420 protein-coding genes, 17 tRNA genes, 1 other RNA gene and 1 riboswitch are annotated in these 449533 nt (G+C 66.9%); of the genes, 249 read left to right on the top strand and 189 right to left on the bottom strand.

The genetic code is table 11. The features are described from left to right. Window positions 1–51 precede the first annotated feature (51 nt). Window positions 52–1179 carry a metallophosphoesterase gene (locus ACM0PB_RS09220; RefSeq protein WP_065179647.1) on the bottom strand — a complete coding sequence of 376 codons (1128 nt, stop codon included), beginning with the start codon at window positions 1177–1179 and terminating at the stop codon, window positions 52–54. Window positions 1180–1252: 73 nt separating this feature from the next. Further along, a complete protein-coding gene (locus tag ACM0PB_RS09215) occupies window positions 1253–1702 on the bottom strand; it encodes a winged helix-turn-helix transcriptional regulator (RefSeq protein WP_065179646.1) in 450 nt (149 codons plus the stop codon). A 74-nt stretch (window positions 1703–1776) separates the two neighbouring features. Here ACM0PB_RS09215 and ACM0PB_RS09210 point away from each other — a divergent pair, with 74 nt between their 5' ends. Continuing rightward, complete coding sequence (locus tag ACM0PB_RS09210) at window positions 1777–2997, top strand: MFS transporter (RefSeq protein ID WP_414604638.1); 1221 nt, start codon at window positions 1777–1779, stop codon at window positions 2995–2997. A 95-nt stretch (window positions 2998–3092) separates the two neighbouring features. Here the strand turns inward: ACM0PB_RS09210 and ACM0PB_RS09205 are convergent, their stop codons facing one another. Then, window positions 3093–4508, bottom strand: a complete 1416-nt coding sequence (locus ACM0PB_RS09205) for a GGDEF domain-containing protein (protein ID WP_065179787.1) — start codon at window positions 4506–4508, stop codon at window positions 3093–3095. A 286-nt stretch (window positions 4509–4794) separates the two neighbouring features. Here ACM0PB_RS09205 and ACM0PB_RS09200 point away from each other — a divergent pair, with 286 nt between their 5' ends. Both ACM0PB_RS09200 and ACM0PB_RS09195 read left to right on the top strand, forming a co-directional pair. Further along, window positions 4795–7044 carry a TonB-dependent siderophore receptor gene (locus tag ACM0PB_RS09200; RefSeq protein ID WP_139726913.1) on the top strand — a complete coding sequence of 750 codons (2250 nt, stop codon included), beginning with the start codon at window positions 4795–4797 and terminating at the stop codon, window positions 7042–7044. A gap of 106 nt (window positions 7045–7150) precedes the next feature. Continuing rightward, a complete protein-coding gene (locus tag ACM0PB_RS09195) occupies window positions 7151–8131 on the top strand; it encodes a cation diffusion facilitator family transporter (protein ID WP_065179784.1) in 981 nt (326 codons plus the stop codon). A gap of 38 nt (window positions 8132–8169) precedes the next feature. Here ACM0PB_RS09195 and nfi read toward each other — a convergent pair whose 3' ends face one another. Further along, the gene (nfi, locus tag ACM0PB_RS09190; protein ID WP_065179783.1) at window positions 8170–8844 is read right to left on the bottom strand and encodes a deoxyribonuclease V; all 675 of its coding nucleotides are present in this window, start codon (window positions 8842–8844) and stop codon (window positions 8170–8172) included. Between the two features lie 94 nt (window positions 8845–8938). Between nfi and gpmA the strand changes: the two genes are divergently transcribed. Further along, a complete protein-coding gene (gene gpmA, locus ACM0PB_RS09185) occupies window positions 8939–9688 on the top strand; it encodes a 2,3-diphosphoglycerate-dependent phosphoglycerate mutase (RefSeq protein ID WP_005415787.1) in 750 nt (249 codons plus the stop codon). 110 nt (window positions 9689–9798) lie between these two features. Here the strand turns inward: gpmA and ACM0PB_RS09180 are convergent, their stop codons facing one another. Then, a complete protein-coding gene (locus ACM0PB_RS09180) occupies window positions 9799–10260 on the bottom strand; it encodes a hypothetical protein (protein WP_231109140.1) in 462 nt (153 codons plus the stop codon). 138 nt (window positions 10261–10398) lie between these two features. Here ACM0PB_RS09180 and ACM0PB_RS09175 point away from each other — a divergent pair, with 138 nt between their 5' ends. Beyond that, window positions 10399–12492, top strand: coding sequence for a M13 family metallopeptidase (locus ACM0PB_RS09175; protein WP_065179781.1), 2094 nt, complete (start codon window positions 10399–10401; stop codon window positions 12490–12492). A 199-nt stretch (window positions 12493–12691) separates the two neighbouring features. Here the strand turns inward: ACM0PB_RS09175 and ACM0PB_RS09170 are convergent, their stop codons facing one another. The 4 genes from ACM0PB_RS09170 to ACM0PB_RS09155 form a co-directional block, all read right to left on the bottom strand. Beyond that, complete coding sequence (locus tag ACM0PB_RS09170; RefSeq protein ID WP_005415790.1) at window positions 12692–13309, bottom strand: HD-GYP domain-containing protein; 618 nt, start codon at window positions 13307–13309, stop codon at window positions 12692–12694. A 48-nt stretch (window positions 13310–13357) separates the two neighbouring features. Beyond that, window positions 13358–16822, bottom strand: coding sequence for a transcription-repair coupling factor (gene mfd / locus ACM0PB_RS09165; RefSeq protein WP_164229779.1), 3465 nt, complete (start codon window positions 16820–16822; stop codon window positions 13358–13360). A gap of 149 nt (window positions 16823–16971) precedes the next feature. Next, entirely contained in the window at window positions 16972–17517 is a 546-nt protein-coding gene (locus ACM0PB_RS09160; protein ID WP_004150340.1) for a GNAT family N-acetyltransferase, read from the bottom strand. Between the two features lie 95 nt (window positions 17518–17612). Next, entirely contained in the window at window positions 17613–18470 is an 858-nt protein-coding gene (locus ACM0PB_RS09155; RefSeq protein WP_053499314.1) for a 23S rRNA (adenine(2030)-N(6))-methyltransferase RlmJ, read from the bottom strand. A gap of 35 nt (window positions 18471–18505) precedes the next feature. On the opposite strand from ACM0PB_RS09155, the gene creB reads away from it, so the two are divergent. From creB to ACM0PB_RS09120, 7 genes are all read left to right on the top strand, one after another. Beyond that, window positions 18506–19231, top strand: coding sequence for a two-component system response regulator CreB (creB, locus tag ACM0PB_RS09150; RefSeq protein ID WP_080375099.1), 726 nt, complete (start codon window positions 18506–18508; stop codon window positions 19229–19231). 3 nt (window positions 19232–19234) lie between these two features. Then, window positions 19235–20695 (top strand): two-component system sensor histidine kinase CreC, encoded by a 1461-nt coding sequence (gene creC / locus ACM0PB_RS09145; RefSeq protein ID WP_005415794.1) that lies wholly within the window; start codon window positions 19235–19237, stop codon window positions 20693–20695. Between the two features lie 81 nt (window positions 20696–20776). Next, complete coding sequence (gene creD / locus ACM0PB_RS09140; protein WP_414604908.1) at window positions 20777–22096, top strand: cell envelope integrity protein CreD; 1320 nt, start codon at window positions 20777–20779, stop codon at window positions 22094–22096. Window positions 22097–22106: 10 nt separating this feature from the next. Further along, window positions 22107–22517, top strand: a complete 411-nt coding sequence (locus ACM0PB_RS09135; protein ID WP_005415796.1) for a hypothetical protein — start codon at window positions 22107–22109, stop codon at window positions 22515–22517. A gap of 180 nt (window positions 22518–22697) precedes the next feature. After that, entirely contained in the window at window positions 22698–24290 is a 1593-nt protein-coding gene (locus ACM0PB_RS09130) for a M20/M25/M40 family metallo-hydrolase (RefSeq protein ID WP_065177467.1), read from the top strand. A 154-nt stretch (window positions 24291–24444) separates the two neighbouring features. Continuing rightward, on the top strand, window positions 24445–25848 hold the full coding sequence (gltX, locus tag ACM0PB_RS09125; RefSeq protein WP_005415798.1) for a glutamate--tRNA ligase: 1404 nt from the start codon (window positions 24445–24447) through the stop codon (window positions 25846–25848). Between the two features lie 34 nt (window positions 25849–25882). After that, window positions 25883–26374 (top strand): Fur family transcriptional regulator, encoded by a 492-nt coding sequence (locus ACM0PB_RS09120; protein WP_005415799.1) that lies wholly within the window; start codon window positions 25883–25885, stop codon window positions 26372–26374. A 94-nt stretch (window positions 26375–26468) separates the two neighbouring features. On the opposite strand, the gene ACM0PB_RS09115 is transcribed toward ACM0PB_RS09120, so the two are convergent. The 5 genes from ACM0PB_RS09115 to ACM0PB_RS09095 all read right to left on the bottom strand — a co-directional run bounded on the left by ACM0PB_RS09115 (window position 26469) and on the right by ACM0PB_RS09095 (window position 32909). Continuing rightward, window positions 26469–27623, bottom strand: a complete 1155-nt coding sequence (locus tag ACM0PB_RS09115) for an HlyD family secretion protein (protein WP_065177465.1) — start codon at window positions 27621–27623, stop codon at window positions 26469–26471. 10 nt (window positions 27624–27633) lie between these two features. Then, on the bottom strand, window positions 27634–29307 hold the full coding sequence (locus tag ACM0PB_RS09110) for an MFS transporter (RefSeq protein WP_414604906.1): 1674 nt from the start codon (window positions 29305–29307) through the stop codon (window positions 27634–27636). Next, on the bottom strand, window positions 29307–29873 hold the full coding sequence (locus ACM0PB_RS09105; RefSeq protein WP_005415802.1) for a TetR/AcrR family transcriptional regulator: 567 nt from the start codon (window positions 29871–29873) through the stop codon (window positions 29307–29309). Before ACM0PB_RS09105 ends, ACM0PB_RS09110 begins: the two co-directional genes overlap by 1 nt. Window positions 29874–30094: 221 nt before the next feature. After that, a complete protein-coding gene (locus ACM0PB_RS09100) occupies window positions 30095–30532 on the bottom strand; it encodes a hypothetical protein (protein ID WP_065186389.1) in 438 nt (145 codons plus the stop codon). A gap of 169 nt (window positions 30533–30701) precedes the next feature. Beyond that, window positions 30702–32909, bottom strand: a complete 2208-nt coding sequence (locus tag ACM0PB_RS09095; protein ID WP_065177463.1) for a TonB-dependent receptor — start codon at window positions 32907–32909, stop codon at window positions 30702–30704. A 135-nt stretch (window positions 32910–33044) separates the two neighbouring features. Between ACM0PB_RS09095 and ACM0PB_RS09090 the strand changes: the two genes are divergently transcribed. Together ACM0PB_RS09090 and ACM0PB_RS09085 are read left to right on the top strand one after the other, a co-directional pair. Beyond that, window positions 33045–33458, top strand: coding sequence for a MerC domain-containing protein (locus ACM0PB_RS09090; RefSeq protein WP_005415804.1), 414 nt, complete (start codon window positions 33045–33047; stop codon window positions 33456–33458). Between the two features lie 110 nt (window positions 33459–33568). Beyond that, window positions 33569–33748, top strand: a complete 180-nt coding sequence (locus tag ACM0PB_RS09085; protein WP_004150462.1) for a 30S ribosomal protein THX — start codon at window positions 33569–33571, stop codon at window positions 33746–33748. A 132-nt stretch (window positions 33749–33880) separates the two neighbouring features. On the opposite strand, the gene ACM0PB_RS09080 is transcribed toward ACM0PB_RS09085, so the two are convergent. From ACM0PB_RS09080 to ACM0PB_RS09070, 3 genes are all read right to left on the bottom strand, one after another. Further along, the gene (locus ACM0PB_RS09080; RefSeq protein ID WP_353089332.1) at window positions 33881–35131 is read right to left on the bottom strand and encodes an alkaline phosphatase family protein; all 1251 of its coding nucleotides are present in this window, start codon (window positions 35129–35131) and stop codon (window positions 33881–33883) included. Between the two features lie 397 nt (window positions 35132–35528). Beyond that, window positions 35529–36020: a methylated-DNA--[protein]-cysteine S-methyltransferase gene (locus tag ACM0PB_RS09075; protein WP_005415806.1), complete on the bottom strand. Its 492-nt coding sequence runs from the start codon at window positions 36018–36020 to the stop codon at window positions 35529–35531. After that, a complete protein-coding gene (locus ACM0PB_RS09070; protein ID WP_414604925.1) occupies window positions 36017–37495 on the bottom strand; it encodes an AlkA N-terminal domain-containing protein in 1479 nt (492 codons plus the stop codon). Before ACM0PB_RS09070 ends, ACM0PB_RS09075 begins: the two co-directional genes overlap by 4 nt. 425 nt (window positions 37496–37920) lie before the next feature. Here ACM0PB_RS09070 and ACM0PB_RS09065 point away from each other — a divergent pair, with 425 nt between their 5' ends. The 4 genes from ACM0PB_RS09065 to ubiM all read left to right on the top strand — a co-directional run bounded on the left by ACM0PB_RS09065 (window position 37921) and on the right by ubiM (window position 41347). Continuing rightward, window positions 37921–39084, top strand: a complete 1164-nt coding sequence (locus ACM0PB_RS09065; RefSeq protein WP_065177460.1) for a COG3904 family protein — start codon at window positions 37921–37923, stop codon at window positions 39082–39084. 58 nt (window positions 39085–39142) lie between these two features. Beyond that, a complete protein-coding gene (locus tag ACM0PB_RS09060; protein ID WP_005415810.1) occupies window positions 39143–39688 on the top strand; it encodes a DUF4019 domain-containing protein in 546 nt (181 codons plus the stop codon). Window positions 39689–39699: 11 nt separating this feature from the next. Next, window positions 39700–40089, top strand: a complete 390-nt coding sequence (locus tag ACM0PB_RS09055; RefSeq protein WP_095379034.1) for an MAPEG family protein — start codon at window positions 39700–39702, stop codon at window positions 40087–40089. Between the two features lie 79 nt (window positions 40090–40168). After that, on the top strand, window positions 40169–41347 hold the full coding sequence (ubiM, locus tag ACM0PB_RS09050; protein WP_065177458.1) for a 5-demethoxyubiquinol-8 5-hydroxylase UbiM: 1179 nt from the start codon (window positions 40169–40171) through the stop codon (window positions 41345–41347). A gap of 11 nt (window positions 41348–41358) precedes the next feature. Here ubiM and ACM0PB_RS09045 read toward each other — a convergent pair whose 3' ends face one another. Continuing rightward, complete coding sequence (locus ACM0PB_RS09045; protein ID WP_014036469.1) at window positions 41359–41580, bottom strand: RNA-binding S4 domain-containing protein; 222 nt, start codon at window positions 41578–41580, stop codon at window positions 41359–41361. A gap of 269 nt (window positions 41581–41849) precedes the next feature. On the opposite strand from ACM0PB_RS09045, the gene ACM0PB_RS09040 reads away from it, so the two are divergent. The 6 genes from ACM0PB_RS09040 (at window position 41850) to ACM0PB_RS09015 (ending at window position 51441) form a co-directional block, all read left to right on the top strand. Continuing rightward, window positions 41850–43787 carry a DEAD/DEAH box helicase gene (locus ACM0PB_RS09040; protein ID WP_065186385.1) on the top strand — a complete coding sequence of 646 codons (1938 nt, stop codon included), beginning with the start codon at window positions 41850–41852 and terminating at the stop codon, window positions 43785–43787. A gap of 218 nt (window positions 43788–44005) precedes the next feature. Then, window positions 44006–46429, top strand: coding sequence for a putative bifunctional diguanylate cyclase/phosphodiesterase (locus ACM0PB_RS09035; RefSeq protein ID WP_065186384.1), 2424 nt, complete (start codon window positions 44006–44008; stop codon window positions 46427–46429). Between the two features lie 108 nt (window positions 46430–46537). Then, window positions 46538–48202 carry a sensor domain-containing diguanylate cyclase gene (locus ACM0PB_RS09030; protein ID WP_065186383.1) on the top strand — a complete coding sequence of 555 codons (1665 nt, stop codon included), beginning with the start codon at window positions 46538–46540 and terminating at the stop codon, window positions 48200–48202. 34 nt (window positions 48203–48236) lie between these two features. Then, complete coding sequence (locus ACM0PB_RS09025; protein ID WP_005408708.1) at window positions 48237–48959, top strand: pseudouridine synthase; 723 nt, start codon at window positions 48237–48239, stop codon at window positions 48957–48959. A gap of 133 nt (window positions 48960–49092) precedes the next feature. Continuing rightward, window positions 49093–50163, top strand: a complete 1071-nt coding sequence (locus ACM0PB_RS09020; RefSeq protein ID WP_065186382.1) for a GGDEF domain-containing protein — start codon at window positions 49093–49095, stop codon at window positions 50161–50163. Window positions 50164–50280: 117 nt separating this feature from the next. After that, window positions 50281–51441: an AAA family ATPase gene (locus ACM0PB_RS09015; protein WP_139726921.1), complete on the top strand. Its 1161-nt coding sequence runs from the start codon at window positions 50281–50283 to the stop codon at window positions 51439–51441. Window positions 51442–51471: 30 nt separating this feature from the next. Here ACM0PB_RS09015 and ACM0PB_RS09010 read toward each other — a convergent pair whose 3' ends face one another. Further along, window positions 51472–52419 (bottom strand): DMT family transporter, encoded by a 948-nt coding sequence (locus ACM0PB_RS09010; protein ID WP_061479504.1) that lies wholly within the window; start codon window positions 52417–52419, stop codon window positions 51472–51474. A 79-nt stretch (window positions 52420–52498) separates the two neighbouring features. Here ACM0PB_RS09010 and ACM0PB_RS09005 point away from each other — a divergent pair, with 79 nt between their 5' ends. Further along, window positions 52499–53113 carry a Pr6Pr family membrane protein gene (locus tag ACM0PB_RS09005; protein ID WP_414604701.1) on the top strand — a complete coding sequence of 205 codons (615 nt, stop codon included), beginning with the start codon at window positions 52499–52501 and terminating at the stop codon, window positions 53111–53113. Here the strand turns inward: ACM0PB_RS09005 and ACM0PB_RS09000 are convergent. Then, entirely contained in the window at window positions 53034–53906 is an 873-nt protein-coding gene (locus ACM0PB_RS09000) for a DUF72 domain-containing protein (RefSeq protein WP_065177451.1), read from the bottom strand. The two genes, ACM0PB_RS09005 and ACM0PB_RS09000, sit on opposite strands and share 80 nt — an antisense overlap. Next, window positions 53903–54346 carry a VOC family protein gene (locus ACM0PB_RS08995; RefSeq protein ID WP_065177450.1) on the bottom strand — a complete coding sequence of 148 codons (444 nt, stop codon included), beginning with the start codon at window positions 54344–54346 and terminating at the stop codon, window positions 53903–53905. The genes ACM0PB_RS09000 and ACM0PB_RS08995 overlap by 4 nt, the downstream gene beginning before the upstream one ends. Before the next feature lie 110 nt (window positions 54347–54456). Between ACM0PB_RS08995 and ACM0PB_RS08990 the strand changes: the two genes are divergently transcribed. From ACM0PB_RS08990 to ACM0PB_RS08975, 4 genes are all read left to right on the top strand, one after another. Beyond that, entirely contained in the window at window positions 54457–56019 is a 1563-nt protein-coding gene (locus ACM0PB_RS08990; protein WP_065177449.1) for a serine hydrolase, read from the top strand. 155 nt (window positions 56020–56174) lie between these two features. Further along, the gene (gene smrA / locus ACM0PB_RS08985; RefSeq protein ID WP_065177448.1) at window positions 56175–58007 is read left to right on the top strand and encodes a multidrug efflux ABC transporter SmrA; all 1833 of its coding nucleotides are present in this window, start codon (window positions 56175–56177) and stop codon (window positions 58005–58007) included. Between the two features lie 67 nt (window positions 58008–58074). Continuing rightward, window positions 58075–59343 carry a bifunctional glucose-1-phosphatase/inositol phosphatase gene (gene agp, locus ACM0PB_RS08980; protein ID WP_164229791.1) on the top strand — a complete coding sequence of 423 codons (1269 nt, stop codon included), beginning with the start codon at window positions 58075–58077 and terminating at the stop codon, window positions 59341–59343. A gap of 151 nt (window positions 59344–59494) precedes the next feature. Continuing rightward, complete coding sequence (locus ACM0PB_RS08975) at window positions 59495–59929, top strand: hypothetical protein (protein ID WP_005415827.1); 435 nt, start codon at window positions 59495–59497, stop codon at window positions 59927–59929. Between the two features lie 86 nt (window positions 59930–60015). Here ACM0PB_RS08975 and ACM0PB_RS08970 read toward each other — a convergent pair whose 3' ends face one another. After that, entirely contained in the window at window positions 60016–61824 is a 1809-nt protein-coding gene (locus ACM0PB_RS08970; protein WP_065186377.1) for a DUF885 domain-containing protein, read from the bottom strand. 112 nt (window positions 61825–61936) lie between these two features. Here ACM0PB_RS08970 and ACM0PB_RS08965 point away from each other — a divergent pair, with 112 nt between their 5' ends. Then, entirely contained in the window at window positions 61937–62293 is a 357-nt protein-coding gene (locus ACM0PB_RS08965; RefSeq protein WP_053497067.1) for a GFA family protein, read from the top strand. Continuing rightward, window positions 62290–63105 (top strand): DUF4349 domain-containing protein, encoded by an 816-nt coding sequence (locus tag ACM0PB_RS08960; RefSeq protein WP_065186376.1) that lies wholly within the window; start codon window positions 62290–62292, stop codon window positions 63103–63105. The genes ACM0PB_RS08965 and ACM0PB_RS08960 overlap by 4 nt, the downstream gene beginning before the upstream one ends. 31 nt (window positions 63106–63136) lie before the next feature. Here ACM0PB_RS08960 and ACM0PB_RS08955 read toward each other — a convergent pair whose 3' ends face one another. Together ACM0PB_RS08955 and ACM0PB_RS08950 are read right to left on the bottom strand one after the other, a co-directional pair. Further along, window positions 63137–63430: a hypothetical protein gene (locus tag ACM0PB_RS08955; RefSeq protein WP_005415831.1), complete on the bottom strand. Its 294-nt coding sequence runs from the start codon at window positions 63428–63430 to the stop codon at window positions 63137–63139. A 68-nt stretch (window positions 63431–63498) separates the two neighbouring features. Further along, a complete protein-coding gene (locus tag ACM0PB_RS08950; RefSeq protein WP_005415832.1) occupies window positions 63499–64443 on the bottom strand; it encodes a LysR substrate-binding domain-containing protein in 945 nt (314 codons plus the stop codon). A gap of 115 nt (window positions 64444–64558) precedes the next feature. On the opposite strand from ACM0PB_RS08950, the gene ACM0PB_RS08945 reads away from it, so the two are divergent. Next, on the top strand, window positions 64559–65431 hold the full coding sequence (locus ACM0PB_RS08945) for a DMT family transporter (RefSeq protein ID WP_065177444.1): 873 nt from the start codon (window positions 64559–64561) through the stop codon (window positions 65429–65431). A 590-nt stretch (window positions 65432–66021) separates the two neighbouring features. Here the strand turns inward: ACM0PB_RS08945 and ACM0PB_RS08940 are convergent. Next, window positions 66022–66924, bottom strand: a complete 903-nt coding sequence (locus ACM0PB_RS08940) for a peptidylprolyl isomerase (protein ID WP_414604700.1) — start codon at window positions 66922–66924, stop codon at window positions 66022–66024. Window positions 66925–67060: 136 nt separating this feature from the next. Here ACM0PB_RS08940 and ACM0PB_RS08935 point away from each other — a divergent pair, with 136 nt between their 5' ends. Together ACM0PB_RS08935 and ACM0PB_RS08930 are read left to right on the top strand one after the other, a co-directional pair. Beyond that, complete coding sequence (locus ACM0PB_RS08935) at window positions 67061–67426, top strand: PadR family transcriptional regulator (protein WP_004150914.1); 366 nt, start codon at window positions 67061–67063, stop codon at window positions 67424–67426. Next, entirely contained in the window at window positions 67423–68412 is a 990-nt protein-coding gene (locus ACM0PB_RS08930; RefSeq protein ID WP_065177442.1) for a sensor domain-containing protein, read from the top strand. The genes ACM0PB_RS08935 and ACM0PB_RS08930 overlap by 4 nt, the downstream gene beginning before the upstream one ends. A gap of 108 nt (window positions 68413–68520) precedes the next feature. On the opposite strand, the gene ACM0PB_RS08925 is transcribed toward ACM0PB_RS08930, so the two are convergent. Together ACM0PB_RS08925 and ACM0PB_RS08920 are read right to left on the bottom strand one after the other, a co-directional pair. Beyond that, on the bottom strand, window positions 68521–69828 hold the full coding sequence (locus ACM0PB_RS08925) for a polyhydroxyalkanoate depolymerase (RefSeq protein ID WP_065177441.1): 1308 nt from the start codon (window positions 69826–69828) through the stop codon (window positions 68521–68523). 93 nt (window positions 69829–69921) lie between these two features. Continuing rightward, on the bottom strand, window positions 69922–70512 hold the full coding sequence (locus tag ACM0PB_RS08920) for a class I SAM-dependent DNA methyltransferase (protein ID WP_065186374.1): 591 nt from the start codon (window positions 70510–70512) through the stop codon (window positions 69922–69924). A gap of 187 nt (window positions 70513–70699) precedes the next feature. Here ACM0PB_RS08920 and ACM0PB_RS08915 point away from each other — a divergent pair, with 187 nt between their 5' ends. Beyond that, complete coding sequence (locus tag ACM0PB_RS08915; protein WP_053497082.1) at window positions 70700–71155, top strand: CopD family protein; 456 nt, start codon at window positions 70700–70702, stop codon at window positions 71153–71155. Window positions 71156–71468: 313 nt separating this feature from the next. On the opposite strand, the gene ACM0PB_RS08910 is transcribed toward ACM0PB_RS08915, so the two are convergent. From ACM0PB_RS08910 to ACM0PB_RS08795, 24 genes are all read right to left on the bottom strand, one after another. Next, a complete protein-coding gene (locus tag ACM0PB_RS08910; protein WP_065177439.1) occupies window positions 71469–72428 on the bottom strand; it encodes an acetyl-CoA carboxylase carboxyltransferase subunit alpha in 960 nt (319 codons plus the stop codon). A gap of 113 nt (window positions 72429–72541) precedes the next feature. After that, a complete protein-coding gene (locus ACM0PB_RS08905; protein ID WP_164093199.1) occupies window positions 72542–73411 on the bottom strand; it encodes a YajG family lipoprotein in 870 nt (289 codons plus the stop codon). 55 nt (window positions 73412–73466) lie between these two features. Further along, a complete protein-coding gene (dnaE, locus tag ACM0PB_RS08900; RefSeq protein WP_065177437.1) occupies window positions 73467–77060 on the bottom strand; it encodes a DNA polymerase III subunit alpha in 3594 nt (1197 codons plus the stop codon). Between the two features lie 237 nt (window positions 77061–77297). Continuing rightward, window positions 77298–77957, bottom strand: a complete 660-nt coding sequence (gene rnhB, locus ACM0PB_RS08895) for a ribonuclease HII (protein WP_005415842.1) — start codon at window positions 77955–77957, stop codon at window positions 77298–77300. Continuing rightward, window positions 77954–79156, bottom strand: a complete 1203-nt coding sequence (gene lpxB / locus ACM0PB_RS08890; protein ID WP_231109109.1) for a lipid-A-disaccharide synthase — start codon at window positions 79154–79156, stop codon at window positions 77954–77956. Before lpxB ends, rnhB begins: the two co-directional genes overlap by 4 nt. Window positions 79157–79209: 53 nt before the next feature. Further along, the gene (gene lpxA, locus ACM0PB_RS08885; RefSeq protein ID WP_005415844.1) at window positions 79210–80001 is read right to left on the bottom strand and encodes an acyl-ACP--UDP-N-acetylglucosamine O-acyltransferase; all 792 of its coding nucleotides are present in this window, start codon (window positions 79999–80001) and stop codon (window positions 79210–79212) included. A gap of 16 nt (window positions 80002–80017) precedes the next feature. Continuing rightward, complete coding sequence (gene fabZ / locus ACM0PB_RS08880; protein ID WP_414604699.1) at window positions 80018–80476, bottom strand: 3-hydroxyacyl-ACP dehydratase FabZ; 459 nt, start codon at window positions 80474–80476, stop codon at window positions 80018–80020. Then, a complete protein-coding gene (gene lpxD / locus ACM0PB_RS08875; RefSeq protein WP_065186372.1) occupies window positions 80473–81495 on the bottom strand; it encodes a UDP-3-O-(3-hydroxymyristoyl)glucosamine N-acyltransferase in 1023 nt (340 codons plus the stop codon). The genes fabZ and lpxD overlap by 4 nt, the downstream gene beginning before the upstream one ends. Before the next feature lie 496 nt (window positions 81496–81991). Further along, entirely contained in the window at window positions 81992–84355 is a 2364-nt protein-coding gene (bamA, locus tag ACM0PB_RS08870; protein WP_065177435.1) for an outer membrane protein assembly factor BamA, read from the bottom strand. Between the two features lie 74 nt (window positions 84356–84429). Then, window positions 84430–85788 carry an RIP metalloprotease RseP gene (rseP, locus tag ACM0PB_RS08865; protein ID WP_061480177.1) on the bottom strand — a complete coding sequence of 453 codons (1359 nt, stop codon included), beginning with the start codon at window positions 85786–85788 and terminating at the stop codon, window positions 84430–84432. A 55-nt stretch (window positions 85789–85843) separates the two neighbouring features. Beyond that, on the bottom strand, window positions 85844–87034 hold the full coding sequence (locus ACM0PB_RS08860; protein WP_164229798.1) for a 1-deoxy-D-xylulose-5-phosphate reductoisomerase: 1191 nt from the start codon (window positions 87032–87034) through the stop codon (window positions 85844–85846). A gap of 2 nt (window positions 87035–87036) precedes the next feature. Continuing rightward, a complete protein-coding gene (locus tag ACM0PB_RS08855) occupies window positions 87037–87873 on the bottom strand; it encodes a phosphatidate cytidylyltransferase (RefSeq protein ID WP_139726932.1) in 837 nt (278 codons plus the stop codon). Beyond that, a complete protein-coding gene (gene uppS, locus ACM0PB_RS08850) occupies window positions 87870–88637 on the bottom strand; it encodes a polyprenyl diphosphate synthase (RefSeq protein WP_032954050.1) in 768 nt (255 codons plus the stop codon). Before uppS ends, ACM0PB_RS08855 begins: the two co-directional genes overlap by 4 nt. Before the next feature lie 5 nt (window positions 88638–88642). Continuing rightward, window positions 88643–89197 (bottom strand): ribosome recycling factor, encoded by a 555-nt coding sequence (gene frr / locus ACM0PB_RS08845; protein WP_005415853.1) that lies wholly within the window; start codon window positions 89195–89197, stop codon window positions 88643–88645. Between the two features lie 96 nt (window positions 89198–89293). Beyond that, window positions 89294–90022 carry a UMP kinase gene (gene pyrH, locus ACM0PB_RS08840; RefSeq protein ID WP_005415854.1) on the bottom strand — a complete coding sequence of 243 codons (729 nt, stop codon included), beginning with the start codon at window positions 90020–90022 and terminating at the stop codon, window positions 89294–89296. 120 nt (window positions 90023–90142) lie between these two features. After that, entirely contained in the window at window positions 90143–91678 is a 1536-nt protein-coding gene (locus tag ACM0PB_RS08835) for a sensor domain-containing diguanylate cyclase (RefSeq protein ID WP_065186369.1), read from the bottom strand. A 259-nt stretch (window positions 91679–91937) separates the two neighbouring features. Continuing rightward, window positions 91938–92813: a translation elongation factor Ts gene (gene tsf / locus ACM0PB_RS08830; RefSeq protein ID WP_414604698.1), complete on the bottom strand. Its 876-nt coding sequence runs from the start codon at window positions 92811–92813 to the stop codon at window positions 91938–91940. A gap of 125 nt (window positions 92814–92938) precedes the next feature. Continuing rightward, window positions 92939–93745: a 30S ribosomal protein S2 gene (rpsB, locus tag ACM0PB_RS08825; protein ID WP_005408748.1), complete on the bottom strand. Its 807-nt coding sequence runs from the start codon at window positions 93743–93745 to the stop codon at window positions 92939–92941. A 158-nt stretch (window positions 93746–93903) separates the two neighbouring features. Beyond that, window positions 93904–94662 (bottom strand): fimbrial biogenesis chaperone, encoded by a 759-nt coding sequence (locus ACM0PB_RS08820; protein WP_231109106.1) that lies wholly within the window; start codon window positions 94660–94662, stop codon window positions 93904–93906. Further along, the gene (locus ACM0PB_RS08815; RefSeq protein ID WP_061480195.1) at window positions 94662–94880 is read right to left on the bottom strand and encodes a hypothetical protein; all 219 of its coding nucleotides are present in this window, start codon (window positions 94878–94880) and stop codon (window positions 94662–94664) included. The genes ACM0PB_RS08820 and ACM0PB_RS08815 overlap by 1 nt, the downstream gene beginning before the upstream one ends. Window positions 94881–95033: 153 nt before the next feature. Then, complete coding sequence (locus tag ACM0PB_RS08810; RefSeq protein ID WP_065186368.1) at window positions 95034–96071, bottom strand: Csu type fimbrial protein; 1038 nt, start codon at window positions 96069–96071, stop codon at window positions 95034–95036. Next, a complete protein-coding gene (locus ACM0PB_RS08805; RefSeq protein WP_262220190.1) occupies window positions 96068–98440 on the bottom strand; it encodes a fimbria/pilus outer membrane usher protein in 2373 nt (790 codons plus the stop codon). Before ACM0PB_RS08805 ends, ACM0PB_RS08810 begins: the two co-directional genes overlap by 4 nt. A 7-nt stretch (window positions 98441–98447) precedes the next feature. Beyond that, window positions 98448–99197 carry a fimbrial biogenesis chaperone gene (locus ACM0PB_RS08800; RefSeq protein WP_171955925.1) on the bottom strand — a complete coding sequence of 250 codons (750 nt, stop codon included), beginning with the start codon at window positions 99195–99197 and terminating at the stop codon, window positions 98448–98450. Further along, complete coding sequence (locus ACM0PB_RS08795; protein ID WP_032954051.1) at window positions 99197–99727, bottom strand: Csu type fimbrial protein; 531 nt, start codon at window positions 99725–99727, stop codon at window positions 99197–99199. Before ACM0PB_RS08795 ends, ACM0PB_RS08800 begins: the two co-directional genes overlap by 1 nt. A gap of 230 nt (window positions 99728–99957) precedes the next feature. Between ACM0PB_RS08795 and map the strand changes: the two genes are divergently transcribed. Genes map through dapE form a run of 6 tightly spaced genes read left to right on the top strand, consistent with a single transcriptional unit; the run spans window position 99958 to window position 106848 of the window. Beyond that, on the top strand, window positions 99958–100743 hold the full coding sequence (map, locus tag ACM0PB_RS08790) for a type I methionyl aminopeptidase (RefSeq protein WP_032955117.1): 786 nt from the start codon (window positions 99958–99960) through the stop codon (window positions 100741–100743). A gap of 20 nt (window positions 100744–100763) precedes the next feature. After that, window positions 100764–103373, top strand: coding sequence for a [protein-PII] uridylyltransferase (locus ACM0PB_RS08785; protein WP_447576427.1), 2610 nt, complete (start codon window positions 100764–100766; stop codon window positions 103371–103373). Further along, complete coding sequence (gene dapD / locus ACM0PB_RS08780) at window positions 103373–104452, top strand: 2,3,4,5-tetrahydropyridine-2,6-dicarboxylate N-succinyltransferase (protein WP_414604697.1); 1080 nt, start codon at window positions 103373–103375, stop codon at window positions 104450–104452. The genes ACM0PB_RS08785 and dapD overlap by 1 nt, the downstream gene beginning before the upstream one ends. Before the next feature lie 2 nt (window positions 104453–104454). Next, on the top strand, window positions 104455–105321 hold the full coding sequence (locus ACM0PB_RS08775) for a hypothetical protein (protein WP_262090887.1): 867 nt from the start codon (window positions 104455–104457) through the stop codon (window positions 105319–105321). A gap of 31 nt (window positions 105322–105352) precedes the next feature. Next, complete coding sequence (locus tag ACM0PB_RS08770; protein ID WP_170944942.1) at window positions 105353–105724, top strand: arsenate reductase; 372 nt, start codon at window positions 105353–105355, stop codon at window positions 105722–105724. Next, a complete protein-coding gene (dapE, locus tag ACM0PB_RS08765) occupies window positions 105721–106848 on the top strand; it encodes a succinyl-diaminopimelate desuccinylase (RefSeq protein WP_005415868.1) in 1128 nt (375 codons plus the stop codon). The genes ACM0PB_RS08770 and dapE overlap by 4 nt, the downstream gene beginning before the upstream one ends. A 53-nt stretch (window positions 106849–106901) precedes the next feature. On the opposite strand, the gene ACM0PB_RS08760 is transcribed toward dapE, so the two are convergent. Next, on the bottom strand, window positions 106902–107780 hold the full coding sequence (locus ACM0PB_RS08760; protein ID WP_065186365.1) for a tetratricopeptide repeat protein: 879 nt from the start codon (window positions 107778–107780) through the stop codon (window positions 106902–106904). Window positions 107781–108120: 340 nt separating this feature from the next. On the opposite strand from ACM0PB_RS08760, the gene asnB reads away from it, so the two are divergent. Both asnB and ACM0PB_RS08750 read left to right on the top strand, forming a co-directional pair. Beyond that, the gene (asnB, locus tag ACM0PB_RS08755) at window positions 108121–109812 is read left to right on the top strand and encodes an asparagine synthase B (RefSeq protein WP_414604918.1); all 1692 of its coding nucleotides are present in this window, start codon (window positions 108121–108123) and stop codon (window positions 109810–109812) included. A 101-nt stretch (window positions 109813–109913) separates the two neighbouring features. Beyond that, window positions 109914–111302: a cation:proton antiporter domain-containing protein gene (locus ACM0PB_RS08750; protein WP_414604917.1), complete on the top strand. Its 1389-nt coding sequence runs from the start codon at window positions 109914–109916 to the stop codon at window positions 111300–111302. 82 nt (window positions 111303–111384) lie between these two features. On the opposite strand, the gene ACM0PB_RS08745 is transcribed toward ACM0PB_RS08750, so the two are convergent. Continuing rightward, entirely contained in the window at window positions 111385–113712 is a 2328-nt protein-coding gene (locus ACM0PB_RS08745) for a penicillin acylase family protein (protein WP_414604916.1), read from the bottom strand. A 125-nt stretch (window positions 113713–113837) separates the two neighbouring features. Here ACM0PB_RS08745 and bfr point away from each other — a divergent pair, with 125 nt between their 5' ends. Further along, window positions 113838–114326, top strand: a complete 489-nt coding sequence (gene bfr / locus ACM0PB_RS08740; RefSeq protein ID WP_005415872.1) for a bacterioferritin — start codon at window positions 113838–113840, stop codon at window positions 114324–114326. A 378-nt stretch (window positions 114327–114704) separates the two neighbouring features. Here the strand turns inward: bfr and parC are convergent, their stop codons facing one another. Both parC and ACM0PB_RS08730 read right to left on the bottom strand, forming a co-directional pair. Continuing rightward, window positions 114705–116948 (bottom strand): DNA topoisomerase IV subunit A, encoded by a 2244-nt coding sequence (parC, locus tag ACM0PB_RS08735; RefSeq protein WP_005415873.1) that lies wholly within the window; start codon window positions 116946–116948, stop codon window positions 114705–114707. A gap of 59 nt (window positions 116949–117007) precedes the next feature. Then, window positions 117008–117889, bottom strand: coding sequence for a helix-turn-helix domain-containing protein (locus tag ACM0PB_RS08730; protein ID WP_005415874.1), 882 nt, complete (start codon window positions 117887–117889; stop codon window positions 117008–117010). A 172-nt stretch (window positions 117890–118061) separates the two neighbouring features. Here ACM0PB_RS08730 and emrR point away from each other — a divergent pair, with 172 nt between their 5' ends. The 4 genes from emrR to emrB are packed head-to-tail and all read left to right on the top strand — an operon-like array spanning window position 118062 to window position 122785. Beyond that, a complete protein-coding gene (emrR, locus tag ACM0PB_RS08725; RefSeq protein WP_005415875.1) occupies window positions 118062–118505 on the top strand; it encodes a multidrug efflux system transcriptional regulator EmrR in 444 nt (147 codons plus the stop codon). Continuing rightward, window positions 118502–119995: a multidrug efflux transporter outer membrane subunit EmrC gene (emrC, locus tag ACM0PB_RS08720; protein ID WP_065177425.1), complete on the top strand. Its 1494-nt coding sequence runs from the start codon at window positions 118502–118504 to the stop codon at window positions 119993–119995. Before emrR ends, emrC begins: the two co-directional genes overlap by 4 nt. A gap of 11 nt (window positions 119996–120006) precedes the next feature. Continuing rightward, window positions 120007–121188, top strand: a complete 1182-nt coding sequence (gene emrA, locus ACM0PB_RS08715) for a multidrug efflux MFS transporter periplasmic adaptor subunit EmrA (RefSeq protein WP_021204129.1) — start codon at window positions 120007–120009, stop codon at window positions 121186–121188. Window positions 121189–121195: 7 nt separating this feature from the next. After that, a complete protein-coding gene (emrB, locus tag ACM0PB_RS08710; RefSeq protein ID WP_065186080.1) occupies window positions 121196–122785 on the top strand; it encodes a multidrug efflux MFS transporter permease subunit EmrB in 1590 nt (529 codons plus the stop codon). Window positions 122786–122920: 135 nt separating this feature from the next. Here the strand turns inward: emrB and ACM0PB_RS08705 are convergent. Together ACM0PB_RS08705 and ACM0PB_RS08700 are read right to left on the bottom strand one after the other, a co-directional pair. Next, window positions 122921–123005, bottom strand: a tRNA-Leu gene (locus ACM0PB_RS08705). A gap of 50 nt (window positions 123006–123055) precedes the next feature. Next, complete coding sequence (locus ACM0PB_RS08700) at window positions 123056–123955, bottom strand: LysR family transcriptional regulator (RefSeq protein WP_111127045.1); 900 nt, start codon at window positions 123953–123955, stop codon at window positions 123056–123058. Between the two features lie 100 nt (window positions 123956–124055). On the opposite strand from ACM0PB_RS08700, the gene ACM0PB_RS08695 reads away from it, so the two are divergent. After that, on the top strand, window positions 124056–124802 hold the full coding sequence (locus ACM0PB_RS08695) for a sulfite exporter TauE/SafE family protein (RefSeq protein WP_053501281.1): 747 nt from the start codon (window positions 124056–124058) through the stop codon (window positions 124800–124802). Window positions 124803–124858: 56 nt separating this feature from the next. Here the strand turns inward: ACM0PB_RS08695 and ACM0PB_RS08690 are convergent. Continuing rightward, window positions 124859–124943, bottom strand: a tRNA-Leu gene (locus tag ACM0PB_RS08690). A 204-nt stretch (window positions 124944–125147) separates the two neighbouring features. Further along, window positions 125148–125232: transfer RNA gene (locus ACM0PB_RS08685), tRNA-Leu, on the bottom strand. Between the two features lie 128 nt (window positions 125233–125360). On the opposite strand from ACM0PB_RS08685, the gene rnr reads away from it, so the two are divergent. The 3 genes from rnr (at window position 125361) to rlmB (ending at window position 129295) form a co-directional block, all read left to right on the top strand. After that, window positions 125361–127826, top strand: a complete 2466-nt coding sequence (gene rnr / locus ACM0PB_RS08680; RefSeq protein WP_235645965.1) for a ribonuclease R — start codon at window positions 125361–125363, stop codon at window positions 127824–127826. 94 nt (window positions 127827–127920) lie between these two features. Further along, window positions 127921–128403, top strand: coding sequence for a GFA family protein (locus ACM0PB_RS08675; protein WP_065195763.1), 483 nt, complete (start codon window positions 127921–127923; stop codon window positions 128401–128403). A 148-nt stretch (window positions 128404–128551) separates the two neighbouring features. Further along, the gene (gene rlmB / locus ACM0PB_RS08670) at window positions 128552–129295 is read left to right on the top strand and encodes a 23S rRNA (guanosine(2251)-2'-O)-methyltransferase RlmB (protein WP_005408775.1); all 744 of its coding nucleotides are present in this window, start codon (window positions 128552–128554) and stop codon (window positions 129293–129295) included. A gap of 168 nt (window positions 129296–129463) precedes the next feature. On the opposite strand, the gene ACM0PB_RS08665 is transcribed toward rlmB, so the two are convergent. From ACM0PB_RS08665 to ACM0PB_RS08655, 3 genes are read right to left on the bottom strand one after another with little or no spacing between them, the layout of a single operon-like run. Further along, a complete protein-coding gene (locus ACM0PB_RS08665) occupies window positions 129464–130903 on the bottom strand; it encodes an efflux transporter outer membrane subunit (protein ID WP_414604894.1) in 1440 nt (479 codons plus the stop codon). Beyond that, window positions 130900–132858 (bottom strand): MacB family efflux pump subunit, encoded by a 1959-nt coding sequence (locus ACM0PB_RS08660; protein WP_414604895.1) that lies wholly within the window; start codon window positions 132856–132858, stop codon window positions 130900–130902. The genes ACM0PB_RS08665 and ACM0PB_RS08660 overlap by 4 nt, the downstream gene beginning before the upstream one ends. Continuing rightward, on the bottom strand, window positions 132855–134096 hold the full coding sequence (locus ACM0PB_RS08655; RefSeq protein WP_414604896.1) for an efflux RND transporter periplasmic adaptor subunit: 1242 nt from the start codon (window positions 134094–134096) through the stop codon (window positions 132855–132857). Before ACM0PB_RS08655 ends, ACM0PB_RS08660 begins: the two co-directional genes overlap by 4 nt. A 204-nt stretch (window positions 134097–134300) precedes the next feature. Here ACM0PB_RS08655 and ACM0PB_RS08650 point away from each other — a divergent pair, with 204 nt between their 5' ends. From ACM0PB_RS08650 to ACM0PB_RS08640, 3 genes are all read left to right on the top strand, one after another. Beyond that, window positions 134301–135029, top strand: a complete 729-nt coding sequence (locus ACM0PB_RS08650) for a response regulator (RefSeq protein WP_005415886.1) — start codon at window positions 134301–134303, stop codon at window positions 135027–135029. A gap of 6 nt (window positions 135030–135035) precedes the next feature. Continuing rightward, a complete protein-coding gene (locus ACM0PB_RS08645) occupies window positions 135036–136445 on the top strand; it encodes an ATP-binding protein (RefSeq protein ID WP_005415887.1) in 1410 nt (469 codons plus the stop codon). Window positions 136446–136621: 176 nt separating this feature from the next. After that, window positions 136622–139648, top strand: a complete 3027-nt coding sequence (locus ACM0PB_RS08640) for a ligand-binding sensor domain-containing diguanylate cyclase (RefSeq protein ID WP_065186084.1) — start codon at window positions 136622–136624, stop codon at window positions 139646–139648. Window positions 139649–139980: 332 nt separating this feature from the next. Here the strand turns inward: ACM0PB_RS08640 and rnt are convergent, their stop codons facing one another. From rnt to ACM0PB_RS08565, 15 genes are all read right to left on the bottom strand, one after another. Beyond that, window positions 139981–140565 (bottom strand): ribonuclease T, encoded by a 585-nt coding sequence (gene rnt / locus ACM0PB_RS08635; RefSeq protein WP_005408782.1) that lies wholly within the window; start codon window positions 140563–140565, stop codon window positions 139981–139983. Window positions 140566–140799: 234 nt separating this feature from the next. Further along, window positions 140800–141321, bottom strand: a complete 522-nt coding sequence (locus ACM0PB_RS08630) for an HvfX family Cu-binding RiPP maturation protein (RefSeq protein WP_065177416.1) — start codon at window positions 141319–141321, stop codon at window positions 140800–140802. A 25-nt stretch (window positions 141322–141346) separates the two neighbouring features. Further along, a complete protein-coding gene (locus ACM0PB_RS08625) occupies window positions 141347–142102 on the bottom strand; it encodes an HvfC family RiPP maturation protein (protein ID WP_012479632.1) in 756 nt (251 codons plus the stop codon). Then, a complete protein-coding gene (locus ACM0PB_RS08620) occupies window positions 142095–142970 on the bottom strand; it encodes an HvfB family MNIO-type RiPP peptide maturase (protein ID WP_414604689.1) in 876 nt (291 codons plus the stop codon). The genes ACM0PB_RS08625 and ACM0PB_RS08620 overlap by 8 nt, the downstream gene beginning before the upstream one ends. After that, window positions 142957–143310, bottom strand: coding sequence for a hypothetical protein (locus ACM0PB_RS08615; RefSeq protein ID WP_005415892.1), 354 nt, complete (start codon window positions 143308–143310; stop codon window positions 142957–142959). The genes ACM0PB_RS08620 and ACM0PB_RS08615 overlap by 14 nt, the downstream gene beginning before the upstream one ends. Before the next feature lie 238 nt (window positions 143311–143548). Next, complete coding sequence (gene phoU / locus ACM0PB_RS08610; RefSeq protein WP_005415893.1) at window positions 143549–144256, bottom strand: phosphate signaling complex protein PhoU; 708 nt, start codon at window positions 144254–144256, stop codon at window positions 143549–143551. Between the two features lie 76 nt (window positions 144257–144332). Further along, entirely contained in the window at window positions 144333–145163 is an 831-nt protein-coding gene (gene pstB / locus ACM0PB_RS08605; protein WP_049411272.1) for a phosphate ABC transporter ATP-binding protein PstB, read from the bottom strand. A 19-nt stretch (window positions 145164–145182) separates the two neighbouring features. Then, complete coding sequence (gene pstA / locus ACM0PB_RS08600) at window positions 145183–146046, bottom strand: phosphate ABC transporter permease PstA (protein WP_005415894.1); 864 nt, start codon at window positions 146044–146046, stop codon at window positions 145183–145185. Further along, on the bottom strand, window positions 146046–147014 hold the full coding sequence (gene pstC, locus ACM0PB_RS08595) for a phosphate ABC transporter permease subunit PstC (protein ID WP_012479635.1): 969 nt from the start codon (window positions 147012–147014) through the stop codon (window positions 146046–146048). Before pstC ends, pstA begins: the two co-directional genes overlap by 1 nt. Window positions 147015–147096: 82 nt before the next feature. Further along, window positions 147097–148185 carry a phosphate ABC transporter substrate-binding protein PstS gene (gene pstS / locus ACM0PB_RS08590; protein ID WP_005415896.1) on the bottom strand — a complete coding sequence of 363 codons (1089 nt, stop codon included), beginning with the start codon at window positions 148183–148185 and terminating at the stop codon, window positions 147097–147099. Between the two features lie 408 nt (window positions 148186–148593). Further along, on the bottom strand, window positions 148594–149610 hold the full coding sequence (gene pstS, locus ACM0PB_RS08585; RefSeq protein WP_065177412.1) for a phosphate ABC transporter substrate-binding protein PstS: 1017 nt from the start codon (window positions 149608–149610) through the stop codon (window positions 148594–148596). 222 nt (window positions 149611–149832) lie between these two features. Further along, window positions 149833–151044 carry an OprO/OprP family phosphate-selective porin gene (locus ACM0PB_RS08580; protein WP_414604688.1) on the bottom strand — a complete coding sequence of 404 codons (1212 nt, stop codon included), beginning with the start codon at window positions 151042–151044 and terminating at the stop codon, window positions 149833–149835. A 196-nt stretch (window positions 151045–151240) separates the two neighbouring features. Beyond that, window positions 151241–151930, bottom strand: a complete 690-nt coding sequence (gene nth / locus ACM0PB_RS08575) for an endonuclease III (protein ID WP_414604687.1) — start codon at window positions 151928–151930, stop codon at window positions 151241–151243. Continuing rightward, window positions 151930–152283, bottom strand: coding sequence for a hypothetical protein (locus ACM0PB_RS08570; protein ID WP_005415900.1), 354 nt, complete (start codon window positions 152281–152283; stop codon window positions 151930–151932). Before ACM0PB_RS08570 ends, nth begins: the two co-directional genes overlap by 1 nt. 4 nt (window positions 152284–152287) lie before the next feature. Next, window positions 152288–153070 (bottom strand): enoyl-CoA hydratase-related protein, encoded by a 783-nt coding sequence (locus ACM0PB_RS08565; RefSeq protein ID WP_262220182.1) that lies wholly within the window; start codon window positions 153068–153070, stop codon window positions 152288–152290. Window positions 153071–153237: 167 nt separating this feature from the next. Between ACM0PB_RS08565 and ACM0PB_RS08560 the strand changes: the two genes are divergently transcribed. The 3 genes from ACM0PB_RS08560 (at window position 153238) to ACM0PB_RS08550 (ending at window position 155859) form a co-directional block, all read left to right on the top strand. Beyond that, a complete protein-coding gene (locus ACM0PB_RS08560) occupies window positions 153238–153939 on the top strand; it encodes an FKBP-type peptidyl-prolyl cis-trans isomerase (RefSeq protein WP_005408797.1) in 702 nt (233 codons plus the stop codon). Window positions 153940–154156: 217 nt separating this feature from the next. Next, window positions 154157–154960, top strand: a complete 804-nt coding sequence (locus ACM0PB_RS08555) for a CoA pyrophosphatase (RefSeq protein WP_065177410.1) — start codon at window positions 154157–154159, stop codon at window positions 154958–154960. Beyond that, on the top strand, window positions 154957–155859 hold the full coding sequence (locus ACM0PB_RS08550; RefSeq protein ID WP_414604686.1) for a sulfurtransferase: 903 nt from the start codon (window positions 154957–154959) through the stop codon (window positions 155857–155859). Before ACM0PB_RS08555 ends, ACM0PB_RS08550 begins: the two co-directional genes overlap by 4 nt. A gap of 377 nt (window positions 155860–156236) precedes the next feature. Here the strand turns inward: ACM0PB_RS08550 and ACM0PB_RS08545 are convergent, their stop codons facing one another. Continuing rightward, on the bottom strand, window positions 156237–156803 hold the full coding sequence (locus tag ACM0PB_RS08545; protein ID WP_053498686.1) for an N-acetylmuramoyl-L-alanine amidase: 567 nt from the start codon (window positions 156801–156803) through the stop codon (window positions 156237–156239). Between the two features lie 72 nt (window positions 156804–156875). Between ACM0PB_RS08545 and ACM0PB_RS08540 the strand changes: the two genes are divergently transcribed. Together ACM0PB_RS08540 and rlmKL are read left to right on the top strand one after the other, a co-directional pair. Beyond that, a complete protein-coding gene (locus ACM0PB_RS08540) occupies window positions 156876–157403 on the top strand; it encodes an alpha/beta hydrolase (protein WP_024958728.1) in 528 nt (175 codons plus the stop codon). A gap of 145 nt (window positions 157404–157548) precedes the next feature. Then, a complete protein-coding gene (rlmKL, locus tag ACM0PB_RS08535; protein ID WP_414604685.1) occupies window positions 157549–159687 on the top strand; it encodes a bifunctional 23S rRNA (guanine(2069)-N(7))-methyltransferase RlmK/23S rRNA (guanine(2445)-N(2))-methyltransferase RlmL in 2139 nt (712 codons plus the stop codon). A gap of 121 nt (window positions 159688–159808) precedes the next feature. Here rlmKL and ACM0PB_RS08530 read toward each other — a convergent pair whose 3' ends face one another. From ACM0PB_RS08530 to aptA, 7 genes are all read right to left on the bottom strand, one after another. After that, window positions 159809–160282: a hypothetical protein gene (locus ACM0PB_RS08530; protein WP_005415907.1), complete on the bottom strand. Its 474-nt coding sequence runs from the start codon at window positions 160280–160282 to the stop codon at window positions 159809–159811. 29 nt (window positions 160283–160311) lie between these two features. After that, window positions 160312–160641 (bottom strand): DUF3325 domain-containing protein, encoded by a 330-nt coding sequence (locus ACM0PB_RS08525; RefSeq protein WP_005415908.1) that lies wholly within the window; start codon window positions 160639–160641, stop codon window positions 160312–160314. After that, entirely contained in the window at window positions 160638–162275 is a 1638-nt protein-coding gene (locus ACM0PB_RS08520; protein WP_329953674.1) for a PepSY-associated TM helix domain-containing protein, read from the bottom strand. Before ACM0PB_RS08520 ends, ACM0PB_RS08525 begins: the two co-directional genes overlap by 4 nt. After that, a complete protein-coding gene (locus tag ACM0PB_RS08515; protein WP_329953675.1) occupies window positions 162272–162586 on the bottom strand; it encodes a DUF3649 domain-containing protein in 315 nt (104 codons plus the stop codon). Before ACM0PB_RS08515 ends, ACM0PB_RS08520 begins: the two co-directional genes overlap by 4 nt. Window positions 162587–162831: 245 nt before the next feature. After that, window positions 162832–164118 carry a DUF445 domain-containing protein gene (locus ACM0PB_RS08510; protein WP_065177404.1) on the bottom strand — a complete coding sequence of 429 codons (1287 nt, stop codon included), beginning with the start codon at window positions 164116–164118 and terminating at the stop codon, window positions 162832–162834. A 65-nt stretch (window positions 164119–164183) separates the two neighbouring features. Beyond that, entirely contained in the window at window positions 164184–165092 is a 909-nt protein-coding gene (locus tag ACM0PB_RS08505; protein ID WP_005415912.1) for a hypothetical protein, read from the bottom strand. A gap of 63 nt (window positions 165093–165155) precedes the next feature. Then, window positions 165156–166508, bottom strand: coding sequence for an omega-aminotransferase AptA (gene aptA, locus ACM0PB_RS08500; RefSeq protein WP_329953676.1), 1353 nt, complete (start codon window positions 166506–166508; stop codon window positions 165156–165158). Between the two features lie 104 nt (window positions 166509–166612). Between aptA and ACM0PB_RS08495 the strand changes: the two genes are divergently transcribed. Continuing rightward, entirely contained in the window at window positions 166613–168109 is a 1497-nt protein-coding gene (locus ACM0PB_RS08495; RefSeq protein WP_065177402.1) for an aldehyde dehydrogenase, read from the top strand. A gap of 237 nt (window positions 168110–168346) precedes the next feature. After that, window positions 168347–169648 carry an MFS transporter gene (locus ACM0PB_RS08490; protein ID WP_032954064.1) on the top strand — a complete coding sequence of 434 codons (1302 nt, stop codon included), beginning with the start codon at window positions 168347–168349 and terminating at the stop codon, window positions 169646–169648. On the opposite strand, the gene ACM0PB_RS08485 is transcribed toward ACM0PB_RS08490, so the two are convergent. From ACM0PB_RS08485 to ACM0PB_RS08475, 3 genes are all read right to left on the bottom strand, one after another. Beyond that, window positions 169629–170090: a bacteriohemerythrin gene (locus ACM0PB_RS08485; protein ID WP_005415916.1), complete on the bottom strand. Its 462-nt coding sequence runs from the start codon at window positions 170088–170090 to the stop codon at window positions 169629–169631. The genes ACM0PB_RS08490 and ACM0PB_RS08485 overlap by 20 nt on opposite strands. An 85-nt stretch (window positions 170091–170175) precedes the next feature. After that, complete coding sequence (locus tag ACM0PB_RS08480; RefSeq protein WP_049416322.1) at window positions 170176–171519, bottom strand: diguanylate cyclase; 1344 nt, start codon at window positions 171517–171519, stop codon at window positions 170176–170178. A gap of 94 nt (window positions 171520–171613) precedes the next feature. Continuing rightward, entirely contained in the window at window positions 171614–173176 is a 1563-nt protein-coding gene (locus ACM0PB_RS08475; protein WP_414604684.1) for an MASE1 domain-containing protein, read from the bottom strand. Window positions 173177–173620: 444 nt separating this feature from the next. On the opposite strand from ACM0PB_RS08475, the gene ACM0PB_RS08470 reads away from it, so the two are divergent. Beyond that, window positions 173621–174109, top strand: a complete 489-nt coding sequence (locus ACM0PB_RS08470) for a hypothetical protein (protein WP_032954065.1) — start codon at window positions 173621–173623, stop codon at window positions 174107–174109. A gap of 159 nt (window positions 174110–174268) precedes the next feature. Here the strand turns inward: ACM0PB_RS08470 and ACM0PB_RS08465 are convergent, their stop codons facing one another. Both ACM0PB_RS08465 and ACM0PB_RS08460 read right to left on the bottom strand, forming a co-directional pair. Next, on the bottom strand, window positions 174269–175861 hold the full coding sequence (locus ACM0PB_RS08465; protein WP_065186143.1) for an MASE1 domain-containing protein: 1593 nt from the start codon (window positions 175859–175861) through the stop codon (window positions 174269–174271). 225 nt (window positions 175862–176086) lie between these two features. Next, window positions 176087–177325 carry an NAD(P)/FAD-dependent oxidoreductase gene (locus tag ACM0PB_RS08460; protein WP_216654973.1) on the bottom strand — a complete coding sequence of 413 codons (1239 nt, stop codon included), beginning with the start codon at window positions 177323–177325 and terminating at the stop codon, window positions 176087–176089. Window positions 177326–177525: 200 nt separating this feature from the next. Here ACM0PB_RS08460 and ACM0PB_RS08455 point away from each other — a divergent pair, with 200 nt between their 5' ends. The 3 genes from ACM0PB_RS08455 (at window position 177526) to ACM0PB_RS08445 (ending at window position 180882) form a co-directional block, all read left to right on the top strand. Continuing rightward, complete coding sequence (locus ACM0PB_RS08455; RefSeq protein WP_235649772.1) at window positions 177526–178287, top strand: gamma-glutamyl-gamma-aminobutyrate hydrolase family protein; 762 nt, start codon at window positions 177526–177528, stop codon at window positions 178285–178287. Next, the gene (locus ACM0PB_RS08450; protein WP_005415923.1) at window positions 178284–179681 is read left to right on the top strand and encodes a glutamine synthetase family protein; all 1398 of its coding nucleotides are present in this window, start codon (window positions 178284–178286) and stop codon (window positions 179679–179681) included. Before ACM0PB_RS08455 ends, ACM0PB_RS08450 begins: the two co-directional genes overlap by 4 nt. A gap of 91 nt (window positions 179682–179772) precedes the next feature. Beyond that, the gene (locus ACM0PB_RS08445; protein WP_065186097.1) at window positions 179773–180882 is read left to right on the top strand and encodes a polyamine ABC transporter substrate-binding protein; all 1110 of its coding nucleotides are present in this window, start codon (window positions 179773–179775) and stop codon (window positions 180880–180882) included. Here the strand turns inward: ACM0PB_RS08445 and ACM0PB_RS08440 are convergent. Next, on the bottom strand, window positions 180879–182306 hold the full coding sequence (locus ACM0PB_RS08440; RefSeq protein ID WP_065177398.1) for a flavin-containing monooxygenase: 1428 nt from the start codon (window positions 182304–182306) through the stop codon (window positions 180879–180881). The genes ACM0PB_RS08445 and ACM0PB_RS08440 overlap by 4 nt on opposite strands. A 291-nt stretch (window positions 182307–182597) precedes the next feature. Between ACM0PB_RS08440 and ACM0PB_RS08435 the strand changes: the two genes are divergently transcribed. The 4 genes from ACM0PB_RS08435 (at window position 182598) to ACM0PB_RS08420 (ending at window position 186950) form a co-directional block, all read left to right on the top strand. Continuing rightward, on the top strand, window positions 182598–183734 hold the full coding sequence (locus ACM0PB_RS08435; protein ID WP_005415926.1) for an ABC transporter ATP-binding protein: 1137 nt from the start codon (window positions 182598–182600) through the stop codon (window positions 183732–183734). After that, window positions 183731–184663, top strand: a complete 933-nt coding sequence (locus ACM0PB_RS08430; RefSeq protein WP_005415927.1) for an ABC transporter permease subunit — start codon at window positions 183731–183733, stop codon at window positions 184661–184663. Before ACM0PB_RS08435 ends, ACM0PB_RS08430 begins: the two co-directional genes overlap by 4 nt. Beyond that, window positions 184660–185502, top strand: a complete 843-nt coding sequence (locus ACM0PB_RS08425) for an ABC transporter permease subunit (protein ID WP_005415928.1) — start codon at window positions 184660–184662, stop codon at window positions 185500–185502. Before ACM0PB_RS08430 ends, ACM0PB_RS08425 begins: the two co-directional genes overlap by 4 nt. An 83-nt stretch (window positions 185503–185585) precedes the next feature. After that, window positions 185586–186950, top strand: coding sequence for an NAD-dependent succinate-semialdehyde dehydrogenase (locus tag ACM0PB_RS08420; RefSeq protein ID WP_414604683.1), 1365 nt, complete (start codon window positions 185586–185588; stop codon window positions 186948–186950). A 75-nt stretch (window positions 186951–187025) separates the two neighbouring features. On the opposite strand, the gene ACM0PB_RS08415 is transcribed toward ACM0PB_RS08420, so the two are convergent. The 7 genes from ACM0PB_RS08415 to ACM0PB_RS08385 all read right to left on the bottom strand — a co-directional run bounded on the left by ACM0PB_RS08415 (window position 187026) and on the right by ACM0PB_RS08385 (window position 193013). Further along, on the bottom strand, window positions 187026–188048 hold the full coding sequence (locus ACM0PB_RS08415; RefSeq protein ID WP_065177395.1) for a magnesium and cobalt transport protein CorA: 1023 nt from the start codon (window positions 188046–188048) through the stop codon (window positions 187026–187028). 6 nt (window positions 188049–188054) lie between these two features. Next, window positions 188055–189305, bottom strand: a complete 1251-nt coding sequence (locus ACM0PB_RS08410; RefSeq protein ID WP_414604682.1) for a lipoprotein N-acyltransferase Lnb domain-containing protein — start codon at window positions 189303–189305, stop codon at window positions 188055–188057. Next, a complete protein-coding gene (locus ACM0PB_RS08405) occupies window positions 189302–190183 on the bottom strand; it encodes a CorC family transporter (protein ID WP_005408827.1) in 882 nt (293 codons plus the stop codon). Before ACM0PB_RS08405 ends, ACM0PB_RS08410 begins: the two co-directional genes overlap by 4 nt. A 64-nt stretch (window positions 190184–190247) precedes the next feature. Then, window positions 190248–190814, bottom strand: a complete 567-nt coding sequence (locus ACM0PB_RS08400) for a hypothetical protein (protein ID WP_005415933.1) — start codon at window positions 190812–190814, stop codon at window positions 190248–190250. A gap of 77 nt (window positions 190815–190891) precedes the next feature. Then, complete coding sequence (locus ACM0PB_RS08395) at window positions 190892–191497, bottom strand: hypothetical protein (RefSeq protein ID WP_065177392.1); 606 nt, start codon at window positions 191495–191497, stop codon at window positions 190892–190894. Window positions 191498–191544: 47 nt separating this feature from the next. Next, complete coding sequence (gene ybeY / locus ACM0PB_RS08390; RefSeq protein WP_065177391.1) at window positions 191545–192030, bottom strand: rRNA maturation RNase YbeY; 486 nt, start codon at window positions 192028–192030, stop codon at window positions 191545–191547. Continuing rightward, a complete protein-coding gene (locus tag ACM0PB_RS08385; protein ID WP_005415936.1) occupies window positions 192027–193013 on the bottom strand; it encodes a PhoH family protein in 987 nt (328 codons plus the stop codon). Before ACM0PB_RS08385 ends, ybeY begins: the two co-directional genes overlap by 4 nt. A 440-nt stretch (window positions 193014–193453) precedes the next feature. On the opposite strand from ACM0PB_RS08385, the gene ACM0PB_RS08380 reads away from it, so the two are divergent. The 3 genes from ACM0PB_RS08380 to ACM0PB_RS08370 are packed head-to-tail and all read left to right on the top strand — an operon-like array spanning window position 193454 to window position 196466. After that, the gene (locus ACM0PB_RS08380; protein WP_053498639.1) at window positions 193454–194413 is read left to right on the top strand and encodes an HlyD family secretion protein; all 960 of its coding nucleotides are present in this window, start codon (window positions 193454–193456) and stop codon (window positions 194411–194413) included. A 20-nt stretch (window positions 194414–194433) separates the two neighbouring features. Then, on the top strand, window positions 194434–195357 hold the full coding sequence (locus ACM0PB_RS08375) for an ABC transporter ATP-binding protein (RefSeq protein WP_414603964.1): 924 nt from the start codon (window positions 194434–194436) through the stop codon (window positions 195355–195357). Further along, window positions 195354–196466: an ABC transporter permease gene (locus ACM0PB_RS08370; RefSeq protein ID WP_414604681.1), complete on the top strand. Its 1113-nt coding sequence runs from the start codon at window positions 195354–195356 to the stop codon at window positions 196464–196466. Before ACM0PB_RS08375 ends, ACM0PB_RS08370 begins: the two co-directional genes overlap by 4 nt. 79 nt (window positions 196467–196545) lie before the next feature. Here ACM0PB_RS08370 and miaB read toward each other — a convergent pair whose 3' ends face one another. Both miaB and ACM0PB_RS08360 read right to left on the bottom strand, forming a co-directional pair. Next, on the bottom strand, window positions 196546–197964 hold the full coding sequence (miaB, locus tag ACM0PB_RS08365; protein ID WP_049435924.1) for a tRNA (N6-isopentenyl adenosine(37)-C2)-methylthiotransferase MiaB: 1419 nt from the start codon (window positions 197962–197964) through the stop codon (window positions 196546–196548). A 191-nt stretch (window positions 197965–198155) separates the two neighbouring features. Then, window positions 198156–198776, bottom strand: coding sequence for a glutathione S-transferase family protein (locus ACM0PB_RS08360; RefSeq protein WP_005415942.1), 621 nt, complete (start codon window positions 198774–198776; stop codon window positions 198156–198158). Between the two features lie 81 nt (window positions 198777–198857). On the opposite strand from ACM0PB_RS08360, the gene ACM0PB_RS08355 reads away from it, so the two are divergent. The 7 genes from ACM0PB_RS08355 to ACM0PB_RS08325 all read left to right on the top strand — a co-directional run bounded on the left by ACM0PB_RS08355 (window position 198858) and on the right by ACM0PB_RS08325 (window position 204879). Further along, window positions 198858–199826, top strand: a complete 969-nt coding sequence (locus ACM0PB_RS08355; protein ID WP_065177386.1) for a helix-turn-helix transcriptional regulator — start codon at window positions 198858–198860, stop codon at window positions 199824–199826. 45 nt (window positions 199827–199871) lie between these two features. After that, window positions 199872–200792, top strand: coding sequence for a lytic transglycosylase domain-containing protein (locus ACM0PB_RS08350; RefSeq protein ID WP_065177385.1), 921 nt, complete (start codon window positions 199872–199874; stop codon window positions 200790–200792). Between the two features lie 158 nt (window positions 200793–200950). Then, window positions 200951–201571, top strand: coding sequence for a ubiquinol-cytochrome c reductase iron-sulfur subunit (petA, locus tag ACM0PB_RS08345; RefSeq protein WP_004151998.1), 621 nt, complete (start codon window positions 200951–200953; stop codon window positions 201569–201571). Then, the gene (locus tag ACM0PB_RS08340; RefSeq protein ID WP_049451337.1) at window positions 201571–202830 is read left to right on the top strand and encodes a cytochrome b; all 1260 of its coding nucleotides are present in this window, start codon (window positions 201571–201573) and stop codon (window positions 202828–202830) included. The genes petA and ACM0PB_RS08340 overlap by 1 nt, the downstream gene beginning before the upstream one ends. Then, entirely contained in the window at window positions 202823–203572 is a 750-nt protein-coding gene (locus tag ACM0PB_RS08335) for a cytochrome c1 (RefSeq protein WP_049414892.1), read from the top strand. Before ACM0PB_RS08340 ends, ACM0PB_RS08335 begins: the two co-directional genes overlap by 8 nt. A 134-nt stretch (window positions 203573–203706) precedes the next feature. Continuing rightward, window positions 203707–204342 carry a glutathione S-transferase N-terminal domain-containing protein gene (locus ACM0PB_RS08330; RefSeq protein WP_005415948.1) on the top strand — a complete coding sequence of 212 codons (636 nt, stop codon included), beginning with the start codon at window positions 203707–203709 and terminating at the stop codon, window positions 204340–204342. Between the two features lie 84 nt (window positions 204343–204426). Next, entirely contained in the window at window positions 204427–204879 is a 453-nt protein-coding gene (locus ACM0PB_RS08325; protein ID WP_005415949.1) for a ClpXP protease specificity-enhancing factor, read from the top strand. 104 nt (window positions 204880–204983) lie between these two features. On the opposite strand, the gene ACM0PB_RS08320 is transcribed toward ACM0PB_RS08325, so the two are convergent. From ACM0PB_RS08320 to ACM0PB_RS08305, 4 genes are all read right to left on the bottom strand, one after another. Next, window positions 204984–205334: a DUF3301 domain-containing protein gene (locus tag ACM0PB_RS08320; protein ID WP_005415950.1), complete on the bottom strand. Its 351-nt coding sequence runs from the start codon at window positions 205332–205334 to the stop codon at window positions 204984–204986. Between the two features lie 67 nt (window positions 205335–205401). Beyond that, window positions 205402–206391, bottom strand: coding sequence for a DUF2272 domain-containing protein (locus ACM0PB_RS08315; RefSeq protein ID WP_164093052.1), 990 nt, complete (start codon window positions 206389–206391; stop codon window positions 205402–205404). A 180-nt stretch (window positions 206392–206571) separates the two neighbouring features. Then, window positions 206572–207423, bottom strand: coding sequence for a carboxylating nicotinate-nucleotide diphosphorylase (gene nadC / locus ACM0PB_RS08310; protein WP_005415952.1), 852 nt, complete (start codon window positions 207421–207423; stop codon window positions 206572–206574). After that, on the bottom strand, window positions 207420–207689 hold the full coding sequence (locus tag ACM0PB_RS08305; RefSeq protein WP_005415953.1) for a Trm112 family protein: 270 nt from the start codon (window positions 207687–207689) through the stop codon (window positions 207420–207422). The genes nadC and ACM0PB_RS08305 overlap by 4 nt, the downstream gene beginning before the upstream one ends. Before the next feature lie 58 nt (window positions 207690–207747). On the opposite strand from ACM0PB_RS08305, the gene purE reads away from it, so the two are divergent. The 3 genes from purE to ACM0PB_RS08290 all read left to right on the top strand — a co-directional run bounded on the left by purE (window position 207748) and on the right by ACM0PB_RS08290 (window position 209863). Next, window positions 207748–208251, top strand: coding sequence for a 5-(carboxyamino)imidazole ribonucleotide mutase (gene purE / locus ACM0PB_RS08300; RefSeq protein ID WP_171955942.1), 504 nt, complete (start codon window positions 207748–207750; stop codon window positions 208249–208251). After that, window positions 208248–209396, top strand: a complete 1149-nt coding sequence (locus ACM0PB_RS08295; RefSeq protein WP_171955943.1) for a 5-(carboxyamino)imidazole ribonucleotide synthase — start codon at window positions 208248–208250, stop codon at window positions 209394–209396. The genes purE and ACM0PB_RS08295 overlap by 4 nt, the downstream gene beginning before the upstream one ends. A gap of 125 nt (window positions 209397–209521) precedes the next feature. After that, a complete protein-coding gene (locus tag ACM0PB_RS08290) occupies window positions 209522–209863 on the top strand; it encodes a carboxymuconolactone decarboxylase family protein (protein WP_005415955.1) in 342 nt (113 codons plus the stop codon). A gap of 75 nt (window positions 209864–209938) precedes the next feature. Here ACM0PB_RS08290 and ACM0PB_RS08285 read toward each other — a convergent pair whose 3' ends face one another. Next, window positions 209939–210517: a superoxide dismutase gene (locus tag ACM0PB_RS08285; protein WP_061478549.1), complete on the bottom strand. Its 579-nt coding sequence runs from the start codon at window positions 210515–210517 to the stop codon at window positions 209939–209941. 121 nt (window positions 210518–210638) lie between these two features. Here ACM0PB_RS08285 and grxD point away from each other — a divergent pair, with 121 nt between their 5' ends. From grxD to ACM0PB_RS08230, 11 genes are all read left to right on the top strand, one after another. Beyond that, entirely contained in the window at window positions 210639–210959 is a 321-nt protein-coding gene (gene grxD / locus ACM0PB_RS08280; protein ID WP_005415957.1) for a Grx4 family monothiol glutaredoxin, read from the top strand. After that, on the top strand, window positions 210956–211732 hold the full coding sequence (locus tag ACM0PB_RS08275; protein ID WP_053500310.1) for an SDR family NAD(P)-dependent oxidoreductase: 777 nt from the start codon (window positions 210956–210958) through the stop codon (window positions 211730–211732). The genes grxD and ACM0PB_RS08275 overlap by 4 nt, the downstream gene beginning before the upstream one ends. Window positions 211733–211964: 232 nt before the next feature. After that, window positions 211965–215186, top strand: a complete 3222-nt coding sequence (locus ACM0PB_RS08270; protein ID WP_072166746.1) for a TonB-dependent receptor — start codon at window positions 211965–211967, stop codon at window positions 215184–215186. Window positions 215187–215439: 253 nt separating this feature from the next. Beyond that, window positions 215440–216828 carry a nucleotide 5'-monophosphate nucleosidase PpnN gene (gene ppnN, locus ACM0PB_RS08265; RefSeq protein ID WP_019659018.1) on the top strand — a complete coding sequence of 463 codons (1389 nt, stop codon included), beginning with the start codon at window positions 215440–215442 and terminating at the stop codon, window positions 216826–216828. Between the two features lie 161 nt (window positions 216829–216989). Next, window positions 216990–217505: a pilus assembly FimT family protein gene (locus tag ACM0PB_RS08260; RefSeq protein ID WP_005415961.1), complete on the top strand. Its 516-nt coding sequence runs from the start codon at window positions 216990–216992 to the stop codon at window positions 217503–217505. Next, window positions 217502–217999 (top strand): type IV pilus modification protein PilV, encoded by a 498-nt coding sequence (gene pilV / locus ACM0PB_RS08255; RefSeq protein WP_111202162.1) that lies wholly within the window; start codon window positions 217502–217504, stop codon window positions 217997–217999. Before ACM0PB_RS08260 ends, pilV begins: the two co-directional genes overlap by 4 nt. 8 nt (window positions 218000–218007) lie before the next feature. After that, complete coding sequence (locus ACM0PB_RS08250; protein ID WP_005415963.1) at window positions 218008–219165, top strand: PilW family protein; 1158 nt, start codon at window positions 218008–218010, stop codon at window positions 219163–219165. A 5-nt stretch (window positions 219166–219170) separates the two neighbouring features. After that, on the top strand, window positions 219171–219692 hold the full coding sequence (locus ACM0PB_RS08245; RefSeq protein WP_032954069.1) for a pilus assembly PilX family protein: 522 nt from the start codon (window positions 219171–219173) through the stop codon (window positions 219690–219692). Between the two features lie 13 nt (window positions 219693–219705). Then, on the top strand, window positions 219706–223473 hold the full coding sequence (locus ACM0PB_RS08240; protein WP_164229655.1) for a pilus assembly protein: 3768 nt from the start codon (window positions 219706–219708) through the stop codon (window positions 223471–223473). 23 nt (window positions 223474–223496) lie between these two features. Further along, a complete protein-coding gene (locus tag ACM0PB_RS08235) occupies window positions 223497–223904 on the top strand; it encodes a type IV pilin protein (RefSeq protein WP_005415966.1) in 408 nt (135 codons plus the stop codon). A gap of 47 nt (window positions 223905–223951) precedes the next feature. Beyond that, window positions 223952–224028, top strand: a tRNA-Asn gene (locus ACM0PB_RS08230). 52 nt (window positions 224029–224080) lie between these two features. On the opposite strand, the gene ACM0PB_RS08225 is transcribed toward ACM0PB_RS08230, so the two are convergent. Continuing rightward, on the bottom strand, window positions 224081–224626 hold the full coding sequence (locus ACM0PB_RS08225) for a GspH/FimT family pseudopilin (protein WP_005415967.1): 546 nt from the start codon (window positions 224624–224626) through the stop codon (window positions 224081–224083). Window positions 224627–224754: 128 nt separating this feature from the next. Between ACM0PB_RS08225 and uvrB the strand changes: the two genes are divergently transcribed. The 3 genes from uvrB (at window position 224755) to ACM0PB_RS08210 (ending at window position 227133) form a co-directional block, all read left to right on the top strand. Continuing rightward, the gene (gene uvrB / locus ACM0PB_RS08220; protein WP_065177377.1) at window positions 224755–226779 is read left to right on the top strand and encodes an excinuclease ABC subunit UvrB; all 2025 of its coding nucleotides are present in this window, start codon (window positions 224755–224757) and stop codon (window positions 226777–226779) included. A gap of 106 nt (window positions 226780–226885) precedes the next feature. Further along, a tRNA-Val gene (locus tag ACM0PB_RS08215) sits at window positions 226886–226960 on the top strand. Window positions 226961–227058: 98 nt separating this feature from the next. Then, window positions 227059–227133: transfer RNA gene (locus tag ACM0PB_RS08210), tRNA-Val, on the top strand. Window positions 227134–227259: 126 nt separating this feature from the next. Here ACM0PB_RS08210 and ACM0PB_RS08205 read toward each other — a convergent pair. After that, on the bottom strand, window positions 227260–227562 hold the full coding sequence (locus ACM0PB_RS08205) for a hypothetical protein (RefSeq protein ID WP_065177376.1): 303 nt from the start codon (window positions 227560–227562) through the stop codon (window positions 227260–227262). A gap of 182 nt (window positions 227563–227744) precedes the next feature. Between ACM0PB_RS08205 and ACM0PB_RS08200 the strand changes: the two genes are divergently transcribed. Next, window positions 227745–227885, top strand: a complete 141-nt coding sequence (locus ACM0PB_RS08200; RefSeq protein WP_171955946.1) for a hypothetical protein — start codon at window positions 227745–227747, stop codon at window positions 227883–227885. 96 nt (window positions 227886–227981) lie between these two features. Here ACM0PB_RS08200 and ACM0PB_RS08195 read toward each other — a convergent pair whose 3' ends face one another. Both ACM0PB_RS08195 and ACM0PB_RS08190 read right to left on the bottom strand, forming a co-directional pair. Further along, on the bottom strand, window positions 227982–228266 hold the full coding sequence (locus ACM0PB_RS08195) for a hypothetical protein (protein ID WP_005415971.1): 285 nt from the start codon (window positions 228264–228266) through the stop codon (window positions 227982–227984). 30 nt (window positions 228267–228296) lie between these two features. Then, window positions 228297–229064, bottom strand: coding sequence for a MipA/OmpV family protein (locus tag ACM0PB_RS08190; RefSeq protein ID WP_414604774.1), 768 nt, complete (start codon window positions 229062–229064; stop codon window positions 228297–228299). A gap of 145 nt (window positions 229065–229209) precedes the next feature. On the opposite strand from ACM0PB_RS08190, the gene ACM0PB_RS08185 reads away from it, so the two are divergent. The 19 genes from ACM0PB_RS08185 to ACM0PB_RS08095 all read left to right on the top strand — a co-directional run bounded on the left by ACM0PB_RS08185 (window position 229210) and on the right by ACM0PB_RS08095 (window position 249006). Further along, on the top strand, window positions 229210–229881 hold the full coding sequence (locus ACM0PB_RS08185) for a response regulator transcription factor (RefSeq protein ID WP_005415973.1): 672 nt from the start codon (window positions 229210–229212) through the stop codon (window positions 229879–229881). A 1-nt stretch (window position 229882) separates the two neighbouring features. Next, complete coding sequence (locus ACM0PB_RS08180; protein WP_164229653.1) at window positions 229883–231226, top strand: sensor histidine kinase; 1344 nt, start codon at window positions 229883–229885, stop codon at window positions 231224–231226. A gap of 59 nt (window positions 231227–231285) precedes the next feature. Then, window positions 231286–233685, top strand: a complete 2400-nt coding sequence (locus ACM0PB_RS08175; protein ID WP_414604773.1) for a DNA internalization-related competence protein ComEC/Rec2 — start codon at window positions 231286–231288, stop codon at window positions 233683–233685. Window positions 233686–233688: 3 nt separating this feature from the next. Beyond that, on the top strand, window positions 233689–234351 hold the full coding sequence (locus ACM0PB_RS08170; RefSeq protein ID WP_005415976.1) for a MotA/TolQ/ExbB proton channel family protein: 663 nt from the start codon (window positions 233689–233691) through the stop codon (window positions 234349–234351). Window positions 234352–234354: 3 nt separating this feature from the next. Next, complete coding sequence (locus ACM0PB_RS08165; RefSeq protein ID WP_005415977.1) at window positions 234355–234777, top strand: ExbD/TolR family protein; 423 nt, start codon at window positions 234355–234357, stop codon at window positions 234775–234777. Continuing rightward, the gene (gene msbA / locus ACM0PB_RS08160) at window positions 234774–236522 is read left to right on the top strand and encodes a lipid A export permease/ATP-binding protein MsbA (RefSeq protein WP_049438204.1); all 1749 of its coding nucleotides are present in this window, start codon (window positions 234774–234776) and stop codon (window positions 236520–236522) included. The genes ACM0PB_RS08165 and msbA overlap by 4 nt, the downstream gene beginning before the upstream one ends. After that, window positions 236522–237541, top strand: a complete 1020-nt coding sequence (gene lpxK, locus ACM0PB_RS08155) for a tetraacyldisaccharide 4'-kinase (RefSeq protein WP_111127115.1) — start codon at window positions 236522–236524, stop codon at window positions 237539–237541. Before msbA ends, lpxK begins: the two co-directional genes overlap by 1 nt. A gap of 75 nt (window positions 237542–237616) precedes the next feature. Next, window positions 237617–238390, top strand: coding sequence for a 3-deoxy-manno-octulosonate cytidylyltransferase (gene kdsB, locus ACM0PB_RS08150; protein WP_053500516.1), 774 nt, complete (start codon window positions 237617–237619; stop codon window positions 238388–238390). After that, window positions 238387–238875, top strand: a complete 489-nt coding sequence (locus ACM0PB_RS08145; protein ID WP_065177369.1) for a low molecular weight protein-tyrosine-phosphatase — start codon at window positions 238387–238389, stop codon at window positions 238873–238875. The genes kdsB and ACM0PB_RS08145 overlap by 4 nt, the downstream gene beginning before the upstream one ends. Continuing rightward, complete coding sequence (locus ACM0PB_RS08140; RefSeq protein ID WP_005415983.1) at window positions 238872–240284, top strand: NHL repeat containing protein; 1413 nt, start codon at window positions 238872–238874, stop codon at window positions 240282–240284. Before ACM0PB_RS08145 ends, ACM0PB_RS08140 begins: the two co-directional genes overlap by 4 nt. Then, on the top strand, window positions 240281–242125 hold the full coding sequence (uvrC, locus tag ACM0PB_RS08135) for an excinuclease ABC subunit UvrC (RefSeq protein WP_005415984.1): 1845 nt from the start codon (window positions 240281–240283) through the stop codon (window positions 242123–242125). The genes ACM0PB_RS08140 and uvrC overlap by 4 nt, the downstream gene beginning before the upstream one ends. Window positions 242126–242143: 18 nt before the next feature. Beyond that, window positions 242144–242770 carry a CDP-diacylglycerol--glycerol-3-phosphate 3-phosphatidyltransferase gene (gene pgsA / locus ACM0PB_RS08130; protein ID WP_005412825.1) on the top strand — a complete coding sequence of 209 codons (627 nt, stop codon included), beginning with the start codon at window positions 242144–242146 and terminating at the stop codon, window positions 242768–242770. Window positions 242771–242868: 98 nt separating this feature from the next. Next, window positions 242869–242944 (top strand) — tRNA-Gly (locus ACM0PB_RS08125). Between the two features lie 138 nt (window positions 242945–243082). After that, the gene (locus ACM0PB_RS08120) at window positions 243083–244189 is read left to right on the top strand and encodes an NAD(P)/FAD-dependent oxidoreductase (protein ID WP_414604772.1); all 1107 of its coding nucleotides are present in this window, start codon (window positions 243083–243085) and stop codon (window positions 244187–244189) included. Between the two features lie 116 nt (window positions 244190–244305). Next, window positions 244306–244381: transfer RNA gene (locus ACM0PB_RS08115), tRNA-Gly, on the top strand. Between the two features lie 369 nt (window positions 244382–244750). Next, the gene (locus tag ACM0PB_RS08110; RefSeq protein ID WP_171955949.1) at window positions 244751–246214 is read left to right on the top strand and encodes a TolC family protein; all 1464 of its coding nucleotides are present in this window, start codon (window positions 244751–244753) and stop codon (window positions 246212–246214) included. Beyond that, the gene (locus ACM0PB_RS08105; protein WP_005415989.1) at window positions 246211–247350 is read left to right on the top strand and encodes an ABC transporter permease; all 1140 of its coding nucleotides are present in this window, start codon (window positions 246211–246213) and stop codon (window positions 247348–247350) included. The genes ACM0PB_RS08110 and ACM0PB_RS08105 overlap by 4 nt, the downstream gene beginning before the upstream one ends. A gap of 10 nt (window positions 247351–247360) precedes the next feature. Further along, a complete protein-coding gene (locus ACM0PB_RS08100) occupies window positions 247361–248089 on the top strand; it encodes an ABC transporter ATP-binding protein (RefSeq protein ID WP_065179820.1) in 729 nt (242 codons plus the stop codon). Beyond that, window positions 248086–249006 carry an HlyD family secretion protein gene (locus ACM0PB_RS08095; protein ID WP_329889341.1) on the top strand — a complete coding sequence of 307 codons (921 nt, stop codon included), beginning with the start codon at window positions 248086–248088 and terminating at the stop codon, window positions 249004–249006. The genes ACM0PB_RS08100 and ACM0PB_RS08095 overlap by 4 nt, the downstream gene beginning before the upstream one ends. Window positions 249007–249010: 4 nt before the next feature. Here ACM0PB_RS08095 and ACM0PB_RS08090 read toward each other — a convergent pair whose 3' ends face one another. Beyond that, the gene (locus ACM0PB_RS08090; RefSeq protein WP_171955951.1) at window positions 249011–249460 is read right to left on the bottom strand and encodes a hypothetical protein; all 450 of its coding nucleotides are present in this window, start codon (window positions 249458–249460) and stop codon (window positions 249011–249013) included. 133 nt (window positions 249461–249593) lie between these two features. Between ACM0PB_RS08090 and ACM0PB_RS08085 the strand changes: the two genes are divergently transcribed. The 5 genes from ACM0PB_RS08085 to ACM0PB_RS08065 all read left to right on the top strand — a co-directional run bounded on the left by ACM0PB_RS08085 (window position 249594) and on the right by ACM0PB_RS08065 (window position 251547). Beyond that, a tRNA-Gly gene (locus ACM0PB_RS08085) sits at window positions 249594–249669 on the top strand. Between the two features lie 142 nt (window positions 249670–249811). Continuing rightward, window positions 249812–249887 (top strand) — tRNA-Gly (locus tag ACM0PB_RS08080). Window positions 249888–249953: 66 nt separating this feature from the next. After that, window positions 249954–250027 (top strand) — tRNA-Cys (locus tag ACM0PB_RS08075). Between the two features lie 117 nt (window positions 250028–250144). After that, a complete protein-coding gene (locus ACM0PB_RS08070) occupies window positions 250145–251059 on the top strand; it encodes an ADP-ribosylglycohydrolase family protein (protein WP_065195792.1) in 915 nt (304 codons plus the stop codon). 218 nt (window positions 251060–251277) lie between these two features. Further along, window positions 251278–251547: a hypothetical protein gene (locus ACM0PB_RS08065; RefSeq protein ID WP_005415995.1), complete on the top strand. Its 270-nt coding sequence runs from the start codon at window positions 251278–251280 to the stop codon at window positions 251545–251547. 22 nt (window positions 251548–251569) lie between these two features. Here the strand turns inward: ACM0PB_RS08065 and ACM0PB_RS08060 are convergent, their stop codons facing one another. Further along, a complete protein-coding gene (locus ACM0PB_RS08060; RefSeq protein WP_171955952.1) occupies window positions 251570–252646 on the bottom strand; it encodes an alpha/beta hydrolase family protein in 1077 nt (358 codons plus the stop codon). A gap of 188 nt (window positions 252647–252834) precedes the next feature. On the opposite strand from ACM0PB_RS08060, the gene ACM0PB_RS08055 reads away from it, so the two are divergent. After that, on the top strand, window positions 252835–253668 hold the full coding sequence (locus ACM0PB_RS08055) for an AraC family transcriptional regulator (protein ID WP_065195794.1): 834 nt from the start codon (window positions 252835–252837) through the stop codon (window positions 253666–253668). Between the two features lie 3 nt (window positions 253669–253671). Here ACM0PB_RS08055 and crcB read toward each other — a convergent pair whose 3' ends face one another. After that, window positions 253672–254064, bottom strand: coding sequence for a fluoride efflux transporter CrcB (gene crcB, locus ACM0PB_RS08050; RefSeq protein ID WP_053500374.1), 393 nt, complete (start codon window positions 254062–254064; stop codon window positions 253672–253674). An 81-nt stretch (window positions 254065–254145) separates the two neighbouring features. Next, a riboswitch (Fluoride riboswitch) is annotated at window positions 254146–254209 on the bottom strand. Between the two features lie 22 nt (window positions 254210–254231). Next, on the bottom strand, window positions 254232–254633 hold the full coding sequence (locus ACM0PB_RS08045; RefSeq protein WP_061478466.1) for a helix-turn-helix domain-containing protein: 402 nt from the start codon (window positions 254631–254633) through the stop codon (window positions 254232–254234). A gap of 111 nt (window positions 254634–254744) precedes the next feature. Here ACM0PB_RS08045 and ACM0PB_RS08040 point away from each other — a divergent pair, with 111 nt between their 5' ends. Beyond that, complete coding sequence (locus ACM0PB_RS08040) at window positions 254745–254948, top strand: helix-turn-helix domain-containing protein (protein ID WP_005416000.1); 204 nt, start codon at window positions 254745–254747, stop codon at window positions 254946–254948. 359 nt (window positions 254949–255307) lie between these two features. After that, window positions 255308–255544, top strand: coding sequence for a hypothetical protein (locus ACM0PB_RS08035; protein ID WP_005416001.1), 237 nt, complete (start codon window positions 255308–255310; stop codon window positions 255542–255544). A 9-nt stretch (window positions 255545–255553) separates the two neighbouring features. On the opposite strand, the gene ACM0PB_RS08030 is transcribed toward ACM0PB_RS08035, so the two are convergent. Beyond that, entirely contained in the window at window positions 255554–256603 is a 1050-nt protein-coding gene (locus ACM0PB_RS08030) for a 4Fe-4S dicluster domain-containing protein (RefSeq protein WP_065179313.1), read from the bottom strand. Further along, window positions 256600–256887 carry a hypothetical protein gene (locus tag ACM0PB_RS08025; RefSeq protein WP_014036651.1) on the bottom strand — a complete coding sequence of 96 codons (288 nt, stop codon included), beginning with the start codon at window positions 256885–256887 and terminating at the stop codon, window positions 256600–256602. Before ACM0PB_RS08025 ends, ACM0PB_RS08030 begins: the two co-directional genes overlap by 4 nt. Window positions 256888–257066: 179 nt before the next feature. Here ACM0PB_RS08025 and ACM0PB_RS08020 point away from each other — a divergent pair, with 179 nt between their 5' ends. Together ACM0PB_RS08020 and hemN are read left to right on the top strand one after the other, a co-directional pair. Further along, window positions 257067–257507: a group III truncated hemoglobin gene (locus ACM0PB_RS08020; protein ID WP_032954077.1), complete on the top strand. Its 441-nt coding sequence runs from the start codon at window positions 257067–257069 to the stop codon at window positions 257505–257507. A 44-nt stretch (window positions 257508–257551) separates the two neighbouring features. Beyond that, window positions 257552–258961, top strand: coding sequence for an oxygen-independent coproporphyrinogen III oxidase (hemN, locus tag ACM0PB_RS08015; protein WP_414604771.1), 1410 nt, complete (start codon window positions 257552–257554; stop codon window positions 258959–258961). 21 nt (window positions 258962–258982) lie between these two features. Here hemN and ACM0PB_RS08010 read toward each other — a convergent pair. After that, window positions 258983–259069 (bottom strand) — tRNA-Leu (locus tag ACM0PB_RS08010). A gap of 130 nt (window positions 259070–259199) precedes the next feature. On the opposite strand from ACM0PB_RS08010, the gene ACM0PB_RS08005 reads away from it, so the two are divergent. The 4 genes from ACM0PB_RS08005 to ACM0PB_RS07990 all read left to right on the top strand — a co-directional run bounded on the left by ACM0PB_RS08005 (window position 259200) and on the right by ACM0PB_RS07990 (window position 263341). Further along, complete coding sequence (locus ACM0PB_RS08005; RefSeq protein WP_005416006.1) at window positions 259200–259634, top strand: BLUF domain-containing protein; 435 nt, start codon at window positions 259200–259202, stop codon at window positions 259632–259634. A 143-nt stretch (window positions 259635–259777) separates the two neighbouring features. Beyond that, window positions 259778–261064: a nucleotide sugar dehydrogenase gene (locus ACM0PB_RS08000; RefSeq protein ID WP_005416007.1), complete on the top strand. Its 1287-nt coding sequence runs from the start codon at window positions 259778–259780 to the stop codon at window positions 261062–261064. Window positions 261065–261119: 55 nt separating this feature from the next. Then, window positions 261120–262742, top strand: coding sequence for an FMN-binding glutamate synthase family protein (locus ACM0PB_RS07995; protein WP_065179312.1), 1623 nt, complete (start codon window positions 261120–261122; stop codon window positions 262740–262742). Between the two features lie 137 nt (window positions 262743–262879). Next, window positions 262880–263341 (top strand): GNAT family N-acetyltransferase, encoded by a 462-nt coding sequence (locus ACM0PB_RS07990; protein ID WP_053500365.1) that lies wholly within the window; start codon window positions 262880–262882, stop codon window positions 263339–263341. Between the two features lie 39 nt (window positions 263342–263380). Here the strand turns inward: ACM0PB_RS07990 and ACM0PB_RS07985 are convergent, their stop codons facing one another. Continuing rightward, a complete protein-coding gene (locus tag ACM0PB_RS07985) occupies window positions 263381–264628 on the bottom strand; it encodes a TIGR03862 family flavoprotein (protein ID WP_111127135.1) in 1248 nt (415 codons plus the stop codon). Further along, entirely contained in the window at window positions 264615–265049 is a 435-nt protein-coding gene (locus tag ACM0PB_RS07980) for an FKBP-type peptidyl-prolyl cis-trans isomerase (protein ID WP_414604770.1), read from the bottom strand. The genes ACM0PB_RS07985 and ACM0PB_RS07980 overlap by 14 nt, the downstream gene beginning before the upstream one ends. A 70-nt stretch (window positions 265050–265119) precedes the next feature. Here ACM0PB_RS07980 and ACM0PB_RS07975 point away from each other — a divergent pair, with 70 nt between their 5' ends. From ACM0PB_RS07975 to ACM0PB_RS07960, 4 genes are all read left to right on the top strand, one after another. Then, window positions 265120–265485, top strand: a complete 366-nt coding sequence (locus ACM0PB_RS07975) for a DUF6164 family protein (protein ID WP_065179309.1) — start codon at window positions 265120–265122, stop codon at window positions 265483–265485. Between the two features lie 436 nt (window positions 265486–265921). After that, window positions 265922–266689 (top strand): sulfurtransferase, encoded by a 768-nt coding sequence (locus tag ACM0PB_RS07970; RefSeq protein ID WP_065179308.1) that lies wholly within the window; start codon window positions 265922–265924, stop codon window positions 266687–266689. A 191-nt stretch (window positions 266690–266880) separates the two neighbouring features. After that, on the top strand, window positions 266881–267876 hold the full coding sequence (locus ACM0PB_RS07965) for an LLM class flavin-dependent oxidoreductase (protein ID WP_005416014.1): 996 nt from the start codon (window positions 266881–266883) through the stop codon (window positions 267874–267876). Window positions 267877–267946: 70 nt separating this feature from the next. Further along, window positions 267947–268444 (top strand): pyridoxamine 5'-phosphate oxidase family protein, encoded by a 498-nt coding sequence (locus tag ACM0PB_RS07960; RefSeq protein WP_005416015.1) that lies wholly within the window; start codon window positions 267947–267949, stop codon window positions 268442–268444. 112 nt (window positions 268445–268556) lie between these two features. Here ACM0PB_RS07960 and ACM0PB_RS07955 read toward each other — a convergent pair whose 3' ends face one another. Both ACM0PB_RS07955 and ACM0PB_RS07950 read right to left on the bottom strand, forming a co-directional pair. Beyond that, complete coding sequence (locus tag ACM0PB_RS07955; protein ID WP_065185230.1) at window positions 268557–269216, bottom strand: exopolysaccharide biosynthesis protein; 660 nt, start codon at window positions 269214–269216, stop codon at window positions 268557–268559. Continuing rightward, window positions 269200–270504, bottom strand: coding sequence for a hemolysin family protein (locus tag ACM0PB_RS07950; protein ID WP_005416017.1), 1305 nt, complete (start codon window positions 270502–270504; stop codon window positions 269200–269202). Before ACM0PB_RS07950 ends, ACM0PB_RS07955 begins: the two co-directional genes overlap by 17 nt. Window positions 270505–270796: 292 nt before the next feature. Between ACM0PB_RS07950 and ACM0PB_RS07945 the strand changes: the two genes are divergently transcribed. Together ACM0PB_RS07945 and ACM0PB_RS07940 are read left to right on the top strand one after the other, a co-directional pair. Next, complete coding sequence (locus ACM0PB_RS07945; protein WP_004152833.1) at window positions 270797–271423, top strand: DUF47 domain-containing protein; 627 nt, start codon at window positions 270797–270799, stop codon at window positions 271421–271423. Between the two features lie 13 nt (window positions 271424–271436). Then, the gene (locus ACM0PB_RS07940) at window positions 271437–272558 is read left to right on the top strand and encodes an inorganic phosphate transporter (protein ID WP_005416018.1); all 1122 of its coding nucleotides are present in this window, start codon (window positions 271437–271439) and stop codon (window positions 272556–272558) included. 374 nt (window positions 272559–272932) lie between these two features. Here ACM0PB_RS07940 and ACM0PB_RS07935 read toward each other — a convergent pair whose 3' ends face one another. The 3 genes from ACM0PB_RS07935 to parE form a co-directional block, all read right to left on the bottom strand. Next, a complete protein-coding gene (locus ACM0PB_RS07935; protein ID WP_032954081.1) occupies window positions 272933–274429 on the bottom strand; it encodes a S10 family peptidase in 1497 nt (498 codons plus the stop codon). A gap of 110 nt (window positions 274430–274539) precedes the next feature. Next, window positions 274540–275118 (bottom strand): GNAT family N-acetyltransferase, encoded by a 579-nt coding sequence (locus tag ACM0PB_RS07930; RefSeq protein ID WP_065179306.1) that lies wholly within the window; start codon window positions 275116–275118, stop codon window positions 274540–274542. Between the two features lie 125 nt (window positions 275119–275243). Beyond that, a complete protein-coding gene (parE, locus tag ACM0PB_RS07925; RefSeq protein ID WP_005416021.1) occupies window positions 275244–277133 on the bottom strand; it encodes a DNA topoisomerase IV subunit B in 1890 nt (629 codons plus the stop codon). A gap of 171 nt (window positions 277134–277304) precedes the next feature. On the opposite strand from parE, the gene ACM0PB_RS07920 reads away from it, so the two are divergent. The 10 genes from ACM0PB_RS07920 (at window position 277305) to truD (ending at window position 285198) form a co-directional block, all read left to right on the top strand. Then, complete coding sequence (locus ACM0PB_RS07920) at window positions 277305–277538, top strand: hypothetical protein (protein ID WP_005416022.1); 234 nt, start codon at window positions 277305–277307, stop codon at window positions 277536–277538. A gap of 400 nt (window positions 277539–277938) precedes the next feature. After that, window positions 277939–279603 (top strand): CTP synthase, encoded by a 1665-nt coding sequence (gene pyrG, locus ACM0PB_RS07915; RefSeq protein WP_005416023.1) that lies wholly within the window; start codon window positions 277939–277941, stop codon window positions 279601–279603. Window positions 279604–279692: 89 nt separating this feature from the next. After that, window positions 279693–280523, top strand: coding sequence for a 3-deoxy-8-phosphooctulonate synthase (gene kdsA, locus ACM0PB_RS07910; RefSeq protein ID WP_279946395.1), 831 nt, complete (start codon window positions 279693–279695; stop codon window positions 280521–280523). Then, window positions 280520–280867 (top strand): hypothetical protein, encoded by a 348-nt coding sequence (locus tag ACM0PB_RS07905; RefSeq protein WP_065179304.1) that lies wholly within the window; start codon window positions 280520–280522, stop codon window positions 280865–280867. The genes kdsA and ACM0PB_RS07905 overlap by 4 nt, the downstream gene beginning before the upstream one ends. Then, window positions 280867–281196 carry a hypothetical protein gene (locus ACM0PB_RS07900; RefSeq protein WP_053500063.1) on the top strand — a complete coding sequence of 110 codons (330 nt, stop codon included), beginning with the start codon at window positions 280867–280869 and terminating at the stop codon, window positions 281194–281196. Before ACM0PB_RS07905 ends, ACM0PB_RS07900 begins: the two co-directional genes overlap by 1 nt. A 96-nt stretch (window positions 281197–281292) precedes the next feature. Further along, window positions 281293–282585, top strand: coding sequence for a phosphopyruvate hydratase (eno, locus tag ACM0PB_RS07895; protein ID WP_414604721.1), 1293 nt, complete (start codon window positions 281293–281295; stop codon window positions 282583–282585). 4 nt (window positions 282586–282589) lie between these two features. Further along, window positions 282590–282943 (top strand): cell division protein FtsB, encoded by a 354-nt coding sequence (gene ftsB / locus ACM0PB_RS07890; protein WP_005416028.1) that lies wholly within the window; start codon window positions 282590–282592, stop codon window positions 282941–282943. Next, window positions 282940–283638: a 2-C-methyl-D-erythritol 4-phosphate cytidylyltransferase gene (gene ispD, locus ACM0PB_RS07885; protein ID WP_005416029.1), complete on the top strand. Its 699-nt coding sequence runs from the start codon at window positions 282940–282942 to the stop codon at window positions 283636–283638. The genes ftsB and ispD overlap by 4 nt, the downstream gene beginning before the upstream one ends. Window positions 283639–283672: 34 nt before the next feature. Then, window positions 283673–284170, top strand: a complete 498-nt coding sequence (gene ispF / locus ACM0PB_RS07880) for a 2-C-methyl-D-erythritol 2,4-cyclodiphosphate synthase (protein ID WP_414604720.1) — start codon at window positions 283673–283675, stop codon at window positions 284168–284170. Continuing rightward, on the top strand, window positions 284167–285198 hold the full coding sequence (gene truD / locus ACM0PB_RS07875; protein WP_065179303.1) for a tRNA pseudouridine(13) synthase TruD: 1032 nt from the start codon (window positions 284167–284169) through the stop codon (window positions 285196–285198). Before ispF ends, truD begins: the two co-directional genes overlap by 4 nt. 84 nt (window positions 285199–285282) lie before the next feature. Here truD and ACM0PB_RS07870 read toward each other — a convergent pair whose 3' ends face one another. Further along, window positions 285283–285822: a Smr/MutS family protein gene (locus ACM0PB_RS07870; RefSeq protein ID WP_005409007.1), complete on the bottom strand. Its 540-nt coding sequence runs from the start codon at window positions 285820–285822 to the stop codon at window positions 285283–285285. 209 nt (window positions 285823–286031) lie between these two features. On the opposite strand from ACM0PB_RS07870, the gene surE reads away from it, so the two are divergent. The 5 genes from surE (at window position 286032) to ACM0PB_RS07845 (ending at window position 289557) form a co-directional block, all read left to right on the top strand. After that, complete coding sequence (surE, locus tag ACM0PB_RS07865) at window positions 286032–286811, top strand: 5'/3'-nucleotidase SurE (RefSeq protein ID WP_005416031.1); 780 nt, start codon at window positions 286032–286034, stop codon at window positions 286809–286811. Continuing rightward, window positions 286808–287485 carry a protein-L-isoaspartate(D-aspartate) O-methyltransferase gene (locus ACM0PB_RS07860; RefSeq protein ID WP_005416032.1) on the top strand — a complete coding sequence of 226 codons (678 nt, stop codon included), beginning with the start codon at window positions 286808–286810 and terminating at the stop codon, window positions 287483–287485. The genes surE and ACM0PB_RS07860 overlap by 4 nt, the downstream gene beginning before the upstream one ends. A gap of 18 nt (window positions 287486–287503) precedes the next feature. Then, the gene (locus tag ACM0PB_RS07855; RefSeq protein WP_005416033.1) at window positions 287504–288118 is read left to right on the top strand and encodes a YqaA family protein; all 615 of its coding nucleotides are present in this window, start codon (window positions 287504–287506) and stop codon (window positions 288116–288118) included. Further along, complete coding sequence (locus tag ACM0PB_RS07850; RefSeq protein ID WP_005416034.1) at window positions 288115–288897, top strand: peptidoglycan DD-metalloendopeptidase family protein; 783 nt, start codon at window positions 288115–288117, stop codon at window positions 288895–288897. Before ACM0PB_RS07855 ends, ACM0PB_RS07850 begins: the two co-directional genes overlap by 4 nt. Window positions 288898–289068: 171 nt before the next feature. Beyond that, on the top strand, window positions 289069–289557 hold the full coding sequence (locus tag ACM0PB_RS07845) for a hypothetical protein (RefSeq protein ID WP_065179302.1): 489 nt from the start codon (window positions 289069–289071) through the stop codon (window positions 289555–289557). Window positions 289558–289585: 28 nt separating this feature from the next. Here the strand turns inward: ACM0PB_RS07845 and ACM0PB_RS07840 are convergent, their stop codons facing one another. Next, on the bottom strand, window positions 289586–289960 hold the full coding sequence (locus ACM0PB_RS07840; protein ID WP_005416036.1) for an Mth938-like domain-containing protein: 375 nt from the start codon (window positions 289958–289960) through the stop codon (window positions 289586–289588). Window positions 289961–289973: 13 nt separating this feature from the next. Continuing rightward, window positions 289974–290279, bottom strand: coding sequence for a ribosome assembly RNA-binding protein YhbY (gene yhbY, locus ACM0PB_RS07835; RefSeq protein WP_005416037.1), 306 nt, complete (start codon window positions 290277–290279; stop codon window positions 289974–289976). 65 nt (window positions 290280–290344) lie between these two features. Here yhbY and rlmE point away from each other — a divergent pair, with 65 nt between their 5' ends. The 15 genes from rlmE to ACM0PB_RS07760 all read left to right on the top strand — a co-directional run bounded on the left by rlmE (window position 290345) and on the right by ACM0PB_RS07760 (window position 305527). Next, window positions 290345–290977, top strand: a complete 633-nt coding sequence (rlmE, locus tag ACM0PB_RS07830; RefSeq protein ID WP_005409014.1) for a 23S rRNA (uridine(2552)-2'-O)-methyltransferase RlmE — start codon at window positions 290345–290347, stop codon at window positions 290975–290977. Between the two features lie 69 nt (window positions 290978–291046). Beyond that, window positions 291047–292981, top strand: coding sequence for an ATP-dependent zinc metalloprotease FtsH (gene ftsH / locus ACM0PB_RS07825; RefSeq protein ID WP_005416038.1), 1935 nt, complete (start codon window positions 291047–291049; stop codon window positions 292979–292981). 102 nt (window positions 292982–293083) lie between these two features. Further along, window positions 293084–293269 carry a hypothetical protein gene (locus ACM0PB_RS07820; protein WP_065179301.1) on the top strand — a complete coding sequence of 62 codons (186 nt, stop codon included), beginning with the start codon at window positions 293084–293086 and terminating at the stop codon, window positions 293267–293269. Window positions 293270–293673: 404 nt separating this feature from the next. Beyond that, window positions 293674–294570, top strand: a complete 897-nt coding sequence (gene folP, locus ACM0PB_RS07815) for a dihydropteroate synthase (protein ID WP_065195806.1) — start codon at window positions 293674–293676, stop codon at window positions 294568–294570. Next, complete coding sequence (miaA, locus tag ACM0PB_RS07810; RefSeq protein ID WP_053499102.1) at window positions 294570–295523, top strand: tRNA (adenosine(37)-N6)-dimethylallyltransferase MiaA; 954 nt, start codon at window positions 294570–294572, stop codon at window positions 295521–295523. The genes folP and miaA overlap by 1 nt, the downstream gene beginning before the upstream one ends. Window positions 295524–295620: 97 nt before the next feature. Beyond that, window positions 295621–295896, top strand: coding sequence for an RNA chaperone Hfq (gene hfq / locus ACM0PB_RS07805; RefSeq protein ID WP_004152891.1), 276 nt, complete (start codon window positions 295621–295623; stop codon window positions 295894–295896). A 14-nt stretch (window positions 295897–295910) separates the two neighbouring features. Next, the gene (hflX, locus tag ACM0PB_RS07800; RefSeq protein WP_005416042.1) at window positions 295911–297221 is read left to right on the top strand and encodes a ribosome rescue GTPase HflX; all 1311 of its coding nucleotides are present in this window, start codon (window positions 295911–295913) and stop codon (window positions 297219–297221) included. Between the two features lie 125 nt (window positions 297222–297346). Next, the gene (locus ACM0PB_RS07795) at window positions 297347–297841 is read left to right on the top strand and encodes a CinA family protein (RefSeq protein WP_005416043.1); all 495 of its coding nucleotides are present in this window, start codon (window positions 297347–297349) and stop codon (window positions 297839–297841) included. A 34-nt stretch (window positions 297842–297875) separates the two neighbouring features. Continuing rightward, window positions 297876–299558, top strand: coding sequence for a 2-polyprenylphenol 6-hydroxylase (gene ubiB / locus ACM0PB_RS07790; protein WP_053499129.1), 1683 nt, complete (start codon window positions 297876–297878; stop codon window positions 299556–299558). 209 nt (window positions 299559–299767) lie between these two features. Next, window positions 299768–300403 carry a transcriptional repressor LexA gene (gene lexA / locus ACM0PB_RS07785; protein WP_005416045.1) on the top strand — a complete coding sequence of 212 codons (636 nt, stop codon included), beginning with the start codon at window positions 299768–299770 and terminating at the stop codon, window positions 300401–300403. A gap of 204 nt (window positions 300404–300607) precedes the next feature. Then, window positions 300608–301645 carry a recombinase RecA gene (recA, locus tag ACM0PB_RS07780; RefSeq protein WP_005416046.1) on the top strand — a complete coding sequence of 346 codons (1038 nt, stop codon included), beginning with the start codon at window positions 300608–300610 and terminating at the stop codon, window positions 301643–301645. A 110-nt stretch (window positions 301646–301755) separates the two neighbouring features. Further along, window positions 301756–302247 carry a recombination regulator RecX gene (recX, locus tag ACM0PB_RS07775; protein ID WP_005416047.1) on the top strand — a complete coding sequence of 164 codons (492 nt, stop codon included), beginning with the start codon at window positions 301756–301758 and terminating at the stop codon, window positions 302245–302247. A 109-nt stretch (window positions 302248–302356) separates the two neighbouring features. Then, on the top strand, window positions 302357–305005 hold the full coding sequence (gene alaS, locus ACM0PB_RS07770; RefSeq protein WP_053499106.1) for an alanine--tRNA ligase: 2649 nt from the start codon (window positions 302357–302359) through the stop codon (window positions 305003–305005). 147 nt (window positions 305006–305152) lie between these two features. Then, window positions 305153–305356, top strand: a complete 204-nt coding sequence (gene csrA / locus ACM0PB_RS07765; RefSeq protein ID WP_004152909.1) for a carbon storage regulator CsrA — start codon at window positions 305153–305155, stop codon at window positions 305354–305356. Between the two features lie 78 nt (window positions 305357–305434). Beyond that, window positions 305435–305527 (top strand) — tRNA-Ser (locus ACM0PB_RS07760). 120 nt (window positions 305528–305647) lie between these two features. Here the strand turns inward: ACM0PB_RS07760 and ACM0PB_RS07755 are convergent. Then, the gene (locus tag ACM0PB_RS07755; protein WP_414604719.1) at window positions 305648–307978 is read right to left on the bottom strand and encodes a TonB-dependent receptor; all 2331 of its coding nucleotides are present in this window, start codon (window positions 307976–307978) and stop codon (window positions 305648–305650) included. 223 nt (window positions 307979–308201) lie between these two features. Here ACM0PB_RS07755 and ACM0PB_RS07750 point away from each other — a divergent pair, with 223 nt between their 5' ends. Continuing rightward, entirely contained in the window at window positions 308202–308684 is a 483-nt protein-coding gene (locus ACM0PB_RS07750) for a LuxR family transcriptional regulator (protein ID WP_065179449.1), read from the top strand. Between the two features lie 51 nt (window positions 308685–308735). On the opposite strand, the gene aceE is transcribed toward ACM0PB_RS07750, so the two are convergent. Together aceE and ACM0PB_RS07740 are read right to left on the bottom strand one after the other, a co-directional pair. After that, the gene (gene aceE / locus ACM0PB_RS07745) at window positions 308736–311408 is read right to left on the bottom strand and encodes a pyruvate dehydrogenase (acetyl-transferring), homodimeric type (protein ID WP_414604718.1); all 2673 of its coding nucleotides are present in this window, start codon (window positions 311406–311408) and stop codon (window positions 308736–308738) included. 244 nt (window positions 311409–311652) lie between these two features. Further along, a complete protein-coding gene (locus ACM0PB_RS07740) occupies window positions 311653–311952 on the bottom strand; it encodes a hypothetical protein (RefSeq protein ID WP_065179451.1) in 300 nt (99 codons plus the stop codon). A 139-nt stretch (window positions 311953–312091) separates the two neighbouring features. Here ACM0PB_RS07740 and ACM0PB_RS07735 point away from each other — a divergent pair, with 139 nt between their 5' ends. The 4 genes from ACM0PB_RS07735 (at window position 312092) to ACM0PB_RS07720 (ending at window position 318307) form a co-directional block, all read left to right on the top strand. Continuing rightward, window positions 312092–312607 carry an RNA polymerase sigma factor gene (locus tag ACM0PB_RS07735; protein ID WP_065179452.1) on the top strand — a complete coding sequence of 172 codons (516 nt, stop codon included), beginning with the start codon at window positions 312092–312094 and terminating at the stop codon, window positions 312605–312607. Next, window positions 312604–313626 (top strand): FecR family protein, encoded by a 1023-nt coding sequence (locus ACM0PB_RS07730; RefSeq protein WP_065179453.1) that lies wholly within the window; start codon window positions 312604–312606, stop codon window positions 313624–313626. The genes ACM0PB_RS07735 and ACM0PB_RS07730 overlap by 4 nt, the downstream gene beginning before the upstream one ends. 141 nt (window positions 313627–313767) lie before the next feature. Next, window positions 313768–316701, top strand: a complete 2934-nt coding sequence (locus ACM0PB_RS07725; RefSeq protein WP_164230027.1) for a TonB-dependent receptor — start codon at window positions 313768–313770, stop codon at window positions 316699–316701. A 10-nt stretch (window positions 316702–316711) separates the two neighbouring features. Then, window positions 316712–318307, top strand: coding sequence for an alkaline phosphatase D family protein (locus ACM0PB_RS07720; RefSeq protein ID WP_065185221.1), 1596 nt, complete (start codon window positions 316712–316714; stop codon window positions 318305–318307). 109 nt (window positions 318308–318416) lie between these two features. Here ACM0PB_RS07720 and ACM0PB_RS07715 read toward each other — a convergent pair whose 3' ends face one another. Both ACM0PB_RS07715 and ACM0PB_RS07710 read right to left on the bottom strand, forming a co-directional pair. Then, window positions 318417–320525: a phosphocholine-specific phospholipase C gene (locus ACM0PB_RS07715; protein WP_414604722.1), complete on the bottom strand. Its 2109-nt coding sequence runs from the start codon at window positions 320523–320525 to the stop codon at window positions 318417–318419. A gap of 8 nt (window positions 320526–320533) precedes the next feature. Beyond that, the gene (locus ACM0PB_RS07710; protein WP_414604188.1) at window positions 320534–322912 is read right to left on the bottom strand and encodes a TonB-dependent receptor domain-containing protein; all 2379 of its coding nucleotides are present in this window, start codon (window positions 322910–322912) and stop codon (window positions 320534–320536) included. A gap of 150 nt (window positions 322913–323062) precedes the next feature. Here ACM0PB_RS07710 and ACM0PB_RS07705 point away from each other — a divergent pair, with 150 nt between their 5' ends. After that, a complete protein-coding gene (locus ACM0PB_RS07705; protein ID WP_065195817.1) occupies window positions 323063–324592 on the top strand; it encodes an OmpA family protein in 1530 nt (509 codons plus the stop codon). A gap of 12 nt (window positions 324593–324604) precedes the next feature. Here ACM0PB_RS07705 and ACM0PB_RS07700 read toward each other — a convergent pair whose 3' ends face one another. Together ACM0PB_RS07700 and ACM0PB_RS07695 are read right to left on the bottom strand one after the other, a co-directional pair. Then, window positions 324605–325531, bottom strand: a complete 927-nt coding sequence (locus ACM0PB_RS07700; protein ID WP_065179458.1) for a c-type cytochrome — start codon at window positions 325529–325531, stop codon at window positions 324605–324607. After that, entirely contained in the window at window positions 325528–326874 is a 1347-nt protein-coding gene (locus ACM0PB_RS07695; RefSeq protein ID WP_262219744.1) for a c-type cytochrome, read from the bottom strand. The genes ACM0PB_RS07700 and ACM0PB_RS07695 overlap by 4 nt, the downstream gene beginning before the upstream one ends. A 182-nt stretch (window positions 326875–327056) precedes the next feature. Here ACM0PB_RS07695 and ACM0PB_RS07690 point away from each other — a divergent pair, with 182 nt between their 5' ends. Continuing rightward, entirely contained in the window at window positions 327057–328175 is a 1119-nt protein-coding gene (locus tag ACM0PB_RS07690; RefSeq protein ID WP_005416104.1) for an alpha/beta hydrolase, read from the top strand. An 81-nt stretch (window positions 328176–328256) separates the two neighbouring features. On the opposite strand, the gene ACM0PB_RS07685 is transcribed toward ACM0PB_RS07690, so the two are convergent. Further along, window positions 328257–329396, bottom strand: a complete 1140-nt coding sequence (locus ACM0PB_RS07685; protein ID WP_065195818.1) for an MFS transporter — start codon at window positions 329394–329396, stop codon at window positions 328257–328259. 169 nt (window positions 329397–329565) lie between these two features. Next, on the bottom strand, window positions 329566–330267 hold the full coding sequence (locus ACM0PB_RS07680) for a pirin family protein (protein WP_065195819.1): 702 nt from the start codon (window positions 330265–330267) through the stop codon (window positions 329566–329568). A gap of 140 nt (window positions 330268–330407) precedes the next feature. Here ACM0PB_RS07680 and ACM0PB_RS07675 point away from each other — a divergent pair, with 140 nt between their 5' ends. Beyond that, on the top strand, window positions 330408–331328 hold the full coding sequence (locus ACM0PB_RS07675; protein ID WP_005416107.1) for a LysR family transcriptional regulator: 921 nt from the start codon (window positions 330408–330410) through the stop codon (window positions 331326–331328). A gap of 672 nt (window positions 331329–332000) precedes the next feature. Here ACM0PB_RS07675 and ACM0PB_RS07670 read toward each other — a convergent pair. From ACM0PB_RS07670 to ACM0PB_RS07625, 10 genes are all read right to left on the bottom strand, one after another. Continuing rightward, window positions 332001–332077 (bottom strand) — tRNA-Arg (locus ACM0PB_RS07670). A 32-nt stretch (window positions 332078–332109) separates the two neighbouring features. Further along, window positions 332110–332186 (bottom strand) — tRNA-Arg (locus tag ACM0PB_RS07665). A gap of 69 nt (window positions 332187–332255) precedes the next feature. Further along, window positions 332256–332332 (bottom strand) — tRNA-Arg (locus ACM0PB_RS07660). Continuing rightward, entirely contained in the window at window positions 332323–333249 is a 927-nt protein-coding gene (locus tag ACM0PB_RS07655) for an alpha/beta hydrolase family protein (protein WP_139726962.1), read from the bottom strand. The genes ACM0PB_RS07660 and ACM0PB_RS07655 overlap by 10 nt, the downstream gene beginning before the upstream one ends. Then, entirely contained in the window at window positions 333246–334055 is an 810-nt protein-coding gene (thiD, locus tag ACM0PB_RS07650; protein WP_065179406.1) for a bifunctional hydroxymethylpyrimidine kinase/phosphomethylpyrimidine kinase, read from the bottom strand. The genes ACM0PB_RS07655 and thiD overlap by 4 nt, the downstream gene beginning before the upstream one ends. 127 nt (window positions 334056–334182) lie before the next feature. Next, entirely contained in the window at window positions 334183–334851 is a 669-nt protein-coding gene (locus tag ACM0PB_RS07645; protein WP_053500054.1) for a YoaK family protein, read from the bottom strand. 12 nt (window positions 334852–334863) lie between these two features. Beyond that, window positions 334864–335370 carry a hypothetical protein gene (locus ACM0PB_RS07640; protein ID WP_005416111.1) on the bottom strand — a complete coding sequence of 169 codons (507 nt, stop codon included), beginning with the start codon at window positions 335368–335370 and terminating at the stop codon, window positions 334864–334866. After that, window positions 335367–336767 carry a PhoH family protein gene (locus tag ACM0PB_RS07635; protein ID WP_005416112.1) on the bottom strand — a complete coding sequence of 467 codons (1401 nt, stop codon included), beginning with the start codon at window positions 336765–336767 and terminating at the stop codon, window positions 335367–335369. Before ACM0PB_RS07635 ends, ACM0PB_RS07640 begins: the two co-directional genes overlap by 4 nt. An 84-nt stretch (window positions 336768–336851) precedes the next feature. Continuing rightward, a complete protein-coding gene (locus ACM0PB_RS07630; RefSeq protein ID WP_005416113.1) occupies window positions 336852–337331 on the bottom strand; it encodes a peroxiredoxin in 480 nt (159 codons plus the stop codon). Between the two features lie 79 nt (window positions 337332–337410). After that, entirely contained in the window at window positions 337411–337971 is a 561-nt protein-coding gene (locus ACM0PB_RS07625) for a glycine cleavage system transcriptional repressor (RefSeq protein ID WP_005409051.1), read from the bottom strand. A 164-nt stretch (window positions 337972–338135) separates the two neighbouring features. Between ACM0PB_RS07625 and dapA the strand changes: the two genes are divergently transcribed. Together dapA and ACM0PB_RS07615 are read left to right on the top strand one after the other, a co-directional pair. Next, window positions 338136–339029, top strand: coding sequence for a 4-hydroxy-tetrahydrodipicolinate synthase (dapA, locus tag ACM0PB_RS07620; protein WP_005416114.1), 894 nt, complete (start codon window positions 338136–338138; stop codon window positions 339027–339029). Between the two features lie 32 nt (window positions 339030–339061). Further along, on the top strand, window positions 339062–339577 hold the full coding sequence (locus tag ACM0PB_RS07615; protein WP_005416115.1) for a hypothetical protein: 516 nt from the start codon (window positions 339062–339064) through the stop codon (window positions 339575–339577). A 198-nt stretch (window positions 339578–339775) separates the two neighbouring features. Here the strand turns inward: ACM0PB_RS07615 and fdxA are convergent, their stop codons facing one another. Then, window positions 339776–340099: a ferredoxin FdxA gene (fdxA, locus tag ACM0PB_RS07610; protein WP_005409054.1), complete on the bottom strand. Its 324-nt coding sequence runs from the start codon at window positions 340097–340099 to the stop codon at window positions 339776–339778. Window positions 340100–340293: 194 nt separating this feature from the next. On the opposite strand from fdxA, the gene ACM0PB_RS07605 reads away from it, so the two are divergent. Continuing rightward, window positions 340294–341718, top strand: coding sequence for a sugar porter family MFS transporter (locus ACM0PB_RS07605; RefSeq protein WP_065179408.1), 1425 nt, complete (start codon window positions 340294–340296; stop codon window positions 341716–341718). Window positions 341719–342052: 334 nt separating this feature from the next. On the opposite strand, the gene ACM0PB_RS07600 is transcribed toward ACM0PB_RS07605, so the two are convergent. Beyond that, window positions 342053–342127, bottom strand: a tRNA-Glu gene (locus ACM0PB_RS07600). 52 nt (window positions 342128–342179) lie between these two features. Here ACM0PB_RS07600 and pcnB point away from each other — a divergent pair. From pcnB to pgi, 6 genes are all read left to right on the top strand, one after another. Further along, entirely contained in the window at window positions 342180–343553 is a 1374-nt protein-coding gene (gene pcnB, locus ACM0PB_RS07595) for a polynucleotide adenylyltransferase PcnB (RefSeq protein WP_095377484.1), read from the top strand. A gap of 3 nt (window positions 343554–343556) precedes the next feature. Beyond that, the gene (gene folK / locus ACM0PB_RS07590; protein WP_005416118.1) at window positions 343557–344042 is read left to right on the top strand and encodes a 2-amino-4-hydroxy-6-hydroxymethyldihydropteridine diphosphokinase; all 486 of its coding nucleotides are present in this window, start codon (window positions 343557–343559) and stop codon (window positions 344040–344042) included. A 34-nt stretch (window positions 344043–344076) separates the two neighbouring features. Next, a complete protein-coding gene (gene panB, locus ACM0PB_RS07585; RefSeq protein WP_005416119.1) occupies window positions 344077–344892 on the top strand; it encodes a 3-methyl-2-oxobutanoate hydroxymethyltransferase in 816 nt (271 codons plus the stop codon). After that, the gene (panC, locus tag ACM0PB_RS07580) at window positions 344889–345728 is read left to right on the top strand and encodes a pantoate--beta-alanine ligase (RefSeq protein WP_111201950.1); all 840 of its coding nucleotides are present in this window, start codon (window positions 344889–344891) and stop codon (window positions 345726–345728) included. Before panB ends, panC begins: the two co-directional genes overlap by 4 nt. Window positions 345729–345889: 161 nt before the next feature. Continuing rightward, window positions 345890–346270, top strand: a complete 381-nt coding sequence (gene panD, locus ACM0PB_RS07575) for an aspartate 1-decarboxylase (protein ID WP_006432456.1) — start codon at window positions 345890–345892, stop codon at window positions 346268–346270. Then, the gene (gene pgi / locus ACM0PB_RS07570) at window positions 346267–347781 is read left to right on the top strand and encodes a glucose-6-phosphate isomerase (protein WP_065185211.1); all 1515 of its coding nucleotides are present in this window, start codon (window positions 346267–346269) and stop codon (window positions 347779–347781) included. The genes panD and pgi overlap by 4 nt, the downstream gene beginning before the upstream one ends. Before the next feature lie 87 nt (window positions 347782–347868). On the opposite strand, the gene ACM0PB_RS07565 is transcribed toward pgi, so the two are convergent. Both ACM0PB_RS07565 and ACM0PB_RS07560 read right to left on the bottom strand, forming a co-directional pair. Continuing rightward, window positions 347869–348432: a response regulator transcription factor gene (locus tag ACM0PB_RS07565; protein WP_005409063.1), complete on the bottom strand. Its 564-nt coding sequence runs from the start codon at window positions 348430–348432 to the stop codon at window positions 347869–347871. Further along, on the bottom strand, window positions 348429–349655 hold the full coding sequence (locus tag ACM0PB_RS07560; protein WP_414604267.1) for an ATP-binding protein: 1227 nt from the start codon (window positions 349653–349655) through the stop codon (window positions 348429–348431). Before ACM0PB_RS07560 ends, ACM0PB_RS07565 begins: the two co-directional genes overlap by 4 nt. Before the next feature lie 114 nt (window positions 349656–349769). On the opposite strand from ACM0PB_RS07560, the gene ispG reads away from it, so the two are divergent. The 3 genes from ispG to ACM0PB_RS07545 all read left to right on the top strand — a co-directional run bounded on the left by ispG (window position 349770) and on the right by ACM0PB_RS07545 (window position 352613). Further along, the gene (ispG, locus tag ACM0PB_RS07555) at window positions 349770–351035 is read left to right on the top strand and encodes a flavodoxin-dependent (E)-4-hydroxy-3-methylbut-2-enyl-diphosphate synthase (protein ID WP_049423521.1); all 1266 of its coding nucleotides are present in this window, start codon (window positions 349770–349772) and stop codon (window positions 351033–351035) included. Beyond that, on the top strand, window positions 351016–351795 hold the full coding sequence (locus ACM0PB_RS07550; protein ID WP_005416123.1) for a phosphatase PAP2 family protein: 780 nt from the start codon (window positions 351016–351018) through the stop codon (window positions 351793–351795). The genes ispG and ACM0PB_RS07550 overlap by 20 nt, the downstream gene beginning before the upstream one ends. 170 nt (window positions 351796–351965) lie before the next feature. After that, window positions 351966–352613 (top strand): response regulator, encoded by a 648-nt coding sequence (locus tag ACM0PB_RS07545; protein ID WP_005416124.1) that lies wholly within the window; start codon window positions 351966–351968, stop codon window positions 352611–352613. A gap of 292 nt (window positions 352614–352905) precedes the next feature. Here ACM0PB_RS07545 and eda read toward each other — a convergent pair whose 3' ends face one another. From eda to zwf, 5 genes are all read right to left on the bottom strand, one after another. Beyond that, window positions 352906–353565, bottom strand: a complete 660-nt coding sequence (gene eda, locus ACM0PB_RS07540; RefSeq protein WP_049429315.1) for a bifunctional 4-hydroxy-2-oxoglutarate aldolase/2-dehydro-3-deoxy-phosphogluconate aldolase — start codon at window positions 353563–353565, stop codon at window positions 352906–352908. A 283-nt stretch (window positions 353566–353848) separates the two neighbouring features. Further along, window positions 353849–355765, bottom strand: a complete 1917-nt coding sequence (gene edd / locus ACM0PB_RS07535) for a phosphogluconate dehydratase (RefSeq protein WP_005416126.1) — start codon at window positions 355763–355765, stop codon at window positions 353849–353851. 58 nt (window positions 355766–355823) lie between these two features. Continuing rightward, the gene (pgl, locus tag ACM0PB_RS07530; protein WP_065185208.1) at window positions 355824–356546 is read right to left on the bottom strand and encodes a 6-phosphogluconolactonase; all 723 of its coding nucleotides are present in this window, start codon (window positions 356544–356546) and stop codon (window positions 355824–355826) included. Next, window positions 356543–357550 (bottom strand): glucokinase, encoded by a 1008-nt coding sequence (gene glk, locus ACM0PB_RS07525; RefSeq protein WP_005416128.1) that lies wholly within the window; start codon window positions 357548–357550, stop codon window positions 356543–356545. The genes pgl and glk overlap by 4 nt, the downstream gene beginning before the upstream one ends. Beyond that, window positions 357547–358983: a glucose-6-phosphate dehydrogenase gene (zwf, locus tag ACM0PB_RS07520; RefSeq protein ID WP_005416129.1), complete on the bottom strand. Its 1437-nt coding sequence runs from the start codon at window positions 358981–358983 to the stop codon at window positions 357547–357549. Before zwf ends, glk begins: the two co-directional genes overlap by 4 nt. Before the next feature lie 352 nt (window positions 358984–359335). Here zwf and ACM0PB_RS07515 point away from each other — a divergent pair, with 352 nt between their 5' ends. Beyond that, window positions 359336–360418, top strand: coding sequence for an ABC transporter ATP-binding protein (locus ACM0PB_RS07515; protein WP_414604676.1), 1083 nt, complete (start codon window positions 359336–359338; stop codon window positions 360416–360418). Between the two features lie 103 nt (window positions 360419–360521). Here the strand turns inward: ACM0PB_RS07515 and ygfZ are convergent, their stop codons facing one another. Continuing rightward, the gene (gene ygfZ, locus ACM0PB_RS07510; protein ID WP_414604675.1) at window positions 360522–361397 is read right to left on the bottom strand and encodes a CAF17-like 4Fe-4S cluster assembly/insertion protein YgfZ; all 876 of its coding nucleotides are present in this window, start codon (window positions 361395–361397) and stop codon (window positions 360522–360524) included. A 39-nt stretch (window positions 361398–361436) separates the two neighbouring features. On the opposite strand from ygfZ, the gene ACM0PB_RS07505 reads away from it, so the two are divergent. The 10 genes from ACM0PB_RS07505 to ACM0PB_RS07460 all read left to right on the top strand — a co-directional run bounded on the left by ACM0PB_RS07505 (window position 361437) and on the right by ACM0PB_RS07460 (window position 368468). Then, window positions 361437–361607, top strand: a complete 171-nt coding sequence (locus ACM0PB_RS07505) for a DUF1674 domain-containing protein (RefSeq protein WP_005409075.1) — start codon at window positions 361437–361439, stop codon at window positions 361605–361607. Between the two features lie 56 nt (window positions 361608–361663). Next, on the top strand, window positions 361664–362056 hold the full coding sequence (sdhC, locus tag ACM0PB_RS07500; RefSeq protein ID WP_005416132.1) for a succinate dehydrogenase, cytochrome b556 subunit: 393 nt from the start codon (window positions 361664–361666) through the stop codon (window positions 362054–362056). Next, complete coding sequence (gene sdhD, locus ACM0PB_RS07495) at window positions 362053–362439, top strand: succinate dehydrogenase, hydrophobic membrane anchor protein (protein ID WP_005409077.1); 387 nt, start codon at window positions 362053–362055, stop codon at window positions 362437–362439. The genes sdhC and sdhD overlap by 4 nt, the downstream gene beginning before the upstream one ends. Before the next feature lie 31 nt (window positions 362440–362470). Then, a complete protein-coding gene (gene sdhA / locus ACM0PB_RS07490; RefSeq protein WP_014036803.1) occupies window positions 362471–364261 on the top strand; it encodes a succinate dehydrogenase flavoprotein subunit in 1791 nt (596 codons plus the stop codon). 66 nt (window positions 364262–364327) lie between these two features. Continuing rightward, window positions 364328–365113, top strand: a complete 786-nt coding sequence (locus tag ACM0PB_RS07485; protein ID WP_005409079.1) for a succinate dehydrogenase iron-sulfur subunit — start codon at window positions 364328–364330, stop codon at window positions 365111–365113. 98 nt (window positions 365114–365211) lie between these two features. Continuing rightward, complete coding sequence (locus ACM0PB_RS07480) at window positions 365212–365460, top strand: FAD assembly factor SdhE (protein ID WP_005416134.1); 249 nt, start codon at window positions 365212–365214, stop codon at window positions 365458–365460. Beyond that, window positions 365411–365860, top strand: a complete 450-nt coding sequence (locus ACM0PB_RS07475) for a hypothetical protein (RefSeq protein WP_032954094.1) — start codon at window positions 365411–365413, stop codon at window positions 365858–365860. Before ACM0PB_RS07480 ends, ACM0PB_RS07475 begins: the two co-directional genes overlap by 50 nt. 23 nt (window positions 365861–365883) lie before the next feature. Next, window positions 365884–367125: a lipoprotein-releasing ABC transporter permease subunit gene (locus tag ACM0PB_RS07470; RefSeq protein ID WP_005416136.1), complete on the top strand. Its 1242-nt coding sequence runs from the start codon at window positions 365884–365886 to the stop codon at window positions 367123–367125. Beyond that, window positions 367118–367831: a lipoprotein-releasing ABC transporter ATP-binding protein LolD gene (gene lolD / locus ACM0PB_RS07465; protein ID WP_414604674.1), complete on the top strand. Its 714-nt coding sequence runs from the start codon at window positions 367118–367120 to the stop codon at window positions 367829–367831. Before ACM0PB_RS07470 ends, lolD begins: the two co-directional genes overlap by 8 nt. Before the next feature lie 187 nt (window positions 367832–368018). Further along, window positions 368019–368468: a DUF6491 family protein gene (locus tag ACM0PB_RS07460; protein WP_414604673.1), complete on the top strand. Its 450-nt coding sequence runs from the start codon at window positions 368019–368021 to the stop codon at window positions 368466–368468. Between the two features lie 74 nt (window positions 368469–368542). Here ACM0PB_RS07460 and ACM0PB_RS07455 read toward each other — a convergent pair whose 3' ends face one another. The 3 genes from ACM0PB_RS07455 to ftsY all read right to left on the bottom strand — a co-directional run bounded on the left by ACM0PB_RS07455 (window position 368543) and on the right by ftsY (window position 371307). Then, window positions 368543–368812, bottom strand: a complete 270-nt coding sequence (locus tag ACM0PB_RS07455) for an oxidative damage protection protein (RefSeq protein WP_005416139.1) — start codon at window positions 368810–368812, stop codon at window positions 368543–368545. A gap of 5 nt (window positions 368813–368817) precedes the next feature. Then, complete coding sequence (gene mutY / locus ACM0PB_RS07450; RefSeq protein ID WP_139726973.1) at window positions 368818–369942, bottom strand: A/G-specific adenine glycosylase; 1125 nt, start codon at window positions 369940–369942, stop codon at window positions 368818–368820. Between the two features lie 84 nt (window positions 369943–370026). Beyond that, the gene (gene ftsY / locus ACM0PB_RS07445) at window positions 370027–371307 is read right to left on the bottom strand and encodes a signal recognition particle-docking protein FtsY (RefSeq protein ID WP_005416141.1); all 1281 of its coding nucleotides are present in this window, start codon (window positions 371305–371307) and stop codon (window positions 370027–370029) included. Window positions 371308–371436: 129 nt separating this feature from the next. Between ftsY and ACM0PB_RS07440 the strand changes: the two genes are divergently transcribed. Beyond that, entirely contained in the window at window positions 371437–371736 is a 300-nt protein-coding gene (locus ACM0PB_RS07440; protein WP_065185205.1) for a hypothetical protein, read from the top strand. Window positions 371737–371903: 167 nt separating this feature from the next. On the opposite strand, the gene htpG is transcribed toward ACM0PB_RS07440, so the two are convergent. Further along, on the bottom strand, window positions 371904–373796 hold the full coding sequence (gene htpG, locus ACM0PB_RS07435; protein ID WP_414604672.1) for a molecular chaperone HtpG: 1893 nt from the start codon (window positions 373794–373796) through the stop codon (window positions 371904–371906). A 597-nt stretch (window positions 373797–374393) separates the two neighbouring features. On the opposite strand from htpG, the gene rsmD reads away from it, so the two are divergent. The 6 genes from rsmD to ACM0PB_RS07405 all read left to right on the top strand — a co-directional run bounded on the left by rsmD (window position 374394) and on the right by ACM0PB_RS07405 (window position 379206). Then, on the top strand, window positions 374394–374972 hold the full coding sequence (rsmD, locus tag ACM0PB_RS07430) for a 16S rRNA (guanine(966)-N(2))-methyltransferase RsmD (protein ID WP_262219660.1): 579 nt from the start codon (window positions 374394–374396) through the stop codon (window positions 374970–374972). Between the two features lie 26 nt (window positions 374973–374998). Beyond that, on the top strand, window positions 374999–375508 hold the full coding sequence (gene coaD / locus ACM0PB_RS07425; protein WP_005416145.1) for a pantetheine-phosphate adenylyltransferase: 510 nt from the start codon (window positions 374999–375001) through the stop codon (window positions 375506–375508). Between the two features lie 59 nt (window positions 375509–375567). Next, the gene (locus ACM0PB_RS07420) at window positions 375568–376059 is read left to right on the top strand and encodes a hypothetical protein (RefSeq protein WP_004153167.1); all 492 of its coding nucleotides are present in this window, start codon (window positions 375568–375570) and stop codon (window positions 376057–376059) included. A gap of 132 nt (window positions 376060–376191) precedes the next feature. Further along, on the top strand, window positions 376192–376473 hold the full coding sequence (locus ACM0PB_RS07415; protein WP_004153175.1) for a YfhL family 4Fe-4S dicluster ferredoxin: 282 nt from the start codon (window positions 376192–376194) through the stop codon (window positions 376471–376473). Beyond that, a complete protein-coding gene (gene ggt / locus ACM0PB_RS07410; RefSeq protein WP_065195834.1) occupies window positions 376470–378200 on the top strand; it encodes a gamma-glutamyltransferase in 1731 nt (576 codons plus the stop codon). Before ACM0PB_RS07415 ends, ggt begins: the two co-directional genes overlap by 4 nt. Before the next feature lie 118 nt (window positions 378201–378318). Continuing rightward, the gene (locus tag ACM0PB_RS07405; protein ID WP_005416147.1) at window positions 378319–379206 is read left to right on the top strand and encodes an MBL fold metallo-hydrolase; all 888 of its coding nucleotides are present in this window, start codon (window positions 378319–378321) and stop codon (window positions 379204–379206) included. 41 nt (window positions 379207–379247) lie between these two features. Here the strand turns inward: ACM0PB_RS07405 and ACM0PB_RS07400 are convergent, their stop codons facing one another. Together ACM0PB_RS07400 and upp are read right to left on the bottom strand one after the other, a co-directional pair. Beyond that, entirely contained in the window at window positions 379248–379541 is a 294-nt protein-coding gene (locus ACM0PB_RS07400) for a PsiF family protein (protein WP_065179494.1), read from the bottom strand. Window positions 379542–379727: 186 nt separating this feature from the next. Next, window positions 379728–380360, bottom strand: a complete 633-nt coding sequence (gene upp, locus ACM0PB_RS07395) for a uracil phosphoribosyltransferase (RefSeq protein WP_005416149.1) — start codon at window positions 380358–380360, stop codon at window positions 379728–379730. Between the two features lie 217 nt (window positions 380361–380577). On the opposite strand from upp, the gene ACM0PB_RS07390 reads away from it, so the two are divergent. Genes ACM0PB_RS07390 through ACM0PB_RS07375 form a run of 4 tightly spaced genes read left to right on the top strand, consistent with a single transcriptional unit; the run spans window position 380578 to window position 386195 of the window. After that, the gene (locus tag ACM0PB_RS07390; protein WP_414604678.1) at window positions 380578–383091 is read left to right on the top strand and encodes a TonB-dependent receptor; all 2514 of its coding nucleotides are present in this window, start codon (window positions 380578–380580) and stop codon (window positions 383089–383091) included. After that, a complete protein-coding gene (locus ACM0PB_RS07385) occupies window positions 383091–384206 on the top strand; it encodes an NHL repeat-containing protein (RefSeq protein ID WP_053499166.1) in 1116 nt (371 codons plus the stop codon). The genes ACM0PB_RS07390 and ACM0PB_RS07385 overlap by 1 nt, the downstream gene beginning before the upstream one ends. A gap of 14 nt (window positions 384207–384220) precedes the next feature. Beyond that, entirely contained in the window at window positions 384221–385570 is a 1350-nt protein-coding gene (locus tag ACM0PB_RS07380; RefSeq protein ID WP_231112035.1) for a purple acid phosphatase family protein, read from the top strand. A gap of 10 nt (window positions 385571–385580) precedes the next feature. Further along, a complete protein-coding gene (locus ACM0PB_RS07375; RefSeq protein ID WP_065179491.1) occupies window positions 385581–386195 on the top strand; it encodes an inorganic diphosphatase in 615 nt (204 codons plus the stop codon). Window positions 386196–386214: 19 nt separating this feature from the next. Here the strand turns inward: ACM0PB_RS07375 and ACM0PB_RS07370 are convergent, their stop codons facing one another. Then, complete coding sequence (locus tag ACM0PB_RS07370) at window positions 386215–386799, bottom strand: hypothetical protein (protein ID WP_065179490.1); 585 nt, start codon at window positions 386797–386799, stop codon at window positions 386215–386217. A 109-nt stretch (window positions 386800–386908) separates the two neighbouring features. Here ACM0PB_RS07370 and ACM0PB_RS07365 point away from each other — a divergent pair, with 109 nt between their 5' ends. Both ACM0PB_RS07365 and ACM0PB_RS07360 read left to right on the top strand, forming a co-directional pair. Next, window positions 386909–388324, top strand: a complete 1416-nt coding sequence (locus ACM0PB_RS07365; protein WP_065179489.1) for a cryptochrome/photolyase family protein — start codon at window positions 386909–386911, stop codon at window positions 388322–388324. A 139-nt stretch (window positions 388325–388463) separates the two neighbouring features. Beyond that, the gene (locus tag ACM0PB_RS07360; RefSeq protein WP_005416156.1) at window positions 388464–389159 is read left to right on the top strand and encodes a YiaD family glycine zipper/OmpA-like lipoprotein; all 696 of its coding nucleotides are present in this window, start codon (window positions 388464–388466) and stop codon (window positions 389157–389159) included. Window positions 389160–389361: 202 nt separating this feature from the next. Here ACM0PB_RS07360 and ACM0PB_RS07355 read toward each other — a convergent pair whose 3' ends face one another. Next, on the bottom strand, window positions 389362–390393 hold the full coding sequence (locus ACM0PB_RS07355) for a LysR family transcriptional regulator (RefSeq protein WP_005416157.1): 1032 nt from the start codon (window positions 390391–390393) through the stop codon (window positions 389362–389364). Window positions 390394–390540: 147 nt separating this feature from the next. Between ACM0PB_RS07355 and ACM0PB_RS07350 the strand changes: the two genes are divergently transcribed. The 6 genes from ACM0PB_RS07350 (at window position 390541) to ACM0PB_RS07325 (ending at window position 398365) form a co-directional block, all read left to right on the top strand. Next, window positions 390541–390768, top strand: coding sequence for a hypothetical protein (locus ACM0PB_RS07350; protein ID WP_049414419.1), 228 nt, complete (start codon window positions 390541–390543; stop codon window positions 390766–390768). Then, on the top strand, window positions 390765–391535 hold the full coding sequence (locus ACM0PB_RS07345; RefSeq protein ID WP_053499154.1) for an SDR family NAD(P)-dependent oxidoreductase: 771 nt from the start codon (window positions 390765–390767) through the stop codon (window positions 391533–391535). The genes ACM0PB_RS07350 and ACM0PB_RS07345 overlap by 4 nt, the downstream gene beginning before the upstream one ends. Before the next feature lie 91 nt (window positions 391536–391626). Continuing rightward, window positions 391627–392850 (top strand): efflux RND transporter periplasmic adaptor subunit, encoded by a 1224-nt coding sequence (locus tag ACM0PB_RS07340; protein WP_032954097.1) that lies wholly within the window; start codon window positions 391627–391629, stop codon window positions 392848–392850. A 127-nt stretch (window positions 392851–392977) separates the two neighbouring features. Continuing rightward, window positions 392978–396148 (top strand): efflux RND transporter permease subunit, encoded by a 3171-nt coding sequence (locus tag ACM0PB_RS07335; protein WP_019338348.1) that lies wholly within the window; start codon window positions 392978–392980, stop codon window positions 396146–396148. Window positions 396149–396212: 64 nt separating this feature from the next. Beyond that, window positions 396213–396950, top strand: a complete 738-nt coding sequence (locus ACM0PB_RS07330; protein ID WP_005416162.1) for an SDR family oxidoreductase — start codon at window positions 396213–396215, stop codon at window positions 396948–396950. Then, window positions 396944–398365 (top strand): efflux transporter outer membrane subunit, encoded by a 1422-nt coding sequence (locus ACM0PB_RS07325; protein WP_065185200.1) that lies wholly within the window; start codon window positions 396944–396946, stop codon window positions 398363–398365. The genes ACM0PB_RS07330 and ACM0PB_RS07325 overlap by 7 nt, the downstream gene beginning before the upstream one ends. 42 nt (window positions 398366–398407) lie before the next feature. On the opposite strand, the gene ACM0PB_RS07320 is transcribed toward ACM0PB_RS07325, so the two are convergent. Continuing rightward, the gene (locus tag ACM0PB_RS07320; RefSeq protein WP_005416164.1) at window positions 398408–398785 is read right to left on the bottom strand and encodes a VOC family protein; all 378 of its coding nucleotides are present in this window, start codon (window positions 398783–398785) and stop codon (window positions 398408–398410) included. Window positions 398786–398927: 142 nt separating this feature from the next. On the opposite strand from ACM0PB_RS07320, the gene ACM0PB_RS07315 reads away from it, so the two are divergent. After that, window positions 398928–399191 (top strand): hypothetical protein, encoded by a 264-nt coding sequence (locus ACM0PB_RS07315; protein ID WP_049414598.1) that lies wholly within the window; start codon window positions 398928–398930, stop codon window positions 399189–399191. A 19-nt stretch (window positions 399192–399210) separates the two neighbouring features. On the opposite strand, the gene ACM0PB_RS07310 is transcribed toward ACM0PB_RS07315, so the two are convergent. The 3 genes from ACM0PB_RS07310 to hchA form a co-directional block, all read right to left on the bottom strand. Further along, on the bottom strand, window positions 399211–400068 hold the full coding sequence (locus tag ACM0PB_RS07310) for an endonuclease/exonuclease/phosphatase family protein (protein WP_005416166.1): 858 nt from the start codon (window positions 400066–400068) through the stop codon (window positions 399211–399213). Window positions 400069–400308: 240 nt separating this feature from the next. Continuing rightward, complete coding sequence (locus tag ACM0PB_RS07305) at window positions 400309–401013, bottom strand: PA1136 family autoinducer-binding transcriptional regulator (RefSeq protein WP_262090848.1); 705 nt, start codon at window positions 401011–401013, stop codon at window positions 400309–400311. Between the two features lie 4 nt (window positions 401014–401017). Next, a complete protein-coding gene (hchA, locus tag ACM0PB_RS07300; RefSeq protein WP_053499139.1) occupies window positions 401018–401890 on the bottom strand; it encodes a glyoxalase III HchA in 873 nt (290 codons plus the stop codon). A 379-nt stretch (window positions 401891–402269) separates the two neighbouring features. Between hchA and ACM0PB_RS07295 the strand changes: the two genes are divergently transcribed. Further along, window positions 402270–403493: a cytochrome P450 gene (locus tag ACM0PB_RS07295; protein ID WP_262090847.1), complete on the top strand. Its 1224-nt coding sequence runs from the start codon at window positions 402270–402272 to the stop codon at window positions 403491–403493. A gap of 17 nt (window positions 403494–403510) precedes the next feature. Here the strand turns inward: ACM0PB_RS07295 and ACM0PB_RS07290 are convergent, their stop codons facing one another. Continuing rightward, window positions 403511–405532 carry an esterase/lipase family protein gene (locus ACM0PB_RS07290; protein WP_065185196.1) on the bottom strand — a complete coding sequence of 674 codons (2022 nt, stop codon included), beginning with the start codon at window positions 405530–405532 and terminating at the stop codon, window positions 403511–403513. Window positions 405533–405678: 146 nt separating this feature from the next. On the opposite strand from ACM0PB_RS07290, the gene ACM0PB_RS07285 reads away from it, so the two are divergent. Next, window positions 405679–406140, top strand: a complete 462-nt coding sequence (locus ACM0PB_RS07285; protein ID WP_065179498.1) for a methyltransferase family protein — start codon at window positions 405679–405681, stop codon at window positions 406138–406140. A 14-nt stretch (window positions 406141–406154) separates the two neighbouring features. Here the strand turns inward: ACM0PB_RS07285 and ACM0PB_RS07280 are convergent, their stop codons facing one another. The 5 genes from ACM0PB_RS07280 to ACM0PB_RS07260 all read right to left on the bottom strand — a co-directional run bounded on the left by ACM0PB_RS07280 (window position 406155) and on the right by ACM0PB_RS07260 (window position 408287). Next, window positions 406155–406637 (bottom strand): hypothetical protein, encoded by a 483-nt coding sequence (locus ACM0PB_RS07280; protein WP_065179480.1) that lies wholly within the window; start codon window positions 406635–406637, stop codon window positions 406155–406157. Window positions 406638–406895: 258 nt separating this feature from the next. Continuing rightward, window positions 406896–407114, bottom strand: coding sequence for a helix-turn-helix transcriptional regulator (locus ACM0PB_RS07275; RefSeq protein ID WP_065183319.1), 219 nt, complete (start codon window positions 407112–407114; stop codon window positions 406896–406898). An 11-nt stretch (window positions 407115–407125) separates the two neighbouring features. Then, window positions 407126–407308: a hypothetical protein gene (locus ACM0PB_RS07270; protein ID WP_414604671.1), complete on the bottom strand. Its 183-nt coding sequence runs from the start codon at window positions 407306–407308 to the stop codon at window positions 407126–407128. Then, window positions 407301–407453 carry a hypothetical protein gene (locus ACM0PB_RS07265; protein ID WP_414604670.1) on the bottom strand — a complete coding sequence of 51 codons (153 nt, stop codon included), beginning with the start codon at window positions 407451–407453 and terminating at the stop codon, window positions 407301–407303. The genes ACM0PB_RS07270 and ACM0PB_RS07265 overlap by 8 nt, the downstream gene beginning before the upstream one ends. Before the next feature lie 318 nt (window positions 407454–407771). Further along, window positions 407772–408287: a hypothetical protein gene (locus ACM0PB_RS07260; protein ID WP_414604669.1), complete on the bottom strand. Its 516-nt coding sequence runs from the start codon at window positions 408285–408287 to the stop codon at window positions 407772–407774. On the opposite strand from ACM0PB_RS07260, the gene ACM0PB_RS07255 reads away from it, so the two are divergent. The 10 genes from ACM0PB_RS07255 (at window position 408286) to ACM0PB_RS07210 (ending at window position 412978) form a co-directional block, all read left to right on the top strand. After that, complete coding sequence (locus ACM0PB_RS07255) at window positions 408286–408822, top strand: putative metallopeptidase (RefSeq protein ID WP_414604668.1); 537 nt, start codon at window positions 408286–408288, stop codon at window positions 408820–408822. The genes ACM0PB_RS07260 and ACM0PB_RS07255 overlap by 2 nt on opposite strands. A gap of 30 nt (window positions 408823–408852) precedes the next feature. Beyond that, window positions 408853–409254: a DUF2280 domain-containing protein gene (locus tag ACM0PB_RS07250; RefSeq protein ID WP_414604667.1), complete on the top strand. Its 402-nt coding sequence runs from the start codon at window positions 408853–408855 to the stop codon at window positions 409252–409254. Between the two features lie 99 nt (window positions 409255–409353). Further along, window positions 409354–409755 (top strand): glycoside hydrolase family 24 protein, encoded by a 402-nt coding sequence (locus ACM0PB_RS07245; protein ID WP_495495113.1) that lies wholly within the window; start codon window positions 409354–409356, stop codon window positions 409753–409755. 2 nt (window positions 409756–409757) lie between these two features. Then, window positions 409758–410069 carry a hypothetical protein gene (locus tag ACM0PB_RS07240; protein WP_014036711.1) on the top strand — a complete coding sequence of 104 codons (312 nt, stop codon included), beginning with the start codon at window positions 409758–409760 and terminating at the stop codon, window positions 410067–410069. Further along, the gene (locus tag ACM0PB_RS07235) at window positions 410066–410308 is read left to right on the top strand and encodes a hypothetical protein (protein WP_414604665.1); all 243 of its coding nucleotides are present in this window, start codon (window positions 410066–410068) and stop codon (window positions 410306–410308) included. Before ACM0PB_RS07240 ends, ACM0PB_RS07235 begins: the two co-directional genes overlap by 4 nt. Beyond that, window positions 410295–410729 (top strand): hypothetical protein, encoded by a 435-nt coding sequence (locus tag ACM0PB_RS07230; protein WP_414604664.1) that lies wholly within the window; start codon window positions 410295–410297, stop codon window positions 410727–410729. The genes ACM0PB_RS07235 and ACM0PB_RS07230 overlap by 14 nt, the downstream gene beginning before the upstream one ends. A gap of 8 nt (window positions 410730–410737) precedes the next feature. Next, window positions 410738–410968 (top strand): Rz1-like lysis system protein LysC, encoded by a 231-nt coding sequence (gene lysC / locus ACM0PB_RS07225; RefSeq protein ID WP_242015785.1) that lies wholly within the window; start codon window positions 410738–410740, stop codon window positions 410966–410968. Next, window positions 410968–411831, top strand: a complete 864-nt coding sequence (locus ACM0PB_RS07220; RefSeq protein ID WP_414604663.1) for a hypothetical protein — start codon at window positions 410968–410970, stop codon at window positions 411829–411831. The genes lysC and ACM0PB_RS07220 overlap by 1 nt, the downstream gene beginning before the upstream one ends. Next, window positions 411831–412640, top strand: coding sequence for a hypothetical protein (locus ACM0PB_RS07215; RefSeq protein ID WP_414604662.1), 810 nt, complete (start codon window positions 411831–411833; stop codon window positions 412638–412640). Before ACM0PB_RS07220 ends, ACM0PB_RS07215 begins: the two co-directional genes overlap by 1 nt. Window positions 412641–412642: 2 nt before the next feature. Beyond that, complete coding sequence (locus tag ACM0PB_RS07210; protein WP_414604661.1) at window positions 412643–412978, top strand: tail fiber assembly protein; 336 nt, start codon at window positions 412643–412645, stop codon at window positions 412976–412978. A gap of 3 nt (window positions 412979–412981) precedes the next feature. Here the strand turns inward: ACM0PB_RS07210 and ACM0PB_RS07205 are convergent, their stop codons facing one another. Then, window positions 412982–413647 carry an SOS response-associated peptidase gene (locus tag ACM0PB_RS07205; RefSeq protein WP_414604677.1) on the bottom strand — a complete coding sequence of 222 codons (666 nt, stop codon included), beginning with the start codon at window positions 413645–413647 and terminating at the stop codon, window positions 412982–412984. A gap of 110 nt (window positions 413648–413757) precedes the next feature. On the opposite strand from ACM0PB_RS07205, the gene ACM0PB_RS07200 reads away from it, so the two are divergent. Continuing rightward, window positions 413758–414261, top strand: coding sequence for a hypothetical protein (locus ACM0PB_RS07200; RefSeq protein WP_100450365.1), 504 nt, complete (start codon window positions 413758–413760; stop codon window positions 414259–414261). Window positions 414262–414264: 3 nt separating this feature from the next. Here ACM0PB_RS07200 and ACM0PB_RS07195 read toward each other — a convergent pair whose 3' ends face one another. Beyond that, a complete protein-coding gene (locus ACM0PB_RS07195; RefSeq protein ID WP_414604659.1) occupies window positions 414265–415470 on the bottom strand; it encodes a tyrosine-type recombinase/integrase in 1206 nt (401 codons plus the stop codon). A gap of 165 nt (window positions 415471–415635) precedes the next feature. Then, window positions 415636–415989, bottom strand: a transfer-messenger RNA (tmRNA) gene (gene ssrA / locus ACM0PB_RS07190). 220 nt (window positions 415990–416209) lie between these two features. Between ssrA and ACM0PB_RS07185 the strand changes: the two genes are divergently transcribed. Continuing rightward, complete coding sequence (locus ACM0PB_RS07185; RefSeq protein ID WP_065179671.1) at window positions 416210–416782, top strand: hypothetical protein; 573 nt, start codon at window positions 416210–416212, stop codon at window positions 416780–416782. A gap of 28 nt (window positions 416783–416810) precedes the next feature. Here ACM0PB_RS07185 and ACM0PB_RS07180 read toward each other — a convergent pair whose 3' ends face one another. Both ACM0PB_RS07180 and smpB read right to left on the bottom strand, forming a co-directional pair. After that, window positions 416811–417242 carry a GNAT family N-acetyltransferase gene (locus ACM0PB_RS07180; protein WP_065179670.1) on the bottom strand — a complete coding sequence of 144 codons (432 nt, stop codon included), beginning with the start codon at window positions 417240–417242 and terminating at the stop codon, window positions 416811–416813. Further along, window positions 417239–417742: an SsrA-binding protein SmpB gene (gene smpB / locus ACM0PB_RS07175; protein WP_005416174.1), complete on the bottom strand. Its 504-nt coding sequence runs from the start codon at window positions 417740–417742 to the stop codon at window positions 417239–417241. Before smpB ends, ACM0PB_RS07180 begins: the two co-directional genes overlap by 4 nt. Window positions 417743–417799: 57 nt before the next feature. On the opposite strand from smpB, the gene ACM0PB_RS07170 reads away from it, so the two are divergent. Together ACM0PB_RS07170 and ACM0PB_RS07165 are read left to right on the top strand one after the other, a co-directional pair. Beyond that, window positions 417800–418225, top strand: coding sequence for a type II toxin-antitoxin system RatA family toxin (locus ACM0PB_RS07170; RefSeq protein WP_065179669.1), 426 nt, complete (start codon window positions 417800–417802; stop codon window positions 418223–418225). Window positions 418226–418228: 3 nt separating this feature from the next. Then, a complete protein-coding gene (locus tag ACM0PB_RS07165; RefSeq protein ID WP_005416176.1) occupies window positions 418229–418486 on the top strand; it encodes an RnfH family protein in 258 nt (85 codons plus the stop codon). A 34-nt stretch (window positions 418487–418520) separates the two neighbouring features. Here the strand turns inward: ACM0PB_RS07165 and ACM0PB_RS07160 are convergent, their stop codons facing one another. After that, window positions 418521–418913, bottom strand: coding sequence for an outer membrane protein assembly factor BamE (locus ACM0PB_RS07160; RefSeq protein ID WP_005409234.1), 393 nt, complete (start codon window positions 418911–418913; stop codon window positions 418521–418523). Between the two features lie 103 nt (window positions 418914–419016). On the opposite strand from ACM0PB_RS07160, the gene fur reads away from it, so the two are divergent. After that, window positions 419017–419424, top strand: coding sequence for a ferric iron uptake transcriptional regulator (gene fur, locus ACM0PB_RS07155; RefSeq protein ID WP_005409235.1), 408 nt, complete (start codon window positions 419017–419019; stop codon window positions 419422–419424). Window positions 419425–419487: 63 nt separating this feature from the next. On the opposite strand, the gene ACM0PB_RS07150 is transcribed toward fur, so the two are convergent. Next, a complete protein-coding gene (locus ACM0PB_RS07150) occupies window positions 419488–420744 on the bottom strand; it encodes an SGNH/GDSL hydrolase family protein (protein ID WP_065185195.1) in 1257 nt (418 codons plus the stop codon). Window positions 420745–420841: 97 nt separating this feature from the next. On the opposite strand from ACM0PB_RS07150, the gene ACM0PB_RS07145 reads away from it, so the two are divergent. Further along, window positions 420842–421759, top strand: a complete 918-nt coding sequence (locus ACM0PB_RS07145) for a LysR family transcriptional regulator (RefSeq protein ID WP_414604841.1) — start codon at window positions 420842–420844, stop codon at window positions 421757–421759. Between the two features lie 134 nt (window positions 421760–421893). Here ACM0PB_RS07145 and recN read toward each other — a convergent pair whose 3' ends face one another. After that, a complete protein-coding gene (recN, locus tag ACM0PB_RS07140) occupies window positions 421894–423555 on the bottom strand; it encodes a DNA repair protein RecN (RefSeq protein ID WP_065179665.1) in 1662 nt (553 codons plus the stop codon). Between the two features lie 115 nt (window positions 423556–423670). Here recN and hrcA point away from each other — a divergent pair, with 115 nt between their 5' ends. The 4 genes from hrcA (at window position 423671) to dnaJ (ending at window position 428696) form a co-directional block, all read left to right on the top strand. Beyond that, the gene (gene hrcA / locus ACM0PB_RS07135) at window positions 423671–424735 is read left to right on the top strand and encodes a heat-inducible transcriptional repressor HrcA (protein ID WP_005416180.1); all 1065 of its coding nucleotides are present in this window, start codon (window positions 423671–423673) and stop codon (window positions 424733–424735) included. A 63-nt stretch (window positions 424736–424798) separates the two neighbouring features. Then, window positions 424799–425314, top strand: a complete 516-nt coding sequence (grpE, locus tag ACM0PB_RS07130) for a nucleotide exchange factor GrpE (protein WP_005416181.1) — start codon at window positions 424799–424801, stop codon at window positions 425312–425314. 180 nt (window positions 425315–425494) lie between these two features. Beyond that, a complete protein-coding gene (gene dnaK, locus ACM0PB_RS07125) occupies window positions 425495–427417 on the top strand; it encodes a molecular chaperone DnaK (RefSeq protein ID WP_005416183.1) in 1923 nt (640 codons plus the stop codon). 154 nt (window positions 427418–427571) lie between these two features. Next, window positions 427572–428696 carry a molecular chaperone DnaJ gene (dnaJ, locus tag ACM0PB_RS07120; RefSeq protein ID WP_065179664.1) on the top strand — a complete coding sequence of 375 codons (1125 nt, stop codon included), beginning with the start codon at window positions 427572–427574 and terminating at the stop codon, window positions 428694–428696. 122 nt (window positions 428697–428818) lie between these two features. Here the strand turns inward: dnaJ and ACM0PB_RS07115 are convergent, their stop codons facing one another. Further along, on the bottom strand, window positions 428819–429616 hold the full coding sequence (locus ACM0PB_RS07115) for an AraC family transcriptional regulator (protein ID WP_414604840.1): 798 nt from the start codon (window positions 429614–429616) through the stop codon (window positions 428819–428821). A 72-nt stretch (window positions 429617–429688) separates the two neighbouring features. On the opposite strand from ACM0PB_RS07115, the gene ACM0PB_RS07110 reads away from it, so the two are divergent. From ACM0PB_RS07110 to ACM0PB_RS07100, 3 genes are all read left to right on the top strand, one after another. Continuing rightward, window positions 429689–430888 (top strand): MFS transporter, encoded by a 1200-nt coding sequence (locus tag ACM0PB_RS07110; protein WP_049416912.1) that lies wholly within the window; start codon window positions 429689–429691, stop codon window positions 430886–430888. 550 nt (window positions 430889–431438) lie between these two features. Next, a complete protein-coding gene (gene pdxY, locus ACM0PB_RS07105) occupies window positions 431439–432347 on the top strand; it encodes a pyridoxal kinase (protein ID WP_065185191.1) in 909 nt (302 codons plus the stop codon). After that, window positions 432344–433468: a prephenate dehydrogenase gene (locus ACM0PB_RS07100; RefSeq protein WP_065185190.1), complete on the top strand. Its 1125-nt coding sequence runs from the start codon at window positions 432344–432346 to the stop codon at window positions 433466–433468. Before pdxY ends, ACM0PB_RS07100 begins: the two co-directional genes overlap by 4 nt. A 259-nt stretch (window positions 433469–433727) precedes the next feature. Here the strand turns inward: ACM0PB_RS07100 and ACM0PB_RS07095 are convergent, their stop codons facing one another. From ACM0PB_RS07095 to ACM0PB_RS07075, 5 genes are all read right to left on the bottom strand, one after another. Next, window positions 433728–433922 (bottom strand): hypothetical protein, encoded by a 195-nt coding sequence (locus ACM0PB_RS07095; protein ID WP_005416191.1) that lies wholly within the window; start codon window positions 433920–433922, stop codon window positions 433728–433730. Window positions 433923–433992: 70 nt separating this feature from the next. Then, window positions 433993–435765, bottom strand: coding sequence for an ABC transporter transmembrane domain-containing protein (locus ACM0PB_RS07090; RefSeq protein ID WP_414604839.1), 1773 nt, complete (start codon window positions 435763–435765; stop codon window positions 433993–433995). Continuing rightward, window positions 435758–436354: an IMPACT family protein gene (locus ACM0PB_RS07085; RefSeq protein WP_005416193.1), complete on the bottom strand. Its 597-nt coding sequence runs from the start codon at window positions 436352–436354 to the stop codon at window positions 435758–435760. The genes ACM0PB_RS07090 and ACM0PB_RS07085 overlap by 8 nt, the downstream gene beginning before the upstream one ends. A 40-nt stretch (window positions 436355–436394) precedes the next feature. Then, window positions 436395–437390 carry a hypothetical protein gene (locus ACM0PB_RS07080; RefSeq protein ID WP_414604838.1) on the bottom strand — a complete coding sequence of 332 codons (996 nt, stop codon included), beginning with the start codon at window positions 437388–437390 and terminating at the stop codon, window positions 436395–436397. Beyond that, window positions 437387–437905 carry an RNA polymerase sigma factor gene (locus ACM0PB_RS07075; protein WP_414604842.1) on the bottom strand — a complete coding sequence of 173 codons (519 nt, stop codon included), beginning with the start codon at window positions 437903–437905 and terminating at the stop codon, window positions 437387–437389. Before ACM0PB_RS07075 ends, ACM0PB_RS07080 begins: the two co-directional genes overlap by 4 nt. Window positions 437906–438152: 247 nt before the next feature. On the opposite strand from ACM0PB_RS07075, the gene ACM0PB_RS07070 reads away from it, so the two are divergent. Further along, a complete protein-coding gene (locus ACM0PB_RS07070) occupies window positions 438153–440993 on the top strand; it encodes a bifunctional diguanylate cyclase/phosphodiesterase (RefSeq protein ID WP_164229603.1) in 2841 nt (946 codons plus the stop codon). A 19-nt stretch (window positions 440994–441012) separates the two neighbouring features. On the opposite strand, the gene ACM0PB_RS07065 is transcribed toward ACM0PB_RS07070, so the two are convergent. Both ACM0PB_RS07065 and ACM0PB_RS07060 read right to left on the bottom strand, forming a co-directional pair. Further along, on the bottom strand, window positions 441013–441606 hold the full coding sequence (locus ACM0PB_RS07065; RefSeq protein ID WP_005416197.1) for an LOG family protein: 594 nt from the start codon (window positions 441604–441606) through the stop codon (window positions 441013–441015). A 344-nt stretch (window positions 441607–441950) separates the two neighbouring features. Next, window positions 441951–443447 carry an aminotransferase class III-fold pyridoxal phosphate-dependent enzyme gene (locus tag ACM0PB_RS07060; RefSeq protein WP_005416198.1) on the bottom strand — a complete coding sequence of 499 codons (1497 nt, stop codon included), beginning with the start codon at window positions 443445–443447 and terminating at the stop codon, window positions 441951–441953. Window positions 443448–443657: 210 nt separating this feature from the next. Between ACM0PB_RS07060 and queA the strand changes: the two genes are divergently transcribed. The 5 genes from queA (at window position 443658) to secF (ending at window position 449426) form a co-directional block, all read left to right on the top strand. Further along, window positions 443658–444725, top strand: coding sequence for a tRNA preQ1(34) S-adenosylmethionine ribosyltransferase-isomerase QueA (gene queA, locus ACM0PB_RS07055; protein WP_065185185.1), 1068 nt, complete (start codon window positions 443658–443660; stop codon window positions 444723–444725). 176 nt (window positions 444726–444901) lie between these two features. After that, window positions 444902–446032, top strand: coding sequence for a tRNA guanosine(34) transglycosylase Tgt (tgt, locus tag ACM0PB_RS07050; protein ID WP_014646826.1), 1131 nt, complete (start codon window positions 444902–444904; stop codon window positions 446030–446032). 134 nt (window positions 446033–446166) lie between these two features. Further along, complete coding sequence (gene yajC / locus ACM0PB_RS07045; protein WP_005416201.1) at window positions 446167–446511, top strand: preprotein translocase subunit YajC; 345 nt, start codon at window positions 446167–446169, stop codon at window positions 446509–446511. Window positions 446512–446572: 61 nt separating this feature from the next. Then, window positions 446573–448429 carry a protein translocase subunit SecD gene (gene secD, locus ACM0PB_RS07040; RefSeq protein ID WP_065185183.1) on the top strand — a complete coding sequence of 619 codons (1857 nt, stop codon included), beginning with the start codon at window positions 446573–446575 and terminating at the stop codon, window positions 448427–448429. A 16-nt stretch (window positions 448430–448445) separates the two neighbouring features. Then, window positions 448446–449426 carry a protein translocase subunit SecF gene (secF, locus tag ACM0PB_RS07035; RefSeq protein ID WP_065185182.1) on the top strand — a complete coding sequence of 327 codons (981 nt, stop codon included), beginning with the start codon at window positions 448446–448448 and terminating at the stop codon, window positions 449424–449426. Window positions 449427–449533 lie beyond the last annotated feature (107 nt).

Here is a 449533-nt window from a genome sequence, read left to right as displayed (position 1 = left end):
TGCAGGTGGAGCGCGCCGGCACCTCCCGGCACCGTCGCGCTGTCCCTCCATTCAGTCCTGCAGGCCCGGCTCACCGAGCGCCAGCGGCACCCGCGAACCATCCAGCAGGCCACGGCTGAGCTTGCCACCCTCGATGAACAGCAGTTCGCCGTTCTCGCCGTTCTTGATGCTGCTGTCGATGGCGATCACGCGGTCGCCGTGGAAGCTGCTGACGTGCGGCATCGAGGTATGGCCAACCACGATGCGCTTGAGCTGCAGGCGGTCGAGCACAGCCTGCACACCCGCGGTGTCGAGGCGGCCATCGAAATAGCCGCGGTACCAGATCGGGCTGGTCTTGCCGTCATACAGCGGTGCGGTGGCCGGGTCGGCCTTCACTTCGGCCTTGGGCAGGCCCAGCGAGGCCTGGTAGGCCGCGTTGGTGCGTGCCGGGTCCAGCGCCAGCTGCACCGCCTCGGGCGAGATGCCGCCGTGCAGGAACAGGGTATCGCCGATCTTCAGCAGTACCGGTCGGGTGCGCAGCCACTGCCCGATCACCGAGTCGGCGCCATACAGCTGCGGGTAGCTGCGGCCCAGCAGCTGGGCGCTGCGCAGGTACTTGGGGTTGACGTAGCGCAGGTCGTCGTACAGCACCATGGTTTCGTGGTTGCCGAGCACGAAGTGCACGGCGCCACCGGCGGCGGCCGCCTGCTGCTGCAGGCCGTAGAGCAGCCAGAACGCCTCGGTCACCTGCGGGCCGCGGTCGAACACGTCGCCGGCGATGACCAGCGTGTCCTTGCCCAGCGCCCAGCGATCCTCCGCGTCGATCACGTGATGGGCACGCAGCAGGCGCACCAGCAACCCGTACTGGCCGTGAATGTCGGACAGCGCGACGATGCGCGGTGTGGCCGGCAGCACCGAGACCGAGGCTGCATTCGGCGCAGCCACATGCACGGTGTGTTCGTAGCCGCAGCGCGGTGCGATATCGGTCCCTGTTGCCCCGGAGGCAAGCGTGCGCGATTCGACCTTGTCGGCGCAGATCCACTTGGCCTGCACCCGGTCGCCCTGGCGGAACACATAGGGGCCATCGGCCTGCACGTGGTCGGCGGGCGCGGCAACCTCGCGGGCCTGCGTGGTTCCGGCGCTGCAGGCCAGCAACGGCAGCAGCAGGGCGGTCATCAGGGAAGGGCGATAGCGCGACATCGTCGTTGTCCGGCGGCGGAAACATCCGATGCTAACCGGCGCGACCGGGTCGCGGTGTGCGCGAATGGGCGGGTCAGGCGCTGTGCCCGTCGTCCCTGAACTTGCGCACACGGGTGGCGGCGGCCTGCAGGGGCCGACCGTCGCGCCCGCGCGGCTGCATGTACGGCAGCGGTCGCCGCGTGCTGGATTCGATCAGCTGCGAATGAGCTTCGTCTGCACCGAAGCGATGGCGTTCACCCCATTGGCGCAGCGCGACCAGCACCGGGAACAGCGCCTGGCCCGCGGCGGTGAGCACGTATTCCTGGTAGGCCGAGCCGTCGGAGGCCGGTTGCAGTTGCAGGATGCCGGCCTCGACCAGCCTGCGCAGGCGATCGCTGAGGATGTTGCGGGCGGCGCCCAGGCTGCGCTGGAAGTCGCCGAAGCGGCGGACGCCGTCGAAGGCATCGCGGATCACCAGCAGTGCCCAGCGATCACCGAGCAGGTCGGCGCTGCGGGCAACGGGGCAGGGGCTGTTGGCGTGCATGCTGTGGCCTCCGAATGTGGTTGCAGTTTAAAACCAAAGTGGCTAGCCTGCATCTGGTTTCAATATGAAACTAGATGACGAATGCCATGCCGATTCCACGCCCCCTGCTGGTGCTGCTTGCGGTTGCCGCCGGCGCCAGCGTTGCCAACGTCTATTACGCGCAGCCGCTGCTGGATCAGCTTGTACACGCCTTCGCGCTGGAACGGGCGGTTGCCGGCGCGGTGTTGGCCGCGACCCAGGCCGGCAGCGTGCTGGCATTGCTCGGGTTGCTGCCGCTGGCTGATCGCGGTGACCGGCGGCGCCTGCTGCGGCTGCAGCTGGCGGCACTGGTGGCGGCCCTGCTGTGGCTGGCAGCGGCACGCACGGCCGGTTGGCTGTTGTCTGGCATGCTGCTGGCCGGGCTGTTGGGCACCGCGCTGACCCAAGGCTTGATCGCCTATACGGCAGCGATGGCTCCGGCCGTGCAGCGCGGACGCGTGGTGGGGGTGGTGCAGGGTGGGGTGTTCATCGGGCTGCTGCTGGCGCGCGTGCTGTCCGGCACGGTGGCGGCCATTGCCGGCTGGCAAGCGGTCTATCTGCTGTCGGCAGCGCTGATGGCAGCCCTGGCCGTACTGCTGTGGCGGCGCCTGCCGGCCGTGCCGATACCCGCGGTACCGCCGCGGTGGCTCGACCTGCTGGGCTCGATGCTGGGCATGCTGCGCCGGGATCGAACGCTGCGCGAGCGTGGTCCGCTGGCATTGCTGCTGTTTGCCGGACTCAACGTGTTCTGGGCGGCGGCTCCCTTGCCGCTGTCGGCCCCGCCGCTGCAGTGGTCCACTGCGGCCATCGGTGCGCTCGGCCTGGCCGGGGTGGCAGGTGCATTGATGGCGTCGCGGGTCGGGCACTGGATGGACCGCGGTTTTGCCGATCGGGTCAGTCTTGGCGCGCTGCTGTTGATGCTGGTTGCGTGGTGGCCGCTGCTGGGCCTGCCGCAGTCGCTGTCGTTGCTGCTGCTGGGCGTGATCGTGCTCGACCTCGGCGGCCAGGCACTACATGTTTCGAACCAGGCATTGTTGCTGCGTGCACCGGCGGAACAGCATGGGCGCCTGGTGGCGTTGTACATGCTGTTCTATGCGGTGGGTAGTGGTGCCGGTGCGGCTGCCGGGCCCTGGATGCAGGCCCAGCACGGCTGGCCTGCCGTGTGCCTGCTGGGTGCAGGCATCGCGTTGCTGGCGCTGCTGTGGTGGGCGGGGTGGGGAGTGGTGGCGTTCAATGCATCGGCTGGCGCGCGGACCGGTAAAGTCGACTGTCGGTAGAGTCGACTGTCAGTCGACTGCTCTTCGCCCCGCGTGCGAAAAATTCCGCGCTGCGCGCGATAGTCGACCAGCGGTCGACTCTACCTGTCCTGTCGTCATCGCTGCAACGCACGCCGGCCCGGGGCTTCCTGCAGGTCCCCGCTGGCCACCACCACGCGGTTGCGGCCGCTGCGCTTGGCCTCGTACATCGCCGCGTCGGCACGTGCCATCAACCGTTCGTAGTCCGGGTGGCCATCATGGCCGGCCACGCCGATGCTGGCAGTCAGCGACAGAACCTGGCCGTTGGCCAGTGCCACTGGCGACTGCGCGATCTGCCGGCGCAGGCTCTCGGCGATCACCGAGGCCTGTGACTCACTGGCGGCAACCAGCACCACCACGAACTCCTCGCCGCCGTAGCGGAACAGGTAGTCGCTGCCGCGGGTCAGCTGGCCGAGCAGGCCGGCGACGTGCTGCAACGCGCGGTCGCCGGCATCGTGGCCGTGGCCGTCGTTGATCGCCTTGAAGTGATCCAGGTCGAGCAGCAGCAGCGAGAACGGCGTGCGATTGCGCGTGGCCAGCTCGATCTCCCTGCGCAGCACGGTAGGCAGGAAGCGGCGGTTGAGCAGGTTGGTCAGGGCATCGCTGCCGGCATCCAGTTCACCGATGCGTTCGAACAACAGCGTCATCAGGGTACGGATGGCGGCCAGGTCCTCGCGAATGGCCGGCAGCACCGCCAGTCGTTGCGCCGGGGTGTCATTGCTTGCCCGCTGCAGGTTGCCGTCGATGCGGGCCATCAGCTGGCCGACCTGCTGGGTTTCGCTGCTCTCGCCGAAGCTGGGGATGCCCTTGTGGGTGAACCACAGGCCGAATTCCGAGGTCGCCAGGCTGGCGCTTTCGCCGGCCTGCACGTGGCCGGCGAGTGCGTAGAGCAGGGCGTTCTCCCAGTCCAGCAGCAGTGCACGCTGGCGCTCGCGTTCGGTACCGACATTCTGCACCAGCGAGAACAGCCGGTAGGCAGCATCGGCACGGGTGGAGCGCTCACGTGCATGGGTGTAGGCCAGGGTCATGCCTTCCATGGCGATGTCCATGATCGCGCTGAGGCAGTCGATGGCGGCGAACGCGGTGGCGCTGTCGGGCGCGTCGTCGCGCAGGCGCACGAACAGCTCGTGCTTGAGTACGCGCGCGCCGCGGGTGACCAGGTCGACCGGAATGCCGACCCGGGCATGCACATCGCCGATCACCCGTTGCGAGGCAACGGTGGCGGCAATGCCGTCGGCATCAGTGGTCAGCAGCTGCACCAGCCAGCGCTGCATGGCCGGTTGCAGGCGTTGCTTGACCTGATCGTGGGACAGGAAGCGGCGTGCACGCCCGTCCTGCAACAGCACTTCGTAGAAGCGTTGGGCCAGCGCCGGCGGGGCATCGGTTGCGGCGGCGTGCAGCAGCGCGGTGGCGGCCGGGCCGGCCTGTTGCAGGCAGTGCTGCCAGGCCTCGGCCAGCGGCTGGCTGGCATCGTCCAGTTGAGGTGGTTCCACGTCGATCTCTGACTGCGTACGGCAAACCACGGGTATCGGCCGCGGCGGCGTGCGGTTGATGGTGGGCAAGCCAGCCAGTTTAAGCCCGATGCAGGGTCGTTCGGCACGCAGGGCACATCACGCCTGCGGTAGCAATGAGTGAACGCATTTGAGAATCACTCGCATTGATGGGAGAATGCACGCACGGATCGGGCCGCAGGCGACTGCAGCGACGCTCCGCCTCCCCCTCGTCGTTGCCTCAAGCCCTTTGCCAGAGGCCCCGTTGCCCTGCCAGAAGGTCCAGATCATGTCTCCTGCCGTTGTCCTCTCGCCGCGCCCGCTGGCGCTCGCCGTTGCCGCCCTGCTGGCGGGCAGCGCGCTGACCGCCCAGGCTGAAACCGACGCCACCGATATCGACACGGTGCACGTCACCGCCTCGCAGATTGCCCGCCAGGCGTTGGGTACCTCGACCATCACCGCCGAGGACATCGCCAGGCGCCCACCGGCCAACGACATCGCCGAACTGTTGCGCACCATGCCGGGCGTCAACCTCACCGGCAACAGCGCCTCGGGCCAGTACGGCAACAACCGCCAGATCGACCTGCGCGGCATGGGCCCGGAAAACACCCTGATCCTGGTCGACGGCAAGCGCATCGGTGCGCGCGATGCCGTGCGCATGGGGCGCAGCGGAGAGCGCAACACACGCGGCGACACCAACTGGGTGCCGGCGGAGATGATCGAGCGCATCGAAGTGCTGCGCGGACCGGCGGCGGCACGCTATGGCTCCGGTGCTTCCGGTGGCGTGGTCAACATCATCACCAAGCGCCCGACCGGCGACCTTGCCGGTGCGGTCGACCTGTACGGGCTGGTGCCTGAACACAGCGCCGAAGGTGGCAGCGAGCGCGTCGGCCTGCAGCTGAGTGGGCCGATGACCGACACGCTGTCGTTCCGCCTTTACGGCAACCTCAACAAGACCGACGCCGATTCACTCGATCTCAACCGTCAGTACGCCACCCAGCCGAACGCAGTGCCACCGGCTGGCCGCGAGGGCGTCAAGAACCGTGACGTCAACGCGCTGCTGCGCTGGGACGTGACCGCCAACCAGGTGGTCGAGTTCGAGGCGGGCACCAGCCGCCAGGGCAACATCTACGCCGGCGACCGTGCGGTCAGCACCACCGGCACTTCGACCGGCGTTGATCTGGCGGCGCTGGCCGACGGCAAGGCGGAGACCAACCGCATGTACCGCAACACCGGCGCGATCAGCCATCGTGGTCGCTGGGGCGATGTCACCTCGCGGGTGACGGCTGCGGTGGAAGCGGTGAACAACTCGCGCATCAACGAAGGCCTGGCCGGTGGCCCGGAAGGCAGCTTCAACGGCACCGACTGGTCGACCTCGCGCCTGCGCAACTACCAGCTGGACGGTGAAGTCAGCTTCCCGGCCACGCTGGGTGGTGCCGAGAACATCTGGACGCTGGGCTTTGAATACCTGGACAGCCGCCTGACCGACCCGTACTCGATGAGCCAGTCCAGCAGCAGCGGCGGTGGCATCCCGGGGCTGTCGGCTGATCGTGCGCGCGGCAAGGCCGATGCGCAGACCACGGCGGTGTTCGTGGAAGACAACATCTACCTGGGCGAGCGCTGGATCGTTACCCCGGGCCTGCGCTTCGACCACCACAGCCAGTTCGGCAACAACACCAGCCCCAGCCTCAACGCGCAGTTCCGTATCAGCGGCGACTGGGTGGTGAAGGGCGGCATTGCCCGCGCGTTCAAGGCGCCGAACCTGTACCAGTCGAATCCGGACTATCTCTACTACACCCGCGGCAACGGCTGCCCCAATGCGCTGCCGAGCCTGGGCGCCGGTTGCTACATGCGCGGCAACGCGGACCTGAAGGCGGAAACCAGCCTGAACAAGGAACTGGGCATCGAGTGGGCACCGCAGAGCGGCTGGCAGGCGTCGTTGACCTACTTCCACAACGACTACAAGGACAAGATCCAGGCCGGCTACACCCAGATCGGGCTGACCGCCGACACCAAGGGCCGCATCTTCCGCTGGGAGAACGCGCCGAAGGCGATCGTGCAGGGGCTGGAAGGCAACCTGGTCATTCCGCTGCTGGGCGAGCAGGGCGACCGCCTGAAGTGGAGCAACAACTTCACCTACATGGTGGAAAACGAGAACAAGACCACGCACCAGCCGCTGTCGGTGATCCCGAAGTACACGATCAACACCATGCTGGACTGGCAGGCCACCGACAGGCTGTCCGTGCTGCTGACCGGCACCTTCTACGGCAAGCAGGAACCGGCCACGACCAACATCAACAACGACCCGCGCTGCACCGGCAGCTGCGATGCATCGATCGCGCTGCAGGATCGTGGCGCGTACAACATCTGGGGCGTGAGCGCGCGCTACAAGGTGACCGAGACGGTCAGCTTCGGCTTCGGCGTGAACAACCTGGCCGACAAGCGCCTGTTCCGCGAGGCCAACAGCAGCGATGCCGGCGCGGCGACCTACAACGAACCGGGCCGCGCCTACTGGGCCAGCCTGCGCTTCGGCTTCTGACCGCAGGCCGGCGAGGGCTCGTGTGGCCTGCAATGTTATAAACATCGTAATAGTCTCCTCCGCCGGCACCGCGTAGCCTGCACCGCATCGCAAAGGAGCTGTTGCCATGGGCCACGACCACGATCACCTGCCATCCCAGATCCGCCACGAGAAGCCCTTGTGGTGGGCACTCGGCCTGACCACCACCTTCCTCGTCGTCGAAGTGGTGGGCGCGTTCTGGACCAACAGCCTGGCGCTGTTGTCCGACGCCGCACACATGGCCACCGATGCGCTGGCGCTGATGATCGCGCTGGTCGCGGTACGGTTGAGCCGGCGCCCGCCGGATGCGCGCCGCACCTACGGCTATGCACGGCTGGAAGCGTTGGGCGCGATGATCAACGGTGCCATGCTGTTCGTGGTCGCCGCCTACATCCTGTGGGAGGCGGTCGGCCGCTTCCGCCAGCCGCAGGAGATCGCCTCCTCCGGCATGCTGGTGATCGCGGCTGCGGGCCTGGTCATCAACCTGATCTCGATGCGCCTGCTGCAGGCGGGCAGTGGCGAGAGCCTCAACGTGAAGGGCGCCTACCTGGAAGTGTGGGCCGACATGCTCGGCTCGGTGGCAGTGATTGCGGGCGCATTGTTGATCAAGTGGACCGGATGGAAACCGATCGACCCGATCCTGGCCGTGCTGATCGGCCTGTGGGTGCTGCCGCGTACCTACGTACTGATGCGTGAGGCGATCAACGTACTGCTGGAAGGCGTGCCCAAGGGCATGGACGTGGACAGGGTGCGCGACAGCCTGTCCGGCCACGCCGCAGTCCTGGACGTGCATGACCTGCACGTGTGGGCGCTGGCTTCCAGCACCCCGGCGCTGACCGCGCACATCGTGATGCGCGAGGGCACCGATGCCGATGCGCTGCGCCGTGAGCTGGGCGGACGCCTGCATGATGACTTCGGTATCGAGCACGTGACACTGCAGATCGAAGCGGACCACTGCGGCGAAGCCTGTGGCGGGCCGGCGCCGGCCAAGGGCGGCGGACACGAGGGCCATGAGGGCCACGACCACGGCGAGGACGCGCAGGGCCATCGTGGCCATGTGCATCGTTGATCGAAGATGACGCGCGCGCCGGGAGACGCCCGGCGCAGCTATTCGTCCCGCCGCGAGGCCAGCCGATCCGCCAGCCGGGTTGGCTCCGGCAGCCGATAGCCACGCAGGGTGTGCTGCACCCAGCCCAGCGCGGTATCGGCACTGACCCGATGGCCACCGGCCACGAACAGCGGCTTGCAGCGCACCTTGCTGCGCAGCACCCAGCCCAGTTGCTCGTCGCCATCCAGCAGCGGTGTATGCGCACCAGCTTCGGCGCCCGGTTCGACGAACCTTCCCACCAGTTTCGATTTCGCCACGCCGATGCTCGGCAGATCGGTGACCACGCCCAGATGCGCGGCGACGCCCAGCCGGCGTGGATGGCTGATGCCGTGGCCATCGACGAACACCAGGTCCGGCGTTCGTGGCAGCAGTGCCAGTGCGGCCAGCAGTGCCGGCAGCTCGCGGAAGCTGAGCAGGCCCGGGATATAGGGCATGAGTGTAGGAATCCGCGCGATCTCCTGCGCCACGGGCTGCAGCGTCCTTGCATCCAGCAGCACCGCCGCGGCGCGGGTAATGGCACCGTTGTCCTCGAATCCGACATCCAGCCCGGCCAGCCAGCGCACCTTGCGTGGCAGGCGGTCCTGGCGTTCCACGCGGCCGGCCAGCTGCAGCTGTTGCGCTCGAGCGGCGGTGACGCTGCCTTCCCAGCGCCCGGGGTCGATCACCGTATTCATTGGCTGCAGCATCGCATGCGTGGCGCCACGGCACGGTGAGCGGCCGCCGGGGCTACAATGGCGGCCTGCCTTTCCTCGCGTTGGAGACCCTGCAGTGACCCGTAGACTCGTACTGTTGCGCCATGGCCAGAGCCAGTGGAACCTGGACAACCGCTTCACCGGCTGGGTCGATGTCGACCTGACCGAGCAGGGGCGCCGGGAAGCGGCGGCCGCCGGCCGCCTGATGCGCGAGGAAGGCCTGCAGTTCGACGTCGCCCATACCTCCGTGCTCAAGCGCGCCATCCACACCCTGCAGGGTGCGCTGGCCGAGCTGGAGCAGGACTGGCTGCCGGTGAACAAGTCCTGGCGCCTCAACGAGCGCCACTACGGCGGCCTGCAGGGCCTGGACAAGGCCGAGACCGCTGCCAAGCACGGCGAAGAGCAGGTCAAGGTGTGGCGTCGTTCGTACGACATCCCGCCGCCGCCGATGGACCTGGAAGATCCGGGCCACCCGATCCATGACCGCCGTTACGCCGGCCTGGACCGCAACGCGCTGCCGGGCACCGAATCGCTGGCCACCACCCTGGACCGCGTGCTGCCGTACTGGCACGACGCCATCGCGCCGCAGCTGAAGGACGGCAAGACCGTGCTGGTCACCGCCCACGGCAACTCGCTGCGTGCGTTGTACAAGTACCTCAACAACGTCTCGCGCGAGGAAATCCTCGAGCTGAACATCCCGACCGGCATCCCGCTGCTGTTCGAACTGAACGATGACCTGACCGTGCAGTCGTTCCGCTACCTGGGCGACCCGGAAGCGGCGCGCAAGGCCGCCGAAGCCGTAGCCAACCAGGGCAAGGCGAAATAAGAAACAGAAGGCCGGCGCAAGCCGGCCCTTCTTTTTGTAGAGCCGAGCCCACGCTCGGCTGACGCTGTCGCAACCCGGTAGAGCCATTTCATTGGGGCTGCATGTGCCAGCTACGAAGGACCCAGCAGGCGCACCTTCGGCGACTGCAGCGCAGCAATGTCGATGACGTGGTCCTGGCATATCACCTGATAATGCGTGAATGGGCCCGGGTAACGGGTATCAGCGAAGGTGGCACGGCCCAGATATTCAAGGAACTTCGAATGGCTGTAGCGGCGGAACAGGTTGCCGCTCCAGGCTTCGGAGTCGTCCCAGCTCTGGTAGGACTCGTTGTGCACGGCGTAGCTGATGTAGTGGTCCCAGATCAGTTCAAACCGCTGCGAGTGGGGCACCACCTCTATCGCACGCACATCATCGATTGAACGTCCATGACCGAGCTCCACCCGGGAGGGCTTTCCGACCACCCGGCCCTCCTCGACGACCAGGCGCAGACGATTCGCTTCCGGCTCGCCAATCTCAGCAAGAAACAGAAACTCACAGGTGTCGAGGGCCAGCAGCAGCGCAGGTTCGTCCATGGTCATGAGGTCCAGTGATCGCAGAGGCCAGAGCATACCGGCGCGCGGCGGGAGCTGCGCCGTGGGCTCTGTGACCTTTGGCCGGTCCCCAACCTCACGCCCCCGGCTACCCTGTGAAATTACCCGCAGGAGAGCCTCATGAACGTCCGCAACCTGGTCCCGCTGGGCCTGACCATCGCCATCGCTGCCTCGCTGGCCGCCTGTGGCAAGAACGAAACCGCGCCGGCGGCCAGTGCCGACGCCAAGCCGGCCTTCGACCTGTCGCAGATCAAGACGCCGCTGATCTCGCTCAACAGCGCCGACCTCGATCCGGCCATTTCGGCCTGTACCGACCTCAATGGCTTCGTCAACAGCAAGTGGCTGAAGGCCAACCCGGTGCCGGGCGACCAGACCACCTGGGGCAGCTTCGAGATCCTGCGCGAGCGCTCGCTGGAAGTGCAGCACGCGCTGGTGCAGCAGGCCGCCGCCAGCCAGGCCAAGGCCGGCTCGGTGGAAGCCAAGATCGGTGACATCTGGAAGACCGGCAACGACGAGGCCAAGATCGAAGCCGCCGGCCTGGCGCCGCTGCAGCCGCAGCTGGACAAGATCACCGCGCTGAACGACACCGCCGCCATCACCCAGTACCTGCGCGACAGCCAGGCCGAAGGCAAGGGCGTGTTGTTCTCGCTGTTCGCCAATGCCGACTACAAGGATTCGGCCAACGTCATCGCCTATGTCGGCCAGGGCGGCCTGGGCCTGCCGGAGAAGGGCTATTACTTCGACGATGCGCAGGCCAAGATCCGCGACGCCTACGTGGCCTACATCGCACAGGTGCTGACCCTGTCCGGCGTGGACGCGGCGCAGGCCGCCGAGCAGGCCAAGGCCGTGATGGCCTTCGAAACCCGCCTGGCCAAGGCCTCGATGTCACGCATCGAAATGCGTGACCCGGCCAAGCGCTACAACCCGCTCAGTGCCGCCGACGCGGACAAACTGACCCCGAACTTCAGCTGGACCGCGCTGTTCGACACCCTGAAGGTACCGGCCGCGCAGAAGTTCTCGCTGGCGCAGCCGGGCTTCTTCGGTGAAATGGACAAGATGCTGGCCGATGTGCCCGCCAGCACCTGGCAGGCCTACCTGCGCTTCCACACCATCGACGATGCCGCGCCATACCTGAGCAGCCAGTTCGAGAAGGCCAACTTCGATTTCTACGGCACGACCCTGCGTGGCCAGAAGGAAATGCAGCCGCGCTGGAAGCGCGTGCTGGAGTCGGTCAACGGCGGCATGGGTGAAGCCCTGGGCCAGCTGTACGTCGACGCCGTGTTCCCGGCCGAGTCGAAGGTCGCCATGCAGCACCTGGTGGAAAACCTGTCGCAGGCGCTGAAGGCGCGCCTGGAGCAGCTGCCGTGGATGGGCGAGGAAACCAGGAAGAAGGCACTGGAAAAATGGGCCAGCTTCACCCCGAAGATCGGCTACCCGGACAAGTGGCGTGACTGGTCGGGCCTGCAGACCAACGGCGACAGCTACCTGGGCAACATGCAGGCAGCACGCGCGTTCAACTACCGCTACATGCTGGACAAGATCGGCAAGCCGGTGGACAAGACCGAGTGGGGCATGACCCCGCAGACCGTCAATGCGTACTACAACGCCACCAAGAACGAGATCGTGTTCCCGGCGGCGATCCTGCAGGCGCCGTTCTTCGACGCCAAGGCCGATCCGGCGCTGAACTACGGCGGCATCGGTGCAGTCATCGGCCATGAGATGATGCACGGCTACGACGACTCGGGCAGCCAGTTCGCCGCCAACGGCAACTTCGACAACTGGTGGACGGACGCCGACCGCAAGGCCTTCACCGAGCGTACCGACCAGCTGGTCGCCCAGTTCGACGGCTACGAGTCGGTGCCGGGCGTGTTCGTGAAGGGCAAGCTGACCCTGGGCGAGAACATCGGCGACCTGGGCGGCCTGACCGTGGCCTACGACGCGCTGCAGATGGCGCTGAAGGAAGACCCGAAGGCGAACGTCGAGGTTGACGGCCACAGCCAGGACCAGCGCTTCTTCATGAACTGGGCCACCGTGTGGCGCCGCAACTTCACCGATGGCGAGCTGCGCGTGCGCCTGAACACCGATCCGCACGCGCCGGCCAATTTCCGTGCCAACGGTGCGCCGTCGAACATGCCCTCGTTCGCTGCTGCATTCCAGTGCAAGGCGGGTGATGCGATGGTGCGCGCCGACGACAAGCGCGTGGTGATCTGGTAATCGATCACCCGTGATGCGTGGAGCGAAAGGCCCGGCGAACGCCGGGCCTTTTGTCTTCCAGGCCGGCAGCGCAGCGCCGGCTGGTAGAGTCGACTGTTAGTCGACTATCGCGCGCAGCGCGGGATTTTCGCGATCTGGACGAAGAGCAGTCGACTAACAGTCGACTCTACCGACGGGTCGTTTCACCGTCGGGAAGATCTCAGGCCAGCGCCGGTTCCCGCTCCAGCATGCGATGGAAGCGTTGCAGCACGTACGGATCCACCAGCCCGCCGGCCTGCTCGTCGATGATCCGCAATGCGGCCTCATGCTCCATCGCATTGCGATACGGGCGCACGCTGGTCATCGCATCGTAGGCATCGGCGATGGTGACGATGCGCGCGCCCAGCGGGATGGATTCGCCGCGCAGCCCATCGGGATAGCCGCTGCCATCGAAGGCTTCGTGATGGGCGCGGATCAGCCGCGCCACCGGCAAGGCGTCGCTGCGGCCGGTGGCCAGGAAGATGTGTTCGCCGCGTACCGGATGCTCGCGCATGATCGCGCGCTCCTCATCGGTATGCCGGCGGGGTGCCAGCAGCACATCATCGGGTATGCCGATCTTGCCGATGTCATGGAAGCGCGCGGCCAGGCCGATCTGCGCACGGGCCTCGTCATCAAGATCGCAGTGCGTGGCCAGACACTGCGCGAGCAGGCCAACGCGGTCGCAGTGGTGGCGGGTATAGGCGTCGCGCATCTGCAGCGACATCGCGAGGGCATCGATCAGGCAGGCCTGCGCGTGCAGCAGGTCGGGGGCGGGTACGGCGTCAGGGAACATTGTCATCCGCCCGCACCGGGTGGGGGCCGGTGCGGGGTGTTCGGGGGGGGGGGATCAACCCGGGGCGAGGGTGGTCAGAAGGGCGCGGGCCGCGTTGAAGCGGTCTTCCGGCAACGGCAGCGGGTGCTTGATGCGCAGCTTGTCGGGCCCTTCCATGGCATAGAGGTTCGGTTGTTTCTGGATCAGCTGGATCACCGCCATCGGATCGATGTTCGGCTTGGACTCGAACACGATGCGGCCGCCGTTCTCGCCCAGGTCGAGCTTGCGGATGCCCAGCGTATTGGCTTTCAGCTTCAGCTCGGCGATGGCGAACAGGTGCTTGGCTGCATCCGGCAGCAGGCCGAAGCGGTCGATCATCTCCACCTGCAGTTCGCGCAGTGCATCGCTGTCGCGCGCGCTTGAAATGCGCTTGTACAGGGTCAGGCGGGTGTGCACGTCCGGCAGGTAGTCTTCCGGGATCAGTGCCGGCACATGCAGCTCGACCTCGGCGCCGCGCACTTCCTCACCGGCATCCAGGTCGGGCAGCTTGCCCTGCTTGATGCTGCGTACCGCGCGTTCCAGCAGCTCGGTATACAGGCTGAAGCCAACCTCGGCCATCTGCCCGCTCTGGTCCTCGCCAAGCAGTTCACCGGCGCCGCGGATTTCCAGATCGTGGGTGGCCAGGGTGAAGCCGGCGCCCAGCTCGTCCATCGAGGCGATCGCTTCCAGGCGCTTCTCGGCGTCGGGGGTGATCGCGCGACGGTCGGGGGTGATCAGGTAGGCGTAGGCACGGTGGTGCGAACGGCCGACGCGGCCACGCAGCTGGTGCAGCTGGGCCAGGCCGAAACGGTCGGCACGGTTGATGATGATGGTGTTGGCGTTGGGGATGTCGATGCCCGATTCGATGATCGTGGTCGACAGCAGCACGTTGAAACGCTGCTTCTGGAAATCCAGCATCACCTTTTCCAGTTCGCGCTCGGGCATCTGCCCGTGGGCGATGCCGATGCGTGCCTCCGGCACCAGCTCGGACAGCTCGCGCTGCATGCGGCCGATGCTCTCCACATCGTTGTGCAGGAAGTACAGCTGGCCACCGCGCGCGAGCTCGCGCTGGAAGGCTTCGCGCAGCAGCGCGTTGTCCCACTGGGTGATGAAGGTCTGCACCGCCAGCCGGTTCGGCGGCGGCGTGGCGATGATCGACAGGTCGCGCAGGCCGGCCATGGCCATGTTGAGCGTGCGCGGGATCGGCGTGGCGGTCAGCGTCAGCAGGTGTACGTTGGCGCGCAGCGCCTTCAGCGCCTCCTTCTGGCGCACGCCGAATCGCTGCTCCTCGTCGACGATGACCATGCCCAGGTCCTTGAACTTCACGTCAGGCTGCAGCAGGCGATGGGTGCCGACGATGACGTCGATGGTGCCAGCGGCCACCTTCTCCAGTTCGGCCTTGATTTCCTTGCTGGTCTTGAAGCGCGACAGCACTTCGACCTTCAGCGGGTAATCGGCGAAACGGTCGCGGAAGTTGCGATAATGCTGCTCGGCCAGCAGCGTGGTCGGCACCAGCACCGCCACCTGCTTGCCGGCACTGGCCGCAGCAAATGCAGCGCGCACCGCCACCTCGGTCTTGCCGAAGCCGACGTCGCCGCAGACCACGCGGTCCATCGGCTGGCTGCTGGCCAGGTCGCGCAGGGTGGCATCGATCGCAGCCAGCTGGTCGGGGGTTTCCTCGAACGGGAAACCGGCGGCGAACGGCTCGTACATCGCGCGGTCGACCTGCAGTGCCAGGCCGGCACGCGCCTGGCGGCGGGCCTGGATTTCCAGCAGTTCGGCGGCGACATCGCGCACCTTCTCGGCGGCCTTGCGCTTGGCCTTGCTCCACTGCTCGCCACCGAGCGAATGCAGCGGTGCGGTTTCCGCCGAAGCGCCGGAGTAGCGGCTGATCAGGTGCAGCTGGGCGACCGGTACATACAGGCGGTCGCCCTTGGCATATTCGATGTCGAGGAACTCGCCGGGCATGCCGCCGACGTCCATCGCGATCAGGCCACGGTAGCGGCCGACGCCATGGTCCTCGTGCACGATCGGCGCACCCTCGGTCAGCTCGCCGAGGTCGCGGATGATCGCCTCCGGCTCGCGGCCGGCACGGCGCGTGCGGCGGGTGCTGCCGGCGCGCTCGGGGAACAGCTGGCGCTCGGTCAGCACCGCGATGCGCGGGTCGTCCAGCGCGAAGCCATCTTCCAGCGGCGCCACTGCGATCGCGAAGCGCGCATCGCTAGCGAGGAAACCGGGCAGGTCGGCCACCACCGGCGGCTTCAGCTCGGCGGCCTGCAGCACTTCCAGCAGTGCCTCGCGGCGGCCGGGCGAATCGGCGGCGATCAGTACCCGGCCCGGATAATGGCCGAGGAAGGATTTCAGCGCATCGCCGGCGGGGGCTTCGCGTGCGGCCACCGGCAGCGGGGGCAGCGGCTGGTCGCCCAGCGCGTGCGCGTCGGCGATGCGTGCGTGGTCGGCGGCCCATACCTCGATGCGCGGTGCATCGTTCAGGCGCTCGCGCAGCAGCTCCGGCGACAGGTACAGCGCCGACGGCGGCAGCAGCGGCCGTTCCACATCGTGGCGGCGCTGCTCATAACGCTCGCCGGTCTGCGCCCAGAACGCCTCGGCGGCTTCGCCGGCACCGGCACAGACCACCGGCAGGCTGCCGCTGGGCAGGTAGTCGAACAGGGTTGCGGTGCGCTCGAAGAACAGCGGCAGGTAGTACTCGACGCCGGCCGGGGCCAGCCCGGATTTCAGGTCCTGGTACAGCGCGCTGCGCCGGGTATCGACATCGAAGCGCTCGCGCAGCGTGGACAGCACGCGGGCGATGCTGGCCTCGTCCATGGGCACTTCGCGGCCCGGCAGCATGTGCACGGCCTCGACCTTGTCCAGCGAACGCTGGCTTTCCGGATCGAAGGCACGGATCGAATCGATGTCCTCGTCCAGCAGTTCCACCCGCAGCGGCTCGTCGGCGCCCATCGGGAACACGTCGAGCAGGCCGCCGCGCACGGCGAAGTCACCCGGGTCCATCACCTGCGGCACGTTGCGGTAGCCGGCGCTTTCCAGGCGGCGCTTCTCGGCTTCCAGATCCAGGCGCTGGCCGACCTTCAGGTCGAAGCTGCCACCAATGACGTAGCTGCGCGGGGCCAGCTGCTGCAGCAGGGTCTGCACCGGCACGATCACCAGGCCACGCTTCAGCGTGGGCAGGCGGTGCAGGGCAGCCAGACGCTGCGAGATGATGTCCGGATGCGGGCTGAAGCGGTCGTAGGGCAGGGTTTCCCAGTCCGGGAAGGCGACCACCGGCAGGGCCGGGTCACCACCGAGCAGGGTCTGCAGATCGGCTTCAAGCTGGTTTGCGCCGTGGTTGTCACGGGCGATCACCAGCAGCGGAGCGTCGTGCACGCGCGATGCCTGGGCCAGGTACCAGGCCAGTGCGGTGGGCGAGGCGGGGGCGCGCCACCAGGCGCGGAGCTGGCCGGCGCGCGGCAGCGGCGGGGCGGGGTATGAGGTACGCGACATGGACCCCGGATTTTAGCAGAAGCCCGATCCGGTCCCGGTGCATCGTGCCGGCCCGTTGCCGGCAGCCTCATCTGCCGTTGGGGCAGCGGAATGCCGGCCAGCGGCCGGCACTACCGGGAGACGTGGCCGGGCAGGGCCCGGCGCATCCGTCAGTTGTCCAGCTCCAGCACCATCCGGACCAGGCCTTCGGCTCCGGTCGGGTGCGGCACCGGCTTGAAGCCCAGCGACGCGGCCAGCTGCTTCATCGGTTCGTTCTCGGCGGCAACGTCGCCGTACAGGCGGTCCAGGTACTTGCCACGGCCCCACTTCACCAGCTTGCGCATCAGCTGCCGTCCCAGGCCTTGGCCGATCAGGAAGCGGCTGATCAGGATCGCGTACTCGGCTTCACGGGTGCCGGGGATGATCGAGGCCCGGGCGACCGCGCCGACCACCGCTTCGCCCGCGGGCAGGGACTCGGCTGCGACCAGGGTGATCTCGGTCTTGGGGTTGGGGTGGGTCAGACGCTGGGTGGTTTCCGGCGACAGCTCGGTCACCGCCTGCAGGAAACGATCACGGATTTCTTCCGGCCCGAACAGGCTGAATGCCGCTTGCAGCGGTGCGCCATCTTCCGGGCGGATGGGGCGGATCAGCAGCTCGTGGCCGCTGGGAGCCTTGAAGATCTCATGCCAGGGCGGCATGCGGTTGCGAGTGGCCATACCGGGTGATTCCTTGGTGGTCCATCGATTGTGGCATCACCGGGGCTGCGTTCCGTGAACGAAAGGCTCACGGCGGTACAGCCTCGTGAAGGCCGTTATTCGGGGGCTTTGAGCCAGTCCAGGCGGGTGCTGGCCCCGGGTTCGCCCAGGTGCTGGCGCAGCGCCGGCAGGGCCGGACCGACCACGCGGTCGAACTGCCACGGCGGGTTGAGCAGCAGCATGCCGCTGCCGTTGAGGCGCAGCGGCGAGTCGTCCGGGCGCACCAGGAACTCGATCGTCATCGCCGATTTCACCGGCAGGGCGGTGGCCTTGCGCAGGAAGTGCAGGATGGTGCGGCGCTGCTTGATCGGGAACCAGACCGCACAGGTGGCCTGCGGCCAGCGTGCCAGGGTTTCGGCCAGGGCGGCCAGCACCGCCTGGTACTCGGCATCCTGGGCTTCGTAGGGCGGGTCGATCAGCACCAGGCCGCGGCCGATCTTGCTGCCGTTGAACTTCGGCGGCAGCAGCGAACGCAGCAGGGCATAGCCATCGCCCGCCCGAACGTCGACGCGGCTGTCATGGGCGAACAGGGCCTTCAGCGTGGCCGTTTCGGCTTCCTGCAGCTCACAGACCGCCATGCGGTCCTGGGGGCGCATGGCCTGCGCGCTCAGCAGCGGCGAGCCCGGATAATTGGTCAGTGCGCCCACCGGATTGTCGGCCTGCACCGCCTTCAGGTAGCGCTCGACTACCTCCGGCAGCCTGGGCTGGGCCATCAGCCGCATGATCCCGGATTCGGCCTCCAGGGTCTTGCGGCTCTCTTCGCTGGCCAGCAGGTAGCGGCCAGCACCGCCGTGGGTGTCGAGCACGAAGAACGGGCTGTCCTTGCGCTTGAAGCTGTCGATCAGGGCCAGCTGCACGATGTGTTTGAGCACGTCGGCGTGGTTGCCGGCATGGAAGGCGTGGCGATAGTTCATGGGCCGCAGTGTACGGGGCGGCGGCCGCAGCGGCTATGCTGCGCGCCATGACAGCTCCTGTTGCCCATGTCCTGGTGGTCGAGGACGAAGCCGCCATCGCCGAAACCGTGCTCTATGCGCTGCGCAGCGAGGGCTATGCCGCCAGCCACTGCCTGCTCGGTGGCGAGGCGCTGCAACGGCTGCAGGCCGGGGATATCGACGTGGTGGTGCTGGACGTGGGCCTGCCTGACCTGGGCGGCTTCGAGGTGTGCCGCCGGCTGCGCGCGCAGCCCGGGCCGGCGGCGCAGCTGCCGGTGATCTTCCTGACCGCCCGCAACGATGAAGTGGACCGCGTGCTCGGCCTGGAACTGGGCGCCGACGATTACATGACCAAGCCGTTCTCGCCGCGTGAGCTGGTGGCGCGGGTGCGTGCGCGCCTGCGTCGCGCCGCACCGGTCGCGGCAGCCCCCGGCGCCGATACGGGCTGGCAGGAACATGGTGCCTTCGCCATCGACCGTGAAGGCCGGCGCATCCGCTTCCGCGGCCACGCGCTGGACCTGACCCGCTACGAGTACGCGTTGCTGGAAGCGTTGCTGCAGCGGCCGGGTGCCATCCTCAGTCGTGCCCAGTTGATGGATCGCGGCTGGGACAGCAGCGCCGATAGTGCCGACCGTACCGTCGACACCCATGTAAAGACGTTGCGCGCCAAGCTGCGCGCAGCCGGTGCCAGCGACGACCCGATCCGCACCCACCGTGGCCTCGGCTACGCGCTGGAGGTCTAGCCGATGCGCCTGGTCCTGAAGCTGTTCCTCGGCTTCTTCCTGATCACCGGCATCGCCGCGTTCTTCGTGATGCGCGTGTTCGTCAACGAAGTGAAGCCGGGTGTGCGCCAGGCGATGGAATCGACCCTGGTCGATGCCGCCAACGTGCTGGCCGAGATGGCGGCGGCCGATGTCAAGGACGGCACCATCCGCAGCGGCAGCTTCACCCGCAACCTCGCCAAGGCGCGGCAGCGTGACCTGAAAGCGATGGTCTGGCGCTTTCCCAAGCGCTCACTGGACTACCGGGTGACCATCACCGATGCCAAGGGCATCGTCATCTACGACTCGCTGGGCCGCGACCTGGGGCGTGACAATTCGCGCTGGAACGATGTCTACCGCACCCTGCGTGGCGAGTACGGCGCCCGCTCCAGCCCGGAAGTGCCAGGCGAAGAAGGCGATACGGTGATGCATGTGGCGGCGCCGGTGTACGACCCGGCCGATGGCCGCACCCTGATCGGCGTGCTCAGCCTGGCCCAGCCCAATCGCAGCATCGATCCGTTCATTGCGGCCAGCCAGCGCGCCATCATCGAGCGCGGCGCCTGGCTGATCGGATTGTCGGCGCTGGTCGGCGTGCTGGTGACGATGTGGCTCACGACGGGCCTTGGCCAGCTCAGCCGCTATGCACGGGCGGTCAGCGCCGGCGAACCGGTGCCACCGCCGCGGCGGCGCCGCGACGAGATCGGCGACCTGGGCCAGGCACTGGAAACAATGCGCCGCAAGCTGGAGGGCAAGGCCTACGTCGAGCAGTACGTGCAGTCGCTGACGCATGAAATGAAAAGCCCGTTGGCGGCGATCCGCGGTGCCGCCGAGCTGCTGCAGGAGCCGCTGCCGGAGGCCGACCGCGTGCATTTCGCACGCAGCATCGTCGATCAGCAGGAGCGGCTGACCGAGACGATCGACAAGCTGCTGGCGCTGGCCGAAGTGGAACAGCACGGCTGGCTGCAGACCCGCGATCCGATCGCGCTGCCAACCTTGCTGGCCGATGCGGCGGCGGCGGCGCAGGTGCGTGCGCAGGCGGCCGGCGTGCAGGTTCGCATCGGCAGCGTGCCCGACATGCGCGTGCAGGGTGATGCCTATCTGCTGCGGCAGGCGTTGCACAACCTGATCGACAACGCCATTGCCTTCTCACCGCCCGGTGCGGACATCGCGCTGCAGGCCGAGGTGGACGGGCCGGGCGTGCGCCTGCAGGTAGCGGATCGCGGTGCCGGCATTCCCGACTACGCGCGCGAACGGGTGTTCGAACGCTTCTATTCGCTGGCCCGCCCCGGCAGCGGCCGGCGCAGTTCCGGCCTGGGCCTGCCGTTCGTGCAGGAAGTGGCTCGCCTGCATGACGGACGCGCCAGCCTCGACGCCCGCGATGGCGGTGGCACGGTGGCCAGCCTGTGGCTACCGTTGGGTGCAGCGGGCCAGCGCCCGCGCCGCTGACTTCACACTCGCTTCAAATTCGCCACAAACCCTGCTCACCGCAGCGGTCCATCCTGCAGCCCTCTCCAACGAGGATGGACCATGAAATCCCTGAAGATGCTGCTGCGGTTCGCCATTGTCGGCGGGCTGATCCTGTTGTTGCTGGTGCCGCTGATGATGATCCGCGGGGTGATCACCGAGCGCAGCCAGTACCGCGACGAGGCCTTTGCGCGGGTGGCCGACAGCCGTGCCGGCACGCAGCAGCTGGTTGGTCCGGTGCGGGTGGTGCCGTGGGTGGAACGCGAGCAGGTTGAACTGGTTGACCCGCTGGGCGTCAAGAAGACCGAGGTGCAGGTCACCGAGGGGCACTGGCTGCAGATGCCGGCGTCGCTGGAGGTGGGCGGTGAGATGCTGCCGAGCCAGCGCGAAGTCGGCCTGTTCAAGGTGCCGGTGTACAGCTGGAACGGCCAGATGAAGGCGAGCTTCGCCGCTGACGACTATCCCGTGAAGGCAGGGCGCACGTATGGCCAGCCGTATGTGGCGGTGGGCGTTTCCGATGTGCGCGGCCTGGTCGGTACACCGAACCTGCGCGTGGATGGCAAGCAGCTGCGCCTGCTGCCGGGCGTCGGCGTGGCCAGCGAAGTTGGCCGTGGCCTGCATGCGCCGGTGGCCGGTTTCGCTGCGGATCAGGGCGGCACGCTGGCGGCCAGCACCGTTGAACTGGAGCTGCGCCTGGATGGCAGCCGCATGCTGTCGGTGGTGCCGGTGGGCGATGACACCCACATCGCGCTGCGTTCGAGCTGGCCGCATCCGTCGTTCAGCGGTGCGTTCCTGCCCAACGAGCGGCGCGTTGATGCACAGGGATTCGACGCGCGCTGGGCGGTGTCATCGCTGGCCTCCGACGCACAGCGGCAGCTGCGCAATGAAGGTTCGGTCGACTCGCAGGCGGTGACGGTGTCGCTGGTCGATCCGGTCGATACCTACACCCAGGCCGACCGTGCGTCCAAGTACGGGGTGCTGTTCGTGCTGCTGACCTTCGTCGGATTCATCCTGTTCGAGCTGATCAAGTCGCTGCGCATCCACCCGCTGCAGTACCTCATGGTCGGCCTGGCGCTGGCGATCTTCTTCCTGCTGCTGATCAGCCTGTCCGAGCACATCGCGTTCTGGAAGGCCTACCTGGTTTCGGCGGTGGCCTGTATCGGCCTGCAGGCGGTGTATCTGGCCAACGTGCTGGGCCATTGGAGGCGCGGCCTCGGCTTCGCGGCCCTGCTGACCGTGCTGTACGGCGCGCTGTATGGCCTGCTGGTGTCGGAGAACAACGCACTGCTGATGGGGTCGCTGCTGCTGTTCGTGATCCTGGCGCTTGCGATGTGGGTGACCCGCCGGGTCGACTGGTACGCGCTCGGCGCGGACCTGAAGTAAGGAGCACGCCATGGGCTGGCGCCAGGGATTGCGGCAACGGGCACGGCAGGGCATTCCGGCCCTGCTGGAAGTGGATGCGCTGCTGCAGGCACATGGCGTGCTGGCGGCCCTGCCGGGGGCGCGGATCGCCCCCGGTCTGGTCCGCTTCCAGCTGGCGGCGGTGACCTGCGAAGGATTGCAGGGGCAGGGATTGCGTTGGCTGCAGGGTGCGCGGCAGGGACGCGGCGCGGTGGCCGGGCGGGTGCCGCGCTATCGGCCATGGAAGGCCGGCGCGGAGGCATTGGCCGAGATCGGCATCGGCGGCCTTCCGGATGACTGGCCGGCACACGCGGCGGTGTACGGCTGCAGCAGCGTCGACCGGCGGCACTGGTTGCTGTTGCTGCCGGAGCGGGCGCAGTTGTGGTTGGGATGGAGCGGGTGATTCGGCTTTTGCGGGTACGAACCAAGACTCTGCTGTGGGTGCGAACCAACCACTCTCCTGTGGGTGCGAACCTCGGTTCGCACGCTTCCGCGCCGCCCATGACCGATGGGACGGTATCGCCGCGCCCCGGCTGGCTAGACTCGATGGGTTGATGATCGAGCCGAAGGGCAGGGGTGCGATGTGTTGAAGTGGGGCGTGCTGGCCGTAGCGCTGGCGATGGGTGGCAATGCAGCGGCGCAGCAGCGCGAAACGGTGGACCTGGACATGGTCAGCCGCATCCGCCAGGAGGCATTCCACCGTTCGCAGGTGATGGACACCTTCAGCTATCTCACCGAGCGCATCGGCCCGCGCCTGAGCAATTCGCCGGCGATGGGCCGCGCCAATGCGTGGACCCGCGGCAAGTTCAACGAATGGAAGCTGGACAACGTCCACGACGAAGCCTTCGATGATTTCGGCCGTGGCTGGGAATTCACCTCGGCGAGCGTGGAAATGCTGGGTGACCGCGTGCAGCCGCTGCATGCGCTGCCCAAAGCCTGGACCCGCGGTACGAAGGGCCCGGTCGAAGGCGAGCTGGTGCAGGTCGACATCAAGAAGCCCGAAGACATCGAGAAGTACCGCGGCAAGCTGCGCGGCAAGATCCTCCTGCTGGGCGAGGCACGCGAATACAAGCGGGGCACCGAGCCCGATTCGCACCGCCACGACGCGACCTCGCTCGAGGGCCTGCAGGAGTTCACCCTGCCCAAGGACAAGGACGCTACCGCCGAGCGCGCCAAGCGGGTCAAGGAGTACCAGGAACGCCAGCAGCTGGCGGCCAAGGTCAATGCGTTTTTCGTCGAAGAGGGCGCGCTGGCCTCGATCAGCATCAGCAGCTGGGACAACGGCATCATCCGCGTTGCCGGCGGCGGTTCGCGCAAGGCCGGTGAGCCGGTGGGCATCCCGGAACTGGCGATGATCAGCGAACACTTCAATCCGCTGGTGCGCGCGCTTCAGGCCAAGCAGACGGTGCGCCTGCGCGTGGATGTAGCGGCGCGCTTCACCGACGAGGCCGACCAGCCCGGCTACAACACGCTGGCCGAGATCCGCGGCAGCAGCAAGCCCGATGAAGTGGTGATGATCGGTGCGCACCTGGATTCGTGGCACAGCGGCACCGGTGCGGCCGACAACGCGGCCGGCGTGGCGGTGATGATGGAGGCGATGCGCATCCTCAAGGCCACCGGCGCCAAGCCCAAGCGCACCATCCGCGTGGCGCTGTGGAGCGGCGAGGAGCAGGGCCTGATCGGCTCGCAGGCCTACGTCGCCAAGCATTTCGGTCGCTTCCCCGAACCCACTGACGCGGCGCAGAAGGCGCTGCCGGCGTCGCTGCGCGAGCCGACCGGTGCACTGCAGAAGACCCGCGATTACAGCAAGTTCCAGGTTTACTTCAACATGGACAACGGCTCGGGCCGCTTCCGTGGCATCTACGCGCAGGAAAACCTGGCGGCGATGCCGATCTTCGAAGCCTGGCTGGCGCCGTTCCATGACGTGGGCGCCACCACCGTGGCCACCCGCAACACCGGCAGTACCGACCACATCAGCTTCGATCGCATCGGCCTGCCGGGCTTCCAGTTCATCCAGGACCGGCTGGACTACTTCACCAACGTCCACCACAGCCACCTGGACACCTGGGACCACGCCGAACCGGAAGACCTGAAGCAGGCCGCGGCCATCGTCGCTTCGTTCGCCTACAACGCCGCAATGCGCGAGCCGTCCTTCCCGCGAAAGGCAGAACCGTAAAAGGGGACGGAGGGGATTAAGTCGCATCTCCCCTCCGCTTCCCGGTTGCAGCACCCCAGGGCTGGGCAATCGCGACTTAATCCCCTCCGTCCCCTTTTTCCGTCGGGGGCGGTGGGCTGGTAAAATCGGGGGATTCCCGTTCCTCGAGCCGTCCATGACCTGCCGCACCCGCTTCGCCCCCAGTCCCACTGGCTACCTGCACATCGGTGGTGCCCGCACCGCGCTGTACTGCTGGCTGGAGGCCCGTCACCGCGGCGGTGAGTTCGTGCTGCGCATCGAGGACACCGACCGCGAACGCAGCACCCAGGGCGCAATCGACGCCATCCTGGAGGCGATGGAGTGGCTGGGCCTGGACTACGACGAAGGCCCGATCTACCAGACCGACCGCGTCGCCCGTTACCAGGAAGTGGCCGAGCAGCTGATCGCCGAGGGCAAGGCGTACTACGCCTACGAGACCCGCGAGGAGCTGGATGCCATGCGCGAGGCCGCCATGGCCAGGCAGGAAAAGCCGCGCTACAACGGCGCTGCGCGCGATCTGGGCCTGCCCTACCGGGACGACCCGAACCGCGTCATCCGCTTCAAGAACCCGCTGGAAGGCACGGTGGTGTTCGATGACCTGATCAAGGGCCGCATCGAGATCGCCAACAGCGAGCTGGATGACATGGTCATCTTCCGCCCGGACGGCTACCCCACCTACAACTTCGCGGTGGTGGTGGACGACTGGGACATGGGCATCACCGAGGTCATCCGCGGCGACGACCACATCAACAACACCCCGCGCCAGATCAACCTGTATGAAGGCATCGGCGCGCCGGTGCCCAGGTTCGGCCACATGCCGATGATCCTGGACGAGCAGGGCGCCAAGCTGTCCAAGCGCACCGGTGCGGCTGACGTGATGCAGTACAAGGACGCCGGCTACCTGCCCGATGCGCTGCTGAGCTACCTGGCCCGCCTGGGCTGGTCGCATGGTGACCAGGAGCTGTTCAGCCGCCAGGAACTGATCGACCTGTTCGACGTGAAGGATTGCAATTCCAAGGCCTCGCGCCTGGACATGGCCAAGCTGGGCTGGGTCAACCAGCACTTCCTGAAGACCGAGGACGTGGCCGCGATCGTGCCGCACCTGGTCTACCAGCTGCAGAAGCTGGGGCTGGACGTGGCCGCCGGCCCGGCTCCGGAGGATGTGGTGATCGCCCTGCGTGAACGCGTGCAGACCCTGAAGGAAATGGCCGAGAAGGCCGTGGTCTGGTACCAGCCGCTGACCGAGTACGATGAAGCGGCGGTGGCCAAGCACTTCAAGGCCGGTGCCGAGGTGGCGCTGGGCAAGGCCCGCGAGCTGCTGGCCGCGCTGCCGGAATGGACCGCCGAGTCGGTGGGCGTCGCCCTGCATGACGCGGCCGCAGCGCTGGAGATCGGCATGGGCAAGGTCGCCCAGCCGCTGCGCGTGGCCATCACCGGCACCCAGGTCAGCCCTGACATTTCCCATACCGTGTACCTGGCCGGCCGCGAGCAGGCCTTGAAACGCATTGATGTGGCCATCACCAAGGTAGCAACGGCCTGAGGCATCCTTGCCAGGCCCGAACCGGAGAACACGCATGCCCGCCAAGACCGCCACTGCCTGTACCGCCCCGCACCACCACGTCCACGACGCATCGGATTTCGTGGCGGTGGTCGAGCGTGTCTCGCGCGAACGCGGGCTGCGCCTGACCCCGATCCGCGCCAACGTGCTGAAGCTGATCGCCGAGGCCGGCAAGCCGGTCAAGGCCTACGAGCTGCTGGAATGGGTGCGCAACGGCAAGGGCGTGGGCGCTGATGCCCCGCCCACCGTGTACCGCGCGCTGGACTTCCTGATGGCCAATGGCTTCGTGCACAAGCTGGAGTCGGTGAATGCCTTCGTGGCCTGCCATCATCCAAGCAGCGCTGCGCATTCGGTGCCGTTCCTGATCTGCAACAGCTGCCACAGCGCAGTGGAGCTGGAAGACCGCGAGATCGTCAGCCAGCTGGAGAAGCGGGCCAAGGAACTGGGCTTCCAGCCGCAGGCACAGACCCTGGAAGTGCACGGTCTCTGCGCGCGCTGCGCGGGGTAACGCAATGGTAGTGCCGGCCGCTGGCCGGCATCCTGAGTGGGGTCAGATCCCTTTGCCATTGGCAAAGGCATCTGACCCCGTTTCATGACAAGGGCTAGTCCTTCGGCTTGCCTGCGGTATCCACCCGCACGATCACCGACATGCCGGGCCGCAGCTGCGCGGCCAGCTTCTGGCCTTCATCGATCGATATCCGCACCGGCAGCCGCTGCACCACCTTGGTGAAGTTGCCGCTGGCATTGTCCGGACGCAACACGCTGAACTCCGATCCGGTGGCGGGCGCGATCTCCTGCACGCGGCCGCGCAGCACCTGGCCCTGGAACGCGTCCACCGAGAACGTGGCCGGCTGGCCGATCGCCATTCCCCAGGTCTGGCCTTCCTTGTAGTTGGCCACCACCCACAGTGTGTCAGGTACCAGGAACAGCAGCTGCGAACCGGCGGCGACATACTGGCCCACGCGCACGCTGGCTTCACTGATCTGGCCGTCGCGCGGTGCGTGGATCACCGTATTGGCCAGGTCGATGCGGGCCAGTTCCAGCTGCGCCTGTGCGCTTTCCACCTGGGCCTCCAGGCTCTTGCGCGCGACCTGGGTCGACACCAGTGTTTCCTCGGCGATTCGGATCTGCGCCTGCGACTGCTGCACGCTGGCCTGCGCCGAGGCTTGGCTGGTGCGGAACTTGTCGCGGTCATTGATCGACACCAACTGCTGCGCGGCCAGTTCCTCGTAGCGCTTCAGCTCGTTGCGCGCGCGCTGCAGTTCGGCCTGGCCAGCCGAGAGCGTGGCGCGCGCCGAGGCGATCTGCGCACGGTTCTGCGCCTGCGACTGGTCGGAGTTGGCCAGCGCCGCGCGCGCACTGTCCAGCGTCGCTTGCGCCTGGGCGACGCGTTGGGCATAGATGCGGTCATCGATGCGCAGCAGCGGCTCGCCCTGCCTTACGTGCTGGAAATCCTTCACCAGCACTTCAGTCACATAGCCATTCACCTGCGGCGCCATCACCGTGATCTGTCCGCGCACATAGGCGTTGTCGGTCACCATCACGCTGCTGGTGAACGGCCACAGGTGCCAGGCGCGCAGGATCAGCGCGATGCCCAGCAGGGCGACCACCACCATCACTACCACGCTGCGCGCGCTGGGCTTGAGGTACTTCGGCGCGACCGCCGGTTCAACGGGCGTGGGCGCAGGCGCCGCGTCGGTCGGCGGCGGTGGGGTCACGTTGTCGGCGTCGTCGGATCGGGGCGGGACGGGGGGCATGGTCGAGAACTCAGCGGGGCGCGGCTGGCGTGGCCGCAGTGGAAAGGGCGGGGTGGCGCTTGCGCCATTGCTTGAGCACGGCGGTGCGCAGCGACAGCAGCAGCAACCAGCACAGGAAGCCGATCGCCAGCCAGCCGCTCAGCGTGAACACATCATTGAAGCCGCGCACGTTGGCTTCGCGGCGAGTGGTCTGCGCCAGCTGCGCGCTGCCCTGCGCGCTGCGCAGCACCGGGTCGGTGATCTGGGCGGCATACAGCTGCTGTTGGATGCGCAGGCGCTGCGCCACCACCGGATCGGCGGGATCGAGCTGGCTGGTCAACGCGCTGGAGTACAACTGCTCGCGATGCAGCTGGAAGGTCCCCAGCACCGCCGAACCTGCCAGGCCGCCCAGCGTCTGCGTGATCGACAGCGTCACCAGGAAGGTGATCATGTGGTCCACACCCTGTTTCAACGCAGCGGAAATGCCGAGCATGATCAGCGGGCCCATGAACATGCCGGCACCGACCGAGGCCAGGAACTGGCTGGCGTAGAAGTCGTGCGGCCGATCCAGGCTGGTGCGGTGCTGGTCGAAGAAGGCGGCAGCGCCCAGCAGCAGGATCGCCATCAGCAGCTGCGGGATCAGCCGTTTGGGCCCGAAAGTCAGTGCAGTGCCGACGATACCGGTGATCACGCCGGCAAGAATCACCACGAACAGCGGCCGCAACTGATCAGGGCCCATGCCGAGCGTGCGCATCAGGTTGACCACGCCGTAGGACTGCTCGGTGGTCAGGAAGCGGATCAGGAACGCGCCGACGATGAAATGCAGTACGGGCAGGCTGGCCAGCCAGCGTGTCTGCAGCAGCGGATTGCGCCGGTAGTGTTCGATGATGAAGGCGGTGGTGGACAGCACGATCGAGGCGATCAGCGCCCAGCCCAGCCACGGCGTGTTGAGCCACCAACGGGTGTAGCCCTGCGCCAGTACGATCACCAGCAGCGCAACCGCCGGCGCTAGCAACGCGAAGGTAAGGAAATCCAGCGGCTCGAAGGCCTTCACCTGGATGCCGGGCGGCAGCTTCAACACCACTACGGCGGCGAATGCGCACAACGCAAGGCCGGCCTCGAACGAATACAGCTGGTGCCACTGGCCGGTATCCACCAAGCCTGGTGAAACGATCCAGGCGATCGGCACCGCCAGCTGCGAAAGGCCGACGCCGACCACCAGCAGGTTGCCGGTAAAGCGGCGGGGCAGGGCCTGCAGCATGTACAGCGTGCCCAAGGTCGAACAGGCCGCGCCGGCGAAGCCGCTGGCGGCACGGGTCAGCATCGTGGTCTCGAAGCTGCCGACGAACAGGTGCAGCACCGCCAGCGCCGCGTACAGGCCCAGCCCGATTTCGGCGAACAGGCGGATGCCGTACTGCTGGCGGAATTTGAAGGCCAGCAGGTTGGCGGTGACATTGACCATTGCATAGGCCGCCACCAGCCAGCTGCCCTGGGTCGGGGTCAGCGCCAGCTGGCCCTGCAGGAACGGCAGGTTGGCAGTGACCAGCGCATTGCCCAGCCCGCCGGTGATCGCCACCAGCAGCGATACCAGCGCATAAGCCACACGCCGGTACGGTGGGTGCCAGGGCATCGACGCCGAGCCGGGCATGGTCGGCTTCTCGTGCTCCTCCCAATCCGGAACCGGCTTCAGATACGGCTGGACCATCAGCGGGCCTCGCTGGTTGCTCCCTGGAGACCCCCGCGCAGCAGCTGCAGGGCGCGCCCGGCGAGGTGGGCGCGCTCGTCGCGGGTCTTGCCGCGCAGGGCTGCGCCCAGCATGCCCGAGATCAGTGAAATATCCGTCTTCTCCAGATCGGCACGGCACAGCCCGGCGGCCTTGGCGCGGGCGATCGGCTCCTCCAGCAGGTCGCGCACGGTCTCGCGCGCCGCGCGCATGGCCGGCACGTCCGAATCGACCGCACGCCAGTAATCGGCCAGCGCCGGCGAATCGATGATGCGCTGGGCCATGCCCTCGAACACCTCGAACAGGGCGTCGTCGCGGTCGCCGAGCTGTTCGACCTGGCGCCGGATGCGGTCGACCGTACGCTGCAGCAGCGCCTGGATCAGCGCGGTGCGGTCGGGGAAGTTGCGGTACAGGGTGGCGCGGCCCACCTGGGCGCGTTCGACCACCAGATCCAGCGGGGCGGTGACGCCATGTTGGCCGAAGACATGATCGGCGGCGTCGAGGATGAGGGCACGGCGGGCAGCAGCATCGGCACGTTGGGCGGTCATGGAGTTATTTTCGGACAAAAGTGTCCGTTTGGCGAGACATTGAGTGGCGGGATTGTCCGCTTGTTGTCGTACGCACATCTTTGTGACGGATGCGTGATGGTGAGAATCTGAACGAAAACGGGGCCCGAAGGCCCACCGCTGGAGTTGCTGTAGATCCACGCCATGCGTGGATGAAAAGGCTTGGAGCCGGAACGGATGCGGCTAGCCGGTGGCTGATCCGCTCATCTGGCCTTCTTCCTGCTCTTGATGAAATCAATGAACCCCTTCTCATGGCCCTCAAAGGCACGTCTGCCGTACTTGCGGTGCTGCGGTTCGAACAGCGCGTAGGCTGCATCAAGGTTTCCCGATTCGAACTCAATCGTTGCAAGGAGCTCGTCCATGTACTCGCTTGAGGCTTCTCCTTGTCCATAAATTTCTCTGGCGACCATCGCCCACGCTCTGGCCTTCTCAAACTGGGCGGTATCGCGATAGAAAACTGCTATTCCATACGATGAACTCTGGGCGTGGTCATAGGATGACTTGGGCTCTGGAATCATGTCCCAGCTTTCAAGGAAGCGATGCTCTGCCTCCGCGATGTCACCGGCCAGCCAAGCGGTTCTCCCGCATTTGGCGATTGCAAGGATGCGTTCTTTCAGTTCGGCATCGAGACTCATGGTCATGCAAGTGTTTCCGCTCAGTTTTTCTATTGGATTGATACCGGGCTGAGTCTAGCCGCGTAGTAGATGGTGACGCATTGGTAGTGCGCCGCTTTCACCAGTTCATGCCATATACGACAAAAAGAGGGGGCCTTTCGGCCCCCTCGGGTAATGTTCCGACGGCGTAAGCCGATCAGAAGAACGCGCGGATACCGAATGCGACGCCACGGCCCGGCAGCGGCGAGTAGTCGCGCAGCAGAGAGGTATGCGGACGCACTTCGCGGTTGGTCAGGTTGCTGCCATCCAGGAACACCTCGTAGCTGTTGCTGGCGTTGCGGTCCCAACGATAGGCCAGGTGCGCGTCGACCAGGGTGTAGCCGTTGCTCGGCTCCTCGTTCTGCGCGACGTCCTTCTGGCGGCTGTAACGCACCGCACCGACCGAGGCGCGCCAGCCGTCCTTCGACCAGCGCAGGTCGGCACCGACGCGGGCCGGGGCGATGCGCGGCAGGTAGCCGGTGTTGGCAAGTTCCACGCTGTAGTTGTGGTTGTGGTCGCCATGCGGAACGGCAATGTCGAGGTTGCGGCTGCCGCTGCCATCCAGCTTGGCTTTCACGTAGTCACCGAACAGGCGCAGGTCCCAGTCACCGGCGCCGCCCTCGAACAGGTGCACCAGGGCCTCGGCCTCGGCACCGCGGAATACCGCGTCCTGCTGGGTCCACGCACGAACTGGCAGGCCCTCGGTAACGCCGGTGTCGGCCAGGTAGATGAAGTCCTTGAACCTGGTCTGGTAGACCGACGCGGAGAAGTCCAGGCGCTCGCTGTGGGTGTGGATGCCCAGTTCCACGCGCTGGCCGCGCTCGGTCTTCAGGTTGGCGTCGCCGATTTCCAGCGAGCGGGTGGCGATGTGTGCGCCGGCGGCATACAGCTCTTCGTTGGTCGGTGCACGCTCGGAGCTGTCCACGCCGATGCGCAGGTCGACGGCGTCGTTGAGCTTCCAGATACCGGCGGCAGACAGGTTGGTGGCACCGAACGTACGGCGGCGATAGTCACCGGTCGGGTCCAGCTTGACCTGGTCGTGGCGGCCGCCCAGTTCCAGCTTGAACGGGCCGAACTGCTTTTCCTGCAGTACAAACAGGCCGATGTTCTTCGTACCGGTATCCGGTACGAACGCTTCTTCACCCTTGGCGCCGAAATCACTGTTGCCGAACTGCAGGCCGAAGGCGCCGTCCCAGCCACCGATCTGCTGCTGCACCGCTTCCAGGCGCGCTTCGATGCCACGGTTGGTGAAGCGGGTGGAGGGCGTGCCGGCCTCCAGCTCCACGTGCTCGTAGTCGGTGTAGGCCACGCGAGCGTTGATGTTCTTCAGGAACGAGACCGGGTTGTAGATGCCGGCCTTGGTCTCGAAGCGGTTCTGCACCATGTCGATGCGCACGTCATGCTCGTCGCCGCCTTCCTCTTCATCGCCGTGGTCGTGACCGTGGTCATGGCCGTGATCGTCGCCGTCGGCGTGCACGTGTGCGCCGTTGGGAATGCCGTAGTTGGTGCGGTAGGTGCTGGCCGACACGCCGAAGTAGCCGCCTTCGCCCAGCCAGGTGGCGCCGACGCCGCCGGCGCGGGTGCGGATGGAGCTGTTGTCGAGGCGGCCGCGACGCGGCTCTTCGCCTTCCTCGCCCGCGTGATCGTGGTCGTGGTCGTCGTGGTGGTCTTCCAGGCTGTCGATCACCGCATAGCCGGGAATGCGGTAGTCGTCGCCATTGCGCACCAGGCCGTCCACATGAAGCACGACATTGCCGCTGACGCCATCGAGGCGGAACATGCCGCTGCGCTCGTTGTTCACCGAATTGCCACGCAGCTCGGCGCGGCCGCTCAGCGGGCGCTCGGGCAGCTCCCGCGCGATGCGGCCGTCGACCACATTGACTGCACCACCGATGGCACCGCTGCCGAACAGCAGCGTGGCCGGCCCCTTCAGCACTTCGATCTGGTCAGCCAGGAACGGCTCGATGCTGGTGGCATGGTCCGCACTGACGGTGGATGCATCCATGTTGCCCATGCCGTTGGACAGCACCGCAACGCGTGGGCCTTCCTGGCCACGGATGATCGGGCGCCCGACACCGGGCCCGAAGAAGGTGCTCTGCACGCCGGGCAGCTTGGCCACGGTATCGCCGAGGGTGCCGGCCTTCTGTTCGTCCAGGCGCTCACCGGCCAGCACCTCCACCGGGCGCGCAAGGGATTCGGCATCGCCCTGCAGCGGCGACGCGGTGACCTGCACCGAGGACAGCTCGGTCAGGTGGCGGTCACGATGGGCGGTGTCCTGACCGGCTGCGAAGGCGACGGACGGCAGCAGGGCGGCGAGGGCCAGGGCCAGGGAATGCGGCTTGAGCCGTGCGGTGTGGGCGGGCATGGATGGGTCCTTTGTTACACTGTATCAATCGCGGGGCGCACGAATCCCGTCGATGGGACAGGGGGAGGGAAAGCGTGCGGGTCGGGAAGGGATGTTATATTATTCCATAACGATTCGCCGACCCTGCTGGAAGTCATGTCCTTGTCCTCACGCCTGCGCCACCTGCTCGACCGTTTCGGTGCCACCGGTTCGATGCTTTGCGCGGTGCATTGCGCAGTCATCCCGGTGCTGCTGGCGGCAGCGCCCTCGCTGGGCCTGTCGTTCTGGCTGAGCGACGGCGTTGAACAGGCGCTGGTGCTGTTCGTGACCCTGCTTGGGCTGTTCAGCCTGGTCTGGGGTTACCGCCGCCATGGCGCGCTGCGTGCGCTGGGCTTCCTGATCCCCGGCCTGGTCGCGCTGTGGGCTGGCGTGCTGTACGAGCCGCTGCATCACAACGCCGTGCCGCATGCGGTGGTGATGACCATCGGTGGCCTGCTGGTGGGCGTTGCCCATCTGGTCAACCTGCGCCTGAACCACGGCCACGTACACGACGCCAGCTGCGCGCACTAGGCGCTCCATGATAGGATTTTCGATCGTGCGCGGGGGCGCCCAGCAAGGCGGCCCCGCCGAACCCGTGTCAGTACGGGGTAACCAGATTTCACACTTGAGGAGTTGAAGACATGGGTAAGGGTGACCGCAAGACCGCCAAGGGCAAGCGCTACAACGCCAGCTACGGCAACGCCCGTTCGCATACCGCGAGCAAGGTCGCCGTAGGCGCCGCCGCCCCGGTTGCCAAGAAGACCGTGGCCAAGGCTCCGGCGAAGAAGGCCGTGGCGAAGAAGGCCGTCGCCAAGGCCTGATCCGGCCGCGCGACTGGTCCAAGGAAGAACGCGGCGCCTGGCGCCGCGTTTTTTTATGCATGATTTTGCAGAGCCGAGCCCATGCCCGGCTGGCGCAATGCAGCCGAGCGTGGGCTCGGCTCTACAACCGGATCAGCGCAGGGTCTTCTTCAGCGTTTCCGGGTTGCCGTCGTTCGGCGCGGCTGGTACCTGCAGAAGGTGTGCCAGCAGTGGATAGACATCGACATTGTCGAAGCCATCGATCACCAGGCCCTGGCGGAACGACGGGCCACTGGCCACGAACACCGCGCGCATGGACGGCAGCGCGTTGTCGTAGCCGTGCGAGCCGCGGTCCTGCTGTTCGCGCTTGGCGATCTTTTCCTGATGCAGGGCATCCCAGCCTTCATCCATCATGCAGACAATGGCGGGAATGCGCGGATGGGTGCCGTAGTGCAGGCGCGCCGGCAGTTTTTCTTTCTTCCAGCATTCGTAGTGCGCGTGGCGGCCGAGCAGAGCGCGTTCGGCGGCGGCTTCATGGCCGACCACCGGTGCGAAGCCGACCGACTGGCCCTGGCTGACATTGCGCGCAATCGCCGGGTCGACCATCGATTCGGTGGCGATCACCTGGCCAGCGGGGACACTGGCCATGCCATGGTCAGAGACCACGATCACGTTGGTGGTCGAGGCCAGGCCGCGCTGCTGCAGCCCATCGAGCACCTGGCCGACGATCTGGTCGGCGCGCACGATGGCGTCGGCGTACTGCTTCGACTCGGGGCCGTAGTTGTGACCGGCCTTGTCCACGTGTTCCATGTACAGCGTGGTCAGGCGGGGGGCATCGGCGTCGGTCTGTGACAGCCAATCGAGCACGATGCCGGCGCGCTGTTCCAGCGGCTCCTTGCCGTCGTAGATGCGCCACTGGCTGGGGCGTACGCCACGGATCTCCGATTCACTGCCCGGCCATGACGTGGTGGCCGAACGCACGCCAGCATTCTCGGCGCCGACCCAGATCGGTTCGCCGCCCCACCAGCCACTGGTGGTAACCGCTTCGCGATTGCTCAGCTCGAACCGGCCCAGTGCTTCATCGTCCATGCTGTTGTTGACGATGCCGTGGTGGTCCGGGCGCAGGCCGGTAACGAGGGTGTAGTGATTCGGGAAGGTCAGCGACGGATAGGACGGGGTCATCCAGCGTGCGCGCACGCCGCCATCGATCAGGCGTTGCAGGTTCGGGGTCAGGCTGCGGTCCAGCGCATCGGCGCGCAGGCCGTCGATGGAGATCAGCAGCAGCTTCGGCGGTGCCGCCGCAGCGATGGAAGTGGGAACGGAGGCGGAGGGGGGGCGCGCGGTGGTGCAGGCAGCCAGGGGCAGCAGCAGCGCCAGCGCACAGGTCAGGCGTACGGAAGTCATCCGCGCATGATAAGCCGGCGCAATGACGCGCCCAAGACACGGCGCGGTGTCCGCGCATTTTTCCTTATCCCCGCGCCTGTCGGCGCGCGCCCTTCAACAAGAAGGGGGCTTTTCTCCAGACAGATTCCAGATACCTCCATCCACGCATGGCGTGGATCTATCGTGTCGACCAAGGTCGACACCTGCCAGCCGCCGCGGGAATCTGTCGAAGGTGGGGCGGTGTGGGTGGGCAGGACCGTTGGCGCCATCCATGGCGCCATCGACCCCCCATGGATGGGTTTACGGCGTGTCCTGCCCACCCATACCGCCCCACCCAACGCGTAGAAAATCGGAGCTGTATTGGCTCTTGACCTTGCCGTTGCCTCTGCGGGTGCCGGGCGCAGCCCGGCCGGCCCTCTCAGGCGAACAGCGGGGCCTGGCGCTGTTCCAGCCGCAGCAGCGCGGCCTTGGTTTCCAAGCCGCCACCGAAGCCGGTCAGTGCACCGTTGCTGCCGATCACGCGGTGGCAGGGCAGGATGATCGGCAATGGATTGCGGCCATTGGCCGCGCCCACCGCGCGGGTCGCGCTGGGTTGGCCCAGGTGCTGCGCCAACTGCAGATAGCTCCAGGTCTGGCCGAACGGAATCAACGCCAGCGCCTGCCACACGCGCAGCTGGAACGGCGTGCCGCGTGGTGCCAGCTGCAGGTCGAACCGGCTGCGTTCACCGTGCAGGAACTGCAGCAGCTGTTCGCGTGCCTCCGGCAGTGCATCCGGTGCGTAATGCCAGCCGTCGCGCCCGCGTGCGGGGTGACGGTTCTCCGGAAACAGCACGTGCGCAAGACCACGCTCGTCACCGGCGATGGTCAATACGCCGATCGGGCTGTCGAAACGATCGAACAACAGGGTCATGTCGGTTCTCCAACGAACGTACCGGACAGGTGCCACAGGTGCAGCACCGCGTAGGCGCGCCACGGGCGCCAGGGTTGCGAGCGCGCTTCGGTCGCGCGTTCGTTCAGGCGCTGGCCCTGCGCGTGGCCGAGCACCTGCTGCAGTACAAGATCGCCGGCCGGGAAGGCATCGGGCTGGCCGAGGCCACGCAGGGCGATGTACTGCGCGGTCCAGGGGCCGATGCCGGGCAGTGCAACGCAGCGCGCAACGAATTCCTCCAAGGCCTGGCCGGGCCCGAAGTCGAGCCGGCCGCTGGCGCAGGCGGCGGCCAGGGCGCGCACGGTGGCGGCGCGGCTGCGCGGCAGGCCGATTGACTCCAATGGTGCCTCGGCCAGTACCTCGGGCGCTGGAAACTGGCGATCGAAGTCGGATGGCATGCCCGGCAGGTGCGCGCCATAGGCGCCGACCAGGCGCCGCGCGAAGGTGGTGGCCGCGGCCACGCTGACCTGCTGCCCGAGCACCGCGCGTACGCCCACCTCGAAGCCATCCCAGCCGCCGGGCACGCGCAGCCCGGGGCGCTCGGCGATCCCGCGCGCCAGCAGAGGTTCCTCGCCGAGCGCGGCATGCACCTGCTGCAGGTCGGCATCCAGATCGAACACGCGACGCACGCGGCGCACGATGTCAGGGATCAAGCGCGGATCCACCGCGCCCAATTGCAGGCGAAGTTCCGGGCGCTTCGAATCGGCGGTGACGCGCAGCAGGGTGGGGCGCTCCGGCGCGCCCAATACGCGCTGGTAGCTGTCTTCACCGATCAGTTCGATGCCGGGCAGGCTGCGTTTGCGCAGGAAGGCCAGCATGCGTGGGAAGTCCAGTGGTGGACGGTAGCCCAGGCGCAGCACCAGGCCGCCATCATCTGCAGCCAACGGTTGATGCTGGCGACGCAGGGCGGTCGGCGCCATCCCACAGCCCTGCAGGAACGCGGTGTTGAAGCGGCGCAGGCTGTTGTAGCCGGCAGCCAGCGCGACGTCGGTCACCGCCAGCGTGGTTTCGGTCAGCAACTGTTTGGCCAGCAACAGGCGATGGGTTGCGTGGATCTGCCCGGGCGTTGCGCCGAGATGTTCGACGAACAGGCGCTGCAGTTGGCGCGCGCTGAGGCCGAGCTTCGTTGCAAGATCGGCCACCGGCTGCTCCTGCAGGAAGCCGCCGTGGATCAGCGCCAGTGCGCGCTGCACGGTCTGTCCGGCCAGGGCCTGCTGGGCCTGCGGTGCCAATTCCGGGCGGCAGCGCAGGCAGGGGCGGTACCCGGCGGCCGCGGCGGCCGCGGCGGTGGGGAAGTAGGTGATGTTGCGCGGCTTCGGCGGCGGTGCCGGGCACACCGGGCGGCAGTAGATGCCGGTGCTGCGCACGGCGGTGAAGAACACGCCGTCGAAGCGTGCGTCGCGGGCCAGGCGGGCGCGGTCGCAGGCGGCGGTGTCGAGGGCGAGGGCGGTGTCCATGGCGCCAGTCTAGGCCCGCGCGGGCGGCGATACTCGCCACATTCGGACATGGATGCTGAAGGGGGGCAGGCTGGGCTGCGCCCGGCACCCGCGGTAGTGCCGGCCGCTGGCCGGCAACGGCAACGGCAACGGCAGAAGCTGGTTTTCTGTGGGGAGGCGGGGTGGGCCCGGTTGCGGGAGACGCCGTAAACCCGTCCTTGGGGGCTTGGCCGCGGCATCCATGCCGCGGACACTCCCGCAACCGGACCCACCCCGCCTTCGACAGGTTCCTGCGATCTGTCGGAAGGGCATCCCGCTCTGGTAGGTGTCGACCTTGGTCGACACGCTTTTTCCCCAAGGGTCAGAAGGGGTTCATCACCACGCACTGAATGCGCGGCCTGGACGGGTAGACTGTGGCTCTTGCTCACGTGAAGACCGGTTGCCCGATGTCCGCCAAACTCCGCTGGTTGCCCCTGTTGTGCCTGGCCCTGGCGGGCTGCAGCCAGCTGGAGAATCCGGGCAATGTGACTGCCGCCGACAAGGCCGCGCGGGCGCCGTCCAGCGATGGCGAGAACATGGTGTCGATCAATGCGGCTGACGCACCGCCGCCGCCGGCACCGCCGCGCAGCCGGGAGGACCGGCCGTGGCCGCAGGCGCAGCTGGAGAATGGACGCGCCTGGATCAGTTGCAGCACCGAGTACGCCGGCGAAGCTGGCGACGGTGTCGAGCTGGAAGGCCTGCAGCGCGAGCAGATCACCCAGGCCCTGGCCCCGTGCGCCGAGCGTGGCCTGATGCGTGTGCGCTACGCCGGCAAGATCAATCCGGGCTTCGCCGAGATGATGTGGCGTCTGGCGGTGGTGGCCGACCAGCAGAAGATCCACAAGCGCATCCTTGACCTGGATTCCAGTGGCGGGCAGGTGGAGTCGGCGATCGTCGCCGGTGACAGCATCGGTGAATCGGGCTGGACCATCTGGGTGCGCGAAGGCTCGATCTGCCACAGCGCCTGCGTGTTCGTGCTGGCCGCCGGCGACAACCGCCTGCTGTCGGGCAAGGTCGGCATCCACCGCATGATGCGCATCAGCTCCAAGGCCACCTCGCGCGCCGAGCTCAACCGCGAGCTGCACGAGGTCTACGACAACGTGAAGGACTACCTGCAGCGCAACGGCGTGGCGGTCGGTGTGGCCGATCTGATGATGACCGTGCCCAACCGCAGCCTGCGCCTGCTGACCCCGGACGAACTGCGCCAGTACGGCCTGGATGGCACCAATGCGGTGCAGGACGATCTGGAACGGATCAAGCAGATGCGTGCCTGCGGCGACGATTTCGTGCAGCGCAAGGACGCCTTCCTGGTCGCCTTCGACCAGCAGTGCAAGCGCGAAGGCGCCGACATGGAGTCGATCAACAGTTGTGGCCAGGCGTTGAAGCAGCGCTTCGGCTTCCCGGACGCGGTCTGTCCCGACGAAAGCCCGCTGTCGGAGATCGATGTGGCGACGCTGCCACCAGCGCCGCCGGAGCCCCCGCCGGTGGCCGAACAGGCGCCAGGGAACGCCGCCGCGCCCGCCGCGCAGGCTGATGCGGCAGCGGTGGAGGGCGACGCCCCGGCACGCTGACAGCATAGTCACCGCGCTGGCGTAGACTGCGGTTCTCTCCAGAAAACCGGCGGTGTCCATGAAGCGCGTGCTCCTGCTGCTGTCCCTGCTGCCCCTGACTGCGTTGGCGCAGGCACCTGCGCCGGCCACGCCTGCACCAGCTCCGGCACGCCCGGCCCCGGCATCGCCGGCGGCTGCGAAGCCCGCCACTGCCGGTGCCCCTGCGTTGACCGCTGCGCAGCAGGCCCAGGTGCAGAAGCAGGACGCGGAAATGGGCGCGGCTGCGTTGAAGGCGGCGCAGCTGGTCGATGCCAACCGCGCCGGCGAATTGTGGGATGGCGCTTCGGCCGTCGCGCGCCGTGCGGTGCCGAAAGCCACCTTCGTCAGCCAGTTGGCCGCCGAGCGCACGCGCCTGGGTGCGCTGGCCGGGCGTGGCCAGCCGACCATCACCCGGGTCAAGTACAGCCCCGGCGCCGCAGTGCCGGAAGGGCTGTACATCAACGTCAGCTTCCCGACCCGTTTCGCCAACAGCGCGCAGCCGGTGCGCGAGCTGGTCTCGTTCCGCTTCGACGAAGACCAGGTCTGGCGCCTGGCCGGTTACAGCCTGCGCGCGTCGGCACCCTGAGGAGATGAACGATGGCAACTGAGCTGACAATGCTGGCCTGGTCGGTGCTGCTGGGCTTTGTCTACATCTTCGCCACCTCCACCGTGGTCACCCGCGAGCGCGGGATGAAGTGGAATGCCTCGGCACGCGATGGCGATGCAAAGCCGCTCAGCGCGCTGGCCGGTCGCCTGCAGCGTGCGCAGGCCAACTTCCTGGAAACGTTCCCGTTCTTCGCCGCTGCCGCCATCGCGGTGGTCGTGGCCGGGCGCAGCAACGACACCACGGCGCTGGCTGCGCAGGCCTACGTCTGGGCGCGTGTGGTCTACCTGCCGCTGTATGCCGCAGGCGTGCCCTACGTGCGCAGCCTGGTCTGGCTCGTATCGCTGCTGTCGATCCTGGCGCTGGTGTTCGCACTGCTGTAGCCGGGCCTGATCCAGATCAAGGCCAGTCATGCGCGCGGCGCTATGCTGGCCCGGACTGAATCAACGGCAGGAGGCGCGCATGCGCAGGATGGACGTGGTGGTGGTCGGCGCCGGACCGGCGGGACTGTGCTTCGCGCGTGCGCTGGCCGGCAGTGGCCTGCAGGTCGGGCTGGTCGAAGTGCAGCCGCGCCAGGCCCTGGCCGAAGCCGCCTTCGATGGCCGCGAGATCGCGCTGACCCATGCCTCGCGGCAGAGCATGGAGCAACTGGGGCTGTGGCAGCGCCTGCCGCAGGCCGAAGTCGCCGAGCTGCGCGATGCCAGGGTGATGAACGGCGGCTCGCCGTTCGCGTTGACCTTCGCCAGCAGCCAGGTTGATGGCCAGCCGCTGGGCTGGCTGGTGCCCAACCACCTGATCCGCCGCGCCGCCTGGGATGCCGTGCAGGGCCAGGATGCGCTGGAGCTGTTCGATGGGCGCAAGGTGCTGGGCGTGCAGGCCGATGCGCAGGGCCACGTGGTCAGACTCGATGACGGCAGTCAACTGCACGCGCGACTGCTGGTCGCGGCTGACAGCCGCTTCTCCGCCACCCGCCGCATGCTCGGCATCGGTGCGCAGATGCGCGACTTCGGCAAGTCGATGCTGGTATGCCGCATGCAGGTCGAGCGCGACCATCACCACACGGCCTGGGAGTGGTTCGGCTACGGCCGCACCATGGCGCTGCTGCCGCTCAACGAGGGCCAGGCATCGGCGGTGATCACGCTGCCGCCGCGGCAGATCGAAGAACTGCTGGCGATGGACGAGGTGGCCTTCGGCGATGCCATCAGTGCCTGCTTTGAGCATCGGCTGGGCCGCATGCAGCCGGTGGCCACGCCGCAGGCGTATCCGCTGGTAGGTGTGTACGCGCACCGTTTCGTCGGCGAGCGTTCCGCGCTGATCGGCGATGCCGCGGTGGGCATGCACCCGGTCACCGCGCACGGCTTCAATCTGGGACTGGCCAGCGCACAGCGGCTGGCACAGGGCATCGTCGCGCAGCAGCGGCGCGGTGCCGACATTGCCGCCGCCGGCATGCTGGCCAGCTACCAACGCGGTCATCGGTTGGCGTCGCGGCCGCTGTACGAGGCCACCAACGCGATCGCCAGCCTGTACACCGACGATCGTCGCCCGGCACGCCTGCTGCGGGCCGCGGGCCTGCGCCTGGCGCAGGGCGTGGCGCCGTTCAGGCAGCTGATCGCCTCGCACCTGACCCAGCGCGTGGCCTGAACACCCTCGGATCAGCCAGCGGCCAGCACGCGGATCTGGCTGTCGGCGAACTCGACCACCTGGCCTGCGCGGATCTTGCAGGCCTTGCGCAGTTCGACCTCACCGTCGACCCGCACCTGGCCCTCGCTGATGACCATCTTGGCCTCGCCGCCGCTGGTGACCAGGTCGGCCAGCTTCAACAGCTGCTTGAGTTCGACGTAGTCGCCGTCGAGGTCGAATTCGAGAATCTGCATGGAGCGAGGGGTCCTGGAAAGAGGGCGCAGGCCAGCGGCCGGGCCGGAAAGAAGGGCGCGTATTGTGCGCTAGCACGGGGCATGACGGCACGCGCATGGAAAGCTGTACGCCTCGTTCAGGATCAATGCGGTATCATTCCGCTCTGAGCGAGTGAAATCTCCTCCGACCGAGCAGCGCCAGGGCACGCGATAAGAAGGGCGCCCAAAGCGCGGACCATCACCCTTTTTATCGCACTGCCAGGAAGACGGCAGTGCCTTCGGAGTTCCCCATGTCCCAAGATTCCCAAGCGCCGCTGCAGTTCGCGCAGCTCGGCCTGTCCGAGCCCGTGATGCAGGCGGTCACCGCCATCGGCTACGAAACCCCGTCGCCGATCCAGGCCGCTACCATCCCGGCGATGCTGGAAGGCCGCGACGTGCTGGGCCAGGCCCAGACTGGTACCGGCAAGACCGCTGCGTTCGCACTGCCGGTACTGTCCAACATCGACCTGCAGCAGATCAAGCCCCAGGCCCTGATCCTGGCGCCGACCCGCGAACTGGCCATCCAGGTTGCCGAGGCGTTCCAGTCCTATTCGTCGAAGATCCCGGGCTTCCGCGTGCTGCCGGTGTACGGCGGCCAGCCCTACGGCCAGCAGCTGTCGGCGCTGCGCCGTGGCGTGCATATCGTGGTCGGTACCCCCGGCCGCGTGATCGATCACCTGGACCGCAGCACCCTGGACCTGTCCGAGCTGAAGACCCTGGTGCTGGACGAAGCCGATGAAATGCTGCGCATGGGCTTCATCGACGATGTCGAAGCGGTGCTGAAGAAGCTGCCGGAGCAGCGCCAGGTGGCGCTGTTCTCGGCCACCATGCCGCCGCAGATCCGTCGCATCGCGCAGACCTACCTGCAGAACCCGGTGGAAGTGACCATCGCGGCCAAGACCACCACCTCGGCCAACATCCGCCAGCGCTACTGGTGGGTGAGCGGCATGCATAAGCTGGACGCGCTGACCCGCATCCTGGAAGTCGAGCCTTTCGACGCGATGATCATCTTCGCGCGCACCAAGGCCGGCACCGAAGAACTGGCCAGCAAGCTGCAGGCGCGTGGCCTGGCCGCTGCCGCCATCAACGGTGACATGCAGCAGGCCCAGCGCGAGCGGACCATTGCCATGCTGAAGGAAGGCAAGCTGGACATCCTGGTCGCCACCGACGTGGCCGCCCGCGGCCTGGACGTGGAGCGCATCAGCCACGTGCTGAACTACGACATCCCGTACGACACCGAGAGCTACGTGCATCGCATCGGCCGTACCGGCCGTGCCGGCCGCAGCGGCGAGGCGATCCTGTTCGCCACCCCGCGCGAGAAGGGCATGCTGCGCCAGATCGAGCGTGCCACCCGCCAGCCGATCGAAGAGATGCAGCTGCCGAGCGTGGAAGCGGTCAACGACACCCGCATCAACAAGTTCACCTCGCGCATCAGCGAAACGCTCGGCGCCGGCGGCCTGGACTTCTACCGCCAGCTGCTGGAGCGCTTCGAGAACGAGCAGAACGTGCCGGCCATCGAGATCGCCGCCGCGCTGGCCAGGATGCTGCAGGGCGATACCCCGTTCCTGCTGCAGCCGCCGGTGCGTGCCCCGCGTGAAGAGCGCGCGCCGCGCGAGCGCTTCGACCGTGGCGACCGCCCGGAGCGTGGCGATCGCTTCGACCGCAACGAGCGGGGGCCGCGCTTCGAGCGTGGCCCGCGTCGCGACGACGCCGAAGGTGGTTTCGAGCCGCGTCCGCGCCGCGAGGTTCCGCCGCGTGGTGCGCCGGAGCAGGGCATGGAGACCTACCGCATTTCGGTGGGCCACCAGCACGGCGTGAAGCCGGCCAACATCGTCGGCGCCATCGCCAACGAAGCCGGCCTGGAAAGCCGCTTCATCGGCCGCATCGACATCCACGACGACTTCTCGCTGCTGGACCTGCCGGCACAGATGCCGCCGGACGTGCTGTCGCACCTGCAGAAGGTGTGGGTGTCCGGCCAGCAGTTGCAGATGCGTCCGCTGGCGGCCGGTGAAGAGATCAATCCGGCCCCGCGTCCGTTCAAGCCGCGCTTCGACAAGCGTGGTCCGGGCGGCCCGGGTGGCCCGCGTCGTGGTGGTCCGGGTGGCCATGGGGGCGACCGCGGCGGTGACCGCGACAGCCGCCCGCCACGTCGTGACGGCTTCAAGCCGCGCGGCCCGCGCAGCTTCTAAGCCGCACCCGCAGCCGTCAAGAACAACGCCAGCCCCCGGCCTGGCGCACAGGAAAAGGGGACGGAGGGGATTAAGTCGTATTTGGCAGGCCATGCGCTTATGCCGAAAACGACTTAATCCCCTCCGTCCCCTTTTTCGCATGGTCAACACATTGCCGGTCATAGGCTGGCCCGGTTCCAAAGGAGGTTGTCACCGCAGCACATTCGGGGGGATCCGGGATGGGTAGGAGTGGCACGGACCAACAGAGCCGGCGGGTGCCGATGACCCGGGGGCTGGGACTGCGTTTTGCGTTGTTGACCGGCATGGCGATCGGACTGGTCGCACTGTCGGCGTTGATCCAGGAACTGCAGGCGGCCTCCACCGCCTGGATCGCCGGCCAGGGATACTGGTCGCGCGGTCAGCAGGATGCGACCGCCGCGCTCAGTCGCTACCTGGCGCGCGGTGATGCCCAGGACCTGGACGATGCACGCCAGGCCCTGCAGGTGCCGTTGGGCGATCTGCAGGCGCGGTTGGCGCTGGAACAGGCGGAGCCTGACGAAGAGAAGGCCCGGCAGGGCTTCCTGCAGGGGGGCAACGCGCACGCCGACATTCCGCGCCTGGTGTTTTCGTTCCGCTACGCGCGGGATATCGGTGCCTTCCGCGAAGCGACCGCGTTATGGCGGCAGACCGACGGGGACCTGATGGCGCTGCAGCGCCTGGTCGATGAGTTGCAGCGGCGGCACGAGGGTGGCCCCGTAGTGGCAGCCATGCGTGACCACTACCTGCAGCAGCTGCGCGACCTGGACCAGCGGATGAAGGTGCAGAGCCAGGCGTTCTCACAGGCGCTGCTGCGGATGGCGACGCTGGTGAGGCTGGCCACGTTGATGGTCGCGGGCCTGTCGGTGCTGGCGATCAGCCTGATGGCGGTGGCCCTGGCGCGCCGCGTCGGCAAGGACCTGACCGAACACGAGAGCCGCTTCCGCGCAGCGTTCTACCAGGCCAACGTCGGCATGCTCAAGCTCGATACCGAAGGCAAGGTGATCGAGGCCAACCAGGCGATGGCCGACATCCTCGATCATCGCCGCGACGTGCTGCTGCAGCTGTCGCTGGCTGACCTGCTGATGGACGGCGAGCTGGTCATTGACGGGGTGGGGCGCATCGATTGGGACCGCCAGCTGCGCCCGAGCGAGCTGCGCTTCCGCCGTCGTGATGGCAGCCTGGTCTGGGGCCGCTGGAGCGGCACCGGTGTGCGCAGCGCCGGCGGCGCCCTGTCGGTGTTCGCGATCATCGAAGACGTCAGCCAGAACCATGCACTGGCGCGCGAGATCGAGCACCACGCCAGCCATGACCCGCTGACCGGCCTGATCAACCGGCGCGAGATCGAACGCCTGCTCGAACGCGCGCTGCTGCAGGTGCGCAGCGAAGGTGGTACGCACGCGCTGTGCTACATCAACCTGGACCATTTCAAGCTGGTCAATGACAGCTTCGGCCATGCCGCCGGCGACCAGATGCTGCGCAGCTTCGCCGATTACCTGGTGGCGGCGGTGCGCGATGGTGACTGGGTGGGCCGGCTGGGTGCGGACGAGTTCGCGGTGTTCCTCGCCCATGCCGGGCAGGACGAGGCCAAGCGCGTGCTGCAGCGGGTGATCCGCAATCTGGGGCAGGCGACGTTCCCGGTGAGCGAGGGCAGCCCGCAGTTGAGCTGCAGCATCGGCGTGGTCGAGGTCAGCGCCGATGCACCGGATGTGAACTGGTTGATGAGCGCCGCCGACAGTGCCTGCTATGCGGCCAAGCAGGCCGGGCGCAACCGCGTGCACTGCTTCAACGAGAACCGCATGGCGTTGGAGGAACGGCGCCGGGAAGCCGAGCGGCTGCAGGGCGTCAGCCTGGCCATGGCCGAGAACCGCATGGTGCTGTATGCGCAGCGCATCGCCCGCGTCGGCGATCCCACCTACCTGCACTACGAGGTGCTGGTACGCATGCGCGGCAGCGATGGCAGCCTGCACCTGCCGGGCCAGTTCATGCCGGCGGTGGAGCGCTATGGCATGGCCGTGGCGCTGGACCGGCACGTGCTCGGCCTGCTGTTCCGGCATCTGCAGGTGTGCCCGGCGCATGTGCGGCAGCTGGGACTGTGCAACGTCAACGTGTCGGCGCAGTCGATCGCCGAACCCGGCTTCCTCGCCTTCGTCTGCGACCTGCTGGAGCGCAATCGCGCGCTGGCCTCCAAGCTGTGCTTCGAGATCACCGAGACCGCAGCGATCAGCAACCTCAGCCAGGCGCGCGCGTTCATCGATGCGGTGAAGGCGCGCGGCTGCCGGATGGCGCTGGACGATTTTGGCTCCGGGCTGTCCTCGTTCGGCTACCTGCGCCAGCTGCCGGCCGACATCCTGAAGATCGACGGGGCCTTCGTGCGCGACATGGATACCGATCCGGTCAGCCACGCCACCGTGCGCGCGATCAGTGAACTTGGGCGCGAGCTGCAGATGGAGGTGGTGGCCGAATGGGTAGAGACCGCCGAAGTCGCCGCCGCGCTGACCCGGCTTGGGGTGCAGGGCCTGCAGGGCTATGCGGTCGAGCGACCGCAGCCACTGGAACGGATGACCCTGGCCGACCTGCGGCCGGTGCGCCTGGTGGCGGTGCAGGGCCCGCCTGCCGCAGGTTGAACGCCGTCGGCGACTTTGGTCTACACATGCGTTGCAGCCGCGGCTGCGATAATGCCTGCCAGGGGCGACGCGCAGTGGGCGCGGGCGTAAGCAGGAACAGGACGTGGCGTGGGCGGCAGGCAGTGGCAGTACGGAACAGGGGCGGTGCTGGTCGTGCTGCTGGTGTGGTTGGCCACGCCGTGGCCACTGTGGGCCGCTGCCGTCGAAGTCGGCAGCGATTACCTGCTGGTCGGCGCAGCCACCGATGAACCCACTCCACATCGCGCATGCACGCCGGACATGCTGGCAGGTCACCGGCAGCAGGTGCAGGTGCCTGCGCCGCCGGGCGGCTGGTCGGGGCAACCGCAGGCCCTGGACGTGTTCAATGTGTTCGCTGGCGAAGTCCGCGTGCAGTATGGCGATCGCGAGATCTGCGGCAACATGCACGATGCCCGTACCCGAGACTCACGCTTCCGCGCAGGCATCGGGCTGGTGGCGGTGCCGCCAGCGGGCAGTCACGATCCATTCCTGGTGTCGTGGCAGACGCCGTTGAAGGCGCGTTGGGTACCCACCCTTCGGCTGGGCGCGCCCAGTCCCGTGCAGCAGAACGATACCGCCCGCCTGCTGGTGCGCGCGGCCTGCATCGCCGTGGCGATCGCACTGGCGTTGTCGGCACTGATGGCCTTCCTCACCACCCGCGACCGCAGTTTCCTGGTCTACATCGCCGGTACCACCGTGCTGGTGCTTTGGCAGGCCATCCTCGGTGGCCTCAGCGGCTATCCGGAACCCTGGTTGCCGGTGGGCGAGCGCGGTGCCTGGTGGCTGCTGGTGTTGACTGCGGCCACGCAGGCCTTGGTGCTGCCGGCGCTGTGGCGGCTGAATGGCGGTGATCGCCTGTTGCCGCGTTCGCGTCCGTTCCAGCTGGTGGCGCTTTGGGGATTGCTGGCGTTGGCTGCACTGGTGCCTTGGCTGCCATGGGACAGCCTGGCCTGGGTGGCGCAGGGCCTGCAGGTGTCCTATCTGCTGGGCTGTGGCCTGGCGTTGATGGCCGGGGTGTGGGCACGGCTGCGCGGTGACCGCTGGGCGCAGGCGGGGCTGGCGGCGCTGGCGCCGATGCTGGTGTTGATCCTGGCCGACGCCTGCCGCGCGGCGTGGTTGCTGGAATACCGCGTGGAGGCCCTGCAGCTGGCGGTGACCTGGCTGCTGATGATGGCCGCCTACGCACTGAACCAGCGGCTGGGTCGCCTGCGCCAGCAGCGCGATGAACTGCGCCAGCTGGCCGAGACTGATGGCCTGACCGGCCTGCCCAACCGCCGTGCCGGCCTGCAGCAGCTGGCCCGCCACTTGGAGCGGGTTGACCGCGAGCGTGGCCCGCTGGTGATCGGCTTCCTCGATATCGATCTGTTCAAGGACATCAATGACCGCCATGGCCACGCCGTGGGGGACCAGGTGCTGGTGGCGGTGGCGCGCGCATTGCGTGCCGCGGTACGCAGCCAGGACCAGGTAGTGCGGATGGGGGGCGAAGAGTTCCTGTTGCTGATGCCGGGCATGCCCCGCGAGGCGGCGTCGGCGCGCCTGGATCGCCTGCGCCGGCACATCACGGAGGCGGCCCGGGCGCTGCAGGTGCCCGGCCTGGAGGTCACCGCCAGCATCGGCCTGGCGCAGTGGCGGCCGGGCGAGGACGATCTCGCCGCGCTGCTGCGCCGGGCCGACCATGCCATGTACGTGGCCAAGCGTGCCGGCCGCAACCGGGTGTTCGACGGCGAAGAACTCGATCCACCCGGCCTGGCATGAAGCGCGGCGGGCGGCGATGCCGGATAATAGGGCGATGACCACCCGACTCAACAAACACATCGCCGACACCGGCTTCTGCTCCCGCCGCGAGGCCGATCGCCTGATCGCCGCCCGCCGGGTCACCGTCAACGGCCATCCGGCCGGCACCGGCGCGGTGGTGGGCGAGGAAGACCAGGTGCTGGTGGATGGCCAGCCACTGCGCGCGCGCGTGGCCCGCAAGCCCGGCGCCCGCCGCCACGTCTACATCGCGCTGAACAAGCCGGTCGGCGTCACCTGCACGACCGAGACGTCGGTCAAGGGCAACATCGTCGACTTCGTCGGGCATGAACAGCGCATCTTCCCGATCGGCCGCCTCGACAAGGAGTCCGAAGGCCTGATCCTGATGACCAGCAACGGCGACATCGTCAATCAGATCCTGCGGGCCGAGAACGGCCACCAGAAGGAATACCTGGTGGCGGTGAACAAGCCGGTCACCGATGAGTTCCTGCGCGGCATGGCGCGTGGTGTTCGCATCCACGACCAGATGACGCTGCCATGCAAGACTTCGCGCATCGCCAAGTTCGGTTTCCGCATCACCCTGCAGCAGGGCCTGAACCGGCAGATCCGCCTGATGGCCGCCGAGTTCGGCTATCGCGTGACCCAGCTGCGCCGCGTGCGCATCGACAACATCAAGATTGGTGCGCTGAAGCCGGGCCAGTGGCGCAACCTGACCGAGCAGGAGCTGCAGGGCCTGCTGCCGAAGCAGCTGGACTGGTAGTGCCGGCCGCTGGCCGGCTGCAATGGGCGCGCGATGTATCCGGGATGCCGGCCAACGGCCGGCACCACCGCCATGCGGATTGCTCACCGGCTTCCGCTAGACTTCGCGGTGACCTGCCGGAACGTGACGTTGCATGATCAAGCCCGACAAGCCCGCCAACGAAGCCCTTCGGCTCGAGGCGCTGTATCGCTACCGCATCCTCGATTCGGAGCGAGAAAAATCCTTCGACGACCTGGTGGTGATCGCCAAGGCGGTCTGCGGCACCTCGATGGCGGCGGTGACCCTGATCGATGTCGAACGGCAATGGTTCAAGTCGATCCAGGGCATCAATGCGGCGGAAAACCTGCGCAGCGAATCGATGTGTGGCCATGCCATCCTGCAGCCGCAGCAGATCATGGTGGTCGAGGATGCGCTGCAGGATGCGCGCTTCCACGACAATCCGGTGGTGGTCGGCGATCCGCACATCCGCTTCTATGCCGGCGCGCCGCTGATCAGCTCCGACGGCTTGCCGCTGGGTACGCTGTGCGTGTTCGACGCACAGCCGCAACACCTGGCCAGCGACAAGGCCGAGGCGCTGGCCGCACTGTCGCGGCAGGTGATGCTGGTGATGGAGTTGCGCCGTTTCGCGCTCGACATCCAGAACCACATGCTGGAACGCGATGATTATGAGCGCCTGCTGTCGGAGTACCACGACGTGCTGCTGGCGCAGAACGCCGACCTGGCCGAGCAGAGCCGCACTGATGCGCTGACCGGCCTGCCGAACCGCCGCGCGATGGCAGCGGCGCTGGACGAGGCCGTGGCGATGACCGGGGAGCAGCCCGCTGAGGCCTGCGTCGCGCTGCTGGACATCGATCATTTCAAGCACATCAACGACTTCCAGGGCCACGCCACCGGCGACCGCGTGCTGGCCGAACTGGGCGCACTGCTGCGTTCGCACTTCGCCGGCCGTGGTATGGCGGCGCGCTACGGCGGCGAGGAGTTCGTGGCAGTGATGCCCGCAACCGACCTGCGCACCGCCGAACTTCAGTGCGAGTTCCTGCGCCTGGCCGTGGCCGACCTGCCGCTGGGCGTCCCGGTCACGATCAGTATCGGCATCGCCCAGCACCAGCCCGGTGAAAGCGTGGACGACACGCTGGCACGTGCCGACAAGGCGCTGTACCGGGCCAAGGGCAATGGCCGCAACCGGGTGGAAGTAGCGGGCTGAAGTGCCCCGCCCGGTAGATCCACGCCATGCGTGGATGCTCTTCCCGATTCACATCGCGTCGCAGCGCCTGCGATCAAGAGTGGGCAGCATGACGCTTTGTCTTCCCGGACGCCGACCATGTTGCAGACCCTGGCCATCGCCCACTATCGCTCGTTGCATGGGCTGGTACTGCCGCTGCAGCGGTTGAATGTGGTGACCGGCGACAACGGCAGTGGCAAGTCCAGCCTGTACCGCGCGCTGCGCCTGCTGGCGGAGACCGCACAGGGCGGAGTCGCGGCGGTGCTGGCCCGCGAAGGTGGGCTTGGTTCGGCGCTGTGGGCAGGTCCCGAATCCATCGATCGCAGGGTTGCGGCCGGCGAGATTCCGCTGCAGGGCGGGCTCCGGCAGGTGTCGGTGGGGCTGAAGCTGGGTTTCACTACCGAAGAATTGGGCTATGCCATCGATCTCGGCTATCCGCCGCCCAGCCGTTCGCCGTTTGCGCTGGATCCGCAGATCAAGGCCGAGGCGATCTGGGCCGGGCCGTTCCTGCGCAGCGCCAACCTGCTGGTCGATCGTCGCGGGGGGATGGTGCGGCAGCGCCATGCGCGCGGTTGGGATCTGGTGGATGACCGGTTGTCGCTGTTCGACAGCCTGTTCACCCAGGTCGGCGATCCGCAGCGCATGCCCGAAACGATCACCCTGCGTGAGTACATCCGTTGCTGGCGCTTCTATGACCATTTCCGCAGCGATGGCGACGCCCCGGCGCGGCAACCGGCGATGGCCACGCGCACGCCGGTGCTGCATCACGATGGCCGGGACCTGGCGGCGGCCTGGGTGACCATCCTCGAGATCGGGGACCCGGTTGCGTTGGCACGCAGCGTCGATGACGCGTTCCCGGGCGCCACGGTCGATTTCGAGGCGCTGGATGGACGCTTGGCGCTGCGCTTCCACCAACCTGGGTTGCTGCGGCCATTGTCGATGGCCGAGCTCTCCGACGGCACGCTGCGCTTCCTGCTGCTGGCGGCGGCGCTGCACACACCACGCCCACCGCCGTTGATGGTGCTCAACGAACCGGAGACCAGCCTGCACCCGGACCTGCTGCCGGCGCTGGCGCGGCTCATCATCGCAGCCAGTGCGCGCAGCCAGGTATGGGTGGTGTCGCACGCCAGCCGGCTGATCGCGGCGTTGGAACAGGCGCCAGGGTGCCATTCGCTGCATCTGTACAAGGACCAGGGCCGCACGCTGTTGAGCGGGCAGGGCCTGCTGGATGCGCCGGCCTGGCATTGGCCGCAGCGTTGATGCGGCCATCCACGCCATGCGTGGATGCACTCAATCGGCGATGTTGCGCGCTTCGGCCGTGCCAAGGATTTCCGGATGCTGCACCGGCTTGCGGCGGTTCAGCAGCGGATGCAGGAACACCGCGCCGACGATGATCGCCACGCCCAGGTAGAACCACGGGGTGACTTCGTGCTGCTCGCGCAGCAGCACCACCGCCAGTACCACCGCATAGACCGGCTCCAGGTTGGTCACCAGCTGCACCGTGTAGGCGCTCAGGTGGCGCAGTGCGACCAGGGCCAGGGCGAACGGCAGCAGCGTGCAGAACCCGGCCAGCACCAGCAGCAGGATCCCGTCGTGCAGATTCGGGACCACCCACAGCGGGCTGGCCAGCGCCGGCAGCAGATAGGGCATCAGCGGCGCCAGCAGGGTCAGGGTGAGGGTGCCGGCACCCAGCTCCAGCGCGGTGACCGTGAGCGGATCGGCATGGCTGACCATGCGCTTGTTGAGCGAACCGAACACCGCCACCAGCAGCGCCGAGATCGCGCCGATCAACACACCCAGGCGCATGCCATCGGGCACGCCACCGACCACCAGCGCAACACCCGGCAGCACCGCCAGGCCGAACGCCAGCTCACGCAGCTGGAACGGCCGCTTGGCCACCCACGGCTCGATGATCGAGGTGAACACCGGTGCCAGTGCGATGCAGGTGGCAGCCACCGAGGCATTGGCCAGCTTCACCGCGCCGTAGAACGTCAGCCAGTGAAGGGCGACCAGCGCGCCGATGCCGGCGTAGCCTGCCACCAGCCGCAGGGGCAGGGTGCGCAACCCGCGCCAGACCCGCGGCAGCAGGGCCAGCATCGCCGTCACCAGCAGCATGCGCCACCACACCAGCGGCAGTGCGGGCAGGGTGATCAGCTTGCCGAGGATGGCCGTGATGCCCCACAGCAGGACACAGAAATGGATCTGCCACAGCGCTTTGCGGGTGTCGGGTGTGCTCATCGGCCTATTGTGAGGCAATCGTACGGTCGCCGGCGACGCCTGTGGCATGCTCGCGGAAACTCCTCAGGGGAACCCTGCAATGGCTGCCAACCGCTCCGCCCTGCGTGCATGGGCAGCACTGACTGCACTGGCGGCCGCCACCGCGTTGCTGCTGCAATACCTGTTGCTGCTAGGCGGCCCCGGGGCGGCTGCCGGGGTCGGCATGGCGACACTGCGCTTCGTTGGTTACTTCACGATTCTCAGCAACCTGGCGGTGTGCCTGGGATGCGTCAGGCTGATCCGTGCGGGTGTGCTGGACACGACTGTCGCCGCGGTGATCGCGTTGTGCATCGGGGTGACCGCGTGCATCTACATGCTGGCGTTGCAGGGGCTGTGGCAGCCCACCGGGCTGCAATGGTGGGTCGATGCCGGCCTGCACTACGCTGTGCCGGTGCTGTACCTGCTGGGGTGGTGGTGGCTGCTGCCGCATGGGGCGCTGCGCTGGCGCGCGCTGGGCGGCGTGCTGCTGGTACCGCTGGTCTACCTTGGCTGGGCGATGCTGGTCGCTGCAATGACCGGACAGGCGCCGTATCCATTCCTCGACCTGCAACGCCTGGGCCTGGCGGCCTTCCTGCTCAACGTGCTGCGCGTTGCGGGCGTGTTCGTGGTGGGCTGGACCCTGCTGTGGGGGCTGGACCGCTGGCGCCGTCGATGAGGCGCTGCAGGGCCATCGCTGCGGCCGGGTTGCGGGCCTTGCCGGCACCGATGCACAGCAGGTAGACCTCGCGCGGGGTCTCCGGGGCGGGCCCGGCCAGGCAGGGCAGGTCGTCCACCGGCTCGCCGCGTGACCAGCGTCGTGCGCGTTCAGCCCAGCGCTGCTGGACGGACGCAGGCAGGCCCTCGTTCAAGCGGGCCTGGCTGCGCTTGATCCGCGCGTAGACGAAGCCCGCACTGACATCGCCATGCAATAGCGCCTCGTCGCTGTCCTCGATCACCAGCGCCACGCCGTGGCGGCGCGCGGCGGTGACCAGAGCCGGTCCATGTGCCTTGGCGTTGCGCACTTCCAGAGCGTGCTGCAACGGCACGCCCTCGAGCTGCTTCGGCAGCTGCGCCATCAGCGCTTCCAATGCATCGGCGTCGGCCGGATGGTGCGGATCGAACTGCCACAGCAGCGGGCCGAGCCGGTCACCGAGCGCAAGTGCCGCCTGCAGGAATGGCGTGGCCGCTTCCACGGTGCTGGCCAGGTCGCGGCGCTGCACCAGGTAGCGTGGCGCCTTCATCGAGAAACGGAAGCCTTCCGGCGTCTGCGCGGCCCACTGCGCGCACTGGGCCGCAGTCGGCGTGCGGTAGAAGGTGCCGTTGATCTCGATGCAGCGCAGGGCGCGGCTGGCATGGGCCAGTTCCTCGCGCTGCGGCAGTCCCACCGGATAGAACATGCCGCCGCGCCACTCGGGAAACACCCAGCCGCCAATACCGCAGCGGATCGCCATCTGGCCGGCAGCGGTCACTGGCTGTGGTCCTCGCGCCAGGGGTCGTAGCTGCCGAACCACCACAGGTAGCCTTCAGGATCGGCACAGGCGTAGCCGCGGCCACCGTAGTCCTGGTCGGCAATGTCGATGACGATGCGCGCTCCAGCCGCCTTGGCCCGCGCATAGTGCGCATCGACATCGGTGACGATCACGCAGGCGCTCTGGGTCTGGCGGCCGCCGACCTCGTCAGGCAGGGCCGCGTGTTTGCTCCACGCACTCTGGTTGCTGGCCGAGCCCAGCATGATCATGCCGCTGCCGAAGGTGAGCTGGGCATGGAAAACCGTATCGCCATCGGCATACACGGCCTGGGCATGGAAGCCGAAGGCCCGCTGCAGCCAGTCGATGGCGGCCAGCGCGTCGCGGTAGCGCAGGCACGGAATGATGGTGGAGCCGTTGCTTGGTTGGCCATTCCCGCCCATGACACCCCTCCTATGGCACGGGGCAGGGTGCATCGACGACCGTTACCATCCTGCGAAACCCCGGTGACGGCCTGCACATGGCCGCTACCCCTGTTCGGAGATGGTGCTCGATGAAAACCTGGATCGGAGGAGCCGTGCTGCTGGCGTGCACGACCATGGCCAATGCGGCGACCCCGCAGCAGCTGCAGGACCTGGATGCGACCGTCGAGCGCGTGCGCACGCAGTTCGACGTGCCCGGCATCGCCGTGGCCGTAGTCAAGGATGGCCAGGTGGTGCTGGAACGTGGCTGGGGCGTGCGCGAGCAGGGCAAGCCGGAACCGGTGCAGGCCGACACCCTGTTTGCCATCGCTTCCAATACCAAGGCGTTCACCGCCACCTCGCTGAACCTGCTGGCCGAGGACGGCAAGCTGAAGATGGATGACAAGGTGATCGATCACCTGCCGTCGTTCCGCATGTCCGATCCGTTCGTGACCGGGCAGATGACGATCCGCGACCTGCTGTCGCATCGCAGCGGGCTGAGCCTGGGCGCCGGTGACCTGCTGTTCTGGCCGGCCACCTCCTACAGCAACGCCGAAGTGGTGGAGCGACTGGGCAGGGTGCCGCTGAAGGGCGGCTTCCGCGAGAGCTATGCCTACGACAACATCCTGTACGCGGTCGCCCAACAGGTGATCGAGCGCGTGTCCGGCATGAGCTACCAGCAGTTCCTGCAGACGCGCATCTTCGACAAGGTGGGGATGGCCGGCACGCGCTACAACGCCGACCACCTGAAGCCAGGTGACAAGGCGGCGGTCGGCCACGCCAAGTACGATTTCAAGGACCTGCGCACCGTTGCACCGCTGACCTGGTCGAACAATGCCGGCGCCGGTGGCATCTATTCCAGCGCGCACGACATGGCGCGCTGGATGCAGGTGCAGCTGGCCGGAGGCAAGCTCGCCGATGGCACGGTGCTGTTCAGTGAAAAGAGCCAGCAGCAGATGTGGCGGATGATCACCCCGCAGTCGATCCCGGCGCCGAGCGTGCCGGAGCTGGCACCGGCGCGGGCCAACTTCGCCGGCTATGGCGAAGGCTGGAGCCTGAGCGACTACCGCGGGCAGAAGCTGGTCTGGCACACCGGTGGCTGGCCGGGCATGGTCTCGCGGTTGACCCTGGTGCCCGGCGAGAAGCTGGGCGTGGTGGTGCTGACCAACCAGGAAGTGGGCGCGGCGTTCAATGCGATCACCCTGAGCGTGCTTGACGCTTACCTGGGCGGAGAAAAGCACGATTGGGTGGATGCCTATGCCAAGGCCGTGGCCAAGGGGCAGGACAAGGCCGACGAGGCCTGGGCCAAGCACCAGAGCGCACGCGACAAGGGCAGCAGGCCTTCGCTGGCGCTGGCCGGCTACACCGGCAGCTTCCGTGACCGCTGGTATGGCGACATGCAGATCAGCGCCGAAGGCAAGGGCCTGCGCCTGCGCTTTGCGAAGACCGCGCAGCTGAGCGGGCGCCTGGAGCACTGGCAGCACGACACCTTCATCGTGCGCTGGGACGACCGTTCGCTCAACGCCGATGCGTTCGTGAACTTCAGCCTGGACCCGGATGGCAAGGTGCGCGAGGTGCGCATGCAGCCGATTTCCGACCTGACCGATTTCAGTTTCGATTTCCAGGACCTGCTGTTCACCCCGGTCAAAGAATGAGGGTAGCGCCGGCCGCTGGCCGGCAACCTCATGATCCCTGGAAACGTCGCGAGGTTGCCGGCCAGCGGCCGGCACTACCGGCGCCACGGCATCGTCGGCCGGCGTACACATCCGGCGTGGGATACTCCGCCGGCTATTGATGGCGAGGGAATGCGATGTTCCGTTGGTTTGAATCCCTGATCCCGGTTTTCCCGCCCGTGGATGGGCGCATGCCACCGCGCAAGGTGCTGCCGTTCTACCTGCACTACCTGCGCCCGGTCTGGCCGGTGCTGCTGGCGACCCTGATTGCCGGCCTGCTGCTGGCGCTGGTGGAAGTGGCCATGTTCGACTACCTGGGCCGCATCGTCGACATGGTCGCCGAGCAGCCCGGTGCCGATTTCTTCAAGCGCCATGCCAATGAACTGGGCTGGATGCTGTTCATCACGGTCATCGCGCGGCCGATCCTGGTGGGCCTGCACAACCTGCTGGTCAACCAGGCGATCGTGCCCGGCCTGAGCAACCGCTCGCGCTGGCTGATGCACAACTACGTGGTGCGGCAGAGCCTGAGCTTCTTCCAGAACGACTTCGCCGGCAGCGTCGCCAACCGGGTGATGCAGACCGGTACCTCGCTGCGCGAGTCGGCGGTACAGATGGTCGACTCGCTCTGGTACATCGTGGTCTATACCGGCACGGCGCTGTACCTGTTCGCGCAGGCGGACTGGCGGTTGATGGTGCCGCTGGTCCTGTGGCTGCTGGCCTATGCGGTGATCATGGTCTACTTCGTGCCGCGCGCGAAGGAACGGGCCTGGATTGCGTCCGAAGCGCGCTCCAAGGCGATGGGCCGGATCGTCGATGGCTACACCAACATTCCCACGCTGAAACTGTTCGCCCATGGCGGGCGCGAACAGGCCTACGTGGCCGAGTCGATCCAGGAACTGGCGGTCAAGCACCGCGCGCAGACCCGGATAACCACCGGCATGGACCTGACCATCGCCATCGTCAACGGTTTCCTGATTGCCGGCACCTGTGGGCTCGCGCTGTGGCTGTGGAATGGCGGTCATATCACCGTGGGCGCGATCACGCTGGCGACCGGTCTGGTGATCCGCATCCACAACATGTCCGGCTGGATCATGTGGACCATCAACGGCATCTTCGAGGACATCGGCACGGTGCAGGATGGCATCACCACCATCGCCCAGCCGCTGACCGTGCAGGACCGCGGGGACGCGGTGCCGCTGCAGGTGACCCGCGGTGGCGTGCACTTCCAGGACATCCACTTCCATTACGGCAAGAAGGGCGGCGTGATCGCCGGCCTCGACCTGGTGGTGAAGCCGGGCGAGAAGATCGGCCTGGTCGGTCCTTCCGGTGCCGGCAAGTCGACCCTGGTGAACGTGCTGCTGCGCCTGTACGACCTGGAGAGTGGCCGCATCCTGATCGACGGCCAGGACATCGCCTGCGTCACCCAGGAAAGCCTGCGCCAGCAGATCGGCGTGGTCACCCAGGACACCTCGCTGCTGCATCGCTCGATCCGCGACAACCTGCTGTACGGCCGCCCCGATGCGACCGAGGAGCAGCTGCGTGCTGCCGTAGCCAAGGCGCGTGCCGAAGCCTTCATCGATACGCTGGTGGACGGGCAGGGGCGTCGTGGCTACGACGCGCATGTCGGCGAGCGCGGGGTGAAGCTGTCCGGTGGCCAGCGCCAGCGCATCGCCATTGCCCGCGTGCTGCTGAAGGACGCGCCGATCCTGGTGCTGGACGAAGCGACCTCGGCGCTGGACTCGGAAGTGGAAGCGGCGATCCAGGACAGCCTGGATGAGCTGATGGGCGGCAAGACGGTGATCGCGATCGCGCACCGGCTGTCGACCATCGCGCGCATGGACCGGTTGGTGGTGATGGACCAGGGACGCATCGTCGAGACCGGCAGCCACGCCGAGCTGATTGCGGCCGGTGGTCTGTACGCACGGTTGTGGGCACGACAGACCGGTGGATTTGTTGCTGCCGATCAATGATCGTTTCGGGGTCGGATCCCTTTCCGCAGGAAAGGGCTCTGACCCTAGCGTGTTTCCGGAGACCTGCATGATCCGCCCCCTGCGCTCCCTGTTGCTGGCACTCAGCCTGGTTGCCACGGTTGCTACGGTTGCCACGGCTGCGCCGGCACCCATGGACGGCGACCAGCTCGAGCGGGTCGTCCTGCTCAGCCGCCACAACCTGCGCGCGCCAGTGGTCGCCTCCGGTGCGCTGGCCAATGCGACGCCCGAGGACTGGCCGCGCTGGGAGGTGGCACCGGGCGAGCTGACCACCAAGGGCGGTGTGCTGGAGGTCTACATGGGGCGCTACATCGGCCAGTGGCTGCGCCAGGCGCAGCTGTTGCCGGTGTCGGGTTGCCCGCAGGAGGATGACTTCCACGCGTACGCCAACAGCCTGCAGCGCACCCAGGCCACCGCGCAGTTCTTCATTGCCGGTGCGTTTCCGGGCTGCCATGTCACGGTCGAACAGCGCATGGCGCTGGGGACGATGGATCCGCTGTTCGATCCGGTGATCCACAACGACGACGCGGCATTCCGCACGCGCGTGCTGGAGTCAATGCAGCGAGAGCTGGCCGCAGTGGACCTGGCACCGGCTTTGTCCGTGGTGGAGGAGATCACCCGCTATCCGCAGTCGGCGGCATGCAAGGGGCACAGCGACTGCCATCTGGCGCTGGCCGATACCACCTTCAGTACGGAACCGGGCAAGGAGCCTCGCGCGTCCGGATCACTGGCGCTGGCCAGCGGGCTGGTCGATGCCTTGTTGATGGAGCACTACCAGGGCAGTGGCATCCCCCGCGAAGGCTGGGGCCGGTTGACCACCGAGGCGCAATGGCAGGCGCTGGCGCAGATCCGCAACCGCTACCAGGACATCCTGTTCGGAACGCCCGAGGTGGCGCGTGATGTGGCCGCTCCGCTGCTGACAAGAGTGAATGCGTTGTTCGACGACCCGGCGTCGCCGAAGGTGACCCTGCTGGTCGGTCACGATTCCAACATCGGCTCGGTGCTGGCGGCGTTGGGAATCAGCGACTACAGCCTGCCGGGGCAGTACGAGAAGACACCGATCGGTGGCCTGCTGCAGTTCGAACGCTGGCGTGGGCACAGCGGGAGGGCGCACTACCGGTTGGTATATGTCTATCCCACCAAGGAGCAGTTGCGTGACGCGGTGCCACTGAGTGAAATGCAGCCGCCGGTACGGGCGACGCTGGTGCCGCAAGGGTGTGCGAAGACTGGGTGCACTGAAGCGCAGTTTAGGCAACTACTTGGAGCTAAAGTGAGGGCCTTCAGCGGAGATGGCAAAAGGGCTGTCGATGGTGTCTGAAGACCGCAGAGTCCCGTGAACCAGGCGGGTGCCGACACTTGGATTGCCGCCATTCAATGCCGCTGAATCCGGTGCAACTCGGTGGCATGATGTGTGTGCTCGCTGCCAGGTTCCGGCAGCATTATTTCAACCCTGAAAATGGACTTCGAAAATGAAAAAACAGCTGATCGCGCTTCGTGGCGCCAGCAACTCGGGAAAGAGCTCGACGCTTCTCATGTTGTATCGACTGCTGGCTGCGCACTCTGCCACGCGATTGATTTCGTTTGAGGCTATTGGCCACAAGCTCGACTTCAGTGCAATAGTTCAGATCAACGGATGCAAGATCGGAATTTTCAACCGTGGTGATGTTTCCGGAACCGTGGATGGTCTGATCGACCAACTTGCACAGGCAGGATGCAAGGTGATCGTTTGTGCTGCCCGTTCGAAAGGCGACGTTGGCGATGTGCTGGCCTCGTATGAGCGCAGGTACCAGTTGCAGGAGATTGTCAAAAAGACCGGTGGGGAAGACGAGTCTGATTTTGCACTGGTCAATATGGGCGTCGCGCATGATCTCGCCGCTCGAGTCTACTCAGCAGTGGTCGTCTGAGTTCTCCGTTCCGTCATTTCGGGGCGGCCTGCAGAAACGGCCCGGGTTTGCCCGGGCCGTTCCGTTTCCAACTTACACCACCCCGATCACTCGATCGGCTGGTCCAGCATCAGCTGGCGTACGAAACGCACCGGGGGTGCGCCGTAGGACAGCACCTGGTCGTGGTACGCCTTCAGGTTGAACTTGTCGCCCAGCTTCTCCTGCACCGCCTTGCGGGTGTCGAAGTGTTCCTGCGCACCGACGAAGTAGGTCGGTAGCTGTGCCGAGGTCAGCTGTGCACGCACCCACTTGCCCGCCGCTTCGCTTTCCTGCTGGAACGCGTCGTGGGTCATCAGGTGCATCGCCTTCTCGCGATCCCAGTTGTCCACGTGCACGCCCTGGTCGAGGATCGCGTTGGAGATCGTGCGCAGGTAGAACTTCAGCTGCACCAGGTGGAACAGCGGATCGTTGTTGAGGTAACCCTGCTCCTGCATCATGCGCTCGGTGTAGACCGCCCAGCCTTCGGCGAACAGGCCTGAACGCAACACCGCACGCAGGGTCGAGGGGAACTTGGCCGAGTGCCAGCCTTCCAGGTAATGGCCCGGAGTACCTTCATGGATGCTGAGCAGGTGGATCATGCGCGAGTTGTACTCACGCAGGAACGAGTCGACCTGTTTCTCGTTCCAGTCGTCCGGAATCGGCGACACGGCGTAGAAGGTCTTCAGGTTCTTGTCCAGCGGGCCCGGCGAATCGCAGTAGGCCACTGCCACGCCACGCTGGAATTCCGGCATCAGGATGATGTCCACCGGCGCATCGGGCAGCGTCATCAGATCGTGCTCGCGTACGAACGCGGTGGACTGCTCCAGCGCGGCCTTGGCATCGTCGACCACCTTGTCGCGTGCCGGCTTGTCGGCGTAGGCCAGTTCCAGCGCGGCCTCGATCGCCTTCTGCTGCTGCTCGTCGGTCGGCTGGGCCGGCATCTCAGGTGCACCCGGCTTGTCCTTCAGCACGGTCTGCGCGATGCCGTACATGTCCTCGCGCACGCGCTTGAGTTCGGCGCGCGCACGCTCACCGATCTCCTGGCGCGACAGCGAGGAGCTCAGCGCGAATTTCAGCTTCTGGTCGTATTTCTCCGCACCGATGCGGAAGTCGCCCTTGGCGTTCGGTACCAGGGTCTTGTCCAGCCAGGTCTGCTGCTCGTCCACGGCCTTCTTCAGGCCGTCGATGGCCGCTTGCAGACGCTGCTGGTCGGCCTGCGGCAGTTCGCCGATGTGCGGGGTGATGAAGGTATCGACGATGCTGAGGATGCCCTTGTTCTGCTTGGCAACGGTCTCGGCGTGGATCTTCGGCACGCGGGCCGGGTCCAGGTTCTCGCGGGCCTGGGCGAAGATCGCCGGCAGCTTCTCCATGCGCGCGGTGGCCGCCTTCAGGCGCTCCGGCAGCGGTGCGAACTCGCGCGCCATCAGGCCGTAGATCGCGCTGCCGGCGATGCCGTTGTACAGCTGCGGGTCCCACTTGCCGGACTGCAGCACTTCGGCGTTCCAGATTTCCGACTGCAGCTGGTTGCGCAGGATCGCTGCGTCCACCTGGTTCTCACGGCCCAGCTTGGCCACCTCGATCTTGTCCAGCTCGCCCAGCAGCGCCTTGTAGGCGGCCACGGTCTTCTGCTGGCCGGCGGCACTCAGGTCGTCCAGCTCGCTGTCGTAGCGGTGGTCACCGATCTGGGTGGCGCTGACTGGCGACAGCTGCATCCAGGTGTCCAGCGCGCGCTTGGACAGATCGGCGAAGGCGGCGTCGACCGCCGCGTCACCGGCCTGCTGGCTGGCGGCCGGGGTGGAAGCATTGGTCGGGGCGTCGGCCGGCTGGCAACCGGCCAGCGCGGCGACCAGGGCGAGGGCAAGAAGATGCGGGCGCATCGGCATTCCTGTACGGGGTCAAACCCTGAGCATAGGGCCCCGTCGCTGCTTTGTCCCCGTGCCATAGGATTACCATGGGCGGATTCAAGGACCCTCCAAAGGAGCGCAGGACATGGAATACCAAGGAAGCTGTCATTGCGGCAGGATCGCATTCACCGTACAGGCCGAGGCGCCGATCAGCGACGTCATCGACTGCAACTGTTCGATGTGCCGGCGTCGCGGCAGCCTGCTGTGGTTCGCCCCGCGTGCGGCGTTCCAGCTGGCCACCGATCCGGCTGACGTGGCCACCTACCACTTCAACAAGGCCCACATCGACCACCACCACTGCCGCCAGTGTGGTATCGCTCCCTACAGCGAAGCGGTCGACCCTCGCACCGGCACACCGATGGTGGCGGTGAACGTGCGCTGCGTGCCGCAGGTGGATCTGGCTGGCCTTTCGGTGACCTCCTACGACGGAGCGGCACTGTGAGGCCGGTGCGAGCGTGGACGCGCAGGGCGGCGCTGCCGGTACTGCTGCTGGCGCTGGGCGCCTGCGCCAAGCAGGGCGACATGGTGGGGGATGCGGGCGCCACGGCCGCGGAGGCGGCCATCGCTTCGCCGGAAGGCGCCTTCCTGGCCTACGAACACGACGTGCAGGTGCAGCTGGAGGCGGCGCAGATCGCACCGCGCATCCAGCAGATCGCCCAGGCCTGCCAGAGCGCGAAGTTCGGTGACTGTGCAGTGTTGCAGGTCGAGCAGCACGGCGGCGAGCAGCCCAGCGGTGAAGTGAAGGTGCGCATCGCCCCGAAGGGCACCGAGCCGCTGATCGCGATGGCTGGTGAAGGCGGCAAGCTGCAGTCCCGCAATACGCGCGCCGAGGATCTCGCGCAGGCGGTGGCCGACACGGCATTGACCAAGGCGCGGCTTGAAAAGGAGCACGCCCGCCTGCTGTCCTACCAGGACCGCAAGGACCTGAAGGTCGACGACCTGATGGCGATCACCACGCGCCTGTCGGAGATCGAGGCGGGTGTCGAGCAGGCCAACAAGGACGCCGCGCAGCAGCGTCGGCGCATCGATACCCAGCTGGTGGCGATCCACTTCGACACCACCTCTGGCCAGCGCAGCCGCAGCGAGATCGGCGAGGCGCTGAGCGAGTCGGGCAGCATCCTCAGCACCAGCATTGCGTTCCTGATCCGCGCTGCTGCCGCGCTGCTGCCGGTGGCGGTGCTGGCCTTGATCGCGGCCTGGGGTGTGCGGGCATGGTGGCGTCGCCGCCGTCGCAAGCTACCGCCCAACCCCTGAGATGAAGGCCGATGCCGGCCGTCAGCCGGCATCAGCCCTCGTCGGTCTCGTACTCGACGAACACATCGAGTTCCAGCGCCAGTTCCTGCACCGCATCGCGCACCTTCTGCGCGGTGCTTTCATTGCCGACTTCCACTTCCAGCTCGTGGATGCCCGGACCGATGTCATCGGACAGCCCGGCCGAACTGGAATCGTCGTCGTCCATGTGCGGCATCAGGTCGTCGGTTTCTTCGACATGTTCGATGCCGTCCAGGCCGAGCAGCAGGTCGCTGATGGCGCGGGCGTCGTCTTCGGTTCCGGTGATGCGCAGTCGCAGCATGGCCATGGCATAGGTACGTTGTGGGTTCGCCAGCAGCCTAGCCAGCGTGAGGCAAAGAACGGGTGAGGGCGCAGTCAGGCGTGCGTTGCCGGCCGCCCGAGCAGGCTGTCCGGCAATGCCGGAATCGGCGTGCGCTCGTCCTGCGCCTGTTCCAGCAACCAGTCGATGAACAGGCGCGCGGCCGGGCTCGGCGGTTGCCCTTCTGCGTGCACCACGTGATAGGCATAGCGCGCCTTCAATGCCGGGCCGGGCAGGCGTACCACCTCGTAGCGCTGCAGGTAGGGCTGGGCGATGTGGGTGCGCGCCAGCACCGCGCCCATGCCATACACCGCTGCACGCATCGCGTCGGTGCTGTCGGCGAAGGTGTGCATCGGCGGCATCGGCGACGGCGGGCGCGCGCCGGCGTGGCGGAACCAGTCGCGCCAGCCCTGCGGCGACAGGTCGGTCAGCAGCGGCAGCTCGGCGATGCGCGCCGGATCGACCAGCGTTTCGACCCCGGCCAGTGCCGGTGAGGCCACCGGGAACAGGTAGTCATCCATCAGGTGCTGCGCACGCAGGCCCGGCCATTGGCCCAGCCCGTAGCGGATGCCGACTTCCGGTCCGTTGTCGTCGTAGCGATCCAGCCCGCTGCCGGTGTGCAGCTCGATGCGGATGTGTGGATAGGCCTGGGTGAAGCGTGGCAGTCGCGGCAGCAGCCAGCAGTACGAGAGCGAGCGCAGCGTGGTGATCCGCAGCGGCACGCTGTCGGCATCCGGTTGCAGGTGATGGGCCACCGCCGCGACATCGGTGAAGGCGGCGCTGGCGGCGTCGGCCAGCTGCCGGCCCTCGGCGGTCAGGCGCACGCCGCGGGCGTGGCGCAGGAACAGGCGAACTTCAAGTACTTCTTCCAGGCGGCGCACGTGGTGACTGACCGCGCTGGCGGTCAGGTGCAGCTCCTGCGCGGCCTGGGCGAAATTCTGGTGGCGTGCGGCGACCGCGAACACGGCCAGTGCGGGGAGCAGGGAAGGACGGAGCAGCATGTCGAGCCTCAAACCATATTTGTGGCTGACAGCGATACTACGCGCTTGTGCGGCGGGCGTCTGCGCCTGATCCTGTCTGCCTTGGCGAGGAACAGACGATGGACGGAGGCAGGACATGAATGCGATCCCACAGGCGGCCGAGCGCGACTGGCGCACGCCGCTGGAATTGACCCTGCTGGGCGCCATCTGGGGCTGCTCGTTCCTGTTCATGCGGGTGGCGGTGCCGTCGTTCGGCCCATTCGCGCTGGTCGAGGTACGGCTGGTGCTGGGCGCGCTGGTGCTGCTGCCGTTCCTGTGGCGCGCTCGCGCGCAGTTCCCGCCGCGCCGCTGGCTGTGGTTGGCACCGATCGGCCTGATCAACTCAGCGCTGCCGTTCGTGCTGTTTGCCTACGCCGCCGAGCAGGCGCCGGCCGCGATCGGTGCGATCTGCAATGCGATGACGGTGCTGTTCGCCGCGCTGATCGCGTTCCTGTTCTTCGGCGAGAAGATCGGCATGCGTCGTGCCGGGGCGCTGCTGGTCGGCTTCGCCGGCGTGGTGGTGCTGGCCACGGCCAAGGTCTCCGGCCTGAGCATCGGCACCGCAGTGCTGGCCGGTGCGGCGGCATCGCTGCTGTACGGCCTGGGCGTGAACCTGGTGAAGCGGCACATGACCGGGTTGCCGTCGGCCGCCGCCGCGGCGGCAACGCTGTCGTGCGCCTCGCTGTGGATGCTGCCGATGGCGGTCAGCCACTGGCCGCAGGCGGCGATTCCGTTGAAGGCCTGGGGCGCGGCGATCGCATTGGGCGTGGCCTGTACCGGCCTGGCGTTCCTGATGTTCTATCGCCTGATCGGTCGTATCGGCCCGTCGCGGGCGTCGACGGTGACCTACCTGATTCCGTTGTTCGGTGCGGCGTTTGCGTGGTTGTTCCTGGATGAGCCGGTGACGCTGCAGATGCTGATTGCCGGTGCGTTGATTCTGGGTAGCGTGGCGGTGAGTCAGAAGGGCTGAGCGCGCGCGCGCAGCGGTAGCACCGCGCCATGCCCGGCGGGCCCATTTCCGCGCCTGCGGGGAGGTGTCACTTTCTTTGCTCGTGCAAAGAAAGTAACCAAAGAAACACGCCGCCAGGTCGCGAGCCGGTGCTGCGCACCGGTACCCTGCGCTCCTCGGCCCGTCGAGGGACGGCGCGGGAACTCGCTGCGCTCAAACACCCGCGCCTCTTCGCCCTCGCCGGACCTGCGGTGCTCGGCTCGCTCAAGGCGGACTGGAAGGTCAAGATCAACAGCAAGAGCATCCACGCATGGCGTGGATCTACTGGGTGCAGCTGTGGCCTTTGAACTGCGTCCGCCTTGAGCGAGCCGAGCATCGCAGGGGAATCAGGGGCGAAGAGGCGCCGATGTCCTGTAGAGCCGACTGTTAGTCGGCTGCCTTCTGTACACCGTCCCCTGATTCACCGAGAAGCGCAGGGGACCGACGTGCGAAGCACGGCGGCTCGCGACCTGGCGGCGCGTTTCTTTTGGTTACTTTTCTTTTCGCGCGAAAAGAAAAGTGACGCCCATGAACAGTGAAGTACCTTCAGCACGCGTAACGTGCGGAAACCATCACCGCACCGGCACCGGAATATTGCAAAGGTCGATATGCCCCGCCGGGCGCTTGTAGAAATCATCCACGCGGTTGCGCCGCGCCTCCACCGTATCGGCGAAGGTCTTCGAGTCGGTACGCAGTACCTGGATCGGTGTGCGCTCGGCCGCCGGCACGTCCCTGGCACGGCGGATCGCCACGATCGGCGTGCGCAGATTCGGGTCGGTGTAGAAGCCCATCGGCGCCGGTCCGCGCGGGGTCGCGCTGAGCAGTTCCATGCCCTTCAGCACGCGGCCGACCAGGGTGATGTTGCGGTCGAGCTGACGCGGTGACTGGCCGGTCACCACGTAGAGTTCGGCACCGATGCTGCTGTCCTCTTCGTTGCTGCGGCCGGCGCCCAGCATGCCGTAGCAATGTGCCAGCCAGGCCTTGCCGGCCTGCGGGTCCTGGCCGACCGGGAAGCCGTCGACGAAACCGGTCTGCGCGGCCCAGCCATCGCGATCCGGCAGCACGCTGACCTTCAGGCCAGCGCTGGCGCGCTCGAATTCAGCCGGCAGCTTGCGCGCGGCGCTGCCGAACGGCTTGGCCTTGGCCGCGTCATCGGCGTCGGCATTGCCGAACTGCACCACGAAGTTGTCCTGAGAGCGGTAGATGCTGGTGCCGTCCCAGAAGTGCTCGTGGGCGAAGGTCTGGATGTTGGCGACATGGCGCGGGGCGAACTGCGGCGCCAGCTCGATGATCACGCGCCCGGCCGGCAGGTCCATGTACAGCAGGTTGGCCGGGTCCGGCGTGCGCCAGTCGCTGGCCGGCGAGGCGTCCAAGATCTGCTGCGGGCTGCGGTAAGGCGAGGCCGCGCTGGCCATGGCGGGCAGCAGGCAGGCGAGGGCGAGGGCGGTCAGGGCAAGGCGACGGCGGTGCGGCATGGGAACCCCGGAACATGAACGAGGCTTCGATTCTGCGCGAGCAATCCGGTCACGCCAACCGGCAGAGTGACTAACGACACATTCGCTATACCGAACTTCGCACTACTGTGGACTTCAACGTAGTGGAGGGCCGGCCATGTCCGAGGACGATGTCCACCTGAAGAAGTTCCAGAAGGAGCTCAGCGCCGGAACGGTGTCGCTGGCCCTGCTGGCGGTGCTGGCCCGGGCCGGGGAGCCGCTGTACGGCTACCTCATTGCCAAGGAGCTGGAGCGGGTGGGCGAGGGCGTGCTGAGCGGCAAGCAGAGCGCGCTGTACCCGGTGCTGCGCAACCTGGAGGGCGCCGGCCTGCTGGAAAGCCATGTGGAGCCGTCCAGCAGCGGGCCGCCGCGGCGCTACTACCGCATCAATGAACGTGGCCGCGAGGTGCTGGCGCAGTGGCGCCAGGCGTGGCAGGCCACCCGCGATTCCGTCGATTCCGTGTTGGAGGGGGTACCGCAATGAACGACCCGAGCCTGGCAGGCCGCGCCCTGCCGACCACCATTCCGCAGTACCTGGCGCAGCTGCGCGCTGCGCTGGAAGGTGCCGATCCGGCGATGGTGCAGGACGCGTTGTACGACGCCGAGGAATACCTGCGCTCGGAGCTGGCCGCGCAGCCCGGCCGCAGCGAGGCCGAGGTGATCGCCGACGTTGCCGGCAGCTATGGCGCGCCGGACGAAGTGGCCGACATCTACCGCGAGACCGAAGTGACAGTGAACCGCGCGCTGCGCACGCCGCGTGCGGATACCGCGCCGGTGCTGCGTGCGGCGGCGGAAGCCAGTGGCGTCGAGCCGGCCTCACCGCCGCCGGCGCCGGTGCAACGCTCGCTGCTGGCGCGCTTCTTCGGCGTGGTGGCCGATCCGCATACCTATGGCGCGCTGTTCTACATGCTGCTGTCGCTGGCCACCGGCATTTTCTTCTTCACCTGGGTGGTGACCGGCCTGTCGCTCTCGCTCGGCCTGTTGATCCTGATCGTCGGCATTCCGCTGACCGTGCTGTTCTTCGGCTCGGTGCGCGGGCTGGCGCTGCTGGAAGGGCGGCTGGTGGAAGCATTGCTGGGCGAGCGCATGCCGCGCCGTCCGCGCTACACCGACCGCAGCCGCACGTGGCTGCAGCGCATCGGCGACATGTTCACCGATGGCCGTACCTGGCTGACCCTGCTGTACTTCGTGCTGATGCTGCCGCTGGGCGTGGTCTACTTCACCATCGCGGTGACGCTGCTGTCGCTGTCGCTGGGGTTCATCTGGGCGCCGGTGGCCGCGCTGTTCAGCGGTGACATTCCGGGTGTCTACGTCGATGGCGTGAACGTGCTGCCGATGGCCGCCTCGCCGCTGGTGGGCATCGTGATCGCAGCTGTGGGCGTGCTGCTGCTGCTGTTGACGATGCACCTGGCACGGGGCATCGGCAAGCTGCACGGGCTGATTGCCAAGAACCTGCTGGTGCGGTTGTAACAGGCCAGGGGTCGGATTCCTGTTCGCAGAACAGGGCTCTGACCCCGGATCCCATCATGCTGGGTCAGTGCCCTTCCCGTTGGAAAGGGATCCGACCCCTGCCGGGAATCAGCCCGCCTTTCGCCGCAACGGAGTGACGTTGCTCTTCTTCTTCGTGGCCCTCGCCGCCGGTGCCTCGGCATGGGCAGCGAAGAAGTCGCGCACCTTCGGATACACCACCTCGCGCCAGCGACGGCCGCTGAAGATACCGTAGTGGCCGGCGCCTTCGACGATGAAATGCTCGCGGCGGTCAGTAGCAATGCCGGTGCACAGCGCCTGCGCTGCTTCGGTCTGGCCAAGGCCGGCGATATCGTCCAGTTCGCCCTCGATGCTCAGCAGCGCGGTATCGCGGATCGCCGACGGGTCGACCTTCTCGCCGTTGACCACCCACTCGCCACGCGGCAGCAGGAAGTCCTGGAACACCACGCGGATGGTATCCAGGTAGTACTTGGCCGGCATGTCCAGCACCGCGTTGTACTCGTCGTAGAAGCGACGGTGCGCGTCGGCGTCTTCCAGGTCGCCCTTGACCAGGTCGGTGTAGAAATCCCAGTGCGAACTGAAGTGGCGGCTGGGGTTCATCGACAGGAAGCCGGCGTGCTGCAGGAAGCCCGGATACACGCGGCGGCCGGCGCCGGGATAGCTGGCCGGCACGGTGTGGATGACGTTGTTCTCGAACCACGACAGCGGGTTCTGCGTGGCCAGGTTGTTCACCGCGGTCGGGCTGCAGCGCGCATCGATCGGGCCGCCCATCATCACCAGGGTGCGCGGTGTCGGCTCGCCACGGCTGGCCATCAGTGAAACCGCGGCCAGCACCGGTACCGTCGGCTGGCACACGCTGACCACGTGCAGGCGTTCGACGCCCAGATGGCGGATGAACTCCTGGATGTAGGCGATGTAGTCGTCCAGGCCGAACTCGCCTTCGTTGGCCGGCACCATGCGCGCGTCCACCCAGTCGGTGACGTACACACGGTGGTCGCGCAGCAGCGTGCGCACCGTATCGCGCAGCAGCGTGGCGTGGTGCCCGGACAGCGGTGCCACCACCAGCACGAACGGCTGGTTGAGCATGGTGTGCAGCTGGTCGGCTTCATTGCTGTGGCGCTTGAAGCGCAGCAGCTTGCAGAACGGCTTGCTCACTTCCTCGTGCACGACGATCGGCACGCGCTCGCCGTCGACCTCGATTTCGTTGATGCCCCACTCGGGCTTCTCGTAATCCTTGCCGATGCGGTGGAACAGCTCATTGACCGCCGCCAGACGATCGGCGCCGGGCATCTGCGACCACCAGTGGCCCGGGTTGGCGAAGAATTTGGCGTTGGCCTGGGCCTGGTGCACCCAGGGGGCGAGCAGGTTGCGGGTCAGTTCGTGCAGTTGATAGAGCATGACGACCGAATATGTATGGTCATATGTTGCCGCGCAGCATATCCCATCCTGGTGTCCCGCAGGTTAAGTTGGCTGAAAATAATGAATCCGGATTCACATCCGTTCCAGCGCGGCGGCATCGCCTGCCAGGGCGGGGCCGAGCCAGCAGTGCGACCCTACCGGCTGCAGGCCGTGCCGGGCCAGCGTCCGCCGATACCAGCGTGCTGGGCGGGCCTGGAAGCCGTCGTGGTCGCCTTCGAACGCGTCCTCGGCGGCGAAGGTCTCCAGGAAGGCCACACCGCCGGTCAGCTCGGCCACGCCGGCCAGGCCGGCGCGCAGCTCGCGGTCGGGCACGTAGTGCATCACGTCCGAACACACCAGCAGGTCGACCGGCGCGCAGGGCCGCAGCCAGGCGAAATCGCCGAAGCTGGCCAGGTGCAGGTTGCGGGTGCGGCCATAGCGGCGCACAGCGTACTCGCTGCTGTCGAAGCCCAGGTATTCGACCTTCGGACGCTGCTTCAGCAGCGGTGCGCGCCAGGCGCCTTCGCCGCAGCCGATGTCCAGCACACTGCGGATCGGTCGTTCCAGGTAGTACTCGGCACTGGCCACGGCCAACGCGACCTTGCGCGCCAGGCGGGCGCTGCCGCCGATGTCGGCGCGGCGGTACCAGCGTTGGAAGTAGGCGGCGTCGTAGGTCTTGTCCATGGGGCGGTGCGCGATCAGGGAAAACGGTGCCTATCGTACGGCGTTGCGCCCCCGGGTGTGGCGGACCCGCAGTAGAGCCACGCCATGCATGGCTGTCCTGATGCGGCGATTGGACGCGGCAGCCACCCATGAGGTGGCTCTACTGCGACAATAGGCGCCCATCTACGCCAGCCGCCGGAGCGAGCGCATGCAGAGCTACTACTGGGTCAAGACCTTCCACATCGTGTTCGTGGTGGCGTGGATGGCCACGGTGTTCTACCTGCCGCGCATCCTGGTCAACCTGGCCGAGACCGCAGGCCAGCCGGCGGTGACCGAGCGCCTGCAGCTGATGGGCCTGCGCCTGTACCGTTTCGGCCACTCGATGTTCGGCCTGGCCTTTGTGCTGGGCCTGGTGCTGTGGCTGGGCTACAAGGTCATCCCGGATTTCCCGACCATGGTCGCGCCGGGCGGCGCTGGCTGGCTGCACGCCAAGCTGGGCCTGGTGGTGGTGCTGCTGGTGTATTTCAGCTGGATCGGCCGTCTGTTGAAGGGCGTGGCCAAGGGCAGGGCGCTGCCGTCGTCGCGCGCGCTGCGCTGGATCAACGAGATTCCGTTGCTGGCGTTCATTCCGATCGTGTGGCTGGTGCTGGCAAAGCCGTTCTGACCGTCCGTTATCCGTAGAGCCATGCTTGGCTCTACGGGTTCGCGTGATTCTTCGCCAAAGCAGAGGCATCCACGCATGGCGTGGATCTACTGGGCGCAGCTGTGGCTTTTGATGTTCAGGTCCGCCATGAGCGAGCCGAGCATCGCAGGTGAACCAGGGGCGAAGAGGTGCCGATGTCTGAGCGCAGCGAGTTCGGCGCCGTCCCCTGATTCACCGAGAAGCGCAGGGAACCGGTACATAGCACCGGTTCGCGTTCGGCGGCGTGTTCTTTGGTTACTTTCTTGCACGAGCAAGAAAGTAACAAGCCGATGAATCAGGCCGCTTCGTACGTGCCGTAGCTGCGCAGGCGGGTGTAGCGCTGCTCCAGCAGCTGTTCGGTGGACAGCTTGTCCAGCGCGTCCAGTTCGTTCAGCAGCACGGCCTTCAGGCGCTTGGCCATCTGGGTCGGGTTGCGGTGGGCGCCGCCGGTGGGCTCGCGCACGACCTTGTCGACCAGGCCCAGGCTCTTCAGGCGCGGCGCGGTCAGGCCCAGCTGCTCGGCGGCTTCCTTGGCCTTGCTGGCGTCCTTCCACAGGATCGAGGCGCAGCCTTCCGGGGTGATGGTCGAGTACACCGCGTATTCCAGCATCACGGTGCGGTCGCCCACGCCCAGCGCCAGCGCGCCGCCGGAGCCGCCTTCACCGATCACGGTGCAGATGATCGGCACCTTCAGCTCGGCCATCTCGATCAGGTTGCGCGCGATCGCTTCGGACTGGCCGCGCGATTCGGCGTCGATACCCGGCCAGGCACCGGCGGTGTCGATCAGGGTCAGCACCGGCAGGCCGAAGCGCTCGGCCATCTTCATCAGGCGCAGCGCCTTGCGGTAGCCCTCCGGCTTGGGCATGCCGAAGTTGCGCTTGATCTTTTCCTTGGTGTCGCGACCCTTCTGGTGGCCGATCACCATTACCGCGCGGCCATTGATGCGGGCCAGGCCGCCCATGATCGCCTTGTCGTCGGCGAAGGCGCGGTCACCGGCCAGCTCCTGGAACTCATCGAACATGACGCGGATGTAGTCGGCGGTGTACGGACGCGACGGGTGCCGGGCCAGCTGCAGCACCTGCCACGAGGTCAGGTTGCGGAAGATCTGCGCGGTGCGCATGCGCAGCTTGTCCTGCAGCGCGTGCACTTCCGCCTCGACATTGACCGCCGGCCCGGCACTGGCGTTGCGCAGTTCCTGGATCTTGGCTTCCAGGTCGGCGATGGGTTGCTCGAAGTCGAGGTAGTTCGGATTCATCGGAAGCCGTCGTGTAAAGAAGGGGGCAATTCTAGCCGAATGCGTGCAAACCACCCGTACGCCTTCGTCTGGAAGGCGACGGTAGCGCAGCCGGGCAGGCGGCGCCAGTCAGCTCAGGGCACCACCAGGGCGCTGCGGCCCATCAACTGGCTGCGCTGGGAAACGAAGTCGTTGTAGGCCTCGTTGGCCTCCCGGCCCAGGCCGCTGCCCAGGGTGGCAGTGGCCGAGGTGAAGGCCATCTGCGCAGCGAAGTCCTGCTTGCGCAGGGCCTTCTGTTCATCGGCGGTGGTGGCCTTCAGCCATCGCGCGTAGACCTCGCGAAGCGGCGCGGCATGCGCCTCGAAGGCCGGTGCCAGCGCCGGCAGGCTGGCCGGTGCCGGTTCAAGGCTGTATGCCGGGGCCACGTAGCCGGCCGGCTGTTCGCGCTTGAACGCGCCCGGCTCGCCCATGCCTTCCTCGACGTAGGCGATGAAATCCGGTGCCGTGAACACCTTGGCGATGATCTGGCCACCACTGGAATCGACGTGGGCGACCACCTTTTCCTTCGGGAACGGTTCGCGCACGCCGTAGGTCCAGGTCTTGTCGATGAACAGGTCGTGGTGCTTCTCGAAGGGGCCCTCGAAGTCGACGCCGCCCAGCTCGATGCCGGCCTTGCCGGTGCCGAAGTTCTTCAGCTTGCTCTCGTCGGTGACGTAGACCTCGCGTGCGATCACGTATTCGCTCAGGGTCGGGTTGATCAGGCCGCCACGACCGTCGACGTAGACGATGAAGCGCACGTCGCCGAGCGTGTCGGTATGCAGGCGATGCTCGCCAACGGCCAGCGAGACCGGGCGCGAGCCGTGCGCGGCCACCGGCAGGTCCTGGCCGTCGATGCTCAGCGCCAGCGGCGTGTCGGTCGGGTTGTCGATCTGGAACTCGATCTTCGACGGCGAGCAGGCGGCCAGCGCCAGTGCGGCAACGAACGGGAACAGCAGGGTCTTCATTGGCGATCGTCCTTGATGACTGGAACGGGAAAACAGGAACACGAAGCAGCCAGCCTCAGCTGGCCCACGGCGGGCTGTAGCGCACCTTCAGCGTACGTACGGCGGGGTCGGCGCGCAGCGCCTCCATCAGCTTGGAATCGATGCGCACTGCGCTCTGCCCGGAGACATCCAGCATGCCGGCGACACCGCCGTGCGGGCCCTTCAGCAGCAGGTCCAGGCGCAACGGCGTCCGCCCCGGGCGATGGCGGTCGAGCAGGGCATTGATGCGCTCCCAGACCGGGCGCTGCTGGCGCAGGTCCAGGCGCAACGACAGCCGCGTGGCGTAGTTGGCGCAGACTTCGTCGAAGTCCCAGCACTGGCGGATGCGCAGTGCGTAGCCGCCGTTGAATTCGTCCTCGCGGAGGCCGCCCTTGACCACCAGGATGCGGTCCTTGGTCATCAGGTGGCCGAACTCGGCCATCGCATCGGAGAACGCGCTGCACTCCACGCGGCCGCGACCGTCCTCCAGCTGGATGAAGATCTGGCTCTCACCCTTGCGGCGCACGCCGACCACCTGGCCGGCCAGCACGGTCTGCACTTCCGGGCGCCAGCGCTTCTCGCCGCCACCGCCGCCGCCGCCGCTGTTGGCGCTCCAGATCTTCTCCACCGAACCCAGGTCGTTGCCGACCAGGTCGCGCACATCGTCGCGCCAGGGATCGAACGGGTGGCCGCTGAGGTAGAAGCCCAGCGTGTCGCGCTCGCCGTTGAGGCGCTGCAGCAGCGGCCATTCTTCGGCCTCGGGCAGGTCCAGCTGGATCGACACGGTGCTCGGATCGGGCCCGCCAAACAGCGAATTCTGCCCGGACGCACGCTCGCGTGCCATCTGGTCGGTGGCCTTGATCACTTCCGGCAGCTGCAGCATCAGCGAGGCACGGTTGCGGCCGAGCTCATCGAGCGCGCCACAGTTGATCATCGCTTCCAGCGTGCGCCGGTTGAGCTTGGCCGAGCCGACGCGGGTGCAGAAGTCCAGCAGATCCTTGAACGGTCCGCCCTTCAGTCGTTCCTCGACCACCGCTTCGCAGGCGCCCTGGCCGACGCCCTTGATCGCGCCCAGGCCGTACTGGATCGTGTCCGGTGTGACCGCTTCGAACATGAAGGCCGACTGGTTCACCTTCGGCGGCAGCACGGTCAGGCCGAGGTTGCGCACCTCGTCGAGGAAGCCGACCACCTTGTCGGTGTTGTCCAGGTCTGAAGACAGCGTGGCCGCCATGAACTCGGCCGGGTAATGGCGCTTCAGCCAGGCGGTCTGGTAGCTGACCAGTGCGTATGCAGCGGCGTGCGACTTGTTGAAGCCATAGCCGGCGAACTTCTCCATCAGGTCGAAGATTTCGTCGGCCTTGGGGCCGTCGACGCCGCCCTTGGCTGCGCCTTCGCGGAAGATCTCGCGGTGCTTGGCCATTTCCGCCGGCACCTTCTTGCCCATCGCGCGTCGCAGCAGGTCAGCGCCGCCCAGCGAGTAGCCGCCGACGATCTGCGCCATCTGCATCACCTGCTCCTGGTACACCATGATGCCGTAGGTGTCCTTCAGGATCGCTTCGGTGCGCGGATCGGGATAGATGATCTCTTCCTGGCCGTGCTTGCGCGCGTTGAAGGAGGGAATCAGGTCCATCGGGCCGGGGCGATACAGCGACACCAGCGCGATCAGGTCTTCGAAGCGGTCGGGGCGCGCGTCCTTCAGCAGGCGGCGCATGCCCGAGGATTCGAACTGGAACACCGCGCCGGTGTTGCCATTGGCGAAGATGTCCTTGTAGGTGGGCGCATCGTCGAGCGGGATCGCGGCAATGTCGACCGGCGGAATGCCCGCGCGTTCGTGTCGCTTGTTGATCGCCTTCACCGCCCAGTCGATGATGGTCAGCGTGCGCAGGCCGAGGAAGTCGAACTTCACCAGGCCCACTTCTTCCACGTCGTTCTTGTCGAACTGGGTGACCGGGTTCTTGCCCAGGCCGTTCTCGTCGTGTTCGGCGTACAGCGGGCAGAACTCGCTCAGCGGCTCGGGCCCGATCACCACGCCGCCGGCATGCTTGCCGGCGTTGCGGGTCAGGTCTTCCAGCTGCAGCGCCAGGTCGATCAGGTCGCGGACATCGTCCTCGGTCTCATAGCGCTGGATCAGTTCCGGCGACGCCATTTCCGAACTGGGGCCTTCCTTGCCCTTGCCCAGCGCATCCTTCAGGTGGATGCCCAGGATGTTGGGAATCAGCTTGGAAACACCGTCGACCAGGCCATACGGGAAGCCGAGCACGCGGCCGGAGTCGCGCACCACCGCCTTTGCGGCCATGGTGCCGTAGGTGATGATCTGGCTGACGCGCTCGCGCCCGTACTTGCGCGCGACGTAGTCGATCACCTCGTCGCGGCGGTCCATGCAGAAGTCGATGTCGAAGTCGGGCATCGACACGCGTTCCGGGTTCAGGAATCGCTCGAACAGCAGGTTGTACGGCAGCGGGTCCAGGTCGGTGATCTTCAGCGCCCACGCCACCAGCGAGCCGGCACCCGAACCACGGCCGGGACCGATCGGGATGCCCTGGTTCTTGCCCCACTGGATGAAGTCGGCCACGATCAGGAAGTAGCCGGGGAAGCCCATCTTGATGATGGTGTTGAGCTCGAACTCCAGGCGCTCGAAGTACTCCTCACGGGTCTTGCCCGGCGCCAGCGGATTCTTCTCCAGGCGCTCTTCCAGGCCATCGCGCGACATCTTCTGGATCCAGGTGTCCAGGGTCTCGTCGTCGGGCACCGGGTAGTTGGGCAGGAAGTAGGTGCCCAGCCGCATCTCGATGTTGCAGCGCTCGGCCAGCGCCAGCGTGTTGTCGATCGCATCGGGGATGTCGGCGAACAGCGCGCACATCTCCTCGGCCGACTTCAGGTACTGCTGGTCGCTGTACTCGCGCGGGCGCTTGGGATCGTCCAGCACGCGGCCGGTGGAAATGCACACGCGCGCTTCGTGCGCGCTGAAATCCGACGGCGACAGGAAGCGCACGTCGTTGCTGGCCACCACCGGCAGGCCGCGCTGGCCAGCGGCCATCAGCGCGAACTGGTTGAAGGTTTCCTCGCCCTCGCGGCCGGTACGGGTCAGCTCCAGGTGCAGGCCATCGCCGAACACGCGCTGCCAGTCGGCCAGCTGCTGCTCGGCCAGTTCATGCTTGCCGTCCAGTGCCAGGCGCCCGGCCAGGCTCTGCCGTCCGGCCAGCGCGAACAGGTTGGCGTTGCCGGCCTTCAGCCAGTCCGGGTGGATGGCCACACCGCCTTCCGGGCGATGGCCTTCCATCCAGGCGCGGGTCAGCAACCGCGACAGGCTCAGGTAGCCCTCGCGGTCGCGGCACAGCAGGGTCATCCGCCACGGGTCCTGGCCTTCCTCGGCGATCAGCACGTCGGCACCGGCGATCGGCTTGATGCCCACGCCTTCGGCGGCCTTGTAGAACTTGACCAGGGCGAACAGGTTGTTGAGATCGGTCACCGCCAGCGCGGGCAGGCCGAGCTCCACCGAGCGCGACAGCAGGTTGGCCTGCTTGGCCTTCTTCGGGTCCGCCTGGTCCGGCTTGGCCGGCACGCGGATGGTCGAGTCCGCCAGCGAGAACTCGGTGTGGACGTGGAGATGTACGAAGCGGGAGTTGGACATGCCGGACCAGGTTGGAGCGCGCGGGCCCCGGGTGCTGACGGAGGTTCGTCGCCGGGGTCGGGAAGCGCTGGAATGCCCGGTCAGGGTAGCGAGGGCAGGGGGTTGCCACAAGGCTTGACAGGGGCACGGCGTGGCGCCGGATTCAGGCGTGCGGGAGGCCGCCTTCTGTAGCGCCGAGCCCATGCTCGGCTGTCCACAGCTGCCGAGCATGAGCTCGGCGCTACAACGCCAGCAGGCTCAGGCGATGGCCGCGACAGCCGGCGCTTCCAGGCACTCGCGCACCGGGGCGAAGCTGCGCCGGTGCTCCACGCAGGGGCCGTGCTCGCGCAGGGCGGCCAGGTGGGCCGGAGTGCCATAGCCCTTGTGCTGCTCGAACCCATACTGGGGGTGGCGGGCGTGCACGTCCTGCATGTAGCGATCGCGCGAGACCTTGGCCAGGATCGAGGCGGCCATGATCGCGCGGTCGATGCCATCGCCGCCGACCAGCGCCTGCGCCGGCAGTACCAGGCCCTTGGGCACCACGTTGCCGTCGATGCGGGCGAAGCCGGCCACGTGGGCGACCGCTGCAACGACGTCACGCATGCCCTGCAGGGTGGCCTGGTAGATGTTCAGGCGGTCGATGGTGTCCACGTCCACCAGCACCACATGCCAGGCCAGGGCGCGCTCGACGATGCGGTCATGCAGCTGCTCGCGGCGGGCAGCGGTCAACTGCTTGGAATCATCCAGGCCGTTGATCCGTGGCCGTGACGGATCGAATACCACCGCCGCCACCGCCACCGGCCCGGCCAGCGGGCCACGCCCGGCCTCGTCGACACCGGCGACCAGGCGCTCCGGCTCGACCACTGCCGTACCGTCGAACAGGGCCAGGCTTGCTGCTGCGGCGTGGCGGCGGCTCATGCCTGCGCCTGGTCGCGCATCAGCAGCTCGCCGACGGCATCGGCGGCACGCGCCGAGGCGTTGCGTCGCAGTCGCTCGTGCAGGCGCACATAAGTGTCCTGCAGGTCGATCACCCGCTGCGGGTGGTCGAACCACTGCTGGATGGCCGCGGCCAGCCTGTCCGGCGTGCAGTCGTGCTGCATCAGCTCCGGTGCTAGGTCCTGGCCGGCCAGGATGTTGGGCAGGGCGAAGCGGTCGACCTTGATCAGGCCAAGCGCCTTGACCAGTCGATAGGTCAGTTCGTTGACGCGGTAACCGACCACCATCGGCCGCTTCACCAGCATGGCTTCCAGGGTCGCGGTGCCGGAGGCCAGCACCACCACGTCGGCGGCGATCATCGCGTTGCGCGCCTGGCCGTCAAGCACGTGCGAGTAGGCCACCGGCAGCGCCGAGCGCGACAGCTGTTCTTCGATCAGCTGCCTGCAGGCCGGGTTGGCGGCAGGCACCACCACATGCAGGCCCGGAATGCGTTCGGAGACCTGCCAGGCGGCTTCGAAGAACGGTTCGCCCAGGCGCGAGATCTCGCCGAGGCGGCTGCCCGGCAACACCGCCAGCACCTTGGCCGAGGCCGGCAGGCCGAGCGCGGCGCGTGCTTCCTCGCGGTTGCCCTGCAGCGGAATGTCATCGGCCATCGGGTGGCCGACGAAGCGCGCGTCGATGCCGTGCCGGGCATAGATCGGCGGCTCCATCGGGAACAGGCACAGCACCAGGTCGGCGCTGCTGCCGATTTTCTCGGCGCGCTTTTCGCGCCAGGCCCAGACCGACGGGCTGACGTAATGCACGGTGCGCACGCCACGCTGCTTCAGCCAGCGCTCGATGCCCAGGTTGAAGTCGGGGGCGTCGATGCCGATGAACACGTCCGGCTGCCAGTCCAGCGCACGCTGGCGGAACGCCGAGCGCAGCTTGAGCAGGCGCGGCAGGTGGCGCAGCACTTCGGTCAGGCCCATCACCGCCAGCTCGCTGGCATCGTGCCAGGTCTGGCAGCCGGCGCTGCGCATGGCATCGCCGCCGATACCGGCGAACTCGGCATTCGGGAAGCGTGCCTTCAGTTCACGCACCAGGCCCGCACCGAGCAGGTCGCCGGAGGCTTCGCCGGCAACCAGCGCGATCCGCAACGGGCGCTCGCTGAGCACCCGCTGCGCGGGAACGCTGCCGGCCATCGAGGCCAGCGGGATCACCGCGACGCCGGCCGGCGCCTGGCCGGTCGAGCTGCTCATCGCAGCAGGGGCCTCTCGGCGTGCTCGATGAAGTCCAGCATCGCCTTCACGTCGTCGCTGTCACGCGCCTGTTCGGTCAGCTGCACCTTGGCCTCTGCCAGCGGCAGGCCCGCGACGTACAGCGTGCGGTACGCACGCTTGATGGCCGAAATGCGGTCAGCGTCAAAGCCGCGCCGCTTCAGGCCTTCGCTGTTGATGCCACGCGGGCGTCCCAGCGAATCGGTGCCGACCATGGTGAACGGCGGTACGTCACCATTGGTCAGCGCGCCCATGCCGAGGAAGGCATGCGCGCCGATGCGGCAGAACTGGTGGGCACCGGCGAAGCCGCTGATGATCACGTAGTCGCCCACGGTCACGTGGCCAGCCAGAGTGGTGTTGTTGGAGAACACGCAGAAGTTGCCGACATGGCAGTCGTGTGCCACGTGCGTGTAGGCCAGCATCCAGTTGTCGTTGCCGATGGTGGTGATGCCGCCGCCGCCGCCGGTGCCACGGTTGAGCGTGACGAACTCGCGGAACACGTTGCGATCGCCGATCACCAGTTCGGTGCGCTCGCCGCCGAACTTCTTGTCCTGCGGCTCGCCACCGATCGCGGCATGGCCGACGAAGCGGTTGTCGCGGCCGATCCGGGTCGGGCCGTGGATGCTGCAATGGGGGCCCACCACCGTGCCGGCACCGATTTCAACGTCGGGGCCGATCAGGGTGAAGGCGCCCACCTGGACATCGTCAGCCAGGCGTGCGGCCGGGTCGATGACGGCGGTGGGGTGGATCCGCGGTGCGTTGTCAGTCATTGCTGCCTCCAGTGGATCAGCCCTTGGCGCCGGCACACATGACCTCGGCCGACGCGACGACTTCGCCGTTGACCTTGGCTTCGCCGTAGTACCAGCCCATGTTGCGGATCAGGCGCTTCATCTGCACGTCCAGCATCAGCACGTCACCGGGCACGACCTGCTTGTTGAAGCGAGCGCTTTCCACCTTGACCATGTAGAACAGCTTGGACTGCGCATCGCGGCCGAGCGTGAGCTGGGTCATGACACCGCCAGCCTGCGCCAGCGCTTCGATGATCAGCACCCCGGGCATGATCGGGCGGCCCGGGAAGTGGCCCTGGAAGAACGGCTCGTTGATGCTGACGTTCTTCTGCGCCAGGATCCGCTTGGCCTCGACGTCGAGTTCAAGCACCCGGTCCACCAGCAGGAACGGGTAGCGGTGCGGAAGCAGTTCCTGGATCTGGCAGACGTCGATCGGAAGCTGCAGCGAATCGTTCATTCTTTCTCCTTGCCAGCAGCCAGAACGCGGCGAGCCAATGCGTCCAGCTGCTTGAAGCGCGCGGCGTTCTTGCGCCACGTGCGGTTGTCGGTCAATGGGGTGCCGGACGAATACTCGCCCGGCTCATGGATGGAGTTGCGGACCACCGACTTGCCGGTGATCACGACCTTGTCGCAGATCTCGAGGTGGCCGACCACGCCAACGTGGCCGCCGAGGAGGCAGTAGCGGCCGATCTTGGCGCTGCCGGCGATGCCGGTGCAGCCGGCAATGGCCGAGTGCGCGCCGATCTGCACGTTGTGGGCAATCTGCACCAGGTTGTCCAGGCGAACATCCTCGGCAAGGACGGTGTCTTCCAGCGCGCCACGATCAACACAGGTATTGGCGCCGATCTCGCAATCATCGCCGATGCGGACACCGCCGAGCTGCGGCACCTTGATCCACTTGCCAGCGTCCATCGCCAGGCCGAAGCCATCGGCGCCGAGTACGGCACCGGGATGCACGCGCACGCGCTTGCCCAGCGTGACCCGGGTGACCAGGGTCACGCGGGCGATCAGCTCACAGCCGGTATCCAGGCTGCAGTCCTCGCCGATCACGCTGCCGGTGCCGATGATGCAGTTCTCACCGACGACGCTGCGCGCACCGACCGTGACGAACGGGCCGATATGGGCGCTGGCGGCGACCTGGGCGCTGGGATCGATCACTGCGCTGGGATGGATGCCCGGCGGGCGGGTCGGCGCGATGTCGAACAGCGCGGCAATCTTGGCGAATGCGGTGTACGGGTCCTTGGCGACGAGCGCGGCGCCGGGGGCGGCCTCGACGTCATCGGCACGCAGGACCACCAGCGAAGCCCGGCTGTCGGCCAGCTGGACGCGATAGCGGGGGTTGGCAAGGAAGGTCAGCTGGCCAGGACCGGCATGGGCGAGGGTAGCCACGCCATGGATGGCGGTAGCGGGATCGCCATGGACCTGCAGGCCGAACTGCTCGGCGAGTTGCTGGGCGGTGTAGGTGGGAGTATTCACGGCGGGAGTTTAACGTGTGACGCCATTTCGGTCATGCGGGGGGGCATATGCAGCCAACGGCAGGGCCCCTCACGGCCGGCAGAGCCAGTGTCATGGGCTGGGTCGGACGGGGCGGGGCTGCGGGGGGCGGCGCAAGTACGTCCATGTAGCCTTGGTCGCCGCATCCATGCGGCTCACACCCCCGCAGCCCCACCCCGTCCGACCTCCGACGGCCTGGCGCGAGTGCCAGCCACGGAAAAACAGAAAAGATCAAAAGCAGAGCGGGCGCTTCCGGCATCCAGGCCAAACGAAAACGCCGGGCAGAGCCCGGCGCTTCGCACCCCGTCTGGTGGAGAGCCCCCTTTGTTAAGGGGGGGCGCGCCCCTGGGAATCGCAGGAGCGATTCCCAACGTTGCTATGCAACGGCCCGAAGGGCGCATGCCATGGATGGCATGCGTAGCGGCGCGGGGGATAGGTGGAATGCGGGGGCAGTTCTGGCGAACCGCCTCGCGGTTCGTCAGAACTGCCCACCGAACGTGAATTGCAGGCGTTCGATCTTGTCATCGTCTTCCTTCTTCAGCGGGAAGGCGTAGCTGATCGAGATCGGGCCGACCGGGGCGCGCCACAGCAGGGCCACACCGGTGGATACGCGCAGCTCGTTGGCCTTGAAGTTGTCCACGCCGGTATACACGTTGCCGAAGTCGACGAAGGCCGACACGCGCGCCGACGGGCTGTCGAACAGGCGCGGGAAGTAGGCTTCCACCGAACCGACGGTCTTCAGCGAGCCACCCAGCGGCTGGCCTTCTGGGTAGCCGCGGGTAACTTCGCGCGGGCCGAGGGTGTTGTCCTCGAAGCCGCGTACCGAGTTGGTACCACCGGCGTAGAAGTTCTCGAAGAACGGCAGGCCGCTGGCGGTGACGGTGCGGGTGGTGCCATCCGGATTGGTCAGCGTACGGGTGTAGTCCTTGCCGTAGGCATCACCGTAGCCGATTTCGGCGCGGGTGTTGATCACCAGCGACGGCATGATCGGCCAGTACTTGCTGATCTGGTAGTTCAGCTTGTAGTACTCGATGGTCGAACCCGGCAGCGTGGTTTCCAGGCCCACGCGCTGGTAGGTACCGCGGGTCGGCATGAAGTAGTCGTTGCGCGAGTCGCGCGCCCAGCCCAGCTCGGTGCGCCAGGCATGGAAGGTGCGCTTACCGACGGCGTTGATGTAGTCGATGATCGACTGCGGGGTCGAGCCTTCGTAGGTGGTGATCTGGTTGCTGTCGATGCCGAACATCAGCGAGACGGTGTCGGTCTCGGTCAGCGGCACGCCGAACACCACCTGCGCGGCACCGTTGGTGCTGTTGTACTGCGCGGTGTTGAAGTCGGAGTAATCCAGTTCGCGCCAGGACAGGTTGTAGCCCAGCGACACGCCGTCATCGGTGAAGTACGGGTTGGTGTAGCTGAAACCGTAGCGCTGCAGGTAGCTGCTGCGCGAGGCTTCGACCGACACGCGGTTGCCGCCACCGAGGAAGTTGTTCTGCGACAGCTGCACCGAGGTGGTCATGCCGTAGGACTGCGAGTAACCCAGGCCGAACACGAAGCTGCCCGAGGTGGTTTCCTTGACGTTGTAGACGACGTCGACCTGGTCGTTGCTGCCGCTGACGGCCGGGGTCTCCACTTCCACCGATTCGAAGTAGCCCAGGCGCTGCAGGCGGATCTTGGAGCGGTCGATCGCGGCCTGCGAGTACCAGCTGTTCTCGAACTGGCGCATTTCGCGACGCATCACTTCATCGGACGTGCGGGTGTTGCCGCGGAACAGGATGCGGCGCACCGACACGCGCGGGCCGGGCACGACCTGCATGTTGATGGCCACGGTCTGCTCGGCGCGGTTGGTGGTCGGGATCGGGTTCACCTTGGCGAACGCGTAGCCGATGTTGGACAGCGAATTGGTGATGGTGTCCGAGCTGAATTCCAGCAGGGCACGCGAGAACGTGTCGCCGGACTTCTGGATCACCATGCGCTCGACGTCCTCCTGCGGGAGGATGGTGTCGCCGCTGACCTTGATCTCGGAGATCTTGTACTGCGCACCCTCGGTCACGCCCGCGGTCAGGAACATGTCGCGCTTGTCGGGGCTGATCGAGACCTGGGTGGAATCGATGCTGAAATCGACGTAGCCGCGATCCAGGTACCAGGAGTTGAGCTTTTCCAGGTCACCGGACAGCTTTTCCTTGGAGTACTGGTCGTCACGGCGGTACCACGACGCCCAGTTGTGCTCCTTGGACTCCCAGGTCTCCAGGATGTCCTTGCTCTCGAACTTCTCGGTGCCCACCAGGTTGACGTGGCGGATCTTGGCGGCCTTGCCTTCCTTGATGGCGATGGCGATGTCCACGCGGTTGCGGTCCAGCGGGCTCACCGTCGGGGTGATGTCGACGTTGTACTTGCCACGGTCGTTGTACTGGCGGCGCAGTTCCTGGGTCACGCGGTCCAGGCTCAGGCGATCGAAGGTGCCGCCCTCGGTCAGGCCGATGTCGGACAGGCCCTTGAGCAGCTGGTCGGACTTGATGTCCTTGTTGCCGGTCACGGTCAGCTTGTTGATCGCCGGGCGTTCCTTGACGGTCACCACCAGGATCGTGCCCTGGCGGTCCAGCTGCACGTCTTCGAAGAAGCCGGTCTTGTAAAGGGCGCGGATCGTCTCGCCGACCTTGTTGTCGGTGATCGTCTCGCCGCGTTCCACCGGCAGGTAGGTGAACACCGTGCCCGAGCTGATGCGCTGCAGGCCATCGACGCGGATGTCGCTGACAGTGAAGGGCTCGGCTGCCTGGGCCAGGGCGGGAGCGCCGGTGACGGCGGCGAGGGCGAGGGCCAGCAGGCGGCGATTGGGGAGTCGCGTCATGTCACGTCCGGTAGGAAGGTCGATTTCATTGGTGCGGGATGCCGACGCTGTAGACGGCAACAACGTGGAAAAGTTCATCGCGGGACCAGGCCGAGGATGTCGTTGTAGAACGCCAACCCCATCAGCCCGGCCAGCAACGCCAGGCCGATGTATTGGCCGGCGGCGATGGCACGCTCGCTCAGCGGGCTGCCCTTGACCAACTCGATAAGGTAATACAGCAGGTGGCCGCCGTCCAAGATCGGGATCGGCAGCAGGTTGATGATGCACAGGCTGAGCGACAGCAGGGCAAGGAACTGCAGGAACCAGTCGAGGCCGCGCTTGGCCGAGACATTGGCCACGCGGGCGATGGTGACCGGCCCGGAAACGTTCTGCAGCGAGGCCTTGCCGGTCACGATGCGACCCATCATGCCCAGCGAGTCGGCGGCCAGGCGGCCGGTCTCGCGCACCGCCACGGTCACCGCATCCAGCGGGCCATAGCGCAGCAGGGTGTCATAGGCGGGGCTGTAGCTGGTGGGGAAGCCGACGCCGATCTGCCAGACCGGATTGCCCTTGCCGTCCTTGCCCTGGCGCGGGGTGACTTCCAGCGCCAGGCGCTCGCCGCCACGCAGGACCTCGATCATTCCGGGCCCGCCGGCACGGCCCAGGGCCTGGATCTCGCCGATCACCTGGTCGACGCTGTCGATGCGCTGGCCATCGATGGCCACGATCAGGTCGCCTGGCTGCAGTTGCCCTGCCACCACGGAGTCCGCAGTCAGCGACTCCACTTGGGCCGGCTGCAGCCACGACTGCCAGTGCAGGCCAGCCAGGATCGGCACCCGCCGCTCATCGAAACCCGCCGGCAGCTGCGACAGCGGCAGGGTGCGCGTGCGTACCTGGTCGGCCGTATCCAGCACTTCCAGCTTCACGTCGCGGCGGTCCATCGCGGCTGCGGTCAGCGCCATGCTGGCCTCGCCGAGGGTGACCACCTGGCGGTCGTCCACGCGCAGCACGCGGTCGCCGCTGGCCAGGCCGGCACTGGCGGCGATGCCGCTGACACGGCCGATGGTGGGCGAGTAATCCTGCTTGCCAATCACGAACATCGCCCACAGCAGCAGGATGCACAGCAGCAGATTGGCGATCGGGCCGGCGGCAACGATCGCGATGCGCTGCCAGACGGTTTTGTGGTTGAAGGCCTGGCCGCGCTCGTGCGGGTGGACTTCGACCTCGCGTTCGTCGAGGAACTTCACGTAACCGCCCAGCGGGATGGCGGCGATGGCGAACTCGGTGCCGTGCCTGTCGCGGCGCGACCACAGCGGCCGGCCGAAGCCGACCGAGAAACGCAGGATCTTGACCCCGCACAGGCGCCCGACCCAGTAATGCCCGAACTCGTGGAAGGTGACCAGCAGCCCGAGGCTGACGATCATCCACCAGACCGATCCGATGAAGTCAGTCATGCAGGCTCACAGTGGTGGGCAGGGGCGGCGGCGTCATGCTGGGCGAGGCGGTCGTTCAGGCGGCGTCGATGGCGTTCAGGGTGAGCTGGCGTGCCCGCTGGTCGGCGGACAACAGGATCTCCAGTGTATCGGCTGGCTGGGTCGGCAGTGTTGAAAGAGCGTTAGCAACCAGCTCCGGGATCGTCAGGAAACCGATCCGGCCCTGAAGAAACGCTGAAACCGCCTCTTCATTGGCGGCGTTCAGCACCGCCGGTGCGGTGCCGCCGGCCTGCATGGCCTGCCAGGCCAGCGCCAGGCAGGGGAAGGCGTCAGTATCCGGGGCCTCGAAATCCAGGCGGCCCTGGACCAGCAGGTCCAGCCCGGCCACGCCCGATTCGATGCGCTGCGGCCAGCCCAGGCCGACGGCGAGAGTGGTGCGCATGTCCGGCAGGCCCATCTGGGCCAGGGTCGAGCCATCGACGAACTCGACCAGCGAATGGACCAGGCTCTGCGGGTGCACCAGCACCTCGATGCGCTCGCCGGGCACGCCGAACAGGTGGTGGGCCTCGATGACTTCCAGGCCCTTGTTCATCAATGTCGCCGAATCGACCGAGATCTTCGGCCCCATCGACCACTTGGGGTGGGCAACGGCCTGGGCCGGGGTGACCTGGGCCAGTTCGGCGCGGCTGCGGCCACGGAACGGGCCGCCGGAGGCGGTCAGCAGGATCCGGCGCACGCCGGCGCCGTCGACACTGGCATCGCGCGAGCGCAGGCACTGGAAGATCGCGCTGTGCTCGCTGTCGATCGGGATGATTTCGGCACCGGCACGTTCGGCCGTCCGGGTCAGCAGTTCGCCGGCCAGCACCAGCGATTCCTTGTTGGCCAGCAGGATGCGCTTGCCGGCGGCCGCGGCAGCCAGGGTCGAGGACAGGCCGGCCGCGCCGACGATGGCCGCGACCACGGTATCGCAGGCATCGCTGGCGGCCAGTTGGTCCAGCGCGGCCTGGCCGGCATGGGCCTCGGTGGCAAGGCCGGCCTCGCGCAGGCCGTCACGCAGTTCGGCGAACAGCGATGCGTCGGCGATCACCGCGTGCGCGGGTCTGTGCTGGCGGCACAGCGCCAGCAGCGCCTGCACCTGGCGGCCGGCAGCGAGCACCGTGGCCTGGTAGCGGTGCGGGTGGCGGGCGATCACGTCCAGCGTGGAGGCGCCGATCGAGCCGGTAGCGCCGAACACGGCGACCCGGCGCAGGTCTGCAGCAGCATTCATGGTCAGAACCCGAAGATTTCCTTGCCCAGCGCGAACACCGGCACGGCGGCGAGGACGCCGTCGACCCGGTCGAGCACGCCACCGTGGCCCGGGATCAGGTGGCCTGAGTCCTTGGCGCCGGCATGGCGCTTGATCAGGCTCTCGAACAGGTCGCCCAGGACCGAGGCGAACACCGCCACCACCGCGGTGATCAACAGGCCGGGCAGGTGTGCGGCATCGATGCCAGTCAGCCAGCCCAGGCCGAGGGCCACGGCGACACCGGCCAGCAGGCCGCCGAACAGGCCTTCCCAGGTCTTGTTGGGGCTGATCCGCGGCGCCAGCTTGTGCTTGCCGAAATGGCGGCCAGCGAAATAGGCGCCCGAGTCGGCCGCCCACACCAGCGCCAGAGCAGCCAGCAGCCACAGGTGGCCCTGCTGGCCCGGCGGATCGCCGCCGGCATGGATCAGCACCAGCGCGGCCCAGGCCGGGACGATGGCCAGGGTACCGGCCAGCATCTTCAGGATCCGCGAGGGTGCCGACGGCTGTGCACCGAAGTTGAAGAAGCGCAACCAGAGCAGCGCGGCCAGCCACCAGGCAACGCCGGCCAGCGTGGTTATCTGGAACAGGACCAGGGTGCTGCCATCGGCCCAGACCAGCAGCACCATCAGCAGCAGGTTCAGCACCAGCAGCACGGTGCGCGCCAGGGTGTCTTCGATACCGGCCAGCTTCAGCCATTCCCACAGGCCGATCAGCAGCACGGCGGCGGCGGCGGCGGCCAGCCATTGCGTGGGCAGCAGCAGGATCGCCGCAATGGCTAGCGGCGCCATGATCAGCGCGGCAAGGACTCGGGTCTTGGTCATGGGCTGGAAGTCTCGGTGGCCAGTGCGGCAATCTGGGCGCTGGTCAGGCCGAAACGACGCTCGCGACCGGCATAGGCGTCGAGCGCCTGCTGCAGCTGCCCGGCGTCGAAGTCCGGCCACAGGGCCTCGGTGAACCACAGTTCGGTATAGGCGAGCTGCCACAGCAGGAAGTTGCTGATGCGGGTGTCGCCGCCGGTGCGGATGAACAGGTCCGGCGGCGGCAGGTCGGCCAGGGCCACCTGGCTGCCCAGCAGCGCTTCGTCGATCTGCTCGGGCAGCAGGCGACCGGCCGCCACTTCGACGGCCAGGGCGCGCGCGGCGCGGGCGATGTCCTGGCGGCCACCGTAGCTGGCAGCGATCGACAGGGTCAGGGTGGTGTTGTCGGCGGTGCGCTGCTCGGCCAGCTGCATGCGGCTGACCAGCCCGGCGCCGAAGCGCTCGCGTTCGCCGATGAAGCGCACGCGCACGCCACGCCGGTGCAGCTCGTCCACTTCGCGGTCGAGTGCACCGAGGAACAGCTTCATCAGCGCGTCCACTTCCTCCTGCGGCCGGCCCCAGTTCTCGCTGGAGAAGGCGAACAGGGTCAGCGCCGGAATGCCCAGTTCAAGGCAGCGCTCGATGGTGCGGTTGACCGCGCGCGCGCCGGCACGGTGGCCGATCACCCGGGGGCGACGGCGCTGCTGTGCCCAACGCCCATTGCCATCCATGATGATGGCAATGTGGCGGGGCAGGGAGGCAGGCAACGGAGGCGGGACTGAAGGCATCGACTTCAGACCGACAGCAGTTCTTTTTCCTTGTCGGCAACGACCTTGTCGACGTCCTTGATGTTGGCGTCGGTCAGCTTCTGGATGTCGTCTTCGCCGCGCTTCTTCTCGTCTTCGCTGATCGCTTTGTCCTTGACCAGCTTGGCGATTTCCTTGTTCGCGTCCTGACGGATGTTGCGGATCGCGATCTTGGCGCCTTCCCCTTCCTTCTGCACCTGCTTGACCAGCTCCTTGCGGCGCTCTTCGGTCGGCGGCGGCATGTTGATGCGGATCGCGGTGCCCAGCGTGTTCGGAGTGAACTCGGCGTTGTAGAGACCCTTTTCGATCTCCTTGATCATGCCTTTGTCGAACGGGGTGACCAGCAGCGAGTGGGCGTCGGCGTTGGAGATCGACGCGACCTGGTTCAGCGGGGTGCTGGCGTTGCCATAGGCGCTGACCGTCACGCGGTCCAGCAGGGCCGGGGTGGCACGGCCGGTCCGGATGGAGGTGAGGGTGTGCTTCAGAGCGTCAATGCTCTTGGCCATGCGCGTCTGCGCGTTGTTCTTGATGTCGTTGAGCATCGCCCGGTCCTGGATGTATCTGGAATCGGGCGATTATAGGCGAATACGGGACGCTGCCGGGCCTGAATCGGCCCGGTCGTCGCTTTGCGCTCAGGCTCAGGCCGGGTCGCGGCCCTGGACCAGGGTGCCGATGTTCGCGCCGTTGAGGATCTTCAGCAGTTCGCCCGGCTGGCCCATGTCGAACACGCGCATCGGCAGGTCGCTGTCGCGGGCCAGAGCGAAGGCCGCTGTGTCCATCACTTCCAGGCCGCGGCGGATCACTTCGTCGTAGCTCAGGCTGTCGAAGCGGACCGCATCGCTGTGCTTGTTCGGGTCCTTGTCGTACACGCCATCGACCTTGGTGGCCTTCAGCAGCAGGTCGGCGCCGATCTCGATCGCGCGCAGTGCGGCGCCGGAGTCGGTGGTGAAGAACGGGCTGCCGACGCCGGCAGCGAAGATCACCAGGCGGCCCTTTTCCAGGTGGCGGATGGCGCGGCGGCGGATGTAGTCCTCGCACACGTCGTTGATCTTGATCGCGCTCATCACCCGGGCCTTGGCACCCAGCTTCTCGAGGGCGTCCTGCATGGCCAGGGCGTTGATGACGGTGGCCAGCATGCCCATCTGGTCGCCGGTTACGCGGTCCATGCCGCCGGCGGCCAGGCCGGCGCCGCGGAAGATGTTGCCACCTCCGATCACCAGCGCCACTTCGGCACCGGCCTGCTGGGCTTCGATGACCTCACGGGCGAGGCGATTGATGATCTTGGGGTCGATGCCGTAGTCCTCGTCTCCCATCAGCGCCTCCCCGGAGAGTTTCAGAAGGATGCGGCGATAGGCGAGCTTGGACATGGGGACCTCGGGTGCGTGGAAATCGCGGGCGATTCTACGCGCATGCGGCGTTGTGCCAAAGTGTTTTGTGCACTGCGGCGCAGAATCTGGTGGTTCGCCCGGTCTGCCGGGGCGCCCCGTTCAGCCCAGTTCGGCGCTGGCCGTGGCCGACAGCTCGTCATGGCCCAGCGCCCCCGGCGAGCGGGCGATCACCCGGTTGCGGCCCAGGTTCTTGGAGCGGTACAGCACATCGTCGGCGGCGCGCAGCAGGTCCTGGACGTCGGCGAAGCGCTCGTAGCCGCCCTGGGTGGCCACGCCGGCGGAGAAGGTGACGAACAGCGGACCACCCTCCAGCTCGGCCATCGGCGTGGCGACGATGTTGGCCAGCACCCGGCGGATCACGTCCAGGGCCACGCTTTCGCTGGTGTTGGGCAGCAGCGCGACGAACTCCTCGCCGCCGAAGCGGGCCACGGTGTCGCTGTTGCGCAACTGGCCCTGCAGCTTGCCGGCGAAGGCGCGCAGCACCTCGTCGCCGGTCAGGTGGCCGTGGGCGTCGTTGATCTTCTTGAAGTCGTCCAGGTCGATGAAGGCCACCGACAGTGGCCAGCCCTGGCGGCCGGCACGCAGGAATTCCTGCTCCAGCACCGCTTCCAGCTGGCGGCGGTTGAGCACGCCTGTCAATGCATCACGATGGGCCTGGTCGGCCAGGCGCTTGGCGCGCGCCTCGAATTCGTCGGCACGGCGGCGTGCCTGGTCGGCATCCTGCAGTTCGCGCAGGTTGCGCAGCGTGGCCAGTTCCTGCGCATGATCGATCAGCTCGCGCACCCGCGCCGGAGAATTGAGGCCGGCATCGAACAGGCTGGCGATGTCGGGCAGGGCCTCGCTGATGCGGGCCAGCACCTGGTCGAAGCGCGCGCTGTCCAGCTCCAGGCGGTCGTGCACCTGCTGCAGGGCGCGCTCGCGCGCGGCATCGGCGTCGCTATCCAGCCAGATGTCGGCCACTGCGCCGGACAGTTGCACGCAGGCCTGGAATGGCGATTCGGCGGCGTCCTCGTCCTCGCTGTGGCTGATGCTCTCCACCAAGTAGCGGGGCAGGCCCCATTGCTCGGCCACCCAGGCGCCGACGTCGGCGTGGCTGCAGCCCAGCGCCTCGCGCTCGAGGGAAACCAGGTCGATGTTGTCGCGTGCTTCGCGCAGCAGCGGCAGGTAGCGCTCCGACTCGGCCTGGGTCAGGCACAGCACGCCCAGGTCCTGCAGCAGTCCGGCCAGCATCAGCTCCTCCAGCCGGCGCAGGCCGCGCGCCTGGCCCAGCTGGCTGGCCGCCAGGGCACTGAGGATGCTGCGCTTCCACGCGCGCTGGCGCAGGTCATGATCGGCGCCACCGCCGGTCAGGCCCTGGGTGACGGTGAAGCCGAGGGCGAGGCTGATCGTGGCGTTCAGGCCCAGCATGGTCAGCGCCTGGCCGAGGTTCTCGATGCGGCGGCGGCTGGCATACAGCGGCGAATTGGCGATGCGCAGCATGCGAGCGCTCAGCGCCATGTCGATGGCGATGATGTCGGCGGCGGTGGCGATGTCCGCTTCCGGGTCCTGAGCCAGTTCGATGATGCGCAGGGCAATACCGGGTGGCGAAGGCAGGTTGCGGCAGAGCGCCAGGGCAGCTGTCAGCTCGGGAGGCATGTCGGGTCGTTCAATTCCATTGGGGCAAGAATACCTAGGAATGCATCACAGTCCGCGATTTTCGTTCCTGCTAAGTGACTGAGGATTCCCTGCGACTGAGTATCGGCTTGATTCGAGCGCAACGCAAAGGTGCCGGTTGTGCGCACCAACGGTGCGCACCCACCGATGGGCCATGGGTTAATCCCTAGGCCCATGCATAAAAAAAGAGCCGCGGTTTCCCGCGGCTCCTTCTGGTCGTTTCACAGCCGAAGGGCTGGAATCAGACCTGCATCGCCTTGGCAACTTCGGCGGCGTAGTCTTCCACCACCTTTTCGATGCCTTCGCCGACGATCAGCAGCTTGAAGCCTGCCACGTCCGCGCCAGCGGCCTTGACCACCTGCTCGACGGTGGTGTCGCCCAGCACGTAGGTCTGGCCGTACAGGGTCACGTCGCTGACGATCTTGTTGATCTTGCCGCTGATGATCTTTTCCAGGATGTCGGCCGGCTTGGCCTTGTCCTTCTCGGTCATCTTGGCCAGCTCGATTTCCTTTTCCTTTTCGACGAACTCGGCCGGAACGTCCGCAGCCTTGTTGTGCGGCGGCTTCAGCGCGGCCACGTGCATCGCCAGGCCACGGGCCAGCTCGACGTCGCCGCCGATCAGGTCGACCAGCACGCCAACCTTGCCGTTGGTGTGGACGTAGGCACCGATGTTGCCGGTGGTGTCGACCTTGACCATGCGGCGGATCTGGATGTTCTCACCCAGGGTCTGCACGGCGGTGGCGCGGGCTTCTTCAACGGTGCGGCCGTCGGCCAGCGTGGCGGCCTTCACGGCTTCGACGTCGGTGGCGCCCGATGCCAGGGCAGCGGCAGCGACGGCGTTGACGAAGGACTTGAAGTTGTCATCGTTGGCGACGAAGTCGGTTTCCGAGTTGACTTCGACCAGCACGGCCTTGCCGCCGTTCTGGGCCAGGCCCAGACGGCCTTCGGCGGCCACGCGGTCAGCCTTCTTGTCGGCCTTGGCAGCGCCGGACTTGCGCATGGCTTCAGCAGCGGCGTTGATGTCGCCGTTGGCTTCGGTAAGCGCCTTCTTGCATTCCATCATGCCGGCGCCGGTGCGCTCGCGCAGTTCCTTGACCAGGGAAGCAGTGATTTCCACGGGATTACCTCACGAAAGAAAGGGGTTGGGCCGGCATGGTGGCCGGCCCGTGTGACACGGTCCTGTCACGCGCCAGGGGCTGCGTGCAGGGAGGGTGGACGCCGGGCGTCCACCCGGGGCCTGGATCAGGCCTGGGCGTCGTCGCCCTTCTTGGCAGCCTTCTTGGCCGGAGCGCGGCGGGCCGGCTTCTCTTCGCCTTCAGCAGCGGCTTCAGCGAACTCTTCCTCGCGCACCGAAGCGGCGTGCGGGGCAGCGGCCTTGCCTTCCAGCACGGCGTCGGCAGCGGCGCGGGCGTACAGCTGCACAGCGCGGATGGCGTCGTCGTTGCCCGGGATGGCGTAGTCCACCAGTTCCGGGTTGTAGTTGGTGTCGACCACGGCGATGACCGGAATGCCCAGCTTCTTGGCTTCCTTGATCGCGATGTCTTCGTGGCCGATGTCGATCACGAAGATGGCGTCCGGCAGACGGTTCATGTCCTTGATGCCGCCCAGCGAGGCTTCCAGCTTGTCGCGCTCGCGACGCAGGCCCAGCACTTCGTGCTTGACCAGCTTCTCGAAGGTGCCGTCGGTTTCACCGGCTTCCAGTTCCTTCAGGCGGGCAACCGACTGCTTGACGGTACGGAAGTTGGTCAGGGTGCCGCCCAGCCAACGCTGGTTCATGAACGGCATGCCGCAACGCTCGGCTTCTTCCTTGATGGTTTCGCGGGCGCTGCGCTTGGTGCCCAGGAACAGGACGGTGCCGCGCTTCTGGGCAACCGACGAGATGAAGTTCATCGCATCGTTGAACAGCGGGACGGTCTTTTCCAGGTTGATGATGTGGATCTTGCCGCGGGCGCCGAAGATGTACGGAGCCATCTTCGGGTTCCAGTAGCGGGTCTGGTGGCCGAAGTGGACGCCGGCTTCCAGCATCTGACGCATGGTGACCTGGGGCATTGCAATACTCCTGATATGGAACCAGCGATTCCGCCCGCGGGATAGGTATGCGGGACGCGTGGAAGCGCGATCGGTTCCGGGGTTGGGCTTCCCTGTTGCCTCCGTGGCCGAACTCCTCGCGGAGCACCCCGGCACGGATGGGGGCAGCAGGTGTGGATTCACCGGTGACGTCCGGTGTGGACGGGCTCCCGCGCACGCAGGCGGCAGGAATCCGGTCGATTATAGCCCGCTGGGGCGTCCGCTGCAATTGCAGGGTCAGATGCGGCCAGATCGACCTCGCGGCCGTCCTGCAGACGGGCCCGGAAGTGGCCGCCCACATAGCCATCGGGGCGGGCAGGCAGGGGCCAGCGGCGTTCATGGCCTGCGAGGATATAGCCGGCCAGCCCGGCCACCAGCAGCGACGATTGGCCGTCGGCCGCTATGAATCGCAGATCGTGCAGGCGGCCATGCAGCGTACTGGAATTGCTGAGTCGCAGCATGGGCTGAGGCCCAAGTGCCTCGACGCGGGCCTGCAGCCGGGCATGCAGCGCTGGCGCCGCTGGGCTGCGGAACAACGGCAGCGAGTAGCGGGGCAATCCCGGCAAGGCCGGCGCCAGCACGATCCGATAGGCCTGTTCACCCACCGATGCTGGCGGACCGCCTGGCAGCAGCCAGACGCGCTGGGTGCTGCCAGGGGCCAGGTCCAGCCGCGCAGGGCTGACCCGGATCCGGTCGCTGGGCTGCAGTCGTTCGGCGTCCAGTTGCTGCTCCCAGGCCAGCACCTGCACCTGCCCCTGCCAGCGGCCGGGCCCCGGATTGCGCAGCCACAGTTCCGCGCGGCCGCCTTCGGCGGGTAGCTGCAGGGTGGTCGGCAACAGCTCCAGCGCCGCCGAGGGCTGCGCCAGCAGCAGTCCAAGCAGGATCAGCAGCGCGCGCATCAGTAGATGAGGGTCACGGAAGGCATTGCGCTGTCGTCTGTCGCCGGTGGTGCGAGGTCGCGGACCTGGGGCGGCACCTTGGGGGCGTCACTGCGCTGGTGTGGCGCCGCGCAACGGGGAGCGCCGGCATCGTCGCTGCAGGATTCGACCACGGTCAGCCGGATCTGCAGCGTGCTGCTGCGCGGTTCGGCGCGGGCCGGCGTGCTGGCGACCAGCATCGCCCCGATCAGAAATGCGCGAACCACCTGCCACCCACCGTGCTTAAAGACTCGCTGCGCGGTATCGGCCGGACGCCCCGCAACTGTAGCGCCGAGCCCGCGCTTGGCACGGGCTTCGCTCCGGTGGGGGCCGACCGTTGGTCGGCACGCAGGTCAGTAGGTGATCGTCACCGTCACCAGGTCGTTGTAGGTGCCGGCCGGGGGCTGGCCGGTGACCGGCGGTACCCGGCCGTAGATGGTCAGCTGCTGTGCGCTTCCGGTGCCGGTGCTGCTGGCCGTGTCGACCGTCAGGGTGTTGCCCCAACGCTGGCTTCGTGCCGGATCCCGGTACAGCTCGTAGGGCAGGTAGTAGGTGCTGTTGCCGATGGTGGTGGCCATGCGCCGGGTGGTGGTGGCGGCGGGATTGTTCCGGCCGTTGTTCAGGCCGACCTGGAAGGCGGTGTTCTTCAGGCAGGTCAGGGTGAGGGTGGCGGTCTGGTCGACGTTGGCCGGGATGCCGCCGGTGACGTTGCCGAAATTCATGTTGGTGGTGACGTAGCTGCCGCATTGCGGCAGCACGTTGGCGGTAGCGGTGAAACTGAAGGCCGCGCTCGCGCTGTTGGTACCGGTGGCGCCGCCGTTGCATGTGGCGGGGACGGTGGCGCTACCGGCCAGCACCTCGTTCCAGGCCCAGGTCAGCACCACGCTGGCACCGCTGAAAGTGCTGCTGTACGCGCCGGAGGCCAGGACCTGGTTGGCCGGAATCTGACCGAACAGCTGCACAGTCTGCGCACCACTACCGCCGGTCAGCAGCGGTACGTTGTAGCTCATGGTCAGCTCCTGCGCTGGCGGCGTGCCGCGCGGGACCAGGCCAGTGACCTGGCCGAAGCTGGCGTTGTTGTACAGCTGGAAATTCATCGTGTCGCTGGTAGAGGTGGCCATCGTGCGGAACGTGGAACTGCTGCCGCCGCCACTGCCTGCGCCGATGCCCACGCAGACGCGCACGCCGGTGGTGGCCAGCAGGCTCAGCGCGGCAGTGGTGCAGGTCACCGTGATGTTGAGGTTGGCCGTGCTCGGGCCGGGTGCATTGCTGTTGATGTTGCCGAAGGGCAGGGTCGGATCGGCGACCGCCGTGCAGACCGCGGTGGCGCCGGCCGGCGCCGCTGCCAGCAGGCCGGCCCACAGCAGCAGGAAGAGCAGCAGCACCCTCATGGCGCCACCTCCGGAATGCACTGCTGCGGTGCCGGCTCCGGGCGGGCACCGGACGCCACCACCTTGGGCAGGTCCGGTACCTTCACCCGGCACGGGCCATGGCTGGTGGTGACGTACAGCACGCTTCCGGCGGCGACATCTTCCAGGTAGAGCAGGCCGTCGTAGCCGACCGTGGCCTGGCGACCGTCAGGCAGCTGCACCTCGCTGCCCACCTCCAGAGGCTGGCCGTCCATCGCCAGCAGGGTCAGGCTCAGTGACGACCGCGAACGCAGCTGGAAGGTCACGCGGGTGCCGGCGCGCTGGCGCGGCGTGACCCAGTCCTCGATGCGGTCGGCACGCATGTCTTCGGGCAGGTCCAGGGTGTCGATCGAGACCCGGTTGCGCTGCCAGGACAGCAACGGACTGACCAGCAGCAGGCCGCGATCATCGGTGACACCGATCAGGCGGTTCTCAAGCCGCACCGGGACGCCGCCGACGCCATTGGTGCTGATCACCGCGAACGCATCGGATACCTCGCGCGTGGCGAAGGCGTGCCCGCCCATCCATACCAGGCTGCCGCTGGCACTGGCGTAGGCATAGTTGAGCCCGCCCTGGCGCGAGGCGCCGAATGAATAGCGGCCGACATCGTTGAGGATGCCAACTTCGGCCAGGCCGCCGTTGCCGTCCTCGCCGTGGCGCAGCTGTGCGCGCCAGCCGACGCCGCCGGCACTGCCATCGCCGGGCACCGGCTGGGTCACGTCCGCCACCCAGCTCTGGCGGTCGCCGTTGCGCTGGCTGGAGAGGCTGGCCTGGCGATTGTTGCCCAGGCTGGCAGTCATCGACAGGTAGATGCTGCGGTCATCGCTGCGGTCCAGGTTCTGGTTCACCGACAGGTAGGCCGACCAGCGTTGGCTCCAGGTGCGCGACCAGAACAGGCTGGCATAGCGGTTGTCGTCGCCGTCGGGGTAGCGCAGGCGCAGATAGCTGGCGCTGAGCGTGCCCAGCCGCAGCAGGTCCAGGCCGACCGTGGCCTGCTCGCTGATGCTTGGTGGCAGGTTGCCCTGCAGCGCGCCCAGGTCGCGGTAGTCGCCGTGGCTGCGCACGCTGCGCAGATTGACGTTGAAGCGACGGTTGTTCCAGCTGTAGCCCAGCGCCCATTGCCCACCCTGCAGGCCGTGGTAGTTACTGTGCGCATAGGCGGCATTGAACACGCCGGCGGCGCCGAGCAGCCACCAGCCGCCAATGCCGCCCTGGGCCAGGCCGCCGCCGCCTTCGGCATGCGCCTCGCCGGTGAACGCGTCGGTGACACCGCCGCGCCAGCTGGCGCTGGCTACCGTGCGATCGTCATAGGCGAAGGAGCGCTCGCCGAAATCCCGGCGCAGGTGGCCGACGCCGACCGACCAGTCCGACAGGCCCTTGGCCAGCAGCTGCTGGGTGCCGTAGAAGCTGAAGTCCAGCGTCTGCATGCGTCCGAATGCGTCGGTCACCACCACCTGCGCGGTGCCGGTGCCGCTGATGCCGGGCTGTGCTGCGAGCTGGAAGGGACCGACCGGCACCTGCCCGCTGTACTGGCGCAGGCCATCGACATACAGCTCGACCGTGGAGGGCACCACGGCCTGGCCGAGGAAGCTCGGCGTGGGCGTCAGCACGCGGTAGGGCTGCAGGCCATAGTTGCGGCCGATCTGCAGGCCGCCCAGGCGCACGGGGCGGGTCCAGTCGACGAACCCGCTGTAGAAATCGCCGACCTCCAGGGTCGTTGCGCTATCGGGGAAATCCAGGCTCCAGCGTGTGTCCAGACGCACGCTGGAGCCGCGCCAATGACGATCGCCGGGTTGCTGGTAGCGGCGGCTGATGGCGGTGTTCTCGAAAGTGCCATTGCCGATACCGAACACGCGCAGCTCCGAGCTCAGGCTGAGGGTGCCGAGCGTGTCCACCCGGCTGCCGTAGACGTCGTAGTTGAGCAGCACGCCGGGCGAGGCGCTGCCGGTGGGGGCGCGCGTCTGCGGGCGGCTGAGCACGGTGGTGGGCAGTGTCAGCTGGTCCAGCGGCACGTCCAGCGCCAAGGTCTGCATGTGGGCGTCGTAGCGCACCACCGCACCGCTGATCTGGTCCAGGTAGACCGGTGCATCGCCGCTGGCGTTGAAGCCGAGCTGGCGCAGCACTTCGGGGCTGGCCTGCAGCCGGCCACGGTTCTCGGTGAACGGCAGCAGGCCGCGCGGCGTGCTGTTGAGTGACACATCCAGGTACAGCGTCTGGCTGGCGGTCAGCGGGGTGGGGGGTGGCAGGATCGCATCGGCCGACACGCCGGATACATCAGCCGCCGTGGCCACGCCGGACACATCTGCAGCCTCGGTCGCCGCGGGAACCAGGGCAGCCAGCAACGCGCCCATCATGGCCTCAGCGAGCCGGTGGGGGCGACAGTGGCGTCTGTTCCGACTCGCCATTGAGCTTGGCCGTGATCTGGTCGTTGTCGCGGTCGATCGCCGTGCGTTCGATCGGCCAGCGCATCACCTGGCCGGGCAGTACGTAGCCCAGCAGCCCGGGATGGACGATGCGCGGGCGCGTGGCGCTGCCCAGCGCGAGATCGGCGATCTGAGCGTAACTGTTGCCCGAATTGGCTACTTCGACGCCGTTGCGGCCGTCCGCCAGCTTTACCAGCCGGGCCTGCAGCTGCGGCGCCAGCGTGCCGGCCGAGGGCTGCACGAACACCGGGATCGAATAGCGCAGGACGAACTGCATGCCACCCGCGCGGGTGGCCAGGTCGGGCACCTCGTCAACGATCAGGCGGTAATGTTGCTGTGCCGCTGGCGGTTCCTTGTCCGCACGCATGACCCGCACCAGCTGCTGCTCTCCGGCGGCCAGTTCCTGCATCGGCGGAGTGGCCATCAACGCATCGGTGGGCAGCAGCTGTTCCTGGCCGTCCTGCTGCACCCAGCGGAACACGCGTACCTGCAGCTTCACCGGTGAGGTGCCGCTGTTGGTCAGCCACAATTCGCCGGCACGCTGGCGGGCTTCCAGCTGCAGGCTGGTCGGGGCCACCTGCAGGCTGGTAGCGCCGGCGGCCGCGATGGCGAGCAGGTACAGGGCGAGCAGCGCCACGCCGGTGGCGCGCCACGGGCGGGATCCGGCCATGCGGGCGTGCTCCATCAATAGGTGATCGTGGCGGTAACCGTATCCAGGTAGCTACCGGCGGCCGGGTTGTTGGTGCTCAGGTTCAGGATCTGGCCGTAGACGATGTAAGGCACGGCCAGGCCGGTGCCGATGCCGGCCTGGGTGTTGGTGCCGGTTGTGGCGCCCCAGACCAGGGTATGTGCGGCATCCTGGTAGAGCTGGTAGCCGACGTAGTTGTTGGCGGTCACCGCCGCATTGGTGTTCTTCATCCGCCGAGTGGTGACGTCATTGGCGGTGCTGGCATTGGCGCCCGCATTCAGCGAGATCGTGTACGGGGTCAGTGCCGAGCACTGGGCGGTTACCGTGCCCTGGCCCAGGGTGGGCGTGGTGGTGGTTGATGCCGCGGTGCCGAAGTCCACGTTGGTCGCGGCCGCCGCCGTGATGGTGCAGGCCTTGGTGACCACCAGGGTGACATTGAAGGTGGTGGTGTCGGCGGCCATTGCCGGGCTGGACAGCAGGAACCCGGCCACGGCCCATGCCAGCGGGGATCGAACTGGGGATCGCATGAACAACCTCCCTGACCCGAAGGTCCGTTGAACAAGGCGAAGACGGCACGTTCGGTGCCGCTTGGACGACGGTGGGTCCAGCTTAGGAGGCGTAAGTGTCTGTAATCCGTGATAATTAGGCAGACGAAAGAGCGGAGGCCATCACGCTTTCACTTTCCTTGCCGGAACCGTGCATGACCCGGATCGGCAGTTGGGTGGCGTTCGTTCAGATTGCGGCCGGATCGGCGATAATGGGTGCCATGAGCGTGAATCTGAAAACCCCGCAGGAAATCGAGATGATGCGCATCGCCGGCCGCCTGGCCAGCGAAGTGCTCGACATCGTCACCCCCCACGTCAAGCCCGGTGTCACCACCGAGGAACTGGACCGCATCTGCCACGACCACATCGTGAACGTGCAGGGCGCGATTCCGGCCAACGTCGGCTACCGCGGCTTCCCGAAGACCGTGTGCACCTCGGTCAACAATGTCATCTGCCACGGCATCCCCAGCGAAGGGAAGGTGCTCAAGGATGGCGACATCATCAATATCGACGTCACCGTCATCAAGGACGGCTGGCACGGCGACACCAGCCGCATGTACTTCGTCGGCACCCCGTCGGTGATGGCCCGCCGCCTGGTGGAAACCACGTACGAAGCCATGTGGCGCGGCATCCGCGCGGTGCGCCCGGGGGCCACCCTGGGCGACATCGGCCATGCCATTCAGAGCTATGCCGAAGGCGAGCGTTTCAGCGTGGTGCGCGAGTACTGCGGCCACGGCATCGGCAAGGTCTACCACGACGAGCCGCAGGTGGTGCATTACGGCCGCCCGGGCCAGGGCCTGGTGCTGCAGCCCGGCATGACCTTCACCATCGAACCGATGATCAACGAGGGCACCCGCTACAACAAGGTGCTGCCGGATGGCTGGACCGTGGTGACCAAGGACCGCAAGCTGTCGGCGCAGTGGGAGCACATGGTCGCGGTCACCGAGACCGGCGTCGACGTGCTGACGCTGTCGCCGGGCGAGTCGCAGGTCTCCTGACGATGCTGCCGGCGAGTTCGCTGCTGGACACGCCGGCCGCGTCGCTCAACGACCCGGACTGGGCTGCTGCCGCGCGCCAGGCGCTGCAGCAGGCCGACGCGCGCCTGTATCGCCGCTTCGACCAGGGCGACAACATCGAGCGCCTGCTGGCGCTGCGGGCGCGCGCGGCCGACCATCTGATCCGCCTAGCCTGGCAGCGTTGCCTGCCGGCCGACAGCGGCCTGTCGCTGTTCGCGGTCGGTGGCTATGGCCGGGGGGAACTGTTTCCGCGTTCGGACATCGACCTGCTGGTGTTCGGCGACCCGCCCGCACAACTGGCGCATGAAGCGGCATTGGCACGCCTGTTCGCGCTGCTGTGGGACTGCGGATTGGCGGTCAGCCATGCGGTGCGTTCTGCATTGCAGTGCCGCGAGGCGGCGGCTGACCAGACCGTGCTGACCGCGCTGATCGAGGCGCGTCCGATCCTGGCTGATGATGCAGCGCGCCGTGCGCTGCGCGAGGCCATCGACGACCGCGAGCTGTGGCCGGCGCGTGCCTTCTTCCTGGCCAAGCTGGAAGAGCTGCGCAACCGCCACCAGCGCTTCGGCGATACTGCCGACAACCTGGAGCCGGATCTCAAGGATGGTCCCGGCGGCCTGCGCGATCTCAACACGCTGGGCTGGATGGCGCTGCGCGCCTTCGGCGTACGCGACCTGGAAGCGCTGGTCGGCTTGGGCCACCTGGGTGCCGACGAAGCGGCTGCGCTGAAGCGCGAGCGTGCGGTGCTGGCGCGGCTGCGCTTCGGCCTGCACCTGGTCGCGCGCCGCCCGGAAGAGCGCCTGCGTTTCGATTACCAGAAGACCCTGGCCGCGCGCCTGGGCTTCGAAGACGATGCCGAGAATCTCGGTGTCGAGAAAATGATGCAGGGCTTCTACCGCGCCGCGCTGGTGGTGCGCCGGATCAGCGACCGCCTGCTGCAGCGCTTCGAGGAACAGTTCGATGGCGAGGCCCAGCCGGAACCGCTGACCGTGGGCTTCTCCCTGCGCCGCGGCTACCTGGCCGCCAACGAGGCCGACTGGCCGCGCGGTGACATCGGCCAGGTGTTCGCCCTGTTTTCCAGCTGGGCCAACAATCCACAGGTGCGAGGCCTGCATTCGCTGACCGCGCGCGCGCTGGCCGAAGCGCTGCCGTTGTTGCCGGCCTACGACCAGGCCGATGCCGATGCACGCGAGCAGTTCCTGTCCCTGCTGCGCGGCCAGCGCCCGGTCGACACGCTTTCGCGCATGGCGCGGCTGGGCGTGCTTGGCCAGTGGATCCCCGCGTTTGCCCAGGTCAGCGGGCGCATGCAGTTCGACCTGTTCCATGTCTATACGGTCGACCAGCACACGCTGATGGTCCTGCGCAACATCGGCCAGTTCGCCAGCAGCCGTGCCGACGAGCGCTTCTCGATCGCGCACGAAGTGTGGCCACGCCTGCGCAAGCCGGAACTGCTGCTGCTGGCTGGCCTGTTCCATGACATCGCCAAGGGCCGCGGCGGCGACCACTCGGAACTGGGTGCGGTGGACGCGCGTGCGTTCTGCCAGGCGCATGCGCTCAGTGGCACCGATACCGAGCTGGTGGCATGGCTGGTCGAACAGCATCTGCGCATGTCGGTGACCGCGCAGAAGCAGGACATCGCCGATCCGGTGGTGATCCATCGCTTCGCCACTCTGGTCGGCAGCCGCGACCGCCTGGACTACCTGTACCTGCTGACCTGTGCCGACATCGCCGGCACCAGCCCGAAGCTGTGGAATGCCTGGAAGGACCGCCTGCTGGCCGACCTGTACTTCGCCACCCGGCGCGCGCTGCGCGAGGGGCTGGAGCATCCGGTACCGGCCGCCGAACGCGTGGCCGAGGCACGTGACAGCGTGCGCGCACTGGTGCGCGAGCAGGGTTACGACGATGCCACCATTGATCGCCAGTTCGCGGTGATGCCGGATGAGGGCTTCATTCGTCTGCGCCCCGAGCAGCTGGCCTGGCAGGCAGCCGCGCTGGTACCGGTGAAGCAGGGCCAGGCGCTGGTGAAGGTGCGCCGGATCAGTGTGGATGACCCGGCGCTGGAAGTATTCGTGCACTCGCCCGACCGCGACGGCCTGTTCGCCGCGATCGTGATGACCCTGGACCGCAAGGGCTATGGCATTCACCGCGCACGCGTGCTGGACGGTCCGGCCGATACCATCTTCGATACCTTCGAAGTGAACCCGGCCGACACGTTTGCCGATGGCAGCAGTGCCAACCTGGAGGCGGCGCTGCGCGAGGCACTCAGTGGTGACCTGGCGCGCCTGCGGCCGTCGCGCCGTGTGGTACCGCGGCAACTGCGGCACTTCCGCTTCGCTCCGCGCATCGAGTTCCGCGATGAACCGGGCGCAACCCGTTTTGCCCTGGTCGCTCCCGACCGTCCCGGCCTGCTGGCCGATGTGGCGTTCGTGCTGCGCAACCAGGGACTGCGCGTGCATGATGCGCGCATTGCCACGTTCGGCGAGCGCGCCGAAGACACCTTCGTGATCAGTGACGAACACGACCTCCCCCTGACTGAACCTGCCCGGCAGCAGCTGCATGACGCAATGCTGGCCTGCCTGGACCCTGATCGAAACGCCGGAGACCCCGCCTGATGGCCACCAAGCCCGCCAAGAAGACCGCTGCGACCCCCAAGAGCGCAGCGGCCCGGAAACCTGCTGTAGCCGAACCGGCCGCAAAGAAGGCCACTGCGCCGAAGAAGGCCGCTGCGGTGAAGGCCCCGGCGAAGAAAATGGCTGCGGTCAAGCGTGCTGTGAAGAAGCCGGCCCCGGCCAAGAGCGCCGAAGCCGTCCGCGCCGAAACCATCGCCCGCAAGTCGCTGCGCAAGCCGTCGGCACCCGGCGTGGAAGAACTCAAGTTCGGTATCGAAAGCGCCTTCGAGCGCCGCGCCACGTTGACCCTGCATGAGCTGGAAGGCTCGACCAAGCCGCTGGTCAACCGCGTGATCGACGGTCTCGAGAGCGGTGAATTCCGCGTCGCCGAGCCGGACGGCCAGGGCGGCTGGAAGGTCAACGAGTGGCTGAAGAAGGCCGTGCTGCTGTATTTCCGCGTCAATGACATGGCGGTGGTCGATGCACGACCGGCACCGTTCTGGGACAAGGTCGAATCGCGCTTCGCCGGCTATGACGAAGCGAAGTTCCGCCGTGGCGGCGTGCGCGTTGTGCCCGGTGCGATCGCCCGCCGCGGCACGTACTTCGGCAAGGACGTAGTGCTGATGCCGAGCTTCACCAACATCGGCGCCTACGTCGGCGAAGGCACCATGGTCGATACCTGGGCCACCGTCGGTTCCTGCGCCCAGATCGGCCAGCACTGCCACCTGTCCGGCGGCGCCGGCATCGGCGGCGTACTGGAGCCGCTGCAGGCCAGCCCGACCATCATCGAGGACCACTGCTTCATCGGTGCGCGTTCGGAAGTGGTGGAGGGCGTGGTGGTGGGCCACCACAGTGTGATCGGCATGGGCGTGTTCCTCAGCCAGAGCACCCGCATCTACAACCGCGCCACCGGCGAGATCAGCTACGGCTACATCCCGCCGTACAGCGTGGTGGTGTCCGGCTCGCTGCCGAGCAAGGACGGCACCCACTCGCTGTACTGCGCGGTGATCGTCAAGCAGGTTGATGCCAAGACCCGCAGCAAGACCAGCGTCAACGACCTGCTGCGCGGCCTGGCCGACTGAAGGTGAGTGCGCCGGAGGAGCTGGCGCAGTCCGCGATCTACCGGCATCCGTCCGACAACGCGTTCGGACGGATGCTGCCGCGCCTGCTGCACGCTCCGCGCTGGACCCGGTTGCGCCGGGCACTGTCGCGGCGCTGGCCGATGCCGGTGCTGGTCAGCGACGTGCGCGACGTGGTCTACGCGAGCTGGTGGGTCGATGTGCGCCATGCCCCGCCAGCGCCACCAGGCCATCACTACGTGGTCCATGCCGGACGCACGCCTTACACCGTTCTCAGCTATCGCCATGGCCACTTCGGGCCGGCGCTGGCGGGACCGCTGCGCTGCCTGATGCCGTCGCCAGGGCAGAGCAACTGGCGCTGGTACCTGCGCCGTGACGATGATCCGGGCGGGACCCCGGTCGTGCTGTTCGATCGCAACGTGATGGACCAGCTGGCCTTCGTCGCCGGCGCGCGCGCTTTCAGCGATGCCATGCAGCCCCACCTGTCCACGCGCTTCGAGCATGTGGTGCGCGTCGATGGCGATGGGCACACCCTGATCGAAGGCGGGCAGGGGAGTGCGCCTGCGCTGCACCTGCAGTGGCGGGCCGCTGCGGGCTGGGAGGACGGGGCGTGGCGGGGGGGCTTCGGGGGCCATCAGGCCCTGCTGCGCTTCCTGACCTGCCAGGATGAGGCCATTGCGCGCACCTGCGACCGGCGCTGGGCCAGCACCCGCATCGCACTGCAGGTGGATGTCGACAGCCTGCAGCCGCTGCAGCTGGAAGGCGAACTGCAGTGCCCGCGCCTGCAGGCGATGGACGTGGCGCTGCACGAGGGGCTGGCCTTCCGGCTGCCAAGGGTACCGTTCCGGGTCGTGTCCGAGCGCCTGTTGTGAGATTCTGGGCCTCTGTTTTCCAGCATCACAGATGGCCATGAGTACCACTGTCTACGGTTTGAAGAACTGCGATACCTGCAAGAAGGCGAGCAAGTGGCTGGACCGCTTCGGCGTGCCGTACACCTTCGTCGACTACCGCGACAACAAGCCGAGCCCGGAAACACTGCTGGCGTGGGCTGAGCAGCTGGGTGGCCTGGCCGCGATGGTCAACAGGTCCTCAACCACCTGGCGGCAGCTGCCGGACAACCGCAAGGCCGCAGATTCCGAAGCGGAATGGAAGCTGCTGCTGCGCGAGTACCCGCAGCTGATCAAGCGCCCGCTGGTGGTCACCGCCGACGGCACGGTCAGCCAGGGTTTCAGTGACAATGGCTTCAAGGCCCGCTTCGGCGTGGGTGACGCATGAGCGCGGTCCTCGACCTGACCTGCGAACTGATCGCACGGCCCTCGGTGACGCCGGACGATGCCGGCTGCCAGGCACTGCTGGCGGCACGCCTGAAGCAGGCCGGGTTCCAGTGCGATCACCTGCGGCTGGGCGAGGTCGACAACCTGTGGGCGACCCACGGCCAGGGCGCGCCGGTGCTGGTGCTGCTGGGCCACACCGACGTGGTGCCGGCGGGGCCGCGCGAGGCCTGGGCCAGCGACCCGTTCACGCCGCAGATCCGTGACGGCGTGCTGTACGGCCGTGGCACCGCCGACATGAAGGGCAGCGTGGCGGCGTTCGTGGTGGCGGCCGAGCAGTTCGTGGCCGCGCATCCCGATCATCCCGGCACGCTGGCGGTGCTGCTGACCAGCGACGAGGAGGGCGATGCCATCGATGGCGTGCGCCACGTCGCACGGCTGTTCGCCGAGCGCGGCCAACGCATCGACTGGTGCATCACCGGCGAGCCGTCGTCGACCGCGACGCTCGGTGACCTGCTGCGCGTGGGCCGTCGTGGCAGCCTGTCGGCCAAGCTGCGGGTGCAGGGCGTACAGGGCCATGTGGCGTACCCGGAGAAGGCACGCAACCCGATCCACCAGGCGGCGCCCGCCCTGGCCGAGCTGAGCGCACGGCGCTGGGATGACGGCTACGAGAGTTTCCCGCCGACCAGCCTGCAGGTCTCCAACATCCATGCCGGTACGGGCGCCAACAATGTGATTCCCGGCGAGCTCGAGGTGGATTTCAACATCCGCTACAACCCGCACTGGGATGCGCCGAAACTGGAAGCGGAGATCACCGCGCTGCTGGATCGGCATGCCCTGCAGTACACGCTGAAGTGGCATCGCAGCGGCGAACCGTTCTACACCCCGGAAGGCACGCTGCGCGCCACTGCGCGTGCGGTGCTGGCCGAGCACATCGGCCGTGCACCGGAGGAAAGCACCGGCGGCGGCACCTCCGATGCCCGCTTCATCGCGCCATTGGGCGCGCAGTGCATCGAAGTGGGGCCGGTCAACGCCAGCATCCACCAGGTGGACGAGAACGTGCGCGTGGACGAACTGGAAGCACTGCCCGGGCTGTACCAGCGGCTGGTGGAGCGGCTGCTGGTGTGAGGAGGGGGGGGCGATCGTTGGTCGGCACGCCCCCCGCCGGAGCTACATCTCTACTATTCTGAAAAAAGGAAGAACGGCGGCTCGACCGCCTTCTTCCAGTAACTCGGCGCGGCCATGTAGAAGTGCTGTGCTTCGGCCCTGGCGAACCAGCGCGCGGCTGCGTCGGTGTCCTTCTCCACGCCGGGCGCGCCGCGGCCCAGCAGCAGTCCGGCGAAGTACTTGCCGAACACACTGCCTTTCTCGCCAGCGCGCTGGTACAGCTGCAGCGCACGCGCAGGATCGCGTGGCAGGCCTACGCCCTTTTCCAGCAGCGCGCCCAGATCGACCTGTGCGTCGGCATCGCCACGCTCGGCGCGACGCTGGATCTGCGCAACCCGCGGATGCACGGTGTCACCCTGTGCGGCGACCGCATCCGGCAGTCGTGACGATGAACTCGGATAGCGCTCGTAGATCATTCCGCGCAGGTCCCAGCGCAGTGCCTGCTGCGCGTCGCCTTGCTGGCGATAGGCCTTGGCGAGTTCGTGGAACGCATAGGGATTGCCGTGGTAGGCGGCCGCCAGATAGGCACGTTCACCGCGTCGCCAGGACGCGCGCAGCACCGGTGCCGGGTTGATGTGGGGGCTGTCGGCATGGCGCAGCGTGCCGGAGATCCAGATCCTGCCCAGTGCTTCTTCCGCCCTGGTGTTGTGGAAGGTCCACGGCGTGACCGCTGCGGCGCGCTCGTAGTAGGCGATGGCGCGCGGATCGTTGAAGCGCTCGAAGGTCTGCGCGGTATCAAAGGCACCCTCGAAGCTGCCATCGGCGCCGCGTTGTTCCAGACCCTGCAGCTGAGCCGGCGGCAGGGGCGACGGACGGGGCGGGGTCTGGCAGGCGGCCAGGCCCAGGCAGAGCAGGGTGGCCAGCGCGGCTCTGCGTCCAGTGCGGTGTTGCATTTCCATTACACGTTTCGCGGCGGGCCATTATGCGCGCCGGGGAGTGGTTGCCAACGCAACGGTTGCGCCGTGCCGGAAACCGGAGTAGGGTCGATGCCATGTCGATCCGCCTGGCCACCGCCGTCAATAACAACAACCGCAATAATCTGCGCGCGAATAATCGTGCGCGGCCGATGCGGGACTGCGCCCTGGGTAGATAGACAGCAACACACGCCCGGACACCAGAAAACCCGCATCGGTCGATGCGGGTTTTTTTGTGCCCGGGCGCAGCCCCACCCGGGCCTGGATGGCCGGTCGAACACCCTCCCACCCGTGAAATTCCCCCAACAGGAGCTCCCCCATGTGTTCGATCTTCGGAATCTTCGGCCTGCAGGCCGGTGACGATCTTCCGGCCCTGCGCCGCCATGCGCTGGAACTGTCGCAGCGCCAGCGCCACCGCGGCCCGGACTGGAGCGGCGTGTATCTTGACGAAGGCGCGCTGCTGGTCCACGAGCGGTTGGCCATCGTCGACCCGGCCGGCGGCTCGCAACCACTGCTGTCGGCCGACGGCCAGCTGGCGCTGGCGGTCAACGGCGAGATCTACAACCACCAGCAACTGAAGGCCGCACTGACCACCGCCTATGACTTCCAGACCGGTTCGGACTGTGAAGTGATCAATGCGCTGTACCGCCAGGGCGCTTCGCCGGCGCAGTGGCTGGAGCAGCTCAATGGCATCTTCGCATTCGCGCTGTGGGACCGTGGTGCCGGTCGTGTGCTGGTGGCGCGCGACCCGGTCGGCGTGGTGCCGCTGTACTGGGGCCACGATGCCCAGGGACGCCTGCGCGTCGCCTCGGAAATGAAGGCACTGGTCGATACCTGTGCCGACGTCGCCCAGTTCCCGCCGGGCCACTATTTCGAGAGTGCCAGTGGTGAGCTGGTGCGCTACTACCAGCAGCCGTGGCGCGACTACGCTGACGTGCAGGGTCGCCAGGCCGATCTGGCCGAGCTGCGCCAGGCCTTCGAGCATGCGGTGGAACGCCAGCTGATGAGCGATGTGCCGTACGGCGTGCTGCTGTCTGGTGGCCTGGACTCGTCGCTGGTGGCGGCGGTGGCCGCGCGCTATGCACGTCGTCGCATCGAGGATGGGGGGCAGACCGAAGCCTGGTGGCCGCGCCTGCACTCATTCGCGATCGGCTTGAAGGGCTCTCCCGATCTGGCCGCTGCCGCCATCGCCGCCGAGGCGCTGGGCACCGTGCATCACGGCTTCGAGTACACCTTCGAGGAGGGCCTTGATGCACTGCCGGAAGTGATCCGCCATATCGAGACCTACGACGTCACCACCATCCGCGCATCGACGCCGATGTTCCTGCTGGCACGGCGGATCAAGGCCATGGGGGTGAAGATGGTGCTTTCCGGCGAGGGCAGCGACGAGATCTTCGGTGGTTACCTGTACTTCCACAAGGCGCCGGATGCGCGTGAGTTCCACGACGAGCTGGTGCGCAAGCTCGACGCGCTGCACAACTACGACTGCCTGCGCGCCAACAAGTCGATGATGGCCTGGGGTGTGGAGCCGCGGGTGCCGTTCCTGGATCGCGAATTCCTCGATGTGGCGATGCGCTTCGACGCCGCGCACAAGATGGTCGGTGCAGGCTTTGGTAGCCGCCGCATCGAGAAGGCGGTGCTGCGCGAGGCGTTCGAAGGCTACCTGCCGGACAGCATCCTGTGGCGGCAGAAGGAGCAGTTCAGCGATGGCGTTGGCTATGGCTGGATCGATGGGCTGAAGGCGCATGCCGAAGCTCAGGTGAGCGACCGTGTGCTGGCAGCGGCCGACAAGCGCTTCCCGCACAACCCGCCGCAGACCAAGGAGGCCTACTACTACCGTCATCTGTTCGAGCAGTTCTTCCCGAGCCGGGCGGCCGCCGAGACCGTGCCGGGTGGCAAGTCCATCGCCTGCTCGTCGCCAGCGGCGATCGCGTGGGATGCCAGCTTCGCCGCTGCTGCAGATCCGTCGGGGCGTGCGATCGCTGGCGTGCACGAGCAGGCACTGGCGTAAGCCCCGAAAAGGGGCCGGAGGGGGGCCGGGGCGCTTGTGCCACCAACGACTTAATCCCCTCCGTCCCCTTTTTGTATGATCGCCCCCCTGCACATTGGGGAATGTTCATGGACGTACACAGCGGGGGCCAGGTGCCACCGACGAAGTGGGGATGGCGCTACCTGGCCTGGGCCGGGGTCCCGCTGCTGGTCGGCGTGCTGCTGGCCCGTTATGCCGGGCCGGCGGCGCCCGAAGCTGTTGCCCGTGCCACGGCCACGGCTGAAGCCACCTGGGTGCAGCATCTGGCGTCGCCGCTGGGCCTGTTCCTGCTGCAGCTGCTGGTGCTGCTGCTGGTGGCCAAGGGCGCAGGCGCGCTGCTCAAGCACTTTGGACAACCGGCGGTGATCGGCGAGATGGCCGCCGGCCTGATGATGGGCCCATTGATGCTCGGCAGCCTGTTGCCGCCGCTGCATGGAGCCCTGTTCCCGCCCAGCTCGCTGGGCCCGCTGGGCATGCTCAGCCAGTTGGGTGTGCTGATGTTCCTGCTGGTGGCCGGTGCCGAGCTGGACCTGGCGGCGCTGCGTGGACGCCGGCGTTTCGCCTTTACGGTCAGCCATGCCGGCATCGCGGTGCCGTTCGTGCTTGGCGTCGCCCTGGCGATCTGGCTGTACCCGCAGCACGGCCCACAGGGGGTGGGCTTCACGGCATTCGCACTGTTCGTCGGCATTTCGATGAGCATCACCGCCTTCCCCGTGTTGCTGCGCATCCTTGCCGATCGCGGCATCACGCAGACCCCGCTGGGTCAGACCGCCATCGCCTGCGCTGTATTGGGTGATGCCACCGCGTGGTGCCTGCTGGCGCTGATCGTGGCCGCCGCCCAGGCCAGCGGATGGCTGCCGGCCAGCCTCAACCTGCTGTGCGTGGTCGCGTTCGTGGCGCTGATGCTGGGGCTGGTGAGGCCGTGGTTCGCCCGCCAGCAGATCGCGCCGGGCCGTGAGGGGCGGTGGCTGTTGGGCACCCTGCTGCTGTCGCTGGCCAGTGCCCTGGTCACCGAGATGCTCGGCATCCATGCGCTGTTCGGTGCGTTCGCAGCGGGCGTGGCGGTGTCGTCCAATGTGCAGTTGCGCGAGCTGCTGATGGCGCGCGTCGAACCGTTCGCGGTGACGCTGCTGCTGCCGCTGTTCTTCGCCATGACCGGCCTGCGCATGCGCGCCGATACACTGCAGGCCAGCGATGGCCTGTTGTGCGTGGTGGTGATCGCGGTAGCCACGACGGGCAAGCTGCTGGGCACCTTCAGTGCCGCACGCAGTGCCGGCATGCCCGCCCGTGAGGCGTGGCGGCTGGGTGCACTGATGAACACCCGTGGCCTGATGGAGCTGATCGTGCTCAACCTGGGTTACGAACTTGGCCTGCTCGGTGACCGGCTGTTCGCGGTGCTGGTGATCATGGCGCTGGTGACAACGGCGATGACCGGGCCACTGTTGAACCTGATCGAGCGGCGTAGGGGCTGAGCGTTGAACGGTAGTGCCGGCCGCTGGCCGGCAACCTCATGATGCTGGATGCACCTGCATGGATGCCGGCCAGCGGCCGGCACTACCGCGCCGGCACCAGCGTCATGGTGTGCTGCGCCTTGCCGGGCAGGAACGGCGTCGGCCGGCCATGCACCCAGTCTTCGTGGCCGGCACCCCAGTAGGGCGACAGTGGATGCCCACTCTGGCCGCCGGGCATGTGCACGATGCCGTCTGCCTCGTGGCCCGGTGAAACCACCATGCGCTCGGAAGCGCCGAAGTTCGGCGTCTGCACGCGCGGCATGTCGCGGTCGCCGGGCAGGCGGTCGGCCGGCATGCACAGCCAGCGTTTGGCGATGTCCGGCAGCGCCCGTGCGATGGGATGGCAGATCGCCGCGGTGTTGCGTTCGCCCCAGCTGCGTATGGCCAGCGGTCCCTGCTTGGTCAGCTCACTTTCGGTACGGCGTGCGGCGTCGATCAGTAGTGCATCCCAGCTGTCGAAGGCCGGTGGCAGCAGATTGGCCGGCCGCTGCTGCAGCATCGGCCAGGCCACGCCTTCCAGCTGCGCCAGGCGCGGCTCCAGATAGTCATCGCCCAGCTGCGCATTGGCCGGTGCCAGCAGTGCATCGGACAGTGTGTTCATCACCTGCGTACGGAACTCACGCACCACCCGGTAGCTGACCGAGCTGGCCGAGGCACGGCCGCCCCATTGATGGCTGGCCTCCTTCAAGCGCTTCAGTGCAGGGTCGTCACTGCGTTCGATGACGTCGTGCAGCAGCGCCCACCAGCGCTGCAGGAACACCGCGCGATCGTCGAGCTGGATCGCCAGCAGGTCGTGTTCATCGAAGCGCTCCTGGATCGCCAGCAGGTCGCGGATCTGCCGCGCACGGGCACCCAGGTCATAACCGCCATTGCCGACGGTAGCCAGCGCCTCGCCGTCGAGGACGCGGCCGTTGGCGGTCCACAGGCGATGGTTGGGGGGATCGATCAATGCCGGCGAGGCATCGCTGCGGATCGGCCAGGGGGCGCAGTCCTGGTTGTGGGCGGCGTTGAAGCCGGCCGGCGCGCAGCCCGGACCGCGATCCGGGCGGGCGCCGATCAGGCGCCAGGCGATGCGTCCGCTGCGGTCGCCGATCACCAGGTTCTGTGCGGGAATGCCGGCGTGGTCGGCGAACTGCAGGGCTGCGTCCAGATCACCGGCGCGGGCCAGGTCACCGAAGTCCAGGCGCACCGCACCGGGCAGCTGGGCGACCCAGCGCAGCGCGTCGCCGCTGCCATCGGCATGCGTGTGCAGGATCGGTCCCCAGGCGGTTTCGCGTACCGGGAACCGCACATCGGCCTGGCCGGCCACCGCAATCCGTTCTTCATGCACCGTCACTGCGGCATTGGCCGGTTCGGTGCGGTAGTCCGCCGTGTCAATGTAGCTGTTGGTGAAACCCCAGGCGACGTGCCCGTTGCTGCCGACGATCACGGCCGGAAGGCCCGGCAGCGAGAAGCCGGTGACGTCGACCTGGCCGCCAGCGGCCTGCGGGTCGGGGTAGCGCAGGCGCACGCGGAACCACAGGCTGGGTGCGCGCAGGCCCAGGTGCATGTCGTCGGCAACAATGGCGCGGCCGTCGGCGGTGAGCGCACCGGCCACCGCGAAGTTGTTGCTGCCGACGGCGTCGGCTTCTTCCTGCCCGGTGCCCGGTTTTCCCTTCAGCGTGCGCAGGTCCAGCTGGCTGGCATCGGGCAGCGTGGCGTTGCCGGTCGGTTCGCCGAACAGCGGTGCATCCCATTCAGTGCCGTCGTGGGCGATCAGTGCGTACAGCGCCGACGGCACCACCGCGCGGATGCGGCTGAGCGCAAGCTCGGTCTGGTTGCCGGGATCCTGCAGGTCGGCGTACATGGCCAGCCCGGTCAGCACGCTGTCGCTGGCCTGCCAAGGCTGCGGTGACTGCCGCAGCAGCAGGTACGCCCACGGCCGCACGGAGAGGTCGGCAAGGCCTTCGTTGACGCCGTCCACGTAGGCGCGCACGGCGTCGCCGTTGTCGCCCAATGCAGCGTCCATGTGTGCCTCGGTGCGTGCGCGCAAACGGTGCACGCGCATGCGCTTGTCGGCGTCGATGGCCTTCGGTCCGAACAGTGCGGACAGTTCGCCGGCGGCGCTGCGGCGCATCAGGTCCATCTCGAAGTAGCGTTCCTGCGCGTGTATGCGGCCGAGTGCGCGCATCGCGTCGGCCTGGCTGCCGGCCGTGATGGTGACCACGCCCAGCGCATCGCGTTCGAGGGTGACCGGCTTCGCCAGTCCCGGCAACGCATGCTCGCCGTCCAGATCGGCCAGGCTGCCGCGCAGCAGCAGCCACAGCACCAGGGCGGTGACCAGGACGATGGCGATCAATACGCCCAGCACCCAACGCCATGTACGTCGCATCGCACGTCCTTTCCGAACTCGTGGGCCGATTGTAGCCGCAGGCGCAACTGCGACTGATTCCGATTAGATCACCGTATTCTGAAATGCGGCACCCTATGCCACATCGATTCACAGGAGCCCCCCCCATGAAAGGCAACCCGGACGTCATCGCCTGCCTGAAGGAACTGCTGCGTGGCGAGCTCGCTGCCCGCGACCAGTACTTCATCCATTCCCGCCGCTACGAGGATCAGGGCCTGTTCGCACTTTACGAACGCCTGAACCACGAGATGGAAGAGGAAACCCAGCACGCCGATGCGCTGCTGCGCCGGATCCTGTTCCTGGGCGGCGACCCGGACATGCGCCCGCATGCCACCGAGCCGGGCAAAACCGTCGAAGAGATGCTGCAGAAGGATCTCGACACTGAATACGCCGTTCGGAACAATCTCGCCGCCGGCATGAAGCTGTGCGAGGAGAAGGGCGACTACGTGAGCCGCGACATCCTGCTGGCGCAGTTGAAGGACACCGAAGAAGACCACGCCTGGTGGCTGGAACAGCAGCTGGGCCTGATCAAGCGCATCGGCCTGGAGCTGTACCAGCTGAGCAAGATCGACGGCAGCGGCGCCCCGGCGCACTGAGCCGGCACCCCGATCCGGTAGGGCCGACTGTTAGTCGGCCGCTCTCCAAAGGGCAGCCGACTAACAGTCAGCTCTACCAGACGAAGCACAGCGTTCTGTCGCCCGCCAGCACCGGAGCACCGCCAGCCAGCCTTCGCCCGCCAGCTGCTCCACCGCCCGCCAGCCGACAACGAAAAAGCCGGGGAATCCCCGGCTTTTTCGTGTCTGGGGTCAGATCCGTTTTCGACGAAAACGGCTCTGACCCCATTGGGATGGAAATCGCCAACCGAGGTTGGCGTGGACCGGGGTAATGCGTGTCAACCAATGTTGACACCTGCCAGGGGCGGTGTCCGGGGTCAGAGCCCTTTCCGGTGGAAAGGGATCCGACCCCGGTGCTCCTCACTCCACCGACAACCCTTCCACCTTCTGCCAGCCGCGCGGCAGCAGGTGGCCGCGGGTGGCGCGGGCGCCGAGGTAGGCGTCGAGCTCGTTGAACTTCAGCCCCATCGTGCGCTGGCCGGCGCGGACCTGCAGGGTCTGCCCCGGGCTGATCGCCACGATGGCGACCACGCGTTCGGTGGCGAGCTTGGCCTTCGGGATCTCGATGATCTTGTTGCCCTTGCCCTTGTCCAGTTCCGGCAGGTCGTTGGCGGCGATCGCCAGCAGGTTGCCGGAGCTGGTCACTGCAACGATGCGGTCGGTGGCGACGTTGGCCACTGCCGACGGGGTCAGCACCGACGAACCTGCAGACAGGTTCAGCATCGCCTTGCCGGCCTTGTTGCGGCCGATCAGGTTCTCGAAGCGGGTGACGAAGCCATAACCGTGGCTGGAGGCCAGCACGAAGCGGGTGTCCGGCTCGGCGCTGGCCAGGGTCACGAAGCTGGTGCCCGGTGCCGGCGAGAAGCGGCCGGTCAGCGGTTCACCATTGCCACGCGCGGAGGGCAGGGTGTGCACCGGCGTCGAGTAGGCGCGGCCCTCGCTGTCGAGGAACGCGACCTGCTGGGTGCTGCGTGCGCGCACCGCGCCCTGCAGTCCGTCGCCTTCACGGTAGGACAGGGCAGATGCATCGACGTCGTGGCCCTTGGCGGCACGGATCCAGCCCTTCTCCGACAGCACCACGGTCATCGGTTCGCTCGGCACCAGCTCGGTCTCGTCGATGGCCTGCGCCGCCTGGCGCTGCACCAGCGGCGAACGGCGTGCGTCGCCGAACTTCCTGGCGTCGGCGGTCAGTTCATCGCGGATCAGCTTCTTCAGCTTGGCTTTGCTGTCGAGGATGCCGAGGATCTTCTCGCGCTCCTTGGCCAGCTCTTCCTGCTCGCCGCGGATCTTCATCTCTTCCAGGCGGGCCAGCTGCTTCAGCTTGGTTTCCAGGATGTACTCGGCCTGTTCCTCGGACAGTCCGAAGCGCGCGATCAGCGCCGCCTTCGGTTCGTCCTCGGTACGGATGATGTGGATCACCTCGTCCAGGTTGAGGAAGGCGACCAGCAGGCCTTCCAGCAGGTGCAGGCGGCGCTCGACCTTCTGCAGGCGGTGCTGCAGGCGGCGGGTGACGGTGTTGCTGCGGAAGGTCAGCCATTCGCTGAGCAGCGTCTTCAGGTTCTTCACCTGCGGACGGCCGTCCAGCCCGATCACGTTGAGGTTGACGCGGTAGCTGCGCTCCAGGTCCGTAGTGGCGAACAGGTGGCCCATCAGCTGGTCGGCGTCGACCCTGTTCGAACGCGGCACCAGCACCACGCGCACCGGGTTGGCGTGGTCGGATTCATCGCGGATGTCTTCCAGCCACGGCAGCTTCTTGGCGCGCATCTGTGCGGCGATCTGCTCGATCACCTTCGACGGCGACACCTGGAACGGCAGCGCCGTGATCACGATGTTGCTGGCTTCCTTGGTGAAGGTCGCGCGTGCACGCACGCTGCCGTTGCCAGTCTCGTAGATGTTGCGCAGGTCATTGGCCGCAGTGATGATCTCGGCGCTGGACGGGTAGTCCGGGCCCTGCACGTGTTCGCACAGGTCGCGCACGGTGGCGTCGGGGTTGTCCAGCAGGTGCAGCAGCGCGCTGACGATCTCGTTGAGATTGTGCGGCGGCACGTCGGTGGCCATGCCCACGGCGATGCCGGTGGTGCCGTTGAGCAGCAGGTGCGGCAGCCGCGCCGGCATCCAGGTCGGCTCCTGCAGGGTGCCGTCGAAGTTCGGTGCCCAGTCGGTGGTGCCCTGGCCCAGTTCGCCCAGCAGCACTTCGGCGATCGGGGTCAGCTTGGATTCGGTGTATCGCATCGCCGCGAACGACTTCGGGTCGTCGCTGGAGCCGAAGTTGCCCTGGCCCTCGATCAGCGGGTAGCGGTACGAGAACGGCTGCGCCATCAGCACCAGCGCCTCGTAGCACGCGCTGTCGCCGTGCGGGTGGTATTTACCGATGACGTCGCCGACGGTGCGCGCGGACTTCTTCGGCTTGGACGCGGCATTCAGGCCCAGCTCGCTCATCGAATAGATGATGCGGCGCTGCACCGGCTTCAGGCCGTCGCCGATGAACGGCAGGGCACGGTCCAGGACCACGTACATCGAGTAGTCGAGGTAGGCGCGTTCGGCGTACTCGCGCAGCGGCAGTTGTTCGAATCCGTGGAACACGGGGCGGGCAAGTTCGGTCATGCGGCGTTGTTACCTATGTCGGGAGGCGGCGACGGCGGTCGCCGCTCGCAATCCTGTGATTATCCGGATGCGGCGGGGGATGCCAAGCCGCGCGCAGGGTCCAGCCCGGTTTCCAGGCCGTGGCCGGCCCGCGCCAGGTAGCGCCCCGGTGGCAGCCCGAAGTGGCGGCGGAACACGGTGACGAAGGCGCTGGCGCTGCTGAAGCCCAGTGCGTGGGCGATGTCGGCGACGCTGCGGCCATCGGTCAACTGGCGCAGGGCTTCGGAGAGCCGGGCCTGCTGCCGCCACTGGGCGAAGCTGAGCGTGGTCTCGTCGCGGAAGTGGCGGGTCAGGCTGCGCGGTGACAGGCCGGCCCAGTGCGCCCATTCGGCCAGGCTGCGTTCGTCGGACGGGTCGGCCAGCAGCTGCGAGGCGATCTTCAGCAGGCGCCGGTCATGCGGCATCGGCAGGTGCATGCGCTGGCGTGGCGCTGTGCGGATCTCGTCCACCAGCACCTCGATGATGTGCTGGCGTTCGGAGGTGGTGTCGTAGCCCGGTGGCCAGTCACAGATGCGGTCGGCGAGCGCCTGCGCCAGCTTGGACAGGCCCAGCACGCAGGGATCGGAGGGCAGGGTGGCGCAGACCGGAGCCGCCAGCGCCATGCCCCAGCCACGCAGGGGGCCGTCGAGGGTGACCGTGTGCGGCTCCAGCGGTGGCATCCAGCCGGCCGAGCCCGGCGCCAGCGACCAGGTGCCGTGCGAGGTACGGGTGGTCAGCAGGCCGCGCTCGACGCAGATCAGCTGCGCGCGCTGGTGATGATGCCAATCCACTTCACGGACCAGCCCTTGCGGGCTGTCGAAACGAAAACCGACCACCGGGGGACCGTCGTTGCGCTCGAACCAGTCCAGTGCCTCGTCCCTGAGCAGGCGTCTGGGAGCGGGGATTTCTGCCTTGTTCATCATGTCTGCTGGCTGAAATGTGTCATCCATTGGCTAGATTGTACTACCGGGCCACCTGGCCAGGTCATTAAGGTAGGCGCCTTCACTGATCCAGCCCACTGCTGCAACACAGCATTCGATGCCAGATCAAATATTTCCATTGAGAAATATTTTTTTTGGAAGAGAATGCTCCCCCATGATCTGTCCTGCAACCACTCCCCCCAGCTTCGGCCTGCTGCTGCGCCAGGTGCGCGACGGCCTGGTCCGCCAACTCGACGCGTCCATGGCTGAAGAAGATCTGGGCATCGGCTTCACCCACTACATCGGGTTGAAGGTGCTTTCGAACATGGCGCCGTGCACCGCCAACGAACTGGCCCAGGCCATCGATCAGGTGCCCAGCGCGGTGACCCGGCTGCTGGACAAGCTCGAAGCGCTGGGCTGCGTCCGCCGCGAACCGCATGCGCAGGACCGGCGGGCATTGCAGATCGTGCTGACCGACGAAGGCCGCGCGCTGTGGGCGCGCTTGAAGCTGCGTGGCGACGCGGTGATGGATTACGCCCTGCGTGATCTTTCCGCCGACGAGCGCACGCTGCTGCTGTCCCTCCTTACCCGAATCCGCGATTCACTGACGACCCCATGAACCCGATCCCGCATTCCACTCTCCGCCGGTCCGGGCGCGCGCTGCTGGTGTCAGCGCTGGCCCTGGCCTTGGCCGCCTGCGCCAGCAGTCGTGGCCTCAACCCGCAGGGCCACGTGCTTGACGTGGACAGCCTGCACAGCGAACGCACCTTGGCCGACACCGACCTGAGCGCCACCGGCTTCCCGGCGCAGGACTGGTGGAAGGCACTGGGTGATGCGCAGCTGGACGCGCTGGTCGCCGAGGGCCTGGCCGGCCACCCGAGCCTTGACGCCGCCGATGCCCGCCTGCGCCAGGCCCAGGCCCAGGTCGGCACCGCACGTGCCGACGAACTGCCGAGCCTGTCGGTGTCCGGTGGCTACACCGGCCTGCGCCTGCCCGAATCGATGGTCGGCAGCGAGATGGGTGGCCGTTACGGCGGCAGCAGCCAGGTCGCCTTCGACTTCAGTTATGGCGTGGACCTGTGGGGCGGCAAGCGCGCCGCCTGGGAAGCCGCCGTGGACGGCGCCCACGCCGCCACCGTTGAAGCGCAGGCCGCGCGCCTGAACCTGTCCACTGGCATCACCCAGGCCTATGCCGACCTGGCCTACGCGTGGCAGCTCAACGACGTAGCCGAGGAAGAGCTGAGCCGTTCGCAGAAGTCACTTGAACTGACCCGCCAGCGCCGCCGCGCCGGCATCGACAGTGATCTGCAGGTGCGCCAGGCCGAGGCCCGCGTGCCGGCCGCGCAGCAGCAGGTGCAGGCCGCCCAGCAGCGCATCGACGCGGCCCGCACCGCACTGGCCGCGCTGGTCGGCAAGGGCCCGGACCGTGGCCTGTCGATCCAGCGCCCGCAGCCGCTGAATCCGGTGGCATTGCAGCTGCCGGGCGTGCTGCCCAGCGAACTGCTTGGCCGCCGCCCCGACATCGTGGCCGCACGCTGGCGCGTTGAAGCGGCCGACAAGCAGATCAAGGTTGCCAAGACCAAGTTCTACCCGAGCTTCAACCTGACCGCGCTGGCCGGCGTGGTCGCCCCGAATGTGGGCGACCTGCTGAAGAGCAGTTCCACCTTCGCCTATATCGGCCCTGCGCTGAGCCTGCCGATCTTCGAGGGCGGCAAGCTGCGCGCCAACCTGGCCAATACCGATGCGCAGTACGACCTGGCGGTGGCCAACTACAACCAGACCGTGCTCGATGCGCTGCGTGATGTGGCCGACCAGGTCAACGCGGTGCGCTCGCTGGCACAGCAGGCGCAGTCGCAGCAGCAGGCGGTGGACACCGCACGCGCTGCCTTCGACCTGGCCCAGCAGCGCTACCGTGCCGGCATCGGCAGCTACCTGGACGTGCTGACCGCGCAGTCCACCCTGCTGCAGTCGCAGCAGCAGCTGGCCGGCCTGCAGTCGCAGCAGGTGCAGTCCTCGGTGCGCCTGAGCAAGGCGCTGGGCGGTGGTTTCCAGCCCACTGACGCCGACCGCGCACCGATCGCCTCCCATTCCGATTCCTCGCATTCCTGAAGATCTCCGACATGAGCCAGACCCAAGACACCGCGGCCCCGGCCGCCCCCAACCGCCGCGGCAACCTGCTGCGCGGCCTGTTCGTGATCGTCGTGCTGCTGCTTGCCGCTTTGGCGCTGTGGTACTTCATGTTCGGCCGTTGGTTCGAAGAGACCGACGATGCCTACGTGCAGGGCAACCAGGTGCAGATCACCCCGCTGGTGGCCGGCACCGTGGTCGCCATCAATGCCGATGACGGCATGCGCGTGGAGCGCGGCCAGCTGCTGGTGCAGCTGGACCCGTCCGACACCGCAGTGGCGCTGCAGCAGGCCGAAGCCAACCTGGCCAAGACCGTGCGCCAGACCCGCGGCCTGTACCGCAGCGTGGAAGGCGCGCAGGCGGACCTGAACGCCCGCCAGGTGACCCTGAAGCGCGTGCGCGAAGACTACGCCCGCCGCAAGGACCTGGCCGCCACCGGCGCCATCTCCAACGAAGAACTGGCCCACGCCCGCGACGAGCTGGCCGCGGCCGAAGCCGCCGTGGCCGGTTCACGCGAGACCGTCGAGCGCAACCGCGCGCTGGTCGACGACACCGTGATCGCCACCCAGCCGGATGTGCAGGCCGCCGCTGCGCAGCTGCGCCAGGCCTTCCTCAACAATGCCCGCGCCGGCATCGTTGCGCCGGTCTCCGGCTACGTCGCCCGTCGTTCGGTGCAGGTCGGCCAGCGCGTGCAGCCGGGCAATGCGCTGATGGCCGTGGTGCCGACCGAGCAGATGTGGGTCGAGGCCAACTTCAAGGAAACCCAGCTGCGCCACATGCGCCTGGGCCAGGAAGTGGAGCTGAAGTCGGACCTGTACGCCGGCGACGTGAAGTACAAGGGGCGCATCCAGAGCCTGGGCCTGGGCACCGGCTCGGCGTTCTCGCTGCTGCCGGCGCAGAACGCCAGCGGCAACTGGATCAAGATCGTGCAGCGCGTACCGGTGCGCATCGCCATCGATGCCAAGCAGCTGGCCGAGCACCCGCTGCGCATCGGCCTGTCGATGAAGGCCGAAGTGAGCCTGCGCGACCAGAAGGGCGAAGTGCTGCCGAGCACCCCGGCCAAGGGCACGGTGTTCGACACCGACGTGTATGCCAAGCAGCTGCATGATGCCGACGAGGTGATCCACACGATCATCCAGGGCAACCTGCCGCAGCAACAGGCGAAGGTGGGCTGAGGTCGCCATGTCCGCACAAGCTCCAGCCGCGCCCGGCGCTCCGGGCGCACCGGCGGCGCCGGCTGCAGCCTCCGGGTTCCTGCCGCCCAGCGTCGCCCTGTGCACCGTCGGCCTGGCGATGGCGTCGTTCATGCAGGTGCTCGACACCACCATCGCCAACGTCTCGCTGCCGACCATCGCCGGCAACCTCGGTGCCAGTTCGCAGCAGGCGACCTGGGTCATCACCTCGTTCGCGGTCAGCACGGCCATCGCGCTGCCGCTGACCGGCTGGCTCAGCCGCCGTTTCGGCGAACGCAAACTGTTCGTCTGGGCCACGCTGGCCTTCGTCATCACCTCGCTGTTGTGCGGCCTTGCGCAGAGCATGGGCATGCTGGTGGTGTCGCGTGCGCTGCAGGGTTTCGTGGCCGGTCCGATGTACCCGATCACACAGTCGCTGCTGGTCTCGATCTACCCGCGCGAGAAACGCGGACAGGCATTGGCGCTGCTGGCGATGATCACGGTGGTGGCGCCGATCTGCGGCCCGATCCTCGGTGGCTGGATCACCGACAACTACAGCTGGGAATGGATCTTCCTGATCAACGTGCCACTGGGCATCTTCGCCGCGCTGGTGGTGGGCAACCAGTTGAAGGGACGCCCGGAGCAGATCGAGAAGCCGAAGATGGACTACGTCGGCCTGATCACGCTGGTGATCGGTGTCGGCGCGCTGCAGCTGGTGCTCGACCTGGGCAACGACGAGGACTGGTTCTCGTCGATGAAGATCGTGGTGCTGGCCTGCGTGGCGGTGGTGACGCTGACGGTGTTCCTGATCTGGGAACTGACCGACAAGGATCCGATCGTCGACCTGAAGCTGTTCCGGCACCGCAACTTCCGTGCCGGCACGCTGGCGATGGTGGTGGCCTATGCGGCGTTCTTCAGCGTGGCGTTGCTGATTCCGCAGTGGCTGCAGCGTGACATGGGCTATACCGCGATCTGGGCAGGCCTGGCGACCGCACCGATCGGCATCCTGCCGGTGATCATGACGCCGTTCGTGGGCAAGTATGCGTCGCGCTTCGATATGCGCATGCTGGCCACCGTGGCGTTCATCGTGCTGTCGATGACCAGCTTCCTGCGCTCGAACTTCAATCTGCAGGTGGACTACATGCACGTGGCCGGCGTGCAGCTGATCATGGGCATTGGCGTGGCGCTGTTCTTCATGCCGGTGCTGCAGATCCTGCTGTCGGACCTGGATGGGCGCGAGATCGCGGCGGGCTCCGGCCTGGCGACGTTCCTGCGCACGCTGGGCGGCAGCTTCGCGGCCTCGCTGACGACGTGGCTGTGGGCGCGGCGTACCCAGGTGCACCATGCCGATCTGACCGAGCACATCTCGGCCTATCAGCCGGGCATGCAGGAGCAGGTCACTGCGATGGGGCAGGGCGACCTGCAACATGGCGCGGCGGTACTGAACAACATGATCAACCACCAGGCATCGCAGATGGGTTTCAACGACATCTTCTTCCTGCTGGGCTGGATCTTCCTGGCGATCATCACCTTCCTTTGGCTGGCCAAGCCGCCGTTCGGCGCAGGCGCAGGTGCGGCGTCCGCGGGCGGTGGGCATTGATCGACCATTGGCGTTGAAACGCACAAAACCCCGCCGCAAGGCGGGGTTTCTGTCTGGTGGATCCACGTCATCGCGTGCCACCCAGCCTCCGGAAACGAAAAAACCCGCTTTCGCGGGTTTGATCATCTTGAGTCGTGGTGCCCAGGAGAGGACTCGAACCTCCACGGTTTTACCCGCTAGTACCTGAAACTAGTGCGTCTACCAATTCCGCCACCTGGGCGACTCAGGAGATGAATTGTGCGGCACGGCAGAGAGTGTGTCAACAACATTTCACACTATTTTCTGCGCTTGCACGCCCAGGTGGTGCAGCAGGCTGCGCATCGCCGGTGACAGCTGCGCCCACTCGGCGAAACAGGCGCACAGGCGGCGCTGTGCCCACGCATCTGCAAGCGGCACCGCAACGGTATGCGTGCTGCGCCGATGCTGGCGCGCAATGGTACGCGGCACGATACCGACACCGATGCCGTGGCCGACCATGATGCAGACGCCCTCGAAGGTCTTCATGCGGATGCGCACGTCCAGTCGGCGACCGATGTCGCGCGCCTGGTCTTCGATGTAGGTCTGCAGTGCATTGCCATCGGCCAGGGCAACGAAGGTCTCGCCGGCAATATCGGCGAAGGCCAGCGTGCGCCGTGTGGCGAAGCGGTGGTCGGCCGGCAGCAGCATCACCAGCGGATCTTCGGCCACCACATGCTGCTGCAGGCCGGTGGCGTCGACCGCATCACTGATGATGCCGGCCTCGGCCTGGCCAGCGCTGATTGCACGCACGACTTCGGGGCTGGTGCGTTCCAGCAGTTCGACGTGCAGGCGGGGTCGTTCGGCCAACCACGGTGCGAGCCGCGAGGGCAGGTAGTTGGTCAGTGCTGCGGTGTTGGCATACAGATGCAGGGTGCCGCGCGCCCCCTGCGCGAATGCCTGCAGTTCGCCGCGCAGCTGCGCCTGCTGTTGCAGGATCAGGCGTGCATGGTGGGCGAGGGCGGCGCCGGCTTCAGTCAGGCTGACGCCACGTGGATGCCGGTTCAACAGCAGGGTGCCGGCATCGGCTTCGATCGTGCGCAGGCGCTCGCTGGCCGAACCCAGGGCCAGGTTCGCCTGCGTTGCGCCGGCAGTGATGCTCCCGGCCTCGGCGATTGCCAGGAACAGGCGCAGGTCGGCGATGTCCATCCGCATGTGGGTGCCCTCATCGCAGGGCCACCGCCTTCGGATCAGCCGAAGGCAGGGCCGGAAAGACCGCATTGTGCGCCGTTGCTCCGCCCGATCCAATGAAGGCATGGATGAATCGATGTACTTCTACGTGCTGCTGGTGCTGGTGTTCGTATTGGCCGGCGTGGTCAAGGGGGTGACCGGCATGGGGTTGCCGACGGTGGCGATGGGGGTGCTGGGCAGTACGCTGTCGCCGGTGGCGGCAGCGTCGATGCTGTTCATTCCGACCTTCGTCACCAATGTGTGGCAGCTGTTGTCCGGGCCAGCGCTGGGCCCCATCGTGCGGCGCCTGTGGCCGATGATGCTGGCCGTGGTGGTGGTGACGCTGGGTTCGGCAGCGCTGCTGGTACGGGTCGATCGCAGCGGGTCGCGCGTTGCGCTGGGCGTGGCCCTGATGGTCTATGCCGCCTATGCGTTGCTTGCGCCGGTGTTCCGCGTGCCGCAGCGGCGCGAGCGCTGGCTGGGGCCGCTGGTGGGCGCGCTGTCCGGCGTAGTGACCGGCGCCACCGGCGTGTTCGTGATGCCGGCGGTGCCGTACCTGCAATCACTGGGGTTGCAGCGCGAAGAACTGGTGCAGGCGCTCGGGCTGGCGTTCACCGTATCGACGATTGCACTGACCACGGGCCTGGTGCTGCACGGTGCGTTCGGCATCCAGCAGCTGGGCTTGAGTGCACTGGCGGTGGTGCCGGCACTGCTGGGCATGTGGCTGGGGCAGGTGATCCGGCAGCGCATCAGCGCACGGGTGTTTCGGGCGTGCTTCCTTGGCTTCCTGCTGCTGCTCGGCCTGGAGCTGGTGCTGCGGCCATTGTTCTGATGCCAAATTCCGGGCATGAAAAAACCCGCTTTCGCGGGTCTTTCTCATTCTCGACGTGGTGCCCAGGAGAGGACTCGAACCTCCACGGTTTTACCCGCTAGTACCTGAAACTAGTGCGTCTACCAATTCCGCCACCTGGGCGTCGAGGAGCGAGATTATGGGGTGTTGTTACGGGGGTGTCAACACTTTTTGTGGGCCTGGGGGTGGATCCGGTTTCGCCTGCGAGATGGGCTACGACCCCATCTCACTCGCTGGGGTCAGAGCCCTTTCCTTCGGAAAGGGATCCGACCCCGCTACCGGATCGCAGGCAAAAAAAATCCCCGCCGAAGCGAGGAGTTTTTTCGTTGGTGCCCAGGAGAGGACTCGAACCTCCACGGTTTTACCCGCTAGTACCTGAAACTAGTGCGTCTACCAATTCCGCCACCTGGGCGTTCCAGAGGCGCAATTGTGAAGATGAATCCGGGAGCTGTCAACGACTTCCTGAAATTATTTCATCCAACGCCTCCAGGGCGGGCGCTGACCCGTTCTGCACGCCATCAACGGCTACCATGTAGGGCGATGACTACCAAAAAACCAAGCAAGGGCGGGAGCAAGTCCCGCAGCCAAGCCCCGAAGAAGGACCCGAAGGCGGGCGCAGCCCGCACCCCCAAGCCGGGCAAGCCGCTGCCAGGCTGGTTCCCCGAATTGAATGAAGGCGGTACGCCGCCGCGCGGCCGCAAGGTCCGCACCGCTGATGCGGCAGCGCCCGGCCCGGCCCCGGGCCGCAAGCTGCCGCCGACCGGCAAGGTGATCGACGATCCCTACGCCGCCCGCGAAGCCGAGAAATACGAACAGCCCATCGCCAGCCGCGAGGCCATCCTGGCCCTGCTGGAGCGTTGCGAAGGGCCGCAGACCGCCGAGGAACTTGGTGCACGCCTGGGCCTGACCGCACCGGATCGGGCCGAGGCGCTGTCTCGCCGGCTCGGTGCCATGGTCCGTGATGGCCAGCTGGTGCAGAACCGCCGCGGCGGTTTCGCCCCGATCCAGACGTTGAACCTGGTCACCGGCGTGGTGATCGCCAACCCGGAAGGGTTCGGTTTCCTGCGTCCGGTCGAGGGCGGCGACGACCTGTTCCTGCCGCCGTATGAAATGCGCAAGGTGATGCACGGCGACAAGGTGCTCGCCCGCGTGACCGGCATCGATCACCGGGGCCGTCGCGAGGGCAGCATTGCGCGCGTGCTCGAACGCGGCATGACCCGCCTGATCGGCCGCTTCAGCATCGAGATGGGCATCAACTACGTGGTGCCCGATGACAAGCGCGTGCAGCGCAACGTGCAGGTGCCGCCGGACCAGACCGGTGGCGCGCGCGACGGCCAGCTGGTGGTCTGCGAACTGACCCAGGCCCCGGACAGCCGCCGCCCGCCGATCGGCCGCATCATCGCCGTGCTGGGCGACAAGCTGACCGCGTCGCTGGTGGTGGAGACCGCCATCCACGGTCACGAGCTGCCGTTCGAGTTCCCGCAGGAGGTGCTGGACGAAGCCGCATCGGTGCCGCTGGTGGTTGAGCCGGCGATGATCGGCGACCGTGTCGACCTGCGCAGCACGCCACTGGTCACCATCGACGGTGAGGATGCCAAGGACTTCGACGACGCGGTGTACTGCGAGCCAAATGCCGATGGCTTCCGCCTGGTGGTGGCCATTGCCGATGTCTCCAACTACGTGCGCCCCGGTACGCCGCTGGATGAGGAAGCGCAGAAGCGCGCCACCTCGGTGTACTTCCCGGGCTTCGTGGTGCCGATGCTGCCGGAGACGCTGTCCAACGGTATCTGCTCGCTGATGCCGAAAGTCGACCGCATGTGCTTCGTCTGCGACATGCAGATCGACCGCGATGGCCTGGTCACGCATTCGCGCTTCTACGAGGCGGTGATGAATTCGCACGCGCGCCTGACCTACACCCAGGTGTGGAAGGCGGTCGGCGAGGACGATGCCGATACCAAGGCCTGGATGGGCGACCTGCTGCCGCAGGTGCAGCGCCTGCACCAGCTGTACAAGGTGCTGTCCAAGGCACGCGCCAAGCGCGGTGCCATCGAATTCGAAAGCAGCGAAGTGCGCTTCGTGCTGGACAATCGCGGTGAAGTCACCCAGGCCGGCATGCTGGTGCGCAACGACGCGCACAAGCTGATCGAGGAATGCATGATCGCGGCCAACGTGGAGGCGGCGAAATACCTGCTGTCGCGCCACGTGCCGGCGCCGTACCGCATCCACGAGAAGCCGCCGGAAACCAAGTACGCCGACCTGCTGGAATTCCTCAAGGAGTTCAAGCTGAGCCTGCCGCCGTGGTCGAAGGTGCGCCCGGGTGACTACACCAAGCTGCTGAAGAAGATCCGCGACCGCCCCGATGCGACGCTGCTGGAGTCGGTGTTGCTGCGCAGCCAGAGTCTGGCGATCTACAGCCCGGAGAACCACGGCCACTTCGGCCTGGCGCTGGAGGCCTACGCGCACTTCACCTCGCCGATCCGTCGCTATCCCGACCTGCTGGTGCACCGCGCGATCAAGCATGCGCTGTCCGGCAAGCCGCTGGACAAGTTCACCTACAACGCCCGCGAGATGGCCGCGCTGGCGCTGCAGTGTTCCGAGCGTGAGCGCCGTGCCGACGAGGCCGAGCGCGAGGTCGACGAGCGTTACCGCGCGGCGTGGATGGAAAAGCACGTGGGCGGCCAGTTCGACGGCGTGATCAGCGGCGTGACCAGCTTCGGCCTGTTCGTGGAACTGGACGAGTCGAAGGTGCAGGGCCTGGTCCACGTGACCCAGCTGCCGCAGGACTATTACAAGTTCGACGCGACCCGCAAGACGTTGACCGGCGAGCGCCGCGGCGGCAGCTACCGGCTGGGTGACCGCGTGCGCATCCTGGTGCTGAAGGCCAGCATGGAAGAACGCAAGATCGACTTCCGCCTGGTGGAACACAAGGGTGAGGACGAGGGCGATGGCCTGCCGCCGCTGCCTGAGCGGGGCAAGCCGGCCAAGCGGAAGAAAGAGAAATATTGATGACCGTGGTAGTGCCGGCCGCTGGCCGGCATCCATGGCACCCTCGGCACCGACGGGTTGCCGGCCAGCGGCCGGCACCACCAGGAGACATCGCATGCAAGGCCAACCCGAATACAGCGGCGGCTGCCAGTGCGGCGCGATCCGCTTCCACGTGCGTGGCGCGCTGACCGACAGCTCGATCTGCCACTGCCGCATGTGCCAGAAGGCCTTCGGCGCCTACTACGCGCCGCTGGTGTCGGTACGCGGTGTGCAGTTCAGCTGGACCCGCGGCCAGCCGTGCTATTTCCAGTCGTCCAACGTGGTGCGGCGTGGCTTCTGCGCCGACTGCGGCACGCCATTGACCTACGAAGCGCCCGATGGCGTGGCGGTGGCTGCCGGCGCGTTCGACGAAGCCGAACGCCTGCCACCGACGATCCAGTACGGGGTCGAACGCAAGCTGCCCTTCGTCGACGGCCTGGCCAGCCTGCCCGTACGGCGTACCGAGGAGGACATCGCGGCCCTGGACTTCCTGGCCACGATCGTGTCCCACCAGCACCCCGACCACGACACGCCGCACTGGCCACCGCGCAGCCGGTGACGCACCTGTAGCGCCGTCTCCACGCTGTCGCCGCAGGCTGAACCCAGGACAGCCGAGCGCAGGCTCGGCTGTACAGGGAGGCGGGGCGCGGCAGCGCCCGGACCGCCGATGCTCTACCATAGCCACCCCCTTTCCGGTCCCCGCCCGCATGAGCAAGAACAGCCAGTGGATCGTCGGCGTCAACGCCGTCGCCTCCTCCATCGAGAACGACGCCGAGAACGTCCGCGAAGTGCTGGTCGAGGCCGGAGCGAAGAACCCGCGCCTGACCGAGATCGAGGAAAACGCCCGCCGCAAGGGCATCGACGTGCGCAAGGTGAACAGCCAGGCGCTGGACGGTGTGGGGGGCTCGGTGCGCCACCAGGGCGTGGCCGCGCGCTATGCCGCCGCCCGCACCTACAGCGAGAACGAGCTGGAAGGCCTTGTCACTGCGGCCGAGGGCAAGGCGCTGCTGCTGGTGCTGGATGAGGTGCAGGACCCGCACAATCTGGGTGCCTGCCTGCGCTCGGCCGCTGCGGCCGGTGCGACTGCAGTGATCATCCCCAAGGACAAGTCGGCCACGGTCAACGCCACCGTGCGCAAGACCTCGGCCGGCGCCGCCGACCTCATCCCGGTGGTGGCGGTGACCAACCTGTCGCGCTGCCTGAAGGACCTGCAGAAGCAGGGCGTGTGGATCTACGGTCTGGCCGGTGAGGCCACCGCGTCGCTGTACCAGCTGGACCTGAAGGGCAACATTGCGCTGGTGCTGGGCGGCGAAGCCGACGGCCTGCGCCGCCTGACCCGCGAGAACTGCGATGGCCTGGTCAAGATCCCGATGCCGGGCGAGATCGAGAGCCTGAATGTCTCCGTCGCCGCCGGCGTCAGCCTGTTCGAGGCCGTGCGCCAGCGCGGTTGATCCGCCGGCGCGACGTGATCGGGGTCAGATCCCTCTCCGCAGGCGAGGGATCCGACCCCTTTTCCATGTGCCGTGTCGACCAAGGTCGACACCTACCAGATCGTTGCCGTGTCGACCAAGGTCGACACCTACCGGTAGTCGCCAACCTTGGTTGGCGCTCTTGCCGCCTCAGCCCGCGCTGCCACCCAGTGCCTTGAACAGGGTCACGTCGTTGTTCAGCTGGCCCTGGCGCACGCGCGCCAGCGACAGCTCTGCATCGCGCCGGGTCTGCTGCGCTTCCAGCCAGGTGCGCAGATCGGTAGCACCCACGCGATAACGCACTTCCTGCGCGCGCTCCACTTCCACCGCTTCCTCGTACGAAGCCTGCGAGGCAGCGACCTGGCGCGCCAGCTGCTCGCGCGCGGACAGTGCGTTGTCCACTTCCGAGAGCGCGGTGTACAGCGTCTTGCGGAAATTGGTCGCGGCGATCTGATAGCTGGTGCCGGCGATATCGGTATCCAGCTGCGCGCGCTGCAGGTTGAGGAATGGCAGCGAAAGGCCGGCACCCAGCGTGGCCACCGGATTGCGCAGTACATCGCCCAGCGAGGTCGCACTGGAACCGAGGCTGCCGGTCAGGCTCAGCGCCGGGTAGTACTGGGTGGCGGTGACCTTGATGGTCTTCAGGCTGTTGCGCAGGCGGAGTTCTGCCGCACGCAGGTCGGGGCGGCGGCCGAGCAGGTCGGCCGGCAGCCCCTCGACAATGCGCGGGCTGCGTGCGCCCAGCAGGTCCTGAGGTTCGTCCTGCTGGGGCCAGGGCGTGCCGTCCAGCAGCACGGTCAGTGCGTTGCGCACCTCCACCCGCTGCTGTTCCAGCGCGCTCTGCGAGGCGCGCTGCGATTGCAGGTTCTGCAGCGCCTGGCGCACTTCCAGACGCGATACCGCACCGGCGTCGAAGCGGGCCTGCACCAGTTCGCGGGTGCGCTCCAGCCGCTCCAGGTTGGCCTGGCCGGTGGCGATCGACTGGTTCAGGTAGGCCAGGTTCCAGTACTGGGTGATGGTGTCGCTGATCACCAGCAGGGCGGTATTCTGCCGGTCTTCCTCGCTGGCTTCGGCTTCCCAGCGGGCGATGTCGCGCTGGGTCCGCAGGCGTCCCCACAGATCGACCTCCCAGCCCAGCGAAACGCCGGTGGAGTAGCTGCGGCGCCAGTCGTCGGCCTGGTCGGTGGCGCGGCTGGCATTGCCGCTGACGCCCGATGACGAAGGCTGAGGCCACAGCGCGTTGCTGGCCAGGCCGGCCTGCAGGCGCGAACGCTGCACGGCAAGGCCGGCGGCGGCCAGGTCGCTGTTGGCGGCCAGCGCCTGCGCCACCAGGCGGTCCAGGCGTTCATCGCCGAAGCCGGTCCACCAGGTGTCCTGGCGGATGTCGTGGCCCGGTGTGTCCAGGCTGCTGCGCGGGTCGTCGGCCGGTGCGTTGAGGGGGGCATCGCCACGCCCATACTGGGCCGCCACATCGGGATCGGCCACCGGATAGCGGCCGACAGAGGCGCAGCCAGACAGGGCGAGCAGAACGGCACCCGCCAGCAGCCGGCGCGAAGGGGCAGGGAAGGGCAGTCGGTTCATCATCTTCATTCGCGTGCCAGGGCCTCTACCGGGTCAAGCTGCGCGGCATTGCGCGCGGGCAGGAAGCCGAACGCCACGCCGATCAGGGTCGAGCAGGCGAAGGCGGCAATGATCGAGGCGGTGGAGAACAGCACCTGGAAGTCGCTGGCGAAGCGGCCGATCATCGAGCCCAGCAGCAGGGCCAGGCCGATGCCGAGCACGCCACCGAGCAGGCAAACCAGCACCGCTTCGATCAGGAACTGCTGGCGGATATCACTTTGTCGTGCACCAACGGCCATGCGCACCCCGATCTCTCGGGTGCGCTCGGTCACCGACACCAGCATGATGTTCATCACGCCGATGCCGCCGACCAGCAGCGCGATGGCGGCGATGGCACCGATCAGCAGGGTCATCGTGCGCGTGGTCTGCTCGATGGTGTCGCGGATCTCCGCGCTGTTGCTGAGGAAGAAATCCTCGGTGCCGTGGCGCATCGTCAGCAGGCGGGTGATCGCTTCCTGAGCGGCATCCATCGGTGTGTTGTCGTCCACGCGCACGGTGATGCTGGAGACATGGCTCTGGCCGAGCATGCGCGACATCACCGTGGTGTAGGGCACCCAGACGCTGAGGCTGGTGCTGCCACCGAAGCCGAAACTCTGGCGCTTGGCCACTCCGACCACGCGTGCCGGCACGTTGCCGAGCAGGATCACCTGGCCGACCGGGTCGACATTGGGGAAGAACTGGGTCTGGGTGTTTTCGTCGATCACCGCTACCTGGCCGAGACCCCTCACGGCATCGGCATCGAAGAAGCTGCCGCTGAGCAGGGTTACCCCCTTGACCCGGAAGAACTGCTCGCCGACGCCGCTGACCTGGGCGGTCGACGACTGGTTGCGATAACGCGCGGTGACCGAGGTCGATACGCTGGGGGTGGCGCTGTCCACATAGCTCTGCTTTGCCAGTGCATCGGCATCGCTGGCCTTGAGCGTCTGCACCCGGGCCGAGCGCATGTCGCCGAAACCACGGCCGGGATAGACGTCGATGGTGTTGGTGCCGAGCGCGCTGATGTTCTGCAGGATCTGCTGCTGCGAGCCATTGCCCAGCGCCACCACCGAGACCACCGAGGCGATGCCGATGATGATGCCGAGCATGGTCAGGAAGGTGCGCAGGCGATGGGCGTTCATCGCCAGCAGCGCCATCCGGAATGCTTCGGTGAAGCGGTCGCGGGCCGCCCGCCAGCTGTTGCCGTGGGCGACGCCGGTACTGGCTTCGCGCTGGGCGCGGTAACTCGGCGCATCCGGATTGGCGCGGTCGGCAATGATCTCGCCATCGCGGATCTCGATGATGCGCTGTGCGTGCTGGGCCACGCTCATGTCGTGGGTGACGATGATGATGGTGTGGCCTTCGGCATGCAGTTCGCCGAGGATCGCCATCACTTCCTCACCGGATTTCGTATCGAGCGCGCCTGTTGGTTCGTCGGCCAGGATTACCTCGCCGCCGTTCATCAGGGCGCGTGCGATCGACACGCGCTGCTGCTGGCCACCGGAAAGCTGGCCTGGCTTGTGATGCATGCGGTCGCCCAGGCCCAGCCGCTGCAGCAGTTGCTCGGCACGCGCGTTGCGCACCGGGCCGGGACTGCCGGCATACACCGCCGGCACTTCCACGTTGCCGCGCGCGTCGAGGTCGCCGAGCAGGTGGTAGCGCTGGAAGATGAAACCAAAATGCTCGCGGCGCAGTTCGGCCAGTTCGTCCGGCTCCATCTTTCCGGTTTCGCGGCCGGCCACCTGGTAGCTGCCGCGGGTGGGACGGTCGAGGCAGCCGAGGATGTTCATCAGCGTCGACTTGCCCGAGCCGGACTGGCCGACGATGGCGACCATCTCGCCGGCGTGGATGTCGAGATGGACGTCGCGCAGCACGGCGATCACATCGTCGCCGGCCGGGAATTCACGTCGCAGGTCGCGCAGCCGCAGCAGCGGCGCCGTCGTGCTCATCGGCGCCCCATGCCCGGGCCGCCGACCCGCATCTGCATGCCGCCGCGGTTGCCGCCGCCGGCGCTGGCACCGGCCGCACCGGCTTCGCCGACCACCACGCGCTCGCCTTCCTTCAAGCCGGACAGGATCTCGGCCGAGGCGCCGTTGTTGATGCCGACGGTGACCTTGCGCGGCTGCGGCTGGCCCTTCTCGTCCAGCACCCGCACCATCCGCTCATCGCCACGGCGCTTCGGTCCCAGTGCCACCGCCGGCACCATCAGCACCCCCTTGGCCTGCTTGAGCAGTACCGAGACCTGCGCGGTCATGTCGATGCGCAGCGTGCCGTCCGGGTTTTCCACATCAAACAGCGCGTTGTAGTAGACCGCGCTGCTGGAGCTGGAGCTGGAGGAGCTGCCGGAGCTGGACGAATTCTCGTTGGCGATCGAGGCCGGCGCCGGATTGATCTGGCGCAGCGTGGCGTGATACTTGCGGTCCGGGTCGCCCAGGGTGGTGAAGTACACCGGCATGCCGGGCTTGATCTTGACCACGTCGGCCTCGGAGATCTCGGCATTGACGGTGACCACGTCCAGCCGCGCCAGCATGACGATGGTCGGTGCGGTCTGGTTGGCGTTCACGGTACGGCCTTCCTCGGCCACCACCGCGACCACGGTGCCGTCCATCGGCGCGGTGATGCGGGTGTAGGCCAGGTTGGCGCGGGCGGTGCCCAGCTCGGTTTCGCGGCCCTTGATCTGCGCCTCGTAGGACTGCAGCTGGGCGCGGGCGGTCTTCAGCTGTGCTTCTGCGGCATCGTATTCCTGGCGCGAGGTGGCCTCGGCGGCCAGCATCTGCTGCTGGCGCGCGAACTCCAGTTCGGCCTGGCGCAGGGTGGCTTGCTGCACCGCGCGCTGGGCGGTGACCTGGTCCAGCGAGGCCTGCGCGTTGAGCACCTGGTTCTGCTGGGTGGTGGCATCGATCTCGGCGATCAGGTCGCCTTCCTTCACGGTGTCGCCCAGCTGTACCTTCAGCGATTTGATCTGGCCCGAGGCCTGCGCGCCGACGCTGACCAGCTTGTAGGCGTCGATCACGCCGGTGGCATCCACCGTTTGTTCGATGTCACCGCGGCTGACCGGCGAGGTTGCCACCGCCGGGGCGGCGGGCTTGCGCAGCAGCCACCAGGCGGTCGCGGCGACGATCAGGGCGAGCAGGGCGATCAGCATCAGGCGACTCCGGCGGGTCGCTGGCAGCAGGCGGAACGTCACGTCGTGGCTTCACTCTCGAGGCCGCGAGGGCGGCGTTGGTGGGCATTGTGAAGACCGGGCGATGGACGGCTCAATCCTCGGGGTATGTCTGTATGTAACACTGTCGGTGAACAGGCGTAACCACAGGTATCCCGCCCGCGGGTGGATACACTGGTACGCATTGCCCCGGATGCGGTTCAGCTGCCGACACGGGATGATCGCGACATGGAGACTGAAAACCCGATGCATCGACTGCTGATCGTCGACGACGACAACGACATCCGCACGCTGCTGGCCGAGCAGCTCGGCCGCGCCGGCTACCAGGTGAGCACTGCGGCCGATGGCACCGCCATGCGCCAACTGCTGGACCGCGAGCACGTGGACCTGATCGTGCTGGACCTCAACCTGCCGCGCGAGGATGGTCTGACCCTGTGCCGTGACCTGCGTGCACGTTCGAACACGCCGGTGATCATGCTGACCGCGCGGGCCGAGCCGATCGACCGCGTGCTGGGCCTGGAAATGGGCGCCGACGACTACCTGGCCAAGCCGTTCGAGCCGCGCGAGCTGCTGGCGCGCATCCGCAACGTGCTGCGCCGGACCGAGGCGCTGCCGGCCAACCTGGAACCACTGGCGGTACGCCGCGCGCGTTTCTCGCGCTGGGTATTCGACCTCGAGCATCGCCACCTGGTCGATCCGGATGGCCGCGTGGTGGTGCTGTCCGGCGCCGAGTTCCGCCTGCTGCGGGTGTTCATCGCCCACGCCAACAAGGTGCTGTCGCGCGAGCAGCTGGTCGCGCTCAGCAGTGGCCGCAACTACGAGGCTCAGGACCGCGCGATCGACCTGCAGGTCAGCCGCCTGCGCAACAAGCTGGGCGACGATGGTGGCCCGGATGGACTGATCAAGACCGTTCGCAACGAAGGCTACGTGCTGGCCTCGTCGGTCAACCTGGAATAAACCGCGATGACGCGCCTGCGCCATTTCCTGTCCTCGATGGTCGGGCGGTTGTTCGTGATCCTGCTGCTGGGCATGGCGGTGGCTGCGATCGGCGCGACCATGCTGGCCACCTCCAAGCGCCAGCAGGAGTTCGAGCGGCAGAACCTGAACCGCATCGCCGACCGCCTGCAGGGCTACGTCAACCTGCTGGACGGCAATCCGGAGCTGCGCGAGCGCCTGCTGGCGATCGGCGGGCCGAGCGTGCGCGCGCTGCAGCCGGGCGCACGCCTGGGGCGTGCCGACACGGCGCTGATGGAAGTGCTGGAAGACCGCCCCGGGCCGGTGTCGCGCGCGCACGTGCACTTCGCTTCGTTCCGCTCCTGCATTCCCAAACTGCAGGAGCTGCTGCCGCCGCCGCCGCCGGGCCACCGGCGGCCGCCGCGCGAACGCGACCCCGCGTTCATCCCGCCCAAATGCCGCGCGGTGGACGTGACCCTCAACGACGGCACGCTGCTGAAGCTGGCGCTGGACTCGCCGGCGGTGGCGCACAACGGCATCCTCGCCGTGGACCCATGGTTCCTGACCCTGCTGGTGCTGGCGATTGCCGTGCTGGCCTATATCGTCGCGCGCATGGCCAGCGCGCCGCTGCAGGAACTGGCCGCAGCCGCAGAAGACCTTGGCGATGACCTGCAGCGCGACCCGTTGCCACTGCGCGGGCCGCGCGAAGTGCAGCGTGCCGCCGAAGCCTTCAACGCCATGCAGCACCGTCTGCAGCGGCACCTGGCCGAACGCACGCAGATGCTGGCGGCGATCACCCACGACCTGCAGACGCCGCTGACCCGGCTGCGCCTGCGCCTGGAGAATGTCAGCGACGAGGCCCTGCGTGAGCGCCTGATCGGCGACCTGGCGGCGATGCAGGCGCTGGTGCGCGAGGGCCTGGAACTGGCGCGCAGCGCCGAGAGTGCCGAGCAGCGCGCCGCACTGGACCTGGATTCGCTGCTGGAGAGCATTGTCGAGGACGCCGCCGAAGGCGGCGGTGATGTGGTCTTCGAAGGGGGCAGTGGTTCGGTGCTGATGTTGCGTCCGTTGGCCATGCACCGGCTGTTCTCCAACCTGGTGGACAACGCGGTGATGTACGCGCAGCGGGCACGGGTGCGGGTTGAGCGCAGCGGCGGTGCGATTACCGTGGTGGTGGCCGATGACGGCCCGGGCCTGGCCGAAGAGCAGCTGGAGGCGGTGTTCGATCCGTTCGTGCGGGTGGAGACCTCGCGTTCGCGCGAAACCGGCGGGGCCGGCCTGGGCCTGACCATCGCGCGCGCCCTGGCCGAGAAGGACGGCGCCCGGCTGTGGCTGCGCAACCGGGCCGAAGGTGGCCTGGAGGCGGTGGTGCAGTGGCCTGCCAGTGCCCAGGTGGTGGCGCCCGGCCGCGCCGGCTGAGTCGGCGCGCTGCGAACGGTGACGCCGGGGCCGGGGTTTGGCCTATCATCTGCGCATCTCCCCAGTCTCCCCACGATGAGCCAGCCCGTTCCTGCCGGCATGCCATTGCACGCTGCCCGGCTGTTCCCGCACGCTGCCGCGTCCTGCAGCCGCACCTGGCCGCCGCCGCTGCGGTGATGGGCGGGCAGGGGGACAAGAGGCGCTGGGTGGAGCGCCGCGCATCAGGATTCAGGCGGGCACTGCGGCAGGGCCTGTTGTGGCTGCTGCTGGCCCTTGCGCTGCCGTTGGCTGCGCAGGAGGGCGCGCCCCCGCTGCGCGACTACGCCATCGATGTATGGACCTCGCGCAACGGCCTGCCGCACAACTCGCTGCGCGACATCGCGCAGACGCCGGAAGGCCATCTCTGGTTCGCCACCTGGGAAGGGCTGGTGCGCTACAACGGCCTGGATTTCACCGTGTTCGACCGCAGCACGCGCCCGGGCCTGCGCGACAACGGCATCGGCGCCCTGTTCGTCGACCGCCAGGGCGGACTGTGGATCAGTGATTCGCGCGGCAACGTCAGCCACCGTGGCAGTGATGGCCAATGGCGGGTGTGGGAGCACCAGGCCGATACGCCGCAGGTGCTGATCCAGTCCATGCAGATGGACAGCCAGGGGCGGCTGTGGCTGCTGTACGAAGGCAAGGGCATCGGCTACCTGACGCCGGACAGCGGCATTGTCTACCAGGCGCCGGCGGCGGACCTGCCGATGGCGATGAGCTTCACCAGGCTGGTGGTCGATGCGCAGGACCGGGTCTGGGTCGGTACGCTGGACGGGCTGGTGCTGCGCGACAACGATGGCGTGCTCAAGCGCGCCCCCGCCGCATGGGGGCTGGGTGCCGGCAGTGGCCTGTCGTGGCCCTACCGTGCGCCGGATGGCGCGTTGTGGATCGTCGCCGGTGAGCGCCTGTACCGGGTGGAGGACGACCAGCTGGTGCTGGTGCACCGCCTGCCGGGCCAGCTGCACATGACCTCGATGCTGCAGGACCGGCACGGTGACCTGTGGCTGGGCACCGAGAACCAGGGCCTGCTGCGCATCTCCGCACATGGCCTGGAGCGACTGCCGGCCGGTCTGAACCTGCCCGGCGGACGCGTGGTCAGCCTGCGCGAGGATGCCGAAGGCAGCATCTGGGTGGGCGCCAACGGCGGGCTCTATCGCCTGCGCGAAACACTGTTCAGCAGCTACACCGAGCGCGATGGGCTCAGTGGCGATTACGTGCGCACGGTATTCGAGGATCGCGATCGCCAGCTGTGGGTCGGCAGCGCCAGCGGGCTTGACATGCGGACCGCGGACGGCCGTTTCCGGGCGATGCCGCTGCACAACCGCGGCGGCAAGGCACCTTCGGTGCTGAGCCTGGCACAGGGGCCGGACGGTGACCTGTGGGTCGGAACCTTCGGCGATGGGGTCTACCGGCTCGGCCGTGACGGCCACCTGCGCCACAACTACGCGGCAGCCGACGGCATGCCGGGTGGCAACATCCGTGCGATCAGCGTTGATTCCCAGGGCGTGGTCTGGGCCGGCACGCAGAAGGGCGTGGTGCGCATCGACGGCGACCATGTGCAGGTCTCGAACGCGCCGGGCATGCCCGGCGGCCTGATCACCGCGCTTGAGCATGACCATCAGGGCAACCTGTGGATCGGCACCATCGAAGGCATCCGCGTGCTGCGCGGCGACCACGTGCAGTCGATCGACCTGGCGCCGCTGGGCGGTGGCCGCAGCGTGTTCGGCTTCCACCAGCTGGGCGACGCGATGTGGATCAGCAGTGATCGTGGCCTGTACCGTTGGCGCAACGGTGCGCTGGCGCGGGTCGGCCTTGAGCAGGGCATGCCGGTGGATGCGGTGTTCCAGCTGGTGCCGGATCGCCTTGGCAATGTGTGGATCAGCAGCAATCGCGGTGTGTTGCGCACCGATATGGCCACCCTCAACGCCGTGGCCGATGGCCGCACGCCGCGGGTGGGGGTGGAGCGCTACAACGAGATCGACGGTATGGCCAATGCACAGGCCAACGGCAGCTCCAGCCCATCGGCGATCCTGCGCCAGGACGGCACGTTCTGGGTGGTCACCGCAGGCGGCCTGAGCACGGTCGACCCGCAGCGCCTGCAGCGTTTCCGTGAGCGGCCATCGCCGCCGGCCGCGATCGAGAGCGTGCAGGTGGATGGCGCGCCGGTGCATTGGGAAGGGCCGGATCGCAACCATATTCCAGGGGGGCGCCGGTTGGCGGTGAGTTATGTCGGCCTGAGCTACCTGATGTCTGACCGGATCCGCTACCGCACGCGGCTGGACGGGCTGGATGCCGGCTGGGTCGAGCGCGGCCCGCAGCGCAGCGTTGAGTTCGTCGGCCTGCCGCCGGGCGACTACACCCTGCATGTGGCGGCCGCCCATCCCGGCGGCAGCTGGGGCCAACAGGAGGCGGTGTGGAGCTTCACCGTGGAACCGTTCTGGTGGCAGCGCCGCAGCGTGCAGGTGCTGGCGGGGATGCTGCTGCTGACTGGACTGGTGGCGCTGTACCGGCTGCTGCTGCAGCAGCTGAAGGCCAGCAACCTGCGCCTGGCACGGCGGGTGGACGAAGCGACCTTCGACCTGCAGGCCAAGACGGTGCACCTGCAGGCGCTGAACCAGGAAAAGACCGAACTGGCCGAGCGCCTGGCGCGCCAGGCCGAAGCCTTCGAGCGCCAGGCCCGCGAGGATGTGCTGACCGGCCTGGCCAATCGCCGCGCCTTCGACGAAACGTTGGCGCGTGACTTCGCCCGGTCCCAGCGCAGTGGTCATCCGCTGTGCCTGGTGGTGCTCGACATCGATCACTTCAAGGAGGTCAACGACCGCCACAGCCACAGCATCGGCGATGCCGTGCTGGTGCAGGTGGCGTCATTGATCGCAGCGGCCTGCCGCGACTCCGACCTGCCGGCGCGCACCGGCGGCGAAGAGTTCGCGCTGCTGCTCAACGACACCCGCCTGGAGGAAGCCGCACAGCTGTGCGCGCGCCTGCGTGGCCTGTTCCATGACCATCCCGATTGGGCCGGCGTGGCGGGCCTGCGTGTGACCTTCAGTGCGGGCCTGGTAGAGCTGGATGCCGACGACCGCACCCCGGCGCTGCTGTACCAGCGCGCCGACCGCGCGCTGTACCGCGCCAAGAGCGACGGCCGCGATCGCACGAGTATTGGTTGATCGCATCCACGCATGGCGTGGATCTACTGGTGTTGTCGTACCACCCGGGGGTGCCGACCAACGGTCGGCACCCACCAGAGAAGTGACCCAGTGAGCGGCAGCCCCCAACGAGCGCGGCGACCCGCTGTTGCTCCCGCTTTTTCTGATCTTTCCGTGGTGCTCGCTGGAAACTGTCCGTGGCCGGGCGGGTGGGCTGCGCAGGGGCGTGAGCCGCATGGATGCGGCGACCGAGCTACAGGGACGTACTTGCAGCGTCCCCTGCGCAGTCCACCCGCCCGGCCCTACCAGGAATCGCTGTCAGCCCGCCACGAGGGGCTCCGCCGTTGGCCGCTTCACCGCGGCCAGGCGTTGGCGATGGTGCAGAACAGCCGCGCGGTCTGCTCGGTGTCATACACCGCGCTGTGTGCCTCGTTGGCATCCCAACCCAGCCCGGCGGCGGTGGCCGCACGCGCCAGCACGGTCTGGCCGTAGGCGATACCGGCCAGGGTGACCGTGTCGAACACGCTGAACGGGTGGAATGGGTTGCGCTTGTGGCCGGTGCGGGCCACGGCCGCGTTGACGAAGCCGAGGTCGAAATGGGCGTTGTGGCCCACCAGGATCGCGCGCTGGCAGCCGTACTTCTTCATCGCCGCACGCACCGGAGTGAAGATGTGGTCCAACGCCGCTTTTTCTTCCTTGGCCAGCCGGAACGGGTGGTCGAGGATGATGCCGGTCACTTCCAGCGACTTCGGGTCGATCTCCAGGCCCTCGGCCGGGACCACGTGGGCACTGGCGGTCTGGCCGGGGTAGAGCAGGCCGTTCTCGTCCATCTCGATCGGCACCGCAGCGATTTCCAGCAGCGCATTGCGCTGGCTGTCGAAGCCGCCGGTTTCCACATCCACCACCACCGGCAGGAAGCCGCGGAAGCGTTGTGACATCGCGCGCTGCGCCTGGGGTACTGCGGAATCGGGAGCGGCGGCAGGTGCGGAGGGGGAGTCAGTCATGCGTGAATTCTAGCAGAGCGACCCTGAGCGCCCGGCCAGCTTTCTGTGCATGGGCTCCCTGCGTGGGCGTGTGTCGACCAAGGTAGACACCTACCGGGCACCGCACGCTCTGGATTCCGGTAGGTGCCAACCTTGGTTGGCACACGGCGCGCCAACCACGGTCGTCATCTAGCGCACCGCAGGCCGTGCCGTCGTGACCGATGGCTGCCACCGGGCCAACCAGGCGTCCACGCTCAGCTTGCCGGCGCCAGTGAAGATCAGCGGCAGCAGCATGGCCATGAACAACACCGGCAGCTTGAAGTTGCCGTAGCCCTGGTCGCTGATGGCATACCCCATCGCGAGGTCACCCAGCGAATTCCATTGCATCGGCCAATGCACCGCATAGGTCGCCACCACGGTCAGCACCAGTAGGCTGGCGGCGGCGAAACGGGTACCGAAACCAAACAGCAGGCAGGCCGCGCCGACCAGTTCGAACCAGATGGCCAGCTGCCAGTTCAGGGCAGCAGGCAGTTGGTTGAACGGGAACGGGAAGGCGCCCTGCAGGTCGGCGAACCAGTTCTGGCCGTGCAGCTTCTCACGGCCGGATTCGAAGTATTCCCAGGCCAGCAGCACGCGCAGGCCCAGCGGCGCCAACCAGGGGGCGAGACGGTCCAGCCGGCCGCGCGCGGCGGCCAGGAGCGGCAGGTTCATCGTTGGATCTCCAGTGGAAGAGGCGTCAGGGCGGGGGGGCGAGCGGGCCGATCACGCCGGCCTGCAGGAACTGCAGCAGCAGTGCGGCACCGGGCTCGGCCAGTACGTCCTCGGCCAGCCCGTGCGAGGTGGCCAGCTGCTGCAGGTACGTCTGTCCTTCCAGGCCGGGCCGTTCGCCGATGCTCGCCAGCAGGTGTACCGCCAGCGGGCTGAGCGCGGCGAATCGCACTTCACCGTCGGCTTCGCGGCGGACCAGCAGGCCGGTGGGTTCTGGAAGGGGCTGGGTCGGCGCATCCTCTGCACCGAGACGGTGCACCGGCCATTGGTACAGCAGCGGCCACGCCAGCGGCGAACGCCGCAGCGGCACCCGAAGTGGATCAGTATCGCCAGGCGCAGGAAGCGGTTCGGCCTGCAGCTGGTACAGCGCGGTTTCCACCCACTCGTAGTGGGCCAGTTCGGCCAGCGCCGGGTGCGGCAGCTGCGGCTGCGCCTGCAGCCACTGCACGAACTCGGCGGCCAGTTCGGTGAACAGCGGTGTCTGGCAGCGATGGGTGGCGAAGTAGTGGCGCACCAGGGCGCTCCAGGCCGGTTCGCCAAGCAGGCGCACGCAGACCGGGAAACCGTTGCTCAACAGGCCGAGCAGGTTGTTGAACAGCAGGTGCCGATACACCGCGACCCGGCGTGGCTCCAGTCCGGCCGGTGCGGGTACCGCCTGCGGGTTGCGCAGGTGCGCGGTGAAGGCGTGCTGCTGCGCGCGCAGGGTGTCGGCGGAATCAGCCATGTGCCGCCCCGGCATGTGTGGCCTGCAGGCGGCGGATGGTCTGCAGTTCGCCCTGCAGTTCTGCATACGGCGGGAAATTGAAATCGCGTTCGAGCAGGGTGGGACGCGGGCCGATGCGTGCATAGGTACGCGCCAGCAGCGCCCAGACCGGATCGATCACCGCGCTGCCGTGGGTATCGATCTTCAGGTCGGGTGCCTCGTCCAGGTGCCCGGCCACATGCAGGCAGACGATGCGCCGTGCAGGCAGGCCGGCGATGAAGGCATCGGCATCGTAGCCGTGGTTGCAGGCGTTGACGTAGACATTGTTGACGTCCAGCAGCAGGTCGCAGTCGGCTTCGGCAAGCACGGCATTGGTGAAGGCCAGTTCGTCCATCGCCGGCGCGGGTGCCAGGTAGTAGGACACGTTCTCCACTGCGATGCGACGGCCCAGCAGGTCCTGCACGCGGCTGATGCGCTGCGCGGTATGGCGCACGGCTTCGTCGGTAAAGGGAATCGGCAGCAGGTCGTACAGGTGGCCGTCGTCGCTGCAGTAGCTCAGGTGCTCGCTGTACAGCGGCACGCGGTGCTTTTCGAGGAACCGGCCGACCTGTTCCAGCAGCTGGGTATCCAGTGGTGCACTGCCGCCCAGCGACAGCGACAGGCCGTGGCAGCTCAGCGGATGGCGCTGCGCCAGTTCGGCCAGGGCATCACCGGCCGGGCCGCCGACATGGATCCAGTTCTCCGGTGCGCACTCGAGGAAGTCGAAGTCGCCTTCCGGGGCGTCACGCAGGTCCTGCAGCAGCGCCCGGCGCAGGCCCAACCCGGTGGCCGCCGCACGAAGCGGCGACCGCGGGTGGACGAGGCTGGCGCGGGCGTCAGTGCTTGCCACCGCACTTGCCTTCGCCGCACTTGCCTTCAGCCGACTTCGTGTCGCCGGCCTTGGCCTTGGCGCCCGCTGCGCCGGCAGCCTTGCCCTTGTCGGCACCGCACTTGCCTTCGCCGCTCTTGCCGTCGGCGCCGCACTTGCCTTCGGCGTGCTTGGTCGCGTCAGCGGCCATCTTGTTATCGGCGGCTTTGGCATCGGTGCTGGCCTTGGCCGCCTGGCCGGCCACCAGGTAGCCCTGGGCGAGGTCGCTCATGCTCAGGGCCGAGGCACTGGCGGTCATGCCCAGGCCGGCGGCCAGGGCGGTAGCGGTCAGCAGGGACAGGGTCTTGTTGGAACTGCTCATCGGTCTTACTCCTGGGTGGTGGGCAGGTGCCCGGGGTGAATCGATGGTGCAGCGATCCTACTCAACGAATCCTCGCCAAGAACTCAAATTTTCGTGAGATTTGTTACAGAAGCATCCGGAAGGTCTGCGCCGGGCAAGCACGGCGCCCACAACGCGGGTGGAACACCGCAAAAAAAGAAAGGCCGCTGTCACAGGACAGCGGCCACCTTGGAGTCGACTCCGGTGTTGCAGTGCAGCGTCAGGGCTGGCCGGTGCTGGAGGTCTCGTCGCGCTTTTCACGCGGTGGCAGCGGCTGCTCGCCGTGCACCAGGAACCACACGTTCTCGGCGATGTTGGTGGCGTGATCGCCCACGCGCTCCAGGTTCTTGGCCATGAACAGCAGGTGGGTGCACGGGGTGATGTTGCGCGGGTCTTCCATCATGTAGGTGAGCAGCTCGCGGAACAGCGCGGTGTACTGGGCGTCCAGGCGGGCGTCGTCCTCGCGCAGTGCCAGCGCGGCCTCGGCATCGTTGTCGCGGTAGGCGGCGATGGCACGGCGCACCTGCTGCGCGGCCAGGCGGCCCAGCGCGCGCAGGCCCTGGATCTGCGGCAGCGGCGGCACCTTGCCCAGCGCGATCGAGCGCTTGGCCACGTTCGCTGCATAGTCGCCGATGCGCTCGATGTCGGCCGGGATGCGCAGGCCAGCCAGGATCTCGCGCAGGTCGCGCGCCATCGGCCCACGCAGCGCCAGGCGCATCACGTCGTGGCTGATCTGCTGCTCAAGCGCGTCGATCGCTTCGTCGTTGGCGATGATGCGATGGGCGGCGTTCTCGTCGCGCTTCTCGATCACGTCCATCGCCGCTTCGAGCTGGGCGACGGCCATCTCGCCCATGCGCACGATTTCGGCCACCAGGCGCTGCTGCTCCTCGTCGTAGCTCTTGACGATGTGGTCGTTGGGAAGGTTCATGGTTGTTCCGCTCTGTTGAGTCGAGCCATGCTCGACTGACGTTGTCTGGAGAGTCGAGCCACGCTCGACTGACGTTTCAGCCGAAGCGACCGGTGATGTAGTCCTCGGTCTGCCGCTGCGACGGCTGCGAGAAGATCACTTCAGTGCGGTCGTGCTCGATCAGGTCGCCCAGGTACATGAAGGCGGTGTAGTCGGACACGCGCGCAGCCTGCTGCATGTTGTGGGTGACGATCACGATCGTGTACTCGTGCTTGAGTTCTTCCACCAGCTGCTCGATGCGGCTGGTCGAGATCGGGTCCAGCGCCGAGGTCGGCTCGTCCAGCAGCAGCACCGACGGGCGCAGGGCGACGGCACGGGCGATGCACAGACGCTGCTGCTGGCCACCGGACAGACCCAGTGCGCTCTGCCCCAGCTTGTCCTTCACTTCGTCCCACAGCGCGCCCTGGCGCAGCGCCTGCTCGACGCGGTCGGCCATATCGGCCTTGCTCAGCTTCTCGTGGTGGCGGATGCCGTAGGCCACGTTCTCGAAAATGGTCATCGGGAACGGCACCGGCTTCTGGAACACCATGCCGACCTTGCTGCGCAGGCGGTTCATCGGGTACTTCGGCGACAGGATGTTCTCGCCGTCCAGCAGCACTTCACCGCGCGCTTCCAGCTTCGGGTACAGCGCATAGATGCGGTTGAAGATGCGCAGCAGGGTCGATTTGCCGCAACCGGAAGGACCGATCAGCGCGGTCACGCGCTTCTCCGGGATTTCCAGGTTGATGCCCTTCAGGGCGTGGAACTTGTCGTAGTAGAAGTCCAGTCCGCGCGCGGCAAGCTTGACCGGAGCCGGGGTGTGCAGGCTCTCGTGCGAGGACGGCACGGCGATGCGCTGCATCGGCACGGCGTTGGAAAGGTCGTTCATGGCGTTATCCACGGAAAGGTCAGTCATGGGAGATACGGTTGCGCAGCAGGATGCCGCGGGCGGCAAGGCTGACCAGCAGCACGAAGACAGTCAGCACCAGGGCACCGGCCCAGGCCAGTACCTGCCAGGATTCATACGGGCTGCCGGCGAACTGGTTCATCACCACCGGCACCGAAGCCATCGGCTGGAAGATGTTGTTGTTCCAGTACTGGTTGCCGAAGGCGGTGAACAGCAGCGGAGCGGTCTCGCCGGAAATGCGGGCCAGCGCCAGCAGGATGCCGGTGATGATGCCGGCCGAGGCACTGCGGTACAGCACCTGCACGATCACCTTCCACTGCGGGATGCCCAGCGACAGGGCCGCTTCGCGCATCTGCGAGGGCACCAGGCGCAGCATTTCGTCGGTGGTGCGTACCACCACCGGCAGCACGATGAAGGCCAGCGACAGCGCACCGGCGAATGCCGAGAAGTTGCCCCCGGTCTGCATCACGTACAGCGTGTAGACGAACAGGCCCAGCACGATGGACGGCGCCGACAGCAGGATGTCGTTGACGAAGCGGACCACGGTGCCGGCCTTGCGGGCGTTGCCATACTCGGCCAGCCAGGTACCGGCCAGCACGCCCAGCGGGGTGCCGATGCCGATGGCCAGTGCACACATCACGGCACTGCCGAAGAAGGCGTTGGCGAGGCCGCCGTCCTGCATCGGCGGCGGGGTCATCTTGGTGAACAGATCCCAGTTGATGCCGGCCAGGCCCTTGGCAGCCAGGGTGAACAGGATCCAGCCCAGGAAGAACAGGCCGAACAGGGCGGTGGCGCAGGACGCAGTGATCGCAACGACGTTGCCGATGCGGCGGCGCAGGTACAGCGAATCAGCGGTGGTGGACATCAGTTGCCCTCCTTGCGGGACAGGCGCATCAGCATCAGGCGGGCGATGGCCAGCACCACGAAGGTGACGATGAAGAGGACGAAGCCGAGCAGCAGCAGGGCCGAACGGTAGGTTTCAGTGGCTTCGCCGAAATCATTGGCGATCAGCGCGGCGATGGTGGTGCCCGGTTCCAGCAGCGACGGCGACAGGCGCACGCTGTTGCCGATCACGAAGGCCACCGCCATCGTTTCGCCCAGCGCGCGGCCCAGGCCGAGGAAGATGCCGCCGATGACCGCCGAACGGGTGTAGGGCAGGACGATGTCCCAGCTCACTTCCCACTTGGTGGAGCCCAACGCGTAGGCCGATTCCTTCAGGCGGGTGGGCACGGTCAGGAACACCTCGCGCATCACCGAGGAAATGAACGGAATGACCATGATGGCCAGCACGAAACCGGCGGTGAGCATGCCGATGCCCAGCGGCGGGCCCTGGAACATCGGGCCGATGACCGGCCATTCGCCCAGGGTCTCGTTGAGGAACGGGGTCACGTACTCGGTCATCACCGGCACCAGCACGAACAGGCCCCACATGCCGTAGATGATCGAGGGAATGCCGGCCAGCAGTTCGATGGCGGTACCGACCGGGCCACGCAGCCAGCGCGGCGCGACCTCGGTGAGGAAGAAGGCGATGCCGAAGCTGACCGGCACGGCGATGACCATCGCGATGACAGCGGTGACCAGGGTGCCGTAGATCGGAGCCAGGGCGCCGAACTTGTTTTCGACCGGATTCCAGTCGGCGGAGAAGAAGAAGCTCAGTCCCTGCATCTGCAGGGCATGGCGACCGCCCCACAGCATCGACAGCGCGGCGCAGGCCAAGGCGATCAGTACGAAGATGACGGTGCCGACCAGCACCCATCGGAACAGTTTGTCGTTGCGGGCATCACGCGCATCACGCGTGGACGGGGCGGCTACAGGCTGGGCGATGGCATTCATGGGGACGGCTGGGCCAGGAAGGGGCGGGGCGGCACGGCGTGGAACAAGCGGTGCCCGCGCGGGGCGGGCACCGTCGGGTCCATCACTTCAGGTCGGTCGCCCAGTAGGCCTCGATCTGCTTGACCAGTTCAGCCGGCAGCGGCACGTAGTGCAGCTCGTTGGCCTGGGCCTGGCCGTTCTCGAAGGCCCACTTGAAGAAGGCCAGGGTGTCCTGGTTGCGCTTGGCGTCCTTCGGCTGCTTCTGCATCAGCATGAAGTTGGTTGCGGTGATCGGCCACGCCTGCTCGCCCGGGGCGTTGGTGATGACCAGGTTGAAGTCCTTGGCGCTGGCCCAGTCGGCGCTGGCGGCCGCAGCGGCGAAGGTTTCCGCGCTCGGCTCGACCCAGTTGCCGGCGGCGTTCTGCATGGCGGTATACGGCATGCCGTTCTGCAGGGCATAAGCCAGTTCGACGTAGCCGATCGAGCCCTTGATCTGCTTCACGTAGGACGCAACGCCTTCATTGCCCTTGCCACCGACGCCGTCCGGCCACTGCACCGAGGTGCCTTCACCGACCTTGCTCTTCCACTCCGGGCTGACCTTGGACAGGTAGTTGGAGAAGTTGAAGGTGGTGCCCGAACCATCCGAACGGTGGACCAGGGTGATCTTGCCGTCCGGCAGCTTCACGCCCGGGTTGGCGGCGACGATCGCCGGGTCGTTCCAGGTCTTGACCTTGCCCAGGAAGATGTCGGCCAGCAGGGCGCCGCTCAGGCGCAGCTTGCCGGCTTCCAGGCCTTCGATGTTGACCACCGGCACCACGCCGCCGATGGCCGACGGGAACTGCGCCAGGCCGGCCTGGGCCAGCTCCTCGCTGCTCAGCGGCTTGTCGGACGAACCGAAATCGACGGTGCCGGCCTTGATCTGGGCGATGCCGCCGCCGGAGCCGATCGACTGGTAGTTGATCTTGGCGCCGGTGCTGGCGTTGTAGTCAGCCGACCACTTGGAGACCAGCGGGAAGATGAAGGACGCGCCCGCGCCGGACACTTCGGCGGTCACCTTGGCACCGGCAGCGGCGGGGGCAGCGGCAGCGCCGGCAGCCGGCTGCTGCGCGGCCTGCTTGTCGCCACCGCAGGCCGACAGGCCCAGGGCGATGGCCAGGGAAAGGGCGGCAAGGCCGGCCGAGTGCAGTTTCATGGTCACTCCATAGCGGGGAAGAGCCGACGTGGTCGGCGGATGCGGCTATGAAATGATGTTTTTGTTACAGCCGTATTACGACCATGACAGAGGTGTCCTGGATCACGTTCTGACAAGGGTTTCACAGGGTTGGCGCCGATCCGGCCGGGGCCCGGAAACCCCGGATCTGCGCACTGATATGACGGCGGGTTGGTCCTTGCAGCGTCAATGCGCGACAGCTCCCTGCCCACGGTAGGTGCGGACCGTTGGTCCGCATGCTCCAGAGCGCAGCCGAGCGTCGGCTCGGCTCTACAGAGGCAGGTGCATCCCCGAAAACAAGAAGAGCGCGAGATCTCGAGGATCTCGCGCCCGGGTGGGAGCGGCGGGGGAGAGAGGACCCGCCGCCCCCGTTCCTGCGGGGGAACGCGCTTACTTCAGGTTCTGCGACCAGTAGGTCTCGATCTGGCGCACCAGGCTGTCCGGCAGCGGCACGTAGTCCAGCTGGCGGGCCTGGGCGTCGCCGTTCTTGTAGACCCAGCGGAAGAACTCCTGGGTCGCCTTGCCATTGGCAGCATTCTTCGGCGTCTTCTGCACCAGGATGAAGTTGGTGGCGGTGATCGGCCAGGACTCGGCGCCCGGCGCATTGGTCATCACCAGGTAGAAGTCGCGGGCGTTGGCCCAGTCGGCGCTGGCAGCGGCGGCAGCGAACGAGGTGTCGCTCGGCTGCACGAACTTGCCGGCGGCATTCTTCATCGCGGTGTAGGAGAGCTTGTTCTGCAGCGCGTAGGACAGTTCGACATAGCCGATGCCGCCCTTGATCTGCTTCACGTAGGCGGCAACACCTTCGTTGCCCTTGCCGCCGATGCCGGCCGGCCACTGCACCGAGGTGCCTTCACCGACCGAGCTCTTCCACTCCGGGCTGACCTTGGACAGGTAGTTGACGAAGTTGAAGGTGGTACCCGAGCCGTCCGAACGATGCACGACGGTGACCTTGGCGTTCGGCAGGGCTACGCCCGGGTTCAATGCGGCGATGGCCGGGTCGTTCCAGGTCTTGATCTTGCCCAGGAAGATGTTGGCCAGCACGGCGCCGTCCAGCTTCAGGGCGCCCGGGGCGATGCCGGCCACGTTGACCACCGGCACCACGCCACCGATCACCGACGGGAACTGCGCCAGGCCTGCAGCAGCCAGGTCTTCCGGCTTCAGCGGCGCATCGGAAGAGCCGAAATCAACGGTCTTGGCCTTGATCTGGGCAATGCCGCCGCCGGAACCGATGGACTGGTAGTTGACCTTGTTGCCGGTTGCGGCGCTGTAGTCGGCCGACCACTTGGACATGACCGGGTAGATGAACGATGCGCCCGCGCCGGTGATGTCGGCGGCGTTGGCGGCGAACACGGACGATGCAGCCAGGATGGCGACAGCGGCGCGCGATTTGAAGGCGTGGATCACGGGGAGACTCCTGGGGTGGTGGTCGAAGGGCGGTTGCCCGACGTTTCGGTGCACATTCCATAACGGTTGCGTGACACGTCCGCGTCTGTCATATGACGCGGGCGTGACACGCGTCATGAGGGATGTCGCGTCCGCTGTGCCGGCAGGACGGCACGGGTATCGCTGCAACGACGAAGGCACGGCCGGGGCCGTGCCTTCGCGGTTCAACGCAGGTGGCTGGGCTTACCAGAAGAACTGCGCGCGGGCTTCCAGGATGTTGGGATCGTCGTTGACGAAACCGCGCGCCGTGGAGCTGTACTTCTTGCTGTCGACCATCACGTAGTTGAGCATCAGCTTGAAGTTGGAACGCAGGTACCAGTTGGCGCCCACGGTCCAGATGTCCATCTTGCCGCCCAGCACGCCATCGACGATCGGCGGGCGACCGGCGACCGGATTGGCGGCGAGGTTGCCGTCATTGAGGTCCATGTGGTCGTAGCGCACGCCCAGCTGCCACTGGCCGCCGGCCGGGTTGTTCGGCAGGCCGGTGCCCGGAGTGCCGCCCTTGTAGCTCCAGGTCTCGCCGGTGACGTTCCACACGCCGCTGATGTAGTAGCCGTCGCTGGAGTAGTTGTCGTGGTCGTAGCGCTTGGCCTTGCTGGTGTAGTACTCGGCCTGGGCCTTGAAGGGACCCTGGAAGTACATCGCTTCGGCACCGATGGTGCTGACGCGGTCGGTGTCGGTCAGGTTGCCGCTGTCAACCAGGCGGGCAGTGGCGAGGTCGGCATTCGGACGCGCACGCACGCGCAGGGTGTCGGCGTCGGCGTCGTAGTTGACGTAGCTCAGACCGAAGTGCAGGACCTGGCCCTTTTCATTGATCGGGGCCCAGGTGGCACGCGCGCCGTAGCCGCTGCCGTGGGCCAGGTTGCGGGTCAGCTCGCGGCCGAAGGCGCTGGCGGTCACCGACCAGTTGTCCTGGCCGTAGCTGTACGCGCCGCCCAGGCGGCGGGCGATGGCATAGGTATTGGTGACCGCTGCCTTGGAAATGAAATCGTTGTTCTTGGTGCTGGACAGTTCTTCCAGGCTGTTGGGCTGCTTGAACTGGCCCAGCTGCAGGAAGTGGTTGGCGTTGCCCAGCAGCTTGTACTTCACGTTGGTGTCGAGGAACTTGTCGGCCTTGGCGTCATAGCCGACCACCCACTCCACGTTGCCCGGGCCCTTGCCCTTCAGCACCAGCTCGGCGCGACGCAGTTCGAATTCGCTGTTCTTGCCGTTGCCGGCGTCGCCACCGTTGAGGTCGACCACATCGTTGTGGAACCAGTTGCCGTCGGCCTGGACCAGGCCTTCGAAGGTGATTTCCGAACCGCCGATCACGTCGATGGCGACTTCGGCGTGTGCAGCCGGCACATACAGCGCAGCAGCCACGGCCACCGTCAGGAGTTGGTGATGCAGTTTCATGGAGAGGAGCCTTGCAGGCAGGTGGGAAGATGCGCGCAGGCTAGAAGGTAAAGATTGCGTAAATGTGACAGTTCACGCGCGGCAGACATCCGCCGCAGGCCCCGTCACGGCAGGGCCTGCCATTGAAACCGCTTGCGTATGACGCCCGGATTGCGACCCGGTTGCAGTAGAGCCACGCCCTGCGTGGATGCTGCCGTCACTCGGCCGTGGTCTTTTCCTCGAACCGGCACAGGTCGGCGATCACGCAGCCCGGGCAATCCGGCTTGCGCGCCTTGCACACATAACGTCCGTGCAGGATCAGCCAGTGATGCGCGTCGAGCAGGAACTCGGCCGGGATCACCTTCACCAGCTTGTCTTCCACTTCGCGCACGTTCCTGCCCGGCGCCAGTCCTGTGCGGTTGGCGACGCGGAAGATATGCGTGTCCACCGCCATCACCGGCTCGCCGAACGCGGTGTTGAGCACCACGTTGGCGGTCTTGCGCCCGACACCCGGCAGCGCTTCCAGCGCTTCGCGATCACGCGGCACTTCACCGCCATGCTTCTCCAGCAGGATCGCGCAGGTGGCGATCACGTTCTTTGCCTTGGCGTTGAACAGCCCGATGGTGGCGATGTACTGCTTCAAGCCATCCTCGCCGAGCGCAAGGATCTTCGCCGGCGTGTTGGCGACCGGGAACAGGCGGCGCGTGGCCTTGTTGACGCCGACGTCGGTGGCCTGCGCCGACAACGCCACCGCCACCAGCAGCTCGAACGGCGAGCTGTACTCCAGTTCGGTCTTCGGGTGCGGGTTGAGTTCGCGCAGGCGGGTGAACATCTCCACCACGTCGGCGCGTGGCATCGTGCCGCCACGCCGCGCCGGGGCGCGTGCGGTCTTTTTCGTGGTGGCCATTACTGTTCCTTGCCACTGGCGCGGGCCTTGGCCCGGGCCAGAATCGCGGCTGCCGCAGCGGGCAGGGCGGGCTTCACGTCCGGGGCTGGTGCCGGGGTGCGACGTGCATCGCGCTCGGCCTCGCGGCGGGCCAGGCGCACCGCACGGGCACGGTAGCGTTCGCGTGCAGCCCAGGCCGCGCGCAGTTGCTGCTGGGCCTGGCACAGGCGTTGCGGAAGGTCGGGGTGGTCAGGCAGCAACCGGTCGTCGCCGGCACGGACGATGTAGTCCATCAGCCCGGCCTGCAGGGCACCATCGAGATCGTCTGCCTGGACCCGGGCGAACAACTGCGCGGGGTTGGGTCGGGATGCCATGGCGTCAGCGGTTCTGGAAGGCCGGCGCGCGGCGTTGCAGGAAGGCGCTGGTGCCTTCGCGCATGTCCTCGGTGGCGAACAGCAGGCCGAACTGCGCACTTTCGTATTCCAGCCCGGCCTCCAGGCTGCATTCGCCGCCCACGTGCACCGCGTCGAGCAGGCCACGCAGGGCCAGCGGGGCCGAGCGTGCCAGCTGGCGGGCGACGTCCTGCACCCGGTTGTCCAGCGCGTCGGTCGGCACGACTTCGTTGACGATGCCCAGTTCCAGCGCACGCGCGGCGTTGATCGGCGCCCCCAGCAGGCACAGCTCCAGGGCGGCGGCGCGGCCGCACAGGCGCAGCAGGCGCTGGCTGCCGCCGAAGCCGGGGATCAGGCCGAGGTTGATTTCCGGTTGGCCGACCTTGGCGGTATCTGCGGCGATGCGCAGGTGGCAGGCCATCGCCAGTTCCAGGCCGCCGCCCAGTGCGAAACCATTCACGCGTGCGATGACCGGTTTGGGCATGCGTTCGATCTGGCGCATCAGGGCCTGGCCCAGCAGCGAGAAATCACGTCCCTGAACGGCGCTGAGAGTGTTCATTTCCGCGATGTCGGCACCGGCCACGAACGCCTTGGGGCCCGCCCCGGTCAATATCACGACGCGCACCTCCGGATCGGCGGCGGCGTCGCTGAAGGCATCGGCCAGGGCCTGCAGGGTCGCGGCGTTGAGGGCATTGAGCTTGTCCGGGCGCTGGACGGTCACGGTGCGGATGGCGCCGTCGTCAGCGACAGCGATCAGGGCATCGGCCACGGGGAAACTCCTGGAACGTTAAAAAAAAGTGATATTGAACTCTGGAAACGCAGACGGGTCATAGCCTGCATCGTGAGTAGCGGTTACACGTTGCGCCCGTTATCCTAACCCGTCGCCTCAGGGCGGCGCAGAACGTCCCTGAGTTACCACCCCTGGAGAACTGTTTGATGAAGTTGCGTTCTATCGCGGTCGCCGTCGCGGCCCTGGCCCTGACGGGCAATGCCTTCGCCCAGGACGTCTCGTCCGAAAAGGGCAAGCTGAGCTACTACTTCGGTTACGACTACGGCAACAACCTGGCGGAGCTGACCGGTCGTGGTGAGCAGCTGGACATCAACTCGGTGGTGAAGGGCCTGCAGGATGCCTACGCCAAGAAGCAGCCGGCGATCACCGCCGAGCAGCTGAAGCCGGCCGTTGAAGCGTTCCAGAAGCGCGAGCAGGGCCGTGCCCAGGCCGCCAAGGCCGAGTACGAAAAGGCGGCTGCCGAAAACAAGACCAAGAGCGACCAGTTCATCGCGGCGAACAAGGCCAAGGCCGGTGTGCAGTCCCTGCCGAGCGGCGTCCAGTACCGCGTGATCGAGGCCGGCAAGGGTGCCAAGCCGACCCAGGCCAGCACTGTGCAGCTGGAAGTGGCCGGTCCGTTCCCGTACGGCCAGCGCCCGACCGAAGCCCGCCCGGCCCAGCAGATCCCGTCGATCAAGGTCAGCGAAGTCGAAATGAAGGCCATGCGCGAGACCCTGCTGCAGATGCCGGCAGGCTCGAAGTGGGAAGTCACCCTGCCGCCGGACCAGGCCTACGGTGCCGATCCGCGCACCCCGTTCCCGCCGAACGTGGCTGTGCAGTTCGAGATCAAGCTGGTCAGCGTCAAGTAAATCGAAGCAGCAAACGAAACGCGCCGGTGATTCCACCGGCGCGTTTTTGTTTGCGCAGTCCCTGACGGTAGAGTCGACTGTCAGTCGACTGTTTTTGGGTCACATCGGGGAAACGCCCGCGCTGCGCGCGCGAGTCGACTGACAGTCGACTCTACCGTCCGGCTGGGCCACCCGCGCAAATTCAGCCCGATCGCGCTACTGTTGGCGGGTGCAAACAATGGAAGAAACGGCGCGTGTTGTCGCAAGTCCCTGCATCGGAGTGTGCACGCTGGATCCGCACCGGCAATGCGCCGGCTGCGGGCGGCATATCGATGAGATCGCGCGGTGGTCGTCGATGAGCAACGAGGAACGCAGCCGCATCCTGCATCGCGTGCAGCCCCTGCGGCAACAACTGCAGCAGTCCCTGCGCGGTTCGCTGACCGACCACGAACGACTGATGCGCGCGCTGCACCCCTTGGCCCAACCACCTGCGGGCGACGGCTGGAACCGCAGTGAGCTGGTCGACCTGCTGCCGCCCGGGCCTCCAGTGGAGGCTGCGGTGCTGGCCGGCATCGTGCCGCGCGCCAACGGCGCACAGGTGATCCTCACCCGTCGCACCGAAACACTGCGCACCCATGGTGGCCAGGTCGGATTCCCCGGTGGCCGCACCGAACCCGATGACCGCGACGCGCTGGCGGCCGCGCTGCGCGAGAGCCAGGAAGAAATCGCATTGGCGCCCGGCCAGGTGCAGGCGCTGGGGTATCTCGATCCCTTCGTCACCATCACCGGCTACCGCGTCACGCCGGTGGTGGCGGTGGTCGATCCGGAGTTCGTGCCTGTGCCGCAGCCCAGTGAAGTAGCCGAGGTATTCGAGGTGCCACTGGATTACCTGATGGCGCCTGACAGCCTGCGCCAGGTCGAAATCAACCATCGCGGCCGGGTACGCCACGTGCTTGAGTATGGCTGGCCGGGCCAGCGCATCTGGGGGGCGACCGCCGCCATTCTCTACAACCTGCGTCGCCGCCTGGAGCAAGTGCAATGAAGCTGATCGATCCGCCGTGGACCACCCTGGTCGATGTCGCCACCCTGGCTGCCGCGTTGGGCGAAGGCATCCGCGTGGTCGACGCACGCGCCACTGCCAGCACTGCGGTGCGGGTGGTCGATGCGCGCTCCTCGCTGGCCGACCCGCAGGCGGCAAGCAGCCAGTATCTGGCAGGTCATATCCCGGGTGCGGTGTATGCCGATCTGAATCGTGACCTGTCTGATCTGTCGCGCGTCGGCCATGGTCGCCATCCACTGCCGGACAGCGATGCCTTTGCTGCGAAGCTGGGGCAGTGGGGCATCGGCCCCGACACCCAGGTGGTGGTCTACGATGGCAGCGACGGCAGCATGGCCGCCTCGCGCCTGTGGTGGCTGCTGCGCCTGATCGGTCACAGCAGGGTGGCCGTACTCGACGGCGGCATCGCCGCCTGGCAGGCCGCCGGTCACACGTTGGAAAGCGGCCAGGCTGAAGTGACAGCGCTGCCTGCCTACCCGGGCCGCTTCGACACCATCCAGATCGCCAACGCCGATGAAATCACCGCGCGGCTGAAGCATGCGCCGGGCTGGCTGGTCGACGCGCGGGCGGGTGAGCGTTTCCGTGGTGAAGTGGAGCCGCTGGACCCGGTGGCCGGGCATGTGCCGGGCGCGGTCAACCGCCCGTTCGCATTGAACGTACTCGACGGCCGCCTGCGCGACGCACAGGAGCTGCGCGCCGAACTGCAGGGCGTGATCGGCAACCGCGATCCGCAGCAGGTGGTGCTGATGTGCGGTTCCGGCGTGACCGCCTGCCATCTGCTGCTGGCGATGGAAAGCGCGGGCCTGAGCGGCGCGCGCATCTACGCCGATTCCTGGAGCGGCTGGGTGAGCGATAGCAGCCGCCCGGTGGCGACCGGCGCCTGAGCCGCGCGGGGTCGGATCCGTTTTCCAACGGAAAGCGGCTCTGACCCCATCAACCGAAAATCGGGGTCAGAGCCCGTTGCGCAGCAACGGGATCCGACCCCGTGTCGATTCGAAGGATCGCGGAGAACTGTCGAAGGCGGGGTGGGTCCGGTTGCGGGGGTGTCCGCGGCATGGATGCCGCGGCCAAGCCGCCATGGGTGAGGGCGCTTTGCTTGCGAAGCACTGCTTCGCAAGCGCCCGAACGCACAGCCGCCAGCGGCTGGGCCGGCCTGGGGCTTTACGGCGTCCCCCGCAATCGGATCCACCCCGCCATCCCCCGGAATGCCAGCTCTTGACGTTGACGTTGCCTCTGCGGGTGCAGGGCGCAGCCCTGCCGCTTACCCAACCGGCTGCAGTGGCACCTTGGCCAGGATTCGCGCCCACGGGAACAGCGGCCCCGGATCGCGCTTGCGCGCCACCGTCAGCGCCGCATCGTCGCTGGCCGGCACCTGCTCCAGGTCCAGCTGGTCATGCCCGGCAATCCGCCGCAGCGACGGATAGTGCGCCACCAGCGCTTGCAGCAGGCCTTCCAGCGCCTGCAGCTGTGCCTCGGTGTAGGGCTCGTCCATCGCCTGGTGGCGGCTGTCGAACCAGTCCGGATAGCGCCCGCGGTTGACCAGCTCGATGCCCAGCGTATGCGCGTTCATGCCGCGCACGTGATGGGCCACGCGTTCCGGCGCCACGTACTGCACCACGCTGCCATCGCGGTCGATGTAGAAGTGCCCGCTGTTGCCGGCGCCGCTGTCGTACAGCACGCGCTCGCCGTACTCGCGGGCCATCGCCAGATCGGGCAGCTCGGTGCAGTGGATCACCACCATTTCCAGCGAGGCGGGATCCCGCAGCGGCAGTCGGTCGTGATAGGGCAGGGGCTGCAGCTGCAGGCCGGGCAGGAGCGGGTTGGGCATCCGGCGATGCTAGCATTGCGGCATGAACCTGCCTTCCCTTTCCTCGTCGGCCCGCGCCCACGGAGCACGCGCATGAGCCGCGGCCACTGCATCCTCTCCCATGGCTTCGAGAGCGGCCCGGAGGCGACCAAGGTCACCGCGCTGGCCGAGGTGGCGCAACGCCTGGGCTGGACCCACGAGCGCCCCGACTACACCGACCTGGACGCGATGAGCGAGGTCAGCCGGGTGGGCGACGTGCCGACCCGCCTGCGCCGTCTGGTTGAACGCGCCGCCATCGCGGCCCGTCAGGGGCCGGTGGTGCTGGCCGGCTCCAGCCTGGGCGCCTACATCTCCGCCATCGCCTCGCTGCAGGTGCCGGTAGCCGGCCTGTTCCTGATGGTGCCACCGACCACCATGGGCCCGATGCCGGCGCTGGACGCCGCTGCGGTGCCGACCACGGTGGTGCAGGCCTGGCATGACGATGTGGTACCGGCTGCCGGCGTGATTGCCTGGGCGCAGGCGCGTTCGGCGCAGTTGCTGCTGGTTGACGACGGTCACCGCCTGGAGCGCCACGTGGAGGCCTCCGCGCAGGCCTTCGAGCGCCTGCTGCGGCAACTGTGAAGCCAGGGCGCACGGCGCGCCCGCCCGCATTGACTACAATGGCAGCCCCGCCGCCCCCGGCGCGGGCCTGCCGGCCGTGCCTACGGCCCTCCTTTCCGACCGGCCCGGCCCCTGTGCCGCGCCCGACCACCTGCGAACCGATCCCGTGAAATTCTTCGTCTCCTGCGCCAAGGGCCTGGAATACCTGCTTGCCGATGAACTGTCGGCCCTGGGCCTTGGCAAGGCCACCGCCACCATTGCCGGCGTCAACGCCGACGGCGAACTGGCGCAGGCGCTGCGGATCGTGATGTGGTCGCGCCTGGCCAGCCGGGTGCTGTGGCCGATCGACGAGTTCGACTGCCCGGACGAGCAGGCCCTGTATGACGGCGTGCGTGCACTGCCGTGGCACGAGCACATCTCGCCGGAGATGACCTTGGCGGTGGATGCGCACGTGTCCGGCGACAAGATCACCCATGCACGCTTTGCCGCGCAGCGGATCAAGGATGCGATCGTCGACCGCATGCGCGACGAAGGCCTGGAGCGGCCCTCGGTCAATACCGATCTGCCCGACGTGCGCGTCAACCTCTCGCTGCGCAAGGGCCGCGCCTCGCTGTCGATCGACCTCGGCGGTGGCCCGCTGCATCGCCGCGGCTGGCGCGGTGCCGCCCACGAGGCGCCGCTGAAGGAAAACCTGGCCGCCGCGCTGCTGCTGCGCGCGCAATGGCCGCGCCTGCATGCCGCCGGCGGTGGGCTGCTGGACCCGATGTGTGGCAGCGGCACGCTGCTGATCGAAGGCGCGCTGATGGCCGCCGACGTTGCCCCAGGCCTGATGCGGCATGGCAGCCTGCCGCCGAGCCGTTGGCTGGGCTTCGACAAGGCGGCCTGGAAGTCCATCCAGAGCGAAGCACGTGAGCGCGAAGCGGCCGGTCTGGCCGCGCTGAAGCCGGTCATCCACGGCAGCGACATCGACCCGGCTGCGATCCAGGCGGCCCGCGAGAATGCCGAGGTCGCCGGCGTCGCCCACGCGATCCGTTTCACCCGCGCCGATGTCGCCGACCTGGCCGCGCCGGAACAGGAGATCGGTGCGGTGGTCTGCAACCCGCCGTACGACGAGCGCCTGGCCGCCGATCCAGCGTTGTATCGTGCACTGGGCAATGCCTTGCAGAAGGCAGTGCCGCAGTGGCGCGCCAGCCTGCTGTGCGGCAATGACGAACTGGCCTTTGCCACCGGCCTGCGTGCCAGCAAGAAGTACCAGATGTTCAACGGTGCGCTGGAATGCGCGCTGATCGTCTGCGATCCGATCGCTGTGCCGGGCCGTGATCCGGCACAGCCCCGCGAGCTGAGCGAAGGCGCGCAGATGGTGGCCAACCGCCTGCGCAAGAACCTGAAGAAGTTCAAGAGCTGGCGTGCCCGCGAGGTCATCACCTGCTTCCGCGCCTACGACGCCGACCTGCCGGAGTACGCGGCGGCCATCGACGTCTACGAGGAAGAGGGGGGCAGGCGGCGTACCTTCCTGCATGTGCAGGAATATGCGGCACCGGCGGCGATTCCCGAGAACGACGTGCGCCGCCGCCGCAATGAGCTGCTGGCCGCCGCGCGCGAAGTGTTCGGCGTGCCACCGGAACAGGTGTCGATGAAATCGCGCGAGCGCGGCAAGGGCGGCAGCAAGTACGGCCGCTTCGAGCAGCGCGACGAGTTCATCGTGGTGCGAGAGAACAACGCGCTGCTGCAGGTGAACCTGTTCGACTACCTCGATACCGGCCTGTTCCTTGACCACCGCCCGCTGCGCCGGATGATGGCCGAGCAGGTGCGTGGCAAGCGTTTCCTGAACCTGTTCTGCTACACCGGCGTGGCCAGCGTGCAGGCCGCCGTGGCGGGTGCCGCCAGCACGACCAGCGTCGACCTGTCGGCTACCTACCTGCAATGGTGCTACGACAACCTGGCGTTGAACGGACAGGGGGGCAACCAGCACCTGCTGGTCCAGGCCGACGCGATGGCGTGGCTGGAAGGCGACCGTGGCCAGTACGACGTGATCTTCTGTGACCCGCCGACTTTCTCCAACTCCGCACGCGCCGATGACTTCGACGTGCAGCGCGAACAACTGAAGCTGCTGCGTGCGGCGGTGGCGCGGCTGGCACCGGGTGGCGTGCTGTACTTCTCCAACAACTTCCGCCGCTTCAAGCTGGAAGAGAACGCCATCGCCGAGTTCGCCCAGTGCCGCGAGATCACCGCACGCACGATTGGTCCGGATTTCGAGCGCAACGCGCGCATCCACCGCGCGTGGGAACTGAAGCGGTTGGGGTAAGCCCGGTAGTGCCGGCCGCTGGCCGGCAACTGCGTCAGAACCGTGGAAGGTCCGCGGGATGCCGGCCAGCGGCAGGCATTACCGCGTCTGGTCCGTAGATCCACGCCATGCGTGGATCGGCCTAAAGCACCAACAATCGCCCCGGCGCATGGGCCAGGGGCCAATGGCCCTGTTCGTACAGCGCAAGCACAGGCTCCCAGTGTGCCGGCAGGCCGAGATGCATCTCCAGCAGGCGTTGCCGGAAGGCGAACATCGCCCCATCGCGCGCCACCAGCTGCAGGTCATGTGCACCACAGCGCAGGGCCGGCAGATCCAGTGCCGAAAGCGCGCGCATCAACGTGCGGTTGAGTTCGCGTCGGGCGTCGGCGAGTTCGGCTGGATGGGGCAGGGCGCCGTGAAACGGATCCGAATCGCCCAGTGTGGTGGGCATCCATTCGAAACCATCGGTATCGATGGTCCGCAGTGCTTCGGCCAGCGACCGAACGGCGACGACGCCGGCCGCTATGGGCAGTGTTTCACCCAACCGGGAAAAAAAGCCGATTCCAGACATCCGCTGCAGCACGCTATCCATACCGGCATTGTAGTTCGACGCCATGCGTGGACGCCGCCGTCCACGTCCTGCGGCTACAGCAATTCCAGCACCAACCCCAGCACCGGCAGCGCGATCGCCAGCGGCGCAATCCATGTTGGACGATACGGGTACAACCCGAACGACAGCGTCACGCCGGCCAGGGTCATTGCGCCCAGCCATAGCACCGGGCCCATCGCCCAGCCGTGGTCGGCCACGCACAGTGCGAACGCCGCCGCCAGCAGCGCCCAGCCCAGCACCCGCCACTGCATCCGCCGTGCGGGTGCGGCCGCGGCCTTGCCATGCAGGTCGTGCTGGTGCTTTTCCATCGACAGCGACAGCGCGGTGAACGCAGAGAACGACAGCGCCAGTGCCAGCAGCATCATGCGCTGGCCTCCGCTTCGGCCGCTTCCGCAGTGTTCACCGATGCCTTCGGTGCAGCCGCAGCGGCCGCACGTTTCTTCTTCTCGGCCGCACTCAGCGGTGGCGTCCAGCGCTGCATGCGCCAGCCGCACAGCGCCAGCATCGCGCCGAACGCGATCATCGAAAGATCGACGCCGGCCAGTACCCAGTCGCCGCTGCGCAGTGTGACCCCGAGGTGGGCATGGGTGGTCACTGCATTGACCACCGGCACCAGTGCGAACGCGGCCGCACCCAGATAGAGCTGCCACGCCCACATCATCCGCTTCGGCCAGATGAAGGCGGCCAGCAGCGCGCCGCCCCAGGCGTAGAAGAACACGTTGGCCTCGGCACTGGAGCGCTCGGCGATCTGCAGCGGCAGCAGGCGGTTGCCCCAGAAGTACGCCGCGAAGGCGATCGGCAGGCCGGCCACGGTGCCGATGTTCAGCGCATCGACCAGGCGCAGGCCGAATCCGGTACGCCCGCTCTTGGCATGCCTGGGACGCTCCTTCACCGCCCACAGCACCACGCCGCTGGCGACCATCAGGCAGCCGACCAGGCCGGACAGGAAGAACAGTGCGCGCAGGCCCCAGTCGGCGAAGCGCGCCAGGTGCAGGCCATACAGCACGCCACGGGTGGCGGTGGCACCGCCGGACGGTGGCGTCTCTTCCAGCAGCGCACCGCTGACCATGTTGTAGCGCAGCGCCGGGGTGTCGGTGGACAAACGCCTGCCGTCACGTTGGCGGATGTCGATCACCGCATTGGCAGCGCCCGGGTTGGACACGGTGAAGCCGGCCACTTCCACGCCGTGCCAGTGCGCACGCGCGCTGTCCAGCAACTGTGCGATCGGCAGCGGCGTGGCGCGGCCCTGCGCCGGCGCGGTCACCTCTGGCATGCCGCCGAAGGCTTCGCTGAAGAACTTGTCCTCGTCCTGCGGGTAGGCGACTTTCACCCCCCACGGCAGGTACATGATCATCAGAGTGACGATGCCGGTGTAGGTGATCATCGCGTGGTACGGCAGGGCCATCACCGCGCTGACGTTATGGAAATCCAGCCAGGACCGCAGGCCCTTGTCCTTGCGGAAGGTGAAGAAGTCCTTGAAGATTTTCTTGTGGGTGATGACGCCGGTGATGATCGCCACCAGCATGAACATCGCGCAGAACCCGACCAGGTAGCGCGCCCAGTACACCGGGATGTAGTGCAGGTCGAAGTGCAGGCGGTAGAAGAAGTCGCCGCCACGGGTCTCGCGCGCCTTCAGTGCCTGGCCGGTGTTCGGGTCGAGCGTGGCGTCGCCGAAGCCACCGCGACGGCCACGACTGGGGTCGGCCAGTTCCGGTGGCAGCCGCCAGAACAGCTGCATGGCCGGGTTGCGCGGCTGCGGCAGGGTGACGAACCAGTTCTCGGCGTGACTCGCATTGGCCTGCAGGTAGGCCACCGCGCGCTGCGCGGCCACGTCGATGCTGACGTTGCTGGACGGCAGCTCCGGGCGCATCCAGCGGCTGATTTCTTCACGGTAGTAGCTGGCCGTGCCGGCCATGAAAATCAGCAGCAGCAACCAGCCGACCAGCAGGCCGGTCCAGGTGTGCAGCCAGGCCATCGACTGGCGGAATCCGTTCTTCATGCCCAGGCCCCCAGCATGCGCGCGATGGCAGCCATCAGCAGGGCGGGAGCGAGAATGCCGACCCACGCACGCAGCGCGCTGCGGGTGGCGAACGCCCACAACGCCGCGCAGGCGGCGACCAGGATCGCCAGCAGCATGCCGGTCAGCACGGTCTGGCCGCGCGCGCCGGGCAGCGCCACCGCGCAGAACACGCTGGTCACCGAGGCCAGCGCATAGCCGCCGAAGATCGCGGCCAACGAACGTGACAGCACGCCCCAGCGCGGGCTGGAGAACAAGGTGCGGGGGCTGGCGGGTGTGGGCGAGCGGTCCACGGCGTTCCTGAAGGTAGGAGAAGGGATGGAACGCGTCCGCGGCCCCCTTGCGCCCTGCGCATGTCGCCCAGCGTGTCCCATCGACGAAGCACTGCCCGCGCAGACGGGCAGCCCAGAAGTCGGGGCAGTACACGGGCGATGGGCACGTTTTTCGTGCCCGTTTGGCTAAGCGTACAACCGATCAGTAAATGATATGTATTCGCATTTCATGAATCAAGCGTGCTGATCCTGGGCGTTGGCCGGGGCTAGAACCTGAACACCACGGTTGCCGCATGCAGCAGCAGGCCGATCAACCCGCCCACCAGGGTGCCGTTGAAGCGGATGAACTGCAGGTCGCGACCCACACTCAGTTCCAGTTGCTCGACCAGATGCCGCTCGTCCCAGCCCTTCACGGTCTGCGCGATATGCGTGGTCACGCCCTCGCGCAGGCGGCCGGTCAGGCGCTGCGCACCTTCCAGCAGGTGCTGGTTGAGGGCCTCGCGCAGGGCCGGGTCGGCCTGCAGGCTGCTGCCCAGCGACGCCAGGCTGCGCCGCAGGTGTCCGACCAGCGCAGAGTCTTCGCGTTGCAGGTCGGCGCGCAGGCTGGCATGGATACGCGCCCACAGCCCCTGCACGTAGTCCTGCAGGGCGGGGTGGTCGATCATGTCCTGCTTGAGCTGTTCGATGCGCTCAGCCAGCGCCGGGTCTTCGCGCAGGCGCTGCACGTAGTTCTGCAGCCAGGTCTCGTAGTCCTGGCGCAGCGGATGCTGCGGCTCGGCCAGCACCTGTTGCAGTTCTTCCAGTACCGCCCGCGCCAGGCGTTCGGCCAGGCTGTCGCCGATCTCGTCGATTGGCTTGACCCAGTTCACCGTGCTCGACAGCGTCGGCCATTCGCGCTGGATGTAGCGCACGATCAGCTGCGAGGCGCGCTCCTTCACCTCCGGCTGCTCCAGCCAGCGTCCCAGGCGCTGCAGGCCCTCGTCCAGCACGCGCTGGTGGCGGCCATCGGCGGTCAGCAGGGCCAGCAGTTCACCGGCGGTGGCAGCAGCGTTCCACTGCCGCAGCTGCTGCACCACGAAGGCATGCAGTTGCCGCCGCACCGCGGTTTCGTCGAAGAAATCCAGTGCCTGCAGCGCCCAGCCGCGGGCCATGTCGGCCAGCATCCGCGAGCGTGCCGGGTCGGCCAGCCAGCTACCGAGACGACTGGCCGGATCGAACACCTGCAGCTTGGCCAGCAGCACACCCGGTTCCAGGAACTGGTCGCGCACGAACAGCGCCAGGCTGTCGCCGATGCGTTCCTTGCTGCGCGGGATGATCGCGGTGTGCGGAATCGGTAGGCCCATTGGCCGCCGGAACAGCGCAACGACTGCGAACCAGTCGGCCAGCGCGCCGACCGCAGCAGCCTCGCAGAAGGCCGAAACCCAGGCCCAGATGCCGCGTTCGCCGTGCCAATGGCTGACCGCGAATCCGGCCAGCATCAACAGCAGCAGGCCCAGTGCGAGGGCTTTCAGGCGCCGCAGCTGGGCGCGGCGCGGATCGTGGGCAGGCGTCATGCCGGAAGTCTAACCGGCACGGCATGAGCATCTGGTAGTGCCGGCCGCTGGCCGGCATCTTCAGTTCACCCGATACCTTCATGGGGTTGCCGGCCAGCGGCCGGCACTACCTGCTTGCGCAGCGCGGCCAGCTGCGCGCGCAGGGTGTCGTTCTCGCGGGTCAACGCGACCACGCGGCGGCGCAGGGCCGGGGCATCCTCGCCCAGCTGTTCCAGTGCCAACAGTACCTCGGCGTCGCGGCTGGCGATCTCGTCCTCGCTGGGCTCCTCGAAGTCCATCTCGGCCGCGTCCGGCTTCGGCGCGCGCGGCTTGCGCTTGGATTCGCGCACGCGCTTGGCCGCCTGCTTCAGCTCATCCTTGCCGCCGGCGGCGGCGGCGCGTTGCTCCTCTTCGGGCAGATCGGCCACGGCTGCGGCGGCGCTGATCGAGATCACGCCGGCCTTCACTGCCTCCACCACTTCGGGTGCAGCCTGGGCATGGATGCGCTCGATCATGCCGACCTGGCTGGTACTCAGCTTGGCTTCGCGGGCCAGTTCGGCGCGGCTGAGCTTCGGTGCCGGCTCCCACGGCGGGCTGTCCTCGCCCGCCTCATCGGCAATCTCGGCGGTACCGTCGCTCTCGCGCTGCAGCTGCGCCTGCTCGACCTGCTTGCGGGCGGCCAGGATGTCGCGCTTGCGCAGCGCCAGCACGCCGCGCTGGAAATCGGACACGCTGCGACGGCCCAGATGCTGCTCGATCATCCACAGGTGAACGTCTTCCATGCTCTGGAAGCGCGTGTTCTGCACGGTGTTGAAGGGCAGGCCATGCTTCTGGCAGATGCCGAAACGGTTGTGACCATCGACCAGCACATTACCCCACAGCACCAGCGCATCGCGGCAGCCTTCGGCCAGGATGCTGCGCTCCAGCGCGTCATGTTCGTCCGCGGTCAGCGGGTCGATGTAGGCCTTGAGTTCTTCTTTGACGACGATATCCATGGGCACGGCAACGAGCAGGAGCGGAACCGCCCATTGTACCCGCTCGCCACCACCGGCCCGGGCTCAGGCGGTGGCCCCGATCATCTCGCCCAGCGTGCCGGTGATCTGGTCGATCTGTGCCTTGTCCACGATCAGCGGCGGCGACAGCGCGATGATGTCACCGGTACAGCGCACCAGCAGCCGGCCGTCGTGGAAGCAGCGCCGGAACACCTCGTAGCCGCGGCTGCCAGGTGCATCGCGGCGCGGCGCCAGCTCGACCGCGCCGACCAGGCCGAAGTTGCGGATGTCGATCACGTTGGGCAGGCCCTGCAGCGCGTGCAGCCGTTCCTGCCAGTACTCGCCCAGTTCGATGGCGCGCTCAAACAGGCGCTCCTCGGCGTAGACGTCCAGTGTTGCCAGCGCTGCGGCGCAGGCCAGCGGGTGTCCCGAGTAGGTATAGCCGTGGAACAGCTCAATGGCCTGTGGCGGGGCCTGCATCAGCGTGGCATGCACGGCGTCGCTGGCCAGCATGCCGCCCAGCGGCACCGCGCCGTTGCTGACCGCCTTGGCAAAGGTCAGCAGGTCCGGGGTGACCCCGAAGCGCTGTGCGGCGAAGGGCATGCCGACCCGGCCGAAACCGGTGATGACCTCATCGAACACCAGCAGGATGCCGTGGTGGTCGCACAATTCGCGCAGGCGCTGCAGGTATCCGGGCGCGGGCAGGATCACCCCGGCGGAGCCGGCGATGGGTTCGACGAAGACGGCGGCAATCGTCGAGGCGTCATGCAGCGCGATCAGCCGTTCCAGGTCGTCGGCCAGCTCCGCGCCCTGGCGCGGCAGGCCCTTGCTGAACGCGTTGCGCTGCAGGTCCAGGGTGTGGCGCAGATAGTCCACGCCCCCCAGTTGCAGGCCGAACGCCCTGCGGTTGTTGGGCAGACCGCCCAGCGCCATGCCACCGAAACCGACGCCGTGATAGGCCTTCTCGCGGCTGATGAAGCGCGTGCGCTGGCCCTCGCCACGCTGGCGGTGGTAAGCCAGCACGATCTTCATCGCGGTATCCACCGCCTCCGAGCCGGAGCTGGTGAAGAACACATGGTTGAGCGGGGCCGGAGCCAGTGCGGCCAGCCGCTGTGCCAGCGCGAAGGCCGGCGGCGAGCCCATCTGGAAAGCGGGTGAGTAGTCGAGCGTGCGTGCCTGCCCGGCGATGGCCTCGACGATGCGCGGTCGCGCGTGGCCGGCGTTGCAGCACCACAGGCCGGCGGTGCCGTCGAGGATCTGTCGGCCATCGATGTCTTCGTAGTGCATGCCTTCGGCGCGGACCAGCATGCGTGGTGCCGCCTTGTACTGGCGGTTGGCGGTGAATGGCATCCAGTAAGCGTCCAGTGACTCGGGGCGCTGTGTGGTCAGGTCGTGCAGGTCGCTTCCGGGACGCTTCATGCCAGCTCCGTCGGGTCCGATGCGACGAATGTAGCGCAGCCACGTCACGGCGGAGTCGCGGTGACCCAGGTATAACCAAGGCTCGTAGAATGCTGGAGCTTCCCATGGCCGATTTTCCCGACCGCAGCCATTGGCAGGCACTGGCCCTCCAGCTGTCGATGCCAGGCCAGGCCTTCATCGATGGCCGCTATGTCGATGCAGCCAGCGGCGCCCGTTTCGACTGCGTCAGCCCGATCGACGGTCGCGTACTGGGGGCGGTCGCCGACTGCGACGCACAGGACGTGGAGCGCGCGGTACTGGCCGCGCGGCGCAGCTTCGAGGCCGGCCACTGGTCGCAGGCCAGCCCGGCCCAGCGAAAGCGCGTACTGTTGGCGCTGGCGGCATTGGTCGAAACGCATGCCGACGAGCTGGCCCTGCTGGAAACCCTGGACATGGGCAAGCCGGTGCGTGATGCGCGCCGCATCGACCTGCCAGGCGCGGTGCGCTGCCTGCGCTGGACCGCCGAGGCCGTGGACAAGCTGTACGGCGAGATCGCGCCGACCGGCCCGCACGAACTGGGACTGGTCACGCGCGAGGCCGCCGGGGTCGTGGCCGCGATCGTTCCGTGGAACTTTCCGCTGCTGATGGCCTGCTGGAAGATCGCGCCTGCATTGGCCATGGGCAACTCGGTGGTGCTCAAGCCGTCCGAGCGCTCGCCCTTGAGTGCGTTGCGGCTGGCGGCGCTGGCCGCCGAAGCGGGCCTGCCAGAGGGCGTGCTGAACGTGCTGCCGGGGCACGGTGCGCGCGTCGGTGAGCCGTTGGCCCTGCACATGGATGTGGACGTGCTCGCCTTCACCGGCTCCACGGCCACGGGCGCGAAGCTGCTGCAGTGTTCAGGGCGATCCAACCTCAAGCGGGTCTGGCTGGAGTGTGGCGGCAAGAGCCCGCATGTGGTGTTCGCCGACGCCCCTGATCTGGACGCCGCCGCGAAGGCGGTGGCACAGGGTATCTTCTTCAACCAGGGCGAGGTCTGTACCGCAGGTTCGCGGCTCCTGGTACAGCGTTCGATCCGCGAGGATTTCGTGCATCAGGTGGTTGCCTATGGCCAGCACATGCACCCCCGCCATCCATTGGACCCCGATGCGCCGATGGGCGCGCTGGTGGATGCCGCGCACCTGGACAAGGTGATGGACGATATCGCGCGCGCCGAAGGCGAGGGTGCCCGGTTGCTGCTGGGTGGGCGGCGCGCCGAAGTGGAAGCCGGCGGCAGCTACGTCCAGCCCACCGTGTTCGACCAGGTGCGCCCGGAGCAGGCACTGGCGCGCGAGGAAGTGTTCGGGCCGGTGCTGGCTGTGCTTGGTTTCGAAGACGAGGCCGAAGCGGTGCGCGTGGCCAATGACAGCCGCTACGGCCTGGCCGCCGGCCTGTGGACACGGGACCTGGGGCGAGCCCACCGCGTCGCGCGCCAGCTGCGTGCCGGCAGCATCTGGGTGAACGGCTGGGATGGCGGCGACATGACCGCTCCGTTCGGGGGCTACAAGCAGTCCGGCAACGGGCGCGACAAATCGCTGCATGCGTTCGACAAGTACAGCGAGATCAAGGCCACCTGGATGCAGCTGTAACGACGCGATTGCTGGACGGCTGTTCGCTCTCTGTAGAGTCGAGCGATGCTCGACTGCCGTTCGTTCTTGTAGAGCCGAGCCATGCTCGGCTGCATCTCGCGAAGAACCGTCGAGCATGGCTCGACGTTACAGGAGGCGCCTGCCCCCTCGTCGGCATCGGTGTCGGCTGAAACCATCGTGCCGTACCGCCGCCAGCCCGTGGCAGAATCGGTCGATCTGCCATTTCCCGTGTTGCCGATGTCCTCGATCACCGCTGCCGCGCCGCCCGTGAATTCCCCCCGTCGTGTTCTGCTGGCCAGCCTGATCGGTACCACGATCGAGTTCTTCGACTTCTACATCTACGCCACGGCCGCGGTGCTGGTGTTCCCGCACCTGTTCTTCCCGGACAGCAGCGAACAGGCAGCCCTGCTGCAGTCGCTGGCAACCTTCGCGGTGGCCTTCATCGCACGCCCGGTTGGCTCGGCAGTGTTCGGCCATTTCGGCGATCGCATCGGCCGCAAGGCCACCCTGGTGGCTGCGCTGCTGACCATGGGGCTGTCCACGGTGCTGATCGGCCTGCTGCCGACGCACGCGCAGATCGGTCTGTGGGCGCCGGCGCTTCTGGCGCTGTGCCGTTTCGGCCAGGGCCTGGGTCTGGGCGGCGAGTGGGGCGGGGCAGTGCTGCTGGCCACCGAGAACGCACCGCCGGGCAAGCGTGCCTGGTACGGCATGTTCCCGCAGCTGGGTGCACCGCTCGGCTTCCTGCTGTCGGCCGGCATCTTCCTGGTGCTGGGCCGTTGCCTGAGCCAGGCCGACTTCCTGCAATGGGGCTGGCGCATTCCGTTCGTGGCCAGCGCGCTGCTGGTCGGCCTCGGCCTGTGGGTGCGGCTGAACATCCACGAGACCCCCGACTTCAAGCAGGCGCTGGAGCGCAAGGCGCCGGTGCGGCTGCCGATGTGGACGGTGCTGCGTGACCACCCGGTGCCGATGCTGCTGGGTACCCTGGGCGCGTTCGCCACCTTCGTGCTGTTCTACCTGATGACCGTGTTCAGCCTCGGCCATGGCACGGCGGTGCTGGGTTACAGCCGCGAGCAGTTCCTGCTGATGCAGATGGCCGGCATGCTGTTCTTCGCGCTGGGCATCCCGCTGTCGGCGCGCTATGGCGACCGCTGGGGGACGCGCCGCACGATGATCGTGGCCAGCGTGCTGATCATCGGTTTCGGCGTGCTGTTCGCGCCGCTGTTCCAGCCGCACAGCCCGTGGATGGTCACCGCCTTCCTGTGCCTGGGCCTGTTCCTGATGGGCCTGACCTATGGTCCCTGCGGTACCTTCCTGGCCGAGATCTACCCGGTGGAGGTGCGCTACACCGGCGCATCGCTGTCATTCAACCTGGCCGGCATTCTGGGTGCGGCACCGGCGCCGTACCTGGCCACCTGGCTGGCCGAACGCTTCGGTCTGGTCGCGGTCGGCTACTACCTGTGCCTGACTGCGGCAGCGACGCTGTGCGCGCTGGTGGCACTGCACCGGCGCGCGCTGCGGTTCAGCCAAAGAAGCGCTTGAGCGTGCGTCCCAGCCAGCCACCGCCCTGGTGCTCGCGGGTGAACTGGTTCAGGTGTGCCTTGACCTGTTCGGCATAGGCCTGATCATCGCCGCGGATGTGGTTGAACAACCAGCGCGAGAGCATCGTGCGCAGTTCATCGCTGATGTCCTCGCCGGCCTGGAAGCGCAGCCGGTACTCGGCCACACGCTTGATGAAGATCTCATGCACGCGCTTGTGCGCGGCACAGAACGGGTAGCCCGCTTCCTCCATCAGCTCTTCCTCGAACGCGAAGTGCGACATGGTGTAGTCGACCACCTCGTCGATCACTTCACCCACTGCCGCGCGCTGCAGGCTGGACTGGGCCACGTGCAGGTGGTTGAGCATCTCGATGATGCGGCGGTGTTGTTGGTCGATCACATCGATGCCGATGTTCAGATCGTCCTGCCAGACCAGTAGTGCCATCCCCGGCTCCCCTTCATGCGTATGTCGGGGCCGACTGTAGAGCTGTCGTGCGGGAACGGCGTTGATCTGGATCAAAGCGAGCCGGTCAGGTCAGCGCAGGCTCGCGTGGACGCAGCGGGCTGGCCACCGTGGTGCAGCTGACCCGATTGCGGCCACCGGCCTTGGCCAGGTACAGCTGGCGGTCGGCCTCGGAGATCAGCCGGTGCAGCGCATCGCGCTGCGGGCGCAGGCAGCACAGGCCGATGCTGACCGTCATGCGCAGGGTAGCGGTGCCGATGTCCACCTCCAGTGCGGCGATGCGCTGGCGCAGCTCCTCGAAGTACAGCAGCGCCTCGTCCTGTTCCATGTCTGGCACCAGCAGGCAGAACTCCTCGCCGCCGAAGCGCGCGATCAGGTCGTGGCTGCGTGCATGCGCGGTCACCGCGCCGGCCACCGCGCGCAGCGCGTCGTCGCCCGCTTCGTGGCCATGGGTGTCGTTGATGTGCTTGAAGTGGTCGATGTCGATCATCGCCACCGCCACGCATTGGCCGTGCAGCTGCAGCTGCGGCAGCTGACGCTGGCTCTGCTCCAGGAAGAAGCGTCGGTTGGGCAGGCCGGTGAGGAAATCGCGGGTGGCCAGGTCCTGCAGGGTGCCGATCAGCTCCAGCTGGTCCACGTTCTGCGAGACGCGGCAGAAGAACTCCTCGCGCGAGAACGGCTTGCGCAGGAAATCGTTGGCGCCGTTCTTCAGGAAGCGCGGGATCAATGAGGCGTCGGTATTGCCGGAGATGCCGATCACCGCCACCTTGTCGCGCGAGCGCAGGGTGCGGAGGCGACGGGTGAATTCCACGCCTTGCATGCCGGGCATTTCCTGGTCGACCACCGCCAGGCGGATCGCCGGATGCGCCTCGATAGCAGCCAGGCCCTCGTTGCCGTCGGCGGCTTCGTGCACCTCATGCCCATACATCCGCAGCAGGGCGGCGGCATAGCCACGCGCGGACGGCGAATCGTCCACCACCAGCGCGGCGATGCGTCGGTTGCGTTCCAGCCGCTGCACCAGCCACACCAGGTAGTCGATGCTGCCCGGGGTGTTCTTCAGCACGTAGTCGATGATCTGCTGCTGTAGTACGCGCTTGCGCAGGTCCTCGTCGTAAACGCCGCTGACCACCACCGTCGGCAGGTCGCGCTTGAGGAAGAACTCGACCACCGCATCGCGGTCGCCGTCGGCCAGCACCAGTCCGGTCAGCACCAGGAACCAGCCCCCGCCTTCGCTGAGCAGCCGGTCGGCCTCGGCCAGGGTGGAGGCGATCACCACCGGCAGTTCCAGGCGCTGCTCGATGGCTTCGCGCAGCATGCCGGTGAACGCACGGGAGTTTTCGACCAGCAGGATCCGCTGCGGCAGCGGATCGGCCAGGTCGCCATCGACGGCGGCCTGCGGCAGCACGGGCATGATGCGGTGGCTCACGAGGGAGGGGCTCGGCACGGATAGCGGCGGTTTCGGGCGCAACTTTAGCGGAGCAGCGTGCCCTGCGCGTCGTTCCCGGTCAGGCAGGCGATGCGAATGCCGCCGCTGTACCCGCAATCGATTCGTGCAGGACGAGCCGGAGCCGGTTGCTACGGCAATGCACCGTGCCGCCGTAGGCCATTATCCGGCCGGCCAGACGCTCGGTGGCTTGCTGAACGGTCCGGTTCGACAGCGTGCAACCACGGTCAAGCAGGCCCACAACCACCACGATGCCGCGGCGTTCGCCAGCCTGGCCGCTCCGGGCGCGCACGCTGACCTGTCCCGATTCCAGCTCCAGCAGCAGCGACACCGCCTCGATCAGCGAGCGATAGATGGCGAGTTGCAGGTCCACCGTCAGCAAGCAGGGGTTGCCCTCCAGCCGGGGCGGAATCACGCGATGGGAGTTGTTCCAGGTCTCGCATGCGCCGCCAACCCGAAGCGCGATATACAGCCCAACCTGCTCCAGCCCCGTGGGGTAGACCAGACTGGCCTGTTCACGGAACAGCCGCGAGTGCACGGATGAGGCGTGCTGCAGGCTGTTGGCCACGGCATGATGCCCCTGCGCCTTCAGCCAGCTGACCATCTCGCCGAGCGAGCTGTCCATGCCTTCGCCGAGTTGCTTGAGATGGGAGGCGCGCTCGCGAAGCTCACGCTCACGGGTCTGATGCGAACTGCGTGCCAAGCGCAATGTGGTTTCCTCAGCCAGTCCACGGGACCGTGCACGCTCATGGTGATAGCTGATGCTGGATCCCAGTGCGAGCAGTGCGACACTCATCACGGCCATGTTCTGCTGGGTGGCGAAGGTGCCCAGGTCGAACGAGGACGGTAGGCCGGTGCTGGGTGTGGCGAAATGGAGTGGAAGGTTCAACAGCGGAATCGCGATGGCAGCGCCACGCCACCCATGCATGAAGGTCAGGGCGATCGCTGGGAGGGAGGACAGCAGCACCAGGTGGGTGCGTGTGGTGTGGGCGCTGATGGCCGTCAGCTGCATGCACAGGCCCAGGACCAGCATCACCAGGATGGCCGTGACCGTAGGCGCAGCAAAGCGGCGCGTCCAATTGGGATCCGCGTGTCGTCGCGACCCGAGGAATGCCAACGGCACGAGGGTGATGATGGCGGCGAAGTGGCCAAAGATCGTGCGATCAACTGCGCTAAGCAGGTTGCTGGGCGGCGGGTTCGACCACAGAGCAAATGAAATGCCCATATTGAGAGCCGGGACGAACAATGCCGTGCAGAAGGTCAGCGACAGCAGCCAGAGGCCGGTGGCGGACTCTGATGGCATTCTCATGCGATGCAAGTAGACCACCAGCATCGCCAGCGGCATCAGCAGAGTCGAGGCCAGGATGACCCAGACCAGGCCGTAGCTATCGATCATGGGGATGCGCAGGGTTGCGAAGTACGCGTACTCCCCAAGCAGCAGGTAGGGCCACAGGCGGGTCGGGACGATCAGTAGTGCCGCTGCCCGGATGCCCGCAGGCAGGAAGAACTGATCCAGCGAGAACTGACGGGAGGCAAGGCAGCTCAGGGCGTAGACGGCCGCGAGTGCGATTCCGACGGGTCGGATCCGGAAGCTCAGTTCAATCGATTCTTTGAATCGCTCCAAGCCCGCGTCTCCCGTCTCCCGGCCAATGATGACTGGCCACTTCCGAAGACATTATCGACAGTTGGAGAAGGGCGCAATCGAGGTGCGTGGCCTCCCTTTGCGCTGCAATTGGCGGCTTCCTGTGCTTCGTGGCCCTACACGCCCGGCAGTGCGGCGGCATAGCCACCAACGGACGGTTAATCTTCCACAATCAGCGCGCCCACGGTTCGATCACGTTTTAGCCGTTGCACCAGGCACATTGGGCAGTTGATGCTGTCCGCTGTGTTCCCCATCACACAATCGACGATGTCCTGCAGTTACACGCGCTTGTCCAGGTCCTTGTCTCAGATGCCACTGACCTGCACCGTGGCGGGTTTCGATGCAGGTATTGGCGATTTCGGACGCATGGGTTTGCATCGATCCAGTGGATTATGTCCCATGGGCACTACGGAGTCCGCCCGGTATATGCTGATGCGATTGGCGGTAGCATCCTTCTTGATCCGTATTGCATCCAACCTGGAGGTTAGTGTGAGAAGTTTCCGAATTCATGCATTTGCTGGTGCATTGATGTTGGTGCCGGTATCCGTTTTTGCTTTTGCCCCGGGTGACGACCATGGAATCAAGATGGCCGGCCAAGGACTCGGCCAGTCGATTCCGCAGGCACAAGACCTGAGCGTGGATCCCGGCTGGTTGGTCTATGGGTTCGAGCGCGATGGCATGGACTATTTCCAGGTAAACGATCTCGCAGGGCACGTGCACATCGTGATCGGCAATGCTGCGGGCACGTTCTGGGTGCTGCCGGCAGGTGACCCATCTGCGAGGGTGTCGTTGCCGGAGCAGCGCCTGCCTGTTCCCGCAAAAGCCACCAGAACGGTTGTCTATCGGTCTTCCGCATTCACGCTGGTCAGATATGCTGGCGGAGCTGATGTGTTGTGGGCGGTAGAGGCACCCTGATACTGCCTGTTGCCGGGATATCGGCGAGCTTGAGTGTCGGGCTGCATGGGCACCCGGATGTTCGCCGGGTGCCCATGACGCCCTTGGCCAGGGGATGAGCGGGACGCTTATGCGATTCCGCTGCTTTGGTTCGCTCCGGCCGCTTGACTGTGAAATGCACTACTGCAGCGCAGAGGGTGCGGGGCAGTTGTACTGCGATGGAGCGCTGGGCACTGCCTCAAGTTTTGATTCACGGTCGAGGAACAGAATCCTGACCCGGTTGCCATAGCAGTCAACGGTCCCGTCATAGGGCAGGGTTCGCCCGGACAGCCGCTCGAACGCTGCCATGGTTGTCTGCTGGGAAAGGCGCCGACGCGACTCCAGCAGCGACACGACCATGAGGATTCCGCGCCTGGAACCCATTCCGCCGCACCTTGCACGAATGCGAATCTGGCCACCTTCATGCTTGAGAAGAATGGAGACCGCATCAATGAGTGTTCGGTAAGCGGCCAACTGCAGTTCCACGCTCAGGTTGCAGGGGTCGCCCTTCAGATCCGGGCGGAGAACGCGCTCCGTCAGCTTCCATGACTCACGGATGCCGCCAGCCTGCAAAGCCACGTAAAGCCCAAGATGCTCCAGGCCCGAGGGATAGACCATGCTTGTCTGTTCGCGAAAGAGCCGCGAATGCACATTTGAGGTATGCAGAAGGCTGCTGGCCACTGCGTGATGTCCCTGGGCCTTGAGCCAGTCGGCCAGCTCAACCAGCGACGTATCAATGCCGTCGCCGAGCTTGCGAAGGTGCAGGGCACGCTCACGCAGCTCCATCTCGCTGGCCAATTGCGAGCTCCTCGCAAGATGGATGGCGTCCCTTTCCCCCATCTCGCGCAGCCTGTAACGATGGTAGAAGTGGGTGATGCGTGATCCGAGCAACAGCAATACGATGCCGCTGATCGCCATGATCTGCTGGGTGATGAAGGCCGCTGGATCGAATGCGGTTGGATGTGTGTTGGGCGTGGTCAGGCCGATGACCATGTTGAGCACCGGCACTGCAAGGGCGGCACCCTTCCAGCCATACAGGCAGGTAAGTGCGGCCGCGGGGAGTGCCAACAGCAGCAGGAGCGTTGCCTTCAGCGCAACCCAGTCTGCGGGCAGTTGAGTTGCTGCTATCCCGATCAGCAGCATCAACGAAAGTGCCGCCAGCATCGGGGTCTTTCGTCCAGCGTTCCACTCCTGCCCCACGTCCTGTCGCGCCCACAGCATGGCGATGGGGGCCACCGTCAGAATGCCGATGAAGTCGCCCACGCTGTAACGCGCCGCATTGGTCAGGAAGGGCGTGGAAGGGGGTGTTGGCCAGAGCAGATGGGAAAAGCTGAGGTTCAGCAGAGTAATAACGACGCTGGAAGCGGCGGCAATCAACAAGAGGCCGATCGTCTGCGACTCCGCCATCAGTCGCCGTTGCAGCTTCACAATCAACATCACTGCGGGCATGAGGAACGCGGAGGCAACAATGACCCATGTCAGGCCGTACTTCTCGATCATTGGCACGCGGGACTGTGCAAAGTACGCATATTCGCCCAGCAGCAGATAAGGCCACAGGCGCGGCGGGCACAACAGTACGGCCGCCACCCGGATGCCGGCTGGCAAATAGAACTGATCCAGCGACAGCTGTCGGGTTGCCCAATAGGCAACTGCATAAAGCAAGGCAAGCATCAGGCCAGCCGGACGAATGCGCACCTTCAGCAACAATCCTTCTTTCCACCAGTCCAATCGCACGTCCCCCTCTCCTACGTGTCCCCTGTCAGCTTCCATTCGCCGCGGGGCCCGGTTTCTCAGGACGTTATCGGTCTGCGAACGATTATGCAATTGCACAGCTGCGCATTTAGGTAATTGACCAACCATCCATCACACATGTTGCGTGAAAATCTGTGACGTGTGCAGCACGATCAGCGCTGCGGTGCGCTTGTCAGAACGTTCAATACAGGTGGAGATGCAGAATCTTCACCACAACGCATCCCGCAGCTTGTACCACGACATCGCCGCCACCAGCAGCGGCGTGCGCAGCAGCCGGCCGCCAGGGAAAGGCGCATGCCGCAGCCGCTGGAACACGTCCAGGCGCTCGCTCTGGCCGGCAATCGCGGCGGCGATGACTTCGCCGGCCAGCCCGGCGGCGGCCACCCCATGGCCGGAGAACCCCTGCGCGAAGTACAGGTTGCCGTCCAGCCGGCCCCAATGCGGGGCGCGGTTGCGGGTGATGTCCACGTAACCGCCCCAGACCTGCTCCAGCGGCACGTCGGCCAGTTGTGGAAACACCTGGTGCATGCGCCGCTGCATCACCCCGTGCAGGCCGGGTGGGGGCAACGCCGAGTAACTGGCGCGACCGCCGAACAGCAGCCGGTGATCGTGGCTGAGGCGGAAATAGTCCAGTGCCCACGCGGTGTCGGCCACGGCCATGTTGTTGCCGATCAGGGCGCGGGCGCGCTCGGCACCGAGCGGCGCGCTGGCGCCGATATAGGTGCCGACCGGCATGATCCGGCGTTCCAGCTCGGGCAGCAGGCCCTGCAGCCAGGCATTGCCGGCAACTACCAGGTGCGCAGCGCGCACGCTGGCCCGCGCGGTATGCAGGGTGGGCTGCGGTCCGCGCTGCACGCGGGTCACTGCGGAGTTCTCGTGGATCACCACGCCGGCCGCGCGCGCCGCATCGGCCAGGCCACGCGCATAGGCCAGCGGGTGCAAGTGCGCGCTGTGCGGATCGAACATCGCGGCGCGGTAGCGCGGGCTGTCCAGCTGCGCGCGCAGGGCATCACGGTCCCACCACTGCATCGGGTAGTCGTAGTGGCGCTGAAGGTGCTCGCAGTTGGCGTGCAGGTCGCGCTCGTGGCGTTCGCGGATGGCGACGCTGGCGTGGCCCTCCACCCAATGGCAGTCGATACCATGGCGATCGATGCGCCTGCGCATCGCCTGTACCGCTTCGCGCGACCAGTCGAACAGGTGGCGCGCATCGTCACGGCCGAGCTGACGCTCCAGTTCGTCCACCTCGCAGCCATAGCCGGCCAGCGCCTGGCCACCATTGCGGCCGGACGCGCCCCAGCCGACCCGCTGTGCGTCCAGCACCACCACGCGCTGGCCACGCGCGGCCAGTTCCAGTGCGGCGGTCAGGCCGGTATAGCCGGCGCCCAGCACCGCAACGTCGGCCTGCACCTGCCCCTGCAACGAGGGCAGTGCGGGTGGTTCGGGCAGGCTGGAGGCATACCAGCTGGGCGGAAACGCGGCGCTCACTGCAGGCCTCGCGGGTGCAGTGCGGGAGGGCGGAGCAGGGCAGGTCGATCAGCGTTCACCCCGGTAGTTTCGCCGATGCGCGGCAGCTGCGGTGTGACGACAGCGACTTGCCGCCGTTGCCAGGCGACGGGTAACGTGTCGGCACGCCAAGGAGTGACCCCATGCGCCGCCTGCCCTGGGTGGGCCTGCCCACCGACAGCACCGTGCTCGGCCACCACCGTTTCGCGGTGGCCGGCGAGAAGTACGTGCGCGCGCTGGCCGAGGCGGCCGAGGTGACCCCGGTGGTGTTGCCGAGCCTGCAGCCACCGTTGCCGGCCAGCGACTGGCTGCTTGGGCTCGATGGCCTGCTGTTGACCGGCGCGGTCAGCAATATCGAACCGCAGCACTACGAGGGTGGCCGCAGTTGGCCAGGCAATCCGCATGATCCGGCCCGGGATGCCAACGCCTTTGCGTTGCTGCACGAAGCGCTGGCGCTGGACCTGCCGGTGCTGGCGATCTGTCGCGGTTTCCAGGAATTGAACGTCGCGCTGGGTGGCAGCCTGCATCCGCAGGTGCATGCGGTGCCCGGCCTGGCCGACCATCGCGAAGACCCGCAGGCGCCGGTGGAAGTGCAGTATGGGCCGGCCCATGCGGTGACCCTGGTCACCGATGGCTGGCTGGCGCAGTGGCACGGCAGTAGCCGCGCGCAGGTCAATTCGGTGCACGGACAGGGCATCGCCCGCCTCGCGCAGGGCCTGCAGGTCGAGGCCATGGCCGATGACGGACTGGTCGAGGCAGCGCGCAGCCTGCACCATGGATTTGTGCTCGGCGTACAGTGGCATCCGGAGTGGCGTGTCACGCAGACGCCGTTCTATCACGCTATTTTCCGTGCGTTCGGCCAAGCTTGCCGGCAGCACCAACAGAACCGACTGGATTCCCGATGAGTTCCCGAACGCGCCCGCGCAAGACGGCCACGCCCCCCGCACCGCAGGAAAGCAGCCTGCTGCGCTGGCTGAAGGAGCGGCGCATCACCGAGGTGGAATGCCTGGTGCCGGACATCACCGGCAACGCCCGCGGCAAGATCATTCCTGCCGACAAGTTCTCGCACGATTACGGCACGCGCCTGCCGGAAGGCATCTTCGCCACCACCGTCACCGGCGAGTTCCCTGACGATTACTACGACCTGACCTCGCCGTCGGACTCGGACATGATGCTGCGGCCCGATCCGGATACGGTGCGCATGGTGCCGTGGGCAGCCGATGCCACCGCGCAGGTCATCCACGATTGCTACACCAAGAGCGGCGAACCGCACGAGCTTGCGCCGCGCAACGTGCTGCGCCGCGTACTGGCGGCTTATGCGGAACTGGGCCTGCGCCCGGTGGTGGCGCCGGAGCTGGAGTTCTTCCTGGTGCAGAAGAACACCGACCCGGACTTCCCGCTGCTGCCACCGGCCGGTCGCTCGGGGCGCCCGGAGACCGCGCGGCAGTCGTACTCGATCGACGCGGTCAACGAGTTCGACCCGATCCTCGACCTGATGTACGACTACGCCGATGCGATGAAGCTGGACGTGGACACGCTGATCCACGAATCCGGCGCAGCACAGCTGGAGGTGAACTTCACCCATGCCGATGCGATGGACCTGGCCGACCAGGTGTTCCTGTTCAAGCGCACCATGCGCGAGGCGGCGATGCGCCACGGGGTGTACGCCACGTTCCTGGCCAAGCCCATGGAGAACGAGCCCGGTAGTGCCATGCACATCCACCAGAGCCTGGTGCGGGTGAGCGATGGCAGCAATGTGTTCGCTGGCGAGACCGATGCTGAGGGTGAGTTCAGCCCGGTGTTCGGCCACTACCTGGGCGGTCTGCAGAAGTACGCGCCGCAGGCGATGGCGTTCTTCGCGCCGAACGTGAATTCCTACCGGCGCCTGGTGTTCGGCGAGGTCTCGCCGAGCAACGTGCACTGGGGTTTCGACAACCGTACCTGCGGCCTGCGCGTGCCGCTGGATACACCGGAAAACATGCGCGTGGAGAGCCGGTTCGCTGGTTCCGACGCCAATCCGTACCTGGCAATGGCGGCCACCCTGGCCTGCGGCCTGCTCGGCATCCGCGAGCGGCTGGCGCCGGACGCGCCGGTGACCGGCAGCGCGAAGGAACTGGGCTACAACCTGCCGCGCTCGCTGGGCGAGGCGCTGGACGGGCTGGAGCAGTGCAGCGAGCTCCAGGCCCTGCTGGGCGAGCGTTTCTGCCGCGCCTACATCTCGGTCAAGCGCAAGGAATACGAGACCTTTTTCCGCGTCATCAGCTCGTGGGAGCGCGAGTTCCTGCTGCTGAACGTCTGAGCATCTGGAATAGAAAAATCCGCCGCCGGGGGGTAGGCTGGCACCCGTCGCCGGCCCCGCCGGCCCCCCTTCCCGCATTCTGGAGCACCCGATGAAGCTGCGTATCCTCACGCTCGGCCTGGCCTCCGCCATGCTTGCCGCCTGTGGCGGTGGCAACGGCGGCGCGCAGGACAGCCAGGTCCTGAACGTCTACAACTACAGCGATTACATCGCCGAGGACACCATTCCGACCTTCGAGAAGGAGAGCGGCATCAGGGTGACCTACGATGTGTTCGACAGCGATGAGATGGTCGAGACCAAGCTGCTGGCCGGCAACAGCGGCTACGACGTGGTGGTGCCGACCCTGAACTTCTTCGGCCGCCAGATCCAGGCCGGCGTGTTCCTGCCGCTGGACAAGAGCAAGATCCCGAACCTGGCCAACCTCGATCCGGCGGTGATGAAGCGCATCGCCACCCAGGACCCGGGCAACCAGTACGGCGTGCCGTACATGATCGGCACCACCGGCATCGGCTACAACGTGGACATGCTGAAGCAGCGCTTCGGCGGCAGCACCGATATCGCCAACAGCTGGGACCTGGTGTTCAAGCCGGAGAACATCAGCAAGATGAAGGACTGCGGCGTGACCATCCTGGACACGCCGGCCGACATGATCCCGATCGCGCTGCATTACCTGGGCCTGGATCCGCACAGCGGCGACCCGGCCGAACTGCAGAAGGCGGCCGACCTGCTGAAGTCGATCCGCCCGTACGTGCAGAATTTCCACTCCTCGCAGTACGTCGGCTCGCTGGCCAACGGCGGCACCTGCCTGGTGGTCGGCTGGTCCGGTGACATCATCCAGGCCCGCGACCGCGCCGAGGAAGCCAGCAATGGCGTGCACGTGGCTTATTCGATCCCGAAGGAAGGTGCGCCGCAGTGGTTCGACATGCTGGCGATCCCGAAGGACGCCAAGCACCCGGAAGCGGCTTACAGGTTCATCAACTATCTGCTGGAACCGAAGGTCGCCGCGGCCAACACCAACTTCATCCACTACGCCAACCCGATCCCGGCCGCGACACCGCTGGTGGACGAGGCGATCCGCACCGACCCGACGATCTATCCGCCGGCTGACGTGGCCGAGAAGATGTTCACCTACTCGATCAACACGCCGGAGACCGACAAGCTCTACACCCGGCTGTGGACCGAGGTGAAGACCGGCCGTTAAGCGGGTCTGGCGCCGCCGGGCGTTGCCCGGCGGCCGCCTTGCTTCACCGTGCCGGAATCGGTACCGCCGCCCTCGCCAAGGTGCCTCAGGATGGCCGGCAGCAGGTCGCGTGCATCGCGGCCGCCGTTGCACAGGAACGACGAACTCATCCGCTGCAGGTTGTGCATGCCGATGAAGAACAGGCCCGGTTGCGGGGAAACGCCAAACTCGCCCAGCGGATAGCCGTGGGCATCCAGCGCGCCCTGCACATCGAGCCAGGGCCACTCGGCGACGAAACCGGTGGCCAGCACCACCGAGCGGATGTCTGTGGACGGCAGATCCAGCTCGCACGGGGACGGTTCCGGCTCCCAGTGCAAGTAGACCTCTTCGGGAATGTAGCGGGCATCGTCGGTGCGCGGTTCGGGCCGCGTGGCGTAGTACGCGCTGGCCAGCGAATCGAGATAGGCATACTCGGCCCGCGTCGCTTCGATCGCGGCGCGAAGTTGCGGGCGGACATCGGCGAAGCGGGCGGTGTTCCCATTGAATTCCTGCAACCGGCCCAGCAACCTGATGCCTGCACGGTGCATCGCCAGCAGGCTGATCGAACTGCCCAGGCCGGCGCTTCCCTTGCCGGAAATCAGGGGGAACTCCGCGGTGCGGGCCTTGCGCAGCGCGTCCGGCTCGCCTGCCAGTACGGCCGCCGATTGGCTTACGTGTTGATGGATGCGCCCGGCCATGTCCCACCAGGTCATCGAGTCCTTGCCGCGCAGCCGACGGGTGTGCGAATGACGCTCGGCCAATGACCAGTACACGCTGCGACCACCGTCGCGCAGGTCCTGGGCGATCTGCGCGCCGGACTGGCCGCCGCCGATGACCAGCACCGCGCCCTCGGGTAGCTGGCCGGGACCGCGGTAGTCGCTGGAGTGCAGCATGGTGAGGCCTGCTGCGGGCGCGAACGGGGCCCGGGGCAACCGCGCCCGGCGGTATTCACCGGTGGCAACCACCACCGCCTGGGCATGGATCAGTCCCCGGCTGCTGTCGATGGCATAGCCACCGGACTCGGGCCCGACCCGATGGACCACGCACCCTTCGCTGATCGGCAACGAGCGCTCGTCGGCATAGTCGCGCAGCCGTCGGATCACTTCCGGGGCCCCCATGAACCCTTCCGGGTCATCCCCGGCATAGGCATGGCCATGCAGGGCCATGGTCGCGTTGGCGGTGTTGGTCTGGAACGAATCCCAGCGTCGCCGCCAACTGGCACCCACGGTTTCGGCCTCCAGCACGCGATGCTCGACGCCGGCCTCCTGCAGGAGCGCGCTGAGCGACAACCCGGCCTGGCCGGCGCCGATGATGACCAGCGGCAGCCGTGCAGGCAGGCAGCCCGGCAGGCGGGGCGGGAAAGGGGAGGGGCTGTCCGGGGAAATCACCAGGGTCGGTCCATGCAAGGCCTAGATCCGGGGCATTGCGCGGGGAATGTCCCGGGCTTTCAATGGATCCCGCTCTGAAAAATGTTGCAGATCGGGCCGCCGCCCGTGGTGTCTGGCCGGGACGGCCGTCCGGGCGTCGAGGAGACCCCGGGCCTCCCGGCGCACAGGCCACCATGGCGGGGGAAAACCGACACACCTCGGGAGGCCTGGGCGCGCCAGCGGCCGCTTCCACCCACTGCCGTCATATCCCCTTCGGCCCCCGGCCGTTAGAATGGCCGCCGCTGTCCACCGCCCGCTCCCGGAGCCCCCATGCCCGTTGAAGCCCAGCCGGTAGCCGCCGTCGTCGACACGACCGGTGCGCCCGGCTATCTCTCCATTCGTGATCTGCGCAAGGAATTCGACGGATTCGTCGCCGTCGACGACGTCAACCTGGACGTGCGCAAGGGCGAGATCTTTGCCCTGCTCGGTGGCTCCGGCAGTGGTAAATCGACCCTGCTGCGCTGCCTGGGTGGCTTCGAGACGCCCACCAAGGGCAGCATCACCGTCGATGGCCAGCGCCTGGACGCGCTGCCACCGTACCAGCGGCCGGTCAACATGATGTTCCAGTCCTATGCCCTGTTCCCGCACATGACGGTCGAGCAGAACATCGCCTTCGGCCTGAAGCAGGATGGCCTGGGCAAGGACGCGATCAGCAAGCGCGTCGGCGAGATGCTCGACCTGGTGCAGATGGGCCACCTGGGCAAACGCAAGCCGCACCAGCTGTCCGGTGGCCAGCAGCAACGCGTGGCGCTGGCGCGGTCGCTGGCCAAGGGGCCGAAGCTGCTGCTGCTGGACGAACCGATGGGCGCGCTGGACAAGAAGCTGCGCTCGCAGATGCAGCTGGAACTGGTCAGCATCATCGAATCGTCGGGCGTGACCTGCGTGATGGTCACCCACGACCAGGAAGAAGCGATGACCATGGCCACCCGCATCGCGGTGATGGATGCCGGCTGGATCCAGCAGGTCGGCAAGCCGGACGAGGTCTATGAGCAGCCCGCCAACCGCTTCGTCGCCGAGTTCATCGGTTCGGTCAACCTGTTTGACGGGGTGATCGACGAGGACCTGCCCGAGTACGTGACCGTGCGCTCGCCGCTGTTCCCGGCGCCGATCTACATTGCCCATGGCATCACCTGCTATGAAGGGCAGCCGGTCGCGTTCGCGCTGCGCCCGGAGAAGGTGATGATCGGCAAGGACGAGCCGGAAGGGCACACCAACAAGGCGCAGGGCGTGATCGAGGACATCGCCTACTTCGGCAGCCACTCGGTCTATCACGTGCGCCTGCCCAGCGGCGCCAAGGTGCTGGCCAACTTCGCCAACTCGCAGCGCTGGGCCAGTGATGGCTTCACCTGGGGCGACGAGGTGTGGGTGCACTGGCGCGACAACGACGGCGTGGTGCTCACCTCATGAGCGTCGCCGGCCTGAAGCGCTGGCTGCCGGGGCTGCGTGCCACGGTGATCGGCATTCCGTACCTGTGGCTGCTGCTGTTCTTCGCAGTGCCGTTCCTGATCGTGCTGATGATCAGTTTCTCGCTCAGCCGGGTCGGCTCGCCGCCGTATACCTGGCTGTTGCAGTACGTGGACGGCGGGTTCTCGCTGAAGCTGAACCTGGAGAATTACCTGGCGCTGTTCCGCGATTCGATCTATGCGCAGGCCTTCCTGAGCTCGATCAGGATCGCGGCCATCTCCACCTTCCTGACCCTGCTGATCGGCTACCCGATGGCCTATGCCATCGCCCGCCTGTCGCCGGCCGCACGCAACGTGGCGATGATGCTGGTGGTGCTGCCGTCGTGGACCTCCTTCCTGATCCGCGTGTATGCGTGGAAGGCGATCCTGGACCGCAACGGCCTGCTTGACCAGTTCCTGCAGTTCACCGGCCTGCAGGCGCTGATGACGTCGATGGGCCTGCCGAAACTGCAGTTGATCGATACGCCGACCGCGGCCTACATCGGCATCGTCTACTGCTACCTGCCGTTCATGGTGCTGCCGCTTTACGCCAACCTGGTCAAGCATGACCACCGCCTGCTGGAAGCGGCCTACGACCTGGGTGCCAAGCCATGGCAGGCCTTCCTCCGCATCACCCTGCCGCTGTCGAAGGCCGGCATCATCGCCGGCTGCATGCTGGTGATGATCCCGGCAGTGGGTGAATTCGTGATTCCGGAAATGCTGGGGGGCTCGGAGACGCTGATGGTCGGCCGCCAGCTGTGGAACGAGTTCTTCAACAACCGCAACTGGCCGGGCGCGTCGGCGATGGCGGTGGCGATGATCCTGTTGCTGCTGGTGCCGATCCTGCTGTTCAACCGATCCCAGCAGCGCCTGCTGGAAGGGAAGCAGGCATGAGCCCGCGTACCGCCAAGGGCCTGGGGCTGGGCGTGCTGCTGCTCGGCTTCGCCTTCCTGTACCTGCCGATCCTGCTGTTGATGTTCTATTCGTTCAACAGCTCGCGGCTGGCGATGGTCTGGGCCGGGTTTTCCACCCGCGCCTACAGTGACCTGTTCGCCGACCGCGCGCTGATGGATGCGATGTGGACCAGCCTGGTGGTGGCGTTCTGGACCGCCTGTACCGCCACCGTGCTGGGCACGCTGGCGGCGATGGTGATGACCCGCTTCAAGCGCTTCCGTGGCAAGCCGCTGTTCGGTGCGCTGGTCACCGCGCCGCTGGTGATGCCGGATGTGATCCTGGGCTTCTCGCTGATGGCGCTGCTGGCCTCGATGGGCGCGATTCCGGGCTTCCCGGCGCGCGGCCTGGCCACCATCTGGATCGCGCACGTCACCTTCACCCTGTGCTTCGTCACCGTGGTGGTGTCTTCGCGCCTGCAGGAAATGGACCTGTCGCTGGAAGAAGCCGCGATGGACCTCGGGGCCAGCCGGCTGACCGTGTTCACCCGCATCACCCTGCCGATCATCGCGCCGGCGCTGGTGGCGGGCTGGCTGCTGGCGTTCACCCTGTCGCTGGATGACGTGGTGGTGGCCAGCTTCGTCGCCACGCCGGGCTCGACCACGCTGCCGATGAAGGTGTTCGCATCGGTGCGCATGGGCATCAGCCCGAAGATCAATGCACTGGCCACGCTGCTGGTGTCGGCGGTATCGATCGCCGCGGTGATCGGCTGGTACATCAATGCCCGCGCCGAGAAGCGGCGCCAGCGCGACCTGCAGCTGGCGCGGCAGGACAACGGCTGAGTACACGATCCGTCCACTGTGCCGGCAACACCCGGCTCACGGCCGGCGGCGCACAATGGGGGTCTTCCAGATGGAGATTCCCCATGACCGTCGAGATCGTCGACCCGGCCACCGGCCAGGTGACCTACCGCCATGAACTGATGGGCGCTGCCGACATCGAGCAGCGCCTGCAGGCCGCCGCCGATGCGTTCCCCGGCTGGGCCGAGCGTTCGCTGCAGGAACGCGGCGTGATCCTGCGCCAGATCGCGGCGCAGCTGCGCACGCGCCGCGACGACCTGCAGCAGGCGATGACCCACGAGATGGGCAAGCTCAAGGCCGAAGCGCTGGCCGAGGTCGACAAGTGCGCTGCCGCCTGCGAGTACTACGCCGACCACGCGGCCGACTACCTCAAGCCGCAGTTGATCGACACCGAAGCCCAGCGCAGCTACGTGCGCTACGAGCCGATCGGCTGCGTGTTCGCGGTGATGCCGTGGAATTTCCCGATCTGGCAGGTGTTCCGCTTCCTCGCACCGGCGTTCATGGCCGGCAACGTGGCCCTGCTCAAGCACGCCAGCAACGTGCCGCAGTGTGCCGACCTGATCCTGGCGGTGTGCCGTGATGGCGGCCTGCCGGACGGCGTGTTCGACGTGCTGCACATCGACAACGACCAGGCCGCCGACGTGCTGCGCGACGCACGGGTGAAGGCGGTGACGCTGACCGGCAGCGAGCGGGCAGGGCGCTCGATCGCCTCCAACGCCGGCAGCCAATTGAAGAAGTCGGTGATGGAGCTGGGTGGCAGCGATGCCTTCGTGGTGCTCGACGATGCCGACCTCGGCAAGACGGTTGCGGCAGCGGTGAAGTCGCGCTTCGACAACAGCGGGCAGACCTGCATCGCGGCCAAGCGGTTCATCGTGGTCGAGGCGGTAGCCGATGAATTCACCCGCCGCTTCGTTGAAGATGCGGCCGAGCGCCAGTACGGCGACCCCGATGAGCGGGGCACCACGCTGGCGCCGATGGCCCGTGCCGATCTGCGCGATGAACTGCACAAGCAGGTACAGGCCAGCGTGGCCAAGGGTGCGCGGGTGCTGATAGGCGGCGAGCCGATTGCCGGCACCCATGCCGGCTATCCGGCCACGGTGCTCGACCAGGTCGGCCCGGGCATGCCGGCCTACGACGAGGAACTGTTCGGTCCGGTGGCTGCGGTGATCCGGGTCGCTGATGAGAGCGAGGCACTGCGCGTGGCCAACGACACGCGCTTCGGCCTGGGCGGCAGTGTGTGGACGCGCGATCCGGTGCGCGGCGAAGCCTTCGCGCAACGCATGGAATGCGGTGCGGCCTTCGTCAATGCCATCGTCAAAAGCGATGCGCGGCTGCCGTTCGGCGGCAGCAAGCAGTCTGGCTTTGGCCGGGAACTGGCCGACCACGGCATCCATGAGTTCATGAACATCAAGACCGTTTACGTGGCTTGATGCCGAATGGCAATGCCGGCCGCTGGCCGGCATTGCCCTGGTTGCCGGCCAGCGGCCGGCACTACCACCAGCGGGTCACAACCACTTTGCGCGCTTGAACAACCGGTACAGGCCCACGCAGACGCCGCCCACACCAACGATCATCAGTGGGTAGGCCCACGGTTGGCTCAGCTCCGGCATGTGGCTGAAGTTCATCCCGTACCAGCTGGTGATCAGCGTCGGTGCCGCCAGCAGCGCGGCCCACGCACCGAGGCGCTTGACCGTCTCGCCCTGCGCCAGCGTGACCAGCGACAGGTTCACGCTGAGCGCGGTGCCCAGCATCTCGCGCAGGGTGTCGATCACATCGCTGATGCGTACCGCGTGGTCGTGCACGTCACGGATGTACAGCTTCACTTCGTCCGGAACCAGCTCGCCCTGGTAACGGCGCAGCTGGGCCAGCACATCCTGCAGCGGCGCCACCGCCATCCGCATCTTGTTCAGTTCGCGCTTGAGCTCGTACAGGCGCACCACGGTGCTGCGCTTGTAGTTCTCGGCGAAGATGTCCTTTTCCAGCAGGTCCAGGGTGTCGCGGAAGCGGTGCACGATCGGCAGGTAATTGTCGACCACGAAGTCGGTCACCGCGTACAGGCAGTACGACGGGCCCATCTTCAGCAGCTGCGGCTCACGCTCGACTCGAGCACGTACCGGCGCGTAGGACAGCGAGGCGCCGTGGCGCACCGTCACCAGGAAGCGCGGGCCGAGGAAGGCATGGGTTTCGCCATACTGGATGCGCTCGTCGACCATCTGCGCGGTGGTGACCACCACGAACATCGAATTGCCGTAGGTCTCGACCTTGGGCCGCTGGTGCGCGTTGCGCGCATCCTCGATGGCCAGGTCGTGCAGGCAGAATTCTTCCTGCAGTTTCAGCAGCACATCGTCGTTGGGATCGTACAGGCCGACCCAGACGAAGCCATTGCCACTGGCGATGACATCGCTGATGGCGTCCAGGCTGATATCGTGGCGTATGCCCTCGTCATCATAGTGGACGCAGTTGATGACGCAGGCGGGGTTGGCTGAAGCAGGGGCGGAAGCGGAGGCGGGCAATGACATGCCCGCCATCGTGCGTCAGCGCCGTGTTTCGGACAAGTGAGGACGGCGCCCCAACACCCAGGCCAGTGCCGCGTGCACGGGCAACAGCAGTACGATCCACTGCACGTTGTACTGGGCCTGCAGGCTCAGCCAGTGCAGCACCAGCGCGGCCACGGCCTGTACCGCCAGCAGCCACAGCACGATCCTGAACATGCGCCCCGGCACGCGCCGGCGCAGCAGGCTGATTGCTCCGGGCAGCAGCAGCACGGCCAGCGGCGAAAGCAGCAGCAGGTTGCGGTTGGCCCAGGCGGCGTAGTGGGTGCTGAAGCCCCACAGGAACACCAGCAGGCTGCCGGCGACGGCGCACAACAGCCAGAACGGCAGGGCCAGCCCAGCCAGCAGGCGCGGCCGGTTGCGCAGCGCCAGCACGCCGCCGGCCACGACCAGACCAAGCAGCAGCCACGGCCACCAACGACGCGCGAACTCCTTCGGCTCCGGATCAATGCGGTGCGGCAGCAGTTCCTGTTCGGACTGCACCAGCGGCCGGCCATCACTGTTGCGTGCCTGGCGCAGCGCATCGGCCAAGCGCATCGGCACGAATGCTTCCTGCCAGCGCGACAGCGGCTGGTCGGCGAACGGCCCCAGGCCGACATCGAAGCCCAGCCACATCCACGGGGCGGGCGAGGCCAGGCGCACCGACTCGCTGCGGTAGGTGTTGCCGCGCGAACGCCCCGACAACTGCGACTGCAGGCCACCGCCCAGTGCCTTGTCCACCGTGTCGCGTACCATCGTGGCGCAGTTGGCGATGTAGTAATCGTAGTGGTAGCGCGCGTTTTCCGGCTTGGCCCGCTCGGCCAGGTCAGCGGCCAGGGAACGCGCCTGTTCGGGGCGCAGGTCCAGCCACTGCACGCTGGCACCGCGGCCGGTCTCGTCGTAGTACGACAGGTCCTGCTGCAGCGGCAGCGCCACCAGGTAATACATCATGTCGCCGCGCACGAAGCGGCTGATGAAGTCGTCCTCGGACGGATCGAAGTAGCCGAAGTTGTATGAGGTCGCTTCGCCACTGGCCGGATCGACCACGACGATGGCGTCATGGCCGAAGCGTTCGAAGAAAACCGTGCCCGGCTGCATGGTCACCACGCCGATGCGCGGGGCCGGGGCCTCCGCGTTGGCGGTGGCCGGTGCGGGCACGGCTGCCGCCGGCTGCGCGAAGGCCGCCAGCGGCAGGGCCATGGCCAGCACCCACAGTGCCAGCCACACCATGAGGATCAGGCCGCGGCGCTTCAAGCGTCGTCCTGCGCGTCCGGCGGCAGCACGGTCACGTGGAAGGCCTGAACCCGGCGCGCATCGGCGCGGGCCACGCGGAACATGAAGCGGTCCAGTGCCAGCTCATCGCCGACTTCCGGAAGGTGGCCCACGGCCTCGGTGACCAGGCCACCGATGGTGTCGTAGTCCTCGTCGGAGAACGTCGCGCCGAAGCGCTCGTTGAAGTCGCCGATCGGGGTCAGCGCGTCGACCACGTACTGGCCGTCGGACTGGATGGCGATCTGCGCGGACGGATCCTCGGCCTCGTCGTGCTCGTCGTCGATCTCGCCGACGATCTGCTCCAGCACGTCCTCGATGGTGACCAGACCGGCAACGCCGCCGTACTCGTCGACCACGATGGCCATGTGGTTGCGCGACAGGCGGAACTCCTTCAGAAGCACGTTCAGCTTCTTCGCCTCCGGGATCAGCACCGCCGGGCGCAGCAGCTCGCGCACGTTGGCCGGGCCGTTGTCGGCGACCACGCCGCGCAGCAGGTCCTTGGCCAGCAGGATGCCAAGGATGTCGTCCTTGTTCTCGCCGTGCACCGGGAAGCGCGAATGGCCCGATTCGACCACCTGCTTCATCAGTTCCAGGAAGGGCGCTTCGACCGGCAGCGAGACCATCTGCGAGCGCGAGATCATCACGTCGCCCACGGTCAGCTCGGCCACCGAAATGGCGCCTTCCATCATCTTCAGGGTATCGGCGGCGATCAGACCCTCTTCCTGCGCGGTGTGCAGGACAGCGACCAGCTCGTCGCGGGTGTGGGGTTCGCCGGAGAAGGCCGAGGTCAGGCGTTCAAGCCAACCGCGCTTCTTTTCACTGTGCTCCGCAGGGGAGCTACTACTGTCGTCTTCTGACATCTCTGGAAAAAAGGCACCCGGCAGGCCGGGCGTTGGCTCAAGTCTAGCAGGATGTGGCGGCCTGTCAGTGACCGTCGCTGCCCGGTCCGGTGATCGGCGGCGGGGCCAGTTCAGGCCGGGCAGGGGCTTCTTCTTCAGGCAGGTCCAGGCTGTAGGTACAGCCGGCCAGGGTCTTGCCCGGATGGGAGGCCACGGTGGAGACGCTGAGAATGATCGACTCGATCTGGGCCTCGCCGCTCTTCGGGTCGGTCACGTCGCGGCTGACCAGCTCGCGGCCGGCCATGAACTTGCCGTCCTGGTCGTAGCCGGTCTCCAGCGCCAGGCGTTTGGCCAACGGCCGCGGGTCAGCCTGGTCGAGGATCGCCATGATGCTGGAGCCGGCCACGGCGACCCGTTCGGTGCGGTCGCCGAACACGCTGATCGGCTGGGCCAGTCGGTACTCGCTCATGAACTGGTTGCCCTGGGGCAGCGGCTGCAGGCCGTGGGCGACGGCCTTCAGCGGATCAGCCAGCAGCGGTGCCAGTGCAGCGTGATCGGCTACGCCCTGGCGGCATTCGATCAGCGCCGGCAGGTCCAAGGCAGCGGCCGGGGCGGACGCGACGAGCAGCAGGGGCAGGACAATACGCAGCACGGGCACTGGATCCGCAACGGAAGGCAGGCCGGTGATCGTACCGGTCCCGGTCGGCTATCGCGAGCGTCTCTACGCAGTCAGGGAGATTGCAGGTGCGATGCCGCTGGGTACCAGCGCAGCCTGACCGGGTAGCCCAGCAGCGCCTGCAGGTGGTCGCGCACGGTCGCCGCCGTTGCGCGCGCGCCAGCGGTATCCCGGAGTTCCAGCTCCAGTTCACCGGTCATGACGTCCAGGCCATAGCCGGTCAGGCCGGGCAGCTGCGGGATGAACCAGCCCTGCTGCGCCTGAAGACGGCGCTGCATCTCCGCTTCGGTCATTGAAGCGCCGATGATGTAGCGCACGCGTTGCGGGCCGTCCGCCCCTGGATGGGTCTCATCGGCCGCAGGTGCCGGCCCAGTCAGTCGCACGACGACGTTCCACCCCGTCGCATTGTCCACCCACATACCGGCCAGGCGTGCCGCGTGGCGCGCCCTCAAGCGTTCCATCAACGCGTGCTGCTGCGCCTCGGCGACCGCCTGGCGGGCCGTCTGCTGGCTGACGTCAAAGAAGGCCTGCACCTCGGCGACTTTGGCGGCAATGTCGGCGGCGCTGTCGCTGGCCGGGAACGGCGACGGTCGTTCCCGGTCGGGGTCGATGCCCGGGGCAGTGGTTACCTGCAGAAGAGCGGCAATGAGTGCGGGCAACAGCGCGATGGGGGTGTCCTCTGTGATGAACCCGGTATGCGTGGCCGTCAGCGCTCGCCGGCGTAGGGATCGGCGATGCCGAGCTCGGCCAGGATCTCGCGCTCCAGCTGTTCCATTGCGTCGGCTTCCTTGTCGTCCTCGTGGTCCCAGCCAAGCAGGTGCAGCACGCCGTGCACGGTCAGGTGCGCGTAATGTGCGTTGAGCGCCTTGCCCTGTTCGTCGGCTTCGCGGGCCACCACCGGTGCGCAGATCACCAGGTCGCCGAGCAATGGAAACTTGACGCCCTTGGGCAGGCCTTCGGGCACGTCGGCCGGGAAGCTGAGCACGTTGGTGGCGTAGTCCTTGCCACGGTAATGGCGGTTCAGCGACTGCCCCTCCTTGGCATCGACCACGCGGATGGCCAGGTCGGCCTCACGGATGCGGCCCTTCAACGCAGCGGCCACCCACTTGCGGAAGCTCACTGCGGCCGGCAGCCCGGTACGCGGCAGGGCATAACTGACGGCGACGTCCAGTCGCACGGGACCACGGGTCATGGCGTTGCTCCAGGCTGGATCTGATGCAGGTCGCGGCGGTCGTAGGCGCTGACGATGCGCGCCACCAGCGGATGCCGGACCACGTCGCGGGATTCGAAGAAGGTGAAGCTGACGCCCTCGACCTCGCGCAGCACATCGATCGCGTCGCGCAGGCCGGACTTCACGTGCTTGGGCAGGTCGGTCTGGGTCAGGTCACCGGTGACCACCGCCGTGGAGCCGTAGCCCAGGCGGGTCAGGAACATCTTCATCTGTTCGATGGTGGTGTTCTGCGCCTCGTCCAGGATCACGAACGCATCGTTGAGCGTGCGGCCGCGCATGTAGGCCAGCGGCGCGATCTCGATGACGTTCTTCTCCAGCAGCTTGACCACCTTCTCCACGCCCATCATCTCGTACAGGGCGTCGTACAGCGGTCGCAGGTACGGGTCGACCTTCTGGCTCAGGTCGCCGGGCAGGAAGCCCAGCTTCTCGCCGGCTTCCACCGCCGGGCGCACCAGGATCAGGCGCTGCACCCGTGACTCGTTCAGTGCTTCGACCGCGCTGGCCACGGCCAGGAAGGTCTTGCCGGTTCCGGCCGGGCCGATGCCGAAGTTGATGTCATGCGTGGCGATCTGGTGCAGGTAGCGGCCCTGGTTGGCGCCGCGGCCACGTACCGTGCCACGCTTGACCTTGATTGCCACGTCCTGCGCTTCGTAGGAGCGTTCGGCGATCTGCTCGACGTTGGCCTGCGCCAGGCGCAGGTGGATGGCGTGATTGTCGAAGGTGGTTTCGCCGGCTTCGGCGTACAGCGCTTCAACCAGCTTCTGCGCCTCGACGATGGCTTCGTTGGGCCCGCTGATGCGGAACACGAAGCCACGATTGGCGATCTCCACGCCGAGCTTCAGCTCGATCTGGCGCAGGTGCCCGTCGAAGGGGCCGCACAGGTTGGCCAGTCGCTCGTTGTCTTCCGGTGACAGGGTGAAGTCTCGATGATCGATGCTTTTCATTGCTTGGGGTGGGGCGGGGGCGCCGTCCACCGCGATGGACTCGGGGTGACAAGGTTACGCGCGTACCGGGCATGCGGCCAGCGGCGGGCCGATACGCGGTTTTCCACACCCGGTGTGGACGGGGGGCGCGAAAACCTGTGGATAGGCCTTCGCAGTGCTTGTGCCACAAGGCGTATGAGGTGGTGGTGAAAAAACCGTCACGGTCGGCCGCTCCCGTGACGGCAGCGCATCTTCCGCTGCCAGGCAGCCAGTACGGCCGCCCCCGTCCGGTTCTCCACACCGGCTGTGGAATGATGCTGAATCAAGCTGTGGATAGGTGGCGAGGAACCTTGCAGCAAAAGGCTCGCCCGTACGTGGCGAAAAAACCGTCAGGGCTGATCGGAATCATTGAGGGTGCACGGGGCAGGTGGCACCGTGTCGACGTCGCAGGAGGGGATGGCATGGGCATCGGCAACGGGATGCGTGGACTCGGGCTGGCGGGCATCGGCCTGCTGGCGGGCTGTGGGCAGTCAACGCCAACGGCGCTGGGCACACTGGAGTGGGACCGGATCACGGTGCCGGCGCCGGCGGCCGAGGTGATCGCCACGGTGGAGGTGCGCGAGGGCCAGCGGGTCAAGGCCGGGGCCGTGCTGATGCAGCTCGACCCCGCCCGCGGCGACGCGCAGTTCGCGGCGGCGCAGGCCGACACGGCGCGCGCGCAGGCCCAGCTGGAAGAGCTGAAGCTCGGCCCGCGGCAGGAACAGATCGCACAGGCCCAGGCACAACTGGCCGCGTTGCGCGCGCAGTCTGCTGAAGCCACTGCCTACTATCGTCGGGTGCAGCCATTGGCACGCCAGCGCCTGATCGCCGCCGCCGAGCTGGACCGTGCACGGGCAGCCGCCGGCAATGCCGCGGCCAGCGTGCGTGCCGCCGAGCAGGCCTGGCTGGAACGGGTGCACGGCAGTCGCGCGCAGGACATCGCTCAGGGCCAGGCGGCCGCCGACGCCGCACAGGCGCAGCAGGTGGTGCAGGGCGTCAACCTGCAGAAGCTGCAGCTGCGCGCACCGCGCGATGGCGTGATCGATGCCTTGCCCTACCGACAGGGTGACCAGGCACCGATCGGGGCGCCGCTGGCGGTGATGCTGGTCGGCGAGCGCCCCTATGCGCGCGTCTACCTGCCGCAGCCGCTGCGCCTGCAGGTCAAGGTCGGTCAGCCGGCACAGATACAGCTGGAGGGAGGGGGCACCACCGTACTGAAGGGCCATGTGCGCGCGATCCGCAGCGAGCCTTCTTTCACCCCGTACTACGCACTGACCGGCGATGACGTCGAGCGCCTGAGCTACCTCGCCGAGATCGAAGTGGATGCAGCCAGCGACATGCAGAAGCTTCCGGCCGGACTGCCGGTGCAGGTGCGCTTCTGAACACCGGTGCGGACATCGCGGTGCATGCGCAGGGCCTGACTCGCCGCTTCGGTGAACTGCTGGCCGTGGACAAGGTCGACCTGACCGTCCCGCGCGGGCAGGTGTACGGCTTCCTGGGCCCGAACGGGTCAGGCAAGTCGACCACCATCCGCATGCTGTGCGGCCTGCTGGAACCCAGTGCGGGGCAGATCGAGGTGCTGGGCCTGGCGGTTCCCGAGCAGGCCGAAGCACTGCGCCGGCGCATCGGCTACATGACCCAGCGCTTCTCGCTGTACGAAGACCTGTCGGTACGCGAGAACCTGGAATTCCTCGCCGCCATCCAGGACCTGCCGCGCAACCAGGCCCGGCAACGGGTCGATGCGCTGCTGCAGCAGTACAGGTTGCAGGACCGGCAGCCGCAGCTGGCCGGCACGCTCAGTGGTGGACAGAAGCAGCGCCTGGCCCTGGCCGGCGCCGTGGTGCATTCGCCCGAACTGCTGTTCCTGGACGAGCCGACCAGCGCGGTCGATCCCGAGTCGCGCCGCGATTTCTGGGAGGCCCTGTTCGAACTGGCCGACGCGGGAACCACGGTGCTGGTGTCGACCCATTACATGGACGAAGCCGAGCGCTGCCATCGCCTGGCGATCCTTGATCGCGGCGCACTGGTGGCCGACGGCACGCCGGCCGAGCTTTGCTCTCGGCTGCAAGGACGCACGCTGCAGGTCACGTCATCGCAGCCACGCCAGGCCAGCCGCGTGCTGGCCGAGCTGCCCGGCGTGCTGAGCGTGGCGCAGATCGGCACCCATCTGCGCGTGCTGTGCAATGAGGGAGCGGCGGACATCGCAGTGCTGGGCCGTGCGCTGGCCAGTGCTGACCCGCAGGCCAGCATCGAGAAGGTGGCGCCGAACCTGGAAGACGTGTTCGTGGCCGCCACCCGTGGCCGTGGCAGGGAGCCAGCGGCATGAACCTGCGCAGGCTGTGGGCGATCATGCTCAAGGAGCTGCGGCAGCTGCGCCGCGACCGCATCACGCTGGCGATGATCGTCGGCATTCCGGTGATGCAGCTGCTGCTGTTCGGGTATGCGATCAACCTCAACCTGCGCCACCTCGATGCGGGTATCGCCGACCAGGCCAACAGCGCCGCCTCACGCGCGCTGGTGCAGGTCATGGTCGCCACCGGCGTGATCACGCCACGCAGCGAGGCCTACACGCCGGACCAGCTGATGCAGGCGCTGCGCCGCGGCGAGATCAGCGTCGGCATCGTGGTGCCGGCCGACTTCGAGCGTCGCCGCTTCGATGGACGCGAAGCGGTACAGGTGCTGGTCGATGGCAGCGACACCGTGGTGCAGAGTGCGGCGATCCAGCTGGCGCAGGTGCCACTGGATACGCGCCCGACCAGCAATACGCGGCCGCTGCGCGAAGGCAGCATTGCCGGTGGCCAGGTCAGCGTGACCAGTTTCTACAACCCGCAACGGCGCTCGGCGGTGAACATCGTGCCCGGCCTGATCGGGGTGATCCTGACCATGACCCTGGTGATGTTCACGGCGGTGGCGGTGGTGCGCGAACGCGAGCGCGGCAACATGGAACTGCTGATCGCCACGCCGGTATCGCGCAGCGAACTGATGGTCGGCAAGGTGCTGCCCTATGCAGCGATCGGTCTGCTGCAGACCACGCTGGTGCTGGTGCTGGGCACCTGGCTGTTCCAGGTGCCGATTCGCGGCAGCCTGCTCGACATCTACCTGGCCGCGGTGCTGCTGGTGCTGGCCAACCTGGCGCTGGGCCTGCTGATCTCCACGCGCGCGCGTTCGCAGTTCCAGGCGATGCAGATGACCCTGTTCCTGTTCCTGCCGTCGATCCTGCTGTCGGGCTTCATGTTCCCGTTCGCCGGCATGCCGCGGCCGGTGCAGTGGCTGGCCGAAGTGCTGCCGTTGACCCACTTCCTGCGCCTGGTGCGCGGCATCATGCTGCGCGGCGCCTCGCTGTGGGAGCTGTGGCACGACGCACTGGCGCTGCTGGCCTTCATCGTGGTGATGATGACCCTGGCGATCCTGCGTTTCCGCAAGCGCCTGGATTGAGGCCTGTCATTCGGTAGTGCCGGCCGCTGGCCGGCATCATTTCCGGTGGGCGCCGACCGTTGGTCGGCACACCCGGACCTTATTCCGCCACCACCCGTGCGCGCAGCGAATTGGTCAGCGCTTCGGTGATCACCACATCCACGAACTGCCCGATCAGGCGCGCAGGCGCCGGGAAATTCACCGACCGCATGTTCTCGGTCTTGCCGGTCAGCTCGTTCGGGTTCTTGCGCGACGGCCCTTCCACCAGCACGGTCTGCACGGTACCGACCATCTTCTCCGAGATGCTGGCGGCGTGCGCATTGATGCGCTCCTGCAGGCGCGACAGACGCGCATGCTTCTCGGCATCGCTGATCGTGTCCTCCAGATCGGCCGCCGGCGTACCCGGTCGACGCGAATAGATGAAGGAGAAACTGTGGTCGAAGCCGATGTCCTCGATCAGCTTCATGGTCTTCTCGAAGTCGGCATCGGTCTCGCCGGGGAAGCCGACGATGAAGTCCGAGCTGATTGAAATGTCCGGGCGCACCGCGCGCAGCTTGCGGATCTTCGACTTGAATTCCAGCGCGGTGTAGCCGCGCTTCATCGCCGACAGCACGCGGTCGCTGCCGGCCTGCACCGGCAGGTGCAGGAAGTTGGCCAGCTGCGGAACGTCGCGGAACGCATCGATCAGCGAATCGCTGAACTCGAGCGGGTGCGAGGTGGTGAAGCGGATGCGGCCGACCCCATCGATCTCGGCGATGGTGCGGATCAGCAGGCCGAGGTCGGCAAACTCACCGTCTCCATACGGGCCGCGATAGGCGTTGACGTTCTGGCCGAGCAGGTTGATCTCGCGCACGCCCTGCGCGGCGAGCTGCGCCACTTCCACCACCACGTCCTCGAACGGGCGGCTGACTTCGGTGCCGCGGGTGTAAGGCACCACGCAGAACGAGCAGTACTTGGAACAGCCTTCCATGATCGACACGAACGCCGAGGCACCTTCGGCGCGTGGCTCGGGCAGGCGGTCGAACTTCTCGATCTCGGGGAAGCTGATGTCCACCTGCGGGCGCTTCTGCTCGCGGCGTGCGCGGATCAGTTCCGGCAGGCGATGCAGGGTCTGCGGACCGAACACAAGGTCCACGAACGGGGCGCGCTTGATGATCGCTTCGCCTTCCTGCGAGGCAACGCAGCCGCCCACGCCGATGATGACCTCGCGGCCCTTGTTCTTCAGGCCCTTCCACACGCCGAGTTGGCTGAACACCTTCTCCTGCGCCTTCTCGCGGATGGAGCAGGTGTTGACCAGGATGACGTCGGCGTCGTCCGGGCTGTCGGTCAGTTCCAGGCCATCGCTGGCGGCAAGCACGTCGGCCATCTTGGCCGAGTCGTACTCGTTCATCTGGCAACCGTGGGTCTTGATGTACAGCTTGCCCTTGACCTGGTCAGGCTTGCGCGGACCAGCGGGCAGGGCAACGAGCGGGGTACCGCCCGGCGTGGCGGGCGGAAAGACGTCTGGCGTCCCGGTCATGGCGCTTAATCCATTCGGGTGGCGGGAAAGCGGGCAATTCTACCCGCATCCCGCGCCAGCCGCCGCGCCCTTGTAGAGCCGAGCCCACGCTCGGCTGGCTTCAGTAGAGCCAGGCCATGCCAGGCTGCTGCCCCATGGGAAGCGGGAAGAGCAGCCGAGCGCGGGCTCGGCTCTACAAGGGGGGGGGCTGCTTACGCGGCCGCCAGCTCCGCATCGATCTGCCGCGAACGGTCGAAGGCGGTCATCGCGCTCATCCGTGCGATGTAATCAGCCGTGGCCGGCGCAGGCTGCACCAGGCCGAAGGCCGTGGTCCAGGCCAGCGCATTGCCCCACAGCACGTCGGCGGCACTCATCGTCTCGCCGAGCAGGTACGGGCCCTGCGCCAGCTGGGCCTCGACCACCTGCAGCACGGTCTCGGCGTCGTTGTACGGCGACATCAGGCGCGGCGGCGGCTCGCGGTGCATCGCCTTGTCGATCATCGCCGGCTCGAAACAGGCACCGTAGAAGGCCATCCAGCGCAGGTAGGGGCCGCGCAGGGCGTCGCCGATCGGCGGGGCCAGCCCGGCCTCCGGATACAGGTCGGCCAGGTACAGATAAATGGCGACCTGCTCGGTCACCAGTGCGCCGTTGTGGACGATGGCCGGCACCTTGCCCATCGGGTTGATGGCCAGATAGGCCGGGGCCAGGTTGGCACCAGCCTTCAGGTCCAGCACCTGCATGCGGTAGTCGGCACCCAGCGCTTCGAGCAGGGCCACGGCGCCGCTCGAACGGGATCTGGCGGCGTGGTACAGGGTGATCTGGCGTGAGTTCATGGCATTGCTCCTTGCGGTGGGTGGGTGAACTGGAAGCCATCCTGAGGCACTATTGCGGACGACTTCTGTCCTCGATTCTTCATGCGCCATACCGCCCATCGACTGCTGCGCCTGATCGCCCTGCTGCAGGCCCGCCGCCAGTGGTCCGGGGCTGAGCTGGCCGAGCGCATGGGCGTGGACCGGCGCAGTATCCGCCGTGATATCGAACGCCTGCGCGAACTGGGCTATCCGGTGCGGGCCTCATCGGGGGTCGGCGGCGGCTATCAGCTCGGGGCAGGGGCACCGGTGCTGCCGATGCTGCTGGACGAGGACGAGGCGACGACCCTGGCGATCGCCCTGCGTGCCGCGTCCGCGACCGTCGCTGGCATCGACGACACCGCGCGGGGCCTGCTGTCCAAGCTCGATCCGCTGGTCCCCACCCGTCGCCGGCGGCAGGCCGGCGAGGTGCATGCGGCGACGGCCACCCTGTCCGACCTTCCCTCCACCGACGCACGCCTGCTGGGACGGCTGGCCCAGCACTGCCGGCAGGCGTCACGGCTGGCCTTCGAGTACCGCAGTGCGCAGGAGGAGGTGACCCAGCGCGAGGTCGAGGCGCAGCACCTGGTCAACTATGGGCGGCGCTGGTACCTGCTGGCTTGGGACCTGGGCCGCCAGGACTGGCGCACCCTGCGCGTGGACCGGATGGGCGCGGTGCGCGAATGCGCCGGGCCGGGCATGCATCGGCGCCCGCCCGCGCCCCCGGACGTGATGGTGCGGCAGGCGGTCAGCCAGGCGCCCTTCGCGCTGCAGGCCATTGTCCGCCTGGCCGGCAGCCGCACCGAGCTGGAAGGGCGCATCCCGCCGTGGTGTGGTGTGCTGGAGGCTGATGGTGCCGACCATTGCCTGTTGCGCATGGGCGCCGAGAGCCGCGGCATGATGCTGGCGCAGATCCTCAGCCTGGACCGGGTGCCGGTGGCGTTGTGGACCACACCGCCGGGCCTGCGCGATGAGCTGGCACAGCGTTTGACCGGATTGGGCCAGGTGCTGGCTGTGCCGCCGGTCACAGGCTGAGCCACATCGCTTGGCAAGCCCCGGCGAAGCTGGGACACTCGCGGCATGAAGGGGATACTGGGGACAACGGCGATCATCATCGCTGCGCTGACCGCTGCGCCGGCCAGCGCTGGCACCCTGTACAAGTGCCAGGGCGCCGACGGGGTCACCAGCTACGTGAGCAAGCGAGTGGCCGGCGCGCGCTGCAGCAGCATCAGCTACAGCCGCGATACCCGCCCGGCACCGCGCCCCGTGGTGGCCGCATCGAAGCCTGCGCCGACCTCGGTGGCCAGCATCGAACGCAATCCGGTCGCCGTGGCGGCCAGCGCCGCTGCGCCCGCTGCAGTCGCGCCGACGCCTGCTGCACCCGCGCCTGCCGCGGTACCGACGGCCTCGCGGGCCGGGCGGATGGTCAGCGGCCAGGTCTACTCCTTCATGAAGGATGGGGTGCGCCACTACACCAGTGCGCGGCCGACCCAGGTCGCCAACCTCGGCCCGGTGCGTACCATCCGCTACAGTTTCATGGAGCGCTGTTATGCCTGTGGCGTCAACCCACGCGTGGACTTCGGTTCGGTGCGCTTGAACACCACCGCGTTCCAGACCGAGATCACCTCGGCCGCACGCGAGTTCGGCGTCGAAGAAGCCGTGGTGCGCGCCATCATCCACGCCGAGTCGGCCTACAACCCGACCGCGCTCAGCCGCGCCGGCGCGCAGGGCCTGATGCAGCTGATGCCGCCGACCGCAGCCCGCTTCGGGGTCAGCGATTCCTACGATGCCGCGCAGAACATCCGTGGTGGCGTGCAGTATCTTGCGTGGTTGCTGAAGCGCTTCAATGGCGACCTGACCCTGGCTGCGGCCGGCTACAACGCCGGCGAAGGCGCGGTCGACCGCCACGGTGGCGTGCCGCCCTACAGCGAGACCCAGTACTACGTGCGCCGGGTCGGACAGCTGGCCGAGCGTTACCGCACCGCATTGACACACCAGTAGTGCCGGCCGCTGGCCGGCAACCCCGTAATCAATGTTGTTGCAATGCGTTGTGTGGCGCGCGACGGTTCCGCTACACTCGCCCATGATTCAATGCGGCTCTGGCCCCCACCGGATCCGCTGGCAGCCTTAAAGCTACCTAATCAATATCGGAGTGCCGGATGGCCAACGATGGGGTACACGATCCAGTCAACACCGGACGTCGGCGTTTTCTTTCTGCCACCACTGCTGTGGTTGGCGCCGTCGGCGTCGGATTCACCGCCGTTCCTTTCATCAAATCCTGGAACCCCAGTGCCCGTGCCAAGCTTGCCGGTGCACCGGTGGTGGCCGACATCAGCGCCCTGCAGGAAGGCCAACGCCTGATCGTGGAGTGGCGTGGCCAGCCGATCTGGATCGTCAAGCGGTCCAAGGCGATCCTGGATGCACTGCACGGGCTGGATGGCCGCCTCAAGGACCCCGAGTCCGGCGAGAAGGACCAGCAGCCGGACTACGTGCTGAAGCAGAACCCCGAGCTGCGCTCGATCAAGCCGGACATCTCCGTGCTGGTCGGCCTGTGCACGCACCTGGGCTGCTCGCCGGAAATGGTCGCCGAGATCCGGCCTGAGCCCTACGACCCGCAGTGGAAGGGGGGCTACTTCTGCCCCTGCCACAAGTCGCGCTTCGACATGTCCGGCCGCGTCTTCAAGGATGTGCCGGCACCGATCAACCTGAAGGTGCCCGCGCACCATTACCAGGACGACAACACCATCATCATCGGTGTCGATCCGCAGGGGGCAGCCTGATGGCCAATATCCTCGCCCGTACCGCCAGCGGCGTCGCCGACTGGGTCAATGCCCGCGCGCCGGGCCTGATGCCGGTCTACCGCAAGCACGTTACCGAGTATTACGCGCCGAAGAACTTCAACATCTGGTACTACTTCGGTTCGCTGGCACTGCTGGTGCTGGTCAACCAGATCGTCACCGGCATCTTCCTGACGATGCACTACAAGACCAGCGCCGCCGAGGCGTTCGGCTCCATCGAATACATCATGCGTGATGTGGAGTGGGGCTGGCTGATCCGCTACATGCACTCCACCGGCGCCTCGCTGTTCTTCATCGTGGTCTACCTGCACATGTTCCGCGGCCTGCTGTACGGCAGCTACCAGAAGCCGCGCGAGCTGGTGTGGATCCTGGGCATGCTGATCTACCTGGTGCTGATGGCCGAGGCCTTCATGGGCTATGTGCTGCCGTGGGGCCAGATGTCGTTCTGGGGCGCCAAAGTGATCATCTCGCTGTTCGGCGCGATACCGGTGATCGGCAACGGCCTGACCGAATGGATCATGGGCGACTACCTGCCCAGTGACGCCACGCTCAACCGCTTCTTCGCGCTGCACGTCATCGCACTGCCGCTGGTGCTGCTGTTGCTGGTGGTGCTGCATCTGGGCGCGCTGCACGAAGTGGGGTCGAACAACCCCGATGGCGTGGAGATCAAGAAGGGGCCGAAGGGCAACCGCTGGTCGCCGAATGCTCCGGCCGACGGTATTCCGTTCCATCCGTACTACACGCTCAAGGATGGTGTCGGCGCCGGCTTCCTGCTGATCATCGCCGCCTTCATCATCTTCTTCGCACCGGGCTTCGGCGGCCTGTTCCTGGAACACGACAACTTCACCGAGGCCAACCGCCTGGTGACCCCCGAACACATCAAGCCGGTCTGGTACTACACGCCTTACTACGCGATGTTGCGCGTGGTACCGAACAAGCTCGGTGGCGTGCTGGTGATGTTCTCGGCCATTGCGATCCTGTTCCTGGTGCCGTGGCTGGACAAGGCCAGGGTGAAGTCGGTGCGCTACCGCGGCTGGATCTCGAAGGTGATGCTGGGCGTGCTGGCGGTGTGCTTCGTGTGGCTGGGCGTGATCGGCTCCGGCCCGGGCACCGACGTGCATGAAACCTACATCGGGCGGGTGCTGACCTTCCTGTACTTCGCGTTCTTCATCACCATGCCGCTATGGACAAGGTTGGACAAGACCAAGCCGGTACCGGAGAGGGTGACCACGCATGACTGAGCGCTGGATGGTCCGGCTGGCCCTGACGGCCACCCTGATGCTGGGCAGTTTCCTGGCCTCCGCCGCCGAGGGCGGCACCAAGCTGCTGCAGGCCGGCAACGACCTCGGTGACCGCGCCTCGCTGCAGCGGGGTGCGCAGCTGTACATGAACTACTGCTCCGGCTGCCACGCGCTGAAGTACCTGCGCTACTCGCGGATGGCGCAGGACCTGGGCCTGACCGAAGAAGAGGTGATGAACAACCTCAACTTCACCGGCTCGGCGATCGGCGACCCGATCCCGGTGGCGATGCCCAAGGAAAACGCGGAGAAGTGGTTCGGCAAGATGCCGCCCGATCTCAGCCTGATCGCGCGTGTGCGTGGCAGCGACTGGGTCTATACCTATCTCAAGTCGTTCTATCTGGACAGCAGCCGCCCGCTGGGCTGGAACAACGCGCTGTTCGCCAACGCCTCCATGCCCAACCCGCTGTGGGAGATGCAGGGGCTGCAGCATGCGGTGCACGGCAAGGCGGAAGCGCCCGGTATGGACCCGCCGGTGACCGGCCTGAAGATTGAAACGCCGGGATCGGTGGACGCCGGGCAGTACGACCAGGCCGTGCGGGACATCACCAACTTCCTCGAATACGCCGGCGAACCGGCCGCACTCAAGCGCCAGCAGCTGGGCGTGTGGGTGATCCTGTTCCTGGCCCTGCTGACCTTCCTGCTGTACCTGCTGAAGAAGGAATACTGGAAGGACGTTCACTGATTCTGCCACCGGCCATCGCATGGGCCTATTGGCTTTTGTGATGGTCGGTTGCACACTCGGGGAGGAGTCGACCGCTGGCACGGTGCCGGCGGCGCCGATGCGGCAGGCGGTCTCCTGTCGTGGGAGAGCCTTTGATGGCGGCGAGCGTACGCATGCGCAATACACTGACGCTGTTTTCCTCGAACGACGACGTACTGTGCCACCGTGTACGCCTGGTCCTGGCGGCCAAGGGCGTCACCTTCGACTTCGTTCCGGTCGATCCGCAGAACCCGCCTGAAGACCTGATCGACCTCAATCCGTACCACTCGGTGCCGACCCTGGTCGAACGCGAGCTGGTGCTGTACGCCGCATCGGTGGTCAGCGAGTACCTGGATGAGCGCTACCCGCATCCGCCACTGATGCCGGTCGACCCGTTGTCGCGTGCACGCATCCGCCTGGCCATGCTCCGCATCGAGCACGACTGGGTGCCGCAGGTGCAGGCCATCCAGCTGGGCAACAAGACCCAGGCCGAGGCCGGGCGCAAGCGCCTGAAGGAACTGCTGACCGCCTCGCTGCCGCTGTTCAAGGCCAGCAAGTTCTTCCTCAACCCGGAAATGAGCCTGGCCGACTGCGCGATGGCGCCGATCATCTGGCGCCTGCAGTCGCTGGATGTGCCGCTGCCGAAGGACGGCAAGGCGATCGAGGACTACGGCAACCGCATCTTCCGCCATCCGGGATTTGTCCGCAGCCTGACCGAGCAGGAAAAGAAACTGCGCGACCTGCCGGTCTGATCCGGCCCCGCGTTACCCGTCTGCACGCCGACCGGCGTGCAGACGATCCGCCCCGGCGGGGCGCCGGGCGCGTACACTTCACGCATGACCGAAGACTTCTTCCACATGACCAGCCACCGCCCGTACCTGCTGCGGGCGCTGGTGGAATGGATCAACGACAACCAGCTGACCCCGCACATCCTGGTCGACGCCGGCGTCCCCGGCGTGCAGGTCCCGCCTTCGGCGGTCAAGGATGGCCGGGTCGTGCTCAACATCGCCGAACGTGCCGTGGTGCGGCTGATGATCGACAACGAAATGGTGAGCTTCTCGGCCCGCTTCTCCGGAACCAGCTACCCGGTGCAGGTGCCGATCAGCGCCGTGCTGGCGGTCTACGCCCGCGAGACCGGGCAGGGCATGGCATTGCCGGATGACATTCCGGGCAACGAAACCGCACCGACCCGCGATGAGCTGCTGCACGAGGAAGGCACGCCGCCGGACGACACGCCGCCGGCCAGTCCGCCGCCGAAGGGCCGCCCGAACCTGCGCGTGGTCAAGTAACCCTTCCGACGCCGCCCCGATGGGCGGCGTCTTCCTTTGCAGGTTTTACCGGTGGGTGCCGGAATTGTGTGGGTGCCGACCGTTGGTCGGCACACCTTCAGTTCTTACACATCCTCGGCGTCCTCCACATCCGGCCGGATCTGGCTGATCCGCGCGGCACCGGGGCCGGTGAACGAGATCAGCTGGTCGCCACGCAGCACCATGCGGCCCACGTGGCGATCGATGCCATCGTAGGAATACTCGAACTTGAAGGTGCGCTCGAAACCGAGCCGGCCATCTTCGCCACGCGACAGTCGCAGGCCGGTGGCGTGCACCGCCTGGTCCAGCCACTGCACGTCGGCGGCGCGGCAGGCATTGCGTCCCAGCTCGACCGCGCGCTCGGCGGCCGAGCGTGCGGCGTTCCAGAAGAAGTAGATGATTCCGCCGGCAATCAACAACAGCAGCAGGGTAGGCATGGCGTCAGCCGTCAGAGGTCGATCCGGCAAAGATGGCGGCGAACGTGCGCTGGATCAAGCACGGGTATCACCGCCTCGGCGGTGGCTGGCCCGTCGTCGGCGCTGCGGGCGCGTTGGCCGGTACGGCCTGCATCGGCGCTGCGGAGGGTGACGGCATCACCAATGGCGCGGTCGCGGTCAACTGCAGCAGGGCCGCCCAGTCCTGGCGGTTGAAGCTGCATTCGTCCTCGCGGCCCGGCGTGCAGCTGGGCTCGATGCCGGTGCTGTTGCGTTCGCGTGCCGGGGGCAGCTTGATCAATCCGGTACGGTCCAGCGGCAGCAGGCGCATCGCCACGGTGTTCATCACGTTGCCACCGACCAGGTACAGGGTCTGGTCGCCCCCCAGGTTGGCAGCCACCACCACTTCGCAATGCGATTTCCAGTGGCCCACCGAACCGTTGCCCAGCGCCTGCACCAGCCCGCTGTAGCTGAGCGTCGTGCTGCGGTCGCGCAGGAAGCACAACAGGTCGCCCGGTGCGGGCTTTGCGGTCGCGGGATCGACCAGCCGGTACGGCACGCCCGAGGGGCCGCCCTGGTACGCGGCACGGATGTAGTCGATGTGGCGCGGCGACGTGTTGAAGCCGGGAACGCCGGCCTGCACCATCACCCAGGAAATGAAAGCGGCCGACCACGGGTTGTCGATCAGGAACGCGCGGCAGTCGCTGTCGGTGTAGCGCGTGCCCAGTGGTGCCAGACAGCTGCTGGCGCCGGCGATGCTGCCCATCGCGTTGAGCGTGCCGCTGTTGCGCCAGTAGCCGGCCACGCGCTGCCAGGCGATCAGGCCGTTGTCGGCCAGGTGATCGCTTTCGGCTTCGGTGACGCTGAGGCTGGCGGCGCGGCCATCGCGATCGATGAAGGGCCGGAACCACAACCGGTGCTCGTTGCAGGCGGTATTGCGGATGGCCACCGCCAATGGGCTCAGGCCGAAGCGGGGAGGGACATCGCAGGCTTCAGCGGCTGCGGCGGACAAGGGGGCTGCCGCGAGCAGCAGACAGGCAGGCAAGAGCATCCGGCGCATGCGCGGCTCCTGTGGGGGATGCCCGCAGCGTCGCAGAGGCTGGCGTAGCCGAGCCGTGAAGGCGCCCGGGTCGTGTAGAGCCGAGCCTACGCTCGGCTCATCGCGCAAAGCGGGTGCCGGGCGCGCCGCAGATCGAGAAGCAGCCGAGCGTGGGCTCGGCTCTACAAGGTCCCGTAGGCCTCAAGCCGGCGGCGGGCCCAGCTTCAACGACAGATCGATGGCCTGCACATGCTTGGTCAGTCCGCCGATGGAGATGCAATCGACGCCATCCTCAGCGATCGAGCGCAGGCCGCCCAGGCCGACGCTGCCGGAGACTTCCAGCGGAATGCGTCCGGCGGTGATGCGCACCGCCTCGCGGCGCAGGTCGGGACTGAAGTCATCCAGCAGGATGCGTTCGCAACCGGCTTCGAGCGCCTGGCGCAGCTGTGCCAGGTCTTCGACCTCGACCACCAGTGGCAGCGCAGGCCACTGCCGGCGTGCGGCGGCCACCGCCGCGGCCAGCGAACCGGCGGCGCGGATGTGGTTCTCCTTCAGCATCACCGTGTCGTACAGGCCGAAGCGGTGGTTCTCGCCGCCGCCGCAGCGCACCGCGTACTTCTGCGCCAGGCGCAGGCCGGGCAGGGTCTTGCGGGTGTCGAGGATGCGGGTACCGGTACCGGCTACCGCAGCCACGTAGCGAGCAGTGGTGGTCGCGGTGCCGGACAGCGTCTGCAGGAAGTTCAGCGAAGTGCGCTCGGCACTGACCAGGCTGCGGCTGCGCCCGTGCAGCAGGGCCAGCACGGTGCCGGCGGTGACGGCATCGCCTTCGGCGATGTGCCATTCAATGCGCACGTCAGGGTCGAGCGCGCGATGGGTAGCGTCGAACCAGGGGCGCCCGGCGATCACCGCATCCTGCTTGCACAGCAGGTAGGCGCTGTCGGCCTGGTCGGGGAGCAGGGCGGCGGTGACATCACCGCTGCCCAGGTCCTCGGCCAGCGCGCGCGCGACATCGGCGGCGACAACGGCCGCATCCGGCGTCGGCAGCGTGCTCATGCAGCCGGGAAGTCGGCGATCTGGGCGGTCGGAATGGCTTCCTCGGCCAGCAGCACCGGGATGCCGTCGTCGACGCGGAACACCTGCTTGCGGTCACGGGTGACCAGCGCCTCGCGCAGCGGCTGCGCCAGCGGGTTGCCATCGGCCTTGGTCACCGTGCCGGCGGAAATGGCCTTGTTGAGGGCTTCCAGGCCCTTGCCATCCAGCAGGGACAGGGGCTGGCGGGTGTCCGGGGACACCAGCAGGTCGAGCAGCTTGCGATCCATGGTTCTTCGTCTTGCGTGGAAGACGGCTAGAATACGTCTTTAAGGCAGGTGACGGCCAATGACCCCCAACCCGATCGCGCCGCTTGTCGGCATCGTCATGGGTTCCCGTTCCGACTGGGAAACCATGCAGCACGCCGCCCAGAAGCTTGAAGCCCTGGGTGTTCCGTTCGAAGTGAAGGTGGTGTCCGCGCATCGGACGCCGGATGTGTTGTTCAGTTACGCCGAGCAGGCGGGCCCGCGTGGCCTGCGCGCGATCATCGCCGGTGCCGGCGGGGCCGCGCACCTGCCGGGCATGATCGCGGCCAAGACCGCCGTGCCGGTGCTGGGCGTGCCGGTGCAGTCCAAGGCCCTCAACGGAATGGATTCCCTTCTGTCGATCGTGCAGATGCCGGCCGGCATCCCGGTCGCCACCTTCGCCATCGGCAACGCCGGCGCCTCCAACGCCGCGCTGTTCGCGGCGGCGATGCTGGCCAGCGACCAGCCGGCGATCGGCCAGGCGCTCGATACCTTCCGTGCACGCCAGACCGAAGACGTGATGGCCCACGACGATCCGCGCCAATGAGCCTGACTGTCGGCATCCTGGGCGGCGGCCAGCTCGCCCGCATGATGGTCCTGGCCGGTGCGCCGCTGGGGCTGCGCTTCGAACTGTACGACCCGGCCGCCGACGCCTGCAGCGGCCCGCTGGCGCCGCTCACCGTGGGCGCCTTCGACGACCGCCAGGCCTTGGCGGACTTCGCCGCCAAGGTCGATGTGGTCACCTTCGATTTCGAGAACGTGCCTGCCGACAGTGCACAGTTCCTGGCCGACCGCGTGCCGGTCTATCCGCCGCCGGCCGCGCTGGCGGTGGCCCAGGACCGGTTGAGCGAGAAGACCCTGTTCCAGCAGCTGGGTATTCCGCTGCCGGCCTTCGCCGACATCCGCAGCCGCGACGAGCTGGCGACGAAGGTGGCTGAGTTCGGCCTGCCGTGCATCCTCAAGACCCGCCGCCTCGGCTACGACGGCAAGGGTCAGTTCCGCCTGCGCAGCGAAGCTGACATCGACGCCGCATGGGATGCGCTCGGTGCCCAGGTGGAGCGCACCGGACTGATCCTGGAAGGCTTCGTGGCCTTCCAGCGCGAGGTCAGCGTGGTGGCCGTGCGTGGCCGCGATGGCAGCTTCGAAGCCTGGCCGGTCACCGGCAACTGGCATGTCGACGGCGTGCTGTCGGCCAGCGTGGCACCGGCGCTGCTGTCCGACGCCGAGCAGCAGGCAGCGATCGGCTATGCCCGCCGCGTCGCCGAGCACCTGCAGTATGTGGGCGTGTTCGCGCTGGAGCTGTTCTGCCGTGATGGTGAGCTGCTGGCCAACGAGATGGCACCGCGCGTGCACAACTCCGGCCACTGGACCATCGAAGGCAGCGAGACCTCGCAGTTCGAGAACCATCTGCGTGCGGTGCTGGGCCTGCCGCTGGGCAGCACCCGCATGCTCGGCCATGCCTGCATGCTGAACTGGCTGGGCGTGATGCCCGATCCGGCGCCGGTGCTGGGTCAGGCCAGTGGCCATTGGCACGACTACGGCAAGGAGCCGCGCGAAGGTCGCAAGGTCGGCCACGCCACGTTGCGCGACGATGATGCCGCTGCATTGGCCGATGCGCTGGACCAGGTCGGCCTGGAGCTGGACCGCCAGGCCCAGGTGGCGCCGGCGGTGCACGCGCTGCGCAACCGCTGAGCCCGGGCGTGCCGGCCAATGGCCGGCACAACCTTGTATGCCTGCAACGGTGTGGCGCGCCGGTGCAGGCATCGGCGCACCATTGTCGGTGGTAGCGTGGAGCTCCTTTCACAGGAGTCACGACCATGCTCGACTGGAATGCCTACCGCAAGGAACTGAAGGGCCGCATCGGCGAGATCGGCAAGCTCTCGCCGGACACCGTCAAGGGCTACGCCACCCTGGCCAATGCCGGTGCCCAGACCAACCATCTGGATGCCAAGACCCGTGAGCTGATCGCATTGGCGGTGGCGGTGACCACCCGCTGCGACGGCTGCATCACCGTGCACGTGGACGCTGCGCTGAAGCATGGCGCCAGCCGCGAGGAAATCACCGAAGCACTGGGCGTGGCGGTGTCGCTCAACGCCGGCGCGGCGCTGGTGTACTCGGCGCGGGTGATGGACGCGGTGGCTGCGCACGAGAACGCGTGAAGCTTCATCTGTAGGGCCGAGCCCATGCTCGGCTGCTGTCCGGCCAGCCGAGCATGGGCTCGGCCCTACAGGCGGTCAGCGCAGCTGGCTTTCGGCGAATTCCCAGTTGACCATCTGCCAGAAGGCATCCAGGTAACGCGCGCGATCATTCTGGTAATCGGTGTAGTAGGCGTGCTCCCAGACATCGCAGCACAGCAGCGGGGTGCTTTCGCCGGTCAGTGGCGTGCCGGCGTTGCGGGTGGCCTGGATGCCGAGCTGGCCACCGGGGTGCTGCACCAGCCACACCCAGCCCGAGCCGAACAGGCCCAGCGCGGTGCGGTTGAATTCCTCGCGCAGGCGCTGCGCGTCACCGAACTGGCGCTTGACCAGCTCGCCCAGCCGGCCCTGCGGCTCGCCGCCGCCGCGCGGGCGCAGGCACTGCCAATAGAAGCCGTGGTTCCAGGCCTGGGCGGCCACATCGAACAGCGTGCCCTGGGCATGGCGCACGATCTCTTCCAGTGACGCCTCCTCCCACTCGGTGCCGAGAGTGCCGGCGTTGACCGCGTCAACGTAGGCGCGGTGGTGGCGGCCGTGATGCAACTCAACGGTCTGCGCGGACAGGTGGGGCTGCAGGGAGCCGGGGAGGTAGGGCAGGGCAGGCAATTCGACGGGCATGGGCAGGTTCGTGGCCAGGGGGACGGCGGCAGCCTGTTCCATCCGCTTACAATGGCGGCTACCGTGGGCAGTCTAGCCGACCATCACGGTCGGTTTGTCCGGCGAAGCAAGGAGTGTGGTTGTGGCGGTAATGCAGCAAATCCAGGCCGAGGTCGATCGTTACCCGCTCGTGCTGTTCATGAAGGGCACCCCGCAATACCCGATGTGCGGCTTTTCCAGTCGCGCCGTGCAGGCGTTGATGGCAGCCGGCGCCGTCACCCTGCGCACTGTCAACGTGCTCGAAGAGCCGGAGATCCGCGCCAACCTGCCGCGCTTTTCCAATCTGCCGACCTTCCCGCAGCTGTTCATCAACGGTGAGTTGATCGGCGGCTGCGACATCGTCATGGAACTGTTTGAATCCGGCGAGCTCAAGCGCATCGTCGAAGAGGCGACCCAGGGATGAGTGCCTGGCCGTCGACGTCACCGACTGACGGGGCGATCGATGGCCGCCCGTTGCAGGATCGCGTCGTACTGGTCGCCGGCGCCGGGGGAGGGCTGGGCAGTGCCGCGGCGGTCGCCGCAGCCGCAGCCGGTGCCACCGTGGTCCTGCTGGGACGCAAGCCGCGCCGGCTGGACCGGGTCTATGCCCAGGTCCAGGCGGTCGGTCCGGAACCGCTTCTGTACCCGCTGGACCTGGAAGGCGCCAGCCCCGATGACTATGCCGAACTGGCCCAGGCCCTGCAGCGCGAGCTGGGGCGGCTGGATGGACTGCTGGTATGCGCCGCGCATTTCCCCGGGCTGACTCCGTTTGAACTGGCTGACCCGGCCAGTTTCGCCCGTGCGGTCCATGTCACCCTGACCGCACCGGCCTGGCTGGCCCAGGCCTGCCTGCCGCTGCTGCGGCAACGCGAGGATGCCGCCATGGTGTTCGCGGTCGATGCCCCCGACCGGGTGGGGCAGGCCTATTGGGGGGGGTATGGCGTAGCCCAGCACGGCCTGCGTGGCCTGATCGCCAGCCTGCACGATGAACTGGGCCGCAGTCCCGTCCGGGTCAGCGGCCTGTACCCAGGCCCCCTGCGCACGGCGCTTCGGGCCCGCGCCTATTCCGTGGACCAGGACCCGGCTGCGCAAGGCCCGGAAGCCGCGGCGGCCGCCGCGGTGACCCTGCTGTCCGCCGCTGGGAGCACCTGGCGCGGGCAGATTCTCGATGCCAGTGAGACGCCCCGGGAAAGGTGAGCCCTGTGGAAAGACGGAGTGAAGAACCCGTCACGATTGCGTTGCGAACCGGTGCCGTTTGTCGCACAACCGTCACATTGATGGCGTAGCGTGTTAATCTAGTGTTAACCGTTAGGGCTGCCTTCAGCCGAGCGGTAGGGAACCCCAGATAACTCTCCGATCAGCCACCCGCAGGGCTGCTTGGATGCGCTTTTTTTCCGCCATCGCCAACTCGCATCGAGGCTACCGAAAAATGACCCACCCACTCCGGATGTCCAAGCTTACCCTTGGTCTCGTGGCTGCACTTGCTGCCGCTCCCGCCTTCGCCCAGAGCAGCACCTCCGCCGGTGTCGGCGGCCAGGTGATGTCCGCTGCAGGCCAGCCTGTCGCCGGCGCTGAAGTCACCATCACGCACACCGAGTCGGGCACTGTTTCGCGTGCCACCACCGATGCGTCGGGCCGATACAACGCGCGCGGCCTGCGCGTGGGTGGTCCGTACACCATCACCATCACCAAGTCCGGTGAAGGCACCAAGACCGAGGAAGGTGTCTACCTGAACCTGAACCAGGTCAACACCGTCAACGCCAACCTGGGCGGTGACCTGGCTGCAACCAACCTGGACGCGGTGAACGTTGTTGCCACCGCCGGCGGCCTGGACCTGTTCAGTGCCAACAAGATGGGCACCGGCACCAACGTGACCCGCGAAACGATGGATGCGCTGCCGTCGGCCAGCCGCAACATCCAGGACTACGTGCGTCTCGACCCGCGCATCTCGCAGGTCAGCAAGGCGGACGGCGCGATCTCGGCCGGCGGCCAGAATACCCGTTACAACGCCATCCGCATCGACGGCATCAGCGCCTCCGATCCGTTCGGCCTGGGTTCCAACAACCTGCCGACCGAGCGTCAGCCGGTGTCGATGGACGCCATCCAGGAAATCAACATCGACCTGGCCAACTACGACACCACCATCGCCGGTGGCACCGGCGCGGTGATCAACGCCGTGACCAAGTCGGGTACCAATGAATTCCACGGCACCGTGTACGGTTCGTACCGCGACAAGGACATGGTCCGCTCGCGCCTGGAAGGTGACAAGCAGGACTTCAACGGCTTCGAGGACGAGAAGACCTACGGCATGACCTTCGGCGGTCCGATCGTCAAGGACAAGCTGTTCTTCTTCACCAACTATGAAAAGTACGAGCGCTCGGCTGCCGGCGTCGCCCTGAGCGACACGCCGATCGGCCGTGGCACCATCACCCAGCAGCAGATCACCGACGTCCAGAACTTCCTGGGCAAGCTGGGCTACGACCCGGGCAGCCTGGCGGCGCCGAACAGCAAGACCGAGATCGAAGAGTATGCGGTCAAGCTGGACTGGAACATCAACGAGAACCACCGTGCGGCCCTGCGCTACAACAAGATGGAGCAGAACGTCGTTCGCTTCCCGCAGGTCAGCAGCAGCGCCATCTCGCTGAGCAACTTCTGGTACCAGCAGCCGACCCAGTACGAAACCTGGATGGGCGAACTGTTCAGTGACTGGTCCGAGAACTTCTCGACCGAGTTCAAGGTCTCGCACAAGGATTACTCGGCCAACCGCGTCCCGCTGGTGGACATGCCGCAGATCCGCATCAAGTCGGGCAACGATTCACTGTACGTCGGTACCGAACAGAACACCCACGTCAACATCGTCGAGTCGAAGGAACTGAGCGCCTTTGGTGCCGGTACCTGGTACATCGGTGACCACACCGTCAAGTTCGGCTTCGATTACTCGAAGAATGACCTGATGAACTTCTACGGCCGCAACCTCAACGGCGTGTACGAATTCAACAGCGTCAACGATTTCCTGGCGGGCAAGGCTTCGCGCTACCAGCTGCGTGCTCCGCGCGCCGATGGCAGCCGCAGCGACATCCCGGCCGACTTCACCCTGAAGAACACCGGCGTGTTCGTGCAGGACACCTGGGCGATCAACTACAACCTGAACCTGATGTTCGGCGTGCGCATCGACATGCCTGACTTCAGCACCCAGCGCCTGTACAACCCGCGCATCGAGCAGCTGTACGGCTTCAACAACACCAAGCTGGTCGACAAGAACCTGGTGCAGCCGCGCGTCGGCTTCAACTACACCTTCGACAGCGATCGCCCGACCCAGCTGCGCGGTGGCGTGGGCCTGTTCGGCGGCGCCGCCCCGAACGTGTGGCTGGCAGGTGCCTACCAGAACACCGGCCTGAACTACATCGAGTACGACGAGCGCAGCATCCCGGCCGGTGCCTTCACTCCGGACGGCAACAACCCGTACATCCCGGCCGGTGGCCCGGCTTCGGCCCGTCAGAACGTCGACATCATCGCGCCGGGCACCCGCCTGCCGTCGGTGTGGAAGGCCAACCTGGCGTTCGACCATGAGCTGCCGTGGTACGGCATCGTCGCGTCGGCCGAAGTGCTGTTCACCAAGGTCAAGGACGGCATCTACTTCGACCGTCTGGACGTGTCGGCGCCGACCGCCTTCGGTCAGGATGGCCGCGCGATCTACTGGAACGCCGCTGGCCGCAACCAGGCCAATACCCGTATCGACAAGGGTGTCGACTACGGCATGTCGACCGGTACCAAGGGTGCGGTTGACCGCGCCAACCGTCCGTCCGACATCGGCGACGTTCTGGTCCTGCGCAACACCGACAAGGGCCGCGGCACCCAGGCCACCTTCTCGCTGGCCAAGCCGTTGACCGAGAACTGGGGCTGGTCGCTGGGTTACACCTACACCAAGTCCACCGAAGTCAGCCCGCTGTCCAGCTCGCAGAACACCTCGAACTGGAACAACACGCTGATCTTCAATGCCAACGAGAACGTGGCCTACAACTCGCGTTATGCGATGAAGGACCGCGTCACCGGCACCCTGGAGTGGAAGCACAACTTCTTCGGTGACAACGCCACCCGCGTCGGCCTGTTCTACGAAGGCCGTTCGGGCCGTCCGTACAGCTACATCTTCTACAACGATGCCAACGGCGACGGTGCTGCCACCAACGACCTGTTCTACGTGCCGAAGGGTCCGGGCGACGTGCTGTTCACCGGCGGTGCCGCGATGGAGAAGCAGTTCTTCGACTGGCTGGCGCAGAACCCGGAACTCGATGCCTACCGTGGCAGCGTGGTCCCGGCCAACCGCCACCGCGCCTCGTGGGTCAACAGCTTCGACGTCCGCGTCAGCCAGGAATTCCCGGGCTTCATGAAGGGGCACAAGGGTGAAGTCGCCCTGGACATCATGAATGTCGGCAACCTGCTGAACAAGAAGTGGGGCCTGATCGACGACTACGGCTTCTACTCGACCCGTCGCGTTGCCAACTACGCAGGTATCGATCCGGCCACCGGCAAGTACGTGTACTCCTTCACTGGTTCGACCGACAACCCGTCGGTGCAGGAAAACAACAACGACAAGGGCAACACCGCCGTGTCGCGTTGGTCGATGCAGCTGACCCTGAAGTACAAGTTCTGATCCATCAGCGCTTGAAGCGGTAAGTGGAAACGGCCGGGGAAACCCGGCCGTTTCCCGTTCAGGCGAAAGTCCTTGCAGGGCGTGGGGCAACGGCGTAGCATCCGGAAATGTGCGCGGTGCCAACGCCGCCGATGCGGTCCCGGAATGGCGGACGCGGGTGGCACACATCCAACGGTCGGGTTTCCCGGCCGTTTTGCTTTTTAAGGGGGCGGCAGTACAGTCGGAAACCTTGAAGGAAGCGAAAAAATTGGATATGACCACGAACGAAAAATCGGCCCGTGCACTGCCGGTGCAGGATGCCCGGATCTACCCGCGCGGTGGGCTGGATGTGCTGTCGCGGGCCGAGGTGGCACGCCTGCGCGATGCCTCCGCCGGCGGCATGCATGAGCTGCTGCGCCGCTGCGCGCTGGCCGTGCTGACCAGCGGCAGCGCCTCGGACGATCCGCGCGCCGCGCGCGATCTCTACCCTGATTTCGACATCCAGGTGGCGCAGCAGGATCGTGGCGTGCGCATCGATCTGGTCAACGCGCCGGCGATGGCCTTCGTCGACGGCGAGATCATCCGCGGCGTCGCCGAACTACTGTTCGCCGTCGTGCGCGACCTGGCCTACATGGCCATCGAAATGGGCCCGGCCTACGCGGCCGAGCTGGAGTCATCCGAGGGCATCACCAACGCGGTGTTCGGCCTGCTGCGCAACGCGCGCATCCTCAATCCGGGTGATCCGAACCTGGTGGTGTGCTGGGGCGGACACTCGATCTCGCGCGACGAATACCTGTACACCAAGCAGGTGGGCTATGAACTGGGCCTGCGCGGCCTGGACATCTGCACCGGCTGTGGCCCGGGCGCGATGAAGGGCCCGATGAAGGGTGCCACCATCGCCCACGCCAAGCAGCGCCGTACCGTGACGCGTTACATCGGCCTGACCGAGCCGGGCATCATCGCCGCCGAGTCGCCGAACCCGATCGTCAACCACCTGGTGATCATGCCGGACATCGAGAAGCGCCTTGAGGCCTTCGTCCGCATCGGGCACGGCATCATCGTGTTCGCCGGTGGCGTCGGCACCGCCGAAGAGATCCTGTACCTGCTCGGCATCCTGCTGCGCGAGGAGAACAAGGACCTGCCGTTCCCGCTGATCCTGACCGGCCCGACGGTAGCGGCGCCGTACTTCGAGCAGATTGATCGCTTCATCCGCCTGACCCTGGGCGATGCGGCTGCCGAGCGCTACGAGATCATCATCGGCGACCCGGTGGCGGTTGCGAAGAAGATGGCCACTGGCATCAAGCGCGTGCGCGAGCACCGCCTGGCGCAGAAGGACTCGTTCTTCTTCAACTGGTCGATCGAGATTCCGTGGGAGTACCAGCAGCCGTTCGTACCCACCCACGAAGCGATGGCGGCGTTGGACCTGCACCACGGGCGTGCCCCGCACGCGCTGGCGGCCGACCTGCGCCGCGCGTTCTCGGGCATCGTCGCCGGCAACGTGAAGGAAGACGGCATGCGCCGCATCGAGCAGTTCGGGCCGTTCCAGATCCACGGCGACCCGGACATGATGCAGGCGCTGGATGCGCTGCTGCGCGCCTTCGTCGAACAGCGCCGGATGAAGATCTCCGGCGAGTACCAGCCCTGCTACCAGGTGCTGGCCTGAACCCGGGCCGGCGCGATGGGGATCGCGCCGGCACTGGCAGGGAAGGGCGGGTCGTCAAGCCTTTGACGCCCGTCGCCCCGGATTGACCGTTCATCCTGCCGCCGCTTGCCGGTGGCGGGGCGATGGCCCATCGTGGCCACCAACACGCTGGGGAGCGTCCAATGTCTTTGCGCCGGCAAAACGGCTTCACGCTGGTTGAACTGATGGTCACGCTGGCCGTCTTCGTGGTCCTGGCGTCGATCGCCTATCCGAGCTTCCGCGGCATGATCCGCTCGAACCGGCTGGCGACCGCCAACAACGAGCTGATCGCGCTGGCCAACCTGGCCCGCAGCGAAGGCATCCGCAACAGCAACGGTGGCGGCGTCTGTGGCAGCGCCGATGGCAAAGCCTGTGATGGCGACTGGTCCAAGGGGGTGCTGGCCTGGTCGGACCTGGATGGCGACGGCCAGATGGGCAGCAATGACGTCGCGCTGCGCTTTTCACAGGGCAATCCGCAGCTGAGCGTAGTTGGCCCGCCGGGCGCGGTCATCGCCTTCGACGGGCGCGGCCGGCGCAGGGCGGTCGCCGATCAGACGCTGGTGCTGTCGCCGGATGCGTGCAAGGCCGGCGAATCGAAAAGCACGTTGACGATCAACCAATCCGGCCAGGTCCGGGTGACCAAGGGAACCTGCTCATGAGCCGCCGCAACCTGGCCCACCCGCGTTCGTCGCAGGGGGGCTTCAGCCTGATCGAAGTGATGGTGGCGGTGCTGATCCTGGCATTCGGGCTGCTGGGCTTCGCCCTGCTGCAGACCACCAACGTCCGCTTCGTGCAGAGCGCGAACTACCGCACCCAGGCGACCAACCTGGCCAACGACCTGATCGAACTGATGCGCGCGCAGCGCACCGACACCCTGGCCGGTGGCGCCTATTCCTCGGCCTCGTTCTCGGCCGGCTCGGTGAAGCCCAGCGGCGCCTGCGCCTGGCCGACCGGCGCCGCCGTGACGCCGCAGGCGAACGTCGCGCGCTGGCAGTGCGAGGTCGCACGCACGCTGGGCGAGAAGGCCAGCGCACAGGTGACCTTCGTGCAGAGCACCGGCGAGGTCACCGTGGCCATCAGCTGGGGTGACCAGCGCTGGGATCCGAAGGACCCCGACAGCCTTACCACCTTCGGCCTGACGACCTTCCTGTGAACATGCCCATGAGTCCAATTTCGCGCACCCGAGGCCTGTCGCTGATCGAACTGATGATCGCCATGGTCATCGGCCTGGTCCTGATGCTGGGCGTCACCCAGATCTTCATCGCCTCGCGTGCGGCATCGCGCCTGTCCGAAGGTGCGGCCCGTACCCAGGAGAACGCGCGCTTCGCGCTGGACTTCCTGCAGCGTGACCTGCGCATGGCCGGCCACTTCGGCTGCGTCAACGACCAGGCCCATGTGGTCAAGAACACCGGCGATGTGGGTTATCACCTGGGCATCAGCTCGGGCAGTGGCGACCCGCAGGATTTCTCGGTTCCGGTGCAGGGGTATGAGGCGGCAGGTACGGCGCCGGGCGCCACCCTGACCCTGGGCCGCGCGTGGAGCGCGGCGCAGTCGGTGCCGAAGAGCATCGCCAACCTCAAGCCGGCGCCACTGCCGGGCAGCGACATCCTGGTGCTGCGCCTGATGAGTCCGGAAGGGGCCGTGGTGACCGGCATCTCCGTGGCCGCGGGCGCGACCACGCTGACCGTCTCCAGTGATGGCATGGCCCGGCTGAAGGCCAACGCCGCAGGTGCGCCGACGGTCTTTGGCATAGCCGACTGCACCCGTGCCGACGTGTTCCCGGCCACCATCAGCGGTTCGACGGTGAAGGTGGACAAGGTCGACCTGAGCAACTATTCGATCAACAACGCGATGACCATGCTGTATCGCGCCGATGGCATGGCGTACTACATCGCGACCAATCCCAATGGCGAGCCGGCGCTTTACCGGGCACGCGCGAATGGCGCCGGCGGCTACGCCGATGGCGAGGAGCTGGTGGAAGGCATCGAGAACATGCAGTTCCTGTACGGACTGGATGCCACCCCGGATATCGCCCTGCCCACGCCGCCGACCGGTCGCATCGTCGACCAGCGCGTGGCCAGTGCGGTCAGCACCGGTACCGATGCCACCGCCGCAGGGCAGTGGCGCCGCGTCGGCATGGTGCAGGTCGGCCTGCTGGCGCGCAGCCCGCAGCGTGCGTCGGCCGAGGCGCCGGGCAGCGCGGCCACCTATCCGGCCATCCTCGGGGTGGGCTTTGCCCCGGCCGATCCTTACGACCAGCGCCATCGGGGCGCCTATGAAGCGTCCGTTGCGCTGCGCAACCGCTTGTTCGGGAACTGACGACCATGCGCACTCATCCTTCCTCCCGACGCCGTCCCTTCGTTGCCCAGGCACGACAGCAGGGTGCCGTTCTCTACGTCGCGCTGATCATGCTGGTGCTGCTGGCCCTGCTGGGCGTCATCGGCATGCAGGTGGCCGGCATGCAGGAGCGCATGGCGGCCGGCTACCGGGCGACCAACATGGCGTTCCAGAACGCCGAAGGCGCGGCACGCAGCGCCGAGAACGCGGTGGAGAACATCGCCAATCGCAAGGATGCCGGTGCCAATCCGGCCGTAGCGTCCGCCGACATCAGCCAGCAGTGCGATGACGGCTTCGATCCGTCGGCCTGGGTCGCGAAAACCAAGCTGGGCAGCAAGCCGGCCATCTATGTCCGTGAGATCCAGGGTTGCATCCAGGGGGAGGGTGCGCTGGACATGGGCAAGTCGGTGGAGAAGCCAACGCCGGTCTACCAGATCACGACCTATGCCGGTGATACCACCAGTGATGCGACGTCGCGTGCGGCGATCGATACCGTATTCAAGCTGTGAGGGTGGGGAGCCCATGAACACTCGCAACCGCAGGATCCTGGCAGGCGTTGGCCTTGCCGTGTTGGCCGCTGGCGGCTATCTGGCGCATACCTTGTTTGCCGCACAGGCGCAGGGCGTGCTGGCACAGGAGCCGATGAACGTGCAGACCCGCGCGACACCGGCGTTCATCATGGCGGTGGACGATTCGGGTTCGATGAACTTCGAGCGCATGTTCCCCGGTGGTGACGGCCGCATGCGCTGGAACAGCAACACCAACAGCTTCTTCAACAACGACGGAAGCTTCTTCAGCGTGGGCTCGGCGTGTGCCAACAACTCGGTGGACTGTTACCTCTACCTTTACCCGCACGCGGAATTCAACAAGGAATATTCACCGGGCCGGGCCATTCCGCCGTTGGACATCTACGGTTTCGCGCGTTCGCATGTCTACAACGCCAGTTACTTCAATCCGGCAGTGACCTACCGGCCGTGGACCAATGCCGACGGCACGCTGTGGCCGAATGCCTCGATCACCCAGACCCGCGCCGATCCCCGGTCCGGGCAGCGCGGCTACAATGCCGTGTACAACATGACCGTCAATCGCGCCGAGACGTCGGAGAAGTTCCAGTTCGTCAGCGGCATGCGGATTCCCGACCTGTCCGGCACCGGCAATGAATACTATGTCGACAGCTGGTGGGATGGCGGGTGGAAGACCGCTGCGATCAGCAACACCGGCAATACCACATACGCGATCAGCTACTTCCCGGCCACCTTCTACCTGCCGGCCGCAGCGCCTGCACCGGACGGATACAAGACCGACGACGCCAGTCGCCCGGTGATCAAGGGTGCCTGTGGTCCGGGCTGCGACATGCGCCGCTACCAGATCAAGCCGGGCAACTACTCGAGCCCGGCCGCCTACAACGCCGCGATCCAGAATTTTGCCAACTGGTTCCAGTACCACCGCAACCGCGTGCTGGCGATCGTCGGTTCGTCGACTGCGGCGCTGGTGAGCGTCGATACGATGCGCGTGGGCTACTTCACCATCAACAAGCTCAGCAACGCGACCATGTATGACATGGTCACCAATCGTGCCGATCTCTACAAGCAGATCTACACGCTCACTGGCAATGGCGGCACGCCCAACCGCCGCGCGGTTGAATATCTGGTCGACCAGTTCCGTCGTACCGATGCCGACGCCCCCGTGCAGCTGGCCTGCCAGCGCAATGGCGGCATGCTGTTCACCGACGGCTACACCAACTCCGGCAATGCACCCAACGGATCGTTCGGTGATGCGGACTCGGTGAATTCCACGCACCTGCCGTCCATTCCGTTCGCCGATGGCTACAGCAATACCATCGCCGACATCGCGGCGGCGGCCTATGCCGGCGCCCGCACACCCCTGCGCACCGGTACCAGCTTCCCGGCCGGCCAGGTGCCGGTCAGTGACAAGTGCAGTTCGCTGGACAAGAGCAGCCCGGACTGGAAGCGCCTGGACTGCCAGACCGACCTGCACATGAACTTCTACGGCGTGACCCTGGGCGCGCAGGGCAAGATCTACGGCGTCAACCAGGCAGCGACCGACGATCCCTACAAGAACCCGCCGAACTGGGCTGGCAACGGCAACCCGCTGAATGTCGACGACGGTACGGTCATCGATGAACTGTGGCACGCGGCCGTCAACAGCCGTGGCGAGTTCATCAATGCGCAGACGCCGGCCGACGTCACCGAGGCCATGCGCCGGGTACTGTCCTCGATCACCGGTGGTGCGTCGCCTTCAGGCACGATCGGTATCAGTGGTGCACGCATCGGTACCGGTTCGCTGGCGGTCACCCCGCGTTATGACATCACCAACAGCGGCACTGATTGGTCGAGCAAGCTGACCGCGTCCAGCGTCAAGGTCAACGCCAACCAGGTGGCCGAGCTCACCGAGGTGTGGGAAGCCTCCAGCCGCCTGACATCGTCCGGCCGCCGGATCGTCGCCAACAAGCTGGGTTCGCCGGTGGATTTCAACAGCGCCCGCATCAGCCTGCAGGACCTGTGCAGCAAGCCTGACGGCAAGTACGCGACGATGCTGGTGTGCTCCACCGACAAGCTGACGGCGATCAAGGCTGATCTGGCCAGCGCGATCAACTATCTCAGTGCCGACAGCTCGACCGAAGTCCGCAACGGTGGCAAGTATCGTGACCGCACCACGCCGCTGGGTGACATCGTCAATTCGGCGCCGGTGGTGAGCTCGCCGCTGGACGACTACGGTTACCGCCAGTTGGGTGGCACCTACGCAAAGAGCTATACGGACTACCTGGCCACCAAGGCCAAGTTGCAACGGTACATGGTCTATGTCGGCGCCAATGACGGCATGCTGCACGCCTTCGACGGCGGCATGAAGGCCGATGCCAAGCAGGACGGCACCGGTGGCACGGAGAGCTTTGCCTACATCCCGGCCACCGCGCTGGGTCACATGGCCAACCTGCTGTTCCCCTACAAGTCCGACACGGCCGACCAGACCTTCCGTCATCGTTACTACGTCGATGGTCCGGTGACGGTGTCCGATACGTTCAACGGCACCGCCTGGCAGACCAGCCTGGTAGGCACCACGGGTGCGGGTGGCCGTTCGGTGTTCGCACTGGACGTCACCACGCCGGGCAGCTTCGGCACCGGCAACGTGCTGTGGGAAATCAGTGACATCAATTCGTCGCTGCGGGATGAGGTGCGCAACAACATCGGTTTCGTGCTGGGCAAGCCGGTGATCGTGCCGGTGAAGAGTGGCACCGGCGTGGCCTGGAAGGCGATCTTCGGTAATGGCTACGGCAGCGCCAACGGCAAGGCGGTGCTGTTCGTGGTCGATATGGCCAGTGGCGACATCCGGATGATCGAAGCCGTCGAGGGTACCTCGGGCGCTGGCATCTCCGGTGACAACGGATTGGGCAATGTGGTCGTTGTCGATCGTTGGACCGGTACCAACCAGGATGCGCGCGGCCGTGATGGCCTGGCCGACACCGTCTATGCCGCCGATCAGCGTGGCGCCGTGTGGAAGTTCGACCTGACCAGCAGTGCGAATACCACGTTGACCGTGCCGATGTTCACCAGCCAGGTTGCCCGGGACTCCTCCAACAGGACCTACCGTCAGCCGATCACCGGAGGCATGACCGCCGCGACCGGTCCTTCGGGCGGCGTGATGCTTTACTTCGGCACCGGCAGCTTCTCCTTCACCAGCGACAAGGATGACAAGTCGCAGCAGGCGCTGTACGCCGTGAACGATCTGTCGGGCAAGACGGTGACCTCGACGGTGACCGCTGCCAACCTGGTTCCGTACACGGCCGCGGCCGCCGCTGCAGGCGTTGATGAGCGCAAGATCACCGCGGGTGCGGCGCCGGCCAACGCCCGCGGCTGGATGATCCAGCTGCCTGCCGGCAACGGTGAACGCGCAGTAGGTAACCCGATCCTGGTCAGTGGCATTGTCTTCATGCCGACCTATGTACCCAACATGGAAACGGTTGGTTGTTCGACCAGTGGTTCGAACTGGCTGTTCGGGTTGTCGTCGATCAGCGGCCTGCCGATGCTGGAGAACGTCCGTTATGGCTCGCCGACCGGCAGCCGACCCGCCTCCGGCACCGCGGCCATTGCATTGAAGACAGGAGGAACCGCGCCGGTGCGTGACGTTTCGCTGTCGGTGTTGCCACGTCCGACGGACAACAAGGCACCGCCCGGTGGCAGCTCCTGCTGGATGGCGGTGGGTGCTGCGGGCAGCCAGTCGCTGTATCTGCCCTACCCGTGCGGTCGCCAGTCCTGGCGCCAGCTCCAGTAACCCAAGTGCGAGGATCCACGCCCATGTTGCACACTCCCATGCCTCGCCGCGCGGCTGGCTTCACGCTCATTGAATTGATGATCGTGGTGATCGTCATCGGCATCCTGGCGGCGATCGCCATTCCGTCTTACCAGGAGTACGTGCGCCGATCGCATCGCGCCGTGGTGAAGGCGGACCTGGCCGAGTATGCGCAGCGTGCGGAGCGCTACCACACCAGCAACAACTCCTACACCGGCTACGCACTGCCGACCAAGGTGTCGCCGCGTGATGGAGGGACTGCGCGCTACAACCTGGATTACAAGGGAGACGGCACCAGCTTCACCATCACCGCCACCCCGCAGGGCACGCAGGCGAAGGACAGCTGTGGCAAGTTGAGCGTGGACCAGGCCAACCGCAAGACGGCCGACGGTGGCGTTGCCAGCTGCTGGTGAAACAGGTGTTGATCTTCCTGTAATCGACCAGTACAATGCGCCTCCCCGCCCGAATAGCTCAGCCGGTTAGAGCACTTGACTGTTAATCAGGGGGTCGTTGGTTCGAGTCCAACTTCGGGCGCCAGATACTACAGAAGCCGCGAGAAATCGCGGCTTCTGCTTTTCTGCGCAGGCATTCAGCAGGGTGTATCGCGGTTCACGCGCTCACTCCGGACGCGGCCGCCATTGTTGACGATCAATGCGCCATGCAGCTGGTTGCCCGCGCAGATGCGCAGGGTCAGGTTGGCCCCCGGGCTGCGTCCATCTGCCTGGAAGAACAGCAGCGGACGCCCGCTGCTGGCCTGGGCAAGGATCGAGACGTCCGAGCGCCCGGTGTGGTGGCTCAGGATCGCCTCCGGCGAGGCAGGCTCCCCGCGCTGGTCGCCGCTGCGGTAGATGATCCAGCCGGCGCTCCAGTCGTCACTGCAGTGCCGGCCGTCGACACTGGCGCAGAGGCCGATCAGCTCCCGTCTGCGCACGGCCTCGCTGCGTGCGCCGGACAGGCTGGCATGCAGGGTCAGTTGCAGTGCATCGGCGCGTTGCCGCAGCAGCAGGGGCTGCAGCGCCGGCCAGGACGCGGCCAGCAGCACCGCCAGCACAGTGATGACCACCAGCAGTTCGGTCAGGTGCACGCCCCGCGCAGAGCGGGGGCCGAGCGGGCATGGGGCTTGGGCAGTGCGCATGCATCCAGCCTCCGCGCCCGGCTGTGCGGCCGCCATCGGGAATCCCCGTAGCGGTCTGCCCGGAGACCCCTCAGCCGGCCGTCACCCCTCGCCCCGTATACTGACCCTTCCCGGGAACTGGCAACACCATGAGCGACAGTTTTGAACTTGTCTCGCCGTATTCGCCGGCGGGCGACCAGCCCAACGCCATCGCGAAGCTGACCAGCAACTTCGAGGCCGGCATCGCCAAGCAGACCCTGCTGGGCGTGACCGGCTCGGGCAAGACTTACACCATCGCCAACGTCATCCAGAACGTTCAGAAGCCGACGCTGATCATGGCACCGAACAAGACGCTGGCGGCGCAGCTGTATGGCGAGTTCAAGGCGTTCTTCCCGCACAACGCGGTGGAGTACTTCGTCAGTTATTACGACTACTACCAGCCCGAAGCCTACGTGCCGTCGTCGGACACCTTCATCGAGAAGGACAGTTCGATCAACGAACACATCGAGCAGATGCGGCTGGCCGCGACCAAGACCCTGCTGTCGCGCCCGGACGCGATCGTGGTGGCCACGGTGTCCGCGATCTATGGCCTGGGTGCGCCGGAAGACTACCTTTCACTGCGCCTGATCCTGTCCAAGGGCGAGCGCATCGACCAGCGCGACCTGATCAACCACCTGACCCAGCTGCAGTACACGCGCAATGAGTACGAGCTGCAGCGCGGTACCTTCCGCGTGCGCGGCGAAGTGATCGACGTGTTCCCGGCCGAGTCGGACAGCGAAGCACTGCGCCTCGAACTGTTCGATGGCGAGGTCGAGAAGATCACCGTGTTCGATCCGCTCACCGGCGAGACGCTGCGCAACATGCAGCGCTTCACGGTCTACCCGAAGACCCACTATGCGACCACGCGCGAGCGCGTGCTGGCGGCGATCGAGACGATCAAGGTAGAGCTGAAGGAGCGGCTGGAGCAGCTCTACGCGCAGAACAAGCTGGTGGAGGCGCAGCGCCTGGCGCAGCGCACGCAGTTCGACCTGGAAATGATGGCCGAGGTCGGTTACTGCAACGGCATCGAGAACTACTCGCGGCACCTGACCGGCAAGAATGCCGGCGAGCCGCCACCGACCCTGTTCGACTACCTGCCGCCGGATGCGCTGCTGGTGATCGACGAATCGCATGTGACCATTCCGCAGATCGGCGCCATGTTCAAGGGTGACCGCTCGCGCAAGGAAACCCTGGTTGAGTTCGGTTTCCGCCTGCCGTCGGCGCTGGACAACCGCCCGCTGCGCTTCGAGGAATGGGAGGAGCGCTGCCCGCGCAGCATCTACGTGTCGGCCACGCCCGGGCCCTATGAACTGCGTGAAGCCGGTGACGAGATCACCGAACTGGTGGTGCGCCCAACCGGCCTGATCGACCCGGTGGTGGAGATCCGGCCGGTCGGTACCCAGGTCGACGACCTGATGAGCGAGGCCAACGCGCGCATCAAGGCGGGCGACCGCGTGCTGGTCACCACGCTGACCAAGCGCATGGCTGAAAACCTCACCGAGTACCTCACCGAACACGGTATCCGCGTGCGCTACCTGCACTCGGACGTGGATACGGTCGAGCGCGTGGAGATCATCCGCGACCTGCGCCTGGGCAAGTTCGACGTGCTGGTCGGCATCAACCTGCTGCGCGAAGGCCTGGACATGCCCGAGGTATCGCTGGTGGCGATCCTCGATGCCGACAAGGAAGGCTTCCTGCGCTCCACCGGCTCGCTGATCCAGACCATCGGCCGCGCCGCACGCAACGTGCGCGGCAAGGCGATCCTGTACGCCGACAAGATCACCCGCTCGATGCAGGCGGCGATCGATGAGACCGACCGGCGCCGTGCCAAGCAGGTCGAGTACAACGAAGAACATGGCATCGTGCCGCGCTCGGTGGCGCGCCCGATCGTCGATGTCCTCGAAGGCGCGCGTTCGGATGCCGCCGAGAAGGAAGCCAAGAAGGGTAAGGGCAAGGGCCGGGCGAGTGTGGCCGAAGAAGCGGCCGACTATCGTTCGCTGTCTCCGGCGCAGCTGGCGACCCGTCTCAAGGCGCTGGAACAACAGATGTACCAGCACGCCAAGGACCTGGAATTCGAAGATGCCGCACGGGTGCGTGACCAGATCCGGCAGCTGAAGGAAGCCAGCCTGGGCTGAACGTGGCAGTGCAGCATCATCTTCACAAAAGTGTTGCGCTTCACGGCCCGCATCCGTAATATACGCGGCCTGCACCGACGCAATCGCGGAAATGCAGAAGCAAAACGGGCGGTTAGCTCAGCGGTAGAGCACTACCTTGACATGGTAGGGGTCACAGGTTCGAACCCTGTACCGCCCACCACGAAGTCCTCGGAAGAGGGCTGTCGTGAACTGCAAAGCCCGGCCCTGGCGCCGGGTTTTTACGTAACAAGGCCAGCCTTCGGGCGGCAAGAACAAGATGGGCGGTTAGCTCAGCGGTAGAGCACTACCTTGACATGGTAGGGGTCACAGGTTCGAACCCTGTACCGCCCACCACCTGCTCCCGGCGTTGCCGGTGAAGTGGTGGAAACGATGAAAGCCGGCCCCGGGGCCGGCTTTTTTCGTTCCGGGGAGCCTGGCGTTCCAGCGAAGCTGCATCCGTGCCGGTTCAGTGGCATGAAATCAGTGGGTAATGCTGATCGAACGCTGGATGCGCCACTGGCCGTCGACGCGTTCCCACAGCTGCGCCACACCTACCCGGGCCAGCGCAGGATGAGGGCTGGCGCCAGTGTCGTCTGGCGATTGCTGGCTGCCCAGCCGCAGCACGCGGTCCTGGCGCAGGTGATAGAGCTGAAGGGGCTGCGCTTCATGCATGGCCTGCCGATCCTCGGTGCGCAGGATCTGGCTGCGCAGGGCATCCTCGGTGGGCCCGCAGCCGTCGCCGAACAGGCTGGAGAACAGCAGGATCAGGGCAAGCATCGGCATGGCACGGTGCTCCAGCGGGAAAGTGCGTGCAGGCTGGCATGGTCGGCTGGGCACCGCAGCCGGCCTGCGACGAAGGCGGGGATTGGGCCGCCAAAGGCAGGCAGATGGCGATGAATCCGGGCCGCGCAGGCGTAGACTCGGCGCCACTGCGCAACTGCGCAATTACTGCAAGGAACTGCCGCATGAGTGATCACGTCCCGGTGTCCAGGCCCAATCCGCTCATGGAACGCCTGTTCGGCGGCAACATGCTGGAAGGCACGTTCAAGGCAGTGATCTGGGTCGCAATCCTGAGCGCGCTGCTGGCGTGGACCACGCTGCGCTGAACGACGCTGCCGCGCGGGGCCTGCCGGGTGGCGGGACCTGCTGACCCGATGACTCCCGCTGCCGCTGGTGCGGCGGCAGTGCCTGTGCGGGTGCTGTCAGGCGCTGAAGGCCTGGCGCAGGCTGCGCAGGGTGGCCTGGCGATGTTCCCTGGCCGTTGGCTCGCCCATCTCCAGCTCCTGCAGGCGCAGTCCGACCAGAGTCATCGACAACGCATAGCCGCGTGCCGCGTCGGCAACGCGTGACAGGCCCACTGCACGGCGGGCCAGTGCATTAACATGTTCAAGGTCGGGCATCAGTCCCAGATAGGCGCGTTCTGCGCTGTCCAGGTCCGGTGCACGCAGGATCGCGTGAGCGTCTGCGGTGGGGAAGACGGAGGCCATGGGGTCCTTGTCCGTAGCGGGGGCGCTCGTTCAGAACGAGCGCATCAGGGAAATGAAGGTCGAGGTCTGCGTGCCGCGTCGTGCCATCGGGCTGTCCTTCACTGCGTCGCCGAACCACTGGTTGGCCACCACGCCGGTCGCGCGCCACTTCATGCCCAGTGGCGTGCTGACCGCGATCTGCAGACTCGGTGAGGTGGCACTACCCGGACGGTAGCTGGCAAGGCCTGAGCGCAGTGCCTCTTCGTCACTGATGCCGTAGTAGTAGTCGAGCAGCCGTGCACTGGAATGCACGACACCCACCCGCGGCACCCAGGTGAAGCGGCCTGCCTGGATCGGATGGCTGTAATGCAGGCGCGACTCGATACCACCGCCATGGCCGGTCACGTCCCGCATCACGCTGGCCTCGACCATGCTCCAGTCGGCACTGTACTCACCGTTGATGCCCGCCATGGCCGACATCTGCCGGCTGTGCAGGCGGCGCAGCTGAGCATCATTCACGTCGCCGGTCTTGAAGCGCAGGGTGTAGGGCGTGACCGCCGCCGACAGCCGCCACCCCTGATCCTTGTAGAGGTACATGCCAAGTGAGCCGGGGCTGGCGAAGAAGCGCTCGCCCTGCCAGGCGATGGCCGGTACCACCAGCGGTTTGACGTCATAGTGCGCGTACGCACCGGAGGTCGCGCCAGCGCTGATGCCGGCCTGCACGCCGGGGTTCTGCCCGGCAGCATGGGCGAGCAACGGCACGCCGAGGGCCGTGGTGAGCAGTAGCGGGCGCAGCAGGTGCGGGGACAGCGACGGCATCGATCAGCCACGTTGCAGGGGATGGCTGCGCATGGTGACGGGGCAACATTGTCAGAACATTGCGCCCGCGCGTTCGGCATGCATGGGCGCAAAATCACGGCGCCAGGCACTATGATCGGCAGCGTTTCCGGTTGACGAGTCCCTGATGCGCATCCTCCTGGTCGAAGACGATCCTGATCTGTCCCGCGCCCTGCAATCGGGCCTGGAGCGGCAGGGCGTGGTCGCCGATGTGGTCGGCAGCCTGGCCGAGGCCGCGCTCGCCTTGCGCGAACCGGTGCACCAGCTGCTGCTGCTCGATCGCCAGCTGCCCGATGGCGATGGCGCCGGATTCGTCGCGACGGCGCGTGCGCTGCGGCCGAACCTGGCGGTGATCATGCTCACCGCCAAGGGGACGCTGTCGGACAAGGTCGAAGGCCTGGACGTCGGTGCCGATGACTATCTGGTCAAGCCGGTGGCGATCGAGGAACTGATGGCACGCATCCGCGCGGTATCGCGCAGGCCTTCGGCGATGGTGACGCCGAGCCTGCGGCTGGGGCGGCTCGAGTTCGATTTCGAATCGCTGCAGGCACAGGTGGAGGGCCAGCCCCTGGCATTGCCACGTCGGCAGGTGCTGGTGCTGCAGGCGTTGGCGATGCGGCAGGGCCGCACGGTGACCCGCAGTGCCCTGGAGGCTGCAGTGTACGGGTTCGATGATGAGATCCAGTCCAATGCGCTCGATGCGCATATCTCCAAGCTGCGCAAAGCGCTGCAGCAGGCCGGGGCGGGGGTGGAGATCCATGTGATCCGCGGCGTCGGCTACCTGCTGGCGGAGGCCTGAGATGGCCCGTCCGATCCGTTCGATCACCCTTGGCCTGGCTTGGCGCCTCTTCCTGGCGCAGGCCTTCACCGTACTGTTCGCGGTGGTCGCGTTGATCCTGACCTGGGGTGACAAGGACTCCTGGGGCATGGACATGTTCGTTGCCGAGGCGGTGGCCAAGGCGGTGCACAGCGAAGGCGGCCGCCTGGTGCTGGACCAGGCGCGCTGGGACAAGCTCGATGCCAACGCCGGGGGAAATCTCTGGTTCGCCGCGGTGGATGACAAGGGCATGTGGCTGGAGCGCGGCACCATCCCAGCGATCCACGCGCCGATGCTCGCGCGGCTGCCGACCGTGGGCGCCACGGAACTGGGCTCGCTGGTGCCCCCTTACCTGGACGTGGCGCGAGTGATGATCCGCAACGAGGACGGGCGCCGCATCACCGTGATGGTCGGTGGCGCGCCCAAGGGCGGGCTGCTGGATGGCGCGCTGATGGTGCTGCGCCTGATCGGCCTGTGGTTCTTCCTGCCACTGATCGTGGTCACCCTGCTGGTGATGCCGACTGTGATCCACCGTGCCATGCGCGGTGTGCGCCGTTCTGCGCAGCAGGCCAAGGAACTGGACATCGGCCAGCCCGGTGCTCGGCTGGATGCGCGGCTGGTCTCCACGGAAGTGGCGCCGCTGGTGGAAGCCTTCAACGATGCCATCGACAAGGTGCAGCAGGGCTATGCAGCGCGCGACAAGTTCCTCGCCGACGCGGCGCACGAATTGCGCGTGCCGATCGCCGTGGTGCAGGCGAGACTGTCTCAGCTGCCGCAGGGCGAGCTGAAGTCGCAGTTGCTGACCGACGTGGCGCGGCTGGGCAATGTTGCCGAGCACCTGCTCGATCTGCAGCGCCTTGACCGCAATGTCGGCGCATTGCAGCAGCTGGACCTGGCGCTGCTGGTGCGTGAGGCCGCCGCGGACCTGGCGCCGTTGGTGGTCGGCGCCGGCTATGGATTCGAAGTGGACGCGCCGGAATCGCCGGTGTGGATCCACGGCGACAGTCTGGCGCTGGGGCGGGTGATTGCCAACCTGGTGCACAACGCGATCGTGCATGGTGGTGGCCGTGGCACCATCTGCGTGCGGTTGGATGCGCGCGGCTTGCTGGAGGTCAGCGATCAGGGTGCGGGCATTCCAGTGAGCGACCGCGAGGCGATCTTCGAGCCGTTCCATCGCCTGCGCGCGGCGGGCAGCGGCAGTGGCCTGGGCCTGCACCTGGTGAAGGAGATCGTGCAGCACCACGGTGGCTCGGTCAGTGTCGGTGAGGCTGCGGGAGGCGGCGCAAGCTTCCGGGTCAATTTCCATCGCGGCAGCGTCCGGCGCTGACGCGTTTGCGGGGCAAGTCCCGATAGGCAAGCTGCCGCCGGTAGCGGCAGGCTGGACCCATGGCCGTCCAGCTTTCCCCGTCTCCCTTGCTGGGCAGTGGCGCCGCTGCGGCGCTGACACTGGGGGCGCTGGCCTGCGTGCAGCTGCCGCGGCTGCCGCCGCTGTGGGTCAGCACGGTGATGATCGTGCTTGGCATGGCGGGGTGGGGCCTGCGTTGGCGGGGGCGCCTGCCCGCGGTCGTGCTGCTGGGCGCCGGATGGACGGCGATGCATGGGCACTGGGCAATGCAGGAACAGCTGCCGCCAGGCCAGCCAGCACGGGATGTGGTGGTCAGTGGACGGGTCATCGATCTGCCGGACCATGGAGCCGCGCACACCCGCTTCCTGCTGCAGGTCAGCGAGAGCAGCGAACTGCCATCGCTGCGCGGCAAGCGCCTGCAGGTCACCTGGAACGATGCCTGGCGTGCCGCTGACGCCACCGACGCCGGGCGTGGGCGCCATCAGGTCCTGGCCGGCGCGCAGTGGCATCTGGCCTTGCGCGTGCGGGCGCCGCGTTCGCGGATCAATCCCGGTGGTTTCGACGGTGAACGCCACGCGCTGCTGCGCGGCGTGTCCGGCAACGGCACGGTGCGGGCGCCGGCCAGCGCGCGCGAGCTTCAGGCCGCGCATGGCCTGCCGGCATGGCGTGAACGCACCAGCGCCGCCATCGCCGCGCAGGTGGCCCATCCAGCCGCGCGCTTCGTGCAGGCACTTGCCCTGGGCGATACGCGTGGCCTGTCCGACGCCGATTGGGATCAGCTGCGGGCGCTGGGCCTGACCCATCTGGTGGCCATTTCCGGATTCCATGTCGGGGTGGTGGCCGGGCTGGGGGCGTTGCTGTGTCGAGGGCTGTGGTGGCTGTGCCCGCTGCTGGCCCGGCATTGGCCACGCCCCCAGGCGGCGGCCTGCGCCGCGGCCCTGTCCGCAGCGGGCTATGCGGTGCTGGCCGGCGGTGAATTGCCGACCGTGCGCACTGCACTGATGATCGGGCTGGTGGCGCTGGCGCGTAGCGGGCGGCGCCCACTGGGTCTCGTGCAGGGGCTTGCACTGGCGGCGCTGGCGCTGCTGCTGCCGGCGCCCCTGTCAGTGCTGTCCGCGGGCTTCTGGCTCAGTTTCGGCGGCGTCCTGTGGCTGGTCTGGTGCCTGCCGCAGGGACGTCCGCGTGGGGTGGTCGCCAACCTGCGCGGGTTCCTGGCCGCACAAGGGGTGGCCAGCGTCGGCCTGTTGCCGCTGGGCATCGCCTTGTTCGGTGGCACCGCCTGGCTGGGACCGCTGGTGAACCTGCCGGTCATCCCGTGGTGGACATTGCTGGTGGTGCCCTTGTCGCTGCTCGGCACCGCCCTGCAGGTGCTGCATGACGGCGCCGGGCGCTGGGCGTGGCGCGCAGCGGCGTGGTTGTTCGAAACCAGCTGGCAGGCCCTGCAGCCACTGGCGGCGCATCCACAGGCGATGTGGTGGTTGGCCGAGGCACCGGCCTGGGCAGTGCCGGCGGCGCTGCTGGGCGTGTTCTGGTGGCTGCTGCCACGCGGTGCCGGGGGCTGGCTGGCTGGCCTCCTGCTGTGCCTGCCGCTGCTGTGGCCGTTGCGCGAGCGGCCGGCCGAGGGAGAGCTGGAGCTGCTGGTGCATGACGTCGGGCAGGGCACGGCGGTATTGCTGCGTACCGCGCGGCATGCGCTCTGGTACGACGTGGGGCCGCCGATCGGGGGTGAGGGCAGCGAGCGGGTCCTGGTTCCGTCATTGCGGGCGCTGGGGCAGGCACGGCCCGACCGCGTGCTGATCAGTCACGACGATCTCGATCATGCCGGCAACCTGCCGAGCCTGCGCCTTCAGTTGCCGGAGCTGCCCCTGTTGGCGCCGCCGGGCAGCACGATCGCCGGGGCCGGGCGCTGCCAACGCGGCCTGCGCTGGCGCTGGGACGGCGTCGACTTCCAGGTGCTGCACCCGGATGCCGGCAGCCAGCGGGCTGAAAACGAGGACAGCTGCGTGCTGCGCGTGGCCAGCGCGCATGGTGGGGTCCTGTTGCCCGGGGACATCGGCCGCCCGGCCGAACAGGCGCTGCTGCGGGCGTCTCCGGCGGCGCTGAAGGCGGATGTGGTGCTGGTGCCGCACCATGGCAGCGGCGGCAGCTCCAGCGCGCCCTGGGTGGCGGCGGTGTCAGCCCGGCTGGCGCTGGTTTCGGCCGGGCACCAGAACCGCTTCGGCCACCCGCGCCGGGACGTGGTCCGGCGCTGGCAGGCGCAGGGAGCTGAGGTGGTGTCCACTGCGGAGTCCGGGGCGATCCGCGTATGGCTTGGCGCACAAGGGCTGCAGCTGCGTGAACAGCGTATCCATGCATCCCGGTGGTGGGATGCCGCTGGGCGGGCGCGGTCGGCTGTTATCCTATCGCCGATCAAACAAGCGGCCGTTGGGCCGGAGGGTTGAAACGTGTGGGAACTGGTCAAGGCCGGTGGCTGGCCGATGGTGCCGCTGCTGCTGTTGGGCGTACTGGCTTTGGCGATCATCCTGGAGCGTTTCTGGTCCCTGCGGCGGACTGAAGTGCTGCCGCCCGGCCTCGGCCAGGAAGTGCGCAACTGGGCCGCACGCGGCAAGCTTGACCCGGCGCACCTGCAGACCCTGCGTGCCAACTCGCCGCTGGGCGCATTGCTGGCGGCCGCGCTGGAAGCCCGCAATCGTCCGCGCGACCAGATCCGCGAGCGCATCGAGGACACCGGCCGCCACCTGGTGCACCGCATGGAACGTTTCCTCAACGCGCTGGGCACCATTGCCTCGGCCGGCCCGCTGCTGGGCCTGCTGGGCACGGTGATCGGCATGATCCAGATGTTCCTGGGCATCCTCGACCATGGGGTGGGCGACGTGAACCAGCTGGCCGGCGGTATCGGCAAGGCGCTGGTGTGCACCGCCACGGGCATGATCGTGGCCATTCCGGCACTGATGTTCCATCGCTACTTCAAGGGCCGCATCCACGGCTACGTGGTGGAAATGGAGCAGGAAGCCAGTGCCCTGCTGGACACGCTCGACGGTCGCCCCGGGGTGATGAACCCGGCCGCGCCGGCGCGACCGGCCAACGCCGCGACGGCGAAGGCCTGATCGATGCGTATCGGCAATGACCGCTCCCAGGATGAGCCGCATATCGATCTGGTTCCGCTGATCGACGTCATCCTGGTGCTGATCATCTTCTTCGTGGTCACCACCACCTTCGATGCGCGCTCGACGCTGCAGGTGCAGCTGCCTACCGCCAGCCAGCAGCCCAACAACGAGCCGCCGCGTTCGCTCAGCGTGCTGATCAACGCCGAAGGCCGCTATTTCATCAATGACCAGGAAGTGCTGCGCAGCGACGTCGAGTCGGTCAAGCAGACCATCGCGTCCGTGGCCGGCAGTGACCGCAGCCAGCCCGTGCTGCTGCGCGCCGACGCACGCACTCCCTACCAGGCCGTGGTGACCGCGCAGGACGCGCTCGGTCAACTCGGTTTCCGTCGTATCGCCATTGCAACTGCGCCAGAGGTGCGTCCATGAGTTCCCATCACGCGCCGGTGTGGCCGATCTACAAACGTCTGCTGGGCTACACCCGCACCTACTGGGTGTTCATGGTGGGCGCGGTCATCGCCATGGTGGTCGAGGCCCTGGCCGGCTACCACTTCACCAAGCTGATGGAGCCGCTGGTCAACGAAGGTTTCGTCGACCCGCAGCCGCGCGCGGCCGTGGTGCTGCCGCTCACCATCCTCGGCCTGTTCCTGATGCGCAGCGTGGCCACCTGGGTCAGTGACTACACGCTGGCCAAGACCGGTCGCAGCGTGGTCCGCGACCTGCGCGAGCAGGTGCTGCAGAAGTACCTGCACCTGCCGTCGTCGCACTTCGATACCGAAGCGACGCCGGTGATGGTCAGCCGCCTGAACTTCGATACCGAGCAGGTCACCCAGGCCAGCGCCGACGCGCTGAAGACCGTGGTGGCCGATACCCTCACCATCGTCGCGATGCTGGCGGTGATGCTGCAGATGAGTGTCAAGGTCACGCTGGCGATGCTGCTGGTGGTGCCGCTGATCGGTGGCATCGTGTCCTACGTGGGCAAGCGCTACCGGCGCATCAGCCGTGGCATCCAGGACGGCATGGGCACCATGGCGCAGACTGCCGAGCAGTCGCTGGCCGCGCAGCAGGAAGTGAAGGTGCACGGCACCCAGCAGCATGAGATCTCGCGCTACTCGCGCCTGGCCAACCGCATGCTGGCGCTGAACATGAAGGTCGAGGTCACCCGCGCCGCCGCCTCCAGCGTGGTGCAGTTCCTGGCCGCACTGGCGCTGGCGGTGATCGTCTGGGTGTCGACCCGCGAAGCCCTGGCCGGCCGGCTCAATGCCGGCCAGTTCATGGGCCTGATGACATCGATGATGGCCATCATTCCATCGCTGCGCCGCCTGACCAGCGTACAGACCTCGATTTCGCGCGGTGTGTCCGCTGCCGAGCGCCTGTTCGGCATCCTCGACATGCCAGTGGAGCGCGACCAGGGGCAGCGACGCGTGCAGCGCGTGCGGGGCGAACTGGCGTTCGACCACGTCATGCTGCGTTACCGCGAGGACAGCGGCATCGCCCTGGACGACATCAGCTTCGTTGCCAGGCCAGGCACGGTGACGGCCATTGTCGGCCGTTCCGGCAGTGGCAAGACCAGCCTGATCCGGCTGGTGCCACGCTTCTACGAGCCCAGCGGCGGTGTCATCACCCTCGACGGCGTGGCACTGGACGACTACCCGCTGGCCGACCTGCGCCGGCAGGTGGCAATGGTCGGGCAGAAGGTCATGCTGTTCGATGACACCATCGCTGCCAACATCGCCTATGGCATGGAAGCGACCGACGAGCAGATCCGCGCGGCGGCCGAAGCCGCCAACGCGTGGGAGTTCATCGCACGCATGCCGCAGCAGCTGCAGACCCCGGTGGGCGAGAACGGCGCGCTGCTGTCCGGTGGCCAGCGCCAGCGCCTGGCCATTGCCCGCGCGATCCTGCGCGACGCCCCGATCCTGATCCTCGACGAAGCCACTGCGGCGCTGGACAACGAATCCGAGCGCCTGGTGCAGGACGCGCTGCAGCGCCTGATGCCCGAACGCACCACGCTGGTCATTGCGCACCGGCTGTCGACCATCGAGCATGCCGACCAGGTACTGGTCATGGATCATGGCCGCATCGTTGAACGCGGCACGCACAAGGAGCTGCTCGAACTGGGCGGCCTGTACCAGCATCTGCACAGCATGCAGTTCCGCGAAAGGCAGGACTGATGGCCGGCAAGGGCACCCAGACCCCGCCGTACTGGTATGACGGCACCCCGGTTCCGTGGGCGATGCGCCTGCTGGCGCCGCTGTACGCAGGTGTCACCGCACTGCGCCGGCGCGCCTATCGGCGTGGCTGGCGCAAGCGCCACTCGCTGCCGGTGCCGGTCATCGTGGTCGGCAACATCACCGCCGGTGGTACCGGCAAGACGCCGCTGACGATTGCCCTGGTCGAGCGCCTGCGCGCGGCCGGCTGGAAGCCGGGCGTGGCCAGCCGCGGCTATGGTCGCGAAGACGCCGACAAGCCGCTGTGGGTGCAGGCCGATACGCCAACCGCGAAGGGCGGTGACGAACCGGTGCTGATCGCCTGGAAGACCGGCGTGCCGGTGCGCGTGGACCGTGACCGTGTCGCCGCCGGCAAGGCGCTGATCGAGGCCGGCTGCGATGTAATCGTCTGCGACGACGGTTTGCAGCACTACCGGCTGGCGCGCGACATCGAGATCGAACTGGTCGATGCCCAGCGTCGCTATGGCAATGGCCGGATGATCCCGGCCGGGCCGTTGCGCGAGCCGGTCAGCCGCGCGAGCGAGTGCGATTTCCGCGTGGTCAACCTCGGCCAGGCCGATGAGCAGACCGCGGCACAGGCCTGTGGCTTCGGCCAGTGGCCAATGTCCCTGCACATCGACAGTGCGCAGCCGCTGGCCGGTGGCCGCGCGCGCCCGCTGGCGTACTTCAAGGGCCAGCGGGTGCACGCGGTGGCCGGCATCGCCCATCCACAGCGCTTCTTCGACATGCTGCGCGCGCGCGGGATCGGCGTGGTGCCGCATGCGTTCGCCGACCACCAGGCCTACCAGCCGCAGGACCTGTCCTTCGGCAGCCAGTTGCCGGTACTGATGACCGAAAAGGATGCGGTGAAATGCCGGGCGTTCGGCAACGACTGGCACTACGCGGTTCCGCTGCGCGCCGAGTTGCCCGCCGCGTTCTGGGTGGCGTTGACCGATCGCCTGGACAAGCTGCGACCGAACTGAGTGGCGCGGCGGCGCTTGCATTCACGCGCCGCTGGCCGCATTCCCGTTGTAACGAGCCTGCCGAGAACCGCCCGCATGACCGAATTCGTCGTCGCCATTCCGGCCCGCTTTGCCGCCTCGCGGCTGCCGGGCAAGCCGCTGCGCCCGCTGGGCGGTGAGCCGCTGGTGCTGCATGTGGCGCGCCGCGCGCTGCAGGCCGGTGCCCGCGAGGTCTGGGTGGCGACCGACGACCAACGCATTTCCGATGCGCTGTCCGGGTTGGCCGAGGTGAAGGTGGCGATGACCGCGACCACGCATGCCTCGGGCACCGATCGCCTGGCCGAGTGCGCACGCATTGCCGGCTGGGCCGATGACACGGTGGTGGTCAACCTGCAGGGCGACGAACCGTTCGCGCCGGCGACCGGCATCCGCGCGGTGGCCGATGCGCTGGTCGCTGGCACTGCGCCGATGTCGACTCTCGCCACGACCGTCGAGGACGCGCACACCCTGTTCGACCCGAACGTCGTGAAGCTGGTGCGCAACGTGCGCAACGAGGCGATGTACTTCAGCCGCGCGCCGATCGCCTGGCACCGCGACGGCTTCGCACGCAGCCGCGACACGCTGCCGGACGGCCATCACTGGCTGCGCCACATCGGCATCTATGGCTATCGCGCCGGCTTCCTGCAGCAGTTCGCGGCGATGCCGCCGGGCCAGCTGGAGCAGGTCGAATCGCTGGAGCAGCTGCGCGTGCTGGAAGCGGGCTACCCGATCAGCGTGGCGATCTCGCCCGAGCCGTTCCCACCGGGCATCGATACGCCCGAGGACCTGGAGCGCGCCGAGGGGCTGCTGCAGGCGATGGCCGCGCGATGAGGCTGCTGGTCGTCTGCCTCGGCAACATCTGCCGTTCGCCGATGGCCGAAGGCGCGCTGCGCGCACGCCTGGATGCCTCGCCGCTGGCCGGGCGGGTGCAGGTCGATTCGGCCGGCACGGGCGACTGGCACGTGGGCGAGCCGCCGGACCGCCGCGCGATCGCCTGCGCGGCCGGGCACGGCGTGGACATCGGCGGCCTGCGCGCACGCCAGCTGCAGGCCGTGGATTTCGAACGTTTCGACTGGATCCTGTGTGCCGACGAGGCCAACCTGCGTGATGCCGGGCGCCTGGCGACGGCGGCCCAGCGTGAACGGCTGGCGTTGTATCTGCCCTGGTCCGGCGGGCAGGGGCGGGTAGCCATCCCTGATCCCTACACCGGCGGCAGCGATCATTTCGAACAGGTCTGGTCGCTGGTCGACGATGCTGCAAAACGTGCGGTGGCACGACTGTTGCATGACGCCGACTCCGGCATAATCAGGTCATGAACGTCCAGCCCGTCCCGGACCTGCCCGAATTCGCCACCTGGCTCAATGCCACCCCCTGCACCCTGACCGAACTGCGCGGCCGGCCGGTCGCGCTGCTGTTCGTCAATGCGGCCTCCGCCTGGAGTGCGCAACGCCTGGCCGAGTTCGGCCAATGGCTGTCGCGCCACCCGGGCAAGCTGCAGCCGCTGGTGCTGCAGGTGCCGCGTTTTGATTTCGAACGCGATGCCACGGCCGCACTGAAGCTGCTGCGCCGTCAGGGCCTGACCATGCCCGTGCTGCTCGATGCCGACTGGGATGGCTGGCGCCGCTTCGGCGTCACCGCCTGGCCGACCATGGTGCTGCTGGACGCGCAGGGCCGTGAACAGCAACGGCTGGTCGGGCAGGGCGCGCCCGGTGAACTGGAGCGCGCCTTGAACGCGCTGTGCCAGGGCGCACCTTCGGCGCCGCCGCGTGGCGGCAGCGAACTGCATCCGGAACCGCGCCAGGCCCTGCGCTTCCCGCAGGGGCTGGCGGTCAGCACCGAACGTCTGTACATCGCCGACAGCGGTCATCACCGCATTCTCGAATGCAGCCATGGCGGCCGCATCCTGCGTCAGTTCGGCCTCGGCACCGCCGATTTCATGGATGGCAATCTCGCCGAAGCGGCGTTCCACCGCCCGCAGGCGCTGGTGCTGGAGCGCGATTCGCTGTACGTCGCCGATACCGGCAACCATGCCGTGCGCCGCATCAATCTGCTGACCGGCATCGTCGACACGCTGTGCGGCAACGGGCGACCCGGCGCGCCGGTGGAGGGCCCGGTGGCGCAGGCGCGGCAGGTCTCGCTGGACCATCCGGTTGGCCTGGCCATCGCCGACAACCAGCTGCACATCGCAATGGCCGGCGACAACCGCATCTGGAGCTACCACCTGGGCCAGCGCAGCCTGCAATGGCGCGCCGGCAGTGGTTCCATCGACGAGCGTGATGGCAGTGGCCATCTGGCTGCCTTCGCGCAACCGACCGCGCTGGCCGTGGTGCAGCAGGTGCTGTACGTCGCCGATGCGTTGGGATCCTCGATCCGTGCACTGCAACTGCGTGGTGACCTGGTGCAGACACTGGTCGGGCAGGGGCCGTGGCGCTTCGGCAGTGAAGACGGCCCGCGCGCGCAGGCCAGCCTGCAGTTCCCGCAGGCGATCGCACTGGGCGCGGACGCCCCGCTGCTGTGGATCGCCGACACCGGCAACGGTCGCCTGCGCACGCTGCGCCTGGGCGGCGGTGAACTGACCACCCAGCCGCTGCCGCGCCGCCTGCACGGCCCGGCTGGCCTGGCCGTGGGCGCAGGTGCGGTGTGGATCGCCGAGACCGACGCCCATGCCGTGCTGCGATTCGACCCCGACAGCGGCGTGCTCAGCGAAGTCCCGATCAGCGAATGACCGACGTTCCCGCCCCGGCCTTCAACGGCAAGGCCTTCGCGGCCCAGCTCAGCACCGCCCCCGGCGTGTACCGCATGTACGCGGCCGACGACACCCTGCTGTACGTGGGCAAGGCGCGCGCGCTGCGCAACCGCGTCGGCAGCTATTTCAACGGCAGCCCGAAGAACGCGCGGATCATGTCGATGATCTCGCAGATCACGCGCATGGACGTGACCGTGACGCGCTCGGAAGCCGAGGCGTTGCTGCTGGAGAATCAGCTGATCAAGTCGCTGTCGCCGCGCTACAACGTCTCGCTGCGCGACGACAAGACCTACCCGCATGTGCTGCTGACCCGCGAGGACTGGCCGCGCATCGCCCTGCATCGGGGCCCGCGCGCCATTCCCGGCCGCTATTTCGGGCCGTATCCGGGCGTGACCGCAGTGCGCGAAACGCTGAACCTGATGCACAAGCTGTTCAAGCTGCGCAGTTGCGAGGACAGCGTGTTCCGCAACCGCTCGCGGCCGTGCCTGCAATACCAGATCGGCCGCTGCAGCGCGCCCTGCGTGGAGCTGGTGCCGGCCGCGGACTACGCCGAATCGGTGCGCCGTGCTGCGCTGTTCCTGGAAGGCAAGAGCGACGAGCTGACCCGCGAGCTGGGCGAGCAGATGCAGGCCGCCAGCGAGGCCCTGGAGTTCGAGCAGGCCGCGCGCCTGCGCGACCTGATTTCCTCGCTGCGCAGCATGCAGACGCGCCAGTACGTGGACGGCCGCGCCGCCGACCTGGACGTGCTGGCGGTGGCCATGCAGGGTTCGCAGGCCTGCGTGCTGCTGCTGGCTTTCCGCGATGGCCGTAACCTCGGCACCCGCCCGTTCTTCCCGCGCACCAACGGCGAGGAGAGTCCGGAGGAAGTGCTGGCCGCGTTCGTCTCGCAGTACTACATCGAATTCGAGCCGCCGCGCGAGATCCTGCTGGATCGCGAGATTCCCGATGCCGACCTGCTGGTTGCGGCGCTGTCGGCCTCGGCCGAGCGCAAGGTGCAGCTGAAGTGGAACGTGCGCGGCGAGCGCGCCGGCTATGTGGAGCTGGCCAGCCGCAACGCGCAGCTGACCCTGGCCACTGAACTCAACAGCCGCAATGCGCAGCATGCGCGCAGCGATGCACTGCGCGAGATGCTGGGCCTGGCCGAGCCGGTCAAGCGGGTCGAGTGCTTCGATATCAGCCATACGCTGGGCGAGGCCACTGTGGCCTCGTGCGTGGTGTTCGACGCCGCCGGTCCGGTGCGCGCGCAGTACCGCCGTTTCAACATCAGCGGCATCGAGCCGGGCGACGACTATGCCGCCATGCGCCAGGCCATCGACCGCCGTTTCCGCCGCGCGGTGGAAGAGCAGGGCGTGCTGCCGGATGTGCTGCTGATCGACGGCGGCGCCGGCCAGCTGGCACAGGCCCAGGCCGCGCTGGCCGACCTGGGCGTGGAAGGCGTGCTGCTGGTGGGTGTGGCCAAGGGCGTGGAGCGGCGCGCTGGCCATGAAGCGCTGGTGATGCCCGACGGCCGCGAGCTGCGCCCCGGCGCGGCCAACCCGGCGCTGCAGTTCATCCAGCAGGTGCGCGACGAGGCGCACCGCTTCGCCATCACCGGCCACCGCGGCCGCCGGCAGAAGGCGCGGATGACCAGCAAGCTGGAGGATATCCCCGGCATCGGGCCGCGCCGCCGCGCCAGCCTGCTCAAGCATTTCGGCGGTCTTGTGGGCCTGAAAGCCGCTGGCGAAGCGGAAATCGCCAAGGTGGAAGGCATCAATGACGCCCTCGCGGCACGTATCTACGCTAACCTGCACGGGTTGGCCACGCCTGATGCGGCCGAGTAGAGAGAGAAGCACGCAAGCATGAAGTTGACCCTGCCCACCTGGCTGACGTTGTTGCGGATCGTAATGATCCCGGTGCTGGTGCTGGTGTTCTACCTGCCCTACACCTGGACCAACTTCGCTTCGGCGGCGATCTTCGGCCTGGCCGCGATCACCGACTGGCTCGACGGCTGGATCGCACGCCGTTACCAGCTGGAGTCGGCCTTCGGCGCGTTCCTCGACCCGGTCGCGGACAAGCTGATGGTGGCAGTAGCGCTGTTCCTGATCGTGCAGGGCCATCCGACGCCGTGGATGGCATTCTGGGCGGCGGTGATCGTCGGCCGCGAGATCGCGGTATCGGCGCTGCGAGAGTGGATGGCCGAGCTGGGCCAGCGCGCCAAGGTGCGCGTGGCGATGATCGGCAAGATCAAGACCACCGCGCAGATGGTCGCGCTGCTGTGCCTGCTGTATTCGGTGGCGCCGAACGTGCCGGTGGAAGACATCTGGATGGGCTGGCCGGTGTTCCACATCGGCGACTGGACCCTGGCGATTGCCGCGGTGCTGACCCTGTGGTCGGGCCTGCAGTACCTGCACGCCGCTTGGCCGAGCCTGCGCGATGACGAGCGCGCCGCGCGCGAGCGTGCACGGCAGAAGAAGCTGGGCAACTGAGCCCCGGGGTCGGATCCCTTTCCGCAGGAAAGGGCTCCTGGCAGGCCCGAAAAAGCGCTTGACGCCATCCTTGGAATAGGTAAAATTTCGCCTCCCAAGCGGGAATAGCTCAGTTGGTAGAGCGCAACCTTGCCAAGGTTGAGGTCGCGAGTTCGAGTCTCGTTTCCCGCTCCAGATTCAAGAAGAACGCTCCCGACAGGGGGCGTTTTTCGTTTGCCTGGCGCCTGCTTCATCCCCACTTCACCGCCACTCCTTCGCCTCGCCACGCGCCAGTTCGAAGCTGCATCTGTGTTCCTCCAGAACGATGCAGCCATGCCCCAAACTCCTTCCGCCTACGACCATGATGTGGTCATCGTCGGCGCCAGTTTCGCCGGTGCCGCCTGCGCATTGGCCGCTGCCCAGTACGGGCTGCGCGTCTGCGTGGTGGAACGCAAGGCCGACCCCGGCGGGCGGCTGCACACCACCGGCATCGTGGTGAAGGAAGCGATGGAGCAGACCTGGCTGGGGCGCATGCCCGAACATCTGGTGCAGCGGGTCGCAAACGTGCGCCTGTATGCGCCGAACCTGCGCAGCGTGTTGCTGGCCACACCGGGTTACTACTTCCTCACCACCGATACGCCGAACCTGATGCGCTGGCTGGCCAGCGAACTGCACACGAACGGCGTCGACCTGCGCCTGCAGCAGTCCTTCACCGACGCCCGTCGCCGCGGTGACGGCTGGCAGGTGGAAGGGGCAGGGAGCTGCGCCTATCTGGTTGGCGCCGATGGCGCGCGCTCACGCGTGGCCTGGCGCACCGGCCTCGGCCAGGTACGTGACAACCTCTACGGCGTAGAACGTGAGTTCGCCGGTCAGCAGGTGGCGCAGGGCGATGCGCTGCATTGCTTCGTCAGCAAGCGCTACGCCGCGGGCTACATCGGCTGGGTCGCCCAGAATCCGAGCGGTCTGCAGGTCGGGTTGGCGCTGCGTCACGATCCGCAACGGGTGCGGCCGCCGGACATTGAGGGTTTCCTCGACCACGTGCGCGGTGTGGTCAACATTCCGCCTTCGGCGCGCCCCTCGGCCACCCGCGCCGGCCTGGTGCCCTGCGGCCGACCGGATGGTCCGATCACTGGCCACCGGCTGATCCTGACCGGCGACGCGGCGGGCATCGTCTCGCCGCTCTCCGCCGGAGGTATCCACTCCTCGTGGCGGCATGGCTGGGCGGTCGGCGAGGCGATTGCCCGCCATCGGCGTGGGCAAGGGCCGGAAGCGGAACGGGTGGCGCAGCAGGTGGCGCCGGCGTTCCGTGGAAAGCGCCTGCTGCGCTGGGCGATGGATCATCTGCAGGTGGACTGGCCGTTCAACGCGCTGCTGCATACGTCCGCCACGAGGCGCATCGCCGAGCAGATCTATTTCCATCGTCGTGGCGTACGCGCGTGAAGGGTGCCGGCAGGCGTGCCTGGGCGCCGTCCCTCGCTTCCCGTGAAAATTCCTGTTGACGCCGTGCAGCAATATCGACACAATAGCGCTCCTTCGACGCAGGTCGAACGAAATCTGCGGGAATAGCTCAGTTGGTAGAGCGCAACCTTGCCAAGGTTGAGGTCGCGAGTTCGAGTCTCGTTTCCCGCTCCAGATTCATGAAGAACGCTCCCGAAAGGGGGCGTTTTTCATTTGTCATGATGTTGGCGGCAGGGGCCGCTACAGTCGCGCCACAGCATCTTCATAGCGGGCGTGATATCACTCGCCCGGCGTGACGAATCCGAGGTCAGTGTCGCAATCGGAATGGCGGGACGCATCGGTCGTGGGGACGACCGCAGGCGAGGGAAGCGGAGAGCGCGTCAACAAGACGCAATGGCCTGGATGTTGCACCAGCGTTTCGCGCGTCGCATGCACTGAAAGGCTGGCGAAAGGCCAACACCATCGTTGCCTGAACCGCACGCGTGTTGTGACCGTTTTCGGACCAATTCTCCATGTTCGCTCCACAATCGCACGGTAGCCTTCATGCTCCTTCTACACGTTGGCGGGCTGGTGGTCAGGCGTATCACTCCAGTGGCAGTGCCCAGGACCGGGCGCGGACTCTCCCTGCAAGCATTGCTGCGCCCGGGCGCACTGCTGACCAGCCTGGCGCTGGCAGGTTGCATGTCGGTGCCGGCTCCGGACCTGCCTGATCGCACCCCCAGCACCTGGACCCAGGTGCCGCAGGGCCAGGGCGTGGCGGTGGAGGCCAGGCAGTGGTGGAAGGTGCTGGCCGACCCGGCGCTGGACGGCCTGGTCGATCAAGCCATCGCCGGCAACCTTGATCTGCAGCAGGCCACGTTGCGCCTGCAGGCAGTGCGGATCGTCGCCGGCACCTCGGATTCGCGCTTCCTGCCGGAGATCTCGGCCAGCGCCAAGCAGGTACAGGACGCCGCCGCGGTCGACACCTATTTCCATGCGGGCATCGAAGCGATCTGGGACCTGGGCCTGTTCGGCGCCGCCGAGAGTGCCCATCTCAGCGCGCAGGCCTCGGCCGGTAATGCCGAGGCGTTGCGCAATGCCGCACAAGTGGCGGTGATTGCCGACGTGGTGCGCAGCTATCTGGACCTGACCGTAGCGCAGGCCCAGCAGGATCTGCTGGTCAGACAGCAGGCCGTGGATGATCGCGGCGAACAACTGGCACGGGTTCGCCTGCGCCTGCGCCTGGATGAGCCGGGCGAGCTGGAACGCCTGCGCGCGCGCCAGGCGGCGACCCGGGCAGCGAAGGCGCAGGCCCGCGAAAATGCGGACAACGCGGCCCGCGCGCTGGCGCTGCTGCTGGGGCGTGACGGGCCGGATCCCGCCTGGCGCGCGTACCGCGCGCCGCCGAAGCTCGGTGCATTCTCGCTGCAGCAGGTCCCTGCGGATCTGCTGCGCTACCGCCCGCAGATCCTGCTGGCCGAATCAGAGGTGATGCAGGCAGCGGCCAGCAAGGGTTCGGCGCGCGCAGCGATGTATCCACGGGTCAGCCTTGGCGGCTCCATCCTGTACGCGTACAACCTCACCCAGAACGCCCGCTCCAATTCCGATTCGAGCCCGTCGATCGGCCCGTACATCGATATTCCGCTATGGGACTGGGGCCAGCGTCGCGCGCGCTTCCATGCCAATGAAAAGCAGCTGGATGCCGCCTTGCTGGGATACCGCAAGGCGGTGCTGGAAGGCGTGAGCGAAGTGGAAGGCGCGCTGGGCAGCCTGGCGCGGCAGGACAGCAGCATCCAGTCGTTGCGCGCGGCCAACGACGCCGCCGGGCAGCAGGTCAAGCGCCAGGCGCGGCAGGTGCAGCTGGGTCTGTCCAGCGAGTTCGATGGACTCGACACGCAACGCGCCGCACTCGCCTCGCAGGCTGATCTGATCGCTGCGCAGGGTGCGCGCGTTCTGGCCTTTGCATCGCTCTACCGCGCCCTCGGCGGCGCCCCGCTGCCTGCCGAGGGTGAGGGCGAACCACAATGATCGCACTCGCCCGCAAGACCCTGGCCTATGAGTGGCGCCGGTTCCTGCCGGTGGTGCTGGCGATGTGTTTTGCCGGTGTGCTGTTGATCGTGCAGGCCGCACTGGTGCTGGGCATCTTCGGTACCGCTGCGATCTATGTGAAAGCGTCCTCGGCTGATATCTGGGCTGGTTTCCCCGGCACCCAGAGTGTGAATTACGGCCATGCAATCAGCGCGGATGTGGAAAGCCATCTACGCATGGACCCGGATGTCACCCGCGTCGAGCCCTACGAGTGGGTCGATGGCGAATGGCGATCCGGCGCGCAGGGCACCGGCAATGTGTCGGTGTACCTGTCCGGTATCTCCACCCGGGACGATGCGATGATGTTCGCGCGCATCCTCCCTGCCAACCTGCGCGCGCAGCTGCGCGAGCCGGGTGCGGTGATCGTCGACAGCGCCGATCTGGATACGCTGGGCGTGGACCTGCAGAACAACCGTGCCTGGATCAATGGCAAGGCGGTGCGCGTGGTCGCTGCACAACCGGGCCTGCGGGGCCTGGGCGGCGTCAACGTGCTGGCCTCGCTGGATACTGCGCGTGCCATCGCCGGTACCGACCCACATGAGGGCAGTACCTACTTCGTGGCGGGCCTGCGCTCGCCGGACCTGGCCGGTCGTGTGCGTGACCGCTTGTCCGCGTCGATGGGCCGGGCCACGCCGGTCGAGTTCTGGACCGCGCCGGAATTCGCCAGCCGCTCTCAGCAGTACTGGTTGTTCGATACCGGCGCGGGCATCGCGGTGTTGTTCATGGCCGTCATCGTCTGCTTCGTCGGCGCGGTGATCACCAACCAGTCGTTCGCGTCGGTGGTGGCTGGCTCAGTGCGCGAGTACGCCACGCTCAATGCGCTCGGTGCCGGTCGCTACGCGCTGGCGCGGGTGGTGTTCGAGCAGGCCTTGCTGATCGGCGGCGTGGGCATGTTGCTGGCGGCAGCCTTCAGCACGGTGGTGCTGTTGATCGCGCAGACCCAGCGCGTGCCGGTGCAGCTGACACCGATGGTGATCCTCGGCTGCGTGGCGCTGGTGGCGGTGATGGCCATGCTCTCCAGCATCATGGCGGTGCGCAGTGTCGTCCGCTCCGATCCATCGTTGCTGCTGCGTTGAGGACCGGCCGATGACTTCTACACGCGCCGTCGCTCCGACCCTGCGGGCCGACGCATTGGAAAAAGGCTTCATGTCCGGTGATGTGCAGGTGCCGGTGCTGCGCGGCCTGTCGCTGGACATCTATCCCGGCGAGCTGACCCTGGTATCCGGCCCGTCCGGCTGCGGCAAGAGCACGCTGCTGTCGCTGCTGTCCGGCCTGTCCGCGCCCGATGGCGGTCGCGTGCACGCGCTGGGCCAGGATGTGGGCCACATGACCCGCAGTGAAGTGGAGCGTTTCCGCCTGCACCATGTCGGCTTCGTGTTCCAGGGCTTCAACCTGTTCCCGGCACTGACCGCGCTGGAGCAGGTGCAGCTGCCACTGGGCTACCGCGGCATGCGCAATCGCGAAAGCGAGCCGCTGGCCCGCAAGGCGCTGGAAGAAGTCGGCCTCGGCCATCGAAGCCACATGCGCCCGGCGCAGCTGTCCGGTGGCGAGAAACAGCGCGTGGCGGTTGCCCGCGCGTTTGCCAAGTCGCCGACCCTGATCTTCGCAGACGAACCCACCAGCGCGCTGGATGCCGAGAACGGCCAGCGCGTGATCGACATCCTGCATCGATACGCACGTGCGCATGGCGCCACCGTGCTGTGCGTGAGCCACGATCCGCGCCTGATCCGGCATGCCGATCGGGTGATCGCCATGGAAGACGGCATGGTCCGTGATGACCGCCGCCAGAACGAAACCGTAGAGTCCGCCCCATGACCAAGACGTCGCATCTGCTTCCCCTCAGCCTGGCCCTGTCCGCGGCACTGCTGCTCGGCGCCTGTTCCAGGGAAGCGCCTACCGCTGCATCGGCCCCCTCAGGCAAGGAGGGTACTGCCGCCGCCGGCAAGGTCGCCGTGGCGCGGGGCATCATTGACGTCGAAGGTGGCCTGATCGCACTGGCGCCGCCAGTGGATGGCTCGATCACTGCAGCGCCGGTGAAGGAAGGCGCCACGGTGAAGAAGGGGCAGTTGCTGCTGTCGCTGGATGGCGCCCTGTTGCAGCAGGAAGTGGCAATGGCCACCGCCGATCTGGCCTTGGCCAATGACCGCCTGAAGGGCAGCCAGGCGCAGCTGCGCGAACTGGAACGCAACGCCACCCGCCTGTCCACGGGCGCCAGCGAAGGTGTGTCCTCGAACCAGCAGGCCGATGCGGCCAAACAGCAGTTGGCCGGTGTGCGTGCCGATGTCGACGTGGCCGGTGCGCAGGTCGACATGGCGCAGCACAAGCTGGAGCACGCGAAGCTGAGACTGCAGCAGATGTCGTTGAGCGCGCCGGAAGCCGGCACCGTGGTCGGCCAGGTGCCGGGCGCCGGCGCCTTCGTGCAGGCCGGCAAGCCGGCGATCTCGTTGTTGCCGGCGCGCCCGCTGCAGGTGCGCGCCGAACTCAGCGCCGCCTACGCCGATGCCGTGCAGGTGGGCATGAAGGCTACTGTCGTGCCGGACAGTGATGGTGCGGAGAACATGGGCACGCTGCCGCCTGCACGCGTGGTGCGCATCAGTCCGGTGTTTGCGCAGGCACGCCTGCCTGAAGATGCAGGACGTGGCATGGCCAAGGTGGTGGAGTGCGTGTTGGAGTTCGACGGGCAAGCCAAGGCGCGCTTCGGCCAGCACGTGCGGGTGGAGTTCCGGAAGTAAGCCTCTAGCGCTGCGGCGGGGGAGTCTGTGGTGACCCGCGCCGCCAGAGCGCCCGCCACGCGCTCACCGCCGACACCACGCACAGCGCCAGCAGCAATCCCACGTCCAGCAGCAGCAACCACAGCAGGTGCATGCCTTGTACCGGCGGCTGGTGCATCGCCGACAGCATCCACGGTATCGACCACACCAGCAGCAGGGCGAAGGCGATAAGCAGGCGCAGCCACAGGCGTTTGAGTTTCCACGGGCGCACGATCAGTGCCGCCACCACCAGTTCAACCGTGCCCAGCAACGCGAACACGATGACGGTGCTGGTCGGATAGGGCAGCTGGGTGCCTTCCAGGCGATGCAGCAGCCAGTAGTCCGGAGTGAAGCCCGCATTGACAAGTGCGGCGATCAGCGCCAACCAGGTCAGCGCGACCAGCAACCAGAACAGGCGGACGTAGCGTCTCGGCATCGGGGGTGTCCGTGCTTGGGCGGGGCAGCGTAACCCAGTGCGGACGCCCGTGACCGCATGATGTGAAGACTGTTGACGGCGTGAAGGAATTTGGACACAATAGCGCTCCTTCGACGCAGGTCGAATGGAATCTGCGGGAATAGCTCAGTTGGTAGAGCGCAACCTTGCCAAGGTTGAGGTCGCGAGTTCGAGTCTCGTTTCCCGCTCCAGATTCTACAGGGCCCCGGTAGGGGCCTTGTTTTTCTCCCGCCACGGCAAGGCGGGGCGCGTTGGGCCACAAGGCTTTGCGCGCAGTCAGAAAAGTGAAATCGCTGGTGTGTTTTCCGGATTTCCGGTAGCATGTCGGCTTACGCGGGAATAGCTCAGTTGGTAGAGCGCAACCTTGCCAAGGTTGAGGTCGCGAGTTCGAGTCTCGTTTCCCGCTCCATGTTCCGACAGGCCCCATCTTGGGGTTTTGTCTTGTCAGGGCTAGGTTCCTGGCGCGCAGTACGTTGGCCTCATGGCAGAGTGGCTATGCACCGGATTGCAAATCCGTTTACAGCGGTTCGATTCCGCTTGAGGCCTCCAATTGAAAAGCCCTGACTCCGGTCAGGGCTTTTTTGTTTTGCTGCGATCAATTCCCCGCTCGCGCGATCACCGCCCGGCAGTCAGTCATGTCAGATGCGGCGGCGCTACACTCGTGTGATGAACCAGATTGATCACTTCCGCGGCGCCTTGCTCGGCCTCGCGTGCGGCGATGCCGTCGGTACCACGCTGGAGTTCAAGCCTCGTGGCAGCTTCACCCCGATCACCGACATGGTAGGTGGTGGGCCGTTCCAGCTGCAGCCGGGGCAATGGACCGACGATACCTCCATGGCGATGTGCCTGGCCGAGAGCCTGGTGCGTTGTGACACCTTGGATGTGCACGATCAGATGAACCGCTACGCCAACTGGTACCAGCATGGGTACTGGAGTGCGACCGGCGAGTGCTTCGATATCGGTATGGCAACGCGGGCTGCCATCGACCGGTTCCTGCAGGACGGCCAACCGCTGGCGGGTAGTGACGACCCACGCAGCGCTGGCAATGGCTCGATCATGCGTTTGGCGCCGGTGGCATTGCGCTACGCCGGGACTCCCGACCTGCAGGCAATGGCCGCGCTGAGTTCGCGAACGACGCACGCTGCGCAGGAGTGCCTGGAGGCGTGCCGCTTGCTGGCGGTCGCGCTGGAGCGGGCGTTGGCAGGTGGCACCCGTGACGCGGTGCTGGATCTCAGCAATGTCCCTGTCGAGAGCGCGCGGCTGCGGCAGATCGCGGCGGGCGGCTACCGCGGTGCCGCGCGTGAGCAGATCCGTGGCAATGGCTATGTTGTCGACAGTCTGGAAGCTGCACTCTGGTGCTTTGATCGCCACGACACCTTTGAAGCCGTCGTACTCGAGGCGGCCAATCTTGGCGAGGACGCCGACACCACGGCCGCCATTGCGGGGCAGCTGGCGGGCGCATTCCATGGTGCGCGCGGAATCCCCGGGCGGTGGTTGCAGCGGCTGGCCCTGCGTGCCGAAATCCAGGCGCTGGCCGATGCGCTGCACGCCTTGAACCAGGGCAGCGACCGCGCTGCGTGAGTCGGGTTCCCTGCCTGTGAACTGCGCCGGCAGGATGCTCCCTGCCGCCGCCATTTCCGACGCCGCGCTGCTTCACCTGCAGCAGTCCGCCACGCCCCGGTCACCAGTCTCAGCGGGCCACGACATGGAAAGGCGCTATGGTCGAGTTCCACGTCTCAGGGAGCCGCAATGGCGAGCAAGGACATCACGCGTCGTTCCAGCCACGGAGCGAAACGGAAATGAGCAAAGTCACGGCAGATGTGCGCTGGTTGACCTTCCGCTTGAAGAACGGGCAATCCATTGGCCCTGATCGGCTGAAGGACGGATGGGTCATCGCCTCGGAAACCGCCCGCTGCGGGGTGCGCCGCGAGCATATCGAAGGGTCGGGCCTGGTGTATGCCCTGTACGCGCCGGCCAACCTGGCCTCACCACGGCGCGCGGAAATGCGCATGCGCGAATTCCTGATGAGCTCGGGCTACACCTTCACGATGGGCACGCTGGGCGGCTGACCTGCGCGTGGGCCGCGATTGCTCAACGCTGCGCGGCCTTCAACGCCTCGATGATCTGCGCGCCGGAGAAGCCACAATGGCCTTCGCCAACGGGCGGCAGCACCTGTGGCAGCGGACGGGCGCCGGCCCGTGCGGCCGTCTGCGGATACACCGTCTGCATGCGCGGCACGATCGTCGGGTCGTTGTTGTTGAACTGGATCACCAGCGGTCGCCTCAACGCACCGCTCAATGCCAGCTCCCTGCGGACAGCGGCCTGCGCGGCAGGCACGGCGTCGACACGTTGCACGCCGGCATTGAACGCCATGTCGTCACCGAAGCCGCTGTAAGCCACACCTGTGTTGCCCACCGGCATGCCGCCACTGCGCGTGGCCAGTTCGTGCAGGACCAGAGCATGCAGGCTGATCGTGCCGGCCAGTGCATCAGCTGACACCTGCAGCCGCTGTGCCAGCAACGCGGCATGTGACGGGCTGCGTTGCAGCGCATTGGAGATGCCTTGGTACAGTTCGCCCTGTGGCAGCGCAGCCGCTTCGCGTGAGACCAGTCCCGCAGCCGGCAGGCCTTCGGCCTTGGCAAAGAAGTAATCGAAAGCGACCAGCGTGGTCAGCAGATTACTCGCGATCTGTTCGCCACTGAGATTGGCGCCGCATAGCGACACACCACCGGCGTAGTGTTGCGGGAACCGCTCGAGGCTGGCGAGGGTCACGGCGCCGCCCATCGAAAATCCCAGCATCCAGACATGGCGCACATGCTTGAGTTCAGCCACTGCATGCCGGCGCAGGCGTTCCATGTCGGTGATCGCATCGGCCACCGCCCAGCCCTGGCTGGCATAGGCGCTCTGCGCGACGGCGTAGCCTGCAGCCAGCAGTGGCGCGGTGCCGTCATTGGCGGCCATCGGCGTAGCACGTGGCACGCCTACCGGCTCGTAGCCGTGCGCCAGCATCACCAGGTCACCGTTCCAGTCGGCCGGCACGTCCAGGCGCCACGGCGCGCCCTGCAGCTCGCCGCTCAGCGTGCGTGCCGCCGTTGGCGCTGACGCCAGCAAGGTCGTCGAAGGCAGCAGCAGGCCGAGGGCGAGGGCGCATCGAAGCAGGGCGGGCATCGGGGTCATTCCATGCGGGAATGACCCCGAGCATAGATGCCAGCGAAATGTTGCGCGCGCTGCACTGCCGCAGGAAGGGCGGGCTGGGGGGGGGGCGCCCGCTCCCCGAGTTGATCACGTCCGCTACGGGGGTGATTCCGATACGATGTGTCGCCTTGATCTCTTTCTACTTTACCCAGGGTCCCGTCATGGTCGACCGTCTCGCCATTCTGCTTGAACGCTTTGCGGTTACCGCCTCGGTGTTCCATGCCGGCGCGCTGTGCGGCATCAACTCGCTGGCGGGCGAGGATGACGCCGGGCAGCTGCATCTGGTGCGACGTGGCCCGTTGCAGGTCAGCCATGGCCAGCAGACCGTCCAGGTCGAGGTGCCGAGCCTGCTGCTGTACCCACGGCCGATGCCGCATCGGTTCAGCACCGATCCGCAGCACGGCGCCGACATGGCCTGCGCCAATCTGCATTTCGAGGGCGGGCGGCTCAACCCGATCAGCGCGGCGTTGCCCGATTTCATCTGCCTGCCGCTGGCCGATCTGTACGGCGGCAACGCAGCGCTGGAGCTGCTGTTCGAAGAAGCCTTCGAGCAGCGCTGCGGGCGTGCGGCGATGGTCAACCGGCTGTTCGAGGTGGTGATGATCCAGGTGCTGCGGCAGCTGATGGAAGGGGGGAAGATGCGTGGTGGCCTGTTTGCCGGGCTGGGGCATCCGCGGCTGCGGCTGGCGCTGGTGGCGATGCATGAAGCGCCCGCACAGTCCTGGACCCTGGAAGACCTGGCCGAGGTGGCCGGCATGTCACGCAGCGTATTTGCTGCCAGTTTCCGTGAGGCGATGGGCACTACCCCGGGCCAGTACCTGCAGGGTTGGCGGGTGGGCCTGGCACAGCAGGCGCTGCGCCAGGGGCGCCCATTGAAGCGGATCGCTGACGACGTCGGCTATGGCAGCGAAGCCGCACTGTCGCGTGCATTCAAGGCACATACCGGACAGTCGCCGCGGGAGTGGCGCGGACAGGCCCGCGCCGGCGCGGGCTGAGCCTCAGCCCAGCACCAGCCGGGCCAGTTTCATGCCACCGAACAGGCCAACCAGGCCCAGTGCCACCGAACCGCCGGCGTACAACGCTGCCAGGCCATGCTGGCCGCGCTGCAGCAGCAGTCCGATTTCCAGTGCGTAGGTAGAAAATGTGGTGTAGCCGCCGAGGACGCCGGTGGCCAGCAGAAGGCGCAGCTGCGGCGACGCGCCATTGCGCAGGGCGAAGGCTTCGACCAGCGCGCCCATCAGCAGTGCACCGCTGATGTTGATCAGGAAGGTCGACCACGGCCACGGGCTGCCGACCGCTACCCGCGTACCGATCAGGTTGCAGGCATGGCGAAGGCAGGCGCCGAGCCCGCCGCCGACGAAGACCAGCAGATAATTGTTCAATGCGTGCATCACATGCCTCGGTTGCGGGTTCGCTGATTTGATGGCGAACGCCGACGGCAGGCACGGCCCGCCATCGACGAAGACCGGTTCGTCCTGGCAGGAGCCATCAGCCCTTTCGGGCGGTTATCGGGGGAGCCCCATCCCCATCCGCGACCATGCTACCAGTGGTAGTGCATTCACGTCATCGAGGTCGTCAGCACCCGGATGACCTTGCTGCGGCTGAAGCCGTCCATCAGCAGTTCGAAGGCCAGCAGGTCCAGGGCCGCGTGGCGGCGATGGTCGATCTGCAATCCCTTCTCCTCCACCAGATGGCTGACCAGTTCGTAGGCGTCCTGCCAGACATCCAGGTGGGCCTGGCTGGGGATATAGGTATTGCCCCGCTCACCGACGCCAAGCCCGCTCACGCCGTACAGCAGTTCACGCGCGTCCAGTTTGGCCGCATCGGCGATGCGGAACAGCTGTTCGGCCTTCACATGGGCGGGGCTGACATGGTCGTTGAGCCAGTTGCTGATGGTTGCCGTCGTCGAATCGGCGGCGCGGGCCAGATCGGCCGGGCGAGGGTGCCCGGCTTTCTTCATGGCAATGGCGAGTCGTTGGCCGAGAGTATTCATCTATGCAAGCCAGCTTAACGCGTGGATCGCAAAGTTCCCTTGTTCCAAGAATAAGTCTGGTTAACAGAAGGACCGACCGTGACCGAATTCTGGAGCAAGGGGCAGGTACGCGCCCGGCTGGGTTTCCGGACCGATGCCGAACTGGCGCGCTTTTTTGGCATAAGCCGATCTGCCGTGTCGCAATGGCCCAAGAACTTCCCGATTCCTGCGCTACGCCAATACATCCTGCATCAGCGCTATCCCAACCTGTTCCCCGCGACTGAGGATACGCAGGGCGAGTAAGCCTAAACTGCGCCGCCTTTTGTCGCATATAGCACCCTAAGCGGCATTTGCTAAGTATGCTTAGCAATATTGGAAACTTCGATGAAACGGGGCTGGCCCATCAATGGCGCCTACCAGGGCGGGGCCGGGGAAATCGGGGCAGTGTGTCGGGTCCGGCCCATCCGGGCACCCCGTCTCCCCGTATGTGGTTTCGTGAACGATTAATAATTTCGATCACGAAAGTCGCGGTATGTAATTGACCTGTCGTGAAATCTATGACTAATTGGGATCAACCGGACGTGAAGCCCGGGAGTCTTTCAGTAGCTCGCAAGTGAGTCGGTAGACCGTCAACGATGCAGAACAAGTCCAACGGAGGTCGTATGGAATACGGCATGCATGGCTTGGCTGAACGGGTACGCCGCGAACTGGAAGCCAGTTATCACAAACACGGATGCGGTCCGGCGTTCTGGGATACCTACCAGCAGGTGCTGGACCGCCTGGTCCCGCAGGGGACCGAGCGTACCGAAGTCACCAATGAAATGGCGCTGATCATCGAGCAGCTGGGCATCGTCCGACGTGCGCAGCTGGTGCCGCCGCACGCCAACGGGCCGCGTTGATCCGTTGATTCAAAGCAGGCGCCAGGCGCCGCAGGCCAACAGCGCCAGCAGTATCGACAGCAGTGCCAGGGTCCGCGGTCGCCACCATTGCCGCGGTTGCCCGGCCATGGCCTGCGGACTGCAGTAGCGCACCAGCCCCGGGCCGAAACCGGCCTGGTGCTGCTGCCGCGAGCAGGCCTCCAGGCAGGCGCCGCAGGCCAGGCAATCGGCCTGAGGTCCCTGGCGGATATCCAGTTGCATCGGGCAGGCGCTGACACAGGCAGCGCAATCGGTGCAGTCGCCCAGGCGGTCGGCGCTGAAGGTGGGCATCGGTCCGGCCAGCAGCGGATGTGCAGCGCGGAACACGTAGTCCTGTGCGGTGGTCGGGTCGAGCAGGCCACGGCCGCGTCCGAGCACGCCCCCCAGCCCCGACGGACGCATGCCGCGCGGTTCGCCGCGGCGCGCGTCGTACAACATGCGGGGTGTATGCGGATCGGTCAGCAGCGGCTGCAGGCGCGCGAACGGGCACAGCGAACGGCACACCTGCTCGCGCAGGAAGCCGGCATTGCCCCAGGTGGCGGCGGCATAGAACAGCACCCAGAACGTTTCCCAGCCGCTCCAGCCGGCATGCGGCGCGGCGGCCACCAGTTCTTCGATCGGGCTGAACAGACCGACGAACGTGATGCCGGTCCACAGCGACAGCAGCCCCCATGCCACCTGGGTGGCAGGGCGCACGGCGGGCGCTGGCAAGGCCCGGGCCATGGCGCGCGCAATCCAGTCGAAGGCGCGGCGCCATAGCGTCTGTGGGCAGGCGTGGCCGCACCAGATGCGGCCGACGAGGTGGGTGAGCAGCGCGAGGCCCACCGCCAGCACCGCCAGCAACCCTATCAGCACGCCAACATCGCCGGGCCACAATGTCCAGCCAAACAGGTCAAAGCGCCGTGCGTTGATGTCCAGCAGCAGGGCCTGCCGCCCATTCCAGCGCAGCCATGGCAGGGCATAGAACAAGGCCAGCAAGAGCATGCTGAGTGCGGCGCGCCAATGCCAGCGGCGTGGGATTCCGGTGCAGGCCGTACTCATCCCAGCGGCAGCTCGTCGTCGTCGTCGCTTGGCATCGGTCGCTGCAGGTACCAAGTGACCGCGCTGGACAGTGCGGTCACCGACCAGAACATGAAGAATCCTGCCGTATAGCCCAGTTCGCGGCTGATCGCCGTACCCGGAAAGCTGATCGCCTGCAGACGCAGCGGGTCGACAAAGGCGAAGAACACCACGCTGGCCAGGCCTGCAGCGATGAAGCTGGGCCAGAGGATGGCGCCCCAGTGCTGGATCAGCTGCTGGCGGCGGCTGGGAGAGGGTCTGTTCATGCTGTCCCGGGTCGGAATGAGGGCGGCGCGTATACTCCGCCGAGGCTGGCGCAGCATCCGCAGGGCATGCTTCCTGCAGGAATGCCAGACTAGGTGCAGCGGACTGCGCCGACATTGATCTGGATCAACGGCGGTGCCGGCCGGCTACGGCACACTGCCGGCAAGCTTTGGATACCCCGATGAACGCAATATCGCCGCCTGTCCTGCCCGTCGCCTCGCCCGGGCTGTGCACTGAGCAGGAAGTGACCCGCCTGGTCCACGACTTCTATGCACGCGTGCGCGAGGAGGAGCGGTTGGGGCCTGTGTTCGAGGCACACGTCCACGACTGGCCGGAACATCTGGCGCAGCTGGTCGATTTCTGGTCGGCAATGCTGCGCGGCACGCGCCGCTTCAAGGGCTCGCCGATGTCCAAGCACATGGCCATCGAGCTGGACAAGGACCTGTTCGACCGCTGGCTGGTGCTGTTCCGGATCACCACCGCCGAGTGCGGCAACCCGCCCATGCAGGCGCTGGCCAACGACGTGGCCGCGCGCATCGGTGACACCTTCTGGAAGCGCTACCAGATGCTGCGCTGGCCGCAGGTCGGCCTGCCGGTGCTGGAAATCCCCACCCGCGATTGATCTGGGTCAAGGCGGTGGCGTCCGCCCGGCGCGATGCTGGCGGCATGGACACGTTCTCACCCGCCGCCGGCGGTCTTGCCTGGACCTTCGACCCCGACCTGCTGCGCCGGTATGACCGGCCGGGGCCGCGCTACACCTCGTATCCGACCGCGCCTCACTTCCACGATGGCTTCGATGCGCCGGCGCTGCGCCAGGCAATCGCCGACAGCAACCAGCTGGCCCGCGCGCTGTCGCTGTACGTGCATGTACCGTTCTGCTCCAGTCCCTGCTTCTACTGCGGCTGCAACCGGGTGATCACCCGCGACCGCGGCCGTGGCCACAGCTACGTCGCGCGCGTGCTGGCCGAGGCCGACCTGCTGGCGCCGCAGTTCGAGGACGGCCGTGAAGTCATCCAGCTGCACCTGGGCGGTGGCACGCCGAATTTCCTCGAGGCCGAGGCGATGACCACGCTGGTGGAAGGGCTGCGCCGGCGCTTCGATTTCAGCGATTCACCGCAGCGCGATTTCTCGATCGAACTCGATCCGCGCTTCATCGATACCCGCGATGTCGCCATGCTGGCGCGGCTGGGCTTCAACCGCGCCAGCCTGGGCGTGCAGGATTTCGACCCACAGGTACAGGAAGCGATCAACCGCGTGCAGGGCGTGCAGCAGACGCTGGACATCCTGCAGGCCTGCCGCGACAGCGGCATGCGTTCGGTCAACGTCGACCTGATCTATGGGCTGCCGGGACAGAGCCTGGAAGGGTTTGGCCGCACCCTGGAACGGGTGCTGGCATTGCGCCCGGATCGCCTGGCGGTGTACGGCTACGCACACCTGCCGCATCTGTTCCGCGCACAGAAGCAGATCGACGAACGCCGCTTGCCTTCGCCGGAAGACAAGCTGGCGCTGCTGGGCCTGGCGGTGGAGAGGCTCTCCACTGCGGGCTACCAGTACATCGGCATGGATCACTTCGCACTGCCGGAAGAAGATCTGTCACGCGCGCAGCGCGCCGGGCAGCTGCATCGCAATTTCATGGGCTATACCACCCACGCCGATACCGATCTGCTCGGCCTGGGCGTGAGTGCGATCAGCCACATCGGTGCCACCTACAGCCAGAATCCGCGCGACCTGCCGTCATGGGAGGATGCCGTGGACCAGGGGCAGTTGCCGGTGTGGCGCGGCGTGGCGCTCAGCGCCGACGACCAGCTGCGCGCAGAACTGATCCAGCAGCTGATGTGCCAGGGCGAAGTGGACGGTGCGGTGCTGGGCCAGCGCCATGGCGTGGATTTCGAGCAGTACTTCGCCGAAGACCTGCGTTCGGTGCAGCGGCTGCAGGAGGACGGTCTGGCCGAGTACCGTGACGGTGTAGTGCGCGCCAGCGAGCCTGGACGGCCGTTGCTGCGGCTGCTGGCGATGTGCTTCGACCCGTACCTGCGTGCGGCCTGCGAGCAGCCGCGCTACTCGCGTGCGATCTGACGTTCGTCGTGAAAAGTGCGATGGTGCCCGGAGCCGGAATCGAACCGGCATGGGGTTGCCCCCGGCGGATTTTAAGTCCGATGCGTCTACCAGTTTCGCCATCCGGGCCTGCAGCGCGGCGCCGATTGTAGCCCAGCTGCGGAATCCCGACCGGATTGCAGTGGAGCGGCGGTGTGCTTAACTGTCGCTCCCATTCATGTCATAGTCCAAAGCATCGTTCCCAGGGGGGAGCCACCCGATGTCGCTGCACGCGATTGCCTATGCCAGCGAGGCCCGCGCCGACCTGCAGACAACCGATCTTGACCGCCTGCTGGCCGATGCCACCGCATTCAACCGAGTAGCCGGTGTCACGGGTGTGCTGATGTTCGATGGCAGCCGTTTCCTGCAGTACCTGGAAGGCCCGGAGGATGGCATCGATTCGGTGTACCAGCGCATCGCCAATGCGCGCAGCCATGGACAACTGAAGGTGCTGTGCCGCGCGCCGGTGGCGCAGCGGGCATTCCCGCGCTGGTCGATGGGGACCCGGCGCATTGAGGCAGAACTGCTGGTACAGATCGTCGACGCCTCATGGCCGGGCTTCGTGCTTGGCTGCGGTGGCTTCGAGCGCCTGCTGCAGGCCTGGACCGGCGCCGATGGTGAACTGGAGCCGGCCGCGGTCGCACTGGGCTCCTGACCCCACCTTGGCGGCCGGGCACCCGGGCCGTTAGGCTGTAGCCTTTCTGGCATGGATCTTCCCGGAGTGGCAAAGCGAATGAGTAGGTCGGCCATGCCCATGGCAGTACGCATGCGATTTCAGCCGTTGCATGGGATGCGGCGTTGAGCGCGCCGCTTGCGGCAGCAGCGGCGCCGCGCTTCGCGGTGATCGGGCTGGGCTACGTGGGCCTGCCGCTGGCGGTGGCCTTCGGCCGGCACTGGCCCACGCTGGGCTTCGACATCGATGCTGATCGCATCGCCGAGCTCCGCGACGGCCAGGACCATACGCTGGAAATGGAGGCCGATGAGCTGGCCAGTGCACAGCAGTTGCAGTACGGCAGCGATCCGGCATTGCTCGATGCCTGCAATGTCTACATCGTTACCGTGCCGACCCCGATCGACGCCTATGAGCAGCCCGATCTGGAGCCGCTGCGTTCGGCAACGCGGCTGATCGCCAGCCACCTGCGTGCGGGTGACCTGGTGATCTACGAATCCACGGTCTACCCCGGCACCACCGAAGAGGTCTGCGTGCCGTTGCTGGAGCAGCTTTCCGGGCTGCGCTTCAACGAAGACTTCTACTGTGGTTACAGCCCGGAGCGGGTCAGCCCCGGCGACCGCCAGCGCCGCCTGGCCGATATCCGCAAGATCACCTCGGGGTCGACACCGGAAGTGGCTGCGGTGATTGATGGCCTCTACCAGCGCATCATCGCCGCCGGCACCTTCCCGGCGCCGTCAATGCGTGTGGCCGAAGCGGCCAAGGTGGTGGAGAACATCCAGCGTGACGTCAACATCGCGCTGGTCAATGAGCTGGCGCTGATCTTCGACCGGCTCGGCATCGACACCCAGGATGTGCTCGACGCCGCCGGCAGCAAGTGGAACTTCCTGCCATTCCGGCCGGGCCTGGTCGGCGGCCACTGCATCGGCGTGGACCCGTACTACCTGCTGCACAAGTCCGAGAGCGTGGGCTACCACCCGGACCTGATCCACACCGCGCGGCAGGTCAACAACCGCGTCGGCGAGCATGTGGCGTCGCGTGTGCTGGCAATGCTGGCCGAACGTGGCCGCGTACCTGCGCAGTCGCGTATCCTGGTGCTGGGCGTGACCTTCAAGGAGGATTGCCCGGACCTGCGCAACAGCCGCGCGCTGGAACTGGCGCAGCGCCTGCGTGATGCCGGCGCACAGGTGGAGGTCAGCGACCCGTGGGTCGGCCCGGCGGCATTGGCCGACGCGGGCGTGCACTGGCTGGCCGAGCCGGTGGCGGGGAGTTACGACGCCGTAGTCCTGGCAGTGGCCCATGCCCGATTCAAAGCCATGGATGACGCCGCAATCCAGGCGCTGCTGGCACCCGGCGGCATCGTCTACGACGTGAAATCGGCCTGGCCGCGCAATGTGGTTGACGGTCGCCTGTAAACGCCGGTGACGGCCGGCGCGGTAGACTCGCAGGCAGTTGCAACCAAGGAACGCCATGCACCGGTATATCGTCTACCTGCTCGCCATCCTGATGTTTCCCATCTGCCTGTGGTTGGCCACGATCTGGCCGGCCTGGTACTGGGGCGTCGGCCTGACTGCCGCGATGGTGGCGCTGGGGACCTGGGATCTGCTGCAGAAGCGCAGCACGCTGCGCCGCAACTATCCGGTGATGGCGCATTTCCGCTATGGCCTGGAATCAATCGGCCCGGAAATCCGCCAGTACTTCGTGCAGAGCGACCTGGAGGACGTGCCGTTCTCGCGCCAGCAGCGTGCGCTGATCTACCAGCGCGCAAAGAACGAAATGGACACGGTGCCCTTCGGTACCCTGCGCAGTACCTACGCGGTGGATTACGAGTGGATCAACCATTCGCTGGCTCCCACCTCCATTGCCAAGCATGATTTCCGCGTGCTGATTGGGCCGAACTGCGCCAAGCCTTATTCGGCCAGCGTGTTCAACATCTCGGCGATGAGCTTCGGTTCGCTCTCGGCCAACGCGATCCGCGCATTGAACGAAGGTGCGCGGCGCGGCGGCTTCTACCACGACACCGGCGAAGGTTCGATTTCGCCCTACCACCGCGAGATGGGCGGCGATCTGGTCTGGGAAATCGGCTCGGGCTACTTCGGCTGCCGTGACGAGAAGGGTGGTTTCAGCGAAGAGCGCTTCGTCGCCAACGCTACCGATGACCAGGTCAAGATGATCGAGATCAAGCTGTCGCAGGGTGCCAAGCCGGGCCACGGCGGCGTGCTGCCGGCACCAAAGGTGACCGCCGAAATATCGGTGACCCGTGGTGTTCCGATGGGGGTGGACTGCGTATCGCCGTCGCGTCACTCGGCATTCTCGACGCCGGTCGAACTGTTGCAGTTCGTGGCCCGGCTGCGCGAGTTGTCCGGTGGCAAGCCGGTCGGTTTCAAGCTGGCCATCGGCCACCCCTGGGAATGGTTCGGCATCGCCAAGGCGATGCAGGAAACCGGGCTGCTGCCGGACTTCATCGTGGTCGATGGCGCCGAGGGAGGCACCGGCGCGGCACCGGCTGAATTCGTCGACCATGTCGGCGTGCCGATGCATGAAGCACTGCTGCTGGTGCACAACACCCTGGTCGGCCTGGACCTGCGCGAGCGCATCCGCATCGGTGCCGCTGGCAAGATCACCAGTGCGTTCGACATCGCGCGCACCATCGCGCTGGGTGCCGACTGGTGCAATGCCGGCCGAGGCTTCATGTTCGCGCTGGGCTGCATCCAGTCGTTGAGCTGCCACACCGACAAGTGCCCGACCGGCATCGCGACCCAGGACCCCGCGCGCTGGAAGCATCTGGATGCACCGGACAAGGCCACCCGTGTATACAGCTATCACGAGCACACGCTGCATGCCTTGAAGGAACTGTTGTGCGCGGCGGGCCTGAACGATCCGGCCGAGCTGGGGCCGGAGCACATCCTGCGTCGCGTGTCGCCGGTGGAAATCCGTTCGCTGGCGTCGCTTTACCGTTACCTGGAACCGGGCGAGCTGCTGCACACGGTGCCCGACCATGCGGTGTTCCATGCATTCTGGGCCGATGCGCGCAGCGACTCGTTCCAGCCGCCGCCGAAGATCCAGGCTCTGCGCGCCAGCAAGTCGCGGTAGCGTGATGTTGTAGAGCCAAGCCCATGCTCGGCTGTTCTTCGTTCCGACCTCGCGATGACTGATTGAAAAGCAGTCAAGCATGGCTTGACTCTACAGAAAGGCAGCCGAGCATGGGCTCGGCGCTACAAGGAGGCGCCATGCAGTTCAGGACCGGTAGCATCGACGATGTCGCCACGCTGTGGGCGCTGCGCACGCGCTGTGTGCGCGAAACCTGCAGCAGCCATTACCCTCCCGAGGTCATTGCACCGTGGTCGGCCTCGCCGCCACCGTCGCAGTACGCGCGGCTGTTGTCGCAGGGCGGATGCGTGGTGGCCGAGGACGGGCAGGGTGGCCTGCTCGGCTTCGGCGTCTTTGATGTCGATGCCAATGAAGTCGACGCGTTGTTTGTCAATCCCGATCGTGGCGGCGAGGGGATCGGCCAGGCGCTGATGCAGCGCCTGTTGGCAATGGCCGATCGTGAGCGCGAGGTGGTGCTGTCGGCGTCGCTCAATGCCGTGCCGTTCTATCAACGGCAGGGCTTTGTCAGCGTGCGTGAGGAAGCCTATGCGCATCCCAGCGGTGTGGCGTTGGCCTCGGTGAGCATGCGCAGGCCGTGGTGATGTGGCGTCGAGCATGGGCTCGACGCTACCCCGCAGGCGTCACCGCTCCGCCAACCAACCGATCACGCCCTCGGCGGCACGCCGGCCACTGGCGTAGCACGCGGTCAGCAGGTAGCCGCCGGTGGGGGCTTCCCAGTCCAGCATTTCACCGGCGCAGAACACGCCGGGAACGGCCCGCAGCATCAGGCCGTCATCCAGCGCATCCAGGCGCACGCCACCGGCGGTGCTGATCACCTCGGCCATCGGCCTTGGGCGCAGCAGGCGCAGCGGCAGGCGCTTGAGCGTGGCAGCCACAGCCGGCAGGTCGTTGCCGGCCTCCCTGCCAAGAATCTCGAACACGAGTGCGGCCTTCACCGCATCCAGACCCGCCTGGCGGCGCAGGTGCTCGCCGAAGCTTCGGCCCTTGCGGGGACGTGACAGGTCGGCCAGCAGGCGCGCCTCGTCGCGACCGGGCACCAGGTCCAGCCACAGCATTGCGTGGCCATCGCGGTTGATGGTCTCGCGCAGGTCGGCGGCCAACGCGTAGACCAGACTGCCTTCAATGCCATATTCGCTGGCCACGCACTCGCCCTGCAGCGACCGCGGTTGTCCAGCCAGGTCGATCCAGTGCGCGATCACCGGCTTCAATGGTGCGCCGGCATTGCGCTGGGCAAAGAACGGCGTCCAGTCCACGTCGAAGCCACAGTTGGCTGACTGCAGCGGCGCGATGTCCACGCCACGCGCCTGCAGTGGCACGACCCAGGCGCCATCACTGCCCAGCTGCGGCCAGCTGCCCCCGCCCATCGCCAGCACGGTGGCATTGGCGCGGACATCGACTTCGCCCGCATCGGTGGCAAAGCGCAGGGCGCCGTCGTCGCTCCAGCCGATCCAACGGTGGTTGGCGTGCAGGCGCACGCCCTGTTCCTTCAACCGGCGCACCCAGCCGCGCAGCAGCGGCGCCGCCTTGCGGTCGACCGGGAACACGCGGCCGGAGCTGCCCACATAGGTTTCCACGCCCAGGCCGTTGGCCCAGTCACGCAGTGCCTGTGCGTCGAAGCCGTCCAGCCAGCTGCCGACCACAGCGGCCTGCTCGCGGTAGCGGCTGTCGAACAACGGCCGCGGATCGGAATGGGTGAGGTTGAGGCCGCCCTTGCCGGCGATCAGGAACTTGCGGCCAGGCGACCCCTTGGCCTCGTACAGGTCGACCTCCAGCCCAGCGGCACGCAGGCGTTCGGCGGCGAACAGGCCCGCCGGGCCGCCGCCAATGACGACCACCCGATGGGGCATGGCGGCATTACGGTTTGACATCGAGCAGCTCGACGTCGAACACCAGCGACGAGCCCGCCGGAATCGGGCCGACCTTGCGGTCCCCGTAACCGTAGTCCGGCGGAATCATCAGCGTGCGCTTGCCGCCGACCTTCATGCCGGCCACGCCCTCGTCCCAGCCGCGGATGACCTGGCCGGCGCCGAGCGCGAAGGTGAACGGCTCGCCGTGCTTGAAGGAGCTGTCAAAGGTCTTGCCGTGCTTGGTCTCGGTACGGTTGTCGTAGATCCAGCCGGTGTAGTGCACCGTGACCTTGTTGCCGGCGATGGCTTCGGCGCCGGTGCCGGGCGCGGTATCGATCCGCTCGAAGGTCGTCAGCGTGCCGCCGGGCGGCGGGCCGGATGGTTCGGTCGAGCAGCCAGCGGCGGCGAGGGACAGCAGCAGGGGAAGCAGCAGGCGGCGCATCGGGCGTCTCCAGAAGGGCGCGGGGCGAGGGCGGCAAGGGTAGCGCATCGGCGCCGGGTATCATGGGGCCATGGCAAAACTCCTGCTCAATCTGCGCAATGTCGGCGACGACGAATATGCCGATGTCTGCACGCTGCTCGATCAGCACGGCATCGCCTGGTATCGCACCGAACCCAGCCCGTGGGGCATTTCCAATGGTGGCCTGTGGCTGCGCGACGACGCTGATCATCCGCGTGCGAAGGCGCTGATGGCGGAGTACCAGGCGGCGCGCGGCGTGCGCGTGCGGGCTGAACGCGAGCAGGCATTGCGCGAGGGGACGGCGGAGACATTCGGCAGCCTGTTCCGGCGCCGGCCGGCCTATGTGGTGCTGGTGCTGCTGGCGATGGCCGGTGCGGCGGCACTGGTGTTGCTGCCGTTCGTGCTGTTGCGGGGGTAAGGGGGCGCGGCCGGGTTGCACCCGGCACCCGCAGAGGCAACGGCAACGTCAAAAGCTGGTTTCCGTGGGATGGCGCGGCGGTGTGGGCAGGCGGGACACGCCGTAGACCCCGCTTCGCGGTCCGGCCCAGCCGCTGGCGGCTGTGCGTTCGGGCGCTTGCGAAGCAGTGCTTCGCAAGCAAAGCGCCTCACCCCTGGGGGCTCGATGGCGCCTTGCTCGTGTGCGCTGTCCTACGCACACGGCAAGACCGGGGTTGGGCGTCCTGCCCAACCCGCCCGAGGCATGCCTCGGGCCCATGGCGCCAACGGTCCCGCCTGCCCACACCGCCCCGCCTCTGACAAGTTCTGGGTACCTGCCGGGGTCGGATCCCTCTGCCGCGCAGAGGGCTCTGACCCCTGAATCTGTCTGTGCGGGCGGGAGGCGCTAAAATTGCGGGATGATCGCCAATACCGCTGCCTATCATTTCGCCGTCATCGACGCCCCCCAGGCCCTGTGCGACCAGCTGCTGGCCCTTGCCGAGACGGCGCAGCTGCGCGGCACGATCCTGGTGGCGGGCGAGGGACTGAACCTGTTTCTGGCGGGGGCGCCGGAGGCGGTTGAGGGCTTCTATGCAGCGCTGCATGCCGATGCGCGTTTCGCCGACATGCGGGTCAAGACCAGCCTGAGCAAGCATCAGCCGTTCGCGCGGCTGAAGGCCAAGGTGAAGGACGAGATCATCAGCTTCCGCCGCGATGACGGCCAGCCGCTGGACTATCCGCGCGCACCAGCGGTTGATCCGGCCACCGTGCAGCGTTGGTTGCGGCAGGGGCATGATGACGCCGGCAAGCCGGTGGTGATGCTCGATACCCGCAACCTGCAGGAAGTGGAGTACGGCACCTTCAAGGATGCGCTGGTGTTGCCCATCCGCAAGTTCACCGACCTGCCCGAGGCGCTGGCGCCGCATCGCGATGCGCTGCGGGACAGCACCGTGGTCAGTTTCTGCACCGGCGGCATCCGCTGCGAGAAGGCCGCGCTGTGGATGGTCAATGACGGCATGGACAATGTGCTGCAGCTCGATGGCGGCATCCTCGGCTACTTCGAGGAGGTGGGCGGCGAAGGCTACGAAGGCCGCTGCTTCGTGTTCGATGAGCGCGTGGCGCTGGATGCCGAGCTGAAGCCGATGGTCGACCAGCCACTGCCCGAGCCGCGCCCCAGCGCGTTCTGACGCTTGCCCGGTAGAGCCGGCCGCTGGCCGGCTGCCAGGGCACGTTGCCCGCCGGCCAGCGGCCGGCTCTACCGGACCAAGCGCGGTGGGCGCTGAACCCGCCCTACGGGAATCAGCATCCCGCCACCGTCACTGGCCGCTGCGCCCGGCCGCCCCCATGCAGAGGTGATCCTGTGACGGAAAAGCGCCTGATGATCCCGTTGTCGATCCTTGACTTGGCCCCGGTCTGCGAGGGCAGTGACACCACCGCCGCCTTCGCTAACATGCTGGAACTGGCCCAGCACGCCGATGCGCTGGGCTACCGCCGCTACTGGTTGGCCGAACACCACAACATGCCCGGCATCGCCAGTGCCGCCACCGCCGTGCTGATCGGTCATGTTGCCGGTGGCACCCAACGCATCCGGGTCGGCGCGGGCGGCATCATGCTGCCCAATCATGCCCCGCTGCAGGTGGCCGAGCAGTTCGGAACGCTGGCCTCGCTGTATCCGGACCGCATCGACCTTGGCCTGGGCCGTGCGCCGGGCACCGATCAGCCGACCGCACGTGCACTGCGCCGCTATTTCGACAGCGCCGACCAGTTCCCGCAGGACGTGCGCGAGCTGCTGCACTACTTCGAGCCGGTCCAGCCTGGACAGGCGGTGCAGGCCGTTCCGGGTGGTGGCCTGCGGGTGCCGACCTGGATCCTCGGATCAAGCCTGTTTGGCGCACGCATGGCGGCCTCGATGGGCCTGCCGTATGCATTCGCCTCGCATTTCGCGCCGGACGTGATGGACGAAGCGCTGGCGGTGTACCGCCGCGAATTCCGCCCCTCGGCCACGTTGAAGCAGCCGCACGCGATGCTGGCCCTGAACGTTGTTGCCAGCGACAGCGAGGCCGAGTCGCGTCGCCTGTTCACCAGCCAGCAGCAGAGTTTCGTCAACCTGCGCCGCGGCCGGCCGGGCAAGATCCCGCCGCCGATCGACGACATTGAAGCCTTCTGGGAGCCGCACGAAAAGTTCGGCGTGGAACGGGCCCTGGCCTGCACCGTGCTGGGCGATCCGCAGCAGGTGGCCGAGGGTATCGCCGCTTTCGTTGAGCGGCACAAGCCTGACGAGCTGATGCTTACTGCCAACCTGTATGACCATCGTGCGCGCCTGCGTTCCTTCGAGCTGGCGATGAACGCCTGGCATGGCCGCCACGCGGGCTGAACAACCGCGTCACGGCCCGTTGCGGCCGATCCGCGTCTGATGGGGGCTCCCCACTTCTGGAGTCCCCACCATGGCCGAGACCCGCGCCGAACACATTGCCCAGCTGGCTGAACTGATCAAGGACGTGGAGGTGGCGATGTTCACCACCACCGGCGTCGACGGGCGACTCTACAGCCGGCCGTTGGCCACCCAGCAGGTCGCCTTCGACGGTGACCTGTGGTTCGTGATCACCGCCGACAGCCCGAAGGTGGCCGAGATCGCGCTCGACCCGCGCGTCAATGTGGCCTATGCCTCGCCATCGAAGAACACCTATGTGTCTGTGGCGGGGCGGGCGCGGGTTGTCGATGATCGCGCGAAGATCGAAGAGCTGTGGTCGCCGGCGATGAAGCTGTTCTTCCCCGCCGGCAAGGAAGACCCCAACCTTCGCCTGATCCACGTGCGCGCCGATAGCGCCGAATACTGGGATGGCCCGGGCACCTTGCTGGGCAAGGCGTTGAGCTTCGTGCTGTCGGCGGTGCAGGACGATCCGGCACCGCTGGCGGACAACGGATTCGTCGACCTTCGGTGATTGCTGCATCCATGCGTGGCGTGGATCTACCGGATGCGGGAAGTGCCAGCCGCTGGCCGGCAACCCTGGAAACGTGGCAGCCGGCCAGCGGCCGGCTCTACCGGATGCCACTTCAGAACCAGCGCTGAAACAGCTCCACTGTATAGCCCACCAGCTGCCCGGAACTGAAGCCGAAGAACGCGATCGCCACCAGCGCTGCGATCCAGTTGAACAGCATCAATGCACCATCGCGCTCCAGTAGCGCCAGCGAGAACAGCAGCAGCTGGAAGCCGAACAGGAAGTTGGTGAACGGAATCGGCAACGACAGCAGCAGGCCCAGCAACACCAGCAGCAGGCCAGTGAACGCGTGTGCGGGCAGCGGTGTCAGCAACTGCGGCAGGCGAGGCTTCAGCATCCTGTCCAGTCGCCGCAACGGGCGATCGATACGGTCCAGGAAGCGGTGCATGGTGCCGCGCTTCGGCCCGCGTCGGGCAATGAAACCGGGCAGCCAGGGCCGGCGCAGGCAACACAGCATCTGCAGTCCGATCAGGACCACGAGTGGGCCGCTGACCGCACCCCCCATGCCCGGGATCGGGATGAACGAGGGCAGGATCGCCACGAACAGGAACACGCCAAACGCGCTCTGCTGCAGGTTGCTGAGGATCTGGCCGAGCGGCATGTGCTCGGCGGGATCGCCGGAGGCGAACATCTCCAGCAGGGTGCGGATGCCCTCGTTGCGGTAGGTCGGGCGCTGCGCGCCCTGGCCCTGGCCGGCCTCAGGCGGTGAGCTCATCGGCCTGCTCGTCGGATAACGTGCGCAGCAGCAGCTTGTCCACCCGCGCACCGTCCAGGTCGACCACCTCGAAGCGCCAGCCGGCCCAGTCGAAGTACTCGCCTGCGTGCGGGATGCGGCCGAAGTAATGGATGCACATGCCGGCCAGCGTGTAGTAGTCGCCATCCTCGGCATCGGGCAGGTCGTTGCTTCCGATCAGCTCGCGCAGGTCCTCGATCGGCAGCGAGCCGTCGACCAGCAGCGAGCCGTCCTCGCGGGTCACCACCAGTGCGTCTTCATCGGCATTCTCCACCGCCTGCAGGCGGCCAACCACGGCGCCCATCAGGTCGCTGATGGTCACCAGGCCCTGGATCTCGCCGTACTCGTCCACCACCAGCGCCATCGATTGCTGCTCCTCGCGGAAGATCTCCAGCAGCTTCATCGCGTGGGTCGATTCGGAGACGTACAGCGGTTCGCGCAGGGTCTGGAACAGCGCGTTGTCGCCGCGCGCCATGCGCGTGGCCAGCGATTTCAGCTCCAGCACGCCGACCACGTCCATGTCGTTGTCGCGGTATACCGGGTACCGCGAGAACTCGTGCTCGGCCATGATGTCCAGATTGCGCTCCAGCCCGGCCTGGGTGTCGAGCCAGGCAATGCGGTTGCGCGGGGTCATTAGGCTGTCGGCGGTGCGGTCGCCCAGGCGCATGACGCGGTTCATCATGTCGCGCTCGTGGGCGTCGATCACGCCAGCTTCGTGGCTCTCGGCCACCAGCATCCGGATCTCTTCTTCAGTCACCTGCGCGGCCTCGTCCTTGCCCAGGCCCAGCACCTTCAGTACCAGCTGGGTGGTCTTGGACAGGAGCCAGACGAAGGGCAGGGCGAGCCTGGCAAGCCAGCTCATCGGCATCGCGACCAGGCCGGCAATGGCCTCGGAGCGGGTCAGGGCCAGGCGCTTGGGCACCAGTTCGCCGAAGATCAGCGTGATGAAGGTGATCAGCGAGACCGCCAGGGCGGTGCCTACTTCGCGCGCGTACGCAAAGCCGGGCATCAGGCCCTGCAGCCAGCCGGCGATCGCGTCGCCGATCGCATCACCACCGAGGTAGCCGGTCAGTACGCCGATCACGGTGATGCCGATCTGCACGGTGGACAGGAAACTCTCCGGCTTCTCCGAAAGCTCCAGCGCCTTGGCGGCGCGCTTGGAGGTGGCGGCCATCTGCTTCAGGCGGCTCTTGCGCGAGGTCATGACCGACATCTCGGACATGGCGAAGAAGCCGTTCAGTAGAACCAGCGCGAAGACAATCAGGATCATTTCAAACACGGGCGTCGTCCCCGGTTGGTGGCAGGGAGGGCGGGTGCTTGCGATGGCGGCTGGCGCTCAGGAACAGGGTCCGGCGCGGCGCAGGGGGATAAGGGTCGTCGTCCATAAGGTGCGCCCGGAGGCGCGCTGGCATCTTAGCAAAGGGGCGTGGCAGGGTGGCAACCGCCTGTTCAGGTTGGGGGTCCCAGAGCCCGGAAAGGGCGCGGGGATACCCGTGATGGTCATCTAGCCGTCATAATTCGCTCTGGTGCCGTCCTTCCCGCGACGGCTGACAGGTTTCTCAATGTTCTCTCTGCAGACCATTTTCGGTTCCGGCAAACAGTTCTACACCCTGCTTGATGAGGCTGCCGTCGCGGCTTCCGATGCCGCCAAGGCGCTGCATTCGATGCTGCGCGAGGCCGATCGCCAGCCCGCGCTGGACGCCTTCAAGCTGGCCCGCCTGCGCGAACGCGCGGCCTCGGACAAGATCAGCCAGGCGCTGGTCGACAGCTTCATGACCCCGATCGAGCGCGAAGACATCGAAGCGCTGGGTTCGGCCCTGTACAAGATTCCGAAGCAGATCGAGAAGTTCGCCGATCGCTATTCGCTGGCCACGACCCACCTGGAGCACATCGACTTCGCGCCGCGCGCGGCGATGCTGGAACAGGCCGCCGGCGTGGTGGTGGAGATGGTGGCTGACCTGCGCCACATGAACCTGGACCGGATGACCGCGCTGAACGAGAAGCTGCGCTCGCTGGAGAACGAGGCCGACCGCCTGATGCTCGAGCTGTACCGCGACATCTACTCCGGTCGCCTGGACAACCTGCAGATGTTCCTGCTGAAGGAATTCTTCGAGATCCTGGAAAAGGCCATCGACCGTTGCCGCGAGGCCGGCGTGGTGGCGTACCAGATCGTGTTGAAGAACAGCTGACGGACGCCGCCGCATGTTGACCCTTGTCCTGGTGGTGATCCTGGCCGCGCTCGTCTTCGAGTTCATCAACGGCTTCCACGACACTGCCAACTCCATTGCCACCGTAGTGGCGACCAAGGTGCTCTCGCCCGGCTGGGCGGTGATGCTGGCCGCCTTCATGAACCTCATCGGTGCGCTGACCGGTACGGCGGTGGCGCTGACCATCGCCTCGGGCCTGCTCAACACCAACGTGGTCGAGGTCACTCCGCAGGTGATCCTGTGCGCCCTGCTGGGCGGCATCATCTGGAACCTGATCACCTGGTGGAAGGGCCTGCCGTCCTCGTCCTCGCACGCCCTGATCGGTGGCCTCTGCGGTGCCGGTCTGGCCGCGGCCCACAACAACTGGGACGCGCTGATCTGGTCGGAGCGCCTGGGCAGCTGGGCGCAGAACAAGGGCCTGCTGTGGAAGGTGTTCGTGCCGATGATCACCTCGCCGATCGCCGGCTTCCTGCTCGGCATCGTGGTGATGGTGCTGCTGTGGGCGCTGATCGCCGGCCTGGCCAAGGTCGGTGGCGCCATCGGCCGCCTGGCCCGTCCGCGCATCGTCAATGCCTTCTTCGGCAAGGCGCAGATCGCCTCGGCGGCCTACATGGGCTTCGCCCACGGCCACAACGACGCGCAGAAGACCATGGGCATCATCGCGATGACCCTGATTGGTGCCGAAGCCACCGGCGCACTGAACGATCTGCCGTCCTGGCTGGCGTTCATGCACCCGGACGCGCACGCCGGTGACGGCATCGCCATGTGGATCGTACTGACCTGTGCAGTGGTGATGGCTGCCGGTACCGCCTCGGGTGGCTGGAAGATCATCAAGACCCTGGGCCACAAGATGGTCAAGCTGCACCCGATCCACGGCTTCGCCGCGGAGACCAGCTCGGCCACCATCCTGACCCTGGCGGCCCACTTCGGCATGCCGGTCTCGACCACGCACAGCATCTCCACCGCGATCATGGGCGTCGGTTTCGCCAAGAACCCGCGTTCGCTGAAGTTCGGCGTGATCGAGCGCATTGTCTGGGCCTGGATCCTGACCATCCCGGCCGCCGGCGGCTGTGCGTACCTGATCCTGAAGCTGTTCGAGATGTTCGGCTGGACCTGATGCCAACGGCCTTGGGATCAGAGCCCTTTCCCTGCGGGAAAAGGATCTGATCCCGGTAAACGAAAAAGCCCGCCGGATACCGGCGGGCTTTTTTCATGGCAGATCATTCCTCTGTATCCAAGCGTGCCGACCAACGGTCGGCACCCACCAGCAGCAGCAGGAACCTGTCAGCGGCGGGGTGGGGTGGATATGCAGGACCGTTGGCGCCATGGATGGCGCCATCGAGCCCCCATGGACGGGTTTACGGCGTGTCCTGCATATCCACCCCACCTCGCCAGCCCTCAGGAAGCCCGCTTTTGCAGTTGATCTTGCCGTGGACCTTGCCGTTGCCGTTGATCCGGCGGGTGCCGGGCCGCAGTCCCGGCCGACCCTCCTCAATTGCGTTGGAACAGCGCCTGCACATCCCTGCGGAACGCCGCCTGGCTGTCGGCCCGGCTGTAGAACATGTGCCCGCCCGGATAACTGCGCACCTGCACCCGGTCCGGATTGCTGCCCATCGTCGGCATCTGGTCCACGGTCAGGATCGAACCCATGAACGGGCACGACAGGTCGTTCCAGCCATGCACGATCAGCACCTGCAGGTGCGGGTCGATCGCCACGGCCTGGCGCAGCTGGGTCACCGCGCCATCGCGCAGCTCGCCATTGCGGTCCCACAGCCGGTTCACGTCGTAGTTCAGCGCCTGGTACCGCGCATCCACCTTCCAGCCGACCACGCGCGTCACGAAGTCGACCATCGCCGTGGTGGTCGGCGCGATGATGCTGTCCAGCAGCGGATCGTTGGCGCGCTGCTCCGGATCGTTCGGGAATGGATCGAACGCGGTTACGTTGGAATCGTAGCGGCTGCCCAGCGTGCCCTTGTCGCGGAACACTTCACGCAGGTAGGCCTGGGTTTCCAGCCGACCACCGGCACGGCGCACGAACTGCGGGTCCAGCCCGGTCAGTTCGGTCACCCGGCGCAGCATTGCCTCGGTCGCCTGCGGATCGCTGCGGCCCTTCATCAACGCGGTGGCGTAGTCGCCACGGGTGTATTCCACTACTTCGCGCATCGCTGCATCGGTCAGCTTGCCCTGGCGCTCCAGGTGCGCGGCGGCGATCGACGGCAGCGTCTGCATCCACGCCATCGGCGAGACATCGGCGTTGTCTTCCAGGGTCGGGCTCAGGTAGGGCGAGACCAATACCAGGCCGTTCATCGCAACACCCAGCCGGGTCTGCAGATAGTGGGTGATGCGTGGGCCGCGGTAGCCGCCGTAGCTCTCGCCGGTCAGGTACTTGCGCGACGCCATGCGCTGGTTGCGCAGCAGCCAGTCGTAGATCGAGCGTGACAGGTATTCGATGTCGGCGCTGGGGTTGTACAGCGCCTTCTTCGCTTCGTCGTCGCCGATGCGCGCGCGGCTGAAGCCGGTCCCGACCGGATCAATGAACACCAGATCGGTGAAGTCCAGCCAGGTGCCGGGGTTGTCGTGCAGCGTCGCCGGCGCCGACGCGCTGTCACCCTCGGAGCCGAAGGTCACCACCTTGGGCCCGATCGCGCCCATGTTGAGGTAGACCGACGATGCCCCGGGGCCGCCATTGAGCGCGAAGGTCACCGGCCGGTCCTTGCCCGGCATCGTGTAGGCGGTAAACACCACGTCGGCGATCACCTTGCCCTTGGCATCGCGTACCGGCAGGGTGCCGACGGTGGCGGTGTAGTCCAGGGTGCGGCCGGCCAGGCGCATGCTCTGGCGGGCCGAGGCGTCTGCGGGCAACGCAGGTGCCTCGGTCTTGTCGTCCTTCGGATCGGGCTTGGCGTCGGCATCAGGCGCGGCCAGCACGCTGGCTGGGGCGATGAGCAGGCCGACGCAGAGCGCGGCAGTGTGCAACAGGGACTTCATGGCACCGGGTGGGCAGCGGAAGGGGATTGCGATGCTAGGCCGGTGGCGGCCCATGTCGTATGTGTCCAAAGGCATGGCCGTGCGTTGCGGCCGCTATTGGCCAGCTTGGGTCAAGCGGACAGGGCGGTTGCCGCTTTGTCATCGGCAAGCAGGCCATAGACGGCCGAGTCGGCCAGTTCCCCCTGGATGCGCCAGCGCTGGCGCAGCACTCCCTCGCGGCGGAAGCCCAGGCGTTCGAGCACGTGCGCGGAGGGTGCGTTGCGCGGGTCGATCTCGGCTTCCACGCGATGCAGGTGGAGGGTGCCGAACAGGTAGGCCAGTACCTGCTGCAGGGCCTCGTGCATGTAGCCCTGGCCCTGGCGATCGGGTGCCAGCAGGTAGCCGATCTCGGCGCGGGCTGCAGTGCGGTCCACTGCAAACACCACGCAGATGCCCAGCAGTGGACCTTCCAGCGATTCGCGCACGGCCAGCTTCAGCTGGGTACCGATGGCATGGGCGGCGAGATCATCGTCGATCTGTTCGCGCGCCTCGGCCTGTCGCGTCCAGGCCGGATGATTCCACCAGCGCATCACGTCGGGATTGGACTGCAGCGCGAACAGCGCGGCGGCGTCGTCACGGCGGATCGGGCTCAGGACCAGCCGTGCGCTGTGCAGCGGCAGGTCGGGGAACAGCAGCGAGTGGCTGGCCAATACGGTGGTCCACGCGGATGGACGCGCATTATGGCGCCGCCGGGTTTGCCGATGGGGGCGGCATGCCCGGGGCGGATGGGTCGGATCCCTTTCCCGGCGGGAAACGGATCCGACCCCGCGAGGGATCAGACTTCCAGCGAAGCCAGGTCGCCCTTCGACTCCAGCCAGCCCTTGCGGTCGGACGCGCGCTTCTTGGCCAGCAGCATGTCCATCAGCGAGCGGGTCTGCTCGCCATCGTCCACGGTCAGCTGGACCAGGCGGCGCGTATCCGGGTGGATGGTCGACTCGCGCAGCTGTGGCGGGTTCATCTCGCCCAGGCCCTTGAAGCGGGTGACGTTGATGGCGCCCTTGATCTTCTCGCGCTCGATCTTGTCCAGCATCGAGCGCTTTTCTTCCTCGTCCAGGGCATAGAACACCTGCTTGCCCACATCGATGCGGAACAGCGGCGGCATCGCCACGAACACATGGCCGGCATCGACCAGTGCCGGGAAGTGCTTCAGGAACAGCGCGGTCAGCAGCGTTGCGATGTGCAGGCCGTCGGAGTCCGCGTCGGCCAGGATGATCACCTTGCCGTAGCGCAGGCCGCTGATGTCGTCCTTGCCGGGGTCGCAGCCGATGGCGATGGCCAGGTTGTGTACTTCCTCCGAGGCCAGCACGCTGTTGGACGAGACTTCCCAGGTGTTCAGGATCTTGCCACGCAGCGGCATGATCGCCTGGAAATCCTTGTCGCGAGCCTGCTTGGCGCTGCCGCCTGCCGAGTCACCTTCCACCAGGAACAGCTCGGTGCGCGACAGGTCCTGGCTGATGCAGTCTGCCAACTTGCCGGGCAGGGCCGGGCCCTGGGTGATCTTTTTGCGGACGACCAGCTTCTCGGTCTTCAGGCGCGCGCTGGCACGCTCGATGGCGATCTGCGCGATCTTCTCGCCCAGTTCCACGTTCTGGTTCAGTAGCAGGCTGAACGCATCATGGGCGGCACCTTCGACGAAACCGGCGGCCTGGCGCGAGGACAGGCGCTCCTTCGTCTGGCCGCTGAACTGTGGGTCGGTCATCTTCAGCGACAGCACGAACGACACGCGGTCCCACACGTCTTCCGGGGCCAGCTTGACGCCACGCGGCAGCAGGTTGCGGAAGTCGCAGAACTCGCGCAGCGCTTCGGTCAGGCCGGTGCGCAGGCCGTTGACATGGGTGCCGTGCTGCGCGGTGGGAATCAGGTTGACGTAGCTTTCCTGCACCAGCTCGCCTTCCGGCAGCCAGGCCACGGCCCAGTCAACTACCTCGGTGTCCTTCTTCAGGTTGCCGACGAACAGATCGGCCGGCAGCGATTCGCGCTCGCCCAGCTCCAGCTTCAGGTAATCGCGCAGGCCGTCTTCGTAGTACCAGGTATCGACTTCACCGGTGGCTTCATCGGTCAGCTTCACGGTCAGGCCCGGGCACAGCACGGCCTTGGCGCGCAGCAGGTGCTTGAGCGCGCGCACCGCGAACTTCGGCGTATCGAAGTACTTCGGGTCCGGCCAGAAGCGCACGCGGGTACCGGTGTTCTTCTTGCCGACGCTGCCGACCACTTCCAGCGGCGTGGCACGGTCGCCGTTGCGGAAGGTGATGCGGTGTTCGGCGCCGTCGCGCTTGATGTGCACTTCCACCAGGGTCGACAGCGCATTGACGACGCTGACGCCGACGCCGTGCAGGCCGCCGGAGAAGGTGTAGTTGTTGTTGCTGAACTTGCCGCCCGCGTGCAGGCGCGTGAGGATCAGCTCGACACCCGGGATCTTCTCCTCCGGATGAATGTCCACTGGCATGCCGCGGCCGTCATCGCTGACCTCCACGCTGCCATCCTTGTACAGGGTGATCTCGATCGAACGGGCGTGGCCGGCGAGGGCTTCGTCCACCGAGTTGTCGATCACTTCCTGCGCCAGGTGGTTCGGGCGCGCGGTGTCGGTATACATGCCGGGACGGCGCTTGACCGGGTCAAGGCCGGACAGGACTTCAATATCGGCGGCGTTATAGCGGGCGTTCATCTGTCTTCGAAAGCTTGGAGCGACGGGCAAGTGTGGGGTCTGGCACGGGAATTTGCACGCCTGCGGTTCAGTCTCGGCGGCGCAGAGGAGGTAAAATAGCCCTCGCTGGAATCTGAACGCCGGCGGCCCCGTTGGGTCTGAACGTCCAAGCCATACCGCGAGGAGGACCTCATGAAGAAGTTGCTGACCATTGCGATCCTGGCCGCTGCCGCCGTTGCAGTGCCGCTGGTGGTGGCGCAGAACGCCGGCCAGCCGGCCCCGCAGCAGGGTGACCAGGCCGACAAGGCGCAGGCCGAGGCCGATGCCAAGGCCAAGCGTCGGGCCCAGGCCAATGCCGAAATGAAGGCGCAGGGCCAGCCGGCCCCGCAGCAGGAAGAGGAAGAGGAAGCGCGCAAGAAGCGCTGATCCCGCAACCTGCCAGGCGCCCTTGCGACAAGGGTTGCGCACCGAAACGCCCCGCCCAGCGGGGCGTTTTTTGTTGGATCGGCCGCACAAGCCCCTTGGGTTGGCGGCCATCAATCTGTAAACTATGGCTTTCCGGGAGTAAGTGCGTGTCCACCCTTTGCGAATGGGCTGGAGCGGCCAAGCGTGGCTTCCAGCATGGCGGGTCGCAGGTGACGGTCGATTTGACCGGCACGGTCGCCCCGACCTCGCACGATGGTTCCCGTCCGGCGCCTGCCGCCGCACGGATCCGCACCTCCCTCGCTGCCACAGCGAACCGGAAAACCCCCTCTGAGCACCATGCCCGCCCTCCGGGTGCGCGTGGTGCTGCCGTTTTCCATTTCCAGACAGGATGCTTGCAGCCATGACTCCCTTGATTTTCGTAACCGGCGGCGTGGTGTCCTCGCTCGGCAAAGGCATTGCCGCCGCGTCGCTGGCCGCCATTCTCGAAGCCCGTGGCCTGAAGGTCACGATGATGAAGCTCGACCCGTACATCAACGTCGACCCGGGCACCATGAGTCCGTTCCAGCACGGTGAGGTCTATGTCACCGACGACGGCGCCGAGACCGACCTCGACCTGGGCCACTACGAGCGCTTCGTGCGCACCCGCCTCAGCCGCAAGAACTCGGTCACCACCGGCCGCATCTACGAGAACGTGATCCGCAAGGAGCGCCGCGGCGACTACCTGGGCGCGACCGTGCAGGTCATTCCGCACATCACCGACGAGATCCGTCGCTGCATCGACGAAGCCACCGAAGGCTATGACGTGGCACTGGTCGAGATCGGCGGCACCGTTGGCGACATCGAGTCGCTGCCGTTCCTGGAGGCGATCCGCCAGGTGCGCACCGAACGTGGCCCGGAGAAGGCGCTGTTCATGCACCTCACCCTGGTGCCGTACATCGGCGCCGCCGGCGAGCTGAAGACCAAGCCGACCCAGCACTCGGTGAAGGAACTGCGCTCGATCGGCATCCAGCCGGACGTCCTGCTGTGCCGCTCCGAGCAGGCGGTGCCGGATTCGGAGCGCCGCAAGATCGCCCAGTTCACCAACGTTTCCGAGCGTGCGGTGATCAGCGTGCCGGACGTGGACGTGCTGTACCGCATCCCGTCTGGCCTGCATGCACAGGGCCTGGACGAAATCGTGGTGAACCAGCTGAAGCTGGCAGACAAGGCCGGTCCGGTCGACCTGTCGATGTGGGAGGACGCGGTCGACGCGACCCTGCATCCGCTGGATGAAGTGACCATCGCCGTGGTCGGCAAGTACGTCGACCACCAGGACGCCTACAAGTCGGTCGGCGAAGCACTCAAGCACGGCGGCCTGCGCCAGCGCACCAAGGTCAACCTGAAGTGGCTGGAAGCACAGGACCTGGAAGGCACCGACATGGCCGCGCTGGCCGATGTCGACGGCATCCTGGTGCCGGGTGGCTTCGGTGACCGTGGTTTCGAAGGCAAGGTGCTGACCTCGAAGTTCGCCCGCGAGCAGCAGGTGCCGTACTTCGGCATCTGCTACGGCATGCAGGCGGCCGTGGTCGACTACGCGCGCAACGTGGTGGGCCTGGAAGGTGCCAACAGCACCGAGAACGACCGCCAGTCGCCGAACCCGGTGATCGGCCTGATCACCGAATGGCGCACCGCCAGCGGCGATGTCGAGAAGCGTGACGACAAGAGCGACCTCGGCGGCACAATGCGCCTGGGCCTGCAGGAACAACGCCTGAAGCCGGGCACGCTGGCCCGCGAGCTGTACGGCAAGGACGTGGTCGCCGAGCGCCACCGCCACCGCTACGAGTTCAACAACCGTTACCGCACCCAGCTGGAAGATGCGGGCCTGGTGATCGCCGGCAAGTCGATGGACGACACCCTGGTGGAAGTGGTCGAGCTGCCGCGCGATGCCCACCCGTGGTTCCTGGCCTGCCAGGCGCACCCGGAATTCCTGTCCACGCCGCGTGACGGCCACCCGCTGTTCATCGGTTTCATCCGTGCCGCGCGCGAGCGCAAGGCCGGCGGCAAGCTGCTTTCCGAAGCGCGCGCCTGACTTGTGAATGGGGGCTTCGGCCCCCATCCTGCATGCTTCAACCCCCAGCGCACCGGCCCGTCCGGTGCTGCGGACAACAAGGAAACGCCATGAAACTGTGTGGATTCGAGGTCGGGCTGGACCAGCCCCTGTTCCTGATCGCCGGCCCCTGCGTGATCGAGTCGATGCAGCTGCAGCTCGATACCGCCGGCAAGCTGAAGGAGATCACCGACAAGCTCGGCGTCAATTTCATCTTCAAGTCCAGCTTCGACAAGGCCAACCGCACTTCGGGTACCGCATTCCGCGGCCCGGGCATGGAAGAGGGCCTGAAGGTCCTGGCCGAAGTGAAGAAGCAGATCGGCGTGCCGGTGCTGACCGACGTCCACGAATACACCCCGATGGACGAAGTGGCCTCGGTGGTGGACGTGCTGCAGACCCCGGCGTTCCTGGTCCGCCAGACCGACTTCATCCGCAAGGTGTGCTCGGCCGGCAAGCCGGTCAACATCAAGAAGGGCCAGTTCCTGGCGCCGTGGGACATGAAGCCGGTCGTGGAGAAGGCCAGGGCCACCGGCAACGAGCAGATCATGGTCTGCGAGCGCGGTGCCAGCTTCGGCTACAACAACCTGGTCAGCGACATGCGTTCGCTGGCGGTGATGCGCGAGACCGGTTGCCCGGTGGTGTTCGACGCCACCCACTCGGTGCAGTTGCCGGGCGGGCAGGGCACCAGCTCAGGCGGCCAGCGCGAGCACGTGCCGGTGCTGGCCCGTGCCGCGGTGGCGGTGGGCATCTCCGGCCTGTTCGCCGAAACCCATCCGGATCCGTCAAAGGCGCTGTCCGATGGTCCCAACGCGTGGCCGCTGGACCAGATGGAGGCCCTGCTCGAGACCCTGATGGAACTCGACGCGGTGACCAAGAAGCACGGCTTTTCGCGCTTCGCGTGAGTCGTGACCCGTGGGTGGCGCTGGAAACCCAGCGCCGCCGCCGGCACTGGAGACAGTGGCCGTGGGGCTTGATCGCGCTGGGGCTGTCCGCGGTGTTCACCGTGGGCTTGTTCTGCCTGGTGCTGATCGGCGCCGCGTCAGTGCGCCCACCGGGTGATGGCGGCAGCGCGCTCGATCTTCGGGCGTATTTCATTGCGCTTGTGGTCGGAGAGCTGCTGGCCAGCGCAGGGTGCGTCGCTTCGGCTGTGCTGGCCTGGCGATTGAACCGTGGCAAGGTACCGGCAGGGCTGGCGATCATCCTGCTTTCTCTGTGGATCGGCACCCTGTTCTACGGATGGCGTTGATGAATACGACCCCATCGGCGCGCGGCTGGCCCTGGGGCCTGATCGCGCTGGCGCTGTCCGTGTTGACCTGGATGGCCCTGGTGGTGGGCGTGCTGGCCTTCACCGCCGGCTTCCGGCCGCCCGGGGACGGAAACAATGGCGTGCAGGCCACGCAGTGGTGGATGCTGGGCGCGCTGGTCACGATGGTGCTGTGCTTTCTCGGCAGCCCGGTCGCGATGGTGTTGGCCTGGCGACGGCGGCGTGGCCCCATCCTTGCGGCGATTGCCGGTGCATTGCTGGTGATGCTGGTCTCGCTGGTCCTTATCGTGATCGGGTCGAGCTGGGGCTGATGCAGGCCACGCCATTTGGCAAGTGGCGGGCAGCCGGGGATAATCACGCGGCATTCGTTTTGTCGCCCCCTCTCCAGACAGGTAACCGGCCCGACCATGAGTACGATCCGCAGCATCCACGCCCGTGAAATCCTCGACAGTCGTGGCAATCCCACGCTGGAAGCCGAAGTCATCCTGGAGGACGGCTCGTTCGGTCGCGCCGCGGTTCCCTCAGGCGCCTCGACCGGCACCAAGGAAGCGGTCGAGCTGCGTGACGGCGACAAGACCCGTTACCTGGGCAAGGGCGTGCGCAAGGCCGTTGACAACGTCAACACCACGATTGCCGCCGCGCTGAAGGGGTTTGAAGCCACCGACCAGGCCGGCCTCGACCGTCGCCTGATCGATCTGGACGGCACCGAGAACAAGGGTCGGCTGGGCGCCAACGCACTGCTGGGTGTTTCGATGGCCGCCGCGCACGCCGCCGCCGCATCCAGCAAGCAGGCGCTGTGGCAGTACCTGGCTGCCCGGACCGGCATGACCCCGTCGCTGCCGGTGCCGATGATGAACATCATCAACGGCGGCGCGCATGCCGACAACAACGTCGACTTCCAGGAGTTCATGGTGCTGCCGGTCGGCTTCACCTCGTTCTCCGAAGCATTGCGCGCCGGTACCGAAATCTTCCATTCGCTGAAGTCGGTGCTGAAGGGCCACGGCCTGAGCACGGCGGTGGGCGACGAAGGCGGCTTCGCGCCGGACTTCCGCAGCAACGTCGAAGCGCTGGACACCATCCTCGAAGCAATCGGCAAGGCCGGCTACACCGCCGGTGAAGACGTGCTGCTGGGCCTGGACGTGGCTTCCAGCGAGTTCTTCGAGAACGGCAAGTACAATCTGGTCGGCGAGAACAAGCGCCTGACTTCCGAGCAGTTCGTCGACTTCCTCGCCGACTGGGCCGCGCAGTACCCGATCATCACGATTGAAGATGGCCTGGCCGAGAACGACTGGGCGGGTTGGAAGCTGCTGACCGACCGCATGGGCAAGAAGGTGCAGCTGGTCGGTGACGACCTGTTCGTGACCAACCCGAAGATCTTCCAGGAAGGCATTGACTCGGGCACCGCCAACGCGATCCTGATCAAGGTCAACCAGATCGGCACGCTCAGCGAAACCCTGGAAGCGATCGCCATGGCCGACCGCGCCGGCTATGCGGCCGTGGTCTCGCACCGGTCGGGCGAAACCGAAGACACCACCATCGCCGACATCGCCGTGGCCACCACCGCCACCCAGATCAAGACCGGCTCGCTGTGCCGCAGCGATCGCGTGGCCAAGTACAACCAGCTGCTGCGCATCGAGGAAGCCCTCGGCGCCGGCGCGCGTTACGCCGGTCGTGACGCGTTCGTTTCGCTGAAGCGCTGAGCCGATGCGCGACTGGCGCTGGATGCTGCTGGTGCTGGCCCTGTTGCTGGGCTGGCTGCAGTACCGCTTCTGGTTCGGTCCGGGCAATTCGGGTGAAGTGATGATGCTCGAAGCCCAGGTCGCCAACCAGGAACGGGACAATGAGGGTCTGCAGCAGCGCAACGACGCGCTGGCCGCCGAAGTGAAGGACCTCAAGGAAGGCCAGTCCGCCATCGAGGAACGCGCGCGCAGCGAGCTGGGCATGATCAAGCCCGGTGAGAAGTTCTACCGCGTGGTCGAGGATGCGCCGGTCCGTCCGGCGCAGCCCGCTGCAGGCGTCACTGTCCAGGCCGGCGATCACCCGGCGGACGTGCCATGAGCGCGGCGATCTGGGTGGTGGTTCCGGCTGCCGGCCGTGGCGCCCGCTTTGGTGCGCCGCTGCCCAAGCAGTACCTGCAGGCGGGCGGGCAGATCCTGCTCGCTCATACCCTGGACGCGCTGCTGGCGCATCCGGCCGTGGCCGGCGCAATGGTGGTGATCGGCCAGGACGACGGCGACTGGCCGGGCTGGAGCGAATGGGCCGGCAAACCGGTGCTGACCTGCATCGGCGGCGCGACCCGTGCCGCCTCGGTGCTGGCTGGGCTGCAGGCGTTGCCGGACTCGGTGCGCGCTGATGAATTCGTGCTGGTCCACGATGCCGCGCGACCCAACCTGTCGCTGGCCGATCTTGGCCGCCTGCTTGAAGTCGGTCGTGCCGATCCGGTCGGGGCGATCCTGGCTGCACCGGTGCGCGACACCCTCAAGCGTGCGGGCGACGACGGTGGCATCGATGGCACCGAACCGCGCGAGCGGCTGTGGCGTGCACTGACACCACAGCTGTTCCGCCGCCACCAGCTCAGCCGCGCGCTGTCCGACGCCGCCGCTGCCGGTGTTGAAGTCACCGACGAGGCCATGGCCATGGAGCGCCAGGGCCAGCGCCCGCTGCTGGTGGAAGGCAGCGAGGACAACTTCAAGGTCACCACCCCGGCCGATCTGGACCGGTTCGAATTCGTACTTTCCCGCCGCGCCGGCTGACTGCCCGCGCGGCCCTGCTGCAAGGGCTGCATCCATGAGCACCGCACCGTTCCCGCCCGTCCGTATCGGCCAGGGCTACGACGTCCATGCCTTCGGTGAAGGCGATCACATCATGCTCGGCGGAGTGAACGTGCCGCACAGCTGCGGCGTGCTGGCGCACAGCGACGGCGACGTGATCCTGCACGCCCTGTGCGATGCCATGCTCGGTGCGCTGGCGCTGGGCGATATCGGCCAGCATTTCCCGCCGAGCGATGATCGCTGGAAGGGCGCCGACAGCAGCGATTTCGTGCGCCATTGCGACAGCCTGCTGCGCGAGCGTGGCTGGCGCGTTGGCAACACCGACATCACCGTGATCTGCGAGCGGCCGAAGGTTGGCCCGCATGCGCTGGCCATGCGTGAGCGCATTGGTGGGTTGCTGCAGCTGCCGCTGCACGCGGTCAGCGTCAAGGCGACCACCTCGGAGAAGCTGGGCTTCACCGGCCGCGGCGAAGGCATCGCCGCGCAGGCGGTCGTGTTGCTGGTGGCGGCATGATCCCGCTGCCGTTGGCGTTTGGTGCGCCGCTGTTGACGGCGCGCATCCGCACCACGCCGGACGATTTCCAGGTGGATGAACTGCCGGCCTTCGAGGCCACCGGTGAAGGTGAGCACCTGTTGCTGCACATCCGCAAGCGCGGCGCCAACACTGTGCATGTGGCCAAGCTGCTGGCCAAGTGGGCGGGCCTGCCGGAAATGGCGGTGAGCTACGCCGGCATGAAGGATCGGCATGCGGTCACCACCCAGCGTTTCAGCGTGCACCTGCCCAAGCGCGTCGCGCCGGATCTGGCCGAGCTGGCCAGTGATGAGATCGAAGTGCTCGAAGCGACTTGGCACAACCGCAAGCTGCAGCGTGGTGCACTGGCCGGCAACCGCTTCAGGCTGGTGCTGCGCGAGGTGCAGGGCGATGCTGCGGCGATCAGCGAGCGCCTGCAGCAGATCGCCGGGCGCGGCCTGCCGAACTGGTTTGGCGAGCAGCGCTTCGGCCGCGACGGCGGCAACGTGCCTGCCGCATTGGCGATGTTCGGTGGCCGCCGCATGCGCAAGGACCAGCGTTCGCTGCTGCTGTCAGCCGCCCGCTCGGCGCTGTTCAATCGTGTGCTCGCCGCGCGCGTGGAGCAGGGCAACTGGGATCAACCGCTGGACGGTGAAGTGTGGATGCTCGATGGCAGCCGCAGCGTGTTCGGCCCCGAACCCTACACCGACGTGCTGGCCGAGCGCCTGGCGCGTTTCGACATCCATCCCAGCGCGCCGCTGTGGGGCGAAGGAGAGCTGCGCAGCGCCGACGCTGCACGTGAGCTGGAGCTGGCCGCGCTGGACGACGAGGAATCGAAGGCGCTGCGCGCTGGCCTGGAAGACGCACGGCTGAAGCAGGAGCGCCGCGCGCTGCGCCTGCGCCCGGCATTGCTGCAGCATCAATGGCTGGCCAGTGATGTACTGGAACTCTCGTTCGCGTTGCCGCCGGGCTGCTACGCCACTGCCGTGCTGCACGAACTCGGCCCCGTCGAAGACGCCGCGCAGGCCTGACAGAAGAAGGGGACGAAAAAAGGGGACGGAGGGAATTAAGTCGTTTGTGCCACAAACGACTTAATTCCCTCCGTCCCCTTTTTGTCAACGCCGCGCCAGCAACACCAGCACCGCGCCGGTGCCGCCTTGCCCGGTCGGCGCCGAATGAAACGCCAGCACGTCGTTGCGCAGCCGCAGCAGGCGATCGACCAGGTTCTTCAGCACCGGTGCACCGCCATCGGACTGCAGGCCCTTGCCGTGGATGATGCGCACGCAGCCATACTCGTGTGCATGCGCTTCCAGCAGGAACTGGCGCAGCAGGGTTTCCGCCTGCGCGGCGGTGGCGCCGTGCAGGTCCAGCTCATCCTGTACCGAATACTGGCCGCGCTTGAGACGCTGGAACAGGCGCGGTGGCAGGTTGTCGCGGCGGTAGCTGGCCACGTCGCCCGCTTCCAGCGGCGTACTGTCGCGCAGCAGCCGCGCAAACTCGCCCGCGGCTTCGGCCTCGTCGCGTTCGGCCATGCGTGCGCGCGGCTTCGGCCGGGGCGCAGCAGGCGCCGGTTCGGCATCCTTGCGCAGCGGCGTCACTTCACCGATGGCCGCACGGAACAGCGCGGCCGGATCTTCGTCTTCAGGGTGCGACATGCGCACAGGGTAAACCGCCGGCGCGGGTCTGCCTATGACGGTTCGATGTCGGCCGTGACCGCCGGCAGGGTAGGACCGGCGGCTCGCATGCGGCACAATAGACGATGCCCTTGCAGGGTCGACGGCTTCCGCAGGGGAGTACGACGGTCCCGCCCACACTGCACGGTGACGGAATCGAATTCTTGGAAAATCAAGCGGTTAAATCGAAGATGCGAATCCTGGTCAGTAATGACGATGGTGTCGACGCCGCAGGCATCCGGATGCTTGCTTCGGTCCTGCGCGAGGCCGGACACGAAGTCACGGTGGTCGCGCCCGACCGCGATCGCTCCGGTGCCAGCAACTCGCTGACCCTGGACCTGCCGATCCGGCTCAAGCGCATCGACCATTACACCGTCTCGGTGGCCGGCACGCCGACCGACTGCGTGCACCTGGCGCTGACCGGCCTGCTTGAATTCGAGCCGGACATCGTCGTGTCAGGCATCAACAACGCCGCCAACCTCGGCGACGACGTGATCTATTCCGGCACCGTCTCGGCGGCGATGGAAGGCCGCTTCCTCGGCCTGCCGGCGGTGGCGGTCTCGCTGGTAACCCGCAACCACGATCCGAAGCACTTCGACACCGCCGCGCGCGCCGCAGTGGAGATCGTGGCCCGGCTCAAGGCCGATCCGCTGCCGGCCGACACCATCCTCAACGTCAACGTGCCGGATCTGCCCTGGAGCGAGGTCAAGGGCTTCGAGGTCACCCGCCTCGGCAACCGCCATCGTGCCGAAGGCTGCATCGCGCAGAAGGATCCGCGCGGCAACGAGGTGTACTGGATCGGCCCGGCCGGGCGCGAGCAGGACTCCGGACCGGGCACCGACTTCCACGCGGTGCGCACCGGCCACATCTCGATCACCCCGATCCAGGTGGACCTGACCCGCTACCAGGCGCTGGAGAAAGTGGCCAGCTGGGTGGGTGGCCTCAGCGCCGCGCTGGACCGGCCGGCATGAGTCCACGCCTGCGACTGCAGCCGGAAGCTGTCGGCATCGGCATGACCTCGCAGCGCGTGCGTGACCGTCTGGTCGATCGCCTGCGCGAAGCTGGCATCGTCGACGAGTCCACCTTGAACGCAATCCGGGTTGTGCCGCGCCATCTGTTCATCGATGAAGCACTGGCCTCGCGTGCCTATGAGGACACCGCGCTGCCGATCGGCCATGGCCAGACCATCTCGCAGCCCTGGGTGGTCGCCCGGATGACCGAGGCGGTGCTCCAGGTCGCGCCGAAGCGCGTACTGGAAGTCGGCACCGGCTCGGGCTACCAGGCCGCCATCCTGGGCGCGCTGGGCCTGGAGGTCTACACCGTGGAGCGTATCGGTGACCTGTTGCGGCAGGCACGCAAGCGCTTCCGCGCACTGGGCATGAACATCCGCACCAAGCATGACGACGGTCGCGCCGGATGGGCCGAGCACGGTCCGTTCGATGCCATCGTGGTCACCGCCGCCGCGCCTGCACTGGTCGATGAACTGGTCGGGCAGCTGGCTGAAGGGGGGCGCCTGGTGGCGCCGGTGGGTGGCCCGGGCGGACAGTCGCTGGTGCAGCTGGACCGCAAGCCCGATGGCAGCATCGAACAACGCGTGCTGGCGCCGGTCACGTTCGTGCCGCTGCTGTCTGGCATGCTCGACTAATCCACGGAGCAGGGTTGCATGAAGATTTTCGGGCCGCTGTACGAGCGGGCGATGAAGTGGGCGGCGCACGAACGCGCGCCGACCTACCTGACGGTACTGAGTTTCTTTGAAGCGATCATCTTCCCGGTGATGCCGGAAGTGATGCTGGCACCGATGTGCGTGGCCCAGCCCAAGCGTGGCTGGTGGTTCGCCACCCTCAGCCTGGCGGGCTCGATGGTCGGCGCGCTGGTGGGTTACGCGCTGGGTCATTACGCTTTCGAGGCGATCAAGCCGGTGTTCGAGGCGCTGGGCATGCTTCCGGCGATCGAGCAGGGCATCACCACCGTGCAGGCGAAGATGGCCGAATCGCCGTGGGCGGTGTTCACCTTCCTGGTGCTGGGCGGCTTCATGCCGATCCCGATGAAGGTCTTCACGTGGGCATCGGGTATCGTCGGCGTACCGATGCCGCAGTACCTGTTGAGCATGTTGATCGGTCGTGGCAAGCGCGTGTTCGTGCTGGCCGCGGTCATCCGTATCGGTGGTGCGCGTGCCGAAGCGGCGCTGCGTCGCTGGATTGAACCGCTGGGCTGGATCGCCACCGTGCTGGTGGTGGTGCTGATCGCCTGGCTTGTATGGAGGTCGAAGTTCGCATGAATCCTGATCGTCTGAGCAAGGGAGTGCGCATCGGCGCGCTGGCGTTGCTGGTTTCCACACTGGCCGCCTGCGGTACCGCCACCGTGGTCCGCCCGGGCGGCGGCAACGCTGGCGGCGTGACCACGCCGAAGACCTCGGTACCCAAGCCCGGGCAGACCGTGGTGGTGCGCAAGGGCGACACCATCTATGCGCTGGCCCGCATCCATGACATCACCCCGGCCGACCTGATTGCCTGGAATCGTCTGGACAACCCGTCGACCATCTACCCCGGCCAAGTGATCCGCCTGTATCCGCAGGGGGCCACCAGCGGCCGTGCGCCGACCACGGTGGTCACCCCGCCGCGTTCGGCTGGCAGCAGTGGCGGCAGCACCGCGCCGGCCCCGGCGCCGGTCGGGCCGGTGAAGAGCAACATCGCCTGGCGCTGGCCAGCCGATGGCGCGATCGTCGGCCGCTACGTGGCCGGTGACGCGACCAAGCAGGGCGTCGACATCGCCGGCACCAGCGGCCAGCCGGTCAAGGCAACCGCCAACGGTGTGGTGGTGTACTCCGGTGCCGGCCTGGTCGGCTACGGCGAACTGATCATCATCAAGCACAGCGACCAGTGGCTGTCCGCCTATGGTCACAACCGCAAGCGCCTGGTCAATGAAGGGCAGAGCGTGAAGGCTGGCGAGCAGATCGCCGAAATGGGCCGCACCGGTGCGAACCGCGACATGGTCCACTTCGAGATTCGCTACAACGGCAAGCCGGTCGATCCGCAGCAGTACCTGCCGGCACGTTGACGCGGTTGGAACAGGGAGTGCCGGGCCATGCCTGGCGTTCCTGACCTGTAGAGCCGTGCTCGACTCAGCGACTGCGGAGCGGTCGTTTGCGATCCTGTGTGCCGCAGGCTCACCTTCACGGCGGACCGGATACCCGGCATTCTTGAGCGGTCCCAGTCGACCCGGTACCCCATGCTGCGTCCTGCTTCCGTTCTCGCCTTGCTGATCGTCGCGCCGCTGGTCACCGCGGCCAGCGATCCGCGCGACGTGGTCACCCGTCTTTACGCCGTAGTCCAGGCGCCGGCTTCAGATGAAGCGGCCATCCCGCCGTCGCTGGGCGATGCCCTGCGCTCGGCGGTCGATGCGCAGCATGCTTACGAGCGGGCCTGCACCGCGCTGGCCGCGCACGACGAGAAGCCGCACATGCTCGACCAGAGCCTGTATCTGCTGGCGCCGGACCGACCGGACACGGTCGCGGTGGGAATGCCCGAATCGAGGGGTGACGCGACCTGGATCCGCGTCGACATGGCAGTGGGCGACTATCGATGGACCGACCGGGTCCTGCTGCAGCGGCAGGACCGGGACTGGAAGGTCATGGATATCCGCTGGGGGCAGGGCGGCCACCTGATCGGTCGGCTCCAGGAGTTCTCGGCATTCCGCTGCGCGCCTTCAGGCCGCTAGGGGCCGGAGGCACCGGTGACTCGAGAACTCAGCCTTCCAGAATGAAAGCAGCCGCGACCTTGCGGCCTTCGCCTGCCAGGATGTTGAAGGTGCGTGCGGCGGCTGGATTGTTCATCACTTCCAGGCCGATGCCGCGTGACAGGCAGGCGGCCATCACCACCGCCGATGGGAACACCTGGCGGTCACCGGTACCCAGCACGATCAGCGCCGGGTTCAGCGCCAGGATCGGCTCCAGGTCCGCCAGCTGCAACGCAGCGGCGCTCGCCACCGGCCAATGCGCGACCAGCTGGTCCGGGGTCAGGAAGAAGCTCCCGTCCAGCACCTGGTCATTGACCTTGGCCGAGCGGCCATCGGCGGCGCGCAGGCTGTAGGCGTAGTCGGGCGGTTCGTGGTTCAGCTGCATGACGGTAGGGCGATCAGCCGCGCGGCAGCACGATCTGGCGCTGTTCCCTGCTCGGGCGGTACAGCACGGCGACGTGGCCGATGCGCTGCACCAGAGCGCTCTCGGTGGCTTCGACGATCTCGCCGATCATCACGTCACGGGCGTCGCGATCCTCGGCAGCGACCTTCACCTTGACCAGCTCGTGGCGCTCCAGCACTTCGTTCAGCTCAGCGATGAAGGCCGGGGTCACACCCTTGCCGCCGGTCTGCAGGAGGGCCTTCAGGTCGTGGGCTTGGCCGCGCAGGAAACGGGTCTGGGAAGCGGTCAGGGCGATGGACATGCAGGAAAACACGGTTGAATGGGGCGATCAGGGTATCATGAGGACCCCATCAGCCCCTATTTTCAATGGCTACCCGCAGCAAAAGCAGCCAGCGCTGGCTCAAGGAACACTTCTCCGACCCCTTCGTGAAGAAGGCGCAGGCCGAAGGCATGCGCTCGCGCGCCGCCTACAAGCTCGAAGAGCTGCTTGAACGTGACCGGCTGCTGAAGCCGCACATGGTGGTGGTCGACCTCGGCGCGGCGCCGGGTGGCTGGTCTCAGCAGGTTAGGAGACAGATCGGCGACACCGGCCGCGTGCTGGCCCTGGACATCCTGGACATGCCGCCGCTGGCCGGCGTGGAGTTCCTTCATGGTGACTTCAGGGAAGAAGCCGTCCTATCGCAGTTTGAAGCCATGCTCGGGGATCAGCCGGTAGACCTTGTGCTGTCGGACATGGCCCCCAATAAGAGTGGTGTGGGCGCGGTCGACCAGCCGCGGATGATGCACCTGGCGGAGCTGGCCCTGGATTTTGCCGACAACCACCTGAAGACCGGTGGGGCATTCCTGATCAAGCTGTTCCAGGGCGAGGGCTTTGACGACTACGTGCGCGACATGCGCCGCCGGTACGACAAGGTCTCCATCCGCAAGCCGGAAGCCTCGCGCAAGCGCTCTCCCGAGGTGTACGCCTTGGGTCAGGGAAAACGCGCCCACATGAAGTAAGCTCGCAATGTACGCAAGTTCGACCCCCACGCAACGCCAGCACTGAGAGGAACACCGGAGCCAATGAGGATGAACGACTTGACCAAGAACCTCCTGCTATGGGTGGTCGTCGCCGTCGTGCTGATGGTGGTCTTCCAGAGCTTCTCGCCGAAGTCCTCCGGAGCCGGCGCGCAGGGTGCGTCGTACTCGCAGTTCCTGGACCAGGTGGACAGCGGCAACGTGCAGAAGGTCGCCTTTGGCGGCGACATGCGCGGCGGCACCAGCCAGCTGACCTACACCACCCGCGGCGGGCAGACATCCACCATCACCGCACCGTTCGATCGCGACCTGATCAACGTGCTGCGCACCAAGAACGTGGAGATCGTGCAGGAGGAGCCGTCCAGCGGCATCTCCCTCGGCGCGATCCTGATGAATTTCCTGCCGGTCATCCTGATCATCGGCTTCTGGTTGTTCATCATGCGCCAGATGCAGGGCGGTGGCGGCGGTGCCAAGGGCGCGATGTCCTTCGGCAAGTCGCGCGCCAAGCTGCAGGGCGAGGACCAGATCAAGGTCACCTTCGCCGACGTCGCCGGCTGCGACGAGGCCAAGGAAGAAGTGGGCGAGCTGGTCGACTTCCTGCGCGACCCGTCCAAGTTCACCAAGCTGGGTGGCAAGATTCCGCGCGGCGTGCTGATGGTGGGCCCGCCGGGTACCGGCAAGACGCTGCTGGCCAAGGCCATCGCCGGCGAAGCCAAGGTGCCGTTCTTCTCGATCTCCGGTTCGGACTTCGTGGAAATGTTCGTCGGCGTCGGCGCCAGCCGCGTGCGCGACATGTTCGAGCAGGCCAAGAAGCATGCCCCGTGCATCATCTTCATCGACGAAATCGACGCCGTCGGTCGCCACCGTGGCGCCGGCCTGGGCGGTGGCCATGACGAGCGCGAGCAGACCCTGAACCAGCTGCTGGTCGAAATGGACGGTTTCGAGGGCGGTGAAGGCGTGATCGTGATCGCCGCCACCAACCGTCCGGACGTGCTGGACCCGGCGCTGCTGCGCCCGGGTCGCTTCGACCGCCAGGTCGTGGTTGGCCTGCCGGACGTGAAGGGTCGCGAGCACATCCTGAAGGTCCACATGCGCAAGCTGCCGCTCGCCGACGATGTCGAGCCGATGGTGATCGCGCGGGGTACCCCGGGCTTCTCCGGTGCTGATCTGGCCAATCTGTGCAACGAGGCGGCCCTGTTCGCCGCGCGTGGCAACGAGAAGGAAGTCCGCATGGACCACTTCGACCGTGCCCGCGACAAGATCCTGATGGGTGCCGAGCGCCGCTCGATGGCCATGAGCGAAGAAGAGAAGACCCTGACCGCCTACCACGAAGCCGGCCACGCCATTGTCGGCCGCCTGGTGCCCGAGCACGACCCGGTCTACAAGGTCACGATCATCCCGCGCGGCCGTGCGCTGGGCGTGACCATGTACCTGCCGGAGGGCGACAAGTATTCGATGAACCGCGTGGCGATCAAGTCGCAGCTGTGCTCGCTGTACGGTGGTCGTGTGGCCGAGGAGCTGATCTTCGGTGCCGACAAGGTCACCACGGGCGCTTCCAACGACATCGAACGCGCCACCAAGATGGCCCGCAACATGGTCACCAAGTGGGGCCTGTCCGACCAGCTCGGCCCGATCGCCTATGGCGAAGAGGATGACGAGGTGTTCCTGGGCCGTTCGGTCACCCAGCACAAGAGCGTGTCCAACGACACCGCGCGTCGCATCGATGAGGAGGTGCGCAAGATCCTCGACGAAGCCTACGCGCGCACTACCGAGCTGATGACGGCCAACCTGGACAAGTTGCACGCGATGTCCCAGCTGCTGCTGCAGTACGAGACGATCGACGCGCCGCAGATCGACGCCATCATGGAAGGCCGCGATCCGCCGCCGCCGGCTGGCTGGAGCAAGTCGAACAAGGATGGTGGCAACGACAAGGGCGGCGACGCCCGCCCGCTGCCGCCGATCGCGGGCCCGGCCGAATCGCACTGACGGCCCGCTGCGCGTGACACCAGACGAGGCCGGGGCAACCCGGCTTCGTCGTTTCCGGGCTACCGGCCCATTCCGAAGAACCGAACTGACGCTGGAGCCCGCATGTCTGCCCCGAAGCCCGAACCGATTTCCCACACCGTCGAAATGGTCATCGCCACCGTGGTCGGCGTGGGTGTGGGCCTCGGAGCCGACAATCTGCTGTTGGGCTGCGTGGTGGGTATCGCGGTCGGCATCGTGCTGAGCATCGCCAGGACCCTGTACGTGGACCGCAAGCGTCGCCGCCGTTGAGGGTGTCGGCAGGGCTGCGCCCTGCACCCGTGGTAGTGCCGGCCGCTGGCCGGCAACCTCAGCAGCAACAGCAACAGCAACAGCAACAGCAGAAGCGGGCATTCCTTGGGGTGGCGGGGCGGTGTGGGTTGGCAGGACACGCCGTAAACCCCGCTCCGCGGTCCGGCCCAGCCGCCGGCGGCTGTGCGTTCGGGCGCTTGCGAAGCAGTGCTTCGCAGGCAAAGCGCCCTCACCCATGGGGGCTCGATGGCGCCATCCATGGCGCCAACGGTCCTGCAGCCCCACACCGTCCCGCCAGACCATCAGCAATCCAGAGCCGCATTGGCTTTGGCCGTTGCCTCTGCGGGTGCAGGGCGCCGCCCTGCCGAACTAAACTACCCGCCGTTGTTCCAGCAGGATTACCGATGTTCGATACTTCGCCCCAGCTCGATTGCGCCGGCCGCATCCTGCGCCTCGACCGTGCCCAGGTCATGGGCATCGTCAACGTCACCCCGGACTCGTTTTCCGATGGCGGCGCGCACGACACCACCGAGGCCGCAGTCGCTCATGGCCTGAAGCTGGTCGAGGAGGGCGCGGACCTTCTCGATATCGGCGGCGAATCGACCCGCCCGGGCGCTACGCCGGTATCGGTCGAGGAGGAGCTGGGCCGGGTGATTCCGGTGATCGAGCAGCTGGCGGCCCGGACCCACGTGCCGATCAGCATCGACACCTTCAAGCCGGAAGTGATGCGCGCGGCCGTGGCCGCTGGCGCCGGCATGATCAACGACATCTTCGGCCTGCGCCAGGAGGGTGCGCTCGAGGCCGCTGCGGAAACCGGCGTGCCGGTGGTGCTGATGCACATGCAGGGCGAACCGGGCCACATGCAGGCCGATCCGCACTACGACGATGTGGTCGGCGAGGTGCACGGCTTCCTGGTGCAGCGCCTGTTCGCTGCCGAGATGGCAGGCATCGCGAGGAAGAACCTGCTGATCGACCTCGGTTTCGGCTTCGGCAAGACCACCGGCCACAACATGACCCTGCTGGCGCGTTCGGAGCGCTTTCTGGAACTGGGCGTGCCGATGCTGGCCGGCCTGTCGCGCAAGCGCAGTCTCGGTGAACTGACAGGTCGCGATACGCCGTCCGAGCGGGTAGCGGCCTCGGTGGCCGCGCACCTGATCGCGGTCCAGCGTGGCGCGCGCATCGTACGCGTGCATGACGTGGCGGCCACAGTTGATGCGCTGAAGATCTGGCAGGCGGTGCAAGCCGTACCGACGCCGCGCGCCGACGCTGCGCCGACGATCCGCTGGCCGGACGAAGACTGATGGGTATCGATCGGCGGCCACTGGCGATCGCCGTGATGGGGCCGACCGCCAGTGGCAAGACCGCCACTGCGATCGCCCTGGCACGGCAGCTGGATGGTGAAATCGTCAGCGTCGACTCGGCACTGGTGTACCGCCACCTGGACATCGGTTCGGCCAAGCCCGATGCGACGGAGCGCGCGCAGGCGCCGCACCATCTGCTGGACCTGCGTGACCCCTGGCAGACCTACTCGGCGGCCGAGTTCGCCGCCGATGCCGGACGGGTCGTGGCCGACATCGTGGCGCGTGGCAGGACGCCGATCCTGGCCGGTGGCACTGGCCTGTACTTCCGGGCGCTGCTGCAGGGCCTGTCGCCGATGCCGGAGGCCGACCCGGCAATGCGCGAAGCGCTCAGCGCCGAGGCGGCCGAGCGTGGCTGGGCGGCACTGCACGCCGAGCTGGCCAAGGTCGACCCGGCCGCCGCCGCACGCATCCATGCGACCGATCCGCAACGCATCCAGCGGGCGCTGGAGGTCTATCGCCTGACCGGTATCCCCATTACTGAATGGCAGCGCCGGCCGGGCGTAGCGCCATTGCCGGTGCGCACCCTCAAGCTGATCCTCGCTCCACGCGACCGTGCGGTTCTGCACCAGCGCATCGAGGCGCGCTTCGACGCCATGCTGGGGCAGGGGTTCCTCGACGAGGTGCGGGCATTGCGCGCGATGCCGGAAATGGCAGCCGTGGAGGCGCCGTTGGACCTGCCGGCAGTGCGCGCGGTCGGCTATCGGCAGGCCTGGGAGTACCTGGACGGGGAGGGTGATGCCGCCCGTTTCCGTGACAAGGCGATCTTCGCCACCCGGCAACTGGCCAAGCGCCAGCTGACCTGGCTGCGCGGCGAGCTTGATGCGCGCTGGTTCGACCCCCATGTTGATGGGGAGCGCCTGGCCAGCGCGGTGTCGACCTTCGTCGCACGCTGAATCCCCGCCAGCCGTGTAACATCATCGGTCGGCGGGCGGCTCGGGGGGCCGCGGCAACCGTCGGCAACCCAATAAGAACAATAATCAGGAGTGTGCAATGTCCAAGGGGCAATCGCTGCAGGATCCTTTCTTGAACGCACTGCGGCGCGAACGCGTGCCGGTTTCGGTGTACCTGGTGAACGGCATCAAGCTGCAGGGCACGATCGAGTCGTTCGACCAGTTCGTGGTCCTGCTGCGCAACACGGTCAGTCAGATGGTCTACAAGCACGCCATTTCCACCGTCGTTCCGGCACGCAACGTGAAGGTCGGTCCGGGCGGTGGTTACGTGCAGTCGGGTGAAGGCGGTCAGGCAGGTGATGAAGCAGACGAGTAACACCGGAGCGGTGAATGTTTGACCGCTCGAAAAAGGGTGAACACGCCCTGTTGATCCAGCCCCATTTCGGCAAGCTGGAAGACGATGTGCTCGAAGAATTCGGTGATCTGGCCCGCTCGGCCGGGGCCAGCATCGCCGCGACGATCACTGCGCGCCTGGACCGTCCGAATCCGTCGACCCTGATCGGCAGCGGCAAGCTGGACGAGATCAAGGCTGCCGCCGACGCCAGCGGGGCCGACCTGATCCTGGTCAATCATGCATTGAGCCCGGGCCAGGAACGCAACCTGGAACGTTTCCTCGAGCGCCGGGTGATCGACCGCACCGGCCTGATCCTGGACATCTTCGCCCAGCGTGCGCACAGCCACGAAGGCAAGCTGCAGGTCGAACTGGCACAGCTGCGCCACCTGGCTACGCGGCTGGTGCGCGGCTGGACCCATCTGGAGCGCCAGCGCGGCGGTTCGATCGGCCTGCGCGGACCGGGTGAAACCCAGCTGGAAACTGACCGCCGTCTGCTGCAGAAGCGGGTGGAGCAGCTGCAGAAGCGCCTGGAAAAGGTCGAAGTGCAGCGCACCCAGATGCGCCGTGCGCGTGTGCGCAGCGAGCTGCCGCGCGTGGCCCTGGTGGGCTACACCAACGCCGGCAAGTCGACCCTGTTCAACGCCATGACCGGCGCTGAGGCCTATGCCGCCGACCAACTGTTCGCAACGCTGGATCCGACCGTGCGCCGCATCGCGGTGCCGGGGGGCAACGTGGTGCTGGCCGATACCGTCGGTTTCGTCCGCGATCTGCCGCATGATCTGGTCGCGGCGTTCCGCTCGACCCTGTCCGAGGCGCGCGAGGCCGACTTCCTGCTGCATGTGGTCGACGCTGCCGATCCGCACCGCGAGGAGCGCATCGCCCAGGTCGACGAGGTGCTGACCGCAGTCGGTGCCGGCGACCTGCCGCAATTGCTGGTGTTCAACAAGATCGACCGCATCGACGGTGCCGACGTGCGCCACGATGGCCAGGACGGTATCCCGGATGAGTCGCGTCGTGAGCGGGTGTGGATTTCCGCGCGTGACGGGCGGGGGCTGGAGCTGCTGCAGGCGGTGCTGGGCAAGCGCCTGGGCCTGCAGCATGTCACCGGCGAACTGCGCCTGCCGCCGGATGCCGGCCGCCTGCGCGCGCGCCTGCACCAGCTGGAAGTGATCCGCAGCGAGCAGGCTGATGAGGAAGGCTGGCTGCTGCATGTCGACTTGCCGATTGCCGAAGCCGAGAAGCTGGCCGCCAGTGCCGACGGCGCACCGATCCGGGCGCTGCTGCCGGAGAAACTGCCGGAGTGGTGAGGTAGCACCTGGCAGGGCCGGCGAGTGCCGGCCGCCGGCCGGCAGCGCAACCGTCCCGGATGGGCGCGACATCTGCCTGTCATCTGCGGTACAACGTGCAGGTTCTTCACCCCACCGTCATGCCGATGTCCATCCCCACCGACGCTGAACTCAATATCCAGTCCGCCGCGCTTGGGCAGCGCCTCGAGCAGGCCTCGCTGCAGCTGGTGACCGCTGAAAGCTGCAGTGGTGGCTGGATTGCAAAGTGCATGACCGACATCGCAGGTTCGTCGGCATTCTTCGACTGCGGCATGGTGGTCTACAGCTACGAAGCCAAGCAGCGCCTGCTCGGCGTGCGCGCACAGACGCTGGAGCAGTTTGGCGCAGTCAGCCGCGAAACCGTGCTGGAAATGGTTTCCGGTGCGCTGGTCAACTCGGGGGCCGGCATCGCGGTGGCAGTGACCGGCATCGCCGGTCCCGGCGGTGGCAGCCCTGGCAAGCCGGTCGGCAGCGTCTGGATCGGCTGGAAGCGGCGCGGCGGCTACGCCCGCGCCGAGCTGTTCCAGTTCGAGGGCGACCGCGAAGCCATCCGCCGGCAAACCGTGGCGGCGGCATTGCGCGGCATCGACGCCCAGCTGTGACATGCTGCTCCGGTAATCGTCCGGAGCACGCATGATGTGGGAAACGCTGGGCACGGTCCGTGACCTGGGCCGACTGCAGGAAATTGCGGTTGTCCTGATCCGTTATGGTTTCGGTGACGTGGTGCGGCGCATCGGCCTGGCCACCACGCTGGAGCGCGCTGGGCGCCTGCTGCACTGGAACGAGGATCGCCAGGAACTGCTGCGGATGACCGCGCCGGTGCGCGTACGCAGCGCGATGCAGGATCTCGGCCCGACCTTCGTCAAGCTCGGTCAGGTGCTGGCGACGCGCGTCGACCTGCTGCCGCCGGAATGGATCGCTGAACTGTCCGAGCTGCAGAACGCGGTGCCCGCGCTGCCGTACGCCGATATCCGCGAGCAGCTGGAGGCCGACCTGGGCGCCTCGCCTGCAGACGTGTTCGCCTTCCTCGATGAAATCCCGATGGCCGCCGCCTCGCTGGCGCAGGCCCATCGCGCGCGCCTGCATGACGGCCGCGAGGTGGTGCTGAAGGTACGGCGCCCGGGTATCCGCGACGTGGTCGAGGCCGACCTGCGGTTGCTGGCGCGCCTGGCCGAAATCGTCGAGGCGCGGCTGCCGGACCTGCGCCGCTATCGTCCGGCCGAGGTCGTGCAGCAGTTCACCGTGTCGCTGCGACGCGAGCTGGATTTCGCCGCCGAATGCCGCAACGCCGAACGCATCGCACGCAACTTCAACGGCCGTGACGACATCCTGATCCCCAGCGTGCACTGGCAGTGGACCTGTGAAAGCCTGAATGTGCAGGACTTCGTCGACGGCATTCCCGGGCGTGACCTGGCCGGCGTCGATGCGGCGGGCCTGGACCGGCGCGAACTGGCTCGGCGCGGTGCCGGCATCGTGCTCAAGATGGTGCTGGAGGACGGCTGCTTCCACGCCGACCCGCACCCCGGCAACATCTTCTACCTGCGTGACGGCCGCATCGGCGTGATTGACTTCGGCATGGTCGGCGCGTTGTCCGAAGTGCGCCGCTTCCAGGTCGCGCAGCTGCTGCACGGGCTGGTCGAGCAGGACCCGCAGAGCGTGGCCGATGTGCTGCTGGACTGGGCCGGCGGCGTGGAAGTGGACGAGAACCGCCTGCAGCACGACATCAGCCAGTTCGTCGACCAGTATCGCGGCGTGCCGCTGAAGGACCTGCGCATCGGCCTGATGCTGGGCGATATCACCCAGCTGCTGCGCAGCTACAGCCTGACCCTGCCGGCCGATCTGGCGCTGATGATCAAGGCCTTCCTGACCCTGGAAGGCATGGGTCGCCAGCTGGACCCGGATTTCGACATGGCCAGTGCCGCGCGCCCGTTCCTGGAACGGGTGGTGCTGCAGCGCTATGCGCCCAAGGCGCTGCTCAAGCGTGGCCGACGCAGCCTGCTGGGCCTGGTCGACTTCGCCGGGGAACTGCCGCGCGACCTGCGCAAGCTGGTCCAGGCCGCACGCCGCGGCCGCCTCCAGCTGAAGGTGGAAACCACTGCGCTGCAGGGCTTTGGCGAACAGGTGAATCGGGCAGCGAACCGGCTGGTGATGGGTATCGTCACCGCCGCGCTGATCATCGGGTCCTCGATCGTGATGCACAGCGTTGGCGGGGTCTCCAGTCGCTGGCTGCTGGCACTGGGCGTGTGCGGTTTCATCGGCGCCGGCTTCTGCGGCGTGTGGATCCTGTTCTCCATATGGAGGAGCGGCAAGCACACATAGTGTGGTGCCCGCAGCGGTTCCCCATCGGAACCGTGGAATCGCTGCGCGATTCCTGTAGGGCCGACCGCTGGTCGGCTGCTCTCGCTTTTGCCTTTGCCGCCCGGCCATTGGCCCAACTGCCGAGTATGGCTCGGCACTACAGATCCCCATCACCTGTTTGTCGTACCCGGCACTTGCAGTTGCGTGCGTTAGTAGTAATACTACTAACCATGGACCTGACCGACACCCAGCAGGCGATCCTGCAGTTGATCGCCGAGCGTATCGAGAGCGAAGGCGCACCGCCGTCGCAGACTGAAATCGCACGCGCGTTCGGCTTCAAGGGCGTGCGTGCGGCCCAGTACCACCTGGAAGCCCTGGAGCAGGCCGGTGCGATCCGTCGCATCCCGGGCCAGGCTCGCGGCATCCGCCTGGTGCAGGCACCGCCGGTCGAAAAGCTGGCCGAGCCGGGCCTTCCGGACAGCGTGCTGCGCTTGCCGGTGCTGGGCCGGGTCGCTGCCGGCCTGCCGATCGGTGCCGACATCGGCTCCGACGATTTCGTGGTGCTGGACCGGGTGTTCTTCTCGCCGGCGCCGGACTACCTGCTGAAAGTGCAGGGCGACTCGATGATCGATGAGGGCATCTTCGACGGTGACCTGATCGGCGTGCACCGCACCCGCGACGCCCGTTCCGGGCAGATCGTGGTGGCCCGCATCGATGACGAGATCACCGTCAAGCTGCTGAAGATCGCCAAGGACCGCATCCGCCTGCTGCCGCGCAATCCCGATTACAAGCCGATCGAGGTGCTGCCGGACCAGGATTTTGCGATCGAAGGCCTCTATTGCGGCCTGCTTCGGCCCAATCGTTGACCCGCTCCATGGTGCATTACCCCGCGGTCTTTTGTGGCGATTCTCTGGTTCCACTGAGGTTGGTACGGATGTCCGATAATTCTTCTCAGAGCGCCGGGCAGAATCTCAGCCTGTGCGATACGTCCGACTTAAAGTGAACCCATGGCAAAGAAGACCCCCAAAGACAGCACCCCCAACGACATGACCTCTGCAAGGACCAATACGATGGACGAGAACAAGAAGCGCGCCTTGGCTGCTGCTCTGGGCCAGATCGAGAAGCAGTTCGGCAAGGGCTCGGTGATGCGCATGGGCGACCGCGTGGTCGAGCCCGTCGAAGCCATCCCGACCGGTTCGCTGATGCTCGACATCGCACTGGGCATTGGCGGTCTGCCGAAGGGCCGTGTCGTTGAGATCTACGGGCCGGAATCCTCGGGCAAGACCACCCTGACTCTGCAGGCCATCGCCGAATGCCAGAAGATGGGCGGTACCGCGGCCTTCATCGATGCCGAGCACGCGCTTGACCCGATCTACGCCGCGAAGCTGGGCGTGAACGTGGACGACCTGCTGTTGTCGCAGCCGGACACCGGTGAGCAGGCGCTGGAAATCGCCGACATGCTGGTCCGTTCGGGCTCGGTTGACATCCTGGTGGTCGACTCGGTCGCCGCGCTGACCCCGAAGGCCGAAATCGAAGGCGAAATGGGTGACCAGCTGCCGGGTCTGCAGGCCCGCCTGATGAGCCAGGCGCTGCGCAAGCTGACCGGCAACATCAAGCGTTCGAACACCCTGGTGATCTTCATCAACCAGCTGCGCATGAAGATCGGCGTGATGATGCCGGGCCAGAGCCCGGAAACCACCACCGGCGGCAACGCGCTGAAGTTCTACGCCTCGGTCCGCCTGGACATCCGCCGTATCGGTGCGATCAAGAAGGGCGATGAGATCATCGGCAACCAGACCAAGATCAAGGTCGTCAAGAACAAGCTGGCGCCTCCGTTCAAGCAGGTCATCACCGAGATCCTGTACGGCGAAGGCATCAGCCGCGAGGGCGAACTGATCGACATGGGCGTGGATGCCAAGCTGGTCGAGAAGGCCGGCGCCTGGTACAGCTACGGTGAAGAGCGCATTGGCCAGGGCAAGGACAATGCCCGCGGCTACCTGCGCGACAACCCGACCGTCGCCGCCAAGCTCGAGGCCGAGCTGCGTGAGAAATTCCAGCCGGCCGAAGCGGCCCGCGAGGAAGGCGACGACGAAGGCGACGACGAGTAAGGCTTGCTGTGGGGCAGGGCGGCGCCGTCAGTGACGTCGCCCTGTCCCGCAGGTTCGAATCGCCCAGGGATGGGCAGGGCGCCAAGGACGGCGCCACCCTTGGAGCATCGATGTCCGACGCCGAAGACATTCCTACCGGCCGCAAGCGCCGGCAGCGTGAGCAGACTCCCGTACAACGGGCGCTGGGCCTGCTGGTCCGCCGCGAGCACTCGCGCAAGGAACTCACCCGCAAGCTGACCGCCCGTGGCATCGAAGACGAAGCCGCGCAGGCCGCTGTCGCCAAGCTGACCGAAGCGGGCTGGCAGGACGACACCCGTTTTGCTGAGAACCTGGTGCGGATGCGCGCCAATACGGGTTATGGCCCGATCCATGTCCGCGCCGAGCTGGGCACCCATGGCCTGGACAGTGCCGCGATTGCCGCGGCGATGGACAGTTACGATGGCGACTGGCAGGAAAATGCCCGTGATCTGGTCCGCCGGCGCTTTGGCGAGGCCGGTCCGCAGGACCTGACGCAGCGGCGCAAGGCCGCCGATCTGCTGGCCCGACGGGGCTTCGACGGCGACAGCATCCGCCGTGCGACCCGCTACGACCCGGATGACTGAGACTGGCGGCGCCGGGCCTGATACCCTTTAGGTTTTCGGCGCTCCCTCGCGACCCTGGCCAACACGGCCGGTGGTCCGGGTCCGCCGGCCCGCAGACTGCCAGCCCCCAATGAACGCATCCGCCAAATTCACGACATCCCAGATCCGCAGCGACTTCCTTGAATTCTTCAAGGGCAAAGGCCACACCATCGTGCCCTCGGCGCCGCTGGTGCCGGGCAATGATCCGACCCTGCTGTTCACCAACTCCGGCATGGTGCAGTTCAAGGACGTGTTCCTTGGCGCGGAGAAGCGTAGCTACGTGCGCGCGGCCGACGTGCAGCGCTGCCTGCGCGCGGGCGGCAAGCACAACGATCTCGACCAGGTCGGCTACACCGCACGCCACCACACCTTCTTCGAAATGCTGGGCAACTGGTCGTTCGGCGACTACTTCAAGAAGGACGCGATCGCCTGGGCCTGGGAGCTGCTGACCCAGGTCTGGAAGCTGCCGGCTGAACGCCTGTTGGTCACCGTCTACCAGACCGATGACGAAGCCTACGAGCTGTGGCGCGACATGGTCGGCGTACCGGAAGAGCGCATCGTGCGCATCGGCGACAACAAGGGCGCACCGTTTGCCTCGGACAACTTCTGGCAGATGGCCGACACCGGCCCGTGCGGCCCGTGCACCGAGATCTTCTACGACCACGGTGACCATATCGCCGGTGGCCCCCCGGGTTCCCCGGATGAAGACGGCGACCGCTTCATCGAAATCTGGAACCTGGTGTTCATGCAGTTCGACCGCCAGCCCGACGGCACCCTGGTGCCACTGCCGGCGCCATGCGTGGATACCGGCATGGGCCTGGAGCGCCTGGCGGCGATCCTGCAGCACGTGCACACCAACTATGAGATCGACCTGTTCCAGGCGCTGATCCGCAAGGCCTCCGAGCTGACCGGCACCGCCGACCTGGAGAACAAGTCGCTGCGCGTGATTGCCGACCACATCCGCGCCTGCTCGTTCCTGATCGTCGACGGCGTGCTGCCGTCCAACGAAGGCCGGGGTTACGTGCTGCGCCGTATCATCCGCCGCGCCCTGCGCCACGGCTGGATGCTGGGCGTGCGCCAGCCGTTCTTCAGCAAGCTCGTGCCGACGCTGGTCGAGCAGATGGGCGAGGCCTATCCGGAACTGCCGGCTGCGGTGGACACTGTCACCCGTGCGCTGCAGGCCGAGGAAGAGCGTTTCGCCGAAACCCTCGATGCCGGCATGAAGATCTTCGAAGACGTGGCCGGCAAGGCCAGCAATGGCGTGATCCCGGGCGTTGACGCCTTCCGCCTGTATGACACCTATGGCTTCCCGCTCGACCTGACCCAGGACATTGCCCGCGAGCGCGACCTGACCGTCGACATCGCCGGCTTCGATGCCGCGATGGAGCAGCAGCGCGAGACCGCGCGCGCCGCCGGCAAGTTCGGTGGCGGCGTGACCCTGCCAGCCGAGCTGGTGGCGACCCTCAGCCCGACCCAGTTCCTGGGCTATGACCGCCTGCAGGCCGACGGCCTGAGCGTGCTGGCCCTGCTCAAGGACGGTCGTCCGGTGCAGTCGGCCGATGCGGGTGACGCAGTCATCGTCATCACCAACCAGACCCCGTTCTACGCCGAGTCCGGCGGCCAGGTCGGCGACACCGGCGTGCTGACCGGCAACGGCGTGCGCCTGGTGGTGGAAGACACCCAGAAGTTCGCCGGCCAGTTCCATGGCCATGTCGGCACCCTGTCCGAAGGCGGCCTGAAGGTCGGCGACGTGCTGTCCGGCCAGGTCGATGGCGAGCGCCGTGGCGCCACCATCCTCAACCACTCGGCCACCCACCTGCTGCACGCCGCGCTGCGCGAAGTGCTGGGCACCCACGTGCAGCAGAAGGGCTCGCTGGTCGCGCCGGACCGCCTGCGCTTCGACTTCTCGCACTTCCAGCCGATCAGTGCCGACGAACTGGCGGTGATCGAGCGCAAGGTCAACCAGCAGGTGCGCGCCAACAACGCCGCCGAAGTGCACACCATGGGCATGCAGGAAGCGCTGGACTTCGGCGCGATGGCTTTGTTCGGGGAGAAGTACGGCGAGCACGTGCGCGTGCTGAAGATGGGTGACTATTCCACTGAGCTGTGCGGTGGTACCCACGTCAACCGTACCGGCGACATCGGCCTGTTCAAGATCACCTCCGAGGGTGGCGTCTCCGCAGGCGTGCGCCGCATCGAGGCCGTCACCGGCCAGGGTGCGCTGGATTACGTGGACGCCGAAGAGGCCCGCCTGGCCGAGGCCGCTGAACTGCTCGGTGGCAGCGCTGCCGACGTGGTCGAGAAGATCCGTGCCCTCGGCCAGCGCCAGAAGCAGCTGGAGCGCGAACTGGAAGGCGTGAAGGCCAAGGTTGCTGCGGGTGCCACGGCCGACCTGTCCGGCCAGGCCGTCGAGGTTGCTGGCGTGAAGGTGCTGGCCGCCCGCCTGGAGGGCTTCGACGCCAAGGCCTTGCGTGACGCCATGGACCGCCTCAAGCAGCAGCTGGGCGACGCGGTGATCGTGCTGGCCGGCGCCCAGGACGGCAAGGCCGCCCTGGTCGCAGGCGTGAACGGCAGCGCAATGGGCAAGGTCAAGGCCGGGGAACTGTTGTCCCATATCGCCGGTCAGATCGGGGGCAAGGGCGGCGGACGCCCGGACCTCGCCCAGGGTGGTGGCGAGGACGGGCCCGCCCTTGCCACTGCGCTGGCTGCAGTCGTCGAATGGGTCAGCCCCCGCCTGTGATGAACCTGGCCGTCCCCCTCCTTGTAGGAGCGGGACGGCTGACGGTACCATTGCGAATCTTTTCCCTTTGTCGTGGTAGCGCTTCTTGACGGAGCGTCAAGCCGGTGGGGGATACCCTTCCACACGGTTCCATGGAGACTTACAAAAATGTTGATCCTGACTCGCCGCGTCGGCGAAACCCTGATGATCGGAGACTCGGTGAGCGTCACCGTGCTTGGCGTCAAGGGTAACCAGGTGCGTATCGGCATCACCGCGCCGAAGGACGTCGCTGTGCATCGCGAAGAGATCTATCAGCGCATCCAGCGTGGTGATGAAGCCGGTGGCACCGGTAGCGAAAATTCTGCCGAATAACGCTTTACCTTCGCACTCGATTAACGTTATGATTCACGCCCCGCTGAGGTGCAACGCACCAGACGCGGAGAAAACCCCGGAGTGATGCCCGAGTGGCCGAAGGGGCTCCCCTGCTAAGGGAGTATAGGGTCAAAAGCTCTATCGAGGGTTCGAATCCCTCTCACTCCGCCAGATACAAAGAAGCGCCTGCAGATCATCGATCTGCAGGCGTTTTTCTTTGCACGGATGCAGGGTCCCGGCGTGCCATCCAGTGATCATTGAGCGCTGGATGGTGGCCGAATCAGGCTCTCCTCAGAGCTTTAGCGTCACACCCACCTGGAAGCCCCGCCCCGGCAGTGGCGCGATGTATTTCAGTGGCGAGTTGTGTGGACGCGCTTCCTCATTGAGCAGGTTGCTGCCGTTGACGAACACTTCCATGCCGGCGATGTAGCTGCTGCGCACCGGCAGTTCGCGGCTGACCTGCAGGTCAACCAGGTTGAACGCATCCAGCGGGATCTCCTCGCTGACGTTGCGGCCGAGGTACTCCTGCGTGTCGTAGTAGGTGCTCGACAGCTGCGCCTTCCAGCCTTCGCGCTGCCATTGCAGGTTGGCGCCGTAGCGGTTGGTCGGCATGTTCGGCAGGTACTCGCCATCGTTGTGGGCGCGCAGCGGATCGGGGTGGTCGGCCTTGTTCTTCACCAGATCGGCGAAGGCAGAGATGTTCAACGTGCCATAGCGGCCCAGGTCAATTGCCTGCGATGCGTCGATCTCGAAACCCTTCACCGTGGTGTCGGTCTGCTTCCAGTACTTGAGCGGCAGACGGTTGGCGGTCTGCAGGCCGGAATGGCCGAGGTAGAGATAGTTCTCGTACTTCATCCGGTAAGCAGTGGCCGACAGTTCGAAGCCGCCGATGTGGAACAGGCCGGTCAGCTCCAGGTTCTTCGCGCGCTCCGGCTTGAGGTTCTGGTTGCCTTCTTCCTGGGTCATCACCGAATAGTGTGCGTTGCTGGCATACAGCTCGTTGATCTCCGGTGCGCGCTGCGAGGATGCGTAGCGCACCTTGGCGGCGAACAGAGGACCGAGCTCGACACGGGAGCCCACGCTGTAGCTGTTGAGCCGGTAGGAACGGTCCTGCAGCTTGGTATTGGCGGCGTTGCGTGCGGTCCTGAAGCGGCTGGGCTGCAGCTCGTGGTCGACGCGCTCGTGGCGCACACCTGCATCGAAGGTGGCCCAGCCGACGTCCAGTGCCTCTTTCAGGAACACCGCGTTGCTGCGGGTGTCGACGTCGGGCAGGTAGCGCAGTGAACCGCTGCCGGTGACCTGGCGCGACTGGTGGCTGAAGCCGAGCAGGCCGCTGAGCGGACCGACGCGCTGATGGCTCAGAAGCAGCTCGGCCTGGGAGCTTTCGAAGTCGTAGTCATTGGCCTTGGATGCACCGAGGCGCTCGCCCGACGTGTTGTCCAGCCTGGAAACTCGCAGCTCCGCGTGCTCGAACCACGGCAGCGGATCGCGCAGCAGGGCGTCCAGCGCGTAGCGTTCCTGCTTGATCACCACGCCCACCGGCAGGCCATCAGCATAGTTCGAACCGAACGACAGATTCTGCATCGAGAAGCCCGGCACGCCGTACTCGCTGTCCTTGGCATCGATGCTGACACCCACGTAGCCACGGTCGAAAAACAGCGTCGACCCGAAGGCCACCTGCGAGTTGCGTGCGTAGCTGTTGCCCAGCCGGTGATGGTAGTCGGGCGTGACATCGTTGTTGATCTGCTTCTGCACGTACGACGGTGTGCCGGGCACGTAGGCGGGGTTGGCCGGATTGATGTAGGTGCGGCGCTGCCAGACCGAGGTCGGGTTGTTGGTGTAGAACGAAAAGTCACCATCGGCCCAGTCCGGGTTCTCGGTCATGAACTGGTCGATGTACGGCTGCGAGGCCTTGTTGTAGATCTGCTGGACGCGCGCCTCTTTCTGGCAGCTGTCGGCCAGCGCCGAGTTGACGCCGCCGGTCGGCGGGAACAGGCGGGTGTTGCAGACGTCGGCCTTGCTGTTGCCCGGGATGTCGTAGTGCGAGATGCGCTGGCGCGAGACCTGCAGGTTGGTCGAGAGGTTGCGCTGGTTGTTGAAGTTCATGCGGAAGCCCTGAGCGTCGGCGGCATTGAAGCCCTTGCGCAGGATCAGTTCCATCGACTGCTCCTTGTCTCCCATGCGGCGCGGGACCAGGCCCGAATCGATCTCCACGCTGCCGCCGATCGCATTGCCGCCATAGCGCACGGCGTCCGAGGACTTGTTGACGGTGACGCTGCGCACGAACAGTGGATCGAACGGAATGTTGATGTCGCCGCTGATCGCGTTCATGCCGAGAATGGACTGGCCATCCTGCAGGATCTGCACGCGGTTGCCGCTGAGGCTGCGGATGACCGGGGCGCCCGCGTTCGGCCCGAAGGCGCTGCTCTGCACGCCGGAGACATGTTCGAGCAGGCTTCCGAGGGTACGGTTCTGCGCCTGTGGATTGTCGACGGTGACCCGGCTGTCGACGCGCGAGGGCGGGGAGGCCTGGACCTGGAGGGTGGGAAGGGTAGGCGCGTCCGCAGCGTGGGCGGTGTGGACAGCGAGCAGGATGGCGGCAGCAAGCAGGTGGCGACGCATAGCAGGACTCGTGAAATAGGCGTGCAACGTTATAACGTAACGATCTGTATCGACAAGGACGTGATGAGGCCTTGCCGCCAGACCTGAATCGCGGGAGGCGCGAACGAGGTTGCCGCGCGTTCAGCGCCCTGCCTTGTGCGGGGCCCCGATGCTGTGCACGATCCGAAGCGCTGCGCCCCACAACGCGTCACGCAGCACCTTCTTCACTGGAACGGAGCAACGTATGAAGCTGTTGTCCGCTGTGTTGTTGTGTGCGTGTTCGCTGCCGGCCGGGTCGGCGCTGGCCGTGGAAGCGTCCCCGTCGCCGCTGCTGGGGCGCTGGTCGCTGGACACCGCGACCTCGGCACTACCCGAGGCGCAGCGTCCGAAGCAGGTGGTGCTGGAGTTCAAGGACGCCGGCGGTGGCCGCTGGAGCTCACACGTGGATATCGTCCTGCACGACGGCAAGACCATGAAGTCCGACGGCACGTTGGCGCTGGATGGCACGCCGGGTGCCTTGTCCGGCACCTACGGCGCGGACAAGGCAAACCTGAAACTGCCGGCCCCGAATACGCTGGTGATGCAGTTGGTGGACCACGGTACGCCGGCCTCCACCCGTATCTACACCGTGGCCGATGACCAGGCGACGATGACCGAGACCAAGGCGTTCTACGGCCACGACGGCACGCCGATCCTGCAGACCAATCTGTTCAAGCGGATGCCGTAGCGATGCTGCGTTCACCAGGCTCGCACAACGGGCCTGGTGAACGCAGCCGCCTTACACCGCGGCCGGATCGTGCTTGCCGGCGTCGATGCCGTACTTGTCGATCGCCTCCTGCATCCGCGAGCGTTCGATGCGACCTTCGTCGGCCAGCGACTTCAGGGCCGCCAGCACGATGAAGTGGCGATCCACTTCAAAGAACGTGCGCAGTGATTCACGCGTGTCGGAGCGGCCGAAGCCATCGGTGCCGAGTGCGATGAAGCGGCGATCGTTGATGAAGGGACGGATCTGGTCACCGACGATCTTCATGTAGTCGGTGGCCACCACTACCGGGCCTTCATGACCCTGCAGGCATTGCTGCACGTAGGGCACGCGCGGGGCCTCGGCCGGATGCAGCAGGTTCCAGCGCTCGGCGGCCAGCCCGTCGCGGCGCAGTTCGGTCAGGCTGGTCGCGCTCCACACATCGCTGGCGATGCCGAAGTCCTGCTGCAGCAGGTCTGCCGCGGCTTCCACTTCGCGCAGGATCGCGCCGCTGCCCATCAGCTGCACGCGTGGCTGCCGAGCGTTGCCGGCGGCTGCTGGATGCAGCAGGTACAGGCCCTTCAGGATGCCGGCCTCGGCGCCCTCGGGCAGTGCCGGCTGCGGGTAGTTCTCGTTGAGTACGGTGATGTAGTAGTAGATGTCTTCCTGCTCGACATACATGCGGCGCAGGCCGTCGTGGATGATCACCGCCAGCTCGTAGTTGTAGGTCGGGTCGTAGGACACGCAGCTCGGGATCACCGACGAGAGCACGTGGCTGTGGCCATCATCGTGTTGCAGGCCTTCGCCCATCAGCGTGGTACGGCCCGACGTGGCACCGAGCAGGAAGCCCCGGGTACGCGCATCGGCTGCAGCCCAGGCGAGGTCGCCGACGCGCTGCAGGCCGAACATCGAGTAGAAGATGTAGAACGGAATCGTGGCCAGGCCGTGGTTGCTGTAGGCGGTGCCGGCGGCGATCCACGAGCAGATCGCACCGGATTCGTTGATGCCTTCCTGCAGGATCTGGCCGTCCTTGGCTTCCTTGTAGTAGCTCAGCTGGCCCGCATCCTGCGGCGTGTACAACTGACCCAGGTACGAATGGATGCCGATCTGGCGGAACAGGCCTTTCATGCCGAAGGTGCGCGATTCATCGGGCACGATCGGAATCACCAGCTTGCCCAGCTCCGGGTCCTTCAGCAAGCGGGTGAGGATGCGCACGAAACCCATGGTGGTGGACTGGCCGCGATCGCCGCTGCCCTGCAGCTGGGCGTTGAAGATCGACAGCGGCGGTATCGGCAGCGGATCGACCTTCGCCAGCCGCGCCGGCAGTTGGCCGCCCTGGATGCGGCGGCGCTCGGCGAAGTAGATGGCTTCGGCGCTGCCCGGTTCCGGACGCAGGTAGGGCATGTCCTCCAGCTGGGCGTCGCTGACCGGCAGGTTGAAGCGGTCGCGGAAGGCGCGCACCGCGTCGGCGCTCATCTTTTTCAGCTGATGGTTGATGTTCTGGCCTTCACCGGCTTCGCCCATGCCGAAACCCTTGACCGTCTTGGCCAGGATCACCGTCGGCCGGCCGCGGGTGCCCACCGCCTGCTGGTAGGCGGCGTACACCTTCTGCGGATCGTGGCCACCACGTGCCAGCGCCCAGATGTCGTCGTCGCTCATGTGCGCCACCAGCTCCAGCAGCTCGGGGTAGCGGCCGAAGAAATGCTCGCGCACGTAGGCGCCGCTCTGCGACTTGAAGGTCTGGTAGTCGCCATCCACGCATTCCATCATGCGCTGGCGCAGCAGGCCGCTGTGGTCGCGGGCCAGCAGGTCGTCCCAGCCACCGCCCCAGATCAGCTTGATCACGTTCCAGCCGGCCACGCGGAAGGCGCCTTCCAGTTCCTGGATAACCTTGGCGTTGCCGCGCACCGGCCCGTCCAGGCGCTGCAGGTTGCAGTTGACCACGAACACGATGTTGTCCAGCCGCTCGCGGCCGGCCAGGGAAATTGCCGCCAGCGATTCGGGCTGGTCCATCTCGCCGTCGCCGAGGAAGGCCCAGACCTTCCGTCCCTGGTGCTGCTTCAGACCGCGGTACTCGAGGTAACGCATGTAGCGCGCCTGATAGGCGGCAGTGAGCGGGCCCAGGCCCATCGACACAGTGGGAAACTGCCAGAACTCCGGCATCAGGCGCGGATGTGGATACGAGGACAGGCCCTCGCGACCGGCTTCTCGGCGGAAGTTGTCCATCTGCGCCGCATCAATGCGGCCTTCCACGTAGGCGCGACCATAGATGCCGGGCGCGGAATGGCCCTGGATGTAGATCATGTCGCCGTCGAAGGTGTCGGTGCGGCCACGGACGAAATGATCGAAGCCCACGTCGTACAGCACTGCTGCCGACTGGTAGGTGGCAATGTGGCCACCTACGTTGGAGTGCTTGCCTGCACGCAGCACCATCACCATCGCGTTCCAGCGGATCATCGCGTTCAGGCGGCGCTCGATGGCCAGGTCACCGGGATAGGGCGGCTGGCGTTCGGGCGGAATGGTATTGACGTAGGCCGTCCATGCGCGGGTATGCAGGTCGCCGTGCTGTTGCGCGTCCAGATCGCTCAGCCGGTCGATCAGGTAGTGCGCGCGTGGCCGGCCACCGGCCTGCATCACCGCCTCCAGCGATTCACACCACTCCCGCGTTTCCAGCGGGTCGGTATCGAAGGGGATCAGGGCTTGGTTCATGACTGTCTCCAGAGGGCGCCGTTTGGACGTCTGCCTGAGCGACAACACCATCAGGGCGCACAGCACTGGAGCGGGGTCGCAACGGCAATGCCGTGACGCGAAGGGCGACCGTGGCGGCCACCGAGAAGACAAGCGTAGGCCTGGCCCCGCGGCTTCGATAGGCGGGCCCGGCTTGGGTCTCAGGCAAGCAAGGGTTGGTGCCGGGCGCCGCATCATGCGCGGATGCACTGCGTACCGCCGCTGATCAGGCCGGGTACAGTCCAGGCAGGAACATCGGGATGACCGCCACGCCGACGCACAGCAGGCACCAGGCGACGATGGGCAGCCAGCGCGCCAGACGCTGGGCCGGTTCTGGTACGCGACCGCCGCCGATCCACAGCAGCAGCGTGAGCACGCCCAGTGCATAGGCGAGGGCGACGATCACCGGATGCACATGGATGACCCGGCTGGGCGGCCACATCTGCTGCTGGTAGGCGGTGGTGTGGGCGACCAGCAGCAGGAACAGCAGGCTGCTGAAGGTGTGGATGGCGGTGCGTGCGTTCATTGCTGGGCACTCCTTGTGCCGGCTGCCGGGACATTGCAGGGGCGGCATTCTAGCGGCTGCCTGCCGGTCGTTGAAACGCCACTGTCATCGATGGCGGTCACCCTGCTGGGCTTTCCAGCCTCGGGGTGGTTGGCCGGCCGTGAACAGCGTGAGGATCTGGGAGAAGAGCTACGAACTGCGGCGCCGGCTGCTGCGTGGCTTCTTCCTGCGTCGCGGTTCGGCCAGCGAAGATGCCGAAGACCTGGCGCAGGAGGTCTATCTGCGGCTGCTGCGCAGCACCGGCGAGGATGCCGACGCGGTCGAGAACCCGGAAGCCTACCTGTTCACCGTGGCGGCCAACCTGGCGCGCGAGCACGCCCGCGTGCGGTCGTCGCTGCCGCCGCTGGAAGACATCGATCTGCTGGCCGAAGTGCTGAAAAGCGAAGAAGACATCGAGCGCGAATTCGAGCGTGCGCAGCGCTGGAACGATATCCGCAGCACCATCGCGCGGTTGCCGGCGACCACGCGCCGGGTGATGGTGCTGCACTACCGCGACGGGCTGGACTGCCCGGGAATCAGCCAGCAGCTGCAGGTGTCGGTGCACATGGTGCGCAAGCATATCGGCAAGGGGCTTGACGCCTGCAGGAAGGCGCTGGGCGCCAGGGAGCTCACATGAATCGGTATCCATCACGCAGGCCTGACGACGAGGTCGCACGTGAGGCGGCGCACTGGTTCCTGTGCAATCGCGAGGGGGTGCTGGACAAGGCCGGGCGTGTCGCGTTCCTGGACTGGATGAAGCGCTCGCCCGAGCATGTTCGCGCCTACATGCGCGCGCTCGCGTTGCACCGGCAGGTGGGCGAGGCGCTGCAATCGCCGTTGGCTGATGAGGCGCTGGTGCCACCGCGGCAGGTCGCCGCCAAGGTGGTGCCGCTGTTCGGTCGTTCGGACGCGCCGCCCCGCGCCGTGCTGCGTCGCGGTCGCGTGCGCTGGTGGATGGTCTCTGCCGCGGCCTGTGTTGCCCTGATCGGCGTGGGCCTGGTTTCGCAGGTGATGCCCACCCAGCATCTCTACAGTGCCGGGCATGGTGAACTCCGCGACCTGGTGCTGCCCGACCAGACCCAGGTGCGGCTCAACGCGGACAGCCGACTGCGGGTACGCATGGGCTGGTTCAGCCGAAAGGTGGAGCTGCTGCAGGGGGAGGCCACGTTCGACATCGCCCGCGACCGTCGTCCGTTCGAGGTGGAAGTGAACGGCCTGGAGATCCGGGATATCGGCACGGTGTTCGATGTATCGCGACGGCTGCAGAGCACCCGCATCGGCGTGGTCTCCGGCGAGGTCGAGGTCTGGAGCCAGGGCGCGGGTGCACGCCGCCTGGCCCAGCTGGAGCAGGGCCGGGTGGTGCAGGTCGATGCGCGAAGCCATGCCGTCGAGTCAGTGGACATGCCGCTGTCGATGCTGCTGGATTGGCAGCAGCGCAAGGTGTCCTTCCTCGATGAGCGGCTGGACGAGGTAGCAGCTGCCTTCAACCGGCACAACCTGGTGCAGGTGCGCGTGCTGGACGAAGGCGCGGCATCGGCACGGTTGTCCGGCAGCCTCGATGCGCATCGCATCGGTGCGCTGCAGGCCTTCCTCGAACGCGACCCACGCTTCGTGGTGAGGCGCGAAGGCGACACAGTGCGGGTCGGCAGTCGCTGAGGCCCGCGCGGTGGTGGGCTGTCAGAAAAAATTCATCGAATCCGCGTTCTCCACTTCGGTGGATGCGGGCTCTTACTTGGAAGAAGCCGCTGCCGAGCCACGCAGCGGCGCCTGCTGCCTTCTCTCTGCCAAGGACCCGTGATGCGCAACACGCTCTACCTGTCGATCATCCTCGCCCTGTCTCCCTGCAGCGTGCCAATGGCGGCCGCGGCCACTGCCGATGGCCTTGAAGCCCGCGTGTCGGCGCCGATCGCGGCGCAACCGCTGGCCCGTGCACTTGAGCAGTTGTCGCGCAGTTCCGGCGTGCAGTTCCTGTACTCGGGTAGCGGTGAAGCGCACATGGCCGGGGCTGTGCCACGTGGCGCCACCGTCAAGCAGGCGTTGGACGCACTGCTGGCGGGTACCGGCCTGGGCTACACCGTGGTGGATGGCAATGTCATCGCCATCGATCCGGCACCCGCACGCAACGCGCCGAAGCCAGCCGCGCCGATGCCGCGCGAGGCCGGAGCGGTGGTGGCGCCGACCCTGGACACGGTGAAGGTGATTGCCGCGCACGAGGTGATCGACCAGAAGAAGTCGTCGCCGGTGATCAAGGATTCGGTGGTCTACGACGAGATGGACAGCTACGGCGACGAGACCCTGGCCGAGAGCCTGATGGCCGCTCCAGGCCTGAGTGCGGTGGAGGATGCTGGTGAGCCACGTTACGTGACGGTACGCGGCGTGCAGGCCAACCTCAACTACACCACCATCGATGGCATCGCGATTGCCAGCGTGGGTGGCAGTGGCTCCGGGGAGCGCATGAACAACCTGCAGCTGATTCCCAGCGACATCGGCACCCGTACCGACATCTACAAGAGCTTCAGCGCGGAGCAGGCACCGGATGCGATCGGCGGTGTGATCGACATCATCAGCCGCAGTGCCTTCGACCGGTCGGGCAGGTACGTGTTTGCCGACGTGGCAGGCATCTATTCCACAGCCGAGACCAACGTCGAGCGCAGCGCTGGCGGCAACCACGAGACCCTGGGCCATTTCGGCAAGAGCGCCAAGATGGTGTTCTCCAACCAGTTCGGCGCCGACCAGGAGTTCGGCATCGTTGCGGTGGCACGCTATGAGCAGCGTTCACGCAACAGCGTCAAGCGCTGGGTGGAGTCGAACTACTACTACAACGACGCTGGAAAATACCTCACCGACGGCACCACGGGTCCGGACGAGGCCAAGGGCTGGAACGGCCTGCGTGCGCCTGGCAACTTCAGCACCGGCACCTATACCAACTTCATCACCAACTTCGGTGGCTCCGCCAAGCTTGAGTGGAAGCCCTCGGATGATCCGTTCTACGCATCGCTGTTGCTGTACTCGTACCGGTTCTACGAGAACTCGACGATGAACAAGACGGATCTGTATGGAAACGCCAAGTTTCCGATCCGCAACCAGACCGAGGACAGCGGCACCACGCAGATCAACAGCATCTACATCAAGAACCGCCACGACCGCTGGGACCGCAGCAACCGTGGCGCCATCGCCAGCTTCAACTGGGACATCGGCGACCGTTCGCGCCTGACCCTGCGCGGTGGCCACACCGAAGAGACCTTCCATAACAGCCAGGTCTACTGGGGAGTGCGCGCCTACCCGAGCAATCTGTTCGTCGACTACGAAAACGACAGCCACGGTTTCCCCAATGCGGTGGCGGTTTCCGATTCCAGCCTGCTGACCAGCTCCGCGTTCAAGCTCAATCCGGCGCAGGCCTATGTCTCTCCGCGCGATGCCAAGGAGAGCATCGACAACCTGCGCGCGGACTTCAGCTACAACATCGACGCCGATGCGCGTGGCTTCGGCCTGGCCACCGGTGCCGAGTACCGCCACCTGAAGATCTGGCAGGACATCGACTTCGACTACTTCAGGAGCAGCGCCACGCTCAACGACTACCTGTATCCGGGGTCGACGCTGCTGGGCAGCGTGCCGGGCTTCCCTCTGATCGACAACCGCGAGTGGAACGAGGAACTGCTGCCGAAACTGGGCAACAACAATGCGGCGTATCCGAATGCCAACTTCACCAGCGACTACAAGTACGTGGAGGACATCACCAATGCCTATGTGTCCGCTCACTATGCCTGGGACCGGCTGCTGCTGATCGGCGGCCTGCGTTACGACCACACCCGCTTCGATGCCTACAGCCCGTTCAGCGATGATGGTGGCACCACTTACACCTCCGCCTTCCGCAACACGAGCGGTGGCTACAACAACCTGCTGCCGTCTTTGAATGCGACGTTCAAGCTGAGCGAGGAGCAGCGCCTGCGCTTTTCCGCCAGTCGCACGCTGGGCCGGCCGACGCCGAGCAACATCGCCCAGGCCACCAGCACCAGCTGTGGCGATGACGAGGAGGGCAGGGGCTTCTGCAGCATCAAGCAGGGCAACGCCAACCTGCAGCCGCGTCGTTCCACCAACATCGACCTGGCGTGGGACCTGTATTTCAACGGCAACAACGGCCTGGTCTCGGTGGCGCTGTTCGACAAGGTGATCAAGGACGATATCTACACCCTGACCACGTTCGAGAACGTGGGGGACACCCGCTACCGGGTCACCCAGCCGATGAACACCGACGAGTCGAAGCTGCGTGGCGTCGAGTTCGCGGTGGCCAATCGCAATCTGCAGTGGGGCCGCCAGCGCTTCGACATGTACTTCAATGCAACCCGGCTGGAAGGCCAGACCAACTACCGCATCAGCGACGGCACCGAGCGTCGCCTGGATCGCCTGCTGTACCAGCCGGACTGGTCGCTCAATGGTTCGGTGATCTGGCGCATGCCATGGAGGAGCGCCCAGCTGCGCCTGTCCGGAACCTACCGCAGCCGGATGCTGGTCGACTTCGGTGACACCGAATGGCTGGATTCGTACTACGACCCATACCTGACGTTCAACATGGCTTTCAGCCACAAGGTCGGCAAGCACGTGACGCTGAAGTACGAGGCCAAGAACCTGTTCAACACCCAGCCAACCTACAGCACCGGTCCGAACGGGCGTTTCCGAACCGAGATCGACGACTACGGCCGCTTCTTCTACTTCCACATCATCTACAACTGAGGGCACAGCCGTGGATACGATCAATCGCAGGCGATTCCTGGCGCTGGCCGGCCTGTCCGCTGCCGGTGCCTGGATGGGCACGGCACATGCGCTGGCCGCGCGGGCCGATGCCACCGCGCTGAACCCGCGCAACCTGCTGGCCAAGCCGCGCTTTGCCAGCACACCTTTCACCCTGGGCGTGGCCTCGGGGGATCCCTCGGCCGATGGCATGGTGCTGTGGACGCGCCTGGCGACCGAGCCGCTGGTGTTCGGCAGTGGCATGCCGGCCCGGCCGATGCTGGTCGATTGGCAGCTGGCAGCGGACGAAGGCATGCGCAAGGTAGTGCGCCAGGGTTCGGCGATGGCGCATCCCGAACTCGGTCACGCCGTGCATGTGGAGCTGGACGGGTTGGCGCCCGGAAGGCCCTACTGGTACCGCTTCACCGTGGGTGGCCATGCCAGTGCGGTCGGTTGCACCCGCACGCTGCCGGCAGCCACGGCAGCGGTGGATCGCGTGCGCTTTGCGGTGGCAGGTTGCCAGCACTACGAAGAAGGCCACTACACCGCGTGGCGGCGCATCGCCGAGGAACCGCTCGACTTCGTCTTCCACTACGGCGATTACATCTACGAAGGCGAAAGCCAGCCGGGCCTGCGGAAGATGAACGGCCAGCCGTTCACCAACCTGCGCAACCACGTCGGCCCGCAGATCTATACGCTGGATGATTACCGCCGCCGCTACGCCCAGTACAAGAGCGATGCCGACCTGCAGGCCGCTCATGCATCGGCTCCCTGGTTTGTCACCTTTGACGACCATGAAGTGGACAACAACTGGGCCGGCGCCGAAGACCAGGACGATACGCCCAGCGAAGTGTTCCTGCTGCGGCGCGCGCAGGCGTTCCAGGCCTACTACGAGAACATGCCGCTGCGCCGTTCGGCGTTCCCGCGCGACGGCCACATGCAGATGTACCGGCGCGCACGCTACGGCACGCTGATGGACCTGCACCTGCTCGACACCCGCCAGTACCGCAGCAAGCAGGTGAACATGACGCTGCGCGAGGAGGTGGAATCGCCGGAGCGCAGCATTGTGGGGGCGAAGCAGGAACGCTGGCTGTTCGACGGCCTGTCCGATGCTGCACCGCGCTGGCATACCATCGCCCACCAGGTGGCGCTGGGCAATTACATGCGCGAGAAGGACGGGGTAGTGCAGTCGTCCGATGACCAGTGGTCGGGCTACCTGGACAGCCGCCGGCGCCTGCTTGAGCACATCCAGAAGGTGGGCTTCGGCAACGTGGTGACCGCCTGCGGCGACGCGCATCGCCACTATGCCAGCGATCTGGTGCAGGACCACCGTGACTCGGGCGTGATCTCCAGCGAGTTCCTCGCCACGTCGATCACCTCTGGCGCCGACGGCCAGGGCGTGGACGCGTATGCCAGGAACCAGCTTGCGCACAGTCCCTACCTGAAGGCGACCACCGACAAGCGTGGCTACGTGCTGTGCGATGTCACCCGCGATGCGTGGATCGGCGACATGAAGACGCTGGATACCGTAATGCAGCCGAATGGCGCGCTGCAGAGCTGGAAACGCTATGCGGTGGAGCACGGCCGGCCGGGGCTGCAGGAGGTTTGAATCTGCCGATCTGCCCCGTAGAGCCGAGCCCATTCTCGGCTGCTTTGTCGGGGCAATGCGACCAGGGCGAGAAGCAGCCGAGCGTGGGCTCGGCTCTACAGAGGGCTCCTCAATCGTGCTCGAACCGCAAGGGCTCGCTGCCCATTGCCGGGTCACTGGTGCCGGGGTGCCCATCCTCGGCGCGGCCGGCCAGTCGCAGTGCACTGTCGCCCGCACCGATGCGCAGGTCGTACCACCCTGCGGTGGGCGCCGCGTCCCATGCCACCGTGGCCTCAGCATGCGCCGGCAGCGCCAGCGCCTGCTCAGGCATGTGCCCGGCATAGGCACCGGCCTGCACCCGCACATTCTGCGCGCTGTTGTGCAGATTGCGCAGGTGCAGCCGCAGCTGGCCGTCCGCGCGCTCGATCGAAGCCTGCACGGCAGGCGCCTTGGCCGCACCCTGGAAGTGGCGGTGGAAACCGTTCGGACCAAGCAGCCAAAGGTCATAGCGGCCCTGGGCGTCCAACGGCCAGCGCTCGCGCAGCGGCGTACCTGGAAGCAGCGTGTAGCGGCGTGGTACCGCATCCAGCCGCAGCCGATCGTAGACATGCAGCACGGCCGCCGCGCCTTCGCAGGACAGCGTCAGATCCACACCCAAGGCATCGACTGCGGCAATCGATGCCTGCGGTCGATAGGGTAGGGCGCGCGCGGGACGTACACCGCTTTCCTGTTTCGCTGGCTTCAGCCCCTCCGGCAGCGTGGGCACGGTGCGCCCCGGCAAGGCAGCTGCGCGTGCGGCAACCGTGCTCACGTCGGGCAGGCCGCGGACGAACGGGCGGGTATCGCGCTGGGCAAAGTCGAACGCATTGCTGAGGTCGCCGCAGACCGTGCGGCGCCACAGCGAGATGTCCGGTGCGGCCACGCCAAAGCGGCGCTCGATCAGCCGTATGACCGAGGTGTGGTCGTACACCTGCGAATCGACCCAACCACCGCGACTCCACGGTGAGATCACGTACAGCGGCACGCGCGGTCCCAGACCGTACGGGCGCCCGCGCAGTTCGGCGAGATCGTACTTCTCGTCACCCGGTGCCGGGTGGCGGTGGTACTCGCCTTCGGTGCTGACCGAGGACACACCCGCCCAGCCACCGTCCACCGGCGAAGGCGGGGCAGGTGGCGGCATGTGGTCGAAGAAGCCATCGTTCTCGTCGAACATCAGCAGCAGGGCAGTGCGGCTCCACACCTGCGGATCGGCGGTCAGCGCATCCAGTACGCGCGCGGTATAGCCCGCGCCCTGGGCGGGACTGGAAGGACCAGGATGCTCGCTACCGGCCGCGTCGGCGATGATGAAGCTGACCTGCGGCAGGCGCCCGTCAATGACGTCCTGGCGCAGCTGCGCCAGGCCGCGCGTGCTGACCCCGCGCGCGCGAAGCTGCGGGTCATGCCCCGGCGCCGCGCGGTGGGCCTGGCGGAAGGCCTCGAAGCCCGCCAGCGGGTTGTCGGTGAAGTTGTCGGCCATGTCCTGGTAGATCTGCCAGGACACGCCGGCCCTCTGCAGGCGCTCGACATAGCTGGTCCAGCGGTACGACGCCGGGTACCCGCCCTGTTCGGGAAAGTTGTCGTGCGAATTGGCGATCACCGGGCCGCCGGCACGCGCATGCCCATCGTTGTGGCCGGTCCACAGGAACACCCGGTTCGGGTTGGTGCCGGCCTGCATTGCGCAGTGGTAGGCATCGCAGATCGTGAAGGCATCGGCCAGGGCGAACTGGAACGGCAGGTCGCTGCGCTGGAAGTAGCCCATCGAGTGGTTCTGCTTGGCCTTCGGCCATTGCCCCATGCGCCCGTGGTCCCACGCCCGATGGGCATCGGGCCAGGTATGCGGCGTGCCTTCCACCCGCATGTAGCCGAAGTGCGCGGCGGTATCCAGCGGGAACGGCGCGATCGCGCGCTCGCCGCTGGCATCGGGCTGCAGCCACAGGCTGCGGACGCGGCCACCTGCTTGCAGCGCGGCGGCCGGGGCGACGAACCGATCACCGAAGCCACGTACGCCCGGCAGCGTGCCGAAGTAGTGGTCGAACGAACGGTTCTCCTGCATGAACACCACGATGTGCTGCAGGTCTTCCAGGCTGCGCGTCTGCGCGGCGGGGGCGATCGCGGCGGCCCGGGCGATGCTGGGCAGCAGTGGAGAGAGGCCGGCGGCAACGCCGGCCTGCAACAACCGGCGTCGGCCGATATCGGTCACAGGCTCACTCACAGGTCCACGCGGAAAGAGATGCCGACGGTGCGCGGAGCGCCGATGAAGGCGTTGTCGCGCCCGTCCACCCCTGCAAGATACCGTTTATTGGTGAGGTTGCTCACCACCAGGTTGGCGCCCATGCCCTTCAGGCGCGGCGACAGGCCCTGCAGGTCGAAGCCGATGTTGGCGTTGAGCACGGTCGCCGACGGCAGCTTGTTGACGTTGGCGGCGTCGAGATAGCGCGTGCCCAGGTAACGGCCGGACAGGCCGAAGTTCCAGTTCTCACCCTGCCAGTCCGCCGACAGGACGAGGGTCTGTTCGGGCTGGCCGATCACCTTGGCGCCATCGACGATGCCCAGCTGGGTATCGCGCGCGGCATCGCCGCTGCCGAGGTACCTGGAGCGGTTGTAGGTATAGGCGGCGTTGAGGCGCCAGCCGTTGTCCCAGCCGTAGCCGAACGCGGCTTCCAGCCCGTTGCTCTCCACGCCGCCGAAGTTCTCGTAGACGCCGTCGGTCTCGCCGAGATAGTCGATGCCGCTGACGAAACCTGCCGGCAGGTAGACGATGCGATTGTCGAACTTGATGTTGTACAGGGTCACCGAGGCGGTCAGCGGCCAGCGGCTGATGCGCATGCCCACTTCAATGTTGTCGGCGGTCTCCGGCTCGACGTTGCGGAAGCGCTGCGGGTCGGTCTCGCCGAGCACGCCGGAAGGAATCGCGGCGAAGTTCTGCGAGAAGCCGGCGAACAGCTCCATGCCTTCCACGCCCGGTGCCCAGGTCAAGCCGGTGGACAGCAGCGGGTCGGACCTGGAATCGGATTTGACGTGTTCGCTGGCACCGATCACGCGGCGGCGCGACTGGTCGACGAAGAACTGCTTCACGCCCAGGCGTGCGCTGAACGGCCCGAAGCGCGCCACGTCCTCGATGTAGTACATCTGCTCGTCAACCTTGTACTTGTCCTCGAACTGTACCCAGTACGGCTGGTGGTCGAAGGCGATGTCCTGGCCGACGTTGAGCAGGCGATGCCAGTCGCGGCGCGCCGAACGGTCCAGCTTCTCCACCCACAGACCGCCACGGATCGTGTTGTCGACCGTGCCGAAGGTCTGCCGCCACTCGACGTCGGCGGTCACGCCCATGCGGTCGTTGTCGTAGTGCGTGTGGCGATACGACTGCGCGCCAAGCACGTTGCCGGCGTAGCAGTTCGGATCGTATTCGGCGGTGAAGCCCAGCCGCGGCGTGCAGTTGGCCAGGCGCTGCGCGGCGCTGCCGTCGGGATTGACGAAGAAGATCTGGCCACGGTTGCTGCCGCCGAACACGGTTTTTCCACCGATGTACTCCGACTCGGGGCGGCCCGCACCGTCATCGCTGACCTGCGCCAGATAGGGAGGCAGCCAGTCGCCACGACCTTGCATGCGGTGCCCGTAGGCGGCCACCGAGGCCTTGAAGCCGTTGCCACCGTCGAAGGCCGCGCGCAGGTAGCCGAAGGTGTTCTCGCGCAACGCACGCGAGCCGGAACGGTAGTTCTGGTCCAGGTAGGGAATGCCGGTGAGGGTACCGACCAGGTTGTCGCGATCCGGATTGGTCGCGAAGCCCTTCGGTGAGACGCTGGTGTATTCCGGCTCGTCGGCATCGTTGTAGGACAGGTAGCCGGTCAGGGTCCAGCGATCCAGTTCGGTGATGAACTTGCCGGCGATGTGGTCGTTGCTGGTCTTGCCGCTGCCATCGATCCAGTCATGCACGCGCGCCGACGAGGCACTGACCCAGGCGCGGGTGTGGCCGCCGAGCAGGCCGGTGTCGTAGCGCACGTAGTACTTGCGCGCATCGTTGTCACCGGCGCCGACCACGAAGCGCAGACGGCTGTCCTGCAGCGGGTCGCTGGTAAGGAAGTTGAGCGTGCCGCCCAGGGCCTCGTTCGAGCGCGAGGAGATATCGGCAGTGCCCTGGCTGACTTCCACCGTTTCCAGGTCGAGGGTGTCGATGTAGCGGTTGGCCAGCGAGCCGCCGCCGTAACCCGAACCGCCGTTGGGGAGGCCGTCGATGGTAGTGCCGATCTGCTGTGTGTCGCGGTTGGTGACAAAGCCACGCATGCTGATCTGCGTGCCCCACACCGATGAGCCGGTGGCATCGGCTTCGCTGACCACCACGCCGGGCACCTCGTTGAGTGCATCGTTGACGCTGCTCATCACGGTCTGCCGGTTCAGCGTTTCCGCGCGCACCGATGTCTTGGCGTAGCTGGTGGCCTGCCCGATCACCTGCACCTGATCGAGGGTGCGGGCATCGCTGCTGCGCGCTTCGGCCGCCTCGCCCTGCGGTGCTTCGGCCAGGGCGTCCAGTGCGGGGGCGATCAGCAGGGCCAGCAGCGAGACACGGGGAAAACGCGCAATCGTTCGCATCGAAACCGGACCTTCAGAGGGAGGAAACCCCGGAGTGTCGGCAGCGCCAATGACATCGGCATGACGTGTCAGCGCAGGAACGATGGCACTGTGGGGGCGGTCACGGCCTTCGGGTATGCTCGGCGCTTCAATGGACCTGAGGTGGTGGCGATGCAGAAGCGATCGAAGATCTGGCTGGGCGGGGCAGCCCTGGTGTTGCTGGCAGGATGCAACCGGGCGCCCTCGAATGGAGAGGTGGCACCGCCCGCGCCAGCCACGGCGGATGAGACCGCAGCAGCGGCCGCCGCCCCGGCCGGTTCAACAGCCGCCGCCGATGGCGTCGCGCTCACCGACCGTGAGGGCAAGGCTGTGCCGCTGGTGCCCTTCGACCCAGCCAGCGTGCCGCTGAGCGACGCCGCGCTGGGCGAACTACCGTTCTTCAGCCTGCCGCAAGGCTATGCGCCGCAGAACGCACCACACCCGCGGGCATGGGCCCGCTTCCCGTTCCGCATGGGCGAGGGGGTGCATTGGGTGGAAGGCCCGAGCTGGTCGGCGCGCATCGTGGCCGACAGCAACAACGCTCCGGACAAGACATTCTCCGCAATGGAAGTGCAGCGCAACTTCGATGGCGTGATCACCGCTGCCGGTGGCCGCAAGGTGTTCGAAGGCGAGCTGCTGCGCGACATCTACTACGGCCCGCAGCTGGAAGGCGAGATTGGTGGTGGCTTCATCGACGCAGTGAACGGTGAACAGGACGCGCCCACCACGGTCTATGTGCTGCGCCAGGCCGACCGCACCGTGTGGGTGCAACTGGCGGTGGACAGCAATGGCGCCGGCCTGGTGGTCGTGGATGAAGTGCCGTTCAAGGCCACCGCGCAGTGGTCGGACAGCTTCCCGCATCTGTCCTTGCCCGCCGGTTATCGTGACCGCAACAAGGCCGAGCAGCGTGATTTCGATGCCTTCCCGTTCTGGACCGGTGATCGGTTCGAACAGGTCGAGGGCCGCACCTTCGCGGCTGATTTCGACAAGGGTGAGCGCGAGTACTCGATGCACGAAGTGCGCCGCAACCTTGAGGCGATGATGGCCCAGGCCAACGGCACCAGGGTATTCGAGGGACGCATCCCGCATGAGGCGGCCGAGAGCGTGCCGAAGCAGGTGCAGTCGTCCTACGGCAACGCGGCCAGCTACAGCTGGGACAACCATGACACCGTGGTCTACCGCGTCGATCTGGCAGACGGCCGCCAGGTCTGGGTACACGCCCGCCTGGAATACCTCAGTGCCGGCTGGGTGGTGGCCGAACGCACGGGCTTCACCCAGACCGCGGCGCTGTTGCCGGCCGATGCGCTGAAGAAGAAGCTGGACAGCGACGGCCGCGTGGCGATCCAGGTCAACTTCGCCACGGACAAGGCGCAGATCCTGCCGGCCTCCGAACCGCAGCTGGCGCAGGTGCTCGAGCTGCTGCGGGCTGATCCGGCGTTGAAGCTGTCGATCGAAGGCCACACCGACAACAGTGGTGCCGCAGCACGTAACCGCAGCCTGTCGGAGGATCGCGCGGCCTCGGTGGTGGCCGCGCTTACCGCAAAGGGCATCGCCGCCGACCGCCTGCAGGCGGCCGGATTCGGCGCCGACAGGCCGGTGACTGACAACGGCAGCGAAGAAGGCAAGGCACGCAACCGGCGGGTCGAGCTGGTCAAGCGCTGACCCACGGGGTGCTCAGTACCGCGCGTCCTTGGGTTTCGGGTCGCGCGGCCAGTCCTTGCTCTTGTTGGCGAAGTCCGGCCGCGGCTGGTTGATGAAGTAGCTGGCGATGTCCACCGCATCCTGGTCGGGCATCACCTGCTGCCCCAGTGGGGGCTCGCGGGTCACCGCCGGCGGCATGTTGTGCTTGACGAAGCCGGCGGCCTTGTACAGGCGCGCCATGCCGGCGCCGATGTTGAAACTGTGGTCGCCCCACAGCGGCGGGAAGGCGATGTCACCGCTGGCGTCGCGCCGTCCTCCGCCGTTGTCGCCATGGCACGCGGCGCACTGCACGGCGTACAGTGCCTGGCCGCGGATCGGGTCCGGGGCCAGCGTGCTGTCGATGGGCCCCTCACTGGGGGCGGACACCTTTGCACCCTCTGGCACAGGACTGCTCAACCACGCCATGTAATCGAGCATCGCGCGCATCTGCGGCGAGTCCTTCGGCAGAGGCTTGCCGTTCATCGAACGCTGCAGGCATCCGTTGATGCGCTCGGTCAGCCCGATCACCTTGCCCGGGCGCGGCATGTAACGCGGATAGGCGCCGCCGCCGGTGTTGAAGTAGTGATTGCCGAAAGGCCGCTTGCCTTCGGCCATGTGGCACGAATTGCAGTTCAGATCGTTGCCGACATTGTCCGGCAGCAGCCGTGCAGTCTCGTTGAGGAGGCGGCGGCCGAGCATCACCGATTCGGCATTGCCGAGACCGGCGATCTCCTCGGCACTCGGCGCATGGTAGTGGCCGACCACTTTGCCCTGCGCATCGAGGATATCGATCGTGCTGGCGACGGCGGCATCCAGGTCCGGGTACAGATGACGGTAGGCCAGGGTACCGGCGCCGGTCAGCACCATGAGGGTGATCGCACTGCCGATCAGCAGGCGGGGACGCGTGCGCGAACGCTTCATTGTGCGGCCTCCTGCGGAACGTAGTGCACCGGCTTGTCGCGCACCACCCGACGCATGCGCGCCACGTCGACCTCGCTCACTGCGCTGGCCTGATTGCCCCAGCTGCTGCGGATGAAGGTCAGGATCTGTGCCAGCTGCGCGTTCGGCAGCTGCTCGAAGCCTGGCATGCTGAAGGCCATGCGGTCGTGCCGGGTATGTGGTGTGCGGCCGCCGATCAGGGTCACCTGCACCAGCGAGCTGGGGTCATCGGCGAACACGATCGAGTTGCCCGCCAGCGCCGGATAGACGCGGGCCATGCCGCGGCCGTCGGCGCGGTGGCAGGCCTGGCAGTGCTCGGCATAGGCCAGCGAACCGGCCACACGATAGTCGCCGCTGCGCAGTGCGGCGGTGGTGGTGTCAGTACCGGGCGACCACTGTGCGCTGCGTCCTTCGCGGGCGGGCAGCTGCTTCAGGTAGCGGGCCATCGCCAGCAGGTCCGCGTCGGACAGGTACTGCGTGCTGTGCTCGACCACGTCGGCCATGCCACCGAAGGCCGCCGATCGATCGGTGCGCCCGGTGCGCAGGAAGTCCACGATCTCACCCTCGCGCCAGCTGGCCAGACCGGTCGATTCGCTGCGCAGGTTCTTCGCGTACCAGCCTTCCAGCACCGAACCGGACAGGAACTGGCGGCTGCCATCATCGGCCATCGCCTTTTCCTGGAACGCCAGCCCGCGTGGCGTGTGGCAGGCACCGCAATGCGCCAGGCCTTCCACCAGTTCGGCACCACGCTGCTGGCCGGCGTCCAGCGACGGATCCGGGCTGAAGCTGCGTGGGCGTGCGAACAGCAGTTGCCACCATGCCAGAGGCCAGCGCATGTTGGCGGGCCATGGAATCGTGCTGTCGGCGTTGTCCTGCTTCACCGGCTGCACCGAGCCCATGAAATAGGCGTACAGCGCCTTGATCTCGGCGTCGCGGGCAATCACGTACGAGGCGTACGGCATTGCCGGATACAACGGCTGGCCATCGTGACGGATGCCGCGACGTACCGCGCGTTCAAAGTCGGCGTAGTCGTAGGCGCCGATGCCGGTTTCCGGATCGGGGGTGATGTTGGTCGAGTAGATCGTCCCCATCGGCGTCTGCATGCCGAGGCCACCGGCGAACGGCTTGCCGCCCGGCGCGGTGTGGCAGGCCGCACAGTCGGCGGCGCGCGACAGGTACTGCCCCTGTGCGATCAGCGCCGGGTCGTGGATGTCGACCTGCGCGGCCTGCCGAGGTGCGAACCAGTAGGGCGTGCTGCGGGCGATGCCATAGGCGGCGGCCAGCGTGGCGGCCAGGGCAATGGCGAGCTTGAACGAGGTGCGCATGGGGGCACTGTGGGCAAGCATGCCGGCGTATTCATTGATCCGGATCAATGCCGAGGTCGATCGCGCCATTGTGACAACCTGAATCGATCCCGCATTGTCATCAAGCCGTCATCCACGCGCGATAGATGGCCCACGCCCGCGTCGTTAACCTGCCACGCTGTCGCATCCTTTCCCGATTGCCCATGAAGCGCCTGCTGCTGTTGCTGCTGGCGTGCGCCGGCCTGTGGCTGGCTGCATGCTCATCCTCGATCAACGCCTCGTCCACCTCGCTTGCCGACCGGCTGATCGCGCCAGGCGGCGTGTCGACCCTGCTCGATCGCCCGCGCATCGCCGCGGCCATTGCCGGGCTGCCCAACCGCCATGGCTTCGCAGCGGGTCGCGATGGCGTGCCGATCTTCTGGCGCGTGTTCGACCCCGGCGACTACGGCGCGCGGTACCACTACCTTCCGCAGCGTCATGAGAACGGCCTGCCTCTTGATACCGGCCTGAGTCTGGCCGTGCCACAGCCGTTCCGCGCGCAGGCGCCACGCGGCACCGTGGTGCTGCTGCATGGGTGGATGATGAATGGTGATTCGATGCTGCCATGGTCGCTGCAGCTGGCCGAGTCCGGCTACCGCGTGGTCACGCTCGATCTGCGCAACCATGGCCAGTCCGGTGCAGGTCCGTCCGGCTATGGCACCTATGAATCGGATGACGTCGTCGATGTCATCGGCGAGCTGCGCGCGCGCGGCGAAGTGACCGGCCCGCTGTACCTGTTCGGTGTGTCCTATGGTGCGGCCACGGCGGTGTTCACCGCCGACAAGCTGGGTGACCAGGTGGCCGGCGTGGTGGCGATGGAATCGTTCGCCAATGCCGGTGCGGCGATCCGCACGATGATCCCGCACCTGATGGGACTGCAGCCGGAGGGCCTGAAGGCGCAGGCGGTGGCGTCGTACGCACGCTGGCGCTATGGGGGCCAGGACATCAACCAGGTGATCGCCGCCGCCAGCCGCCGTATCGATGTCGATCTCGACCGTGTCGACGTCGCGCGTGCGCTGGCCGATACCCGCGCCTGCGTGCTGCTGCTGCACGGGCAGGGTGACCAGCATATTCCGGTCAGCCAGGGCCGGCAGCTTGCGCAGGCCAACCCGCGCGCGCACTACATCGAAATGCGTGGAGAGGACCACATCACCCTGCCGCTGCGGCTGGACCTGCTGGCCGGCGTAGTGGATGACTGGATGGCGCGCGACGAGCACCACCCGCAGAGCGCGTGCCCAGCCCCACAGCTGCCGGCCCAGGCCGAATGGCTGGCACACGGCTGAAAAAAGGGGACGGAGGGGATTAAGTCGTTTGCAGCACACTCGGGGCAGATGCGACTTAATCCCCTCCGTCCCCTTTTTCTGTCAGGCCACGCGTCGGGCCAGTGAGCGGGCGGAGGCGGCTACGCCCAGCAGCAGTAGGGCGACGCACAGGAAGGCAAAGCGGAGGCTGGTGGCATGTGCCACTGCGCCGATCGCCGCCGGACCAGCGAGGATGCCGGCGTAACCCAGTGTGGTCACGGCAGTGATGGCGATGCTTTCCGGCATCACCCGCTGCTGGCCTGCCATCGAGAACAGCGCCGGCACGATGTTGGCGCAGCCCAGCCCAACCAGCACGTAGCCGGCCAGCGCCACCGGAAACGAGGGCACAAGCGTGGCCAGGGTGAAGCCTGCCGCGGCCGTGATACCGCCGAAGACCAGGGTGCGGGTGCGGCCGAGGTGCTCGACGATGCCGTCACCGAACAGGCGCATTGCCGTCATCGCCAGGGTGAACAACGCGAAGCCGGCCCCGGCCTGGTCACGCGGCACCTGCCGCACTTCGGCCAGGAACACGGCGCTCCAGTCCAGCATCGAGCCCTCGGCGAGGAACACCACGAAGGCCAGTACGCCGATGAACAGCACCACGCCATGCGGCAGTGCCAGCAAGGGGCCTTCGTGCAGGATCCGTTGCGGACGCCAATGCGGCGCCGACAGCATCGCAACCAGCAGCAGCGCCACCACCGAAACCAGCGCGGCCAGCCACAGCGGCGTGCCGAGGATCAGCAGCCCGGTCATGCAGCCAGCACCGACGAATCCACCGATGCTGTAGAAGGCGTGGAAGCCGGACATCATCGCGCGCCCGGCATCGCGCTCGACCGCCACCGCCTGCATGTTCATCGCACAATCCAGTGCACCGACGCCGGCACCGAACACGAACAGTGCCGCGCCCAGCGACACCGGCGAGGGTGCCAGCACCAGCAAGGGCAGGGCGCACAGCATCATCGCGCAGGTGATCACCATCACCCGGCGGCAACCCAACCGCCCGGTCAGCGCACCTGCCAGTGGCATCGCCAGCAACGAACCCAGCCCAAGACACAGCAGCACGGCGCCGAGGCTGGCGTCGGACAGCCCGGCCTTGGCCTTGGCATAGGGCACCATCGGCGCCCACGCGGCGGTGGCGAATCCGGGAATGAAGAAGGCGGCACGGGTAGCGTGCTGTTGGGCACGTGGGGATGAAGGCGTCATGCGAGAGCGGGTCCGGATAAACACTGTCATGAAAGCGTTTCCAGTCGCATCGGGCAAGGGGCATTCGGGTCACCGAACGCCGAATACGATTGCGGGCCGTCCATCAGGCGCAGCGGGCCCGGCGATGCCTTTCCGCATCGCTGGGCCACGTCTTCAGGACAGGGCGTGTTTACAGCGGCAGGTCGAACACCAGCACTTCGGCGTCGTTGCCGTTTTCCAGGGTCAGCTGGGCTTCGTCACTGACCTGCAGCGCATCACCGGCTTCCAGGGTGATGCCGTTGACCTGCAGCTGGCCACGCGCCACCTGCACATAGGCGCCACGACCGTTGCCGAGGGCGTGATGCAGCTTCTGGCCGCCATCGAGAATGGTGGCGAAGATGCGGGCATCCTGGTGGATGCGCAGCGAACCCTCGGCACCGTCCGGCGAAGCGATCAGGCGCAGCTGGCCGCGCTTGCTGTCCGGCGCGAAGTGGGTCTCTTCGTAGGACGGCGCGATGTTCTCGGTGTCCGGGAAGATCCAGATCTGCAGGAAATGCACGGTCTCGTCGGCGGAGTGGTTGAACTCGCTGTGGGTGACGCCGCTGCCGGCGCTCATGCGCTGCACGTCGCCGTAGCGCAGTACCGAACCGGTGCCCATCGAGTCCTTGTGTTCCAGTGCACCGCCCAGCACGTAGGAGATGATCTCCATGTTGCTGTGGCCATGGGTGCCGAAGCCCTGGCCGCCGATCACCTTGTCTTCGTTGATCACCCGCAACGGGCCGAAGCTGACGTAACGGGGGTCGTAGTAGTTGGCGAAGGAGAAGGTGTGGCGCGAGGACAGCCAGCCATGCTCGGCCAGGCCACGGGTAGCGCTCTTGCGGATCTGCAGCATGATGGAATCTCCTTGTTCGATGGTTTCGATGGGGCGGGGTGGGCAGGTATCCGCCGTGTTTCCCCGTTGGAGAGAAGTATCCGCTTGCGTCCGGGGTTTGAAAAACGGATAGTTTTGAAAGCCATCATCGAAAAATTCGAATGCTCAAGCTCAGCCTCGATGCCCTGCAGATCCTGGATGCCATCGACCGCCGCGGCTCCTTTGCCGGCGCCGGCAAGGCCCTGCACAAGGTGCCCTCGACGATTTCCTATACCGTGGCCAAGCTGGAGGAGGACCTGGGCGTTCAGTTGTTCGACCGGGTCGGCCCACGTGCAGAGCTGACCGAGGCCGGGCGCGCGCTGCTGGACGAAGGCCGGCATCTGCTGCGCGCGGCCCGCGAGCTGGAGCTGCGGGTGCGCCGGGTGGCGTCGGGTTGGGAGACCGAACTGACCCTGGCGGTGGATTCGGTGTTCCCGACCTGGCTGCTTGGGCCGGATATCGCCGCATTCCGTGAGGCCGAGGCACCGACCCGGTTGCGGTTGATCGGCGAGGCCCTGTCCGGCACCTGGGAGGCCCTGCTCGACCGCCGTGCGGACCTGTTGGTCGGCGCGCCGGGCGAAGGGCCCAGTGGTGGCGGCTATGTGGTCGAGCCGCTGGGCACGGTGGAGTTCGTGTTCGCGGTCGCACCCGAACATCCGTTGGCCAACGTGTCGGGCGTCCTGGGTCGCGAGCAGCTGGTCGAGCATTGCGCGATCGCCGTTTCCGATTCGGCGCGCAGGCTGCTGCCGCGCACGGTGGGCCTGTTGATGGGGCAGGAGATGCTGACGGTGCCGGACATGGCCAGTAAATTGAAGCTGCAGTGCGAAGGCGTGGGCTTCGGCTTCCTGCCCGAGCCGTGCGCGCGCGCTGCAGTGGCGCGCGGCCAGCTGGTGATCCGTGAGGTGGAGGAGCACAAGCCGGAAGAGACCTTCTGGCTGGCCTGGCGCACCGGTGAGGATGGCGCGGCATTGCGCTGGTGGCGCGAGCGCCTGCGCAGGCCGGAGCTGCTGTCGCAGTGGTGGCAGGCAATGGCCAGGGGGTAGGCGTACGGCAGGGCTGCGCCCTGCACCCGCTACGATCCAGAGCAACAGCAACAGCAACAGCAACAGCAGAAGCTGGTTTGCTGAGGGATGGCGGGGTGGGTCCGGTTGCGGGAGACGCCGTAGACCCGTCCATGGGGGCTTGGCCGCGGCTTGCTCGTGTGTGCAGTCCTGCACACACGGCAAGACCAGGGTTGGGCGTCCTGCCCAACCCGCCCGAGGCATGCCTCGGGCCCATGCCGCGGACACTCCCGCAACCGGACCCACCCCGCCTTCGACAGTTTCCGCTGCTGTTGGTAGGTGTCGACCTTGGTCGACACGGCAGATCCACGCCATGCGTGGATGCTCTTCGATCAATTGTCGAAATACTCGAACTCGATGAAGATTCATCCACGCATGGCGTGAATCCATCAGATCGCGGAAATCTGTCAGAGGTGGGGCAGTGTCGGAGTGCGGGGTGTCAGCCGCATGGATGCGGCTGCCAAGCCTACATGGACGTACTTGCGGCGTCCCCGCACTCCGACACCGCCCCGCCAACCCACAGAATGCCAGCTTTTGCTGTTGCCGTTGCCGTTGCCGTTGCCTTGGCTTGAAGCATCTGCAGGTGCAGGGCGCAGCCCTGCCGAAAAACACGCATAAAAAAACAGCAGGCCGAGGCCTGCTGTTTCGGTGTAATGGTGCGCCCGGAGAGATTCGAACTCCCGACCGCCTGGTTCGTAGCCAGGTACTCTATCCAACTGAGCTACGGGCGCCAATTACATAAACTTGTTGTGCCGACTGTGTATGGTGCGCCCGGAGAGATTCGAACTCCCGACCGCCTGGTTCGTAGCCAGGTACTCTATCCAACTGAGCTACGGGCGCGCGGTACACAATCAACTTACTGCCTAATTTTACTGCATTTTCAGCGGCGGATGCTGAAAACCTGTCGAGTGGTGCGCCCGGAGAGATTCGAACTCCCGACCGCCTGGTTCGTAGCCAGGTACTCTATCCAACTGAGCTACGGGCGCCCTGCGACAGGAGCGGAATTATGCGGATGTCGGCGCACACCGTCAACAGTTTTGTGAAAATTTTCATCCAACTGAATGAAAAAGCTGTCCGCCACGGCATCCGGTGCCTTGAGCCAGGCGAAGTGATCGGCGCGCGTGCCCAGTTCCTGCGCGGACAGCACGCGCAGCTTCGCGTCCACATTCGGCAGCTTTGCCAGCAACGCCTGCATCGACCCGGTCGGGGCCAACCAGTCGTGTTCCATCAGCACGGCCTGGGCGCTGCCGTGCACGCGCGCCATCTGTGCGTCGAGGTCTTCACCCATGCCCGCGGCGGCGTAGTGGTTGTTCAGGCCGATGCGCGCCCAGTCGGCGATCAGTCCGCGTGCTTCGGTGCCACCGAATCCGAGACGACGGCCATGCAGCACGCCCTGGCGCTGCGCGATCCACGGCAGGAAACGGTAAACCAGTGGCAGCAGCCAGCCGCGCGGTGGCGGGAATCCACGCCAGAACGGTGAGCCGCTGGCCGCCAACCACAAGTGGTGGAAATGCAGAGGGTTGCGGCCGGCATGCACGCAGGCCAGCTGCCCGCCCAGGCTGTGGCCACCGATGATCCAGGGCAGGGGGCCTGCTTCCTCGTCGGCGGCCGCCATGACCGCTTGGCTGGCCGGCAGATCCTGCTCGAGTACCTCGCGATAGCCCCAGTCGTGCGCGCGCGACGGGCGTAGTGAGCTGCTGCCGTTGCCGCGCCACTCATGCAGGTAGACCGCCACGCCCTTCGCTGCCAGCGCCTGTGCCAGCGGCAGGTAGTGGCGCGCGGCCACACCCAGCGCTGGCAGCCACAACAAGCGGGCGATGGCCTGTGCGGGCATGCAGGCCATCACTTCGTAGCGATGCCCGTCGTTGCACTGCACTGGAAGGAGGGCCGGCGTCAGGTTCATGCGTGCGGTGCAGCGCCGAAGTGGTCGAGCACCAGCACCTCGCTGCGGCCGGGGGCATAGCCCTGCTGCAGGCCGCGCGCAACGTAGTCGATGCCGGCTTCGCAGGCGTTGGCCAGGCTCAGGCCGTTGCACAGCTGCGCGGCGATGGCCGAGGCCAGCGTGCAGCCAGTGCCGTGCGCATCCAGCGGCAGGCGGGCGTGGATGAATTCTTCGCTGCTCACGCCGTCGAAGTAGCGGTCGATCACGCGGTTGCCTTCCTGCAGGTGGCCACCTTTCAGTAGCACCGCACCGGCGCCCAGGTCGAGCAGGGCGGAGGCTACCTGTTCGGCGTCATCGCCGTTGCCGATCTTCCATCCGGCCAGCAGCTCCGCTTCCGGCGTGTTCGGGGTGATCAGCGTGGCCAGCGGGATCAGCCGCTCACGCATTGCCTGCAGAGCGCTGTCTTCCAGCAGGCGCGCGCCGCTGGTGGCGACCATCACGGGGTCCAGCACTACGTGCGGCGGGCGATGGCGCTCCAACGCATCGGCGACGGCATTGATCACCTCGGTGTTGGCCAGCATGCCCAGCTTCACCGCATGGATGTCGAAGTCATCGAAGCAGGCATCCAGTTGTGCACGCAGGAAATCGATCGGCGGCACGTGCACGGCGATGACGCCACGGGTGTTCTGTGCGGTCAGTGCGGCGATCGCGGAGAGTCCGTGCACGCGATGTGCTGCAAAGGCCTTCAGGTCGGCCTGGATGCCTGCGCCACCGCCGGAGTCGGAGCCGGCGATGGTGAGGGCAGATACGGGAGTGGTCGGGCTCATCCAGCGATTGTGCCGTGGTCCGGCAGGGGAAGGTAGATCCACGCCATGCGTGGATGCCTTTGATCCGTCAGGCGGGGTCAGGTCCCTTTTCCGCAGGAAAAGGGATCTGACCCCCAGAGTGCGGCCCTCAATGCCGCCAGCGCGCCCACTGCTGGTACACCACATAACCCAGGCCGGTCAGGCCGGTAAGCAGGGCGGGAGCAAGCAGGGCGTCGTACTGCCAGCGCGCGAACAGCCAGGCGCCGATCACGCCGCCGGCAAGGAAACCACTGATGATCAGGCCGCTGAGGGTCAGTCGTCGTACCTGCAACGGCAGCCCGCGCAGCAGGTGGCCCAGGCCGATGCCGAGATCGGTGAACATGCCGCTGAGATGGGTGGTGCGTACCACCGCGCCGCTGAAGGTCGTAGCCATTGCATTCTGCAGGCCGCAGGCCATGGCGGCGGCCAGTGCGCCCCAGATCTGGTGCTCTTCAAACAGCGGAATGGCCACCAGCAAAAGAGCCGATTCCAGCGCCAGTGCCACGCCGTAGCGCCGGCCCAGCTGCAGGGTGCTGTCCTGGATCAGCAGGCCGCTGAGCATCGCGCCCAGCGAGAACGCGATCAGCAGGCCCCACAGGTGGCCGACCGCGCGCCAGTCGCCCTGGGCCAATGCCATGCCGAGCTGGCTGGTGCTGCCGGTCATGTGGCTGACCGCCTGATGCTCGAACCCGAGGAAGCCGACCACGTTGACCATGCCGGCCACGCACGAGAGTGCGACCGCGCCGATCCAGACCCAGGTGGGCAGGCGTATTCCCATCGGCGAGGCCCCTCAGGGCCCGCCGAAGCCGCCGTTGAACTGCAGCTCGCTGAAGGTGTTGCTGGCCGGGTCGAACACGGCGCCCCAGAACTGTGCGCCGCCATCGCAGACGCGGATCGCTTCACGGGCCGGATTGACGCCGCTGTCGTCAGGCAGGTGGAAGGCGTTGATGTAAATCAGCCGCTTGCCGGCGCTTTCGATGCCGACGTACTGGCGGTCGAAGTCCAGCACCTTCGGGACCTGCGCTTCCAGCGACGACAGCTTCGCCTCCAGCTGGTCGACCTGCTGCCGGCTGGGCGCCCAGTAACCCGACACCCGCCCGGCCTCGCGGCCGGGGCTGGGGCGCGAGCAGGTGTCGAGCACCTGCGCGGCGATGATCGGGCGGGTGACCACCCAGGACTGGCCGGTGCGCTCGGCGGTGGGCACGCTGGCCGGGCCGCGCGTGGTCGTACAGGCACCGAGCACGGCGGCGAGGGTGATCGCAGCCGTGGGCAGCAACAGGCGCGTGCAGCGGTTCACAACACCTCCGAAGCGTAATCGGCCAGGCGCGAACGCTCGCCACGGCGCAGGGTGATGTGCGCACTATGCGGCCAGTTCTTGAAGCGGTCCACCGCGTAGGTCAGGCCCGAAGTGGTCTCGGTCAGGTACGGGGTGTCGATCTGCTCGACGTTGCCCAGGCAGACGATCTTGGTGCCGGGGCCAGCGCGGGTGATCAGCGTCTTCATCTGCTTGGGGGTGAGGTTCTGCGCCTCGTCCAGGATCAGGTAGCGTGACAGGAAGGTGCGGCCGCGCATGAAGTTCATCGAGCGGATCTTGATGCGGCTGGCCAGCAGGTCGTTGGTGGCCTGGCGGCCCCAGGTGCCGCCTTCCTGGTTGTGCGTGAGCACTTCCAGGTTGTCGGTCAACGCGCCCATCCACGGCGTCATCTTCTCTTCCTCGGTACCGGGCAGGAAGCCGATGTCCTCGCCCACGCTGACCGTGGCGCGGGTCATGATGATCTCGCGGTAGCGCTGCTGGTCCATCGTCTGCGCCAGGCCGGCGGCCAGTGCCAGCAGGGTCTTGCCGGTGCCGGCGGTGCCCAGCAGCGTGACAAAGTCGATCTCCGGGTCCATCAGTGCGTTGAGGGCGAAGTTCTGCTCGCGGTTGCGTGCGCTGATGCCCCACACGGCGTGGCTGCCGTGGCGGAAATCATCGACCAGCGACAGCACCACCTTGCCATCGCCGACGACGCGGCTGACGCGCAGCTCGACTTCATCCTCGCCTGGCAGGTAGACGTACTGGTTCGGATACCACTCCTCGCCGTCCTGTGCCTGGATTTCGTAATGCGAGCGGCCCTTGTCGCTCCAGCTGCGCAGGTCGTCGCCGTGGCGTTTCCAGAAGTCTTCCGGCAGCTCGGTGGCGCCGGTGTAGAGCAGGCTGAAATCGTCCAGCGCGCGGTCGTTCTCGTAGTCCTCGGACACGATACCGGCGATGGCGGCCTTGATCCGCAGGTTGATGTCCTTGGAGACGAACACCACCGGCAGGTCGGGGGTTTCTTCCTTCAGGGCCAGGATCGCGCCGAGGATGGCGTTGTCCGGGATCACCTTGCCGAAGCTCTTGCCAGCATCGAAATGACTGGTCTGGAAGCGCAGCTTGCCGGCGCTCTGCTTGCCGCGCAGCTGCAGGCCATTGGGCCGCTGCAGCGGAATGCCGTCGGCCAGGTTGTCCAGCCCGGAGGCCTGCACCAGCTCGTTGAGGAAGCGGCTCACCTGGCGGGCGTTGCGGCTCGCCTCGGAGGTGCCCTTCTTGCCGTTGTCCAGCTCTTCGATCACCTGCATGGGCAGGTAGACGTCGTGCTCCTCGAATTTGAACAGCGCGGTGGGATCGTGCATCAGCACGTTGGTATCCAGCACGTAGATGCGCTTGCCTCGGGTCATCGTCGATTCCTGGTTACGGACAGGGAAAAACCACCACGGCCTGCTGCGGGGCAGGGTGATGGCAGACACAGTAGGCAGTGGGACTCACTTGGACTGGGAGGCCTTCAGTTCGGCGAGAACGGCATCGGCATGGCCGGCAACCTTGACCTTGCGCCAGGACTGCACGATGCGGCTGTCGGGGGAAATCAGGAAGGTACTGCGTTCGATGCCACGTACCTGCTTGCCGTACATGTTCTTCATCCTGATCACGTCGAAGGCGGTGCACAGCGCTTCGTCGCCATCGCTGACCAGCGGGAAGTTGAAGCCCTGCTTGGCACAGAAGTTGTCGTGCGACTTCACCGAGTCGCGCGAGACGCCCAGCACGACGGCGCCGGCTTTCCTGAACTTCGGCAGCAGGGCATTGAAGTCGATGCCTTCGGTGGTGCAGCCCGGGGTGCTGTCTTTGGGATAGAAGTACAGCACCAGCCATTGGCCGGCATAGTCGCCGAGGGTGGCCTGGTCGCCGCCGGACAGGGCCAGCGGCAGGGAGAGGGTGGTGCTGTCCAGGGTGTCGCCGTTGTTCATGAGGTCCTTCTGTCGAGCCTGGGTTCTTGCCATTACAGCTACATGAAACGCCACGCGCCCGTGAGAGACGCGCGAAGAATCAGAACTTCATCGGATCCATGATCGCGTCCAGGTTCAGGTGGTCGCAGAACTCGAGGAAATCGTCGCGCAGCGCGGCGATGTGCATGTTGGCCGGCACGCCGATGGTGACCTGTGCGCTGAACATTTCCGCGCCGGTCTGCATGGCGCGGTAGCGCGTGCTCTGCAGGTTCTCGATGGTGATGCCCTGGCGGTCGAAGAAGTCGGCCAGCTGGAACAGGATGCCCGGCTTGTCGGCGGCGATCACTTCGACGATGTACGGCAGCAGGTTGGACTGCGCCTGCTTGGCGGCGGTGCGGTACCAGACCAGCTTTAGGCCTTCCTCGCGCTCCAGCCGGGTCAGCATCGCCTCAAGCTTGGCCACCGAGTCCCAGGAGCCGGTGGCCAGGGCGGTGACCGAGACATCGCGGCCGACCGTGGCCAGGCGTGCATCCACCAGATTGCAGCCGCTGTCGGCGATGCGGCGGGTGACGGACAGCAGGGGGGACTCCGGATGCGTCGTATAGGCGTTGATCAGGAGGTGGTTTTCGCTCGGCGCGGGGCGCGGGGTGGTGTCGGTCAAGGCGATTCCGGGTAATGCATGCGTTAGTCTGAATGCCCGCCAGAGGCGGGGATCCACCGGTGTCCAGCATACTTGCCCGTGCTTTCGCGCCGCAAGTAACATTCAAGTCGCCCCCGGCCTTTCGTGGCGGGCGTTTTCCCTTCCCAGCCAAGAGCAGCACGTCCTTGTCCCTTTCCGGCCTCATCACCGCGCTGGCGACCCCGTTCCGGGCCGACGGCGCCCTCGATCCCGACGGTTGGCAGCGCCTGCTGCACCTGCAACTGGAAGGTGGCGTCCATGGCGTTGTCGTAGCCGGCTCTACCGGCGAAGCGGCAACGCTCACCGACGCCGAGTACGACCTGCTGCTGGCCAGCGCGGTCGAGCGCATCGGCGGCCGCATTCCGGTCCTGGCCGGTACCGGCCTTTCGGGCACTGCCAAGACCATCGAACAGACCCGTCGTGCCGCCGCCCTCGGCGCCAGCCACGCGCTGGTGGTCACGCCGCCGTACGTGCGCCCCACCCAGGCCGGTCTGATCGCGCACTACCGTGCGGTGGCCGACCAGGGCGGGCTGCCGGTCGTGCTGTACAACGTGCCCGGCCGTACCGGTTGCGACATGCAGCCTGAGACCGTGGCCGAGCTGGCCAGCCACCCCAACATCGTCGGCATCAAGGAGGCGGTGGGTGACACCGGCCGGGTGCAGGCGCTGCTCGCCCTGCGCAGCCCACAGTTCGCCGTGCTCAGCGGTGACGACGGTACGGCCGCGCGTTCGATCCAGGCCGGTATTGACGGCCTGATCTCAGTGGGTTCCAACGTGCTTCCCGGTGCCTACCGCCGGATGTGCGAGCTGGCCGCCGCACACGACCACGAAGCCACCGCGTCGTGGGATGCGCGCCTGCATCCCTTCCATGATTTCTGCGGCGTCGAACCGAACCCGATCCCGGTCAAGGCGCTGCTGCGCCGCATCGGCATCGGTCACGACCTGCGCCTGCCACTGCTGCCGTTGTCGGCAGCGCATCATCCGGCTGCCGACCATCTTGCCGGCGACATCGCCGCCCTCGAAGCCCTTTCCAGCCACTGACCTTCCGTCTTGGTCTGACCCAGGAGATTCACATGCGTCAATCCGTTTCCACCGTCCGCGTGCTGTCCTATGCCCTGCTTGCCGTGGCGGTCGCTGCCGGCACCACCGGCTGCTTCAAGCGCGGCGCCAAGGGCGACTACGCCCTGGCCCCGGAAATGCGTCCGCTGGAAGTGCCGCCGGACCTGAACCTGCCCAATGCCACCACCGACAACAAGGTGCCGACGTTGGCCTCGGCCACCAAGCCGGCGGCGCCGGTTGCTGCGGCTCCGGCAGCCGGCAGCACCGGTTTCACCATTGCCGGTGGCAAGGATGAAGCCTTCGCCAAGGTCGGTACCGCACTGGAAGGCGTGGAGGGCGTGACCATCGCCAGCCGCGCGCAGTTGCTGGGTTCGTACGACGTGGCCTACGAGGGCAGCAACTTCCTGGTCCGCGTAGTGGCCGTCGATGCCGGCGCCTACATCTCCGCGGTTGACCCGCGTGGCCTGCCGGCCACCGCCGAAGCGCCGGTGAAGCTGATCGCCGCGCTGAAGGCGAAGCTCGCCCAGTAAGGGCTGGTCGGATGGCTGCGGGCCTTGGTCCGCCCCCGCTCTGGTAGCGGCCGACCTTGGTCGGCGCTTTTGTGCCAACCAGGGTTGGCACCTACCAGGTTGCGCGGTTGGCACCTGCCGGAGCGCACGGTTGGGGTCTGCCGAAGAACAGAAAAGGGCGCCCATGGGCGCCCTTTTCGTTACCGCCGTGGGCGCTTCTCAGCGCTCCAGCAGCTTCAGCTTGTCCGGCTTGCCATCCCATTCGCCGGCGTCGGCGGGCGGGTCCTTGCGCACGGTCAGCACCGGCCATTCCTTCGCCAGCTCGGCGTTGAGGGCAACGAAGCCTTCCTGTCCGGCAGGAACATCGTCCTCCGGGAAGATCGCATTGACCGGGCACTCCGGCTCGCAAAGGGTGCAGTCGATGCACTCATCCGGGTCGATCACCAGGAAGTTCGGGCCTTCGTGGAAGCAATCCACGGGGCACACTTCCACGCAATCGGTGTGTTTGCACTTGATGCAGTTTTCGGTGACGACAAAGGGCATGGGCTTGGGGGTGGATCGATTCCTGAACCTGCCAATTCTAGAACAGGTTGGCCCCCGGTGTCGGCGCGGGGCGCAGAACGGGCGTCTGGCAGGCGCGACCGTGGGAGTCATTGGCGGCACGGCGGGGGCTGTGCGACGCTGCGGGGCACTCGGTCGCCCACCGTGGCCGGACTCCCTTCCCAGCAGGATCGTCCATGTCCCAAACCCAGCCCAGCACCGCGCCCCATGGCGGTGAGAACACTGCATTCATCGTCCTGATCAGCTGCGTGGCCACCCTTGGTGGATTCCTGTTCGGTTTCGACAGTGGTGTCATCAATGGCACGGTCGATGGCCTCCGCCAGGCCTTCAACTCCAGTGAGGCGGCGCTCGGTTTCGAAGTCGCCTCGATGCTGCTGGGCTGCGCGATCGGCGCCTTCCTGGCGGGGTGGCTGGGTGATCGCCTGGGACGCCGCGGTGTCCTGATCGTGTCAGCGCTGATGTTCCTTGTCTCGGCGCTCGGTGCCGGCGCGGCCCACGCGTCCTGGCTGTTCATCGCCGCCCGCGTGCTGGGCGGTTTCGCGGTGGGCGCGGCCAGCGTGATGTCACCGGCCTACATCGCCGAAGTCGCCTCGGCGCGTTACCGCGGCCGGCTGGCCACGGTGCAGCAGATGGCGATCATCTGCGGCTTGTTTGCGGCCTTCCTCAGCAATTACCTGCTGGCGCGTGCCGCCGGCGCCTCGACCGAGCCCCTGTGGCTGGGCCATGAGGCCTGGCGCTGGATGTTCTGGATGCAGGTGCTGCCCTCGGGGCTGTTCCTCCTGTTGTTGCTGGTGATCCCGGAAAGCCCCCGTTTCCTGGTGTTGAAGGGGCGCCAGGGGCAGGCGAGGGCGGTGCTGGCGCGGCTGTACGGCGAGGCCGCGGCCACGGCCAAGCAGGCCGAGATCGAGGCGAGCCTGGCCCAGGACCAGCACAAGCCGCGCTTCGGCGACCTGCGCAACAAGGCCACCGGCAAGCTGCGCCCGATCCTCTGGGTGGGTATCGGCCTGGCCATGTTCCAGCAGCTGGTCGGCATCAACGTGGTGTTCTACTACGGCGCGGTGCTGTGGCAGGCGGTGGGTTTCTCGGAAAGCGACGCGCTGCTGATCAACGTGTTGTCCGGCGCGCTGAGCATCGGTGCCTGCCTGCTGACGGTACTGCTGATCGACCGCATCGGGCGCAGGCCGCTGCTGTGGATCGGTTCGGTCGGCATGTCGGTGGCGCTGGTGCTGATGGTGGTGGCGTTTGCCAGTGGCAGCCTGGCCGACGGTCGCCTGCAGCTGTCCGACGGCATGGGGCGGCTGGCGCTGGTGGCAGCCAACGTCTACGTGGTGTTCTTCAACATGTCCTGGGGCCCGGTGATGTGGGTGATGCTGGGCGAGATGTTCCCCAACCAGATCCGCGGCCCGGCGCTGGCGGTGGCGGGTGCGGCGCAATGGACCTCGAACTTCGCGATCACCGTGACGTTCCCGATGCTGCTGGCCGGCATCGGCCTGGCCGGCGCCTATGGCATCTACGCCGTCGCGGCGATCCTCTCGATCGTCTTCGTGGTCCGCCACGTGCGCGAGACCAAGGGCAAGGAGCTGGAGCAGATGGAAGGCTGACGGCTGGCCTGCCGCCTCTCGACACATTGCGGGTGGCGGACGCAGGTCTGCGCGTCGGGATTGAATTGGCTGCGGAGGGGCGAAGCTGTTCGTGCCGCCTTCGCGGGAAACTGTCAGGAGGGGGCGGGCCACCCTGGCCTGGACCGTTGGCGCCATGGATGGCGCCATCGAGCACCATGGATGGGCTTTTGCGTGTCCAGGCCAGGGTGGCCCGCCCCCTCAACGCAGGAAAAGGGAGGCGCTACTGCGACCAAACCGATCAATGCCAATGCAAATCCCGGAAAACAGAAAAGCCCGCACAAGGCGGGCTTTTTCCGGTTCCTGCTGCGGCGACTGGCGCTCCCTAGGGGACTCGAACCCCTGTTTTAGCCTTGAGAGGGCCACGTCCTAACCACTAGACGAAGGGAGCATAACTGTGTCGCTGCCGAGGCAGGAGCGCTAGTATATGCACCTCGATGCCATTGGGCAATCCCGAAACTTCAACCGGAAGCGCCAACATCATTTCCCCTGCTACATCACCGTTCAGCCTGCGCGTCATCCCGCGCGACCAGCACACGATCTCCCGCAAGGACATCAGCCCGAACGCCCTGCGCGTGCTTTATCGCCTGCGCGATGCCGGCTTCGGCGCCTACCTTGTCGGCGGCGCGGTGCGCGACCTGCTGGTCAATGGCCAACCCAAGGATTTCGACGTGGCCACCGATGCCACGCCCGAACAGGTCAAGCAGCTGTTCCGCAACTGCCGCCTGATCGGTCGTCGGTTCCGCCTCGCCCACGTTGTGTTCGGCCGCGAAATCATCGAAGTCGCCACCTTCCGTGCCAACAGCGATGACGGCAGCGGCGACCGCGAGATGGAAAACGGCATGCTCGTGCGCGACAACGTGTACGGCACCATCGAAGACGACGCGGTCCGCCGAGACTTCACCTGCAACGCCCTGTACTACGCCATCGAGGACTTCTCGGTGCGCGACTACACCGGCGGCTTCGAAGACGTCCAGGCGCGCCTGATGAAACTGATCGGCGATCCCGAGCAGCGTTATCGGGAAGACCCGGTGCGCATGCTGCGTGCGGTGCGCCTGGCGGCCAAGCTCGGCTTCCAGATCGAAGAGGGTACCGCCGCGCCCATCCCGCACCTGGCCGGCCTGCTCAACGAAGCCGCGCCGGCGCGCCTGTTCGAGGAAGTGCTCAAGCTGTTCCTGTCCGGGCACGGCGTGGCCAGCTTCGAAGGCCTTGAGCGTTACGGCCTGCTCGACGTGCTGTTCCCGGAGAGCGCCAGGGCGCTGAAGTCCAACCGCACCGGCGCGCTGCGCCGCATGCTGGTCGAGGGCCTGGCCAACACCGATGCTCGCGTGGCCAACGACGAGCCGGTCTCGCCGGCGTTCCTGTTCGCATTGCTGCTGTGGCCGGCGTTCTGCCGCGCACAGGCGACCCTGCTCAAGCAGGGAGTGGCACCGGAAGAGGCGCAGCGCCGCGCCGCCGACCGGGTCACCGTGCAGCAGCTCAGCACCATCGCGCTGCCGCGCCGCTTCTCGCTGCCGATGCAGGAGATCTGGCTGCTGCAGTCGCGCTTCAGCTCGCGCCAGCGCAAGCGCGTATTCCGTACCCTGACCCACCCGCGCTTCCGCGCCGCGTTCGATTTCCTCAGCCTGCGCCAGGTCGCTTCGTCCGAGCATGCAGTGGATGTCGAGTTCTGGCGCGAAGCACAGGCGCAGTCCGGTCGCGAGCTGGAGTCGTCGCTGGATGCGATGCACAGTGAAGACGGCGATGACGAGAGCGGGGCACCGCGCAAGCGCCGCCGTCGCCGTCGACGTCCCGGTGCTGCTGCGGCGGGCGAGTAAGCGATGACCCTCGCCTGGATCGGCCTCGGCGCCAACCTTGGCGACGCGGCCGCGACCGTGGGCGCGGCGATTGCCGCGCTGGACGGCCTGCCGGGAACGCGCCTGCGACAGGCCTCGCGGCTCTATGCAACCCCGGCCTGGGGCAATGAAGACCAGCCGCCGTTCGTCAATGCCGTGGCTGCGGTCGAAACCACCTTGGCGGCCGATGAGTTGCTGCAGGCCATGCTGGCGCTGGAGCGGGGCTTTGGCCGCGTGCGCGATCCGGCGGTGCACTGGGGGCCGCGCGCGCTGGACCTGGACCTGCTGCTGTATGGCACGCAGGTGATCGACCTGCCCGGCCTGCAGGTACCTCATCCCTACCTGCACGAGCGTGCCTTCGTGTTGGTGCCACTGGCCGAAATCGCGCCTGATCTGGCCATTCCCGGTCATGGCAGCGTGCGGGATGCAGTGGTGCGGGTGGATGCCTGCGGGATTGCGCCGATAGGGTGATAATGACCGGGTTATCTCCCCCGGTTATCAGCACATGAGCACCCACGCAGACAGCAAGCCCTGGACCGTTCCCGCCCTGGCCGAGGCCAAGCGCAATGGCCAGAAGCTGGTCATGTTGACCGCCTACGACGCCGGCTTCGCCCGCACCTTCGATGCCAACGGCGTCGATCTGATCCTGATCGGCGATTCGCTGGGCATGGTCGTGCAGGGTCATGATTCGACCCTGCCGGTGACCGTGGCCGACATGGTCTACCACACCCGCGCCGTGGCCCGCGTGCTGCAGCGTGCGCTGCTGGTGGCCGACCTGCCGTTCGGTGCCGATGCCACCCCGGAACGCGCGCTGGATGCCTCGCTGCAGCTGCTGCAGGCCGGTGCCGAGATGGTCAAGATCGAAGGTGCCGGCTTCAAGGTCGACATCATCCGCTACCTGGTCGAGCGCGAGATTCCGGTCTGCGCGCACCTGGGCCTGACCCCGCAATCGGTGCTGCGCCTGGGCGGCTTCAAGATCCAGGGCCGCGGCGATGCTGCGCGCCAGCTGGTGGAGGATGCCAAGGCCGTGGCCGCCGCAGGCGCCAGCATCATGGTGCTTGAATGCGTGCCGACCCCCGTCGCCGCCGAAGTGACCGCTGCGGTGGATGTGCCGACCATCGGCATTGGTGCGGGCCCGCAGTGCGATGGCCAGGTGCTGGTGCTGCACGATTTCCTCGGCCTGGACAGTGGCCATCGCCGTCCCAAGTTCGTCAAGGATTTCCTTGCCGAAGGCGGCTCGGTGGCCGGTGCCACCCGCGCCTATGCCGACGCCGTGCGCGACGGCAGCTTCCCTGACGAACAGCACGCCTACGCCCAATGATCCAGACCTTCAACGAGCTCGGCGCACTGCGCGAGCAGATCGCCCAGTGGAAGCGCGAGGGGCTGCGCGTGGCGCTGGTGCCGACCATGGGCAACCTGCATGGGGGCCACCATTCGCTGGTGACCCTGGCCCGCCAGTACGCCGACAAGGTGGTGGCGAGCATCTTCGTCAACCCGACCCAGTTCGGGCCGAACGAGGACTTCAGCCGCTACCCGCGCACGCCCGAGGCCGACGTTGCCGGGCTGGAGCAGGCTGGCTGCGATGCGGTGTGGCTGCCCAGCGTCGAGGCGATGTACCCGCTGGGCGTGGACAGGACCACGCGCGTGCACGCGCCGGGCGTCAGTGAAGTGCTGGAAGGCGCCAGCCGCCCGGGCCACTTCGATGGCGTGTGCACGGTGGTGGCGCGCCTGTTCCTGCAGGTGCAGCCGGACGTGGCCGTGTTCGGCCGCAAGGACTACCAGCAGCTTGCCGTGATCAGGCAGATGGTGGCCGAGCTGTCGTTCCCGATCCAGATTGTTGGTGCGGAGATCGTGCGCGACGAGGATGGCCTGGCCAAGAGCTCGCGCAACCAGTACCTGAGCGCCGAACAGCGTCCGGTCGCGACCACCATCCACCGGACCCTGCTGGGCATGCGCGAAGGCTACGTGGCCGGGCAGGCACGTGATCGCATCGAGGCCGAGGCCACTGCCGCATTGCAGGCGGCCGGTTTCCAGGTTGACTACGCGGTGCTGCGCACTCCGGAGCTGGCCGAGCCGACCTTCGACGGCGGCGGCCGGGTGGCGCTGATCGCCGCACGGCTGGGTACCACCCGGCTGATCGACAACCTGGAGTTCTGAACTCCGGCGGCGCCGCGCGATGCATGGGGTCAGATCCCTTTCCCAGGGGAAAAGGGATCCGCCTCCGGTTTCACCGCCTACCTGAACAGGTTGCCGGCCGTAATGCCCGGCGCTGTGCGGGTGCTAGAATCCGCTCTTTCCTTTGCCGTTGCAGCGCCCCCATGCACCTGTCCCTGCTCAAGACCAAGATCCACCGCGCCACCGTCACCCATTCCGAGCTGAACTACGAAGGCTCGATTGCCATCGATGACAACCTGCTGGCTGCCACTGGCATCCGCGAGTTCGAACAGGTGCACATCTGGGACGTGACCAACGGTGCGCGCTTCTCGACCTATGCCATCCGCGCCGAAGCCGGCAGCGGCGTTGTCTCGCTCAACGGTGGCGCCGCGCGCCACGTGCAGGTCGGTGACATCATCATCATCGCCGCGTTCGCCAGCATGACCGAGCAGGAAGCTGACAGCTTCAAGCCGAAGCTGGTGTACGTTGATGGCAACAACCAGATCACCCACACCAACGACACGATCCCGACCCAGGCCGCATGACAACGCACAACGGATTCGACTCGCTGCACTCCCACGCCCAGCGCCTGAAGGGCGCAAGCATTCCCGGTCTGCTCGCCGCCGAACCCGGCCGCGTGCAGGACCTGGCGCTGCGGGTCGGTCCGTTGTACGTCAACTTCGCCCGTCAGAAATACGATGCCGCGGCGCTGCAGGCGTTGCTGGCGCTGGCTGCCGACCGTGATGTCGGTGGCGCCATCACCCGCCTGTTCCGCGGCGAGCAGGTCAATCTGACCGAAGGCCGCGCCGCGCTGCATACCGCGCTGCGTGGCGACGTGGTCGATGCGCCGGTGGCGGCCGAGGCCTATGCCACCGCGCATGGCATCCGCCAGCGCATGGGCGTGCTGGTGCGCGCGCTGGAAGACAGCGGCGTGACCGATGTGGTCAGTGTCGGCATCGGGGGTTCCGACCTCGGCCCGCGCCTGGTCGCCGATGCGCTGCGCCCGGTCAGCGGTGCGCGCCTGCGCGTGCATTTCGTGTCGAACGTGGACGGCGCCGCCATGCAGCGCACGCTGGCCACGCTGGATCCGGCGAAGACCGCCGGCATCCTCATCTCCAAGACCTTCGGCACGCAGGAAACGCTGCTCAACGGCCAGATCCTGCACGACTGGCTGGGTGGCAGCGAGCGCCTGTATGCGGTCAGCGCCAATCCGGAGCGCGCCGCCAAGGCCTTCGCGATCGCCGCCGATCGCGTGCTGCCGATGTGGGACTGGGTCGGTGGCCGTTATTCGCTGTGGTCGGCGGTCGGTTTCCCGATTGCGCTGGCAATCGGCTTCGAACGTTTTGAACAGTTGCTGGAAGGCGCGGCGCAGATGGATGCGCATGCGCTGGATGCACCGCTGGAGCGCAACCTGCCGGTGCTGCACGGCCTCACCGACATCTGGAACCGCAACCTGCTGGGCCATGCCACCCACGCGGTGATGACCTACGACCAGCGCCTGGCGCTGCTGCCGGCTTACCTTCAGCAGCTGGTGATGGAAAGCCTGGGCAAGCGCGTGCAGCGCGACGGCCAGCCGGTCACCGTCGACACCGTGCCGGTGTGGTGGGGTGGGGCGGGCACCGATGTGCAGCACAGCTTCTTCCAGGCGTTGCACCAGGGCACCAGCGTCGTTCCGGCCGACTTCATCGGCTGTGTGCACAACGATGATCCCTATACGATCAATCACCAGGCCTTGCTGGCCAACCTGCTGGCGCAGACCGAAGCGCTGGCCAATGGCCAGGGCAGCGAAGATCCGCACCGCGACTACCCGGGGGGCCGGCCGAGCACGCTGATCCTGCTCGACGCGCTGACCCCGCAGGCGCTGGGTGCACTGATCGCCATGTACGAGCACGCTGTGTACGTGCAGTCGGTGATCTGGAACATCAACGCCTTCGACCAGTTCGGTGTCGAACTGGGCAAGCAGCTGGCCAGTGGCCTGCTGCCGGCGCTGCAGGGCGAGGATGTGGCGGTTGCCGACCCGATGACCCGCGAGATCCTGGCGCAGCTGAAGGGCTGATGCCCGGGTAGTGCCGGCCGCTGGCCGGCATTCCGGTGACGTGCCCAGCGTTCATGAGGTTGCCGGCCAGCGGCCGGCACTACCGCGTCACCGGCTCGGATCGCGTTCCGGACTGGGCCGCTTGGCCAGCTTGCGCTGCAGTGAGCGCCGGTGCATGCCGAGCAGGCGCGCGGCGGCCGAGACATTGCCGCCGGTTTCGTGCATCGCCTGCTGGATGTGTTCCCACTGCAGGCGGCTGATCGGCGTCATCGCATCGGGCACTTCCATTTCGCCATCGTCGGCCGGGCCGTCGTCCTCTTCACCGAGGGCGCGCAGGATCATCGGCACCGTGGCCGGCTTCGGCAGGTAATCATCCGCGCCCAGCTTGATCGCCTCCACTGCGGTGGCGATGCTGGCATAGCCGGTCACCAGCAGGATGCGCATGTCCGCGCGCAGTGCGCGCAGCGGCTGGATCAGCGCCAGGCCGGAATCGCTGCCCAGCTTCAGGTCGATCAGCGCGAACGCCGGCGGATGCTGGCGGGCCAGTGCCAGGGCACTGGCGGCATCCTGTGCGGTCTGTGTTTCCAGGCCCTTGCGGGCCAGGCTGCGCTGCAGGGTGCGCAGGTACAGCTCGTCGTCGTCGACCAGCAGACCAAGGGTTGAGGCGCTCATGGGGTTTCCTCGCGTGGGGCCAGCGGCAGGCGGAAGCCGACGCGGCTGCCGGCCCCCTGGGCCGGGCGCATCCACATCTCGCCGTCGAGGCGTTCGATGGTGGCATGGGACAGGGCCAGGCCGACGCCCATGCCCTCGCTCTTGCTGCTGCCGAACAGCTTGCCCGGCAGCACGGCGGCACGGGCGTCGAAACCATGGCCGTAGTCGCGTACTTCGCCGATCAGGTCGTCGCCCTCCATGCGCAGGTCCAGGTCCACGCGCGGCCGGCCGGCCTTCTCGCCTGCATCGGCGGCATTGTTGAGCAGGACCATCAACAGATGGCCTACGCCCGGGTCGAGCGGCAGCCGCAGCGGCGCATCGTCATTGCGGTGCAGGTCGATGGTCGGCCGCACCAGGCGCCATTGTTCAAGTACCTGCTGGGCGCTGGAATGGCTGCGGCCCGGCGCGTCGGCCGAGGCTGGTGCGGCCAGCGCCAGCACACGTTCCCGGCACTGCACCAGCAGCTCGCGCAGGGTTTCCATGTCTTCGCGCACTTCAGGCTCTTCGCTGCGCTCGGCGACATCGTCGGCGAGCAGGGTCATGGTCGCCAGCGGTGTGTTCAGCTCATGCGCGACCGAGGCGGCATGGGTGGCCAGGGCGACGATGCCCTCGTTGCGGGCGAAGCGCTCACGCAGCGCCGACAGTTCCAGTTCGCGCTCCCGCAGGGCCAGTGCCAGGCGGGTGGAGAAGGCCAGCACCACTGTGGCGGAAATCAGGAAGTTTGCGACCACGCCCCAGCGATTGAGGTCCTGAGAGCGGAAGTAGCCGTCCGGCAGCGCCTGCCCGAAAATGCCGCTGGCGGCGTAGCCGAGCAGGCAGGCCAGCGCGACCGCCAGTGCCCAGCGCAGGGGCAGGGCGAAGGCGGCCAGCGCGATCAGGATCAGGAACAGTGAGCTGAACGGGTTGGCCATGCCGCCGCTCCAGCCCACCATCCAGGTCAGGATGATCACGTCCACCAGGATATGGCCGAATGCGGTCAGCGGCGCAGTGCCGGCCGCTTCCGGGCGCAGCTGGGTATAGACGTTGAACAGGGCCAGCACCGCCACGCCGGCCCACAACGGCAGCTGCGGCAACGGCAGGCCCAGCACCCAGGTCGCGACCAGGATGGTGGCGGCCTGGCCGCCTACGGCAAGCCAGCGCAGGCTGCACAGGGTACGGAGAAACGGGGCGTCGGGACCGGTCATTCACGCTCATCGTATGCGTTCATGCGTGTACATGCCTGCGACAATCGGCCGCAGCCGTGCCGCAGGCTGAATGCGACTCACCCCGAATGCGGGAGTGGGCGGTAGAATGCGCCCATGCATGACGCCGTCACCCGCCCGACTCCCCCCTCCGATGCCACCGCCTGGCCCCGCCGCCAGACCCATGCCGTCCAGATCGGCGGGGTCACCGTAGGCGGGGGCAAGCCGGTGGTGGTGCAGTCGATGACCAACACCGATACCTCCGACGTGGCCTCCAGCGTGAAGCAGGTGGCCGAGTTGTGGCGTGCAGGTTCGGAGATGGTGCGGTTGACCGTCAACACCGTGGAAGCCGCTGCGGCCATTCCGCGCATCGTCGACAAGCTGGCGATGATGGGTATCGATGTACCGCTGATCGGTGACTTCCACTACAACGGCCACCAGCTGCTCACTGCCGAACCGGCATGTGCGGAAGCGTTGGCCAAGTACCGCATCAACCCGGGCAATGTCGGCTTCGGCAAGAAGAAGGACCTGCAGTTCGCCCAGTTGATCGAGTTCGCGATCCGCTACAACAAGCCGGTGCGCATCGGTGCCAACTGGGGCTCGCTGGACCAGGCCCTGGCGGCCAGGCTGATGGACGAGAACAACCTGCGCGAGCAGCCCTGGGACGCCGGCCGCGTGCTGCGTGAGGCGCTGATCCGTTCGGCGCTGGATTCGGCCGAGCAGGCCGTGGAACTGGGCCTGCCGCGCGATCGGATCGTGCTGTCGGCCAAGGTCAGTGGCGTGCAGGAACTGATCGCGGTGTACCGCGACCTGGCGCAGCGCTCGGACTTCGCCCTGCACCTGGGCCTGACCGAAGCCGGTATCGGCAGCAAGGGCATCGTCGCCTCGTCGGCAGCGCTGAGCGTGCTGCTGCAGGAAGGCATCGGTGACACCATCCGCATCTCGCTGACCCCGGAACCGGGCCAGTCGCGCACGCAGGAAGTGATCGTCGCCCAGGAACTGCTGCAGACCACCGGCCAGCGCGCCTTCACGCCGCTGGTCACGGCCTGCCCGGGCTGCGGCCGCACCACCTCCGAGTTCTTCCAGGAACTGGCCAAAGTGGTGCAGAACCATGTGCGCGAGAAGATGCCGCTGTGGAAGATCCACCACCCGGGTGCGGAGAACATGACCCTGGCGGTGATGGGCTGCATCGTCAATGGGCCGGGTGAGTCGCGCCATGCCAACATCGGCATCTCCCTGCCGGGCACGGGCGAGACGCCGGCAGCACCGGTATTCGTCGATGGCGAGAAGAAGGTGACCCTGCGTGGCGACAACATCGCCCAGGAGTTCGTCGCCCTGATCGACGATTACGTCGAACACAAATATGTCCGAAGCGCCGGATAAGCCTGCGATCCTCGCCGCTCCGGAGTCGGCCTCCGGTTTCCGCCACTGGATGGCGCGCAACGCCTGGCGCCTGGTCCTGCTGTTCGGTGGCGTACTGCTGCCGTTGGCGGGCTTCGTCGCCCTGGCTGACGAAGTGCACGAATTTGAATCGTTCCATTTCGATGCGCCGCTGCTGTGGCAGATGCATGGCCTGCATTCGCCATGGCTGGACCGCTTCTTCGTGCTCATCTCGAAACTGGGCTACGAGTGGTTCCTGATCCCTGCTGACGTGCTGATCATCGGTGCGCTGCTGGGCTACCGGCGCTGGCGCGAGGCGACCTTTGTCGCGGTCAGTTTCGTGGGATCGGCGTTGCTGAACATGGGCAGCAAGCACTTCTTCCAGCGCCAGCGCCCCAGCCTGTGGGAGTCGATTGCGCCGGAATCGACGTTCAGCTTCCCCAGCGGGCACGCCATGGGCTCGATGACCCTTGCCGCGACCCTGGTGCTGCTGGCCTGGAATACCCGCTGGCGCTGGCCGGTACTGCTGCTGGCGCCCCCGTTCAGCCTGCTGGTGAGCGTCTCACGGGTCTATCTGGGCGTGCATTATCCCTCGGACATCCTGGCCGGATGGTGTGCCGCGCTGGTTTGGGTGGTAGGGTGCTATCTGGTCATGTTCAGTCGCCGGCATCCTTGGCGACGTCGGGATTCGCCGCCAGCGACGGCCAGCGAAGCATCATCACAGGGGGGTGACGTGGATGACCCTTCCGGGGCGTCTACGTAATAGATCAGTTGTTTCGTTGCAGCAGGTTCTGCAAGACAGGGGGCAAGCACAACGCGCGTTACTGTGATGCGCAAGGCAGAACGCCTGGATCGCGTCCCGGACGCGCTTGCAGGGGTATCGGCGCCCTGCCTAGCTTGACCTGCAATGGCCGCATTCGAAGAGGTACGTGAATGACGATTCGAGTCTACCTGGTGGATGACCATGCGCTGGTCCGCACCGGGATGAAGATGATCCTGTCGGGGGAGACCGACATCGAGGTGGTGGGCGAAGCCGAGACGGGTGAAGACGCACTGCGCGACGTCCGCCAGCTGTTGCCGGACGTGGTGCTGTGCGACCTGCACCTGCCCGGTGTGAGTGGCATGGAAGTGACCGAGCGCATCGTCCGCAGCCACCGCAACACCCGCGTGGTGATCGTATCGGTGCTGGAAGACGGGCCGCTGCCGAAGCGCTTGCTGGAGGCGGGGGCCGCGGGCTACATCGGCAAGGGCTGCGATGCACAGGAGCTGCTGCGCGCGGTGCGCGATGTGGCCATGGGCCGTCGCTACCTGGGCACCAGCATCGCGCAGAACCTGGCCCTGTCGACGGTGGAGGGCAATGGATCGCCGTTCGACAGCCTGTCGCCGCGCGAACTGGAAGTAGCCTTGCTGCTGACCCAGGGCCTGCGCCAGGAAGACATCGCGCGGCGCCTGAGCCTGAGTGCGAAGACGGTGAACACGCACAAGGCGCGGTTGTTCGAGAAGATGGGGATCCACGACAACATCGCGCTGGCGCGCATGGCCAGCCAGTACGGGCTGGTGGATCCGGCGCGGCCGTTGTAAGGGTTTCGGCCAACGGCTGAGCCCCTCGCGGTGGTGCGGTTGGATTTCTGGGGTTGGCCCTGCGGAGGGACCGCGCAGGGGACGCCGTGAATCCATCCCTGAAGGCTCGGGCGCGCCATCCATGGCGCTTACGCCCCTGCGCAATCCCTCCGCAGGGCCACCGACAGTTTCCGTGCGCCGCCACCGCGGAATGAAGATTGAAGAGCAGGAGCGGGTCGCGCGCTGTGCGCGCTCGCAACCTGGGGTCGGATCCCTTTCCCGGCGGGAAAGGGCTCTGACCCCGATCTTCATGTCAGTGGCCGCGCACGCGCTTGATGATCTTCGCGGCGTCGGCGGCGCTGGCGCGCACCTTGTCCCATTCGCCGTCGGCAATCCAGTTGCCCGGCACCATCCACGAACCACCGATGCAGACCACGTTCTTCTGCTCGAGGTACTCGGCGGCGGTGTTCTCGGTGATGCCGCCGGTCGGGCACAGCTTGAGGTCGGCAACCGGGCCGGCCAGTCCCTTGATCATCGCCAGCCCGCCCACGGCTGTGGCCGGGAACAGCTTGCACACGCGGAAACCGCGGGCGTAGAGCGACAGCAGCTCGGTCGGCGTCGCCGCACCCGGCACCACCGGCAGCGGCGCAGCGGCAAGTGCATCAGCCAGCGCCGGCGGCGTCCCCGGGGTCACCAGGAAGTCAGCACCCGCATCGATCGACTGCTGCATCTGCTCCACGGTCAGCACCGTACCGGCGCCCACCACCACGTCCGGCAGCTCGCGCTTGAGCATTGCCAGCGCTTCCATCGCCACCGGCGTGCGCAGCGTCAGCTCGATCGCCGGCAGACCACCTTCCAGCAGCGCCGCACTGACCGCTCGCGCCTGGTCCAGCGTATGAATCGTCACCACCGGCAGGATGCCCGCCGCATGCAACAGCTCCGCCGCCTTCACCTGATGTTGTTCGATACCCATGCTTTTGCCCTTGCCTTTGCTCTTCTTGATTCAGTGGCCGCAGCGCAAATGACGCGCCGGGAATTGTCCAAGGGCAGTAGAGCGCCCTGGCCGGGACTGTGAGCGGCATGAATGCCGCGATCGAGCCCCCATGGGTGAGGGCGCTTTGCTTGCGAAGCACCGCTTTGCAAGCGCCCGAACGCCCAACCGCCAGCGGTTGGGCCGGCCCCGTAGGGGGTTTACGGCGTGTCCCGGCCAGGGCGCTCTACTGCCCAAGCCGGGAAGCCTGCCGCGGCTTTTCGCGTCAGGCGTCTTTCGCCTCATGCGGCGCCGCCGCCGCTGCGGCATCGTGCCCCAGCTCATACTCCGCGTCGTACTCCCACGGCCCGCCATCGGCCGCCGCCGGCCCGCACGAAATCGAAATCGCGCCCTGGTCGGCCGGGCCCACCACGCGACGGTTGATCGCGAACAGGTTGCGGCCCAGGTCATGCGCGGCCGGCGCGGTGTTCGGCGCCAGCGGACGTGCTGCCCATTCCGCCGCGTCCACCAGCACTTCCAGCGTGCCGGCCTCGCCGTCGAGGCGGATCATGTCGCCCTCGCGGACCTTGGCCAGCGGGCCACCACGCGCCGCTTCCGGCGTCACATGGATGGCCGCCGGGATCTTGCCCGACGCACCGGACAGGCGGCCGTCGGTGACCAGCGCCACGCGCCGGCCCTGGTTCTGCAGCAGGCCCAGCAGCGGTGCCAGCGAATGCAGTTCGGGCATGCCGTTGGCACGCGGGCCCTGGTAGCGCACCACCGCCACGAAGTCCTGCGGCAGCAGGCCACCGGCGTGCAGCTTGTTCAATACCTGCGGTGCATCGACCACCACCGCAGGTGCTTCGATCGTCCGGTACTGCGGTTTCACCGCCGACAGCTTGATCAGCGACTTGCCGAGGTTGCCACGCAGCAGGCGCAGGCCACCCTGGTGCTCGAACGGATTGTCGACGCCACGAACCACTTCGTCATCGGCGCTGTGTTCCAGGCCCGGCAGGTAGACCAGCCGGCCGTCACGCAGTTGCGGCTCGCGCGCATAGTCGGACATGCCGCCACGCGCGACGCTGACCAGATCGCCGTGCATCAGGCCCGCCTTGATCAGCTCGCCGAACACGAAGGCCGGGCCGCCAGCGGCCGCGAAACGGTTCACGTCGGCCTCGCCGTTCGGGTAGACACGGGCCAGCAGCGGAATCAGCTGCGACAGTTCGTCGAAGTCGTCCCAGGTCAGCACGATGCCGGCCGCACGCGCCACCGCGATCCAGTGGATGGTGTGGTTGGTCGAACCGCCAGTGGCCATCAGCGCGATGACCGCGTTGATGATCGCGCGCTCGTCGATGATCCGGCCCAGCGGGCGGAAATCGTCGCCCAGTGCGGTGATGTCCAGCGCGCGTTCGGTTGCCTCGCGGGTCAGGGCGTCGCGCAGCGGCGTGCCCGGATTGACGAACGATGCGCCCGGCAACTGCACGCCCATGGCTTCCAGCAACACCTGGTTGGAGTTGGCCGTGCCGTAGAAGGTGCAGGTGCCCGCACCGTGGTACGACGCGGACTCGGCTTCCAGCAGCTCTTCGCGGGTGGCCTCACCGGCGGCGTAGCGCTCGCGCACTTCGGCCTTCTGCTTGTTCGGGATGCCCGGGGTCATCGGGCCGGCCGGTACGAACACCGCCGGCAGATGGCCGAAGGCCAGCGCACCGATCAGCAGGCCCGGCACGATCTTGTCGCACACGCCGAGGTAGACGGTGGTATCGAACATGTCATGGCTGAGGCCGATGGCCGTGGCCTGGGCAATGACATCGCGCGAGAACAGCGACAGCTCCATGCCACCACGGCCCTGGGTGACACCGTCGCACATCGCAGGGACGCCGCCGGCGACCTGCGCGGTGGCGCCCAGCTCGCGGGCGATGTCGCGGATCTGTTCGGGATAGGTCTCGAACGGCTGGTGGGCCGACAGCATGTCGTTGTAGGCGGTGATGATGCCCAGGTTCGGCGTCACGCCGCCGCGCAGGCGGCTCTTGTCGGTGCCGCCGCAGGCGGCGAACCCGTGGGCGAGGTTGCCGCAACTCAGGCGGCTGCGGAACGGGCCCTCACGCAGGGAGGCATCGATCGCGGCCAGATAGGCGGCGCGCGAGGCGGCGCTGCGGCGGATGACGCGCTCAGTGATGGCTTGCAGTTGAGGATGGAGGCTCATTGGCTACCGGCGTTCATGGTGGCGAGAGGCAAGCGGCGGCACGGTGCCGCCGCCGACATCAATCAGCCCAGTGGACGCGCAGGCGCGCGCCTTCCAGGTTGATCGCATTGAGGATCGGGTACTGCTGGGCGTCGTTGCTGTCCAGCGCCTGGCGCAGTACCTGCAGCTTCTGCTTGCCACGCAGCAGCAGCAGGCGCTGGCGGCACTGGCGCAGGCCGTGCGGGGTCAGCGTGATGCGCAGCGGCCACTGGTTCGCGCCTGGGCAGCCGGTGGCATCCAGCGCGGCATAGGGCAGGGTGCTTTCCAGTGCGCGTGCGAGGTCTTTCGAGCCAGGGAACAGCGAGGCGGTGTGCCCGTCGTTGCCCATGCCCAGCGCTACCAGGCTCGGCGGCTGGCTGTGCTGCGCCTGCAGGTTGGCGGTGTACACGCATTCGGGCAGTGGCTTGCCGATCCGTACCAGCGGATCGAAGTGGGCGCCCTCGGTGCGCTTGAGCAGGTGCTCGCGCACCAGCCAGGCGTTGCTGTCGCGATCCTGCGGCGACAGCCAGCGCTCGTCGGCCAGGCTCACTTCAACCCGGTCCCAGTGCACGTCCAGCTCGGCCAGTGCCTGGTAGACCGGGGCCGGCGTGGTGCCGCCGGACAACAGGATGCGGGCGCGGCCCACGTCATTGATGTCGTGGTTGAGGGTGCGTGCCATCTCAGCGGCCACCGCTTCGATCCAGCCGTCGGCGTCGCCGTGCTGGATGAACTCGATGCGGTCGTCGTGGAAGCTGGGGTTCATGCGGCAACTCCTGGTGCGTCACGTTCGGCGTCGGTGGCATAGGCGGCGGCGCCAAGCAGTCCGGCGTGGGGATGCATCACCGCCAACGAGGGCACGCGCGCCATGATCGAGGAGAAGCGGCCCTTGTGTTCGAAGCGCTGGCGGAAACCGGAGTGCTGCAGCGAATCGAGCATCTTCGGGGTCAGGCCTCCGGTCAGGAACACGCCATCCCAGGCGCCCTGGGTGAGCACCAGGTCACCGGCGATGGCGCCGAACACGGCGCAGAACACGTCCACGGTGCGCATTGCCTGCGGATCACCGTGCAGGGCACGGGCGGTCACGTCCACCGGCTGCAGCTGGCCCGGGTCGATACCGGCCATCTCGCACACGGCGCGGTGGATGTTGACCAGGCCGGGGCCACAGATCAGGCGCTCGTTGGAGACGCGGCCGAACTGTTCGGACAGGATCTCGAGGATGCGGATCTCTTCCGGAGTTCCCGGCGGGAAACTGACATGGCCGCCTTCGGTTTCCAGCGGATAGCAGCGGCCGTGGCGCATGATCAGGCCGCCCACGCCGAGGCCGGTACCCGGCCCGATCACTGCGTAGTTGCGCGGCTGGCCCGGCTTGCCCGGAACCCAGGCGGCACCGCCGACCTGGACCACGTCCTCGGGCTGCAGCAGCGAGATCGCCATCGCCTGTGCGGCAAAGTCGTTGATCAGGTGCAGTTCGTCGAAACCGAGCATCGCTGCGGTGCGGTTGCGCGAGATCACCCACGGATGGTTGGTGATGCGCGCTTCATCGCCATCAACGCGACCGGCCACTGCGAACACGCCGCGGCTTGCGCTGGCGCCGATCTGTTCCAGGTGGTGGCGCGCCGCATCACCCAGCGAAGGGAACTCCGCCACCGCGTATTCGCGGATGCTGTCCTTCCGCAGCGGCGCGTCCTGCGAGGTATCGGCCAGGGCGAAGCGGGCGTTGGTGCCGCCGATGTCGGCCACCAGCACCGGCTGCGAGCTGGCGCTCATGCCGACGCTCCGCTGTCCGGTGCGTCCACGCCCTGCGGCAGGAACTCGCCGGCATTGCTCGGGCCCCATTGGCCGGCGGGGTAGGGCTCCAGCGGCAGCTTGGCGTCCTTCCACGCGTCGGCGACGCTGTCGATCCAGGCCCACGCTGCACGCACTTCGTCGTCGCGCACGAACAGCGTGTGATTGCCATTGAAGGCATCCAGGAACAGGCGCTCGTACGCGATGCGGCGATGCAGGCCGGTTGGCACTGACAGTTCCAGTTCCAGCGGATGCAGTTCCAGCGCGCCCCATTCCGGGCCGGCCAGGCTGCTCATCAGGCCCAGTTCGATGTTTTCCTGCGGCTGCAGCTGGAACACCAGGCGGTTCGGTGCGGCCTGCGCGCGCTGCGGGCGCTCGAACAGCCAATGGGTGACCGGCTTCAGCGTGACCACCACGCGGGTGGTGCGCTCGGGCAGGCGCTTGCCGGTGACCAGATGGAACGGCACGCCGCTCCAGCGCCAGTTGTCGATATGCGCGGTGACACCGGCGAAGGTTTCCACGTCGCTGCCTTCCGGCGGCTGGTAAGCCTGCGCCGGCTGGCCGTTGATGGTGCCAGCGGTGTAGCGGCCGCGGATGCTGTCACGCGCGGCGTGCTTCGCGTCGAGCGGGCGAAGGGCGCGCAGCACCTTGACCTTCTCGTCGCGGATGCGGTCGGCTTCCAGCGACGCCGGCGGCTCCATCGCCACCATGCACAGCAGCTGCAGGATGTGGCTCTGCACCATGTCGCGCAGCGCGCCGGAGCGGGCGTAGTAGGCGTCACGGCCGTCCACGCCTTCGCTCTCGGCCACCAGGATGTGCACCGATTCGATGTAGTTGCGGTTCCACACCGCTTCCAGCAGCGTATTGCCGAAGCGCAGCGCGATCAGGTTCTGCACTGCCGCCTTGCCCAGGTAGTGGTCGAGGCGGAACACGCGGTCCTCGTCGATCCACTGGCCGATGGTGCTGATGATTTCCTCGGCGCTCTCGCTGTCGCTGCCGATCGGCTTCTCCAGCATCAGGCGTGCCGGCGCGGCGAGGGCGCCGCCCTTGGCCAGGCCTTCGCAGGTGGAAATGTACAGGCCCGGCGGAATGGCGAGGTAGCTGACGCACTTGCGGTGCACCAGGTCGGAGACCGCAGCGGCAACCGAGTCGACGTCGCGCAGGTCCACCGAACGGTAGTCGATGCGGCGCAGCAGGGCAGCGATGTCGTCCTGCGTGGCCATCGGCATGGCCTGCTGCAGGCGCGGCCGCAGGATGTCATGGAAGGCTTCGGTGTCATGCCCGGACAGGGCCAGTGCGCGGATGCGGAAGTCCTCCGGCAGCAGGCCGTCGCCAAGCAGGCGAAGCAGCGAAGGGAACAGGTAGCGCTGGGCCAGATCACCTGTGGCACCGAACAGGAAGAGGGTGTCGTGCATCGCTCGAGTTTCAGATCCGGGTGACATCGTTGTCAATCGCTTCATGGCTGGGTTCGGGGGACATCCGCGCAACTGCCTGTCCGAGGTTCGTCAGGGGCGATCTCCGGGGTTGCGGAAGACCGTTCCATTCGAAACCACTACCTCGGCGGAACCTTCGTTCAACCGCCGACGCAGATCGGTGCGCACCGATCATCGGATAGTGCCACGTGAAAACGTTTACATGGCAGAATGGGCAACTGTATTCGATTGCAGTGCTCGCCGTCATGCGGCAGGCGCGCAATCATCACTGCCATCGGGAGGGCCGAGGCAGTCCCAAAAGACAGCCCGGCTTCGGGCGGACCGGATAGGTGATATGGCAAAAGTGCAGTTGCAGGGTGTGCGCAAGGTCTATGACAACGGCCAAGTCGCGGTGAAGGACGCCACCTTCGAGGTCGCCGATGGCGAGCTGATGGTGCTGGTCGGTCCGTCCGGCTGTGGCAAGTCGACCCTGTTGCGGATGGTGGCGGGCCTGGAAGAGATCAGCGGTGGCACGCTGACGATTGGTGATCGCGTGGTCAACGACGTGGCGCCGAAGGATCGCGACATCGCCATGGTGTTCCAGAGCTACGCGTTGTATCCGCACATGACCGTGGCCGAGAACCTGGCCTTCGGCCTGAAGCTGCGCGGGCATGACAAGGCAACCATCGACAAGCGCATCGCCGAAGCCGCGCAGACGCTGGGCCTGACCGAGATGATGGACAAGCTGCCCAAGGCGATGTCCGGTGGCCAGCGTCAGCGCGTGGCACTGGGCCGGGCGCTGGTGCGCGAGCCGGCGGTGTTCCTGCTCGACGAGCCGCTGTCCAACCTCGACGCCAAGCTGCGCCACAGCGTGCGCACCGAGATCGCGCAGCTGCACCGCAAGCTGGGCACCACCATGATCTACGTGACGCACGACCAGGTTGAAGCGATGACCCTGGGCCAGCGCATCGTGGTGCTGAAGGACGGCATCATCCAGCAGATCGATACGCCGATGGCGCTCTACGACCGCCCGGCCAACCTGTTCGTGGCCGGTTTCCTCGGCAGCCCGGCGATGAACGTGCTGCGCGGCACGCTGCAGGGCGATGCCGGCGGCGTGAGCGTGGTCGACGGCGAATGGCGTGCCCCCCTGGGCCAGGCGACGATCGATCCGGCATGGCTGCAGAAGCCGATCGCGGTGGGCGTGCGCCCGGAGCACCTGCAGCCGGCGGCTGCCGATGATGCGCATGCATTCACCGCGCGCATCGAAGGCATCGAACCGGTCGGCAACGAGATCTTCGTCAACATGAGCAGTGGCCAGCACGCGCTGACCATGCGCGTGGCACCACAGTCGCTGCCAGCAGTGGGCGAGCAGATCCGCGTGGCGATTCGCCCGCAGGGCCTGCATTTCTTCAACGCAGAGAGCGGCGAGCGCCTGTAGCCGGTAGTGCTGGCCGCTGGCCGGCAACCTCGACCCTGCATGGTTGCCGGCCAACGGCCGGCACTACCATTCCTGCACCCACCCGTGCAGGTCCCCGCTCGCTTCAGCGGGCCAGGCCATCCAGCAGCGGCACGCGCTGCGCAATGGCATCACCCACCTGCAGCTCGGCGTCGCCAGCCTCCAGCGGCAGCACCGCCAGCGCCAGGTCACCGGCTACGCTGGCGATCATGCCCAGCGTCGCGCCGTCCTGCAGCACGCCATCGCCGGCCTGTGCCGGTGCCGCAGTATGCAGCAGCTGCACCGCGCGCTTGGCCTTGCCGAGGAAGTGGGTGCGGGCGACGATTTCCTGGCCCGGGTAGCAGCCTTTCTTCACGCTGTAGCCATTCAGGCGGTCCAGGCCCAGCTGCTGCGGGGTCCACACTTCGCGCTGGCTTTCGTCCAAGCGCGGCAATCCGTAGCGCAGGTCGGCCTGGCGCCAGGCGAGGGCGAAGGCGGCCTCATCGGTTTCGCTGCCGGATGCAACGGCAGCCGCCGCCCCGATGCGCAGGGTGCGCGGCAGGGCGTCGCTGCCCAGGTCCAGCTCCCAGCCGTCACCTGCAGCGAGCGCGATCGCGGCGCCGCTGGCAGCCTCGGGCGCAGTGAACGCACCGGCCACGGCCAGATCGCTGCGCACCTGTACCTGCACCTTGCGACGGAACACGAAGCGCTGCAGTTGCGACGCAATCTCATCGGCATCGCCGTCGGCCAGCACCAGCATCACGTGATCGTCGGCCAGCCGGAGCAGCTGGAACACTGCCAGGGTGCGGCCCTTGGCAGTCAGCCAGGCGCTCCACTGCCAGTGCAGCAGGGGCAGGGCGGTGACATCGCTGCTGAATTGGGCGTGGGCGAAGGCGGCCGCATCCGGGCCCTGCAGGCTCAGCAGCTGGTGGCCGGGCAGGCGCGGATATCCGACGAAAGCAGGGGGCAGGTTGTCAGGCACGTGAACGAGGTCTAAAATTTGTGCGTTGCGAGACCGAACATGATAGGCCAAACAACCCCCACTCCCGACGACGAATCTGAAGCCCCGCTGGTCCCTGCGGCACCCGTGCCCGTGGAACAGGAAAAAGCAGAGGAATTCGGCGGCCGCGGCGGACTTGATCCGGTGCGGTATGGCGATTGGGAGAAAAACGGACGCTGCATCGATTTCTGATCAGCATTGAGCCAACGCGGCCGCGTGCCGCCCAGCCGAGACAACGAGCCCAGCGAATGGCGACCAGACAACGCCCACTTTCCCCGCACCTTCAGGTGTATCGCTGGCAGATTCAGATGGCCACCTCGATCCTGCATCGAGCCACTGGCATCTTTCTGTCTGTTGGTGCCCTCATCATCGCTGCCGGCCTGCTGGCCCTGATGATGGGGCCCGAGTCCTGGAACTGCTTCACCGGCCATGCCGGGGCCTGGTATGGCCGCGTGTTCCTGTTCGCGTGGACATGGTCGTTCGCCTATCACCTGTGCAATGGCATCCGTCATGTAGTGCAGGACTTCGCCATCGGCTTCAGCATCCCTGCCTTCATCCGCAGCAGCTGGCTGTCGGTCATCGGCAGCCTGGTGATCACCCTGCTGGTGTGGGCCTATGTGATGTTCGGAGGTGCCGCGTGAGCAAGTTCCGTACCCCGCTGAAGAACGTGCGCGGCCTGGGCTCGGCCAAGACCGGCACCGAGCATTTCGTGCACCAGCGCCTGACCGCCGCCGCGCTGGTGGTGCTGGGCATCTGGTTCCTGGTCTTCGTACTGGGCCTGCTGGGCTCGGATTACGCGACCGCCGCCGCCGCCGTGGCCAAGCCGTGGAATGCAGTGCCGCTGATCGGCCTGCTGATCGCCATGTTCTGGCACGCGCAGCTCGGCATGCAGGTCGTGCTGGAAGACTACATCCACGAATCGCTGCTGGCCCTGGTGCTGCAGACCGCGGTGAAGTTCGTCGCCGTGCTCGGCATGATCGTCAGTGTGTTTGCGGTGGGCCGCATCGCCCTCGGCGTTGCCTGAGCCCAGGCACCTACACAGGAATCCAGATTAGATGTCCGCTTACAAGATCACCGAACACAAGTACGACATGGTCGTGGTCGGCGCCGGCGGTGCCGGCCTGCGCGCCACGTTCGGCCTGGCCGCCAAGGGCCTGCAGACCGTGTGCCTGACCAAGGTCTTCCCGACCCGTTCGCACACCGTCGCCGCCCAGGGCGGTATTTCGGCCGCACTCGGCAACATGGGCGAGGACGACTGGCGCTACCACTTCTTCGACACCATCAAGGGTTCGGACTGGCTGGGTGACCAGGACGCCATCGAGTACATGTGCCGTGAGGCCATCCCGGCCATCATCGAACTCGAACACTACGGTGTGCCGTTCTCGCGCACCGCCGAAGGCAAGATCTACCAGCGTCCGTTCGGTGGCATGACCACCAAGTACGGCGAAGGCCCGGCGGCGCAGCGTACCTGCGCGGCGGCCGACCGTACCGGCCACGCGATGCTGCACACCCTGTACCAGCAGTCGCTGAAGCACGATGCGCGCTTCATGATCGAGTACTTTGCGCTCGACCTGATCTTCGACGACGAAGGTGCCTGCCGCGGCGTGCTGGCCCTGGACATGTCCGATGGCACGCTGCACCTGTTCCGCGCCCAGGGCGTGGTGCTGGCCACCGGCGGCTACGGCCGTGCCTACTTCAGCGCTACCTCGGCGCACACCTGCACCGGCGACGGTGGCGGCCTGGCCATGCGTGCCGGCATCGCCATGCAGGACATGGAGTTCGTGCAGTTCCACCCGACCGGCATCTACGGCGCCGGCTGCCTGATCACCGAGGGTGTCCGCGGTGAAGGCGGCATCCTGCGCAACAGCAGCGGCGAGCGCTTCATGGAGCGCTATGCACCGCACTACAAGGACCTGGCCTCGCGCGACGTGGTCAGCCGTTCGATGACCATCGAGATCCGCGAAGGCCGCGGCGTCGGCGAGCACAAGGATCACATCCTGCTCGACCTGACCCACCTCGGCCCGGGCGTGATCGACGAGAAGCTGCCGGGCATCGCCGAGAGCGCCCGCATCTTCGCAGGCGTCGACGTGCACAAGCAGCCGATCCCGGTCATTCCGACCGTGCACTACAACATGGGCGGCATCCCGACCAACTACCACGGTGAAGTGGTGCAGAAGGTCGGCGACAACGACAACGCCGTGGTGCCGGGGCTGTACGCCATCGGCGAAGCGGCCTGCGTGTCCGTGCACGGCGCCAACCGCCTGGGCTCGAACTCGCTGCTCGACCTGGTGGTGTTCGGCCGTGCGGTGGCCAACCGCTGCGCCGAGACCATCAAGCCGGGCGCCGCGCACAAGCCGCTGCCGGCCGATGCCTGCGACAAGGCGCTGGGCCTGCTGGACAAGCTGCGCCACGCCAACGGCGATACCCCGACCTCGGTCATCCGCGACCGCATGCAGCGCACCATGCAGGCCGACGCGGCCGTCTTCCGCACCAGCCAGACGCTGAAGGAAGGCTGCGAGAAGATGGACAAGATCTTCGACTCGTTCCAGGACGTGAAGGTCTCCGACCGTTCGCTGGTCTGGAACTCGGACCTGATCGAGACCTACGAGCTGAACAACCTGCTGCTCAACGCGGTGGCGACGATCAACTCGGCTGAACAGCGCAAGGAAAGCCGTGGTGCGCATGCGCACGAGGACTATCCGGACCGCGACGACGTCAACTGGCAGAAGCACACCCTGGTCAGCGTCGACGAGAAGGGCAAGTGCAGCTTCGACTACCGTCCGGTGCACATGTACACGTTGACCGACGACGTGTCCGTGGTGCCGCCGAAGCCGCGCGTGTACTGATCCGACCCCGCCTACCATGCAATCCGCGCCCACGGGCGCGGGCCGCCTGAGCCAACGAGAGCAGCCATGGCCGAGTTTTCACTCCCCAAGAATTCCAAGATCACGAAGGGCAAGCACTTCCCCGTCAAGAACGGCGGCAAGAATGTGCGCACCTTCAAGATCTACCGCTGGAGTCCGGACGACGACAGCAACCCGCGCACCGATACCTATGAAGTCGATCTGGACGCCTGTGGCCCGATGGTCCTGGACGCCCTGATCAAGATCAAGAACGAGATCGACCCGACCCTGACCTTCCGCCGCTCCTGCCGCGAAGGCATCTGTGGTTCGTGCGCGATGAACATCGACGGCACCAACACCCTGGCCTGCACCCGAGCCATCTCGGACTGCGGCAAGAAGGAAGTGCCGATCTACCCGCTGCCGCACATGAACGTGGTCAAGGATCTGGTTCCGGACCTGACCCACTTCTACGCGCAGTACGCCTCGATCAAGCCGTGGATCCGCACCCAGACCCCGGCACCGCCGGACCGTGAGCGCCTGCAGTCGCCGGAAGACCGCAAGAAGCTCGACGGCCTGTATGAGTGCATCCTGTGCGCCTGCTGCTCGACCAGCTGCCCGAGCTACTGGTGGAACGGCGAGCGTTACCTGGGCCCGGCGATCCTGCTGCAGGCCTATCGCTGGATCATCGACTCGCGCGATGAGGACACCGGCGCGCGCCTGGACGATCTGGAAGATCCGTTCAAGCTGTACCGCTGCCACACCATCATGAACTGTGCCCGGACCTGCCCGAAGGGCCTGAACCCGGCGCTGGCGATCGCCGAGATCAAGAAGCTGATGATGGAGCGCCGCGCCTGATACAGGCCTGGCAGTACCCGGTGGAGCCACGCCACGCGAGGCTGCACCACCCAGTAGAGCCACGCCATGCGTGGCTTTGCTGTATCTGGAGAAGCACGATGGAAGACGATGTCCTGCTGAAGAAGCTGCGCTGGCGCTGCCGCCGCGGCATGCGAGAACTGGACCAGCTGTTTGGCCGCTACCTGGACCACGAATGGCGCACTGCGCCGACCGAAGAGCGCGAGGTTTTCCTGTTCCTGCTCGACTGCGAGGACGATAAGTTGTGGCGCTGGTTCATGGGCTATGAGGCCTGCCCGCATGCGCACGCGATCCCCCTCATGCAGAAGATCCTCGCCCTCAAGCCTTGAGTGGCGCCCCTCGCGGCTGCAGGCCGCCGCCCAGGTCGTGGTGCTGCTGGCCGCCCCCTGGTTGCTGCGTGCCTCCGATCTGCCTGCGCGGCTGCTGATGCCCGCGCTGCTGCTGGCCTGGGGCGTCGGGTTGGCCGAACTGGCCTGGCGCCAGCGCCGGCCGCGCGTGCAGGTGCTTCTGCCTTCGCTTCCCGGGCCACTGCAGGTGGCCGGGCGGGACGTCGATACGCCAAGGCTGGTGGTGCGTGGCCCATGGCTGTTGTTGCTGTGGCGTGAGGATCGGCGCCGCCGGCGCCTGCTGTTCTGGCCGGATGTGCTCGATTCCGGGCAGCGACGTGAACTGCGACTGGCCGTGGCCGCACGCAGCGTTTCCCGTCAGCCCCGGTCGATGGCACCATAAGCTGAATTGACCGGCGTGCCTGCATGTTCAAACCCATTCCCGTGGCCATTGGCCTGCGCTACCTGCGCGCCAAGCGCCGCAACGGCTTCATCTCCTTCATCTCGATGGCATCGATCCTGGGCATCGCGCTCGGCGTTACGGTGCTGATCACCACTCTGGCGGTGATGAGCGGTTTCCAGAAGGAAATCCGCAGCCGCCTGCTGCAGATGACCGCACATACCACCATCAGCCGCGACGGCGAGCCGATGCCGGACTGGATGCGGGTGGTCGATGTCGCCCGCAAGGATCCGCGCGTGGCGGGTGCCGCGCCGTACATCGAGATCCAGTCGATGATCAGCGGCCCGCGCGTGCAGGGCGCGATCATCCAGGGCATCGATCCGGCCCTGGAGCCGAACGTCTCGGTGATCGACAGGAAGGTCACCAAGGGCAGCTATGACAGCCTCAAGCCGGGCAGCTTCAACCTGCTGCTGGGCAAGGAGCTGGCGATCTGGCTGGGCGTGGACGTTGGCGACCAGGTGCTGGTGACTTTTGCCGAAGTGCAGGGTACGCCTGCCGGTGCAGTGCCACGGATGAAGCGCTTCACCGTCAGCGGCATCTTCGAGGCCGGGTACAACGAGGTCGATCGCGGCGTCGGCTTCGCCAACATGCAGGACCTTGAGCGCGTGCTGCGTAGCGACGGCGCCACCGGCGTGCGGCTGAAGCTGCACGACATGGACCGTTCGCTGGAAGTGGGCGTGGACCTGGCGCAGAGCCTCGGTGGCGCCTATCGCGTGAGTGACTGGACGCAGCAGAACGCCAATCTCTACCACTCGCTGCGCATGGAGAAGGTGGTGATGGGCATCCTGCTGTCGCTGATCATCGCCATGGGGGCCTTCAACCTGGTGTCCTCGCAGGTGATGCTGGTGACCGACAAGCAGGCCGACATTGCCATCCTGCGCACCCTGGGCCTGACCCCGGGCGGGGTGATGCAGGTGTTCATGGTGCAGGGCTCGTTGATCGGCATCTTCGGCACGCTGGCCGGCCTGATCGGTGGCATCACCCTGACCCTCAACCTGGAACGCATCCTCGGCGCCATCGAGAGCGTGTTCAACGTCAAGCTGCTGCCGGAGGATGTGTACTACATCACCGGCCTGCCGACCGACATGCAGACCGGCGACGTGGTGGCGATCACAGTGGTCGCGCTGCTGATGAGCTTCCTGGCCACCCTGTATCCCGCCTGGCGGGCAGCACGCACCCAGCCGGCGGAGGCCCTGCGTTATGAATAAGGTCGTCAACCGCGGCGATGAAGTGATCCGCGCCGAAGCGCTGGGCAAGACCTATGCCGAAGGGCGCATGCAGACGCCGGTGTTCGATGGGCTGGACCTGACCGTGACTGCTGGCGAGACGGTGGCGATCATCGGTGCCTCCGGTGCCGGCAAGAGCACGCTGCTGCACCTGCTGGGCGGCCTGGACATTCCGACTGCCGGCGAAGTGTATGTGACCGGCCAGCGCATGTCGGCGCTGTCGGATACCGCGCGCGGTCTGCTGCGCAACCAGGCGCTGGGCTTCGTCTACCAGTTTCATCACCTGCTGCCGGAATTCACCGCGCTGGAAAACGTGATGATGCCGGTGCTGCTGGCCGGCACCGCCGTGGCCGAGGCGAGCAGCCGGGCGACCACGCTGCTGGAAGCGGTCGGCCTCGGCCATCGCCTGGACCACAAGCCGGGCGAGCTGTCCGGCGGCGAACGCCAACGTGCCGCAGTGGCGCGTGCGCTGGTCAACCATCCCGCCTGCGTGCTCGGCGACGAGCCGACCGGCAACCTGGATGACCGCACCGCCGGCAGCGTGTTCGAGCTGATGCTGGAACTCAACCGCGCGCGCCATACCAGCCTGGTGCTGGTGACCCACGACCGCAGCCTGGCGCGGCGCCTGGACCGGGTGCTGGAGCTGCGCGAAGGGCGCCTGCACGCGCTGGCCCACGCCGACGTCTGAGCGCTGGGACCGCTTTGGTAGAGGCCGGCCTTGGTCGGCTGCTCCTGCAGGGCAAGCGCCAACCAAGGTTGGCGTCTACCGTGGTCCGGCCAGTAGCCGCCGACCGGCGGCTGAATGGGGCACGAGCCGTCGCGCCGGCGTTGCCAGCCCAGGCGCATGATGGCGACAGTTCCCCGAGGAGATCGCCATGAAGACCCCGATCCTGATGGCCGGACTCTGCCTGGCACTGGCCGCCTGTGCGACGACCGGCCGGCTCAGCAGTACCGAAAGACTGGATCTGTACCGTGCCCACGCCGGCGCGCCGCAGAACGACATGCAGTTCTTTGGCAGCCTCAATGGCTGGACCGAGCTGGGCGACAGTGCGCTGGCGGTGTGGACCCGTCCCAGCGAAGCCTATCTGCTGGAGTTGAATGGTCCCTGCCAGGACCTGCCGTATGCGACCGCCATCGGTCTGACCAGCAGCATGGGCCGTGTGTCGTCGCGCTTTGACAAAGTGCTGGTGCGCGACCCCACCGGCGGCCCGCGCCTGCCGTGCTTCATCAACAGCATCCGCAAGCTGGATGTGAAGGCGCTGCGCGCGTCCGAGCAGAAGCTGCGCCAGGCGCAGGTGCAGGAGCGCGAGGAAAACGCGAAATAGCGCGGTAGTGCCGGCCGCTGGCCGGCATCGCGCAGATGCCAGATTGCCGGCCATCGGCCTGCACGACCTGCCTGTCAGGTTTCCGGGGTGAAGCCGGCCGGCTTTTCCGCGTCCTTCTCGAACAGGAACTTGACCAGTTCGCCTTCAAGGAACGCACGATGTTCCGGCGTGCGCGGCGACAGCCGGTTCTCGTTGATCAGCATGGTCTGGTGGGCCAGCCACGCGGCCCAGGCCTGCTTGCCGATGTTGTTGAAGATGCGCTGGCCCAGCTCGCCGGGGTAGGGCACGAAGTCCAGGCCCTCGGCATCGCGTTGTTCGTACTGGCAGAAGACGGTTCGGGGCATGGCATTCACTCGTGGTTACGGGGTTTGCTGGAATTTCGTTTCGGCGTCTTGATCGTGGCGCCGTCGAGCAGTTTGCGGATCGGTGCCGGCAGGCCCAATGCGGGTAGCTCGTCGTTGGCGACCCAGCGCAGCGTGGGTTCTTCCACACGCAGGCCGCGCACCTTCCGTGACAATACCTGCAGGTGCAGCCTGTAGTGGCTGAAGGTGTGCTGCAGCACCGGCAGTTCCTCTGCATCTTCCAGCGAGCCGTCGACATGTGCGTCGAACCAGTCCTGCAGGTCGCTGCCGGCCTCGGCCTGCGGCAGCGTCCACAGCTGCGCCCAGATGCCGGTGTCCGGCCGCTTCTGCAGCAGCACGCGTTGCTGGGCGTCGCGCAGCAGCAGGGCGACCGCTTCGCGTTCGGGCAGGGTCTTGCTGGGCTTGGGCGTGGGCAGTTCAGCGGTGCGGCCTTCGCGCCGCGCCACGCACGCGTCCTGCAGCGGGCAGATCACGCAGGCCGGCTTGGCCCGGCTGCATACCGTCGCGCCCAGATCCATCTGCGCCTGGGTGTAATCGGCCATGCGCCCGGCCGGCACCTGCGCGACGTGCGCCTGGGCAATCGCCCACAGTTGTTTCTCGATGGCCGGCAGGCCGGGAAAGCCGTCGATGCCGTGGTAGCGGCTGAGCACGCGCTTGACGTTGCCGTCGAGAATCGCGAACCGATCGTTCCATGTCTGGCTGAGGATCGCACCGGCGGTGCTGCGGCCGATGCCGGGCAGGGCATGCAATGCATCGAAATCGCGCGGCAGGTCGCCGTCGTGCAGTTCCACGCAGCGCTTTGCGGCGGCATGCAGGTTGCGTGCGCGGGCGTAGTAGCCGAGCCCGGCCCACTGCGCCATCACCGCGTCATTGCTGGCGGCGGCGAGCTCGGGCAGGGTTGGGAAGTGCTGCAGGAACCGATGGAAGTACGGGATGACCGTGGCCACCTGGGTCTGCTGCAGCATGATCTCCGACAACCAGACCCGATAGGGGCTGCGCGGGTGCTGCCAGGGCAGGTCATGGCGACCGTGGTCGTCGAACCAGTGCAGCAGGCGGGCGACGAAGTCGTCTTCCTTGGCAGTGTCGGCGCTGGCGTGCGGCTGGCGGGGCATGAGTGTTCCGGAAGGAGGCAGCCACCCATGGGGTGGCTCTACCAGATCGCAGTAGAGCCACGCCATGCGTGGCTGCACGGTGTATCAGGCGCCCAATGCTTCGGGCAGCAGGGCGTCGACGAAGGCTTCCGGGTCGAATACACGCAGGTCTTCCGGGCGCTCGCCAATGCCGGCGAAGCGGATCGGAATGCCGAACTCGCGGGCCAGTGCGAACACCACGCCGCCCTTGGCGGTGCCGTCCAGCTTGGTCACCACCAGGCCGGTCACGTTCACTGCGGCATTGAACTGGCGCAGCTGCGACAGCGCGTTCTGGCCGGTGGTGCCGTCGATCACCATCAGCACTTCGTGCGGGGCGGTGGGGTCGATCTTGCCGAGCACGCGGCGGATCTTGCCCAGCTCGTTCATCAGCCCGGACTGGGTGTGCAGGCGGCCGGCGGTATCGGCGATCAGCACCGAGGTGCCGCGGGCCTTGCCGGCCTGCAGCGCGTCGAATGCCACCGAAGCGGCATCGGCGTTCTGCCCCTGCGCAACCACGGCCACGCCGTTGCGCTCGCCCCAGGCCTGCAGCTGGGCCACGGCGGCGGCGCGGAAGGTATCGCCGGCAGCCAGCATCAGGCTGTGGCCGTCATCCTTGAAGCGCTTGGCCAGCTTGCCGATGGTGGTGGTCTTGCCGACGCCGTTGACGCCGACGGTGAGCACTACGAAGGGCTTGGCATTGCGGTCGATCACCAGCGGCTTGGCCACCGGCTGCAGGATCGCGATCAGTTCGGCGCGCAGCGCGGCCAGCAGCGCATTGGCGTCGGCGAACTCGCGCGACTTCATGCGCTTGCGCAGGCCCTCGACCAGATCGGTGGTGGCGCCCACGCCGACGTCGGCGGTGATCAGGGCGGTTTCCAGCTCGTCCAGCAGATCGTCGTCGAGCTTGGGGTTGCGCGAGAACAGGCCGCCGAAGCTGCGCGCGATGACGCTGTTGCGCAGGCGCTCGCGCCAGCCGGGCTTGCCGGCGGGCGCCGGAGGGGCATCCACCAGCGCAGGCAGGTCGGTGGCCGGGGCGGTGGGTTCCTCGACCGGAATGACCGGAGCCAGAGGAGCCAGCACAGCGGCCGCAGCGAGCGCTTCAGCCTGGACGTCCTCGGGCGCGGTGGCCGGCTGCGCAGCTGGCACGGCAGGCACTTCGGCGACCGGGGCCGATTCCGGTGCAGGTGCGGGTGCATTGGCTTCGACCACCGCGGCGGTGGGTGCGTCTTCGGCCGGGGCGGCCGACGGGAACGCCGCCGCCAGCTCTTCAGCCGAGTAGTGCTGGGTCTTGGACGCCTCCGTGGTGGGGGCATCCTGGGGCTTCTTGCGGCGGAAAAAACTGAGCATTGGCAAAAGGCGCTGAAATCAGAGGGATATGCTACCACTCAGGCCTGTCGGGCCGATGTGGACTCAAGGTCGCGGCCGGCCGGCCGTTAACCGGTCCGGAGGGTTGCGCGGAGCGGCCCGGAGACCGCCATGAACAACGTGATGGGAATCGCCCTCGGCGGGATGCGTGCGGCCCAGCAGGGCGTGCAGGTGGCAGCGCACAACGTGGCCAATCTGGCCACCCCCGATGCGCAGCGCCTGCAGTTGCAGCGCGGTGCCACTGGACAGGGTGGGGTGCAGGCCTCGGTGACTGCCGCCGGCGCTGATGTCGGTGCACCGCTGGGAGATCTGCTGGCGGCGAAAGCCGAGGTGGTGGCCTTCGCCGCCAATGCCTCGGTGATCCGCCGCCAGGACCCGTTGCTGGGTTCGCTGCTGGATCGGGAAGCCTGAGCCCCCTCGGCAGGCGCGAACCGCCGCCCCTGGTGGGTGCCAACCCTGGTTGGCATGCTTACCCCCCCTGGCAGGTGCCAACCTTGGTTGGCACGCTTTTGGGGCGCCAACCAAGGTTGGCCTCTACCAAGGCACCGCTGGGCCATGCCCGGCGACCACCGCCTCGATCAGGCCGACAGCTCCAGCAGCAGCTTGTTCAGGCGCGCCACATAGGCACCCGGATCCTTCAGGCTGTCACCGGCGGCCAGCGCGGCCTGGTCGAACAGCACCCGGCCGAGGTCGTCGAAGCGCGCGCCATCGGCTTCGGCGTCGAGCTTGGCGATCAGCGGATGGCCCGGGTTGATCTCCAGCACCGGCTTGCTGTCCGGCACCTTCTGCCCGCTGGCTTCCAGGATCTGGCGCATCTGCAGGCCCAGGTCCTGCTCGCCGATGGCCAGCACCGCCGGCGAATCGGTCAGGCGGTGCGACACGCGCACCTCGGCCACTTCGTCACCCAGGACCGTCTTGAGCCGCTCGACCAGGCCCTGCTTGTCCTTTGCTGCCGCTTCCTGTGCCTGCTTGTCCGCATCGGTTTCCAGTGCGCCCAGGTCGAGATCGCCACGGGCGATGTCGACGAAGCCCTTGCCGTCGAAATCGGTCAGGTAGCCCATCAGCCACTCGTCGATGCGGTCGGTCAGCAGCAGCACTTCCACGCCCTTCTTGCGGAACACTTCCAGGTGCGGACTGTTGCGCACCTGGCTGTAGCTCTCGCCGGTGAGGTAGTAGATCTTGTCCTGGCCTTCGGTCATGCGGCCGATGTAATCGGCCAGCGACACGCTCTGCGCATCGCCGTCGCCACGGGTGGAGGCGAAGCGCAGCAGGCCGGCCACCTTCTCGCGGTTGTTGTAGTCCTCGGCCGGGCCTTCCTTCAGCACCTGGCCGAACTCCTTCCAGAACGTGGCGTACTGCTCGGGCTTGTCGGTGGCCAGCTTCTCCAGCATGTCCAGCGAACGCTTGGTCAGCGCCGATTTCATCGAATCGATGACCGGGCCGGACTGCAGGATCTCGCGCGAGACGTTCAGCGACAGGTCGTTGGAATCGACCACGCCCTTGATGAAGCGCAGGTACAGCGGCAGGAACTGCTCGGCCTGGTCCATCACGAACACGCGCTGCACGTACAGTTTCAGGCCCTTGGGCGCATCGCGGTGGTACAGGTCGAACGGCGCGCGGCCGGGCACGTACAGCAGCGAGGTGTACTCCAGCTTGCCCTCGACCTTGTTGTGGCTCCACGCCAGCGGGTTGCTATGGTCGTGCGCTACGTGCTTGTAGAACTCGGTGTACTCGGCGTCGCTGATCTCGGTGCGCGGGCGGGTCCACAGCGCGCTGGCGCGGTTGACGGTCTCCCACTCGACGGTGGCGCCTTCTTCGCCACCTTCCTTCGGCATCTGGATCGGCAAACCGATGTGGTCCGAGTACTTCTTGAGGATGCTGCGCAGGCGCCAGCCATCGGCGAAGTCGTGCTCGCCGTCCTTCAGGTGCAGCACGATGCGGGTACCGCGCTCTGCCTTGTCGACGGTGGCCACTTCGAAATCGCCTTCCCCACGCGAGCTCCAGCGCACGCCTTCGGCTGCAGCCAGGCCGGCGCGGCGCGAGGTCACTTCCACTTCGTCAGCGACGATGAAAGCGCTGTAGAAGCCGACGCCGAACTGGCCGATCAGCTGCGAATCCTTCTTCTGGTCGCCGGACAGCTGCCGCAGGAAGTCGCCGGTGCCGGACTTGGCGATGGTGCCGAGGTGGGCGATGGCTTCGGCGCGGCTCATGCCAATGCCGTTGTCTTCGATGGTGATGGTGTGGGCGGCGGCGTCGAAGCTGACGCGCACGCGCAGCTCGCTGTCGCCTTCCAGCAGCGCCGGCTGGGTCAGGGCCTCGAAGCGTAGCTTGTCGGCGGCGTCGGCAGCGTTGGAGACCAGCTCGCGCAGGAAGATTTCCTTGTTGGAGTACAGCGAGTGGATCATCAGCTGCAGCAGTTGCTTGACTTCGGTCTGGAAGCCAAGGGTTTCGGTCTGGGTGGTCTCGGTCATCGATAGGGCTCCATGTGCAATGCCGCGCCAGCGCGTGCGGCCTCGCCAAGGGGTAGGGGTGATTGTCCCGAAATCAAGGGGTTGTTCGGCCGGGCTGCGCCCGGCACCCGCAGAGGCCAGAGCAACAGCCGAAGCAACAGCGGGCTATCCGTGGGATGGCGGGGCGGTGTCGGATTGCGGGGACGCCGTGAACCCGTCCTTGGGGCTTGGCCGCGGCATCCATGCCGCGGACGCCGCGCAATCCGACACCGCCCCGCCTTCGATAGTTGGCCGGCGGCCAGTAGATCCACGCCATGCGTGGATGGAATCTCTCAGATATCGAAATCCAAACCAGGGTCAGATCCGTTTTCCGCAGGAAAACGGATCTGACCCCGCCTGTATGTCGAGCCTCGGATCGCGTCTGGGGTAGAGCCCCCTGAGTCAGGGGGCGGCCGCGAAGCGGCGGGGGTATGGAAGCTGGTAAGTGGGGCCCGCGTTTCGCGCAGCGAAGCGTGGGAGCGACAGCGCGCATGCGTTGGCGCGTCCCCGGCCGCGGGCCGGCCGAACTACAATCCCACTCATGCTGAAATTCTTGAATACCTCCCGCCGGGGGCGCCAATGAGCGGCCGTGGGGGCAACGACGGCCAGGTCCGCATCATCGGCGGTCGCTGGCGCAATACCCGCTTGCCGGTGCCGACCCTGCCGGGGCTTCGGCCCAGCAGCGACCGTGTGCGCGAGACCCTGTTCAACTGGCTGATGCCCAAGCTGGGCGGGGCCCGCGTCCTGGACCTGTTCGCAGGCAGCGGCGCATTGGGGCTGGAAGCCGTCTCGCGCGGTGCCGCCCACGCCACCCTGGTCGAGCGCGATGCGCAGCTGGGACGCAACCTGACCGCCGCCGTGGCCAAGCTGCAGGCCGGCGACCAGATCAGCGTCGTGCAGGCAGATGCCCTGCGCTGGCTGCAGGGTGCGCAGGCGCAGCAGGCCGATCTGGTGTTCATCGACCCGCCATTCGCCGATGGCCTGTGGCAGGACGTGCTGGCCCAGCTGCCGCGGCACCTGGCAGCCGATGCCTGGCTGTACCTGGAATCGCCGGCCGGCCACGTGCCGGTGCTGCCGCAGGGCTGGCTGCTGCACCGCGAGGGCGGCACCCGTGAGGTGCGCTTTGCCCTGTACCGCCGTGCCACTGCTACACTTTGACCTCATCTGAACATCTGCTACCGCCCATGACCGTGGCCAACCGCCGCATTGCCGTCTATCCCGGCACGTTCGACCCGATCACCAACGGTCACATCGACCTTGTGAGCCGGGCCGCGCCGCTGTTCGAAAAGGTCGTGGTCGGCGTGGCGCAGAGCCCGTCGAAGGGCCCGGCGCTGCCGCTGGAACAGCGCGTGCAGCTGGCGCGTGGCGCCCTGGCCCACCATGGCAATGTCGAAGTCATCGGCTTCGATACCCTGCTGGCCCATTTCGTACGTTCGGTCCAGGGCGGGGTGCTGCTGCGCGGCCTGCGCGCGGTGTCCGACTTCGAGTACGAGTTCCAGATGGCCAGCATGAACCGCCACCTGATCCCCGAGGTCGAGACCCTGTTCCTGACCCCGGCCGAGCAGCACAGCTTCATTTCGTCCTCGCTGGTCCGCGAGATCGCGCGCCTGGGCGGCGACGTGTCCGGTTTCGTGCCGGCCGCGGTGCTCGAAGCCCTGCGCAAGGTCCGCGAAGCGAAGGCGGCACAGTCGTAAGCCCGCCGTACCTGCACCCCATTACGTACAACACCACGCACCATTCCGGGAGGAAATCCATGAACACCACCATGCGCGCGATGCTGATCGCTTCGTTGGCCCTGGCCTTCACCGCCTGCAAGAAGGAAGAGGCCGCTCCGGTCGACGAGGCCAAGCAGGCCCTGGTCGCTCCGTCCAAGGACGACGATGCCGGCTGGAAGAAGTACCTGCAGGAAGTGGCGATCCAGAACATGGGCAACATCACCAACAGCCCGTTCCTGTATTACCTCTCCCCGGAATCGGACCCGGACTTCCAGGCCAAGTACGAGCGCCAGACCGAGAGCGCGACCCAGGCCGTGGCCCGTGGCGTGCAGCCGGGCAACATGCTGGCCTTTGGTTCGTCGGCCTCGGGCAAGATGGCTGACATGATCCAGGCCGTGTTCAAGGACGTGTCGCCGGATTCGATGAAGGGCGTGCGCGTCGTCTTCATCGGCCAGTCGGCCGACAACGCCCGCGTGCAGGCTGCGATCCAGCCGACCGGTGCCGAGTACATTTTCGTCGAAGCCAAGTAATACCGAGCCATGGCGGCCATGCTCCGGCATGGCCCGGGCGGCGTCCTGCCAGGGCGCCGCTGATGACCTGACCGGCCCGCGCGCCCGCGCTGGCCGGTCCTTTGTCCCAAGGCGCGGGCGAGGAGTATCGCCATGTCGCTGAAAATCAACGAGCTCTGCGTCAACTGCGACGTCTGCGAGCCGGCCTGCCCGAACCAGGCCATTGCGATGGGTGAAACCATCTACGTGATCGACCCTGCGCGCTGCACCGAATGCGTGGGTCATTTCGACGAGCCACAGTGCGTGGTCGTCTGCCCGGTCGAGTGCATCGACCCGGATCCGGAGATCGTGGAAACGGAAGACCAGCTGCTGGCCAAGCTGCGCCAGCTGCAGCACGATCACCCCGAACTCTATGCGGAGCCCCCATCCGAATGAAGACGCTGATCGTCCGCCCCCTGTTGCTGCTCGGCCTGCTGCTGAGCCCGATGGCCTGGGCCGACAGCCCGGCCCGTGCCGAGCGCCCCGACGGCGCAGCCATTGCCAGCGGCCACGCGCTGGCCACCCAGGCCGGTATCGATATCCTGGCGCAGGGCGGCAACGCCTTCGACGCTGCGGTGGCGGTCTCGTCCACGCTGGCGGTGGTCGAGCCGATCAGTTCCGGACTCGGCGGCGGCGGCTTCTTCCTTCTGCACGACGCGGCCACCGGCAAGGACGTGATGCTGGATGCACGCGAGACCGCACCGGCGGCGGCCACGCCGCAGGCCTTCCTCGACAAGCAGGGCAACCTGGACCGCGACCGCTCGGTCAACGGTGCGTGGTCGGCGGGTATTCCCGGCCTGCCTGCGGCGCTGGTCGAACTGTCGGCCAAGCACGGCAAGCTGCCGCTGTCTGCATCGCTGCAGCCGGCGATCCGCATCGCGCGCGAAGGCTTCCCGGTGTACGACCGCATGGCCAAGGGCTATGCGTCGCGCCGTGAAGTGATGGAGCGCTATCCCGGCACGCGTGAAGTCTATCTGCGCAACGGCAAGCCGATCGCCAGCGGTGACCTGTTCAGGCAGCCGGAGCTGGCGCAGACGCTGGAGCGCCTGGCCGCAGGTGGCTTCGATGGCTTCTACAAGGGCCAGACCGGAAAGCTGCTGCTGGCCGGCGTCAAGCAGGCCGGCGGCAAGTGGACCGCTGAAGAGCTGGCCGGCTACCGCGTGAAGCAGCGCGAGCCGATCGTGTTCAACTACAACGGCTGGAAGATCACCACCGCGCCGCCGCCGTCGTCGGGTGGCATCGCGCTGGCCAGCATGCTGCAGATCCTGGAAGGCTGGGACATCAGGAAGATGGACCCGGCGCACCGCACCCACCTGGTGGTGGAGTCGATGCGCCGTGCCTACCGCGACCGTACGTTCTTCCTCGGCGATCCGGACTTCGTGCAGATCCCGCAGAAGGTGCTGACCAGCAAGGACTACGCACAGGGCCTGCGCGCGACCATCCATCCGGAGAAGGCCACGCCCAGCGACCTGCTGTCGGGCAATCCGACGCCGCTGGAAGACGACGAGACCACGCACTTCTCGATCATCGACCGCGACGGCAACCGCGTCGGCGCCACCCAGACCGTCAACCTGCTGTACGGCTCGGGGCTCATTCCCAAGGGCACCGGCGTGCTGCTGAACAACGAGATGGACGATTTCGCGCTGAAGCCGGGTACGCCCAATGCCTTCGGCGTGATGGGCTACGAGGCCAATGCGCCGAAGCCGGGCAAGCGCATGCTCAGCTCGATGACGCCGACCTTCATGGAAAACAGCGACAAGGTGATCGTGCTGGGCACGCCGGGTGGCAGCCGCATCATCACCATGGTGCTGCTGGGCATCCTCGGCTACGACGCCGGCCTGGACGCGCAGCAGGTTGCCGCGCTGCCGCGCTACCACCACCAGTGGCTGCCGGATCTGATCGAAGCCGAGGACGATGCGTTCGACGCGGCGACGGTGAAGCAGCTGCAGGCGATGGGCCACAGGATCGACCTGCCGGGCAATGTCGCCGCCGGCGGTCGCGGTTCCAGCCACGTGTGGGGCAACCTGCAGACCGTGGAATGGGACCGCAAGGCGAACAAGCTGTTCGGCGGCAGCGACCCGCGCAATCCGGTGGGCAGTGCCCAGGTCGTGCCGGCCCACTGATGTGGCGGTGCCGGCCACTGGCCGGCAATCTGGCAGATCACCAGGACCCCGCCAACCGGCGGGGTTTCCTGTTTCCTTTCTAGCGATTATTTAACAGTCCGGCGCCGATAATCGACGCATGAAACTCTGGTCTATTCGTGGAAACTCGCAGCGCCTGGACGGCGGCGCGATGTTCGGCAACGCGCCGCGTGCGTTGTGGGAAAAATGGGCGGCTCCGGACGAGCTCAATCGCATCGAGCTGGCCTGCCGTGCGCTGCTTGCCAGTCCGCTGGAAGGCAAGACAGTACTGTTTGAAACCGGTATCGGTGCGTTCTTCGACCCGCGCATGCGCGAGCGTTATGGCGTGCAGGAAAGCCAGCACGTGCTGATCGATTCACTGCGCGAAGCGGGTTTCGAGCACGAGGACATCGACGTGGTGGTGCTCAGCCACCTGCACTTCGATCATGCCGGTGGCCTGCTTGCCGCATGGAGCGAAGGGCGTGAGCCCGAACTGCTGTTCCCCAACGCAACCTATGTGGTTGGTGCGCAGCATTGGCAGCGCGCCGTGCGGCCACACCCGCGCGATCGGGCCAGTTTCATTCCTGAGCTGCCCGGCCTGCTGCAGGCCAGTGGCCGCCTGGAAGTAGTGGAGGGGGAGTACTCGAAGGCGCTCGGCCGCAGCGTGCGCTTCAGCTACAGCGATGGGCATACGCCGGGGCTGATGCTGGCCGAGATCGTTGGCCACGCGCATGCCGGTGAAGATGCGCATGGTGGCGTGGTGTTCTGTGCCGACCTCATCCCAGGTCGTTCATGGGTGCACGTGCCGATCACCATGGGCTATGACCGCAATGCCGAATTGCTGATCGACGAGAAACGGCAGTTCCTTGAAGACAAGCTGGCGCGCAACGTGCGGCTGTTCTTCACCCACGACCCGCAGGTGGCGCTGGCGCAGCTGGGCCGTGATGACAAGGGACGTTTCGTGACCCTGCACGAACAGGGCGAGCTGAAGGCGCGCGCCCTAGGTTAATGGCAGAGCCGAGCGTGGGCTCGGCTCCACATCACTCGTCGTTACGACGCCTTCAGGCAGCTGCTCATGAAGGTCTTGCGCGCATCGCCGGCCAGCTTCTTCGCGCCTGCGTCAGCGTTGCATTTGCGCATGCGTTCCTGCTGCGTATTGACCGGCTTGGTTTCGGCGGCATGACCGCTGAGGCAGGAGCTCTGCGCGGTCTTGTAGGCATCCCCCTTCAAGCCCTTGTTCTTGGCCGAGCATTCGGCCATGCGCTGCTGCTGCGGGGTGGTGGCATTGGCAGTCAGGGGCAGGCCGACCAGCAGGACAGCGGCCAGCAGGAAAGAGGCTTTCATCGGGAGCTCCAAGCGGTGGCGGGTGCGCGGAGCATTCGCTTCCGACCGGTAAGGCCACGTGAAGAATCACGCGTCGGCCACACCCGCGTCCACGGGCGTTCACGTGACGCGGCGAAGCGGGCCGGCGAACGGTTGTCGGGTCAGAGCCCTCTCCTGCGGAGAGGGATCCGACCACGGTTCGCCGGATCAGCCGACGCGGGTGCCGAAGATGCGGTCACCCGCGTCGCCCAGTCCGGGCAGGATGTAGCCCTTGTCGTTGAGCTGGGCATCGATGGCCGCAGTGTAGATTTCCACGTCCGGATGCACGGCCTTCACTGCTTCGATGCCTTCGGGCGCGGCCACCAGGAAGATGCCCTTGATGCGACGGGCGCCGGCGCGCTTGAGCATGTCGATGGTGGCGATCAGCGTGCCGCCGGTGGCCAGCATCGGGTCGAGGATCAGTGCGTCGCGCTCTTCCAGGCGGCCGGTCAGGCGCTCGAAGTAGGGTACCGGCTGCAGGGTTTCTTCATCGCGCTGCAGGCCGACCACGCTGACACGGGCGGCCGGAATCAGCGACAGCACGCCGCTGAGCATGCCCAGGCCGGCACGCAGGATCGGCACCACGGTGATCTTGGCGCCGGCGATGCGCTGCACCGTCACCGGGCCGGCCCAGCCGGCCAGGGTGTGCGGCTCGGTATCCAGGTCGGCGGTGGCCTCGTAGGCCAGCAGCGTACCCAGCTCGTTGGCCAGTTCGCGGAAATCCTTGGTGCTGAGCGCAGCGTTGCGCATCAGGCCGATCTTGTGCTGCACCAGCGGGTGGCGCACTTCGACGATCTTCATGGTCGGGAAGGGGAATAGGGAGAGAGGCCGCCATTTTGCCGGATTGGCGGGGCGAAGCCCAAACCGGGCCCGGGGCCGCTGTACATGAAATGTGCAGGGGCATGTCACGGCCATGCAACCTTGCGGACATACCGTGCAGACCCATTCTTAACAGGAATGGGGATTCCCAGTGCATATCAAGACTCCGTTGGCCGTTGCCATCACCCTGACCCTGGCGATGGGGGCTGCCGCCCCGCTGCAGGCCGCCGGGCAGCAGGCGGTAGCCGCCACCGGCGCCGTGGCGGCCGACGCGGTCGACCTGGACCGTATCGAGGTGCGCGCCCAGCTCGAATCGCAGGTCCGCGCGGTCGACCTCAAGCGCGGCAGCGACGCCATCGAAGACGCGGTGTCCTCCGATGCCCTGGGCCAGTACCCGGACAAGAACGTGGCCGAGTCGCTGCAGCGCCTGCCGGGCATCAGCGTGACCCGTGACCAGGGCGAGGGCCGTTTCGTGGTCATCCGTGGCCTGGACGCCAATCTCAACAGCGTCAGCGTGGATGGCATCGCCGTGGGCACGCCGGAGGATTCCAGCCGTGCCGCGCCGCTGGACGTGATCCCGTCCGATTCCACCGAACGCCTGCGCGTGGTGAAGTCGCCGACCCCGGACATGCCCGGTGATGCCATCGGCGGTGCCGTGCTGGTGGAATCGGCCTCGGCCTTCGACCGCGACGGTCGCAGCCTGCGTGGCAAGATCGAGGGCAGCCACCAGCAGCTGTCCGGCGAGACCAGCCCGAAGGCGGCCTTCAACTACAGCGAAGTGTTCAACGACACCTTCGGCGTGGCGCTGGGCGTGAACTACCAGAAGCGCCGGTTCGAGTCGGACAACACCGAAGTGGAGTACGACGGCGAGGACGATGCTGCCCCCGGTGACGTGACCGCGATCAACCTGCAACACCGCAAGTACGAGATCGAGCGCAAGCGCATCGGCGCCAACCTCAACCTCGACTGGCGGCCGGACGAAGACAGCAGGTACTACCTGCGCACGCTGTACAGCCAGTTCGACGATGCGGAGACCCGCCAGCGCGTGATCTTCAACTTCGACGACGCGAAGATGGTCAAGACCGGCACCGACCAGTACCGCCTGAATGGCATGCCGAAGGACTCGATCGACAAGCGCATGCGCTACCGCACCAAGAAGGAAAACACCTTCGCGGCCAGCCTGGGCGGCGAGCACAAGTTGACCAACGCCGTGGTTGATTACCGGATCGGCTACACCCGTACCGAAGAGCGCGTGAACGACGAGATGGAGGCGCGTTTCAAGCTCAACGGCAAGGCGTTCAACGGCAGCCTGGACCAGAGCAGCCGGCTGCCCAGCTACAGCTTCGACAACCCGCAGTGGCTGGACAACAGCAATTACGCGTTCGACCGCTTCGTGCTATCGCCCAAGCAGGTGAACGACAAGGAGCACAGCGCGCAGGTCAACGTGCGCTTCGACGGCGACAGCAGCAGCATCAAGTTCGGTCTGCTGGGCCGCTGGCGCGACCGCGACGTGAATGTGGATGAGCGCGAACTGCGCGTCGGCCCGAAGGTGGCGCTGGCGGGCTGGACCACCTCCTCGCCCGAACATCGCCACGGCAACTTCGGCGACGGCATGGATTCGGCGGCGATGCGTGCCTTCTGGGCGGCCAATGGCAGCCAGTACAGCGCCCGCCCGCAGGACGTCGGCGGCAATGCGATGACGTCGCTGGAAGAGGATTACGTGGCCAGCGAAGACATCTTCGCCAGCTACGCCATGGGTACCTGGGACGTGGGCGCGCTGCGCCTCATCGGCGGCGTGCGCGTGGAGAACACCCGCTTCAAGGCGATCGGCAACCAGGTGGACGTGGCCGCCAACGGCCGCAGCTTCACCGTCACCCCGCGCGTGGCCAACAGCAGCTACACCAACGTGCTGCCGGGCCTGCACCTGCGCTATGACGCGGCTGATGACTGGGTGCTGCGCGCCTCGGCCAACAAGACCGTATCGCGCCCGTCCTTCGGCGACGTCTCGCCGCGCGTGGGTTACAGCCGTGGTGACGAGGAAGTGCGCCTGGGTAACCCGGAACTGGATCCGTACGAGTCGAAGAACATCGACCTGTCGGTGGAGAAGTACATCGGCAGCAGCGGCATCGTTTCGCTGGGCCTGTTCCACAAGTCGATCGATGGCTACATCGTCGAAACCGTGCGCACCAATGATCCGGCCTACGGTGGATTCGATGTGACGCAGCCGATCAATGGTCGCAAGGCCACCGTGCGTGGTGCGGAGTTCAACTGGCAGCAGCAGCTGGCCTTCCTGCCGGACGGCCTGGATGGCCTGCTGGTCGGCGCCAGTGGCACCTGGCTGGATACGAAGTTCGATGCCGGCATCAAGGACCGTGCGGGCGAGGACTTCACGCTGCCGCGCGCTTCCAAGCATGTCTACAGCGCACACATCGGCTATGAAAAGTACGGTGTAAGCACGCGCCTGGCGGCCGTGTACCGCAGCGAGTACCTGGACAGCATCGGCAAGGGGCGCGCATTCGACATCTACGTGGCACCCAACACCCAGCTCGATTTCTCGCTTGACTACAAGTTCACCCCGCGCGTGAGCGTGTACTTCGAGGCGCAGAACCTGCTGGACAAGCCGTTGGAGCTGTACCAGGGCACCCGTTCGCGCACCCTGCAGCTGGAAGAGTACGGCCGCACCTATGCGCTGGGCCTGAAGGTGGCGCTGTGATGGGGCGTGGCGTCACTGTCCTGGCCGCCGCGCTGGCGGCTACGCTGGTCGCCGGCTGCACGCCGGCCACCGGCAACGATCCGGTTGCGGGAGCGGCCTCGCCGGCCGCCAGTGGCGAGCGCAAGGTAGCCACCATCGCCGAAGCGTTCCTGTCACCGATGACCCCGGCCGACAACATCGACTCGCCGGCGGCCTGGCGCGCGCCGGACGGCGTACTGTGGCTGATCGCCACTGCCAAGGCCACCGACAAGCTGGTGGTCTACGACGGCAGCACCGGCCAGCACCTGCGTGACGTCGGCAGCAGCGGCACCGCACCGGGGCAGTTCGACCGCCCAAACGGCATCGCGGTGACCGACGACCTGCTGTGGATCGTGGAGCGCGACAATCACCGCGTGCAGGTACTGCGCCTGCCGGACTTCGCGCCGCTGGCGACGTTCGCGGCGGACGACCTGCGCAAGCCTTACGGGCTGTGGGTCGACCGCCGTGCCGATGGCTACAGCGTCTACGTCACCGACTCCTGGGACAACGGCGAGGATGCACAGGGGCGCGACATCCTGCCGCCGCTGGCCGAGCTGGACAAGCGCGTGCGCCAGTATCACGTGACCCGCAATGGTGAGAAGGTCGACGCGAAGCTGGTGGCCAGCATCGGCGATACCACCGAGACTGGTGCGCTGCGCGTGGTCGAGTCGATCTGGGGCGATCCCGAGAACGACCGCCTGCTGATCGCCGAAGAGGACGAGAGCTACGCCAGCGAGTTCAAGGTCTACACCCTCGCGGGCCGCTTCACCGGCACCACCTTCGGCCGCGACGTGTTCAAGGCACAGGCCGAAGGCGTGGCCCTGCGCACCTGCGGCAAGGATGGCTGGTGGATCACCACCGAACAGGGCAAGCAGCGCAGCGTGTTCCATCTGTTCGACCGGCACACGCTGAAGCCGGTCGGCGCGTTCCAGGGCAATACCGTGGCCAACACCGATGGCATCTGGATGATGCAGCAAGCCAGCACGCGCTTCCCGCACGGTGCGCTTTATGCCGTGCATGACGACCAGGGCGTGGTAGCGTTCGACTGGGAGAGCATCGCCAAGCAACTGGCTTTGCCGCTGGAGTGTGGCGCATGAGCCGGCAGCGCGTGATGCGCACGTTGGCCCTGGGTCTGCTGCTGGCGCTGCCGTCGCTGTCGTTCGCGGCGGCCGAACCGAATACCCAGGTGCCGGCAGGTAGCCGCCACTACGCAGCGACGACGGTGCCGGACCGCATCGTCGCCTCGCCGGCGGCCGATTCCAGCCATGGGTTCGCAGTGGCCTGGCGCACCGATGGCAGCGTGCAGGCGCCGCTGCTGGAGATCGCAATGGCCGCAGATTCGCCGGCCATCGAAGGCATCCGCCAGGTTCGTGCGACGACCCGCGCGCTGCAGACCGAGAACGGCCTGTCGCACCACCATCGTGCAGATATCGATGGCCTGCAGCCGGATACCCAGTACGTCTACCGTGTGCAGGGCAACGGCAGTTGGAGTGCATGGAACCAGCTGCGCACGCTGGCTGCCGCCGACCAGCCGCTGACCCTGCTGTACTTCGGCGATACCCAGAACAAGAACGTCAGCCATGTCAGCCGCGTGGTGCGTGCCGCGCAGAAGGCCGCACCGCAGGCACGCATGAGCCTGTTTGCCGGCGACCTGGTCAGCGGCGGCGACAACATGGATGACAGCGAGTGGGGCGAATGGTTTGCCGCCGTCGGCTGGCTGGCGCAGGAAATGCTGGTGGCGCCGGCCATAGGCAATCACGAGTACTTCGAGGAATTCGAGGACACCCCGCAGGAGCGCCGGGTGCTGGGCCGCCACTGGCCGGTCACGTTCGCGTTGCCGGGCAATGGTGCCAGCGCTGCGCAGCAGAGCAGCTACTGGTTCGATGCGCAGGGCGTGCGCGTGGCGGTGGTCGATGGCACTTCGGCACTCGACCTTGGCACCGCCAAGGCACAGGCGCAATGGCTGGACAAGGTGCTGACCGGCAATCCGCAGCCGTGGACCATCGTGTTGCTGCACCAGCCGTTCTACTCGCCGCGCGAAGGGCGCGAGAACGCCGCGCTGCGTGAGGTGCTGTTGCCGGTGGTACGCCGCCACAACGTCGATCTGGTGCTGCAGGGCCACGACCACACCTATGGCCGCCGTGGCGAGGGGCAGGCCGCAACGCCGCAGTACGTGGTAACCGTGGCGGGGCCGAAGCAGTACCGTCTCTCCGACGAGGCACGAAAGACGATGGATCCGGTGGCCGAAGACACCCAGTTGTTCCAGGTGTTGAACATCGACCCGCAGCGCCTGCGCTATGAAGCACGCACCGTGACCGGCCGTCTCTACGATGCCTTCGAACTGCGCCGCGATGCCAAGGGGGGGAAACAGCGCATGGAGCTGACCGAAGGCCGCATCGCACCGCGCGACTGCCCGCGTGCGCAGACCGCCAAGGGTCGCGCCGATCGCTGCTGGGAATGAGGAGATCCAGATGAAAACCGTACGCCGTCTTGTCCCCATGGCTGCCATCGGCGGGGCCCTGCTCCTGCTCGCGACAGCGGTGACCGCTGCCGATACCGTGCTGCATCCGTTCCTGGTGGCCCAACCAAGGGAAGCCCCGCGGGAGGTGAATCTGGCGGTGGAGATTCCCGCCGGCAGCGTGACCAAGTACGAGATCAAGGAAGACGGCCTGGTGCATGTGGACCGCTTCCAGTCGATGCCGGTCGCCTATCCGGCCAACTACGGTTCGATGCCGCGCACGTTGGCTGGCGACAACGATCCGCTGGACGCGCTGGTGCTGACCCGTGAACCCCTGCATCCGGGCGTGATCGTACGCTTCCGGCCGATCGGCTACCTGAAGATGATCGACGGCGGCGAGCACGACGAGAAGATCATCGGCGTGCCGACCGACAAGGTTGACCCGACCTACGCCAACATCCGCGACCTGGCCGATCTGCCGGAGATCGAAAGAGAGCGCATCGAAGCGTTCTTCCGGGTCTACAAGGACCTGCCGGCCGGGCGCAACCCGGTGCAGCTCAACGGTTGGGGCAACGCCGCCGAGGCGCGGGCGCTGATCAGCGAAGCGATGAAGCGCTTCGAAAGGTAGATCCGCGCCATGCGTGGATTCAGTCCAGCAACGTCTCGATGAACGATTCGGCCTGCAGGCGGTCGCCCAGTACCCGGGCCACCACCTGTACGGCTGCGTCCTGGTGTTCAGGGCGGATGCCGCCATCGTCATCGTCGTTGTAGAGGTCATCGCCGGCGTCGAGGTACACCGTGCCTGCTGCAGCCAGAGCTGCCATCAGGGTCGGCACGTCGGCAGTCATTTCGACGGCATCCAGCAGGCCGGCACCGTGATGGCTGAACAGCACACGGCCGTCGTCCAGATCGAGGATGAGCGGATCAGCGCTGCGATCGGCAATCACCAGCCAGTTCGAGGGCCAGTCGTTGATCCGTTCGCCGCTGATGCCATGCCATCGATAGCCGGCCTGATGGCTCCACAGGCGTTGCAGCGGCGGTATCCAGACATCAAGGCCGGGAACGGTGATGCCGGCGGTGCCTACCCGGGCATTGATCACTTCGCCCAGCGGCCCGACCTGCGCGTAGAAGCGTGCCAGTACCGGGGGCAGCGGGAACGGGCCCTGCCAGTCGCTCTCGTGCTGGGCATGCAGCAGCCCGAAGCGGGCGAATGAGGCGTGAAGATCATCCATGTCAGAGTCCATCGGGCAGCGGCCGTGCAGCCTAGCAGACGGCGTCTGCGCGCATCGCCTTCACCACCGCTGGCTATCATGTGCGCCTTCCACAACGAAGGCGGTGCATGTGTCGGTAGCGTTGGTATGGTTCCGCCGTGATCTGCGGCTGCAGGACAATCCGGCCCTGCAGGCCGCGCTGGACGCCGGTCACCATGTGGTGCCGGTGTACATCCACGCGCCGCACGAGGAAGGCGAATGGGCGCCCGGCGCGGCGTCCGATGCCTGGCGTCATCGCTCACTGGCCGCACTGGATGCCGACCTGCGCACGCGCGGCTCGTCGCTGGTGCTGCGCAGTGGTGACAGCCTGCCGGCCCTGCAGTTGCTGATCGAGCAGACCGGCGCCGAGGCGGTGTACTGGAACCGCAAGTACGAGCCGGCCACCCAGCCTCGCGACGCTACCATCAAGCGCACGCTGCGCGAGCAGGGCGTCGACGCGCAGAGCTGCAATGGCAGCCTGTTGTTCGAGCCCTGGGACATCGCCACCCAGCAGGGACAGCCGTACAAGGTGTTCACGCCGTACTGGCGCAACGTGCTCAGTCATTGGCGCCTGCCGGCACTGCAGGCCGCACCGGAGGCACTGACGCCGCACGCGGTCGGCAGCCTCGCACTTGATGATCTCCAGCTTGCACCGACGCTGGATTGGGATACCGGCTTCTGGGAGTACTGGCAGCCGGGTGAAGCCGGTGCGCTGGAGGCGCTGTCGGTGTTCGAGGACGGCGCCTTGCGCGGTTACCGCGAGCAGCGAGACCTGCCCGACCGCGTGGGCACCTCGCGGATGTCGCCGCACCTGCATTTCGGTGAGATCGCACCGTGGCGCATCGCGCATGCGCTGGAAAGACTGCGCAGTGCCGGCACCGATGCCGACATCGACGGCTATCTGCGGCAACTGGGCTGGCGTGATTTCGCCTACCACCTGTTGCATCACTTTCCGAAGACGCCCACGGACAACCTCAATCCGCGTTTCGACCGCTTCGCCTGGGCGGCACCGACTGCAGCGCAACTGCACGACTGGCAGCGCGGCAACACCGGCGTGCCGATCGTTGATGCCGGACTGCGCGAGCTGTGGCACACCGGCTACATGCATAACCGGGTGCGGATGATCGTGGCCAGCTACCTGTGCAAGCACCTTCGCGCGCACTGGCTGCATGGCGCGCGCTGGTTCTGGGACACCCTCGTCGATGCCGACCTGGCCAACAACACGATGGGCTGGCAATGGGTGGCCGGGACCGGCGCCGATGCCGCGCCGTACTTCCGGGTGTTCAACCCGGTCACCCAGGCCGAGAAGTTCGATCCGCAGGCCCGCTACATCAGCCGCTGGGTGCCCGAGCTGGCGGCACTGCCGGTGAAGGCGCGGTTTGCGCCGTGGCAGCATCCCCTGCTCCTGGCAGCACACGCGCCTGACTATCCACGCACGCCCATGGTGGACCTGGCTGAGGGCCGCGACGCTGCGCTGGCGGCATACCGCCAGTCGGGGGCGGGGTAAAGGGCGACCCGAGCGATCCGGTCAGTTAGCTGAACGCGGCCCTGTCGGCGCACCGGATCATCATCCCGACATCGCATTCGGCTGTTTATCCTCTCTGCGCCCGCAAGCCGCCGGCCGACCGGAAACCAAGGAGAACCTCATGATCCGCAACACCACCCGCAACGTCGCACTGGCCCTGATGAGTGCGGCCGTCCTGTCGGCCTGCGCCACCGGCGGCTCCTATGTGCAGAGTGACCAGTACGGCAACCCGACCGAACAGCAGAACCGGACCGGCCGCAACGCGCTGATCGGTACGGCCATCGGCGTGGCGGCCGGCCTGCTGACCGGCGACAGTGCTACCGAGCGGCGCCAGCACGCGCTGATCGGTGCCGGTATCGGCGCACTCAGCGGTGCCGCCGTCGGCCAGTACCAGGATCGCCAGGAACGTGCACTGCGCGAGCGCACCGCCAACACCGGCATCGATGTGCAGCGCCAGGGCGACAACATCATGCTGAACCTGCCGGACGGCATCACCTTCGACTTCGGCAAGGCGACCCTGAAGCCGCAGTTCTATGGCTCGCTCAACGGCGTGGCCGGTACGCTGCGTGAGTACAACCAGACCATGATCGAGGTGGTTGGCCACACCGACAGCATCGGCAGCGACGCAGTCAACAATCGCCTGTCGAAGGAACGCGCCGACTCGGTCGCGCAGTACCTGATCGGCCAGGGCGTGCAGAGCGTGCGTATCGAAACGCTGGGCGCCGGCAAGGCGTACCCGATTGCCGACAACAGCACCGATGCCGGCCGCGCCAAGAACCGCCGCGTCGAAATTCGCGTGATTCCGCTCAAGCAATAACGCGTAGCGTTACTGCTTGAGCCGGTCCGGCCATCGGCCGGAGCGAAAATGCCGCCCTTGCAGGCGGCATTTTTGTGGGTGCCGAGCGTTGCTCGGCACACCGACAGCGCATGCAGAGTCGAGCCGGGCTCGACTCCCTCTGTAAGCCATGCCGACCAAGGTCGGCATCTACCAGGAGATGGGTAGGCGCTCTTGTTGCAGGTTACGCCGCCGAAGCGGCCACCTTCTCCAGGATCCGCTTGCCACTGCTTTCCAGCGCGGCATCTTCCTGTGCCTTCTGCTGCTGTGCCAGCTTCGCGCCGGGGCACTGCGCCAGCATGTAGTTGGCATCGAAGTTGAGCTTCTCGACCAGGAAGTCGACAAACGCACGCACCTTCGGCGAGACCAGGCGGCCGCCGGCGAACACGGCATTGAAGTCCACTTCCGGGCCGGTCCAGCCGGCCAGCACGCGGCGCACCATGCCCGATTCGACGAACGGCTTGGCCATCACATCACCGGTCAGCAGCAGGCCTTCGCCACAGACCAATGCACCATTCAACGCAGACATGTCGTTGGCGGTCATCAGCGGGGTGACCGGGAAATCGCGCAGCTCGCCGCCGTTCTCGCCCAGCTGCCAGGTGAAGCGCGGCGAATTGCCGGTGTGGTACGGCTTGCGCATCGCCAGGATGCGATGGAACTGCAGCTCTTCCGGATGCAGCGGTTCGCCATAGCGCTCAATGTAGGCCGGGCTGGCGAACACCTGCGTGCGCAGGCTGCCCAGCTTGCGCGCGACCAGATTGGAATCGGGCAGGGCACCCACGCGCAGCGCCAGGTCCGCTTCACCGGCGATCAGGTCCAGCTTCTCGTTGCCCATGTGCATGTCCAGGCGGATCTCTGGATACTGCGCATGGAACTGGCCCAGCAGTGGCGCAATCCAGGTGATGCCGATCGAGTAGGGCACAGTGAAGCGCAGCCAGCCGCGCGGGCCGGACTGCAGCTGGCTCACCGCGCTTTCGGCCTCTTCAAGCTCGCGTGCGATGCGCTGGCAATGTTCGTGGTAGATCGAACCGGCTTCGGTCAGGCCGAGGCGGCGCGTGGTCCGGTGCAGCAGGCGCGCGCCCAGGCGCGTTTCCAGCTCCTGCACTTTGCGGCTGACCGTGGTCTTGGGCAGGCCGAGCGATTTGGCAGCGGCAATGAAGCTGCCTTGCTCGACCACTTTGACGAAGATCAGCGTCTCGTTGAGATCGTGGGACATGGTCGGGGATCCTGGACGTCGGGGATGGGACAATCGTGACAGAACGATTGGACCGGGAGCGGGATGATTATTCCCCTTAATCAGGACTAATCAAGTAAAGGTTTGAGGTCTATCGTGGCGCCATTCGTTAATTGGAGCCCGTCCGCCATGAGCCTGCGCAACATTCTTGCCCGACTCCGGAACGCCGGCCAGAACACCCTGGACCTGGCGATGACCGTCGAAGCCCGTCCGAGTTCCTTGGTACACAAGGACTTTCGTGAGTTTACCGCGCCCATGCGTCAGCAGCGTGGCGGTGCCATCCGCCTGGTCCCGCACAAGGGCGACCGCCTGCGTCGAATTGGGACTATCCCGGATTTGGGAGGAAATGTCCCGTGAATGGGATACTGACGCCCGAAGTCCTGGTCCTTGGCGGTACCGGTGCCGTCGGCCAGGGCGTGGTCGGCGCGTTGCTGGAAGCCGGCAGCCCGGTGCTGGTGGTTGGCCGCGATCCGGGCCGGCTGGCCGCGCTGCACGAGCAGTTCGCGGATGAGCCCGGACTGGAGACGCTGCTGGGCTCGCTCAGCGACGACGGCTCGGCACGCGCGTTGGCCGAGCGCATCGCGCAGCGCCCGCGTCCGCTGGCGGCGGTGATCGCGGCAATGGGTGGCCCCTACCGTCGCGGCCGGGTGATCGACCGCAACGGCGATGAGCTGCTGGGCGCGATGCAGGCCGACCTGATGCCGCACGTGCACGCCGTGCGCCACCTGCTGCCGCTGTTGCAGGACAACGTGCATGCGCGCCGCTACGTGATGATCGGCAGCCCGGCCAACGCCAAGCCCTGGGCGGGCTACGGCGAGACCTCGATCACCACCGCCGCACTGCGCATGTACGCGCAGGTGGTGCACCAGGAAGCGCAGGCGCTGGGCGTGCGCGCGCAGATGCTGGAAGTCTGCAGCCCGGTGTGTACCCCGGCCAACGCGGCCAATGCCTGCATCGAGTGGCCCAGCTCGCTGCTGGTCGGTCGTCGTGTGGTCTCCCTGCTTGATGGGTGCCGCGACAACCGCGCCATCGTCCGCTGCGACAGCAGCGATGCCGAATTGCCGCGTGGCCTGCTGCACCTGGAAGTTCCTCCGCTGTGGCGCGACACCGCAGGCATCGCTTGACCTCGACCATGGTTGAGGTCGCAGTATTCGCCGCCGATTTTTGCAACACGTTCCCATATCGCTGTACCACCCCTCCGTACGGATGCATGCCATGACTTCCCCCAATACCACCCCACATCGTTTCGGACATCGCATTGCGATGGCCGGCGTGTCGATCCTCGCCGCGGCCGTGCTTGCAGCCTGCAGCGGCGGCCATGCCGAAGAAGCCGGTGCACCGCCGCCGCCGCAGGTCAGCGCCGCGCCGGTACTGGTCAAGCAGGTCAGCCAGTGGGACGAGTTCAGTGGCCGCGTCGAAGCGGTGCAGAGCGTTGAACTGCGTCCGCGCGTGTCCGGTTACATCGACAAGGTCAACTACGTCGAAGGCCAGGAAGTGAAGAAGGGCGAAGTGCTCTTCACCATCGACGCGCGCAGTTACCAGGCCGAGTACGATCGGGCGGCCGCCGAACTGGCCCGCGCCCGTACCCAGGCCACGCTGGCCCGCAGCGAGTCCGAGCGCGCCAAGCGGCTGTCCGAGCAGCAGGCGATCTCCACCGAGACCGCCGAGCAGCGCCGTGCGGCTGCCGACCAGTCCGGCGCCGCCGTGCAGGCCGCGCAGGCAGCATTGGATGCAGCCCGCCTCAATCTTGAGTTCACCAAGGTACGGGCACCGATCGACGGCCGTGCCGGCCGCGCGATGGTCACCGCCGGCAACCTGGTCACCGCCGGCGACAGCGCCAGCGTGCTGACCACGCTGGTCTCGCTGGACACGGTGTTCGTCTACTTCGATGCTGACGAAAGCACCTTCCTGCGCTACGCCCAGATGGCACGCAAGGGCGAGCGCCCGAGCGAGCGTGACAGCGCGCTGCCGGTGAAGGTCGGCCTGTCCGGTGAAGAAGGCTACCCGCACACCGGCAAGGTCGACTTCCTCGACAACCAGGTGGCCCGCAGTACCGGGACCATCCGCGTCCGTGCGCTGCTGGACAACGCCGATCGCCAGTTCACGCCGGGCCTGTTCGCCCGCGTGCAGCTGCTTGGCAGCGGCCAGTTCCAGGCGCTGCTGATCGATGACAAGGCCGTGCTGACCGACCAGGACCGCAAGTATGTGTACGTTGTCGACAAGGATGGCAAGGCCCAGCGCCGCGACATCCAGCTTGGCCGCACCGCTGAAGGCCTGCGTATCGTCGAGCACGGCCTGGCGGCAGGAGACAAGGTGATCATCGACGGCGTGCAGAAGGTCTTCATGCCGGGCATGCCGGTGCAGGCCAAGGCCGTGGCAATGCAGCCGCAGGCCGTGCCGGCACCGGGCCGCGATGCCACCGCCGCACTGAACAACTGATCCGCCGTCTCCTGATCCGCGTCCCCGCTTAGCTGCCGGTGCCAGCGGCAGCCTTCCCTGCCTTCGTCATCCCGGCGAGGGGCGGGGTGGCTGTTGCCCGCCGAATGCCTTTCCCAGGAATTCCTCCATGGACTTTTCCCGTTTCTTCATCGACAGGCCGATCTTCGCGGCGGTGCTGTCGATCGTGATCTTCGCCGCAGGCCTGATCACGATTCCAATCCTGCCGATCAGCGAGTACCCCGAAGTGGTGCCGCCGTCGGTGGTCGTGCGCACGGTCTATCCGGGCGCCAACCCCAAGGTCATTGCCGAGACCGTCGCCACACCGCTCGAAGAGGCCATCAACGGCGTCGAAGGCATGATGTACCTGAAGTCGGTGGCCGGCTCGGACGGCGTGCTGCAGATGACCGTCACCTTCCGCCCGGGCACGGACCCGGACGCAGCGGCGGTGAAGGTGCAGAACCGCGTGGCGCAGGCGCAGGCGCGCCTGCCCGAGGACGTGCGCCGGCAGGGCGTGACCACGCAGAAGCAGTCGCCGACCTTCCTGATGGTGGTGCACCTGACCTCGCCGCAAGGCAAGTACGACACCCTGTACCTGCGCAACTACGCGCGCCTGCACGTCAAGGATGCGCTGGCGCGTATTCCGGGCGTGGGTGATGCGCAGATCTTCGGTGGCGGCGACTACGCCATGCGTGCCTGGCTGGATCCGGACAAGGTGGCTTCGCGCGGCCTGACCGCCAGCGACGTGGTGCGCGCCATGCGCGAGCAGAACGTGCAGGTTTCGGCCGGCCAGCTCGGCGCCGAACCGCTGCCGGACAGCAAGTTCCTGACCCTGATCAATGCCCAGGGCCGGCTGAAGACCGAAAAGGAATTCGGCGACATCGTGCTCAAGAGCGGCACCGATGGCGAGATCGTGCGCCTGTCCGACGTGGCCCGCCTGGAACTGGGTGCGGGCGACTACACCCTGCGCTCGCAGCTGGACGGCAAGAACGCGGTGGGCATCGGTATCTTCCAGTCGCCGGGTGCCAACGCGCTGGAAATCCGCGATCAGGTCATCTCGACGATGGACGAGATGCAGAAGACCATGCCGGCCGATGTGAAGTACGAAGCGGTGTATGACACCACCATCTTCGTGCGCGACTCGATCAAGGCCGTGGTCTCCACGCTGCTGGAAGCGATCGCCCTGGTGGTGCTGGTCGTGATCCTGTTCCTGCAGACCTGGCGTGCGTCGATCATTCCGTTGATCGCGGTGCCGGTGTCGGTGGTGGGTACGTTCGCCGCGCTGTACCTGCTGGGCTTCTCGATCAATACGCTGAGCCTGTTCGGCCTGGTGCTGGCGATCGGCATCGTGGTCGACGACGCGATCGTGGTGGTGGAGAACGTCGAGCGCAACATCGAGGAAGGCCTGTCGCCCACCGCGGCGGCACACCAGGCCATGCGCGAGGTGTCCGGCCCGATCGTGGCGATCGCGCTGGTGCTGTGTGCCGTGTTCGTGCCGATGGCGTTCCTGTCCGGTGTCACCGGCCAGTTCTACAAGCAGTTCGCGGTCACCATCGCCATTTCCACGGTGATCTCGGCGATCAACTCGCTGACCCTGTCCCCGGCCCTGGCCGCGCGCCTGCTGAAGGCTCATGGCGCTCCGAAGGACGGCCCGAGCCGCCTGATCGACCGCCTGTTCGGCTGGGTGTTCCGTCCGTTCAACCGCTTCTTCAAGTCCAGCTCGGAGAAATACGAGCGTGGCGTGGCCCGCATCCTCGGCCGCCGCGGTGCGGTGTTCGTGGTCTACGCGATCCTGCTGGTCGGTACCGGCGTGATCTTCAAGCTGGTGCCGCCGGGCTTCATCCCGACCCAGGACAAGCTGTACCTGATCGCCGGCGTGAAGCTGCCGGAGGGCTCGTCGATCGCGCGCACCGATGAAATGCTGCGCAAGGTGGCCAAGATCGCCCAGGAAACCGACGGCGTGGCCCACACCATCTCGTTCCCGGGCCTGAACGCGCTGCAGTTCACCAACACGCCCAACACCGGCGTGGCGTTCATTCCGCTCAAGCCGTTCGCCGAGCGTCATGGCCGTACCGCTGCGCAGATCAATGCCGAGATCAACCAGAAGATCGCGGGCCTGCAGGAAGGCTTCGCGTTCGCGATGATGCCGCCGCCGATCCTCGGCCTGGGCAACGGCAACGGCTACCAGATGTTCATCGAGGACCGCGGCAACCTGGGTTACGGCGCGCTGCAGAATGCGGTGCAGGCCATGCAGGGCACCGTCGCGCAGACCCCGGGCATGGCCTTCCCGATTTCCAGCTACCAGGCCAACGTGCCGCAGCTCGATGCCGAGGTGGACCGCGTCAAGGCCAAGGCACAGGGCGTGCAGCTCACCGAGCTGTTCGACACCTTGCAGACCTACCTGGGTTCGGCCTACGTCAACGACTTCAACCAGTTCGGCCGCACCTGGCAGGTGATCGCCCAGGCCGATGGTCCGTACCGCGAGACGGTCGAAGACATCGGCAAGCTGCGGACCCGCAACGACCGCGGCGAAATGGTGCCGATCGGTTCGATGGTCACCATCAAGCAGACCTTCGGCCCGGACCCGGTGCTGCGCTTCAATGGCTATCCGGCAGCGGACCTGGCCGGTGAAGCCGATCCGCGCCTGCTGTCCTCGGCCGAGGCGATGAACAAGCTGACCGAGATCGCCGGCAAGGTGCTGCCGGTGGGCATGACCACCGAATGGACCGACCTGAGCTACCAGCAGGCGACCCAGGGCAAGGCGGCCTTCATCGTGTTCCCGGTGGCGATCATGCTGGCCTTCCTGGTGCTGGCCGCGCTGTACGAGAGCTGGTCGCTGCCGCTGGCGGTGATCCTGATCGTGCCGATGACCCTGCTGTCCGCGCTGTTCGGCGTGTGGTTGACCGGTGGTGACAACAACGTGTTCGTGCAGGTCGGCCTGGTGGTGCTGATGGGCCTGGCGTGCAAGAACGCGATCCTGATCGTCGAATTCGCCAGAGAGCTGGAGATGGGCGGCAAGGGCATCGTTGAAGCGGCATTGGAAGCCTGCCGCCTGCGTCTGCGCCCGATCGTGATGACCTCCATCGCGTTCATCGCCGGCACCGTGCCGCTGGTGTTGTCGCACGGTGCAGGCGCCGAAGTGCGCTCGGTGACCGGTATCACCGTGTTCGCCGGCATGCTGGGCGTGACCCTGTTCGGCCTGTTCCTCACCCCGGTGTTCTACGTGGCCCTGCGCAAGTTCGTCACCCGCAACGGTGGTGGACAGCTGGTGCAGCACGGCGAGCCGACCATCCACCACTGATATGGAACCCCGTCGCCGCCGGTCATTGGCCGGTGGCGGCTTTCCCCTCACAAGGCATGCATCCATGAACACCCATCAGAACAAGATCGCGCTGGTCACCGGCGCCACCCGTGGCATCGGCCTGGAAACTGTGCGCCAGCTGGCCCAGGCTGGCGTGCACACGCTGCTGGCCGGTCGCAAGCGTGAGACCGCCGTGGAGCTGGCACTGAAGCTGCAGGCTGAAGGCCTGCCGGTCGAAGCCCTGCAACTGGACGTGACCGACGCGGCCAGCATCGCCGAAGCGGTCGAGCAGGTGCGCCAGCGCCATGGTCGTCTCGACATCCTGGTCAACAACGCCGGCATCATGATCGAGAACCCGGCGCAGGCACCGTCGGAACAGTCACTCGATACCTGGAAGCGCACTTTCGACACCAACGTGTATGCGCTGGTGGCGGTCACCCAGGCCTTCCTGCCGCTGGTCAAGCAGGCCAAGTCCGGGCGCATCGTCAACGTATCGAGCATGCTCGGCTCGCAGACCCTGCACGCCGACCCGGCGTCGGGCATCTACGATTTCAAGATCCCGGCCTACAATGCCTCCAAGGCGGCGGTGAACAGCTGGACCTTGAGTCTGGCCTACGAACTGCGCAATACCCCGATCAAGGTCAACACCGTGCATCCGGGTTACGTGAAGACCGACATGAACGGCGGCAACGGCGAAATCGAAATCAGCGAAGGCGCACGTTCCAGCGTGGAAATGGCGTTGATCGGTGAATCCGGCGCCAGCGGCAGCTTCACCTACCTGGGCGAGGTGCTGCCATGGTGATCCGCACGTTGGCGATGGCCGTCTCCAGCCTGGTGCTGGCAGGCTGTGTCAGCGTCGGCCCCAACTACAAGGCGCCGATGCAGGAGCCGGTGGTCCTCCAGAGCGCACAGCAGCCGGTGTTCAGTACCGCTTCGCCGGTCGCCAGCTGGTGGGCGCAGTTCGATGATCCGGTGCTGGAACAGCTGGTGCACGGCGCACTGTCGGACAACCTGGACCTTCGCGTGGCCGTGGCCCGCGTCAGCCAGGCCCGCGCGGTGTTCGTGGAAAGCCGCCTCGACCAGGCTCCGCACGTCACCGCTGGCGGCAGCTACGACCGCCGCAAGCAACCCGATCCGCAGCTGGGTGGGCAGCGGGTGTTCAGTGAAAGCTACCAGCTCGGCTTCGACGCCGGCTGGGAGCTGGATCTGTTCGGCCGCAAGCGCCGTGCTGCTGAAGCCGCACGCGCCGACCTCGGTGCCGAGCAGGCCAACCTGGCCGATGCGCAGGTCCTGATCGCCGCTGAAGTGGCACGCAACTACTTCGAGCTGCGTGGTACGCAGAAGCGCATCGCGGTGGCCCAGCACACGCTGGAAAACCTGCGCGATACGCAGAAGCTGACCGAGGCGCGCTGGCAGCTGGGCGCAGGCAGCGAGCTGGATGTGCAGAGCAGCCGTGCCCGCCTGAAGGCGATCGAGGCTGACATCCCGTTGCTGGAAGTGGCCGAGGCGCAGTCGCGCAACCGGCTGGCCGTGCTGCTCGGCCAGCGCCCGGAAGTGCTGACTGACATGCTCGCGCCGCACGACGTACCGGCCTTCGCCAAGGCACTGCCGCTGGGCGATACCCGCGAACTGCTGCGCCAGCGTGCCGACGTGCGCGTGGCCGAGCGTCGCCTGGCGGCTGCGACCGCACGCGTGGGCGTGGCCACGGCGGACCTGTTCCCGCGGTTGTCGCTGTCCGGCTTCGTCGGGTTCCTCGGTGGCGATGCCAGCGGCCTGGTCAATGGCAACAACAAGGCCTGGTCGCTGACCCCATCGCTGACCTGGGCGGCATTCGACTTCGGCACCGTGCGTGCACGCCTGCGCGCCAGCAAGGCTGAAGCCGAAGGCGTGGCCGCGCAGTATGAGCAGGCGGTACTGCTGGCCCTGGAAGACACCGAGAACGCGCTGACCCGCTATTCCAAGCAGCAGGCACGGTTGGCGATCGTGGTCGAGCAGGCGCAGGCGGCACGGCGTGCCGAATCGCTGGCGCAGATCCGTTATCGCGAGGGCTCGGAGGACTTCCTGACCCTGCTGGATGCGCAGCGCACGCAGCTGGCAGCCGATGATGCGTTGGCGGCGGCCGAGTCCGAGGTCAACGTCAGCGTGGTGGGCGTGTACAAGGCGCTGGGCGGCTGGGGGCAATCACCGCAGCAACCGAGCGTGGCGCAGGTGCCCTGACGCCGGGGGGACGGAGGCCGTGGCTTCCGTCCCCTTGCTCTTTCAGGGCCACTGATTGGCCGGCACCTCGCGCTCGCGCATGCGCACGATGCAGAAGCGATGGCCGGTCGGTGCTTCCATCACCCACCAGCGCTTGACGAAGCCTATCCGTCGCGCGCCGAGCTTCTCCAGGCGGTCGGCCTCGGCATCGATGTCGTCGCTCTCGATGTCCAGATGCACCCGTGACGGGTGATCGACCCGCTGGACTTCAACGTCCAGGCCCGCCGGTGCGCCCAGCAGGTCGGCATACTCGGCGCCCCCTTCGGCACGCGCCGCCTGTGCCTGCAGACCGAGCGCGGCGGCCCAGAAACGGGCGCCTTCGTCGGCGGGAAGGTCCTGGCAGTCGATGATGAATCCTGCCAGCCGGCTCTGGTGTGCCATGTGCTGCTCCGCAGTTCGAGGGGTACGCGGCAGGGTAGCGCGGTGCATTCCGCGTACGTCTTCACCTTCGTGACGTTTCTGACTCTGCCGGATTGCGGGCTCGCCGTGTAACTAGTGGGTCAGGCACTCGGGAGGACAGGCAATGGCGGACGGAAGGCGGGATACCCAACGGATGTTGTTCGGCGATCCGGGTCCACCGGGTGCGGGTCTGTCAGTGGCGGTCGTGGTGCTGCTGGTGCTGGCGACGATGGCCGCAGCGGTCGGTTTCCTGCGCCTGCAGGATTCGATGCTGGGGCTGGGCCTGATCGGCGTCGCCGTGTTCCTGGCGATAGGGGCCCGCATCTGCCAGGCGCGCGATCAGCATCAGGCCCTGTATCGCCTGCTGTCGCGGCAGCCGCCGCTGTAGCTGCGGCTGCCGTGCGGGGTCAGTGCTTCGGCCAGTCCAGTTCGACCACCAGCGGGAAATGATCCGATGGCAGCACGCCATCGATGCGGCGGTCATCGGTCAGGAAGCTGCGCGCGCGGAAACCGCGCACCAGCACCCAGTCCAGCTGCGCGGTGGCCTTGCCAGTGAAATCGTGGAAGGTCAGTCGCGGGCCCTGCGGTGTCTTCACCTGGGCACGGGTGTCGTGCAGTACGCGGGTGAATGCCTTGTAGGTGTCGCCGCCGGGTTCGCTGTTGAAGTCACCGGTCAGCACCACCGGCAGGTCGGCCGCCAGGCCGGCCACGCGCCTGCCGATCAGCTCGGCACCCTTCACCCGGCGTGGTTCGTCCTCGTCGCGGTAGGGCAGGTGGGTATCCATGAAATAGAAGCGGCGGCCGTCATCGATGCGGCGGAACAGCGCCCAGGTGACCATGCGTGGATACAGGTTGCCCCAGGTGATGCTGCCGGGCACATCGGGCGTATCAGACAGCCAGAAGTTGCCTGATTCCTCGATCGCCAGCACCTTGCTGTCGTAGAACACGCCCATGTGCTCGTCGCCGCTGCCGCCGCGGCGGCCCTCGCCGAACCAGCGGTATCCGGGCAGGTGCTGGGCAAGGTAATCGGCCTGCTCCTGCACCAGCTCCTGGGTACCGATCACCGCTGGGTGCGCGTCGAGGATGACCTTCACCATCGCATCGCGACGGTCGGGCCAGCGCTTGCCGGGTTCGGTATCGGCCGGGGTGCGCACATTGAACGACATCACCTTCAACGGCGCAGGGGCTGCGGCCCAGGCGCTGGTCAGAGGCAGGGCAAGCGCCAGCAGCGCAGACAGCGCGGGGCGACGGAAACGCGACAACATCGTGGAATCCCTCCATTCCATGAAAACGGTTTCACAGAGCATGCCACGAATGCGAGGGCAGCGTTATGCAGGGATGGGTGGCTCGCGGATGCCGGGCGGGCGATGAACGCCCCGCCCGGTGGACCGCGCACCGGCGATCACGGGTCGTAGCTCATCCCGTCGCCTGCCTTCTGCAATCGCGCAGATGCACAGGGCGTATGCCGCACGCTGATCAGGCAGCAGGAAGTGCCTCCATCCTGATCAATCTTCAATCTCGCCACGGCGGCCTGCCGCGCGCACTGCCTGCGCGGTGGTGGCCACGCCCAGTCGTTGCCGCGCTCGCCGCAGGTGGTTCTCAACCGTGCGCGCAGACAGCCCCAGCGTGGCCGCTATCTCTGCCTGGCGCCGTCCAGCGGCGACCCAGCGCAGCACCTCGCGTTCGCGTGCGCTCAGCGCGCCCGCGCGGGTGTCGACCGGTGCTTCGGCAAGCCGCCGCGCCGCACGGAAGGCGGAGGTGCCGACCATGTCCAGCAGCACACGCGCGCTGGCGGACGCATCAATCGAGGTGCCGGCGAAGCTGACCGCGCCTTCCAGACCGGTCGGGCCGAACACTGGAACCTGCAGCCCATGCAGGCCATCGCCGCGCGGCTGCTTCACCACCACATAGCGTTCGCCGCGCACGCCCTGGCGCTTGCTCCAGAAGAACGGCGCAGTGCTGTCCAGTACATGGCGGTTGACCGGGCAGGCGTGCAGGTAGCGGGCGAGCCCGGTGGCGCTGCCGTCGTCGAACCAGTCACCTTCGATCCAGTACACGCGCTGTGCGCCGCGCTCCAGCCCGGTTCCGGTGGCAAACACCAACAGGCGGTCGTAGCCCAAGGGTGAGGCGGCGGCGCGCAGCACGCCGCCCACCGCCGGCAATGACCGCGCCTGTTCCAGTTCCAGCAGCGCGGGCACCAGCGCAGGCATTGGCTCAGCGCCCCGCCAGCGCATCGAGCAGCGTACGCGCGGCCAGCTTGCCCAACGCGTTGCCGGCCAGCGGACTGTCGCCGGTCAGCAGCAGGCGATCCTGCAGCACGCTGCCATCGATGCCCTCATTGACGATCTGCACCCCCTGCTGGGCCAGCCGTTCACCGAAGAACCAACGCAGCTGCCCGGGCATGTAGCCGATCCCCGGTGTCTGCCGGTCCATTGCGTCGGGGAAGGCACAGATGCGGTAGCCACGGAACAGCGAGGCACCCTCGGCGTCGTCGACGCCCGCCGCCAGCAGCGCCGCCGGGCCATGGCAGAGGGTGATGATGTGGCGCTGCTCGGCCATGGCCCATTGCAGCGCGGCCTTCACCGCCGCGCTCTCCGGCAGGCCGATCAACGCGCCGTGCCCACCGGGAATGAAGACGGCGGCGTAGTCCGAATCGGCGCCCAGGCCGGCCACCACCTGATCCAGCTGCAACGGCTGGCGGAAGCGTTCCTGGTAGCGTTCGTACAGGGCGCCGATCTCGCTGTCCTCGTGTGGGAAGGCCCACCATTCGAACTTGACGGCGTTGCCGGACAGCGTCGCCACGTCGATGTCGAAGCCGGCCTTGTCCAGGTGGTACATCGGCAGCAGGGTTTCCACCGGATGGTTACCGGTGGAGAACAGGTGGCCATTGGCGGTCGGCAGATAGCGCTCGTCGGCGGCGATCATCAGCACCTTCCAGCGGCCATCGCGCCGCGCATCCGGATAGTCGGCGCCGGACAGGTCGCTCTTGGGCGAGGTGAACTGCGACAGCGAATACGGCGACGGGAAGAAGGCATCGCGCTCGGCCGGATCGGGGCTGGGCTGGCGGCTGGGCTCTTGCGTGTTCATGCAGACCTCCGTTGGGGGAAAGTGAGCCCAGCATAGGAGGCTGCGTGCGCAGGCGCGATGAGGGATTCCCCTCAATCGGCCGCAACCCGGATGCTGCAGCGCGCCACCCGGCCGGTTGGACAGTGGGATTATGTCGTGTTATCTAGCTAGTGCCGGGATAATCCCGGCATAACCACACAGCAAGCAAAGGAATGAAAATGAAAAGATTCGCCCGAGCATTGCGCGTCACTCTGAATATTCATCCGAACGAAAAGAGCAGCGTGTGGAATACCTGGCCGCTGTGGGTCGAATTCTGATCCTGCCAGCCAAACCCGCGATTGAGCGGTAGCAAGACGAAGGGACTCGTCTTTCGAGTCCCTTCCTGCCGGAGACGCACTGCATGCAAGGGATGTCGAATGAAGGCAGCGCCATTGCTGCCGAGCGCCTGGCTGCGCGCGTGGAGCGCGAAGGGCCTGTGCTGAAGCTGGAAACCGGTGGAATCGGGGTGTTCTGCCCGGAGCTTGCCGGCAAGGTCGACAAGGAAAATTCCGAGCAGCTGTACGTCGTCGAGTCGCTGGCCGACCTGTTCCGCCGTCACGAGCGCGTGCGCTGGACCGACGTGCGCAGCCTGATCGCCACCCGTAGTGCTGAGCTCACCGGAGCACAGACCCTGGAGGCACTGCAGTCGCGCATGAGGCAAGCTCTGGATGGGGTGTGCGGCCATGCGCTGGATGCCACGCCGGCGGTGTGGAAAGTGATGGCCCATCCCTTGATCCCGCTGGTGATCGACGGGCTCGATGCCCGCGGCACCGCAGCCATCGAACGCGCCCTGCATCTGCGCTACACCACCCAGGTCGAGCAGGTCATCCATCGGCGCCACCTGCTGCGCAACTTCCTCATCGGCCGTGCCGAATCACGGGCGATTGCCGCGGAACTCAAGCACCGTGTCCGCAGCGGACGTTCGGCGCTGGATTACGCGCAGTCATTGCTGAGCCTGCGAGAGCGCATCGGCCTGGACAAGGTCACCTACCTGGTCACCGTGCAGCTGATCGCCATTTCCGGCGTGCCCGGCATGATGGCCGCCTGCCTGCTGCTGGCGATGCAGATGCATCCACACTGGCGCCAGCGCATCGAGGAGGAATTCGCGCCGCTCTCGGAGGCGGAGATCCACGCGCTGCCGATGGCCAGGATTCCCTGCACGATGCGCTTCCTGAAGGAAGTGATGCGGCTGTACTCCACGCCCTTCAACAACCGCCGGGTGGCTGCCTGCGATCTGCAGGTGGAAGGGCAGGCCATCGTCGAAGGTACGGTCTTCGAGCTGAGCTCGTTCATCCAGCACCGCTCGGCGAAGTACTGGGATGACCCGCTGCAGTTCGATCCCGATCGCTGGTTGCCCGAACGGCGCAAGCGTACCGCCGGCATCTATGTGCCTTATGGCTTCCCCACGCGTTCCTGCGTGGGATCGGCGGTCGGCAATGCACAGCTGGTATTGCTGTGCGCGCTGCTGGCACGCGAGTTCCGCTTCACCCCCAGCGCCGACTATCGGCCCGAGGTGCGCATGGAGGGCTTTGCGATTCCGGCGGCGCTGCATGGCACGTTCTCGCGGCGTACGGCCGGTGCCTGATCTGTCGGGACGGCGGCTTACTTTCCCGTTCGCCCGTGTGCCTGCATGTCCTCATGCAGGATCCGCCGCAGCTCGACGATGGCCGGCGTAGCTTCCTGCACGCTGTGTCCGGACACGATCACCTTCTCCGAATCCGCGTGCGGCAGGTGCGAACTCCAGTAGGGCACCAGCCCGTCATCGGTCTTCTCAAGTGGGCCATCGGCCTTGGCGCGGGCGATGATCGAGTGGTAGTGCACCTTCGGTGACATCGGCAGGTCAGCCACGGCGCGGACGAACGGGTCGTCCTTGTCCAGGTTCTGGATGCTGTTCATCTGGTAGCCGTGCTTGCCGTCATTGCGGTCGATCTGGCCGTCGTTGGCGATGGTGGCGACGTCTTCCAGCACGGTCAGTGGCAACCGCACCAGTCGGCCGATCCACCGGCCGAGGCGGGTGCCCGCCACGTCGGTACCGCGATGCGGCGTGGCGATGAACACCACGCGGGACACTTCCGGTTCTGGCAGGAAGGTCAGCACCGGTGCGCCTTTGGTGCGCAGCAGTTCGCGCTGGGCGGGCGTCATCTGCGCGGTGGCCAGCAGGGTGTCGACCAGGTGGTCGCCGGAGGAGGAGATCATCAACCGTGCGATCACCCCGCCCATGCTGTGCCCCACCAGCACCATGTCATGCGAGGCCTGCGCCTTGCCGCTGGGGTCGAAGTGCTTGAACGCTTCAGCCAGCGTGTGGCGCATCGCATCGTGGCTCATCGCGATGGGCATGTTGGTCGGGTAATAGAACTGCCAGACCTGGAACTCCCGGCGGATCTCGTCGTCGCGCAGCAGTTCGTTGGCCACGTTGACCCAGGCTTCCGGACTGCTGGCCAGGCCATGGATCATCAGCAGCACGCGGCGGTTCGGGTCGTAGGGCTGCATCATGTACAGATGCGGCGTGTCGATGCCGCCCTTGCCACCGAACAGCGTGCGCAACGACTGTCGGCTGAAGTTGGAGCGGGCCAGCCACAGCGCATAGCCGGCAGTGAAGTTGGCCGCCAGTGGCACCTGCTGGCCGTGCAGGGTCACTTCCGAAACCTGGTAGGGATCGTGGATCTCCAGCTCCGGCTCGTCATCGTGCAGCACCTCCCACAGGTTGTTCCCCGAGAAGCGCAGCAGCACCGTCATCGATGGCGAGGGCATCTCGCTCCAGCTCTGCGTGGCCGAAGTGCTGGCCTGCGTTGCCTGCGCCGCTGCCCGAAGCGTGGTGGCCGTGCTGCCGGCCGGGTCATCCATCACCGCCACCAGCTCGGCACCGAAGCCATCGCGGCGATGCACGCTGCGCAGCGTACCGGTGAACGACAGCGAGGCGGCGGGTACCAGCTCGCTGGGGGTACGCTGGTCCAGCGCCGATGCTTGGTCTGAAGGGGCCAGCACGAAGGTCCAGCGGCCCAGCTGGAAATGGCTGGCCTGGCCGTGCACGCGCCCGGTGGCATACGCGTTGTACAGCTGCACCGAGGCTTCCTGCACCGCCAGGTTGTAGTAGTCGCGCACCTGGGTCTGGCGGTCTTCGAAACCACGCTGGTTGGCGGTGCGCTCGGTGAAGAACAGATAGGCATAGGCCTGGCGCGCGACCTGCATCCACGCATCGAGGCGTGGCTGGAAGTCGGCATCCAGCTCGGTGACTGCGGTCTTGGCGCGGCCGGATGCCGAGTACTCGCGCTTTGGCGCCGGCAGGGTCATCGCATACTGCAGCCACAACTCGGCCAGGCTGGAGCGCTTGTCTTCCTCGCGCACCACGATGCTGCTTTCCATGGCCTCGATGCAGGGCAGGCCGGGCTTGGCACAGACGCCCTCATCGAGCCCGGCCACGCGCAGGGTCTCAATGGTCGCCGCGCTGAGCTTGCCGGAGGTCAGGATGTCACCGCGCTTGAGCGCGATGTACTGGCCGGGCGTGACCGAGGCAACCTGCACCGACGGCCCGAACTGGCGCAGCGTCGCGCAGCCGCCCAGGGTGAGCAGCACGGTGATGATGAGGGTCGTGCGGCCGATGAAGCCCAAGCCCGTGGTAGCCATGCGATCCTCCTGCGCGGTGGCGCCACTCTAGCGGTGGGCCTGTCAAAGCGGAATAGACCGGACGGTCGGTTTGGGCCTGGCCGCCTTGGGTGATTCAGCCATTCCCGTGTGACACTGCGGCCAATGGAAAGGACACGGTGATCGCGATGGTCTGGCTGGAAACCCGTATTCCCCCGCCCGTGGTAATGCTGCTGTTCGCCGCTATGGGCTTTGCAGCACGCTGGCTGTGGCCGGGTTTGCACCTTCGGGTGCCGGTGCCGGTTCTGCTGGCAGGGGTGACGGTGACGCTGGGTGTCGTGCTCAACTTGCTGCCCAAGATCTCTTTCCGACGCGCCGGTACCACCGTCAATCCTCTGCGACCTTCGGCGTCGAGCGCGCTGGTTACCAGCGGAATCTATCGCCGCACCCGAAACCCGATGTATCTCGGCCAGGCGCTGGTCCTGTTTGGTGCCATGGTGTACCTGCAGAACCTGATCGCGCTGCTGGTGGTGCCGCTGTTCCTGGCGTACATCACTTGGCTGCAGATCCTGCCGGAGGAGCGGGCACTGATGGTCCGCTTTCCCGAGGCGTACGCGCAGTACCGTCATCGCGTGCCACGCTGGCTGTAGCGTCGGCTACGCCATCAGCGGCTGATCTGGCACTTCACCGCAGCCGAATAGCCCTCGTAGTCGTCACCCGCGATCACGTGCAGGGTGTGGCGCTTGTCGATGCGCTTCACGTAGGAAGGTTCCTCGGTATTGGCATGCTCGTTGACCTCGGTCACCGACCAGGCCCTGGCCAGGCGCTTGGGATCGACGCCGTTCAAGTACACGAAGAGGCCTTTCTCGCCTTCGGCCACATTCACATCGGCACTGCTGACCGTGCCGCCAAACAGCGCGACCGGCTTGTCCTCCGGCTCGAACGTGCCGCCCGGCTTCTTGGCCAGGCCGGCCGCCTGCAGCGCATCGATGGCGTCGGCCGCACTGAAATCCGAGCCTGCCTTGCAGGCCAGCAGCGCCTCCAGCGTGGCGATGCCGGGCGGCGCGATGGCCGGGGCTGCGGCGTGCGTGGCTGGGGCTGCGGCGAGCGCGGTGAGGAGCAGGGACATCGCGAGGGGGGCTTTCATGGCAGATCCTTCTGGCGGTCGCGGATGGAGGGACTGCTGTGTTGGAGGTGTCATCCCGATTATGCGCCACACCTCCTGCGCGACGTGCAGGCACAAAAAAGCCGGAACCCCAGTTGACGGGAGATCCGGCTTCTTGCGGCCTCGACAGGCCTTACAGATGGTGGAGGTGGGCCCTACCGCAATGTGATCGTAAGTTGTTGATGGTGAAGGTGGTTGGTGCTGGTGTCGGAAACCTATACCCCCAGCAATACCCCCACTCTATGCAGCCTTTGCGGGTTCAATTCCATCCCGCTCGGCAACCCGGGCGGCCTGCCAAGCGTCCACCTCAGCCTCGATCCAGCCTACCGCGTTGCCCCCCAGCGGCACAGGCGCCGGGAAGGTGCCGGCGCTGATCCGGTCATAGATCGTGGTCTTGCCCAGGCCCGTGCGGCGCTTGACCTCGGGCATCTTGATGAAAACGAGCGGCTCGGTAGCCATGTTGTCCTCCTTCAGTTCGTGGCCAGCGCAGCGCGCAGCTGCTCGGTGGCCTGTTGTGCGGCGTCGCGCAGCGCCAGGTTCTCAGTGCGCAGGCGGATCACTTCATCGGCCGCGACCGCCAGCTGCTCGCGCAGCACGTCCTTGGCCGGCTGCTTCATGCGGCGCGGTTCGCGGGGGAAAAGCTGGTCAGCCATGAGCGCACCTCCGCCAGCACCAGCGCAGCCCATTGCGCGCGGCGCGGCATGCGCGGCTGATCGCCCACAGGGTGGCGCTGCCTGCAACGAACCCGGCCAGGGCAAACACGTGGACCATTGCAGCGGTGAGCAGCTGGTCAGCCATGGGGCTGTCCTCCGCGAACATAGGCGGTGCACTGCTGATGGCCGAGAACAAGTCTCCGCGTGCCATTGGGCTGCGCCACGCCGCACCAGAATCCGTCGTAGTGATCTCCAGTGGCCTCGGCATTGGAGCATCGGCGACAGGCAGCCGGCTGGTCATCTGCAGCTGACTCGACCCACCGAGACCATTCATCTGCGCTCCACAGTCTGCCGTCGTAGTAATGCGCGTTGCATCTCGGGCAGTACCAGTTGCGCCTTTCTCCGATGCCTTGGCTGAGATCTCGCCATGAGGGCCTTGCACAGCACGGAGCTGGGGATGCGCTCATTTGCCCACCGCCTGGCTGTCGATCAGGGCCAGCAGGCGGCGTGCCTGTGCATAGATCACACGGGACTGCGGCTGCTTCTCGGCACTGAACGCAAACTCCTCGCCAAGCTCGGCGAGCGCCCGGAACTGCCCCAGGTCCACGGCCAGCGCGGGGGCTGCGTAGAGCGCCACCGAATCCCACTGCACTGCGTTGAAGTCGCAGTCGTACATGGGCGATAAGCCGAATTCAACCCGGCCTGTAGCTTTGTGAGTGTGCATCCACGCCGCCGGCACCCCCACCGGCTGGCGTCGGTCTTCCCACCGCTGATTGTTCCAGACGAAGCCGAGTTGCAGCAGCAGTTCCACAGCTGACTCACGGCGGCGGGTAGGGATTGCGCGTTCAAACTCCACCGGCTGGCGGGCGGCGGCTTCAAGTTCGGCCTCACGACGACCGATTGCCTTGCCTGTGTGGTAAGCCGCATGGGCGGTGTCCGGCTGGCGGGCGGCGAGGGCGGCTTTTAGCGCGGCCTCCATGAACGTATGGTCTACGGCGATCCTGTCCGAGGATGGCGCGCTGACCAACCCAGACCACTACCACCTGCAGGACGCTGACATCGGGGTGCTGTGGGCGGAGACCACGTTCACCAAGCAGGGGCGGGCGGTCATCGGCCAGGCCGAGCAGGTCATGTTCATGGCCGGCGGATGGAAGCGGGGCCGGATGGAGCGGCAGATGGTCGACTGGTTCGGCCGGGTGCCGTCGTTCGTCATCACCTTGGCGGCCGACTACTGCAGCCAGTGCAGCGACGCCGAGTTCTGCGCCCTGATCGAACACGAGCTGTACCACATCGCCCAGGCCAAGGATTCGTTCGGGGCGCCCAAGTTCGGCAAGGACGGCCTGCCAGCGCTGGAGATGCGCGGCCACGACGTTGAGGAGTTCGTGGGCGTCGTCCGCCGGTATGGCCCGAGCGCCCAAGTACAGCAGATGGTGAAAGCCGCCAGCAGCGCTCCAGAAGTGGCTGTGGCTGACGTGGCTCACGCCTGTGGGACGTGCCTCCAGCGCGCCTCCTGATCTGCGACCCCTTATGACAGGTGAGCCGCAATGGCAGCGCTGAGTTCCGACATCAAAGCCTTCATCGTCCAGTCTCTGGCCTGCTTCGATACGCCTTCGCAGGTGGTCGAGGCCGTCAAGGCCCAATACGGCGTGGAGATCAGCCGGCAGCAGGCCGAGACCCACGACCCCACGAAGTTCGCCGGGCGTGATCTTGGCGCCAAGTGGGTGACCCTGTTCCACGAGTCGCGGGCGCGGTTTAAGGAGGAGACGGTCAACATTCCTATCGCCAACCGGGCATTCCGGTTGCGAGCCTTGGACCGCATGACCGCCGCGTCAACGACGAGATCGCGCAGCTGGAGACCAGCACGGCAGCCGATGACCGAGCCCAGCGGCTGGGGCAGTACATGCAGCAGCTGCAGCGCGGCCAGAGGCAGGCCCTGTCTGGCTTGAACAGCCCGATCGGCGGCGCGACCTTCCAGGCTGATGCCGGCGCCGCGCGCGCCGGCGCGGACAACGCCGCTGCCACGACTGCGGGCCTGATGTCGCGCATTGACGCGCCACAGCTGCAGCGGCAGCAGGAGGCATTCGGGTGGGGGCCTGTTCACCGACCTCAGCAAGCACCCGGCCAAGCTGGTCCGATTGAGCGCGAAGCTGGCGTCCACCGCGGCCGGCCGGTACCAGTTCCTGTCCCGCACCTGGGGCAACCTGCATCGCCAGCTCCGGCTGCCCGACTTCGGCCCGCTGAGCCAGGACAAGGCGTGCATCGAGCTGATCCGGGGACGCCGGGCGCTTGACGCAGTAAAGGCCGGCCAGTTCGACAAGGCAGTGGCGCTTTGCTCGAAGGAATGGGCCAGCCTGCCGGGTGCCGGCTATGGCCAGCACGAACAGAGCCTGGAGAAGCTGCGCTCGGTGTACCAGAAGGCCGGCGGCAAAGTGGGCGGGAGCGCATGAGCATGGAAGCCCAGCCGAGCCAGGACGGCCGCACCCGCATTTCACTCGGCCCGGTCGAGAAATGGATCGTTGGCGCTTTCGCCAGCTTCATGATCGCCGGCGGCTACTGGCTGATCAGCTCCATGCAGGCCGTGCTGACGCAGCAGCAGGTCACGAACCAGCAGATGGCGACGGTGCAGCAGCAGCTGCAGACCTTCAACACGCAGCTGGCCGACGTGCCGGCGTTGAAGCTCGAACTGGCCAAGCAGGCCGTGCAGGTCGAGCAGAACAAGCAGGACATCAAGGAGCTGAAGCAGCTCAGGGGGCTGAAGTGAAGGACCGATTCAACTGGCGAGGGGTTGCCGGTCGGGCCAGCACTTGGCTGGCCACTGTTGCGGCGGCTGCGGCTGCTGCCCTTGGCGCCTACGCGCTGATGCCGGAGCGCGCACAGAATCTGTTTCCCGAGTGGGGTCTGATCTTGCTGGGCGGCCTGGCCGTCGGCGGCGCCTTCCTGGTCCCGGTGGCCACCAGCTTCAAGCAGAAACCGAGGAGCGGCCGCCGTGCTGATCCCTGACCCGCTGGCGCCCTACGCGAAGCTGATCCGCCTTGGCCTGTGGTGCCTGCTGGCCGGTGGCCTGTATGTGGCCGGCTGCCAGCGCGGCGAGGATCGCCAGGCTGCGGCCGACCGGGAGCAGATCAGTGCGGTGCAGCGCCAGCTCGACGGCGCGCGCGCGGAGGCGGCCGAGAACCTGCGCGCAGCCAATGCCGCCGGCCAGCTGCTGCAGGAGGTCAACCGGCAGACCCAGGCATCGATCGATGCCGCCGAGGTTGCGCGGAAGGCATCCGCTGCAGCAGCCAGCCGGGCTGAAGCGGTAGCGGCCGAGGGGCAGCGCCGGGCCACCGCCGCCGAGAAGGCGCTGCAGGCCGCCAAGACCACGCCGGCATGCCGGTCCCAACTGGAGATGCAGCTTTGCGATTCCATTCCCTTGCTCTGATCGCCGCCATGCTGCTGACCGGCTGCGCGCACCAGCCCGAGCGGCCAAAGCTGCCCGAGAAGGTCCATGTGACCGTGGAGAAGCTGGTCCCGGTCGATGACCGGCTGACGCAGCCGTGCCCGGCAACCCGGGCAGCATCGCGCACAATCGAGGCGGTGGTCAGCGCGTACAACGCCAACCTGGTCGCCTTGCAGGACTGCAACACCCGCATGGGCGAGATCCGCGCGCTGGGGCGGTAATGGGCAAGAAGCGCGTACCGCTGCACCAGAATCCCCGCGGCTTCGTTGACGTCGACCCCGACGCAACCAACGGCGCCCAGGTGGGCGTGAATCTTCGGGGGCCAGACGGCCAGATCCTGACCGCGGCGCAGGTGATTAACCCCACCGGCGGCAGCAGCGGCGGCCCGAGCAGCATCGCCTCGACCATCTGGAAGCTGATCCGCGAAGTCCCGTCCAACATCCAGAAGCTGGCCGCGCTGATCGGTGCCGGCTTCGCCGCGAGGCAGAGCAACGGCGATTGGGCGCTGCGGACGCTGCAGGAAGGTACCGGCATCGACATCGCCAACCCTGACGGCGATGCAGGGAACCCGACGATCGGGCTGGAGGACGTCGCGAACTCGGGTACTGGCACGCTCCTGGCGGTCACGCGCGACGGAAAGGGCAGGGTGACCGGAACACGGCCGGCCACAATCACGGGGACCGCCAGCCAGATTGGCGTGGCCAACGGGGATGCCGCAGCTGGTCTGCCGACGATCTCGCTGGCCGACCTCGCCAACTCGGGCGTAGGTGCCGCGCTGGTCAAGATCACCCGGGACACAAAGGGCAGGGTGTCGGGCACACAGTCGGCCACCACGGATGACCTCCCCGCAGGCAGCACCAACAAGTATTTCCCCGAGGCGCCGACGGACGGCCAACAGTACGCCCGCCAGAGCGGCGGATGGACCGTCGTGACTGCTTCAGGTGGGGGCTTCGTGCCCTACAACATCCCAGACGGGCAATCGTTCCTGGTGCCGCTGAATCAGCAGGCGCTGTTCACTCTCCCCATCAACCTCGGCGACGGGTCCAGCATCGCTCTGGACGGCGCGCTGGTGGAGGTTTCGTAATGCTGACCATGTTTAAGCGGCTCGCGTCGCTGATTCCCACTCCTGCCACCAACAAGGTGACGCTGTTCGTCAGCGACACAGGCATCCCGTCGTACAAGGATGACGCCGGCCTGGTCACGCCGATGAGCGGCCAGCCGATCCCTACCGGCTACATCGATGGACTGAAGATGGAGTGGGTATCGGGCACGCAGATCCGTTTTACCAGCGGCTCGGCATACATCCCGTCGCTGGGGCGCGCGCTGGCACTGGCTGCGGCCGTCACGAAGACACCGACGCTCGCCGCCAACACGTGGTATCACAACTACGTCTATGACAACGCCGGGACGACAGATGTAGAAGTATCTACGACGGTCCCGGCAGCTCCCTACAACGGCACCGCCCGCACCAAGACCGGCGACACCTCGCGGCGGTACATCGGGAGCTTCCGGACGGACGCTTCCGGTGCGATCCTGAACTTTCAGCAGGAAGGTGGCCGAATCATCTATCAGGGGTTTCTGAACCAGGCGCCGTTCACCGTGTTGTCAAATGGCAGCTCTACGACTGAGACCACAGTCTCCCTCACGGCAGTGGTTCCCCCGACCGCAAGGGTTGGGATGCTCAGACATACGAACGGGTCCACTGCCACATCCAGCCGGATGAACAACTCCTCAGCCGTTTTCCCGAACTACGTGATGAATTTCGGCACCGGTGCCGATGCCTTCATTGATTTCGTGGTCAATGCGAACCAGTCTGTCTCCTACTGGTGCGGAGGCGCCCCCTCGCCATCGGGGGTCTACATCCAAGTCCTCGGTTATGTGCTGGAGAGATGAGCATGTACGCGATTACGAGCAATAGTCTCAGGGCAATTTCCGAGGGGATGGCGCTGCAGGCGGGGGAAACCATAGTGGCGGAAGTTCCCGCAGCGTTGGCGACCAGCATGCGCGGAGAGCAGATGAAGGCCGAACGCGGTCAGCGCCTGCGCGCCACCGACTGGACGCAAATGCCAGATGCGCCTCTGACGGCGCTGGAGAAGGCCGCCTATCAGACCTACCGGCAGGCCCTGCGGGATCTACCTAGCCTTCCAGGATTCCCCGACGTGCCGTGGCCGATGCTACCGACCATCAGGGACGGCACGGCCAGCTCTGGAGAGGGCGCTGTATACCCCTGATTGCTAGGCGACCTGCTGCAGCAGATCCTCGCGGTTGTTGCGAGGCGTGTTCACCGCGCGGCTGACGCGATACGCCTCCATCGCCGGCGGCTCGCTGGCCAGCAGCATGGCCATGGCGTCGTCGGGGCTGACGGCCATCCACTCATCGATCTGGCCGGCCTGCAGCCACACCGGCATGCGGTCGTGGATGTCGGCCGAGACGCCGCTGCTGTCGCCGGTGATGATGGTGAAGGTGCCCAGGTTGCCGTCGGGCAGCAGCGGGCTGGTGTCCTCCCACAGGCCAGCGGCCAGCAGCGGTCCGGTGGCGTGAATGAACCACGGGTCCTTCTTTCCGTCCTCGGGGCTCACCGACCACTCGTAGTAGCCGGCCATTGGGATGACGCAGCGGCGCTTTTTGAAGGCCGACCGGAAGGCTGGCTTGGTGGCCACCGTCTCGATCCGGGCGTTGATGGTCGAGCCCTGCAGGCTTTTGGCCTTGGCCCAGAAGGGCAGCAGGCCCCATGCGAGCCGGGTCACCTGCCGGCCTTCGCCCCGGTCCAGAATCACCGAGGCGCGCTGCGTCGGGGCGAGGTTGTAGCTCGGCTGGATCTCGGCCAGGCCGGGGGCAAGGTCAGCCAGCCCCGGCTGGCCGAAGTCGACAACTGGGAGCTGGACGAATCGGCCGCACATGGCCGGAGGGTAGCCCTGTCGGCCGTGGCCGGGGCGTGATCCCGAACGGTTCAGCCGGTGAACGATCCCTTGTCGCAACCTTTGCGACTGCCAGCCGTATCCTTCCGGCCATGCGTTCTTCCCACGGCTTCCGCACCGCCCCGATCCCCTCTGGCTGGGTCCAGACCGGCGAGCGCTGGGCGCTTTGGTACAACGGTCGCGAGACGGCCAGCGTCACGCCCGACGGTGGCCCCGGGGTCAGGCTATGGATGGAAGGCCAGAAGATGTGGCAGGTGAAGGAAGTGCGCGCGGCCAACGTCCGGCAGGCGAAGCGGTACGCCGAGCGCTGGTGTGCGGCCAGGCTCTATCCCGATCTTCCCCTGCGCCAGGCGGTTGCCCGGCTGACCGACAGCACCCCGATCCAGCCCGAGCCCCCGCTGCCCGGCCTTCCGCCAACCCGTGAGCAGCAACAACAGGCCCGGCGCTTGGCCGAGGCTGGTGCGAAGGAGGTCGAGCGGATCAAGGCGGCGCTCGAACCGCGCAAGCCGCCGGCAGAGACGAAACCCCGCGCGAGGGACGTCCGCACCAAGGCGTGGGTAAGGGCGGGGCTGCAGCAGATGCGGCGCGGCGTGTAGGCCTCATCCTGCCCGCAGCTTCACCACGTTGCCGTCGCGCAGACCATCGAGGTAATCCGCCCAGACCTGCATCATCCGCACGCGCTCCTGCAGGTGAGATGTGCGGTTGTAGGCCCGGCCGTTGGGATCCTTCACCGCGTGAGCAAGCTGGTGCTCGATGATGTCCGGGCGGAAGTGCAGGACCTCGTCCAGAATGGTGCGAGCCGTCGCGCGGAACCCGTGGCCGGTCATCATCGTGCGGTCGTAACCCATGTTGCGCAGCGCTGCGGTAACGGCGTTCTCTGACATCGGGCGTTTGGAATCGCGGGCGCCAGAGAACACCCACTTGTGCCGGCCGGTGATCGGCTTGATGTCCTCCAGGATCTGCAGCGCCTGCCTGGACAGTGGCACCAAATGTGCGGCACGCATCTTCATCTTGCTGGCAGGGATGGTCCAGACGGCCGCGTCGAGGTCGAAGTCCTCCCATTCCGCATGCCGCAGTTCTCCAGGACGCAGGAACACCAGGGGCGCCAGTCGCAGCGCCGCGCGGGTGATGGCAGATCCGCTGTATGCCTCGATGGAACGCAGCAGGCCACCCAGCTGCACCGGGTCAGTAATCGCTGCGTGGTGGGCTTCCTTAGGCGGCGCGAGCGCTCCTTTCAGGTCGGCAACCGGGTTTCGCTCGGCGCGGCCAGTGGCGACGGCGTAGCGCATGATCTGGCCGCAGTTCTGCATGATCCGATGCGCGGATTCGATCGCGCCGCGTTCCTCGATGCGTCGGGCCACCCGGAGGAAGTCGGGCGCGGTGAGGCCCGCAACAGAGCGTGACCCGATCCAGGGGAATACGTCGTTCTTCATCCAGGCTTCGACCTTCTCCGCATAGCTGGGCACCCAGGGGCGCGCGGCCAGCCACTCATTGGCGATGGTCTCGAAGCTGTCCGAGCCGAGGGCGGAGTGGGCGAGGGCAGCAGCCTTCTTCTGCGCGCCGGGGTCGACGCCTCGGGCCAGCAGCCGGCGGGCTTCGTCGCGGGCCTCGCGGGCGCGCGCCAAGGAGACATCCGGGTACAGGCCGATCGACAGCAGCTTCTCCTTGCCGGCGATGCGGTACTTCCAGCGCCAGCTGCGCGCACCGGTCGGGGTGAGATAGAGGTACAGGCCGCCGCCGTCGGTGATCTTCTGCGGCTTGTCGCTGGGCTTGGCGCGCCTGATGGCTGCGTCGGTCAGAGGCATTGGGGGTATCGCTTCAGTGGGTGCGGTCGGATACCCCTTGATATACCCCCACCGTCTCATGGATTGAAACGGATTGCCCCGGTCTGCTGCGGACAATAAAAAAGCCCGGAAACCCTTGTGATGCGGGGGTTTCCGGGCTTCTCCGGTCCTTTACGAACCGTTCGTTGGTGGAGGTGGGCGGAATTGAACCGCCGTCCGAAGGCACTCCATCCCCAGCACTACATGCTTAGCTCACCGTTGGATCTCGTCCCCGAACAGCACGGTGCGCAAAGCGCATCCGGGAACCAGCCTGTTGTGTTCTAGTGCCGGACTGACAGGCAGCCGTCCAGCGCGATTCCATGATAGTGACTCTACACCGCGAGCATGGACACAAGCGGTTTCGAGGCTTAGGCCTTAAGCGGCCAGAGCGTAGTTGTCGTCGTTGGCAACTAGAGTTTTGCAGCTGGATTTACGAGGAAAGCTACCCCCTCGGCATGCGCCAGGCGACTTCACAACCCCCGTCGAAACCAATGCACCCCCAGTTTCTTCAAGTTCTGCAAGGTACAAGGCCTGTTTCGTGTCGCCACGGTCAGTGCCTGCCCAACAGTGGCAATGCTACGGCAAAACAGCTGAACAGTCACCTTCGCAATCCACAACAAGTTGTAGAGCCTCCGTCATCGCGGATTGGTAACGTCATTGGCACGAATTTGCGACACACTGAAGACGACCATCCGAGCCAGGACAGACACGGAGACTGTGGGTGACCGAGGCAAGCCAACAACGCAGCCTGCGACAGCTGGTCGGACCCGTCGGGGCCGACTACCAGCGACGGGCATTGCCCCCTGGCTGGGTCTGGGCCGTGCTGGGCGCGCTGCTGGCGGCCACCTGCCTGACCGAACTGCCGGCCACAGCGGCCGCAGCACTGGTCGCCAGTGCGGTGGTGGTGCACTGGTCGCAGCGCGGTCGCATCCATTGGCTGGGCTGGCGCCTGCCGGGCCTGGCGGTGTTGGCGGCCCTGCTGTGGGGGCCGGAAGTGCTGTCGCAGTGGTTCGAGCACGGGCTGGCCGTGGTCCTGATGTCGCTGGCCAGCCTCAGCATCGGCGTGCATGTGTGGCAGTCGCGGCAGATGGCGCAGCAGCTCCAGGGCGCGGCCGATTCGATGGATGACGCTCAGTTGCTGGCCCTGCTGCCGGCCGACGCAGCCCAGCTGGCGCAGCGGTGGCGCGCCGGCGATGACCGGCATGCGCCCGAACTGGCGGTGGTGATGCATCTGGCCGTGATGCACGCCGCGCTGGCACCGCGCATGCGCGGGCAGGGCGTGCTGGCGGGGTGACCGGCAGGCAACTCCAGCGCCGACACGACTACGACCCCGACAACGTCTTGCGCAGGTAGATCCGCTCGTGACCGGGTGGGCAGTCGGGCAGTCGCCCATACACGGTGTAGCCCTGCCGCAGGTAGAAGGCTTCGGCCTGCCAGTCGAAGGTATCCAGCATCACGCTGCGGGCGCCATGGCGGTGCGCAACGGCTTCTGCTTCCGCCAGCAGGCGCTGGCCGATGCCTCGCCCGCGCAGTTCCGGGTCCACCCACAGCACATGCACCTGCAGCCAGCCGGCACAGACGTCGGCCAGCACGCCGCCGCGCAGCGTGCCGTGCTCGTCATGCCAGGCCAGGCGGACTGGGGTCTCATCGAACGCATCGCCGCCGTGGGCCTGGTTGAAGGCCAGCAGGCGCGCGCACAACGTGCGCGTTTCATCGGCGCTGGCAGTCGCCATGGCGCCCATGGGAGTGATCATGCGTCGCGGTTGCCGCGACGCATCACGCGCTGCTTCTCGATCGCCCAGTCGCGGTCCTTGGCGGCATCGCGCTTGTCGTGGGTCTGCTTGCCCTTGGCCAGCGCGACTTCGAGCTTGATCTTGTTCTTGCTCCAGTACATCGCAGTGGGCACGATCGTGTAGCCATCGCGCTCGACCTTGCCGATCAGCTTGTCGATCTCGTTCCGGTGCAGCAGCAGCTTGCGCTCGCGCCGGTCATTGGCCACCACGTGGGTGGAGGCCTGGATCAACGGGGTGATCTGTGCACCGATCAGGTAGATCTCGCCGCGCTTCACATAAGCGTAGGCATCGATGATGTTGCCACGGCCTGCGCGGATCGACTTGACCTCCCAGCCCTGCAGGGCGAGGCCGGCCTCGAAGCGCTCTTCGATGTGGTATTCGTGGCGGGCACGCTTGTTCAACGCAATGGTTTTGTTGGCCGTCGCGCTCTTTGCTTTATCCTTGCCGCTGTTCTTGCTCATTTCCGTATTGTCTCCGATTCGGGCCCGCCCGGTCGATTGCCGAAACGTCCTGTATTCATGCCTACTATCCGCCGCAGCGCCCTGGTCGAACATTCGGCCGCGCGCATGTTCGACCTGGTCAACGACGTCCAGGCCTATCCGCGCCGTTTCCGCTGGTGCTCTGCTGCCCAGATCGTTGAGGAGGGCGAGGACCGCCTGGTGGCGCGCCTGGACCTCGGCCTGGGCTCGTTCAGCACCTGGTTCCAGACCGAAAACACCCTGCGGCGACCGCACAGCATCGATATGCAGCTGCGCGATGGCCCGTTCAAGCAGCTGCACGGCCGCTGGGAATTCCATGCGCTGGCCGAGGATGCCTGCAAGGTCACCCTGACCCTGGAGTTCGAACCCAGCTCGCGCCTGCTCGGTCCGGCGCTGGCGATCGGCTTCCAAGGGCTGGCCGATCGCATGGTCAACGATTTCGTCCGCGTCGCCGACGAGGGCTGAGCGATGATCGAGGTCGAGGTGGTGCTGGCCTGGCCGCAGCGGGTGCTGTCGCGCCGCTTGCAGCTGGAAGAAGGTGCGACCGTGGCCGACGCCATTGCCGCCGCCGCGCTGGAAGGCAGTGCCGATTGCCCCGCCGTCGCCGTTCATGGTGTGCTGGCTCGCCCGCAGCAGGCACTGCTGGAAGGTGATCGCATCGAGTTGCTGCGCCCGTTGCTGGCCGACCCCAAGGACAACCGCCGGCGTCGCGCACTCGGCGGTTGATTCCGGCAGCCGTACCTGCGGACGGGCAGGGGGCTCAGCGGCCCTTCTTCTTCTTGTCCTTCGGCAGGTTGCGGCCGAACTGGCGCACGGTCTGCTGGGCCAGGGCCTTGTCGTTGCCCGGGAAGTAATCGCCTTCCCAGCGGGTCACGGTGTCATTCTCGAAGAACACCACGAAGTTCTTCACTTCGGTACGACCCAGGCGGTTCACGCGCTGGCTGGAGGTGTAGTCCCAACGCTGGGCGTGGAACGGGTCGGGAATGGACGGGGTGCCCAGCAGCGCGGTGACCTGCTGCTTGCTCTGCCCGACCTGCAGCTTGGCCACGGCATCTTCCCGGATCAGGTTGCCCTGATAGATGGGTTGCTTGTAGATGATGCCGCACCCGGTGGTGGACAGGGCGACGGCGGCGACCAACAGGAGATTGCGCATCGGGACTGGCGGTTGGGGAAATCAAACCGATGATACACTCCCGGCGTGCCACCGCGACCCAATCCGAGGCAGCTGGCGCTAAATCGCCAATGAACGGAGACCTATGGAAACCCACGACCTGCGTAAAGTCGGCCTGAAGGTGACCCATCCGCGGATGCGGATCCTGGCGCTGCTCGAGCAGCGCAATGCCCAGCACCACATGACCGCCGAAGACATCTACCGCCAGCTGCTGGAGCACGGCGACGAGATCGGCCTGGCCACGGTGTACCGGGTGCTGACCCAGTTCGAGGCCGCCGGCCTCGTGCTCAAGCACAATTTCGAGGGCGGCCAGGCGGTCTACGAACTGGACCGTGGCGGCCACCACGACCACATGGTCGACGTGGACAGTGGCAAGATCATCGAGTTCGAAAGCCACGAGATCGAGGAGCTGCAGCGCAAGATCGCCGCAGACCATGGCTACGAGCTGGAAGAGCACTCGCTGGTGCTGTACGTGCGCAAGAAGCGCAAGTAATCCGTTCCGGCCAGCTGGATGCGACGAAACCCCGGGCCTGCCCGGGGTTTTTCGTTGATGGGGTCAGAGCCCTTTCCGTTCAGGTAAGGGATCCGACCCTTTGCGGCCCAGCAGGATCTCCAGGTCCACCGCCTCAGCCATGGCCCGGTTGCCGGCATCACCCGGGTGGAGGTGGTCGCCGGAGTCGTAGGCCACGGCCATCCGTGAGGGATCGGCCGGGTCGCGCAGCGCCGCGTCCAAGTCGATCACCGCGTCGAACGGGCTGTCCGTGCGCAGCCAGGCATTGAGCTGGCGGCGCAGGGTGTCCTTGTCCGGTTGGTAGTAGTCGTCCAGCGGCGTGCCGGGCAGGGCGCCAGCGAACGGTGGCAAGGTAGCGCCCACGATCCGCACACCTCGGCGGCGGGCCTGTTCTGCCAGCGCGCGATACCCCGCCTGCAGCTCGCTCAGCGTGGGCCGGGCCTGGTTGCGGGCGAATGCGGTACCTGGCCAGCTGATGTCATTGATGCCGATCAGCACGATCACACTGGATACCGCAGGCTGGTCCAGCGCGTCGCGCCGGAAGCGGACCAGGGCGGATTCACCCATGCCGTCGCGCAGCAGCCGCCCCCCGGAAATGCCGGCGTTCACCACGGCTATGCCCCGCGCTGCCAGGAGCGCGGCCAGATGATCGGTCCAGCGCTGGTCCTGGTCGAGGCTGGCGGTGGCACCGTCGGTGATCGAATCCCCGATCACCACCACGCTGCGCGCGTCGGTGTCGGCCTCGACGTCAATTCCGGTCAGCAGCAGGCGGGCGGTGGTGCTGCTGGCTGCGCTCAGGGCCTGGGCCCGGCTCTGGTCGCCAGGGGCGATCCAGCTGGTCTGGCGGCCTTCCCAATGGAACGTCTGAACGGTTGCCGGCCCCGGCACAAAGACGCTGACCTGCAATGCCTGGCGGTCATCCGTGGCCAGCGGGAGCGGATCGCTCAGCTGTTCCTGACCGGGCCCGATCAACACCCCGGGCTGGCCGCCGAAGCTGAGCGGTTGCGGGATGGCGCCCGCGCGTGCGGCCACGCTGGCCGCCCCGATCCGCAGCGGCCGGGTGCCGTAGGCATTGCTCAGCCGCACCCGCAGCCGCGGGCCGCCCAGGCTGACACGCACCGTCTGGCGGAAGGTCTGGTCCTGCAGCGTGGCCGGGACCAGGGTCGGGAACAGGAAATCCGCGTTCCAGACCGGCTGCGGGCTGGCCTGCCAGCTGGCGACCCAGTGCGGGGCGGATGCGGCACTGGCGGCGCCGGACACGGCGAGCAGGGCGGTGGTGGTGAGCTGGCTCAAGCGGTTCATCGGGCAGTCCCGAGTGGAGGGACCGCCATGGTGATTCCGTGCTTATCTGTGAACTAGACTGCGCACGGACAATCATCTGTGAACTGGATTCATCGCCATGGCGCGACCCGACATCAACCGATCCGGCGAACTGGAAGTGTTCGTGCGGGTGATCGAGACCGGTGGCTTTTCCGCTGCGGCCCGCACGCTGGACATGACGCCGTCGGCGGTCAGCAAGCTGGTGGCGCGGCTGGAGCAACGGCTGGGCACGCGCCTGCTGCAACGCTCCACCCGCCAGCTGCAGCTGACCCCGGAAGGCTGCGCGTTCTACGAGCGTGGCCTGCGCGTGCTGGCCGACCTGGACGAGGCCGAGCGTTGTGCCAGCGCCCATGCCGAGCCGCGCGGGCGGCTACGGGTCAACTCCAACGTGCCGTTTGGCCGCCATTTCATGTTGCCGCTGCTGCCGGCGTTTCTTGAGCGTAACCCGCAGGTGGGCGTGGACCTGACCCTCAACGACGAGGTGATCGACCTGCTGGAGCAGCGCACCGATGTGGCAGTGCGGGCCGGGCCGCTGAAGAGCTCCAGTCTGGTGGCGCGACGGCTGGGCGCGACGCGGATGATGATCGTGGCTGCACCGGCCTACGCGCAGCGGCACGGGCTGCCACGCACTGCCGAGGAGCTGCAGTCGCACAACCGGCTGGACATAGGCCATGCCCGTGCGATGCAGGGGTGGCCGTTGCTGCAGGAGGGGCGCGAGCGGATGCTGCTGCCCAGTGGCAATGCCCGCGCCAGCAACGGCGATGCGCTGCGCCAGCTGGTGCTGGGCGGGCTGGGCATGGCGCGGCTGGCGGCATTCCAGGTGCAGGAGGACATTGCTGCCGGGCGCTTGCTGCCGGTGCTGGAAGAGGCCAATCCCGGTGACCTGGAAGAGGTGCACGCGGTGTTCCTCGGGCAGGGCGGTTACCTGCCGCTGCGGGTGCGCGCGTTCCTCGATTTCCTGGTGGAGAACGTGGATCTGGCGCGGCCGTTGGGGTGATACGGGTAGTGCCGGCCGCTGGCCGGCAACCTCACGATCATCGTCCACCGGTGTTGGGTTGCCGGCCAGCGGCCGGCACTACCGTGCGGGTGGGTTGTAGATCCACGCCATGCGTGGATAACCGTGAACAGGCCTCAGGCCTGCAGCAGCTTGCGGGCGGCGGCGCGCGCTTCCTTGCTCACTTCCACGCCGCCGAGCATGCGCGCCAGCTCTTCTTCGCGCGCCTTGTTGTCCAGCTTTTCCACTGCGCTCTGGGTCATGCCTTCCACCGGGGCCTTGCTGACCCGGTAATGGGCGTGGCCCTTGGAGGCGACCTGCGGTAGGTGGGTCACGCACAGTACCTGGCGCTTCTCGCCGAGCGCGCGCAGCTTCTGGCCGACGATGTCAGCCACCGCGCCGCCGATGCCGGAGTCGACCTCGTCAAACACCATGGTCGGCACCGCATCCAGGTCCAGCGCGGCCACTTCGATGGCCAGCGAAATACGTGACAGTTCACCGCCCGAGGCCACCTTGCGCAGGGCGCGCGGCGGTTGGCCGGCGTTGGCCGCCACCAGGAACTCGACGCGCTCGGCACCCTGCGGGTCGGGCTTGCCGCTGTCCTGTGGCTCCAGTTCGATCAGGAACTGGCCGCCGCCCATGCCGAGCTCGGCGATGATGCCGGTGGTGGTGGCCGACAGTTCGGCAGCGGCGCTGCGGCGGCTGGCGGTCAGCACTTCAGCCTGTACGCGCCAGGCGGCGGCGGCCTTGTCGATCTCGCCGGCCAGGCGCTGCAGGCGCTCATCGGCACCGCGCAGTTGCTCCACTTCGGCATGCATGCGCTCACGTTGCGCGCCCAGCTCGTCCATCGGCACGCGGTGCTTGCGGGCTAGGTCGTGCAGGCGGCCGAGGCGGCGCTCGTTCTCCTCGAACTGTTCCGGGTCGGCGTCGAGGTCGTCATGCACCCGGTCCAGCAGCGACAGGGCTTCGTGCAGCTGGATCGAGGCGTTCTCGATCAGGCCGTCCACCTCGCCCAGGCGCGGGTCGTGCTCGACCAGCCGCGACAGCTCGTGGCGCACTTGCTGCAGCAGGTCCAGCGCGGAGCTGCCGTCTTCACCGTTGAGCTGGTTGCTGGCCGCCTGGCAGGCGCTCAGCAGGGCGCTGGCGTGGGCCTGGCGACGGTGGCTGGCGCCAAGCGCGGCAATCGATTCCGGTTCCAGGTCCTCGCGGTCCAGTTCGCGCAGCTGGTGCTCCAGGAAGCCGATCCGGTCACTGACGTCGCCCTGTTGCGACAACGCCAGCGATTCATCGACCAGTGCCTGCCAGGCTGCGGCGGCGTGGCGCACCTGGCGGCGCTCGTTCTCGTTGCCGGCATAGGCATCCAGCAGGGCCAGCTGCGACGGGCGCGCCAGCAGCGCCTGCTGTTCATGCTGGCCGTGGATCTCCACCAGCAGCGAGGCCAGGTCGCCCAGCTGTGCCAGCGTCACCGGGCGGCCATTGATCCAGGCCCGCGAGCCGCCGTCGGCGCGGATCACGCGGCGCAGCTGGCATTGGTCCTCGTCGTCCAGCTCGTTGTCGGCCAGCCACTGGCGGGCGGCCTGCAGCTGCTCCAGCGCGAACTCGGCGGAAAGCTCGGCGCGTGCGGCACCATGGCGGACCACGCCGCTGTCAGCGCGCAGGCCGGACAGGAAGCCCAGTGCGTCGACCATCAGCGACTTGCCGGCGCCAGTCTCGCCTGAAACCACGGTCATGCCTGGCCCGAACTCCAGTTCGGTGGCGCGGACGACGGCGAAATCCTTGATCGAAAGATGTCTGAGCATGGGTAAGGGGGTGTCAGCAGCCGCGCAACGCTAGCACGCGGGCGCGGGAGGTCCAATGACTTGCCAAGGCGATGCGCCGCCATTATCTAGTGTCCGTGTCTCACAGGTTGATTCCATGCACGGTTCTCCCGACCAGCTTGCCCCGCGTGCGCGCCACCTGCTGCGCACGCTGATCGCGCGATATATCCAGGACGGCGAGCCGGTCGGCTCGCAGACGCTGGCGCGCGTGGCCGGCCTGGAGGTCAGCCCGGCCACCATCCGCAACATCCTGGGCGACCTGGAGGATCTGGGCCTGCTGGCCTCGCCACATACCTCGGCCGGCCGCGTCCCGACCGCGCATGGCTACCGGGTGTTCGTCGACAGCCTGCTGCAGATGCAGCCGCCGGGCGAGGGCGAGCTGGCCCGGTTGCGCCAGGAACTGGCCGGTGGCGGCAGCACCCAGGCCCTGCTCGGCAGCGCCTCGGAGCTGCTGTCGGCGATGAGCCACTTCGTCGGCGTGGTCAGCGCACCGCGGCGCGAGCAGTTCGCCTTCCGCCAGATCGATTTCGTGGCGCTGGATGGGCGCCGGGTGCTGGCGATCCTGGTATTTGCCGACAACGAGGTGCAGAACCGGGTGATCGAGACCCGGCAGGAGTTTGCGCCAGGCCAGCTGGAGCAGGTCGCCAACTACCTCAATGCGCATTTCGCCGGCCTGCCGATGGCCGAGATCCGTACCCGACTGCTGCTGGAGCTGCGCGACGCCCGGTCCGAACTGGAGCAGTTGCTGGCCCACAGCATCGAACTGGCCGAGCAGGCCCTGCAGCCGGCGGCCGACGACATGCTGGTGGCCGGGCAGACCCGCTTGATGGGCGTGCAGGACCTGTCCGACCTGGAGCGCCTGCGCGAACTGTTCGAGCTGTTCTCCAGCAAGCGCGAGATCCTGCAGCTGCTGGAGCGGACCATCCAGGCGCCGGGGGTGCGCATCTTCATCGGCGAAGAGACCGGAATGATGCCGCTGCAGGGCGTCTCGCTGGTCACTGCCCCGTACACCGCCAATGGCCAGGTGCTGGGCGTGCTGGGCGTGATCGGTCCCAAGCGGATGGCCTACGACCGGGTGATCCCGCTGGTCCAGGCCACCGCCGATGTGCTTGGCGCGGCCTTTTCACCGGCCGGACGCACGCCGGGAACATCCGACGCTTGAAACGCAGCATCCCGCCCACACTAGGGTGGGTGGAGGCGGAGAGTGACCGCCAGGGACCCAGACATGAACCACGAACATCCAGATATCGAATCCCAGCAGAGTGCCGCCGATGCGGCTGCCACCGCCGGCGTCAACGACGAAGTCGAGCGCCTGCGCGCCGAAGTCGAGCAGGTCAAGGCCGATGCGCTGCGTGAGCGCGCCGACCTGGAAAACCAGCGCAAGCGTGTTGCCCGTGACATCGAGCAGGCCCGCAAGTTCGCCAACGAGAAGCTGCTGGGCGAGCTGCTGCCGGTGTTCGACAGCCTGGATGCCGGCCTGAAGGCCGCCGGCGACGACCCGCACCCGCTGCGCGAAGGCTTGGAGCTGACCTACAAGCAGCTGCTGAAGGTCGCCGCCGACAACGGCCTGGCGCTGCTGGATCCGATCGGCCAGCCGTTCAACCCGGAACACCACCAGGCCATCAGCCAGGTGCCGACCCCGGGCGCTGCCCCGGGCAGCGTGGTGACCGTGTTCCAGAAGGGCTACCTGCTCAACGAGCGCCTGCTGCGGCCGGCGCTGGTGGTGGTGGCCGCCGACTGATCCGGCAGGGCCGGGCGGCGGACAGACCCGTCACCCGACCCGACGCTGAATGCGCCGGATCGTCGGAAACACAGCGTTCGGGAGGTGGCTTGAATGTTCCACGGGCCTCCCCCACATCGTATTCATCCACCGGCCGAACGGCCGGACTGACCCCAACAAGCATCCTCAGGAGTCTCCCCCATGGGCAAGATCATTGGTATCGACCTCGGCACCACCAACTCGTGCGTGGCGATCATGGACGGCGGCAAGGCCCGCGTCATCGAGAATTCGGAAGGCGATCGCACCACCCCGTCGATCGTCGCCTACACCAAGGACGGCGAAGTCCTGGTCGGTGCCTCGGCCAAGCGCCAGGCCGTGACCAACCCGAAGAACACCTTCTATGCGGTGAAGCGCCTGATCGGCCGCAAGTTCACCGATGGCGAGGTGCAGAAGGACATCGCCCACGTCCCGTACAGCATCCTGGCCCATGACAATGGCGATGCCTGGGTCGCCACCAGCGACGGCAAGAAGATGGCCCCGCAGGAAATCTCGGCCAAGGTGCTGGAGAAGATGAAGAAGACCGCCGAGGACTTCCTCGGTGAGAAGGTCACCGAAGCGGTCATTACCGTGCCGGCCTACTTCAACGACAGCCAGCGCCAGGCGACCAAGGACGCCGGGCGCATCGCCGGCCTGGACGTCAAGCGCATCATCAACGAGCCGACCGCGGCTGCGCTGGCCTACGGCCTGGACAAGGGCGACAACAAGGATCGCAAGATCGTGGTGTACGACCTGGGCGGCGGCACCTTCGACGTCTCGGTGATCGAGATCGCCAATGTCGACGGCGAGAAGCAGTTCGAAGTGCTGGCCACCAACGGCGACACCTTCCTGGGTGGCGAAGACTTCGACAACCGCGTCATCGAATATCTGGTTGAAGAATTCAACAAGGACCAGGGCATCGACCTGCGCAAGGATCCGCTGGCCCTGCAGCGCCTGAAGGATGCTGCCGAGCGCGCCAAGATCGAGCTGTCCAGCGCCCAGCAGACCGAAGTGAACCTGCCGTACGTCACCGCTGACGCGTCGGGTCCGAAGCACCTGAACATCAAGCTGACCCGCGCCAAGCTGGAAGCACTGGTGGACGACCTGATCAAGAAGTCGATCGAGCCGTGCCGCGTCGCCCTGAACGATGCCGGCCTGCGTTCGAGCGACATCAGCGAAGTGATCCTGGTCGGCGGCCAGACCCGCATGCCGAAGGTGCAGCAGGCGGTGACCGAGTTCTTCGGCAAGGAACCGCGCAAGGACGTCAACCCGGACGAAGCCGTGGCACTGGGTGCGGCGATCCAGGGCGGCGTGCTGGGCGGCGACGTCAAGGACGTGCTGCTGCTGGACGTGACCCCGCTGTCGCTGGGTATCGAAACCATGGGTGGCGTGTTCACCAAGATCATCGAGAAGAACACCACCATCCCGACCAAGGCCTCGCAGGTGTTCTCCACCGCCGAGGACAACCAGTCGGCCGTGACCGTGCACGTGCTGCAGGGTGAGCGCGAACAGGCCCGCTTCAACAAGTCGCTGGCCAAGTTCGACCTGTCCGGCATCGAGCCGGCCCCGCGCGGCCTGCCGCAGGTGGAAGTGTCCTTCGACATCGACGCCAACGGCATCCTGCACGTGTCGGCCAAGGACAAGAAGACCAACAAGGAACAGAAGGTCGAGATCAAGGCCGGTTCGGGCCTGTCCGAGGAGGAGATCGCGCGCATGGTCGCCGACGCGGAAGCCAACCGCGAAGAAGACAAGAAGTTCCAGGAACTGGTGCAGGCCCGCAACCAGGCCGACGCCCTGATCCACGGCACCCGCAGCGCCATCACCGAGCACGGCAGCAAGGTCGGCGGCGATGTCATCGGCAAGGTCGAGGCGGCGCTGGCTGACCTGGAAACCGCGATGAAGGGCGACGACAAGGCACAGATCGAAGCCAAGTCGAAGGCACTGGAAGAAGCTGGCCAGTCGCTGTTCGCCGCTGCTTCGGCCGACCAGGGCGGTGCCCCGGGTGCCGACGCCGGCAATGCCGGCAAGGCGCAGGACGACGTGGTCGACGCTGAGTTCACCGAAGTCAAGGACGACAAGAAGTCCTGATCCGGACCGACGCGGGACGCTGGCCACCAGCGTCCCGTTGTCGCATCAGGGTCCTGACCGCCTACCGGCGTGTCGGGGCGCCCGACGCAAGAGCGGACCTGGTTCCGCTCTTCCGCTTTGACGAATCCCGACGTTCCGGAACCCGATTCACGATATGAGCAAGCGCGATTACTACGAAGTGCTGGGCGTTGCCCGCACCGCCACTGACGAAGAGCTGAAGAAGGCCTACCGTCGCTGCGCGATGAAGTTCCACCCGGACCGCAACCCGGGCGATACGGCGGCCGAAGCCTCCTTCAAGGAGTGCAAGGAAGCCTACGAAGTACTGTCCGACGGCAACAAGCGCCGCATGTACGACAGCCACGGCCACGCCGCGTTCGAGCATGGCATGGGTGGTGGTGGTCCGGGCGGCCCGGACATGAACGATATCTTCGGCGATATCTTCGGCAACATTTTTGGCGGTGGCGGCGGTGGTCCGCGCCAGGCCCGTCGCGGCGCCGACATCGGCTACGTGATGGAACTGGACCTGGAAGAGGCCGTGCGCGGCGTCGAGCGCCGGATCGAGATCCCGACCCTGGCCGAATGCGGCGACTGCGATGGCAGTGGCTCCGAAGACGGCAAGGTCGAGACCTGCAACGTGTGCCATGGCCGTGGTCAGGTGCGCATCCAGCGCGGCATCTTCGCCATGCAGCAGGCCTGCCACAACTGCGGCGGCCGTGGCCAGATCATCGCCAAGCCCTGCAAGACCTGCCACGGCAACGGCCGTGTCGAGGAAGACAAGGTGCTGTCGGTGAAGGTGCCGGCCGGCGTCGACACCGGCGATCGCATCCGCCTGCAGGGCGAGGGCGAGGCCGGCCCGGCCGGCACGCCGCCGGGTGATCTGTACGTGGAAGTGCGCGTGCGCGAGCATGCCATCTTCCAGCGCGATGGCGATGATCTGCACTGCGAAGTGCCGATCCGCATCTCGCAGGCGGCGCTTGGCGACACCGTGCGCGTGGCCACCCTCGGCGGCGAAGCGGAGATCCGTATCCCGGCCGAGACCCAGACCGGCAAGCTGTTCCGCCTGCGCGGCAAGGGCGTGCGTTCGGTGCGCAGCCGCAGCGAAGGCGACCTGTACTGCCGCGTGGTGGTGGAGACGCCGGTGAACCTCACCAACGAGCAGCGCAAGCTGCTGGAACAGTTCGAAGCCACCTTCGTCGGCGAGGAAGCGCGCAAGCATTCGCCGAAATCGGCCACTTTCATCGACGGCGTGAAGGGCTTCTGGGACCGGATGACGTCCTGAGTTTTTCAACGGAAGCGTTGAGCGGAAGCGCCGGGCCATGCCCGGCGTTCTCGTTTGCGATCTGCGATGGTTTCCGCCGGGCATGCGCCGCGATGGTGGATCCACGCCATGCGTGGACGGCGTTACCGGAAAAACGCCGCAGGTGTCTGCCCCAGCTGGCGCTTGAACATGCTGGTGAACGCGCTGGGGCTGTCGTAGCCCGTCGCCAGCGCGACATCGATGACCTTGTCACCGACCGCCAGCCGTTCCATCGCGGCCAGCAGCCGTGCCTGCTGCCGCCACTGGCCGAAGGTCATGCCCAGCTCGGTGGCGAAGCGCCGCTGGATGGTTTTCACGTCCACCTCCAGCGCCTGTGCCCAGTCCTGCAGTGTGGCGTCGTCGCCGGGGTGCTTCTGCAGGTGTTGGCAGATCCGCAGCAGGCGCGGGTCGCTTGGCGCAGGCAGGTGCAGAGGCAGCACGTCCATGCGATGCAGTTCGTCCAGCAGAAGGCGCACCACGCGGCCATCGCGGCTGTCCTCGATGTGCTCGCCCTTGACCAGCGTGGCGGCCTGCAGCAGCTCGCGCAGCAGGGGCGACACCTGCACCGCGAACGGCTCGGTCGGCAGGTGCGGGGCAAACGGCGGGTCGATGTACAGGCTGCGCATGTGCACGGCGGCGATGCAGTCCACCGCGTCCACCATGCCGGCCGGCATCCAGATCGCGCGGTTCGATGGCACCACCCAGCGCCCGACTTCCGACCGCACCACCATCAGGCCGGAGATGGCGTAGACCAGCTGGTGGCGCTGATGCTTGTGACCAGGGATGTGGGTACCTACGGGGTACTGGGTGACCCGATAGGTGACCGGGCGATGCAGTGGAACCTCCCGCCAGGGCGCGGCCGGATCGACGTCACTGGCTATGTCCTTTTTGCGATAGGGCATGACCTGAACGCGGCAGAAGGGAGGGAAGGGCAACCGTAGCATGCGGGGCTCGCCCCCAACCTGACTGCGTCCATGTCCACCCTGGCTTCTCCCGCAACGACCTCACGCCCGGCGGCCCCCGGCGTGCTGGCCGCCATTTCCACCTCGCACGTCGTCAACGACATGATGCAGTCGCTGATCCTGGCCATCTATCCGGTGATCAAGGGTGGCTTCAATCTCAGCTTCACCCAGATCGGCCTGATCACGTTGACCTATCAGCTCACTGCGTCGATCTTCCAGCCGTTGATCGGTGTAGCCACCGACCGCCGCCCGGCACCGTATTCGCTACCGATCGGCATGGCCTCGACCTTGTGCGGCATGCTGCTGCTCGGCTTCGCGCCGAACTACGCGATGGTGCTGCTGGCAGCGGCAATGGTCGGCATCGGCTCGGCGATCTTCCATCCGGAGGCCTCGCGCATCGCGCGGCTCGCCTCGGGCGGCCGTCATGGCTTCGCACAGTCGGTGTTCCAGGTGGGGGGCAATTTCGGTACCGCGTTGGGCCCGCTGATTGCGGCGGCAGTGATCGTGCCGTACGGCCAGCATGCCGCGTCGTGGTTCGCAGGCGCGGCCCTGATCGGCATCGCATTGCTGACCTATGTTGGCCGCTGGTACGCGTTGCATCTGGGCACGCCGCGCCCGGCCAGTACCGCCTCGATGGCGCCGCGCCATCCACCACGCACGGTGGCCAAGGTGCTGGCGATCCTGCTGGTGCTGATCTTCAGCAAGTACTTCTACATGGCCAGCATCGGCAGCTACTTCACCTTCTACCTGATCCACCATTTCGGCATTCCGGTGGCGCAGGCGCAGCTGCACCTGTTCGCGTTCCTGGTGGCGTCCGCCGCTGGCGGCTTCCTCGGCGGCCCGTTGGGTGACCGGATCGGCCGCAAGCCGATCATCTGGACCTCGATCCTCGGCGTGGCGCCGTTCGCGCTGATGCTGCCGCATGCCGACCTGTTGTGGACGACGGTGCTGGCGGTGCTGATCGGCTTCGTGCTGTCTTCGGCGTTCTCGGCGATCGTGGTCTATGCGCAGGAGATGATGCCGCACCGCATCGGCATGGTGTCCGGCCTGTTCTTCGGTTTCGCGTTCGGTATGGGCGGGCTGGGTGCCGCCGTGCTCGGCCTGCTGGCGGACAGAACCAGCATCGAGTACGTCTACCAGCTGACCGCGTTCCTGCCGTTGCTGGGCATCGTGGCGGCGTGGTTGCCGCCGTCGCGGCCTGCTGCTCGCTGAGAGGGTTTGGTTTGCAGGGCTTGCAGCCCTGCACCCGCAGAGGCAACGGCAACAGCCGAAGCGCGCTATCCGTGGATTGGCGGGGTGGGTCCGGTTGCGGGGGACGCCGTGAATACGTCCCTGCAGGCTCGGTCGCGCCATCCATGGCGCTCACGCCCCCGCAACCGGACCCACCCCGCCTTCGACAGTTTCCTGCGATTTGTCGGAACGGCGTACTGCTCTGGTAGGTGTCGACGTTGGTCGACACGGTAGATCCATGCCATGCGTGGATGAATTCATTCCATGTCTGACAGATGTGTCGACCAAGGTCGACACCTACCAACAGACATCCGGAATCTGTCAAAGGCGGGGCGGTGTGGGTGGGCAGGACCGTTGGCGCCATGGATGGCGCCATCGAGCCCCCATGGATGGGTTTACGGCGTGTCCTGACCACCCACACCGCCCCGCCACCCCACGGATAGCTCGCTTTTGCCGTTGCCGTTGCTTGCAGCTTCGGCAGGTGCAGGGCTGCAAGCCCTGCCGAACACTCCACCGGGCGTAGAATGCGGCCATGAGCGAATCCCTTGATAACCACCTGGTCCACGGCCGCCGCCAGCGGCCGGATGGCCCGTCGCCGATCGATGTCATCTCGGTCCAGTCGCAACTTGTCTACGGCCACGCCGGCAACAGTGCCGCCGTACCGCCGATGCGCGCGCTGGGCGTGCGCGTGGCGGATATCCCGACCGTGCTGCTGAGCAATGCGCCTTTCTACGACACCACGCGTGGCCGCGTGCTGCCCGCTGACTGGTTCGCCGACCTGTTGCTGGGCACCCACGAGCGCGGCCTGCCGCAGCGGGCGAAAATGCTCGTCTCCGGCTATTTCGGCAGCACCGCCAACGGGGCCGCCTTCGCAGACTGGCTGGACGACATCCTGCCGGCCTGCCCGCAGCTGCGCTATTGCCTGGACCCGGTGATTGGCGACACGCACACCGGCCCCTACGTGGAACCCGGGCTGGAAGCGATCTTCGCCGAGCGCCTGTTGCCGCATGCCTGGCTGGTGACGCCGAACGCTTTCGAACTGAATCGCCTGACCGGCATGCCGGCGCTGGCCGAGGCCGATGCCATCGCCGCCGCGCGCACGCTGCTGGATCGCGGCCCGCATTGGGTGATCGCGCACAGCGTGGGCGGCAGCCCGGGTGAACTGGTGACCCTGGCCGTCGGCCGCGAGGAAACCTGGCGCTGGACCTCGCCGCTGCTGCCGGTGGACGTGGCGGGTACCGGTGATGTGCTGATGTCGCTGGTGGTGTCGTTCCTGCTGCGCGGCGAATCGATGCAGCAGGCGATTTCGCGTGCGATTGCCGGCACCCATGCGGCGCTGGAGGCGACCCTGGACAACGGCTTCGAGGAATTCGACGTGGTCGCCGCCGCGCCGGCGGCGCTGGCCGAAGGCACGCGCTTCCGCGCCGAACGCGTTGCATGAGCGGCCTGGACCCACGCACGCCGCGCACGGTCGGCATCGTCGGCAGCGCTGGCGCCTACGGGCGCTGGCTGACCCGCTTCTTCCAGCAGCACCTGCAGTTGCAGGTGATCGGCCACGATCCGGCCGACCCTGGTTCGCACACGCCGGAACACCTGCTGGCGCAGGCCGATGTGCTGGTGTTCTCGGCACCGATCCGGCACACCCCGGCGTTGATCGCCGAGTACGTGCGGCAATCGGCGGGCCGCGAGCAGGGCAGGCTGTGGCTGGATGTGACCTCGGTAAAGGAGGCGCCGGTGCAGGCGATGCTGGCGTCGCGGGCCGAAGTGGTCGGCCTGCACCCGATGACCGCGCCGCCGAAGGCGCCGACCCTGAAGGGCAGGGTGATGGTGGTCTGCGAAGCGCGGCTGCAGCTCTGGCAGGCGTGGGTCGATACGCTGTGCGCCGCGCTGCAGGCCGAGTGCGTGCGGGCCACGCCGCAGCACCACGACCAGATGATGGCGCTGGTGCAGGCGATGGTGCATGCCACCCATCTGGCCCAGGCCGGCGTGTTGCGCCAGTACCAGCCGCAGCTGGGCGATCTGGCTGCGATGATGCCGTACCGTTCGGCATCGTTCGAGCTGGATACGGCGATCATTTCGCGCATCCTGTCGCTCAACCCGGCGATCTACGAAGACATCCAGTTCGGCAACCCGTACGTGGCGCCGATGCTGGAGCGGCTGGTGGGCCAGCTGCAGGCATTGCAGGCGCAGGTCGTGCAGGGTGACGACGGTGCACGTGGTGCATTCCGCGAGCAGCTGCTGTCGGCCAATCGCACTGCCTTCGGCGAGCAGGCGCTGGCGGACGGCAACTACACGTTCGAACGCGTGGGCTATCTGCTGGCTGACCTGACCGAGCGCAACGCGCTGTCAGTACACCTGCCGGAAGATCGGCCCGGCTCGCTGCGCGAGCTGCTGAACGTGTTCGAGCAGCATCGCATCAGCCTGGCCTCGATCCATTCCTCACGTACGCCTGGTGGCGAAGTGCACTTCCGCATCGGGTTCATCGCCGGCAGTGATCCGGCAGCGATCACCCGGGCGGCCGCGGAAGTGGACGCCAGCGGCATCGGGCGGGTGCTCGGCTGACCACATTCATCCACAGGCGGTGTGGATGGATCCTGAGCAAACGTGTGGATAACCTCTCTCAGCCCTTGCTGGCAAAGGCTGTCAAGATGCCTGGCGAAAAATTGGCCACGCTTTTCTGTAGGGTTGAACCATGCTCGGGTGCTTTTGGCCAAAAGCGTGTCGACCAAGGTCGATACCTGCCAGAGCGGAGGATGGAGATCCGGTAGCGCGAGCGCGGAGCAGCACGAATGCGGTAGCGCCGGGCCATGCCCGGCGAACCTCAAATCGTCAACCGCAGTTCACCACCACTGGTGGTGAACTCACGCCCATTGCGCACCAGCTGGCGCCCGTCATCCAGCTCATAGCGCGGCGTGGCTTCGGAGTGGTGCCCGCTGCCGTTTGCCTCGGGCTTGAATTCGATGATGATGTGGCTTTCGCCATTACTGTCGACGGCGGGGAACTGACGGAACGACATCGCGTACCTCCTTCAGCGGATGCTGCGGGTGCGCGGCCAGCTTGGTCTTGCCGATGTTAGCCGGCCGTCATCAATCGATGAACTGCAGTCGTGCCAGTTCAGCGTACAGTCCGCCTTCGGCCAGCAGCTGCGCATGGGTACCTTCGGCGACGATACGGCCCTGGTCCATCACCACGATGCGGTCGGCCTTGAGCACGGTGGCCAGGCGGTGGGCGATGACCAGCGTGGTGCGACCGGCCATCAGCCGCTCAAGTGCCTGCTGCACGCCATGCTCGCTCTGCGCATCCAGTGCGCTGGTGGCCTCATCGAGCAGCAGGATCGGCGCATCCTTCAGCAACGCGCGGGCGATCGCCACGCGCTGCTGCTGGCCACCGGACAGGCGTGCGCCGCGCTCGCCCAGTTCACTGTCGTAGCCTTGCGGCAATGCCCGCAGGAAGCCATCGGCCTCTGCTGCACGTGCGGCGTCCTCGACCTCGGCGTCGCTGGCCTGCAGCCTGCCGTAGCGGATGTTGTCGCGTGCACTGGCTGCGAACAGCGTCGGCTGCTGCGGTACCAGTGCCAGCTGCGCGCGCAGCTCGGCCGGATCGACCTGGCGCACGTCGATGCCATCCACGCAGATGCGGCCGCTGGCCGGATCGTGGAAGCGCAGCAGCATCGACAGCACCGTGCTCTTGCCTGCGCCCGACGGGCCGACCAGGGCCACGGTCTCACCCGGGCGGACATGCAGGTTGAAGTGGTCCAGCGCGGCCTGGTCCGGGCGCTGCGGGTAGTGGAACACCACGTCGTCGAACTGGATTTCGCCGCGTAGCGGTTGCGGCAGTGCGTGCGGCTGCGCCGGCGCACGGATCTCGATGTCTTCCTGCAGCAGCTCGCCGATACGGCCCATGCCACCGGCCGCACGCTGCAGCTCGTTCCACACTTCGGCCAGGGCGCCCACCGAGCCGCCGCCGATCAGCGCGTACAACACGAACTGGCCCAGCGTGCCGGCACTGAGGCGGCCGTCGATGACATCGTGCGCGCCCAGCCACAGCACGCCAACGATGGCGCCAAACACCAACAGGATGGCACTGGCGGTAACCAGCGATTGCGCACCGATGCGCCGGCGTGCGGCACCGATGGCATCGCCCAGCGCCTTGTCAAAGCGCCCGCGCTCATAGGGCTCGCGCGCATGCGCCTGCACCGTGCGCACGGCGCCCAGCGTCTCGCTGGCCAGGCTGTTGGCATCGGCGATGCGGTCCTGGCTGCTGCGCGCAACCGTACGCAGCTTGCGCGCGCCGACGATGATCGGCAGCACCGCCAGCGGGATGCCGAGCAGTGACCACGCGGCCAGCCGAGGGCTGGTGACGAACAGCATCGCCAGGCTGCCGACCACGGTTACGCTGCTGCGCAGGGCGACCGACATGGTCGAGCCGACCACGCTGCGCAGCAGTTCGCTGTCGGCGGTCAGGCGCGAGACCAGTTCGCCGCTGCGGCTGCGGTCGTGGAAACCGGCGCCGAGCTGGATCAGGTGTGCATACAGGCGGCTGCGCAGGTCGGCGACGACCTTCTCGCCCAGCAGCGACACGAAGAAGAACCGTGCGGCCGTCGCCAGTGCCAGCACCACCGCCACCAGCATCAGCAGGGCGAAGGCACGGTTGATCTGGCCACCGCTGGTGAAGCCGTGGTCGATCATCTGCTTCACGGCGGGGGGCAGGGTCAGCGTGGCGGCCGAAGAGACCGCCAGGGCAAGCAGCCAGGCGGTGAACAACCCGCTGTGGCGGCGCACGAACGGCCACAACGTCCGCAGGCTGCCAAGGCGGCGCAGCGGCGGGGTCGAGGCAGGGGCGTCGTCCTTGTCAGTCATCCTGGTTGTCGTCTTGTATGCGGATACGGTCACGGGTGGCGTCGCGCAGGCGGATTTTCAATGCATCGACCTGATCGGCCGGCAATTCGGCCCGCAGGCAGACGCCGTTGGCATCGAACTGTTCATCGAGTTTCCCGGCGCCGAAGGCGGGCAGGGTGGCGTGCAGGATGCCCAGGTCCTCGAAGCCGGCCAGCAGCTGCAGCCGGGCCATCGCCACCAGGGGCAGGCGGGGGGCGGTGCGCAGGCACTCGGCGGCAGCGCCACCGTAGGCGCGCACCAGTCCACCGGCGCCCAGCTTGATGCCGCCGAACCAGCGCGTCACCACCACCATCACACGGTCGAAACCCTGGCCATCGATTGCCGCCAGGATCGGTCGTCCGGCCGTTCCAGCGGGCTCGCCATCATCGCTGGAGCGGTAGTCCTGGCCGTACCGGTAGGCCCAGCAGTTGTGGGTCGCGTCGGCTGCTGCAACCTGCTGCAGGATCGCCATGGCCGCTGCGGCGCTGTCGATCGGCGCAGCATGGGCGATGAAACGACTGTGTTTGACTTCCAGCGTGTGGCTGACAGGCTGGGCGAGGGTATCGAGCATTCCCGTCATTCTACGGGGTCGCCGGAGGTCACGTTCTGCTTCAGTCGTCCAGCAACGGGCGCAGGTCGCGCGGCAGGCGGGCTTCCGGATACTGCTGCACGTAGCGCTCCAGGCTGGCGCGGGCCAGATCGCGCTGGCCGTCGTCGCGTCGCGCGCGGATCTTCTGCAGCCACTGCCGGCGCGGCAGTCGCGCGTCGGCGTCCACCTCGGCCTGCACGGCATCCGCGCTCAGGCCCGCGTCGCTGCCGCGGCGCATGATGCCCGGTGCGGAACGGCTGGGCGCCTCACGCTTCATCGAGGTGATCTCCACCCGATCCAGCGCCTGCGTCCGCTCGGCCTCGGCGGCATTGGTTGCCGGTGCCGTGGCCGTGCGTGCTTTCATTGCCCCGGACGCTGCTGGCGCGAATGCCGGTGCGGGTGCGGGTGCCGAGTAGGCGGCCGGTGCAGGTGGCGCTGGCGGTGCTGCAGCCGGAGCGGGCGGGAGCGCCGCAAAGGAGGTGTCGGCGGCCGCATCTGCGGCCACGGACCGTGCAGCCTGGGCCGGCGCTTCAGCGGTCTTGGCCGGCGCAGGCTTGTGCGCACGGGCGATGGCCGGTGCCGGGGCAGCGGAAACAGGGGCGGACTCGGGTGCTGCCGGAGCAGCGGCTGGTTCCGCAACCGCCACTGCGCTGTCGGCTGAACCACTTCCAGCGGCCTGATCGGCAGCCGCGACGTCTTCTGCCGCAGCCGGTGCTGCGGCAACAGCAGTCTCGCCCGCCGGAACCGGTGGCGGTTCAGGACGCAGCTGCCAGGCGATGCCAATGGCGAACACCATCGAAGCGGCGATGCCGAACACCGCTGGCCAACGCGGGCCTGTGCGCTGCTTGCGCGGCGCCTCGGGAGAGGCAGCAACATCGGTACCCGGAGCGTCAACCGCGGCACGCGCCGCGGCCAGGATGGCGGCGTCCAGTGCGGCCGGTGGTGCCTGCTCGGCGCGACGGCCGAGCAGCCGGGCCAGCTCGCGTTCTTCCGGCGTCAGCGGTTCGTCTCGGTTCATGCGTTCAATCCCGCACGCAGCTTGTCCATCGCATAGCGCAGCCGCGATTTCACGGTTTCCCGGCCTACGCCGGTGATCTGGCCGATCTCCTCCAGGCTCAGTTCCTGATCCAGCCGCAGTTGCAGCACTTCGCGCTGCTCGGGCGGCAATTGCTCCATCGCCAGCTGGATGCGGCGACGTTGTTCGAATTCGGAAAGCTCACCTTCCGGGGTCTGCCCATCCTCGATCGCGGCCAGGCGCAGGTCGGCGTCGGCCGGCGCGGCAGGGCGATGGCGGGCGGCGCGCCAATGGTCGTTCAGGCGGTTGTGGGCGATGCGGAACAGCCAGGTGCTGAACGCTGCTTCGGGCTGCCACCCGGCACGGGCGCTGATCACCCGCTGCCAGACGTCCTGGAAGATCTCCTCGGCCAGCGCGTTGTCGCGCAGTTGGCGCAGCAGGAAACCGAACAGTCGCTTGCGATGGCGCGCATACAGGCTTTCGAACGCGTGCAGGTCGCCGCCGGCCCAGGCCAGCATCAAGGCTTCATCGGTTGGCAGTGCGCTGGCTTCCACGGCGTACAGGGTAAGGCCTGCAGGCGATGGCGCATAGCCGGTGGCAGGGGCGGGCAGGGCGAGGGTCATGGCTCGGAAGAGGCTGCGGACGGCAGGAAAAACGTACGGGCGCACGATTCGGGGTTTACGGGCTTCCATTGCCCCCCGGGTGGCGCGCTATGCTCGTCGGCTCAGGGGAGGCGACGCATCGACGGCGCCAAGAGATTGTCATTTGTCCACGCATGCTGAACCGGCGGAAGAGCCACCACACGAGGCCGTGCTGAGCACGGCGCTGGTGCGCGCGTTGCATGCGCTTTTGCCGGAAACGGCCTTGGTCCGCGTCGGCTGGGACGACCCGCAGCTCGGGCGTGGTCAGGGCGGGTGGCCGACCGACGGGGCGGCAGGCGCGTTCACTGCGCCGGGCATCGGCGACGGCTCCCATGGCTGGGAACATGACGGTGCACGCCTGCAGTTGTCGGTGGAAGGCGCTGTGCCTTCCGCGGCGTGGTGGGGGCTGGCCCGTCAGGCCATGGAACTGGCACTGCAGCGTGGCCGCCAGGCCGGGCAGATCAAGGCGCTGGAAGAAGCTGAACGGTTGCAGCAGGCGCTGTTCCAGATCGCCGATCTGGCCGGCGCCGATCTGGAAATGTCGGAGATGCTGCGTCACGTGCACGGCGTGCTCGGCACGCTGATGTATGCCGAGAACTGCTACATCGTTGAATACGATGATGTGCGTGACCAGATCCGCTTCCTGTACTTCGCCGACCAGGTCGACGATTTCGTCGCCGACCCGACGCAGAGCCATGACGCCGCCGAGATGCCGCGCAGCTTGACCGTCGCGCTGCTGCGCCATGGCAAGCCGCTCAGCGGACCCTCGCGCGAACTGCTGGCGCGCGTGGTCGAGCAGGAGCACGACCCGCAGCGTGGCCCCGAAAGCCTGGACTGGCTGGGTGTGCCGATGCTGCGCGATGGCCGGGTATGCGGCGCGATCGTGGTGCAGAGCTATGAGCTGGCGGCCCGTTATGGCGAGGCCGAGCGGGCGTTGCTGGGCTTTGTCGCGCAGCACGTGCAGACTGCGATGGATCGGCGCCAGGCGCAGGTCCGGCTGGAGCAACAGGTGGAGCGGCGTACGCTGGAACTGCAGCGCGCCAACCACAGCCTGCAGGATGAAGTGGCGGAGCGCCGGCGCGCCGAGCAACTGCAGACCGCGCTGTACAACATTGCCGAAATGGCGATGTCGGCCGACAGCCTGGCCCAGTTCTACGGGCAGGTGCATGGCGTGGTCGGGCGCCTGCTCGATGCGCGCAACTTCTATATCGCGCTGGTGAACGGAAGCGGCAACGGCCTGGACTTCGTCTATTCGGTGGACGAGCACAATGCCAGCCGTGCACCTCGTCCGTTCAGTCGCGGCCTGACCGAATACGTGGTGCGCAACCGGCGGCCCCTACTGGCCTCACGCGCCCAGATCGATGCGCTGCTGGCCAGTGGCGAGGTGCGTGAATCCGGCGCGCGCTCGCATTGCTGGCTGGGCGTGCCGCTGCTGCGCGATGACGAGGTGGTCGGTGCGATCGTGGTGCAGAGTTACAGCGAGAACAGTACGTTCAGCGTGCACGATCAGCGGCTGTTGACGTTCGTTGCGCAGAACATCGGAACCGGGTTGGCGCGCCAGCGCGACCAGCAACGGCTGCGTTTGGCGCATGCCGAACTGGAAAAGCGCGTGGAGGAACGCACGCGTGAGCTGGCCGAGGTCAACGAGAAGTTGCTCGGCCAGATCGGCGAGCGCCTGCGGGCCGAGCAACGCCTGACCCATCAGGCCATGCACGATGCGCTGACCGGCCTGCCCAACCGGCTGCACCTGCTCGATCGCCTGCAGGATGCGCTGGCGCTGGCCAGGCGCGAGGGTGGGCCGGTGTTCGCCGTGCTGTTCCTCGACCTGGATCGCTTCAAGCTGGTCAACGACAGCATCGGCCACGCCGCGGGTGACCGCATGCTGGTGGAGGTGGCCAAGCGCATCGTATCGATGGCCGGTGCCGATGATGTGGTGGCACGGCTGGGCGGTGATGAATTCGCGGTACTGCTGCAATGCCCGCAGGGCCTGGCACAGGCACTGGATTTCGGCCAGCGCCTGCTGCTGGCACTGCAGGAGTCGATGTGGATCGCCGGCCGCGAACTGTTCCCGTCCGGCAGCCTGGGCATCGCGCTGTGGAATCCGCGCTACCGTACCGGCGAGGAGCTGCTGCGTGATGCGGACGCGGCGATGTACCGGGCCAAGGCGCAGGGCCATGACCGCTGCGCGATCTTCGACGAGGACATGCGTGAACAGGCCATGCGCAGCCTCGACCTGGAAGCCGATCTGCGCCGCGCGATCAACAACCGTGATTTCGTTCCGTTCTTCCAGCCGATCGTGCGCCTGTCCGATGGCGAAGTGGTGGGACATGAGGCATTGCTCCGCTGGCAGCACGAGCGTCGTGGCCTGCTGTTGCCCGGCGCGTTCCTGGAGCTGGGAGAGGAAAGCGGCCTGATCGAACAGGTCGACTGGCTGATCTACGAGCAGGTCATCGCGCGCCTGGCCGAAGGTGGGCAGAGCTATGTCTCGGTGAACGTTTCGCCGCGCCATTTCCGCTCGGCCGAGTTCAGCGACCGCCTATTCGGTCTGCTCGACGCGTGTGGCGCCGATCCGCGCCGGCTGCGGCTGGAGATTACCGAGGTCGCGCTGCTGGACGATGCGCCGCACACGCTGCGCATCCTGCAGGGCCTGCGCGAGCGTGGCATCCAGGTGCAGCTGGACGACTTTGGTACCGGCTTCTCTGCGCTGTCCTACCTGCACCGATTCCCGATCAGTACATTGAAGATCGACCAGAGTTTCATCGCCGGCCTGCACGGGCCGGAAGTGCAGAGCACGCGCGCGCTGGTCGAAGGCGTGCTGTCACTGGCCCGCACCCTGGGCATCGAAACCATTGGCGAAGGCATCGAGACCGAGGCGCAGCGGCAGACACTGCGCGAACTCGGTTGCGACTATGGCCAGGGATACCTGCTGGGCCGTCCCGCACCGTGGGCACGGACGCTGGCGTGAGCCACCGCGACGGTTCGCTTCAGCGCAGAGCCGAGCGACGTTTCTCGTCGATCCACTTCGAGGCCTGGGCCGGCTGGTAGTTCTGCATCCACACCAGCATTTCCTCGATGTCCGAGCCGTACCAGAGGTCCTGGCGCTGGTCCGGATGCAGGAAACGCTCTTCCACCATGCGGTCGATCATGCCGATCAGCGGCGCGTAGAAACCTTCCACATCGAGGAACGCGCACGGCTTGTTGCCGATGCCCAGCTGGCGCCAGGTCAGCATCTCGAAGATCTCTTCCATGGTGCCGAAGCCACCGGGCAGGGCAACGAAGCCATCGGCGAGGTCGAACATGCGCGACTTGCGCTCATGCATCGAGCCGACGATCTCCAGTTCGGTCAGGCCGCGGTGGGCCACTTCCCAGTCGGCCAGCTGGCGCGGGATCACGCCGGTCACCTCGCCGCCAGCGGCGAGCACGGCGTTGGCCACGGTACCCATCAGGCCAACGTTGCCGCCGCCATACACCAGGCGCAGGCCATCGCGGGCAATGCGGTCGCCCAGTGCAATGGCGCGTTCGGTATAGGCCGGCTTGCTGCCAGCGTTGGAACCACAGTACACACAGATCGATTTCATGGATCTTCCTGTCTCTTGGCCGGAAACGAAAACGCCCCGTCGCCGACCGCAGGGCGGTCAGAGACGGGGTGTCAGTGGATTATGAGGCCTTGACAGGCCTTCTGTAGCGCCGAGCCGCGCCGCGTTTAACCGGCGGTGCCATTGCACCACCTCGCATCGCAATGCGCGCGGAGCCCTCCGTTCCGGGGGATGGTTCCGGGCTCGGCTGCCCTTCGTTCAGATCACGGCAAAGGCGTCAGCCAAGCAAGGCGATGCCGGTCGTCCTGACCATCACCCTTCGGGCCGTCGCCAGCGACGTTGGCAGCGGCTCCTGCCGCTGCCTCCGGTTCTACCAAAGCGATGGCTTACGCCGCCGCGGCCTGCTCGCGGCGCGGGCCTTCACGCAGGGCACGGCCCACCATGGCCACCAGCAGGTCCAGCTCCTGGCTGTCCATGCCGAAGTGCGGGGTGAAGCGCAGCGAGTTCTCACCACCGTGAATCACGTTGATGCCGTGCTGGCGCAGCCATTCCTCGGTGGAGTTGGCGCCATAACACTTGAACTGCGGGGCCAGCTCGCACGAGAACAGCAGCCCGGTGCCCTGCACCTTGGTGATCAGGCCGCCCAGCTCGCTCTTGAGCTGTTCCAGCTTGCGCACGGCCTCGGCACCGCGCTCGGCGATGTTGGCGCGTACCTGTGGGGTCAGCTGTGCCAGGGTGGCGCAGGCGACGTCCAGCGCACGCGGGTTGCTGGTCATGGTGTTGCCGTAGATGCCCTTGCGGTACAGCTGCGCAGCATGCTCGGTCACCGCCAGCACCGACAGCGGGTACTGCGCGGCGTTGAGCGCCTTGGAATAGGTCTCCATGTCCGGCGGGTCAAGGCCTTCAAAGCCCGGGTAATCGACCACCGACAGCACGCCATGCGCGCGCAGGCCGGCCTGGATCGAGTCGAGCAGCAGCAGGCTGCCATGCGCACGGGTCAGCTCACGGGCAACGGCATAGAACGACGGCGGCACCGAACGGCCCGGGTCGCCTTCGCCCATCACCGGCTCCAGGAATACGGCTTCGATGAACCATTGGTTGCGTGCAGCATCCTCGAACACCTTGCGCAGGCCGGCCTCGTCGTAAGGCGCCACGGTGATCACCGAGTCCTCGCCACGGTAGCTGGCCAGGTGCTGCATGTAGCTCTTGCGGCTGGAATCCGAATAGAGGGCAGGGCGGTCGGTACGGCCATGGAAGCTGCCCTTGACCACCACGCGCTTGATCGTAGCGCCGGCGTGACGTGCGCCAGGATCGGTCTGCAGCTTGGCGTTGACGTCGGCGATGCGCGCGGCCAGGCCGACGGCTTCGGAGCCGGAATTCAGGCACATGAAACGGGCGAACGGGCAGCCGCCACGGCGGTGGCCGATCTCGGCGCGCAGGGCGGTGATGAAGCGCTGCTGCGACAGGCTGGGGGTCATGATGTTGGCCATCACCTGTGGGCGCGCCATGGCCTCCAGCACGGCGTCCGGGGTGTGCCCGAAGCCGAGCATGCCGTAGCCGCCGGCGTCGTACAGCACGGCGCCCTTCAGGGTGACCACCCATGGGCCGCGCGCGGCCAGCGCCACGTACGGGGTCACCGCGTCATCGGCATAGAAATTGACGAATCCGTCCTGCATCGCGTCGATCTGTGCCTGTTCGTCCTGTGCCAGCAGCGGCCCCAGGTCGGCCTGCACGCGCGCGAATTCCTCGGCGGCGGCGTCCACTGCGGCGATCAGCTGCGGGTGGTTGGCGGACAGGGCGGTCAGGGTGGCATCGTCCAGGCCGGTAGTGAGGCGGGTGCCGGGCTGGTTGCGCAGGGGGGCGAGGCGTTCGATGAAGCTCATTGCAGATCTCCTGAAACAATGGGTCGCACGGGCCATCAAAAGCAAAACGCGCGTCATCACGCGCGCTTGGGGCAGGCTCGTGCAGCGGACTTCCGGTTCGATGCTAGCACTTGTTTTTTTGCGCGATAACCCCGCAGAAACCTGCTGCATAGCAGCATTTTGCGCGACGTTCGCCGCGAAGTGCGCCGGCTCGCAGACGCTGGACGTACAATGCGCGCCATTGTCGACCTGTTGCCGCCCACCGCCTTGAAGAAGTCCGATTTCCACTACGACCTGCCGGCTGAACTGATCGCGCAGGCTCCCCTGGCCGAACGCTCCGCCAGCCGCCTGCTGCTGGTACCGCCGGCACCTGCCGCCTTCACCGACCTGCAGGTGCGTGACCTGCCGTCGCTGCTGCAGCCGGGCGACCTGCTGGTGTTCAACGACACCCGGGTGATTCCGGCGCGCCTGTTCGGGCAGAAGGCCAGCGGCGGCCGCGTGGAGATCCTGATCGAGCGCCTGCTCGGCGGTCAGCAGGCGCGTGCGCAGGTCGGCGCCAGCAAGTCGCCGAAGGCCGGCAGTCGCATCGCGCTGGATGCCGGTGGCGAAGCCGAGGTGCTGGGCCGCGATGGCGAGTTCTACGTGCTGCAGTTCCATGTGCCGGAGTCGCTGGAGCAGTGGCTGCTGCATGCCGGCCGCCTGCCGTTGCCGCCCTACATCCAGCGCGAGCCGGGCGTGGACGACCGCGAGCGGTACCAGACCGTGTTCGCGCGCGAGGTAGGCGCGGTGGCAGCACCGACCGCCGGCCTGCATTTCGACGAGCCGCTGCTGGCGGCGCTGAAGGACAAGGGCGTGGAGTTCGGCCACGTCACCCTGCATGTGGGTGCGGGCACCTTCCAGCCGGTGCGCGCCGATGACCTGAAGGACCACGTGATGCACCGCGAGTGGCTGAACGTCGGCGCCGAACTGGTGCAGCAGGTGCGGCGCACGCGCGCCGGCGGCGGCCGGGTGATCGGCGTCGGCACCACCGTGGTGCGCGCGCTGGAAAGCGCGATGCGCGATGGCGAGCTGCTGCCGTTCGCCGGCGAGACCCAGATCTTCATCACCCCGGGCTACCGCATCCGCAGCGTCGACGCGATGGTGACCAATTTCCACCTGCCGGAAAGCACGCTGCTGATGATGATCTCGGCGTTTGCAGGCAAGGACCGCGTGTTCGAGGCCTACCGGCACGCGATCGAGCAGCGCTACCGCTTCTTCAGCTACGGCGACGCGATGCTGCTGTTCCCGCAGGCGGAGTAGTGGCTGACCTCTGCTTGCTTGTGGTGGGTGCGCACCGTTGGTGCGCACTTGCAGGTGCCTGGAGACCAGGAAAGCCACGCATGGCGTGGCTCTACTGCCGTGCCGTTCAGGCCTGAATGGGCGGTCGAGCCGGTTTTGGGAGACAATGAGCAACTATTTGCCCGAATGACCGCTCCATGTCCCGACTGCAGTTCCAGCTCCAGACCCGCGATGGCCGTGCCCGCCGTGGCCGCCTGACCTTCCCGCGTGGCACGGTGGAAACGCCGGCCTTCATGCCGGTGGGGACCTATGGCTCGGTCAAGGGCATCCTGCCGGACCAGGTGCGGGCGCTGGGCGCCGAGATCATCCTCGGCAACACCTTCCACCTGTACCTGCGCCCCGGCCTGGACATCATCGCCGACCACGGCGGGCTGCACGGCTTCTGCCGCTGGGATGGACCGATCCTGACCGACTCCGGTGGTTTCCAGGTGTTCTCGCTGGCCCATCGACGCAAGATCACCGAGCAGGGCGTGACCTTTGCCTCGCCCACCGACGGCGCCCGGGTGTTCCTCGGTCCCGAGGAGAGCATGAAGATCCAGAAGGTGCTCGATTCGGACATCGTGATGATCTTCGACGAGTGCACCCCGTATCCGGCCACCGAAGACGTTGCCCGCCGTTCCATGGAGCTGAGCCTGCGCTGGGCCCAGCGCAGCCGCAACGCGCATGACGAGCTGGGCAACGACGCGGCCTTGTTCGGCATCGTCCAGGGGGGCGTGCACACCGACCTGCGCAGCCGCTCGGCCGACGCCCTGCAGGCGATCGGCTTCGACGGCTACGCCATCGGCGGCCTGGCCGTGGGCGAGCCGGAGCACGAGCGCAATGCCATGCTCGACCACCTGGATCCGGAGCTGCCGGGCGACCGCCCGCGTTACCTGATGGGCGTGGGCCGGCCGGAGGACCTGGTCGAGGGCGTGGCGCGCGGTGTGGACATGTTCGACTGCGTGATGCCGACCCGTAATGCGCGCAACGGCCACTATTTCACCTCGTTCGGCACCGTTCGCATCCGCAATTCCCAGTACGCGCGGGACATGGACCCGATCGAGCCGGGCTGCGGCTGCGTGGCCTGCACCGGCGGTTACACCCGGTCCTACCTGCGCCACCTGGACCGCTGCAACGAGATGCTGGCGCCGATGCTGGGCACCCTGCACAACCTGTTCTATTACGAAAAGCTCATGGCCGACATCCGTGCCGCGATCGAGGCGGGAACCTTCCTGGCCTTCCGCGAGTCCTTCTACGCGGCACGCGGAGCGGTGGCCCCGCCGCTGTAACCCCGGCGCCCCCCTGCCGAACGGCCCAAGGACGAACGCCCGGGGCCGTGGCATACTTCAAGGCTGACCCAGATCCGCGGTCGACACCCCCGCCCCTCAAGGGACGGGAGCGCCGCCCAACCAAAGGACCAACGATGAACCTGCTTGCTTTCCTGATTCCCGCCGCCCACGCCCAGGCCGCCGGCGGCCAACCGCAGGGCATGGGCCTGACCACGCTGCTGTTCCCGATCATCCTGATCGCCATCATGTACTTCCTGATGATCCGCCCGCAGATGAAGCGGCAGAAGGAGCACAAGGCCATGCTGGAGAAGATCAAGCGCGGCGATGAAGTGCTGACCAACGGCGGCATCGCCGGCAAGGTCACCGACATCGGCGACCACTTCATCACCGTCGAAGTGGCCGACAACGTGCGCATCCGCGTGCAGAAGGGCGCTGTCGGCAGCGTGCTGCCGACCGGCACCCTGGATTCGGCCAAGTAAGCCACTCCCTTTCCGAAGCACAACCGCGGCGCCGGGGATGGCGCCGCGCGGGACCCAAGCAATGCTCGAATTTCCACGCTGGAAGTACGTCGTCATCCTGATCGTACTGGCGCTCAGCGCGCTGTACGCGCTGCCCAACATCTACCAGAAGGACCCGGCCATCCAGATCACCGCCAACCGTGGCGGGCAGATCGACGATGCGCTGCGCGACCGTGTGCTGGCCGACCTGAAAAAGGCCGGCATCGCCACCATCGGTGCCGACAAGGAAGGGGAAAGCCTGATCGTCCGCCTGTCGGACCTGAAGTCGCAGTCCGCTGCCAGCGACGTCCTGCGTGACACCGTCGGCGAGAAGTACACCGTGGCGCTGAACCTGGCTTCGACCGTGCCCGACTGGCTGGCCAACCTCGGCGGTCGCCCGATGGTGCTGGGCCTGGACCTGCAGGGCGGCGTGCATTTCGTGCTGCAGGTCGACCAGAAGGCTGCCCTCGACAAGCGCCTGGATGCCTATACCGAAGACGTGCGCAGCACCCTGCGTGACGCGCGCATCGCCTACCAGTCGGTGGAACGCCGCGCCGACAACAGCATCGTGGCCAACCTGAGCCCATCCGCCGGCGATGACGCCGCGCAGCGCGCCCGCGCCGCGCTGGTCAAGGCGCAGCCGACCCTCGGCTATGACGTCAGCGGCAACCGCATCACGGTCACCGTGCCGGAGACCGAGATCACGCAGATCGCCAACGGCGCCATCGAGCAGAACATCAACACCCTGCGCAACCGCGTGAACCAGCTCGGCGTGGCCGAGCCGATCATCCAGCGCCAGGGTGCCGACCGCGTGGTCGTGCAGCTGCCGGGCGTGCAGGACACCGCCGAAGCCAAGCGCATGATCGGTGCCACCGCCACCCTGGAATACCGTGCGGTGGTTGAAGGCAATGCGCAGGACGCCATCAACTCCGGCCGCATTCCGCCGGAAGCGAAGGTCTACCAGCAGCGCGACGGCCGTGGCCCGATCCTGCTGAACAAGCGCGTGATCGTCACCGGTGACCAGATGGTTGGTGCGCAGGCGGTGACCGATTCGAACAGCGGCTCGCCGGCGGTCAGCGTGACGCTGAACAACGTCGGTGGCCAGCGCATGTTCGACTTCACCAGCGCCAACGTGAACAAGCCGATGGCGGTGGTCTACACCGAGCGCGTGCCGACCGTGACCGTCGTCGACGGCCAGGAAGTGCGTGGCTTCAAGGTCAACGAGGAAGTGATCTCGGTGGCCAACATCAACGGCGTGTTCGGCAAGAACTTCCAGACCACCGGCCTGCAGAAGAAGGAAGCCGAAGACCTGGCCAAGCTGCTGAAGTCGGGTTCGCTGGCTGCGCCGATGGACTTCGTCGAGGAGCGCGTGGTCGGCCCGAGCCTCGGCGCCGAGAACGTCAAGAACGGCATGCGCGCGGTGGTGTTCGCGTTCCTGTTCACCCTGGTGTTCTTCAGCGTGTACTACCGCATGTTCGGTGTGATCACCTCGGCAGCGATGCTGTTCAACCTGCTGATCGTAGTGGCGGTGATGTCGCTGTTCGGTGCCACCATGACCCTGCCGGGCTTTGCCGGCCTGGCGTTGTCGGTCGGCCTGTCGGTGGACGCCAACGTGCTGATCAACGAGCGTATCCGTGAAGAGCTGCGAGCCGGTGTGCCGGGCAAGACGGCGATCGTGACCGGTTACGAGCGTGCCTCGGGCACCATCCTCGACGCCAACCTGACCGGCCTGATCGTCGGCGTGGCGCTGTTTGCATTCGGTACCGGTCCGCTGAAGGGCTTCGCGCTGACCATGATCATCGGTATTTTCGCCTCCATGTTCACCGCGATCACCGTGTCGCGTGCGCTGGCGACGCTGATCTACGGCCGTCGCAAGAAGCTCCAGAACGTGGCCATCTGACGGGACGACACGCACAATGAAACTGTTTCCGCTGCACATCCTCCCGAACGACACCAAGATCGACTTCATGCGCTGGCGCCATGTCGCCATGGCAGTCACCATCGTGGTGTTCCTGGCCTCGGTCGCCATCATCGGCATCAAGGGCTTCAACTACGCGCTGGACTTCACCGGCGGCACCCTGATCGAAGCCCGCTTCGACAAGGCGGTGGATGTTGAGCAGGTCCGCACCAAGCTCGAGCAGAGTGGCTTCGAAGGCGCCCAGGTGCAGAGCGTGGGTGGCAACACCGACCTGCTGATCCGCCTGGCCCCGCACGGCGAGCATGCTCCGGGTACCGGCGACGCCGCCCACGAGGACAAGGCCACGGCCGCTGCCGTGGTGAAGGCGTTGTCCACTGCCGACAATCAGGCCACCGTGCTCCGCAACGAGTTCGTGGGCCCGCAGATCGGCAAGGACCTGGCGATGAATGGCCTGTATGCCACCATCTTCATGCTGGCCGGCTTCCTGATCTACATCGCAGTGCGCTTCGAGTGGAAGTTCGCGGTCACCGCCAGCATCGTGGCGATGTTCGACCTGATCGTGACGGTCGCTTACGTGTCCCTGCTGGGCCGTGAGTTCGACCTGACCGTGCTGGCCGGCCTGCTGTCGGTGATGGGCTTTGCGATCAACGACATCATCGTGGTCTTCGACCGCGTCCGTGAGAACTTCCGCAGCCTGCGCGTGGATTCGATGGAAGTGCTGAACCGTTCGATCAACCAGACGCTGTCGCGTACGGTGATCACTGCGGTGATGTTCTTCCTGTCCGCGCTTGCCCTGTACCTGTACGGCGGCAGCTCGATGGAAGGCCTGGCCGAGACGCATATGATCGGTGCGGTGATCGTGGTGCTGTCCTCGATCCTGGTGGCAGTGCCGATGCTGACGATCGGTTTCCTGCGCGTCAGCAAGCAGGACCTGCTGCCGAAGGCGAAGGACGTTGAGGCCCTGGCCCGTCGCCCGTAACCGTTCGCGCTGCACGCAACCCACAGAGAACCCCGCGCAAGCGGGGTTTTTTGTGTTGCAGGGCTTGCAGCCCTGCACCCACGGTAGTGGGCGCCGCGCGCCCGCCC

This window comes from Stenotrophomonas sp. AR029, from assembly GCF_047520695.2.
Classification (GTDB): Bacteria; Pseudomonadota; Gammaproteobacteria; order Xanthomonadales; family Xanthomonadaceae; genus Stenotrophomonas; species Stenotrophomonas sepilia.
The sequence above is the reverse complement of the archived record's forward strand: the minus strand, read 5'-3'. Positions and strand labels throughout refer to the sequence as shown.

Bases quoted from the DNA above. Each gene is read 5' to 3' on its own strand.
- ACM0PB_RS07250 (WP_414604667.1), top strand. From the start codon at position 408,853: ATGGCAGCGCTGAGTTCCGACATCAAAGCCTTCATCGTCCAGTCTCTG.
- ACM0PB_RS08405 (WP_005408827.1), bottom strand. From the start codon at position 190,183: ATGTCAGAAGACGACAGTAGTAGCTCCCCTGCGGAGCACAGTGAAAAG.
- rnt (WP_005408782.1), bottom strand. From the start codon at position 140,565: ATGTCACAACGCTTCCGCGGCTTCCTGCCGGTGGTGGTGGATGTGGAA.
- ACM0PB_RS08625 (WP_012479632.1), bottom strand. From the start codon at position 142,102: ATGGCTGATTCCGCCGACACCCTGCGCGCGCAGCAGCACGCCTTCACC.
- ACM0PB_RS07280 (WP_065179480.1), bottom strand. From the start codon at position 406,637: ATGAAAGCCCCCCTCGCGATGTCCCTGCTCCTCACCGCGCTCGCCGCA.
- ACM0PB_RS08675 (WP_065195763.1), top strand. From the start codon at position 127,921: ATGCAAGGCCAACCCGAATACAGCGGCGGCTGCCAGTGCGGCGCGATC.
- aceE (WP_414604718.1), bottom strand. From the start codon at position 311,408: ATGAACCAAGCCCTGATCCCCTTCGATACCGACCCGCTGGAAACGCGG.
- ACM0PB_RS07340 (WP_032954097.1), top strand. From the start codon at position 391,627: ATGACTTCCCCCAATACCACCCCACATCGTTTCGGACATCGCATTGCG.
- dapE (WP_005415868.1), top strand. From the start codon at position 105,721: ATGAGCGCGGTCCTCGACCTGACCTGCGAACTGATCGCACGGCCCTCG.
- ACM0PB_RS08615 (WP_005415892.1), bottom strand. From the start codon at position 143,310: ATGAGCAGTTCCAACAAGACCCTGTCCCTGCTGACCGCTACCGCCCTG.
- ACM0PB_RS09065 (WP_065177460.1), top strand. From the start codon at position 37,921: ATGTCCGCCAAACTCCGCTGGTTGCCCCTGTTGTGCCTGGCCCTGGCG.
- ACM0PB_RS08360 (WP_005415942.1), bottom strand. From the start codon at position 198,776: ATGAACTCACGCCAGATCACCCTGTACCACGCCGCCAGATCCCGTTCG.
- ACM0PB_RS08370 (WP_414604681.1), top strand. From the start codon at position 195,354: ATGAACCTGCGCAGGCTGTGGGCGATCATGCTCAAGGAGCTGCGGCAG.
- recA (WP_005416046.1), top strand. From the start codon at position 300,608: ATGGACGAGAACAAGAAGCGCGCCTTGGCTGCTGCTCTGGGCCAGATC.
- mfd (WP_164229779.1), bottom strand. From the start codon at position 16,822: ATGTCGCGTACCTCATACCCCGCCCCGCCGCTGCCGCGCGCCGGCCAG.
- ACM0PB_RS08920 (WP_065186374.1), bottom strand. From the start codon at position 70,512: ATGGACAAGACCTACGACGCCGCCTACTTCCAACGCTGGTACCGCCGC.
- ACM0PB_RS08665 (WP_414604894.1), bottom strand. From the start codon at position 130,903: ATGAAGATGATGAACCGACTGCCCTTCCCTGCCCCTTCGCGCCGGCTG.
- ubiM (WP_065177458.1), top strand. From the start codon at position 40,169: ATGCGCAGGATGGACGTGGTGGTGGTCGGCGCCGGACCGGCGGGACTG.
- upp (WP_005416149.1), bottom strand. From the start codon at position 380,360: ATGAAGATCGTCGAAGTGCGCCACCCGCTGGTGCAGCACAAGATCGGC.
- tgt (WP_014646826.1), top strand. From the start codon at position 444,902: ATGTCCCGACTGCAGTTCCAGCTCCAGACCCGCGATGGCCGTGCCCGC.
- grpE (WP_005416181.1), top strand. From the start codon at position 424,799: ATGAACCACGAACATCCAGATATCGAATCCCAGCAGAGTGCCGCCGAT.
- ACM0PB_RS09090 (WP_005415804.1), top strand. From the start codon at position 33,045: ATGTCCTTGTCCTCACGCCTGCGCCACCTGCTCGACCGTTTCGGTGCC.
- pstC (WP_012479635.1), bottom strand. From the start codon at position 147,014: ATGAATGCCATCGCCCAGCCTGTAGCCGCCCCGTCCACGCGTGATGCG.
- ACM0PB_RS09080 (WP_353089332.1), bottom strand. From the start codon at position 35,131: ATGACTTCCGTACGCCTGACCTGTGCGCTGGCGCTGCTGCTGCCCCTG.
- creC (WP_005415794.1), top strand. From the start codon at position 19,235: ATGCGCCTGGTCCTGAAGCTGTTCCTCGGCTTCTTCCTGATCACCGGC.
- frr (WP_005415853.1), bottom strand. From the start codon at position 89,197: ATGCTCAACGACATCAAGAACAACGCGCAGACGCGCATGGCCAAGAGC.
- rnr (WP_235645965.1), top strand. From the start codon at position 125,361: ATGACTACCAAAAAACCAAGCAAGGGCGGGAGCAAGTCCCGCAGCCAA.
- ACM0PB_RS07940 (WP_005416018.1), top strand. From the start codon at position 271,437: ATGTTGACCCTTGTCCTGGTGGTGATCCTGGCCGCGCTCGTCTTCGAG.
- lpxA (WP_005415844.1), bottom strand. From the start codon at position 80,001: ATGACTGACAACGCACCGCGGATCCACCCCACCGCCGTCATCGACCCG.
- htpG (WP_414604672.1), bottom strand. From the start codon at position 373,796: ATGACCGAGACCACCCAGACCGAAACCCTTGGCTTCCAGACCGAAGTC.
- ybeY (WP_065177391.1), bottom strand. From the start codon at position 192,030: ATGACCCGTGGTCCCGTGCGACTGGACGTCGCCGTCAGTTATGCCCTG.
- edd (WP_005416126.1), bottom strand. From the start codon at position 355,765: ATGAGCCTCCATCCTCAACTGCAAGCCATCACTGAGCGCGTCATCCGC.
- ACM0PB_RS08630 (WP_065177416.1), bottom strand. From the start codon at position 141,321: ATGAACCTGCCGCTCCTGGCCGCCGCGCGCGGCCGGCTGGACCGTCTC.
- ACM0PB_RS08520 (WP_329953674.1), bottom strand. From the start codon at position 162,275: ATGAAGAACGGATTCCGCCAGTCGATGGCCTGGCTGCACACCTGGACC.
- ACM0PB_RS08645 (WP_005415887.1), top strand. From the start codon at position 135,036: ATGACGCGCCTGCGCCATTTCCTGTCCTCGATGGTCGGGCGGTTGTTC.
- lpxK (WP_111127115.1), top strand. From the start codon at position 236,522: ATGGCCGGCAAGGGCACCCAGACCCCGCCGTACTGGTATGACGGCACC.
- ACM0PB_RS07565 (WP_005409063.1), bottom strand. From the start codon at position 348,432: ATGAGCGCCTCAACCCTTGGTCTGCTGGTCGACGACGACGAGCTGTAC.
- ACM0PB_RS07325 (WP_065185200.1), top strand. From the start codon at position 396,944: ATGGTGATCCGCACGTTGGCGATGGCCGTCTCCAGCCTGGTGCTGGCA.
- msbA (WP_049438204.1), top strand. From the start codon at position 234,774: ATGAGTTCCCATCACGCGCCGGTGTGGCCGATCTACAAACGTCTGCTG.
- sdhC (WP_005416132.1), top strand. From the start codon at position 361,664: ATGGCGACCAGACAACGCCCACTTTCCCCGCACCTTCAGGTGTATCGC.
- rnhB (WP_005415842.1), bottom strand. From the start codon at position 77,957: ATGAGCCGCCGCCACGCCGCAGCAGCAAGCCTGGCCCTGTTCGACGGT.
- aptA (WP_329953676.1), bottom strand. From the start codon at position 166,508: ATGAAGCGTCCCGGAAGCGACCTGCACGACCTGACCACACAGCGCCCC.
- ACM0PB_RS07385 (WP_053499166.1), top strand. From the start codon at position 383,091: ATGGGGCGTGGCGTCACTGTCCTGGCCGCCGCGCTGGCGGCTACGCTG.
- ACM0PB_RS08425 (WP_005415928.1), top strand. From the start codon at position 184,660: ATGAGCCCGCGTACCGCCAAGGGCCTGGGGCTGGGCGTGCTGCTGCTC.
- ACM0PB_RS08100 (WP_065179820.1), top strand. From the start codon at position 247,361: ATGACTTCTACACGCGCCGTCGCTCCGACCCTGCGGGCCGACGCATTG.
- emrC (WP_065177425.1), top strand. From the start codon at position 118,502: ATGAACCCGATCCCGCATTCCACTCTCCGCCGGTCCGGGCGCGCGCTG.
- ACM0PB_RS08330 (WP_005415948.1), top strand. From the start codon at position 203,707: ATGGCGGCGAGCGTACGCATGCGCAATACACTGACGCTGTTTTCCTCG.
- ACM0PB_RS07975 (WP_065179309.1), top strand. From the start codon at position 265,120: ATGGCAAAACTCCTGCTCAATCTGCGCAATGTCGGCGACGACGAATAT.
- ACM0PB_RS07700 (WP_065179458.1), bottom strand. From the start codon at position 325,531: ATGAAGCGTTCGCGCACGCGTCCCCGCCTGCTGATCGGCAGTGCGATC.
- ACM0PB_RS07400 (WP_065179494.1), bottom strand. From the start codon at position 379,541: ATGAAAGCCTCTTTCCTGCTGGCCGCTGTCCTGCTGGTCGGCCTGCCC.
- folK (WP_005416118.1), top strand. From the start codon at position 343,557: ATGACCCTCGCCTGGATCGGCCTCGGCGCCAACCTTGGCGACGCGGCC.
- bfr (WP_005415872.1), top strand. From the start codon at position 113,838: ATGAAAGGCAACCCGGACGTCATCGCCTGCCTGAAGGAACTGCTGCGT.
- hfq (WP_004152891.1), top strand. From the start codon at position 295,621: ATGTCCAAGGGGCAATCGCTGCAGGATCCTTTCTTGAACGCACTGCGG.
- ACM0PB_RS07605 (WP_065179408.1), top strand. From the start codon at position 340,294: ATGTCCCAAACCCAGCCCAGCACCGCGCCCCATGGCGGTGAGAACACT.
- ACM0PB_RS09095 (WP_065177463.1), bottom strand. From the start codon at position 32,909: ATGCCCGCCCACACCGCACGGCTCAAGCCGCATTCCCTGGCCCTGGCC.
- ACM0PB_RS07550 (WP_005416123.1), top strand. From the start codon at position 351,016: ATGTCCGAAGCGCCGGATAAGCCTGCGATCCTCGCCGCTCCGGAGTCG.
- ACM0PB_RS07840 (WP_005416036.1), bottom strand. From the start codon at position 289,960: ATGCAGCTGAACCACGAACCGCCCGACTACGCCTACAGCCTGCGCGCC.
- ACM0PB_RS08545 (WP_053498686.1), bottom strand. From the start codon at position 156,803: ATGCCCAACCCGCTCCTGCCCGGCCTGCAGCTGCAGCCCCTGCCCTAT.
- thiD (WP_065179406.1), bottom strand. From the start codon at position 334,055: ATGAGCCCGACCACTCCCGTATCTGCCCTCACCATCGCCGGCTCCGAC.
- miaB (WP_049435924.1), bottom strand. From the start codon at position 197,964: ATGACCGGGACGCCAGACGTCTTTCCGCCCGCCACGCCGGGCGGTACC.
- ACM0PB_RS08005 (WP_005416006.1), top strand. From the start codon at position 259,200: ATGTCGCTGCACGCGATTGCCTATGCCAGCGAGGCCCGCGCCGACCTG.
- ACM0PB_RS07690 (WP_005416104.1), top strand. From the start codon at position 327,057: ATGAAGCGCCTGCTGCTGTTGCTGCTGGCGTGCGCCGGCCTGTGGCTG.
- ACM0PB_RS08385 (WP_005415936.1), bottom strand. From the start codon at position 193,013: ATGAAAAGCATCGATCATCGAGACTTCACCCTGTCACCGGAAGACAAC.
- ACM0PB_RS08910 (WP_065177439.1), bottom strand. From the start codon at position 72,428: ATGAATCCGAACTACCTCGACTTCGAGCAACCCATCGCCGACCTGGAA.
- ACM0PB_RS09160 (WP_004150340.1), bottom strand. From the start codon at position 17,517: ATGGCCACTCGCAACCGCATGCCGCCCTGGCATGAGATCTTCAAGGCT.
- ACM0PB_RS08940 (WP_414604700.1), bottom strand. From the start codon at position 66,924: ATGCCGCACCGCCGTCGCCTTGCCCTGACCGCCCTCGCCCTCGCCTGC.
- mutY (WP_139726973.1), bottom strand. From the start codon at position 369,942: ATGCCCCGCCAGCCGCACGCCAGCGCCGACACTGCCAAGGAAGACGAC.
- ACM0PB_RS07420 (WP_004153167.1), top strand. From the start codon at position 375,568: ATGAACACCACCATGCGCGCGATGCTGATCGCTTCGTTGGCCCTGGCC.
- hchA (WP_053499139.1), bottom strand. From the start codon at position 401,890: ATGAACACGCAAGAGCCCAGCCGCCAGCCCAGCCCCGATCCGGCCGAG.
- ACM0PB_RS07380 (WP_231112035.1), top strand. From the start codon at position 384,221: ATGCGCACGTTGGCCCTGGGTCTGCTGCTGGCGCTGCCGTCGCTGTCG.
- ispG (WP_049423521.1), top strand. From the start codon at position 349,770: ATGCATGACGCCGTCACCCGCCCGACTCCCCCCTCCGATGCCACCGCC.
- ACM0PB_RS08550 (WP_414604686.1), top strand. From the start codon at position 154,957: ATGAAGCTGATCGATCCGCCGTGGACCACCCTGGTCGATGTCGCCACC.
- ACM0PB_RS08325 (WP_005415949.1), top strand. From the start codon at position 204,427: ATGACCGAAGACTTCTTCCACATGACCAGCCACCGCCCGTACCTGCTG.
- ACM0PB_RS07655 (WP_139726962.1), bottom strand. From the start codon at position 333,249: ATGAACCTGACGCCGGCCCTCCTTCCAGTGCAGTGCAACGACGGGCAT.
- ACM0PB_RS07455 (WP_005416139.1), bottom strand. From the start codon at position 368,812: ATGCCCCGAACCGTCTTCTGCCAGTACGAACAACGCGATGCCGAGGGC.
- ACM0PB_RS08225 (WP_005415967.1), bottom strand. From the start codon at position 224,626: ATGCGCACTGCCCAAGCCCCATGCCCGCTCGGCCCCCGCTCTGCGCGG.
- ACM0PB_RS08180 (WP_164229653.1), top strand. From the start codon at position 229,883: ATGGCCCGTCCGATCCGTTCGATCACCCTTGGCCTGGCTTGGCGCCTC.
- ACM0PB_RS07505 (WP_005409075.1), top strand. From the start codon at position 361,437: ATGATAGGCCAAACAACCCCCACTCCCGACGACGAATCTGAAGCCCCG.
- ACM0PB_RS07475 (WP_032954094.1), top strand. From the start codon at position 365,411: ATGCGCACGCGATCCCCCTCATGCAGAAGATCCTCGCCCTCAAGCCTT.
- csrA (WP_004152909.1), top strand. From the start codon at position 305,153: ATGTTGATCCTGACTCGCCGCGTCGGCGAAACCCTGATGATCGGAGAC.
- fdxA (WP_005409054.1), bottom strand. From the start codon at position 340,099: ATGCCCTTTGTCGTCACCGAAAACTGCATCAAGTGCAAACACACCGAT.
- ACM0PB_RS09005 (WP_414604701.1), top strand. From the start codon at position 52,499: ATGGCTGCCAACCGCTCCGCCCTGCGTGCATGGGCAGCACTGACTGCA.
- ACM0PB_RS08860 (WP_164229798.1), bottom strand. From the start codon at position 87,034: ATGAATGCTGCTGCAGACCTGCGCCGGGTCGCCGTGTTCGGCGCTACC.
- ACM0PB_RS07615 (WP_005416115.1), top strand. From the start codon at position 339,062: ATGCGTCAATCCGTTTCCACCGTCCGCGTGCTGTCCTATGCCCTGCTT.
- ACM0PB_RS08485 (WP_005415916.1), bottom strand. From the start codon at position 170,090: ATGGCACTACTGGTCTGGCAGGACGATCTGAACATCGGCATCGATGTG.
- ACM0PB_RS08965 (WP_053497067.1), top strand. From the start codon at position 61,937: ATGGAATACCAAGGAAGCTGTCATTGCGGCAGGATCGCATTCACCGTA.
- nth (WP_414604687.1), bottom strand. From the start codon at position 151,930: ATGGCCACCACGAAAAAGACCGCACGCGCCCCGGCGCGGCGTGGCGGC.
- eno (WP_414604721.1), top strand. From the start codon at position 281,293: ATGAGTACGATCCGCAGCATCCACGCCCGTGAAATCCTCGACAGTCGT.
- queA (WP_065185185.1), top strand. From the start codon at position 443,658: ATGCGCGCCATTGTCGACCTGTTGCCGCCCACCGCCTTGAAGAAGTCC.
- ACM0PB_RS07870 (WP_005409007.1), bottom strand. From the start codon at position 285,822: ATGTCGCACCCTGAAGACGAAGATCCGGCCGCGCTGTTCCGTGCGGCC.
- pilV (WP_111202162.1), top strand. From the start codon at position 217,502: ATGAGCCGCCGCAACCTGGCCCACCCGCGTTCGTCGCAGGGGGGCTTC.
- ACM0PB_RS08935 (WP_004150914.1), top strand. From the start codon at position 67,061: ATGTCCGAGGACGATGTCCACCTGAAGAAGTTCCAGAAGGAGCTCAGC.
- ftsH (WP_005416038.1), top strand. From the start codon at position 291,047: ATGAACGACTTGACCAAGAACCTCCTGCTATGGGTGGTCGTCGCCGTC.
- ACM0PB_RS08510 (WP_065177404.1), bottom strand. From the start codon at position 164,118: ATGACGCCTGCCCACGATCCGCGCCGCGCCCAGCTGCGGCGCCTGAAA.
- miaA (WP_053499102.1), top strand. From the start codon at position 294,570: ATGGGTATCGATCGGCGGCCACTGGCGATCGCCGTGATGGGGCCGACC.
- asnB (WP_414604918.1), top strand. From the start codon at position 108,121: ATGTGTTCGATCTTCGGAATCTTCGGCCTGCAGGCCGGTGACGATCTT.
- ACM0PB_RS08925 (WP_065177441.1), bottom strand. From the start codon at position 69,828: ATGCTCTATCAACTGCACGAACTGACCCGCAACCTGCTCGCCCCCTGG.
- crcB (WP_053500374.1), bottom strand. From the start codon at position 254,064: ATGCACGCATTGAACAATTATCTGCTGGTCTTCGTCGGCGGCGGGCTC.
- ACM0PB_RS07110 (WP_049416912.1), top strand. From the start codon at position 429,689: ATGTCCACCCTGGCTTCTCCCGCAACGACCTCACGCCCGGCGGCCCCC.
- hemN (WP_414604771.1), top strand. From the start codon at position 257,552: ATGGACACGTTCTCACCCGCCGCCGGCGGTCTTGCCTGGACCTTCGAC.
- ACM0PB_RS08505 (WP_005415912.1), bottom strand. From the start codon at position 165,092: ATGGATATCGTCGTCAAAGAAGAACTCAAGGCCTACATCGACCCGCTG.
- ACM0PB_RS08750 (WP_414604917.1), top strand. From the start codon at position 109,914: ATGTTCATGGACGTACACAGCGGGGGCCAGGTGCCACCGACGAAGTGG.
- ACM0PB_RS09035 (WP_065186384.1), top strand. From the start codon at position 44,006: ATGGGTAGGAGTGGCACGGACCAACAGAGCCGGCGGGTGCCGATGACC.
- ACM0PB_RS07085 (WP_005416193.1), bottom strand. From the start codon at position 436,354: ATGCTCGATACCCTCGCCCAGCCTGTCAGCCACACGCTGGAAGTCAAA.
- ACM0PB_RS07170 (WP_065179669.1), top strand. From the start codon at position 417,800: ATGCCTACTATCCGCCGCAGCGCCCTGGTCGAACATTCGGCCGCGCGC.
- ACM0PB_RS07685 (WP_065195818.1), bottom strand. From the start codon at position 329,396: ATGACGCCTTCATCCCCACGTGCCCAACAGCACGCTACCCGTGCCGCC.
- dnaE (WP_065177437.1), bottom strand. From the start codon at position 77,060: ATGTCCAACTCCCGCTTCGTACATCTCCACGTCCACACCGAGTTCTCG.
- ftsY (WP_005416141.1), bottom strand. From the start codon at position 371,307: ATGCTCAGTTTTTTCCGCCGCAAGAAGCCCCAGGATGCCCCCACCACG.
- ACM0PB_RS07740 (WP_065179451.1), bottom strand. From the start codon at position 311,952: ATGAACGCACGCACCGCCATCCACACCTTCAGCAGCCTGCTGTTCCTG.
- ACM0PB_RS08140 (WP_005415983.1), top strand. From the start codon at position 238,872: ATGAACGTCCAGCCCGTCCCGGACCTGCCCGAATTCGCCACCTGGCTC.
- ACM0PB_RS07285 (WP_065179498.1), top strand. From the start codon at position 405,679: ATGGTCTGGCTGGAAACCCGTATTCCCCCGCCCGTGGTAATGCTGCTG.
- ACM0PB_RS07945 (WP_004152833.1), top strand. From the start codon at position 270,797: ATGTTCTCTCTGCAGACCATTTTCGGTTCCGGCAAACAGTTCTACACC.
- ACM0PB_RS09105 (WP_005415802.1), bottom strand. From the start codon at position 29,873: ATGACCGCCCAACGTGCCGATGCTGCTGCCCGCCGTGCCCTCATCCTC.
- ACM0PB_RS09085 (WP_004150462.1), top strand. From the start codon at position 33,569: ATGGGTAAGGGTGACCGCAAGACCGCCAAGGGCAAGCGCTACAACGCC.
- ACM0PB_RS07100 (WP_065185190.1), top strand. From the start codon at position 432,344: ATGAGCGGCCTGGACCCACGCACGCCGCGCACGGTCGGCATCGTCGGC.
- kdsA (WP_279946395.1), top strand. From the start codon at position 279,693: ATGAAACTGTGTGGATTCGAGGTCGGGCTGGACCAGCCCCTGTTCCTG.
- ACM0PB_RS07950 (WP_005416017.1), bottom strand. From the start codon at position 270,504: ATGATCCTGATTGTCTTCGCGCTGGTTCTACTGAACGGCTTCTTCGCC.
- ACM0PB_RS07200 (WP_100450365.1), top strand. From the start codon at position 413,758: ATGCGTTCTTCCCACGGCTTCCGCACCGCCCCGATCCCCTCTGGCTGG.
- ACM0PB_RS08820 (WP_231109106.1), bottom strand. From the start codon at position 94,662: ATGCGCGCGCTGCTGATCCTGCTTGGACTGCTGCTGGCGCAGCCCTCG.
- ACM0PB_RS07160 (WP_005409234.1), bottom strand. From the start codon at position 418,913: ATGCGCAATCTCCTGTTGGTCGCCGCCGTCGCCCTGTCCACCACCGGG.
- surE (WP_005416031.1), top strand. From the start codon at position 286,032: ATGCGAATCCTGGTCAGTAATGACGATGGTGTCGACGCCGCAGGCATC.
- alaS (WP_053499106.1), top strand. From the start codon at position 302,357: ATGAACGCATCCGCCAAATTCACGACATCCCAGATCCGCAGCGACTTC.
- ACM0PB_RS08205 (WP_065177376.1), bottom strand. From the start codon at position 227,562: ATGCCGATGCTTGCCCTGATCCTGCTGTTCTCCAGCCTGTTCGGCGAC.
- ACM0PB_RS07415 (WP_004153175.1), top strand. From the start codon at position 376,192: ATGTCGCTGAAAATCAACGAGCTCTGCGTCAACTGCGACGTCTGCGAG.
- ACM0PB_RS08760 (WP_065186365.1), bottom strand. From the start codon at position 107,780: ATGCAACACCGCACTGGACGCAGAGCCGCGCTGGCCACCCTGCTCTGC.
- ACM0PB_RS07725 (WP_164230027.1), top strand. From the start codon at position 313,768: ATGCGCAACACGCTCTACCTGTCGATCATCCTCGCCCTGTCTCCCTGC.
- ACM0PB_RS08525 (WP_005415908.1), bottom strand. From the start codon at position 160,641: ATGATGCTGCTGGCACTGGCGCTGTCGTTCTCTGCGTTCACCGCGCTG.
- ACM0PB_RS08415 (WP_065177395.1), bottom strand. From the start codon at position 188,048: ATGGCGGGCATGTCATTGCCCGCCTCCGCTTCCGCCCCTGCTTCAGCC.
- ACM0PB_RS07075 (WP_414604842.1), bottom strand. From the start codon at position 437,905: ATGCTGGCCTGGGCCGGCGGCGACCTGCACGCGTTCGAAAGCCTGTAT.
- ACM0PB_RS09025 (WP_005408708.1), top strand. From the start codon at position 48,237: ATGACCACCCGACTCAACAAACACATCGCCGACACCGGCTTCTGCTCC.
- ACM0PB_RS07470 (WP_005416136.1), top strand. From the start codon at position 365,884: ATGTTCAAACCCATTCCCGTGGCCATTGGCCTGCGCTACCTGCGCGCC.
- pdxY (WP_065185191.1), top strand. From the start codon at position 431,439: ATGAGCGAATCCCTTGATAACCACCTGGTCCACGGCCGCCGCCAGCGG.
- sdhA (WP_014036803.1), top strand. From the start codon at position 362,471: ATGTCCGCTTACAAGATCACCGAACACAAGTACGACATGGTCGTGGTC.
- ACM0PB_RS09170 (WP_005415790.1), bottom strand. From the start codon at position 13,309: ATGACAATGTTCCCTGACGCCGTACCCGCCCCCGACCTGCTGCACGCG.
- ACM0PB_RS09010 (WP_061479504.1), bottom strand. From the start codon at position 52,419: ATGAGCACACCCGACACCCGCAAAGCGCTGTGGCAGATCCATTTCTGT.
- rlmE (WP_005409014.1), top strand. From the start codon at position 290,345: ATGGCTACCCGCAGCAAAAGCAGCCAGCGCTGGCTCAAGGAACACTTC.
- ACM0PB_RS08270 (WP_072166746.1), top strand. From the start codon at position 211,965: ATGACCCACCCACTCCGGATGTCCAAGCTTACCCTTGGTCTCGTGGCT.
- rsmD (WP_262219660.1), top strand. From the start codon at position 374,394: ATGAGCGGCCGTGGGGGCAACGACGGCCAGGTCCGCATCATCGGCGGT.
- ACM0PB_RS08335 (WP_049414892.1), top strand. From the start codon at position 202,823: ATGACTGAGCGCTGGATGGTCCGGCTGGCCCTGACGGCCACCCTGATG.
- ACM0PB_RS07645 (WP_053500054.1), bottom strand. From the start codon at position 334,851: ATGGGAATACGCCTGCCCACCTGGGTCTGGATCGGCGCGGTCGCACTC.
- ACM0PB_RS09020 (WP_065186382.1), top strand. From the start codon at position 49,093: ATGATCAAGCCCGACAAGCCCGCCAACGAAGCCCTTCGGCTCGAGGCG.
- ACM0PB_RS07165 (WP_005416176.1), top strand. From the start codon at position 418,229: ATGATCGAGGTCGAGGTGGTGCTGGCCTGGCCGCAGCGGGTGCTGTCG.
- panC (WP_111201950.1), top strand. From the start codon at position 344,889: ATGATCCAGACCTTCAACGAGCTCGGCGCACTGCGCGAGCAGATCGCC.
- ACM0PB_RS07390 (WP_414604678.1), top strand. From the start codon at position 380,578: ATGGGGGCTGCCGCCCCGCTGCAGGCCGCCGGGCAGCAGGCGGTAGCC.
- ACM0PB_RS07115 (WP_414604840.1), bottom strand. From the start codon at position 429,616: ATGCCCTATCGCAAAAAGGACATAGCCAGTGACGTCGATCCGGCCGCG.
- ACM0PB_RS07965 (WP_005416014.1), top strand. From the start codon at position 266,881: ATGATCCCGTTGTCGATCCTTGACTTGGCCCCGGTCTGCGAGGGCAGT.
- ACM0PB_RS07515 (WP_414604676.1), top strand. From the start codon at position 359,336: ATGGCAAAAGTGCAGTTGCAGGGTGTGCGCAAGGTCTATGACAACGGC.
- zwf (WP_005416129.1), bottom strand. From the start codon at position 358,983: ATGCACGACACCCTCTTCCTGTTCGGTGCCACAGGTGATCTGGCCCAG.
- ACM0PB_RS08660 (WP_414604895.1), bottom strand. From the start codon at position 132,858: ATGAGCACGACGGCGCCGCTGCTGCGGCTGCGCGACCTGCGACGTGAA.
- ACM0PB_RS07900 (WP_053500063.1), top strand. From the start codon at position 280,867: ATGAATACGACCCCATCGGCGCGCGGCTGGCCCTGGGGCCTGATCGCG.
- ACM0PB_RS08435 (WP_005415926.1), top strand. From the start codon at position 182,598: ATGCCCGTTGAAGCCCAGCCGGTAGCCGCCGTCGTCGACACGACCGGT.
- panB (WP_005416119.1), top strand. From the start codon at position 344,077: ATGAGCACCCACGCAGACAGCAAGCCCTGGACCGTTCCCGCCCTGGCC.
- petA (WP_004151998.1), top strand. From the start codon at position 200,951: ATGGCCAACGATGGGGTACACGATCCAGTCAACACCGGACGTCGGCGT.
- ACM0PB_RS07210 (WP_414604661.1), top strand. From the start codon at position 412,643: ATGTACGCGATTACGAGCAATAGTCTCAGGGCAATTTCCGAGGGGATG.
- ACM0PB_RS07065 (WP_005416197.1), bottom strand. From the start codon at position 441,606: ATGAAATCGATCTGTGTGTACTGTGGTTCCAACGCTGGCAGCAAGCCG.
- ACM0PB_RS07460 (WP_414604673.1), top strand. From the start codon at position 368,019: ATGAAGACCCCGATCCTGATGGCCGGACTCTGCCTGGCACTGGCCGCC.
- ACM0PB_RS09215 (WP_065179646.1), bottom strand. From the start codon at position 1,702: ATGCACGCCAACAGCCCCTGCCCCGTTGCCCGCAGCGCCGACCTGCTC.
- ACM0PB_RS08810 (WP_065186368.1), bottom strand. From the start codon at position 96,071: ATGAGGGTGCTGCTGCTCTTCCTGCTGCTGTGGGCCGGCCTGCTGGCA.
- ACM0PB_RS08420 (WP_414604683.1), top strand. From the start codon at position 185,586: ATGACCGTCGAGATCGTCGACCCGGCCACCGGCCAGGTGACCTACCGC.
- ACM0PB_RS07310 (WP_005416166.1), bottom strand. From the start codon at position 400,068: ATGTTGTCGCGTTTCCGTCGCCCCGCGCTGTCTGCGCTGCTGGCGCTT.
- ACM0PB_RS08035 (WP_005416001.1), top strand. From the start codon at position 255,308: ATGGAATACGGCATGCATGGCTTGGCTGAACGGGTACGCCGCGAACTG.
- ACM0PB_RS08380 (WP_053498639.1), top strand. From the start codon at position 193,454: ATGGGCATCGGCAACGGGATGCGTGGACTCGGGCTGGCGGGCATCGGC.
- ggt (WP_065195834.1), top strand. From the start codon at position 376,470: ATGAAGACGCTGATCGTCCGCCCCCTGTTGCTGCTCGGCCTGCTGCTG.
- pgi (WP_065185211.1), top strand. From the start codon at position 346,267: ATGACAACGCACAACGGATTCGACTCGCTGCACTCCCACGCCCAGCGC.
- ACM0PB_RS07705 (WP_065195817.1), top strand. From the start codon at position 323,063: ATGCAGAAGCGATCGAAGATCTGGCTGGGCGGGGCAGCCCTGGTGTTG.
- lexA (WP_005416045.1), top strand. From the start codon at position 299,768: ATGGACCTGACCGACACCCAGCAGGCGATCCTGCAGTTGATCGCCGAG.
- ACM0PB_RS09100 (WP_065186389.1), bottom strand. From the start codon at position 30,532: ATGACCATGAGTCTCGATGCCGAACTGAAAGAACGCATCCTTGCAATC.
- parE (WP_005416021.1), bottom strand. From the start codon at position 277,133: ATGAACGCCCGCTATAACGCCGCCGATATTGAAGTCCTGTCCGGCCTT.
- ACM0PB_RS08025 (WP_014036651.1), bottom strand. From the start codon at position 256,887: ATGAACAGACCCTCTCCCAGCCGCCGCCAGCAGCTGATCCAGCACTGG.
- ACM0PB_RS07180 (WP_065179670.1), bottom strand. From the start codon at position 417,242: ATGATCACTCCCATGGGCGCCATGGCGACTGCCAGCGCCGATGAAACG.
- ACM0PB_RS08240 (WP_164229655.1), top strand. From the start codon at position 219,706: ATGAACACTCGCAACCGCAGGATCCTGGCAGGCGTTGGCCTTGCCGTG.
- ACM0PB_RS08320 (WP_005415950.1), bottom strand. From the start codon at position 205,334: ATGCCTACCCTGCTGCTGTTGTTGATTGCCGGCGGAATCATCTACTTC.
- ACM0PB_RS09110 (WP_414604906.1), bottom strand. From the start codon at position 29,307: ATGGTCCAGCCGTATCTGAAGCCGGTTCCGGATTGGGAGGAGCACGAG.
- ACM0PB_RS07750 (WP_065179449.1), top strand. From the start codon at position 308,202: ATGAAGCTGTTGTCCGCTGTGTTGTTGTGTGCGTGTTCGCTGCCGGCC.
- secF (WP_065185182.1), top strand. From the start codon at position 448,446: ATGAAACTGTTTCCGCTGCACATCCTCCCGAACGACACCAAGATCGAC.
- ACM0PB_RS08975 (WP_005415827.1), top strand. From the start codon at position 59,495: ATGAAAAAACAGCTGATCGCGCTTCGTGGCGCCAGCAACTCGGGAAAG.
- ACM0PB_RS07090 (WP_414604839.1), bottom strand. From the start codon at position 435,765: ATGACTGACAAGGACGACGCCCCTGCCTCGACCCCGCCGCTGCGCCGC.
- ACM0PB_RS09045 (WP_014036469.1), bottom strand. From the start codon at position 41,580: ATGCAGATTCTCGAATTCGACCTCGACGGCGACTACGTCGAACTCAAG.
- ACM0PB_RS07860 (WP_005416032.1), top strand. From the start codon at position 286,808: ATGAGTCCACGCCTGCGACTGCAGCCGGAAGCTGTCGGCATCGGCATG.
- ACM0PB_RS08990 (WP_065177449.1), top strand. From the start codon at position 54,457: ATGAAAACCTGGATCGGAGGAGCCGTGCTGCTGGCGTGCACGACCATG.
- ACM0PB_RS08070 (WP_065195792.1), top strand. From the start codon at position 250,145: ATGAACCAGATTGATCACTTCCGCGGCGCCTTGCTCGGCCTCGCGTGC.
- ACM0PB_RS08145 (WP_065177369.1), top strand. From the start codon at position 238,387: ATGAGGCTGCTGGTCGTCTGCCTCGGCAACATCTGCCGTTCGCCGATG.
- rlmB (WP_005408775.1), top strand. From the start codon at position 128,552: ATGAGCAAGAACAGCCAGTGGATCGTCGGCGTCAACGCCGTCGCCTCC.
- ACM0PB_RS08055 (WP_065195794.1), top strand. From the start codon at position 252,835: ATGGTCGACCGTCTCGCCATTCTGCTTGAACGCTTTGCGGTTACCGCC.
- ACM0PB_RS08945 (WP_065177444.1), top strand. From the start codon at position 64,559: ATGAATGCGATCCCACAGGCGGCCGAGCGCGACTGGCGCACGCCGCTG.
- ppnN (WP_019659018.1), top strand. From the start codon at position 215,440: ATGACCACGAACGAAAAATCGGCCCGTGCACTGCCGGTGCAGGATGCC.
- ACM0PB_RS09120 (WP_005415799.1), top strand. From the start codon at position 25,883: ATGCCCGCCAAGACCGCCACTGCCTGTACCGCCCCGCACCACCACGTC.
- ACM0PB_RS07270 (WP_414604671.1), bottom strand. From the start codon at position 407,308: ATGGCTGACCAGCTTTTCCCCCGCGAACCGCGCCGCATGAAGCAGCCG.
- ACM0PB_RS09040 (WP_065186385.1), top strand. From the start codon at position 41,850: ATGTCCCAAGATTCCCAAGCGCCGCTGCAGTTCGCGCAGCTCGGCCTG.
- ACM0PB_RS08165 (WP_005415977.1), top strand. From the start codon at position 234,355: ATGCGTATCGGCAATGACCGCTCCCAGGATGAGCCGCATATCGATCTG.
- rpsB (WP_005408748.1), bottom strand. From the start codon at position 93,745: ATGCCCCAGGTCACCATGCGTCAGATGCTGGAAGCCGGCGTCCACTTC.
- folP (WP_065195806.1), top strand. From the start codon at position 293,674: ATGTTCGATACTTCGCCCCAGCTCGATTGCGCCGGCCGCATCCTGCGC.
- creD (WP_414604908.1), top strand. From the start codon at position 20,777: ATGAAATCCCTGAAGATGCTGCTGCGGTTCGCCATTGTCGGCGGGCTG.
- yhbY (WP_005416037.1), bottom strand. From the start codon at position 290,279: ATGTCCATCGCCCTGACCGCTTCCCAGACCCGTTTCCTGCGCGGCCAA.
- ACM0PB_RS07820 (WP_065179301.1), top strand. From the start codon at position 293,084: ATGTCTGCCCCGAAGCCCGAACCGATTTCCCACACCGTCGAAATGGTC.
- kdsB (WP_053500516.1), top strand. From the start codon at position 237,617: ATGACCGAATTCGTCGTCGCCATTCCGGCCCGCTTTGCCGCCTCGCGG.
- lysC (WP_242015785.1), top strand. From the start codon at position 410,738: ATGCTGCTGACCGGCTGCGCGCACCAGCCCGAGCGGCCAAAGCTGCCC.
- ACM0PB_RS07060 (WP_005416198.1), bottom strand. From the start codon at position 443,447: ATGAGCTTCATCGAACGCCTCGCCCCCCTGCGCAACCAGCCCGGCACC.
- gltX (WP_005415798.1), top strand. From the start codon at position 24,445: ATGACCTGCCGCACCCGCTTCGCCCCCAGTCCCACTGGCTACCTGCAC.
- ACM0PB_RS07265 (WP_414604670.1), bottom strand. From the start codon at position 407,453: ATGGCTGACCAGCTGCTCACCGCTGCAATGGTCCACGTGTTTGCCCTG.
- ACM0PB_RS07855 (WP_005416033.1), top strand. From the start codon at position 287,504: ATGAAGATTTTCGGGCCGCTGTACGAGCGGGCGATGAAGTGGGCGGCG.
- ispF (WP_414604720.1), top strand. From the start codon at position 283,673: ATGAGCACCGCACCGTTCCCGCCCGTCCGTATCGGCCAGGGCTACGAC.
- pstB (WP_049411272.1), bottom strand. From the start codon at position 145,163: ATGAACGACCTTTCCAACGCCGTGCCGATGCAGCGCATCGCCGTGCCG.
- emrA (WP_021204129.1), top strand. From the start codon at position 120,007: ATGAGCCAGACCCAAGACACCGCGGCCCCGGCCGCCCCCAACCGCCGC.
- ACM0PB_RS08020 (WP_032954077.1), top strand. From the start codon at position 257,067: ATGAACGCAATATCGCCGCCTGTCCTGCCCGTCGCCTCGCCCGGGCTG.
- ACM0PB_RS07145 (WP_414604841.1), top strand. From the start codon at position 420,842: ATGGCGCGACCCGACATCAACCGATCCGGCGAACTGGAAGTGTTCGTG.
- ACM0PB_RS07995 (WP_065179312.1), top strand. From the start codon at position 261,120: ATGCACCGGTATATCGTCTACCTGCTCGCCATCCTGATGTTTCCCATC.
- ACM0PB_RS07695 (WP_262219744.1), bottom strand. From the start codon at position 326,874: ATGCGCACCTCGTTCAAGCTCGCCATTGCCCTGGCCGCCACGCTGGCC.
- ACM0PB_RS07205 (WP_414604677.1), bottom strand. From the start codon at position 413,647: ATGTGCGGCCGATTCGTCCAGCTCCCAGTTGTCGACTTCGGCCAGCCG.
- ACM0PB_RS08950 (WP_005415832.1), bottom strand. From the start codon at position 64,443: ATGCTGCTCCGTCCTTCCCTGCTCCCCGCACTGGCCGTGTTCGCGGTC.
- ACM0PB_RS08305 (WP_005415953.1), bottom strand. From the start codon at position 207,689: ATGGATCGCAAGCTGCTCGACCTGCTGGTGTCCCCGGACACCCGCCAG.
- ACM0PB_RS07275 (WP_065183319.1), bottom strand. From the start codon at position 407,114: ATGGCTACCGAGCCGCTCGTTTTCATCAAGATGCCCGAGGTCAAGCGC.
- ACM0PB_RS08970 (WP_065186377.1), bottom strand. From the start codon at position 61,824: ATGCGCCCGCATCTTCTTGCCCTCGCCCTGGTCGCCGCGCTGGCCGGT.
- lpxB (WP_231109109.1), bottom strand. From the start codon at position 79,156: ATGGCCGGCAGCGTTCCCGCGCAGCGGGTGCTCAGCGAGCGCCCGTTG.
- rseP (WP_061480177.1), bottom strand. From the start codon at position 85,788: ATGACTGACTTCATCGGATCGGTCTGGTGGATGATCGTCAGCCTCGGG.
- ACM0PB_RS08295 (WP_171955943.1), top strand. From the start codon at position 208,248: ATGAGCCTGACTGTCGGCATCCTGGGCGGCGGCCAGCTCGCCCGCATG.
- dapD (WP_414604697.1), top strand. From the start codon at position 103,373: ATGGCCACCAAGCCCGCCAAGAAGACCGCTGCGACCCCCAAGAGCGCA.
- recN (WP_065179665.1), bottom strand. From the start codon at position 423,555: ATGCTCAGACATCTTTCGATCAAGGATTTCGCCGTCGTCCGCGCCACC.
- ACM0PB_RS07335 (WP_019338348.1), top strand. From the start codon at position 392,978: ATGGACTTTTCCCGTTTCTTCATCGACAGGCCGATCTTCGCGGCGGTG.
- ACM0PB_RS07545 (WP_005416124.1), top strand. From the start codon at position 351,966: ATGACGATTCGAGTCTACCTGGTGGATGACCATGCGCTGGTCCGCACC.
- ACM0PB_RS07330 (WP_005416162.1), top strand. From the start codon at position 396,213: ATGAACACCCATCAGAACAAGATCGCGCTGGTCACCGGCGCCACCCGT.
- uppS (WP_032954050.1), bottom strand. From the start codon at position 88,637: ATGCCTTCAGTCCCGCCTCCGTTGCCTGCCTCCCTGCCCCGCCACATT.
- ACM0PB_RS07080 (WP_414604838.1), bottom strand. From the start codon at position 437,390: ATGAACCGAGACGAACCGCTGACGCCGGAAGAACGCGAGCTGGCCCGG.
- ACM0PB_RS07375 (WP_065179491.1), top strand. From the start codon at position 385,581: ATGAAAACCGTACGCCGTCTTGTCCCCATGGCTGCCATCGGCGGGGCC.
- hrcA (WP_005416180.1), top strand. From the start codon at position 423,671: ATGCACGGTTCTCCCGACCAGCTTGCCCCGCGTGCGCGCCACCTGCTG.
- ACM0PB_RS07255 (WP_414604668.1), top strand. From the start codon at position 408,286: ATGAACGTATGGTCTACGGCGATCCTGTCCGAGGATGGCGCGCTGACC.
- ACM0PB_RS08045 (WP_061478466.1), bottom strand. From the start codon at position 254,633: ATGAAGAAAGCCGGGCACCCTCGCCCGGCCGATCTGGCCCGCGCCGCC.
- ACM0PB_RS07560 (WP_414604267.1), bottom strand. From the start codon at position 349,655: ATGACCGGTCCCGACGCCCCGTTTCTCCGTACCCTGTGCAGCCTGCGC.
- ACM0PB_RS08800 (WP_171955925.1), bottom strand. From the start codon at position 99,197: ATGGAGCACGCCCGCATGGCCGGATCCCGCCCGTGGCGCGCCACCGGC.
- ACM0PB_RS08260 (WP_005415961.1), top strand. From the start codon at position 216,990: ATGTCTTTGCGCCGGCAAAACGGCTTCACGCTGGTTGAACTGATGGTC.
- ispD (WP_005416029.1), top strand. From the start codon at position 282,940: ATGAGCGCGGCGATCTGGGTGGTGGTTCCGGCTGCCGGCCGTGGCGCC.
- fur (WP_005409235.1), top strand. From the start codon at position 419,017: ATGGAAACCCACGACCTGCGTAAAGTCGGCCTGAAGGTGACCCATCCG.
- panD (WP_006432456.1), top strand. From the start codon at position 345,890: ATGCACCTGTCCCTGCTCAAGACCAAGATCCACCGCGCCACCGTCACC.
- coaD (WP_005416145.1), top strand. From the start codon at position 374,999: ATGACCGTGGCCAACCGCCGCATTGCCGTCTATCCCGGCACGTTCGAC.
- ACM0PB_RS08195 (WP_005415971.1), bottom strand. From the start codon at position 228,266: ATGGCCTCCGTCTTCCCCACCGCAGACGCTCACGCGATCCTGCGTGCA.
- ACM0PB_RS07845 (WP_065179302.1), top strand. From the start codon at position 289,069: ATGCTGCGTCCTGCTTCCGTTCTCGCCTTGCTGATCGTCGCGCCGCTG.
- ACM0PB_RS07795 (WP_005416043.1), top strand. From the start codon at position 297,347: ATGTCCATCCCCACCGACGCTGAACTCAATATCCAGTCCGCCGCGCTT.
- ACM0PB_RS07480 (WP_005416134.1), top strand. From the start codon at position 365,212: ATGGAAGACGATGTCCTGCTGAAGAAGCTGCGCTGGCGCTGCCGCCGC.
- emrR (WP_005415875.1), top strand. From the start codon at position 118,062: ATGATCTGTCCTGCAACCACTCCCCCCAGCTTCGGCCTGCTGCTGCGC.
- ACM0PB_RS08480 (WP_049416322.1), bottom strand. From the start codon at position 171,519: ATGCCCGTGCTGCCGCAGGCCGCCGTCGATGGCGACCTGGCCGATCCG.
- pgsA (WP_005412825.1), top strand. From the start codon at position 242,144: ATGAAGTTGACCCTGCCCACCTGGCTGACGTTGTTGCGGATCGTAATG.
- ACM0PB_RS07215 (WP_414604662.1), top strand. From the start codon at position 411,831: ATGCTGACCATGTTTAAGCGGCTCGCGTCGCTGATTCCCACTCCTGCC.
- map (WP_032955117.1), top strand. From the start codon at position 99,958: ATGGGTGCCATGAGCGTGAATCTGAAAACCCCGCAGGAAATCGAGATG.
- ACM0PB_RS07680 (WP_065195819.1), bottom strand. From the start codon at position 330,267: ATGCTGCAGATCCGCAAGAGCGCTACCCGTGGCCTGGCCGAGCATGGC.
- smrA (WP_065177448.1), top strand. From the start codon at position 56,175: ATGTTCCGTTGGTTTGAATCCCTGATCCCGGTTTTCCCGCCCGTGGAT.
- ACM0PB_RS07195 (WP_414604659.1), bottom strand. From the start codon at position 415,470: ATGCCTCTGACCGACGCAGCCATCAGGCGCGCCAAGCCCAGCGACAAG.
- agp (WP_164229791.1), top strand. From the start codon at position 58,075: ATGATCCGCCCCCTGCGCTCCCTGTTGCTGGCACTCAGCCTGGTTGCC.
- ACM0PB_RS09055 (WP_095379034.1), top strand. From the start codon at position 39,700: ATGGCAACTGAGCTGACAATGCTGGCCTGGTCGGTGCTGCTGGGCTTT.
- ACM0PB_RS08930 (WP_065177442.1), top strand. From the start codon at position 67,423: ATGAACGACCCGAGCCTGGCAGGCCGCGCCCTGCCGACCACCATTCCG.
- ACM0PB_RS08065 (WP_005415995.1), top strand. From the start codon at position 251,278: ATGAGCAAAGTCACGGCAGATGTGCGCTGGTTGACCTTCCGCTTGAAG.
- uvrB (WP_065177377.1), top strand. From the start codon at position 224,755: ATGAGCGACAGTTTTGAACTTGTCTCGCCGTATTCGCCGGCGGGCGAC.
- ACM0PB_RS08285 (WP_061478549.1), bottom strand. From the start codon at position 210,517: ATGCCCGTCGAATTGCCTGCCCTGCCCTACCTCCCCGGCTCCCTGCAG.
- ACM0PB_RS08105 (WP_005415989.1), top strand. From the start codon at position 246,211: ATGATCGCACTCGCCCGCAAGACCCTGGCCTATGAGTGGCGCCGGTTC.
- pstA (WP_005415894.1), bottom strand. From the start codon at position 146,046: ATGTCCACCACCGCTGATTCGCTGTACCTGCGCCGCCGCATCGGCAAC.
- ACM0PB_RS07635 (WP_005416112.1), bottom strand. From the start codon at position 336,767: ATGACCCGAGGCAAGCGCATCTACGTGCTGGATACCAACGTGCTGATG.
- ACM0PB_RS08905 (WP_164093199.1), bottom strand. From the start codon at position 73,411: ATGAAGACCCTGCTGTTCCCGTTCGTTGCCGCACTGGCGCTGGCCGCC.
- ACM0PB_RS08855 (WP_139726932.1), bottom strand. From the start codon at position 87,873: ATGACCAAGACCCGAGTCCTTGCCGCGCTGATCATGGCGCCGCTAGCC.
- ACM0PB_RS08470 (WP_032954065.1), top strand. From the start codon at position 173,621: ATGCTGATGCGATTGGCGGTAGCATCCTTCTTGATCCGTATTGCATCC.
- pyrH (WP_005415854.1), bottom strand. From the start codon at position 90,022: ATGTCCAAGCTCGCCTATCGCCGCATCCTTCTGAAACTCTCCGGGGAG.
- ACM0PB_RS07095 (WP_005416191.1), bottom strand. From the start codon at position 433,922: ATGTCGTTCCGTCAGTTCCCCGCCGTCGACAGTAATGGCGAAAGCCAC.
- ACM0PB_RS08175 (WP_414604773.1), top strand. From the start codon at position 231,286: ATGGCCGTCCAGCTTTCCCCGTCTCCCTTGCTGGGCAGTGGCGCCGCT.
- ACM0PB_RS09175 (WP_065179781.1), top strand. From the start codon at position 10,399: ATGAACGTCCGCAACCTGGTCCCGCTGGGCCTGACCATCGCCATCGCT.
- ACM0PB_RS08745 (WP_414604916.1), bottom strand. From the start codon at position 113,712: ATGCGACGTACATGGCGTTGGGTGCTGGGCGTATTGATCGCCATCGTC.
- ACM0PB_RS07960 (WP_005416015.1), top strand. From the start codon at position 267,947: ATGGCCGAGACCCGCGCCGAACACATTGCCCAGCTGGCTGAACTGATC.
- ACM0PB_RS09220 (WP_065179647.1), bottom strand. From the start codon at position 1,179: ATGTCGCGCTATCGCCCTTCCCTGATGACCGCCCTGCTGCTGCCGTTG.
- ACM0PB_RS07675 (WP_005416107.1), top strand. From the start codon at position 330,408: ATGCTCAAGCTCAGCCTCGATGCCCTGCAGATCCTGGATGCCATCGAC.
- ACM0PB_RS08915 (WP_053497082.1), top strand. From the start codon at position 70,700: ATGCAGAGCTACTACTGGGTCAAGACCTTCCACATCGTGTTCGTGGTG.
- ACM0PB_RS07955 (WP_065185230.1), bottom strand. From the start codon at position 269,216: ATGAGCTCACCGCCTGAGGCCGGCCAGGGCCAGGGCGCGCAGCGCCCG.
- ubiB (WP_053499129.1), top strand. From the start codon at position 297,876: ATGTGGGAAACGCTGGGCACGGTCCGTGACCTGGGCCGACTGCAGGAA.
- ACM0PB_RS07355 (WP_005416157.1), bottom strand. From the start codon at position 390,393: ATGTCCCACGATCTCAACGAGACGCTGATCTTCGTCAAAGTGGTCGAG.
- ACM0PB_RS07990 (WP_053500365.1), top strand. From the start codon at position 262,880: ATGCAGTTCAGGACCGGTAGCATCGACGATGTCGCCACGCTGTGGGCG.
- pyrG (WP_005416023.1), top strand. From the start codon at position 277,939: ATGACTCCCTTGATTTTCGTAACCGGCGGCGTGGTGTCCTCGCTCGGC.
- ACM0PB_RS08245 (WP_032954069.1), top strand. From the start codon at position 219,171: ATGCGCACTCATCCTTCCTCCCGACGCCGTCCCTTCGTTGCCCAGGCA.
- ACM0PB_RS09210 (WP_414604638.1), top strand. From the start codon at position 1,777: ATGACGAATGCCATGCCGATTCCACGCCCCCTGCTGGTGCTGCTTGCG.
- ACM0PB_RS08200 (WP_171955946.1), top strand. From the start codon at position 227,745: ATGAGTGATCACGTCCCGGTGTCCAGGCCCAATCCGCTCATGGAACGC.
- ACM0PB_RS07935 (WP_032954081.1), bottom strand. From the start codon at position 274,429: ATGAAGTCCCTGTTGCACACTGCCGCGCTCTGCGTCGGCCTGCTCATC.
- ACM0PB_RS07710 (WP_414604188.1), bottom strand. From the start codon at position 322,912: ATGCGAACGATTGCGCGTTTTCCCCGTGTCTCGCTGCTGGCCCTGCTG.
- ACM0PB_RS07305 (WP_262090848.1), bottom strand. From the start codon at position 401,013: ATGCCTGCGCTGGTGCCCGCGCTGCTGGAACTGGAACAGGCGCGGTCA.
- dnaJ (WP_065179664.1), top strand. From the start codon at position 427,572: ATGAGCAAGCGCGATTACTACGAAGTGCTGGGCGTTGCCCGCACCGCC.
- lolD (WP_414604674.1), top strand. From the start codon at position 367,118: ATGAATAAGGTCGTCAACCGCGGCGATGAAGTGATCCGCGCCGAAGCG.
- ACM0PB_RS08650 (WP_005415886.1), top strand. From the start codon at position 134,301: ATGGAGACTGAAAACCCGATGCATCGACTGCTGATCGTCGACGACGAC.
- ACM0PB_RS09075 (WP_005415806.1), bottom strand. From the start codon at position 36,020: ATGACCCTGTTGTTCGATCGTTTCGACAGCCCGATCGGCGTATTGACC.
- ACM0PB_RS09180 (WP_231109140.1), bottom strand. From the start codon at position 10,260: ATGGACGAACCTGCGCTGCTGCTGGCCCTCGACACCTGTGAGTTTCTG.
- purE (WP_171955942.1), top strand. From the start codon at position 207,748: ATGACCCCCAACCCGATCGCGCCGCTTGTCGGCATCGTCATGGGTTCC.
- ACM0PB_RS08770 (WP_170944942.1), top strand. From the start codon at position 105,353: ATGGCCATGAGTACCACTGTCTACGGTTTGAAGAACTGCGATACCTGC.
- ACM0PB_RS09200 (WP_139726913.1), top strand. From the start codon at position 4,795: ATGTCTCCTGCCGTTGTCCTCTCGCCGCGCCCGCTGGCGCTCGCCGTT.
- ACM0PB_RS08490 (WP_032954064.1), top strand. From the start codon at position 168,347: ATGTCCTCGATCACCGCTGCCGCGCCGCCCGTGAATTCCCCCCGTCGT.
- glk (WP_005416128.1), bottom strand. From the start codon at position 357,550: ATGAGCGCCAGCTCGCAGCCGGTGCTGGTGGCCGACATCGGCGGCACC.
- ACM0PB_RS09195 (WP_065179784.1), top strand. From the start codon at position 7,151: ATGGGCCACGACCACGATCACCTGCCATCCCAGATCCGCCACGAGAAG.
- ACM0PB_RS08355 (WP_065177386.1), top strand. From the start codon at position 198,858: ATGCGCCATACCGCCCATCGACTGCTGCGCCTGATCGCCCTGCTGCAG.
- ACM0PB_RS07260 (WP_414604669.1), bottom strand. From the start codon at position 408,287: ATGGAGGCCGCGCTAAAAGCCGCCCTCGCCGCCCGCCAGCCGGACACC.
- ACM0PB_RS08315 (WP_164093052.1), bottom strand. From the start codon at position 206,391: ATGCGCCGGATGCTCTTGCCTGCCTGTCTGCTGCTCGCGGCAGCCCCC.
- ACM0PB_RS08640 (WP_065186084.1), top strand. From the start codon at position 136,622: ATGGGCGGGCAGGGGGACAAGAGGCGCTGGGTGGAGCGCCGCGCATCA.
- ACM0PB_RS07920 (WP_005416022.1), top strand. From the start codon at position 277,305: ATGAAGAAGTTGCTGACCATTGCGATCCTGGCCGCTGCCGCCGTTGCA.
- parC (WP_005415873.1), bottom strand. From the start codon at position 116,948: ATGACCGAACTTGCCCGCCCCGTGTTCCACGGATTCGAACAACTGCCG.
- uvrC (WP_005415984.1), top strand. From the start codon at position 240,281: ATGACCGACGTTCCCGCCCCGGCCTTCAACGGCAAGGCCTTCGCGGCC.
- ftsB (WP_005416028.1), top strand. From the start codon at position 282,590: ATGCGCGACTGGCGCTGGATGCTGCTGGTGCTGGCCCTGTTGCTGGGC.
- ACM0PB_RS07350 (WP_049414419.1), top strand. From the start codon at position 390,541: ATGAGCCTGCGCAACATTCTTGCCCGACTCCGGAACGCCGGCCAGAAC.
- ACM0PB_RS08695 (WP_053501281.1), top strand. From the start codon at position 124,056: ATGGATGAATCGATGTACTTCTACGTGCTGCTGGTGCTGGTGTTCGTA.
- ACM0PB_RS07850 (WP_005416034.1), top strand. From the start codon at position 288,115: ATGAATCCTGATCGTCTGAGCAAGGGAGTGCGCATCGGCGCGCTGGCG.
- ACM0PB_RS08795 (WP_032954051.1), bottom strand. From the start codon at position 99,727: ATGCGATCCCCAGTTCGATCCCCGCTGGCATGGGCCGTGGCCGGGTTC.
- ACM0PB_RS08450 (WP_005415923.1), top strand. From the start codon at position 178,284: ATGAGTTCCCGAACGCGCCCGCGCAAGACGGCCACGCCCCCCGCACCG.
- recX (WP_005416047.1), top strand. From the start codon at position 301,756: ATGTCCGACGCCGAAGACATTCCTACCGGCCGCAAGCGCCGGCAGCGT.
- ACM0PB_RS08570 (WP_005415900.1), bottom strand. From the start codon at position 152,283: ATGGCATCCCGACCCAACCCCGCGCAGTTGTTCGCCCGGGTCCAGGCA.
- emrB (WP_065186080.1), top strand. From the start codon at position 121,196: ATGTCCGCACAAGCTCCAGCCGCGCCCGGCGCTCCGGGCGCACCGGCG.
- ACM0PB_RS08120 (WP_414604772.1), top strand. From the start codon at position 243,083: ATGCCCCAAACTCCTTCCGCCTACGACCATGATGTGGTCATCGTCGGC.
- ACM0PB_RS08835 (WP_065186369.1), bottom strand. From the start codon at position 91,678: ATGCCTCCCGAGCTGACAGCTGCCCTGGCGCTCTGCCGCAACCTGCCT.
- ACM0PB_RS08955 (WP_005415831.1), bottom strand. From the start codon at position 63,430: ATGGCCATGCTGCGACTGCGCATCACCGGAACCGAAGACGACGCCCGC.
- ACM0PB_RS07220 (WP_414604663.1), top strand. From the start codon at position 410,968: ATGGGCAAGAAGCGCGTACCGCTGCACCAGAATCCCCGCGGCTTCGTT.
- ACM0PB_RS08995 (WP_065177450.1), bottom strand. From the start codon at position 54,346: ATGGGCGGGAATGGCCAACCAAGCAACGGCTCCACCATCATTCCGTGC.
- ACM0PB_RS08090 (WP_171955951.1), bottom strand. From the start codon at position 249,460: ATGCCGAGACGCTACGTCCGCCTGTTCTGGTTGCTGGTCGCGCTGACC.
- ACM0PB_RS09115 (WP_065177465.1), bottom strand. From the start codon at position 27,623: ATGCCCCCCGTCCCGCCCCGATCCGACGACGCCGACAACGTGACCCCA.
- ACM0PB_RS08555 (WP_065177410.1), top strand. From the start codon at position 154,157: ATGGAAGAAACGGCGCGTGTTGTCGCAAGTCCCTGCATCGGAGTGTGC.
- ACM0PB_RS08455 (WP_235649772.1), top strand. From the start codon at position 177,526: ATGCGCCGCCTGCCCTGGGTGGGCCTGCCCACCGACAGCACCGTGCTC.
- smpB (WP_005416174.1), bottom strand. From the start codon at position 417,742: ATGAGCAAGAACAGCGGCAAGGATAAAGCAAAGAGCGCGACGGCCAAC.
- fabZ (WP_414604699.1), bottom strand. From the start codon at position 80,476: ATGAACGATTCGCTGCAGCTTCCGATCGACGTCTGCCAGATCCAGGAA.
- ACM0PB_RS08805 (WP_262220190.1), bottom strand. From the start codon at position 98,440: ATGGGCGCGTTGCTGGCTGCCCTGGTTCCCGCGGCGACCGAGGCTGCA.
- ACM0PB_RS09015 (WP_139726921.1), top strand. From the start codon at position 50,281: ATGTTGCAGACCCTGGCCATCGCCCACTATCGCTCGTTGCATGGGCTG.
- ACM0PB_RS08445 (WP_065186097.1), top strand. From the start codon at position 179,773: ATGAAGCTGCGTATCCTCACGCTCGGCCTGGCCTCCGCCATGCTTGCC.
- ACM0PB_RS07730 (WP_065179453.1), top strand. From the start codon at position 312,604: ATGAATCGGTATCCATCACGCAGGCCTGACGACGAGGTCGCACGTGAG.
- ACM0PB_RS08275 (WP_053500310.1), top strand. From the start codon at position 210,956: ATGAGTGCCTGGCCGTCGACGTCACCGACTGACGGGGCGATCGATGGC.
- ACM0PB_RS07150 (WP_065185195.1), bottom strand. From the start codon at position 420,744: ATGAACCGCTTGAGCCAGCTCACCACCACCGCCCTGCTCGCCGTGTCC.
- ACM0PB_RS07290 (WP_065185196.1), bottom strand. From the start codon at position 405,532: ATGGCTACCACGGGCTTGGGCTTCATCGGCCGCACGACCCTCATCATC.
- ACM0PB_RS07370 (WP_065179490.1), bottom strand. From the start codon at position 386,799: ATGGATGATCTTCACGCCTCATTCGCCCGCTTCGGGCTGCTGCATGCC.
- ACM0PB_RS07630 (WP_005416113.1), bottom strand. From the start codon at position 337,331: ATGAACAACGGCGACACCCTGGACAGCACCACCCTCTCCCTGCCGCTG.
- truD (WP_065179303.1), top strand. From the start codon at position 284,167: ATGATCCCGCTGCCGTTGGCGTTTGGTGCGCCGCTGTTGACGGCGCGC.
- nfi (WP_065179783.1), bottom strand. From the start codon at position 8,844: ATGAATACGGTGATCGACCCCGGGCGCTGGGAAGGCAGCGTCACCGCC.
- ACM0PB_RS07315 (WP_049414598.1), top strand. From the start codon at position 398,928: ATGGCGGACGGAAGGCGGGATACCCAACGGATGTTGTTCGGCGATCCG.
- ACM0PB_RS07440 (WP_065185205.1), top strand. From the start codon at position 371,437: ATGAACAACGTGATGGGAATCGCCCTCGGCGGGATGCGTGCGGCCCAG.
- ACM0PB_RS08530 (WP_005415907.1), bottom strand. From the start codon at position 160,282: ATGGCGTCGAACTACAATGCCGGTATGGATAGCGTGCTGCAGCGGATG.
- ACM0PB_RS08815 (WP_061480195.1), bottom strand. From the start codon at position 94,880: ATGCTGGTCGCCAGCACGCCGGCCCGCGCCGAACCGCGCAGCAGCACG.
- ACM0PB_RS08110 (WP_171955949.1), top strand. From the start codon at position 244,751: ATGCTCCTTCTACACGTTGGCGGGCTGGTGGTCAGGCGTATCACTCCA.
- ACM0PB_RS08340 (WP_049451337.1), top strand. From the start codon at position 201,571: ATGGCCAATATCCTCGCCCGTACCGCCAGCGGCGTCGCCGACTGGGTC.
- ACM0PB_RS07485 (WP_005409079.1), top strand. From the start codon at position 364,328: ATGGCCGAGTTTTCACTCCCCAAGAATTCCAAGATCACGAAGGGCAAG.
- ACM0PB_RS08730 (WP_005415874.1), bottom strand. From the start codon at position 117,889: ATGATGAACAAGGCAGAAATCCCCGCTCCCAGACGCCTGCTCAGGGAC.
- pgl (WP_065185208.1), bottom strand. From the start codon at position 356,546: ATGAACCCCAGCTTCCACGACGACCGCATCGAGTTCATCCAGCACGGC.
- eda (WP_049429315.1), bottom strand. From the start codon at position 353,565: ATGGGTATCGAACAACATCAGGTGAAGGCGGCGGAGCTGTTGCATGCG.
- ACM0PB_RS08060 (WP_171955952.1), bottom strand. From the start codon at position 252,646: ATGCCCGCCCTGCTTCGATGCGCCCTCGCCCTCGGCCTGCTGCTGCCT.
- ACM0PB_RS08430 (WP_005415927.1), top strand. From the start codon at position 183,731: ATGAGCGTCGCCGGCCTGAAGCGCTGGCTGCCGGGGCTGCGTGCCACG.
- ACM0PB_RS09060 (WP_005415810.1), top strand. From the start codon at position 39,143: ATGAAGCGCGTGCTCCTGCTGCTGTCCCTGCTGCCCCTGACTGCGTTG.
- ACM0PB_RS08700 (WP_111127045.1), bottom strand. From the start codon at position 123,955: ATGCGGATGGACATCGCCGACCTGCGCCTGTTCCTGGCAATCGCCGAG.
- creB (WP_080375099.1), top strand. From the start codon at position 18,506: ATGCTGCGCGCCATGACAGCTCCTGTTGCCCATGTCCTGGTGGTCGAG.
- ACM0PB_RS08250 (WP_005415963.1), top strand. From the start codon at position 218,008: ATGAGTCCAATTTCGCGCACCCGAGGCCTGTCGCTGATCGAACTGATG.
- ACM0PB_RS09135 (WP_005415796.1), top strand. From the start codon at position 22,107: ATGGGCTGGCGCCAGGGATTGCGGCAACGGGCACGGCAGGGCATTCCG.
- ACM0PB_RS07320 (WP_005416164.1), bottom strand. From the start codon at position 398,785: ATGGCACACCAGAGCCGGCTGGCAGGATTCATCATCGACTGCCAGGAC.
- yajC (WP_005416201.1), top strand. From the start codon at position 446,167: ATGAACCTGCTTGCTTTCCTGATTCCCGCCGCCCACGCCCAGGCCGCC.
- ACM0PB_RS08350 (WP_065177385.1), top strand. From the start codon at position 199,872: ATGAAGGGGATACTGGGGACAACGGCGATCATCATCGCTGCGCTGACC.
- ACM0PB_RS07970 (WP_065179308.1), top strand. From the start codon at position 265,922: ATGATCGCCAATACCGCTGCCTATCATTTCGCCGTCATCGACGCCCCC.
- ACM0PB_RS08190 (WP_414604774.1), bottom strand. From the start codon at position 229,064: ATGCCGTCGCTGTCCCCGCACCTGCTGCGCCCGCTACTGCTCACCACG.
- ACM0PB_RS09070 (WP_414604925.1), bottom strand. From the start codon at position 37,495: ATGGACACCGCCCTCGCCCTCGACACCGCCGCCTGCGACCGCGCCCGC.
- ACM0PB_RS07405 (WP_005416147.1), top strand. From the start codon at position 378,319: ATGAAACTCTGGTCTATTCGTGGAAACTCGCAGCGCCTGGACGGCGGC.
- nadC (WP_005415952.1), bottom strand. From the start codon at position 207,423: ATGAGCACGCTGCCGACGCCGGATGCGGCCGTTGTCGCCGCCGATGTC.
- ACM0PB_RS07985 (WP_111127135.1), bottom strand. From the start codon at position 264,628: ATGTCAAACCGTAATGCCGCCATGCCCCATCGGGTGGTCGTCATTGGC.
- ACM0PB_RS08540 (WP_024958728.1), top strand. From the start codon at position 156,876: ATGAGCCGCGGCCACTGCATCCTCTCCCATGGCTTCGAGAGCGGCCCG.
- secD (WP_065185183.1), top strand. From the start codon at position 446,573: ATGCTCGAATTTCCACGCTGGAAGTACGTCGTCATCCTGATCGTACTG.
- ACM0PB_RS07755 (WP_414604719.1), bottom strand. From the start codon at position 307,978: ATGCGTCGCCACCTGCTTGCTGCCGCCATCCTGCTCGCTGTCCACACC.
- bamA (WP_065177435.1), bottom strand. From the start codon at position 84,355: ATGACGCGACTCCCCAATCGCCGCCTGCTGGCCCTCGCCCTCGCCGCC.
- ACM0PB_RS08095 (WP_329889341.1), top strand. From the start codon at position 248,086: ATGACCAAGACGTCGCATCTGCTTCCCCTCAGCCTGGCCCTGTCCGCG.
- ACM0PB_RS08580 (WP_414604688.1), bottom strand. From the start codon at position 151,044: ATGAAACTGCATCACCAACTCCTGACGGTGGCCGTGGCTGCTGCGCTG.
- ACM0PB_RS08290 (WP_005415955.1), top strand. From the start codon at position 209,522: ATGCTCGACTGGAATGCCTACCGCAAGGAACTGAAGGGCCGCATCGGC.
- pstS (WP_005415896.1), bottom strand. From the start codon at position 148,185: ATGAAACTGCACTCGGCCGGCCTTGCCGCCCTTTCCCTGGCCATCGCC.
- ACM0PB_RS07360 (WP_005416156.1), top strand. From the start codon at position 388,464: ATGATCCGCAACACCACCCGCAACGTCGCACTGGCCCTGATGAGTGCG.
- ACM0PB_RS07980 (WP_414604770.1), bottom strand. From the start codon at position 265,049: ATGCGCCGCCTGCTGCTTCCCCTGCTGCTGTCCCTCGCCGCCGCTGGC.
- ACM0PB_RS08185 (WP_005415973.1), top strand. From the start codon at position 229,210: ATGCGCATCCTCCTGGTCGAAGACGATCCTGATCTGTCCCGCGCCCTG.
- ACM0PB_RS07295 (WP_262090847.1), top strand. From the start codon at position 402,270: ATGCAAGGGATGTCGAATGAAGGCAGCGCCATTGCTGCCGAGCGCCTG.
- ACM0PB_RS08495 (WP_065177402.1), top strand. From the start codon at position 166,613: ATGGCCGATTTTCCCGACCGCAGCCATTGGCAGGCACTGGCCCTCCAG.
- hflX (WP_005416042.1), top strand. From the start codon at position 295,911: ATGTTTGACCGCTCGAAAAAGGGTGAACACGCCCTGTTGATCCAGCCC.
- ACM0PB_RS08560 (WP_005408797.1), top strand. From the start codon at position 153,238: ATGAAGTTGCGTTCTATCGCGGTCGCCGTCGCGGCCCTGGCCCTGACG.
- ACM0PB_RS09155 (WP_053499314.1), bottom strand. From the start codon at position 18,470: ATGAACTATCGCCACGCCTTCCATGCCGGCAACCACGCCGACGTGCTC.
- ACM0PB_RS07240 (WP_014036711.1), top strand. From the start codon at position 409,758: ATGGAAGCCCAGCCGAGCCAGGACGGCCGCACCCGCATTTCACTCGGC.
- ACM0PB_RS08030 (WP_065179313.1), bottom strand. From the start codon at position 256,603: ATGAGTACGGCCTGCACCGGAATCCCACGCCGCTGGCATTGGCGCGCC.
- phoU (WP_005415893.1), bottom strand. From the start codon at position 144,256: ATGAACCTTCCCAACGACCACATCGTCAAGAGCTACGACGAGGAGCAG.
- dnaK (WP_005416183.1), top strand. From the start codon at position 425,495: ATGGGCAAGATCATTGGTATCGACCTCGGCACCACCAACTCGTGCGTG.
- ACM0PB_RS08235 (WP_005415966.1), top strand. From the start codon at position 223,497: ATGTTGCACACTCCCATGCCTCGCCGCGCGGCTGGCTTCACGCTCATT.